The organism is Pseudomonas sp. NPDC087029, from assembly GCF_044745345.1.
Classification (GTDB): Bacteria; Pseudomonadota; Gammaproteobacteria; order Pseudomonadales; family Pseudomonadaceae; genus Aquipseudomonas; species Aquipseudomonas faucium.
Genome location: NZ_JBIVAB010000002.1, coordinates 1 through 454624, shown reverse-complemented (window position 1 = coordinate 454624; position 454624 = coordinate 1). Strand labels below are relative to the sequence as shown.

The window sequence follows — 454624 nt, the reverse complement described above, 5'->3', positions numbered from 1 at the left end:
CAGGCCGACGACGGCGTGAACTATGGCGAAGTGGCGCGCGCCATGGCGGCCATCGAACGTGCCGGCATCAGCAAGCTGGCGGTGATCACCGCGCGCTGACCGGGCAACCCTCTTCAGGCAAGTGCTTAGGGCCATATCTCTTGGCAGGGGATGGCCCTTTTTTTATTGATGCGGGTCAGTACTTTTGATGTTTTGGTTATTAATAAATAGCTTCTTATTCCTTTACTGATATAACTGCCGCCCTATACTGGACCGCAAGCACGCAAACTTACTGGAGGCGTCCCCATGCGCAATGAGTCGATTCGTTACCTGATTGTGCCGGGCTGGCAAGGATCGCCAGACAATCATTGGCAAAGCCACTGGCAGCGCAGCCTGCCCAACAGCGCCCGGGTCGAGCAGCACGACTGGCTGACCCCGCAGCGCCACGACTGGGTGCAGGCACTGGAGCAGGCCATCGCCGCCGAACCTTCGCCGGTGATCCTCATCGCCCACAGCCTGGGCTGCATCACCGTTGCCCATTGGGCGGCGCAGGCCAGCCCGGCATTGCTGCGCCGCGTTCGCGGTGCGTTGCTGGTGGCGCCGGCGGATGTCGAGCGCCCGACCTGCGCACCGGCCTTGCGCAACTTTGCGCCGATCCCGCAGCAGGCCTTGCCGTTCCCAAGCCAGGTGGTCAGTTCGGACAACGACCCCGCCGTCAGCGTGCCGCGCGCGCTGTACCTGGCCCAGGCCTGGGGCGCGGAAGCCGGGCTGCTGAGCAATGCCGGGCACATCAACGTCAAGTCCGGGCATGAGCGCTGGGAGCAGGGCTTCGCCTACCTGTATCGCCTGCAGAGCCGGGTCGAACAGCGTGCGCTGCGTCGCGCCTGATCCACCCCTACCGATCACCTTTGCCTGACGCCCGGCCACCTACAGCCCGGGGCGGGAGTTACGCATGACTTTTCAAAACCCCTTCGGCCAGCCGTTGCTGACCTTCCCCGAACTGGACAAAAGCCCGCTGAGCATCCGCGCCAAGGCCCTGGTGTTCATCGACCCCCGCTCGCAGCAACTGCGCCAGGCGCTGGAGCGGCTGGCGCCGCAAGCATTGCCGGTGTTGATCCGCGGCGAGACCGGCACCGGCAAGGAATTGCTGGCGCGGCAGATCCACCGCGCCAGCGACCGCGCCGGGCTGTTCGTGTCGGTCAACTGCGCCGCCATCAGCCCGACCTACGCCGATGCCGAGCTGTTCGGCTACAGCGCCGGGGCCCAGGGTGGCACCGCCAGCAGCCGTGCCGGCTGGTTCGGTTCGGCCAACGGCGGCACCTTGTACCTGGATGAAATCGCCGACCTGCCGCTGGAGATCCAGGGCAAGTTGCTGGCAGCGCTGGAAAACCGCGAAGTCACCCGGGTGGGCGCGCAGCAGCCGCAGGCAGTGGATGTGCGCCTGGTGGCCGCCACCAGCATCGACCTGGCGCGGGTAGTGCGTGCCGGGCGCTTCAACGAGCGTCTGTACCAGTACCTGCTCGAAGGCGCCCTGGAGTTGCCGCCGCTGCGCGAGCGGCGCGGCGATATCCTGCCGCTGGCCGAGTACTTCGTGGGCATCTACTGCGTGCGCCTGCAGCGCTCGCTGCCGCTGATCAGCGAAGCCGCGCAACAGCTGCTGGAGGCCCATGCCTGGCCGGGCAACACCCGCGAACTGGAGAACGTCATCCACTTCGCCTTGCTGGTCAATGACAGCGAAGAGATCCAGCCCGAAGACCTCGACCTGCCGGACCTGGCGCGCTAGACATCGGTATAAGCGAATGCCGTGATGGCTATTTGTTTTCGGAATAAGCAGCGAATTAAAAGATATTGTTCCGGAATAAAAAATCTCGGTATTGTCCGCCTCACGCTCCCGGGTGAACCGGTTGGGCAACCGACTTTTTGCCATCGCCGATGGCCAGAAACAGAACAAGGACCACCATGAACAAGACCCTGCTGACCACGGCCCTGGCCGCTGCCCTGTCGTTCTCCGGCCTGGCCGCCGCTGCCGAGAAACTGGTGGTTGCCGCCACCCCGGTGCCCCACGCCGAGATCCTCGAGCTGATCAAGCCAACCCTGGCCAAGGAAGGCGTGGACCTGGAAATCAAGGTCTTCACCGACTACGTGCAGCCTAACGTGCAGGTCGACCAGAAGCGCCTGGACGCCAACTACTTCCAGACCCTGCCGTACCTCAAGAGCTTCAACGAAGGCAAGGGCACTCACCTGGAAACCGTGGTAGGCGTGCACGTCGAGCCGTTTGGTGGCTACTCGAAGAAGATCAAGAGCCTCTCCGAGCTCAAGGATGGCGCCACCGTTGCCATTCCCAACGAAGGCAGCAACAGCGGCCGCGCGCTGATCCTGCTGCAGAAGGCTGGCCTGATCACTCTGAAAGACCCGAAAAACGCCCTGGCCACGCCGAAAGACATCGCCGAGAACCCGAAGAAGCTGAAGTTCCGCGAGCTGGAATCGGCCATGCTGCCGCGTGTGCTGGACCAGGTCGACCTGGACATGATCAACACCAACTACGCACTGGAAGCGGGCCTGAACCCGGCCAAGGATGCGCTGGTGATCGAAGGCAGCGACTCGCCTTACGTGAACTTCCTGGTGGCGCGCCCGGACAACAAGGACAGCGATGCGATCCAGAAGCTGGCCAAGGCCCTGACCAGCCCTGAAGTGAAGGCATTCATCGCCAAGAAGTACAGCGGCGCGGTGCTGCCGGCGTTCTGATTCGCCTGGCTGACCCTGCAATCGAAAACGCCGGCGCATTTTGCGTCGGCGTTTTTGTTTGTGGCGAGTGGATGCTGCCGTGTGGGAGCCGGCTTGCCGGCGATAGGGCCAGCCCAGGTAAATCAATGTTCAGCTGCCAAGCGCCCGGCGCAACGCCATCAGCCACAGAATCTGTTCATTGCTATCGGTTGAGCAGGGGCAATTCATCGTTATCGTCCTTGTTGGTTTGATGGCCTTGCAAGCCGCGTTCTAAAGCTGTTTGAGGCATCCCTGGCAGTAAAGTTTCAGTGATATCAATATGCAATAAAGGTATTTATTAAAAGTTTTTTATACCTTTAGAGTCTACTGATCGTGCACTGCGCACCCGGTAGAACTTGCCCATGCCGTACTCCCCAAACACGCTGTCGAGGCCCGTTCCATGACCTTCGACACCGCCTTCATTCTTAGTACACTTCCGGCATTCTTCAAGGCCGTGGGCGTGACCTTGCAGGTCGGCCTGATCGCCATTGCCACTTCGCTGCTGGTCGCTCTGGTCAATGCCACCCTCCTGGTCCTGCGCACGCCCTACCTGTGGCGCCTGGTGCAGGGCTACGTGGAGCTGGCGCGCAACACGCCGCTGCTGATCCAGCTGTTCTTCGTCTACTTCGCCTTGCCCAGCCTGGGCCTGAACATCTCCGGCTTCGCTGCGGCGATCATCACCATGACCTTCATGGGCGGCGCCTACCTCACCGAAGTGCTGCGCGCTGGTGTCGAGGCGGTGCCGCGTGCGCAACTGGAGTCCGGGCGCGCCATCGGCCTTTCCGAAGGCCAGCTGCTGCGCCATGTGATCCTGCCCCAGGCGGGCCTTCTGAGCCTGCCGGCGCTGTTCGCCAACTTCATCTTCCTGCTCAAGGAAACCACGGTGGTGTCGGCCGTGGCCGTGCCCGAGATTCTCTACACCACCAAGAACTACATCGCCCTCTACTACAAGACCTACGAAATGCTCGCCGTGCTGACGCTGCTCTGCGTGCTGCTGTTCCTGCCCCTGTCGCTGCTGCTGCGCTACCTGGAAAGGAGGCTGCAACATGGCCAGTTCGGCGTTTGACCTGCTGCTGGTGTCGCTGCCGCAGCTTGGCCGTGGCGCGGCGCAAACCCTGGCCATCTCGGCCCTGGGCATCGTCTTCGCGACCCTCGGTGGCGTGCTCTACGGCGTGCTGGCAACCCTCGGCAATCGCCTGCTGAACATCGCCTTGCAGGTCTACCTCGAATTGTTCCGGGCGATCCCGGTGCTGGTGTGGTTGTACCTGGTGTTCTTCGGCCTGCCGATCTTCTTCGCCTTGAGCATCCCCAGTTTCTGGTGCGCGGTGCTGGTGCTCGGGCTGTGGGGCGCCAGCGAGGTCGGCGAGGTGGTGCGCGGCGCCTTGCAGTCGCTGCCGCGCGGGCAGCGTGAGGCGGGGCTGTCGATCGGCCTGTCCGGCGCCCAGCTCTACGGCCATGTGCTGCTGCCCCAGGCGCTCAAGCGCATGACCCCGCCGACCATCAACATCTACACGCGGATCATCAAGACCAGCTCGCTGGCGGTGCTGATCGGTGTGGTCGATGTCATCAAGGTGGGCCAGCAGATCATCGAGCGCACCTACGAATCGGTGCTGATCTACGGCGCGCTGTTCCTGTTCTTCTTCATCGTCTGTTACCCGCTGTCCGCCGCCTCGCGCGTGCTGGAGCGGCGCTGGGCCCACTCATGAGCGCACTGATCGAATTCCAGGGTTTCAACAAGTATTTCGGCGAGCACCAGGTGCTCAAGGATGTCGACCTCAAGGTAGAGGCCGGCGAAGTGGTGGTGATCCTCGGCCCCAGCGGCTGCGGCAAGAGCACCTTGCTGCGCTGCCTCAATGGACTGGAAGACGCGCACAGCGGCCAGCTGCGCCTGGCCGGCGAAGCGCTACTGGCACCTGACACCGACTGGCGCCAGGTGCGCCAGCGGGTGGGCATGGTGTTTCAGAGCTATCACCTGTTCGGCCACATGCGGGTGATCGACAACCTGCTGCTGGGCCCGCTCAAGGTGCAGAAGCGCGAGCGCGCCGAAGCCCAGGCCCAGGCCGAAGCCCTGCTGGCCCGCGTCGGCCTGCTGGACAAGCGCGACGCCTACCCGCGCCAGCTGTCCGGCGGCCAGCAGCAGCGCATCGCCATCGTCCGCGCGCTGTGCATGAACCCGCAGGTGATGCTGTTCGACGAGGTGACTGCCGCCCTCGACCCGGAGATGGTCAAGGAGGTGCTGCAGGTGATCCAGGGCCTGGCCCGCGACGGCATGACCTTGCTTATCGTTACCCACGAAATGGCCTTCGCCCGCGCGGTGGCCGACCGAATCGTGTTCATGGAGGCCGGCAGGATCCTTGAACAGAGCGACCCCGAGAGCTTCTTCAGCCAGCCGCGGACCGCACGAGCGCAGCAGTTCCTGGACAAATTCTCCTTCGTCGAAAGCCTGCCCAAGACACTGCATAAGGAACTGTCATGAAAACTGCCCCCCTCACCAAACTGCTGGCGCCGCTGTTCGGCCTGGCCCTGCTGGCCGGCTGCAACAAGGCCGAGGAACCCGCCAAGCCTGCCGCGGCATCGCCTGCGACCAGCTACCTGGAAACCATCAAGGCGCGTGACAAGCTGATCGTCGGCGTGTTCACCGACAAGCCGCCGTTCGGCTTCGTCGATGAAAGCGGCCGCTATGTCGGCTTTGACACCGACATCGGCCGGCGCCTGGCCAAGGACCTGCTCGGCGACGAGAACAAGGTGGAGTTCGTCGCCGTCGAGCCGGCCAGCCGCATCCCGTTCCTGCAAAGCGACAAGGTCGACCTGATCCTCGCCAACATGACCGTGACACCGGAGCGCAAGGAAGCGGTGGACTTCACCAACCCCAACCTGCGCGTGGCCGTGCAGGCCATCGTCGCCGACGGCAGCGCGGTGCAGAAGCTCGATGACCTGGCCGGCAAGACCACCATCGTCACCACCGGCACCACGGCAGACATCTGGCTGAGCAAGCACCACCCGGACTGGAAGCTGCTGAAGTTCGAGAAGAACAGCGAATCGCTGCAAGCGCTGGCCGCCGGCCGTGGCGACGCCTACGCCCAGGACAACCTGATCCTGTTCAGCTGGGCCAAGCAGAACCCGGGTTACCGCGTGCTGCCGCAGCTGCTGGGCGAAGAGGCGCCGATTGCGCCGGCGGTGAAGAAGGGCAACACCGAGCTGCGTGACTGGGTGAATGCCGAGCTGGCCAAGCTGGGCGAGGAGAAGTTCCTGCTAAAGCTGTATGACCAGTATGTGCGCAAGGAACTGAGCGATGACACCAAGCCTGAGAGCGTAATCGTCGAAGGGGGCAAGTGGCAGGGTTGAAATGCGGGGCCGCTTTGCGGCCCATCGCCGGCAAGCCGGCTCCCACAGTGAGGGCGCCGCTGCTCCTGTAGGAGCCGGCTTGCCGGCGATGGGCTGCGAAGCAGCCCTTTACCGACCAGGCAGCAACCGTAACGTGCTCTGCGCCGGAATCACCCCCATCTGCGCCCGCTGATACCGCCCCTCGATATACCCCTGTGCCTGATCCGAATAGTGCCTGTCGAACGGCACCCCACTCTGCCCGACCGGGTTGCTGGTCAGCGCCTGCCCGGCGTCGGCAAAGTCGATCAGCCGCCGTGTCGAAGGCCCGTAGTTCACTGGCCATGGCGCTGGCCCCAGCTTCGCCGACAGGTTGTTGGGCACCTCGTGCGTGCCCGGCGCGGCAAACGGCCCGACGTTGAACAGCAGGTTCAGCGGCTTCTTCACCCCCAGCGGATGGTTGTGCGTCAGGGTATGGGCCTTGCCCCACTGCCAGCTTGCCGGGTCGTTGCCGAAGGTTTCGCGCAAATGCTTGAGGCTTTGCTGCCAGGCCAGGCGTACCACGCTGGTGCGGTCGCTGCGCTGGTTGGCGCCCTTGGTGTTCCACCACGGCGACCCGGCGTCGGCGGCCAGGCGCGGCAGCGCGGCATCGATGGCGCGGGTACTGATCAGCACCGGGAACCAGGTGTCGCCCAGTTCGTCATGCAGCGCCGCGTATGCCAGGTCGAAGAGGAACTGGTTGAACAGCGTGGCGCTGGTGGAGTCCAGCGGGTAATCGCCGCGCCAGGCCGCCAGTTGCTCGACCAGCTCCTTTTCCTCGTCGCCCTGGGCGACCTTGCGCATGGTCGCCAGCAGCGGCGCCAAGGTGCGCGGGCCGTAGTCGCTGGCAGTATCGAGTTGCAGCGCCTGGCTGTTGCTGGTGTCCCACTTCACCTGCGGGTCGGCCAGGTGGCGATCGAGCTGGCGGCCCCGGTCCGGCAGGTTGTAGTAACCCGGAATGCTCACCACGGCGGGTGGTTGGAAGTTGGCCGAGACGATGTAGCCACTGGCCGGGTTTTCCTGTTGCGGGTTGACGCTGAACGGGTAGAAACCCAGCTTGTCGGCCTGGGCGCTGGCGCCATCAAGGATGAACGCCGGGTTGGCCCCGTCCGGGCGAATCGGCAGCTGCGCGGCGGCCCACCAGCCGATATCGCCGCGGGCGTTGGCCCAGACGAAGTTGAGCCCCGGTGCCTGCACCTTGGCCGCCGCTTCGCGCATCTTGGCCAGGGTATCGGCGCGGTTGAGCTGGTAGAAGCCGTCGAGGATCGGGTTTTCGGTTTCCAGAAACGCCCACCACATGGCAATCGGCGTTGTGCCGGCCGTGGCGCCGAGCACGTCGTTGACGATCGGCCCGTGGGGCGAGCGGCGCAGGTCGATGGTGACAGGCTGCTCGCCCTTGACCGCGATCTGCTGTTGGGTCTTTTCCAGCGTGCGCCACTGGCCATCGACCAGCACTTGCTCGCTGTTGGCGGGGTTGGTCTTTTCTGCGATCAGGTCGACGTCGTCGTTCTGGAACATGGTCAGGCTCCAGCCGAAGTCGCGGTTGTGCCCGAGCAGCGCGAACGGGTTGAGCGCCTGGAAGTAGCCATACAGGTTGAAGCCCGGCGCCGACAGCTCGGCCTCGTACCACACCGCCGGTACCGCGAAGCTGATGTGCGGGTCGCCGGCCAGCAAGGGCTTGCCGCTGCGGGTGCGGCTGCCGGAAACGGCCCAGGCGTTGCTGCCTTCGAACTGCGGGATGCCGGCGTCGCTGAGGGCCTCGTGGCTGAGGCGGGCCAGTGCTTCCAGGCTCTGCCAGTCGGCTGCCGCCAGTGGGGTGGCCAGTGCGCCGTCGGGCTGCCAGTCGAGGTCGAAGATCTTCAGGTACTGCGGGCCGAGCTGGTCGCGGATGTAGGTCAGTGCAGGTTCTGTGCGAAATGCGGCGGCGAAGCTGTAGGCCAGGTAGCCGGCGATGCTCAGGGTGTCTTCAGCGGTGAACGGCCGCGGCGTGATGCCGATCAGGTCGAACTCCATCGGCTTGCGGTGGCTGGCCTGCCAGGCATTGATGCCATCGAGGTAGGCTTGCAGCGCTTGCCAGGCGGGGGACTGGTGGTCCTGGCGCTGCACCATCAGCGCCGCCTGCTCGCGGATGCGCAGGCTGCGAAACAACGTGTCGGTAGGCAGCAGCTTGTCGCCCAGCACCTCGGCCAGCTCGCCACGGGCCAGGCGGCGCATGATTTCCATCTGGAACAAGCGGTCCTGGGCGTACACGTAGCCCAGGGCGCGGTACAGGTCCTGCTCGTTCTGCGCTTGCAGGTGCGGCACGCCGCGGGCGTCGTAGCGCACGGTGACCTGCGCCTGCAACCCGCTGATCGCCACCTCGCCCTCGCGTTGCGGCAGCTTGCTCTGCACGTACCAGTAACCGGCGCCGGCGGCCACTGCCACCACCGCCACGGCCAACAGGGTGAGGCTGCGCTTCATCGAAACTCCTTGTGCATTCGAGCGGAAACTGTGGTCCGATCATCGACGGATTCCGGACAGAGCATAGCCCCCACAGGAGATCCCATGTCCCTCAGCGAAAAACAGAAAATGCTCAGCGGCCAGCTCTACCACGCCGGCTGCCCCGAGCTGCAAGCCGAGCAGATTGCCAACAAGCACTGGATGCACCGTTACAACAACAGCGTCGAACTGCTCAACGACGCCCGCAACGGCCTGCTCGCCGAACACTTCGGCCATGTCGGCGAAGGCACGGTGATCCGCCCGCCGTTCTATTGCGACTACGGCTACAACATCCGCGTGGGGCGCAACTGCTTCATGAACTTCAACTGCGTGATCCTCGACGTGCTGCCAGTGCACATCGGTGACGACTGCCAGATTGGCCCGGCCGTGCAGATCTACACCGCGGACCACCCGCTGGACCCCGAAGTGCGGCGCACCGGCCTGGAAAGCGGGCGGCCGGTGAGCATCGGCAATAACGTGTGGATCGGTGGCGCGGCGATCATCCTGCCTGGCGTGAGCATCGGCGACAACGCCGTGGTGGGCGCCGGCAGCGTGGTGACCCGCGATGTGCCGGCCGGCGCCGTGGTGATGGGCAACCCGGCGCGGGTGCGTCAGCCGGCCCAGGGGCAATAGCAGCCCACCGCCAAGGTGTTGGACGCGCTGACCTGGCGGCCGTCGAGCAATGCCTTGAGGATCGGTTCGATGAAGCTGTTGCTGGCGTTGCAAACGGCGCCTTCGCTGTAGGGGCCGAAATAGGCGAGGTGGCCCTGGCGGTCCCAGATGGCCACGGCGGGCGATGCCGGCAGGTGCTCGCTGCCGGGCAGCTGGGCGATGGGCTCGAGGCTGGCGAGGTTGGCGGGCAACTGGCCGTGGGTGCCCGGCTTCTGCACGACGTTGAAGGCCACGCCTTGGCTGGCGAACTGGCTGACCAGGTCGCCCAGGTGCTGCTGGTTGCCGACGTTGCACGGGCAGGTCGGGTCCCAGAAATGCACCACGCGGATCGGGCCGGGGCCGGCGAGCTCGGCGGGCAGGCGCAGTTGGCTGCCGTCGAAGAGGGTGGCCTGGTTGTCGAAGGGGCGCAGGTAGCGGGACTGGAAGCTGGAGTACGCCTGCCAGAGGATTGCGGCGCCAAGCAGCAATGCGAGCGCGGTGAGGATTGGTTTGGCTAGGCGGGTCTGCATGGGGTGCGCTGGGGCCTTGAGGTGGATTCACTGGCCCTGTCGCCGGCAAGCCGGCTCCCACAGGTTGCGCTTCGCCGCGAACATTGTGGGAGCCGGCTTGCCGGCGACAGGGCCGGTGCAGGTCTCCCAAGCTTGCCATGATGCAGCTCAGAGCTGAATATCCCAGGTCAATACTCGCTTCGCTGTGGATGTACCCATGCCTGCTGCTTTTCACCCCGACCGCCTGCGCGTCAGCCTTGCGCCCCTTGGCGCGCGTCAGCTGTTGTCTGCCGAGGCGCAGCACTACCAGCGCTTCTATGGCCTGGACCTGCCGCTGCAAAGCTGGCTGGGGGGCTTCCAGGCGGCGGGCTTCGAGCTGGTCGGCCAGGTGTGGGTGCCGCAGCAGCCCGTCGCGACCTTGTTCCTGCTGCACGGCTACTACGACCACATGGGCCTGTATCGGCACGTGATCGAGTGGGCGTTGAAGCTGGGTTACGCGGTCATCAGCTGCGACCTGCCAGGCCACGGCCTGTCCAGCGGCGAGCGAGCCAGCATCAGCGATTTCGCGATCTACCAGCAGGTGCTCGATGCCTTGTTCGAACAGGCTCGGCAGCTCGAGCTACCAAGCCCTTGGCATCTGTGCGGGCAGAGCACGGGCGGTGCCATCGCCGTTGACCATCTGCTGCACAAGGGCGCGCAGAGCCCCATCGATGGGCAGACGATCCTGCTCGCGCCGCTGGTGCGGCCGCGTGCCTGGCGCTGGTCGAAGTTCAGTTACCGGGTGCTGCGTCACTTCGTCAACGGCATCGAGCGGCGCTTCAGCGAAAACACCAACGACCCGAACTTCCTGCCGTTCCTGGAGGCCGACCCGCTGCAACCGCGGCGCCTGCCAACAGCGTGGGTGGGGGCGTTGATGGCCTGGGTGAAGCGCATCGAGGCGGCGCCGGCCAGCAGCCGGCGGCCGTTGATCGTGCAGGGCGAGGCGGACGGCACGGTGGACTGGCCCTACAACCTCAAGGTGCTCAAGGCCAAGTTCGACCAGCCGCAGATTCTGCTGCTGCCCGAGGCCCGCCACCACCTGGCCAACGAGCTGCCGGGCATCCGCCAGCGCTATTTCGACTTCATCGACCAGCGCCTGGGCTGACTACTTCAGGTCTGCGCCGTTCTGCCCCACCGCCAGGCCCGCGCGCACGGCCGCCATGGCGGCCTGGTAGTAGGCCTTGCCTTGCGGCGACTCGGCGAAGGTGGCGAACTCTTCGAGTTCGGCGTCCGACAGGTCGCGGTAGACGTACAGCAGCGTGTTGTTGAGGTCGGCGCCGATCTGGTTCATCAGCCGCTGGCGTTGGCCGTCGAGCAGGCCTTGCGCCTGGCCGCCGCCGAACAGGCCGGGGATCATCGAGCTCAAGCTGTCGGCGGCTACCCCGGCAATCGCCAGGCTGACCTCGGCACCCGCTTCGCGGGCAGGCAGCGCCTGGGCCAGGTGGCCGATGATGAGGAGGCGGTTGTCGCTGGCCTGCATCTTCGGCAGGCCCTTGGCGTTCTTGGCCAGTTGGTCCTTGCGCGTGGCCAGCAGTTCGGCGGCGACGATCTTGCGCCCCAGTGGCGACTGGAAGAACGCCAGCGCCGGCGCCGGGTCGGGCAGGGTCGCGCGCAGCTGCGCCTGGGCCCGCCGGTCCATGGCCTGGGCCTGGAAGCGCTGGTTGCTGTTGTCGACCAGTGCCTGGTAGACCGCCGGCGGCAGGCTGTTGCGGTAGCGCTGCTGGGCGGCGCCCAGGGCGTCGTTGAAGTGGGCGCGCTGGTCGGGCCAGCCGGCCGCCTTGTACAGCTGATCGAGGCTGTCTGCCCAGACAGGCATGGTGCAGATCATCAGCAAGAACAGGGAAAACAGACGGTGCATTAAGGACTCCTGTCGGCAGGTGGCTATTGTCCGTGGCAAAACGCCGGTTTGTCGAGATAGGCGCGTGTTTCTCGGCCAAGTGGCGCTGTGCGAGTGCAGGGCTTATGGATATGATGCGCGCCATGCACATATCCCCTGAACACCCGATGCTTGCGGCCGTCGTCGACGATCTGGCCACCCATGGCTGGTCCCAGCAGGCACTGTTCCTGCCCGCCGACCTGGTGCGCGCGCTCGCAGCCGAATGCCGGCGCCGCGATGCCGAAGGCGAACTCAACCCGGCCGGGGTGGGGCGCGGTGTTGCCCAGGAAGTGCGTGAGGCCATCCGCGGTGATCAGATCCAGTGGATCGACCCCGGCCAGGCCGACGCCTGCGATCAGTACCTGGCGGCCATGGACCAGTTGCGCCTGGCCATCAACCAGGGCCTGTTCCTCGGCCTTGAAGACTTCGAATGCCACTTTGCCCTGTACCCGCCCGGGGCCTTCTACCGCCGGCACCTGGACCGCTTTCGCGACGATGACCGGCGCATGGTTTCGGCGGTGCTGTACCTCAACGAAAACTGGCAGGCGCAGGATGGCGGGCAGTTGCGCATGTTCCTGAAGGGCGGCGTGGAGCACGATGTGGCGCCCCAGGCCGGCAGCCTGGTGGTGTTTCTGTCGGGTGAAGTCCCCCATGAAGTGCTGCCCGCCCTGCGGGATCGGCTGTCGTTGACCGGCTGGTTCAGGCGCCGTGGCAATGACCTGTTCTGACCTGCCCAAGGTGCTGGTCAGCGCCTGCCTGCTGGGCCAGCCGGTGCGCTACGACGGGCGAGCCAGCGGGCACCCGGGCCTGTTGCAGCGGTGGCAGGCCGAAGGCCGGGTCGTGCCGTTGTGCCCGGAGGTGGCCGGTGGGCTGCCGACGCCACGGCCGCCAGCGGAAATTCCGGGCGGGCAGGGCGCGGCGGTGCTCGACGGCGGCGCGCAGGTGCTGACGGTGGCGGGCGAGGATGTCAGTGCGGCCTTTCTGGCCGGGGCGCAGCAGGCGCTGCGGCTGGTGCGCCGGCATGGCATCCGCGTGGCGGTGCTCAAGGCGGGCAGCCCGTCTTGTGGTAACCGGTTGACCTACGATGGCACGTTCAGTGGGGTGAAGGTGCCGGGAGAGGGGGTGACCACGGCGTTGCTGCGGCGTGAAGGGGTGCTGGTGTTCAGCGAGCTGGAGCTGGACGAGGCGCAGCGGGCGTTGGCTGAAGTTTGAGGTTGAAGCTGCGGGCCCCATCGCCGGCAAGCCGGCTCCCACATGGGCAACCTCGAACCCTGTGGGAGCCGGCTTGCCGGCGATGAGGCCAGTGGTGGCTACTGCCCGGCAGCGGTCTCCTGCACACCCTTGAACCACTTCTGCTCGAGCTCGGCAGTACGCCCGCTGTCCTTGAGCCGTTGCAGCGCGTTGTTCACGGCGCTCTCGAAGGCCGGGTTGTCCTTCTGGAACGGGATCACCAGTTTCTTCTCGCCGAACGGCAGGCTCACATCAAGCGGGCCGTCACCCTTGGGCGTTTCGCTCGACGGGGTCAGCGCCACGTCGTACTTGCCGCTTTCCACCCCTGGCAGCACCTCCGCCGCGGGGGTTTCGATGAACTCGGCGCGCAGGTCCAGCTGCTTGGCCAGCGCCTGGCCGAACTCGATGTCGAAACCGGTGAGGTGGTCGTTTTCCTTGAACGCATACGGTGAATTGTCGGCCTGCACGGCAATGCGCAGTTCGCCCCGGTCGGCGATGTCGTCAATCAGCTCGGCTTGAGCCAATGGCGTGATCAGTACTGCAAGCAGTACGCCTATGGTCGAACGCATGTAGTGCCCCTTTTTCTTTGGCAGATAAATAACGAGCGCCGCAACTTTGTTCCTTCGTTGCGGTCGAGCGCAGCCTATGACCTTGAAGCCTTGGCGAGGTTTAACCCTAACTGAAATATTTCTCTTTGTGGGCTATGGTGAACTTCCGCCGCCACAGGTTTTTAGTGGCGGCGGTCTTTAAGTGAATCACAGGAGAAGTGAATGAACAGCCTATTTTCGCGTGCTGCGGTTGCCGGTCTGCTGATGGGGGCCGCAGTGGTGGCCAGCGCCGCGGATGCGCTCAAGAGCCAGGAGCCGCCCAAGGATGCCAAGGTCTTCATCGTTTCCCCCGCCGATGGCGCCACGGTCGACAAGACCTTCACCGTCAAGTTCGGCATCGAGGGCATGGGCCTCAAGCCGGCAGGCGACCAGACGCCGCACACGGGCCATCATCACTTGCTGGTAGACGTCGACAAGGAACCTGTCGCCGACCAGCCACTGCCGACCAGCCTGATGCCCGAGAGCGGCGTAGCGCTGCCGGCCGGCCCGCAAGTGCTGCATTTTGGCAAGGCGCAGACCGAGGCCACCATCACCCTGGCCCCAGGCAAGCACACGCTGCAACTGGTGTTGGGCGACCAGTACCACGTGCCGTTCAAACCCAGTGTCGAGTCGAAGAAGATCACCGTCGAGGTGAAGTAAGTACAAAAAAAGGGAGGCCACCAGGGCCTCCCTTTTTCATCCAGCGCTTACGCTCAGAACAGGACGCGCGAGCGGATGGTGCCCTTGACCTGTTGCAGTTTCTCTTGCGCCAGGTCGGAGTACTCGGCGTCGACGTCGATTACCACGTAACCCACTTTCTCGTTGGTCTGCAGGAACTGACCGGAGATGTTGATGCCGTTCTCGGCGAAGACCTTGTTGATCTCGCTGAGCACGCCCGGGATGTTTTCGTGGATGTGCAGCAGGCGGTGCTTGCCTGGGTGGGCCGGCAGCGCCACTTCCGGGAAGTTGACCGACGATACGGAGGTACCGTTGTCACTGTACTTGACCAGCTTCTCGGCCACTTCCAGGCCGATGTTGGCCTGGGCTTCGGCGGTGGAGCCACCGATGTGCGGGGTCAGGATCACGTTGTCCAGGCCACGCAGCGGGCTTTCGAACTCTTCGTCGTTGGAGCGCGGCTCGACCGGGAACACGTCGATGGCGGCGCCGATCAGGTGCTTGTCCTTGATCGCGGCGGCCAGGTGGTCCAGCTCGACCACGGTACCGCGGGCGGCGTTGATCAGGATCGAGCCCTTCTTCATCGCGCGGATTTCCTTCTCGCCGATCATCCACTGGGTGGATGGCAGCTCAGGCACGTGCAGCGACACGATGTCGGCCAGGCCCAGCAGCTCGTGCAGGCTGGTGACTTGCACGGCGTTGCCCAGCGGCAGCTTGGTCAGCGGGTCGTAGAAGTAGACCTGCATGCCCAGGCTCTCGGCCAGTACCGACAGTTGCGTGCCGATCGAGCCGTAACCGACGATACCCAGCTTCTTGCCACGGATTTCGAAGGAGTTGGCCGCGCTCTTGATCCAGCCGCCACGGTGGCAGGAGGCGTTTTTCTCGGGAATGCCGCGCAGCAGCAGGATGGCTTCGGCCAGCACCAGTTCGGCGACCGAACGGGTGTTGGAGTACGGCGCGTTGAACACGGCGATACCGCGGGCGCGAGCAGCTTCCAGGTCGACCTGGTTGGTGCCGATGCAGAAGCAGCCGACGGCGACCAGTTTCTTGGCGCAGTCGAAGATCTCTTCAGTCAGCTGGGTGCGCGAGCGGATGCCGATGAAGTGGGCATCGGCGATCTTTTCCTTCAGCTCGGCTTCCGGCAACGAACCAGTGAGGTATTCGATGTTGGTGTAGCCGGCAGCCTTGAGGGTATCGACCGCGTTCTGGTGCACACCTTCAAGAAGAAGGAACCTGATCTTGCTCTTGTCGAGAGAAGTCTTGCTCATCTGCGTAAACCTGTATCCCGGAGAAAAAATGGCGAGGGGTGATGCTAGGCGCAGCGGCGGCCTTAGCATGAACAGCGGGAGGGCTATGCTAGCATACGCGACACAATCTGAGCTTATCCCGACAGGTGAAGAGTGCTCAGGGTGACTATGAATAAGTCGAGAGTTCCAGCGATGACTCACCCGGCGGTAATTGATGAACTGATGACCCTTGTCGACCCGGGCAAGGTCCTCACCGACCCGGCTTCCCTGGAGGCCTACGGCAAGGACTGGACCAAGCATTATCCGCCCGCGCCCTCGGCCATCGTGTTCCCCAGGACCGTGGAGCAGGTGCAGGCGATCGTCGGCTGGGCCAATCGCCATCATATTGCCCTGGTGCCGTCGGGCGGCCGCACCGGGCTGTCGGCCGGGGCCGTGGCGGCCAATGGCGAGGTGGTGGTCTCGTTCGACTACATGAACCAGGTTCTCGACTTCAACGCCTTCGACCGCACCGTGGTCTGCCAGCCAGGGGTCATTACCCGCCAGCTGCAGGCGTTTGCCGAGGAGCAGGGCCTTTATTACCCGGTGGATTTCGCCTCCAGCGGCTCCAGCCAGGTTGGCGGCAACATCGGCACCAACGCCGGCGGCATCAAGGTGATCCGCTACGGCATGACCCGCAACTGGGTGGCGGGGCTGAAGGTGGTCACCGGCAAGGGCGAGCTGCTCGAGCTGAACAAGGACCTGATCAAGAACGCCACCGGCTACGACCTGCGCCAGTTGTTCATCGGCGCCGAAGGCACGCTGGGCTTCGTGGTCGAGGCGACCATGCGCCTGGACCGCGCCCCGCGCAACCTTACCGCGATGGTGCTGGGCACACCGGATTTCGACTCGATCATGCCGGTGCTGCATGCCTTCCAGGGCAAGCTCGACCTTACCGCGTTCGAGTTCTTTTCCGACAAGGGCCTGGCCAAGATCCTGGCGCGGGGCGATGTGCCAGCGCCGTTCGCCACCGACTGCCCGTTCTATGCCCTGCTGGAGTTCGAGGCCAGCACCGAATCGGTGGCCGACGAGGCGCTGGCTACTTTCGAGCACTGCGTGGAACAAGGCTGGGTGCTGGACGGCGTGATGAGCCAGAGCGAAACCCAGCTCAAGAACCTGTGGAAGCTGCGCGAATACCTGTCGGAAACCATCTCCCACTGGACACCCTAAAAGAACGACATTTCCGTCACCGTTTCCAAGGTGCCGGCGTTCCTGCGCGACATCGATGCCATCGTCAGCGAGCACTACCCGCACTACGAAGTGGTCTGGTACGGCCATATCGGCGACGGCAACCTGCACCTGAACATCCTCAAGCCCGAGCACATGAGCAAGGATGACTTCTTTGCCTCGTGCACCAAGGTCAACAAATGGGTGTTCGAGATCGTCCAGCGCTACAACGGCTCGATCTCCGCCGAGCATGGCGTGGGCATGACCAAACGCGACTACCTGGGGTACAGCCGTTCGCCTGAAGAAATTGCCTGCATGAAGGCAATAAAGGCCGTGTTCGACCCTAACGGCATCATGAATCCGGGTAAGATCTTCGCTCCCGAATAAAAAGCAGCAGCCTAGGAGTCGGCCATGAGTTATCAGCACCAGTACGTAGACGGCACGCGCATCCACTTCCCGCTGGGCAAGGTGGTGTGCATCGGCCGCAACTACGCCGAGCACGCCAAGGAACTGGACAACCCCATCCCCAGCGAGCCGCTGCTGTTCATCAAGCCGGGTAGCTGCGTGGTGCCGCTGGAAGGTGGCTTCAAGATCCCGACCGAGCGTGGCTCGGTGCACTACGAGGCGGAAATTGCCGTGCTGCTGGGCAAGTCGCTGTCCACCCATGCCTCCGAGGAAGAGGTGCTGGACGCCATTTCCGGTTATGCCCCGGCGCTGGACCTGACCCTGCGCGACGTGCAGGCCAAGCTCAAGGAGAAGGGCCTGCCCTGGGAACTGGCCAAGAGCTTCGACGGCGCCTGCGTGCTGCCGCCGTTCGTTTCCGCCGCGGCCTTTGAAGATGTAACCGATATCCCGGTGCGCCTGACCGTCAACGGCGAAGTGCGCCAGGATGGCAACAGCGCCATGATGCTCAACCCGATCGTGCCGATGATCCAGTACATGGCCCGGCATTTCTCCCTGCAGGCGGGGGATGTGATCCTCACCGGCACGCCGGCTGGCGTTGGCCCGTTCAATGTGGGCGATGAGCTGGTGCTGGAGCTGCCGGGTGTGAGCCGCTTCGAGAGCCGGGTGCTCTGAGCCTTTACTGAGCACCTTCTCTTATATGTGGGAGCCGGCTTGCCGGCGATAAGGTCCTGCAAACCATTCAGGGCCTCATCGCCGGCAAGCCGGCTCCCACAGTGAGCGCGCAAGCAACGCGGTTTACCGTTTTTTCACAACCCATCCGGATAATGCGCGAATCTTCGCCCATTTCACCAGGAACCCCTGCATGGCCTCTTCTTCCAGCGCATCCTCGACCCCCAAGCCAAAACGCCGCTTCTACCGGCGCTGGCCATTCGCCCTGGCCGTGGCTGCGGTGATCGGCTATGGCCTGTCGGTGGCCATGCACTGGGATGACCGCGGGCTGCTGTGGGTCAAGGAAGGCTTCGAAAGCAGCGCCGAGCGCAGCGAAAGCGTGTGGCTGCCGGACTACCAGGTCGATATCGATGCCAAGCCGCTGCCGGGCATGGACGATGACGAAGCCTCGGACGTGGCGTTCAACCCCCAGACCCGCACCTTGTTTGCCGTGATGGGCAAGAACCCGTTCCTGGTCGAGCTCAGCCTGGAAGGCGATGTGCTGCGCCAGATCCCCCTGGTGGGCTGGAACAACCCCGAAGGCGTCGCCGTGCTCGAAGATGGCCAGCTGGCCATTACCGATGAACGCCTGCATGACCTGACCGTGGTCAAGGTGGATGGGCAAACCAAATCGCTCAACCATGCCGATTTCCAGAGCCACGACCTGGGCCCCTCGCCCAAGAGCAACAAGGGTTACGAAGGCATCGCCTGGGACCCGATGCGCCAGCGCCTGGTGATCGGCCAGGAACGGCCGCCGAAGCTGTACACCTGGGCGACCGACGGGCGCACCCCGCTCAAGGGTGAAAAACAGGCCCTGGAAAGCGACGAGCTCGACCTGCGCAACCTCTCGGCGCTTTCCGTCGACCCGCGCACGGGGCATCTGCTGGTGCTGTCGGCCGACTCCAACATGCTGCTGGAGCTCGACGAGCAAGGCCAGCAGGTCAGCTTCATGACCCTGCTCGGTGGCTTCAACGGCCTCAAGGGCACCATCCCGCGGGCCGAAGGAGTGACCATGGACGACCAGGGCAACCTGTACATGGTCAGCGAACCGGCACTCTTCTATCGCTTCAAAAAGAACCCACAATAGCTTCAGATCATTCCGACGCCGGGATTAAGCTTTACTTCAGACACCCATGGTTAGATTCGCCACCCCCTGAGCCGAGTCTGCCCTTATGCGCCGTTATGTTCGTCTGCCATTGCTTCTTGTCATTGCCGGGTTGCTGCTACTGGGCCTGGCCGGGCAGGAGTTTCGCCTGTTCGAGCGCACCTGGTTCAACCTCAAGACCTGGTGGCAGCCGGCTGAGCAAAGCATGGGCCTGGACCGCTACCGGGTGGTGGTCGAGGCGCAGCCTGTCGAGGGGCTTGATGATGACCTTTCGGCGCTGACCTACGACCCCGACCGCAAGACCCTGTTCACGGTGACCAACGCCCGCTCCGAGCTGATCGAGCTGTCCCTCGATGGCCGCATCCTGCGGCGCATTCCATTGACCGGCTTCGGCGACCCGGAAGCCGTGGAGTACATCGGCCCCAACAGCTACGTGATTACCGATGAGCGCCAGCAGCGCTTGATCCGCGTGCGCGTCGAAGACGACACGCCGTTTCTCGATGCCGGCGATGCCGAGCAGCTGTCCCTGGGCATTGGCCTGAACGGTAACAAGGGCTTCGAGGGCCTGGCCTACGACTCTGCAGGCAAGCGCCTGTTCGTGGCCAAGGAGCGTGACCCGATGCTGATCTACGAGGTGCTGGGCTTCCCCCACGAGAACCTCGAGCAGCCTTACGCGGTGCACGTGGTGCAGGACCGCAAGCGCGATTCGCGGTTGTTCGTGCGTGATCTTTCCAGCCTGCAGTTCGATGAGCGCAGTGGGCACTTGCTGGCGCTGTCGGATGAGTCGCGGCTGGTGCTGGAGCTGGATGTTCAGGGCAGGCCGCTGAGTACCTTGTCGTTGCGCAAGGGGTTCCAGGGGCTGAAGGAGACGGTGCCGCAGGCGGAAGGGATTGCGATGGACGAGGCGGGGACCATCTACCTGGTCAGTGAGCCGAACCTGTTCTATGTGTTCAAGCAGCCGGCGGATTGACTGGGCTTTGCGGCCCTATCGCCGGCAAGCCGGCTCCCACAGGGTTGTGCGCTGTAGGAGCCGGCTTGCCGGTGATGGCATCACTCGGCCTTGAGGCTCTTCACGCCTTCGCAGGTGCCCAGCAGCAGCAGGTCGGCCGGGCGCGCCGCGAACAGGCCGTTGGTCACCACGCCGACGATGGCGTTGATCTGCGCTTCCAGCTCCACCGGGTTGGTGATCTGCAGGTTGTGCACGTCGAGGATCACGTTGCCGTTGTCGGTCACCACGCCTTCACGGTACACCGGGTCGCCGCCCAGCTTGACCAGCTGGCGCGCCACGTGGCTGCGGGCCATCGGGATCACTTCGACCGGCAGCGGGAAGGCGCCCAGCACCGGTACCAGCTTGCTGGCATCGGCGATGCAGATGAAGGTCTTGGCCACGGCCGCGACGATCTTCTCGCGGGTCAGCGCCGCGCCGCCGCCCTTGATCAGGTTCAAGTGCGCGTCGCTTTCGTCGGCGCCGTCGATGTAGAACTCAAGCTCGCTGACGCTGTTCAGCTCATACACCGGGATGCCATGGCCCTTCAGGCGCTGGGCCGTGGCCTCGGAGCTGGCGACCGCGCCGTCGAAGGCGGTCTTGTGCTTTGCCAGGGCGTCGATGAAGCAGTTGGCGGTCGAACCGGTTCCGACGCCGACGACGCTCTTTTCATCCAGCTTGGGCAGAATGAAGTCGACAGCGGCCTGGGCGACGGCCTGTTTGAGTTGGTCCTGGGTCATGCGGGCTCCGAAAGGGGCAGGGCGGTTTCAAAGTTGCCTAGTATAACGGCTTGGGCGGCTTTGCTGTGGTCGCCCGACGTAGCGCTGGGGTAGACTCGCAGCCCTTGTCCCGCGGCCAGTGATGCTTTCCCGATGCTCGAACAGTACGTCAAGAAGATCCTCACCTCGCGCGTCTACGACGTCGCTGTCGAAACCCCGTTGCAAAGCGCCCCACAGCTGAGCAAGCGGCTGGGCAACCAGATTCTGCTCAAGCGCGAAGACCTGCAGCCGGTGTTTTCTTTCAAGATCCGTGGGGCGTACAACAAGCTGGCGCAACTGAGCCCTGAAGAACTGGCCCGTGGCGTGGTCACCGCCTCGGCCGGCAACCATGCCCAGGGTGTGGCCCTGGCGGCCCGCGAGCTGGGCATCAAGGCCACCATCGTGATGCCCAAGACCACCCCGGAGATCAAGGTCGAGGGCGTGCGTTCGCGGGGCGGCAAGGTGGTGCTGCACGGCGACTCGTTCCCTGAAGCGCTGGCCTATTCGCTGAAACTGGTCGACGAGAAGGGCTTCGTCTATATCCACCCCTATGACGACCCGCACACCATCGCCGGCCAAGGCACCGTGGCCATGGAAATTCTCCGCCAACACCCTGGCCAGCTGGACGCGATCTTCGTGCCGGTCGGTGGCGGTGGCCTGATCGCCGGCATTGCCGCCTACGTGAAGTACCTGCGCCCGGAAATCAAGGTGATCGGTGTGGAGCCGGACGACTCCAACTGCCTGCAGGCGGCCATGGCCGCTGGCGAGCGCGTGGTGCTGCCGCAGGTCGGGCTGTTCGCCGATGGCGTGGCGGTGGCGCAGATCGGCCAGCACACCTTCGACATCTGCCGCCTGCATGTGGATGAGGTGGTGACTGTCAGCACCGACGAGATCTGCGCGGCAATCAAGGATATCTACGACGATACCCGCTCGATCACCGAACCTGCCGGCGCCTTGGGCGTTGCCGGGATCAAGAAGTATGTCGAGCTCAAGGGCGTCACCGGGCAGACGCTGGTGGCCATCGACTCCGGCGCCAACGTCAACTTCGACCGCCTGCGCCACGTGGCCGAGCGTGCCGAGCTGGGCGAGAAGCGCGAAGCGATCATCGCCGTGACCATCCCCGAGCGCCCGGGCAGCTTCAAGGCCTTCTGCGAGGCCATCGGCAAGCGCCAGATCACCGAATTCAACTACCGCAAGCACACCTCGGACGAGGCGCACATCTTCGTCGGCGTGCAGACCCACCCGGAAAACGACCCGCGCGCCGCGCTGGTGCAGCAGTTGACCGAGCAGGGCTTCCCGGTCACCGACCTGACCGACAACGAGCTGGCCAAGTTGCACATCCGCCATATGGTCGGTGGCCATTCGGCCGGCGCCCGCGACGAGATCGTGCTGCGTTTCGAGTTCCCCGAGCGGCCGGGGGCGTTGTTCAACTTCCTCAACAAGCTGGGCGGGCGCTGGAACATCTCGATGTTCCACTACCGCAACCACGGCGCCGCCGATGGGCGCGTGGTGGCGGGGCTGCAGGTGCCGGAAGACGAGCGCCACCTGGTGCCGGCGGCGCTGGCCAAGATTGGCTACCCGTACTGGGACGAAACCGATAACCCGGCCTATCGGCTGTTCCTGGGCTGAGCGGCTAAGCTTGCCTTACCGCTCAAGGACATGAAGCCATGGAACACCTGACAACCCTCAAGACGCTGCACATCATCGCCACAGCCGTGCTGCTGCTGGGCGCACTGGGCCTGGCGATCTGGACAGTACGTGCCCGCCGCCAGGGTGATGCAGAGGCTTATGCCAAGCTGCTGCGCCGGCCGCTGGTGTTCGTCTGGTTGCTGATGGGCGTGTGCCTGGTGAGCATGCCGTTCACCGGCTGGTGGCTGGTGCACCTGGTCGGCTGGCCGCTGGGGCAGGCGTGGGTGCTGGCGTCCAGCGTCATCTATACGCTTGGCGCGTTTGCCGTGTGGTGGCTGCTGGTGCGCCTGAACCGGCTGCGCAAGGCCGAGGTGGTGGGGTTGCGGTTTACCCTGGCCTTGGCGGTGTTCAGTGGGGTGTGCTTCTTGTCCATTGCCGGGCTGATGGGCGCCAAGCCGGTTTGAGGCAGGGGAGGGCTTCGCCCTCCATCGCGACACAAGGCCGCTCCTACAGAGAACGCGCCCCCCGGTAGGAGCGGCCTTGTGTCGCGAAAGGGCCGCAAAGCGGCCCCGGCATGCTCAATCCCTCAGGGAAATCACCGGCCACCCACGCCGCTCGGCCTCCACCTGCAGCTTAGGGTCCGGATCCACCGCCACCGCGTGCGTCACCCGCTCCAGCAACGGCAAATCATTCATCGAGTCGCTATAGAAATAGCTGTCCTCCAGATCGAAGCCGTTCTCCAGCATCCAGCGCTCCAGCCTCGTCACCTTGCCTTCACGGAAGCACGGTATATCGGTACTACGCCCGGTATAGCGGCCATCGCGCATCTCGCATTCGGTGGCCAGCAGCACGCGCACGCCCAGGCGGCGCGCAATGGGCGCGGTCACGAAACGATTGGTAGCGGTGATGATCACCAGCTGGTCACCGGCCTCGCGGTGCTGCTGCAACAAGGCCAGGGCCTTGGGCAGGATGATCGGCTCGATGCAGTCGCGCATGAATTCGCCATGCCACTGGTCGAGTTGCGCGGGCTCGGTGGCTGCGAAGATTTCCATGGAAAAGGCCAGGTAGGCCTGCAGGTCCAGGGTGCCGTTCAGGTAGTCCTGATAGAAGGCATCGTTGCGTTGCTTGTAGGCGACCGGGTCGAGAATGCCCCGCTCGCACAGGTAGTCACCCCAGGCATGGTCGCTGTCGCCACCGAGGAGGGTATTGTCCAGGTCGAATAAAGCCAGGCGCATCGCGGGTACTCGCATCAGCTACAGGGTAGCCCCGCAGAATACGGAGTTTTCACCGCGCTGCACATAAGCTTGGCGGGCGCGTTGCTGCGCTCGCAGGCTTTGTGGAACAATGCGGTGACATGCGTTTGCGAGGTTGCTGCCGTGATCGACCCGGATGGTTTTCGCCCCAATGTCGGGATCATTCTTACGAATGATGCCGGGCAGGTGCTATGGGCTCGGCGGATCAACCAGGATGCCTGGCAATTCCCGCAGGGTGGTATCAACCCTGACGAGACGCCGGAAGATGCCCTGTACCGCGAGCTGAACGAAGAAGTTGGCCTTGAACGCGATGATGTGGAAATTCTTGCCTGCACCCGCGGCTGGTTGCGTTATCGTTTACCCCAGCGTCTGGTCCGCACCCACAGCCAACCGCTGTGCATCGGCCAGAAGCAGAAGTGGTTCCTGCTGCGCCTGGTGAGCAATGAGCAACGGGTGCGGATGGACCTGACCGGCAAACCGGAATTCGACGGCTGGCGTTGGGTCAGCTATTGGTATCCGCTGGGCCAGGTGGTGACATTCAAGCGCGAGGTATACCGCCGCGCCCTGAAAGAGCTAGCACCGCGTCTGCTGACGCGCGACTGACGACGGAGTTCGACCCCGAGCCATGCTCAATACGCTGCGCAAGATCGTCCAGGAAGTGAACTCCGCCAAAGATCTCAAGACGGCGTTGGGGATCATTGTCTTGCGCGTCAAGGAGGCCATGGGCAGCCAGGTCTGCTCGGTGTACCTGCTCGACCCGGAAACCAACCGTTTCGTGCTGATGGCCACCGAAGGCCTGAACAAGCGCTCCATCGGCAAGGTCAGCATGGCCCCCAACGAAGGCCTGGTCGGCCTGGTCGGTACCCGGGAAGAGCCGCTGAACCTGGAAAACGCCGCCGATCACCCGCGTTACCGCTACTTCGCCGAAACCGGTGAAGAGAAGTTCGCCTCGTTCCTCGGCGCGCCGATCATTCACCACCGCCGGGTGGTGGGCGTGCTGGTCATCCAGCAGAAAGAGCGCCGCCAGTTCGATGAAGGCGAAGAGGCCTTCCTGGTCACCATGAGCGCCCAGCTCGCCGGGGTTATCGCCCATGCCGAGGCCACCGGCTCGATTCGTGGCCTGGGCCGCCAGGGCAAGGGCATCCAGGAAGCGCGCTTCGTCGGCGTGCCAGGCTCGCCGGGCGCTGCAGTCGGGCGGGCGGTGGTGATGCTGCCGCCGGCCGACCTCGAAGTGGTGCCGGACAAGGCCGTCGAAGACATCGACGGTGAACTCAAACTGTTCCAGAACGCCCTCGAAGGCGTGCGCGAAGACATGCGCAAGCTGTCGGCCAAGCTGGCCACCCAGCTGCGCCCGGAAGAGCGCGCGCTGTTCGACGTGTACCTGATGATGCTCGAAGACGCGGCCCTGGGCGGCGAGGTGATGGAAGTCATCAAGACCGGCCAATGGGCGCAGGGCGCGTTGCGCCAGGTGGTCGGCGAGCACGTCAACCGCTTCGAGCTGATGGACGACGATTACCTGCGCGAGCGCGCCTCGGACGTCAAGGACCTCGGCCGCCGCCTGCTGGCCTACCTGCAGGAAGCCCGCTCGCAATCGCTGGTGTATGCCGACAACACCATCCTGGTCAGCGAAGAGCTGACCCCGGCCATGCTCGGCGAAGTGCCCGAAGGCAAGCTGGTGGGCCTGGTGTCGGTGCTGGGTTCGGGTAACTCGCACGTTGCCATCCTCGCCCGGGCCATGGGCATCCCCACGGTGATGGGCCTGGTCGACCTGCCGTATTCCAAGGTCGACGGCATCGAGATGATCGTCGACGGCTACAAGGGCGAGGTGTTCACCAACCCCAGCGACGTGCTGCGCAAGCAGTACAGCGAAGTGGTCGAGGAAGAACGCCAGCTGGCCCAGGGCCTCGATGCCCTGCGCGAACTGCCCTGCGTCACCCCCGACGGCCACCGCATGCCGCTGTGGGTCAACACCGGCCTGCTCGCCGATGTCGCCCGTGCCCAGCAGCGTGGCGCCGAAGGTGTCGGCCTGTACCGCACCGAAGTGCCGTTCATGATCAACCAGCGCTTCCCCAGCGAAAAGGAGCAGCTGGCGATCTACCGCGAGCAGCTGGCGGCCTTCCACCCGCTGCCGGTGACCATGCGTACCCTCGACATCGGCGGCGACAAGTCGCTGTCGTACTTCCCGATCAAGGAAGAGAACCCGTTCCTGGGCTGGCGCGGCATCCGCGTGACCCTCGACCACCCGGAGATCTTCCTGGTCCAGACCCGCGCCATGCTCAAGGCCAGCGAAGGCCTGAACAACCTGCGCATCCTGCTGCCGATGATCTCGGGCATCCACGAGCTGGAAGAGGCCCTGCACCTGATCCACCGCGCCTGGGGCGAGGTGCGCGACGAAGGTACCGATGTGCCGATGCCGCCGGTGGGGGTGATGGTGGAGATTCCGGCGGCCGTGTACCAGACCAAGGAGCTGGCGCGGCAGGTGGACTTCCTGTCGGTCGGCTCCAACGACCTGACCCAGTACCTTTTGGCGGTCGACCGCAACAACCCGCGGGTCGCCGACCTCTACGACTACCTCCACCCGGCGGTGCTGCAGGCCCTGAATACCGTGGTGCGCGATGCCCATGGCGAAGGCAAGCCGGTGAGCATCTGCGGCGAAATGGCCGGTGACCCGGCGGCGGCGATCCTGTTGATGGCCATGGGCTTCGACAGCCTGTCGATGAACGCCACCAACCTGCCGAAGGTGAAGTGGATGCTGCGCCAGATGAACATGAGCAAGGCCCAGGAGCTGCTGGCCGAGGCCATGAGCCATGACAACCCGCAAGTTATCCACAGCTCGCTGCAGCTGGCGCTGAAGAACCTTGGCTTGGCGCGGATGATCGGGCCTGGGGCGAACAAGACTTTATAGGTGTGCTGTACCTGCTGGCCCTATCGCCGGCTTGCCGGCGATGAGGCCCGTCAGACCATCAACTCGACTTCCCCCAAGTGCCCGCCAAACGGCCCGAAACTGCGCTCGATCAGCCGCCTTCTGCCCTGATCATCGACAATCAACACAGTGCTGGCCCGCGTCCCGTAGTTCTGGCTGGCAATGAACACGCTCGACAGCAGCTTCTCGGTCGCCACCCCCACCCCCGTCTCCGGCAGTTCGCTATCCGCCGCCGGCTCCGCATCGGCCAGCAAGGCCAGTAACTGCTGCGGCTGCGCCGACTCCAGCAAGCCCTCCAGCCCCGCGCGGGCCTTCACCAGTTTTGGCCACGGCGTATCCAGCCCGGCATTGGAAAGCCCGTACACCCCTGCCTCAAGCAGCTGCGGCGCCGCATCCCGGGCATGCAGGTAGCCCAGCCGGCCCCTGTCGCCCACCAGCAAGTTGAACCCCGAATACTGCCCGCTGCGGCTGGCGACCTGGCCCAGGTAAGCCTCGACACCCAGCTCACCCTTGAGGAACCCCGCCACCAGCTCGCCGCGGCTGCGCGGCCCGAGCGGCTGGCCCGGTTCGCGAATGTTGGTCAGCGCCGCGAAGCGCCCCTGCGGCCCCACCCCCAGCCAGGTGCCCCCGGCCTCCAGGTCACGCCCCGCGTGCACCCCAGGGGCGTCCTGCCAGGCGGCCAGGGCCTGGGTCGGCCGGGCATAGAACTCGTCACGGTTGGCCGCGACGATCAGCGGCAGGGCATGCCCGGGCCGCCAGGCGAATACGATCAGGCACATAGGTTTGGCCTCTGTGTTTTTTGCCACTCTACCCACTGCGCTGGCGGCGATCCATCCTGTCACGAAGTTCACTAGAGCCTCGAGCCCGCCTTCCGTTACCATGCCGGATTGATTTTCTCGGGGATGACGAATGGAGTTCGTACTCTATCTGCTGTTGGGGGCCTGCGCCGGCGTGCTGGCCGGGCTGTTCGGCGTGGGTGGCGGCATCATCATCGTGCCGGTGCTGGTGTTCAGCTTCACCTTGCAGGGCTTCGATGCGTCGATACTCACCCACCTGGCAGTCGGCACCTCGCTTGCGACCATCGTCTTCACCTCGATCAATGCCGTGCTCGAGCATCACCGCCGGGGCGCGGTGCAGTGGCCGATCTTCGCCTGGATGACCGTCGGCATCCTGCTCGGTGCCGGTATCGGTGCCAAGACCGCCTCGCTGATCCAAGGCCCTCAACTGCAAAAGATCATCGGCGTGTTCGCCCTGATCGTCGCCGCGCAGATGGCCCTGGACCTCAAGCCCAAGGCCAGCCGCGGCATCCCCGGCAAGCCTGCGCTGATCGGCGCAGGCGGGGTGATCGGCTGGGCCTCGGCCATCTTCGGTATCGGCGGCGGCTCGCTGACCGTACCGTTTTTGACCTGGCGCAGCCTGCCGATGCAGCAGGCGGTGGCGACGTCGTCGGCCTGCGGGCTGCCGATTGCCGTGGCCAGTGCCCTGAGTTTCATGTGGCTGGGTTGGGGCAACACGCACCTGCCGGCCCACAGCGTGGGCTATGTCTACCTGCCAGCGCTGGTCGGCATCGCCGTCACCAGCATGTTTTTCGCCCGCTTCGGCGCACGTCTGGCGCACAAGCTGTCGCCGCGCCTGCTCAAGCGCCTGTTCGCCGCGTTGCTGTTCTGCGTCGGGCTGAGCTTCCTGATTTGAACCAAGAGGAATATCCATGCTGCCTTACCCGCAGATAGACCCCGTGGCCGTGGCCCTCGGGCCGCTGAAAATCCACTGGTACGGCCTGATGTACCTGATCGGCATCGGCGGCGCCTGGCTGCTCGCCTCACGCCGGCTCGCCCGCTTCGACCCCACCTGGTCGCGCGAGAAGCTCTCCGACCTGGTGTTCTGGTTGTCGATGGGGGTGATCGTCGGTGGCCGCCTGGGCTACGTGCTGTTCTACGACCTGCACGCCTACCTGGCCAACCCGACGCTGATCTTCGAGGTCTGGAAGGGCGGCATGTCGTTCCACGGCGGTTTCATCGGGGTGATGCTGGCGGCCCTGTGGTTCGGCAAGCGCAACAACAAGTCGTTCTTCGAGCTGATGGACTTCGTTGCGCCGCTGGTGCCGATCGGCCTGGGTGCCGGGCGTATCGGCAACTTCATCAATGCCGAGCTGTGGGGCAAGGCCACCGACGTGCCCTGGGCGATGGTCTTCCCGCCCTTCAGCGACCCGGCGCAGTTGCCCCGTCATCCGTCGCAGCTGTACCAGTTCGCCCTCGAAGGTGTGGCATTATTCGTGATTCTCTGGTTGTACTCGCGCAAGCCGCGCCCGACCATGGCCGTTTCCGGCATGTTCGCGCTGTTCTACGGTATTTTCCGCTTCATCGTGGAGTTCGTGCGGGTGCCCGATGCCCAGCTTGGCTACATCGCGTTCGGCTGGTTGACTATGGGTCAGTTGCTTTGCGTGCCGATGATCGTCGGCGGCATCTTCCTGATCTGGTTGGCCTACAACCGCAAACCTACGGCCAAACCCGCCGTATGATTTTCACGGCAGGGGCGATCCCCCTGCCGTTCTTGTTACAGGAAAGTCATGAAACAGTATCTAGATCTGGTCCGCGACGTCATCGAAAACGGCACGCTGCAAGGCAACCGCACCGGCATCCGCACCATCAGCCTGCCGGGCGCGATGCTGCGTTTCGACCTGCAAAAAGGCTTCCCGGCCATCACCACGCGCAAGCTGGCGTTCAAGTCGGCGATCGGCGAGATGGTCGGTTTCCTGCGGGGCGTGAAGAACGCCGGTGAATTCCGCGAGCTGGGCTGCAAGGTCTGGGACCAGAACGCCAACGAAAACGCCCAGTGGCTGGCCAACCCGTTCCGCCAGGGGCATGACGACCTGGGCGAAATCTACGGCGTGCAGTGGCGCCAGTGGCCGGGCTACAAGCGCATCCCGCAGAGCAACCCGGCGGCCATCGAAATGGCCGAAAAGGCAGGCTTCCGCCAGATCGCCAAGGACGAGGAAGACGGCCAGGCGTTCGTCATCCTGTACAAGGCCATCGACCAGGTGCGCCAGTGCCTGGACACCATCGCCAACGACCCGGGCAGCCGGCGCATCCTGTTCCACGGCTGGAACTGCGCGCAACTGGACGAAATGGCCCTGCCACCGTGCCACCTGCTGTACCAGTTCCACCCGAATGTCGAGACCAGGGAAATTTCCCTGACCCTCTACATCCGCTCCAACGACCTGGGCCTGGGCACGCCGTTCAACCTCACCGAAGGCGCGGCGCTGCTGTCGCTGTTCGGCCGCCTCACCGGCTACACCCCACGCTGGTTCACCTACTTCATCGGCGATGCCCATGTGTATGAAAACCACCTGGACATGCTCAACGAGCAGCTCAAGCGCGAGCCGCTGGCAGCGCCGAAGCTGGTGATCAGCGACCGCGTGCCAGACTTCGCCAAGACCGGCAAGTACGAGCCTGAATGGCTGGAGAAGATCGAGCCGAGCGACTTCAGCCTGGAAGGTTACGAGCACCATGCGCCAATGACGGCGCCGATGGCGGTCTGACTTCATTGGCCCCATCGCCGGCAAGCCGGCTCCCACAGACGCAGGCCTTGTGGGAGCCGGCTTGCCGGCGATGGGGGCTTGGATCAATGCCCGTGGCTACGCCCCACATGTGAATGCTCGGCCTCCGGCACCGATACCGCCCCATTCACTTCCAGTTGCTGCAAGATCGCGCATTCCGCCCCTTGCGCATTGCAGCGCTGACGCAACTCCACCAACTGCGCCTGCAGCGCCACCAAGCCATCGATCCGTGCCTGCACGTGCTCGATATGCTCATCGATCAACGCATTCACGCTGCCGCACGAGCCTTCAGGGCTGTCGCGCAGGCGCAGCAGGCTGCGGATTTCATCCAGGGTCATGTCCAGCGTGCGGCAGTTGCGGATGAAGGTCAGCCGCTCGACGTGGGCCTGGGTGTACAGCCGATAGTTGCCGTCGGTGCGGGCGGGCTCCGGCAGCAGTTGCTCACGCTCGTAATAACGGATGGTTTCCACGGCGCAGTCAGTCGCCTTGGCCAGTTCTCCGATCTTCATGGCAAATTCTCCAGCAGATGGCTTGACCCTATAGTGGCTACAGGGTGTTCACTTGGCAACAGGCGAACATTAAGGATGCCCCCATGAACCAGCCTGTCAGCCCCGAACACAAGCACCCCCACGATCATGCCCACGGCGATGACGACCACGGCCATGCCGCGCACGGCCACAGCTGCTGTGGCGCCAGCGCAGCGCCGGCCCTGGTGCAGTTGACCGAGAAGGCCAGCGCCCAGGCGCAGTTGAGCCGCTTTCGTATCGACGCCATGGACTGCCCCACCGAACAGACGCTGATCCAGGACAAGCTGGGCAAGCTGGCAGGTGTCGAGCAGCTGGAATTCAACCTGATCAACCGCGTGCTCGGCGTGCGCCATACCTTGGCCGGCACCGAAGCCATCGAGCGCGCCATCGAAAGCCTGGGCATGAAGGCCGAGCCGCTGGCAGCCGAAGGCGCTGATGCCCCGGTGCAGCCGCACAAGGCCCGCTGGTGGCCGCTGGCGCTGTCGGGTATTGCCGCGATCGCCGCCGAAATCGTGCACTTTGGCGCCCTGGCGCCGGAATGGCTGGTGGCCGCGCTGGCCCTGGCGGCGATCCTCGGCTGTGGCCTGGGCACCTACAAGAAGGGCTGGATCGCCCTGAAGAACCGCAACCTCAACATCAACGCGCTGATGAGCATCGCCGTGACCGGTGCAGTGCTGATCGGCCAGTGGCCGGAAGCGGCCATGGTCATGGTGTTGTTCACCGTCGCCGAGCTGATCGAAGCCCGCTCCCTGGACCGTGCGCGCAATGCCATCAGCGGCCTGATGCAACTCACCCCCGACACCGCCACGGTGCAGCAGGCCGATGGCCAGTGGCGCGAGGTGGATGTGCGCGAAGTGGCCATCGGTGCGCAGGTGCGGGTGCGCCCCGGTGAGCGCATCGGCCTGGATGGCGAGGTAGTCAGTGGCCAATCCAGCGTCGATCAGGCACCGATCACCGGCGAAAGCCTGCCCGTGGAGAAAGCCGTCGGCGACAAGCTGTTTGCCGGCACCATCAACCAGGCCGGCGCCCTGGAGTACCGGGTGACCGCCGCCGCCGGGCAATCCACCCTGGCGCGCATCATCAAGGCCGTGGAAGAGGCCCAGGGCGCGCGTGCGCCGACCCAGCGCTTCGTCGACACTTTCTCGCGCATCTACACCCCGGTGGTGTTCGCCCTGGCCCTGGCGGTGGCGATCATCCCGCCGCTGTTCATGGCCGGCGCCTGGTTCGACTGGGTCTACCGCGCCCTGGTGCTGCTGGTGGTGGCCTGCCCGTGCGCACTGGTGATCTCGACCCCGGTGACCATCGTCAGCGGCCTGGCCGCGGCGGCGCGCAAGGGCATCCTGATCAAGGGCGGCGTGTACCTCGAAGGCGGCCGCAAGCTCGACTACCTGGCCCTGGACAAGACCGGCACCATCACCCACGGCAAGCCGGTGCAAACCGACGCCAAGGTGCTCGAGCCGCTGTTCGAAGGCCGCGCCCAGGCCATGGCGGCCAGCCTTGGGGCGCGTTCCGACCACCCGGTGTCGGGCGCCATCGCCCAGTTCGCCAAGGCGCAGAACCTGCCGCTGAGCGAGGTGAGCGACTTTGCAGCCCTGGCCGGGCGCGGCGTGCGCGGGGTGATCGATGGCCAGACCTACCACCTGGGCAACCACCGCCTGGTCGAAGAGCTGGGCCTGTGCTCGCCAGAGCTCGAAGCACAGCTCGACGTGCTGGAGCGCCAGGGCAAGACCGTGGTGCTGCTGCTCGACCGCTCCGGCCCGCTGGCGCTGTTCGCCGTGGCCGACACGGTCAAGGACAGCAGCCGCGAGGCCATCGCCGAACTGCATGCGCTGGGCATCAAGACTGTCATGCTCACCGGCGACAATCCGCACACCGCCGAGGCGATCGCCGCCCAGGTGGGCATCGACCGCGCCGAAGGCAACCTGCTGCCTGCCGACAAGCTGGCCAGCATCGAGCAGCTGTATGCCCAGGGCCACCGGGTCGGCATGGTCGGCGATGGCATCAACGATGCGCCGGCCCTGGCCCGCGCCGAAATCGGCTTCGCCATGGCCGCCGCCGGTACCGACACCGCGATCGAGACCGCCGACGTGGCGCTGATGGATGACGACTTGCGCAAAATCCCGGCGTTCGTCAGGCTGTCGCGCCAAAGTGCGGCGATCCTGACGCAGAACATCGTTCTGGCGCTGGGCATCAAGGCGCTGTTCCTGGCGATCACCTTCACCGGCATGGCCACCTTGTGGATGGCCGTCTTTGCCGACATGGGCGTGAGCCTGCTGGTGGTATTCAACGGTTTGCGCCTGCTGCGCAAGTAGCGCCGGTTGCGCACAACAGAGGTCCTGCAATGCTGAGTGCCGAGCTCAAAGCCTTCTACATGGTGGCCCGCCTGGGCAGCATCACCTTGGCCGCGAAGAAGCTCGGGCTCAGCCAGCCCACGGTGACCACGCAGATTCGCAACCTGGAGAGCCAGTACGCGGTGGAGCTGTTCTACCGCGGTGGCCGGCGCTTGGTGCTGAGCGAAGAGGGCGTGCGCCTGTTGCCGATGGTCAAGGCGCTGCTGCAGCAGGAAGCCGACATCGAGTTCGAGCTGCGCAACAGCGGCCATGCCCAGGGCAGCCTGCGCATCGCCGCCACCGCGCCTTACTACATCCTCGACTTGGTGAAGATCTTCCGCGAGCGCCTGCCGCAGGTGGAAGTGGCGGTGGAGATCGGCAACTCCCAGCAGGTGCTGGAAATGCTCGAAGACTACCGCGTCGATATCGCCGCCTCCTCGCAGTTGCTTGAAGATGCGCGCCTGGTGCGGCGGGTGCTGGGCACCGACCCGCTGGTGGTGGCGGTGCACCGCAATCACCCGCTGGCGCATCGCCAGGCGGTGTCCATCGACGTGGTGGCGGGGCATTGCCTGCTGATGCGCGAAAAAGGCTCGACCACCCGCAAGCTGACCGAGCAGATGCTGGACGAGGCCGGGGTGAAGGCCGGGGCCTTGCTGGAGATCGGCAGCCGCGAGTCGATCCGCGAGGCGGTGCTGCGCAATATCGGCATCAGTGTGATTGCCCGCCACGAGGTGCCGCACAACCCCGAACTGCGTGTGCTGACGTTGGAGAACGCGCCGGTGATGCATGAGTACCTGTATTGCCTGAAGGAGCGGCGCCAGGCGCGGTTGCCGGCGGCGTTCCTGGGGGTGGCGCAGGAAGTGGTGGGTTCGCAGTTCTGATAGGGCTGTAGGTGCTGGTGTAGGAGCCGGCTTGCCGGCGATAGGGCCGGCAAGGCCACTACAAAATCTGCCTATACCACTATCGCCCGCTTTTGCCCTAACGCCACAGAACCTTCGCACAGCCTTCCTAGCATGGCCCCATCTGTTCGATGAGGCCTTGCCATGAACCACGCCACTCCGGGCGCACAGATGAAAGTGCGCGGTATCCACAAGCGTTTCGGTGCCTTCACCGCGCTGAACGATGTCTCCCTGGACATCGCCGCCGGCGAGCTGGTCTGCCTGCTCGGCCCCTCCGGCTGCGGCAAGACCACCCTGCTGCGCTGCATCGCCGGCCTCGAGCGCCAGGACCGCGGCACGCTGTACATCGGCAACCGCGACATCTCCGAACTGCCGCCCCAGGCCCGTGACTACGGCATCCTGTTCCAGTCCTACGCCCTGTTCCCCAACCTCAGCGTCGAAGCCAACATCGCCTACGGCCTGACCGGCAGCAGCCGTGAGCAGAGCCGCCAACGGGTGGCCGAGATGCTTGAGCTGGTGGGCCTTGGCGGCAGCGAAAAGAAATACCCCGGCCAGCTCTCCGGCGGCCAGCAGCAGCGCGTGGCCCTGGCCCGTGCCTTGGCCCCAGCGCCCTCGCTGCTGTTGCTCGACGAGCCGATGTCGGCGCTCGATGCCCGTGTGCGCGAGCACCTGTGCACCGAGCTGCGCCAGCTGCAGCGCCAGCTTGGCATCACCACGCTGATGGTCACCCACAACCAGGATGAAGCCATGCTCATGGCCGACCGCATCGCCGTGATGAACAACGGCCAGGTCGAGCAGTACGCCACGCCCCAGGAAATCTACGACCAGCCGGCCACCCCGTTCGTCGCCGAGTTCGTCGGCCAGGGCAACTGGCTGCCGTTCCAACGCAGCAGCGACAGCCACGCCCAGGTCGGCGCGATGAACATGCGCCTGGCCGCCGGTGCGCCGCGCGCCAGCAGCGGCCGGTTGTTCTGCCGCCCCGAGGCGATCACGGTGAACCCGGTGGTGCACGAGGAAAACCTGTTCCCGGCCAAGGTGCGCGAGATCACCTTCCTCGGCAACCGCTGCCGCATGAGCTTCGAGCTCAAGGCCCTGCCAGGCCACGCCCTGCTCGCCGAGCTGGCCCCCGAAGCCATGCCGCGCCTGGGCTCGCAGGACATCTGGGTGGCGTTGCCGCCACAGAGCCTGCAGGTGTTTGCCTGAGATGGCCGCGCCAATGTCCCTGCCGCTCCCCGACGCCAAGCGCGCACCCTCCAGTGACGTCGCCTTGGGAGATCGGCTGTTCGTGATCGGTGGCAAGAGCCTGCTGCTGGTGCTGTTGCTGCTGGCCGTGCTGATGCCGTTGCTGGCGATCTTCTGGCGCGGTTTCAGTGGTGATGCCGGCCAGGGTGGTGGCCTGGTCGCGGCCCGTGCGCTGTTCGCCAGCGAAAACTTCCACTGGCTGCTCGGCAACAGCCTGTCGGTGGCGTTCACCGTGGCGCTGATCGTGATTCCGCTGGCCTATCTGTTCGCCTACGCCCTGCAGCGCACGCTGATCCCGGCCAAAGGCCTGTGGCGAGGCATTTCGCTGCTGCCGTTGCTGGCGCCGTCGATGCTGCCGGCCATCGCCCTGGTCTACCTGTTCGGCAACCAGGGCCTGCTGCGCGGGCTGTTGCACGACAACATCTATGGCTTCTGGGGCATCGTCCTGGGCGAGGCCATCTACACCTTCCCGCATGCGCTGATGATCCTGCTCTCGGCCTTGTCGCTGGCCGATGCGCGGCTGTTCGATGCCGCCTCGAGCATGGGCGCCGGGCCTTGGCGGGCGTTTTGCAGCATCACCTGGCCGGCCACGCGCCAGGCGGTGTTCGCCGCGTTCTGCCTGGTGTTCACCCTGACCATCACCGACTTTGGCGTACCGGTGGTGGTCGGTGGCGATTACCAGGTGCTGGCGCTGGAGGCATACAAGGCGGTGGTGGGGCAGCAGCAATTCGGCCGTGGCGCGCTGATCGGCATGGTGCTGCTGGTGCCGGCGCTGCTCAGCTTTGCCGTCGATGCCTGGCTGCGCCGGCGCCAGGGCGATGCCATGAGCGGCCGTGCCCAGGTGTTCGAGCCCAAGCCTTCGCGCGGCCGTGACGCCTGCTTCCTGGCCATCGTGGTGCTGGTGTGCGCGGCGCTGCTGGCGGTGATCGGCATGGCGGTGTACTCGTCGCTGGTGACCTTCTGGCCCTACAACCTGACCCTGTCGTTCAAGCACTACATGTTCGAAGACACCGCAGGCGGTGGCTGGCTGGCCTATCGCAACAGCGTGACCATGGCCATCGCCACCGCGCTGATCGGCAGCCTGGTGATCTTCAGCGGCGCCTACCTGATGGAGAAGACTCAGGGCCAGCGCCTGCTCAACCAGGCCCTGCGCCTGCTCAGCTTCATCCCCATGGCGGTGCCGGGGCTGGTGCTGGGCCTGGGCTATGTCTTCTTCTTCAACCTCGCTGGCAACCCGCTGCATGTGTTCTACGGCAGCATGGCGCTGCTGGTGGTGTGCACCATCGCCCATTACCTGACCACCGCGCAGATGACCGCGACCACCGCGCTGCGCCAGCTCGACGGCGAGTTCGAGGCCGCCGCGCTGTCGCTCAAGGCGCCGCTGTACAAGCACTTCGTGCGGGTCACCGTGCCCATCTGCCTGCCGGCGCTGCTGGACATCATCCGCTACCTGTTCGTCTCGGCGATGACCACCGTCTCGGCGGCCATCTTCCTCTACAGCCCCGACACCATCCTCGCCGCGGTGGCCGTGCTGAACATGGACGATGCCGGCAACGTCGGCGGCGCTGCCGCCATGTCCACCCTGATCCTGCTCACCAGCGCTGGCGCCTCGTTGCTGCTGGCCGCTGCTTCACGCGGCCTGTTGCGCCGCTCCCAGGCCTGGCGCCAACGCGCTGCCGGCCATTGACCGACTGCCCACTCTGATAGGAAACGCATCATGTTCAAGCCACTCGCACTTGCCGCTGCCGTATCCGCCGTCTTCAGCCTGCAGGCCTCGGCCGCCGGCACGCAACTGACCGTGTACACCGCCCTGGAGGCCGAGCAGCTCAAGAGCTACAAGCAGGCCTTCGAGAAGGCCAACCCGGATATCGAGATCAAGTGGGTACGTGACTCCACCGGCATCATCACCGCCAAGCTGCTGGCCGAGAAAGACCGCCCGCAGGCCGACGCGGTCTGGGGCCTGGCTGCTTCGAGCCTGGCCATCCTCGACCAGAACGGCATGCTCGAAGCCTATGCGCCGAAGGACCTGGGCAAGATTTCCGCCAACTACCGCGACGCCGCCAACCCGCCAGCCTGGGTCGGCATGGACGTGTGGGCCGCAACCATCTGCTTCAACACCGTCGAGGCCGAAAAGCAGGGCCTGAGCAAGCCGGTGAGCTGGCAAGACCTGACCAAGCCTGAGTACAAGGGCAAGATCGTCATGCCCAACCCGGCGTCGTCCGGCACCGGTTTCCTCGATGTCAGCGCCTGGCTGCAGACCTTCGGCGAACCCCAGGGCTGGGCCTACATGGACGCCCTGCACCAGAACATCGGCCAGTACGTCCATTCCGGCTCCAAGCCATGCAAGCTGGCGGCAGCCGGTGAATTCCCGATCGGCATCTCGTTCGAGTACCCGGCCGTGCAGCTCAAGCGCCAGGGCGCGCCACTGGACATCGTGCTGCCCAAGGAAGGCCTGGGCTGGGAGATCGAGGCCACCGCGGTGATCAAGGGCTCGCCGAAGGCGGAGGCGGCCAAGCGCCTGGCCGACTTCTCGGCCAGCCCTGCGGCCATGGAGCTGTACAAGGAGAACTTCGCGGTGCTCGCCGCGCCCGGCATCGCCAAGCCCCAGACCGAATTGCCGGCTGACTACGAGCAGCGCCTGATCAAGAACGACTTTGCCTGGGCCTCGAAGAACCGTGACGAGATCCTCGGCGAATGGCGCAAGCGCTATGACGGCAAGTCGGAGAAGGTGGCGCAGCAGTAAGCCAGGCCTACGCTATCCCTGTGTGAGCCGGCTTGCCGGCGATGGACTGACAGCCACCTTGAATTTCACCTGAGGAAACCCAAGCGATGCTCACCCGCGACCAGGTCATCGACAACACCTTCGCGCTCTACCAACGCCATGGCAGCGACGACTACATCGGCGAAGCCATCACCCAGCTCGAGCACATGTCCCAGGCCGCGCAACTGGCCATGGACGAAGGCTTCGACGACGAAGTGGTGCTGGCGGCGTTCTTCCACGATATCGGCCACCTGTGTGGCGGCGAGGGAGACATGGGCGGCTTTGGGGTGGTCAGCCATGAGCGCATCGGCGCCAAGTACCTGCGCCGATGCGGCTTCAGCGAGCGTATGGCGCGGCTGGTGCAGTATCACGTGGAGGCCAAGCGCTACCTGACCTTGCGTCAGCCGGGGTACTACGCACGGCTGAGCGAGGCGAGCCGGCGGACCCTGGAGTATCAGGGTGGGGTGATGAGCGAGGGGGAGGCGGATGAGTTCGAGCGCGATCCGCTGTTCAAGGTGAGCCTGCGGATGCGCGAATGGGATGAGCAGGCCAAGGAAGTCGGCGTGCCGCTGATCGACATGGCGGTGCTCAAGGGCAAGGCATTGGCGATGCTCTGAGTTTGGCGGTGTGTGCGCGGGCCCTTCGCGGATAAATCCGCTCCTACAAGGGTTGCGCAGACCTTGTAGGAGCGGATTTATCCGCGATGAGGCCCGCACGGCCAACCTCAAATCTGTAGAACCAACGCCTCCAACTGCTCCTGACGCTCCGCCTGGTTCACCCGCGCCCCCGGGTTGAGCGTCGACCATTGCGGGTGCGCCCGGGCCTTGCTCAAGGCCTCGGGCAGCTTGCCTTCGCGCCAGGCCTTTTCATCCAGCGGCCCCAGGCGAATGCTGTCCTGCGCCGCATGCCCGCGATTGTCCAACGCCACCATCAACTGCTGCTGACGCAAGGCCAGCAAGCGCAGCACGTTGTCGTCCACGGTCAGCTCGCGCTGGCCCTTGAGCTTGCCCATCAACCGCGACCCATAGTTGCGCGCCGTCTGCAGTGCGCCGCCGGCAATGGCCCCGGCCAACGCGGCGGCGCCCAGGGTGATGCCGCCGACCAGCAGGTCGACCCCGGCGCCCGCTGCGGCACCGGCCGCCACGCCGCTGCCCAGGCGCACACCCAGCAGCTTCAGCGTCTCAGGGTTGAACAGGTCATCGCCCCAGCGCCCGTCGAGCAACGGCAGGTCACCGGCGTTGGCGTCTTCGCGGCGGAATGCGTAGAGCTTGAGCAACGCCTCGACACAGCGCTGTTCGCGTTGGCGCACCTCCTGGCGCAGGGCCTCGATGGCCTTGGCTTCGGCAGCCGGCTCGGCGGCCACGCTGCGCCGGCAGGCGGCGCAGTCGAGCAGCAGCTCGGCGATCAGGCGCTTGCCGCTGTGCTGGCGGGCCAGGCGCTGCGCCTGCTGGTCGTCGATCAAGCGTTGCAGGGCCGGGCGCGCCTCTTCCAGCAACAACGCCAGGCTTTCGTACAGGCGGCGCTCGCCATCTTCGGGCGGCGCCACGCTGTCGAAGCGCACCAGCGCATGCAGGCCAAGCCGGGCCAGCGCTTCGCGCCATTGCGGCTCGCGGTGCTGGCTGCTGGCAACGAAGTTGAGCACCGGCAGCAAGGGCTTGCCGCAACTGGCCAGCACTTCCAGTTCGTCGCGGTACTTGGCCAGCACCGGTTCACGGGCGTCGATCACGTACAGGCCGGCATTGCTCGCCAGCAACTGGCGCAGCACCTTGGCCTCCTGCTCGAAACGCTGGCGCGCTTCGCTGCCCTGGAGAAAGCGCTCCAGCCGCGCCGGGCCGTCCAGCCGCTCGCCGGGGCGCTCCAGGCGTTCCAGGTAGTCGAGCAGGGCGATGGCGTCTTCCAGGCCGGGGGTGTCGTAGAGCTCCAGCAGCGGTTCGCCATCCACCGACAGCCGCGCGCCCTCCACATGGCGGGTGGTGCTGGGCCGGTGGGACACTTCGCCAAAGCCCACGTCACGGGTGAGGGTGCGCAGCAGCGAGGTCTTGCCGACGTTGGTGTGGCCGACCACGGCCAGTTTCAGCGGCTCAGTCATGGCCATGCTCCAGCCAGGTCAGGGGCGAGGTGTCGGCATGGGGCAGGCCGAGGCGGTCCAGTGCTTCGTGCCAGTCACCCAGGCGCTCGGCATCCAGGGCCTGGCCCTGTGCTGCCTGCAGCAGCCAGATGCGGGTGGCACCGGCATTGCGCGCCAGCTCCGCGAGCAGGGCCAGGCTGCCGCGGTCGGGCGAGCGGCGCGGGTCGCAGGCGATGGCCAGGCGCGCCGGGGGGAAGCGGCTGAGTTGTTCGAGCAGCTTGTTGCGCGACTCGCGGCTGTCGAGCACGCCGGCGTCGGTCACGCCCTTGGGCAGGGCGGGCGGCCAGGGGCGCTGGTCGTCCAGTTCCAGGCCGACCAGCAAGGCGCCACTGCTGCCAGCGTCCAGTTGGCCTGCCTGGAACTGCGGCAATGCCTCGGGCGCTGCATCTTGCACGCCGATGCGTTCGCTGCGTGGCATCAGGGGCTCACGCAGGTGTGCGTAGCCGGGCAGGCTGAGGTCCAGGGCCAGGCGCTGGCGGCCCTGGCGCCAGCGCCACAGGCACAGCGCGAACAGCGCCAGGCGCGGCAGCAGGCCATACACCAGCACCACGCCGAGCAGCCAGCTGGCCCACGCCTGGCGGGCCAGGTCCAGCGCTGGCAGGGTGTCGCCGCTGGCGCGGATCATGGCCTCGTCAGGCATTGCGAAACCCAGCAGCGAAGGCAGCGCGCCGAGTGCGTGGGTCAGTTGGATGAAGGGCTCGGGGGCGAGCAAGGTGGTTTCCCAGACGAAGCCGTAGCGGCGGGTGGCGAGCAGCGCCAGCAGCAGCACCAGTGCGCTGAGCATCGCCAGCAGCCACAGGCCGTGCACCAGTGTGCCGAGCAACCAGCGGCTCAAGCGCTGGCGTTGCAGCAGCACCAGCAGCGCCGGCGCCAGGTGCGCGGCCTTGGCGTCGCGGGCAAAGCGCTCGCTCAACCACAACCACAGGCGCCCCAGGCTGGCGCCACTTTCGCCGCTCAGCGCCAGCCCGGCGGCCCAGCCCAGCAGCATCAGCAGGTTCAGCCCGAACAGGCTGCCCAGGGCCCAGAACACGTTGACCGGGCGTTGCCCGTCGCCAAGGGCGGCAAGGGCCAGGCCGGCGCCGCTGAGCACGGCCATCAGCAGCAAGGCCAGCAGCGCCAGGCGTGCGCCTTGCTTCCAGTGGCGCAAGGCGCGGGTGATGCCGTCACGTTCAGCGAGGCACAGCGCCCGGGTTTCGATGCGCGCCGCCAGGTCGCCGCCCTGCTGGCGGGCGAGGCGGTTGGCCTCCTGGTCCTCCAGGGGGCCGGCGTGTTCCTCGCGCAGGCGCACCGCTTCGGTGAGCCAGCGTTTGTCCAGGGGAGTCAGTGCAGTCACAAGGTCTTCCATTGCACGGTTCAGGGCAGAAGCATAACCCACACGCCGGGTGCTATCCTCGCGGGCATGAATACATCACTCCCCCTCAGCCTGATCGCGGCGCATGCCGAGAACCGCGTGATCGGCATCGACAACTCCATGCCCTGGCACCTGCCGGGGGATTTCAAGTACTTCAAGGCCACCACCCTGGGCAAGCCGATCATCATGGGCCGCAAGACCTGGGATTCGCTGGGCCGGCCGCTGCCGGGGCGCTTGAACATCGTGGTCAGCCGCCAGCCGGGCTTGCAGCTGGCGGGCGCCGAGGTGTTCGCTTCGCTGGAGGCGGCGCTGGTGCGTGCCGAGCAGTGGGCGCGGGAGCAGGGCGTCGAGGAATTGATGCTGATTGGCGGCGCGCAGCTGTATGCGCAGGCGCTGGAGAAGGGGCTGGTCAGCCGCATGTACCTGACCCGCGTGGAGCTGGCGCCACCAGGGGATGCCTGGTTCCCCGAGTTCGATTCGCAGCAGTGGCGGCGGGTGTCGAGCGAGGCGCAGGTTGAAGAGAACAAACCTGCGTACCACTTCGAGGTGTGGGACAAGGTTTGAAAAAAGCAGGGGCTGCATGTGCAGCCCCTGTCTGTTTTCAGCTGTGGCTCAGCTCGGCATGCTCGTCATCGGCCAGCACACCCTTGTCGGTCTCTTTGAGCAACTGGCTGGTCACAACGCCTGCTGTCATCGAACCATTCACGTTCAATGCCGTGCGGCCCATGTCGATCAGCGGCTCCACCGAAATCAGCAGCGCCACCAGCTCGACCGGCAGGCCCATGGCCGGCAGCACGATCAGCGCGGCGAAGGTCGCCCCACCGCCGACGCCGGCGACACCGGCCGAACTCAGGGTGACGATCGCCACCAGGGTCGCGATCCACAGCGGGTCGAAGGTATCGATGCCCACCGCGGGCGCCACCATCACCGCCAGCATCGCCGGGTACAGGCCGGCGCAGCCGTTCTGGCCGATGGTCGCGCCGAACGAGGCGCTGAAGCTGGCGATCGATTGCGGCACACCCAGGCGGCGTGTCTGCGCCTCGATGTTCAGCGGGATGCTCGCTGCGCTGGAGCGGCTGGTGAAGGCGAAGGTCAGCACCGGCCAGACCTTGCGGAAGAAGCGCAGCGGGCTGACGCCGGTGATGGCGAGGATGATGCCGTGCACCACGAACATCAGGCCCAGGCCGATGTACGACACCACCACGAAGCTGCCCAGCTTGAGGATGTCGTCGAAGTTGGAGCTGGCCACCACCTTGGTCATCAGCGCCAGCACACCGTAGGGAGTCAGCTTCATCACCAGGCGCACCAGGCGCATCACCCAGGCCTGCAGAGTGTCGATGGCCGACAGGGCGCGGCCGCCCTTCTCGGCATCGTCCTTGATCAGCTGCAGCGCAGCCAGGCCAACGAACACGGCGAAGATCACCACGCTGATGATCGAGGTCGGCTTGGCACGCGCCAGGTCGCCCACCGGGTTGCTCGGCACGAACGACAGCAGCAGCTGCGGGATGTTGAGGTCGGCGACCTTGCCGGCGTAGTCACTGTGGATGGCCTGCAGGCGCGCGCTTTCCTGGACGCCGGCCACCAGCCCTTCGGCGCTCAGGCCGAACAGGTTGGTCAGGGCCACGCCGATCAGCGCGGCGATGGCGGTGGTCAGCAGCAGCGTGCCGATGCTCAGCACGCTGATGCGGCCCAGCGAGGAGGCGTTGTGCAGGCGGGCCACGGCGCTGAGGATCGAGGCGAAGATCAGCGGCATGACGATCATCTGCAACAGGCCCACGTAGCCGTTGCCGACCAGGTCGAGCCAGCCGATGGTGGCCTTGAGCACCGGGTGGCCGGCGCCGTAAACGGTGTGCAGCACCAGGCCGAAGACCACGCCGAGCACCAGGCCGAGCAGCACCTTCTTGGCCAGGCTCCAGTCGGTACGGCGAGTTTGTGCCAGGCCCAGCAGCAAGGCCAGGAACGCCAGCAGGTTGAGAGACAGCGGCAGGTTCATTGAAGCTCCAGGTAAAAGCAGAAGAGGCATCGCCTCTGTGAGCGATTGCGAACGGAAATGCTAACAGCCTGAAAACAAACGAATTTATACCCAAAGGTAATTTGCTTAGGCGCTTATGGAATAACGCTTTGTCGCAAATAGCAATGAACACGGCGTTTATGGCTGCGCGAAGGTCGCTGTGAGGGGCGCTGGGCAGGGTTTGCTGGGCTAGTTTTTCCAGGTTCTTTCAGGAGATTCGCACATGAAGTTAGCGCCGAAAGCCTTGCTGGTGGGTGTGTCCGTGCTGTTCGCTGCCCAAGCCTGGGCCACCGATCTCACCCACTGGCCCGCCGACGCGGCCAGGCAGCTCGATGCCATGATCGCCGCCAACGCCAACCAGGGTAACTACGCGGTGTTCGACATGGACAACACCAGCTACCGCTACGACCTTGAAGAAGCGCTGCTGCCGTTCATGGAGAACCAGGGGCTGCTGACCCGCGACAAGCTCGACCCCTCGCTCAAGCTGATCCCGTTCAAGGACACTGCCGAGCACAAGGAAAGCCTGTTCAGCTACTACTACCGCCTGTGCGAAATCGACGACATGGTCTGTTACCCCTGGGTGGCGCAGGTGTTTTCCGGTTTCACCCTCAAGGAGCTCAAGGCCCAGGTCGACGCGCTGATGGCCTCGGGCAAGCCTGTGCCCAGCACCTATTTCGAGGGCGACCAGGTCAAGGCCATCGAGGTGCAGCCGCCCAAGGTCTTCACCGGCCAGGCCGAGCTGTACAACAAGCTGATGGAAAATGGCATCGAGGTGTACGTGATCTCGGCCGCGTCCGAGGAGCTGGTGCGCATGGTCGCCTCGGACCCCAAGTACGGCTACAACGTAAAACCGCAGAACGTGATCGGCGTCAGCCTGCTGCTCAAGGACCGCGCCAGCGGCGAGCTGACCACCGCGCGCAAGCAGATCAGCGCCGGCCACTACGATGCCAAGGCCAACGAGGGCCTGGAGCTGACGCCTTACCTGTGGACGCCCGCCACCTGGATGGCCGGCAAGCAGGCGGCGATCCTCACCTACATCGATGAATGGAAGAAGCCGGTGCTGGTGGGTGGCGATACGCCAACCAGCGATGGCTACATGCAGTTCCATGGCGTGGATGTGAACAAGGGCGGCATCCACCTGTGGATAAACCGCAAGGCCAAGTACATGGACCAGTTGAACGGCATGATCGCCAAGCAGGCGGTGGCCCAGGCCAAGGAAGGGTTGCCGGTGACGGCGGACAAGAACTGGGTGATCGTCACGCCGGAGCAGATTCAGTAGCCGGGTGGTGAAAGTGCTGGCCCCATCGCCGGCAAGCCGGCTCCCACAGGTAATGCTGTGGTGTATCTGTGGGAGCCGGCTTGCCGGCGATAGGGCCCTAACAGGCAAAAAAAAACCGGCGCTCAAGGCGCCGGTTCCGGTGTCACACCCTCAAGGCCTCACAGCCCGTCGAGCATCGCCTTGTTGCGCACGGCACCCTTGTCGGCACTGGTGGCCAGCAGGGCGTAGGCCTTCAGCGCGGTGGTCACCTTGCGTGGGCGCACTTCGGCCGGCTTCCAGCCCTTCTTGTCCTGCTCGGCGCGGCGCGCGGCCAGCTCTTCATCGCTGACTTGCAGGTTGATCGAACGGTTGGGGATGTCGATCAGCACCTTGTCGCCGTCGCGCACCAGGCCGATGGCGCCGCCAGCGGCGGCTTCCGGCGAAGCGTGGCCGATCGACAGGCCCGAGGTACCGCCCGAGAAGCGGCCGTCGGTGAGCAGGGCGCAGGCTTTGCCCAGGCCTTTGGATTTCAGGTACGAAGTCGGGTAGAGCATCTCTTGCATGCCCGGGCCGCCTTTCGGGCCTTCGTAACGGATGATGACGATGTCACCCGCTTTCACTTCGTCGGCGAGGATGCCGCGCACGGCGCTGTCCTGGCTTTCGAAGATCTTCGCGTTGCCTTCGAACACGTGGATCGACTCATCGACACCGGCGGTCTTCACCACGCAACCGTCGAGGGCGATGTTGCCGTACAGCACGGCCAGGCCGCCTTCTTGCGAGTAGGCGTGCTCGAAGCTGCGGATGCAGCCGTTCTCGCGGTCGTCGTCGAGGGTTTCCCAGCGGGTCGACTGGCTGAACGCAGTCTGCGTCGGGATGCCGGCCGGGCCTGCCTTGAAGAAGGTGTGTACGGCTTCGTCATCGGTCTGGGTGATGTCCCACTTGGCGATGGCCTCTTCCATGCTGCGGCTGTGCACGGTCGGCAGGTCGGTGTGCAGCAAACCGCCACGGGCCAGCGAGCCGAGGATGCTGAAGATGCCGCCGGCGCGGTGCACGTCCTCCATGTGGTACTTCTGGATGTTCGGCGCCACCTTGCACAGCTGCGGCACCTTGCGCGACAGCCGATCGATGTCGCGCAGGTCGAACGCCACCTCGCCTTCCTGGGCGGCGGCCAGCAGGTGCAGGATGGTGTTGGTCGAACCGCCCATGGCGATGTCGAGCATCATGGCGTTCTCGAACGCCTTGAAGTTGGCGATGCTGCGCGGCAGCACCGACTCGTCGTTGTCGCCGTAGTAACGCTTGCACAGCTCGACGATGGTGCGCCCGGCGGTGAGGAACAGCTGCTCACGGTCGGCGTGGGTGGCCAGGGTCGAACCGTTGCCCGGCAGGGCCAGACCCAGGGCTTCGGTCAGGCAGTTCATCGAGTTGGCGGTGAACATGCCGGAGCAGGAACCGCAGGTCGGGCAGGCGCTGCGCTCGTACTCGGCGACTTTCTCGTCGGAGGCCGAGGCGTCGGCGGCGATGACCATGGCGTCGACCAGGTCCAGGCCGTGGCTGGCCAGCTTGGTCTTGCCGGCTTCCATCGGGCCGCCGGAAACGAAGATCACCGGGATGTTCAGGCGCAAGGCGGCCATCAGCATGCCAGGGGTGATCTTGTCGCAGTTGGAGATGCACACGATGGCGTCGGCGCAGTGGGCATTGACCATGTATTCCACGGCGTCGGCGATGATCTCGCGGCTCGGCAGGGAATAGAGCATGCCGTCATGGCCCATGGCGATGCCGTCGTCGACCGCGATGGTGTTGAATTCCTTGGCCACGCCACCGGCGCGCTCGATCTCGCGGGCCACCAGCTGGCCCAGGTCCTTCAGGTGCACGTGGCCCGGGACGAACTGGGTGAACGAGTTGGCGATGGCAATGATCGGTTTCTTGAAATCTTCATCCTTCATCCCGGTGGCGCGCCACAGGGCACGGGCGCCGGCCATGTTGCGGCCTTGGGTGGAGGTCTTGGAACGATAATCAGGCATGAAGCACTCCTGGCGGCTAAATCAGGTCACAAAAAGGGGAGTGAGCTTCTCTTGTCCTTTGCACCGCAGGCCGGTTGCCACTGGCACGGATGGGGGCCGAAGACACTGCGGGATCGCCGCATGCTTGGCCAGAGCTCATAAACCCGCCGGGGGATGACTGGCGATGAATAGCCCGATTCTACACCGCTGGCGCGGCGAAGGAATGGCGATGTGCCCGGGCGGTGATTTCGGCCGAATGAGGTGCTGGTTGTAGGAGCGTTCTGAAACGCCGCCGGCAGGGCTGACAAGCCGCGCCGAGGCTCCTTACTATCCGCCGCGCCGCATGTGCGGCTTCACGAGAAACCCCCTTAATGGACCTTCCCAGTTTCAGTTCATACCGAACCTGCAAATTGGCACTGAGCGCGCCGGCGCCAGGGCTGCCGGCGGCTTGAGTCCCTGTGGCTGAGGCCTGTGGGCGCCTGGGCCGGCGCTTGGAGAACCTCATGCAGCACAACATCGATTTCCTCGATTCCCCCTCCGCCCGTCGCCAGGCCGCCCAGTCCCGGCGCGACTTCCACAAGGGCGCCTCGATCACCAACCACGTCGGCAACCTGCGCGATGCCACGGTCAGCCTGCTGTATCGCAAGCGCGTGCTGTGGCTGGTGCTGCTGGTGTTCGGCAACCTGTTCTCGGGGGCCGGTATCGCGGCGTTCGAAGAGACCATTGCCGCGCATATCGTGCTGGTGTTCTTCCTGCCGCTGCTGGTGGACAGCGGTGGCAACGCCGGCGCGCAATCGGCGACGCTGATGGTGCGCGGCCTGGCGACCGGTGAAGTGGTGCTGCGCGACTGGCTGCGGATGCTCGGGCGCGAATGCGGGGTGGCGCTGGCGCTGGGAGGCACCATGGCGTTGGCGGTGGCCTCGCTGGGGGCGCTGCGCGGCGGGCCGGAGATTGCCGTGATCGTTGCCAGCAGCATGCTGGTGATCGTGTTGCTGGGCAGCCTGATCGGCATGAGCCTGCCCTTCATGTTCACCCGGCTGAAACTTGACCCGGCGACGGCCAGTGGCCCGCTGGTGACCTCGATCGCCGATGCGGCGGGGGTGCTGGTGTACTTCGGGATCGCGTCATACGTGCTGGATATCTGAAAGCAGAAGGGGCCGCAAAGCGGCCCCTTCTTTTTGCCTGGCAGATCAGCTGTTGGGCAGCAGGCGGCAGGTGATGCTCTTGATGTAGCGGGTTTCGGCAATGGCCGGGTGCACCGGGTGGTCCGGGCCCTGGCCGCCGCGCTCGAGCAGCTGCATGTTGCGGTCCAGGTGACGGGCGCTGGTCAGCAGGATGTTGTTCAGGTCGTCCTCGGGCAGGTGCATCGAGCACGAGGCGCTGACCAGGATGCCGTCCTTGGTCAGCATGCGCATGGCCTGTTCGTTGAGGCGGCGGTAGGCCGCTTCGCCGTTTTTCAGGTCTTTCTTGCGCTTGATGAACGCGGGTGGGTCGGCAATGATCACGTCGAAACGCTCTTCGGCGGCTTTCAGCTCGCGCAGCGCCTCGAACACGTCGCCTTCGATGCAGGTCAGTTTCTCGCTGATGCCATTGAGTGCGGCGTTGCGCTCGACACCGTCCAGGGCAAAGCCCGAGGCATCGACGCAGAACACTTCGCTGGCGCCGAAGGCGCCGGCCTGCACACCCCAGCCACCGATGTAGCTGAACAGGTCGAGCACGCGCTTGCCTTTGACGTAGGGGGCCAGGCGCGCGCGGTTCATGCGGTGGTCGTAGAACCAGCCGGTCTTCTGGCCTTCACGCACCGGGGCTTCGAACTTGACGCCGTTCTCTTCCAGTGGCACCCAGTCCGGCACTTCGCCGTAGACGGTTTCGACGTAGCGCTGCAGGCCTTCGGCATCGCGGGCGGCGGAATCGTTCTTGAACAGGATGCCGCTTGGCTTGAGCACCTGGACCAGGGCGGCGATCACGTCATCCTTGTGCTGCTCCATGGTGGCCGAGGCCAGCTGGACCACGAGGATGTCGAAGAAGCGGTCGACCACCAGGCCCGGCAGCAGGTCGGAGTCGCCGTAGACCAGGCGGTAGCACGGCTTGTCGAACAGGCGCTCGCGCAGCGACAGGGCGACGTTCAGGCGGTGCACCAGCAGCGACTTGTCCAGCGGCAGCTTGATGTCGCGCGACAGCAGGCGGGCGCAGATCAGGTTGTTCGGGCTCAGCGCCACGATGCCCAGTGGCTTGCCGTTGGCAGCCTCGAGGACCGCCTGCTGGCCGGCCTGGAAGCCTTGCAGCGGGGTCGCGGTGACGTCGACTTCGTTGCTGTAGACCCACAGGTGGCCGGCGCGCAGGCGGCGGTCGGCATTGGCTTTGAGGCGAAGGCTGGGCAGGGACATGACGTCGCTCCGGGAAAAAAGAGCGGGAGTATAACTGGTTGGCCCAGGGATCGGGGCAGGGCTCGACAAAGTGCTAGAATCCCCCGTCCTCAACGAGTGTGCCTGCATGCCCCAAGAACTCAGCGCCGAACAGATCCAGCAAGCCTTGCAAGGCATCACCATTCCGCCGCAACCGCAGATCATGGTCGACCTGCAGTTCGAGCAGTACATGCCCGACCCTGACCTGGAAACCATCGCCAAGCTGATTTCCCAGGACCCCGGGCTTTCCGGCGCCTTGCTCAAGCTGGTCAACTCGCCGCATTTCGGGCTCGCCAACAAGATCGGTTCGATCCAGCGCGCGGTCAACCTGCTGGGCAGCCGCTCGATCATCAACCTGATCAACGCCCAGTCGATCAAGGGCGAGATGTGCGATGAAACCATCGTCACCCTCAACCGTTTCTGGGACACCGCCCAGGACGTGGCCATGACCTGCCTGACCCTGGCCAAGCGCACCGGCATCCAGGCCGCGGACGAGGCCTACACCCTGGGCCTGTTCCACGACTGCGGCGTGCCGCTGATGCTCAAGCGCTTCCCCAGCTACATGCAGGTGCTGGAGCAGGCCTACGCCTGTGCCGATGCCGAAACCCGGGTGGTCGATACCGAAAACCGCACCTTCAACACCAACCACTCGGTGGTCGGCTACTTCACCGCCAAGTCGTGGCGCCTGCCGGAGCACATCAGCGCGGCCATCGCCAACCACCACAATGCGCTGGCGGTGTTCCGCGAGGAGTCGTCGCGCAATACCCAGAGCCAGTTGAAGAACCTGCTGGCGGTGCTGAAGATGGCCGAGCACATCTGCGCTTCGTACCGGGTGCTGGGCAACCAGGGCGTCGACCATGAGTGGCAGGCGGTCGGCCCGCTGGTACTCGACTACATCGGCTTGTCGGAGTACGACTTCGAGAACCTCAAACAGAACATTCGCGAGCTGGGCGGGCACTGATCGATGCCAGAACTACCCGAAGTGGAAACCACCCGGCGCGGAATCGCGCCGCACCTGCAGGGCCAGCGCGTCAGCCGCGTGGTGGTGCGCGACCGGCGCCTGCGCTGGCCGATCCCCGAGGACCTCGACGTGCGCCTGTCCGGGCAGCGCATCGTCAGCGTCGAGCGGCGAGCCAAGTACCTGTTGATCAATGCCGAGGTGGGCACGCTGATCAGCCACCTGGGCATGTCGGGCAACTTGCGCCTGGTCGAGCTCGGGCTGCCGGCGGGCAAGCACGAGCACGTCGACATCGAGCTGGAGTCGGGGCTGATGCTGCGCTACACCGACCCGCGGCGCTTCGGCGCCATGCTCTGGAGCCTTGACCCGCTCAACCATGAACTGCTGCTGCGCCTGGGGCCGGAGCCGCTGACCGACCTGTTCGACGGCGAGCGCCTGTTCCAGCTGTCGCGCGGGCGCTCGATGGCGGTCAAGCCGTTCATCATGGACAACGCCGTGGTGGTGGGGGTGGGCAACATCTACGCGACCGAGGCGCTGTTCGCGGCCGGCATCGACCCACGGCGCGAGGCCGGCGGGATTTCGCGGGCGCGCTACCTGAAGCTGGCGATCGAGATCAAGCGGGTGCTGGCGGCGGCCATCGAGCAGGGTGGCACGACCTTGCGCGACTTCATCGGCGGTGACGGGCAGCCGGGGTACTTCCAGCAGGAATTGTTCGTTTATGGGCGTGGCGGGATGCCGTGCAAGCTGTGCGGCACGACCTTGCGCGAGGTGAAGCTGGGGCAGCGCGCCAGCGTGTACTGCCCGCGCTGCCAGCGCTGAATTTGCGGCCCCTATCGCCGGCAAGCCGGCTCCTACAGGTTTGTGGGAGCCGGCTTGCCGGCGATAGGGGCGCAGCTGAAATCAGGCCTTGCCGGTAATGCGGCGATACTTGGCCATCAGCTCGTCTTCGGTTTCCGGGTGCGCTTCATCCAGCGGGATGCAGTCGACCGGGCAGACCTGCTGGCACTGTGGCTCGTCGTAGTGACCCACGCACTGGGTGCACAGGTTAGGGTCGATCACGTAGATCTCTTCGCCTTGGGAGATGGCCTCGTTCGGGCACTCGGGTTCGCAGACGTCGCAGTTGATGCAATCGTCGGTGATGATCAGGGACATGGGGACTCCGGCCGGGGCTCTGCGCCCGGGCATGTTCAACGCAATGGGCACAATTGTGCCGCATTCGCGCCCGCAGTGCACGCGGGCGCGATAATCAGGCGTGCAGGCTTACTTCTTGAACCGTTCGGTCAGCGCCTCGGCCACCACCGGGTGGACAAACTTGGCAATATCGCCGCCCAGCGCGGCGATTTCCCGGACCAGGGTCGAGGAAATGAACGAATAGCGCTCCGAAGGCGTGAGGAACAGGCTCTCGACGTCGGGCGCCAGTTGCCGGTTCATGTTCGCCAGCTGGAACTCGTATTCGAAATCGGACACTGCACGCAGGCCACGCAGGAAGACGTTGGCGCCCTGTTCCTTGGCGAAGTGCGCCAACAGGGTGGAGAAGCCGATGACTTCGACGTTCGGCAGGTGCTTGGTGACCTCACGGGCCAGCGCCACCCGTTGTTCCAGCGGGAACAGGGGGTTTTTCTTCGGGCTGGCCGCCACCGCGATGATCACGTGGTCGAAAAGCCGCGAGGCGCGTTCGACCAGGTCGCCATGGCCTTTGGTAATGGGGTCGAAAGTACCCGGGTACAACACTCGGTTCATCGCGTCATCCTGGCTGGGAGTGCGTTGGGGAGTCGGATGGTAGCGCAGCGATTGCGCCCGGCCAAGTCATGCGGCCGGCTGATGGCACTATAGACAGCCGGTGTATTTGTTGTCATGCACTCTGTGCCAGGCGGCTGGCCAGGGCTTCGCTGAGCTTGGCGCTGAGGGCGTACACCGACAATTGCGGGTTGGCGCCAATGCTGGTGGGAAACAGCGAGCCGTCGTGGATCGACAGGTTTTCCAGCTGGTGATGCCGCCCCAGGCTGTCGCACACCGCCTGGCGCGGGTCTTCACCCAGGGCGCAGCCGCCCATCACATGGGCACTGCCCAGCCGCGTGCGGAACAGCTCCAGGCGCAAGCCGTCGATCATCCCTTGCGCCTGCGCAAGGCTGGTGGCGGCATGGGCGTCGCTGTGCACCGGAGTCACCTGGGTGGCGCCGGCGGCGAACTGGATCTGCGCCATGCTGTGATAGGCCCGGCGCAGGCCATCGCGCAGGTAGTCGGTGACGGGGTAGTCGAGCACCGGCGAGCCATCGCCGCGCAGCTCCACCGAGCCACCCACGCTTTGCGGGTGGAAACCGTCGCGCAGCAGCGCCAGCATCACGTGGGTATGCGGCAGCTCTGCCATGCGCTGGGCATTGTCGCGGCCATGGCCGCCGAGCAGGGTGCTGGCCAGCGCCGGGTGCAGCGGCGGCACTTCCAGCTTGTAGCCCACCGCGCCGTCGGCCCCGTCCTGCCACTGGAAGTGGTCGCTGTAGATGGACTGCGGGGCGCCGTAGAACGGGTCGATGCGTTGGTCGAAGCGGGCCGCGCTGAAATTCACCAGGTGCAGGAACGTGCGCTGGCCCAGGCGGCCATGGGGGTCGGGCGCCTGGGAGCGCAGCAGCAGCGCCGGGCTGTTGATGCCGCCACCGGCGAGCACGTAGTGCCGGGCCTGCACCCGGATGCTGCGCCCCGTTGGCTGTATGCCCTGGGCATCCAGGGCCTGGCAGTGCAGCTGGGCGATGCGCTCGCCGTTGTGCTCGAAGCGCTCGGCGCGCGCCAGGTACAGCAGCTCGCCGCCATTTTCGAGTAGGGCGGGGATGCGCGTGACCAGCATCGATTGCTTGGCGTTGACCGGGCAGCCCATGCCGCAATAGCCGAGGTTCCAGCAGCCGCGCACGTTGCGCGGGATCACCGCCCAGCGGTAGCCGAGCTGCTCGCAGCCGCGGCGCAGCACGTCGTTGTTGGCGTTGGGCGGCATGGCCCAGGGGCTGATGCCCAGGGCCTGCTCGATGCGCTCGAACCAGGGGCGCAGGTCATCCTCCCCCAGGCCTTGCACGCCGTGCACAGCGGCCCAGTGCGCCAAGGTCGGCGCGGGAGTGCGGAAGCTCGACGTCCAGTTGACCACGGTGGTGCCGCCCACCGCGCGGCCCTGGAGGATGGTGATGGCGCCGTCCTTGCTCATGCGGCCCAGGCCTTCCTGGTACAGGCTGGCGTAGGCCTCGTTCTCCAGCAGGTGGAAGTCGCTGCTGGTCTTGAGCGGGCCTTCCTCGATCAGCAGCACCTTGAACCCGGCGGCGCTGAGCATCTGCGCGCTGGTGGCGCCCCCCGCACCGCTGCCGATCACGGCGATATCGGCCTGCAGGGTCAGGTCGTGCTCCAGGCGTGAGGCGTCGTGGGTGATCCAGCCGCGTTCGAGGCCTTGGCGAAACGGGTCAGTGACAGGCATGGCAGGGGACCTTGCTGTGGGTCAGATTTTCGGTGGGCCGGGGTAGCCGCAGGCGGCCCAGGCTTGCGGGCGCTCGTACCAGGCCATTTGCAGCAGTTGCAGCAGCGAGGCGTGGCCCATGCGCAGCAGGTTCAGCGAACTGTCCTGCCAGCGCTGCAAAAATGCCGTCACCTGCTCGCCGTCGGCCTGCTCCCAGGCGCCCCAGACACCGGTCAGCGGCCCGCGGGTCAAGGGCAGGCTGAGCACGTCGAACAGTTGCCGGGTGAGCTTGAGCATTTGCGGGGACAACGCGGCCAGCTTGTGGTCGAGGCTGTGCAAAACCTGCACATCGCTGGCCGCGGTGCCGGCCAGTACCACCGGGATCAACGCCCGCAGCAGCGGCAGGTCGTCGGCGCGCAGCACCTGATAACCGCTGGCCGGCGCCTGAGGGCTGCAGCCCACCAGGCTGGCGGTGGCCAGGAAGGCGCTGGCGCCCAGGCTGAAACGCAGCAGATCGCGACGGAGCATGGCGCCGGCCTCAGCGGATGAACAGCTTGTAGACCAGGCGCTGCAAGGCTTTGCCATAGGGCGGGTAGATCAGCCGTGCCGCGTTCAGGCGCTGCTTGGCCAGCACCGCCTTGGCCTTGCTGAAGGTCATGAAGCCCTCGTGGCCGTGGTAGTGGCCCATGCCGGAGGGGCCGATGCCGCCGAACGGCAGGTCGTCCTGGGCCACATGCAGCAGGGTGTCGTTCAGGCACACGCCGCCTGAGTGGCTGTGCTGCAGCACATGCGCCTGCTCGGCCCGCGAGTAGCCGAAGTAATACAGCGCCAAGGGGCGCGGGCGCTGGTTGATGTAGGCCAGGGCCTGGTCGAGGCTGTCGTAGGGCACCAGCGGCAGCAGCGGGCCGAAGATTTCGTCCTGCATCACCTGCATGTCGTCGCTCACCTGCAGCAGCAGGTGTGGCGGCAGGCGCCGGCCTTGGCGCGGCTCGTCGGGGTACAGGTCGATAACCTCGGCGCCCTTGGCGCGGGCGTCGTCCAGCAGCTGCTGCAAGCGCTGCAACTGGCGTGGGTTGATGATGGCGCTGTAGTCGGGGTTGTCGGCAATGCGCGGGTAGAAGCGCCGGACGGCGTTGCGGTAGGCATCGCCGAAGGCTTGCAGGCGCTCGCGCGGCACCAGCACGTAGTCGGGGGCGACGCAGGTCTGGCCGGCGTTGAGGGTCTTGCCGAAGGCGATGCGCTCGGCGGCGGTGTCCAGTGGCACGCTGGCCGAAACGATGGCCGGTGATTTGCCGCCCAGCTCGAGGGTCACCGGGGTCAGGTTCTGCGCGGCGGCTAGCATGACCTGGCGGCCGATGCTGGTGGCACCGGTGAACAGCAGGTGGTCGAACGGCAGCCTGGCGAAGGCCTGGCCCACCTCGACGTCGCCCAGCACCACGCTGACCAGGTCGGCAGGGCATACCCGCTCCAGCAGCGCTTGCAGCGCCTGGGCGCTGGCCGGGGTGGCCTCGCTGAGCTTGAGCATGACCCGGTTGCCGGCGGCCAGGGCGCCGGTCAGCGGGCCGATGGCGAGAAACAGCGGGTAGTTCCACGGCACGATGATCCCGACCACGCCCAGCGGCTGGTACAGCACCCGCGCGCTGGCCGGCTGGAAGGCCAGGCCGACGGCTCTGCGCGCAGGGCGCATCCAGCGCCGCAGGTGGCGCTCGGCGTGGCGGATGCCTTGCACCGAGGGCAGCAGCTCGGCCAGCAGGGTTTCATCGGCGCTACGCCCGGAAAAGTCCGCGTCGATGGCTTCGATCAGCTGCTGCTGGTCCGCCAGCAGCGCCTCGCGCAGGCTTTTCAGCCACTGCCGCCGTTGCGCCAGGGGCGGCATCGGGTTGCCAGCGAACGCCAGGCGCTGGGCGGCGAACGTCGCTTCCAGGTCGGTGTCGGAATGCACAGCAGGCATGGCGATGGGCGAGGTCACGAAGGCATCCTCTTAGGGTTGAGAATGCCTAGAGCCTATACTCTAATTTGTACCATGGTGCGACTTTTTTCAGCCGGCCTGGCGGTGCACGCAAGGCGTGTTACACCGTAAGATGAGCCATTACCGTAAGCCTGCAGACTGGGAGCTGAGCATGGCCCCGCGCATGAAGACCCGAGAGCGCATCGTGCAGAACAGCCTGGAGCTGTTCAACCAGCAGGGCGAGCGCAGCGTCAGTACCAACCACATTGCCGCGCACATGGAAATTTCGCCCGGCAACCTGTACTACCACTTCCCCAACAAGCAGGCGATCATCGCGCTGCTGTTCAGCCAGTACGAAGAGCTGGTGGACAGCTTCCTGCGCCCGCCGCAAGGGCGCGCCGCCACGGTGGAAGACAAGCGCTTCTACCTCAAGGCGCTGCTGGCGGCGATGTGGAACTACCGCTTCCTGCACCGCGACCTGGAGCACCTGCTGGACAGCGACGCCGAGCTGGCCGCCCGCTACCGGCGCTTTTCCGAGCGCTGCCTGCGCCAGGGCCAGGCGATCTACCGTGGCTTCGTCGACGCCGGGATCCTGGCCATGGAGCCTGCGCAGATCGAATCGCTGACCATCAATGCCTGGATCGTGCTGACGTCCTGGGTGCGTTTTCTCAGTACCACCCGCGAACATTCCGCCCACCTGGGTGAAGAAGCCTTCAAGCGTGGCGTCTATCAGGTGCTGGTGCTGGAGCTCGGCTTCGTCACCGCCAACGCCCGCAGCGCCGTGGATGCGCTGTGCCAGGAATTCCACGTACCGTTCAATCAGGCCCTGGAACACTAGCCAGGGCCGTCGTGCCATCGATCAGGAGAGAGTCATGCCCCTTGCGCAATTGATCACCCCGCAACAGCTGGCCGAGCGTCTGGACTCGCCCAAGCTGGTGATCCTGGATTGTCGTTTTGCCCTGGAGGATGTGGATTACGGCCAGCGCAGCTATGCCGAGGGGCATATTGCCGGCGCGCATTTCGCCGACCTGGAAAGGGACCTGAGCGGGCCGGTGAGCAAGGGCCGCACCGGTCGCCACCCGCTGCCCGACCCGCAGCGGCTGGTCGAGCGCCTGCGTGAGTGGGGGCTGGACAACGACAGCGAGGTGGTGCTGTACGACGACGGCCCCGGTGCCTTCGCCGCCCGCGCCTGGTGGCTGCTGGCCTGGTTGGGCAAGCGCACTGGCGTGGCCATCCTCGATGGCGGCCTCAAGGCCTGGCACGCGGCGCACCTGCCATTGAGCCTGGACGCAGCGCAAAAGCGTGAAGGCGCGTTCACTGGCGAGGCAGACGCCAAGCTGCTGATCGATGCCGAGCACCTGGCCAAGCGCCTGGGCAGCCCGGAGCTAACCTTGATCGACGCCCGCGCCTTGCCGCGTTTTCGTGGTGAGGTGGAGCCGATCGACCCGGTGGCCGGGCATATTCCGGGTGCCCAATGTGCGGCGTTTACCGACAACTTGGCTGCCGATGGGCGTTTCCTGCCGCCGGAGCAGCTCAAGCAGCGCTTTGCCGCAAAGCTTGCCGGGCGTTCACCCGAACACCTGGTGGCGTACTGCGGGTCGGGGGTGACGGCCTGTCACAACCTGTTCGCCCTAGCGTTGGCGGGGTATCCGCTGGGGCGCTTGTATGCCGGCTCCTGGAGCGAGTGGATCAACAACCCGAAACATGGTGTGGCGACTGGCGAGTAAGCAGGCCCGGCCCCATCGCCGGCAAGCCGGCTCCCACAGGCACCCCGCATGCCTTGAGGGCTGCGGGCAACCTGTGGGAGCCGGCTTGCCGGCGATGGGGCCACTGAAAATCTATTGACCTTCCACCAGCCACTGCGCAATCCGCCGCTCAAGGTAGTACCCCGGATTGCGCAGGCTACCCTCGACAAACCCCACATGCCCCCCGCGCTCATGCAGCTCGAAGTGCGTCTGCGGTGCCAGTTCGCTGAGCGTCGGCAGGCTGCTGCGCGACACGAAGGGGTCATCCAGCGAGTGGATGATCAGCGTCGGCGTGCGGTTCTCCCCCAGGTAATATCGGCTCGATGAGCGCCGATAGTAGTCGTGGGCATCGCTGAAGCCGTTGAGGGGCGCAGTGATCCTGCCGTCGAAGTCCCAGAAGGTGCGCAGGTTGCGCAGCGGCCCCAGGCGCTCCAGCGCGGCCAACCCCTCGTGGTGGCCCAGGTCGCGGAAGTGGCGCTGCTTGGACTGCACGTAAGCCATCATCTCGCGCATGAAATGCGCCTGGTAGACCTTGGAAAAGCCCTGGCCGATGCGGTCGGCGCACTGGTCCAGGCGAAACGGCACCGACACCGCCACCGCCCCTTCGAGCTGGCTGGCGCTGCCGCTTTCACCCAGGTACTTGAGCAATACATTGCCGCCCAGCGAATAACCCACGGCATACAACGGCGCCATCGGCCGCTCGGCGCGCAGGTGGGCGACCACTTCTGCCAGGTCTTCGCTGGCGCCAGAGTGGTAGCTGCGGGCCAACAGGTTGGGTTCGCCCGAGCAGCCGCGCCAGTTCACCGCCACGCTGGCCCAGCCACGAAGCTGCAGCGACTGCTGCAGGCCTTTGACATAGGGCGAGTGGGATGAGCCTGTCAGGCCGTGCAGCACCAGCACCAGGGGGGCGTCGGCCTGGTGCGGGCCATGCCAGTCGAGGTCGAGGAAATCGCCGTCCGCCAGCCACAGGCGCTCGCGATTGCGTGCGAGCACCGGCAGCTTGCGCCACAACGGGCCCCACAGGGTTTGCAGGTGGGGATTGGACAGGCCGATGGCCGGGCGGAAGGACGCGGTGAGACTGGGCATGCTGGGCGACTCGTGTTGTGCCTGCCTAGAGTGCCATGAAACCTCACCGCCGTACCTGCGCTATTGGTCGGTTGTGCTGCGCTGCCAGAGGGCGTAGTGCACCTGGCCGGTCTTCTTTTCGCGATGCAGGCGCCAGTTGCCGGGCATCTGCAGGGTCGAGGGCGCCGCTTCGCTCTCGGTGTAGATCCAGGCCTGCTCGCGCAGCCACAGGTTCTGCTCCAGCAGGTTGCAGGTGTTGGCCAGCAGGTCCTGGTGGAACGGCGGGTCGAGGAACACCACGTCGAACTGCAGCTTGGCCGGGCCTTGCAGGTAGCGCAGGGCATCGGTCTGCAGGATCTGCCCACGCGGGCAGCGCAGCAGCTCGAGGTTGTTCTTCAGGTTGCTGATCGCGGCCGGGTTGCTGTCCAGCGCCACGGCATCCTCGGCGCCGCGCGACAGCGCCTCGAGCACCAGGGCACCGCTGCCGGTGAAGGCATCCAGCACCCGCGCCCCTTCGATGTGCGGGGCCAGCCAGTTGAACAGGGTTTCACGCACGCGGTCGGGCGTTGGCCGCAGGCCTTCGCCGTCAGGCACCGCCAGGCGGCGGCTGCGCCACTGGCCGGCGATGATGCGCAGGTGACCCTGGCCCTTGCTGTGGCCCGGCTGCGGGCGGGCGGGAGGGGTGGATCTAGGCATTAGTGCTCCGGTACGCCGAGCGGTTGCTCGGCGGGTTTGTCTGTGGGGGCTGGCAGCGGCTTCTGCGGCACATCAGGGCCAACGGTGACGATCACCAGCTTGTCGGCTGCCAGGTGCTTGTTCATCGCCGCCTTGACCTGCTCGACGCTCAGCGCCTGGGATTGCTGCATGAAATCCTCCAGCCAGGTCAGCGGCAGGTTGTAGAAGCCAATGGCGCCCAGCTGGCCGACGATGCTTGCATTGCTGGCGTTGGACAGCGGGAAGCTGCCGGCCAGTTCACGCTTGGCATCGTCCAGCTCTTGCTGGGTCGGGCCGCTTTTCAGGTAGTCGGCCAGGATATCCTGAACCAGCTTGAGCGTGCCCTGGCTGAGTTCGGCGCGGGTCTGCAGGTTGATCATGAACGGGCCGCGCACCTGCATCGGGCTGAAGACCGAGTATACGCCGTAGGTCAGGCCGCGCTTTTCCCGCACTTCGCTCATCAGCCGGGTGCCGAAGGCGCCGCCGCCAAGAATCTGGTTACCCAGCGACAGGGCCGGCCAGTCCGGGTCCTGGCGGTCGATGCCAAGCTCGGCGAGCATCAGGTGGGTCTGCTTGCTGGGGAAGTCGATGTGGGTGATGCCGGCCTTGGGCTCGACCGGCTGGGCCGGTTTGGGCAAGGCCGAGCCTTTGGGCAGGGCGGCCGAAACCTGGGCGGCAACCGCTTCGGCTTCTTCGCGGCTGAGGTCGCCGACCAGGGCGATCACCGCGTTGCCGGCGGCATAGGCCTTGGCGTGGAAGGCGCGCAGCTGCTCCAGGGTAATGCCCGGGATGCTTTCGGCGGTGCCATCGCTGGGCTGGCCGTAAGGGTGGTCGCCATAGAGCTTGGCGAACAGCGCCTTGCCGCCGATCTTGCCGGGGTTCTGCTTTTCGTATTCGAAGCCGGCCAGCAGCTGGTTCTTGATGCGCTTGAGCGCGTCTTCCGGGAACGTCGGCTTGCCGGCCACTTCAGCGAACAGCTTGAGCGCCGGGTCGCGCTTGTCCTTGACGCTCAGGCTGCGCAGCGAGGCCACGGCCATGTCGCGGTAGGCGCCATTGCCAAAGTCCGCACCGAGGCCTTCGAAGCCTTCGGCGATAGCGGTCACGTCCTTGCCGGCCACGCCCTCGTTGAGCATGGCGTTGGTCAGGGTGGCCAGGCCTGGCGTGCCGCCGTCCTGGCTGCTGCCGGCGGCGAAGGTCACGCGCAGGTCGAACATCGGCAGCTCGCGGGCCTCGACGAACAGCACCCGGGCACCTTCGGCGGTGGTCCAGTTCTGAATGTTCAGCTGGCGCCGGCTTGGCGCCTTGCCATCCAGCTCGGCCAGCGACTGCAGGGTATTGGCCGGGCGCGCTGCCGTTTGCGCCTCGGAGTGGGCCGGGCGGGCGAGGACGGCGGCCACGGCCACCACCAGTGCGATGATGCCCGCGCCGATCAGGGTGTAGCGTGGTGCGCTGCGATCACTCATGAGCGGACTCCTCGGGCAGTACGTGGGCAACGCTCAGGCGTTCGCGGGTGAAGTAGGTGCGGGCGGCGTTCTGGATGTCTTGCGGGGTGACCTGCTTGAGCTCATCCAGCTCGCTGTCGATCAGCTTCCACGACAGGCCGACGGTCTCCAGCTGGCCGATGGTGGTCGCCTGGCTGTTGATCGAGTCGCGGTCATAGACCAGCCCTGCGATCACCTGGGCCCGCACGCGCTCCAGTTCTTCGGCGCTGGGCGGGGTGGTCTTGAGTTCGTCGAGCAGCTGCCAGATACCTTTTTCGACGTCGGCCAGGGTTTTGTGCTTCTGCACGTTGGGCGTTGCCGAGATCAGGAACAGGCTGTCGCCGCGGGTAAAGGCGTTGTAGCTGGACGAGGCGCCGGCCACCAGCTCCTGGCCACGTTCCAGGCGTGCCGGCAGGCGGGCGCTGTAGCCGCCGTCGAGCAGCGCCGAGATCAGGCGCAGGGCGTGCACGGTGCGTGGGTCCTTGGCCGTGGCCAGGCCCGGGGCGTTGAAGCCGTAGATCAGGCTCGGCAGCTGGGTGCGCACATGCAGGGTCAGCTGGCGCTCGCCAGGCTCGGCCAGCTCCAGCGGCAGCTTGGCCGGGGGCACGCTGCGCTTGGGGATGGCGCCGAAGTACTTCTGCGCCAGGCCCTTGACCTCATCGGCGGTGACATCGCCCACCACTACCAGGGTGGCGTTGTTCGGTGCGTACCAGGATTGGTACCAGTGGCGCAGTTCCTCGACCTTCATGCGTTCCAGGTCGGCCATCCAGCCGATGGTCGGGGTGTGATAGCCGCTGGCCGGGAAGGCCATGGCGCGGAACAGTTCGAAGGCCTTGGAACTGGGCTGGTCATCGGTGCGCAGGCGGCGCTCTTCCTTGATGACCTCGATTTCCCGGGCGAACTCGTCGGCGGGCAGGCGCAGGCTGGCCAGGCGGTCGGCTTCGAGCTCGAAGGCCACCGGCAGGCGGTCGCGCGCCAGCACCTGGTAGTAGGCGGTGTAGTCGTCGCTGGTGAAGGCATTCTCTTCCGCGCCCAGGTCACGCAGGATGCGCGAGGCCTCGCCGGGGCCGATCTTGTCGCTGCCTTTGAACATCATGTGCTCGAGCGCGTGGGACAGGCCGGTCTGGCCCGGGGTTTCGTAGCTGGAGCCAACCTTGTACCAGATCTGCGAAACCACCACCGGGGCGCGATGGTCTTCGCGCACGACCACTTTCAGGCCGTTGTCGAGGATGAATTCGTGGGTGGGTTGCACATCGGCGGCGAAGGCCGCCAGTGGCAGGCAGAGCGTGCTGAGCAACAGGCCAGCGGCGCGGCGGGCTAGAGCATTCATAAGGTGTTTGACCTGTTCGGCGGCCCGCTGGTTTAGCGTCGGCGGGCCAGGAGGTGCTAGGATACTGATCCGGTTGCCTGGCGACCATGCCTGTCGCCGTTCTGGCCCCCAGGCCCACAAGACAAAACATTGCGCATGAACCAGCCGGATTCAAAATAGTCTGTTCTGCGTTTAGAGAATTCCCGATGCGCCACTGCTGGCCCATCGCTACCCTGAGATAGCCGTCTTCCATGTTTGGTTCCAACGACGACAAAAAAGCGCCGGCCGAGGCTGGCGAGAAAAAAGGCCTGTTCAGCTGGTTTCGCAAGAAGCCGCAGCAACCTGTCGCCGAACAGCCACAGACACCCGATGCCCAAGCTGCCGAGCCGGTAGCCGCACAGCCCGCCGTCGAGCCGCCTGAAGCGGCTCCGGTAGCGCCGGAGGTTGCCCAGGCGCCTGCTGTCGCCGAGACACCGCGCCCGGCCGAGCCTGAGCCAGCCCCAGCCGTGATCCTCGAGCCTGTGCAGCAGGCCCCTGCGGCAGCAGGCTTGCCGGCGGATGTGGAGCCAGCCCCGGCACAAGCCGAGCGCCCGGCAGTGGTGGTTGCGGCCCCCGAGCTTCCGGTTGCCCAGCCCGTCGAGCCGCCCGTCAGCAACCTGGTCCTGCCCGTCGCCGAGGAGCCCGTCGCCCTGGTCCCGGACCTCGAGCCCAAGGCCCCGCCAGCGATCCCCGAGCGCCCGGCCCCCGAGCCCGCCGCTGCGCCTGCAGTGGTCGAGCCGGTAATCGCAGCGCCTGCCCCGGTCGAGCCCGAGCCGGCCCCCGTGGTTGCCGCCCCAGCCGGCGAACAGTCCAAGCCCGGCTTCTTCGCCCGCCTCAAACAAGGCCTGTCGAAGACCAGCGCCAGCATTGGCGAAGGCATGGCCAGCCTGTTCCTGGGCAAGAAGGTCATCGACGACGACCTGCTCGACGAAATCGAGACGCGCCTGCTGACCGCCGACGTGGGTGTGGAAGCCACCTCGGCGATCGTCCAGAACCTGACCCAGAAGGTCGCCCGCAAGCAGCTGGCCGATGCCGACGCGCTGTACAAGTCGCTGCAGGATGAACTGGCCGCGCTGCTGCGCCCGGTCGAGCAGCCGCTGAAGGTCGAGGCGCAGAACAAGCCTTACGTGATCCTCGTGGTCGGCGTGAACGGCGCCGGCAAGACCACCACCATCGGCAAGCTGGCCAAGAAGCTGCAGCTCGAAGGCAAGAAGGTCATGCTGGCCGCCGGCGACACCTTCCGCGCCGCTGCGGTCGAGCAATTGCAGGTGTGGGGCGAGCGCAACCAGATCCCGGTGATCGCCCAGCACACCGGCGCCGACTCCGCCTCGGTGATCTTCGACGCCGTGCAGGCCGCCAAGGCCCGCGGTGTCGATGTGCTGATCGCCGACACCGCCGGCCGCCTGCACACCAAGGACAACCTGATGGAAGAGCTGAAGAAGGTCCGTCGGGTGATCGGCAAGCTCGACGCCGAGGCGCCGCACGAGGTGCTGCTGGTGCTCGATGCCGGCACCGGGCAGAACGCCATCAGCCAGGCCAAGTACTTCAACCAGAGTGTGGCGCTCACCGGCCTGGCCCTGACCAAGCTGGACGGCACCGCCAAGGGTGGGGTGATCTTCGCCCTGGCCAAGCAGTTCAATATTCCGATCCGCTTCATTGGCGTGGGTGAAGGCATCGACGACCTGCGCACCTTCGAAGCCGAGCCGTTCGTCAAGGCACTGTTCGCCGAGCGAGAGCACCCATGATCCGATTCGAACAGGTTGCCAAGCGCTATCCCAATGGCCATGTCGGCTTGCATGAGCTGAGTTTCCGGGCGCGCCGGGGCGAATTCCTGTTCGTCACCGGCCATTCCGGCGCTGGCAAGAGCACCTTGCTGCGCCTGCTGCTGGCCATGGAGCGCCCGACCAGCGGCAAGTTGCTGCTGGCAGGCCAGGACCTGGGGCAGATCAGCAATGCGCAGATCCCGTTCCTGCGTCGGCAGATCGGCGTGGTGTTCCAGAATCACCAGCTGCTGTTCGACCGCACCGTGTTCAACAACATCGCCTTGCCGCTGCAGATTCTCGGCCTGTCCAAGGCCGAGATCGCCAAGCGCGTGGATTCGGCCCTGGAGCGCGTGTCGCTGAGCGACAAGGGCGAGCTGTTCCCGGCTGACCTGTCCACCGGCCAGCAACAGCGGGTCGGCATCGCCCGCGCCATCGTGCACCAGCCAGCCTTGCTGCTGGCCGACGAACCCACCGGTAACCTCGACCCGCGCCTGGCCGCGGAGATCATGGGCGTGTTCGAGGACATCAACCGCCTGGGCACCACGGTACTGATTGCCAGCCACGACCTGGCACTGATCGCGCGCATGCGCCACCGCATGCTGACCTTGCAGCGCGGCCGTCTGATCGGCGATGGGGAGGCCGGGCAATGAGCACTACACGTACACCCAAGGTTTCCGAGCGCGTTGCGCCGAAACCCGCCGACCCGCAGCCGGCGAAGAAAAAGCGCGGCGAGCACGACGACGACGGCCCGGACTTCCGCACCCTGCTGCACGCCTGGCTGGAAAGCCACCGCGCCAGCCTGGCCGACAGCCTGCGCCGCCTGGGCAAGCAGCCGATCGGCAGCTTCTTCACCTGCCTGGTGATGGCCGTGGCCTTGAGCATGCCCATGGGGCTGTCGTTGCTGCTGAAGAACGTCGAGAAGCTCGGCGGCTCCTGGCAGCGTGCGGCGCAGATCTCGCTGTACCTGAAGCTCGATGCGGGCAGCCGGGAAGGCGAAGCCCTGCGCGACGAGATCAAGGGCATGCCGGGCGTGGCAGACGCCCTGTACGTCAGCCGCGAGCAGGCGCTCGAAGAGTTTCAGCAGCAGTCCGGGCTTGGCGAGGCCTTGCGCGAGCTTCCCGACAACCCGCTGCCGGGCGTGGTGGTGGTGACGCCGACCGAAGTCGACAAGCCGGCGCTGGAGGCCTTGCGCCAACGCCTGGCCGAGCTGCCACGGGTGGAGAACGCCCAGCTCGACCTGGTGTGGGTCGAGCGCCTGGCGGCGATCCTCAAGCTGGGTGACCGCTTCGTGTTCGGCCTGGCAGTCATGCTGATTTCGGCCTTGCTGTTAGTAATTGGTAACACAATTCGTCTACATATCGAGAACCGGCGCATCGAGATCGAAGTGATCAAGCTGGTTGGCGGCACCGACAGCTATGTACGCCGGCCTTTCCTGTACATGGGCGCGTTGTATGGCCTGGGTGCGGGTGTGCTGGCCTGGGGCATCCTGGCGTTTGGCCTGAACTGGCTGAACGAGGCCGTGGTAGGGCTGTCCGGGCTGTACGACAGCGACTTCGCCCTGGGCGGCGTGCCGGCTGCCGACGGTCTGTCGCTCTTGATCGGTGCGGTGCTGTTGGGGTATATCGGTGCATGGATCGCGGTGGCTCGTCACTTGAACGAGTTGGCACCTCGATAGTTTTTCTGTGCCAGCATTGACATTTTTTTCATTTTGGAACTTGTACCGTCGTTCCGGGTCAATGTTGGCAGCGCCCACAAGGCGCGAGTTTTGTAAGTCGGAGGTTCTTGAATGACCACATCGTTGCAACCTGCGTATGCCCTGGTGCCTGGTGCGAACCTGGAAGCCTATGTGCACACGGTCAACAGCATCCCGCTGCTGACGGTCGAGCAGGAGCGTGATCTGGCCGAGCGTCTCTACTACGAGCAGGATCTCGAAGCCGCTCGGCAAATGGTGATGGCTCACCTGCGTTTCGTCGTACATATCGCCCGTAGCTATGCCGGCTACGGCCTGGCCCAGGCTGACCTGATCCAGGAAGGCAACGTTGGCCTGATGAAAGCGGTCAAGCGCTTCAACCCGGAAATGGGCGTGCGCCTGGTGTCCTTCGCGGTGCACTGGATCAAGGCCGAGATTCATGAGTTCATCTTGCGCAACTGGCGCATCGTCAAGGTGGCTACCACCAAGGCCCAGCGCAAGCTGTTCTTCAACCTGCGCAGCCAGAAGAAGCGCCTGGCCTGGTTGAACAATGACGAAGTGCATCGCGTGGCGGAAAGCCTCGGCGTCGAGCCGCGTGAAGTGCGTGAGATGGAAAGCCGCTTGAGTGGCCAGGACATGGCCTTCGACCCGGCCGCCGAAGCCGATGACGACAGTGCCTTCCAGTCGCCTGCGCATTACCTGGAAGACCATCGCTACGACCCTGCCGTGCAGTTGGAAGACGCCGACTGGAGCGACAACTCCAGCAGCAACCTGCACGAAGCACTGCAGGGCCTGGACGAGCGTAGCCGCGACATCCTCTACCAGCGCTGGCTGGCCGAGGAAAAGGCGACATTGCATGAGCTGGCAGACAAGTACAGCGTTTCGGCTGAGCGTATTCGTCAGCTGGAGAAGAATGCGATGAACAAGGTCAAGGCGCTGATCGCAGTCTGATCACGTTCTGGCAGTACAAAAGAGCCGCCGGCCCTCTCGGGTCGGCGGCTTTTTTATTGGAGCTGGCTTTGTGGCGCTCAGGGCCTGCGCGAGGCATCCAGCTGCATCAGGTAGCTCGGCCCGCCCAGCTGGCTCATCTGCCGCCGAATCCAGCCCGCCCGGCTGGCCACATAGGCGCTGGGCCTGCTGGCACTCCACTTGATCGGGCTGGGCAGCACCGCCGCCAGTTGCGCCGCCTGCTGCCGATTGAGCCGGCTGGCATCGACACCGAAGTGATAGCGTGCCGCAGCCTGGGCACCAAACACCCCTTTGCCCCACTCGGCGCTGTTCAGGTAGACCTCGAGGATGCGTTCCTTGGGCCAGAACAGCTCGATCAGTGCCGTGAACCAGGCCTCCAGGCCCTTGCGCACCCAGCTTCTACCGGACCACAGGAACAGGTTCTTGGCCACCTGCTGGGTCAGCGTGCTGGCGCCGCGAATGCTGCCACCCCGTTCGTTGTAGGCCAGTGCCGCCTGGATGGCTGGGATGTCGAAGCCCCAGTGCGTGGCAAACTTCTGGTCTTCGCCGGCAATCACGGCAACCTTGAGCTCGTCGGAGATGTTCTCCCAAGGCTCCCAGTCGCGCTGCAGGTCGATCGGCTCGCCGCTGAACCACGATTGCACCTTGCGCTCGACCATCAATGCCGAGCCCGGCGGCGGCACCCAGCGAAACACCAGCACCAGCACGATGCTGCCGGCGGCGAACCAGAGCAGGGCACGGGCAAAGCGGCGGAGGAGGGATGAAAGCATGGCGATGGCTTGGCCGGACCGGTGGAACGGGCCATTATACAGACCCGATACGAGGAGTCGTCCCATGCTTCGCAGCTTCCTGATGCTCGCTGCCTTTTTCGGTTTCACCGGTGTAGCCCTGGGCGCGTTCGCCGCGCACGGCCTGAAAAACCGCCTGTCGGCCGACTACCTGGCGATTTTTCATACCGGCGTGACCTACCAGTTGGTGCATACCTTGGCGATCTTCGGCGTGGCGCTGCTGGCGGCGCATCTGCCGGGGCGGCTGGTGGGCTGGGCCGGCGGCCTGTTTGCCGTGGGCATCGTGCTGTTCTCCGGCAGCCTCTACCTGCTGACCCTCAGCGGCCTGGGCAAACTGGGCATCATCACCCCCATCGGCGGCTTGTGCTTCCTGGCCGGCTGGCTGTGCCTGGGGCTGGCAGCCTGGCGCCTGGGCTGACCAAGCGGTCCACAATCGCGACTAATGGCGCCTGCCACCCTTGGGTAAACGCGTGGATCGGCGCTAGAATGCGGGCCCCAAAGAACAATGGTGGCCGTGCGCATGCGCATTCAACTGAACGGTGAACCTTACGAAGTGCCCGCTGGCGAAAGCGTAGCGGCCCTGCTGACACGCCTGGAGCTGACCGGGCGCCGGGTCGCGGTGGAACTCAACCTGGATATCGTGCCGCGTAGCCAGCACGACAGCACGCAGCTGAACGAAGGCGACCAGGTCGAAGTGGTCCACGCCATCGGTGGCGGTTGATCCGCCCCCGGCGACGCACCTGCAAGCCCAGCAACCTTTTCCCGAGGAACAACGATGAGCAACGTTCGTAGCGACAAGCCTTTCACCCTGGCCGGGCGTACTTTCCAGTCGCGCCTGCTGGTCGGCACCGGCAAGTACCGTGACATGGAAGAAACCCGCCTGGCCATCGAGGCCTCGGGTGCCGAAATCGTCACCGTCGCCGTGCGCCGCACCAACCTTGGCCAGAACCCAGGCGAGCCGAACCTGCTCGACGTGTTGCCGCCGGACCGCTACACCATCCTGCCGAACACCGCCGGCTGCTATGACGCGGTCGAGGCCGTGCGCACCTGCCGCCTGGCCCGTGAGCTGCTCGATGGCCACAACCTGGTCAAGCTGGAAGTGCTGGCCGACCAGAAAACCCTGTTCCCCAACGTGATCGAAACCCTCAAGGCCGCCGAAGTGCTGGTCAAGGACGGTTTCGACGTGATGGTCTACACCAGCGATGACCCGATCATTGCCCGCCAGCTGGCTGAAGCCGGCTGCATCGCGGTGATGCCGCTGGCCGGCCTGATCGGCACCGGCCTGGGGATCTGCAACCCGTACAACCTGCAGATCATCCTGGAAGAATCCAAGGTGCCGGTGCTGGTCGACGCAGGTGTGGGCACCGCTTCCGACGCCACCATCGCCATGGAAATGGGCTGCGAAGCGGTGCTGATGAACTCGGCCATCGCCCACGCCCAGCAGCCGGTGCTGATGGCCGAAGCCATGAAGCACGCCATCGTTGCCGGCCGCATGGCCTACCTGGCCGGGCGCATGCCGAAGAAACTCTATGCCAGCGCCTCTTCGCCGCTGGATGGTCTGATCAAGTAAGAGCCCCCGATGACTGAACCGCAAGATACGCCGACCACCCCTGACGGCGAAGCGCGCCCCCACCGCCGCATCAAGAGCTTCGTGATGCGCGCCGGGCGCATGACCGAAGGCCAGCAACGCGGCCTCGACCAGGGCGGCCCGCTGTACATCCTGCCGCTGGCCGACAGCCCGGTGGACTATGACCAGGTGTTTGGCCGTTCGGCGCCGCGCACCCTGGAAATCGGTTTCGGCATGGGCCACTCCCTGCTGGAGATGGCCGCCGCCGCGCCGGAGCTGGACTTCATCGGTGTTGAAGTGCACCGGCCGGGTGTCGGCGCGCTGCTCAACGGCGTGCTGACCCAGGGCCTGAAGAACCTGCGGGTGTACGACTGCGACGCCATCGAAGTGCTCAACCGTTGCGTGGCCGACAACAGCCTCGACCGTTTGATGCTGTTCTTCCCCGACCCATGGCACAAGGCGCGCCACCACAAGCGCCGTATCGTGCAACTGGAGTTCGCCGAACTGGTGCGCCGCAAGCTCAAGCCGGGCGGCGTGTTCCACATGGCGACCGACTGGGAGCCGTATGCCGAGTACATGCTGGAAGTGATGAGCGCTGCGCCGGGTTACCGCAACCAGGCGGCGGACGGTGCTTATGTGCCGCGCCCGCAAGAGCGTCCGATCACCAAGTTCGAGCGCCGTGGTGAGCGCCTGGGGCATGGGGTTTGGGATTTGAAGTTCGAGAAGGTGGATTGAACGGCTGATTCAGCGTTTCAATGTGCTGAAGCCTGCAGAACTGCAGGCGAAAAAAAACCGCCTTGAGAAGGGCGGTTTTTTTGTTTGAGCGAGAGGGCTGAGTATCCGTCGCTCGGGGTTTCACCGAAACACCCACACAGTTAGTGGATCATAGGGAGGCAGGCAGGGTGCGTCAATCATCAGAAAAATTCTGCATCATGTGTATCTGAGCGGTTAACAGCATTGACCGTGCTTTTAGCAACCTCACCCCCGCCGATCAGCCACCACCCCAATCAACACCAGCACCACCAGCAGCACCGGTGCCAACGCATAGTTGTTGAACTGGCCCAGCCCCTTCACCACCCAGGGCGTGGCGTAGATCAGCGCCGCACCACTGCCGATCATCACCAGCAGCGCCATGAATGGTATGCGCAGGGCGCCTGCCAGGCCGCCCAGGCGCTGTTCCACCCAGGCCTTGAGGTCGGTGCCGAACAGCACCAGCAAGCAGCCTACCAGGGCCAGGGAAATCTCCGACAGGTTGCTTCGGCTCCAGCGAGAAACCGTCGCCAGCAGATCGAGTACCAGATCCATGGGTCGTCCTTAGGTCAAGAAATACTGCAGCAGGTCATTGAGGAACAGCTGGCCGCGTGGCGTGGCCACCAACCGATCCGGTTCGACCTGCAAAAGGCCCTTTTGTTCGGCCGCGCGGCGTGCCTCGGTCAGTTGCGCCAGGGGCAGGCCGGTGCGCTGGGTGAACAGCTCGGCTTCCACGCCATCGGTGAGGCGCAGGGCGTTCATCAGGAACTCGAACGGCAGTTCATCCACCGGCAGCAGCTTCTCGCCGGCCTTGAAGGGCTTGGCGAGGTTCAGGTAGTCCTTTGGCAGGCGGGTTTTCCAGGTGCGCAGGATGCGGCCGTCGGCGAAGGTCAGCTTGCCATGGGCGCCGGCCCCGATGCCGATGAAGTCGCCGAAACGCCAGTAGTTGAGGTTGTGCCTGGCCGGGCGATCGGGCTGGGCGTAGGCCGACACTTCGTACTGCCTGAAGCCGTGCTCGGCCATCAGCGCCTGGCCGGCTTCCTGGATGTCCCAGAGGATGTCGTCTTCCGGCAGCTCCGGTGGCTGGTTCCAGAATACCGTGTTCGGTTCCACGGTCAGCTGGTACCACGACAGGTGCGTCGGTTCCAGGTCGATGGCCTGGCGCAGGTCGCCGAGGGCGTCGTCCAGCGACTGGTCGGGCAGGCCGTGCATCAGGTCCATGTTGAAGTTGTCGAAGCCCGCCGCGCGCGCCATTGCCGCGGCACGAATCGCCTCGTCACCATTGTGGATGCGGCCCAGCGCCTGCAACTTGGCCGGCTGGAAGCTCTGCACGCCGATGGACAGGCGGTTGATGCCCGTCTGCCGGTAGGCCTTGAACTTCTCCTGCTCGAACGTGCCGGGGTTGGCTTCCAGCGTGATCTCGATGTCCGGGGCAAACGGGATACGTTGCTCCACGCCACGCAGCAAGCGCCCGAGGGCGTTGGCGCTGAACAGGCTGGGGGTGCCGCCACCGAAGAAGATCGACGAAATCGGCCGGCCTTGCACGGCGGCCAGTTCCTGGTCGAGGTCGGTCAGCAAGGCATCGACATAGGCCTCTTCCGGCAGCTCAGGGCCGGCGGCATGGGAGTTGAAGTCGCAATAAGGGCATTTGCGCACGCACCACGGGATGTGGATGTACAGCGCCAAAGGCGGCAGCGTGGCGAGACCCGCCGCGCCATGGCGCGGCTGGGTGGACAGCGTTGTGATCATGCCAGGCCCAGGCGTTGACGCAGCAGGGCCATGGCGCGGGCGCGGTGGCTGAGCTGGTTCTTGTCGGCAGGGCTGAGGTCGGCGCTCGAGCAGTTGCGCTCTGGCACCCAGAACAGCGGGTCGTAGCCAAAGCCATGCTCGCCACTGGCTTCGAACAGGATGCGCCCTTGCCACAGGCCTTCGCAGAGGATCGGCAGCGGGTCATCGGCGTGCCGCACCAGGGCCAGCACGCAGACGAACTGGGCGCCGCGCTGCTCTTGCGGTACATCCTTCAGCGCTTCGAGCAGCTTGGCGTTGTTGGCGGCATCGCCTTTGCCCTCGGCGTAGCGCGCCGAATAGATGCCGGGTGCGCCGCCCAGGAAGTCCACCGCCAGGCCCGAGTCGTCGGCCAGCGCCGGCAGGCCGGAGATGCGCGCGGCATTGCGCGCCTTGAGGATGGCGTTCTCGACGAACGACAAGCCGGTTTCTTCAGGCTCCACCTGGCTGAACTCACCGATCGAGCGCAGCTGCACCGACTGCCCGAGCATGGCCTGGAGTTCCTTGAGTTTGCCGGCGTTGTGGCTGGCCAATACGAGTTGCTGGAAATTCATCATTCGCCTGGGAACACTTCCTGGTTGAAGCTGAGTTGATGGCTGACCCCGCCGGTTTCGACATTCAGGTCGAAGGTCAGGGTCTCGGCCTGTTCGATCTTGAACTGGGCAATGTAATAAACGGCGCCCTGGTCGGTGATCTGCTTGAACGACAGCGGGTTGCTGCGCCCGGTCAGGTCTTTCACCGTACCGCTGACCACCCCCATGCTCGGCTTGCCCGCCTTGATCAGGGCAATGTTGAGCACGCCCTGGTTCTTGCTGCGGGTAAGCCCGGTGGCGGCGGCAATGTCCGGTTGCAGCATGCTCGAGGTAAAGGCGCTGTAGTGCACCGTCACGTCGCCGAAATCTTCCTTGCGATCGGGCCTGGCGGCATCGGCAGCCAGTGCCGGCAAGGCCAGGCACAGGCTGATCAGGAACAGGGCTAGACGACGCATGGTGCGATTCCTCCGGTGAGCGTCAGACCGCGAGCTGGTGCTCCTGCAGGCCAGGGCTGCTGACGCGATAAATGCCGATTTCACCTAGAAGATTAGGCCAAAGCCGGCCTCCCCACCCGTTGCGGTGCAAGTGGTCGACGGCCAGGCGGTCGAGCACCTTGGCATGGCGCTCGTGGCACAGCTCTTCGAAGTCGGCGAAGGTACAGAAGTGGATGTTCGGCGTGTTGTACCAGGTATACGGCATGAAGTCCGACACCGGCATGCGGCCTTTGGTCGCCAGGTACCAGCGGCAGCGCCAGTGGCCGAAGTTGGGGAAGGTGATGATGCACTGGCGGCCCACCCGCAGCATCTCGTCGAGGATGCGGTCGGGGTACTCCACGGCCTGCAGGGCCTGGGTCATGATCACCACGTCGAAACTGTTGCTGGCGAAGTTGCCCAGGCCCTTGTCCAGGTCCTGCTCGATCACGTTGACACCCTTGGCCACGCAGGCGGCGATGTTGTCGGCGTCGATTTCCAGGCCGTAGCCGGTGACGTGCTTGCGATCGCGCAGCGATGCCAGCAGCTCGCCACTGCCGCAGCCCAGGTCGAGTACCCGGCTGCCGGCGGGAATCCACTCGTGGATGATTTCCAGATCGGCTCTCATGCTGTCCTCAGATGGCGATGCGGTTCATGTAGTTCGAGAAACCCTGCATGTAGCGAGGCGTCGGGATCAGGAAGGCATCGTGGCCGTAAGGCGAATCGATCTCCAGATAACAGACGTTCTTGCGCGCCGCCATCAGGGCGTCGACGATCTCGCGCGAGCGGGCCGGCGAGAAGCGCCAGTCGGTGGTGAACGACATGATGCAGTAGTCTGCCTTGACCTCGGCCAGGGTGGCCGCCAGGTCGCCGCCGTGGGCCGCGGCCGGGTCGAAGTAGTCCAGGGCCTTGGTCATCAGCAGGTAGGTGTTGGCGTCGAAGCGGCCGGAGAACTCTTCGCCTTGATAGCGCAGGTAGCTCTCGACCTGGAATTCGACGCTGTGGAAGTCGTAGTTGAGCTTGTCGCTCTTGAGCTCACGGCCGAATTTCTCGCCCATCGAGTCATCAGACAGGTAGGTGATGTGGCCGACCATGCGCGCCAGCATCAGCCCGCGCTTGGGGATCACGCCCTGGTCCTGGAACGAGCCGCCGTGGAACTCCGGGTCGGTGAGGATGGCCTGGCGCGCTACTTCGTTGAAGGCGATGTTCTGCGCCGACAGCTTGGGCGCCGAGGCGATGTCCACGCAATGGCGCACGCGCTCGGGGTAGGTGATGGTCCACTGCAGCGCCTGCATGCCGCCCAGGCTGCCACCAACGATGGCGGCCCATTGCTGGATGCCGAGGCGGTCGGCCAGGCGGGCCTGGCTGTGCACCCAATCTTCCACGGTCAGCACCGGGAAATCGGCGCCATACGGCTTGCCGGTGGCCGGGTTGACGCTGCTCGGGCCGGTGCTGCCGTTGCAGCCGCCGAGGTTGTTCAGGCTGACCACGAAGAAGCGGTTGGTGTCGATCGGTTTGCCTGGGCCGATGCAGCTGTCCCACCAGCCCGGCTTGCGGTCGGTGGCGGCATGGTAGCCGGCAGCATGGTGGTGGCCGGACAGGGCATGGCAGATCAGCACGGCATTGCTCGCGCTGGCGTTCAGGCTGCCATAGGTTTCATAGACCAGCTCGTAGCTGGCCAGGGAGCGGCCACAGGCCAAGGCCAGCGGTTCTTCGAACCGGGCAGTTTGCGGTGTAACCAGACCGACGGAATCTTCGGGAAGGACAGTGGACATCGACCCTGCTCACGCTTGACGGAGGCGTAAGTCTAAAGAGCGCTACCCCCAGCGGCAAGCAAAGGCTTGCCGCCAGGTGCAGGCGGGGTCAGATCATCCGCCACAGTTCCGGTGGCATGCCGGCATAGGCGGCCAGCGGTGGCATGACGAACGACTGGATCACCTGGATCGCCAGGAAGGCGAAGATCGGCGAGATGTCCATGCCGCCCAGGTTGGGGACGATGCGGCGGAACGGTGCCAGCACCGGCTCGCTGATCTGGTAGGCCAGTTCGGCAGCTGGGTTGTGGCTGTTCGGCGCGACCCAGGAGACGATCACCATGACGATCATCGCCACCCAGAAGATCTTCAGGAACAGCGAGGTGATCCCGATGATCGCCCACATCAGCAGGTGCAGGACATCGCCGAAGGCACCGTAGGTGACCATCAGCACGAAGCCCATCAGCAGGGCCTGGATGACCACGGCCAGCAGCAGCGAGGAGGTGTCCAGGCCACCGATGCTGGGGATCACCCGGCGAATCGGCTTGAGCAGCGGCTGGGTGGCGCGCACGGTGAACTGGCACAGTGGGTTGTAGAAGTTGGCCTTGACCAGCTGCAGCACGAAGCGCAGCAGGACGATCACCAGGTACAGGCTGACCAGGGTTTGCACCACGAAGATCGCGGCGCCTGACAGTGCATTCATCAACAGCTCCTTATTTGCCCAATTGCTCGGCCAGCTCGGCAGAACGCTTGGCCGCAGCCTCCAGCGCTTGCTCGACGATGGCTTCGAACCCGTTGCCCTGGAACGACTTGATTGCCGCCTCGGTGGTACCAGCCGGCGAGGTGACGCGGCGGCGCAGTTCGGCGGCGTCGACGTCGCTGGCCACGGCCATGTGCGCGGCGCCCAAGGCCGTTTGCAGGGTCAGCTGAGAAGCGGTTTCGCGCGGCAGGCCGAGTTTTTCGCCGGCGGCGGTCATGGCTTCGATCAGCAGGAAGAAATACGCCGGGCCGCTGCCCGAGACGGCCGTGACCGCATCGAGCTGCTGTTCCTGCTCCAGCCACAGGGCGGTGCCGACAGCCGACAGCAGCTGTTCGGCCTGCTCGCGCTGTGCGGCGGACACCTCGGCCGTTGCATACAGGCCACTGACGCCCTGGCGCAGCAGCGCCGGGGTATTGGGCATGCAGCGCACCACCGGGCGGGCGCCGAGCCAGGCCTGCAGGCTGGCGCAGGTGATGCCGGCGGCGATGGAAACGATCAGCTGGCCATCTTGCAGGCTTGGCTGCAGGGCCTGGCACACGGCCTTCATCACCTGCGGCTTGACCGCCAGGACGATCACGTCGGCATCGGCGATGGCGCTGGCGTTGTCTTCGAACGTTGCAACTCCGTGCTCGGCCTGCACCCGCGCGCGGGTTTCGGCGCCCGGGTCGCTGGCGCGGATCTGCGACGCGTCCAGGCCTTGGGCACGCAGGCCGCCGATCAGGCTGGCGGCCATGTTGCCGGCGCCGATAAAGGCAATACGTGTCTTGCTCATGTCAGGTCCTTGAGGGAAAGAGTGAGTAAAGCATGGAATCAGACGGGGTCGCTGGCCGGGTAGCTGCGCGCGCCGAACAGGGCGGTGCCGATGCGTACCCAGGTCGCTCCCTGTGCAATCGCCGCTTCAAGGTCGTGGCTCATGCCCATGGACAAGGTGTCCAGGCCCAGGCCCAACTGCTCCTGCAACTGGCGCAGGCTGGCAAAGGCTGCCTCTTGCTCGGCGCGGTCGTCGGTCGGCTCGGGGATCGCCATCAACCCGCGCAGGCGCAGGTTGGGCAGGGCGGCCACGGCATTGGCCAGCGCTGGCAGGTCCGCCGGGGCGCAGCCCGACTTGCTGGCTTCACCGCTGACATTCACCTGCAGGCAGATGTTCAGCGCGGGCAGGCCAGCAGGGCGCTGCTCGGACAGGCGTTGGGCGATCTTCAGGCGGTCCACGGAATGTACCCAGTCGAAATGTTCGGCAATCGCTTTGGTCTTGTTCGACTGAATGGGGCCGATGAAGTGCCAGATCAAGGGCAGGTCGCGCAGTTCGCCCTGCTTGTTCAGCGCTTCCTGCAGGTAGTTTTCGCCCACGTCGCGCACGCCCGCGGCATGGATTTCGCGGATGGCACTGGCCGGTTTGGTCTTGCTCACCGCCAGCAGCTGGACGCTGGCCGGGTCGCGCCCAACGGCCCGGGCCGCGCTGTCGATGCGCTTGGCGAGGGCGGAAAGGTTGTCTGCTATGGTGGACATGGATCGATGCCGTCGGCTCTGGGGTCTGCGGCATTCTACCTGCTTGATGGCCTTTGGGGAGTCTCATGGACGTGACCGACCTGCTGGCCCGGGCCGTGGAGGCAGGGGCCAGCGACCTGCACCTGGCCGCGGGTGAAATACCGATGCTGCGCCTGGATGGCGAATTGCAGCGCCTGGGTTTGCCTTGTTTGCAGCCTGCTGCCTTGAGCGCTGGCCTGGCGCCTTTGCTCGACGATGGGCAGCGCCAGCGTTGGGAGCAGGGTGACGAGCAGGACCTGGCGCTGCAGCTGGCACCCCTTGGGCGTTTTCGTCTGAACCTGTTTCGCCAGTTGAACGGCCCGGCGGCAACCTTCCGCCTGATCCCGGCACGCATCGCGACTCTCGATGAACTGGCACTCGAAGAAGTGTTTCGAGCTATTGCACAGTACAGCGACGGCCTGGTGCTGATCGGCGGCCCGACCGGCAGCGGCAAGTCCAGCACCCTGGCGGCACTGATCGATCAGCTCAATCGTCAGCGGTGCCTGCACATCATCACCCTCGAAGACCCGATCGAAGTTATCCACAGCGGCCAACGCAGCCTGATCAACCAGCGCGAAATCGGCCGGCATTGTCGTGACTTCAGCCAGGGGCTGCGCAGTGCGCTGCGCCAGGACCCGGATGTGATCATGATCGGCGAGCTGCGCGACCTGGAAACGATCCGCCTGGCGCTGCGCGCGGCGGAAACGGGGCATCTGGTGTTGGCGACGGTGCATACGCGCTCGGCAGTGAGCAGTGTCGACCGGCTGGTGGATGTGTTTGCCGCAGAAGAAAAGCCATTGGTGCGGGCAATGCTGGCGGAGTCATTGCGCATGGTGGTGGCGCAGGTGCTGGTCAAGCGCGTGGGAGGCGGGCGGGTGGCGGCCAGGGAGGTGCTGGTGGCGACACCGGCGGTGCGTAACCTGATACGCGAAGGGCGGATGGCGCAGTTGTGCTCGGTGATGCAGGCGGGGGCGGCGCAGGGGATGCAGACGATGGAAGGGGCGATGAGCCAGCTGAAGAGTAAAGGGCTGGTCGAGTTGACGTGAAGCCTTCTGGCCCTATCGCCGGCAAGCCGGCTCCCACAGGTGCATTACAGGGTTCGAGGCCTGTGGGAGCCGGCTTGCCGGCGATGGGGCCAGCGCAGTCAGCGCTTGGCCAGTGCCAGCTGCTGCTGATCCTTCGGCAACACCCGCTTGGCGACAACGTAATGCTTCTGCCAGTAAGGCTTGCTCAGGTTGTCGATGCTCACCCGCTTGCCGCGACGCGGCGCATGGATGAAACGGTCGTTGCCCAGGTAGATGGCAACGTGGTTGACCCGGCGGCTCTTGATGTTGAAGAAGATCAGGTCGCCCGGCTTGAGGTCGCCCTGCGCTACCTTCACGCCATGCCCCTCGGCCATGGCATTGGAGGTGCGCGGCAGGTCGACGTCAGCCACGTCGTTGAAGGCGTACTTGACCAGCCCGCTGCAGTCGAAACCCTTTTTCGGGCTGCTGCCACCCCATACATAAGGCGTGCCGAGTACATTGACGGCGCGGCTGAGCACATCGCTGCTCTGCTTGGGCGACATCGAGGCAACGGCGGGCAGGTTATGGCCCTTGGCCGAGGTATTCTGGCGTGCGCGCAGCGCGGTCTGCTTGACCGGCGCGTGTTTCACCGAGGCGTTGCTGGTGTAGCCGGTGAAACCATTGGGAAGACGTTGCTCACGATTGGTGGCGTGGGCGGCCAGGGGCAATAATAGGCAGAGGGTCAGCCATGTCTTGAGTAAAGGCGGCATAGATGAAGCTCTTTATGAATGTTTTATGTGTGTTGGCGGGCAACTTTATAACAGCTTTTTGATCAGTTTCTGATCCGTTGGTCGATTGTCATGCTGCCGTACGTCGGTCAACGCCAGAAAAGTCACATTTTTTTTTAGAAAATTTTCGGATAACCCAGGAGGGCTATGAATGAACAGTTATGAACAAGGGGCGCCGTACCACGACACCCACAGCAAGGTGATCGGCTACCTGCTGTGGATCTTCGGCTTCACCGGCTCGCACCGCTTCTACTACGGCAAGCCCATCACCGGGACGATCTGGTTCTTCACCCTGGGCCTGCTCGGCATCGGCTGGCTGATCGACCTGTTCCTGATTCCGTCGATGGACCGCGAGGCCGACATGCGCTTCCAGTCCGGGCGCATCGACTACAACATCGCCTGGATCCTGCTGACCTTCCTCGGTGTGTTCGGCGTGCACCGGCTGTACCAGGGCAAGTGGATCAGCGCGATCATCTACTTCTTCACCGGTGGCTTGTTCCTGCTGGGCGTGCTGTATGACTTCTGGACGCTGAACGGCCAGATCTCCCAGGCCAACAGCGAGCGCCGCTAAGGCAGAAAAAAGGCCTTGTCGCATCGAGCGGCAAGGCCTTTTTCATTACTGGCGAGTCTGTCGCTGCTGCAGCAGCAGGTTGCTGAACCCGGCCCCTGCCAACTGCTTCTGGGCCCCGGTCAGCTGTTCGCGGTTGCTGAACGGGCCGACCAGCACGCGGTACCAGGTTTCATCCTTGACCGTTCCCGACTCCACCTTCACCGCCTGGCCCAGCAGGATGATCTGCGCGCGCACCTTGTCGGCATCCGCCTGCTTGCGGAACGAGCCCGCCTGCAGGAAGAACTGCGTGGTGGCTGCCGGCTTGATCACCGGCGGCGCTGGCGGCGGCGTTTGCCCCAGCAATGCAGCCTGGGCGCGCGCGGTGTCGATCTTCGCGGCTTCCGCCGGGGTTACCGGGGTCACCGGCTGGGCTGGCACGGGCGGTGTCTTCTCCGGTACCGCCTCAGGCGGCACGATCACCTCGGACTCCGGCAGCAGCGTATAGAAGTCGTACTTCGGCTTCACCGGCTGCTGCGGCGTGGCAGGCGTGGACTTGCTGGCTTCGGCCGCCTTCTCTGGCTTCTGCTGCTCGGGCTTGGTGCGCTGGATCTCGCCGCCACCGGGTTCGAGCTTCATCAAGAAGACGATGAAGGCGCCGACGGTAAGGCCGACCGCCAACCATACCCAGCCGGGGATCGGCTGTTTGGCCGGTGCCTGGGTGCGGCTGGCGCCGCGCTTGGGTGCTGGTTTTTTCTTGGCAGCCAACTTACATACGCTCCAGGGTTTCCAGGCCGAGCAGTTCCAGACCTTGCTTGAGGGTGCGGCCGGTCAGGGCAGCCAGGCGCAGGCGGCTCTGCTGCTGCTGCGGGGTTTCGGCGGCGAGGATCGGGCAGTTCTCGTAGAAGCTGGAGAACAGCCCGGCGAGGTCGTAGAGGTAGCTGCACAGCACGTGCGGCGTGCCCTTCTCGGCGACGTTGTTGAGGATTTCGCCGAACTGCGCCAGGCGTGCGGCCAGGTCCTGCTCGTGGGGCGCCTGCAGCACGATGCGGCCTTCGACCTCGTCAAAGCCCTTGCCCAGCTTGCGGAATACGCCGGCCACGCGGGTGTAGGCGTACAGCAGGTAAGGCGCGGTATTGCCTTCGAAGTTGAGCATCAGCTCGAAGTTGAAGCTGTAGTCGCTGGTGCGGTGCTTGGACAGGTCGGCGTACTTCACCGCGCCGATACCCACCACTTCACCGATGTGGCGCAGTTCTTCATCGGCCAGGCTCGGGTTCTTTTCCTTGACCAGCGCATAAGCGCGGTCCTTGGCCTCGGTGAGCAGGTCGATCAGCTTCACGGTGCCGCCGTCACGGGTCTTGAACGGGCGGCCGTCGGCGCCGTTCATGGTGCCGAAGCCCATGTGCTCCATCTGCATCGGGTGGCCGACGAAGCCTGCGCGGCGGGCCACTTCGAACACCTGGTTGAAGTGCAGTGCCTGGCGCTGGTCAACGAAGTACAGGGCGCGGTCGGCCTTGAGCACGTTGCTGCGGTAGCGCACGGCCGCAAGGTCCGTGGTGGCGTACAGGTAGCCACCGTCGGCCTTCTGCACGATCACCGGCAGCGGCTCGCCTTCGCTGTTCTTGAACTCGTCGAGGAACACGCACTGGGCGCCCTGGTCTTCGACCAGCAGGCCCTTGGCCTTGAGGTCGTTGATCACGTTGGCCAGGTCGTCGTTGTAGGCGCTTTCGCCCATCACGTCGGCCATGGTCAGCTTGACGTTGAGCAGCTCGTAGGTCTTCTGGCAGTGCGACAGCGAGATGTCCTTGAAGCGCGTCCACAGGGCCAGGCACTCGGGGTCGCCGGCCTGCAGCTTGACCACCAGGCCGCGGGCGCGGGTGGCGAATTCTTCGGATTCGTCGAAGCGTTTTTTGGCCGCGCGGTAGAAGTTCTCCAGGTCCGACAGCTCGTCGCTGGTGATCGGGTTCTCTTCCAGGTAGGCCATCAGCATGCCGAACTGGGTACCCCAGTCGCCCACGTGGTTCTGGCGGATGACCTGGTCGCCGAGGAACTCCAGCACCCGGGCGACGCTGTCACCGATGATGGTCGAGCGCAGGTGGCCGACGTGCATTTCCTTGGCCAGGTTCGGTGCCGACATGTCGATCACCACCTTCTGCGCAGGGCCGGCCTTGCGCGCGCCCAGGTGGGCGTCGGCCAGGGCCGCGTCGAGGCGATTGGCCAGGGCTTCGGTGTTCTGGAAGAAGTTCAGAAAGCCTGGGCCGGCGATCTCGACCTTGCTGATGTCGGCGCTGGCCGGCAGGGCGGCGATCAGTTTCTCGGCCAGGTCGCGCGGCTTCATGCCGGCCGGCTTGGCCAGCATCATGGCGATGTTGCTGGCGAAATCGCCGTGGGTCTTGTCCCGGGCGTTTTCCACCTGGATCGCCGGCGACAGCCCTTCAGGCAGCACACCGTCGGCGACGAGTTGGGTGAGGGCTTGCTGGATCAGCTGGCGAATGGTGTCTTTCATGGGGATCTCTTTTCGACCGCAAGCGCGGTGGGGCGCCTGGATGCGCAGGTGGAAAAACTGGGCATTATCCGTTGCCGGGGCCGGGTTGCCAACCTTTGGCGGCCAATGGGCTGCATGCTCAATACAGGTCCACGGGGTCCACATCGAGCGACCAGCGTACCTGGCGCCCGCTTGGCAGTTGCTCCAACACTAGCAACCAGGCGCTGATCAGTCGATGCAAGGGTGCCCGGGTGTTGGCCTGGATCAACAATTGGGCACGGAAGCGCCCAGCCTTGCGCTCCATCGGAGCGGGCACCGGGCCCAACAGTTCAATGCCCGGCAAGCCTTGCTCGGCCACCAGGCGCTCCGCCGCACTGCAGGCCTCGTCGAGAAAGCCCTCGGCCTGGCCTGGCTTGTGGGCTTCGGCGCGCAGCAGGGCCAGGTGCGAATAGGGCGGCAGGCCGGCTGCGCGGCGTTCGTCCAGGGCCTGTTCGGCGAAGGCGAAGTAGCCTTGCTCGGTCAGCTGCACCAGCAGCGGGTGGTCGGCCAGGTGGGTCTGGATGATCACCTTGCCCGGCTCTTCGGCACGCCCGGCGCGGCCTGCAACCTGGACGATGAGCTGGGCCATGCGCTCGCTGGCGCGAAAATCGCCGGAGAACAGCCCGCCATCGGCATCGAGGATGGCCACCAGGGTGACCCGCGGGAAGTGGTGCCCCTTGGCCAGCATCTGGGTGCCGACCAGGATGCTCGGCTGGCCGCGCTGGATGGTGCTGAACAGGTTGTGCATGGCGTCCTTGCGCGCCGTGCTGTCGCGGTCCACGCGCAGGATCGGGTAGTCCGGGAACAACACCTTCAGGCGTTCCTCGGCGCGCTCGGTGCCAGCCCCGACCGGGCGCAGGTCCACGTGGTTGCACTTGGGGCACTGGTGCGGCAGCCGCTCGTCATATCCGCAGTGGTGGCAGCGCAGCACGCCGGAGCGTTGGTGCACGGTCATGCGCGCATCGCAGCGCGGGCATTCGGACAGCCAGCCACAGTCATGGCACAGCAAGGTGGGGGCGAAGCCGCGGCGGTTGAGGAACACCAGCACCTGCTGGCCGGCTTCCAGGGTCAGGCGGATGGCCTGTTGCAGCGGGCCGCTGATGCCACTGTCCAGCGGCAGGCTCTTCACGTCCAGGCGCAGCATGCGTGGCGGGCGCGCGCCACCGGCGCGCTGGTTCATGCGCAGCAGGCGGTAGCGGCCGGTCAGGGCGTTGTGCAGGGTTTCCAGCGACGGGGTGGCAGAGCCGAGCAGGATCGGGATGTTTTCCTGGTGGGCGCGCACCAGCGCCAGGTCGCGGGCGTGGTAACGCAGGCCTTCCTGCTGTTTATAGGAGCCGTCGTGCTCCTCGTCGATAATGATCAGGCCCGGGTTCTTCATCGGGGTGAACAGCGCCGAGCGGGTACCGATGATGATGTCGGCCTCGCCATCACGCGCCGCCAGCCAGGCGTCGAGGCGCTCGCGGTCGTTCACGGCCGAGTGCAGCAGGGCGATGCGCGCATTGAAGCGTTGCTCGAAGCGCGCCAGGGTCTGCGGGCCAAGGTTGATTTCGGGGATCAGCACCAGCGCCTGCTTGCCGGCTTCCAGGGTTTCGCGGATCAGTTGCAGGTAGACCTCGGTCTTGCCGCTGCCGGTGACGCCCGCCAGAAGAAACGCGGCAAACCCGCCAAAGCCCTCGCGCACCGCGTCGAAGGCATCGCGCTGTTCTTCATTGAGCGGCAGCTCCGGCTGGGCCAGCCAGTGTTCGTGGCGTGGCGCCGGGCGCTGGCGGCGCACTTCCACCTGGACCAGGTCCTTGGCCAGCAGCAGGTCGAGGCTGTCCTTGTTCAGGTTGAGCTTGGCCAGCAGGCTGTGGGCCACGCCATGGGGGTGCTGGGCCAGGGTCTTCAAGGCATCGCGCTGGCGGGGCGCCCGGGCGATGCGCGGGTCTTCGGCGCGGGCGCCGGGGGCCACGTGCCAGAAGCGTTCCTGGCGCATTTCGGCCGGCTCGCCCTGGCGCAGCAGCGTGGGCAGGGCCCAGCTGAGCGTGTCACCGAGGCTGTGCTGGTAGTACTGGGCCGTCCACAGGCACAGCTTGAACAGCGCCGCCGGCACCGGGGTCACCGGGTCGAGCAGGGCGATGGCCGGCTTGAGCTTGTCGGCGGGCACTTCGCTCTGCTCGCAGACCTCCACCAGCACGCCGATCATCTCGCGGCGGCCGAATGGCACGCGGATGCGCATGCCCGGTGCCAGGGCCTGGCGCGCCATGCTCGCCGGCGCCCGGTAGTCGAACAGGCGACGCAAGGGAGAGGGCAGGGCAAGGCGCAGGATGACGTCGGACACGCGGAATATCTCGGAGGGCATTTCAATGACTGGCGAGCCTAGCAGACGACGGCCGGTGCAAGCGACAACTTGCGCTGGCGTGACACTCTGGTAATATTCGCCGCCTAATTACGTGCGGTATTCAACAATGGTGTTGGGTGGCGGCACGCAGCTCGAGGAAGTGACCATGAAAGCAGATATTCATCCGAACTACGAAGTAGTTGCAGTCACCTGCAGCTGCGGTAACAAGTTCGAAACTCGTTCGACCCTGGGCAACACCCTGGCGATCGACGTTTGCAACCTGTGCCACCCGTTCTACACCGGTAAGCAGAAAGTCCTGGACACCGGTGGTCGCGTACAGAAGTTCGCCGACCGCTTCGGCATGTTCGGTACCAAGAAGTAATCATGCGCATGGCGAAACCTTCGGGCTTCGCGTTGTTGCTGAAAAAGGCGCCCCTTGTGGGCGCTTTTTTTGTGGGCGCGATCTGGCACCTACCGGCGCAGGCCTTCTGCCCGCTGCCAAGCAAGCCGCAGCCAGTGGCCGTGCGCCAGGTGGTGGATGGCGACACCCTGCGCCTGGCCGATGGCCGCAGTGTGCGCATGATCGGTATCAATGCCCCGGAAATCGGCCGCAAGGGCCGCACCAGCGAGCCTTATGCCGAAGCGGCCAGGCAGCGCCTGCAGAGCCTGGTCAAGGCCAGCGATGGCCGCGTCGGGCTGGTGCTGGGCCGGGAGGCGAAAGACAAGTACGGGCGCACGCTGGCACATGTCTATGCGGGCAATGGCGACAATCTCGAGGCGCGGCTGCTCAGCGAAGGGCTGGGTTACCGGGTTGCGGTCGCCCCCAATGTGCGCCTGGCGGGCTGCCAGCAGGCTGCCGAGCAGGCGGCGCGCCAGGCGCGTCTTGGCCTGTGGCGGCGTTCTCCGGTGCAGCGCGCTGCTGAGGTAAGGCAGTCGGGCTTCGCGCTCATCGCGGGCACAATCGGCAGCATCGAGCGCAATCGCGCCGGCATCTGGCTTGAACTGGAAACCGGCGTGGTGCTGCAGGTTCCCGCTCGTCTGCAACGCAACTTCCCCGCCAGCTTCTTCGATAACCTCAAAGGGCGCCAGGTTGAAGCGCGCGGCTGGGTGCTGGATCGTTCCCGCAAGGGTGGGCTCAAGCCGGGGCAGCGACGTTGGCTGTTGCCGTTGACCGATCCAAGTATGCTGGAGCGCGTTTCAGGCTGAAAAGATGTAGACATTTCGCTATCGGATTGTACACACTGTCAATTCCAATGCCCCCGCGGGTTATAGCGTAAAGTCGTAGGCTAAAGGCCTTGACACAAGTGACCGACCAGTCTTGTGGCTCCCCGGCTCTTTGCGTATCCTCGGCGGTCCGTCAGAACAGTAAATAGCGGAATGCCCACCATGTCAGACCTGAAAACCGCCGCTCTCGAATATCACGCTCAACCTCGTCCGGGGAAACTGAGCGTCGAGCTCTCCAAGCCCACCGCCACCGCCCGTGATCTCGCCCTGGCCTACAGCCCAGGTGTTGCCGAGCCGGTGCGCGAAATCGGCCGTGATCCAGAGCTGGCCTACAAATACACCGGCAAGGGCAACCTGGTTGCGGTGATTTCCGATGGCACCGCCATCCTCGGTCTGGGTGACCTCGGCCCACTGGCTTCCAAGCCGGTCATGGAAGGCAAGGGCGTTCTGTTCAAGCGTTTCGCAGGTATCGATGTGTTCGACATCGAAGTCGAGTCGGAGAGCCCACAGGCCTTCATCGACACCGTGCGCCGCATCTCCATCACCTTCGGTGGCATCAACCTCGAAGACATCAAGGCCCCAGAGTGCTTCGAGATCGAGCGCACCCTGATCGAGCAGTGCGACATTCCGGTCTTCCACGATGACCAGCACGGCACCGCGATCGTTACCGCGGCCGGCATGATCAACGCCCTGGAAATCGCCGGCAAGAAGCTCGAAGACGCCAAGATCGTCTGCCTGGGCGCCGGCGCTGCTGCCATCTCCTGCATGAAGCTGCTGGTGAGCATGGGTGCCAAGGTCGAGAACATCTTCATGATCGACCGCAGCGGCGTGATCCACGCTGGCCGCGACGACCTGAACCAGTACAAGGCCCAGTTCGCCCACGCTACCGACAAGCGCACCCTGGCCGACGCCCTGAACGGCGCTGACGTGTTCGTTGGCCTGTCCGGCCCGAACCTGCTGAGCCCGGAAGGCCTGAAGTCGATGGCTGCCAACCCGATCGTGTTCGCCTGCTCGAACCCGGACCCGGAAATCTCGCCAGAGCTGGCACACGCCACCCGCAGCGACGTGATCATGGCCACCGGTCGTTCCGACTACCCGAACCAGGTCAACAACGTACTGGGCTTCCCGTTCATCTTCCGTGGTGCTCTGGACGTTCGCGCCAAGCGCATCAACGAAGAGATGAAGATCGCCGCCGCCATCGCCCTGAAAGACCTGGCCAAGCTGCCGGTGCCGAAGGAAGTGTGCGACGCGTACAACGTCCAGGCTCTGGAATTCGGCCGTGAGTACATCATTCCGAAGCCGCTGGACCCACGCCTGATCAACGTCGTATCCGACGCTGTGGCCAAGGCTGCCATCGAATCCGGCGTGGCTACCCTGCCGTATCCGAAGCACTACCCGCTGAACAGCGTGGACGAAGTGTTCAACGGCTGATTGCTGGCGTAGCGACACAAAAAAGCCCCGGCTCGTGAGAGCCGGGGCTTTTTGTTTGCCTTGATATCGGGGTGTCAGTGCCGGCCTATTCGCGGGGCAAGCCCGCTCCCACAGGTATCTTGCTTGTGTGAGCGGGCGTGGCCCTTGCGGTCAGAACAGATCCATCGGCGCCGCTTCATCGGCCGGCAGCGGGCTGCCCGGTGCTGCGCCATTGCCCAGCTCATCCACCGATGGCGGCGAGTCTTCGGCCTTGAACAGCTCGAAGTAGGCATTCGGCGTGCTTGGCGATGCCGCGCGGCCACTGATCGGGTCCACGCGCAGGCTGAGGATGCCTTCCGGTTCTGCCGGCGGGTGGTTGGGCTTGTCCTTGAGCGCCGCGCCCATGAAGCTCATCCAGATCGGCAGCGCCGCAGTGCCACCGTATTCGCGGCGGCCCAGGGTTTCCGGCTGATCGAAGCCGACCCATACGGTGGTGACGTAGTCGGCGTTGTAGCCGGAGAACCAGGCGTCCTTGGACTCGTTGGTGGTGCCGGTCTTGCCCGCCAGGTCGGTGCGGCCCAGGGCCAGCGCCCGGCGGCCGGTACCACGCTTGATCACATCCTGCAGCATGCTGGTGAGGATATAGGTGGTGCGCCCGTCGATGATCTGCTCGGCGGTGACTGGTACCTGTGGGGCAGGAGCAACCTGGCCGTAGGCCGAAGGCGCTTCACCAGGCAGTGCCGCGGTGCTGATCGGCTGCTCCGGCGCCGCGAGGCCGGCGTGGTCTTCGCTGCCTTGCGGCACGCGCGCCGGGTTGGCGGTGAACAGGGTCTCGCCGTTGCGGCTTTCGATGCGCTCGATCAGGTACGGGTTGATCTTGTAGCCACCGTTGGCAAAGGTGCTCCAGCCCGTGGCGATCTCCATCGGCGTCAGCGTCGCCGTGCCCAGCGCCAGGGACAAGTTGCGCGGCAGGTCCTGCTTGTTGAAGCCGAACTTGGCGATGTAGTCGATGGTGCGGTCCACGCCCATGGCCTGCAGCAGGCGGATCGACACCAGGTTGCGCGACTTGTACAGCGCTTCGCGCATGCGGATCGGGCCAAGGAAGGTGTTGGTGTCGTTCTTCGGCCGCCAGACTTTGTCCAGGTACTCGTCGACGAACACGATCGGCGCATCGTTCACCAGGCTGGAGGCGGTATAGCCACTGTCCAGTGCCGCGCTATAGATGAACGGCTTGAAGCTCGAGCCCGGCTGGCGCTTGGCCTGCATGGCGCGGTTGTAGTTGCTCTGCTCGAACGAGAAGCCGCCGACCAGGGCGCGGATGGCGCCGTTGTATGGGTCGAGGGTCACCAGCGCGCTCTGCGCGCCGGGTACCTGGCTGAACTTGAGCTTGCCGTCGTCCAGGCGCTGCAGGCGCACCAGGTCGCCGACCTGGGCCACGTCAGCTGGCGATTGCGGCGCACGGCCCTGGGAGTTGCTGTTGATGAACGGGCGCGCCCACTTCATGGTTTCCCAGGCCACGTGCTCTTCTTCGCCGCCACGGGTCAGCACCTTGAGGCCGCTCTTGTCGACGCCGGTAACGATGGCCGGCTCCAGGCCGCCGAGGGTGCGCTGCTTGCTCAGCTCCTGCAGCCAGGCAGCGTGGGTCTTGCCCGGGAAGCGCGCGTCGGGGCCACGGTAGCCGTGGCGCTCGTCGTAGTCCGAGAGGCCATTGAGGACGGCCTTGTTGGCCATTTCCTGCATGTCGCTCGGCACTGTCGTGGTCACGCGGAAGCCTTCGGTGTAGGCATCGCTGCCATAGCGGCCGACCATCTCTGCGCGGGCCATTTCGGCGACATAGGGCGCATTCACTTCCGGCGTCGGGACGTGGTAGCTGGCGTTCAGCGGCTCGGCCAGGGCTGCCTGGTAGCTGGCCTCGTCGATCTTGCCCAGCTTGTACATGCGGCCGAGGATCCAGTCGCGGCGCTCTTTCGCCCGTACCGGGTTGGCCAGCGGGTTGAAACGCGAAGGGGCCTTGGGCAGGCCGGCGATCATCGCCATCTGCGCCAGGCTCACGTCACGGATCGACTTGCCGTAGTACACCTGCGCCGCAGCGTCGATGCCGTAGGCGCGGTTGCCCAGGTAGATCTTGTTGACGTACAGCTCGAGGATCTCGTCCTTGGTCAGCTCGCGTTCGATCTGCAGCGCCAGGAGGATTTCGTTGGTCTTGCGCGAGAAGCTGCGCTCGCTGGTGAGGAAGAAGTTCTTCGCCACCTGCATGGTGATGGTACTGCCGCCGGTCTGGATGTGGCCGGTTTTCACCAGCTGGGTGGCGGCGCGCATCAGGCTGCTCGGGTCTACCCCGTAGTGGTTGAGGAAGTTGTCGTCCTCGGCCGACAGAAGCGCCTGGATGAATTGTGGGGGAATTTCCGCGAAGCGGATCGGCGAGCGGCGCATTTCGCCGAATTCGGCGATCAGCTTGCCATCGCTGCTGTACACCCTCAGGGGGATCTGCAACTGGATGCTTCTGAGCGAATCGACCGACGGCAGGCTAGGGCTAAGATACAGAAACGCACCGCTCACACCGAGTACGAGCGCGCTAATGACTGCGACGAAAGACCACCAGAAGAACTTCAGCAGGCGTATCAAGGCTTTTGGGTGTCCAGTGTTGAGGGGTGAATTGCGCACGGGGCCGGCGGACGAAAAACGCTGGGCATTATAAGCATTTTTCGCCTCGCCGGGTGACCGGCCAGGCGGCCCGCTGCACCGTCCGGCTGTCAATGGCTGGCGCTGCTGCGGGTTAAGGGCTGCTACGAGGAAACAGCGATGCTTGGACGCTGGGGCAAGGATGCCGGTTCACTGTTGGGGGTGGAAATTACCCCTGATTGCGTACAAATCATGCAGGTACGCCGGCATGGCGGGCGCTGCGAGCGGGTGGCCTGGGGGCGTGAACCATTCGAGCCGTTTGCAGCCGGTAGCTGGCAGCAGGATCCGGGGCGTGTCGAAGCCGCCCTGCGTGGCGCCTACAGGCGCAGCGGCAGCCGTCAGCGCCGGGTCGCGGTGGCATTGCCCGCCTCCCAGGTCATCATCAAGCTGTGCCAGCTACCCGCAAGCCAGGCTGAAGCGCAAATGGAGGCGCAGTTGCTGGCCGATGCAGATACGTTGTTCCCTTTTCCTCTGGACGACCTGGTGATTGATTTTCAGGTCAGAGGCGTGAGCTCGGGGCGGCCGGATCATCGAGATGTGGTAGTCGCTGCCTGCCGGCAAAGCACGTTGCAGCCACTGGAGTTGCTGTTCGAAGGCGCGGGCTTGCAACTGGATGCGGTGGAGGTCGACAGCGTCGCCTTGCACCGGCTGTTGCCGGCGCATTGTGCGACGACTTCTGCGCTGCTCTGCTTGGAATCCGGTGGTGCAACACTCTATGGCTGGTCGCAAGGCGGGCTGCCACAGCGACACGAGTTGCCAGGGCAAACCTGGGCCGAGCGGCTTGCCGAGCTGTTTGCTGGCGGGGTGCAGTTGGATGAACTGCTGATTTGCGGCACTGCACCGGAGCAGCACGACTGGCTCGCAGCACTGAGCAACCAGCTGGGTGTGCCGTGCCGCATGCTGCCAGCGGTAGCAGGGCTCGACTGTAGCGAGGGCAGCCTGGCTTGCGCGTTGGCGCTGGGAGGGTTGCGCTGATGTTGCGTCTTAACCTGATGCCGTGGCGTGAACGGCAGCGCCTGGCCGCCTTGCGCCGCCTGCGCCTGTTGTTGCTTGGCAGCACAGTCATCGCGCTTTTTGGTGTGTTGCTGATGGACCAATTGGCACGCGAACGCGCTCAGCGGCAGGCCTTTGGCAATAGCGCGCGGCAAGTCGCCATGACGAAGCTGGGCGAGCAGTTGGAGCAATACGCACCTATCGACCAGGCGTATGAACAGGTGCGTGCGCAAAGCGCTGCGCTGGCAGACCTGCGCGCTGGCCAGGGGCATGTGGTCGCGCTGCTCGCCGATCTGGAGCGAGCGTTGCCGCAAGGTGTTCAGCTCACCGAGCTCAAGTTCGAGCGCTCGCGGTTGGAAATTGCCGGCCTGGCCTCTTCTTCTGCGCTGGTTGCGCAGTTCATGCGTGAACTCGAGCGTGCAGATGGCCTGCGCGAGCTTGAACTCAAGCGGGTGCAAAGCACAGCGGTTGGCGAAGCGTTTCAACTGGTGGCGCTGATGCCGGCGGCCTTGTCGTGAAGCTGCGGGGCTGGCAAGGGTTGGTCGAGCGCTGGCAGGGTTCCATCTATCTACTACCCGTGACCGTGGCCTGTGTGGTGTTTGCACTCGGCGCCCTGATACGCCTGCCGGGTTGGCAGCAACTTCAGGCCGATGAGCAGGCAAGGCAAGCGGCTCTGGAGCTTGAGCACGCCAGCAAGGCCAGCGAGGTGCGGGCCTTGCAGCAGCGCCAGGGCGAACTGGCCGAAGCCGAACGGCAGTTGCAGGGTATTCAGTGGCAGCTCGCGGCAGGTGAGCGCATGAGTGACCTGCTTGAGCAATTGGCAGCGTCGGGGCAGGCGCGGGGCCTGCAATTCGAGCAACTGGATGTACTTGAGGTGCTGCCCCAGTCGGGCTATCGGCAAACCCCGTTGGATGTGCAGGTGGTGGGCCGTTATCCGGCATTGCGTATGTGGCTTGAAGACTGGCTTGGGCAACTGCGCCTGCTGCGTGTCGAAGAAATGCACTGGCATGGCGCTCCGGGCAAGCCTGGGTTGATCCGGCTGCGTTTGAAAGTGAGCGCTTACCAGGCAGATGCGTCATTACCGGACCCCGCCTGGCTGGCGCAGATACCGGCTCGAGCGCAGTTCCAGCTTCCAGCCCTCGACCCCTTCGCTGCCTGGTCGGGCCGTGCTCCCCAGGCAGGGCTCGGCAACGTTCCCCTGGCGCAGCTGGTGATGGTCGGAAGCTTGTCGCGCAGGGGCGAGTACGAGGCGCTGCTGGCTTGCGCCGGCCGGCTGTATCGCGTGCTTTGCGGCGAGCGGTTGGGGCGCGATGAGGGGGTGGTGGTACGTATTGATGAGCAGCAGGTGGAGGTGCGCGAACGGCTGTTCATAGCCGGCGAGTGGCACGAGCGCACCACGTTCTTGGCGCTCAGGAAGGGCGCCGACAGGGAGGCAAGTGGTGATGAAAAGGTTGGCGACAGGGATGTTGATGCTGCTGGCACCGGTTCAGTGGGGGCTGGCAGCGTCTTATAAGGGAGAGCCTGTTTCGCTGAACTTCCAGGATGTCGAGGTGCGCTCGGTGCTACAGGTGCTGGCCGACTATGTGGGCATCAACCTGGTTGCCAGCGACACGGTTCAAGGCAACATCACCCTGCGCTTGGAGGATGTGCCCTGGGATCAGGCCCTGGCACTGGTGTTGCACAGCAAGGGGCTGGTGCGACGTGAAGAAGGCAATGTGCTGCTGGTGGCGCCCGCGAGTGAGTTGGCCGAACAGCCTTTCGGGCAGGCGTTCGATGCTCAGTTGCCGCCCTTGCGCCGGGAACTGCTGGCCATCCACCACGCCGATGCTGCCGAGCTTGCCGAACTGCTGCAGGCAACGCTGGCCGACGACGGCATTCTTACCGGGCGCGGCAGCCTCAGCGTGGATGCGCGCACCAATACGTTGGTGGCGCACCAGCCCGAAGAGCGCCTGGCCGAGTTGCGGCGGTTGGTGGCACAACTGGATGTGCCGGTGCGCCAGGTGGTGATCGAGGCGCGTATCGTCGAGGCCAATGTCGACTATGAAAAAAGCCTGGGTGTGCGCTGGGGTGGCGCCTTGCATGAGGAGGTCGCGCGGGTGGGCAAGGATGTGTTCGTCGACCTGGGCGTGGAGCGGCCCGGCTCGGCGGTGGGGCTGGGCCTGCTGCGTGGTGACGTGTTGCTCGACCTTGAGCTCAGCGCCATGGAAAAGAGCGGCAATGGCGAGATCATCTCCCAGCCCAAGGTGGTCACTGCAGACAAGGAAACGGCCCGGATCATCAAGGGCACCGAGGTGCCTTACCAGGAGACCAGCAGAAATGGCGCCACCTCGGTTTCGTTCAGGGAGGCCTCGCTGTCGCTCGAAGTCACTCCGCAGATCACCCCGGACGGCAAGGTCATCATGGCGGTCAGGGTGACCAAGGATGAGCCAGACTTCGTCAACGCCTTGAACGATGTGCCGCCGATCCGCAAGAACGAGGTCAATGCCAAGGTGCGAGTGGCCGACGGTGAAACCATCGTCATTGGCGGGGTGTATTCGACCACGCAAAACAATGTGGTCGACAAGGTGCCATTTTTTGGCGATCTGCCGTATGTTGGGCGGCTGTTTCGACGCGATGCATTACAAGAGAAAAAATCCGAGCTGCTGGTCTTCCTGACTCCGCGTATCATGAGTGACCAGGCGATTGCTGTGAGTCGTTGATTCTGTGCGAAATTTGATACTTGTAGGGCCCATGGGCGCTGGAAAGAGCACCATCGGGCGCCTGTTGGCCAAAGAGCTGCGTCTGCTGTTCAAAGATTCCGACAAGGAAATCGAACTGCGTACCGGCGCCAACATCCCGTGGATCTTCGATAGAGAAGGCGAACCGGGCTTCCGTGACCGTGAGCAGGCGATGATCGCCGAGCTCTGCGCGCTCGATGGCGTGGTCGTGGCCACCGGTGGTGGCGCGGTCATGCGTGCGGAAAACCGCCAGGCGCTGCACGCTGGCGGGCGGGTGATCTACCTGCACGCGTCGGTAGAACAGCAGGTCGGGCGTACCGCGCGCGATCGCAACCGGCCGTTGCTGCGCACCGCCAACCCGGAGGCGACCCTGCGCGCCCTGCTGGAAACACGCGACCCGCTCTACCGTGAGATCGCCGACCTGGTGGTGGAAACCGACGAACGGCCGCCGCGCATGGTGGTGCTCGACATTCTCGAGCGCTTGCAGCAGTTGCCGCCCCGGTAAGCCGGGACTATTCTCGGCCAGCGCCGAGGCGAGGTTCAACGTTACCGCGTGGGTCGCTCAGCCGACACCGCGCCCAAGTACATTGTGGGGATACATGCAGACACTAAAGGTCGACCTGGGCGAGCGCAGCTACCCGATCTACATTGGCGAAGGCCTGCTGGACCAACCTGAACTGCTGGCGCCGCACATCGCCGGGCGGCAGGTGGCCATCGTTTCCAATGAAACCGTCGCGCCTCTGTATCTCGAACGCCTGAGCAAGACCCTCGGCGCCTATTCGGTGCTGCCGGTGATTCTCCCCGATGGCGAAGCCCACAAGAACTGGCAGACCCTGCAACTGATCTTCGACGGCCTGCTCACCGCACGGCATGACCGCCGCACCACCGTGATCGCCCTGGGCGGCGGCGTGATCGGCGACATGGCCGGCTTCGCTGCGGCCTGCTACCAGCGTGGCGTCGACTTCATCCAGGTGCCCACCACCCTGTTGTCCCAGGTCGACTCTTCGGTGGGCGGCAAGACCGGCATCAACCACCCGCTGGGCAAGAACATGGTCGGTGCGTTCTACCAGCCCAATGCGGTGCTGATCGACACCACCAGCCTCAAGACCCTGCCCGAACGCGAGCTGTCGGCGGGCCTGGCCGAAGTGATCAAGTACGGCCTGATCTGCGACGAGCCCTTCCTCGGCTGGCTCGAAGCCAACATGCAGGCCCTGCGCGCCCTCGATCCTCTGGCACTGACCGAGGCGATCCGTCGCTCGTGCGCGGCCAAGGCTGCCGTGGTGGGCGCCGACGAGCGCGAATCCGGCGTGCGGGCGACCCTGAACCTTGGGCATACCTTCGGGCATGCCATCGAAACGCACATGGGCTACGGTGTCTGGTTGCACGGCGAAGCCGTGGCAGCGGGCACGGTGATGGCCCTGGAGATGTCCATGCGCCTGGGCTGGATCGACCAGCCCGCGCGTGATCGAGCAATCCGCCTGCTGCAGGACGCAGGTTTGCCGGTGGTGCCACCACAGGAAATGACCCCGGCGCATTTCATGGAGCATATGGCGGTCGACAAGAAGGTACTCGATGGTCGCCTGCGGCTGGTGCTGTTGCGCCAGCTCGGCGAGGCCGTGATTACCGACGACTATCCGAAAGAGATTCTTCAGGCCACGCTGTCGGCGGACTACCGCGCGATCGTGGCCCAGCTTTGAGGTTGTGACAGCGCAATGACCAGTTTGCATGCCGATGAGGCGTTTCTCGACCACTATCAGTTGAGCCACGATCCGTTCGCGCCGCGTGTGCCCGGCTTCAAGTTCTTCCCTGCCCAGCGCAAGCCTGTGCTCGGCCAGCTGCATCACCTGGCCCGTTACAGCCAGTTGATGCTGGTGGTCACAGGCCCGGTAGGCAGCGGCAAGACCCTGCTGCGCCAGGCCCTGGTGGCGAGCACCAACAAGCAGTCGGTGCTCAGCGTGGTGGTATCGGCCCGCGGCGCCAGCGATGCGGCCAGCGTGTTGGGCCAGGTGGCCCAGTCGCTGGAAGTCGCCCAGCCCGAAGTTCAGGCGATTCTGTCCAAGGTCGTGCAGTTGGCCTTGACCGGGCAGGAAGTCTATTTGCTGGTGGACGATGCGGAACAACTTGACGAGTCGGCACTCCAAGCGTTGCTGGAACTGGCGGCAGGTGTCTCGGAAGGGCGCCCGCACGTGTTCCTGTTCGGTGAGCCGTCGCTGATTGCCGGGTTGGAGGAGATCCATGTCGAGGAGGAACGCTTCCACGTCATCGAGCTCGCCCCCTACAGCGAGGAAGAGACCCGCGAGTACCTGGAGCAGCGCCTGGAAGGTGCCGGCCGGGGCATCGAGGTGTTCAGCCGTGAGCAGCTCGTCGATATCCATGAAAACTCCGACGGTTGGCCTGGCAACATCAACCAGGTCGCCCGCGATACTTTGATCGAAGCCATGATCGCCAGCCGCACCACGGCCAAGCGACCAACCATGGGGTTCAAGATGCCTAAAAAACACGTGCTCGCGCTGTCTGCTGTCGTCGTGGTGGCCGTTGCTGCCGCGGTGCTCATGCCCAAGAAAGGCGACAAGGCCCCTGCCGAAGCGCCTGCGGCCCAGGCCCAGCTGCCTTTGGGTGACGGCAAGTCGAACGGCGGCAACCCGGCCATTGAATTCTCCGGCTCCTCGCAGCCGATGCCGCTGCCGCTGGTTGGCCAGTCGCAGCCGGTGATGCGCGAGCCGCTGGCCCAGGCCGCAGGCATGGGTGATGGCGAGGAGGGCGGCCCGGCCGACAATACTGCGCTGCAGCCAGGCAACCCGCCGCCGACCGTGACCACCACCGCGCCGCCGCAAGGCATGGCCGCCGGCCCTGCCCCGACCATGGCCCAGGCTACCCCGTCGCAGCCGGTAGCGCCTGCGCCCAAGCCTGTCGCAACTCAGCCCGCCAAGCCGGTTGCTCCTGCCAAGCCGGCCCCGGCACCGACCCAGGTCGCCACGGCCAAACCCGCCGCCAAGCCTGCCGAGAAACCAGCAGCCGGCAACACCGGTGGCGGCTGGTACGCAGGCCAGAAACCGGGCAACTACGTGGTGCAGATCCTCGGCACCAGCTCCGAGGCGTCGGCCCAGGCCTTCGTCAAGGCGCAGGGTGGCGACTATCGCTACTTCAAGAAAAACCTGCAGGGCAAGCCGCTGTACGTGGTCACCTATGGCAGCTTCGCCAACCGCGACGCTGCGGTAGCTGCAATCAAGAACTTGCCAGCGAAGGTCCAGGCTGGTAAACCTTGGCCACGTACCGTCGCCAGCGTCCAACAAGAGCTGGCTTCGGCCCGCTGATACCTTCCGGGCGGCACCACCCCGCCGCCCAGTTGCTGAGCGATTACTGACTTTCGTCTAGCCTGCTGCGCCCGAGCGCGGCAGGCTTTTCTGTCCCAGACTGCCGGCCACAAGCCTACCTTGCAGTCATGGCTGAAACGCTTCAGACTCGAGCCGAGCCGCTATCACGGCGCATGGCGCAAAAACATTCAAAAATGCGACATAAATTTTCAATGGTGAGACATGAAAATTTGTGAGTATCGCTGTCGCTGTGCAACAATGGTTTTCCATGGCCACCGCAAAAAAGCTGGCATTTGATCGGCGTGGATGGTAAGTGGTTGTACTAAAAAGAGATTTACCTCCGTTGAGAGGTGAACCTGGTGAGAAAGTGTCTATGAAAACAGGTCTGTACCATCCCGAAGAATTCAAGGACAACTGTGGCTTTGGCCTGATCGCCCATATGACGGGCGAACCGAGCCACCACCTTCTGCAAACCGCCATGCAGGCGCTGACCTGCATGACCCACCGCGGCGGCATCAACGCCGACGGCAAGACCGGTGACGGTTGCGGTCTGCTCATGCAGAAGCCCGATCAATTCCTGCGGGCCGTGGCCCAGGAGCACTTCGCCGTCGAGCTGCCCAAGCAGTACGCCGTCGGTATGGTGTTCTTCAACCAGGACCCGGTAAAAGCCGAAGCCGCGCGGGCCAACATGGACCGCGAAATCCTCGCCGCCGGCCTCAAGCTGGTGGGCTGGCGCAAAGTCCCGATCGACACCAGCGTGCTGGGCCGCCTGGCCCTGGAGCGCCTGCCGCAGATCGAGCAGGTGTTCATCGGCGGTGAAGGCCTGAGCGATCAGGAATTCGCCATCAAGCTGTTCAGTGCCCGTCGCCGCTCGTCCGTGGCCAATGCCCACGACGCCGACCACTACATCTGCAGCTTTTCGCACAAGACCATCATCTATAAAGGCCTGATGATGCCGCGCGACCTCGCGGCCTTCTTTCCAGACCTGGGTGACGAGCGCCTGCAAACCGCGATCTGCGTGTTCCACCAGCGCTTCTCCACCAACACCCTGCCGAAATGGCCGCTGGCGCAGCCGTTCCGCTTCCTCGCCCACAACGGCGAGATCAACACCATCACCGGCAACCGCAACTGGGCCATGGCCCGTCGCACCAAGTTCGCCAACGACCTGATCCCCGACCTCGAAGAGCTCGGCCCGCTGGTCAACCGCGTCGGTTCCGACTCCTCGAGCATGGACAACATGCTGGAGCTGATGGTCACCGGCGGCATCGACCTGTTCCGCGGCGTGCGCATGCTGGTACCGCCAGCCTGGCAGAACGTCGAAACCATGGACGCCGACCTGCGCGCCTTCTACGAATACAACTCCATGCACATGGAGCCGTGGGACGGCCCGGCCGGGATCGTCATGACCGAAGGTCGCCACGCGGTGTGCCTGCTCGACCGCAACGGCCTGCGCCCGGCGCGCTGGGTCACCACCAAGAACGGCTACATCACCCTGGCGTCGGAAATCGGCGTGTGGGACTACAAGCCCGAGGACGTATTGGCCAAGGGCCGCGTCGGCCCGGGCCAGATCTTCGCCGTCGACACCGAGACCGGCCAGATCCTCGACACCGATGCCATCGATGACCGCCTCAAGTCGCGCCACCCGTACAAGCGCTGGCTGCGTCAGCACGCCCTGCGCATCCAGGCAACGCTGACCGACGACCAGGGCGCGGCCAGCTACGACGCCGACCAGCTCAAGCAATACATGAAGATGTTCCAGGTCACCTTCGAGGAGCGTGACCAGGTGCTGCGCCCGCTCGGCGAGCAGGGCCAGGAAGCGGTCGGCTCGATGGGTGACGACACGCCGATGGCAGTGCTGTCGCAGCGCGTGCGCTCGCCTTACGACTTCTTCCGCCAGCAGTTCGCCCAGGTCACCAACCCGCCGATCGACCCGCTGCGCGAAGCGATCGTCATGTCGTTGGAGATCTGCCTGGGCGCCGAGCGCAACATCTTCCAGGAATCCCCCGAGCATGCCTCGCGGGTGATCCTCCGCTCGCCGGTCATCTCGCCCGCCAAGTGGCGCTCGCTGATGAACCTGGAGCGCGAAGGCTTCGATCGTCACCTGATCGACCTCAACTATGAAGAGGGCGTCGGCCTTGAAGCGGCCATCCGCAACATCGCCGACCAGGCCGAGGAAGCGGTACGCAGCGGCAAGACCCAGCTGGTGCTGAGCGACCGCTACATCGCCCCGGGCAAGCTGCCGGTGCACGCCTCGCTGGCCGTGGGTGCGGTACACCACCGCCTGACCGAGCAGGGCCTGCGTTGCGACAGCAACATCCTGGTGGAAACCGCCACCGCCCGCGACCCGCACCACTTCGCCGTGCTGCTGGGCTTCGGCGCCTCGGCCGTGTACCCGTACCTGGCCTACGAAGTGCTGGCCGACCTGATCCGCACCGGCGAAGTGCTGGGCGATCTGGACGAAGTGTTCAAGTACTACCGCAAGGGCATCTCCAAGGGCCTGCTGAAGATCCTGTCGAAGATGGGCATCTCCACCATCGCCTCGTACCGTGGCGCGCAGCTGTTCGAAGCCGTGGGCCTGGCCGAAGAAGTGGTCGGCCTGAGCTTCAAGGGCGTGCCCAGCCGCATCAAGGGTGCGCGTTTCGTCGACCTGGAAGGCGACCAGAAGTTGCTGGCGGCCGAAGCCTGGAGCGCGCGCAAGCCGATCCAGCAAGGCGGCCTGCTGAAGTTCGTCCACGGCGGCGAGTACCACGCCTACAACCCGGACGTGGTCAACACCCTGCAGGCTGCTGTGCAGCAGGGCGACTACGCCAAGTTCAAGGAATACACCACGCTGGTCGACCAGCGCCCGGTGTCGATGATCCGCGACCTGCTGAAGGTGAAAGTGGCCGATCAGGCCCTGGCGCTGGATGAAGTCGAGCCGCTGGAAGCGATCCTCAAGCGCTTCGACTCGGCCGGTATCTCGCTCGGCGCCCTGTCGCCGGAAGCCCACGAGGCCCTGGCCGAGGCCATGAACCGCCTGGGTGCGCGCTCCAACTCCGGCGAGGGCGGTGAAGACCCGGCGCGCTACGGCACCGTGCGCAGCTCCAAGATCAAGCAGGTGGCCACCGGCCGCTTTGGCGTGACCCCGGAATACCTGGTCAACGCCGAAGTGCTGCAGATCAAGGTTGCCCAGGGCGCCAAGCCCGGCGAAGGCGGCCAGTTGCCAGGCGGCAAGGTCAATGGCCTGATCGCCAAGCTGCGCTATGCGGTACCGGGCGTGACCCTGATCTCGCCACCGCCGCACCATGACATCTACTCGATCGAAGACCTGGCGCAGCTGATCTACGACCTCAAGCAGGTCAACCCGCAGGCCCTGGTCTCGGTCAAGCTGGTCGCCGAAGCGGGCGTTGGCACCATCGCCGCGGGCGTGGCCAAGGCCTATGCCGACCTGATCACCATTTCCGGCTACGACGGCGGCACCGGCGCTTCGCCGCTGACCTCGATCAAGTACGCCGGCGCCCCGTGGGAACTGGGCCTGGCCGAAACCCACCAGACCCTGCGCGGCAACGACCTGCGCGGCAAGGTGCGGGTACAGACCGACGGCGGCCTGAAAACCGGCCTCGACGTGGTCAAGGCGGCCATCCTCGGCGCCGAGAGCTTCGGCTTCGGCACCGCGCCGATGATCGCCCTGGGCTGCAAGTACCTGCGCATCTGCCACCTGAACAACTGCGCCACCGGCGTGGCCACGCAGAACGACAAGCTGCGCAAGGACCACTACATCGGCACCGTCGACATGGTGATCAACTTCTTCACCTTCGTCGCCGAAGAGACCCGTGAGTGGTTGGCCAAGCTGGGCGTGCGCAGCCTCGGCGAGCTGATCGGCCGCACCGACCTGCTCGACGTGCTGCCGGGCGACACCGAGCGCCAGCACCACCTGGACCTGACGCCGCTGCTGGGCAGCTCGCACATTCCGGCCGACAAGCCGCAATTCTGCGAAGTCGACAAGAACCCGCCGTTCGACAAGGGCGAGCTGGCCGAGAAGATGGTCGACATGGCCCTGCCGGCGATCCGCGACCAGGCCGGTGGCGAGTTCACGCTCGACATCTGCAACTGCGACCGCTCCATCGGCGCGCGCATCTCTGGTGAAATCGCCAAGCTGTATGGCAACCAGGGCATGGCCGACAAGCCGATCACCTTCCGCTTCAAGGGCACCGCGGGCCAGAGCTTCGGCGTGTGGAACGCCGGTGGCCTGAACCTGCACCTGGAAGGCGATGCCAACGACTACGTCGGCAAGGGCATGACCGGTGGCAAGGTCACCATCGTGCCGCCTGCCGGCAGTCCGTTCAAAACCCAGCTCAGCGCCATCGTCGGCAACACCTGCCTGTATGGCGCCACCGGCGGCAAGCTGTTCGCCGCCGGTACCGCGGGCGAGCGCTTCGCGGTGCGTAACTCCGGCGCCCACGCCATCGTCGAGGGCACTGGCGATCACTGCTGTGAATACATGACCGGCGGCTTTGTCTGCGTCCTGGGCAAGACCGGTTACAACTTCGGTTCTGGCATGACTGGCGGCTTCGCCTACGTGCTCGACATGGACAACACCTTCGTCGACAAACTCAACCACGAGCTGGTGGAAATCCAGCGCATCAGTGGTGAGGCGATGGAGGCCTACCGCAGCCACCTGGCGCGGGTCCTTGCCGAGTACGTGGAAGAGACTGGCAGCGAGTGGGGGCGTGAGCTCTCGGAGAACCTGGACGACTACGTGCGGCGCTTCTGGCTGGTCAAGCCGAAGGCGGCCAACCTCAAGCAACTGCTGTCCAGCACCCGCGCCAACCCGCAGTAACAACAGCTGCAAGTGACGGCCCCGTGCGCGGGGCCCGTCGTGCTCAAGTGATCGTCTTGCAGCTTGCAGCCCGAGGCTGGCAACTGCGGTAAAGAGGTTTTGAAAAATGGCTGAACGTCTGAACAACGACTTCCAGTTCATCGAAGTGGGCCGCAAGGACCCGAAGAAGAAGCTCCTGCGCCAGCGCAAGAAAGAGTTCGTGGAAATCTACGAGCCCTTCAAGCCGCAGCAGTCCGTGGAGCAGGCGCACCGTTGCCTGGGTTGCGGTAACCCGTACTGCGAATGGAAGTGCCCGGTGCACAACTTCATCCCCAACTGGTTGAAGCTGGTTTCCGAAGGCAACATCCTGGCGGCCGCGGAGCTGTCGCACCAGACCAATACCTTGCCGGAAGTGTGCGGCCGCGTGTGCCCGCAGGACCGTCTGTGCGAGGGTGCCTGCACCCTGAACGACGGTTTCGGCGCGGTCACCATCGGCTCGGTGGAGAAGTACATCACCGACACCGCGTTCGCCATGGGCTGGCGCCCGGACATGTCCAAGGTCAAGCCGACCGGCAAGCGTGTGGCAATCATCGGTGCCGGCCCTGCGGGCCTGGGCTGTGCCGACGTGCTGGTGCGCGCCGGCGTGACCCCGGTGGTGTTCGACCGCAACCCCGAGATCGGTGGCCTGCTGACCTTCGGCATCCCCGAGTTCAAGCTGGAAAAGACCGTGCTGAGCAACCGCCGCGAAGTCTTCACCGGCATGGGCATCGAGTTCCGCCTGAACACCGAGGTGGGCAAGGACATCACCCTGGAACAGTTGCTCGGCGAGTACGACGCAGTGTTCATGGGCATGGGCACCTACACCTACATGAAGGGTGGTTTCCCGGGCGAGGACCTGCCGGGCGTGCATGACGCGCTGGACTTCCTGATCGCCAACGTCAACCGCAACCTGGGCTTCGAAAAGGCGCCGGAAGACTTCGTCGACATGCAGGGCAAGAAGGTGGTGGTACTGGGCGGTGGCGACACCGCGATGGACTGCAACCGCACCTCGATCCGCCAGGGCGCAAGCTCGGTGACCTGCGCCTATCGCCGCGACGAGGCGAATATGCCGGGCTCGCGCAAAGAGGTGAAGAACGCCAAGGAAGAGGGCGTGAAGTTCCTCTACAACCGCCAGCCGATCGCCATCGTCGGTGAGGACAAGGTCGAAGGCGTGAAAGTGGTCGAGACGCGTCTGGGCGAGCCGGATGCCCGTGGCCGCCGCAGCCCCGAGCCGATCCCCGGCTCCGAGGAGATCCTGCCGGCCGATGCCGTGGTGATCGCCTTCGGCTTCCGCCCAAGCCCTGCGCCGTGGTTCGAGCAGCATGGCATCCAGATGGACAGCCAGGGCCGCGTGGTGGCGCCGGAGAAGGGCAAGTTCAAGCACCAGACCAGCAACCCGAAAGTGTTTGCCGGTGGCGACATGGTGCGCGGTTCGGACCTGGTGGTGACTGCCATTTTCGAAGGCCGTACTGCGGCCGAAGGCATCCTGGACTATCTGGAAGTCTGATGGATCCTGGGGCCGCTTTGCGGCCCTTTCGCGACACAAGGCCGCTCCTACTGGATTAGCGCAATACTGTAGGAGCGGCCTTGTGTCGCGAAAGGGCTGCAAAGCAGCCCCAGGGCAGTTTTGTATACAAAATCGCTTGATCCAAGGCACTCAATAGACAAAACGCATGGTCTCATCCGTGCCTTTTGCGCTGGCGTCTGAGAAAATGCCCGCACTTTTTTGCCGGATGCCGACATGACTGCCCTGAAGAACGATCGTTTCCTGCGTGCACTGCTCAAGCAACCTGTAGACGTCACCCCGGTGTGGATGATGCGCCAGGCTGGCCGCTACCTCCCGGAATACCGCGCCAGCCGCGCCAAGGCCGGCGACTTCATGAGCCTGTGCATGAACCCGCAGTTCGCCTGCGAGGTCACCCTGCAGCCGCTGGACCGCTACCCGCTGGACGCGGCGATCCTGTTCTCGGACATCCTCACCATCCCTGATGCCATGGGCCTTGGCCTGTACTTCGAAACCGGCGAAGGCCCACGTTTCAAGAAGGTCATCAGCACCCCCGCCGACATCGAGGCACTGCCGATCCCTGATCCGCAGAAAGACCTGGGCTACGTGATGGACGCGGTCAGCACCATCCGCCGCGAGCTCAATGGCCGCGTGCCGCTGATCGGCTTCTCCGGCAGCCCATGGACCCTGGCCACCTACATGGTCGAAGGCGGCTCGTCGAAGGACTTCCGCAAGACCAAGGCGATGGCCTACGACAACCCGCAAGCCCTGCACCTGCTGCTGGACAAGCTGGCGCAGTCGGTCACCAGCTACCTCAACGGCCAGATCCTCGCCGGTGCCCAGGCCGTGCAGATCTTCGACACCTGGGGCGGCAACCTTTCGGCGGCGGCGTACCAGGAATTCTCCCTGGCCTACATGCGCAAGATCGTCAGCGGCCTGATCCGCGAGCACGAAGGCCGCAAGGTGCCGGTGATCCTGTTCACCAAGAACGGCGGCCTGTGGCTGGAAAGCATCGCCGAAGCCGGCGCCGATGCCCTGGGCCTGGACTGGACCTGCGAAATCGGCGATGCCCGCCGCCGTGTCGGCGACAAGGTCGCGCTGCAAGGCAACATGGACCCCACCGTGCTGTACGCCAAGCCAGAGGCCATCCGCCAGGAAGTCGCACGTATCCTCGCCAGCTACGGCAAGGGCTCGGGCCATGTGTTCAACCTGGGCCATGGCATCACCCCGGAAGTCGACCCGGAGCATGCCGGCGTGTTCATCAACGCTGTGCACGAGCTGTCGGCGCAGTACCATCAGTGATCTGATGGCAGCTACAAGAAACCCGGCCTGGCGCCGGGTTTTTTTTGCATTAAGTTTCAATTCAGCGATCGTCGGTAATCTGGGCCCATCGAAACCGAAACAGGACCCGATCCTCATGAAAGCCCGCTACTTTGCCCTGATCCTCGCCCCGCTGTTCAGCACTGCTGCCCTGGCCGCTGGCTACACAGGCCCAGGTGCACAACCGGTGACCACCGTTTCCGCCGCCAAGGATGCCGCTGACGACACGCCGGTGGTGCTGCAGGGCTACGTGACCAAGAAGATCAACAACGACGACAAGTACGAGTTCAAGGACAACACCGGCACCATCACGGTCGAGATCGACAACGAAGACCTTCCGCCGACGCCATTCAACGAGAAGACCAAGGTGAAACTGACCGGCGAGGTGGAAAAGCACCTGATGAGCCGTGAAGTGGATGTGGATATCGTCGAGATCGTGAACTGATCCAAAGGCCCCATCGCCGGCAAGCCGGCTCCCACAAAGTCAGCAGTGAACTGTGTGGGAGCCGGCTTGCCGGCGATGGGCCGCAAGGCAGCCCCAAGGCTCAAGCCTTCTTGGGCTCCAGCCTGCTCAGGTGCAGCGCCACGCCCAACGCCACCGCCAGCAAGCTGCCGATGAACAGCCCGATGCCGTTCCAGCCCCAGTGGTGCCAGAACACCCCGCCCGCCGTACCCGCAACGCTCGACCCCGCGTAATAACAGAACAGGTACAGCGATGACGCCTGCCCCTTGGCCTTCAGCGCCCGCCGGCCAATCCAGCTGCTGGCCACCGAGTGCGCGCCAAAGAAGCCGAAGGTGAACACCAGCATGCCGAGAATGATCAGCACCAGCGGCGAAGCCAAGGTCACCAGCAAACCACCCGCCATCACCACGATACTGGCCCAGAACACCTTGCGCCGGCCCAGCTTGTCGGCCAGGGCACCGACCTGCGCCGAACTGTAGATGCCCGACAGGTACACCACCGACAGCAGGCCAACCAGCGCCTGGTTCATGTGGTAGGGCCCCGCCAGCAACCGGTAGCCGATGTAGTTGAACAAGGTGACGAAGGCGCCCATCAGCAGGAAGGCTTCGAGGAACAGCCAGGGCAGGCCGGCATCCTTGAAGTGCATGACGAAGCCATCGAGCAGGTTGCGTGGTTTGAGCGACTGGGTGCGGAAGTTGCGCGACTCCGGCAGCACCTTCCAGAACACCAGCGCCGCCACCAGGGCCAGGCCGCCGATGATCAGCATTGCCGTGTGCCAGCTGACGAAGTCGATCAGCACGCCGGTGATCAGCCGCCCGCTCATGCCGCCGATGGCGTTGCCGCCGATGTACAGCCCCATGGCCAGGCCGATGTGCTGCGGGTGAATCTCTTCGCTCAGGTACGTCATCGCCACGGCGGCCAGGCCGCTGAGCGACAGGCCCACCAGCGCCCGCGTGGCCAGCACCCATTCCCAGCTCGGCATGACCGCGCTGACCATGGTCGACAGCGCCGCGCAAAGCAGGGCAAACACCATCACCGGCTTGCGCCCGACGCGGTCGGAGATCGGCCCGGTGATCAGCAGCCCGAACGCCAGCATGGCGGTGGAAACCGACAGCACCAGGCTGCTTTGCGCGGCATTGATCGAATATTCCTGGGACAACAACGGCATCATCGGCTGTACGCAGTACAGCAGGGCGAAGGTGGCGAAGCCGCCGCTGAACAGGGCCAGCACGGTCTTGAGGAAGGCAGGGGTGCCTTTTTCGATCCAGATATCGTTCAGCGGGGCAGGTTCGGGGTCGGCGGGAAGGGGGGCTACAGCAGTTTTCACGGGCGGGTACCTCTGGCGCAATGAAAAAAAGCATATAGCTGGCTAATGATTAGATCCAATATATTGTTCGACCTATTTAAGAGGTTTTGCGACCTACTCGGAGCTGATCATGGAACTGCGCCATTTGCGTTACTTCATCGCCGTGGCCGAAGAGCTGCACTTTGGCCGCGCAGCCCAGCAACTGGGCATCTCCCAGCCGCCACTGAGCCAGCAGATCCAGGCCCTGGAGCAGGAGCTGGGGGCGCGCTTGTTCGAGCGTACCAATCGTCGGGTCGAGCTCAGCGAGGCCGGCCGGCTGTTTCTCGACGAGGCGCGGCAGGTGCTGGCGCAGGTCGAGAAGGCCGCCGACGTGGCACGCCGCGCGCAGCTGGGCGAGTTGGGCGAGATGAAGATCGGCTTCACCTCGTCGGCGCCCTTCACCTCGAAGATCCCCAAGGCGATCCATGCGTTTCGCCAGCGCTTCCCTGCCGTGCACCTGAACCTTCAGGAAATGAGCAGCCGCGATGTCGCCGACGGGGTGTTCGACGAGTCCATCGAAATCGGCCTGATGCGGCCGATGCCGCTGCCCGAAGGCCTGGTCGCCACCGAGCTGTTTCGCGAACCCTTGGTGGCGGTGATCAATGCCTCGCACCCGCTGGCCGAAGGCACCGAGCAGGGCGTGCACATGGCCGCGCTGGCCCATGAGCCCTTCGTGTTCTTCCCGCGCAGCTATGGTAGCGGGCTGCATGCGCAGCTGCTGAGCCTGGCGCGCCAAGCCGGCTTCAGCCCGCACTTCGCCCAGGAAGCGGGCGAGGCGATGACCATCATCGGGTTGGTGTCCGCAGGCCTCGGGGTGTCGGTGCTGCCAGCCTCCTTCCAGCGCATGCGCATCGAAGGCGTGGTCTATCGCACCTTGCTCGACCAGGGTGCGACTTCGGTCGTGTGGCTGGTGCAGCGTGAGCGCGGCAGTTCGGCGATGGCCAGGGCCTTCGCCGAACTGGTCACGGATGCGACGTCCGGCGTCAGCTGAGGTGCAACGGCCAGTGCCGCTCGCCGATGCGCTGCAGGCACAGGCGCAGTTCGCGCTCCAGGGCGCGGTCTTCGATCACCGGGGCGAAGTCTTCCAGCAACGCTTCGTGCATCTGCGCCAGCGGTTGTGGCAGCGGCCGGCTGCCAGCCTTGCGGCCGCGTAGCCACACGGCCTGGTTGGCTGCCAGCAAGGTGGCGGCGGCGACTTGCTCGGTCAGCTCCAGCACACGCAGGGCGTCCCGCGCGGCGATGGTGCCCATGCTCACCTTGTCCTGGTTGTGGCACTCGGTGGAGCGCGAGAACACGCTGGCCGGCATGGTCTGCTTGAGCGCTTCGGCAGTCCAGGCGCTGGCGCCGATTTGCACGGCCTTGAAGCCGTGGTTGAGCATCGCCCGCTCGGCCTCGGCCCCCGACAGGTTGCTCGGCAGGCCGTGGTTGTAGCGCACGTCCACCAGCAGCGCTAGCTGCCGGTCGAGCAGGTCGGCGACGTTGGCCACCAGGGTTTTCAGGCTGTCCATGGCAAAGGCGATGTGCCCGCCGTAGAAATGCCCGCCGTGCAGCACGCGCTCGGCGTCGCCGTCGATGATCGGGTTGTCGTTGGCGCTGTTGAGCTCGGTTTCGATGAAGCCGCGCAGCCAGCCCAGGCTGTCGGCCAGCACACCCAGCACATGCGGCGCGCAGCGCAGCGAGTAGCGGTCCTGCAGGCGGTGCAGGGGTGGCAGCGGGGCGTCGATGGCCAGGTCCTGGCGCAGCCAGGCGGCGACCTGGGCCTGGCCTGGGTGGGGTTTGGCGGCGAACAGCCGCTCGTCGAAGTGTTCCGGGTTGCCCTGCAGGCCGATCACGTTCAGGGCGGTGATGCGCGTGGCCAGCTTGAGCAGGTAGTCGGCGCGGGCGAAGGCCTGGCAGGCCAGGCCAGTCATCACCGCCGTACCGTTCATCAGCGCCAGCGCTTCCTTGGGGCGCAGCACCAGCGGTTGCCAGCCCAGTTCACGGTGCACCTCGGCACTGCTGCGGCGTACCCCCTGGTAGAGCACCTCGCGCTCACCGGCCAGGGCAGCGGCGACGTAGGACAGCGGGGTCAGGTCGCCGCTGGCGCCCACCGAGCCTTCCTCGGGGATCAGCGGCAGGATGTCGTGGGCGAGAAAGTCGCGCAGGCGCTCCAGCAACAGCAGGCGCACGCCCGACACCCCGTGGCTCAGCGAACGCAGGCGGGCAGCCAGCACGGCGCGGGTGGCGCTGGCATCGAGCAGGCGCCCGAGGCCGCAGCCGTGGAAGGTGTAGAGGTGGCGCGGCAGGGCTTCGACATGCTCCAGCGGCACCGCGACCACGCACGAGTCGCCGTAGCCTGTGGTAACGCCATAGATCACCCCTTGCTTGTCCAGCAGGCTGTCGAGAAAGCGGGCGCCGCGCTCGATGTACGCGCGGTATTCGCTGTCATCCTGCAGCTGCACGGGGGCGCGGCGTTCGGCCACGGCCAGGACGTCCTCGATCGCAAGCGGCGACTGGCCAAAGGTTACAGGCGGGTGCGGGGGCATCGTCATCGATCATCCTGGTGTGTGGCGAAGGTTTGCGCGGGGCAGGGTAGCGCTGCCGAAGGCGTGCGGCAATTGCCGCTGGCCATTGCCGGCGCGCCGCCACATACTCGGTCATTCGTTGATACACGGAGGTCTCTCATGCGGCGCGTGGTGTTCAATCAGAAAGGTGGCGTGGGCAAGTCGAGCATCGCTTGCAACCTGGCGGCAGTGAGCGCCAGCGAAGGCTATCGGACCCTGCTGATCGACCTGGATGCCCAGGCCAACTCGACTCAGTACCTGACCGGGCTCACGGGCGACGACATCCCCATGGGCATTGCCGATTTCTTCAAGCAGAGCCTGTCCAGCGGGCCGTTCAGCAAGAAGAACAAGGTCGATATCTACGAAACCCCGTTCGACAACCTGCACGTGGTCACCGCCACGGCGGAGCTGGCCGACCTGCAGCCAAAGCTTGAGGCCAAGCACAAGATCAACAAGCTGCGCAAACTGCTCGACGAGCTGGACGAGGATTACGAGCGGATCTACATCGATACCCCGCCGGCGCTGAATTTCTACGCGGTTTCCGCGTTGATCGCCGCTGATCGGGTGCTGATTCCCTTCGATTGCGACAGCTTTTCACGCCAGGCCCTGTACGGCCTGCTGGCGGAAATCGAAGAGCTCAAGGATGACCACAACGAAGACCTGATGGTCGAGGGCATCGTGGTCAACCAGTTCCAGTCCCGCGCCAGCCTGCCCCAGCAGATGCTCGACGAGCTGCTTGCCGAGGGCTTGCCGGTGCTGCCGGTGTACCTGGGCAGCTCGGTGAAGATGCGCGAGTCGCACCACGCCAGCTTGCCGCTGATTCACCTGGAGCCGCGGCACAAGCTGACCCAGCAGTTCGTCGAGTTGCACGCGCTGCTGGAAGAGAACGCCTAGACCCCTTGGCTGCGCAGCCACTCCAGCAACGACTGCAGTGGCAACGCCCCGGCCTGGCGGCTGACTTCGCGGCCATTTCTGAACAGGATCAGGCTGGGGATCGAGCGGATGCCCAGTTGCCCGGCCAGGTTGCGGTTGGCTTCGCTGTCGAGCTTGGCCAGGCGGCAGCGGCCGCTGAGCTGGCGGGCGGCCTGCTCGAAGGTGGGGGCGAAGGATTTGCAGGGGCCGCACCAGTCGGCCCAGACATCGACCAGCAGCGGCAGGTCGCCTTTGATCTGGCTGGCGTAGCTGCTTTCGCTGAGGTCGAAGGGTTTGCCGAGCAGTACATCCTGTTTGCAGCGGCCGCATTTGGGTGCATCGCCCAGGCGTTCGGCGGGCAGGCGGTTGAGGCCGTTGCAGTGGGGGCAGGGGATCAGCAGCGGTTCGGTCATGTCGATTCCTTGTGGTGTTGGTTCGGGCCTCATCGCCGGCAAGCCGGCTCCCACAGAGTCCCCATAGCAGCTGAGCCCTGCGTAGGCGCCGGCTTGCCGGCGATGAGGCCGGTACAGCAGATCGGGTTCACGAAGAGCAGCTGATTTCCAGATGCTTGCCCCACTCCGGCGGCCGCTCGGCATAGGCCTGCATCCCTTCTTGCTCTTCGAACGGCCGGCTCAGCACCTGGTGCAGCCGCCGCACTTCACTGTAGTCCCCCGCCTCGGCCGCTTCGATGGCTTTCTGCGCCAGGTAGTTGCGCAGCACGTACAGCGGGTTCACCGCATGCATGCGCGCGCGCCGCCCGTCGGCATTGGCGGCTTCGCGCTCGCAGCGAGCGAGGTAGTCAGCGCCCCAGGCGTCGAACCCGGCAAGGTCGATGAAGTCGTCGCGTACCACGCTCAAGGCCGCAGCCACGGGCTGGTCGCCTAGCCTGCGGAAAAACAGGTTGTAGTCCACGCCGCCGCTCTGCATGCGCTGCAGCAGGCGCTCGACCAGGGCCATGTCGCCGTCTTCGGCCGTGGTCAGGCCCAGGCGTCGGCGCATCAGGTCCAGGTAGTGCGCCTGGTACAGCGGCAGGAACAACCCCAGGGCCTCCTTGAGCGGCTCCACCTCGATCACCGTGGTCAGTGCCTGGGCAAGGGCGCTGAGGTTCCAGTGGCCGATCGGTACCTGGTTGGCGTAGCTGTAGCGGCCGCGGTCATCGGAATGGTTGCAGATGAAGTTGGCGTCGAAGTCGTCGAGGAAGGCGAAGGGGCCGAAGTCGAAGGTGATGCCCAGGATCGACATGTTGTCGGTGTTCATCACCCCGTGGCAGAAGCCATAGGCCTGCCAGCGGGCGATCAGCTCGGCGTTGCGCTCGACGATGGTGCGGAACATGGCCAGGTACGGCTGCTCGGCCTCGCGGCATTCGGGGTAATGCTGCTCCAGCACGTGGTCGATCAGCACGCGCTGCTGTTCCGGCTGCTTGGTGTAGTAGAAGTACTCGAAATGGCCGAAACGCACGTGGCTCTGGGCCAGGCGGGTGAGCATGGCCGCGCTCTCGCGGGTTTCGCGCCATACCGGGGTGCTCGAGCCGATCACGCACAGCGCCCGGCTGCTGGGGATGCCCAGGGCATGCAGGGCTTCGGAGGCGAGGAATTCGCGGATCGACGAGCGCAGCACGGCGCGGCCGTCGCCCATGCGCGAGTACGGGGTCTGGCCGGCGCCCTTGAGGTGCAGGTCCCAGTGCTCGCCGGCGTCGTTGAGCACTTCGGCCAGCAGCAGGCCGCGGCCATCGCCCAGGCGTGGGTTGTAGGAGCCGAACTGGTGGCCGGAGTAGACCATGGCGCGCGGGTCGGCTTGTTCCCAGAGCTTCTGGCCGCTGAACAGCTCGGCGAAGATCGGCAGTTCGGCCTGCGCGGGGTCGAGGTCGAGCAGGGCCATGGCCGACGCGCTGGCCACGACAAGGCGAGGGTCGGCGATGGGGTCGGGCAGCACCTGGGTGGAGAACGCGTCGCCCAGGTGGGCGAAGCGGTTGTCGAAAGTGAGTTGGTCGAGGGCTTTCACGGGCTGCTCCTGGGGAACGGTGTCATGGGGCCGCTTTGCGGCCCATCGCCGGCAAGCCGGCTCCCACAGGGAGCCGGCTTGCCGGCGATCGAGGGCGCAGCCCTCGCCAGCATTCTGGCGGTCATGCCCCTTGGAGTCCACTCAGCTGGGCGCAGTGCCATCCGATTTGGGCTGTTCCAGCGCAATCATCTGCTGCTTGCCGCCCTTGGCATCCATCAGGAACACCTCGACCTGGCGCACCGAAATCTTGATGTCGTGCGCCTTGAACTCGCGGTTGATGTAGCGGTTGATCTCGTCCAGGGTCGGGTTGCGGTCGCCCAGGTCGCGCACGTGCATGCGCAGCTCGTGGTCCAGCGAGCTCTCGCCGAAATTGAGGAAGTACACGATCGGCTCCGGGTCCTTGAGCACCCGCGGGTTCTGGTGGGCGCCCTTGAGCAGCAGGTCGCGCACCAGGTCCAGGTCCGAGCCGTAGTCGATGCCCAGCTTCAGCGTCACCCGGGTGACCGTGTCGGTCAGCGACCAGTTGATCAGCTGGCCGGTGATGAAGGTCTTGTTGGGGACGATGATGTCCTTGCGGTCGAAGTCGGTGATGGTGGTGGCACGGATGCGGATCTTGCTCACCGTGCCGGACAGGTTGCCGATGGTGATGGTGTCGCCGATGCGCACCGGGCGCTCGAACAGGATCATGATGCCGGAGATGAAGTTGGCGAAGATCTCCTGCATGCCGAAGCCCAGGCCCACCGACAGCGCCGCCACCAGCCACTGCAGCTTGTCCCAGCTCACCCCGAGGGTCGACAGGGTGCTGACGATGCCGACCCCGACGATGATGTACGACAGCAACGTGGTGGTGGCATAGGCGCTGCCCTGGGCCAGGTTCAGGCGCGACAGCACCAGCACCTCGAGCAGGCCCGGCAAGTTGCGCGCCAGGGCGAAGGTGATGCCGACGATCACCAGCGCACCGAGCAGGTCGCCGAGGCTGATCGGCACCATGCTGGCGGCGCTGCCGGTGCCGCTGGTGTATTCGTAGAGGGTGAAGTTGTTGAGGTAGGCGAACACCGAGATCAGGTCCGACCACACCCAGTACAGGCCGGCGATGAAGCCGCCGAGCAGGGCCAGGCGGATCAGGCGCAGCGACTGCTGGTTGACCTGCTCGATGTCCAGCGTCGGCTCTTCGCTGATCACCTCGCCATCGAGCCCTTCCTTGGCCGCCGCGCGCTTGCTCAGCGCACGCTGGTAGGCCAGGCGCCGCGCCGCCACCGACAGGCCACGCACGAACGCGGCCTCGATCACCAGCCAGAACAGCAGCAGGTACAGGGTGTAGATCAGCCGGTCGGTGAGCTTCAGGGCGGTGTAGTAGTAGCCGAAGCACACCGCCACGAACAGGGCGATCGGCAAGGCGGTGAAGGCCACCCCGACGGCCTTGCGAAACAGCGAGGTGTCGCGGTGCGCAGGGCTGCTCAACAGCAGGCGGCTGAGCAGCCAGGCCATCAGTGCATAGCAGGTCAGCACCACGCCGATGCCCAGCACGTCGTCGGCCAGCGCCGAAGGCTGGTGCTCCGCCACCGCCACCACGCCGACCAGCGCCAGCACCACGGTCCCCAGCCGGCGCACCCAGCCACGCAGGAACTCGACCTGCGGCTTGTGCCAGCGGAAGTGGATTTCCGCCACGCCGCCAGGGGCGAGGATGCGGTAGGCGGTGTAGAACACCAGCCAGGCCTGGGCCAGCTGCCAGAGCGCGGCGCCGAGGTTGGCGTTCTGCCCGCGGGCGTCGATCTGCAGGGCGTAGCTGCACAGGGCCAGGCCCAGGCTCACCGGCATCGCCAGGAGGATGTTGATGAGGATGGCCTGGGGCGTGTGCCACTGGCTGTCGCGGCGGAAGTGGCCGATGTCCTGGTGCACCTTGCTCAGGCGCTGGTACAGGTACTTGCGCCGCCACAGCAGGGCGCCGATCACCAGCAGCAGGGGCAGGAACAGCAGCGGGCGCTGGCTCAGGCCGTCGGCCAGCTCCTTGATGCCCGAGCCCCACGGCAGGTCGGCGACCTGGGCGGCGAAGCGCTCGGGCACATAGCGCAGCCAGTCCCAGTCCAGCGGCTTGTTGCTGGGGATCCAGAACATCTGCTCGTCGAGGGTGGTGCGCAGGCCCTGGGCGGTGCCCAGCAGCTGCTTCTGGTTGAGCTGCAGGGTGATCGACTCGTTGAGCAGCGCCGACAGTTCGCGGTTCAGCCGTTCGAGCAGGTCGCTGCGGGTGATGGCCACATCCAGCAGGGCCTTGCGCAGGGCCGGGGTGACGTCTTCCTGGGGCTGGTTGGCCAACAGCTTGTCGACGTAGGTCACCGGGCTGCTCATCTGTTCGCGCTGCTGGTTGACCTCGAACTGGTACAGGCGGATGTCGGCGATCTGGTCGGCCAGGTCGCGGTCGACCTTCAGGTGTGGCAGGGCCTGCTTCTGCTTGTAGAGGATCTTGGACAGCAGCAGGCTGCCCTTGAGCACGCTGATCTGCTCGTCCAGGGCCTGGTCGGCCTGGGTCAGGCTGTCGAGCTGCTGCTTGGTGCGCAGGTTCTGCTGGGTCAGCTCGTTGAGGCGGTCGGTGCTCTTGAGCAGGTAGTCGGAAAGCTTGAGGTTGGCCGCGCTCTCGCTGGCCAGTATCGAGCTGCCACCGGCCTTCTGGGCCTCGATCGACTGCTGGGTGACGGTCTGCTGGGACTGGGCCAGGCGCTTCTCGTTGATCAGCGTCTGCAGGTCCTGAATTTCCTGCTCCAGGCGCGCGGCGCGCTCGATCAGCAGGTCATGGCGGGCATTGCCCAAGTCCTGCAGCAGGCCGTTGCCGGCCAGCTCCTGGCGGCGCAGCAAGGTCAGGGCGTTGAGCGAGGCCAGCTCGGCCACCAGCTGGTTGCGCTGGTCGGCGTTGATCGCCTTGCCGCCGTCCTTGCCGCTCTTGAGGATGTTGTTGATCTGCTGGCTGCGGATCTGGTTATTGCTGATCTCGGCCTGGGCGCGCTCGGGACGGGTCTGCGAGTTGATGATCAGGCTGTTGGCTTCCGACAGCGCCTTTTGCAGCTCGCCCTGCTGGGTATTGCGCTCGCTGAGCATCTGCTCGAGCTGCGGCACGCTGAGGTTGGCATAGCGCTGGGCCACCGGCTGCGGCTTGCCTTCCTTGAGCCGGGCCAGCTCCTTCTGGCTGTCGCTGGTTTCTTTCGGCGCGCCGGCCAGTTGCTGCTTGAGCGCGGCAAGCTTCTGCTCGCTGTCATCCTTGCTGGCCAGCAGCGTGAGGGTTTGCTCCAGTACCTGCTGCAGGGCTTTCTGGTCGGCTTCGGGCAGCTTGCGCTCGGCGATCTTGTCGAGGCTGTTCTGGATGCTGGCAGTGGTCGGGGCTTCAGCCGCGCCAGCTGCGAACGAAAGGGACAGGCACAGCCCGAGCAGGGCTGTGCGAAGGTACACGCGCAGGGACATAGGCAGACTACTTGTGGATCAGGCGAAATCGGAGTTTAGAGGAACAATCCTGGTCCGGGTCGCGTTCCTTCGGGGAATCTGACGCCGACTTTCTGGATCTTGTTCCCGTCCATGGTCGCGACGGTCCAGATCGTGCCATGCCATTCGACCTGGTCACCTACTACTGGCGCGCCTCCGACCTTCTGTCGGATGAACTGCGCCAGCGGCATTTTCGCGTCCAGGCCGTCGAGTTTGAGGCCATAAAGCGCGGCCACCGCGCCCAGTTCGGCATCGCCTTCGAGCACGAAGTCGCCGAAGAAGCGCAGGTCCAGCCCGCGTTGCGGCGCCTGGCTGAACAGCTTGCCCAGGGCCGGCAGGTTATGTTCGTGGCCGATCACGCAGAGCATGTCGCCAACTTCCAGCACGGTACTGCCCGAGGGGTGCAGCAGTTGCTCGTTGCGAAACAGCGCGGCGATGCGCGTGCCTTCGGGCATCTTCAGCTCGCGCAGGGCAGCGCCAATGCACCATTTTTCCGCGCCCAGGCGGTAGACGAACAGCTCCCACTCGCTGGTGACGTGCACCTCCAGCGCCGAGCGCGAGATCGGCGCCGGGTCCGGTGGCACGGTGACCTTCAGCAGCTTGGCCATCCACGGCAGGCTGGTGCCCTGCACCAGCAGCGACACCAGCACGATGAAGAACGCCAGGTTGAAGAACAGCTGGGCATCCGGCAGCCCGGCCATCAGCGGGAACACGGCGAGGATGATCGGCACCGCGCCGCGCAGCCCAACCCAGGAGATGAAGCCCTTTTCCCGGCCATGGAAGGCCTTGAACGGCAGCAGCGCCGCGACCACCGACAGCGGCCGCGCCACCAGGATCATCCACAGCGCCAGGCCCAGGGCCGGCAGGGCGATCGGCAGCAGGTCGTGGGGCGTGACCAGCAGCCCCAGCACCAGGAACATGCCGATCTGCGCAAGCCAGGCCATGCCATCGAGCATGTGCAGGATGCCGTGGCGGCTGCGGATCGGCTTGTTGCCCAGCACCAGGCCGCACAGGTACACGGCGAGGAAGCCGCTGCCGTGCAGGGCGTTGGTCAGCGAGAACACCACAAGCCCGCCGGCCACCACCAGGATCGGGTACAGGCCGCCGGCCAGGTTGATGCGGTTGACCAGCTGCAGCATCAGCCAGCCACCGCCCAGGCCCAGCAGGCCGCCGATGCCGAACTCGCGCAGCAGGTGGGTCAGAAGGCTCCAGTGCAGGCCGGTCTGGCCGCTGGAGATCATGTCGATCAGGGTGACGGTGAGGAACACCGCCATCGGGTCGTTGCTGCCCGACTCGATTTCCAGGGTGGCGGTCACCCGCTCGTTCAGGCCCTTGCCGCCGAGCAGCGAAAACACCGCCGCGGCGTCGGTCGAGCCGACGATGGCGCCGATCAGCAGGCCCTGGATCAGGCTCAGGTTGAACAGCCAGGCCGCCACCAGGCCGGTCAGCGCGGTGGTGATCATCACCCCCACGGTGGCCAGCGACAGGGCCGGCCACAGCGCCACGCGAAAGCTCGCCACACGCGTGCGCAGGCCGCCGTCGAGCAGGATCACCGCCAGTGCCAGGTTGCCCACCAGGTAGGCGGTCGGGTAGTTGTTGAAGATGATGCCGCCACCATCGACCCCGGCGACCATGCCGACCGCGAGGATGATGACCAGGATAGGGATGCCCAGGCGCGACGACAGCGAGCTGACCAGGATGCTTGCGCCCACCAGCAATGCGCCGATCAGAAACAGGCTGTTGATGGTGCTGGCATCCAAAGGCAGTACTCCGGTACATCGCGGGGGGAGGGGACTTGCGAGAATGAACTAGCAGGTCGCGTGCCAATTGATTCTAACCTGATGAATTGGCAGGCTGTAAAGCGTTTCTGCAGATGTAGAAAAGGCACCGCGATGGGTGCCTTTTCGGGTGTTGCCTGGGCGGGCCTCATCGCCGGCAAGCCGGCTCCCACAGGTTGATGTGGGAGCCGGCTTGCCGGCGATGAGGCCGGTGCAGGTCAGCCCTGCTTCACTTCACGCATCGGCTTGCCTTTGACCGGCGCACCGTTAGCCACGTAGTACTTGGCAGTGCTGCGTGCCAGCGGCTTGCGCCCACGGATCTTGTCCGAGATTTTCTCGGCGATCATGATCGTGGTGGCGTTGAGGTTGCCGGTGATGATGATCGGCATGATCGACGCATCGACCACACGCAGGCCTTTCATGCCATGCACGCGGCCTTCGTTGTCGACCACCGCCATGTCATCGGTGCCCATCTTGCACGAGCAGGATGGGTGGAAGGCGGTTTCGGCGTGCTCGCGGATGAACTTGTCCAACTCTTCATCGGTTTGCACGTGCTCGCCCGGGCTGATCTCGCGGCCGCGGTACGGGTCCAGCGCCGGCTGGGCCATGATTTCGCGGGTCAGGCGGATGCCGTCGCGGAATTCCTGCCAGTCCTGCTCGGTGGCCATGTAGTTGAACAGGATGCTCGGGTGCTGGCGCGGGTCTTTCGACTTGGCCTGGATACGGCCGCGGCTTGGCGAGCGCATCGAACCCATGTGCGCCTGGAAGCCGTGTTCCTTCACGCCGTTGGAGCCGTTGTAGTTGATCGCTACCGGCAGGAAGTGGTACTGGATGTTCGGCCATTCGAACTCAGGGCGGGTGCGGATGAAACCACCGGCCTCGAACTGGTTGCTGGCGCCGATGCCGGTGCCCTTGAACATCCACTCGGCGCCGATGGCCGGCTGGTTCCACCACAGCAGCGAAGGGTACAGCGACACCGGCTGGGTGCAGGCGTACTGCAGGTACAGCTCCAGGTGGTCCTGCAGGTTCTCGCCGACGCCCGGCAGGTCGTGGACCACCGGGATGTCGAGGCTTTCCAGCAGGGCGCGCGGGCCGACGCCGGAGCGCTGCAGCAGCTGCGGCGAAGCGATGGCGCCGGAGCTGACGATGACTTCCTTGCGCGCACGGGCTTCAACGCGCTCTTCGCTGTCGCCGACCAGGTAGGTCACGCCAACGGCGCGCTTGCCGTCGAACAGCACGCGGTCGCTCAGGGCATGGGTGACGATGGTCAGGTTCGGGCGCTTTTTCGACTGGTCGAGGTAACCGCGGGCGGTGCTCGAACGGCGGCCGTTCTTGGTCACGGTACGGTCCATCGGGCCGAAGCCTTCCTGCTGGTAGCCGTTGAGGTCTTCGGTGCGCGGGTAGCCCGCTTGCACGCCGGCCTCGACCATGGCGTGGAACAGCGGGTTGTTGCCGGCTTTGGGCGTGGTCACGCTGACCGGGCCTTCGCCGCCGTGGTAGTCGTTCGGGCCGATGTCACGGGTTTCCGCCTTGCGGAAATACGGCAGGCAGTCCAGGTACGCCCAGTCTTCCAGGCCTGGCAGTTGTGCCCAGCCGTCGAAGTCCAGGGCGTTGCCGCGGATGTAGCACATGCCGTTGATCAGCGACGAGCCACCCAGGCCCTTGCCGCGGCCACATTCCATGCGGCGGCCGTCCATGTGCGGCTCCGGGTCGGTCTCGTAGGCCCAGTTGTAGCGGCGGCCCTGCAGCGGGAAGGCCAGGGCGGCTGGCATCTGGGTGCGGAAGTCGAAGCGGTAGTCGGGGCCACCGGCTTCGAGCAGCAGTACGGTGACGCCGGCGTCTTCGGTCAGGCGGGTGGCCAGGGTGTTACCGGCCGAACCGGCACCGACGATGATGTAATCGAATTCTTGGGACATGAATGTACCCTCGTGTTGGCGGTGATCAGGGAGCGCAAACGCCCGTGCGCAAAGGCACGGGCGTGGCTAGACAGGGTTTAGAAAACCGAGTTGTAGCCGCCCAGCTCGACCTGGACCGACTTGATGCGAGTGTATTGAGCCAGCGAGCTGACGCCGTTCTCACGGCCGACGCCCGACTGCTTGTAGCCGCCAACCGGCATTTCGGCCGGCGATTCACCCCAGGCGTTGATCCAGCAGATACCGGCTTCGAGCTTGTGGATGATGCGGTGGGCACGGGTGATGTCGTTGGTGCAGACACCGGCGGCCAGGCCGTAGTCGGTGTCGTTGGCACGACGGATCACTTCTTCTTCGGTTTCGTAGCTGAGGATGCTCATCACCGGGCCGAAGATTTCTTCCTTGACGATGGTCATGTCGTCGCTGCAGTCGGTGAACACGGTCGGGGCCACGAAGGCGCCGTTGGCGAAATCACCGGCGGTCAGGCGCTCGCCGCCACACAGTACGCGTGCACCTTCTTCCTTACCCTTGGCGATGTAGCCGAGCACGCTTTCCATGTGCTGGAAGCTGACCAGCGGGCCGAAGTTGGTGTTCTCGTCTTCCGGGTTGCCGACGCGGATGCGGGCGACGCGCTCGGCGATCTTGGCTTCGAAGGCGGCCTTCATGTCAGCCGGGATGAACACGCGAGTGCCGTTGGTGCAGACCTGGCCGGAGCTGTAGAAGTTGGCCATCATGGCGATGTCGGCGGCCTTGTCCAGGTCGGCGTCGGCGCAGATGATCAGCGGCGACTTGCCGCCCAGTTCCATGGTCACTTCCTTGAGCGAGGAGCTCGAGGCGCTGGCCATGACCTTCTTGCCGGTGGTGGTGCCGCCGGTGAAGGAAACCTTCTCGATGCGCGGGTGCTCGGTCAGCCAGGTGCCGACTTCGCGGCCGCTACCGGTCAGGACGTTGAACACGCCGTCCGGCAGGCCGGCTTCGGTGTAGATCTCGGCCAGTTTCAGGGTGGTCAGCGAAGTGACTTCCGACGGCTTGAAGATCATCGCGTTGCCGGCGGCCAGGGCCGGAGCGGATTTCCACAGGGCGATCTGGATCGGGTAGTTCCAGGCGCCGATACCCACGGTCACGCCCAGCGGCTCGCGGCGGGTGTAGACGAAGGAGCTTTCGCGCAGCGGGATCTGCTCGCCTTCGATGGCCGGTACCAGGCCTGCGTAGTATTCCAGCACGTCGGCGCCGGTGACGATGTCGACGTAGCGGGTTTCCGAGTACGACTTGCCGGTGTCCAGGGTTTCCAGCATGGCCAGCTCATCGTTGCGCTCGCGCAGGATGTCGACGGCGCGGCGCAGGATGCGCGAACGCTGCATGGCGGTCATCGCAGCCCAGACTTTCTGGCCGCGCTCGGCGCTTTCGACGGCCTTTTCGACGTCAGCCTGGGTGGCGCGCTGCACGTGGGCGAGGACTTCGCCGGTGGCCGGGTTGATGGCTTCGAAGGTGGCATCGGTGCCAGCGTCGACGTAACCGCCATCAATGTAGAGTTTTTGCGTTCCGAAACGGGCCATAGTGTCCTCGCAAGTGCAGTGTGTGATTGGCTTGCGCGTCACGCTCCTGCCGAGTTGGCAAGCGCCGTGCGCGATGTTTCAGCAGCCTGGTCGTCTGTTGCCAGGGTGTGCTGTTTAGCCAGTTGTAGATCCATGTATTCGTAAGCAATCCGTATCGCCTGGTCGGTGTCGAAGGCATCTCCCGACAGCGCTCCACGCAACCACAAGCCATCGATCAGGGCCGCCAGGCCGCGGGCTGCCTTGCGTGCATGGTAAAGCGGCAAGACGCGGCGGAACTGGCAACACAGGTTGGAGTACAGGCGGTGGTCGTTGATCCGCTGCAACCTGTGCAAATCGGGCTGGTGCATGCTGGAAGCCCAGAAGGCCAACCAGGTTTTCATTGCCGGGCCATTCACCTGGCTGGCATCGAAGTTGCCCTCGATGATCACTTTCAGGTGGGCGCGCGGGCTGTCATCGGTCAGTGCCTGACGACGCGCTCTCACGCCTTCGTTGAGCATGCTCATGATGTAACCCATCGTCGCTGCGATCAGGCCGTTCTTGTCCCGAAAGTAGTGACTGATGATGCCGTTCGACACCCCGGCCAAACGGGCAATCAGCGCAATGCTGGCGTCCCCCAGTCCGACCTGATCGACCGCTTGCAGCGTGGCTTCGATCAACTGCTGGCGGCGGATGGGTTGCATACCGACCTTGGGCATCTTGCTATCTCCTCAGGCCTGCGAGCAGACGACGGGCGGCTGACTCGGCGAAGGCCAGTCTATTTTGTTTTGATTGAACGTTCAATCAATAAAGAATAAGCTCTGCGACAATTTGTGCCATTGACACTTTTTCAAGCGATCGAGAAGGCACGGATTGACACCCCAGGAAATCGCGTAACCCCCGGAATACAAGGCGTTGACGGGCAAGTTCGATGCGAAGTGCAGATGCTGCCGATGGCTTACGAGCCTGCGGCAGGCCCTTGGAGCGGGCGGGGTGCTCTGTGACGAATGCGCGCACCTCACGCGAGGGCGTGGCATTTCTTGCAGGCCACCTGTCTGTTTTTTTGCAGCGTTCGATCAGGGATCACGGTTTCCAGGGTGCTTTTATAACACCTGTAGCAGTGGGGCTATTGCACCAATTGCTCGGGAAAAGATTGATTAGCCTCCACAGCCGTACTGCCCGGAGCATTCGTGCAATGAGTTCTGCCTCCCTTACCAAACCCCCCGCCGAGAGGGTACGGGTCAACCGCGTGGTGTTCTTCACCTCCGCGCTGATGATCCTTGTTCTGACTGCCTTGCTGATCGCCGTACCCGATACCGCCGGCCAAGTGCTGGGCGTGGCCCAGAAATGGCTGACGCGCACCTTCGGCTGGTACTACATGCTGGTGATCTGCGGTTACCTGTGCTTCGTCGTCTACCTGGCCTTCTCCGACTACGGCAAGCTCAAGCTTGGCGGCAAGGACGACCAGCCCGACTTCAGCTATGGCGCCTGGGCCGGCATGCTGTTCTCCTCCGGCATCGGCATTTCGCTGCTGTACTTCGGCGCCTCCGAGCCGCTGGACCACTACTTCAACCCACCGGAAGGCACCCCCGCCAGCCTCGAGGCCGCGCGCCAGGGCCTGCAGCTGACCTTCCTGCACTGGGGCCTGCACGGCTGGGCGATCTACGCCCTGGTGGGCCTGGCCGTGGGTTACTTCGCCTACCGCCACAACCAGCCGCTGGCACTGCGCTCGGCGCTGTACCCGCTGGTCGGTGAGCGCTGGGTCAAGGGCGCCGCGGGCAATGCCGTGGACATCTTCGGCATGTTCGTCACCCTGCTGGGCCTGGTGACCAACCTGGGGATCGGCTCGATGCAGGTGTCCTCGGGCCTTGAGTACCTGTTCGGCATGGACCACAGCAAGACCAACCTGCTGGTGGTGATCCTGGTGATGGCCGGCGTTGCCACCGTGGCGGCGGTGTCGGGCGTGGAAAACGGCATTCGCCGCTTGTCCAACCTGAACATCATGCTGTTCAGCGGCCTGCTGATCTTCGTCCTGCTGGGCGGCGAGACCCTGCACCTGCTCAATGGCTTCGTGCAGAACATCGGCGACTACCTCAACGGCATCGTGCTCAAGACCTTCGACCTCTACGTGTACGAGGGCGAGGCCGGCAAGTCCGAGCGCTGGCTGGGCCTGTGGACCGTGTTCTACTGGGCCTGGTGGATTTCCTGGGGCCCGTTCGTCGGCATGTTCATTGCCCGTATCTCCAAGGGCCGCACCGTGCGCCAACTGGTCAGCGGCGTGCTGCTGATCCCGCTGGGCTTCACCCTGGCCTGGCTGTCGATCTTCGGCAACACCGCGCTGGACCTGGTGATCAACCAGGGCGCCGTGGAGCTGGGCAAGACCGCACTGGAACAGCCGTCGATGTCGATCTACCAGCTGCTGGAATACTTCCCGGCGGCCAAGATCGTGATCGGTGTGGCGGTGTTCGTTGGCTTCGTGCTGTTCCTCACCCCGGCCGACTCTGGCGCGGTGATGATGGCCAACCTGTCGTGCAAGGGCGGCAAGGTCGACGAAGACGCCCCGCACTGGATGGTGGTGTTCTGGTCGGTGGTCATCACCCTGGTCACCATCGGCCTGCTGTTCGCCGGTAACTTCGAAGCCATGCAGACCATGGTGGTGCTGGCGGGCCTGCCGTTCTCGGTGGTGCTGGTGCTGTTCATGTTCGGCCTGTACAAGGCCATGAAGCAGGACGTGGCGGCCGAAGGCGAGCGCGCCGAGCTGGCGGCCCGTGGCCGTCGTGGTTTCAGCGAGCGCCTGAGCCAGCTGGAACTGCAGCCGACCCAGGCCGTGGTGCAGCGCTTCATGGACAAGCAGGTCAGCCCGGCGCTCAAAGAAGCCGCCGCGCAGCTGCAGACCCTGGGCTTCGAGGTGGAGACCCGTGTCGGCCAGTCGCGCAACATGATGGGCCTGCGGGTGATGATGGATGAGGGCAACCCATTCGTTTACGAAGTGAGCCTGGATGGCTACATGGCCGCGCCGAGCGAAGCGCCGGTCGAAGGCGAGCCGCAAGTGCGCCAGCGCTTCTACCGTGCCGAGGTGTACCTGCACGATGGCAGCCAGGAATACGACCTGATGGGCTTTGCGCCCGAGCAGATCGTGCGTGACGTGCTCGACCAGTTCGAGAGCCACCGGCAGTTGCTGGGCCGGGTCTACAGCTGATGACACCTGGGGGCTGCCGCTGGCAGCCCCTTCGTTGGCCGAAGACATAGATACCCCCGCCTCGGCGTGATGGTTTTCATCCTTGTGGATCAACCTTCACAAGGATTTTCTCCATGCCGAGCACCTTCCCCGATCTGCATGCGGCCGTTGCCGCCGCGTTCAGCGACTGCCCCACAGTCCGTCAGATAGCCGGGCGCGAAGCCCTGAAGTTGCTGGCTGAGCGCTACGACTCGGTCAGGTCTGCCAAGCTTGCCGACGCCGATGCGTTGGTGCTGCACATCCCCAGCGCCACGACTGATGCCCCCTCCTGGACGCCGCGTCCGTTGCTCGATGCCTTGTTGACTGCCCTGTTCCAGGGCTGCGACCTGCGCGCCTTGGGCAAGCCGGGTGGCGAGTTCATGCTGTCGGTCAGCGCACCTTTCGCCTTCAAGGACGCACTCGGCAATCCGCTCGAGGACGCTGTCGTTTCCGTGCAGCAGGCGATGGATGAGCTCGAAGATCTGGTCCTGCTGCTGCCCTGGCATCTGCGCCAGGCCCAGGTGGACTTCTGGCAGGCCAACGGCAGCCTCGGTGTGAGCCGGGACCTCTGGCTGCAGCAGCAGCTCAAGTCGGCACTGCTTGGCAACCTGCCCCTGCAGGGGCTCGATGGCGAGCAGGTGGCGCTGGTACTGGGGCTGCTCGAAGGCAGCCTGCCGCCGGCTTCGGTGTTTGCCGTTCAAGTGCAGGAACCTGGCAGCGCCGTTACCCGAATGCTGCCGAACCTGTTGGTGCTGGGCGAATGGGATGAGCGACTGGTGCTGCTGTGGTGTGCGCCGTGCGGCGTGATCAGGCCCTTCACTTCGTTCGACGACTTTGCCTTGGCACTGTGCCAGATGCAGGGCGCCGATAGCCTGACCTGGCACCGTTTTGCCCTGGAAGGCGATGTGTTCGCCCAGCAAGCGGCGTTGTTGCTGGACTGTCAGTTCGAGGCGCTCGATGGCTGGCGCCTGGACGACGGTGCCGGTATCGACCAGGGCGAGGCGGCGTATGCAAGCGTCGGCAACCCCGCCCACTACTTCATTGCCGGCTATGGCATGAGCGCCGAGGTGCCTCTCAAGGCCCCGCCGGGCCTGGCCAACGCACCCGCTGGGGTCAGTTTTGCCTACCAGCGCGGCATGTTCGAGCTGGCCCTGGCCCAGGCCGCGTCAAAAGGGCAGGGTTCGGCGGCAGGCGTGCTGGACCTGCAAGCCTTTGCCCGCAAGCGCCTGCGCGAGGCGTTGCTCGAAGACTACCCGGTCGAGGCCAATTACTTCCCGGATGACCTTGTGCTTACCCTGTCCAGCGCCATTGGCATGCCCGGCAGCGGCTGGGGGACCGTTTTCAAGCGGACGATGACCCTGACCGAATTCGCCATCGGCAACCTTGCCTCCCTGCAGGGGGCGGTGCTCGAACGCATCGAGCATCGCGACGAGCAGCTGATCATGCCGTGGCTGACGGCGGATTACCTCAAAGCGCTGGTCGAACGGATCGATGTCGGCGGCAGCTATGTGGCCTATGTCCAGCAAGCCAAGGCCGACCAGCAGGGCAAGGCGCAGCGCGAGGCGTGCTTTAGCCGCGAGTGGCGCTGCTCGATGTTGTTCAGCGGGTTGCTGGCCAGGCTGGACGGTGGCCTGAGCGAAGCGGGGCTGGAGTGCCTGGTCGATTTCTGTCGCGGCCAGTTCAACCGCCCGGGGATCGAATTCATGCCACTGGCCTTGCGGCGCACTCCAGGCCCTGAGCAAGCCGACAGGGTGCATGGCATGTATGTGCTGTTCGCCCCGGAGCTTGAGGTGGTGTTGCTGTATCGGCCGCTGTACATGCAGGGGACTTTGCGCGAGTTCCCAAGCCTCGACGCCCTGCGATCGGCCATCGCCAGGCCCGGTGCATTGCAGGACAGCGTGCTCGACTGGATGAGCGGGTCATCGCGCGATGCGTATGGGCGCGGCGACTTCGATGCGCTGTTCCTGCCCGAGTTGCCCGGAGGCGGGCTGCCAGTGCCGGTGCGCGTGGCCTTCAGCGCCGAATTCTGGACGCCAGCCATCGATCAGAAACTGTACCAGGCGAGCTTGGACCTGTTGCTGGAACTGGCTGCCCGCGAATCGTTGTCCACCGCGCAGAGCCGTTGGGCGGTGTTGTTGCAGGGTGGCTGGTTGCTGTTCGACACCGTCACGCTGTTCATGGGCGGGCCGGTGGCGGTGGTTGCCTGGTTGGTCCAGGGCCTGAGCATGGTGCGCAATGACCTGCCGGCACTGCTGCGCGGCAACGAGGCCGAACGCAGTGTGGCCGTGGTCGACCTGTTGCTGGGCCTGGCGGCGGGCTTGATGCATGGGTGGCTGCCCAGGCCGGTAGCAGGCGCCGGCACTGCACGGGCCTTGCAGGCCAGGCGCGGCAGCGTGCCGTTCAGCCTGGAGCAGCCTTTGCCGCCGGCACAAGGCCAGCTGCAGCTGGCGGGGGCCATGGCCACAGAGCCTGGGCGCTCGCTTGATTTCTCCTTCCGTGGCGCACAAGGGTTCAACGTCCTCGGCAAGGCCATGGGTGACAAGCTGCGCGGTATGCGCGCGAGCGTCGATCTTGCCGGCAAGATGGCCGAAAGCAACGGCCTTTATCGGCTGGACAGCCAGTACTACGTGGCACTCGCTGGCGAAAACTATCGCGTCGAATTCGAGGGCGACCAGGTACGCATCATCGATGCCGAGGGCAACCGAGGGCCGCTGCTGGTGCGCAGGTTCGGCGCCTGGCGGGTGGATGGCGGGTTGCATTTGCGCGGTGGCATGCCCAGGAGCCGCGTGCAGCAGATCAAGGAAGCCAATGCCCGCAAGATGGCCGCGCTGAACCAGCAGGACAAGGACCTTATCTTGCAGAGCAAGAAGCTCGAGGCGACGTTCAAGGGGCACAGAACCATGCTGGAGAAGACCAAGGCCGATCTGCTCGAGCTTGCAGCAGTGGAGCAACCCGAGCCTGATCAGATCCGCCGTAAAGAGCTGCTCAAGGGGCTCGAGGGGCGTTATCGGGAAATTGTCGTGTATGACCTCAAGGCCCTCATCGAAAACGGGCTGCAGCATGACCAGGTGCTCGATGAGATCAGCGCACTTCCACGCCACAGGGAGGTGATGGAGCAAGCGCTCAGGCAGGGCCGGGCCAACTTGCGCCAGGAGATGATCCAGGACTGCGAGTCGTTCTACAACGAGATGGCGGCGATGATCAATCAAGAAGAGGTTGGCGAGCTGGCCAACAGGGTCTGCGCCCGGCCGGAGCTTGAGCAGGAAGTAAAGCTGTACGAGCAGTTCTTCGAAGTGATGGCCAAGGTGGTCAAGTGGGAGTCGGACATGGTCCAGATTGCCCGGCAGTTCGATGCGGTGCTGGAAAGAACGCTCAAGGATGATGCGATCACCTTCACCGATCAGCAATCCGGGCTCAGCAAGCATGCCTGGCTTGGCCGGATCGTCGAGCAACGGCGGCAGACGGGGATAGAGCTGGAGTTTCAGTTGCTGATGGACATTGGCGAATTGTGCCTGGACCGCCTGGGTGTCGGGGTTCACGAGCACGTGCTGGAGGAATACGAACATTATCTGAAGGGGGCCGGGCTCAGGAGCGCCGGTGCTGCCCATGGCGACCCCGCACGTGCCGAGGTGGCGCGGGATGAGCAGATCAACATCCTCAACGGCGTCGTCGATGCCTATGCCGAGGCCGATGCCATGGCGAGCTACCTGCGCAGCCTGGGTGGCGCCGCCGTTCGCCCGGAGCGGCTGGACCAGTATCGCGCTCTGCTCAATACGCTCAAGGACAGCGCGGAGAAAGAGCTGGTTGCCGCCGTCCAGGAGCAGGAGCTGCTCGAACAACGCCCGCTGCGCCAGCCCATCTATGCCCCGCGCGGCGGCCGCCGCCATGTGGTGCGCACCCACCGCGGGCGCAGCGTGGTGGGCGTGGAGCGCGAGCGCGATGGCACCCGGGTACTGGAGCAGCTCGATGATCGGGCCAATGTGCTCAAGACCTTCCGCCTGCAAGGGGCCGAGTGGGTCGAGGATGTGTCTGTCGAAGAGAGCGAGCGCAGGCCATCGCTGGGCCTGGCCCAGGAGCGGGAGCTTGGCAAACGGTTGATCGAGCAGGTCGAGTCAGTGATCGGCCTGGGCAGGCAGTACGAACGGCACGACGAGCCCCTGGGGTTGGCCACCGTGATCGATGGCCACATCGACAAGCTTGAAGAGGTACGGGCCAATTTCACCTCCAGCGAGGCCGACCAGGCGCTGGAGCAGAACCTGAGCCATGCCATCGAACGCCTGGCAACGGTCAAGCGCGACAAATTGGTCAGCCTGTACCTGGCCACCAGTCATCCTACGGCCCAGAGCCTGCGGTTCTTGCTGCAGGAGAAGAAGGTCAGGCTCAGCCGCCAGGGCGCGCGGCGCAAGTTGTCGGCAACGGATTTTCTCGATGTCTACGAAGTGCGCCGCAACGCCGAGGGCAGCAAACCCGGGCGCCTGCTGTGGGAGGCGCACTTCCATTACCCGGCAGCCGACACCCCTGAACGTGAGTTCAGCAAAGGGCACCTGAAGCTGGGCTACCAGAGCAAGCTGGGGCGTGAGGCGCAAATGCGCGCGGCAGCCAGTGGCAAGGAAGTGCTGGCGATCTACCGTGGCAACCTGCGCCTGGCCGACGTGGAAGGGCTGATTCCCTTCGACGCCTGATCAGCGGTTGCTGTAGACCCCATGCCTGCCATGCGCAGGCATGGCCTGGTTGCTGCGTTCGGCGATCATCTGCTTGAGGCCGATCAGCGTGATGCCCTGGCTGGCCAGCTGGGGCAGCGCCTGTTCGAGGACGGCCAGGGTCTGCGGGTAGGGGTGGCCGATCAGCACCGCCGAGCCCTGGCGCCGCGCCATTTCCACGCCAATGCGAAGTTGCCCGGCGATGGCCTCGGGCGTGCGCACGTCGTCGAGGAACACATCCCGCGAGACATGCGCCAGGCCAATGCGCTGGGCTTCGGCGGCGGCGACGGTGGCCGCGCTGGTACGGCTGTCGACGAAGAACAGGTGGCGCTGCTGCAACTCGCCCATCAACCAGGCCATCGGCTCGCGCTGGGCGGTCATGCGGCTGCCCATGTGGTTGTTGATGCCGGCGGCGTAGGGCACCTTGGCCAGGGCCGCCTGCAGCCGGCTTGCCAGTTCGGGCAGCGGCGTGCCGGGGTGCCAGGCGTAGGGGCCGGTGGCCGGGTCCATGGGCATGTGCAGGATCACCGTCTTGCCGGCCTTGTGCGCCTGGCGGGCGAAATCGCTGGCATGCGGGGTGTCGGGCATGGTCACCGGCCCGGGCAGGGCCAGGGTGCGCTTGTCGCGCTCGCTGCTCTGGCCCAGGTCGTCGATGATGATGCTCATGTAGGCCTTGGCTGGCGCCGCATGGGCGGTGCCAGCCAGGAGGCAGAACAGCGTGAACAGCAGATAACGCATGGTGGGGATCACTGGCCCTTGGTGACGTTCAGGCCCTTGAGCAGGCTCAGTGCCTGGCTCAGCTGGAAGTCATCGTCCTGTGGCCGCTCCTTGCGCTTGCTGCTGCTGGTCGGGCGGTCGGCGCCGCCGTTGCCGTTGCCCAGGTGGCCCTGCAGGTCGGCTTCCTTGAAGTTTTCGGCATCGGCTTCGGCGGTGATCTTGGCCTGGCGCACTTCGATGTCCGGGACGATGCCCTGGGCCTGGATCGAGCGGCCGTTGGGGGTGAAGTACAGCGCGGTGGTCAGCTTCAGGGCGCGGTCGTTGGCCAGCGGCAGCACGGTTTGCACCGAGCCTTTGCCGAAGCTGTCGGTGCCCATCAGCACGGCGCGCTTCTGGTCCTGCAGGGCGCCGGCGACGATCTCCGAGGCCGAGGCGCTGCCGCCGTTGATCAGCACCACCAGTGGCACGCCCTCGCTGGCATCGGCCGGGTCGGCGGAGAAGCGCAGCTCGGAGTTGGCGATACGGCCCTTGGTGTAGACGATCAGGCCCTTGGTGAGGAAGTGGTCGGCCACTTCCACCGCCGATTGCAGCACGCCGCCTGGGTTGTTGCGCAGGTCCAGGACCACGCCGCGCAGCTTCTTGCCGTTGTCCTTGCGCAGCTTGGCCAGGGCCTTGCCCACTTCTTCGCCGGTCTTGACCTGGAACTGGGTGATGCGGATGTAGCCGTAGTCGTTTTCCAGCAGCTGGCTCTTCACGCTCTTGACCTGGATGACCGCGCGGGCCAGGGTCACGTCGAAGGGGTTGCCGCCGTCGCGCACCAGGGTCAGGGTGATCTTCTCGCCGATCTTGCCGCGCATCTTGTCCACGGCTTCGGTCATGGTCTGGCCACGGGTCGGGGCGCCGTTGATCTTGACGATCAGGTCGCCGGCCTGGACCCCGGCGCGCGAGGCCGGGGTGTCGTCGATCGGCGACACCACCTTGATGAAGCCGTCTTCCTGGCCTACTTCGATGCCCAAGCCGCCGAACTCGCCGCTGGTGCTCTCCTGCAGCTCCTGGAAGTCTTCAGGGCCGAGGTAGGCCGAGTGCGGGTCGAGGTTGCTGAGCATGCCCTTGATGGCGTTTTCCAGCAGGGTCTTGTCGTCCACAGGCTCGACGTAGGCAGCCTTGATGCGGTCCATGACCTCGGCAAAGGTGCGCAGCTCTTCAAGCGGCAGCGGCGCCTTGGCGGTCACCTCGGTGGCCGGCACCGCGGCGGGCTTGGCAGGCTTGGCGGGCGCCGTCTCGGCGGCATGGGCCAAGGGCGCGCCGATCGCCAGGGCGATGGTCAGGGCCAGCTGGGTGAGGCGAGGCGAGTGCAGCATGTCGAACGAACTCCTGATCCTGTAGACGCTCCCTGCGGAGCACCGGCGCAGCGCCAGGCGCTACACCGAGAAAAATGAACCTAACCTCTGCACCACTGCGCAGGGTCGGTCGGCCGGCCCTGCTGGCGGATGGCGAAGTACAAGCCCGCGCTGTCCTGGCCACCGCTGTCGCCAACGGTGGAAATGGCTTCACCGGCCTTGACGATGTCACCGGCGCTCTTGAGCAGGCTCTGGTTGTGGCCGTACAGGCTCAGGTAACCATTACCATGGTCGAGAATGACCAGAAGTCCAGCGCCACGCAACCAGTCGGCGAACACCACGCGCCCGCCGTGTACGGCGTGCACCTGGGTGCCCGGGTTGGCGCTGATCATCACCCCATCCCACTTGGCCCGGGCATCGCTGCCGCGGGCGTCGCCGAAGCGTGCCAGCAATCGACCATTGACCGGCCAAGGAAGTTTTCCCCGGGCTGCAGAAAATGCACCGCCGTAGTTGGCGCCGTCGCTGGAAACCAGGGGGCCGAGGGTGGTGCGGGCCTTTTTCGGCGGCTCGGCTTCTTCGCGGGCGGCCAGGGCTTGCTGCTGGCGGCGCTTCTCGGCTTCCTGCTCGGCCAGCAGCGCTTTCTTGCGTGCTTCTTCGGCTTCGCGGGCCTGGCGGGCCAGGGTTTCCTCGATGGTCTTGAGCACTTTGCCCAGGTCGGCCTGGTCCTGTTCGCGGGCCTGCAGCTTCTGGTCGCGGTCCTTCACATCGCTGTTGAGCTTGGCCAGCACTTGCTGGCGCTTGCCGCGTTCGGCTTCCAGCGCCTGGCGGCGGCTGTCGAGGTCGGCGCGCTGGGCCAGCAGTTGCGCCTGCTGGCGGCCGATGTCCTGTTCGACGTTGGCCAGCTGGCGCAGGGTCTCGTTGAAGGCGCGCAGCTGCTCGGTGCGTGCCTTGCTCAGGTAGTCGTAGTAGCTCAGGGTGCGGGCGAATTTTTCGGGGTTCTGCTGGTTGAGCAGCAGCTTGAGGTATTCCTCGCGGCCGTTGTTCTGGTAGGCGGAACGGGCCTGGATGGCGATCAGCCGCTGTTGTTCACTGCGGGCGCTCTGGAGTTTTTTTTTCTCGGTATCAAGGCGCTCCAGCTCGCCTTCAGTCTTTTTTAGTTCTTGCTGCAGGGCCTCCACCTGCTTTTCCAGGTTGCCGATGTCGGTTTCGGTGGCCTTGAGGTCTTTCTGCACGCCGGCCTTTTCTTCCTGGAGTTTGCCCAGCGTCTTCTTGAGCTCGGCGATGTCCTGGCGGGTGGCGTCCAGTTGTTGCTGGGTCTGTGCGCGCTCGTCGGCGAACGCCGGGCTGAGCAGGCAAGACAGGGCGAGTAGGATCAGGGCGCGGAACATGGGGTTTGGCGTACCAGGGATGGAGACTGGCCTAGTATGCCCGCCCGGGCCTGCAAAAAAAACGCCTGGCTGCGGGCGCGGTCAGGCGTTTGTCCGGAATTCATGTGCAGCGGGGCTGCTTTGCAGCCCTTTCGCCGGCAAGCCGGCTCCCACGGGGGCTGCTTTGCAGCCCTTTCGCCGGCAAGCCGGCTCCCACGGGGGCTGCTCTTTGTGGGAGCCGGCTTGCCGGCGAGTGGGGTGCGAAGCGCCCCTGTACATCGATCAGGCGTCGAGCAGGATCGACGTACCGGTCATTTCCGCGGGTTTTTCCAGGCCCAGCAGCTTGAGCATGGTCGGCGCCACGTCGGCCAGCACGCCGCCTTCGCGGACCTTGAGCTTGCGCTTGCCAACATAAATGAACGGCACCGGCTCGGTGGTGTGGGCGGTGTGCGCCTGGCCGGTGGACTCGTCTTCCATCTGCTCGACGTTGCCATGGTCGGCCGTGATCAGCGCTTCGCCGCCGACCTTGTCCAGCGCCTCGACGATACGCCCGACGCAGCCATCCAGCGCCTCGACGGCCTTGACCGCAGCGGCGAAGACGCCGGTATGGCCGACCATGTCGCCGTTGGCGTAGTTGACCACGATCACGTCATAACGCTGCTGCTCGATGGCCTCGACGATGCGGTCGGTAACCTCTGGCGCGCTCATCTCCGGCTGCAGGTCGTAGGTGGCGACCTTCGGCGACGGGATCAGGATGCGCTCTTCGCCTTCGAACGGCTCTTCGCGGCCGCCGGAGAAGAAGAAGGTGACATGGGCATATTTCTCGGTTTCGGCGATGCGCAGCTGGGTCTTGCCGTTGTTCGCCAGGTACTCGCCAAGCACGTTGTGCAGGCTGGCCGGGGCAAAGGCCGCCGGGGCGGGGATTTTCGCCGAGTACTGGGTCAGGCCGATGTAGGCCGCCATTTTCGGCAGGCGGGCACGGGGGAATTCGTTGAAATCGGCTTCGACGAAGGCGCGCGACAGCTCGCGGGCGCGGTCGGCGCGGAAGTTCATGAAGATCACCGCGTCGCCGTCTTCGACCTTGACCGCTTCGCCGATACGGGTGGCCTTGACGAACTCGTCGCTCTCGTCACGGGCGTAGGCCGCTTCGAGGCCGGCCACGGCGGTGTCGGCCTGGAACTCGGCAGTGCTGTCGACGATCAGGTTGTAGGCAGCGCTGACGCGGTCCCAGCGGTTGTCACGGTCCATCGCGTAGTAGCGGCCGATCAGGCTGGCGATGCGGCCCTTGCCAAGCTTGGCGAAGGTGGCATCGAGCAGTTCGATCGACGACTGCGCGCTGCGCGGCGGGGTGTCGCGGCCATCGAGGAAGGCGTGCAGGTAGATCTTTTCGGCACCCCGTTGCGCGGCCAGCTCGGCCATGGCGACCAGGTGGTCCTGGTGGCTGTGCACGCCGCCGTCGGAGAGCAGGCCGAGGATGTGCACGGCCTTGCCGGCACCCGCTGCCTTGTCCACGGCGCCGGTGAGCACCGCGTTATGGAAGAACTCGCCGTCGCGGATGGCCTTGGTCACCCGGGTGAAGTCCTGGTAGACGACACGGCCGGCGCCGAGGTTCATGTGACCGACTTCGGAGTTGCCCATCTGCCCGTCCGGCAGGCCGACATCCATGCCTGAGCCGGAGATCAGGCCGTTGGGCTGACTCGCGCGCAGGCGGTCATAGACCGGTGTGTTGGCGGCAAGGATGGCATTGTAGTCGGGGCATTCGCTGTGACCGAAGCCATCCAGGATGATCAGGACAAGGGGTTTGGGGGTGCTCGTCATCAATCAAACTCACGGTTGTTCAAAGATGATAAAGACACGCATTTTAGGGCAAATACGCCACCTGCGGCGAATAATCGTCCTGTTCGCTGACCAGCGTGGCCAGCGGCGCAACATGAAGGCACCTTTGTGGCCGGCCTGACGGGCTTTGGTGGTCATGGGGGGCTGTGTATACTGGCCGGCATTTTCAATCGCCTGGAACACCGCTGATGGTTGCTCACCTGATTCAATTCGCGACAGATCACTACATCCTGGTTGCGATTTTCGTCGTATTGCTGGTTGCCCTGCTGGTCAACGAAATCCGCCGTGGCGGCCAGAGCCTGAGCAATGGCCAACTGACCGCGCTGGTCAACGCCGACAAGGCCCTGGTCATCGATATCCGCCCGTCCAAGGATTACTCCGCTGGCCACATCGTCGGTGCGGTGAACATCCCGCAGGACAAAATGGCCAACCGCATGGCCGAACTGGACAAGCACAAGGAAAAGACCCTGATCGTCGTCGACGCGATGGGCCAGCAGTCCGGCATGGTGTGCCGCGACCTGCTCAAAGCCGGCTACACCGCCGCCAAGCTCAGCGGTGGCGTTTCCAGCTGGAAAGCCGATAACCTGCCCCTGGTGAAGTGATATGAAGCCCGTCATCGTCTACTCCAGCGACTATTGCCCCTACTGCATGCGCGCCAAGCATCTGCTGCAGAGCAAGGGCGTGGCCTTCGAGGAAATCAAGGTCGACGGCAAGCCGCAGCTGCGTGCCGAGATGAGCCAGAAAGCCGGCCGTACTTCGGTGCCGCAGATCTGGATCGGCACGACCCACGTTGGAGGCTGCGATGACCTTTATGCCCTGGAGCGCGCCGGCAAGCTCGACGCGCTGCTGGCGGCCTGATTTGCACTGCATTCAAAAACATTAGGATAAGGACCTGCCATGACTGACCAACAGACCAACGGCGCAGCCGCCGAAGACACCAGCCCTCAGTTCTCCATGCAGCGCATCTATGTGCGCGACCTGTCGTTCGAGGCGCCGAAAAGCCCGCAGATCTTCCGTCAGCAGTGGGAGCCGAGCGTCGCCCTGGACCTGAACACCAAGCAGAAGGCCCTGGAAGGCGACTTCCACGAGGTGGTGCTGACCCTGTCGGTGACCGTCAAGAATGGTGACGAAGTGGCCTTCATTGCCGAAGTCCAGCAGGCCGGTATCTTCCTGATCAAGAACCTCGACGCCTCGTCGATGAGCCACACCCTCGGCGCGTTCTGCCCGAACATCCTGTTCCCGTATGCCCGCGAGACCCTGGACAGCCTGGTGACCCGTGGTTCGTTCCCGGCCCTGATGCTGTCGCCGGTGAACTTCGACGCCCTGTACGCGCAAGAAATGCAGCGCATGCAGGAAGCCGGCGAAGTGCCGACCGTGCAGTAATTCTGCTGGTATCAAAAAAGCGCCTCTCGGGGCGCTTTTTTGTTGCCTGTACCGGCCTCATCGCCGGCAAGCCGGCTCCCACAAGTGATGTACAGGCCTTAGGTGGGCTGCGATCCCTGTGGGAGCCGGCTTGCCGGCGATAGGGCCTGAGCAGGCAAAGGATCAGCTCCCGGCAAACCCGTTCTGCCGCCACGCCTCATACACCGTCACTGCCACCGTGTTGGACAGGTTCAGGCTGCGGCACCCCGGCCGCATCGGCAGGCGCAGGCGCTGTTCGGCCGGCAGGCTGTCCAGCACCTCGGCCGGCAGGCCTCGGCTTTCCGGCCCGAACAGGAACGCGTCCCCTGCCTGGTAGGCCACTTCGTGGAACGGGTGCGAGCCCTTGGTGGTGAAGGCGAACAGCCGCGGATTGCCCAGGCTTTCCAGGCATGCGGCCAGGCTTTCGTGGCGCTTGAGCGTGGCATACTCGTGGTAATCCAGCCCGGCCCGGCGCAGGCGTTTGTCGTCCAGCTCGAAGCTGATCGGTTCGATCAGGTGCAGGTCGCAACCGCTGTTGGCGCACAGGCGGATGATGTTGCCGGTATTCGGCGGAATTTCTGGTTGAAAGAGGATGACGTGAAACATGCACGGCTCCAAGCGTGAAGATGGCGAGCATTCTACCCCCGAAGCGGACCTGCGATCGAAGGGCTTGCCGCGTGTGCTGCTGTCTCTGGCGATCGTCGGCGTGATGGTCGGGCTGATGATCGGCCGCCTGACCACCCCGGACGAGCGTGTGCTGGAGCAGGTGGACGTGGTGCAGGATGGCCTCGACCTGTGGTTCAACGAAGAACCCAAGCTGCACGGTGAGCACGTGGAAGGCACGGTTGCGCTGTTGTTCGAGGCCCAGGGCAAGGCCCAGCGCGGGCAGTTGAGCCTGCAGGGCAAGCCGGTGGGGTGGCGTTTGCAGAAGACTGAAGAGGGCTTGTTGCTGACCCTGGTAGCCACGCGCCCCCTGCACGGCGAGTGGGCCGGTGCAGAAGGCGCTGGGCGTTGGCGGGTGCAGGTAAGGCTGCACGAATAAAAGAGGGGATGTCCCGGCCTGCCTGTACCGAGGTCCCCCAAAACGGGCGGTGCTGCGAATAAAAGAGGGGTCACCCGGCCTGCCTGTACCGAGGCCCCCGAAACGGGAGATGTCTTGATTTGGTTTATTGCAGGGGGCGTGCCAGGTTTGCAAAGCCCGTGGATATGGGGCTTTGAGGGGGATCTGGCCGGAATTCGAGGGGATTTGTGCCTTAAGGCGGTGCAGGAGGCACAGGTTCGGTGCAGGACTGTTTCGGCGGGGGCCCTTGTGGGAGCCGGCTCGCCGGCGATCACCGGCTAAGCCGGTGCCATGCACCGCGGCGCCCGCATCGCCGGCAAGCCGGCTCCCACAAAATCAGCGGCTGATGAGCAATCAATGCTCCTCGCCGTCCTCTTCATCGCCACCCGCCACATTCATCCCCAGCTCCTTGATCTTGCGGGTCAAGGTATTGCGCCCCCACCCCAGCAGCACCGCGGCATCGCGGCGGCGCCCGGCGGTGTGCTTGAGCGCGGTCTCGATCATGATCCGTTCGAAGCTGGGCACGGCGCTGTCGAGCAGGTTCGACTGCCCGCGCGCCAGTGCCTGGTCGGCCCATTGGCGCAGCGCCTGCTCCCAGTTGGTCACCGGCGCCGCATCCTGCGGCAGGTTGAGCAGCTCGGGCGGCAGGTCGCCGACCAGCACCTCGCGGCTGGAGGCCATCACGGTGATCCAGCGGCAGGTGTTCTCCAGCTGGCGCACGTTGCCCGGCCAAGGCAGGTTGCGGATGAACTCTTCGGTTTCCGGCTTCAGCAGCTTCGGCTCGACGGCCAGCTCCTGGGCGGCACGGCCCAGGAAGTGCCGGGCCAGCGCCGGAATATCCTCGCGCCGGTCTGCCAGGCGCGGGATGTGGATGCGGATCACGTTCAAGCGGTGGAACAAGTCTTCGCGGAACTTGCCAGCCTGCACCAGCGATTCGAGGTTCTGGTGAGTCGCCGCGATGATCCGCACATCGACCTTCACCGGCACGTGGCCGCCGACGCGGTAGAACTCGCCATCGGCCAGCACCCGCAGCAGGCGGGTCTGGGTGTCGGCGGGCATGTCGCCGATCTCGTCGAGGAACAACGTGCCGCCATCGGCCTGTTCGAAGCGCCCGCGCCGCAGGTTGGCGGCGCCGGTGAACGCGCCTTTCTCGTGGCCGAACAGCTCCGACTCCATCAGGTCCTTGGGGATCGCCGCCATGTTCAGGGCGATGAACGGCGAGGCCGCGCGCGGGCTGTGGCGGTGCAGGGCATGGGCCACCAGCTCCTTGCCGGTGCCGGATTCGCCGTTGATCAGCACGGTGATATTGGAGTGGCTGAGCCGGCCAATGGCCCGAAACACTTCCTGCATCGCCGGCGCTTCGCCAATGATCTCAGGCGTGCGCGCCAGTGCCTGGGGGGCGTCGAGGCCCTGCTGTTCCTGGGCATGCTGGTTGGCCCGCTTGACCAGCGACACCGCTTCGTCGACGTCGAACGGCTTGGGCAGGTATTCGAAGGCGCCGCCCTGGTAGGAGGCCACGGCGCTGTCCAGGTCGGAATGGGCGGTCATGATGATGACCGGCAGGCGCGGGTGCTGCTCGCGGATCTGCGCCAGCAGGTCGAGGCCGCTGGCGCCCGGCATGCGGATGTCGGAAATGATCACGTCCGGCTGCTGCCGGGCCAGGCGGCCCATCACGCCATCGGCGCTGTCGAAGCTCTGGGTGGTCATGCCTTCTTGTTGCAGGGCTTTTTCCAGTACCCAGCGGATGGAGCGATCATCATCGACGATCCATACGGTTTCACTTCGGCTCATGAGGCGGTGGCTCCTTGTTCCAGGGGCAGGAAGATCGAGAAGGCGGTGTGGCCCGCGTGGCTTTCACATTCGATCAGGCCCTGGTGCTGGCTGATGATGTTCTGGGTAATGGCCAGGCCCAGCCCGGTACCGTCGGGGCGGCCGCTGACCATGGGATAGAAGAGGGTGTCCTGCAGTTCCGCCGGGATGCCCGGGCCGTTGTCGATGATCTCGACCCGCGCCACCAGGCGATGGCGCACATGGCCGATGGTGAACTGGCGCACCGCGCGGCTGCGCAGGGTGATGCGGCCCAGGCGCAGTTCGTTCTGCGAGCTGATGGCCTGCATGGCATTGCGCACGATGTTCAGCACGGCCTGGATCATCTGTTCGCGGTCGACCAGCACGTCGGGCAGGCTGGGGTCGTAGTCGCGCACCAAGGTGATGCAGCCCTGGCTCTCGGCCTCGACCAGGCTGCAGACGCGCTCGAGCACCTCGTGGATGTTGGTCATCGACAGCGAAGGCAGCTTGTTCGAGCCAAGCATGCGGTCGACCAGGTTACGCAGGCGGTCGGCTTCCTCGATGATCACGTTGGTGTAGTCGCGCAGCCCTTCTTCGGGAAGCTCGCGGGCCAACAACTGCGCGGCACCGCGGATGCCGCCCAGCGGGTTCTTGATTTCGTGGGCCAGGCCACGCACCAGCATCTTGGTGGTTTCCTGCTTGCTGAGCTGGGCCTCTTCCTTGGTGATGCGCAGCAGCCGGTCGCGGGGGTGCACCTCCAGCAGCAGCAGGGTGTTGCCCTGGTGCAGGATCGGCGTCACGGCGTAGTCGACGGTGATGGTCTGCCCGGTCAGCGAGGTCAGTTGCGCTTCACGCTTGGTGAACGGGTGCGCCTGCTCGACCGCCTGGCGCAAGGAATTGAGCGCCTCGGTCGACTCGGTGAACAGCTCGCTGATGAACTGCCCGTGGCTGCGCTGGCCGCTGACTGCCAGGAGCATTTCGGCGGCCGGGTTCATGTATTCCAGGCGCAGTTCGGCGTTGAGCAGAAGCGTGGCGGTGGTCAGGTTGTCCAGAAGCAGACGGTGCTGTGCATCGCTGATGGTCATAAGGCGTCGTTGACCTCTTTTGGCGCTTGGCGGGCGCGCTATGGATCCGCTGATGCGAGGAAAATGCAAGAAACAAACCAAGGCTCCGAAAAGAAGCGGAATAAGCCGAAAAAGGCCTGGAATTGCGCGAATTCGGACCAGAATGCCCTGGTTTAACGTTTTTTGTGACCCATTTTGGTGTGGGTAAAAGGCGCGCCCGCCAATGGGCGCACCAATATAGAGCATAGAGCTATCAGGGTTTATCGCACAGTTGGCCGGTGGCGCGGACCAGGGCCGTGCGGGTCAGGCTGTCTGCCGGGCGGCTGGCCAGCGCTTCTGCGAGGTCCGCAGCGCATGTGGCTGGCTTTTGCTGCTCGAAGGCGGCCAGTTGGCCGAGCAGCGTTGCTTGCAGCGCGTCGAGTTGCGGGCGGATCTGCTGCTGCAGGTCCTGGCGTGGCGTGTCGGGCGCCGCGCCCTGCAGGTGCCAGCGGGACAGCAGGCTGTATTGCACCACCTTGTTGGCCTCTATCTGGTCGGCGAAAAACGCTTCGGCACGTTGCGGGGCCAGGCCATAAGCGGGGGCGGTCGCGTTTACCTGCGCCAGCACCTGCTGTTCGCGCTCGGTGGCCTGTACCGGTTGGCCCTGGTCCCACTTGTGCAGGGCAACGGCGTTGGCCAGGTTCAAGCGCTGTTCGATGGCGTCGAGCAAGGGGGTGAGGGCGAGGCTGCCTGCCGAGGCAGTGGTGCAGCCGGCAAGGCTCAAGGCAAGGGTGATGAGGGGCAGGGGGCGCATGGCAATTCTCCGGTTGGGTAAAGCGTCGAGTGTGGAGAAGTGGGCGTATTTCTTGGGGTAGGAAGCTTCCGAAGTTGCAGAAGGCAGAAACAGAAACGGCCTCCCGAAGGAGGCCGTTTCCAGTGACGTTGATCAGCGCCAGGCGCCGATTACATCAGCAGCTGTAGTACAGCTCGTATTCCAGCGGGTGCACGAAGGTGCGGACCTTGATTTCTTCTTCCGACTTCAGCTCGATGAAGGCATCGATGAAGTCATCGGAGAACACGCCGCCCTTGGTCAGGAACGCACGGCCTTTGTCCAGCTCTTCCAGGGCTTCTTTCAGGCTGCCGCAAACCTGCGGGATGTCCTTGGCCTCTTCAGGCGGCAGGTCATACAGGTTCTTGTCGGCCGCATCGCCTGGGTGGATCTTGTTCTGGATGCCGTCCAGGCCAGCCATCAGCAGGGCTGCGAAGGCCAGGTACGGGTTGGCCGATGGGTCCGGGAAGCGCGCTTCGATACGGCGGGCTTTCGGGCTGCCGACGTAAGGAATGCGGATCGAGGCGGAACGGTTGCGAGCCGAGTAGGCCAGCATTACCGGGGCTTCGAAACCTGGGACCAGACGCTTGTAGGAGTTGGTCGACGGGTTGGTGAAGCCGTTCAGGGCCTTGCCGTGCTTGATGATGCCGCCGATGAAGTACAGGGCGGTGTCGGACAGGCCGGCATAGCCTTCACCCGAGAAGGTGTTCTTGCCGTCTTTCCAGATCGACATGTGCACGTGCATGCCCGAGCCGTTGTCGCCGTACAGCGGTTTCGGCATGAAGGTAGCAGTGCGGCCGTAGGCGTCGGCAACGTTGTGCACGACGTATTTCAGGGCCTGTACTTCGTCAGCCTTCTTCACCAGGGTGTTGAACTTGACGCCGATTTCGTTCTGGCCGGCAGTTGCCACTTCGTGGTGGTGAACTTCGACGACCTGGCCCATTTCTTCCAGTGCGTTGCACATGGCAGTACGGATTTCGTGGTCGTGGTCGAACGGCGGAACCGGGAAGTAGCCGCCTTTTACGCCTGGACGGTGGCCTTTGTTGCCGCCTTCCACGTCAGCGCCGGTCATCCACGAGCCTTGCTCGGAGAAGATCTTGAACATCGAGCCGGAGATGTCGGACTGGAACTTCACTTCGTCGAAAATGAAGAACTCAGGCTCTGGGCCGGCGAACACGGTGTCACCGATGCCGGTGCTCTTGAGGTATTCCTCGGCGCGCTTGGCGATGCCGCGCGGGTCGCGATCGTAGCCCTGCATGCTCGACGGGTCGACGATGTCGCAGGTGATGATCAGGGTCGGCTCTTCGGTGAACGGGTCCAGCACGGCGGTGTCGTCGACCGGCATCAGGATCATGTCGGAGGCTTCGATACCTTTCCAGCCGGCGATGGAGGAGCCGTCGAACATCTTGCCGACTTCGAAGAAGTCTTCGTCCAGGCCATCACGCGCTGGCATGGTCACGTGATGCTGAATGCCTTTGGTGTCCGTGAAACGCAGATCAATCCACTTGACGTCATGATCTTTGATGAGTTGAACCGACTTCGACATGTTGTCCTCCGGATGGTCTAGAGCGCGGTGGGCCGCTGCCCTGGAAAAAAGGGTGTTGCCGGGCGCGGATAGTCGGCCAAGCGTACCTGCCTCACAAGGGAGCAAATTGCATGCCAGTGCCCGAAAATGGCGAGGGCGGGATAAAAGGGGGCGTTTGCGGGCATTTGGTGAGGGGTTGAGGGGTTGAAGCGCACTCTTAAGGGGCGGATTTCAATGGTGGCGCACTAAAAAGGTGCGTTTGTTGAGGGTTGTGCTTCCTTTAAGGGCCTCATCGCCGGCAAGCCGGCTCCCACCAGGTCAACTGCAAGCCTCAAGACCTGCGGTCTCCCCTGTGGGAGCCGGCTTGCCGGCGATGAGGCCGGGGCAGGCAAACATAAATCCAACCTTCTGTACAAAAGTTGGTCAAATCCTGAGCAATTTCCGATATAATTCGCGCCCCTCATTTTCGGCAGGCCCTGCGCGCGCTGTTAAACCAATGAAACTTATCGTCAAAGTCTTTCCAGAGATCACCATCAAGAGCCGGCCGGTGCGCAAGCGCTTCATCCGCCAGCTCGGCAAGAACATCCGCAACGTGCTCAAGGATCTCGATCCGGAGCTCGCGGTCGATGGTGTCTGGGACAATCTCGAAGTGGTCACCCGCGTCGAGGACGAGAAGCTCCAGCGCGAAATGATCGAGCGCCTGACCTGCACCCCGGGTATCACCCACTTCCTGCAGGTCGAGGAATACCCGCTGGGCGACTTCGACGACATCGTCGCCAAGTGCAAGCAGCACTTCGGCCACCTGCTCGAAGGCAAGCGCTTTGCCGTGCGCTGCAAGCGCGGCGGCCACCACGACTTCACCTCGATGGACGTCGACCGCTACGTCGGCAGCCAGCTGCGCCAGCAATGCGGCGCCGCCGGCATCGACCTCAAGACCCCTGAAGTGCTGGTCCGCATCGAAATCCGCAACCAGCGCCTGTACGTGATCCACAACCAGCACCAGGGCATCGGCGGCTACCCGCTGGGCGCCCTGGAGCAGACCCTGGTGCTGATGTCCGGTGGTTTCGACTCCACCGTGGCGGCCTACCAGATGATGCGCCGCGGCCTGATGACCCACTTCTGTTTCTTCAACCTCGGCGGCCGTGCCCACGAGCTAGGGGTGATGGAAGTCGCCCACTACCTGTGGAAGAAGTACGGCAGCAGCCAGCGCGTGCTGTTCATCAGCGTGCCGTTCGAGGAAGTGGTCGGCGAGATCCTCAACAAGGTCGACAACAGCTACATGGGCGTGACCCTCAAGCGCATGATGCTGCGCGGCGCCGCGCACATGGCCGATCGTCTGGATATCGAAGCGCTGGTCACAGGCGAGGCGATCTCCCAGGTCTCGAGCCAGACGCTGCCGAACCTGTCGATCATCGATTCGGCCACCGACAAGCTGGTGCTGCGCCCGTTGCTGGCCAGCCACAAGCAGGACATCATCGACCAGGCCACCGAAATCGGCACCGCCGACTTCGCCAAGCACATGCCCGAATACTGCGGCGTGATCTCGGTGAACCCGACTACCCATGCCAAGCGCCACCGCATGGAGCATGAAGAGAAGCAGTTCGACATGGCGGTGCTCGAGCGCGCCCTGGAGCGTGCCAAGTTCATCTCGATCGACCATGTGATCGACGAGCTGGGCAAGGACGTGGAAGTCGAGGAAGTGCGCGAAGCGCTGCCGGGCCAGATCGTCATCGACATCCGCCACCCCGACGCCCAGGAAGACCAACCGCTGCTGATCGACGGCGTCGAAGTGCAGGTCATGCCGTTCTATGCGATCAACAGCAAGTTCAAGCAGCTGGATGAAACCCGCCAGTACCTGCTTTATTGCGACAAAGGTGTGATGAGCCGCCTGCACGCACACCACCTGCTCAGTGAGGGACATGCCAATGTGCGTGTTTATCGTCCGGCATAAGATGCCAGGGCTGTATGGCGGCAGCATCCGCCATCGCCCTCCCGACCGCCGGGCCTGCTGAGCCTTTTAACTTCATATTGGCCGCCTAGACTGGCGGCAACCGAATCCTCTGATCGAGATACAGTTGTGATCGAAAATCTGCGTAACATCGCCATCATCGCCCACGTTGACCATGGTAAAACCACCCTGGTCGACAAACTCCTGCGTCAGTCCGGCACTCTGGAGCGTAACGAGCTCAACGATGAGCGCGTCATGGACTCCAACGACCAGGAAAAAGAGCGCGGCATTACCATTCTGGCGAAGAACACCGCCATCAACTGGAACGGCTACCACATCAACATCGTCGACACCCCCGGCCACGCCGACTTCGGTGGCGAGGTTGAGCGTGTAATGTCGATGGTCGACTCCGTGCTGCTGCTGGTCGACGCCCAGGACGGCCCGATGCCGCAAACCCGCTTCGTGACCAAGAAGGCCTTCGAAGCCGGCCTGAAGCCGATCGTCGTGATCAACAAGGTCGACCGTCCGGGCGCGCGTCCTGACTGGGTTCTGGACCAGATCTTCGACCTGTTCGACAACCTCGGTGCCACCGACGAACAGCTGGACTTCAAAGTCGTCTACGCTTCGGCCCTGAACGGCATCGCCGGCCTGGACCACACCGAGATGGGCGAAGACATGACCGCCCTGTACCAGGCTGTCATCGACCACGTTCCAGCGCCAGCCGTTGACCGTGACGGTCCGTTCCAGATGCAGATCTCCGCACTGGACTACAACAGCTTCCTGGGTGTGATCGGCGTTGGCCGTATTGCCCGTGGTCGCATCAAGCCGAACACCCCGGTTGTCGCCATCGACGCCGACGGCAAGAAGCGTAACGGCCGTATCCTCAAGCTGATGGGCCACCACGGCCTGCACCGCGTCGACGTCGAAGAAGCCCAGGCTGGCGACATCGTCTGCATCAGCGGTTTCGACGAGCTGTTCATCTCCGACACCCTGTGCGACCCGACCGCCGTCGAGGCGATGAAGCCGCTGACCGTTGACGAGCCTACCGTTTCGATGACCTTCCAGGTCAACGACTCGCCGTTCTGCGGCAAGGAAGGCAAGTTCGTCACCAGCCGTAACATCAAGGACCGTCTGGACAAAGAGCTGCTGTACAACGTTGCCTTGCGCGTTGAAGAAACCGACTCCCCAGACAAGTTCAAGGTCTCGGGCCGTGGCGAGCTGCACCTCTCGGTACTGATCGAAACCATGCGTCGTGAAGGCTTCGAGCTGGCCCTGGGCCGTCCGGAAGTGATCATCCGTGAAGTGGACGGCGTGAAGCAGGAACCGTTCGAAAACGTCACCATCGACATCCCTGAAGAATCCCAGGGCAAGGTCATGGAAGAGATGGGCCTGCGTAAGGGCGACCTGACCAACATGGTTCCGGATGGCAAGGGCCGTGTACGCCTGGAGTACAACATCCCGGCTCGTGGTCTGATCGGTTTCCGTAACCAGTTCCTGACCCTGACCAACGGTGCAGGCATCCTGACCTCGATCTTCGATCGCTACGACGCTGTGAAGTCCGGCCACATGTCCGGCCGTCAGAACGGCGTACTGGTTTCGGTCGAAACCGGCAAGGCGCTGACCTACTCGCTGGAAACCCTGCAGGCGCGTGGCAAGCTGTTCGTCGAGCACGGCCAAGAGATCTACAACGGTCAGATCATCGGCCAGAACAGCCGCGACAACGACCTGGGCGTCAACCCTACCAAGGGCAAGAAGCTCGACAACATGCGTGCTTCGGGTAAAGACGAAGTCATCGCCCTGGTTCCGCCTGTTCGCTTCACCCTGGAGCAGGCTCTGGAATACATCCAGGAAGACGAGCTGTGCGAAGTCACGCCGAAGTCCATCCGTCTTCGCAAGAAGATCCTGGACGAAAGCGAGCGTACCCGCGCTGCCAAGAAAGCCAAGAACAGCTGAGTTAGCTTTGGCTGAATGAAAACGCCCCCGGTCGAAAGGCCGGGGGCGTTTTTGTTTGTGTGCACCCTGGGTTCAGGAAGTTGTCTGGATCTTGAGTGGACCCCGAATCAACGCATCATGCCCAGCTCGACATCATCCAACAGCGCCTTGGCCAATGCACTCAGGTAGTGAGAAGCCCAGATCAGTTGCTGGTCGTTCTCCATGACCCCGGTGAGCGTCATGTCGCGCACATAACCCATCAACTCGGAGGCTTGTTCACGGGCGTTTTGGCAGGGAATGCCGGCGGCTATCTGAAATAGCGGCTGATCATGGGCTTCTCCTTGGTAGAAAAAGGTTTTGCCGGGCGTGATCTTGTCGTTTTCGTTCATCGATTCATTTACCTGAATTCTGCGGTGGAAGCGTCGAGCATCAGTGCAAGCTGCCGGTACGCTCCAGGGCGAGGCAAAGCGCATCCGCTTGCCCCCAGGCAAGCTGCATGGCCCTAAGTCCGTTCAGCAGCGACTCCCGCGCTGCCTCATCGGCAATGCCATCTATGGCGCGGTGGCTGTGGGTGTAGGCGATCGTCAGGTAATGGGTGATGTTAACTACGACATGGTCCAAGGGAACTAGGTTGTTGCCGATGGCGTAGGTGAGGGTCGTACCGTCAGGCAGATCAAAATGGTGGGGTGGATCGGGGACTAACTTCTTCATGGTTCTCTCTCATGGCATGGACCGCCCCCGTTCGTTTCCACACGTAAGGGTGGCAGTTGTACACGGAGTGGAAAACCAGGCCATGAGAACCCCGGTAGGCCGTGCGGCCTTCCGCGTACAACTGCCATTACGACGGTCGCATTCTCATGTATTGCCGGGGTTTCCACACCCCGATCGCTGAAACATTCAGCGACCCGGAGAGCCTAGAGAGTCAGGTTTCCAGGGACAATCAGACGCGTGTCGACAGAGCTCGTAGGATATTTCGCATGTGCTGATACCGATAGCTTAAATTCGTAGGAAATATCTGAGGATGCAGTGGGAATTGGTGGCGCATGTCTTGAGACTGCATGAGGGCTAACAGATGCTTGGCACGACGCTTTTAGCGCCTATGAGATCGAGCGCCGCCCGCGCGGCGCATCGCGGATAAATCCGCTCCTACATTTGTTGCAACGTGCCATGGTCTGTCAGGCCATGGTTGTCCGCTTTTGGCGCCCGCCGAGAAATTGCGTCGTGCCACCAAGGCTGGCAACCATGGCCTATCAGGCATAGGTACGTTGCAACAAATGTGGGAGCGGATTTATCCGCGATGCGCCGCGCGGGCGGCGCTCGATTTACGCCTCGGCACAAAATCCATGGCGTACCAATGCAACCATCAACGCCCAACCGCCTTGGGCTTATAAGCACAGTACCCCGGCCGCGGCCCGATCTTGGGGTGGTTGCGGCAGGTGTCCGGGCGCTTGTCATAAATGGTGCACAGCCGGCTCTTACGATCCAGATAGAGGCAATCGTCGTTGCTCATGCGGGTCAGGGTGAAGATCCCCGACTTCTGGTTGAAGCGCTCGATGATGCCGTCTTTCTGCAGGCGTTTGGCGATGTTCTTCGGTGGCTCGTCCTTTTCGAACTCGTCCACCACGCCAATGCGGATCAGGTCTTTGATCTTCACTTCCACCGGCAGGGTGCAGCAGGTCGAATGGCAGCCCCCGCACATGTGGCTGGCATAGCGCTGCCAGGTTTCCAGGCGGTCGACTTCGGCTGCGGCAATCAGGGTCGTTTTCATCGTTATATAAGAGCGGGATCACGGTCTTGGGGCGCGCGATCATACCGGAGTTGTTCAATTTGTGAACAACCTTTTGCCGGATTCATCTGCCGGGCATGAAAACTGCGAACCGTGGCTGTCACTCCCTGTCGAAGGGTCTAGTCTCAACACTCTCCCTCCGCTTTCGTCAACTTGCCCGAGGATGCCGCATGTCCCAGGAACCCAAAGCACGTGACGCCGAGGTGGCCGATTTTCGCGCCGCTGTACTGGACAAGCTGACCTACGCGGTCGGCAAGGACCCGGAACACGCCTTCGACCACGACTGGTTCGAAGCCATCGCCCTCGCGGCCCGCGACCACATGGTCGATCACTGGATGGACCACACCCGGCAGGCCTACCGGCGCAGCCAGAAACGGGTGTACTACCTCTCCCTGGAATTTCTCATTGGCCGGCTGCTGTACGACAGCCTGAGCAACCTGGGCCTGCTGGACATTGCCCGCGACGCGCTGCAAGGCCTGGACGTGGACCTGGAGCGCATTCGCCTGCTCGAGCCGGACGCGGCGCTGGGCAATGGCGGCCTCGGCCGTTTGGCCGCGTGCTTCATGGAAAGCATGTCGACCCTCGGCATCGCTGCCCACGGCTATGGCATCCGCTATGAACACGGCCTGTTCCGCCAGGCCGTGGTCGATGGCTGGCAGCAGGAGCAGACCGAAAACTGGCTGGACTTCGGCAACCCCTGGGAGTTCGAGCGGGCCGAGGTGATCTACCCGATCAGCTTCGGTGGCAGCGTGGAAACGGTCAACGACAGCCACGGCAAGCAGCGCCAGGTGTGGTGGCCGGGTGAAACGGTGCGGGCGGTGGCCTACGACACGCCGGTGGTCGGCTGGCGCGGCGCCAGCGTCAACACCTTGCGCCTGTGGCGTGCGCGGGCGCTGGAAGAGCTGCACCTGGAGCGCTTCAATGCTGGCGACCACCTGGGCGCCGTCGCCGAAGTGGCGCGGGCCGAAAGCATCTCGCGGGTGCTGTACCCGGCAGACAGCACCGAGGCGGGGCAAGAGCTGCGCCTGCGCCAGGAATACTTCTTCGTCTCGGCGTCGCTGCAAGACCTGCTGCGCCGCCACCTGAACATGCACAAGGACCTGCTCAACCTGCCGGACGCCGCGGCCATCCAGCTCAACGACACCCACCCCTCGATCGCCGTGGCGGAGTTGATGCGCTTGCTGGTCGACCAGCACGAGGTGCCGTGGGACAAGGCCTGGGAGCTGACCGTCGGCACGCTCGCCTACACCAACCACACCCTACTGCCCGAGGCCCTGGAAACCTGGCCGGTGGCGCTGATGGAGCGCATGCTGCCGCGGCACATGCAGATCATCTACCTGATCAACGCCTTCCACATCGACGGCCTGCGGGCCAAGGGCCTGCACGACTTCGACGTGCTGCGCGCGGTGTCGCTGATCGAGGAAGAGGGCGGGCGCCGGGTGCGCATGGGCGCACTGGCGTTCCTCGGCTCGCACAGCGTCAACGGTGTGTCGGCGCTGCACAGCCAGCTGATGAAGAGCACGGTGTTCGCCGAGCTGCACAAGCTCTACCCGCAACGGATCAACAACAAGACCAACGGCATCACCTTCCGCCGCTGGCTGTACCAGTCCAACCCGCAGCTCACGGCGATGCTGGTGGAAGCCCTGGGCCCCGAGCTGCTGGACGACCCGCAAGGGCGCCTGGCCGAACTGGTGCCGTTCGCCGACAAGAGCAGCTTCCGCAAGGCATTCGCCGCGCAGCGCCTGCACAGCAAGCGGGCGCTGGCCAGCATCATCCAGGATCGCCTCGGCATCACGGTCAACCCCGAGGCGCTGTTCGATGTGCAGGTCAAGCGCATCCACGAATACAAGCGCCAGTTGCTCAACCTGCTGCACACCGTGGCCCTGTACCAGGCCATACGCAACGACCCCAGCACCCACTGGGTGCCGCGGGTGAAGATCTTCGCCGGCAAGGCCGCGGCGAGCTACCACCAGGCCAAGCTGATCATCAAGCTGGCCAACGACATCGCCCGGGTAGTCAACAACGACCCGACCGTGCGCGGCCTGCTCAAGGTGGTGTTCCTGCCCAACTACAACGTCAGCCTGGCCGAAAGCATCATCCCGGCGGCCGACCTGTCCGAGCAGATTTCCACCGCCGGTTACGAGGCCTCCGGCACCAGCAACATGAAGTTCGGCCTCAACGGTGCGCTGACCATCGGCACCCTGGATGGCGCCAACGTCGAGATGTGCGAGCAGGTGGGGGCGGACAACATGTTCATCTTCGGCCTCACCGCGCAGCAGGTCGAGGCGCGTCGGCGGGCCAACGACTTTGGTGCCGGCGCCGCGATTGCCGGCTCCCATCGCCTGAGCGACGTGCTGCAGGCGATCCGCAGCGGGGTGTTCTCGCCGGATGACCCGGGCCGTTACGCCGGGTTGATCGATGGCCTGGTGGCCTACGACCGGTTCCTGGTGTGCGCCGATTTCGATGCCTACTGGGATGCCCAGCGCAGGGTCGAGGAGCTGTGGCACACGCCGCAGGAATGGTGGCGCATGGCGGTGCTGAACACCGCGCGGATGGGCTGGTTCTCGTCGGACCGGACCATCCGCGAATATGCCACCGAGATCTGGAAGGCGCTGGACTGAGGCATGGGGCCGCATAGCGGCCCGATCGCCGGCAAGCCGGCTCCCACAGGGGGTGTGCATGCGCGGTCGAGGTGGGAGCTGGCTTGCCAGCGATTGGGCTGCGCAGCAGCCCCACCTGACCATCGGCCTGGCGAGCGCTGAACTACCGACCTATTGTGCCGTCTGACAGCCCAGGCGAGTCTCATCGCTCGCTAGCTCGCAACTCTCCCTGTAAACTGCGGGGGTTTTTCTCCCCCAATCCTTTCGGAGCCATACATGTCCCGCGTTACCCTGAGTCGCTATCTGATTGAGCAGACCCGCAGCAACAATACCCCTGCCGATCTGCGCTTCCTGATCGAAGTGGTGGCGCGTGCGTGCAAGGAAATCAGCCACCATGTCTCCAAAGGCGCCCTGGGCGGCGTACTGGGCAGCATGGGCACCGAAAACGTGCAGGGCGAAGTGCAGAAGAAGCTCGACGTGATTTCCAACGACATCCTGCTCGAAGCCAACGAGTGGGGCGGCCACCTGGCCGGCATGGCCTCCGAGGAAATGGACAACGCCTACCAGATTCCGGGCAAGTACCCCAAAGGTGCCTACCTGCTGGTCTTCGACCCGCTGGACGGCTCGTCGAACATCGATGTCAACGTTTCGGTCGGCACCATCTTCTCGGTACTGCGTTGCCCTAACGAGTACCTGAGCCAGAACGAAACCCTGAACGAAAACGCCTTCCTGCAGCCAGGTACCGAGCAGGTCGCCGCCGGTTACGCCATCTACGGCCCGCAGACCATGCTGATCCTGACCCTGGGCAACGGCGTCAAGGGCTTCACCCTGGACCGCGAGCTGGGCAGCTTCGTGCTGACCCACGAGAACATCCAGGTGCCGGCAACCACCGCCGAATTCGCCATCAACATGTCCAACCAGCGCCACTGGGAAGCCCCGGTACAGCGCTACGTGGGCGAGCTGCTGGCGGGCGAGACCGGCCCGCTGAAGAAGAACTACAACATGCGTTGGATCGCCTCGATGGTGGCCGACGTGCACCGCATCCTCACCCGTGGCGGCCTGTTCATGTACCCGCGCGATGCCCGCGAGCCGAGCAAGCCGGGCAAACTGCGCCTGATGTACGAAGCCAACCCGATGTCGTTCATCATCGAGCAGGCCGGCGGCGCGTCCACCAACGGTTACGATCGCATCCTCGACATCAAGCCCGAGAGCCTGCACCAGCGCGTGTCGGTGATCCTCGGCTCGAAGGAAGAGGTCGAGCGTGTGACCGCCTACCACAAGGAGTAACCCATGCTCGCACCTTGGCAGCCGTTGCTGGAATGGTGGTTCGGTTGGGGCAACAGTGCCCAGGCCGTGGCTGACGAGAAGAGCACGCTGTGGTTCGGCAAGCATCACGATGCCGACGCCCAGGCGCTGTTTGGCGACCTGGTCGAGCATGCCCTGGCGGGTGGGCTCGACGAGTGGCAGCAGAGCCCGCAGGGCTGGCTCGGCCTGCTGATCCTGCTGGACCAGCTGCCGCGCATGCTCTACCGCGACACGCCGCGCGCCTTCGAAGGCGACCGGCGTGCGCAGGTGGTGGCGATGCAGGGTTTGCAGAAGGGCTGGGATTACCAGCTGCTGCCGATCCAGCGGGTGTTCGTGCTGCTGGTGCTGGAGCATGCCGAGGTGCTGGACTGGCAGAACCTGAGTGTCGAGCGCTACCGGATCCTGCTCGATGAGCAGCCGGAGGCGAGCCGCCGGTTGTTCGAAGGCTTCCTCGACTATGCCGAGCAGCATCAGCGGGTGATTGCCCGGTTCGGGCGCTTCCCCCATCGCAACCTGATGCTGGGCAGGCCCAGCACCAGTGAAGAGATGGACTTTCTGCTGGAGCCTGGGTCCAGGTTCTGAGGTGATGGGCCTGCTGCGCAGGCCTTTCGCGACACAAGGCCGCTCCTACAGGAACATGCGATCCCCTGTAGGAGCGGCCTTGTGTCGCGAAAGGGCCGCAAAGCGGCCCCGTCCATCTCAGATCCTGAAACTCCCCACCAACTGCTGCAACCGATCGACCTGATGCTCAAGGTCGGTGCAGGCACGCAACGTGCTCTGCAGGTTCTGCACCCCTTCCTGATTCAGCGTATTGATCTCGGTGATGTCGACATTGATCGACTCGACCACGGCCGTCTGTTCCTCGGTCGCCGTGGCCACCGACTGGTTCATGCCATCGATTTCGCCAATGCGCTGGGTCACGCTGCCCAGGCGCTCACCCGCCTGGTTGGCAATGCCCACGCTATGGTCGCTGTGCTCGCGGCTCTGGTTCATGGTGCTGACCGCCACCTGCGCACCGGCCTGCAATTCCTCGATCAGGCGCTGCACCTGCTGCGCTGATTCCTGGGTGCGGTGGGCCAGGTTACGTACCTCGTCGGCCACCACGGCAAACCCGCGGCCTGCCTCGCCGGCCCGCGCCGCCTCGATCGCGGCATTGAGCGCCAGCAGGTTGGTCTGCTGCGAGATGCCGCTGATCACATCGAGAATCTGGCCGATGTTCGCCGTGTGCGCATTCAGCGTTTCGATGTTGCCGCAGGAGTCGCTGATGCGCGCCGAGAGCTGGTTCATCACCTCGATGGTGCGCCCCACCACCTGCTGGCCATCCTGCGCCAGGCCCCGGGCCTCGCTGGAGTGCTGCGAGGCCAAGGCGGCGTTCTGGGCGATTTCCTGGGCGGCGGCGCCCAGCTGGTTGATGGCCGCGGCCACGCTGCTGGTGCGGCTCGACTGCTGGTCGGCGTTGTGGATCGAGGCGTTCGAGGCGCTCACCACCTGGCTGGCCACCGCGTTGACCTGGCCGGTGGCCGAGGCCACTTCGCGAATCGACTCGTGGATGCGCTCGACGAAGCGGTTGAACGATTGCCCCAGGCTGCCGAATTCATCCTGGGCGTGGATGCTCAGGCGCCGGGTCAGGTCGCCTTCACCCTCGGCGATGTCGTGCATGGCGCGGCCCATCAGGTGCAGCGGCTCCATCAGCACGCGAATCAGCAGGCCGAGCAGGGCGATGATCACCACCACGGCAATCAGCGTGGCGACGATCGCCGAGGTGCGCAGCTCGCCGAGCATGGCAAAGGCGGCGTCCTGGTCGACCACCAGGGCCACGTACCAGTCCGCCGAGGGCACGCCGTCGACGTGGGTGAAGTTGATGAACTGCTTGCGGCCATCGAGCTCGACTTCCTTCAGGCCGCTGCCGATGCGCGGGGTGTCGAGCGGGTACACGTCGGCCAGGCTCTTGAGCGCAAGCTCGGCCTTGGGGTGGATCAGGATCTTGCCCTCGCCGTTGACGATGAAGGCGTGGCCATGGCCCTCGAAGTTCAGCGTGTTGATCAGGTTGCTGATGGTCTGCAGGTCGGTGTCGGCACCACTGACGCCCAGCAGGCGGCCCGCTTGCTGGACCGGCGTGGCCAGGGTGATTACCAGCTTGCCGGCAGACGCCGAAATGTACGGCTCGGTGACGATGGTGCGGGTACCGGCGCTGGCGGCCTTGTACCAGCCGCGAACCCGCGGGTCGTAGTCGGCGGCGCGGTTGCCCAGCGGTACCGATTGCATGCTGCCGTCCTGGCCGCCGAAATAGGTGAGCTGGAAATTGCTGCCATACACCGGCAGCGCCAGGCTGCGGTCGAGGCTGGCCTTGCCGGGGCCATCGATGGCAATTTGCTGGGCCAGCGAGTCGAGCAGCTGGATGCGGCTGTCGAGCCAGTTGCGGATGGTGCCCGCAGTGAGGCCGCCCAACTCCTGCAAGGTGTTTTGCGTATCGCTGCGCAGCGACTGGCGCTGGCGGTAGTCGTTGAACAGCACGAAACAGGTGAAGGCAACGGCCACCACGAGGGCGGCGGCCAGCAGGATCTTGTGGCTGAACTTCAGGTTCTTGGTCATTTTTTTGCGGTCTGCACAAGGCACGTCGGAGGGGAGGCTGCGGCAATTCGCCACAGCCGCTCGCTGTGTCGTCCGCGGCGGCGGAAACATTAATCGTTTGCGCAGGTCCAGCCGACCAACGGCGTAGAACGAAAGGGGGGGTGGCAGGGAACCAGGGGAGGATTTTCCCGTCGAAGGTCACTGCAGGCCACTCGCCTGTTTCCACCTTTCAGGAGTGTTCCTTCATGTCGTTGCGTTCCCTCGCCCTGTTGTCCTTGTGCGTCGTCCTGACTGCGTGCAGCAAGATCAATCAGGAAAACTATTCCAAGCTCAAGGCCGGTATGAACAAGGCCGAGGTCGAGCAACTGCTCGGCACGCCCACCGAGTGCTCCGGCGCGCTGGGCATGAGCAGCTGCACCTGGGGGGACGAGAAGAGCTTCATCAGCGTGCAGTACGCCGCGGACAAGGTACTGATGTATTCCGGGCAGGGCCTCAAATGACCCGTGTGCACCTGCTGCTGGGGTTGTGCCTGGTGATGCTGCTCGGTGGCTGCGCCACCTCGGCCAACGACCCGCTGGTTCCCAAGACCGCGGGCAATGTCGACCTCAAGCGCTACCAGGGCAAATGGTATGAGCTGGCGCGCCTGCCGATGCCGTACCAGAGCGAGTGCGCCCAGTCCGAGGCGCATTACAACCTCAAGCCCGATGGCTCGTATGGCGTGCTCAACCGTTGCCGCACGATGGGTGACGAGTGGCTGCGCGCCGAGGGCCACGCCAACATCCAGGAGCCGGGGCATACCGACAGGCTGTGGGTCGAGTTCGACAACTGGTTCACCCGCCTCGTGCCGGGGCTGACCAAGGGCGAGTACTGGATCCTGTACGTGGACGATCGCTACCGCACCGCCATCGTCGGCAGCCCGGATCGCAAGTACCTGTGGATTCTTTCGCGCACGCCGACCTTGCCGGCCTGGGAGCGCGAGAGCCTGTTGTCCAAGGCGCGGCAGCAGGGGTATGACACCAGCCGGCTGATCTGGCGCACGCCGGACAAGCAGATCGTGCAGATGCATTGAGGTTGCCAGTACTGGCCCCATCGCCGGCAAGCCGGCTCCCACAAAGTGGGCTGCCCACCCATTCAAACCTTGGGGGCAGCCCAGAGAGCAGGCCAGCGCTGCCCTCTTGTGGGAGCCGGCTTGCCGGCGATAGGCGTGGTCGTTAACCCAGCAATTGGCGCAGTACTTCCACAAACGCCCGCGCACTGTCCGCTTCCTGCGCGTGGCGCCCCTGGCGCACCACCCACTGCCCGTTCACCATCACATCGCGCACCTGGCGATCGCCACCGGCGAACAGCCAGCGGTTGAGAATCGCATCGCCCTCGGCCATGGCGATGTACGGGTCCTGCCCATCCAGCACCAGCCAGTCGGCACGCTTGCCCACCGCCAGTTCGCCCAGCGGCTGCCCCAGCGCCTGTGCGCCGCCGCTCAGGGCCGCGTCATACAACGTGCGCCCGACCATCGGCTGGTCTTCGCGGTAGAGCCGGTTGCGGCGCTGGTCGCGCAGGCGTTGGCCATACTCCAGCCAGCGCAGTTCCTCGACCACGCTCAGTGACACATGGCTGTCCGAGCCAATGCCCATGCGCCCGCCTTGGGCCAGGTAGTCCACGGCCGGGAAGATACCGTCGCCCAGGTTGGCCTCTGTGGTCAGGCACAGGCCCGCCACCGCGCCGCTACGCGCCATCGCCGTCACCTCCTGCGGGTCGGCATGGGTGGCATGCACCAGGCACCAGCGCGCATCCACATCGACGTGGTCGTACAGCCACTGCAACGGGCGCTGGCCGCTCCAGGCCAGGCAATCGTCGACTTCCTTCTGCTGCTCGGCGATGTGGATGTGGACCGGGCATTGTCGGTCGCTCGCGCCGAGCACCTCGGCAATCTGCCCCGGGGTTACCGCGCGCAGCGAATGGAAGCACAGGCCCAGCTGCTGCGCCGGTTGCGCGGCCAGCAGTGGGGCCAGCTGCGCTTGCAGGTTCAGGTATTGCTCGGTGGAGTTGATGAAGCGCCGCTGCCCGTCGTTGGGCGCCTGGCCGCCAAAGCCGGCGTGGCTGTACAGCACCGGTAGCAGGGTCAGGCCGATGCCGCAGCTGGCGGCGGCCGCGCTGATGCGGCGCGACAGCTCGGCCGGGTCGGCGTAGGCCTTGCCCGCCTGGTCATGGTGCACGTAGTGGAATTCGGCCACCGAGGTGTAGCCGGCCTTGAGCATCTCGATGTAGAGCTGGCGGGCGATGACCTCCAATTGCTCCGGGGTGACCTTGCCGACCAGCCGATACATCAGCTCGCGCCAGGTCCAGAAGCTGTCGTTGGGGTTGCCCGCCACTTCCGCCAGGCCCGCCATGGCCCGCTGGAAGGCATGCGAATGCAGGTTGGGCATGCCGGGCAGCAAAGGCCCGTTCAGCCGTTCGGCGCCCTCGGCGCTGGCATCGGCTGCAATGGCGGCCAGCAGGCCATCGGTGGTGACTTCTAAACGGACATTATTGGCCCAACCGCTGGGCAGCAGGGCACGTTCGGCAAAGTAGGCGGGCATTGCGCTATCCTGTTATTGTTCAACTTGTATATACATATACAGCCGTTTGCCTGCCGGGTAAACTCCGGCAAGCTACCTTCAATCACTTCGCACAAGGATCAAACGCCGTGCCGACACCTCCTGTCTCCGCGCTGGTAGCCCAGATGGGCGAGGGCCCGGCGCCGCTGTATGCCCGGGTCAAGCAGATGATCGTCCAGCAGATCGAAAACGGCAGCTGGCCGCCGCACCACCGGGTGCCGTCCGAGAGCGAGCTGGTCAGCCAGCTGGGCTTCAGCCGCATGACCATCAACCGCGCCCTGCGCGAACTCACCGCCGAAGGGCTGCTGGTGCGCATGCAGGGCGTGGGCACCTTCGTTGCCGAGCCCAAGACCCGCTCCGCGCTGTTCGAGGTCAACAACATCGCCGACGAGATTGCCGCGCGCGGCCACCAGCATAGCTGCCAGGTCATCGTCCTGGCCGAGGAAGCGGCCGGCTCCGAGCGCGCCCTGGCGCTGGACATGCGCGAAGGCCAGCGGGTGTTCCATTCGCTGATCGTGCACTTCGAGAACGGCGTGCCGGTGCAGATCGAAGACCGCTTCGTCAACGCGCAGATCGCCCCGGACTACCTCAAGCAGGACTTCACCCGGCAAACGCCTTACGCCTACCTGTCCCAGGTGGCGCCGCTGACCGAAGGCGAGCACGTGGTCGAGGCGATTCTCGCCGAGCCCGACGAGTGCAAGCTGCTGCAGATCGAACGCGGCGAGCCTTGCCTGCTGATCCGCCGGCGCACCTGGTCGGGCCGCCAGCCGGTGACCGCGGCGCGGCTGATCCACCCCGGTTCCCGTCATCGCCTGGAAGGACGTTTCAGCAAATGAGCCAGTTGCAGTTATTGCGTGCCCAAGATTACCCGCGCATGCCGTGGAAGAACGGCGGGGGCTTTACCGAAGAGATCACCCGCGATGCCGGCGATGGCCTGGACGGCTTCGGCTGGCGCCTGTCGATCGCCGATATCGAGGCGTCCGGTGGCTTTTCCAGTTTTGCCGGTTACCAGCGCATCATCACCGTGCTGCAGGGCGATGGCATGCGCCTGACCGTGGACGGCGAGCACGCCCGGCCGCTGTTGCCGTTCGATGCCTATGCCTTCAGTGGCGAGAGCCAGGTGAGCTGCACCTTGCTGGGTGGGCCGATTCGCGATTTCAACCTGATCTATGCACCTGGGCGTTACCGGGCGCGCTTGCAGTGGTTCAACGGTGGCAGCCGGCTGTTCAGTGCGGCCGATACGGTGCTGGTGTTCAGTGCCCAGGCCGAGCTGCAGGTGAGCATCGATGGCCAGGCGCGTTCGCTGGGTTTGTATGACTGCTTGCAGCAGAGCGGCAACGAGCGGTTGCTGGAAGTGGATGTGCTGGGGCGCTGCTGCGTGATCGAGCTGATCCAACTCTCGTAGTGCTAGCACTGGCCCCATCGCCGGCAAGCCGGCTCCCACAAGGTTTCTCGGCAACCCTGGAGGCGGTGTGGGAGCCGGCTTGCCGGCGATAGGGCCCGTACAACCCCCACAAAAGTTACCCGGTAACGCTCCCAAACGGAGCAGCCTGTTACCGTTCGCCCCAGGATGGCGCAATGCCGTCCCTCCCCACACACCCCTCTGCACACCCCACCGCAATTTTTTTCCCGCCCCTCGATCCCCCGATTTCCCTGGCCTGCACCTCATCCCCAAAACCCTCGAAACAACCTCGAAAGCGCACTTGGCAATTCAATTGCATATGCTTGTATGTACAAGTAAAGCCAAGTGCGCGAAAGTGGATAGGCCGTCCCCATTCGCGCTGTACGCACCCGAGGAGCACTTTTCGTGACTGACAACAAACTCAACAAATTCCGTGACGTCGAGATCCGCGCCCCGCGTGGCAACAAGCTGACGGCCAAAAGCTGGCTGACCGAAGCGCCGCTGCGCATGCTGATGAACAACCTCGACCCGCAGGTCGCCGAAAACCCCAAGGAACTGGTGGTGTACGGCGGCATCGGCCGCGCCGCGCGCAACTGGGCCTGCTACGACAAGATCGTCGAGAGCCTGACTAACCTCAACGACGACGAAACCCTGCTGGTGCAGTCGGGCAAGCCGGTCGGCGTGTTCAAGACCCACGCCAACGCCCCGCGCGTGCTGATCGCCAACTCCAACCTGGTGCCGCACTGGGCCAACTGGGAACACTTCAACGAACTGGATGCCAAGGGCCTGGCCATGTACGGCCAGATGACTGCCGGCAGCTGGATCTACATCGGCAGCCAGGGCATCGTCCAGGGCACCTACGAGACCTTCGTCGAGGCCGGCCGCCAGCACTACGGCGGCAGCCTCAAGGGCAAGTGGGTACTGACCGCCGGCCTCGGCGGCATGGGCGGCGCCCAGCCACTGGCCGCGACCCTGGCCGGTGCCTGCTCGCTGAACATCGAATGCCAGCAGAGCCGCATCGACTTCCGCCTGGAAACCCGCTACGTCGACGAACAGGCCAGCGACCTCGATGACGCCCTGGCGCGCATCGCCAAGTACACCGCCGAAGGCAAGGCCATCTCCATCGCCCTGCACGGCAACGCCGCCGAAATCCTGCCAGAGCTGGTCAAGCGTGGCGTGCGCCCGGACATGGTCACCGACCAGACCAGCGCCCACGACCCGCTCAACGGCTACCTGCCAGCCGGCTGGACCTGGGAGCAGTACCGCGACCGCGCGCAGACCGAGCCGGCCGCCGTGGTCAAGGCCGCCAAACAGTCCATGGCCGTGCACGTGCAAGCCATGCTGGACTTCCAGAAGCAAGGCGTGCCGACCTTCGACTACGGCAACAACATCCGCCAGATGGCCAAGGAAGAGGGCGTGGCCAATGCCTTCGACTTCCCAGGCTTCGTGCCGGCCTACATCCGCCCGCTGTTCTGCCGCGGCATCGGCCCGTTCCGCTGGGCTGCGCTGTCGGGCGATGCCCAAGACATCTACAAGACCGACGCCAAGGTCAAGGAACTGATCCCCGACGACGCCCACCTGCACCGCTGGCTGGACATGGCCCGCGAGCGCATCAGCTTCCAGGGCCTGCCGGCGCGCATCTGCTGGGTTGGCCTGGGCCTGCGCGCCAAGCTGGGCCTGGCGTTCAACGAAATGGTGCGCAGCGGCGAGCTGTCGGCGCCGATCGTGATCGGCCGCGACCACCTGGACTCCGGTTCGGTGTCCAGCCCCAACCGTGAAACCGAAGCCATGCAGGATGGCTCCGATGCCGTGTCCGACTGGCCGCTGCTCAATGCCCTGCTCAACACTGCCAGCGGCGCGACCTGGGTCTCCCTGCACCACGGCGGCGGTGTCGGCATGGGCTTCTCGCAGCACTCTGGCATGGTGATTGTTTGCGACGGTACTGATGAGGCGGCTGAGCGAATTGCTCGCGTGCTGACCAACGACCCGGCTACCGGGGTGATGCGCCATGCTGATGCGGGGTACCAGATTGCAATCGATTGTGCCAAAGAGCAGGGGTTGAACCTGCCGATGATTACTGGCTGACCTGGATTGGGGGCTGCTTTGCAGCCCTTTCGCGACACAAGGCCGCTCCTACAGGGAAGCGCGGTCGTCTGTAGGAGCGGCCTTGTGTCGCGAAAGGGCCGCGCAGCGGCCCCCAAACCCAGCATTTCCTTGCAAGGACTGCCGATTTCCACTTTCAAGTTTGGGAGCGTCACGCAATGAAAACCAACAAGACCTTGCTTGCCTCGCTATTCACCCTTGGCCTGCTCGGCTTCGCCGGCAGCAGCCAGGCGGCTGGCTGGTGCGAGTCTGGCAAGCCGGTGAAGTTCGCCGGGCTGAACTGGGAAAGCGGCATGCTGCTGACCGACGTGATGCAATTCGTATTGAAGAACGGCTACGGCTGCGAGACCGATAGCCTGCCCGGCAACTCCATCACCATGGAAAACGCCCTGGGCACCAACGATATCCAGGTGTTCGCCGAAGAGTGGGTCGGCCGCAGCGAGGTCTGGAAGAAGGCCGAGGCCGCCGGCAAGGTGGTCGGCGTCGGCGCCCCGGTGCTGGGCGCAGAGGAGGGCTGGTACGTGCCCCGTTACGTGATCGAAGGCGACGCCAAGCGCAAGCTCGAAGCCAAGGCGCCGGACCTGAAGAATGTCGCCGACCTGGCCAAGTACGCCAGCGTCTTCAAGGACCAGGAAGAGCCGAGCAAAGGCCGCTTCTACAACTGCCCGGCCGGCTGGACCTGCGAGCTGGACAACAGCCAGATGCTCAAGGACTACGGCCTGGAAAGCAGCTACACCAACTTCCGCCCCGGCACCGGCCCGGCGCTGGATGCCGCGGTACTGTCGAGCTACAAGCGCGGCGAGCCTATTCTGTTCTACTACTGGACCCCAACCCCGCTGATGGGCCAGGTCGACCTGGTCAAGCTGCAGGAAAAACCGGGTGTGGATAAATCGGTGTCGATCAAGGTCGGCCTGTCCAAGACCTTCCACGAACAAGCCCCCGAGCTGGTCGCGGTGCTGGAGAAGGTCAACCTGCCGATCGACCTGCTGAACCAGAACCTGGCACGCATGACCAAGGAGCGCATCGAGTCGCCCGCACTGGCCAAGGCGTTCCTCAAGGAACATCCTGAAGTCTGGCAGGCCTGGGTCAGCGATGAGGCTGCCAAGAAGATCAACGCGGCGCTTTGAGCGTCCACAGCTGATGAGTGGAACCTATGTTTCCTGACAACCTGACATTTTCCATCGCCGACTGGGTCAACGGTTGGGTCGACGCCCTGGTGACCAACTATGGCGACGTGTTCCGGCACATTTCCGACACCCTGCTGTGGGCCATCGTCAGCCTCGAAGGCGCCCTGCGCGCCACCCCCTGGTGGCTGATGCTCGGCGTGGTGGCGCTGATCGCCTGGCACGCCACCCGGCGCATCCTGCCAACCCTGGTCATCACCGGGTTGCTGTTCCTGGTCGGCGCCGTCGGCCTGTGGGACAAGCTGATGCAGACCCTGGCGCTGATGCTGGTGGCGACGCTGATCTCGGTGCTGGTGGGCATCCCGCTGGGCATCCTCTCGGCGCGCAGCAACCGCCTGCGGGCGGTGCTGATGCCGCTGCTCGACATCATGCAGACCATGCCCAGCTTCGTGTACCTGATCCCGGTGCTGATGCTGTTCGGCCTGGGCAAGGTGCCGGCGATCTTCGCCACGGTGATCTACGCCGCACCGCCGCTGATCCGCCTCACCGACCTGGGGATTCGCCAAGTGGATGGCGAGGTGATGGAGGCGATCAACGCCTTCGGCGCCAACCGCTGGCAGCAACTGTTCGGCGTGCAGCTGCCGCTGGCGCTGCCGAGCATCATGGCCGGCATCAACCAGACCACCATGATGGCCCTGTCGATGGTGGTGATCGCCTCGATGATCGGCGCCCGTGGCCTGGGCGAAGACGTGCTGGTGGGCATCCAGACCCTCAACGTCGGCCGCGGCCTGGAAGCGGGCCTGGCCATCGTCATTCTCGCGGTGGTGATCGACCGCATTACCCAGGCCTACGGCCGGCCACGCCATGAGGTGAGCAAATGAGCACGCAGGCGATCAGCAAGATCGAAGTGAAGAACGTCTTCAAGATCTTCGGCGACCGTGCCGACGAGGCCCTGCAGATGATCCGCAACCAGCAGGGCAAGGAGCAGGTGCTGGCGCAGACCGGCTGCGTGGTCGGGGTCAACGACCTGTCGCTGTCGATCGGCAGCGGCGAGATCTTCGTCATCATGGGCCTGTCCGGCTCGGGCAAGTCGACCCTGGTGCGCCACTTCAACCGCCTGATCGACCCCACCAGCGGGCAGATCCTGGTCGATGGCGAAGACATCCTGCAGTACGACATGCAGGCCCTGCGCGAATTTCGCCGGCGCAAGATCAGCATGGTGTTCCAGAGCTTCGGCCTGCTGCCGCACCGCAACGTGCTGGACAACGTCGCCTATGGCCTGAAGGTGCGCGGCGAGAGCAAGCAGCTGTGCGCCGAGCGTGCCATGCAGTGGATCGAGACCGTGGGCCTGAAGGGCTACGAGAAGAAGTACCCGCACCAGCTCTCCGGCGGCATGCGCCAACGTGTGGGCCTGGCCCGGGCGCTGGCGGCGGACACCGACATCATCCTCATGGACGAGGCGTTCAGCGCCCTCGACCCGCTGATCCGCGCCGAAATGCAGGACCAGCTGCTGGAGCTGCAGAAGACCCTGCACAAGACCATCGTGTTCATCACCCACGACCTGGACGAGGCGGTGCGCATCGGCAACCGCATCGCCATTCTCAAGGACGGCCGCCTGATCCAGGTCGGTACGCCGCAGCAGATCCTTCACAACCCGGCCGACGAGTACGTCGACCGCTTCGTCCAGCGCCGCGCGGTCGCGGTATGAGGAGCCCCATGTCGCAAGTTGCAACCGTGGTCATCACCGGCGCCGCGCTGCGCTGGCAGGACATCGCCGCCGTGGCCCGCCATGGCGCGCGCCTGGAGCTGGCGCCGCAGGTGTGGGCGCGCATCGACAACGCCCAGGCCATCGTGCGCCATATCGTCGACAGCGGTGAGCGCGCCTATGGCGTCAACACCGGGCTCGGCGCGCTGTGCAACGTATCCTTGCAGGGCGAACAGCTCGCGGCGCTGTCGCGCAATACCCTGCTCAGCCACGCCTGCGGCGTCGGCCCGGCGCTGCCCGATGAGCAGGCGCGGGCGATCATCTGCGCCGCCGTTGCCAACTACAGCCACGGCAAGTCCGGGATCCAGCGCAGTGTGGTCGAGGCGCTGCTGGCGCTGCTCAACCACGGCATCACCCCGCAGGTGCCGTCCCAGGGCTCGGTGGGTTACCTGACCCACATGGCCCACGTCGGCGTCTGCCTGCTGGGCATCGGCAAGGTCAGTTACCGCGGGCAGGTGGTCGAGGCCGCCGCAGCGCTGGCCGCCGAAGGCCTCGAGCCGGTGCAGCTGGGCGCCAAGGACGGCCTGTGCCTGGTCAATGGCACGCCGTGCATGACCGGTTTGGCCAGCCTGGCGCTGGACGATGCCAGCCGCCTGCTGCAATGGGCCGACGTGATCGGCGCCATGAGCTTCGAGGCCCTGCGTGGGCAGATCGCCGCCTTCGACCCTGAAATCATCGCGCTCAAGCCGCACCCGGGCATGCAGGTGGTGGGCGAGAACCTGCGCGCCCTGCTCGCGGGCAGCGAAGTGATCGCCTCCAGCAAAGGCATCCGCACCCAGGACGCCCTGAGCATCCGCTCCATCCCGCAGGTGCACGGCGCCGCCCGTGACCAGTTGGCCCACGCCGCCCGGCAGATCGAGGCGGAGCTCAACGGCGCCAACGACAACCCGCTGCTGCTGGGCACCCCGGGCGACTTCCGGGTGGTCTCCCAGGCCAACCCCCACGGCCAATCGGTAGCGATGGCGGCCGACCTGCTGGCAATCGCCATGGCCGAGATCGGCTCGATCGCCGAGCGCCGCCTGGATCGCCTGGTCAACCCGCTGGTCAGCGGCCTGCCGGCGTTCCTGGTGAGCAACCCGGGGGTCAACTCGGGGATGATGATCGCCCAGTACGTGGCCGCCTCGCTGTGCGCGCAGAACCGCCAGCTGGCGCAACCGGCGGTGCTCGACAACTACGTGACCTCGGGCCTGCAGGAAGACCACCTGAGCCTGGGCACCAATGCCGCGCTCAAGCTGCACCAGGTGCTGGAGAACTGCACGCAGGTCCTGGCCATCGAATACCTGCTGGCCGCCCAGGCCTTCGAGTTCCTCAAGGAACAGCGCTTCGGCGCCGGCACCGAGGCCGCCTGGCGCCTGCTGCGCGAACAGGTGCCGGCCTACCTGGAAGACCGCTGGCTGGCCCCCGACATCGCCCGCGCCGCCGCGCTTCTGAAAGCTTCGCAAGGGCCGCAGCCGGTGCTGCCGGCGCTGCACTGAACACGCAAAGGAGTCTGAACATGGAAGCGTTGAACCTCGTGCCCGGCCGCCTGACCCTGGCCCAGCTACGCCGTATCCACCTGGCGCCGGTGCAGCTGAGCCTGGATGCCAGTGCTGGCGCTGCCATCGATGCCAGCGTCGCCTGCGTCGAGCGGATCATCGCCGAAGACCGCACGGCCTACGGCATCAACACAGGTTTCGGCCTGCTGGCCTCGACCCGCATCGCCAGCCATGACCTGGAGAACCTGCAGCGCTCGCTGGTGCTGTCCCACGCCGCCGGCATCGGTGCGCCGCTGGACGACGCCATGGTGCGCTTGATCATGGTGCTGAAGATCAACAGCCTGGGCCGTGGTTTTTCCGGCATTCGCCGCAAGGTCATCGATGCGCTGATCGCCCTGGTCAATGCCGAGGTCTACCCGCACATTCCGCTGAAGGGCTCGGTGGGCGCTTCCGGCGACCTGGCGCCGTTGGCGCACATGTCGCTGGTGCTGCTCGGCGAAGGCAAGGCGCGCTACCGGGGTGAATGGCTGCCTGCCAATGAAGCCCTGGCCGTGGCCGGCCTCGAGCCGCTGACGCTGGCCGCCAAGGAAGGCCTGGCGCTGCTCAACGGCACCCAGGCTTCCACCGCCTACGCCTTGCGTGGCCTGTTCCAGGCCGAAGACTTGTTTGCCGCCGCCATTGCCTGCGGCGGCCTGACGGTGGAGGCCGTGCTGGGTTCGCGTTCGCCATTCGATGCGCGCATCCATGCCGCCCGTGGCCAGCTGGGCCAGATCGATACTGCGGCGTGTTTCCGCGACCTGCTGGGCGAGTCCACCGAGGTGTCGCAGTCGCACAAGAACTGCGGCAAGGTTCAGGACCCGTACTCGCTGCGCTGCCAGCCGCAGGTCATGGGCGCCTGCCTGACCCAGTTGCGCCAGGCCGCCGAAGTGCTGGGCATCGAGGCCAACGCAGTGTCGGACAACCCGCTGGTGTTCGCCGCCGAAGGTGATGTGGTGTCGGGCGGCAACTTCCACGCAGAGCCAGTGGCCATGGCCGCCGACAACCTGGCCCTGGCGATTGCCGAAATCGGTGCGCTGAGCGAGCGGCGCATCTCGCTGATGATGGACAAGCACATGTCGCAGCTGCCACCTTTCCTGGTGGAAAACGGCGGGGTCAACTCCGGCTTCATGATCGCCCAGGTCACCGCAGCGGCCCTGGCCAGCGAGAACAAGGCGCTGTCGCACCCCCACAGCGTCGACAGCCTGCCGACTTCGGCCAACCAGGAAGACCACGTGTCGATGGCCCCGGCTGCCGGCAAGCGCTTGTGGGAAATGGCCGAGAACACCCGGGGCGTATTGGCCATCGAATGGCTCGGCGCCTGCCAGGGCCTGGACCTGCGCGAGGGCCTGAAAACCTCGCTGAAGCTGGAGCAGGCGCGCCAGGTGCTGCGCCGCGAGGTGCCGCACTACGACCATGACCGCTTCTTCTCGCCGGATATCGAGGCGGCCAGTGCCTTGCTGGCCGAAGGCAAGCTGACCGCGCTGTTGCCGGCCGGCGTGTTGCCAAGCCTGTAAACGCAGCCAGGGCAGATGTGGGAGCTGAATGCATTGCGGAGCCTGGCACCGGCTGTGCCGGTGATCGCCGGCAAGCCGGCTCCCACAGCTCCCACAAGTGCCCCGGCAGAACAGCGATGAACATCGGAGTTTGTGTATGAGAACCCTCTGGCAGCATTGCCACGCGGCCACCATGGCCCAGGGCAGCTACTCGGTCATCGAGGACGCCGCCATCGTCAGCAACGCCGGCCTGATCGAGTGGGTCGGCCCGCGCGCTGACCTGCCGGCGCTGGATTTCGCCCGCACGGTCGGCCTCAATGGCGCCTGGGTCACCCCGGGCCTGATCGACTGTCACACCCACGCGGTGTTCGGCGGTAACCGCAGCGGCGAGTTCGAGCAGCGCCTGCAGGGCGTGAGCTATGCCGAGATCGCCGCCCAGGGTGGCGGCATCGCCAGCACCGTGCGCGCCACCCGCGCCGCCAGCGAAGACGAACTGTTCGCCAGCGCCCGCCAGCGCGTGCAGGCGCTGATGCGCGACGGCGTGACCACCCTCGAGATCAAGTCCGGCTACGGCCTGGACCTGGCCAACGAGCGCAAGATGCTGCGCGTGGCCCGGCGCCTGGCCGAGGAGCTGCCGCTGGCCGTGCGCGCCACCTGCCTGGCCGCCCATGCCTTGCCGCCGGAATACGCCGGCCGGGCGGACGACTACATCGCGCACATCTGCGATGAAATGCTCCCGGCCCTGGCCGAAGAAGGGCTGGTGGATGCGGTCGACGCCTTCTGCGAGCACCTGGCGTTTTCCCCGGCGCAGGTCGAGCGGCTGTTCATCAAGGCACGCGAGCTGGGCCTGCCGGTCAAGCTGCATGCCGAGCAGCTGTCGTCGCTGCACGGCTCCAGCCTGGCGGCGCGTTACCAGGCGTTGTCTGCCGACCACCTGGAATTCATGACCGAAGAAGATGCCATGGCCATGGCCAAGGCTGGCACCGTTGCCGTGCTGTTGCCGGGTGCCTTCTACTTCCTGCGCGAAACCCAGCTGCCGCCGATGGAGGCCTTGCGCCGCCACGGCGTGAAAATCGCCCTGGCCAGCGACCTCAACCCCGGCACTTCGCCTGGGCTGTCCCTGCGGCTGATGCTGAACATGGGCTGCACGCTGTTTCGCATGACCCCGGAAGAAGCCCTGGCCGGCGTCACCGTGCATGCCGCCACGGCCCTGGGCCTGGGCCACAGCCATGGGTCGCTGGAGGCCGGCAAGGTCGCCGACTTCGTCGCCTGGCAGATCGAGCGCCCCGCTGACCTGGCCTACTGGCTGGGCGGCGACCTGCCCAAGCGCGTGGTGCGCAAGGGCCACGAAATCTCCAACTGAGCGAGGCGAGATGGACAAGGTATTGAGTTTCCACCAGGGCCGTTTGCCCCTGCTGATCAGCATGCCCCACGCGGGCCTGCAACTGACCCCGGCCGTGCGCGATGGCCTGGTGGACGAGGCGCGCAGCCTGCCCGACACCGACTGGCATATCCCGCGGCTTTACGACTTCGCCCGCGAGTTTGGGGCCAGCGTGGTGGCGGCGGAGTATTCGCGCTTCGTCATCGACCTGAACCGGCCCGATGACGACAAACCGCTGTACGCCGGCGCCACTACCGGCCTGTACCCGGCCACGCTGTTCGAGGGCGAGGCGCTGTTCAAGGAAGGCCAGGTGCCGCCCGCCGACGCGCGCAAAACCTACCTGGAACAGATCTGGCGGCCCTACCACCAGACCATTGAAAACGAGCTGGCGCGCCTGCGCGCCGAATTCGGCTATGCCCTGCTGTGGGATGCCCACTCGATCCGTTCGCTGATCCCGCATCTGTTCGAGGGCAAGCTGCCCGACTTCAACCTGGGTACCTTCAACGGTGCCAGCTGCGACCCTGAACTGGCCGAGCGGCTGCAAGGCGTTTGTGCCCAGGCGCGGGCCTACACGCATGTGCTCAACGGGCGTTTCAAGGGCGGCCACATCACCCGCCATTACGGCGACCCGGCCCGGCATGTCCATGCGGTGCAGCTGGAGCTGGCGCAAAGCACCTACATGGAAGAGGTCGAGCCTTTCGCCTATCGCCAGGACCTGGCGCAGCCCACCCAGGCGGTGCTGCGCACGTTGCTGGAAACCGCGCTGGCGTGGGGCCGCGAGCGTTACGCTCGCTAAGTGTCGGAGCGGAACCTGCGCGGCGGGTGAACAGCAGCCGCGCAGATGGGCGGGGGGCTTACTCGGTCGATGAGCGCGGCCGGCGATCGGGGTTTGCAAATGACGTGAGCTCGTGAATCAGGCGGGCTTCACGTGCCTGCTTGCTGCGCTCCAGCGCCTTGAACTGCGCTTCGAGCGCCTCGAGCGGCCTGTCCGGGTACTGGTCGGGCAAGGCCGTCACCTGCTCCTGGTAGGCTTGTTCGATCTCGGCAAAGCGCCGGGCATGGGCCTGGCGCAGGTGCTGGACCCAACGTTCGTTGCCTGCGGCAAAATTCAGGAAGCCCTCGCCCAGCTCGCCTCGCTGCACTTGCAGTTCGGCATGGGCCAGCTCATCGATATTGGCCTTGATCGCGTAGCGCAGGGTGTCGTCGGGCTGGCCCAGTTCCAGCATCGCGTTCAACTCCCGACGATAAGTGAGGCGCACTTCTGCCTCGTCCCTGTTGGCCGCTTCGCTCTTGGCGACGTCATCCAGGGCCTGCAGGCGGTACAGGCGGCGCAGTTCGCGATAGAGGTTGGCCTCGGTGTCTGCGGCATCGATCTGCAGGCGCCGGTTGGCGATGAACAGCTCGATGTTCTGGAACACCAGCAAAGCGCCGTCGTGGCACGTCTGGTCGCCATTGTCCTGCAGCAACGCTTCCCTGGCCTGGTGGCTGAACAGCGCCAGGTCGTCCGGGTCGACCACCGCGCTCACCAGTATCTTGCGCACCCGTTCGCACAGCGCCACGCGCGTCTTGCCGTTCTGGTAGGGCGCCGAATTGCGCAGCCGCCCGACCAGGGCCAGGAGGTTTTCGGCTTCGGGCATCGTCTGCAGGGTGGCCCAGCAATCGCGCAGGGTTTCGTTCTCCACGTCCGAGGCAAGCAGCCAGTCATTCACGTTGGGCAGGTCGGCGATAGGGTCGAGGAAGGGCAGGTGGAAATGGCCGCCGGCGAACATACCCTCTTCCGAGGAGTCGCTCATGCTGTCCGACAGGTCGATGGCGAAGGTGACATTGCGTTGGCTGTCCGACGAGGCTCGGGCACGGCTGACGGTTTCTTCGGTCAGCGGGTTGCCGAACAGCAGGATCGAGCTGATGGGGAAGTCGTGGTCCAGGTTGGCGAGGATGTGCGGGGGCAGGTCGGTGAGCCGGTTGTCACTGAGGTCGAGCATTTCCAGGGGCAGCAGGCTGTCCACCCAGGCCGGCCATGCGTCCAGCGCCATGCCGTTCAGGTCCAGCCGGCGCAGCGCCTGCAGGGCCGGGGGCGCGCTGCTGATCGCGCCCATGCGGTTGCTGGTCAGGTCCAGCGAATTGAGCGCGGGCAGGCGGCCGAGGGTGTCCAGCACCTGCTGGTCGATCAGCAGGCCCGAGCGGCGCAGGGCGATGTCGGTCAGCCCCGGCAGGCGCAGGAGGGCGGTCGGTAATGTCTGCTCTGCGCGCACGTAATCGTCGATGGTCAGGCGCGTGACCCTTGGGAAGCGCCTGAGCAAGGCCTCCAGCTGCGCCGTCGAGCCGCTGACCCGCTCCAGCGCAAGGTTATGCACTTGCTCGCTGAAAAACGGCGGCAAGGACCTGGGGAAGTGCTCCAGGGAAACATCGCTCAGGCGCAACGCCGCCCGGGTCAGGCCGACCTCCTGGTAGTGCCAGAACGCGTTCAGTTCGGTGGCGATCCGCGTGCGCGAAGCCATCACCGCCTGGCTCACCGGGGCGCTCGAGCTGGAGGCGTTGACGTAGTTGTCGATGGCATCGCGCAATTGCTGGCGTTGCTCCAGCAACGTGGCCAGGTGCCTGGTAAAAGCCTGCGTCTGGTCCATCTCGAAGCGCGCGGCGCGGCCGTCTGCGCTGAGCATCACGCGGCGGATATCATCCTCGAACAGCGGGTTGCCCTGCAGCGAGATCAGCGCGTGGTCGGCGACGCTGATGCGGTTTTCGCGCAGGAAGTACGGCAGCACCCTGATCTGGTTGTGGCGCAGGCCGATGTGCCGCACCTGGGTCACCGGGTTGTGCCCCAGCCCTGCAGGCCAATGGTCCAGGCCCATGTTGTCGAGGCCCAGGTAATCCAGTGCCAACTCATCGAACGACGGCACGAACTGCTCGGACAAGCGGTTGCCGCTCAGGTCGAGCCGTCGCAGCTGGCGCAGGCCCGCCAGGCTGTCGATGTCGGTCGAGGACAACGAGATGTTCTGGTTGGTCAGCTCCAGCGACTCCAGCGCAGGCAACTGCTGGGCAATCACCGGCAAGCTGAACTGGAAGGGCGACGGCGTGCCTTGCGGGTGGTAGGGGCGGGTGATCTGCAGGGTCCTGAGGTTAGGGAACTGGCGAAGCAGGCTGGTCAGTTGCGGACCGTGCTGGCCCCAGCCTTCATAGTTTTCGGGCGACGTCTGGATCAGCTGCAGGTCCGTCACGCTGGCGGTGAAAAATTCCGGCAGCGGAAGGGGGAATTCCGGCAATGACAGGCGTTCGAGGCAAAGTGGCGGGGTTGCATCGCTGGCTGCGATGAAGGCGCGGTCGTACCAGTACTGGCTGACGGCGCTCATGAGCCGTTCGAAGTCTTCTGCGGGCCGCTGCGGCGACAGGGCTGCCAGCTGTCGCCAGTCGGCCAGGCTGCTTTGCAGCTGGTTGCGTTGGCTTAGCAGGTTGCGGAGCATTTCATCGATCTGCACGCGGGTCAGGTTTGTGTTTTCCAGCGCTGTGAGGGCCTGCTCGGCAGGCCGGGGGACGGGGATGTACTGGCCGACCTGGCGGATCGAATTGAGCAAGGTGTGCCTTGAAAGGCTGGTTGCCCGCGGGCGCGTGCCGCCCAGTGGGTAGCCCGGCCGGCCGTCGGCCAGGCGCATGGGCGAGCGGTAGCCTGGGCGCACGCTCTGCATGGCCAGCAGCTGGCGCAGGGCCGTGCGCGGCAGCGGCGGTGCTTGTTGAAGCAGGTGCTCCAGCGCCCTGCCATCCTCGACCGCCAGTGCCTCGCGCTGCGCGGTGGTCAAGGCCTCGAACACCGCGTCAGGCAGCGAGGCGTGAAGCGAAACCAGCTGCTCAGGGTTTTGGCGGTCCATGACCACATAGCCTGCCTGCACACGGATGATCGACGTGGCTGCCGGCCCGTCAGCGCTGCCGATGTGGGTGGCCTGGGCTGGCGAGTACTGGTGCTGTTCCAGGGTGATGCGCATGTCGGCGGGCCACCCGTCAAGTTGCTCGAGGGTGTGCAGGAGCAGTACATCACTGTCCCAGTTGCGCACCTTTTCAAGGTAGAGCCCTTCGTAGGCGCGGTTCAGCCTTATGTGCTGCTGCAGCGGGCGAATCTCTTCGGCGAGCCGCAGGGGCACCTTGCCATTGGCCAGGTCCTGCAGCTCGGCTGGGCTGGCATGGCGCAGCAGCTCTTCGATTACGGGCGCCGGAAGCTGCGGGTAGCGCGCCTGGATGGCTGCGGCGCCGGGGCCTTGCGGCGTGGGCAGCTGCTGGTAGTGGCGCTCGAAGGCCGCCTGGAACACGCTGCGCTCGCTCAGCTCGGGCGCTGCCTGCAGCCTTTGGTAGAGCGTGAAGCGCGCCAGGGTATCTTCCAGTTGCGCGGGCAGGCGCTGGTTGTCGCAGAGTATCCGCCGCAGGGCATCTTCCTCGGTGCCGCTGGCACGCAGAATGCGCCGCGCCGTTTCTTCGCCGAACTGCCCGCCAAGGTGACTGGCACGGCGCAGCAGCGTCAGCTCCCCCCATTGTTCGGGCCTGTCTGCCGGGTGCAGCCAGGCGCCTGCGCCGTTGTGGCGCATTGGCGGCTCGTAGCTCAGCGCCTTGCCGGGGTGCTCCAGGCGGTAGCCTGCGCCGTCGGCGGGAGCCTTGAGCGAATAGGTGTTGCCATCGAGTGCCAGCCAGGTCTTGCCTTCATGCTGATAGAGGCCGGATTCATCTGGCTGCAGGCCGGCCGGCAACACGATGTCATGGGCGAACGGCTGAACGTCCGGCTGCCAGAGGCGGGCGGTGCCATCGGGCATGACCACAGGCTCGAGCTCCTCGATCAACGAGGGCACTTCCACGGCTATTCGCTCGACGGCCGGCGTGTCCGTGCCTGCGCCGGCTCCAGCCAGCGCGGCGGTGAGCACGAGGTTGTCGACGATGTCCATCAGGTAGGCGAAGGCTTGCTGGCGATCGCCCTCGGCCCATTGCTCGACGCCCTCGTACACCTCGTAGCTCAGCTGGATGAACGACAAGCCCAGCATCAGTGGCCCCAGGCCAGGGACGACGAAGGCGCCGACATTCAAGGCGGCAAACGCCAGCTGGGCGAAGTAGGCCATGCGTTTTTCGGCGCTTTTCTGGTCTTCCTGCGCGGTGGCCACGGCGTGGAACGCGGTATCGTCCAGGCGCCGCTGGCGCTTCTGGCGGGCCAGTTCGGCCAGCAGCGGCCGGTTGAAGGGCTGCAGCGTCACCTCCACCCAGGCCTCGGGGTCGCGTATCCGCGTGGCCTGGCCGCCCTGGTGCCCTGGCGCTTGTGCCGTGCTCCAGTCGATCGGCTGCAGGCAGTCGCGCAGCTTTTCCATGAACTGCGCACTGTCGCGGGCCGGTACGCCTTGCTGCAGGTGTTTCACCTCCAGGGTCCACAGCTGTTCACGCAGGTGCGCCTGGGCTTGGTGAACGGTGTCGTGCACTTTCAGCGGCACTTGTGCACCGGGCAGGTAGGTGACCAGCACATCCTTGTAGGGCAGCCGCGCCACGTCGTAGCTCAGCAGCCACTCGGGGGAGGGCACGAGGCCTATGAGCAGTGCGCCGGTAAAGGGCGTGCCGAACAGGTTGAGGAAGGCGCAGCGCAGCGGGCTGTCCAGATAATCGGCCGCGCCGTCGCGGGCGAGTTTCAGCAGGGCCTCATGCAGGGGGGGCTCGATCATGCCGCTCAGGCAGGCTCTGTGCAGCTCCAGGCGCAGGGCGCGATGTTCCACCTCGGCGAGCGTCTGGTCGGCGCCTGGTGCGTAGGCCGCCTCGAGCAACGCCTGGTAACGGCCGCCCAGGTCCAGCTCGCGCACCAGGCTGGCAAAGGCCTGCGGGGCGATCGGCAGCGGCTGGCCGGTGGGTTGCAGGGCATGGAATTCATCGCTGTCCAGCACCAGCGCCTGCAGCGCTGGGCCATCCAGCCCCCCGGGCTGCGCCTCGGCGGCCTCGAAGTTCTGCAAGGCACTGTGCAGCAAGGGCTGGGTGGCGAGCTTGAAGGCCCGCTGGGCGCCAGCGATCGGGTCGCCCTCGATGTTCGCCTGGTAGGCCTCGGCCTTGGCGGCGTTGAACAGGTAGGTGCGGGCGACGTCCAGCGGCAGGCCGAAGCGCTCCTCGATGGCCGACGCCAGCTGTTGGCTGGCGAACTGTTCCAGGTCGGGGACCGAGGCGAACAGCGCATCGGCCTGTTGTTGCGCCTTGCGAAGGGCCGCGTAGTCCTCGGCCAGCGTGCGGGCGAGCGCCGGTTGGGCATGGGCGGCCTTGGCGAACCAGGGCGGCACGGCGCCCAGGGCCGCGCGCATGTGTTGCTGCTCCAGCTGGCTGGTGTGGGCAACCCAGGCCGGCGCCTTGTCACTGATCAGTTGCTGAGGGTGGGGGATGCTGGTCATAAGAGAGCCTCGCTTGATGGAGCGGCGAGGCTATCGGGCGCGGTGCCGGGCCTGTGGGTAGCATGATCTAGCGTCAGACACATGCTCTGAGCGCAATTCAGGTTTATGATGCCCAACGGCAGTCAATATCCTCACACGGAGTGCGCAATGCAGACCCTCTACCCGCAGATCAAACCCTACGCCCGGCACGATCTGGCCGTGGAAGCGCCGCATGTGCTGTATGTCGATGAGAGCGGCTCGCCAGAAGGTCTGCCGGTGGTGTTCATCCACGGTGGCCCGGGCGCGGGTTGCGATGCCCAGAGCCGTTGCTACTTCGACCCCAACCTGTACCGCATCATCACCTTCGACCAGCGCGGCTGTGGCCGCTCCACGCCCCACGCGAGCCTGGAGAACAACAGCACCTGGCACCTGGTCGAGGACATGGAGCGCATCCGCAAGCACCTGGGCATCGACAAGTGGGTGCTGTTCGGCGGCTCGTGGGGTTCGACCCTGGCCCTGGCCTACGCCCAGACCCACCCCGAGCGCGTGCATGGCCTGATCCTGCGTGGCATTTTCCTGTGCCGCCCACAGGAGATCCAGTGGTTCTACCAGGAAGGCGCCAGCCGCCTGTTCCCTGACTACTGGCAGGACTACATCGCGCCGATCCCGGCGGAGGAGCGCGGCGACCTGGTCAAGGCCTTCCACAAGCGCCTCACCGGCAACGACCAGATCGCCCAGATGCATGCCGCCAAGGCCTGGTCCACCTGGGAGGGCCGCACCGCCACCCTGCGCCCCAACCCGCTGGTGGTCGACCGCTTCTCCGAGCCGCAGCGGGCCTTGTCGATCGCCCGCATCGAATGCCACTACTTCATGAACGATGCCTTCCTCGAGCCCGACCAGCTGATCCGCGACATGCCCAAGATCGCCCACCTGCCGGCGGTGATCGTGCATGGCCGCTACGACGTGATCTGCCCGCTGGACAACGCCTGGGCGCTGCACCAGGCCTGGCCGAACAGCGAGCTCAAGGTGATCCGCGACGCCGGCCACGCCGCGTCCGAGCCGGGCATCACCGACGCGCTGGTGCGCGCGGCCGACCAGATGGCCCGGCGCCTGCTCGACCTGCCCCTGGAAGAAGCATGAAGGGGCTGTTGCAGCGCGTGCGCGGCGCGCGGGTAGAGGTGGCCGGCGAAATCGTCGGCGCCATCGACCAGGGCCTTCTGGTGCTGGTGGCGGTCGAGCCTGAAGATACCCGCGAGCATGCCGATAAGCTGTTGCACAAGTTGCTCAACTACCGGGTGTTCAGCGACGAGCAGGGCAAGATGAACCTGTCGCTCAAGGATGTGGGCGGCGGCTTGCTGCTGGTGTCCCAGTTCACCCTGGCCGCCGACACCCGCAGCGGCATGCGCCCGAGCTTCTCCAGCGCCGCACCGCCGGCGTTGGGCGCCGAGCTGTTCGACTACTTGCTGCAGCAAGCCCAGGGCCAGCACCCGGTTGTCGGCAGCGGGCGTTTCGGGGCTGACATGCAGGTGCACCTGGTCAATGATGGCCCGGTGACATTTCTGTTACAAATATGAGGTAAAAAAACCCTTTGTTTATAGGAAAACAAGGGGTTTTGTACGATAAATAGTTGGTTCAGCCTGATGCGTTGTAACGCATCCTGCTGGATAATCGCGCGCTGCGTGGGCCTGCGTTCGCAGGTTCGTTTCACTCTGACTCGAGCATTGTCTGGATCCGTTTGGGGAATCATTACGCCCTCACGGGGTCCGAACAGTGCTCGCCAACCCGGCATTTGTCGCTGGCCGTTGGTTTCATGATCTGTTTTCGGCGAGGGTTGCTCGTGATTGTTAGTCCCCAAAAAGCATCAAGTATCCCCGGCACTCGGCTGCGCAAGGCCCTGATGGCCAGTGTCGCACTGGTCGGCCTGATGAGCGCGGGCCAGCTGTGGGCATTCAATCTTGACGATGTTGCAGCCAAGGCAAAGGATCTCGCCGGCCAGAAGTACGAAGCACCTAAAAGCAATCTGCCGGCAGTCTTCCGCGACATGAAATTCGCCGACTACCAGAAGATTCACTTCCTGCAGGAAAAGGCCGAGTGGGCCAAGGACAAGACCCCGTTCAAGCTGTCGTTCTATCACCAGGGCATGCATTTCGACACGCCGGTGAAGATCAACGAAGTCACGGCGAGCAAGGTCGAGGAAATCAAGTACGACCCGAGCCGCTTCGAGTTCGGTGACGTGCCGCACGACCCGGAAACCACCAAGAACCTGGGTTACGCCGGTTTCCGCGTGCTCTACCCGATCAACAAGGCCGACAAGCAGGACGAGATCATGACCCTGCTGGGGGCCAGCTACTTCCGCGTGGTCGGCAAGGGCCACGTGTACGGCCTGTCGGCCCGTGGCCTGGCGATCGACACTGCACTGCCGTCGGGCGAGGAATTCCCGCGCTTCACCGAGTTCTGGGTAGAAAAGCCCAAGCCGGCCGACAAGCACCTGGTGATCTACGCCCTGCTCGACTCGCCACGCTCCACCGGCGCCTACAAGCTGATCCTGCGTCCGGGCAGCGACACCGTGGTCGACGTGCAGTCGCGCGTGTTCCTGCGTGACCACGTCAGCCGCCTGGGCATCGCGCCGCTGACCAGCATGTACCTGTTCGGCCCCAACCAGCCGTCCAAGGTCCTCAACTACCGCCCGGCCCTGCATGACTCCGAAGGCCTGTCGATCCACGCAGCCAACGGCGAGTGGCTGTGGCGCCCGCTGAACAACCCGAAACACCTGGCCGTGAGCAACTTCAGCGTCGAGAACCCGCGTGGTTTCGGCCTGATGCAGCGTCAGCGCGCCTTCAGCGACTACGAAGACCTCGACGACAACTACCAGAAGCGCCCGAGCGCCTGGATCGAGCCGAAGGGCGACTGGGGCAAGGGCACCGTCGACCTGGTCGAGATCCCGACCGCCGACGAAACCAACGACAACATCGTGGCCTTCTGGAGCCCCGAGACGCTGCCTGAGCCAGGCAAGCCGATCGAGTACGCCTACCGCCTGCACTGGACCATCGACGAGCAGCAGTTCCAGGCACCGGACCTGGGCTGGGTCAAGCAGACCCTGCGCTCCACCGGTGACGTCAAGCAGTCCAACCTGATTCGCCAGCCAGACGGCAGCGTGGCCTTCCTGGTCGACTTCGCAGGCCCGGCCCTGGCCGCCCTGCCGGAAGACACCGCGGTGCGCAGCCAGATCAGCGTCGGCGACAATGCCGAGGTGGTCGAGAACAATCTGCGCTATAACCCAGAAACCAAAGGCTGGCGCCTGACCCTGCGGTTGAAGGTCAAGGAAGCCAACAAGGCCACCGAAATGCGCGCCGCGCTGGTACGTGACGTGCCGGTCGAGCCGGCCAAGCCTGCCCAGGAAAGCAAGCAGGACAAGGCCGCTGCCAAGCACGCCAAGCACGAAAAAACCGCCAAGGCGCAGGAGCCAGCCAAGGCCGAACAACCTGCCGCCGATGCGGCGCCCACCAACGGGTCGCCGGCCACCACCGAAAAAGTGCTGACCGAGACCTGGAGCTATCAGTTGCCTGCCGATGAGTAACTCAAGCGCAAGGCCAGAATCGCTTGGCGAGTACCTGGCCCACCTCCCACTGAGCGATGAGCAGCGCGCGGAACTCGCCAGCTGCACGTCGTTCGGTGAGCTGCACCAACGCCTGGCGGCAAACCCTGCCGCCGACACCGCCGAGGCCGTCCAGGCCTCGGTGGGCGCGCGCCTGACCGTGGGCAGCGCCGCCGAGCTGGAAGACGCCGAAATGCTCGGCGTCGACGGCAGCGGCCGGCTGTGCCTGAAGATCGCGCCGCCGATCAAACGCACCAAGGTGGTGCCCGAGCCCTGGCGTACCAACGTGCTGATCCGCATGTGGCGGCGCCTGACCGGCCGCACCAACGCCCCGCAGCCGGAGCAGCGCGAGCTGCCCAAGGCGCGCTGGCGCACGGTCGGCTCGATCCGCCGCTACATCCTGCTGGCCCTGATGATCGGCCAGACCATCGTCGCCGGCTGGTACATGAAGGGCATCCTGCCGTACCAGGGCTGGTCGTTCGTCGACCTCGACGAAGTGCTCAACCAGCCGCTGTGGGACACCGTGGTGCAGGTTTGGCCGTATGCCTTGCAGACGTCCATCCTGATTCTCTTCGGTATCCTCTTCTGCTGGGTGTCGGCGGGCTTCTGGACCGCGCTGATGGGCTTCCTCGAGCTGCTCACCGGGCGTGACAAGTACCGCATTTCCGGCAGCAGTGCCGGCAGCGAGCCGATCGCCCCTGAAGCGCGCACCGCGCTGGTGATGCCGATCTGCAACGAAGACGTGCCGCGGGTATTCGCCGGTTTGCGCGCCACGTTCGAGTCGGTGGCCGCCAGCGGCAACCTCGACCGCTTCGACTTCTTCGTGCTCAGCGACACCAACGACACCGACATCGCCGTGGCCGAGCAACAGGCCTGGCTGGACGTGTGCCGCGAAACCAAGGGCTTTGGCCGCATCTTCTACCGCCGCCGCCGGCGCCGGGTGAAGCGCAAGAGCGGCAACCTCGACGACTTCTGCCGTCGCTGGGGCGGCGAGTACAAGTACATGGTCGTGCTCGACGCCGACAGCGTCATGAGCGGCGAGTGCCTGAGCAGCCTGGTGCGCCTGATGGAGGCCAACCCGGACGCCGGCATCATCCAGACCGCGCCGAAAGCCTCGGGCATGGACACCCTGTATGCGCGCATGCAGCAGTTCGCCACCCGCGTGTACGGCCCGCTGTTCACTGCCGGCCTGCACTTCTGGCAGCTGGGCGAGTCGCACTACTGGGGCCACAACGCGATCATCCGCATGAAGCCGTTCATCGAGCACTGCGCCCTGGCGCCGTTGCCGGGCAAGGGCGCGTTCGCCGGTGCGATTCTTTCCCACGACTTCGTCGAAGCCGCGCTGATGCGCCGCGCCGGCTGGGGCGTGTGGATCGCCTACGACCTGCCGGGCAGCTACGAAGAGCTGCCGCCCAACCTGCTCGACGAGCTCAAGCGCGACCGCCGCTGGTGCCACGGCAACCTGATGAACTTCCGCCTGTTCCTGGTCAAGGGCATGCACCCGGTGCACCGTGCGGTGTTCCTCACCGGGGTGATGTCGTACCTGTCGGCGCCGCTGTGGTTCTTCTTCCTGGTGCTGTCGACCGCGCTGCTGGCGACCAACACGCTGATGGAGCCGCAGTACTTCATCGAGCCCTACCAGCTCTACCCGCTGTGGCCGCAGTGGCACCCGGAGAAGGCGGTTGCGCTGTTCTCCACCACCATCGTGCTGCTGTTCCTGCCCAAGCTGTTGAGCATCGTGCTGATCTGGGCCAAGGGCGCGGTCGAGTTCGGCGGGCGCATCAAGGTCACCTTGTCGATGCTGATGGAGATGCTGTTCTCCATGCTGCTGGCGCCGGTGCGGATGATCTTCCACACCCGCTTCGTGCTGGCCGCGTTCCTCGGCTGGGCCGCGACCTGGAACTCGCCGCAGCGTGACGACGACTCCACGCCATGGAGCGAGGCGGTGCGCCGGCATGGCCCGCAAACCCTGCTGGGCTTTGCCTGGGCTGCCTTGGTGGCGTGGCTTAACCCGAGCTTCCTGTGGTGGTTGGCGCCGATCGTCGGCTCGCTGGTGCTGTCGATCCCGGTTTCGGTGATCTCCAGCCGCACCCGCCTGGGCCTGGCGGCCAAGGACGAGAAGCTGTTCCTGATCCCCGAGGAATACGCGACCCCGCAGGAGTTGCTGGCAACCGACCAGTACACCCACGAAAACCGCTGGCATGCCCTGCATGACGGCTTCGTGCGGGCAGTGGTCGACCCGCGGCAGAACGCCCTGGCCTGCGCCATGGCCACCGCCCGGCATGGCCAGGCAGCCCCGATCGAGGCACTGCGCGCCGAGCGTGTGGCCAAGGCGCTGGAAGTCGGCCCCAAAGGGCTGGACCTCAATACCCGCCTGGCCTTGCTCAGCGACCCGGTGGCGCTGACCCGCCTGCATGAGCAGGTCTGGGCCGAGCACAACGCGGCGTGGATCGATGTGTGGCGCGCGTCGATCAACAACGACCCGCATTCGCCGCTGCTGCCGCTGCACCCGGAGAGTGAAGGCCAACCGGCACTCGTCGGCGCCTGATCCAGCCTAGGGCCGCTTTGCGGCCCATCGCCGGCAAGCCGGCTCCCACAGGCACCCCACAGATGCAAAGCACTGGGGTGAACCTGTGGGAGCCGGCTTGCCGGCGATGAGGGCCCGCGAAGATTCCCGCCCAATCGGATTTTGGCCAACAAAGTCCCCCCCGGCTCTAGGTCCCAGGGCCGCCATGCGTTAGCATCCCTTTCCGATAAAACACGCCGGCCGTTCTGGCCGAGCCAACGATAAGATTCGCTACTTTTCTTGCTAGGGGACTTGGTGATGATGAAGAAATACCTTTCGCGCCTGCTGGTGGGCGTCACCGCGCTGGTCGCGGTCGCTTGCGCCCAGGCCGGCGCCATCGACGACGCGGTCAAGCGTGGCACCTTGCGGGTGGGCATGGACCCCACCTACATGCCGTTCCAGATGACCAACAAGCGCGGCGAGATCATCGGCTTCGAGGTCGATATCCTCAAAGCCATGGCCAAGTCCATGGGCGTCAAGTTCGAGGCTGTTTCCACTGCCTATGACGGCATCATCCCGGCCCTGCTGACCGACAAGTTCGACATCATCGGCAGCGGCATGACCCTGACCCAGGAACGCAACCTGCGCCTGAACTTCAGCGAACCCTTCATCGTGGTCGGCCAGACCCTGCTGATCCGCAAGGAGCTGGCGGGCGAGATCAAGACCTACAAGGACCTGAACAACGAGAAGTACCGCATCACCTCCAAGCTCGGCACCACCGGCGAGATGGTTTCCAAGAAGCTGATCGCCAAGGCCAAGTACCACGGCTACGACAACGAGCAGGAAGCGGTGATGGACGTGGTCAACGGCAAGGCTGACGCCTTCGTCTACGACGCGCCGTACAACGTGGTGGCAGTGGAGAAGGCCGGCGCCGGCAAGCTGCTGTTCCTCGAAGAACCCTTCACCTACGAGCCGCTGGCCTTCGGCCTGAAGAAGGGCGACTACGACAGCATCAACTTCATCAACAACTTCCTGCACCAGATCAAGCATGACGGGACCTACGATCGTATCCACGACAAGTGGTTCAAGAACAAGGACTGGCTGAAGGAAATGGAATAAGGCCCCAGGCCACAAGCCAAGGCTTTGACCCCGACGCGCAGGTAAACCCTGCGCGTTCGCATTTACGGAAGTACCCACGTGATCAAACACAAGAAAGCCCAGTGGCCCTGGCACGCGCTGACCGCGCTGGTCCTGGTGGGCCTGGCGATCAGCCTGTACCTGGCCACTTCGATGATGTCCTACGAGTGGCGCTGGAACCGCGTACCGCAGTACTTCGCCTACAAGGCCGAGGAAGTACAGCGCGCCAGCGGCTACGGCACGGTGCAGGAAATCGTCGTCTCCGGTGATAACGCGCGCGTTACCCTCAAGGACGAGAGCGGCGATGAGCAAGTGCTCGACGTGGCCAAGGACAGCCTGCAACTGAGCCGCGGTGACGACGTCGCCGAAGGCGACCAGATTGGCGTGACCCGCCACTGGGCGGCTGGCCCGCTGGCCTGGGGCCTGTGGACCACCTTGTGGCTTTCGGTGGTGTCTGGCGCGCTGGGCCTGGTGATCGGCCTGTTCGCCGGGTTGTGCCGGCTGTCGAACAACCCGACCCTGCGCGACCTGTCGACGGTGTATGTCGAGCTGGTGCGCGGCACGCCGCTGCTGGTGCAGATCTTCATCTTCTACTTCTTCATCGGTACGGTGCTCAACCTCTCCCGCGAGTTCGCCGGGGTGGCGGCGCTGGCGCTGTTCACCGGTGCCTACGTGGCCGAGATCGTGCGTGCCGGCGTGCAGTCGATCGCCAAGGGCCAGAACGAAGCTGCGCGCTCCCTGGGCCTCAATGCCAGCCAGTCGATGCGCCACGTGATCCTGCCGCAGGCGTTCAAGCGCGTGCTGCCACCGCTGGCCGGGCAGTTCATCAGCCTGGTCAAGGACACCTCGCTGGTGTCGGTGATCGCCATCACCGAACTGACCAAGAGCGGCCGCGAGGCCATCACCACCTCGTTCTCGACCTTCGAGATCTGGTTCTGCGTGGCAGGCCTGTACCTGCTGATCAACCTGCCGCTGTCGCACCTGGCCAGCCGGCTCGAGCGGAGGCTTGCGCAAAGTGATTGAAGTCCGTGACCTTTTGAAAGTCTTCGACACCCGTGGCCAGGTGGTGCGCGCGGTGGACAACGTCACCACGCAAGTGGCCAAGGGCGAAGTGGTGGTGGTGCTCGGCCCGTCCGGTTCGGGCAAGTCGACCTTCCTGCGCTGCCTCAACGGCCTGGAGCACTTCGACGAAGGCCACGTGGCCATCGATGGCCTGCGCCTGGACGACCCGAAGACCGACATCAACGCCTACCGCCGCGAAGTCGGCATGGTGTTCCAGCATTTCAACCTGTTCCCGCACATGACCGTGCTGGAGAACCTGTGCCTGGCACAGAAGGTGGTGCGCAAGCGCAACAAGGCCGACCGCGAAGCCAAGGCCCGGGCGTTGCTGGAGAAGGTGGGCATTTCGCAGAAGGCCAACGAGTACCCGTCGCGCCTCTCCGGTGGCCAGCAGCAGCGGGTGGCGATCGCCCGGGCTCTAGCCATGGAGCCCAAGGTGATGCTGTTCGACGAGCCGACCTCGGCGCTCGACCCGGAAATGGTCGGCGAGGTGCTGGATGTGATGAAGACCCTGGCCCAGGAAGGCATGACCATGGTCTGCGTGACCCACGAAATGGGCTTTGCCCGGGAAGTGGCGGACCGCGTGCTGTTCTTCGATCACGGCAAGCTGCTGGAAGACTCGGCGCCGGCGGCGTTCTTCGATTCGCCTAGAGACCCGCGGGCCCAGGCTTTCCTGCGCCAGGTGCTGTAACCACTAGGGCTGCCTTGCAGCCCAATCGCTGGCAAGCCAGCTCCCACAGCAAGGTAACCCACCCTGTGGGAGCCGGCTTGCCGGCGATTGGGGCGCAAAGCGCCCCCGCAATCTCAGAGCCTGAACCGCCCCACCAACCCCTGCAAGTGCGTCCCCAGCCGCGCCAGTTCGACACTGGAGCTGGCCGTCTCCTCGCTCGCCGCCGACGTCTGGTCGGAAATATCCCGCACATTCATCACGCTCCGGTTGATCTCCTCGGCCGTCGCACTCTGCTGCTCCGCCGCCGTGGCGATCTGCTGGTTCATCGCCTGGATCGACGACACCGTGCGGGTGATGGTATCCAGCGAGGTCCCCGCGCGGCGGGTCAGTTCGACGCTGCTGTCGGTGAGCTGGCGGCTGGCGTCCATGACGCTGGCCACGCGCTGGGTGCCGCTCTGCAGGCCGGCGATCAGCTCTTCGATCTCTTCGGTGGACTGCTGGGTGCGCTGGGCCAGGCTGCGCACCTCATCGGCCACCACGGCGAAGCCACGGCCGGCCTCGCCGGCCCGGGCCGCCTCGATGGCGGCATTGAGGGCCAGCAGGTTGGTCTGCTGGGCCACCGACTTGATCACATCGAGCACGCTGCCGATCTTGTCGCTCTCGGCCTTGAGCTGGTTCATCGCCTCGCTGGAGTTGACCACCTCGCTGGCCAGGCGCTCGATCTGCGCCACCGCCTCGCTGACCACGCGATCCCCCTCACGGGCCTGCTGGTCGGCCATCAGCGCCGCCTCGGAGGCCTGTTCGGCGTTGCGCGCCACTTCATGCACGGTGGCGGCCATTTCGTTCATGGCCGTGGCCACCTGGTCGGTCTCCACCTTCTGATTGTTGACCCCGGCGCTGGTCTGCTCGGTGACTGCCGACAGCTCTTCGGCGGCGCTGGCAATCTGGGTGACGCCGTCGCCGATGCCGCCGATCAGCTCGCGCAGGCCTTGGGTCATGCGCTGCATGCTGGCCTGCAGCTGGCCCAGCTCGTCGCGGCGGGTGCTGGGCAGGTCCTGGCGCAGGTCGCCATTGGCCACGCGCTCGGCGGCGGCGAGGATCTGGCGCAGCGGGAGGATGATCTGCCGGGTGATGGCCCAGGCCGCCAGCAGGCCCAGCAGCAGCGCCAGGCCGGTGGCGCCGGCGAGCATGGCCTTGGCCTGGCGGGCGCCGGCGTCACGCACCTTGGTTTGCGACTCGGTCATTGCCTGGCTGGTTTGCAGCAGCACCGTGCCCTGGTCGGCCATGCGCTGCAGGATCTGCTCGTTGGGGTTTTGCTTGAGCTCGGTGAACGCCTGGCGATAGAGGCGGATGGCGTCGAGCTGCTGCTGCAGGCGCTGGTGGTCGGCGGGCTGCTCGATCTGGCCGAGCATGAGCGTGACCTGGCGTTCGACGTTGTTCAGCGCCTGGTCCAGTTCGTTGATCGACGCCTGGTCGGGCTGGCGTTGGTAGTGCTGGCGGGCAATGCGCAGGTCTTGCGTGTAGCCGTAGATGACCGAAATGTTGCCCAGCTTGTCACCGCGATTGATGATGCTGTCCATGCCCAGCCAACCGGTCAATGTGATGGCCAGGGTCAGCAGAAGCACCAGGCCGAACCCCAGCCCCAGCTTGCGATTGACGCTCACATTACCCAACGATTGGGATAAGAATTGATACATTTTCGACTCCCCGGCAACTAGACAGCACGGAATATTTTTGTGTTGTCAGGCCATCGGCTTGCGCCGGGGAAACTTAATGGGGCAAAGCTGACCCGTCTGTCAGAAAATCCTTGAGAGTAAGGCAGTTACAGCCGTTTCGACGCGCAGGATGCGCTCACCCAACTGCACCGGCGACAGGCCGGCCTTGCCCAGCAGCTCGACTTCGTAGGGGATCCAGCCGCCTTCCGGGCCGATGGCCAGGGTCACCGGGCCTTCGACGGCGCGCGGGCAGGCCGGGTAGGGGCCGGGGTGGCCGACCAGGCCGAGGGTGCCGTCGGCGATGGCGGGCAGGCGGTCTTCGACGAACGGTTTGAAGCGCTTCTCGATGATCACCTCGGGCAGCACCGTGTCACGCGCCTGTTCCAGGCCCAGGATGAGGTTTTCGCGGATGCTTGCGGGGGTGAGGAAGGGCGTTTGCCAGAAGCTTTTCTCGACCTTGTAGCTGTTGACCAGGATCAGCCGTTGCACGCCAAGGGTGGCGACGGTCTGGAACAGCCGGCGCAGCATCTTCGGGCGCGGCACGGCCAGCACCAGGGTCAGCGGCAGCTTGGCCGGTGGCGGCTGGTCGACGGCCACTTCAAGTTCGGCCTCGTGCTGCGCCAGGCGCACCACCGTGGCGCTGCCCATCAGGCCATTGATACGGCCCACGCGCAGGGTGTCGCCGACCGCTACGCGGTGGATCTCCTGCATGTGGGTGAAGCGCCGGTCAGCGAGGACGACGCGGTCGGCCGAGACGAAGTCGGCCTCTTCGAGGAGCAACAGGTTCACGGTTGGGTCGCAGGCGGCTGGTCGTTGTGGTCGTCCGTGGCTTGCTCGGGCTCGTGGCTGCGCTTGCGGATCAGGCTGCCGCACAGCACGCCCACTTCGAACAGCAACCACATGGGCACGGCGAGCAAGGTCTGGGAGAAGATGTCCGGCGGGGTGAGGATCATGCCGACCACGAAGCAGCCGATGATCACATAGGGGCGCATCTTCTTCAGGTACTGCACATCGACCACGCCGATCCACACCAGCAGTACCACTGCCACCGGGATTTCGAAGGCGACGCCGAAGGCGAAGAACAGGGTCATGACGAAGTCGAGGTAGCTGGCGATGTCGGTCATCATCGACACGCCTTCCGGGGTGGCCGCGGCGAAGAAGCTGAACATCAGCGGGAACACCAGGAAATAGGCAAACGCCATGCCGGCATAGAACAGCAGGATGCTCGACACCAGCAGCGGGATGGCGATGCGCTTTTCATGGCGGTATAGCCCCGGTGCGATGAAGCCCCAGATCTGCTGCAGGATGAACGGGATGGCCAGGAACAGCGAAACGATCATGGTCAGCTTGAACGGCGTCAGGAACGGCGAGGCCACGTCGGTGGCGATCATCGTCGCGTTGGCCGGCAGGTGCGCGCGCAAGGGCGCCGAGACCAGGGTGTAGATCTGCTGGGCGAACGAGAACAGCCCGGCGAAGATCAGGAAGATCGCCGCCACGCAGCGCAGCAGGCGGGTGCGCAGTTCGGTCAGGTGCGAAACCAGCGGCATCGGCTGGTCGTCTTGCGGATTTTCGCTCATGGGGCTCGCGGCGGTTGAGGCTGTTCGGGCTGCTCAGGCGCAGCCGGCGGCGCGGCAGGTGCTGGCGTGGGCGCGGCGGCGGGCGGCTGGGCAGGCGGGGCCAGCGGGTTGAGGATGCGCTTGGCTTCCTCTTCCATCTGCAGGATGTGCTCGTTGTGCAGCTGGCGGCGGATGTCGTCGGCGCCGATTTCGCGCTCGACCTCCATCTTGATCGCGTTGAAGCTGCGTTTCAGCCGGCCGATCCACAGCCCCGCGGTACGCGCGGCGCCGGGCAGGCGCTCGGGGCCGAGCACCAGCAGGGCCACCAGGCCGACGAGCAGCAGTTCGCTGAAGCTGATGCCGAACATGGCTCAGTCTTTCCGCTGCGGCTCTTGGACCGGCTGGGCCTGGCCCTCGATGGTGTGGCCTTGCGCCTGCGGCGCGGCGGCTTGCTGCTGGGTGGCCTGCACCGGTGGAACCGGCTGGGCGGGCGGCGGGGTCTGTTCGGCCGGCTTGTTCTCTTCTTCGTTCATGGCCTTGCGAAAGCCCTTGATCGATTCGCCCAGGTCGCTGCCGAAGTTCTTCAGCTTCTTGGTGCCGAAGACCAGGACCACGACGACCAGCAGGACGATCCAGTGTTTCCAGTCAAAAATACCCATTTCGTACTCCTGAAAAATGTGTGTTGGTCATCTGGTTTTGGGGCTGCTTTGCAGCCCTTTCGCGACACAAGGCCGCTCCTACAGTGTCACCAATCTACCTTGCGACGCGGCGCCTGTAGGAGCGGCCTTGCGTCGCGAAAGGGGCGCAAGGCGCCCCCGGAATACGTCAGACAGAAGGCGCGCGAGCGGCCTTTTCATCATGCCCGGAGAGGCCGAAACGGCGCTCCAGTTCATCGAGTACGGCTTGTGGATGCTGGCCCAGCGCGCTGAGCATGACCAGGCTATGAAACCACAGGTCGGCGGTTTCGTAGATGACATCGCTGTAATCCTGGCTGAGCGCGGCATCCTTGGCGGCGATGATGGTCTCCACCGACTCTTCGCCGAGCTTCTCGAGGATCTTGTTCAGGCCCATGTGGTGCAGGCTGGCCACGTAAGAGCTGTCGGGCGCCGCGTGTTTGCGTTGTTCGAGCACTTCGGCCAGGCGGGTGAGGGTGTCGCTCATGTCAGTGTCCTGCGCTGTAGATGGCATCCGGGTCTTTCAACACCGGGTCGACGGTTTGCCACTGGCCGTCCTGGTAGACGCGGTAGAAGCAGCTTTCACGGCCGGTATGGCAGGCGATATGGCCCAGCTGCTCGACCATCAGGATGATCACGTCGGCATCGCAGTCCAGGCGCATTTCGTGCAACTTCTGCACATGCCCCGATTCCTCGCCCTTGCGCCACAGCTTGCCACGCGAACGCGACCAGTAGATGGCGCGTTGTTCGGCGGCGGTCAACGCCAGCGATTCGCGGTTCATCCAGGCCATCATCAGTACGCGTCCGGTCTTGTGGTCCTGGGCGATCGCCGGCACCAGGCCGTCGCTGTTCCACTTGATCTCGTCCAGCCAGTCTTTCATCGTCGACTCCAAAACCGGGCCCGCTCCTGTGCCGGGCCCTTTGCGCTAGTGTGCCAGCCAGCAGCGCGGCTGGCTATTGGCGCACGATCAGGTACAGGCCGCCGGCCAGCATCAGCCACGCCGGCCAAGCGGCGGGGGCGGCCAGGCTGGCCGCTTCGGCGGCCCCGGTGGCCAGCACCGCACCGCCGCCGAGCAGGCCGGCGCCGAGCAGGCGCAGCGCCCAGCGGTCGCCCTGGCTGCGGCGCCGCTCGGGCATTTGCGGGTCTTGCAGGTGCGGCTGCGACAGGCGTTCGAGCAGGTCGCGGGTCATGCCGGCCAGGTGCGGCAGCTGCTCGGCCTGGCTGTAGATGTTGCCAAGCACCGCCTTGGGGCTCATGCGCTCGCGCATCCAGCGTTCCAGGAAGGGCTTGGCGGTGCTCCACAGGTCGAGGTCGGGGTACAGCTGGCGGCCCAGGCCCTCGATGTTGAGCAAGGTCTTCTGCAGCAGCACCAGCTGTGGCTGCACTTCCATGTTGAAGCGCCGCGCGGTCTGGAACAGGCGCATCAGCACCTGGCCGAAGGAGATGTCCTTGAGCGGTTTTTCGAAGATCGGCTCGCACACGGTGCGGATCGCCGCTTCGAACTCGTTGACCTTGGTATGCGCTGGCACCCAGCCCGAGTCGATGTGCAGCTGGGCCACGCGGCGGTAGTCACGCTTGAAGAAGGCGATCAGGTTGCGCGCCAGGTAGTCCTGGTCCTCGGCGGTGAGGCTGCCGACGATGCCGCAGTCGATGGCGATGTACTGCGGGCTCCACGGCTTGACCGTGCTGACGAAGATGTTGCCGGGGTGCATGTCGGCGTGGAAGAAGCTGTCGCGGAACACCTGGGTGAAGAACACCTCCACACCGCGCTCGGCGAGCATCTTCATGTCGGTGCGCTGGTCGGCCAGGGTCGCCATATCGGTGACCGGCACGCCGTAGATACGCTCCATCACCAGCACCTTGGGACGGCAGTGGTCCCAGTACACCTGCGGCACGTACATCAGCTCCGAACCTTCGAAGTTGCGCCGCAGCTGGCTGGCGTTGGCCGCCTCGCGCAGCAGGTCGAGTTCGTCGTAGATGGTCTTTTCGTAGTCGCCGACGATTTCCACCGGGTGCAGCCGGCGGGCATCGGCCGAGGCCCGCTCGGCGGCCTTGGCGATCAGGAACAGCCAGGCCAGGTCCTGGGCAATCACGGGCTTGAGGCCCGGGCGCACCACCTTGACCACCACCTCTTCACCGCTTTTAAGGCGTGCAGCATGCACCTGGGCCACCGAGGCCGAGGCCAGCGGTTCGACGTCGAAGCGGCTGAACACCTCGCCGACCTTGGCGCCCAGTTGCGCCTCGATCAGCGCCACGGCCTTTTTCGGGTCGAACGGCGGTACCCGGTCCTGCAGCAGCATCAGCTCGTCGGCGATGTCGGTGGGCAGCAGGTCGCGGCGGGTCGACAGCAGCTGGCCGAACTTGATGAAGATCGGCCCCAGGTCCTGCAGCGCCAGGCGCAGGCGCGCACCGCGGCTGAGCTCTGACGGCTTGCGGGGCAGCCAGCGCCAGGGCATGAGCAGGCGCAGGCTCCGCAGCCACCAGGGCAGCGGCAGGTCGAACAGCAGGTCATCGAGACGGTAGCGGATCACCACGCGCTGGATGCGAAAGAGACGGCGGACGGCGAGCAGCTTCATGCGTTATCGCTGGTATCAAGGGATCGGGAGAGGCGCTGCAGGCGCGCCTCGAGGCGTTCGATATCGACCTTCAGCGCATCGAGCTCGCTGAAGGCGGCTTCGGCTTCACGCTTGCCCACCAGGGTGCGCGATTCTTCGGCCAGGTATTCGGAAAGGTTCTGCTGGAAACGCGCCAGGCCCTGGCGGGTCCAGCGCGCGCGCAGGCGCACGTGGCCGGCGAGCAGGGCGGTTGCGACCGGGCCGAGCCAGCGCTGCAGCTCGTGCTCCCAGTCCAGTTCCAGGTCCTGCAGCACGCCGAACAGGTCGAGCAGCACGGCGCTGTCGCCATGCAGCTCGACCTGCGGGGTGTGCAGCACGCCGGTCTTGTCCTTGGCCAGGGCCAGTTGCAGCAGGCTGCCGGCCGGGGCGCGCAGGCTGCAATCGACCTCACCTTCCCAGTGGGCGGCGAGCATCAGGCCCTCTTCATCGGGCAGGATGAAGACCTGCAGGGCCGGCTGGCGGCAATCGATCTCGATGACCTTGCCTTCCAGCGCGGCCAGGCGCGGCAAGGCCGTGCTGTCCATGCGCAAGACGCGGTTCAGGCCATGTTCGACGCTGGCGAGCAGCCCTGCCAGCAGCATCAGGGCTTGATTCCCCGGTGCACGGCGACGATGCCGCTGGTCATGTTGTGGTAGGTGACGCGGTCGAAGCCGGCATCGACCATCATGGCCTTGAGGGTTTCCTGGTCGGGGTGCATGCGGATCGACTCGGCGAGGTAACGGTAGCTTTCCGAGTCATTGGTGATCAGCTTGCCGGCCAGGGGCATGAAGGCGAACGAGTAGGCGTCGTAGGCCTTGGACATCAGCTTGCTGGTCGGCTTGGAGAACTCCAGCACCAGCAGGCGGCCGCCTGGCTTGAGCACGCGCAGCATCGAGCGGATGGCTTCGTCCTTGTGGGTGACGTTGCGCAGGCCGAAGGCGATGGTCACGCAGTCGAAGTGGTTGTCCGGGAACGGCAGCTTCTCGGCGTCGGCCTGGACAAACTCGATGTTGCCGGCCACGCCACGGTCGAGCAGGCGGTCACGGCCAACCTTGAGCATCGATTCGTTGATGTCGGCGAGCACCACCTGGCCAGTCGGGCCGACCAGGCGCGAGAACTTGGCGGCCAGGTCACCGGTACCGCCGGCGATGTCCAGCACCCGGTTGCCGGTGCGCACGCCCGACAGCTCGATGGTGAAGCGCTTCCACAGGCGGTGCATGCCGCCGGAAAGCACGTCGTTCATCAGGTCATACTTGGCGGCCACCGAGTGGAACACTTCGGCGACTTTCTTCGCCTTCTGGCTCTCGGGGACGTCCTGGTAGCCGAAATGCGTGGTGGGTTCGGCGTGTTCGCCTTTGCGCTGGTCGTTCATATCGCTTCACCGGAAAAAATTACCGCCATTCTAGGGCGAACGGGCGGATTTGTCTTGGCGGGGTGTGCCGTGGGGCAGGGGCGGGCATAATGGCGATTATGTCTTCATATCCAGGAACACCCGCATGACCCAGATCAGCGTCGAACGCAAACACTCCCTCGGCCGCGAGGCCGCCCGTGCCAAGGCCGAAGCGCTGGTGGACAAGCTGAGCCGCGAGTACGACCTCAAGGCGACCTGGAACGGTGACCGCGTCGACGTGGCACGCAGCGGCGCCAACGGCAGCGTGCACATCTTCGATGACAGCATTCGCGTCGAGCTGAAGCTGGGCATGATGCTGTCGATGATGGGCGCCAGCATCAAGAGCGAGATCGAGCGAGCGCTGGACAAGGCGCTGGCCTGACCCCGCGCGGTTTCAGGCAGGCGGGAACGGGATCACCCCCTCTATCTGCGCCAGGCGCAGGTCGCCCCGGTAGATGTCTATGCGCTCTGCCGGGGCGAGCGAACGTTCCAGCCGTTCGTCCCGGCCCATGGCCCGGGGCTCCCAGAACTTCAAGTGGCCCTTGGCGAAGGCGCGCGGCGCGGCCTGGGCGCTGGTGTAGTGAAAGTGCGCCTCCCAGAGCATCTGCCTGGGCTGCTTGCGATGGATGCTGTAGACATCCAGATAGTCATTGGCCTTGAGCCGCTTGCGCCTGGTAATGAGGCTGATCTCGACCTGGTCTTGCTGGTGAAGGTAGGCCAACGCCTTGCTGTCCGGGTGCCGGGTGTTGAGGTAGGCGTCGATGAGCAGGCGGCGCTTTTCAGCTTGCAGCTCCTCCACCGCTGCGTTCAGCTGCGTTTCCATTACCTTGCCGTCGGCCGGGCCGGCGGCCAGTTGGCGGGCGATCTCCGCCATGTCCTGGATTTGCCAGTCCATGAGGTCTGCCAGGCTGTTAGGTTCGCGTGAGTAGCGGGCGATGAGCGCAAGCTTGTCGTTTTTCTGCGCCAGCAGGCTGGCGCCGACGCGTCGAAGGTAGGCATTGCTGTGCGCAGTAGCGGTGCCGGGGATGGCCTCCCAGTGTTCGCCGTGCTGCTGGTACTGGACCTTCTGCTGGGTCAAGGGGTCGGTCTGGGAGGCCAGGCTGCCCTGCTCCTCGGTGTGTTCGGCCAGGATCGTTCTGCCCTGCGTGGTGCGGATCATCTTGGGTTTGCCTGGCCGCCCGCGGTAGGTCAACTGCCGAGGCTGTGCAGGCGCCCCGCTTTCGCTGGCGAGCAGGGCGCTGCTCAAGTCGCGCTCGGCCGCCGACTGCAACGCTGCCACCTCGCGGATGTACTGCTCCACGCGGGCAGTGTTCAGTGCTGGGTCGTTCATCGACAGCAGGTAGTTGGCCTTGCCCAGCGAGGCCTGATACTCGCGCAGTGTGTTGCCGAGGATTTCCGCCTGTTCCTCGGCGGGCAGGTTTGCCTCCGCCAGGCCATCATGGCTCAGCAATGCCGCCTCGAAGTTGCGATTGCGCAGCGCTGCCTGCATGCGCAGCATCTCGTCGAAGTTGTCGCTGGTCAGTTGCTCCCGGTTTATCACCAGCTGGGCCAGGTCGCTGATGACCTGGGCGCGGGTGATGATCGTCGAGTAATGGCGCTGGTCGATGATGTCTTCGAGCTTGGACTGCTTGTTCTTGAACTGCAGGGTGTTGTCGAGCAGGGCCTGCGCGATGTTCTGGTCCAGGCGTTCACTGACCGCCAGTACGCGCGCATGGGTGGTGTACGCCGCTTCCAGGTTGGCGCGAAAGGCAAGGTACAGCAGCCCTTGTTCTTCACCGAACGGCAGCACCACCAGTTGCTGCGACTGCTGCTTGAGGACTTCGTAGTCGGTCAGGTCGAGCAACAGGTGAAACAGGTGCAGGTCGGTTTCGATCAATTGCTCGGCCCACTGCCCGCGGCCATAGGCCGAACTGCTGCGGGGGTCGAGCCTGGCGAAGCGGGGCTCGCTCATCTGAGTGAACAGCTCGATTTGCGAGGCCATGAGGTTGGCCTGCTTTTCATAGGTCAGCGAGATGACCAGCAGATTCGGGCGGGCCTCCTTGCGCATCGCCTGTACCGTGCGCAACTGTGCCTGCAGTGTTTCGGGCAGGTCTTCAGGGGCTACGCCCGGGTGTTGCAGCAAGGCCTGGCGAAATGCCCGCGCGGCGTCGTCGTAGGGCTTGGTCAGTGCCAGGTAGCGCTTGAGGAAGGCCTCGTTCTTCATGATCGTTTCATCGTTGCGCTTGCGCTGGTCTTGCAGGGCAAGGATCGCGCTGCGGTTTTCATCGATGACGCCCTTGCGTGACCTGGGCATGCCGCCCGCCAGCCGCAAGTCGATCGCCCATTCGCCGTTCCAGCGGGCAAGCCACGGCCCGCGGCTGCGTTCGCGGCCGACGATGTAGTAGCCGTCCCAGGCACCGCCGAATGCCTGCCAATCGCCCTTGCTGGTGTCGGGGCCGATGATGCGCAGGCCAGTCCAGCACTCTTCGACTTCGTAGGCGGTTGCTTCGAGCTTCACGTAATAGCGCTGGCCGACCTGGTACAGCCCGCGCAAGCGCCCCTGCTGCAGCGCAGCCAGCCCTTGCAGGTCAACGTTGGCGCGCAGTTGCAGCAGCGCGTTGCGGGCCGCGGCTGGAAGGTTGCCGATGCGCTGCTCATCGCCCCAGGTGCTCACCTCGAAGGGGGCGGGCGCAGGTTGCTGTTCCGGCGCTTGCCAAGCGATGGTCTGCGGCTGCTCCTGCGTTGCCGCGCTGCCGGCCTGGCGGGGCGCCGGGCGCAGCCTGGGCTGCTCCGGCTGCGGCAGTGAGCTTGTGGGTGCGTGCACCAGCAGCATGGCGATATTGAAGACCAGGTCGGAGGCGGCCAGGGCCTTTTCCCCGGGGCTGCCTCCGGTCAACGTCGCCAGGTCGGTTTTCAGGCTGACCAATGCGGCCACCAACCAAGCCAGCGTGGCTGCGGGGCCACGCAGCAGCACGGTGACCGTGTTGAACGCCATCCAGCCCAACTGCAGCACCATCGCCCAGCGCAGTTCGGCATTGGAGGCGCTCTGGCGCGACGCCAGCAGTACCATCGCCTCGGCATGGGCTTGCAGCAGTTGGCTGTGCAGGTCCTCGGCCCAGGCGCTGAAGGCCAGGCTGGCCGGGGCCCGCAATTGCGCCAGGCTCTGAAAGCTCAGGTCGGAGCCGGGCCCCAGCAACTCGGCCAGTTCGGCCAGGTGCGGGTGCAGGTTGGGCACGCTGAAACCGCCGTTGTCGTAGAGGGGGCGGTCTGCATCATCCAGCCAGGCGAGGACGCTTTGCTGCAATTGGCCGGCGCGACGAATATCGGCCATCAGGTCCGCCTGGCTGGCGTAGGCCACAAGCCTGCGGGTCGAGCTCAGGGGGCGATAGAGCAGCCAGGTGTGGGCCACCTCGATCACGAACATGCCGTGCACCCGGTTCGCCCGGCTGGCGCCCGGTGTGCAGTGAAAGGCCAGCGGCGCTACCTTGGCGGCACCCGCAGCAGTTGCCGCGCCCCGGCACCATGGCGCCAGTGCGTGCCAGGCAGGCTCGCTCACGTGCCCCTCGATCCTGGCCTGCAGGGCGTCCAGCAGCAGGCTGTTGCGCCAGGCGCTGGCGAAGCGCTGGCTACGCCCGTCTCTATCGACCGGGTCTTGCAGCCTGGCGTGGACGTACAGGGGGTATTGGCCGCCCACGTCGACCGTTTGCACCAGCCGATTGAGATAGTCGAGGTTCAGCCAGCTCTGGCTGGGCTGGGTGCAGGGCGTGGCGATTGCCGAGGCCACTTCATTCAGGTTCGCCCGCATGCGGGTGATGGCCAGCTCGGTGAGCGTGACGGTCTTGAGCGGCTCCAGGCGCGCCGGCCCGCTGGACGATGCCTCGATCACCTGGGAAACCGTGATCAACAGTTGGTCGGGCTCTGGCACTGGCAATCCGGGCTGGTCCGCCTGCATCTGCTCGCGCAGGCGGCGGGTGGTATAGCGCTGCAGGTCGTCGAAGCCGTCCGGCGCTGCCGTGCCTTTTGCCAGCGCCTGGCGTGCGGCCAGCGTGAGCATTGCCCGGTGGTAGTCGAAGCGGTCGCTGGCGCTGGCCTGGGCGAGCCAGGCCGGCAGGGCGATGGCCGGCGCCTGGCGGTCGATGCAGGCGTGCTCCGGGAATGCCGAGGATGGGTCGCAGCGCTGGCAGTAGAGGCGCTCCAGTTCGCTGACCTTGGCGATCGTGCAAAGCGGCACGCGCTCGATGCCCTGCAAGATGGCGTTGAGCAACTGGCTGGCCTGGTAGCGAAAGGCATCGCCCACTACCGGCGAGCAGGCCCACGACAGTGTGTCGAACTCATGCTGGTCGGCCAGCGCGTCGCGCAGGGCCAGGGCAAACCCGGGCAGGTCGTCGAAGCACCGCACAGTGCCTGATGGCTGGCACCAGAGTACCAGGCGGGCGTCGTCGCGCTCGGCGATCAGCAGCAGGTCCGCCGATACCTGGCGATACTCCACGCCCTGATGCCGCAATGACAGCTGCAGCCCCTGCAAGGCGGGCGTGCTGCCGTCTTCGGCAAGCCACGCGTACAACAGCCTTTTCGCACCCTCGGCCAGGCCCTGGCGTTCGAGCGCACTGAGCAGGGTTGCCTTGAGCATCTGCTCCAGCCAGCGCAGGCGCGACACCTGCGAGTCGCCCTGCTGGCCATTCCAGAAGCTGACCTGGGCCAGCTGAAAGCTCAGGGCAACGGTTGCCAGCATGTCGTCGAACGCCTGGTTCACATCGTCCATGCGCAGGTCGATGGTGGGGTTTTGTGCTTGCGCGCGGAACACCGCCGGGGGCTGCAGGCTGAGCTGGTCGGTGGCGGCCAAGGCCATGCTGCGGCCGCTCAGGAAATGCGCAAGCAGCGTGTCGAGCAGGTCACTCTGCTGCGCCGCATCCGGGCCTTGCGGCGCATGCAGGATGGCCATGCCCTCGAGCGACTGCAGCGTCGGGTGATTGCTGCGGATCCACGGGTAGCGGTCTGCCAGGGCCTCGAAGGCGGCCCTGGCCATGACGCTGCGCAGGTCCGGGCGGTCGGCGAAGTGGGCGGCCACCTGTTGCTTGAAGGCGTGGCAGGGGAGTGAATGGGGCATGGCATCGGCGCTCCGTTGGCAAGGGAGGCGCATGTTCGGCGGCGGTGCCTGGGCGGCGGTGGTAGATAGGTCAGCGCGAGCTTAGGGTGAAGATTCTAATTTGCCTCACTACCTTATGCTCAAGCCCAACCTCCATGGGCGGTTCCTCCCCTCCACTCATGAGCATGAGGTACAGAGCATGGCCAAAGTGAATGTGAAGAAGACGGATGACGCCCAGAGCACCTTGGGTGAAGTTCGCGGGTACGCACGCAAGATCTGGCTGGCAGGCATCGGCGCCTATGCGCGCGTCGGCCAGGAAGGTTCCGACTACTTCCAGGAACTGGTGAAAGCCGGTGAAGGCGTCGAGAAACGTGGCAAGAAGCGCATCGACAAAGAGCTCGATGCCGCCAACCATCAGCTCGACGAAGCGACCCATGAAGTCAGCCGTGTACGCGGCAAGGTCGAGGTTCAGCTCGACAAGATCGAAAAGGCTTTCGACGCACGGGTGGGCCGCGCCTTGAATCGCCTCGGCATTCCGTCTAAACATGACGTTGAGGCGTTGTCCATCAAGCTTGAACAGCTGCATGAGCTGCTTGAGCGCGTCGCGCACAAACCATAAGGAGAGCAGGATGGCTGGCAAGAAGAATTCCGACAAAGAAGGCAGCTCCTGGATCGGCGGGATCGAGAAGTACTCCCGCAAGATCTGGCTGGCGGGGCTGGGTATCTATTCGAAGGTCGACCAGGACGGCCCGAAGCTGTTCGATTCGCTGGTCAAAGATGGCGAGAAGGCCGAGAAGCAGGCGAAGAAAACCGCTGAAGACGTGGCCGAGAACGCCAAGTCTTCGACCACTTCCCGCGTGTCCGGCGTGAAAGACCGCGCCCTGGGCAAGTGGAGCGAGCTCGAAGAGGCCTTCGACAAGCGCCTCAACAGCGCCATCTCGCGCCTTGGCGTGCCAAGCCGCAACGAGATCAAGGCCCTGCACCAGCAGGTCGACAGCCTGACCAAGCAGATCGAGAAACTGACCGGCGCTTCGGTGACCCCGGTTTCCGCGCGCTCGCGCGCAGCTGCGGCCAAGCCTGCTGCCAGCAAGACCGCCGCCAAGCCACTGGCCAAGGCCCCGGCCAAGCCTGCGGCGAAAACCGCTGCGGCCAAGCCTGCTGCCAAACCAGCAGCCAAGACTGCTGCTGCCAAACCTGCGGTCAAAACGGCTGCCAAGCCTGCTGCGGCCAAACCCGCTGCGGCGAAGAAGCCTGCTGTGAAGAAGGCCCCGGCCAAACCGGCCGCCGCCAAGCCTGCAGCACCGGCCGCCAGCGCCACCCCGGCCGCCACCGCCGCGCCTGCGCCAAGCGCCGCCCCGGCCAGCAGCGCACCCTCGGCACCGGTGAACGCAGCCACCCAGGCCTGATACCGCGTCGTCCCCATCGCCGGCAAGCCGGCTCCCACGGTACCTGTGGGAGCCGGCTTGCCGGCGATGGCGCCAGGCCTACCCCTCCAGATACCGCCGAGCCAGCTGCTGCGCTGCCTCCCGCGGCTTCTCCTCAAGGTGCGGTGCCACCAGCATCATCACCTGATACACCACCACCCCCACATCGCCCTCACGCCCCAGCACCCGCTGGTAATCCAGCGAGAACAGCAGGGTCAGGCTGATCTGTTCCACCAGTTGCCCCAGCGCCTGGGTTTCGCTGACCACCTGCCCCTGGCCCTTGAGGCTGGCCAGCAACGCCGCCAGGGTGCGCTTGAGGCCATTGATCAGGCTGCGCATGCCACGGGCCAGCTTGGGCAGGCGCCCGGTCAGGTTCGACAGGTCCTGGAACAGGAAGCGGTAGCGGGCCATGTGCTCGACGATCAGGTGCAGAAACAGCCAGTAGTCCTCGGCCTCCAGGCGCACCTCCAGCGGCGGGTCGAGCAACGGCATCAGGCTTTCTTCGAAGCGCTCGAACAGGCCCAGCACCAGCGGCTCCTTGCCGTGGAAGTGGTAGTACAGGTTGCCCGGGCTGATGCCCAGTTCGTTGGCAATCTCGAGGGTCGAGACATTCGGCTCGCCCTGCGCGTTGAACAGCTGCAGGGCGCATTCAAGGATACGGTCGCGGGTTTTCATCCAGGCAGGCTGCTCATCGGGTCAGGACATAGGTGCCTGGCGCAGGGCCCAGCGGTGGATAGGTGGCGTTGCCCAGCTCCAGGCGCGGCGCCTTGAGCGGGCCGGAGCGGGGGGTGATCCACTCCAGCCACAAGGGCCACCAGCTGCCGTCGCTGCGCTGGGCATCGTGGAACCAGGCGCGTGGGTCGCTCGACAGCCTGGGGTTGTCCAGGTAGTAGGCCTTGGGGTTGCCGGGTGGGTTGATGATGCTCTGGATATGGCCGCTGTTGGACAGCACGAAGCGCCGCTCGCCGCCCAGCAGCAAGGCCGAACGGTACACGGCATCCCACGGGGTGATGTGGTCGTTGCTGCCGGCCACGGTGAAGCTGTCGAGGTCCACCTGCTTGAGGTCGATGGGCGTGCCGCACACCTCGAGCCCAGTGGCGTGGGCCAGCGGGTTGAGCTTGAAGAAGTCCAGCAATTCGCCGTGCAGGGCCGCGGGCAGGCGGGTGCTGTCGGCGTTCCAGTAGAGGATGTCGAAGGCCGGTGGCGTCTTGCCCAGCAGGTAGTTGTTGACCCAGTAGTTCCAGATCAGGTCGTTGGGCCGCATCCAGGCGAAGATCCGCGCCACCTCGCCGCCGTCCAGCACCCCGCGCTGGTAGGAGCGGCGCTTGGCGGCCTCGATGGTCTGCTCGTCGGCGAACAGGCTGGCCGGGCTTTCGAACTGGCTGTCCAGCAGGCTCACCAGGTAGGTGGCGCTGCGCACCTTGCGCAGCTGGTGCTTGGCCTGCAGGTGGCCTTGCAGCGCGGCCATGGTCAAGCCGCCGGCGCAGGCGCCCATCAGGTTGGGGTCGCGGCTGCCACTGATGCTGCGGCAGGCGTTGAGCGCCTCTTCCAGCGCCTGCACATAACTCGACAGGCCCCATTCGCGGTGCCGTGGGTCGGGGTTGCGCCAGCTCACCATGAACACCTGCAGGCCATGCTTGAGCATGTACTGCACGTAGCTGTTGTTCGGCTGCAGGTCGAAGATGTAGTACTTGTTGATCTGCGGCGGCACCACCAGCACTGGCCGGGCGTGCTGCTTCTCGCTCATCGGCTTGTACTGGATCAGCTCCAGCATCTCGTTGCGAAACACCACCGCGCCGGGCGTGGCGGCCAGGTTGCCGCCCACCTCGAAGGCGCGCTCGTCGACCTGGCGCGGCAGGCCGTCGTTGTGGCGCAGGTCATCGAGCAGGTGGGCCACGCCACGCACCAGGCTCTGCCCGCCGGTATTGAACAGCTCCTTGACCGCCAGCGGGTTGAGCAGCGAGTTGCTGGGCGCCAGGGCGTCGTTGATCAGGTTGAACAGAAAGTGCGCGCGGGCGCGGTCATCGTCGTCGAGGTGGCTTTCCTCGATCCACAGGCGCGTCTGCTTCTGCCAGGCCAGGTACGCCTGCAGGCTGCGCCGGTAGAACGGGTTCTGGCTCCAGGTCGGGTCGTTGAAGCGGCTGTCGCGCGGGTTTGGCTGGTAAGGGGTGTCGCCCAGCATCACGCGGCCCAGCTGGCCGCTCAGGGCCAGCAGGTGGCGGGCGGTGTGCAACGGGTTGCGCAGGCTCTGGCGGCCGACGCTGCGCAGCGTGGAAATCAGGTCGCGCCCGCGCAGGCCGAGTATGGCGTTCTGCACGTTCATGCTGGTGGCGGGAGACGTTGTCGTTCCTCGAGCCGGTTTGTCTTTCATGGCAACACTCCCTCGTCTTACCGGATTCGCGGGCAGCGACTATCAACCGCCAGAGGCGGGGCGCGGATGCATGACCGCGCGCTGACGTTCTTCCTGGAGAAACTTCATGATGATCGGGGCGACGGCCTCGGCCCGGGTAATCAGGAACAGATGGCCGTCGTCGATAATGTGTAGCTGGGCATTGGGAATTCGCCAGGCCAGCAGGCGCATGTTGATCAGCGGGATCAGCGGGTCATCGTCACCGGCCAGCACCAGCGTCGGCTGCTGGATCTTGTGCAGCCAGTGGATGCTGGTCCAGCCAAGGCCGGCGAACAGCTGCCAGTAGTAGCCAAGCTTGCCGCCGGAGCGCACCTTGGCCGCGTGGTGCATGGCCAGCTCCGGGTCGCGGCGAAAGCCGCCGCCGTAGATCAGCGGGGCGATGCGAATGACATGCGAGGGCTGCACGTAGCGCCTCGGGCTTGCCATCATCCACAGCACCTTGGGCTTGCCCGGCACCATCACCGCGCCGGCCGCCGTGGCCGCCAGCACCAGTTTCTTGCAGCGCTCGGGGTAGTCGTGGGCGAACTGCTGGGCCAGCGCGCCGCCCCAGGAAACGCCAATGACATTGACCTGGCCGTAGTCCAGGTAATCGAGCATGCGCGCGCTGAGCTTGGCCAAACCCGGGAAGCGATAAGGGTGGCGCGGGGTGGAAGAGCCGCCCACCCCCGGTACGTCGAACGCGATCACTTCCAGGTCCGGGTCGAGCGCTTCGATGAACGGGAACACCAGTTCCAGGTTGGCGCCGATGCCATTGAAGATCAGCAGCGGCGTCAGGTGTGGCTTGCCCGGCCGCACCGCGGTGCGGATGGATTGGTCGTCCAGTTCGACGGTCCTGAATATGTAGGGTTGCGACATGCGCGTGGCTCTGTGGTGGCAAAAAAAAGCGCCGTGGCGCGCCATTGGCGGCCACGGCGTTGCAGCTCATCGTTCGTGAACGTAGGTACCCGGTGCGGCTTCGCCTGCGGCGTAGGCGCGGTTGCCCAGGCGGGTGGGCGCCTTCTTCAGGTCGCCGGCGCGCTCGCCCAGCCAGTTCTGCCAGTGCAGCCACCAGGAGTCGGCATGCTTGTCGGCGTTCTCCTGCCAGGCAACCGGGTCACCCGGGCGGTCGGCGCCGGTCATGAAGCGCGCCTTGGGGTTGCCTGGGGGGTTGAGGATGCTCTGGATGTGGCCGCTGTTGGACAGCACGAACTCGATCTTGCCGCCGAACAGGTGCGCCGAGCGGTAGCACGACTGCCAGGGGGTGATGTGGTCGGTGGTGCCGGCCACGCTGAAGATGTCGCACGTGACGTTCTTCAGGTCGATGGCGGTGCCGCACACTTCCAGGGCATTGCTGCGGGTCAGCGGGTTGTTCTTGAACAGCTCGATCAGGTCGCCGTGGAAGGCGGCCGGCAGGCGCGTGGTGTCGTTGTTCCAGAACAGGATGTCGAACACCGGCGGCTCGTTGCCGAGCAGGTAGTTGTTGACCCAGTAGTTCCAGATCAGGTCGTTGGGGCGCATCCAGGCGAACACCCTGGCCATGTCGCTGCCTTCGAGCACGCCGGCCTGGTAGGAGTGGCGCTTGGCCGATTCCAGGGTCTGCTCGTCGACGAACAGCGCCACATCGGTGTCCATGGTGGTGTCGAGCACGCTGACCAGCAGGGTCAGGGCATTGACCTTGTTCTCGCCCAGGGCGGCGTAGTGGCCGACCAGCGCGGTGCAGGTGATGCCGCCGGAGCAGGCGCCGAGGATGTTCAGGTCCTTGCTGCCGGTAATCGCCAGCACCGCGTCGACCGCTTCCTTGAGCGCATCGATGTAGGTCGACAGGCCCCATTCGCGCTGGGCCTTGGTCGGGTTGCGCCAGCTGATGATGAAGGTCTGCTGCTGCGAGCGCAGGCAGAAGCGCGCCAGGCTTTTTTCCGGGCTCAGGTCGAACACGTAGAACTTGTTGATCTGCGGTGGCACCACCAGCAGCGGGCGGGCATGCACCTGTTCGGTGATGGGGCTGTACTGGATCAGCTCCAGCACGTCGTTGCGGTAGACCACGGCGCCTTCGGAGTTGCCGAGGTTCTTGCCCACTTCGAAGGCGTCCATGTTGACCTGGCTGGGCATGCCGCCATTGTTGACCACATCCTTGGCCAGGTTGGCCAGGCCATCGAGCAGGCTCTTGCCGCCGGTCTCGAAGAAGCGCTTGACCGCGGCCGGGTTGGACAGGGTGTTGGTGGGCGCCATGGCCTCGGTCAGCAGGTTGATGACGAACTGGCCGCGGGCGATGTCCTGGGCCGACAGGTCACTGTCGCCGATCCAGTCCTGAAGCTCCTGGCGCCAGGCCAGGTAGGTCTGCAGGTAGCGTCGATAAAGCGGGTTCTTGCTCCAGGCCGGGTCGTTGAAGCGACGGTCGTCGCCCTGCGGGGCCAGGGTGGATTTGCCCAGCAGCACATTCTTCAGCTCAAGGCCGAAGTGGGCCACGTGCTTGGCACTGTGCAGCGGCTGGCGCATGGCCTGGCGCAACACGGTACGCGCTGAGCTCAGCAGGTCCTTGCGGCGGATGCCGATGACCGGGTTCAGCCCCAGGGTGTTGTCCGAGGCCTGCCGCTGCAACTCATCGTTGTTCTTGTTACTCATCTACGACGCTCCGTTGTCCTGAGACGAGTACCGGTTTGCTGTGGCACATGCACAGTCTGCTGCCCGGTACTGCTACTCGGGTGACCAGTGATAAGGAACAGCGGTGCTGCGGGCCGGATGCTTTCGGCGATGAGCTGCGGGGGAATCTGCGTGTGAAGACAGCCTGCTTTCGCTCGCGACCTCTACAAACCGGCCTGGCCCTGCTTGCCTCATTGGCGATGCAGGGAACTTGCCAGCCCCATTGGTTACCCGACTTTCATGTAATGCGCAAGACAGCCCGATTGCGGGCTGTCTGTAGGGCATTCAAGCAGATGAGATTAGAAAATGCGCTCTAAACCCTGGAAGGCTTGCGCTAGAGCATGAGTTTGACCACCGACTCGGCCGGGTCGCGGGATTTGCCGGCCTTGTGCAGTTCGTCGAGGTACTCGGCCCAGAGCTGTTCCTGGCGCAGGCAGAGCTGTTCCAGGTACTCCCAGGTGAACAGGCCGCTGTCATGGCCGTCGTCGAAGGTCAGTTTCAGTGCGTATTGGCCGGCAGGTTCCAGGCCGACCAGGCCGACGTTGATCTTGCCGAACTGCAGGATGGGGTTGCCGTGGCCCTGGACCTCGGCGGACGGGGAGTGCACGCGCAGGAACTCGGCGGGCAATTGGTAGACCTCGCCGGGGGCGTAGGTGAGGCTGAGGGTCTTGGAGGCTTTGTGCAGGTTGATGGCGGTGGGCAGGCGGGCCATGGGCAGAATCTCTGGGGAGCTGATGGTGCAAGCTTCGAGAGATTCTGGGGATAGTGCAAGGGGCTGCTGCGCAGCCCATCGCCGGCAAGCCGGCTCCCACAGTGGCCAGCGCTGCTTGTGGGAGCCGGCTTGCCGGCGATTGGCCTTACAGGATGTAACGCGACAGGTCTTCGTTCTGCGCCAGTTCGCCCAGGTGGCCGTTCACGTAGGCCGCGTCGATCTGGATCGGCGTTTCGTCATGGGCACTGGCCAGGTCGCCAGCACTGAACGACACCTCTTCGAGCAAGCGCTCCAGCAGCGTGTGCAGGCGGCGGGCACCGATGTTCTCGGTCTTCTCGTTGACCTGGTAGGCGATCTCGGCCAGGCGCTTGATGCCGTCGGCCTGGAACTCGATGTTCAGCCCTTCGGTCTTGAGCAGCTCGCGGTACTGCTCGGTCAGCGAGGCGTGCGGCTCCTGCAGGATGCGCTCGAAGTCTTCCGGGGTCAGTGCCTTGAGTTCCACGCGGATCGGCAGGCGGCCCTGCAGCTCGGGCACCAGGTCGCTCGGCTTGCTCAGGTGGAACGCGCCGGAGGCGATGAACAGGATGTGGTCGGTCTTGACCATGCCCAGCTTGGTGTTGACGGTGCAGCCTTCGATCAGCGGCAGCAGGTCGCGCTGCACGCCTTCGCGGGACACGTCGGCGCCGCCAACGTTGCCACGCTTGGCCACCTTGTCGATCTCGTCGATGAACACGATGCCGTGCTGTTCCACCGCTTCCAGGGCCTTGGCCTTGAGCTCTTCCTCATTGACCAGGCGGCTCGCTTCTTCGTCGCGAACCATCTTCAGCGCTTCCTTGACCTTGAGCTTGCGCGCCTTGCGCTTGCCCTTGCCCATGTTGGCGAACAGGTTCTGCAGCTGGTTGGTCATCTCTTCCATGCCAGGCGGCGCGGCAATCTCGACGCCCACGCTGTCGGCGACTTCGATCTCGATTTCCTTGTCGTCCAGCTGGCCTTCGCGCAGGCGCTTGCGGAACAGCTGGCGGGTGTTGGAGTCGCTGCTGGTCTGCGCGGCTTCCTCGCTGAAGCTGGTCACCCGCGCCTGCGGCAGCAGGGCGTCGAGGATGCGGTCTTCGGCCGCGTCTTCGGCACGGTGGCGCACGCGGACGATTTCCTGCTCGCGCAGCATCTTCAGCGCGGCATCGGCCAGGTCACGGATGATCGATTCGACATCGCGGCCGACGTAGCCCACTTCGGTGAACTTGGTCGCTTCGACCTTGAGGAACGGCGCGTTGGCCAGCTTGGCCAGGCGGCGTGCGATTTCGGTCTTGCCGACGCCGGTAGGGCCGATCATCAGGATGTTCTTCGGCGTCACTTCGGCACGCAGCTCGGCAGGCAGCTGCATGCGCCGCCAGCGGTTGCGCAGGGCGATGGCGACGGCGCGCTTGGCGTCGTCCTGGCCGATGATGTGGCGGTTGAGTTCGTGGACGATCTCGCGGGGGGTCATGGACATGATGAAAATGGTCCTCTAGCGGGGCAATCAGTGTGGAAAAGTCCCGCAGCGAGCGGGACGCCAAAACAACTGATCACTCGGCCAGGTCCTGCTCCTCGATGGTCAGGTTGTGGTTGGTGAACACGCAGATGTCGCCGGCGATGTTCAGGGCAGTCTCGGCGATTTCACGCGCCGACAGGTCGGTCTTGTTCAGCAGGGCGCGGGCTGCGGCCTGGGCGTAGGCGCCGCCGGAACCCATGGCGATCAGGCCGTCTTCGGGTTCGACCACGTCACCGTTGCCGGTGATGATCAAGGATGCGTCCTTGTTGGCGACCGCCAGCATGGCCTCCAGGCGGCTGAGGGAGCGGTCGGTACGCCATTCCTTGGCCAGCTCGACGGCGGCGCGCACCAGGTGGCCGGAGTGTTTCTGCAGTTGCGCTTCGAAGCGCTCGAACAGGGTGAAGGCGTCGGCGGTGGCACCGGCAAAACCGGCGATCACTTCGCCGTTGTACAGGCGCCGGACCTTCTTGGCGTTGCCTTTCATGACGGTGTTGCCGAGGGATACCTGGCCGTCGCCACCCATGACGACTTTGCCGTGACGGCGGACAGAAACGATGGTGGTCAAGGGGAGAGTCTCCACGCAGCGGGGCGAAAATGCCTGTTGCAGACTCATATGGGGGTGGGGGGAAGGATTTCAACCGGGGGGGATGAATGGTTGCTACCTGGCAGTGCTGGCCTCATCGCCGGCAAGCCGGCTCCCACAGTGGCTGCAGCGCTGCAAATCCCTGTGGGAGCCGGCTTGCCGGCGATGAGGCCGCAAGGCCTACTCAGCCCTCGTGGCAGACATGCCCATCGACCAAGGTATAACGCACCGCACCCGGCAGGCAGTGGCCGATGAACGGGCAGTTGTCGCCGCGCGAGAACCACTGCTCGCCCGCCACGGTCGAGGCCTTGGCATCGAACAGCACCAGGTCGGCCGCGCCACCCACTTTCAGCTCGCCGGCCGGCAGGCGCAGGGCCGCAGCCGGGCCGCTGGTCAGGCGCGCCAGCAGGGTAGGCAGGTCGAGCAGGCCATCGTCGACCAGGGTCATGGCCAGCGGCAGCAGCAACTCGACGCTGCTGATGCCAGGCTCGGTGGCGCCGAACGGGGCCAGCTTGGCATCGCGCTCGTGGGGCTGGTGGTGGCTGGAAATCGCCTGGATTACCCCCGACTTCACCGCTTCGCGCAGGCCGTCGCGGTCTGCAGCGCTGCGCAGCGGCGGTTGCACGTGGTAGAGGCTGGAGAACTCACGCAACGATTCGTCGGTGAGGATCAGCTGGTACAGCGCCACGTCGGCGGTAACCGGCAGGCCGAGCTGCTGGGCCTGGGCGATCAGCTGCGCGCCGCGGGCGCTGGTGATCTGGCTGAAGTGGGCGCGCACGCCGCTTTGTTCGACCAGCAGCAGGTTGCGCGCCAGGGCCACGGTCTCGGCGCTCTCGGGGATGCCCGGCAGGCCGAGGAAGCTGGCCATGGCGCCTTCGTGGGCCAGGCCGCCCTGGGCCAGGTCGCGGTCCTGGGAGTGGAACACCACGGTCAGGTCGAAGGTGGCGGCGTATTCCAGGGCGCGGGCCAGGGTGCGGTTGTTGGGGATTTCCTTGAGGCCGTTGCCGAAGGCCACGCAACCGGTGTCGCGCAGGGCCACCAGCTCGGCCAGTTGCTCGCCTTCCAGGCCCTTGGTCAGGGCGCCGATCGGGTAGACCTTGCTGTTGCTGGCCTCACGGGCGCGGTCGAGGATCAGTTCGGCCACGGCCGAGGTGTCCAGCACCGGCTTGGTCTGCGGCGGGCAGCACAGGCTGGTGACGCCACCGGCCACGGCGGCGCGGGTTTCGCTGGCGATGTTGCCCTTGCGGCTGTAGCCCGGCTCGCGCAGGGAGACGCCAAGGTCGACCAGGCCCGGCGCGGCGACCAGGCCATTGGCCTGGATCGTGCGGCTGGCGCTGAAGCCTGCCGGGGCGGCGCCGATGGCGGCGATGCGCCCGCCGTCGATGTGCAGGTCGGTGACCTGGTCCAGGCCGGTCTTGGGGTCGATGACCCGGGCGCCAAGAATGCTGAGGGTCACTGGGCGTTCTCCTGGTCGAATTGACGTTGCGCGTTCTGCCCGCTCATGGCCATGGACAGCACCGCCATGCGCACGGCGATGCCGTAGGTGACCTGGTTGAGGATCACCGAGTGTTTGCCGTCGGCCACCGCCGACTCGATTTCCACGCCGCGGTTGATCGGCCCCGGGTGCATGACGATGGCATCGGGCTTGGCCCCGGCCAGGCGTGCGGTGGTCAGGCCGAACAGGCGGTAGAACTCGCCTTCGCTGGGCAGCAGGCCGCCGGCCATGCGTTCACGCTGCAGGCGCAGCATGATCACCACGTCGACGTCCTTCAGGCCTTCGGCCAGGTCGGTGTAGACCTTCACGCCGTATTGCTCGATGCCGATCGGGATCAGGGTCTTGGGGCCGATCACGCGGATGTCCGGGCAGCCCAGGGCCTTGAGCGCGAGCATGTCGGAGCGGGCCACGCGCGAGTGCAGGATGTCGCCGACGATCGCCACCGAGAGGTTCTCGAAGCTGCCTTTATGGCGGCGGATGGTGAGCATGTCGAGCATGCCCTGGGTCGGGTGCGCATGGCGGCCGTCACCGCCGTTGATCACCGCAACGTCCGGGCACACGTGCTCGGCGATGAAGTGCGCGGCGCCCGAGTCGGAGTGGCGCACGACGAACATGTCGGCGGCCATGGCTTCGAGGTTGCGCAGGGTGTCGAACAGGGTCTCGCCCTTGCTGGTCGAGGAGGTCGACACGTTCAGGCTGATCACGTCGGCCGACAGGCGCTGGGCGGCCAGTTCGAAGGTGGTGCGGGTACGGGTGGAGTTCTCGAAGAACACGTTGCACACGGTCTTGCCGCGCAGCAACGGGACTTTCTTCACGGCCCGGGCGCCGACTTCGAGGAACGAGTCGGCGGTGTCGAGGATCTCGGTGAGCAGTTCGCGGGGCAAACCGTCGAGCGAGAGGAAGTGGCGCAGCTGGCCCTGGTCATTGAGCTGCAGCGGGCGCTTGGCGTCGATTGGCGTCATCGCGAGGGGACTCTTAAAGGGCGGAAGCGGTGGCGAGGTCCTGGCGCTCGAGGACGAGCGGTGCGGGTCCGGTCAATTTTACCCGTTCATGGGCGGCCAGCGACAGCGTGGCGCCAAGCACGTTGGGGCGGATCGGCAGTTCGCCGGCATCCAGGTCGAGCAGGCAGACCAGCGTCACGCTGGCCGGGCGCCCGTAGTCGAACAACTCGTTCAACGCCGCGCGGATGGTGCGGCCGCTCATCAGCACGTCATCGATCAGCACCAGGTGCTGGCCTTCGACTTCGAACGGCAGCTCCGATGGGCGCACCTGCGGGTGCAGGCCGTTCTGGCTGAAGTCGTCGCGGTAGAAGGACACGTCCAGGGTGCCCAGCGGGCTGCTGTCGGCCATTTCTGCCTGCAGGGCCTGGGCTACCCAGACGCCGCCGGTGCGGATGCCGATGAAGCGTGGCTCGGTGATGCCACGGCGGGCCAGATGGGCGCGAAGGTCGACAGCCATCTGCCGGATCAGGTCGGCGGGATTGGGTAGGCTCATTGCGTGTCTCCTGGAGGGCGCCGGGCTGGCCCGACGCTGAGGCGGGAATTCAGGTGTTGGCCTCCAGCCAGCCTTGCAGCAGCAGGGCGGCGGCGATGGCATCGACCGGGTTGTCGCGGTAGCTGCCGCGCTGGCCGCCACGGGCCAGGCGTTCGCCCTTGGCCTCGAAGGTGGTCAGGCGCTCGTCGTGAGTGTGCACGGGCAGGTTGAAGCGGCCATTGAGGCGGCGGGCGAACTTCTCGGCGCGGGCGCTCATTTCGCTGGGCGTGCCGTCCATGTTCAGCGGCAGGCCGACGACGATGGCGTCGGGCTTCCACTCATTGATCAGTTTTTCCACCTGGGCCCAGTCCGGCACGCCGTTCTGTGCCTTCAAGGTGCACAGCTCGCGGGCCTGGCCGGTGATCACCTGGCCGACGGCCACACCGATCTGTTTGCTGCCGTAGTCGAAGCCCAGCAGCAGGCGCAGCTCGGCCATCAGGCGTGGCCCGCCTGGCTGGTCAGCAGGCTCAGGTTGATGCCCAGGCTGGCGGCCGCGGCCTCCAGGCGCTGGTCGCTGGCCAGGCCGAAGATGATCTCGGGGTCGAACGGGCAGTTGAGCCAGGCGTTGTCGGCCAGCTCCGCTTCCAGCTGGCCGGCTTCCCAGCCGGCGTAGCCGAGGGTGATCAGGCTTTTCTGCGGGCCCACGCCGCCGGCGATGGCGAACAGCACGTCCTGGGAGGTGGACAGCGACAGGCCCTGCAGCTCGACGGTGGCCTGGTAGCTGCATTCGCTGGTGTGCAGCACGAAGCCGCGGTCGGTCTGCACCGGGCCGCCCTGGTAGATCGGCACCTGCAAGGTGCTGGCGGGAGGTTCCTCGTCCGGGCGCAACTGCTCGAGAATGTCGGCCAGGTTCAGCTCCTGGGGCCGATTGACCACCAGGCCCATGGCGCCATTGGCGTTGTGCTCGACGATGTACGTGAGGGTCTGGGCGAAGTTCGGATCGGCCATGTGCGGCATGGCGATCAGGAACTGATGCTTGAGATAGCTCGGGGCGAGGGTTTTCATGGGGGATAGTGTGGCGCCAGGTGGCGAGGCTGACAAGGTGCTGTGCGGGCAGTTTGGGGGCCGCTTCGCAGCCCATCGCCGGCAAGCCGGCTCCCACCGGGACGGCGCGGCTGCAAGGCAGCCCCTCAGTTGCTCGACAGGCGATCCCCACGGGCAAAGCGCCAGGTGCGGATGATCTCCAGCCGGTCGAATTCCGCCAGGTCCCCGGTAAACGGCGCGAACGGCGCCGCCAGGCGCACGATGCGCTGCGCCGCCTGGTCCAGCACCGGCTGCCCGGACGACTCCAGCACCAGCACCTCATACAGCGAGCCATCGCGGTTGATCGACACCATCATGCGCAAGTTGCCGTAGATCTGCTGGCGGCGGGCTTCATCCGGGTAGTTGAGGTTGCCTACCCGCTCGACCTTCTTGCGCCACTCTTCCTTGTACCAGGCACCCTTGTCGCGCATGGTCGAGGCGGCATTGAGGCGGTGGATGCGCGGGCGCTTGGCGTACAGCTGCTGTTCGTTGGACAGCTCGGCCTCAAGGCTGGCGATCTGGCTCGACAGCTGCGAGCTGTCGAAATCCGGCGTGGCCGCCGCAGGCTTGGGCTGCGGCTTGCTTTCCTTGGGCTTGGGCTCGACCTTCTGCGGCTTGGGCGCCTTGGTGGCGACGGCGGATTTCTCCGGCGTGGGCGGCACTTCGGGCTTGGCCGCAGGCGGCGGGGTGACCTTGTTGATCTTGCTGTCCTGGAACGGCGCGAGCTCGGTGGTCTTGGGCACCGCCTTCTTCTCCAGGGTGCCGCTGCCCTGCTGGTTGTCCTGGGCCTGGAAATCGGCCTTCTCGGGCGCTTTCTCGCTCTTGAAGGTGGCCAGGGTGATGTCCATGGTCTGGCGGATTTCTGCCGGCTTGACCACGGTAAAACCGACGCCGAGGATCAGCGCCAGGTGCACCAGGGCAGCCAGGAACAGGGTAAAGCCAAGCCGGTCCACCGGGCGAACGCGGGGTGGCAGCAGGTCGGCGGGGATGTCGGCGGGCAGCGTCATCAGGTATCCAGCAACCGCGAGGCGGGGCAGCAGCTCAGTCGAATAGGACCGGCATCATACCGCACTGCGCGTCATTGCTCTGTGTCGGCGGTCAGCGCGCCTTCAGCTGGCGATCAATGGCATCCATCAGCTTGCCACCGATATCGGTGTTGTAGGCGGCGTCGATCTCGCGGATGCAGGTCGGGCTGGTGACGTTGATTTCCGTGAGGTAGTCGCCGATCACGTCCAGGCCGACGAACAGCAGGCCCTTTTCGCGCAGGGTCGGGCCGACCTGGGCGGCGATCCAGCGGTCGCGCTCGCTCAGCGGGCGCGCTTCGCCACGCCCACCGGCAGCCAGGTTGCCGCGGGTCTCGCCGCTGGCCGGGATGCGCGCCAGGCAATAGTCCACCGGCTCGCCGTCGATCATCAGGATGCGCTTGTCGCCGTCCTTGATCGCCGGCAGGTAGGCCTGCGCCATGATCTGCTGGGCGCCCAGCGCGGTCAGGGTTTCCAGGATCACCGAGAGGTTGGGGTCGCCTGCCCGGTGGCGGAAGATCGAGGTGCCGCCCATGCCGTCCAGCGGCTTGAGGATCACGTCACCGTGCTCGGCGGCGAACTGGCGGAGGATGTCCGGGCGGCGGCTGACCAGGGTCGGCGGCGTGCACTGCGGGAACAGCGTGGCGAACAGTTTTTCGTTGCAGTCGCGCAGGCTCTGCGGGCGGTTGACCACCAGCACGCCTTCGGCCTCGGCCTGCTCCAGCAGGTAGGTGCTGTAGACGAACTCCATGTCGAACGGCGGGTCCTTGCGCATCAGGACCACGTCCAGCTCGGCCAGCGGGGTGTCCTGCTCCTCGCCCAGCTCGAACCAGCGCGCCGGGTCGGCGAACACGTTGAGCGGGCGCATGCGCGCGCGGGCCTTGCCTTGAGCCTGGTACAGGTCGCGCTGCTCCATGTAGAACAGGCTCCAGCCGCGGGCCTGGGCGGCCAGCAGCATGGCCAGCGAGCTGTCCTTCTTGTAGGAGATGGACGCGATGGGGTCCATGACAATGCCGAGGCGAACGCTCATGGGGGTGGTTCCTCTTGGCGGCCGGTAGCCGCGACGAATCGAAAGAAAAGTGGCTCAGGGTGGCGCTGCGAACGCCGCCGGTCAAGGGGGCGGCAGATGGAACGGGCTCCGGGAGTGTGCTAAAAATGCCTTCAGCTTCAAGCTGCACGCCATCCGCGGCCTGCAGCCCTCACTGTGCAGCGATGGTAGCGCAACTTATGGAACAGCCCCTGAAGGTGATGGTGATCGACGATTCACGCACGATCCGCCGCACCGCGCAGATGTTGCTCGGCGAAGCGGGCTGCGAAGTGATCACCGCCAGCGACGGCTTCGATGCCCTGGCCAAGATCGTCGACCACCAGCCGCAGATCATTTTCGTCGACGTGCTGATGCCGCGCCTGGACGGCTACCAGACCTGCGCCGTGATCAAGCACAACAGCGCCTACAAGGACATCCCGGTGATCCTCCTGTCGTCCCGCGACGGCCTGTTCGACAAGGCCCGCGGCCGGGTGGTCGGCTCCGACCAGTTCCTCACCAAACCCTTTGGCAAGGAAGAACTGCTCGATGCGATCCGGGCCCACGTGCCCGGTTTCGTCGCGCAGCAACAACACGCACCCTGACCGCGCCCGAGGTGGCGCGGCTTCTATTTCCTGATGGGGAAACAGCATGGCCCGAGTTCTGATTGTCGACGACTCGCCGACAGAGATGTACAAACTGACCGCCTGGCTGGAAAAACACGGCCACCAGGTGCTCAAGGCCAGCAACGGTGCCGACGCCGTGGCCCTGGCCCGCCAGGAAAAGCCTGACGCGGTGCTGATGGACATCGTCATGCCCGGCATGAATGGCTTCCAGGCCACCCGCCAGCTCAGCAAGGACCCGGAAACCAGCGCGATTCCGGTGCTGATCGTGACCACCAAGGACCAGGAAACCGACCGCATCTGGGCACAGCGCCAGGGCGCGCGCGGTTTCGTCACCAAGCCGGTGGAAGAAGACGCCCTGATCGCCAAGCTCGACGAAGTGCTGGGCGCTTGACCACCCGCCCCCAGGGCGCGTCGCTGACCGCCTTCGAGCTGTTGCTGGACATCGACCGGCGCTGCCGCCTGCTGGTGGCCGACCAGCCCCCGCAGGACACCCGCCTGCAGCAATGGAGCGGCATCGGCTTTCGTATTGCCGGGCAGTGGTTCGTGGCGCCCATGGGCGAGGTCGCCGAGGTCTTGCGCGAGCCGCGCAGCAGCCGGGTGCCGGGCGTGCAGCCGTGGGTTTGCGGCGTTGCCAACCTGCGTGGCCGGCTGCTGCCGGTGATGGACCTGAGCAGCTTCTTCGGCCTCGGCCCGGCAGCCCCGGGCAAGCAGCGCCGGGTGCTGGTGCTGGACCACGAAGACCTGTTCGTCGGCCTGTTGGTCGACGAAGTGCTGGGCCTGCAGCATTTCGCCCTGAGCAGCCTGGAGCTGTCGCCGCCGCAGCCGTTGCTGCGCGCCGCTGCCCGTTTCGTCCAGGGGCATTTCCCGCGTGAACGCAACTGGGCGATCTTCAGCCCCTTCGCCCTGGCCCAGGCGCCGGGCTTTCTCGATGTGGCGTTATAGGACTTTCGAACGTGAACAAGCCGGCCACCAGTGTCGCCCCCAACAGCATGACCCCGCGCACGCGCAGCATCGTGCAGATCACCGTGCTGTTCGTGGTGCTGATCCTGTCGATCATCCTGCTGTTCGCCAATTTCGCCTACCTCAACACCCAGTCCAACCACGACAAGCAGTACATCGGCCATGCCGGCGAGCTGCGCGTGCTGTCCCAGCGCATCGCCAAGAACGCCACCGAGGCGGCGGCGGGCAAGGCCCTGGCGTTCAAACTGCTGTCGGATGCGCGCAACGATTTCGAGCGGCGCTGGGGCTACCTGCGCGAGGGTGACAAGTCCACCGGCCTGCCCGCCGCGCCGGTCACCGTGCGCGATGAAATGGAAGCCGTGCGCCAGGACTGGGAAAACCTGCGCAAGAACACCGACACCATCCTGGCCAGCGAACAGACCGTGCTGTCGTTGCACCAGGTGGCGGCGACCCTTGCCGAAACCGTCCCGCAGCTGCAGGTGGAATACGAAAAAGTCGTCGAGATCCTGCTGCAGAGCGGCGCCCCGGCCAACCAGGTGGTGGTGGCCCAGCGCCAGTTGCTGCTCGCCGAACGCATCCTCGGCTCGGTCAACACCGTGCTGGCCGGCGACGACTCCGCCGCCCAGGCCGCCGACGCCTTCGGCCGCGACGCCAGCCGCTTTGGCCAGGTGCTCGAAGGCATGCTCGCCGGCAATGCGGCGATCCAGGTCACCCGCGTGGAGGACGCCGATGCCCGCGCACGGCTGGCGGAAATCGCCGAGCTGTTCCAGTTCGTCGCCGGCTCAGTGGATGAAATCCTCGAAACCTCGCCCGAGCTGTTCCGCGTGCGTGAGGCGGCGGGCAATATCTTCAGCCTGTCGCAGACCCTGCTCGAAGAAGCCTCGCACCTGGCCAACGGCTTCGAGAACCTGGCCGCAGGCCGCACCCTGGATACCGTGGGCGGCTACGTGCTCGGCCTGCTGGCGCTGGCCTCGATCATCCTGATCGGCCTGGTGATGGTGCGCACCACCAACCGCCAGTTGCGCGAAACTGCCGAAAAGAACGAGCGCAACCAGCAGGCGATCATGCGCCTGCTCGATGAAATAGAAGAACTGGCCGACGGCGACCTGACCGTCACCGTGTCGGTCACCGAGGACTTCACCGGCGCCATCGCCGACTCGATCAACTATTCGGTCGACCAATTGCGCGACCTGGTGGCGACCATCAACCACAGCGCCGAGCAGGTGGCGGCGGCCGTGCAGGACACGCAGAACACCGCCCGCCAGCTGGCCAAGGCCTCCGAGCACCAGGCCGAGCAGATCAGCGAGGCGTCGGAAGCGGTGGGCGACATGGTCGAGTCGATCGACCGGGTGTCGGCCCACGCTTACGAGTCGGCCAAGGTGGCCGAGCGCTCGGTGGCCATCGCCAACAAGGGCAACGAGGTGGTGCACAACACCATCAATGGCATGGACAACATTCGCGAGCAGATCCAGGACACCGCCAAGCGGATCAAGCGCCTGGGCGAATCGTCCCAGGAGATCGGCGACATCGTGAGCCTGATCGACGACATTGCCGACCAGACCAACATCCTCGCGCTCAACGCGGCGATCCAGGCGTCGCTGGCGGGCGAGGCCGGGCGCGGCTTTGCCGTGGTCGCCGACGAAGTGCAGCGGCTGGCCGAGCGTTCCTCCTCGGCCACGCGGCAGATCGAGGCCCTGGTGCGCACCATTCAGGCCGACACCAACGAGGCGGTGATTTCCATGGAGCAGACCACCGCCGAGGTGGTGCGCGGAGCACGCCTGGCCCAGGACGCCGGCGTGGCGCTGGCCGAGATCGAAGGCGTATCGCAGAACCTCGCCGAACTTATCCACAGCATCTCCGACGCGGCGCAGTTGCAGACCTCCTCGGCAGGGCAGATTTCCCACACCATGGCGGTGATCCAGCAAATTACCGCGCAGACCTCCGCCGGCTCCGGCGCCACCGCCGACAGCATCCGCCACCTGGCGCGCATGGCCAGCGAGATGCGCCGTTCGGTGTCCGGCTTCACTTTGCCGGCACCGGCCGAGCGGCGTTGATGGACGTGCCCATGGCTTCTGCAGCAGTGAACCCCGAACGCCACGACACCGTGGCCCTGGCCTGGACCCGGGCGGCCATCCTCGATTGCCTGGGCCAGGCGCGCCAGGCCCTGGAGCGCTTTGCCGGGGAAACCGACGACCGCTCGATCCTGGCCTTCGTGGTCGACAACCTGCACCAGGTGCATGGCTGCCTGCGCATGCTCGAACTGCGCGGCGCCACGCGCCTGGCCGAAGAGCTCGAATTGCTGGCGCGGGCCTTGGCCGATGGCCAGGTGAGCCCCCGAGGCGACTGCCTGGGCCCACTGTTTCGCGGCCTCGAACAACTGCCCTCGTACCTGGAGCGGCTGCGCGGCGCGCGCCACGACCTGCCGCTGGTGATGCTGCCGCTGCTCAACCAGCTGCGTGCCTGCCGCGGTGTCGAGCCACTGGCCCAGGGCAGCCTGATCAGCGGTGCGGCCCAGCGTTTTGCCGGCTCCGACGACCTGGCAAACCTCGACCTGTCGCTGGGCAACTGGCGCGAGCAGGTGCAGGCCGGGCCGGGCCGCGATGCCCTGCGCTCGGTGATCACCGCGCTGTGCGACGACCTGGTGCGGATCAAGGAGCGGCTTGACCAGTTCGTGCGCAGCGATCGCCAGCACATCGAACAGCTCGATGCCCTGCTGGCGCCGCTGCGGCACGTTGCCGACACCTTGGCGGTGCTGGGTTTCCAGCAGCCTCGGCGGGTCATCATCGACCAGGTGCTGGCCCTGCAGGCCCTGGCCCAGGGCGAGCGTGCGGTGGATGACCCGGTGCTGATGGATGTGGCTGGCGCGCTGCTGTACGTGGAGGCCAGCCTCAATGGCATGGTCGGCCCGATAGAAGAGGGTGGGCAGAACGGGCTGCCCGGCTCGGACCTGGCCGAGATCCGCCAACTGGTGCTCAACGAGTCGCTGGCCGTGTTGCAGCAGGCCAAGGACCTGATCGGCGACTACCTCGAATCCGATTGGCCGCGCCAGCGCCTGCAGCCGCTGCCCGGCTTGTTGCAGCAGGTGCGCGGGGCGCTGGCGATGCTGATGCTGCCTGCTGCTGCGCAGGTGTTCGGTGGCTGCGCAAGTTATGTGCAGGGCTGGCTGCAGCACCTGGATGTGGAGCCGCCAGCGGAGCAACTGGAGCACTTGGCGCAAGCGCTCAGCGCCGGCGAGTGCTACCTGCAGTGGCGGGTGGCCGACCCGCTCGCCGATGGCCAGCCGTTCCTCGACATGGCCCGCGCCAGCCTGGCGGCGCTGGGCGTGGCGTGCAGCCATGGTGAGGCGCCGGGCAGCCACGACGACAGCAGCGATGGCATCGACGACGAGCTGCGCGAAGTGTTTCTCGAAGAGGCCGGCGAGCTGTTGCCGGAGATCGAGCGCCACTGGCTGCGCTGGCGTGCCGACAACAGCCTGCGTGACGCCCTGGTGGAGGTGCGCCGCGACCTGCACACGCTCAAGGGCAGCGGGCGCATGGTGCATGCCCAGGCCGTCGCCGAGCTGGCCTGGGGCGGCGAACACCTGCTCAACCGCGTGCTCGAAGGGCGCATCGCGCTGTCGCCGGAAGGCGCCGTGGCGCTGCAGCAGGTGGTGGTGCACCTGCCGGACCTGCTGGCCGACTTCGCCGCCGGGCAGATGCCGCAAGTCTCCGAGATCGAGCAGTTGGCCAGCCACCTGCACGCGCTGGCCGAGAACGACACGCTTGCCAGCGCCGACATCCAGGGCCTGGACCCGCAACTGCTGGATATCTTCCGCAATGAGGCCCAGGGCCACCTGGCCAGCCTGGACGCCTACCTGCAGGCGGCCAACGGGCAGGGCACGCCGGTCAGCGATGACCTGCAGCGCGCCTTGCACACGCTCAAGGGCAGCGCTGCCATGGCCGGGGTGATGCCGATCGCCGAGCTGGCCACGGCGTTCGACCGCCTGGTGCGCGAATACCGCGGCCACCAGTTGCCATTGCAGGGCGCCGAAATCGCCTGGCTGGAGTCGGCGCATGCGCTGTTCCAGCAGGGCCTGGCGCAACTGGGCAGCACCCCGTTGGCCGCTATTCCGGGCGCTGCACCCTTGATCGAGCAGGTTGGCGAGGCGGTGGACGAGCGCCTGGCGACCCTGCACGAGGAGCAGTCCCATGCGCGGCGCAACGCCCGCGACCCGCAACGCACAGCCCTGTTCCTGGCCCAGGCCATGGACATCCTGCTGGATGCCGAGTCGCTGCTGTCACGTTGGCAGGAGCAACCTGGCCAGCGCCAGTCGCTGGACAGCCTGCTCGATGAGCTGACCACGCTGTGCCACGCGGCCCACCTGGCCGACCTGTGGCAGATGGATGACGTCTGCGAGGCCCTGCTGGACCTCTACGGCGCCGTCGAAGAGGGCAGCCTGGGGGCCGATGCACGCTTCTTCGCCCAAGCCCGGCAGGCCCATGAAGCGCTGCTCGACATGCTCGATGAGGTGGCTGCCGGCCAGGAGCTGACCCCGCGCCCCGATTGCGTCGATGGCCTGCGCGCCTTGCTCGCCAGCGCCCTGGCACCGGAGGCCACGGGCCTGGTCGCACCTGGGTCGGTGACGCCGCTGAACGCGCCGCTGGAGCTGGCCGAAGAAGACGACAGCCCCGGCGACAAGGAGCTGCTGGAAGTCTTCCTCGAAGAAAGCTCGGACATCGTCGAAAGCGCCGGCGCCGCGCTGGCCCGCTGGCAGGCCGACCCGCGCAACAGCGTCGAGGTGGAAAACCTGCTGCGCGACCTGCATACCCTCAAGGGCGGCGCACGCATGGTGGAAATCGCCGCCATCGGCGACCTGGCCCACGAACTGGAATTCCTCTACGAACTGCTCGCTGCCGGGCGCTTGCCGCCCAGTGCGGCGCTGTTCGCCTTGCTGCAGAACTGCCATGACCGCCTGGCACACATGCTCGATGCCGTGCGCCTGGGCCAGCCGCTGCACGCGGCCACCGCGCTGATCGACTACATCCGCAACTTCAGCAGCGCCGCCTTGACCGACAGTGCTGCCGGCCAGGCGCCGGCCGAAGCGGCGCACCCCGACCAGCCCAGCGCCGCGCCGGAGCGTGCGGCCGGTGACATGGTCAAGGTCGACGCCGAACTGCTCGACGACCTGGGCAACCTGGCCGGCGAGCACTCGGTCATCCGCGGGCGTATCGAGCAGCAGGTCAACGACGCCCAGTTCGCCCTCAACGAAATGGAAACCACGCTGGAGCGCATGCGCGACCAGTTGCTGCGCCTGGACAACGAGACCCAGGGGCGGCTCAGCAGCCGGCAGCCGTTCGAAGGCGATGCCTACGAAGATTTCGACCCGCTGGAAATGGACCGCCACTCCCAGCTGCAGCAGTTGTCGCGGGCCTTGTTCGAATCGGCCTCCGACCTGCTCGACCTGAAAGAGACACTGGCCCAGCGCGCCCAGGAGGCCTACAGCCTGCTGCAGCAGCAGGCGCGGGTGAACAGCCAGTTACAGGAGGGCCTGACCGCCACCCTGATGGTGCCTTTCGAGCGCCTGGTGCCGCGCCTGCAGCGGGTGGTGCGGCAGGTGGCGAGCGAGCTGGGCAAGCAGGTCGAGCTGGTGGTCGGCAACGCCGAGGGCGAGCTGGACCGCAGCGTGCTCGAGCGCATGGTCGCGCCGCTGGAGCACATGCTGCGCAATGCCGTCGACCATGGCCTGGAAGCGCGCGAGGTGCGCCTGGCCGCCGGCAAGCCGGAGCAGGGCACCATTGCCCTGAACCTGCTGCACGAGGGCGCCGACATCGTCATCGAAATGACCGACGACGGCGCCGGCGTGCCTCTGCAGGCGGTGCGCCGCAAGGCCATCAAGCGCGGGCTGCTCGACCCCCAGGCCAACCTCAGCGACCACGAGATCCTCCAGTTCATCCTGCGCCCGGGGTTTTCCACCGCCGAGAAGATCACCCAGATTTCCGGGCGCGGCCTGGGCATGGACGTGGTGCACGAGGAGGTCAAGCAACTGGGCGGCTCGATGACCATCGAGTCGGCCCAGGGCAAGGGCGCGCGCTTTCTCATTCGCCTGCCGTTCACGGTGTCGATCAACCGTGCCCTGATGGTGCACCTGGGCGAGGAGCAGTACGCCATCCCGCTCAACACCATCGAGGGCATCGTGCGCGTGCCGCCGGCGGAACTCGCCGCCTGCTACCAGCTGGATGCGCCGCGCTACGTGTATGCCGGCCACGAATACCAGCTGCGTTACCTCGGCGAGCTGCTGCAAGGGCTGCCGCGGCCCGGCCTGCTGGGGCAGAGCGTGCCGCTGCCGGTGTTGCTGGTGCATTCCCAGGAGCAGTCGTTCGCGATCCAGGTCGACAGCCTGTCGCCAAGCCGCGAGATCGTGGTGAAGAGCCTCGGGCCGCAATTTGCCGCCGTGGCGGGTTTGTCGGGCGCGACCTTGCTCGGCGATGGCCGGGTGGTGCTGATTCTCGACCTGCTCGGCCAGTTGCGTGGCCAGCAGCGGCGCCTGGCGCGCCTGCCGGGCGGCAGCGGGGTGCAGAGCACGCTGTTCGGCCCGGCGCCACGGCGCGCCTTGCTGGTGATGGTGGTGGACGACTCGGTGACGGTGCGCAAGGTCACCAGCCGCCTGCTCGAGCGCCACGGCATGAGCGTGCTGACCGCCAAGGACGGGGTCGATGCCATGGCCCTTCTGGAAGAACACCGCCCCGACGTGCTGCTGCTGGATATCGAGATGCCGCGCATGGACGGCTTCGAAGTGGCCACCCGCATTCGCCGTGACGAGCGGCTCAAGGACCTGCCGATCATCATGATCACCTCACGCACCGGGCAGAAGCACCGCGACCGGGCCATGGCCATCGGGGTCAACGATTACCTGGGCAAGCCGTACCAGGAGTCGGTGCTGCTGCAGAGCATCGCCCATTGGAGCCAGCACCATGCTTGAACTGATCGCCGGCCAGCGCAGCAGCCTGACCGGCCTGCTGCTGCCCCTGGGTGACCGCACCCTGGTGCTGCCGAACGTGGCCGTGGCCGAACTGATCGGCCAGCGCAATCTCTTGTGCCAGCCGGGCGAGCCGGCCTGGCACCTGGGCTGGCTCGACTGGCGCCAGCAGCATTTGCCGCTGATCGGCTTCGAGGCCGCCTGCGGCGGCGAGACGCCGTGTGGCGAGCGGGCACGGGTGGTGGTGCTCAATGCCCTGGGCGATACCGGGCTGCGTTATCTGGCGGTGTTGCTGCAGGACATCCCTCGCTCGTGCAAGCTCGACAGCCAGCTCAACTATGTGGATGTGGCGCTGGGCAGCCTGGAGCTGGCGGCGGTGCAGGTGGGCGAGCAGGTGGCGCGGGTGCCGGACTTGGTCGGGCTGGAAAGGCTGGTGCGTGACGCGCAATTGCAACCTGGGGTTGGGTAGGATGTAACGCTCATGGCCCTGTCGCCAGGCTTTGCGCGGTACCTGTGGGAGCCGGCTTGCCGGCGATCGGGCCGCAAGGCGACTGCAAGAAGGAACCCAGCCCACCCAAGGAGGTCTGTGTTTGCATGTATTACGGTGAACGCTTCAACGCCTGGACCCACCTGGTCGGTGCCGTCCTGGCCTGTATCGGTGCCATCTGGCTGATCGTCGTCGCAGGCCTGCAGGGCGACCCCTGGAAGATCGTCAGCTTCTCCATCTACGGCGGCACCTTGCTGCTGCTCTACAGCATCTCGACCCTTTACCACAGCACCCGCGGCCGGGCGAAAGTGATCATGCGCAAGCTCGATCACCTGTCGATCTACCTGCTGATCGCCGGCAGCTACACGCCTTTCTGCCTGGTCAGCCTGCGCGGCCCGTGGGGCTGGAGCCTGTTCGGGGTGGTCTGGGGGCTGGCAGTGATCGGCATGCTGCAGGAAATAAAACCGCGCTCGGAAGCGCGGATCCTGTCGATCATCATCTATGCGGTGATGGGCTGGATCGTGCTGGTGGCGGTCAAGCCATTGCTCGCAAGCCTGGGCACCGCCGGCTTTGCCTGGCTGGCGGCCGGCGGGGTGTTCTACACCGTGGGCATCATCTTCTTCGCCTTCGACAGCCGCTTCCGCCATTGGCACGGCATCTGGCACCTGTTCGTGATCGCCGGCAGCCTCATGCACTTCGTCGCGGTGTCGTTCTACGTGCGTTAGCGCCGGTCAAAAATCGCCCCACAGCTGCTGCGCCACCGCCAAAGCCACCACCGGCGCGGTCTCGGTGCGCAGCACGCGAGGGCCGAGGCGCGCGGCATGAAAGCCCGCCGCCTTGGCCTGGTCCACTTCCGCCTCGCTCAGGCCGCCTTCGGGGCCGATCAGGAAGGCCAGGCGTGCCGGCCTGGCGTGGCTGGTCAGTGGCTCGGCGACCGGGTGCAGCACCAGTTTCAGGTCGGCATCGCTGGCCTTGATCCATTCGGCCAGGGTCACTGGCGGGTGGATCACCGGCAGGGTCGAGCGGCCGCATTGCTCGCAGGCGCTGATGGCCACCTGGCGCCAGTGGGCCAGGCGCTTGTCGGCGCGCTCGTCTTTGAGGCGCACTTCGCAGCGTTCGCTGACGATCGGGGTGATTTCGTTGACGCCCAGTTCGGTGGCCTTCTGGATCGCCCAGTCCATCCGCTCGCCGCGGGACAGGCCTTGGCCCAGGTGCACATGCAGCGCTGAATCGGCCTGGCCGGGCAGGGCCTGGTCGAGGCTCACGCGCACGCTTTTCTTGCCCACTTCGAGCAGTTGGCCGAGGTATTCCTGGCCACTGCCGTCGAACAGTTGCACGGCATCACCCGGGGCCATGCGCAGGACGCGGCCGATGTAGTGGGCCTGGGCCTCGGGCAGGTCGTGCTCGCCAAGGCTCAGGGGGGCGTCGATGAAGAAGCGGGACAGTCTCATGGTTCTGCTCAAACTGAAGGGTGGGCACAGCCCGTAGGAGCGGCCTTGTGTCGCGAAAGGGCTGCAGAGCAGCCCCATATTTCAGCGGCGCTGCAACATGCCGGGGGCCGCTTTGCGGCCCTTTCGCGACACAAGGCCGCTCCTACAGGGTATTGCGAACGTAGGTGGGGCTAGCCCGGATCGCGGAAGTCGGGGTGGAAGTTGGCCGGCACCGCGACGCTGACGCTATCACGCGTGGCGATATCGATGCCTTCGCTGGCCACCTCGGCCAGGAAGTCGATCTGCTCCGGGGTAATCACATACGGCGGCAGGAAGTACACCACGCTGCCCAGCGGGCGCAACAGGGCGCCGCGGCTCAGGGCATGCTCGAACACCTTCAGGCCGCGACGCTCTTGCCACGGGTAGGCGGCCTTGCCGGCCTTGTCCTGCACCATCTCGATGGCCAGGGCCATGCCGGTCTGGCGGATTTCGGCGACATGCGCGTGGTCGGCCAGGTGCGCGGTGGCGCTGGCCATGCGCGCCGACAACGCCTTGTTGGCCTCGATCACGTTGTCCTGCTCGAAGATGTCCAGCGTCGCCAGGGCCGCAGCGCAGGCCAGCGGGTTGCCGGTGTAGCTGTGCGAGTGGAGGAACGCGCGCAGGGTCGGGTAGTCGTCGTAGAACGCCTGGTACACGGTGTCGGTGGTCAGGCACGCGGCAAGCGGCAGGTAGCCGCCGGTCAGGGCCTTGGACAGGCACAGGAAATCGGGGCGGATGCCGGCCTGTTCGCAGGCGAACATCGTGCCGGTACGGCCGAAGCCCACGGCGATTTCGTCGTGGATCAGGTGCACGCCATAGCGGTCGCAGGCCTCGCGCAGCAGCTTGAGGTACACCGGGTGGTACATGCGCATGCCGCCGGCGCCCTGGATCAGCGGCTCGATGATGACCGCCGAAATGGTCGCGTGGTGTTCGGCCAGGGTCTGCTCCATGGCCGCGAACAGGTTGCGTGAGTGCTCTTCCCAGCTCATGCCCTCGGGGCGCAGGTAGCAGTCCGGGCTGGGCACCTTGATGGTGTCGAGCAGCAGGGCCTTGTAGGTTTCGGTGAACAGCGGCACGTCGCCGACCGACATGGCGGCGATGGTTTCGCCGTGGTAGCTGTTGGTCAGGGTGACGAAGCGCTTTTTCTCCGGTTTGCCGATATTCTGCCAGTAGTGGAAGCTCATCTTCAGCGCCACTTCGATGCACGACGAGCCGTTGTCGGCGTAGAACACCCGGTCCAGGCCAGCCGGGGTCATGGCCACCAGGCGCTCGGACAGCTCGATCACCGGCTGGTGGCTGAAGCCTGCGAGGATCACGTGCTCGAGCTGGTCGACCTGGTCCTTGATGCGCTGGTTGATGCGCGGGTTGGCATGGCCGAACACGTTGACCCACCAGCTGCTGACCGCATCCAGGTAGCGCTTGCCCTCGAAGTCCTCGAGCCACACGCCTTCGCCGCGCTTGATCGGGATCAGCGGCAGTTGCTCGTGGTCTTTCATCTGGGTGCAGGGGTGCCACAGGACCTTGAGGTCACGTTGCATCCACTGATCGTTGAGGCCCATCGGCACTTCTCCTGGCGTTGCGGCATGGTTTGACCGCGTAAGCCTAAGCAATGCCAGGGGGCAGGACAACCGCTAGTGGTCAATGGCGACAGGTGCCCGTCCATTCGAGCTTGCGGATGTGCACGGTGCCGGCCTGGGACGTGGAGATGGTCAGGCGCCGAAACGGCCCATCGAGGATCTGCTGGTAGGGCTGGGTGGCGATGGGGCCGGGCATGAACGCGGTGTGGCCGCTGCCGGACAGCGTGAGCCAATAGAAGCTGCGCGGGATCGGTACGAACAGTTCGGCTTCGTCGGCGTCGGTATCGAGCAACATGTGTACATCGTCGTAGTGCTGGTCGCTGACCACGTAGTACTCCAGGCACAGGCTCTCGACCTCCTGGCTGAAGACGATCTCCACCTCGCTGTGCTCGCCAATCACCAGTTCGGTGCCGTGCTCGCCCTTGAAGGCTTCGTGAAAGCCCGTCCACGAGGTGCTGTTGGCGCAGATGCTCAACCCTGAGGGGGTGAGCAAGGCCTGTTTGTGCCACAGAAACTGCCTCTGGACCTGTGCGAAATGCTCCTCATAGATCATGCGCAGCTCCTTTTGTCGGTTCTTCTGGCTACGCGTGAGAGCATCGCCCGCAAACGCAAAGCCGGCTACTGACAAAAATGCCAGTTGCCAAAGGCACTTGATATCGCCGTGCTGGCAGGGTCTGCAGACCTGACGTATTCTTAACGCATCTCGCTCGGGGCAATTCTTGCCTCTTCCCATTCCTGTAACGTCTGACTCGGAGTTCGCCATCATGGCTGCTGCTTGGGTGCGCCTGTGCGCGTTGGTATTGATCGGTGTATCCAGCGGCGCCACGCTGGCCAAGGACAAGACACCTACGGCGATCGTCGTGGGCGGTGGCCTGGCAGGCCTGACCGCAGCCTACGAGCTGCAGAACAAGGGCTGGCAGGTGACCCTGCTGGAAGCCAAGTCGGGCATGGGCGGGCGTTCGGGGCTGGCCACCAGCGAGTGGATCGGCAATGGCAAGGCCCAGCCGGTGCTCAACCAGTACCTGGACCATTTCAAGCTCGAAACCCTGCCGGCACCGGAGTTCGTGCGGACCCCGGGCTACCTGATCGACGGCGAGTACTTCAGCGCCGCGGACCTGGCCACCAAGCAGCCCGCCACCGCCGAGGCGCTCAAGCGCTACGAGAAGACCCTCGATGACCTGGCCCGCTCCATCGACGACCCGCTCAACCCCCAGGCCAACAGCACCCTGTTCGCCCTCGACCAGATCAACGTGTCCAGCTGGCTCGACAAGCTGCAACTGCCGACCACCGCACGCCAACTGGTCAACCAGCAGATCCGCACCCGCTACGATGAACCGTCGCGCCTGTCGCTGCTCTATTTCGCCCAGCAGAACCGCGTCTACCGTGGCGTCAGCGACCGCGACCTGCGCGCCGCGCGCTTGCCAGGCGGCAGCCCGGTGCTGGCCCAGGCCTTCGTCAAACAGCTGAAAACCATCAAGACCAGCTCGCCGGTGACCTCCATCGTGCAGGACAAGGACGGCGTGACGGTCAAGGCCGGCAGCGTCGGCTACCAGGCCGACTACGTGGTCATGGCCGTGCCGCTGCGCGCCCTGGCCAAGATCCAGATCACCCCGGTGCTCGATACCCAGCACGTGGCCGCCCTGCGGGGCACCAACTACGGCTGGCGCGACCAGTTGATGCTCAAGTTCAAGCAGCCTGTGTGGGAAAGCCGTTCGCGGATGTCTGGCGAAATCTTCAGTAACGCCGGCCTCGGCATGCTGTGGATCGAGCCGGCACTCAAGGGCGGCGCCAACGTTGTGATCAACCTGTCCGGCGACAATGCGCGGTTGCTGCAGGCCTTTGGCGACAAGCAGATGGTCGACCAGGTGCTGATCCGCCTGCACGCCTTCTACCCACAGGCCCGGGGCGCGTTCACCGGTTACGAGGTCAAGCGCTACAGCACCGACGCCGGCACCGGCGGCGCCTACCTGGCCTACGGCCCGGGGCAGATCAGCAAGTACTGGCGCCTGTGGGAGCGCCCGGTGCAGCGCATCGCCTTTGCCGGCGAGCATACCGACGCCCTTTACCCAGGTACCCTGGAAGGCGCCCTGCGCAGTGGCCAGCGTGCGGCCAGCCAGGTGCAGGACCTGCTGGCCGGCAAGTCGTTCGACCCGGCCAAGGCCGCGACCGTGGCGGCTGCGGCAGGCGCAGGCGCGGCGGCGAGCAAGGACAAGGGCGGGTTCTTCTCGCGCCTGTTCGGGGGCGGCGACAAGCCTGAAGTGAAGGCTGCACCGGTGGCCAAGGCCGAGGAAGTGGCCCCGGCGCCAGCACCTGCGCCAGTGGCGGCACCTGCCCCGGTAGTGCCGGCACCGATCGCCAAGGAAGAACCCGCCAAGCCAGCTGCCACCAAGGCCGCTCCGGCCAAACAGGCGCCCGCGCACAAACCGGCGGCCAAGCAGGCGCACAAGGCGGCTGAGCCGAAGAAGGCGACCGTGAAGTCCGAACCTGCCAAGAAGCCGGTGAGCGACGCCCAGGCCAAGGCTGGCTGATGCCTTGACCTGTATCCGCTCCCACAGAGCTAAGCAAATTACCTGTGGGAGCGGGCTTGCCCCGCGAAGAGGCCGGAACTGACAGGTTGCTATTTCCCGCTATTGTTAATGTTTCCTTAATAGCCAACTCACACACTATTTATCGGATTTCTCGATAATCCGGAGCAATTTTTTACGCTTTTATTCGATACGATTCGCGTTAGTCTGTGCACAGCTTTCACGGGGAAACACTGCATCATGCAACTGCGCAACTCACCTTCTCGCTATGGCGTCGTCAGCATCGTCCTGCACTGGGGCGTGGCACTGGCGGTCTTCGGGCTGTTCGGCCTGGGCTTGTGGATGGTCGGCCTCGACTACTACAGCCCCTGGCGCAAATCGGCCCCTGACCTGCACAAGAGCATCGGCCTGGTGCTGCTGGGGGTGATGCTGCTGCGCGTACTCTGGCGCTTCATCAGCCCACCGCCTCCGGCGCCGGCCAACCACGGGCCACTCACCCGCCTGGCTGCCAAGCTGGGGCACCTGGCGCTGTACCTGGGGCTGTTCGCGGTGATGGGCGCCGGTTACCTGATTTCCACCGCTGATGGCGTGGGCATCCCGGTCTTCGGCCTGTTCGAAGTGCCTGCACTGATCAGCGACCTGCCTGACCAGGCCGACGTGGCAGGTGTCATCCACCTGTGGTTGGCCTGGGGCCTGGTGATCTTTGCCGTGCTGCATGGCCTGGCAGCCTTGAAACATCATTTCATCGACCGTGACGCGACCCTGACACGCATGCTGGGCCGCAAAGCTTGACTCTCAACTCAATTGCATAGGAAGGAAGTAAGGATGTTGAAAAAGACTTTTGCCGCTCTGGCGCTCGGTACCGCACTGTTCTCCGCCGGCCAGGCCATGGCCGCCGAGTACAAGATCGACAAGGAAGGCCAGCACGCGTTCGTCGACTGGAAGATCAGCCACCTGGGCTACAGCTTCATCCACGGCACCTTCAAGGACTTCGATGGCACGTTCACCTGGGACAGCGCCAAGCCTGAAGCCAGCAAGATTGCAGTCGACGTGAAAACCGCCAGCCTGTGGTCGAACCATGCCGAGCGTGACAAGCACATCGCCAGCAAAGACTTCCTGGACGTGAGCAAGTACGCAGACGCCAAGTTCGTATCCACCAGCGTCAAGTCCACTGGCGACAAGACTGCTGATGTAACTGGCGACCTGACCATGCACGGCGTCACCAAGCCGGTCACCTTCAAGGCGACCTTCAACGGCGAAGGCAAGGACCCATGGGGCGGTGAGCGCGCAGGCTTCAATGCCACCACCACCCTCAACCTGAATGACTTCGGCATCAAGGGCCCAGGCCCAACCTCGCAGACCCTGGACCTGGATATCAGCGTCGAAGGTGTGAAGCAGAAGTAAGCGTTTGCCCGCGCAATAAAAAACGCCGCCCGATTGGGCGGCGTTTTTTATTGCCTGGCGTTACTCAACCCTTGCGGGTCAGCAGCGCAGGGCGCTCGCCACGTGGGCGGCTTGGCAGGTCGTCCAGTTGCTCGGGCGTCGGGTAACGGTCGAGCTTGGATTCCTTGCGGATGATCACCGGCTGGTTCTGCGGCTCACGCGAGCTGCGCACTGCCGGTTCCTGGCGCAGGGCATCGTCGCGACCGGCCGGGCGGTTGCGACCACCGCCACCATCACGGCGGCCACCGCCGCCATTGTTGTTGCGCGGCGGGCGTTTTTCGCCGCTGGCGCTACGAGGCTGGCCGCCATTACGGCCCTGGCCACCGCCGTTGTTGCGCTGGCTCGCGCCCTGGCCCGGCTGGGCCTGGCCGGCACCGGCAGCGCCGCCTGGGCGGCGGTTGCGGCCCTGGTTCTTGGCGTTCTGGTAGGGGCTGACGTAGTCGGCGCGGTTGCCGAAGTTGTCGACGTCGTCGTCGAGGAACTCTTCCGGGTCACGGTCGGCAGAGGTTTTCGGCGCGTTGCCCTGGCTTGCCTGCTGCTGGCGCGGCTTCTTGTCGCGTGGCTTGCGCGGCTGTTGCTTGTCGCCGGCCTTTTCCTTGTCGGCCGGTTTCTCCGCGGCTTGCGGCTTGGCCTTGCCTTTGTCCTTGCCCTTGTCCTTGCGGCCACCGCCGCCGTCCTTGCCGCCATCGCCACGGGCCTGCTGGTTACGGCCACCGCGGCCGTTGGTCTGCTGGCGTTCGCGTACTTCCGGCTTCTCGGCTTCCACCTGGCTTGCGTCGAAGCCCATCAGGTCGCCATCGGCAATCTTCTGCTTGGTGACGCGCTCGATGCTCTTGAGCAGCTTCTCTTCATCCGGCGCGACCAGGGAAATGGCCTCGCCCGAACGCCCGGCACGGCCGGTGCGGCCGATACGGTGAACGTAGTCTTCCTCGACATTCGGCAGCTCGAAGTTGACCACGTGGGGCAGTTGGTCGATGTCCAGGCCGCGCGCGGCGATATCGGTGGCGACCAGCACCCGTACCGAGTTGGCCTTGAAGTCGGCCAGGGCCTTGGTGCGGGCGTTCTGGCTCTTGTTGCCGTGGATCGCGGCGGCGCTCAGGCCGTGCTTTTCCAGGTACTCGGCCAGGCGGTTGGCGCCATGCTTGGTGCGGGTGAACACCAGCACCTGTTCCCAGGCACCCAGGGTGATCAGGTGCGCCAGCAGGGCACGCTTGTGGCTGGCGGGCAGGCGATAGACGCGCTGCTCGATGCGCTCGACCGTGGTGTTCGGTGGGGTGACCTCGATGCGCTCCGGGTTGTGCAGGAGCTTGTCGGCCAGGTCGGTGATGTCCTTGGAGAAGGTCGCCGAGAACAGCAGGTTCTGGCGCTTGGCCGGTAGGCGGGCGAGGACCTTCTTGACGTCATGGATGAAGCCCATGTCGAGCATGCGGTCGGCTTCGTCCAGCACCAGGATTTCCACGTGGGCCAGGTCGACCTTGCCTTGGCCGGCCAGGTCGAGCAGGCGACCCGGGCACGCCACGAGCACGTCCACGCCCTTGGCAATGGCCTGGATCTGCGGGTTCATGCCGACGCCGCCGAAGATGCAGGCGCTGACCAGTGGCAGGTCGCGGGCGTAGACCTTGAAGCTGTCGTGCACCTGGGCTGCCAGCTCGCGGGTCGGGGTCAGGACCAGGACGCGCGGTTGGCGCGGGCCATGGCGCTGGGATTTGTCGGGGTGACCGGCCGGGAACAGGCGCTCGAGGATCGGCAGGGCGAAACCGCCGGTTTTACCAGTACCAGTCTGTGCGGCAACCATCAGGTCGCGGCCTTGCAACACGGCGGGAATGGCCCGCTGTTGCACCGGAGTCGGCTGGGTGTAGCCCGCAGCTTCGATAGCGCGGACAAGAGCCTCGGAGAGACCGAGGGAAGCAAAGGACATGGGCAATCCTGTTCTCGTTGGGGCTGGGCCCGTTGGGATGTTCTGCCTGGCGCGACGGGCATCGGAGGGATGCGATCGCGTCCGGTCCAGCTGGGCTTTCACTGCACATCCGGGAAGCGGGGGGTGGACGCCAAGGGGCGTCAATGCCGATCGGGATGCTTGTTTCGAGGCCGAGCGTCCGGGCGTGAGCCGGGCGGGAAGGCCCGAGTATAACAGAGCTATTGCAGCGTGCTGCTTTCCTGCTGCTCAACGGCGTGAGGAAGATGGCGGGTGTCGCCAATATAGCGTTCGATTATCGCGACGAAGGCGGGTTCCTGCTTGAACCGGCGCAGCTCATCGGCGAAGGCCTGGGCCAGCTGTTCGCGCCCGGGTTTGCGCGCCAGGCCCAGGTACTGGGGCTGGCGGCTGACCACCAGCGGCAGCTCTTCGACCTGTTGCTCAAGGCCCAATTGCCGGCGCAGGTAGCGCCCGACCAGGCGGTCGGTAATCAGCAGGTCGATGCGGCCCAGCACGAGTTTGCCGAAATTGGCCTCGTGGCTGGGCGCCGATTCACGCTTGAAACCCGTTGCCTCGAGAAATTCCGGGCCGTAGGCGTAGCCTGGCGAGGTGCCGACGGTCAGGCCATCGAGGTCGCCGAGTTGATGGATGGCATGACGGCGGCGGCTGGCCTGATACAGGACGAATTCGGCATCGGACATGGGTTCAATCGGGTAGACCATGTAGGCCTTGCGCGCATCGACCTTGAAGATGTCCATCACGCCGTCGGCCAGGCCTTGCTCGATCATCGCCAGGCAGCGCTTCCAGGGCATGAATTCCCACTCCACCTCGACCCCCAGGCGCTTGAACACTTCGCGCGAGACTTCATAGTCGATGCCCTTGGTTTGGCCGCCATCCTGGTAGATGTACGGCGCCCAGTCGTCGCTGACCAGGCGCAGGCGCTCGCCAAGCGCCATCGGGCTCAGGCAGGCGAGCAGGAGGATGCAGAGCAGGCGGGTGATCGCAGACATGGCGCGAGATTACGCGCTCGGGCGGGGCAAGGCCAGTGACCGGCTCAGTGCGCAGAGGCTTTGAGCAGGTGCGCCTCGATGTCCTTGCGCCGCTCGCCCAGCGACAAGCGCAGGCCCGGGTGGCGCAGGCACTGGCGCAACTGCTCGGGGGCGGTGTGGCCGTGGCGCTGGTTGAGGTTCTCCAGCGCCTTGTCCCACCAGGCCGGAGCGCAGGCGCGGTCGAATTCGTTGGGGTAGGGATAGCAGCCATACAGCAGCTCGCGGGCAAACTGCCGTTCGCGGCTTGGCAGGGTCAGGCTCAGGGCCTTGTAACCCAGGCGGTGCAGCGCCGGGGGGCGTGGCAACTGGTCGTTGACCAGCGCCACATCGGCCCGCGCCGGCCCACTCAGCAAATCGTCGCCATGCTTGTGCAGCCAGGCCTGGATCTTGGCGCGGAACTGCGCCTTGCGGCTCCAGTAGTGGTGGATGACATCGGCACACCCGGCCACCTCGAGCGTGCGATATGCCGCCACTGCCAGGCAGAATTCTTCCAGCGTGTAGGCCGTGCGGGCCAGCGGATAGAGCTCATCCATCAGGGCGATGGAGCGGTCGAGGGTGGCGGCGTCGTCAGCGCTGAGGCCGATCACCCCCGAGTTCAGCAGTGGCATCTGGCAATCGGCAAGGCCGCGCTGCTCGAGGATCGCCACCAGGTTGCGGTACAACAGGCAGGCCTGGTTGGCGCCGTAGCGCGGGCCGATGAAGTTGCACAGCATGTGGCCTGGGCGAACGCGCTGGAACAGCTTGAGGGGCGAGGTGCGGAAGAACGTGTCGGTATCGATCAGCACGGCCAGCGGGTGCTGCTGCAGCACCTGGCGCAGCAGCACGTGCTTGCTGCGAAAGTGATAACCGTGGGGGGCGTTCCAGGCTGCGCGGGTGGCTTCGTCGAGCAGGTGCACGGTAACCGGCAACTGGCCGTAGGGCGCCGGGTTGTCGGTATAAACCTGGATATCCAGCGCTTCGCCGGCCTGCGTGTCGAGGTGGGCGAGGGCGCTGACGATGCTGAAACAGGCTTCCTGGTGATAGGTGGCCGGCCCGAAGGCGAGGTAGACCAGTTGCGGGCGGCTAGGCGAGAGCGGTGGCATGTGTGGCAAGACCTGCATGTTCCAGGAAGGAAATAAGGCCTTAGTCTATGACTTAAGCCTTAATCCTTACTGAATAAGATCTTGCCAAAAAGTTTCAGCGAGGCAGCTTCAGGTTGTTCCAGATGGCCAGGCTGGCATCGGCCTGGTTCAGGGTATAGAAGTGCAGGCCCGGCGCGCCGCCTTGCAGCAGTTGCTCGCACATGCGGGTGATCACTTCTTCACCGAAGGCCTGGATGCTGGCGGTGTCGTCGCCATAGGCTTCCAGCTGCTTGCGGACCCAGCGCGGGATCTCGGCGCCGCAGGCGTCGGAGAAGCGTGCCAGCTTGCTGTAGTTGGTGATCGGCATGATGCCGGGCACCACCGGGATGTCCACGCCCAGCTTCTGCACGCGTTCGACGAAGTAGAAATAGCTGTCGGCGTTGAAGAAGTACTGGGTGATGGCGCTGTCGGCACCGGCCTTGACCTTGTGCACGAAGTTGGCCAGGTCGGCTTCGAAATTGCGCGCCTGCGGGTGCATTTCCGGGTAGGCGGCAACTTCCAGGTGGAAGTGGTCACCGCTTTCCTGGCGGATGAACTCGACCAGGTCGCTGGCGTAGCGCAGTTCGCCACTGGCCATGCCCATGCCCGACGGCAGGTCGCCGCGCAGGGCAACGATGCGCTTGATGCCGGCTGCCTGGTACTGGGCGAGCAGGGCGCGCAGCTCGTCCTTGCTGTCGCCGACGCACGACAGGTGCGGGGCGGCCGGGACCTTGGCTTCGCTTTCCAGCTGCAGCACGGTGTTCAGCGTGCGGTCGCGGGTCGAGCCACCGGCACCATAGGTGCAGGAGAAGAAGTCCGGGTTGTAGGCGGCCAGCTGCTTGGCCACGGCCATCAGCTTTTCGTGACCGGCGTCGGTCTTGGTGGGGAAGAATTCGAAACTGTAGCGGCGTTCTTGTGACATCTCTGTTTCCTCAGCTGCAAGCCATGGGCCGCAAGCTGCAAGTAAAAGCCAGGGCGGTGGGGGCCGGCCTGGCTCGGGCATCGATCAAGATTCAACGACTACCAGCGCCCGGCGGCAGGCCACCGGGCGCTTGCCGCTTAGTAGCGGTAGGCGTGCGGCTTGAACGGGCCTTCGACAGCCACGCCGATGTAGTCGGCCTGCTGCTTGGTCAGCTGGGTGACCACGCCGCCGAAGCCGCGGACCATTTCCAGGGCCACTTCTTCGTCGAGCTTCTTCGGCAGCACTTCAACGGTCAGACGCTCGGCTTTCTTCTCGGCCGACAGGTCGGCGTACTTCTGCTCGAACAGGAAGATCTGCGCCAGTACCTGGTTGGCGAACGAGCCGTCCATGATGCGGCTTGGGTGGCCAGTGGCGTTGCCCAGGTTCACCAGGCGGCCTTCGGCCAGCAGGATCAGGTAGTCGTCGTTCTGCGGGTCGAAGTCGCCAGCGCCGGTGCGGTGGATCTTGTGCACCTGTGGCTTGACCTCTTCCCACGCCCAGTTCTTGCGCATGAAGGCGGTGTCGATCTCGTTGTCGAAGTGGCCGATGTTGCAGACCACGGCGCGCTTCTTCAGGGCCTTGAGCATGTTGGCATCGCAGACGTTGACGTTACCGGTGGTGGTGACGATCAGGTCGATCTTGCCCAGCAGGGCCTTGTCGATGCTGGCTTCGCTGCCGTCGTTGATGCCGTCGATGAACGGCGAGACCAGCTCGAAGCCGTCCATGCAGGCCTGCATGGCGCAGATCGGGTCAACTTCGGTGACCTTGACGATCATGCCTTCCTGACGCAGGGACTGGGCCGAGCCCTTGCCCACGTCACCGTAGCCGATCACCAGGGCTTGCTTGCCCGACAGCAGGTGGTCGGTGCCGCGCTTGATGGCATCGTTGAGGCTGTGACGGCAGCCGTACTTGTTGTCGTTCTTGCTCTTGGTGACCGAGTCGTTGACGTTGATCGCCGGGACTTTCAGCTCGCCTTTGGCCAGCATGTCCAGCAGGCGGTGCACACCGGTGGTGGTCTCTTCGGTAACGCCGTGCACACGGTCCAGAACGGCCGGGTACTTCTTGTGCAGCAGCTCGGTCAGGTCGCCGCCGTCGTCGAGGATCATGTTGGCGTCCCATGGCTGGCCATCCTTGAGGATGGTCTGCTCCAGGCACCACTCGTATTCTTCCTCGGTTTCACCTTTCCAGGCGAAGACCGGGATACCGGCGGCAGCGATGGAGGCGGCAGCCTGGTCCTGGGTCGAGAAGATGTTGCAGGACGACCAGCGCACTTCGGCACCCAGGGCAACCAGGGTTTCGATCAGCACGGCAGTCTGGATGGTCATGTGGATGCAGCCCAGGATCTTCGCACCCTTGAGCGGCTGCTCAGCCAGGTACTTGCGACGCAGGCCCATCAGGGCAGGCATTTCCGATTCGGCGATGATGGTTTCGCGACGGCCCCAGGCGGCGAGGGAGATGTCGGCGACTTTGAAATCGGTAAAACCTGCAGGCGTGTTTACAGCGCTCATTGAGAGCCTCCATTCGTAGTGTGCGAATGGGCGCCGTTGTGCGTTGAGCGTCCGCGGCAGCGGACAACGCCCCATCCGAGCCTGACAGGCCGAGCCTGCTGCAGCGCCCCTCGGGTGGGTGGCGGGCATGGCACCGCTAATGGCTGCCATGTGAATCGGCAGGGATTATAGCCGTGGCCGTGTGACACACCAAAGGCTTTCTGTCGATTAATCGAGACGATAGTCGATGTTCAATGGAGCGCCCGGCGCCGCTCTGCCATCATTACTTCACGTTAGCCAAGCAGGTCAGGAGTACTGATGAACTTTCACACCCGCAAGTGGGTAAAACCCGAAGACCTCAACCCCAACGGCACACTGTTCGGCGGCAGCCTGCTGCGCTGGATCGACGAAGAAGCGGCGATCTACGCCATCGTCCAGCTGGGCAACCAGCGCGTGGTGACCAAGTACATGTCGGAGATCAACTTCGTCAGTGCCTCGCGCCAGGGCGACATCATCGAGCTGGGCATCACCGCCACCGAATTCGGCCGCACCTCGATCACCCTGCGCTGCGAAGTGCGCAACAAGATCACCCGCAAGAGCATTCTCACGGTAGACCGCATGGTCTTCGTCAACCTCGGCGAAGATGGCTTGCCGGCGGCCCATGGGCGCACCGAGATCAAGTACGTGCAGGACCAGTTCCCCGACTCGGCGGTGGAGTGATGGCCTGGGGCTGCTTTGCAGCCCATCGCCGGCAAGCCGGCTCCTACAGCTGTGGCCTACCTGTGGGAGCCGGCTTGCCGGCGATAGGGCCACAAAGCGGCCCTCAGCGTTTCAAGGCTGTGCGCTGACCTTGCGCACCACCCGGCCGATGCTCAACCCCTGCACCAGAATCGAAGACAGCACCACGATGTAGGTGATCGACAGCAGCAGGTCGCGCTCGCTGCCTTGGGGCAACGACAGCGCCAACGCCACCGAAACCCCGCCCCGCAAGCCACCCCAGGTCAGCACTCGCACAGTGCCTTTCGGCACGCTCCGCCAGCGCCGCAGCAGCACGATGGCCGGCGCCACCGTCAGCAGGCGCGACAGCAGCACCGCCAGGGCCAGCACCCCACCGGCCGCCAGGTGCAGCCAGTTGAACGGCAGCAGCAACAGCTCCAGGCCGATCAGGGCGAACAGCAGGGCGTTGAGCATGTCGTCGATCAGCTCCCAGAAACCGTCCATGTAGCGGCGGGTCATGTCGTTCATCGCCAGGTTGCGGCCCAGGTTGCCGATGATCAGGCCGGCCACCACCATGGCAATCGGCGCCGAGACGTGCAGTTCGTAGCACATCGCCGAACCGCCGATGACCAGCGCCAGGGTCAGCATGACCTCGACCTGGTACTGCTCGACGCTCTTGATCATGCGGTAGGTGGCGTAGCCGATCACCCCACCGAACACCACGCCACCGATGGCCTCGCGGGCGAACAGCAGCGCCGTCTCGGAAAAGCTCGGCGTTTCGCCAAGCTGGATGATGCCCAGCAGCACGGTGAATACCACCACCGCAGTGCCATCGTTGAACAGTGACTCGCCGACGATGGTGGTTTTCAGCGGCTTGGAAGCGTTGGCGGTACGCAGGGCGCCGAGCACTGCGATGGGGTCGGTCGGCGAAATCAGCGCACCGAACAGCAGGCAGTAGATCAGCGGCACCTGCCAGCCGAACAGGGCGAACACCCAGTGCGACAGGTAGCCGATCACCACGGTGGCGATCAGCACGCCGATGGTGGCCAGCAGGCCGATGGGCCAGCGGTAGCTGCGCAGGTCCGCGAGGTTGACGTGCAGTGCGCCGGCGAACAGCAGGAACGCCAGCATCCAGTGCATCAGCAGGTCGTTGAAGTCGATCTGGTTCATCAGCCCTTCGACGCGAGCCTCAAGGCCCGGGAAGCCGATCAGACTCAGGCCCTGCAGCAGCAGGGAAAACAGCAGCGCGGTGACCATCACGCCGATGGCGGGCGGCAGGCCGATGAAACGGTAATTGACGTAGGTGAGGAGGGTGGTGAGGCAGATAAACGCGGCAACTAATTCAAGCATCCCGAATCCTGTAACAATGGCTTCCAAGTCGTACCCGAATGGCATCGGGCAGTTGTTTGATGACCTGGCGATGGTTTCGGGACACAGGTTTGACCAGATTTGTTCTTTTCGTTCCATCGCGCTTTCCGGGCCGGAAGCGTTGTATCGTTGCCCGCTCTGACTGCAAGGAGCTCCCCGCGTGTTGGCAACTTCCCTGGTCCTGATCGCCGCCCTGCTGCACGCGACGTGGAACACCCTGATCAAATTCAGCGGCGAGCGCCTGTTGGTCATCGCCAGCATGGACACCGTGGCACTGGCCTTCGCGGTGTGCGCCGTGGCCTTCACGGAGTTCCCGCCGGCCGAGATCTGGCCGTGGCTGCTGGCCTCGGCACTGGCCGAGCAGCTCTATCGCTTCTTGCTGATCCAGGCCTACCGGGTCGGCGACCTGGGCCTGGTCTATCCTCTGATGCGCGGGCTGTCGCCGCTGGTGGTGCTGGGGCTGACCCTGGCGTTCGCCGGCGAGTCGCTGAGCCAGCAGCAGATCATCGGCATCCTGCTGATCCCTTGCGGCATGGCCTGCCTGTTGTGGCAGGGCGGCGGCGGGGACCGGCTGCCCTGGTCGATGCTGCCGGTGGTGGCGCTGATCGGCTTGTGCATCGGTTGCTACACCTGGTTCGACGGGCAGGCCGTGCGGCTGTGGGGCAAGCCCTGGGACTACCTGGTCTGGCTGACCTTGCTCAGCGCCTGGCCTTTCCCGCTGTTGGCCAGTGTGGCGCGGCGGGCGCCGTTCGTACTGTTCTGGCGTACGCAATGGCGGCTGGGCCTGGCGGTGGGGTTGTGCGTGCTGCTCAGCTATGCGCTGGTGCTGTGGGCCATGCACCTGGGCTCGGTGGCCGAGGCGGCGGCGCTGCGTGAACTGAGCGTGGTGCTGGTGGTGCTGCTGGGCATGCGCTACCTCAAAGAACCTTTTGGCGGGCCGAGACTCCTAGCTTGCGGGCTGGTCCTGGCAGGCATGCTGGTGATGAAGCTCTAACCCATTTTCGTACAAGGAGTCATGAGCATGACCGTTGCCCTGTGGTGCATCCTGATCGCGCTGGTGCTGCCGCCTTTCTGTGCGCTGATCGCCAAGGTCGCCAGCGGCCGTTTCGGCCTGAAGGACAATCACGACCCGCGTGCCTTCCTCGACACGCTCTCCGGGCTGCCACGCCGTGCCCATGCTGCGCAGCAGAACAGCTATGAAGCGTTTCCGGCATTCGCGGCGGCGGTGCTGGTGGCGGATGTGGTCGGCAATGCCGAACAGGTGACCCAGGATGTGCTGGCGGTGATGTACATCACCAGCCGCTTGCTCTACATCATCTGCTACCTGGCGGACTGGGCGGCGTTGCGCTCGCTGGTGTGGTTTGCCGGGTTGGCGTTGATCGTGTCGTTCTTCGTGGTTTCGATCTGAAATCGAGGTGGCTCCATCGCCGGCAAGCCGGCTCCCACAGGTAGTTCATCAGGCGTGAGGCCTGGGGCGACCCTGTGGGAGCCGGCTTGCCGGCGATGCGGCCACTGCAGCTCTACAGAACCTTCGGCACGTCAGGCAGCGGCTGGCCTTTGGGCCACAGCATCCAGATCTGCCCCTGCTGCTTCATGTTCCCCGCCAGTTCCCCAGCCTGCGGCCCGGTGCCCCAGAACAGGTCCGCGCGCACCTCGCCAGTAATGGCCCCACCCGTATCCTGAGCCCCCACCGGCCGCACCACCGGCGTGCCGTCCGGGCGCGTGGTGGACAACCACAGCAAACTGCCCAGCGGGATCACCTTGCGGTCGATGGCAACGCTGTAGCCTGCCGTCAGCGGCACGTTGAGCGAGCCGCGTGGGCCCTCGTTGCTGTCGGGGCGGGTGCTGAAGAACACGTAGCTGGGGTTGCTGGCCAGCAGTTCCGGTACCCGTTGCGGGTTGGCCTGGGCCCAGGCGTGGATGGCGCCCATGCTCACGTCTTCTTTCTTCAGCTGGCCCTGCTCGATCAGCCAGCGGCCGATCGGCCGGTAGGGGTGGCCGTTCTGGTCGGCATAACCCAGGCGCAATTGGCGGCCATCAGCCAGTTGCACGCGCCCCGAACCTTGAATCTGCAGGAACTGCAGGTCCATCGGGTCGGTGAGCCAGGCCAGCACCGGTGCCTTGGCGCCATCGCGGTAGATCACTTCGGCAGTGTCGTAGGGCTTGAGCACGCGCCCTTCGATACGGCCCCGCAGGCGCTTGCCCTTGAGTTCGGGGTAGATGCTCGAAAGGTCGACGACAATCATGTCATCGGGGATGCCATACACCGGCACCTGGGCCTTTTCGGTGCGCTTGAGGCTGCCTGGGTAGACCGGCTCGTAGTAACCGGTGATCAGGCCATTGGCGTTGTTTTCGGCAGAACGCAGGCCGTAGACCTGCAGTTGCTGCTGCAGGAAGGCGCGTACCTGGGTGGCATCTTCGGGAATGCCTTGCGCAGCTTCGCAGGTGGCGGCCCACACCGGGTCACGCTTGAGTTTTTCGCAGCCCACTCGCCAGGCATCGAAGCCTGCCAGCAGCTCGCTGTCGCTGACCTTGGGCAGGTCGTTCCAGGTGGCGGGGGCGTAGGTGGCGATGGCATGCGGCTCGGGCTTGGCGCTTTCGCCGCCGTTGCAGCCCGCCAGCAGGGCCAGGGCCGGGAGTGTCCAGGCCAGGTGGCGCAGGGCAGATTTCATCGGTGGGTTCCTGTGGGGGCGAACATGAAGATTCACCCCTGTGTTTTATGTGGCTATTGGTCTTTGCCTGGCAGGCGGCGATACTGGCCGCCCATTTGCGAGGCCCAAGAGACCGTGATGTTCAAGCGATTGACCGTAGTACTGCTCGCCGCCCTTGCCCTGACCGCCTGTGACCGGGTCGACCCGAACTCGCCACTGGGCAAGCGCAAGGCCATCTTCAAGGACATGCTCAAGACCAGCGAGGACATGGGTGGCATGCTGCGCGGGCGCCTGCCGTTCGACGCCAGCAAGTTCGCCGACGGTGCGCTGAAGCTGGACGCCCTGGCCCACGAGCCCTGGCAGCACTTCCCTCAGGTGCAGGATGACGGCAACAGCAGTGCGCGGCCCGAAGTGTGGCAGCGCCAGGCGCGCTTTCATGAGCTTGCCCAGGCGCTGGAAGGCGTCACCGGCGAACTGGTCGAGGTGACGCGCAGCCAGCCGCTCGACGCTGCGCAGTTGAAAGGGCCGATGGACAAGGTCGAGGCTGCCTGCAAGGCGTGCCATACCGAATTCCGCAATCATTGATCAGCTGTGAGGGCCTCATCCAACCCGTTCACCGCAGGCCTGAACCCGGGTGGTGAACGTGTGGGAGCCGGCTTGCCGGCGATGAGGCCCTCAGGGCGATCAACGGTCGAGTTCGTCGACCGCTTCCTGCAGTTCCTTGCGCGACTCGGCCAGCTTGTCCTTGCGCTTGTTGATCTTTTCCGAATCGCCTTTCTTCTCGGCCTTCTTCAGGTCCTTCTCGCGCTGGGCGACTTCATGGCGGGCATCCAGCACCTTTTGCTCGCGCTCTTTGCGCAGGCTCGCGTCGGTGCAGTTGTCGACGCCACGCAGCGCTTGTTCCAGGCCCGCGACCTGGTTGCTGTTGCCGTGCTCGCGGGCGATCTTCAGCTGGTTCTCGATGGCGCTGCGCTTGGCGGCGCAGCCGGTCAGCCCCTCATCCGGTTGGGCAGCCTGCGCGACACCTGCGGCCAGACCGAGTGTTGCCAGCAGAACGAGGGTGGAAATACGTTTCATCAGGGCCTCCTTGACGGGGCGGGGCAGCAAAAAGTTGTGGCAAATGCTGCCTTGGTTTTGCCGATTTAGGAACCCTTGTTGGACTTTTCTAGAACAAACCAAGGCATTTCAGGCCGATATTTTTGTGAAAACTCATTGCGCCGTGCTTGCGCCGCGCTGCGAGAAGCCGTCTACATCGAATTCCCCCAGCCGCTCGGCGATGCCCTGAACGGCCGCTGTGGAAAAGAAAGTGCTCAGCTGTTGCGCCCGCGTTTCACCTACCCCAGGCAGTGCCTGCCAGTCACTCGGGGAGCGCTGGGCCAGGGTTTGCCAGCTGCCTTCATGCAGCACCGCGCGCGGTGCGGGCACGCCAAGCGCACGCAGCCACTGTTCGAAGGGCCGGGCACGGCCACTGGCGAACGCATCGAGCAAGCGCCTGGCGGTGGTTTCGCTGATGCCCGGCACGCCCATGAGCTGCTCGGCATCGAGCGCGAGCCAGTCACCGATCTCGCCCACCCGGCCACTTTCCACCAGCCGCTGCCAGGTGCCGGGGCCGGTACCCGGCATGGCCAGGCCGTGCTTGCCGCTTAGCCAGGTGAGCCGGGCGATGAACTGCTCCTGGCAGCCTTCGCTAGCCTGCCAGCAGCTGTGGGCGTGATAGCGCCCGGGTGCGGGCGGCGTGACGCTGGGCCGCTGCACCGCGCGGTGCACCACTTGTTCGAAGCGCGGGATGGTCAGCCCGGCCAGGCTGATGGCCACCTGATCCCCTGGGCGCACGTCATCGGCCTGCCAGCGCGCCAGCGAACCGAGGCTGACCTGGGTGATGCGCCGATCGTCCAGCGCCACTGGCCTGAGCTTCAGCAGCGGGGTGACCTTGCCGGTGCGCCCCACGCGAAAGTGCACCTCGCGCACTTCGGCCAGTGCCTGGGCAAAGGGATGTTTCCACGCAGCGATCCAGTAGGGCGCGTTGGCTTGCCAGCGCTCGGCAGGTGGGCGGCTGTCCTGGCGCAGGATCACGCCGTCGGTGGCGAAGGGCAGGGGGGAGCGGTACCAGTGCTGGCGCCATTGGCTGGCGTGTTCGAGGTTGTCGATGGGGTGGCTGTAGGATTGGCTGTCCGGGAAGCCCAGTTCGCGCAGTTTTGCCAGGCGCTCGGCTTGGCGGGCGGGGCCTTGGGGCCAGTCCCAGACGAACAGGCCGATGCTGGTGCCCGGTTCGGCGCCCAGCTGCTTGCGCGCCAGCAAGCCGGCCACGGTGCCGCGGGCGTTGGCGCTGCCTGCCTGGGCTTGCACGTGCTGCTCCAGGCGCAGGTAGAGCTCGCCCTGCAGCGTCAGGTCCAGTGCCTGGGGTAGTTGCCGGGGTAGCGCGGTGAGCATTGGAATATGGCGGCTCCAGTCGTGCCCCTGAAGCCCGTCGCCACGGCTGAGCACTTTCACCAGGCGGCCCTGTTGGTAAATCAACGTGGCAGCAACGCCGTCGACCTTGGGCTGGATCCACACCCCCGACTTGCCGGCCAGCCAGCGCGCCACGGCCGTTTCGTCGGGCAGTTTGCCGACCCCGGTATGGGCAATGGGGTGAGCGATCGGCCCGCGTGCGCTGGCCAGCGAGCCCAGTTCGCGCTCCATCGCAAAGCACTGCTCAAGCTGCAGCAGGCGTTGGCGGCTCTGGTCGTACAGCTCGTCGGCCACCTGCGCCTGGCCCAGGCGGTGGTAGTGGTCGTCCCAGCGCTGCAGGGTGTCGCGCAAGCTGGCCACTTCGGCGGCGGCCTGCGTGGCGGACCATGCCGGGCATTGGCCTGCATGGGCAGGCAGCAAGGGCAGTATCAGCAGGGCGAACAGCAGCATCCAGGGCATGGCCAGCATCCTTGCGTGGCGGGAAGGTGCTCCTCAGCCTAGGCAAGTGCCCCGGGGCCTGCCGAATGCAGTTGTCAGCCGATATGTCACGAAAAAGCCCCTGCCGATCGCTCGGCAGGGGCTTTCGTTTACGGCTGCAGGAGCCTTACAGGCCGGCAGCGTCACGCAGCGACTGGGCGCGGTCGGTGCGCTCCCAGGTGAAGGTGGTGAAGGTGTCGTCGCCGACAGTCTTCTGCTGCGGGGTACGGCCGAAGTGGCCGTAGGCAGCGGTTTCCTGATACATCGGGTGCAGCAGGTCGAGCATGGTGGTGATCGCGTATGGGCGCAGGTCGAAGCACTCGCGCACCAGCTGGACGATCTTCGCGTCGGACACCTTGCCGGTGCCGAAGGTGTTGATCGAGATGGAGGTCGGCTGGGCCACGCCAATGGCGTAGGAAACCTGGATCTCGCACCGCTCGGCCAGGCCTGCGGCAACGATGTTCTTGGCCACGTAGCGGCCGGCGTAGGCAGCGGAGCGGTCGACCTTGGACGGGTCCTTGCCAGAGAACGCGCCACCACCGTGGCGAGCCATGCCGCCGTAGCTGTCGACGATGATCTTGCGGCCGGTCAGGCCGCAGTCGCCCACTGGGCCACCGATGATGAAGTTGCCGGTCGGGTTGATGTGGTACTGGGTGTCCTTGTGCAGCAGTTCGGCAGGCAGGGTGTGCTTGACGATCAGCTCCATCACCGCTTCCTGCAGGTCTTTTTGCGACACTTCAGGGTTGTGCTGGGTCGACAGCACGACCGCGTCGATCCCCACGACCTTGCCGTTTTCATAGCGGCAGGTGACCTGCGACTTGGCATCCGGGCGCAGCCAAGGCAGTAGCTTGGACTTGCGCGCTTCGGCCTGGCGCTCGACCAGGCGGTGCGAGAAGCAGATCGGTGCTGGCATCAGCACGTCGGTTTCGTTGCTGGCGTAGCCGAACATCAGGCCCTGGTCGCCGGCGCCCTGGTCTTCCGGGCGGGAGCGGTCAACGCCCTGGGCGATGTCCACCGACTGCTTGCCGATGATGTTCATCACGGCGCAGGTGGCGCCGTCGAAGCCGACGTCGGAGCTGTTGTAGCCGATGTCGATGATGACATTGCGCACCAGCTCTTCCAGGTCGACCCAGGCCGAGGTGGTGACTTCGCCGGCGATGATGGCGACACCGGTCTTGACCAGGGTTTCGCATGCCACGCGGGCGTACTTGTCCTGGGCGATGATGGCGTCCAGGACCGCGTCAGAAATCTGGTCGGCGATCTTGTCCGGATGCCCTTCGGACACGGACTCGGAGGTGAAAAGGGAGTATTCGCTCATCTCGACGGGTTCCTAAAATTTACCGATGGTGTGTGTCGCCAGTCGTCCGCTGAAAATGGCGGACCTGTATCTGGAAACCGTTACGCAAGCCCACGTAGAGGCTGTCCCCGAGGGCCAGCCCGGCCGCATTGGCCCAACGGGCCAGGTCGTCCTGTTCGAAGCCCAGCCAGAGGTCGCCGCAGGCATCGCGCGCCCACCCCTGGTCATGGCTGCACAGTTCGGTGACCAGCAGGCTGCCGCCCGCTTTCACCCGTTTGGCCAAAAGGCGCAGGGCCAGGGCCGGGTCGCTGAAATGGTGCAGCACCATGTTCAGCACAACGCAGTCGGCTTCCACATCCGCTGCACCCAGTGCATCGGCCAACTGCAGGTTTACATTATTCAGGCCTTCGCGCTCGCACACCTGGCGCGCCAGCTCGAGCATGGTCGGGCTGTTGTCCAGGGCGGTGACGCGGGCAAAGCGCCGGGCCAGGTCGGGCAGAAAACCGCCGTCGCCGGGGCCGACTTCCAGCGCACTGGCGCTGGGCGAAAAATTCAGCGTGTCGAGCAGTGTCAGCAGGCTTTCGCGGTACTGCGGCAAGCCGGCGATCAGGTCTTGCTGGGCGCGGAATTTCTCTTCCACGCGCAGGAAGAAGTCCTGGCTGGTGGCGGCGCGGCGTTGCTGGATCTGCGCGATGCGGGCCTGGACATCCTGGGCCAGGGCCAGCTCGTCGACCTCGTCGAGCAGCGCCGTGTGCAGGCGGCCATGGGGCAGGGCGCGGCGGTAGAAGATGGCGTTGCCTTCGCGGCGCGTGGCCACCAGCTCCGCCTGGGCAAGCACCTTGAGGTGGTGGCTCATGCCCGACTGGCCGATGTCGAAGATCTGCGCCAGCTCCAGCACGCCGAACGAATCGCTGGCCAGCACCCGCAGAACATTCAGGCGCAGCTCGTCGCCGCTGGCTTTGCACAGGGCAGCCAGGGTGTCACTTTGCTGGGGCGGGATCGATTGCGCACGCTGATTCATGGGCCGGCAGTCTAGACAGGCATCGTTGCCCTCGCAAGGCCAATATCAAAAAGTTTTGATATTGGCTGATGGGCGGGTGCGGTGGTCGCCGTGGATTCCCGGTTTTCACCCGCTTTGGCGGCCAATCACAGGAAAAATACCCAACTGCGACCATACGTCATTGCCCCGGGGCCCGCCTGTGGGCGAAAATGGCCGCCTTTTTCGTAACACCACCTATTCAAGCCCCAGGAGATAAGCGATGCCCAGCCGTCGTGAACGTGCCAACGCCATTCGTGCCCTCAGCATGGATGCCGTGCAAAAGGCTAACAGCGGCCACCCAGGTGCCCCCATGGGCATGGCGGATATCGCTGAAGTGCTTTGGCGCGACTATCTGAAGCACAACCCGAGCAACCCGAAATTCGCTGACCGTGACCGCTTCGTGCTGTCCAACGGCCACGGCTCGATGCTGATCTACTCGCTGCTGCACCTGACCGGCTACGACGTCACCATCGATGACATCAAAGGCTTCCGCCAACTGCACAGCCGCACCCCGGGCCACCCGGAATACGGCTACACCCCAGGCGTTGAAACCACCACCGGCCCGCTGGGCCAGGGCCTGGCCAACGCCGTGGGCTTCGCCCTGGCGGAAAAGGTACTGGCTGCCCAGTTCAACCGCGAAGGCCACAACATCGTCGACCACAACACCTATGTGTTCCTCGGCGACGGCTGCATGATGGAAGGCATCTCCCACGAAGTCGCCTCGCTGGCCGGCACCCTGGGCCTGAACAAGCTGGTTGCCTTCTACGATGACAACGGCATCTCCATCGACGGCGAAGTGCACGGCTGGTTCACCGACAACACCCCGGCACGCTTCGAAGCGTACAACTGGCAGGTGATCCGCAACGTCGACGGCCACGATGCCGAAGAGATCAAGATGGCCATCGAGACGGCGCGCAAGAGCGACCGCCCGACCCTGATCTGCTGCAAGACCATCATCGGCTTCGGCTCGCCGAACAAGCAGGGCAAGGAAGACTGCCACGGCGCTCCGCTGGGCAACGACGAAATCGCCCTGGCCCGCAAGGAACTGAACTGGAACCACGGCCCGTTCGAAATCCCGGCCGACATCTACGCCGAGTGGGATGCCAAGGCCGCCGGTGCCCAGGTCGAAGCCGACTGGAACCAGCGCTTCGACGCTTACGCCAAGGCCCACCCGGAGCTGGCTGCCGAGTTCAAGCGCCGTGACAGCGGCGAGCTGCCGGCCGACTTCAGCGAAAAGGCCCAGGCCTACATCAATGAAGTGGCGGCCAAGGGCGAGACCATCGCCAGCCGTAAAGCCAGCCAGAACACCCTGAACGCCTTCGGCCCGCTGCTGCCTGAGTTCCTCGGCGGCTCGGCCGACCTGGCCGGCTCCAACCTGACCCTGTGGAAAGGTTGCAAGGGCATCGAAGCCAACGACGCCAGCGGCAACTACGTGTTCTACGGCGTGCGCGAGTTCGGCATGACCGCGATCATGAACGGCGTTGCCCTGCACGGCGGCCTGGTGCCTTACGGCGCGACCTTCCTGATGTTCATGGAATACGCCCGCAACGCGGTGCGCATGTCGGCGCTGATGAAGCAGCGCGTGATCCACGTCTACACCCACGACTCCATCGGCCTGGGCGAAGACGGCCCGACCCACCAGCCGATTGAGCAGCTGACCAGCCTGCGCAGCACCCCGAACCTGGACACCTGGCGCCCAGCCGACGCGGTCGAGTCGGCCGTGTCCTGGAAGCACGCCCTGGAGCGCAACGACGGCCCTTCGGCGCTGATCTTCTCGCGCCAGAACCTGCAGCACCAGGCGCGCGACGCCCAGCAGATCGCCGACATCAGCCGCGGCGGCTACGTGCTCAAGGACTGCGCCGGCGAGCCTGAGCTGATCCTGATCGCCACCGGTTCCGAAGTGGGCCTGGCCGTTCAGGCGCATGCCAAGCTGGCCGAGCAAGGCCGCAACGTGCGCGTCGTGTCGATGCCGTGCACCAGCGTGTTCGACGCCCAGGACGCCAGCTACAAGCAGTCCGTGCTGCCGGTCGAAGTGGGCGCGCGTATCGCCATCGAAGCCGCCCACGCCGACTTCTGGTACAAGTACGTCGGCCTGGAAGGCCGTGTCATCGGCATGACCACCTACGGTGAGTCGGCGCCGGCACCTGCGTTGTTCGAAGAGTTCGGCTTCACCCTGGAGAACATCCTGGGCACCGCCGAAGAGCTGCTGGAAGACTGATAGAGGCGTAAGGCGAGGGCTTTGCCCTCGTTTCGCGACACAAGGCCGCTCCTACAGGGGACGATGTACTTCTGTAGGAGCGGCCTTGCGTCGCGATGGGCCGCAACGCGGCCCCAACCAGCCATCCTGTGTTAGCGAGCCACCGAATGCCCCACCCGCGTCCCTACAAAGTTGCACTCAACGGTTATGGCCGCATCGGCCGCTGTGTCTTGCGCGCACTGTTCGAGCGTGGGGCCAAGGCCGGTTTCGAGATCGTTGCACTGAACGACCTGGCCGACCAGGCCAGCGTTGAATACCTGACACGCTTCGACTCCACCCACGGGCGTTTCCCCGGCGAGGTGAAGGTCGACGGCGATTGTCTGCATATCAATGGCGACTGCGTGAAAGTACTGCGCAGTGCCACCCCCGAGGGCGTCGACTGGGCGGCCCTGGATATCGACCTGGTGCTGGAATGTTCCGGCGCCTACCACACCCGCGCCGATGGCCAGCGCTTCCTCGATGCCGGCGCGCCGCGGGTGCTGTTTTCCCAGCCCATGGCCAGCGAGGCGGATGTGGATGCCACGGTGGTCTACGGCATCAACCAGGCCTGCCTGACCGGCAGCGAGCGCCTGGTGTCCAACGCCTCCTGCACCACCAACTGCGGCGTGCCGCTGCTGCGCGTGCTGGACCAGGCCTTTGGCATCGAATACGTGCAGATCACCACCATTCACTCGGCGATGAACGACCAGCCGGTGATCGACGCCTACCACCACGAAGACCTGCGCCGCACGCGCTCGGCCTTCCAGTCGGTGATTCCGGTGTCCACCGGGCTTGCGCGCGGTATCGAGCGCCTGCTGCCGGAACTTGCCGGGCGAATCCAGGCCAAAGCGGTACGCGTACCGACCGTCAACGTCTCGTGCCTGGACATCACCCTGCAGACCGCCCGCGACACCAGCGCGGCCGAGGTCAACCGGGTGCTGCGCGAGGCGGCGCTGGAAGGCCCGCTCAAAGGCTTGCTGGCCTATACCGAGCTGCCCCATGCCAGCTGTGATTTCAACCATGACCCGCATTCGGCGATCGTCGATGCCAGCCAGACCCGCGTCTCAGGCCCTCGCCTGGTGAACCTGCTGGCTTGGTTCGACAACGAATGGGGGTTTGCCAACCGTATGCTCGACGTTGCCGAACACTATCTGCACGTCGTCCACCCAACCCGCACCAAACAGCCCTGAAGGACTGCATTCATGACCGTGTTGAAGATGACCGACCTCGACCTGCAAGGTAAGCGCGTACTGATCCGCGAAGACCTCAACGTGCCTGTGAAGGACGGTGTGGTAACCAGCGACGCGCGTATCCTGGCAGCGCTGCCGACCATCAAGCTGGCCCTGGAAAAGGGCGCGGCGGTAATGGTCTGCTCGCACCTGGGCCGCCCGACCGAAGGCGAATTCTCGGCCGAGAACAGCCTCAAGCCGGTTGCCGACTACCTGAGCAAGGCCCTGGGCCGCGACGTGCCGCTGGTTGCCGACTACCTGGACGGCGTCCAGGTCAAGGCCGGTGACCTGGTGCTGTTCGAGAACGTGCGCTTCAACAAGGGCGAGAAGAAGAACGCCGACGAGCTGGCGCAGAAATACGCTGCCCTGTGCGACGTGTTCGTGATGGACGCCTTCGGCACCGCCCACCGCGCCGAAGGCTCGACCCACGGCGTTGCCAAGTTCGCCAAGGTCGCTGCGGCTGGCCCGTTGCTGGCCGCCGAACTGGATGCCCTGGGCAAGGCCCTGAAAGCCCCGGCCAAGCCGATGGCGGCCATCGTTGCCGGCTCCAAGGTATCGACCAAGCTGGACGTGCTGAACAGCCTGAGCGCGGTGTGCGACCAGCTGATCGTCGGTGGCGGCATCGCCAACACCTTCCTGGCCGCAGCCGGCCACCCGGTTGGCAAGTCGCTGTACGAGCCTGACCTGGTCGAAACCGCCAAGGCCATCGCTGCCAAGGTCAGCGTGCCGCTGCCGGTGGACGTGGTGGTGGCCAAGCAATTTGCCGAAAGCGCCGAAGCCACCGTCAAGGCCATCGCCGACGTGGCGGCTGACGACATGATCCTGGACATCGGCCCGCAAACCGCGGCCAACTTCGCCGAGCTGCTGAAGTCGTCCAAGACCATCCTGTGGAACGGCCCGGTCGGTGTGTTCGAGTTCGACCAGTTCGGCAACGGCACCCAGGTGCTGGCCAAGGCCATCGCCGAAAGCGCTGCGTTCTCCATCGCCGGTGGTGGCGACACCCTGGCGGCCATCGATAAATATGGCGTCAGCAAAGATATCTCCTACATTTCTACCGGTGGCGGTGCATTCCTCGAGTTCGTCGAAGGCAAGGTACTGCCGGCCGTGGCGATCCTGGAAGAGCGGGCAAAAGCCTGACAATGGCGGCGCCTGGCAAAGGGAGCGACCTGATGGTCAAGCGATTGCCTGTGATGATCGTGGCGGGCCTGCTGAGCGCATGCTCCAGCGGCCCGACGCCGGACGGCGACCCGGCGCAAGCGCCCAAGGGTGGTTGCTACCAGTCCGAATGGCAGGCTGAAACCGTGCCGGTGATCAGCAAGCGCGTGGGCCCCGAAGGCCTGGAAAAATACGACGAAGAGCACCAGCGCCAGGCGCCGGGCTGCCCTTGATCGGGCGGCAGGCAACCTGAAGGCTGTTTTGTGGTCTTGAACACGGGGCCGCTGTGCGGCCCAATCGCCGGCAAGCCGGCTCCCACAAGGTACAGCGCTGACCTCGGGAGCAGCGCTTGACCTGTGGGAGCCGGCTTGCCGGCGATTGGGTCGCGCAGCGACCCCTAGCGGAGTAACGTGATGAAAGCGCTCTTGGCCGTGACGGCCCTGGCGACACTGGCAGGATGCTCGCTGCTGCAGCCGGCGCAGCCCGCCCCGGCAGACAACTGGACCCGCTGGGTCTGCGACAGCCAGGCCGACGTGCTCTGGCGCTTCGCCGATGCGCAACAGGATTCGGTCGACGTTCGCCTCGGCGGCGGCGACCAGGTCTACCGGCTCAAGTCCGAGCCGAGCGCCTCGGGGGCGATGTACAGCGATGGCGTGCTGGCCTTCCACACCAAGGGCGACGAAGGCCTGGTGTACTGGGTGGCAACCAACGATCTGATAGGGCGGGGCTGCAAGGCACCGTGACTGGCCGGGCCGCGCAGGCGGCCCACACTACTTGAACAGCAACCGCCCCTGCGGCAGGCTTGCACGAAACAAACGACGCTTGTCGGGAGAGAGATACACAATGGCACTCATTAGCATGCGCCAGATGCTGGACCACGCCGCCGAGTTCGGTTACGGCGTTCCGGCTTTCAACGTCAACAACCTCGAGCAGATGCGCGCCATCATGGAAGCGGCCGACAAGACCGACTCTCCGGTCATCGTCCAGGCCTCCGCCGGTGCTCGCAAATACGCCGGTGCGCCGTTCCTGCGCCACCTGATCCTGGCTGCCATCGAAGAATTCCCGCACATCCCGGTGTGCATGCACCAGGACCACGGCACCAGCCCTGACGTGTGCCAGCGCTCGATCCAGCTGGGCTTCAGCTCGGTGATGATGGACGGCTCGCTGGGCGAAGACGGCAAAACCCCGACCGACTACGAGTACAACGTGCGCGTTACCCAGCAGACCGTTGCCATGGCCCACGCCTGCGGCGTGTCGGTCGAAGGCGAGCTGGGCTGCCTGGGTTCGCTGGAAACCGGCATGGCCGGTGAAGAAGACGGCATCGGCGCCGAAGGCGTGCTGGACCACAGCCAGATGCTGACTGACCCGGAAGAGGCCGCCGACTTCGTCAAGAAGACCCAGGTCGACGCCCTGGCCATCGCCATCGGTACCAGCCACGGTGCCTACAAGTTCACCAAGCCGCCTACCGGTGACGTGCTGGCCATCGACCGCATCAAGGAAATCCACAAGCGCATCCCCAACACCCACCTGGTGATGCACGGTTCTTCCTCGGTACCGCAAGAGTGGCTGGCGATCATCAACCAGTACGGCGGCGACATCAAAGAGACCTACGGCGTACCGGTCGAAGAAATCGTCGAAGGCATCAAGCACGGCGTGCGCAAGGTCAACATCGACACCGACCTGCGCCTGGCCTCCACCGGTGCCATGCGCCGCCTGATGGCCCAGAACCCAAGCGAGTTCGACCCGCGCAAGTTCTTCGGTGAAACCGTCAAGGCCATGCGCGACGTGTGCATCGCCCGCTACGAAGCCTTCGGCACCGCCGGCAATGCCTCGAAGATCAAGCCGATCTCCCTGGAAGGCATGTTCCAGCGTTACCTGAAAGGTGAGTTGGCCGCCAAGGTCAACTGATCCGCTGAACGGTACGGAAAACCCGCAGAAATGCGGGTTTTTTTATGGCCGAAATGCCAGCAGGTGACCGTTAGTCGACTACCCTTAGATTTCTTCACTGATAGCGTTCTGATTGCATTGCGTGTTGCAGGCTGGTGTCTAGAGTATTAATCGGATCCAATTGCAGGTTGAAGTCGGTCACACAAGAGAAGCAGCATGGATGGCGCTTACCCTCACCCCCCAGAGAGCAAATCTGTGCTCCTGGTGGTGGATGATTACCCGGAAAACCTCATCAGCATGCGCGCATTGCTGGCGCGCAACGATTGGCAAGTGCTAACGGCAAGTTCGGGGACGGAAGCCCTGAGCGCCTTGCTCGAACACGATGTCGACCTGGTGCTGCTGGATGTGCAGATGCCGGAAATGGACGGCTTCGAAGTCGCCCGGCTGATGCGTGGCAGCCAGCGTACCCGGCTCACCCCGATCATCTTCCTCACCGCCAACGAGCAGTCCGATGCCGCCGTGCTCAAGGGCTACGCCAGTGGCGCGGTGGATTACCTGTTCAAGCCGTTCGACCCGCAGATCCTCAAGCCCAAGGTGCAGGCGCAACTGGACCAGCAGCGCAACCGGCGCATGCTGCAGCGCCTGACCCGCGAGCTGGAAGCGGCCCGGGCCTTCAATGCCTCGATCCTGGAAAACGCCGCCGAGGGCATCCTGGTGGTCGATGCCTCGGGCACCATCAGCTTCGCCAACCCGGCCATTTCGCACTTGCTCCAGGCGCCGGTGGAGCAACTTCAAAGCGTGCACCTGCTGGATCTGGTGCAATTGCCCAATGCCACCTTGTGGCACGACTCCGACTTCCACCAGGCCTACCTGGCACGGCGCATCTTCCGGGTGCACGACGCCCATTTGCGCACGGTGGGCGGCCACCTGGTGCCGGTGGCGCTGTCGTGCGCGCCCTTGCCCGCCGACCAGCAGGCAATGGTGGTGACGGTGCTCGACATGTCGGTGGTGCGCAACCTGCACCAGCAGCTCGAATACCAGGCGGTAACCGACCCCCTTACTGGGTTGCTCAACCGCCGCGGCTTCTACCAGGCCGCCGAAGGCGTGCTGCTGCGCAACGAGCGCTCCGGCAAGGCCCAGGCGCTGATGTACATGGACCTGGACGGCTTCAAGCGCATCAACGATTCGTTGGGGCATGAGGCCGGTGACCGGGTATTGCGCTGGGTGGCCGAGCAGTTCAAGGACTGCCTGGGCAGCGAGGCGCTGCTGGCGCGCATGGGCGGCGACGAGTTCACCGCACTGTTCGACAGCCTGCCGTACCCCGAACAGGCCGGGCGCTTCGCCGAGCAACTGCTGGAGCGGGTTTCCATCCAGCAGCCGATGGAGGGCCTGGATGTCAGCCTGGGCGTGAGCATCGGTATCGCCACCTACCCGGACTGCGGGGCCACGGTCGAAGGCCTGCTGCGCGCCGCCGATGCGGCGATGTATGCGGCCAAGCAGGCCGGGCGCCAGCAATACCGCTTCTACGACCAGGAGCTCAACGGCCGCGCGCGTTCGCGGCTGATGCTCGAAGACAGCGTGCGCCAGGCAGTCGAGGCGCAGGACTTCAGCCTGGTCTACCAGCCGCAGGTCGGCTTCGCCGATGGGCACCTGCGCGGCTTCGAGGCCTTGCTGCGCTGGCAGCACCCCAGCGTTGGCGATGTACCGCCAGGGCTGTTCATTCCCCTGCTGGAAGAGGCCCGCCTGATCAACCGCCTGGCCAGCTGGATCTACCGCCAGGGCGCGGCCCAGCGCCACGCCTGGCGCGAGCGTTTCGCGCCGGACCTGGTGCTGGGCATCAGCCTGAGCCGGGCGCAATTCGCCATGCCCAGCCTGGTCGATGAGCTGCGGCGGGTGATCGACGAGTACCACCTGGTGCCCTCGCAGCTGGAGGTGGAGGTCGCGGAGACTTCGCTGACCGACAACCTCGAGGCGGCCATCAAGCAGATACACCGGGTGCACGAACTGGGCGTGAGGGTGGCGCTGGACGACTTCGGTGCCGGTGACTGCTCGCTGCGCATGCTGCGCGACCTGCCGATCGATACCTTGAAGCTGGACCGCCACCTGGTGGCGCGCCTGCCGGGCTCGGCCGCCGACGCCGCGCTGGTGAGCAGCGTCATCGGCCTGTGCGCGCAATATCGCATCACGGTCATCGCCGAAGGCGTGGAAACGCCGGCCCAGGCGGCCTGGCTGAAAGCCAACGGCTGTGCCTACGTGCAAGGTTTTCTGGTCGCCCACCCGATGACGGCGGCGCACGCCAGCGAGTTCCCGGCAATTTTTCCCTGGCCCCGGCCCTGATTGGCTAGAATCGGCGTTCGTTACGCCGAAAACCGTGCCATGACCGTATTACGCTACTTGCAAGCCTACCCGCCGCACCTGCAACAGCAGGTGCAGCAAATGATCGACAGCGACCGCCTGGGCGGCTACCTGCAGCAGCGCTACCCGGGCCGCCATGACGTGCAGAGCGACAAGGCGCTGTACAACTACGCCCAGCAACTGCGCCAGCAGTACCTGCGTACTGCGCCGCCGCTGGACAAGGTGCTGTTCGACAACCGCCTGGACCTCACCCACCGCGCCCTGGGCCTGAACACGGCGGTGTCCAGGGTGCAGGGCGGCAACCTCAAGGCGAAGAAGGAAATCCGCATCGCCTCGCTGTTCAAGGAGGCGGCGCCGGCGTTTCTGCGCATGATCGTGGTGCACGAGCTTGCGCACCTGCGCGAGCGTGACCACAGCAAGGCGTTCTACCAGCTGTGCCAGCACATGGAACCGGACTACCACCAACTGGAATTCGACCTGCGCGTGTACCTGACCTATCGGGAACTGCCAGGCAACCTGTAAGGACCCCGCAGCATGGAAGTGAGCAAGACCAAGAGCAGCTTCTATCGTCGTTTGTACGTGGCCTGGCTGATCGACAGCCAGACCGCCACCAGCGTACCGGCCCTGATGGAGGCCACCGGCATGCCGCGGCGCACCGCCCAGGACACCATCGCAGCCCTGGCCGACCTGGACATCGTCTGCGAGTTCGAGCAGCAGGAAGGGGCGCGCAACCACGCCGGGCACTACCGCATCCATGACTGGGGGGCGATCGACAAGCAGTGGATCATCCGGCACCTGCGCCAGATCCGCGAGGTGCTCGGCTACCCGTGAGCTGCCGGGCTCAGGCCTTGCGCATGCCGATGTGGGGGATGTCGTCTTCCAGGTACTGCTCGCCCACCACTTCGAAGCCGTGCTGGCCATAGAAGCCCTGCAGGTGCGCCTGCGCCGACAGGTACACCGGCGTGCCCGGCCAGCAATGCGCGGCCGCTTCCAGCCCTTTGAGCAGCAGCGGGTGGCCCAGCTTCAGCCCGCGCGCCTGCGGCGCCGTCACCACGCGGCCAATGACCACGTCGCCACCCTGGGACTGCGGATCGAGCAGGCGCAGGTAGGCCAGCAGCTGGTCTTCCTGCCACGCCATCAGGTGCAGGGTATCGCCTGCCAGGTCCTGGCCGTCGACTTCCTGGTAGGCGCAGCGCTGCTCCACCACGAACACTTCGGTGCGCAACTGCAGGATGGCGTAGAGCTGCTCCTTGCTCAGATCAGTGTGGTGTTTGCAGACCCATTCGATGGACATGGCGGGTAACTCCTGAAAATGATCGTCGATCATCGCAAATCTGCTGGCCGGCGACGAGTGGCAGATGGGTTCGGCCAAAATAGAGGCTAAATGACACTATTGGCCGCTGCCCTGCGCCACGGCTTTGTGTACTCTCGTTTGCAGATGCCTTTCATCACGTGTGCCCCCTCTGCAAAAGGACTTCAGCATGCGGCCACTGCTTTACGCGTTGGGATTGTTGGGCGTGATGCTGACAGCACCTGCCCTGGGCCAGGAAAAGCTGCGGCTGGTGGCCGACAACTGGCCGCCGTTCACCGACAGCGGCATGCCCGGCGGTGGCCTGGCCACTAGCCTGGTCACTACAGCGCTGACACGTGCGGGTTATGCCAGCGGCTACGAGGAAGTGCCCTGGGCGCGAGCGCTGATGGGCATTGGCGAAGGGCGCTACGACGTGTTGATCAACACTTGGTACAACGACTCGCGGGCGCAGGTCGGCCAGTTTTCCAAGGGCTACCTGAACAACCGTATTCGCCTGCTCAAGCGCAAGGGCGACAACTTCCGCTACCAGCAGCAGAGCGACCTGTACCCCTACAGCATTGCCGTGGTGCGCGACTACGCCTACTCGCCGGTGTTCGATGACGACAGCCGCCTGCACAAGGTGCAGGTGCGCAACTTCTCCACGGCCGTGCGCATGCTGGCGGCAGGGCGGGTGAACCTGGCGGTGGAGGATGAGTACGTGGCGCGCTACAACCTGCAGCGCGAGCCGCAGCAGGTGCGCGATGGCGTGACGCTGGTGGGGCCGCCGCTGGCGGAGAATACCCTGCATATTCTGGTGAGCCTGAAGCATCCCGAGCACCAGCAGATCGTCGAACGCTTCGAACGGGCCATTGCGGCGATGAAGGCCGATGGCAGCTATGCGCGGTTGTTGCGCCAGCATGGCTTTTGACTTCTGGCGTCTGTGCTGGCCCTATCGCCGGCAAGCCGGCTCCCACAGGTACCCCTTTGGTCTTCAGGGCTGTGCAGATCACTGGCTTTGTGAGCCCTCTTTGATCAGGTGCGCGGCCAGGGTCCGCAGCGGCCCCAGCTGCCGGCAGATCAAGGCCAGCTGCGTCTGTACCAGCCGCTGATGCTCATCCACCTCATCGGGCATCTGCTCCAGCGCATTGGCCAGCGCTTCCTCGGCATCGCTGTGAATGGCCACCGGCAAGCGCGCCGCCAGGCCATTGGCAATCTCGTCCAGGCTGTCGGCCAGGCTCTGCCCGGCGCCGTCGATCAACTGTTCCTGCACCTCTGCCGGCAAGGCATTGTCGCGGTGTGCGCCCAGCCCCGAGAGGTAGCTGAGCAAGGTATGCGACAGCACCAGGAAGCGGAAGCCCACGTCCGCCTCCTTACGGAAATGCCCAGGCTCCATGAGCATGTTGGCCAGCGTGGTGGACAGTGCGGCATCGGCGTTGTGGGCGTTGCGCCGGGCCAGGCGGTAGGCGAGGTCGTCGCGCTTGCCGTGGGCGTACTGCTGCATGATCTGGCGCAGGTACAGGCTTGCGCAGCTCAAGGTATTGGCCAGCGCCTTGTTCAGGCGCCGGCCCTGCCAGTCGGGGAGGAACAGGAACACCGCGAGGATGGCGATCAGGCTGCCCACCAGCGTATCGAACAGGCGCGGCAGGAACAGGCCGTAGCCATCGCCGATCTGATTGAAGCAGAACAGCACCATCAGCGTGATGGCCGCCGTGGCCAGGGTGTAGCGGGTGGTGCGGTTGACGAAGAACACCACCCCGGCAACCACCGCGAACAGCGACTGGATCACAGGGTTGGGGAACAGGTCGAACAGCGCCCAGCCCACGGTCAGGCCGATGGCCGTGCCGAAAATCCGCTGCACCAGCTTGCGCCGGGTCGCGCCGTAGTTGGGCTGGCAGACGAACAGCGTGGTGAGGATGATCCAGTAGCCCTGGGTCGGGTGGATCAGGTGCACCATGCCATAGCCGATCGACAGCGCCAGCGGCAGGCGCAGGGCGTGGCGGAACAGCAGCGAGGTGGGTGTGAGCTGGGTGCGCAGGCGGGTCCAGACGTCCTTGAGGTTGCGCGGCGAGCGGTCGAGCAGGCTGCTGTCGCTGGCATCGGCGAGGCTGTCCGGGTTGCTGGCGGCGCCCAGCAGGCGGTCGAGGGTGGCCAGGTTGGCCGCCAGTGCTCGCAGCGAGCGCAACAGGCCGCGCCAGGCCGGGTTGTTCTGGTTGCGCAGGTGCTCCAGGGAGGCGTTGAGGTCTTCCAGGGTGTCGGCGAAGCGGCTGTCGAGCACGAACGGCTGGCGCAGGCGGATCGAGCGCGCCAGGTCCTGGCAGGCCGAACCTTGATGGCGCAGCAGGCGCTGGCAGCGGAACATCACGTCGCTGTGGAAGAACGCATCGGCCAGGGCGTTGTAGGGGTAGTGCGAGGCGCTGACGCGCTCGTGGATGTCCTGGGCCAAAAAGTACAGCTTCAGGTAGCGGCTGACCTTGGAGTTGGGCTGGCTGTTGCCCACCCGGTGCAGGATGATTTCCTTGGCCGCGTTGAGGGCCGCGACCACCTTGCCGTTCTGCTGGGCCAGCTCCAGGCGCCGGGCTTCCAGGTCATGGTTGCGGATCGGCTCGAACAGGTTGGCCTTGAGCTTGAGGTAGCGGCCCAGTTCGAAGAACAGCTTGGCCAGGCTCTGCTGCACCGGCTGGTTGGAAAACAGCGCCTGCCACAGCACCGACAGTAAGCCGTACCAGGCAGCGCCGGCCACCAGCAGCAGCGGTTCGTGCCAGAAGTCGGTGACCTGGCCGCCGCGCTGGTCGACGCCAATCATGGTGTACACCGCGGTGATCAGCGTGGCCGAGGCGATGGCGCCATAGCGCTCGCCCAGCGCCCCGAGCATGGTCAGGCCGAAGGCCGCCAGCGCCAGGGCGATGGCGAATATCCAGGGGTAGGGGAACAGCAGCTCGACGGCGAGGGCGGCGATGGCGAAGCACACCAAGGTCACCGCCAGGGCGCTGAGGCGGCCCTGCCAACTGTCGTCGGTCTCGGCCAGGGCGCTGGCGATGATGCCGAGGAACAGCGGAATCAACAGGCCCATCTCGTTCTGGTACCAGCACAAGGCCAGGCTGCCGGTGAGGGCAATGGTCACTCGAATGCTGTAGCTGAACTTGTCTTGGCCCCACAGGCGACGCAGTGACTGACGGAACGAGCTCGATGACATGATGGCCTTGGGCAGTGATCGAATGAATGCATTGCCGCACGGACCAGCAAGAAGCGTTCCGTGCTGCTGAATGGATTCTACTCTACACGAACTGCGCCGCAGCGTTGGCCGATGCCCAGGCCCACTGGAAATTGAAACCGCCCAGGTGGCCGGTGACATCCAGCACTTCACCGATGAAGTACAGCCCAGGGCTCTTCAGCGATTCCATGGTCTTGGACGACACCTCGCGGGTGTCGACGCCGCCCAGGGTCACCTCGGCGGTGCGATAGCCCTCGGTGCCGGCCGGCACCAGCTGCCAGGCGGCCAGCTTGTCGGCGATCTGCGCCAGTTCCGCCGGGGTGTACTGCTTCATCGGCCTGGATTCGAACCACTGCTCGGCCAGCAGGTTGGCCAGCTTGCGGGTGAACACCTCGCCCAGCACCGTCTTGAGTTCGGCGTTGGCGCGTTCGGCCTGCTGCTGTTGCAGCCAGGCCAGCGCATCGCGATCGGGCAGCAGGTTGATCTCGACGGTGTCGCCGGCTTCCCAGAACGATGAGATCTGCAAGATTGCCGGGCCACTCAGGCCGCGATGGGTGAACAGCAGGTTTTCGCGAAAGCTGGTGCCGTTGCAGCTGGCCGTGCAGTCCAGCGAGGTGCCCGAAAGTTCGGTGCACAGTGCCTTGAGTTGGGGCTCGGTGATGGTGAACGGCACCAGGCCGGCGCGGGTCGGCAGCAGGGTGTGGCCGAACTGGCGCGCCACCTGGTAGCCGAAACCGGTGGCGCCCAGGGTCGGGATCGACAAGCCGCCGGTGGCGATCACCAGCGACTGGCAGGCGAACTGCCCGGCGCTGGTTTGCAGCAGGTAGCCGCCTTCGGTCTTCTCGATGTGCTGGATGCTGGTTTCCATGCGCAGTTCGGCACCGGCCTCGGCACATTCGGCCAGCAGCATGTTGAGGATGTCGCTGGCCTTGTTGTCGCAGAACAGCTGGCCGAGCTTTTTCTCGTGGTAGGGCACGCCGTGCTTGGCCACCAGCTCGATGAAGTCCCACTGGGTGTAGCGGGCCAGGGCCGATTTGCAGAAGTGCGCGTTGTGCGACAGGAAGTTGGCCGGCTCGGTGTACAGGTTGGTGAAGTTGCAGCGCCCGCCGCCGGACATGAGGATCTTCTTGCCGGGCTTGTTGGCGTGGTCGAGCAGCAGCACCCGGCGGCCACGGCGGGCGCTGAGCTGGGCGCACATCAGGCCGGCGGCGCCGGCGCCGAGGATGATCACGTCGGTGGAGTGCACGGTATACCTCTTGGTAATAGGGGCCGCGGTGCGGCCCAATCGCCGGCAAGCCGGCTCCCACAAGGGCGGGCACACTCCTCATGTGGGAGCCGGCTTGCCGGCGATTGGGCTGCAAAGCAGCCCCAGGAATCGTCAGATAATGCGGACTTTCAGGGCCCGGCCCTTGATCTTGCCGCTGTTCAGCCGCTGCATGGCCTGCTTGGCCAGCGCCCGCTCCACGGCAACGAAGGCCTGGAAGTCGAAGATGGCGATCTTGCCCACCTGCTTGCCCGGAATGCCGGCATCACCGGTCAGCGCACCCAGGATGTCACCCGGGCGCAGCTTGTCCTTGCGCCCGGCGGCAATGCACAGGGTGGTCATCACCGGCAGCAGCGGCTCGCCGCCTTTGTGCTTCAGGCTGTCCAGCTGGTCCCAGCGCAGCGGGCTTTTCTGCAGCGCTTCGATGGCCTGGGCGCGGTGGCCTTCGGCTGGCGCCACCAGGCTCACGGCAATGCCTTTCTCGCCTGCACGGCCGGTGCGGCCGACGCGGTGCACGTGGATTTCCGCATCACGGGCCAATTCCACGTTGATGACCATGTCCAGGCCATCGATGTCCAGGCCACGGGCGGCCACGTCGGTGGCCACCAGCACCGAGCTGCTGCGGTTGGCAAACATGGTCAGCACCTGGTCGCGGTCGCGCTGCTCCAGGTCGCCGTGCAGGGCCTGGGCGACGATGCCCTTGGCGGTCAGGTGGGCCACCACGTCCTCGCACTGCTGCTTGGTGAAGCAGAACGCCACGCAGGACTGCGGGCGGTAGTGGCCGAGCACGCGGGTGACGGCTTCCAGGCGCTGCTGCGGGTCGATCTCGATGAAGCGCTGCTCGATCTGGTTGTCGGCGTGCAGGCTCTCGACCTTCACTTGCTGGGGCTTGCGCATGAAATCGGCGGCCAGTTGCTCGATGCCGGCCGGGTAGGTGGCCGAGAACAGCAGGGTCTGGCGGCGCGACGGGGTCTTGCCGATGATGGCGGCGATGGCGTCGAAGAAGCCCATGTCGAGCATGCGGTCGGCTTCGTCGAGCACCAGGGTGTTGAGCCCGTCGAGGACCAGGGTGCCCTTGTCCAGGTGCTGCTGGATGCGGCCTGGGGTGCCGACGATGATGTGCGCACCGTGCTCCAGCGAGGCGATCTGCGGGCCCAGCGACACACCGCCGCAGAGGGTGAGGATCTTGATGTTGTCCTCGGCCCGGGCCAGGCGGCGCAGCTCTTTGGCCACCTGGTCGGCGAGCTCGCGGGTGGGGCACAGCACCAGGGCCTGGCAGCCGAAGTAGCGCGGGTTGATCGGGTTGAGCAGGCCGATGCCGAAGGCGGCGGTCTTGCCGCTGCCGGTCTTGGCCTGGGCGATCAGGTCCTGGCCCTTGAGGATGACGGGCAGGCTCTGGGCCTGGATGGGCGTCATCGAGGCATAGCCGAGGGCGTCCAGGTTGGCCAGCATGGCGGCGGACAGCGGCAAGGTAGCAAAGGCGGTGGATTCGGTGGTCACGAGGCGGGCCTGCGGTGCGAAGCGAAAAATGCCGCACAGTCTACCAGCCCCATGGCCATTCGCCCTACGATTCCACGTGTTGTTCCGGACGACGGGCACGCCTTCCGTCCGTCGGCGCCAGTTGCAGGAAGATCGCCGCGGCCAGCATGGCCATGACGCCGATGGTCACGAAGGTCAGCTGGAAGGCCTGCAGGGTGGTTTCCACGCCTTCGGCGCTGCCGGCGGCGGTGAAGCCGCCGAGCAAGGCGCCGGCGCAGGCCACGCCCAGGCTCAACGACAGCTGCGCGACCACCGACAGCAGGCTGTTGCCGCTGCTGGCGGCGGCATCGTCGAGGTCGATCAGGGTCACCGTGTTCATCGCCGTGAACTGCATCGAGTTGACCGCCCCGAGCAGGCCCAGTTGCACCAGCAGCACGGCATAGGGGGTCTGCTCATCGACCAGCCCCAGGCTGGCCAGCAGCAGGCCCAGCAGCAGCGTGTTGCCGGTGAGCACGATGCGGTAGCCCAGGCGTTCGATCAGTGGCCTGGCGATGGACTTGGCGAGCATCGCCGCCGCCGCCAGCGGGATCATGCTCATGCCCGCCTGGGCCGGCGAATAGCCCAGCGCCACCTGCAGCAGCAACGGCACCAGGAACGGCAGGGCGCCGCTGCCCAGGCGCGCGAACAGGTTGCCGAGGATGCCGATGGCGAAGGTGCGCACGCGAAACAGGCTGGGCGAGAACAGCGGCTCCGGGTCGCGCCCGGCGCGCAGCCAGTAGGCGGCCAGGCAGGCCATGCCGGCGAACAGCAAAAGCATGACCCGCAGGTGCGGCAGGTGCAGTTCGCCCAGGCCTTCCATGGCGATGGTGATCAGCACCATCGCCGCGCCGAAGAGGATGAAGCCCGGGCCGTCGAAGGTGGTGCGCTCGGCGCCGCGCAGGTCGGGGATGAACTTCCACACCGCATAGCAACCCAGCGCGCCCACCGGCAGGTTGATCAGAAAGATCCAGTGCCAGCTGAGGATTTCCACCAGCCAGCCGCCCAGGGTGGGGCCAAGCAGCGGGCCGAGCAGGCCGGGGATGGTGATGAAGCTCATGATCCGCACCAGCTCGGTGCGCGGGTAGGCGCGCAGCACCACCAGCCGCCCCACCGGCAGCATCAACGCGCCGCCCAGGCCCTGCACCACGCGGGCGAAGATCAGGAAGCCGAGGCTGTTGGTCATGGCGCACAGCAGCGAGCCGAAGCTGAACAGCAGGATGGCGCTGAAGAAGATGCGCTTGGTGCCGAAGCGGTCGGCGATCCAGCCCGAGGCGGGGATCAGCAGGGCCACGGTGAGCATGTAGGCGATGATCACACCCTGCATGCGCAGCGGGTTTTCATCCAGGGAGCGGGCCATGGCCGGCAGCGCGGTGTTGAGGATGGTGCCGTCCAGGGACTGCATGAAGAAAGCGATCGCCACCACCCAGGGGATCCAGCGGGCGGTGGTCGGGTCCAGCGGGGTGCGTTCGGGCATGGCGTCCTCTTCCGTCTGTCCGGGCCTCATCGCCGGCAAGCCGGCTCCCACAGGGGTGTTGTGGGAGCCGGCTTGCCGGCGATGAGGCGCGGATGGCCAATCACAATGTCAAGGTCAGCCCTTTGACCAGCGCCCCCGGCAAATGACTCGACCCGGTACTGCGCTGCCCATAGGTACTGGTCGACAGGATCATCTCGCGCTCGCAGGTCAGGTCTTCCAGCTGGCTGCCCAGCAGGCTGTACAGGCTGTCATCGAAGCGCATGGTGCTGACTGGCCCCTGGATCTGCCCGTTCTCCACCCAGAAGGTGGCAAAGCGGGTCAGCCCGGTCATGCGCGCCGCGGGCAGGTCCGAGTAGTTCAGGTACCACAGGTTACTGATGTATAGCCCAGTGCCCAGGCGCTCAAGAATCTGCTCGCTGGCCAAGCCGCCCGGCGCCAGGCTCAGCGCGCAGGGCGACTCGTAGCTGTCGGCGCCGTTGCTGGGCAATCCGAACTCCACTGCACTGCGAGCGCTGACCAGCTTGTCCACCGCGCGCCCCTGGCGGATCAGCGGCACATCCAGGCGCGGCGAGCCCTCATCGGAAAACGCCGGGCTCAACGAACCACTGACCTGTTCGCTGAAGCTGACCTGCGGGCTCAGCCGCGCATCGCCGTTGTACAAGCGCTGCAGGGCACTGTTGCCGGTGGCCAGCGCCTGGGCCGAGAAACCGCCCCAGCACAGCATGCCGGCGATTTCGTCCATGGCGGCAGGTGCCAGGTAGGCGCGGTAGCTGCCGGGCTTGAGGGTGACTGCCGGGCGGCCGAGGAAGCCCAGCTGCTCACGGGCCTGGCGCAGGCGCGCGCTGAAGTCGTCGGCGTTCCACACCTGGCCGGCATAGTTGGCTTTCACGGCCTGGCCATTGCTGTGGAACAGGCTCCAGTCGAAGTTGAAGCTGTTGGCCTGGTGCCAGCCAAAGGCGCCGAAGGAGCTGGCGAAACCGCGGCAAATCGGGCCGGCGGCATAGATGCCGACCAGGTCCAGGTCGCCCGCTTCGCGCTCGAGCAGCGCCAGCACTTCGCTCAGCGCCGGCAGCGGCTGTTGCTGCTGGCTGTGGCTGTGCCAGGCGTTCTCGTCCAGGCGCAGGTAAGGGTCCACGGCCAGCAACGGCAGGGTCTGGCGCAGTTGCTGCAAAGCCTCGCCCAGGCGCTGGCGGTCCAGCTGCGCATCGTCGCTCAAGGTGACCTGGTGTTCGGCCTGGCGCCCGTCTCGGATCAGCCGCAACTGCGCGCTGGCTTGGCTCACGGCGCCGGCCTGGCGCACCTTGGCGTGGTTGAAACGCGCGAACTGCGAGTGTTCGGCGCTGTAGCCGAGGGTGAACTGCTCGCCGGGTTGCAGTGCATCGCGCAGCACGCCCACCAGGGCTTCGAATGTTTGCTGTGGTGTCATCAGGCGTCTCCCCCGAATACGTCGATCTGGCGGAACACGCAGGCGGGCGAGGCGTGGCCGACGCGTACCACCTGGTTGGGTTCGCCCTTGCCGCAGTTGGGCGTGCCCAAGACCTGGAAGGTGCTGCGGTCGCCGACCGCCGCCAGGTTGCCCCAGAACTGCGCGGAAATACCGCGGTAGTTGGGGTTCTTGACGATGCCCTTGAGCTCGCCGTTTTCGATCAATTGCCCCCATTCGCAGCCGAACTGGAACTTGTTGCGCGCATCGTCGATGGACCAGGAGCGGTTGGTGCGCATCAGGATGCCGTGCTCGATGCCTGCGATCAGCTGCTGCAGCGGCTGGTCGCCGGGCTCGATGTTGAGGTTGGCCATGCGGTCGATCGGCGCGCGGTTCCAGCCGCAGGCACGGCTGTTGGCCACGCCGTCCAGGCCTGAGCGGAACTGCGACAGCGCACCGCCCAGCGGGCGCAGCAGCAGGCCGTCGCGAATCAGGTACTGCTTGCTGGCCGGGGTGCCGTCGTCGTCATGGCTGTAGCTGGCCAGCTCTTCGCCGATGGTCGGGTCGAAGGTCACGTTGAGCCATTTGGAGCCGTACTGCAGGTGGCCGAAATCGCTGGCTTTGACGAAGCTTGTGCCGGCGTAGTTGCGCTCGTCGCCGAGGATGCGGTCCATCTCCAGCGGGTGGCCGATGGACTCGTGGATCTGCAGCATCATCTGGTCGGGCATCAGCAGCAGGTCGCGGGCGCCGCTGGGGGTGTTGGGCGCCAGCAACAGCTGCAGGGCCTCGTCGGCGATGTGGCGGCCAGCGCCGACCAGGCCGCAGCGCTCGATGACCTCGAAACCGCCCTGCTGGCCGAAGTTGTCACGGCCAAGGCTGCGGCTCTGGCTGTCCTTCCCGTCGCTGGCGGTCACGCCAAGGCCTGGGAACAGGAAGCGCTGGGCATGGCGCAGCTCGGCGCCGGCGCTGTTCAGGTAGGTCTGCTCGACCAGGCTCATGCCAAGGCTGGCCTGCCAATCCACCAGGCGGCTGTCCTTGGGCACGCTGGCCGATTCGGCGGCGAGCAGGCCAAGGCAGTCGGCGAGGCTCGGCAGCGGTTGCTCGAAGTTGGGCGAGACATGGTCGTGGCGCGCAGCGGTCACCGTTTGCTCGCGCAGGTCGAGCAGGCTGTGCCGGGCGATTTGCCGGGCCAGGTTTTCGGCCTGTTCGAGGGCGCGCTGCAGGCCTTGCTGGGACAAGTCGGCGGTGGCCGCATAGGCCTCCACGCCATTGACCCGCACGGTGAGCATGGCGCCTTCGTCCTGGCTGAACAGCGGCGGCTCGGCGACGTTGCGCCGAACCGAAAGCGATTGGTGCGACTGTTTTACATGACGCAGGGAAAACAACTCGGCCGTGCTGCGCAGCGCGGCGAAGCGCTGGCGCAGCAAAGCGCTGGAATCGAACATGGAAAAGCCTCCGTGTACACGGTGGCTCCCCCTAGAACCACCCCTCTTGCATGGCCAGGCAGGTGTCGTCGCGCGCCTCGAGCAATGCCAGCTCATTATGGCAGCCAGGTACTTCCCAGGTCAGGAAATAACGTGCGGCCTGCAGCTTGCCCTGGTAGAAGTCGCGGTCGCCGGCATTGCCCTCGAGCAGGCCCAGTTCGGCGTGGATGGCCTGCTCCAGCCAGCGCCAGCCGACCACGCAATGGCCGAACGCCTTGAGGTACAGCGCGGAGTTGGCCAGGGCGCCGGCGACCTTGCCGTGCGCCAGGTCGCCGAGCAGGGCCAGGGTCACGGCCTGCAGGCGATTGACCAGTTGCTCCAATGGCTGGCGCAGGGCGTCGAGGTTCGGATGATGGCTGGCGCGTTCGCCGGTTGCGGCGATCAGCCGGATCAGCAGTTTCAAGCCGGCGCCGTTGTTCTGCGCCAGCTTGCGCCCGAGCAGGTCGAGCGACTGGATGCCCTCGGTGCCCTCGTGGATCGGGTTCAGGCGGTTGTCGCGGTAGTACTGCTCCACTGGGTATTCGCGGGTGTAGCCGTGGCCGCCGAGGATCTGGATGGCCAGCTCATTGGCCTTGAGGCAGAAGGCCGAGGGCCAGGACTTGACGATCGGGGTCAGCAGGTCGAGCAGCTCCTTGGCCTGTTGCCGTGCGCTTTCGTCGGGGGCGGTGTGGGTGTCGTCGAACAGGCGCGCAGCGTACAGGCCGAGGTCGAACGCGCCCTCCACGTAGGCTTTCTGTGCCAGCAGCATGCGCTTGACGTCGGTGTGGTTGATGATCGGCACGGCCGGGCTGTGCGGGTCCTTGCTGTCCGGCAGGCGGCCCTGCGGGCGCTGGCGCGCGTACTCCAGCGAGTACAGGTAGCCGGCGTAGCCGAGCATCACCGCGCCCATGCCGACGCCGATGCGCGCCTCGTTCATCATCTGGAACATGCAGGCCAGGCCCTGGTGGGGCTGCCCCACCAGGTAGCCGACGCATTCGCCGTTGTCGCCGAAGTTCAGCGCGGTGGAGGTGGTGCCGCGCCAGCCCATCTTGTGGAACAGGCCCGCCAGCAGCACATCGTTGCGCGCACCGCGGCTGCCGTCGTCGTTGACCAGGTACTTGGGCACGATGAACAGCGAGATGCCCTTCACCCCGGCGGGGGCGTCCGGCAGCTTGGCCAGCACCATGTGCACGATGTTTTCCGACAGCTCGTGGTCGCCGCCGGAGATGAAGATCTTGTTGCCCTTGAGCCGATAGCTGCCGTCGCCGGCAGGTTCGGCGCGGGTGCGGATATCGGCCAGCGAGGAGCCGGCGTGGGGCTCGGTCAGCGCCATGGTGCCGTAGTAGCGGCCTTCGATCATCGGCTGCAGGTACAGGCGCTTTTGTTCTTCGCTGCCGAAGGTTTCGATCAGGTTGGCCGCGCCCATGGTCAGGAACGGGTAGGCCGTGGTGCCGGCGTTGGCCGCCTGGAAGTGCGCGAAGCAGGCTTGCGAGACCAGGCTGGGCAGTTGCATGCCGCCCACTTCGAAGTCGCGGTTGGCGTTGAGGAAGCCTGCTTCGAGGAAGGCGTCCACCGCAGGCTTGACCTCGGGAATCAGCTCGGCGCGGCCGTCCATATAGCGCGGCTCGTTCTCGTCGGCCTTGCGGTTGTGCGGGGCGAAGTACTTCTCGGCGATGGTGCGGGCGGTGGACAACGCGGCGTCGAAGGTTTCGCGGCTGTGCTCGGCGAAGCGCGGGCGTTGGGTCAGGGCTTGGGCGTCGAGCACTTCGTAGAGTTCGAAGGCGAGGTTGCGGGAGCTGAGCAGGGTCTCGGGCATGGGGGCGGTCCTTGGGCGGGCTTGAGCCGAGTCTAGGGATTGAGGGGGGAGGGGGACAGGTTAATTGGTGTGGGTGATATGGGTTCAGAAGATGACGTGGCCGATGAGGGCTCGCCCGGTGCCCGATGGGGTGTCTATAGGAAAATTCTTACTTGCGCCTAGGACGCGTATGGCAGATTCCCTTGCGATAGAGCGGTTGAATAGTGATCCCTTTCAAGTCGCGGGCTGGATATCAATGTCGTTAGAATCAAACGCCTCATTTATGGTTAACCGGCAGTTTTTCGTCGTGTCCCCCAAGAAGTTTGCAGTCATGACACTTTTTACATTCGGCGGGTATTCGCTTTTCTGTTTTCATCGTTCCTGGGTGTTGCATCGTGCTGCTACGGGAGAGCGGGTTTTACCGCTCATGCGCGCACTCTTTGGCCTCTTCTTCATGTACTCACTTTTCAGGTGCGTCGATAAAAAGATTTGCCAGACGGGGCGCAGCTACGCGTGGTCTCCGGCTGTGCTGACGGTCGCGATTGTTCTTGGATGGATAATGCTCTTGTTTGTGGATCAGGGGTTGTGGCAGAGCCATCCACATCTGGCGAGTTCATTGCTTATTGGGGCCTTTGGCCTGCAGGTGTTTGCGCTCACCCGGGTTCAGTGCGCCATTAACTTCTGTGAAGGAGATGAGAGCGGGCAGTCGAACGCTAGATTCACGGCTGCGAACTGGCTAGGGATGGCGTTGGGCCTTGTGATGTGGCCCTTGCTTATTTTATTGACGCTGCTTTCCGTGTTGTTGAGTTACAACATTGTCGGCGCTTGATTGGGCGCCTGTGGGAGCCGGCTTGCCGGCGATAGGGCCAGATCAGCCAGTAGAGAGATTTCAGGGATGTGTGTATCAAACGCAAGGCGTTCCACGCTGTTGTTCTGGAGCGCCATGGATGCCTTCTATATCGGTTTTGTGTTGTTTAGCAGCCTGCGCCGGGGTGCGATACCGCTTTGGACCGACCTGAATGATGCGCTCGGCAACATGAGCAATTGGGGCGGCGGCCTCGAGGTGATGATATGGATGGGCCTTGCTGTACAGCTTTCCGTGGTTGTGAGCTGTGTGCTGTTTTATAGAGGTGGCAGGTCGGCTATCTACTTTGCGGCTGTGCAGATTCCATTTCGAGCGTTCTTCATTGTTCCGTCGGTGTCTGTTTTCTTGATGGTGCCGGCTTTGGTTGCCGGCTTGAGTAACTGGGTGTGGGCTTGCCTGTTGGTGGCTTCCGAATTGGCCAAGGCAGCGAGTTTGTGGTGGTTGCGTCGAGCGAGGTAGGGCAGCTGGCTGCTCGCCACGACCTTTGTGGTGGTCATGAGATCGAGCGCCGCCCGCGCGGCGCATCGCGGATGAATCCGCTCCTACATTTGTTGCAACGTGCCACGGTCTGGTTGTCCGCTTTTGGCGCCTGCCGAGACATTGCGTCGTACCCACAAGGCTGGCAACCATGGCCTCTCAGACATAGGTACGTTGCAACAAATGTAGGAGCGGATTCATCCGCGATGCGCCGCGCGGGCGGCGCTCGATCTCAAGGGCGCTGCAACACCCAAGCCAGGCACCCGCTGGCACAAAAAAAGGAGAGCCTAAGCTCTCCTTCTTCCTCACCAACCCTCAGCCTCAGCCAATGGTCATCAAGCTGGCGTTCCCCCCCGCCGCAGCGGTGTTCACGCTCACCGCCCGCTCGATCACCAGCCGTTCCAGCGCAATCTGGTGATCACCGCTGGACAGCCCGTGCACGCCAACGATCGCGCCGGCACGCTTGGCCACCTGCTGGCAAACGCCACGCAGCTGGTCCGAGTCGCCATGGTGGATCACGGCATCGAACGCCACTTCATCCTTGTTCCAGTCCGCCACCAGCTTGACCTTGGCCTGCAGCTCCTTCGGCAGGCGGCCGCGCAGGGCTTTGCCTGGTTCGCCATCCACCCACACCGCCGAGCTGCCGACTGCCAGCACCGCGGCAAACTGCGCGAGCAGGTCAGCCTCGTTGTCGGCCAGGCACAGCACATGCTCGCGCGGCAGAATAGTGTAGCTGTTGCGCTCGCCGGTCGGGCCAGGCAGCAGGCGGGCGATGCCGCTTTGCGACTGGCTGGCGAACTGCTCGCACAGCGCGACCAGGTCGGCTTGCTGGTTGCCCTGGGCCCAGGCCTTGAGGCTGTGCAGCGGCTTGATCAGCTGCTCGTGCAGGGTGCGGTCCGGCTTGCCGTCGCCGTCCTGCTGCTGGAAGTGACGGCCAATCGCGTCGGCCGGGCGGGTCGACAGCAGGCGGTACAGGTACAGCGGGCCGCCGGCTTTCGGGCCGGTGCCGGACAGGCCTTCACCGCCGAACGGCTGCACGCCCACCACGGCGCCAACGATGTTGCGGTTGACGTACATGTTGCCGGCGTTGGCGTGCTCCACCACCTTGGCGATGGTCTCGTCGATGCGGGTGTGCACGCCGAGGGTCAGGCCGTAGCCGGAGTCGTTGATCTGCTCGATCAGCTGGTCGAGGTTGCGGCGGTTGTAGCGCACCACGTGCAGCACCGGGCCGAAGATCTCGCGCTTGAGCTCGTCGAAGCTTTCCAGCTCGATCAGGGTCGGCATGACGAAGGTGCCGCGCTTGACCTCGGCCGCATCGGCGATGGCCACCTGGTAGACCGCGCGGCCTTTCTCGCGCATGCCCTGGATGTGCTTCTCGATGCCGGCCTTGGCCTCGGCGTCGATCACCGGGCCGATGTCCACGGCCAGGCGGTCCGGGTTGCCCAGGCGGCTTTCGGCCATGGCGCCCTTGAGCATTTCGATCACGCGGTCGGCGGAGTCTTCCTGCAGGCACAGTACGCGCAGGGCCGAGCAACGCTGGCCGGCACTGTCGAAGGCCGAGGACACCACGTCGATCACCACCTGCTCGGTCAGCGCCGAGGAGTCGACGATCATCGCGTTCTGCCCGCCGGTTTCGGCGATCAGCGGGATCGGCCGGCCCTGGTTGTCCAGGCGCCCGGCGACATTGCGCTGCAGCAGGCGCGCCACTTCGGTGGAGCCGGTGAACATCACGCCCTTGACCCGTTCGTCGCCGACCAGGCCAGCACCGACGGTTTCGCCGCGCCCTGGCAGCAGTTGCAGCACGCCTTGCGGGATGCCGGCTTCGAGCAGCAGGCGCACGGCCTGGGCAGCGATCAGCGGGGTTTGTTCGGCCGGCTTGGCCAGCACCGGGTTGCCGGCGGCCAGGGCCGCGGCCACCTGGCCGGTGAAGATTGCCAGCGGGAAGTTCCACGGGCTGATGCACACCACCGGGCCCAGTGGGCGGTGGGCGTCGTTGCTGAAGTCGTGGCGGGCCTGTACGGCGTAGTAGCGCAGGAAGTCCACCGCTTCGCGCACTTCGGCGATGGCGTTGGCGAAGGTCTTGCCGGCCTCGCGGATGAGCAGGCCCATCAGCGGCTGGATCTCGGCTTCCATCAGGTCGGCGGTGCGCTCGAGAATCGCGGCGCGCTCGGCCGGCGGGGTGGCCTGCCAGATCGGCGCGGCATTCAGCGCGCACTGGATGGCGTTGTCGACGTCGGCGACCGTGGCTTCCTGCACGTGGCCCACTACATCACGCTGGTCGGCCGGGTTCAGTACCGGCACGGCAGCGGCCTCGCTGGCGGCGCAGGCCAGCAGCGGGGCGGCTTTCCAGGCGTTGTTGGCGGTGGCCAGCATGGCGCAGGACAGCGACGCCAGGCGGTGTTCGTTGGCCATGTCGATGCCGGCCGAGTTGGCCCGCTCGCTGCCGTACAGGTCGCGCGGCAGCGGGATGCGCGGGTGCGGCAAGCCGATGCTGCCTTCCTGGGTGCCCATGCGCTCGATGCTGGCGACCGGGTCGGCGACCAGTTCCTGGATGGAGATCGAGTGGTCGGCGATGCGGTTGACGAACGAGGTGTTGGCGCCGTTTTCCAGCAGGCGACGAACCAGGTAGGCCAGCAGGGTTTCGTGGGTGCCGACCGGTGCGTACACGCGGCACGGCCGATTCAGCTTGCCTTCGGAAACCTTGCCCACCACTTGTTCGTACAGCGGCTCGCCCATGCCGTGCAGGCACTGGAATTCGTACTGGCCTGGGTAATAGTTCTGGCCGGCGATGTGGTAGATGGCCGACAGGGTGTGGGCGTTGTGGGTGGCGAATTGCGGGTAGATGGATTCTGGTACCGCCAGCAGTTTGCGTGCACAGGCAACGTAGGAAACGTCGGTGTACACCTTGCGGGTATACACCGGGTAGCCTTCCAGGCCATCGACCTGGGCGCGCTTGATCTCGCTGTCCCAGTAGGCGCCTTTCACCAGGCGGATCATCAGGCGGTGGCGGCTGCGCTTGGCCAGGTCGATGACGTAGTCGATCACATACGGGCAGCGCTTCTGGTAGGCCTGGATGACGAAGCCGATACCGTTCCAGCCGGCCAGCGAAGGCTCGAAGCACAGGCGCTCGAGCAGGTCGAGGGACAGCTCCAGGCGGTCGGCTTCTTCGGCGTCGATGTTCAGGCCGATGTCGTACTGCTTGGCCAGCAGGGTCAGCGACAGCAGGCGTGGGTACAGCTCTTCCATCACGCGCTCGTACTGGGCGCGGCTGTAGCGCGGGTGCAGTGCCGACAGCTTGATCGAGATGCCCGGGCCTTCATAGATGCCACGGCCATGGGAGGCCTTGCCGATCGAGTGGATCGCCTGCTCGTAGGAGGCCAGGTACTTCTGGGCGTCGTGCTCGGTCAGTGCGGCTTCGCCGAGCATGTCGTAGGAATAGCGGAAGCCCTTGGCTTCGAAGCGGCTGGCATTGGCCAGCGCTTCGGCGATGGTTTCGCCGGTGACGAACTGCTCGCCCATCAGGCGCATGGCCATGTCGACGCCCTTGCGGATCATCGGCTCGCCGCTCTTGCCGATGATGCGGGTGAGCGAGGAGGTGAGGCCGGATTCGTTGTGGGTGGAAACCAGCTTGCCGGTCAGCAGCAGGCCCCAGGTAGCGGCGTTGACGAACAGCGACGGGCTGTTGCCCAGGTGCGGCTGCCAGTTGCCGGTGCTGATCTTGTCGCGGATCAGCGCGTCACGGGTGCCTTTGTCGGGGATGCGCAGCAGGGCTTCGGCCAGGCACATCAGGGCCACGCCCTCCTGGGACGACAGCGAAAATTCCTGCAGCAGGCCCTGAACGATGCCTGCACGGCCACCGGCGCTCTTCTGGTTACGCAATTTTTCGGCAAGGCCCGCCGCCATCTTGTTGGTGGCCTCTGCCAGCGGTGCGCTCAGGCGCGCCTGCTCCAGCAGCATCGGTACCACTTCCTGCTCGGGGCGGCGGTAGGCGGCAGTGATCGCCGAGCGCAGCACCGATTGCGGAAGGATGCTTTCGGCAAATTCCAGGAAGCACTGATGGCTGTGTTCGGCCTGGACTTCGCCGGCATCGTCGGCGGCATTGCTGGCATGACCGTTGAGTTCGGTCAGGGTGGCACCACCCTCGAGCTTCTCCAGGTAATTGAAGATCGCTTGCTTGATCAACCAGTGCGGCGTGCGGTCGATGGACTGCGCAGCGGCCTTGAGTCGCTCGCGGGTCGGGTCGTCAAGTTTGACCCCAAGGGTGGTCGTCGCCATTTCTTATCCTCATTATTGGCCATCGGTCGTGGCCTAAGCTGGCGTCAAGAGTATCTGTAGGACAATTCGGGTGCAACCAGGTGCAACCCGAATTTTTTGTGTAAAAGGTGCAACTCGTCTGCTGCCTTTTTCGGCAGGTAAAAAACTGACTTTTGCCGCAGTTTTTCTGCTGAAAAACCCGCTTATCGCACCAAAAGGGAGCAAAAAAGCCACTTGAGCTGAAAATGCACGGCCGGGTGCAACTTGCAAATGAAAAATGGTTGCACCTACTTTGCGTTGTTGCATAGGATTCGCGGCCTGGGTGCAACCGTCTCGCTTACGGGTGCGCATGAGATAAAAACAAACGCCAGGGCACACGCATGGGCAATCCACTAACGATCACTTTCGTGGTCTACATCGCGGCAATGGTGCTGATCGGCTTCGCCGCCTATCGCTCCACCAACAACCTTTCCGACTACATCCTGGGCGGACGCAGCCTGGGCAGCGTGGTTACCGCGCTTTCCGCGGGCGCCTCCGACATGAGTGGCTGGCTGCTGATGGGCCTGCCGGGCGCCATCTACTTCTCCGGCCTGTCCGAAGCCTGGATCGCCATCGGCCTGACGGTCGGTGCCTACCTCAACTGGCTGTTCGTTGCCGGCCGCCTGCGCGTGCAGACCGAGCACAACGGCGATGCGCTGACCCTGCCGGACTACTTCTCCAGCCGCTTCGAAGATGCCAGCGGCCTGCTGCGGATCATCTCGGCCATCGTCATCCTGGTGTTCTTCACCATCTACTGCGCCTCCGGCATCGTCGCCGGTGCCCGTCTGTTCGAGAGCACCTTCGGCATGCCTTACGAGACCGCGCTGTGGGCGGGTGCCGCGGCGACCATCGCCTACACCTTCGTCGGCGGTTTCCTGGCGGTGAGCTGGACCGATACCGTGCAGGCCTCGCTGATGATCTTCGCGCTGATCCTGACGCCGATCATCGTGCTGATCTCCACCGGCGGCATCGACACCACCTTCCTCGCCATCGAGGCGCAGAACCCTGCCAACTTCGACATGTTCAAGGGCGCGACCTTCATCGGCATCATCTCGCTGATGGGCTGGGGCCTGGGCTACTTCGGCCAGCCGCACATCCTGGCGCGCTTCATGGCCGCCGATTCGGTCAAGTCGATCGCCAACGCCCGCCGCATCTCCATGACCTGGATGATCCTGTGCCTGGGCGGCACCTGCGCCGTGGGCTTCTTCGGCATCGCCTACTTCTCCGCGCACCCCGAGCTGGCAGGCCCGGTCACCGAGAACCATGAGCGCGTGTTCATCGAGCTGGCGAAGATCCTGTTCAACCCATGGATCGCCGGTGTGCTGCTGTCGGCCATCCTGGCGGCGGTGATGAGCACCTTGAGCTGCCAGCTGCTGGTGTGCTCCAGCGCCCTGACCGAAGACTTCTACAAGTCGTTCCTGCGCAAGAATGCCTCCCAGCGTGAGCTGGTGTGGGTCGGCCGCCTGATGGTGCTGGCCGTGGCGCTGATCGCCATCGCCATGGCCGCCAACCCGGAAAACCGCGTGCTGGGCCTGGTGGCCTACGCCTGGGCCGGCTTTGGTGCCGCCTTCGGCCCGGTGGTGCTGATTTCGGTACTGTGGAAGGGCATGACCCGTAACGGTGCGCTGGCTGGCATCGTGGTGGGTGCGCTGACCGTCATCCTGTGGAAGAAATTCGACACCCTCGGGCTGTACGAAATCATCCCGGGCTTCCTGTTCGCCAGCGTCGCCATCGTGCTGGTAAGCAAGCTGGGCAGCCCGTCCAAGGGCATGGTCGCGCGCTTTGAAACGGCCGATGCGGCCTATCACGCCGACAAGTAACGCGTGGTGATTGGCCTGGCGCCATCGCCGGCAAGCCGGCTCCTACAGGTATGGCGCTGCTCTTGAGGGTAGCGCTCAACGTGTGGGAGCCGGCTTGCCGGCGATGGCGGCGGCGCCGATCGACAGCCAGGCCTGACTCCGTGCGCAAGGCGAGGTAAACTTGCCGCCCCCGCAGGAGTTTCCATGAACTATCGTCACGCCTTCCACGCCGGCAACCACGCCGACGTCCTCAAGCACATCGTGCTGACCCGCCTCATCGCCCTGATGTCGCGCAAGGAGCAGCCGTTCGCCTATATCGACACCCACGCCGGCCTCGGTCTGTATGACCTGCAGGGCGACCAGGCGACCCGTACCGGTGAATACCTCGAAGGTGTCGCGCGCCTGTGGAACCGTGATGACCTGCCGGCGATGGCTGCCGACTACCTGCGCATCATCAAGCGCCTGAATGCCGATGGCGAGCTGCGCTACTACCCGGGTTCGCCGGAGCTGGCGCGCCGCCTGATGCGCCAGCAGGACCGTGCGCTGCTCAACGAGAAGCACCCCGAAGACGGCCCGCTGCTCAAGGAAAACATGAAGAAGGACCCCCGCGTGGTGGTCCACTTGGGCGAGGGCTGGCACGTGCCGCGGGCGCTGCTGCCGGTGCCGGAGAAGCGCGCGATCATGCTGATCGACCCGCCTTTCGAGCAGGCCGATGAGCTCAAGCGTTGCACCACCTCGATGAAAGAGGCGATCGGCCGCATGCGCCAGACGGTCGCGGCGATCTGGTACCCGATCAAGGACCAGCGCTCGCTGACCCGCTTCTACCAGGACCTGACCAGCACGGGCGCGCCCAAGCTGCTGCGGGTCGAGCTCTATGTGCATCACCAGGACAGCCCGCAGGGCCTGAACGGCTCGGGCCTGGCCATCGCCAACCCGCCATGGGGCCTGGAAGACGAGCTCAAGGAGCTGCTGCCGTGGCTGGCCAAGGAATTGGCACAGACGGCGGGTAGCTACCGGATGGACTGGCTGATCGCCGAGTGACCTGCGGCGGCATCCCTCTGTAGGAGCGGCCTTGTGTCGCGAAAGGGCTGCGAAGCGGCCCCGACATTCTCCGCGTTGCTGCTAAAAACTGGGGCCGCTGCGCGCCCCTTTCGCGACACAAGGCCGCTCCTACAAGGGGGCGGTGTGTCGTACTTGTTTGCGTTATAATCTCGCCCTTTAGCCGCCACCCGCCCACGAGGCCGCTGGCGCATCTCTACCGAATGAAGAGGCTAAACCCTTGGCATTGACGATTCTTGGCCTGTCCGGCGCCCTTAGCCATGACCCTTCCGCGGCCCTGTACATCGACGGCAAGCTGATTGCCGCCGCCGAAGAAGAGCGCTTCGTGCGTGACAAGCATGCGAAGAACCGCATGCCTTACGAGTCGGCGAAGTTCTGCCTGGAGCAGGCGGGCATCAAACCGTCCGATGTCGACGTGGTCGCCATCCCGTTCGCGCCGATCAGCCTGTTCGGCAAGGCCCGCTGGCACTATGCCAAGCGTTACTGGTACGCCCCGGACCGCGCCCTCGACGCCATCCTGATGGGCAACCGCCGCTACAAGCGCTACCGCAAGAAGATCGTCTGGTGCCTGGAGCAACTGGGCTTCGACCCGAAAAAGGTCAAGATCGAGCCGGTGGAGCACCACCTGGCCCACGCCTCCAGCGCCTACCACTGCTCGGGCTTCAAGGAAAAGACCGCGATCCTCGGCATCGACGGCAAGGGCGAGTACGCCACGACCTTCTTCGGCTACGGCGAAAACGGCAAGATCCACAAGATCAAGGAATTCTTCGACCCGGATTCGCTGGGCGGCCTGTATGGCGCGATCACCGAATTCCTCGGCTTCGAGATGCTCGATGGCGAGTTCAAGGTCATGGGCATGGCGCCGTATGGCGATGCCAGCAAATATGACTTCTCGCGCCTGGCCAGCTTCGAGAACGGCGAACTGGTGATCAACACCGAATACGCCAACGTGATCGGCCTGCGCCGCTATAAAGAGAAGGGCAAGGGCTTCTACTTCTCGCCCAAGCTGATCGAATGGCTGGGCCCCAAGCGCGAAGGCGACATCGCCGACGAGCCGTACATCCACTATGCGGCCAGCATGCAGGCGCTGTTCGAGAAGCTGGCGCTGCAGATGATCGACCACTACCTGGGCGACACCCTGCGTGAAACCGGCAAGCTGGCCTTCGCCGGCGGCTGCGCGCTGAACGTCAAGCTCAACCAGAAGATCATCGCCCGTCCCGACGTGAAGGAGCTGTTCGTCCAGCCGGCTTCCGGCGACGCCGGTACCGCGGTGGGTGCCGCTGCCTATGTGTCCCATGCCCGTGGCGTGCCGGTCGAGAAAATGGAACACGTCTACCTCGGCCCGTCTTACTCCAACGAGGACGTGATCGCCGCCTGCGCCCGTCACCCGAACCAGCCGAAATGGCGCAAGCTCGACAACATGCCGCAGCAGATCGCCAAGATCATGGTCGACGGCAACCCGGTGGCCTGGTTCCAGGGCCGCATGGAGTTCGGCCCGCGTGCGCTGGGTGGTCGTTCGATCATCGGCTGCCCGAGCGTCGAAGGCGTGGCCGACCGCATCAACCACCAGATCAAGTTCCGCGAGCGCTGGAGACCCTTCTGCCCGTCGATGCTCGACACCGTCGCACCGCAGATGATCAAGGTCGACCACCCGGCGCCGTTCATGACCTTCACCTTCGAAGTGGCTGAAGAGTGGAAGACCCGCGTACCGGAAGTGGTGCACGAGGACGGCACGTCGCGAGCCCAGGTGCTCAAGCGCGAGTACAACCCGCGCTACTACGACATGATGAAGGCGCTGGAGGACCTGACCGGCAACGGCGTGTCGCTGAACACTTCGCTGAACCGCCGCGGCGAGCCGATGATCTGCTCGCCGACCGATGCCCTGAACATGTTCTTCGGTTCGGACCTGCAGTACCTGATCATGGAAGACATCCTGGTCGTCAAGGACGGCGCGGCCGCGTATGACCAGCCGCTCTGAACCGCGTGTGCTGCAGTTCTGCCATGGCTATGACGGGCCGTTCCTCGACTGCGCCCGTCAGTACGCCAGCCTGTTCCAGGGCAGCGGCTACAAGGTCACCACGGTCTTTCTCACCGGCGCCCGCGACCCGCAGGTCGCGGCCGGTTGCGCGTCGGACGAGGTGCTGTTCCTGGAATTCAGCTCCAAGGCCGTGCGCGGCCTGAAGCTCGGCGCCATCCGCGCCTTGCGGCGCATTGCTGCCGAGCGCGATTTCAGCTTCTGCATCGCCCACCGCTTCAAGCCGATCTATATAACGTTGCTGGCGACCGGCCTGCCGGTGATCGGCGTGCACCATGCCTTCGGCGACTATCAGCGCAAGGGGCGGCGGCTGTTCGCCAACCTGTTCAGCAAACGTTTGAGCCTGCTCGGCGTGTCCGACGCGGTGCGTGACGACATGCGCCGCTGCTTGCCGCACTGGCCTGCCGAGCGCATCCAGACCCTGTACAACCGCATCGACATCCAGGCCCTGGAAGCGGCCCTGGTGCCTCGCGCCGAAGCGCGCGAGGCGCTCGGGCTGGATGCGCAGGCGTGGGTGGTGGGTAACGTCGGGCGCCTGCACCCGGACAAGGACCAGGCCACCTTGCTGCGTGGCTTTGCCCAGGCGCTGCCGATGCTGCCGGCTGGCGCACGCCTGGCCATCCTTGGCAAAGGCCGCCTGGAAGACAAGCTCAAGGCACAGGCCGCAGAGCTGGGTATCGCCGGGCAGGTCGACTTCCTTGGCCAGGTACCCGATGCGCGCCGCTATTTCCAGGCATTCGACGTGTTCGCCCTGAGCTCCGACCATGAGCCGTTCGGCATGGTCCTGCTCGAAGCCATGGTCGCCGGCATGCCGGTGCTGGCCACGGCCTGCGGTGGCGCACGCGAGGTGGTCGAGGGCGTGGGCATGCTGTTCCCGCTCGGTGACGCCGGGCAGCTGGCCCAGGGCCTGCAGCACATGGCCCAGCTGGATGCGCAGCAGCGCGAGGCGTGTGCCATGCACATGCTGCAACGCCTGCAGCAGCGGTTTTCCGACCAGGCGGTGCGCGAGGCCTTCTGGCAATTGCCGCAGGTACGTGCGTTGGTGGCGAAGGCGTGATGCTCAATCATATTCAAGCGTTTCGCGAGCGCGGCTGGCAGGTCATCGATGCCGCCACTTATGCCCAGGCCTGGGCGCGCTTCGGCGGCAGTGTGGCGACGCATCCGCTGGTGATCGAACAGCTCGCTGAGCTGGCGCAGATTCCCGTGCGTTACCTGGGCTGGCACCAGGCGGGCGAGCTGAAGGCGGCCATTCCTGCCTGGGGGCGTCACCTGGCGCTGTCCAAGGAGGTGCTCAAGCGCGCGGGCAAGAAGGGCCTGTTCGACCTGGGTAATGCCGAGATCCTGCTGCCGGCCGCCGCCGATGCTGCGGCGCCTTTGCGCCATGCCGGGCGCTATCTGTCCGAACTGAGCCAAGGGCGCTTCACTGGCCTCAAGGCACAGAAGGAGCAACTGGCCATGGCCAGGGCGCCTGAAGACCTGTCGAAGAAATTCCGCTACAACCAGCGCCGCGAGTTGCGCCTGCTGGAAGAGGCGGGCGGCGTGGTACGCCCGATCAGCGAGTTCAGCGCCAGCGAGATCGCGGCCATGTACCTGGACCTGTTCCAGCGCCGCTGGAATTTCCCGGCCACTGGCGCCGAGCGCATGGCCGAGGTGATCGAGCGCTTGCGCGAGCTGCTGATCGGCTCGGTGCTGATGCTCGAGGACAAGCCCATCGCCATTCAGCTGGTGTATCGGGTCGAGGCGCCGGAATGGGTCAGCGTCGAATACGTCAACGGCGGCGTCGACCCTGAAACCAAGGCGTTCAGCCCCGGCAGCGTGCTGAGTTTCCTCAACACCCAGGCTGCCTGGGAAGATGCCCGGGCGCGCAACAAGCCGCTGCGGTTCTCGTTCGGTCGTGCCGACCGCGAGTACAAGGACCGCTGGTGCAACCCCGTGCCGGTGTACCAGGCGTGAGTCGCAAGCAGCAGTTGCTCAAGCGCCACCGGCGCAACAAGCGCCTGGGCCTGCTGGCTGGCCTGGTCGCGCTGGTGTGCCTGGGCGTGTTCGCCTGGTGGTGGCTGCCGCTGTTGCTGCTGCCACTGCTGTGGGCCGCGCACGAGGCCTGGTTCGCCGATCACCTGTTCTATGCACCGAACGAAGACTATGCCTACCGCTTTGGCGAGCACACCCGTGAAGGCGCCGTCACCTGGCGTGGCGGGCTGCTCAAGGCCGATACGCTACTGCAAGGCGATGAAACGCTGATTCTCGAAGTGCGGGTAAAAAGCGGCTGGCTGGGGCGTTTTCTCGACCCGCGCGTCGAGCTGCTGGCCGATTCGGGCAGCGACAGCCAGGCGTTCGAGCGGGGCGTGGATGGGGTGCGCTTTCTCAACCTGACCGGGCTGGCCACACCGCTGCAGGCGGGTACGCTGCGGGTGCGTGGGCGTCATTGCCGCGTGCTGGGCGAGCCGCGCCTGTGGGTAACGCCCAGTGTCGAGCTGCAACGGCGCCGGGTGATGGTGATTGCGCCGCATGCTGATGATGCGGAACTGGCGGCCTACGGCTTGTACAGCCAGGCAGACGAAACCTGGGTGGTGACCCTGACCGCTGGCGAGATCGAGGCCCAGCATTATCAGCAGATGGGCTTGGCCAAGGCCGAGGCCGCCCGCCTCAAGGGCCGCCTGCGTGCCTGGGACAGCATTGCCGTGCCACGCTGGGCCGGGGTGCCGGAAGCGCATTGCCTGCAGCTGGGCTATTTCTGCCTGCAGCTGCCTGCCATGCAGGCCGCGCCGGATACCCCGGCCGCCTCCCGCGAAGCGGACATGGCCGATATTCGCCCGTTCCGCCAGTTCAACCCGTTCCCGTTGCCGGGCGACAGCGATGGCGCGCCGACCTGGCGCAACCTGCTGGCCGACCTGCGTGCGCTGCTGGAGATGGCCAAGCCCGAGGTGCTGGTCATGCCGCACCCGCAGCTCGACCCCCACCCCGACCATATCTGTGCCCAGGCCGCTGTGCTGGAGGCCCTGCAGGGCCTGGCGTGGCAGCCGCAGACGCTGCTCTGCTACGCCAACCACCTGCATGACAACGACCGCTGGCCGATGGGTGACAGCGGCGATGGCGTGGCCCTGCCGCCGCAAATGAGCGCCGAGCAGGCCTGGGCGCCGTGCACCTTGGTGCTGGACCTGGCGACCCAGCGCGACAAGGCCATGGCCTTGGGCATGATGCACGACCTGCAGCCCCGGGCGCCGTTCAAGCGTCGCCTGCGCCGGTTGCTGCAGCGCTGGCTGGCTGGGCGGCGGCCTTCGCCCTACGGCGAGAACGAATTCTTCCGCAAGGCCGTGCGCCGCCATGAACTGTTCTGGCGCCGCGAGCTGTAACAACGCTGATGGTTGACCGCGAAGGCGCAGAGCGCCAAAGGAAAGCAATGAAAGTCCTATTTCTGGTGCAGAAGGAACAGCGGGCCATCCTCGATCGCCTGTACGACGGCGTCGCGGCCAACTGCGAGTGCGACTTGCGCTGGCTGACCAGCGAAGATCAGCGCAACCTGCGCCGCTACTTCAAGCGTGAAGTGCAGGTCGAGCGTTATGACCGCATCGTCTTCTTCCTGCGCTTCAAGCAGGAAATCCGCCAGGTCGCGTTCATCCGCACGGTGCCCAACCTGGTGATCCTCGAACACGATGCCTACCAGAACTACATCCCTTGCAAGTACACCGGCAAGTTCAGCGCCCATTACCGCAAGTTGCCCTGGGCGCGGGTCATCAGCTCCGGCTACATGGTCAGCGAGCGGCTGCGCCAGGAAGGGTTCGATGCGGTCTTCGTGCCCAAGGGCTACGATGAGCAGCTGCTCAACGACCAGGGCCGCGAGCGTGACATCGAACTGGCCTTCGTCGGCAGCACCAACAGCGTCGCCTACAGTGGGCGCAAGGCGCTGCTGGACGAGCTGGGGCGGGTGGAAAACCTGGTGGTGACCCGTACCAAGTCGGGCGAGGACTACTGCAACACCCTCAACCGCATCCGCTTTTTCGTCAGTGCCGATGTCGGCATGGGCGAGTACATGATCAAGAATTTCGAAGCCATGGCCTGCGGTTGCGTGCTGCTGGCATTCGACCAGGGCGAGGAAGAAAACCGCGCCCTGGGCCTGCAGGACATGCACAACGTGGTGTTCTACGACAGCATTCCGACCCTGCAGGCAAAGCTGAAAACGTTGCGCGCCGACCCTGCGTTGGCACGGCAAATTGCAGAAAACGGGCGCCATTTGGCAGTTTCCCGTTTCAGTTTTGCTGAAGTTGGCCGTAGCATCGTCGACCACATGCGCCCGGCACTGAGGCTGCACCCACCCCTGTCCGCATGGCAGCGGTTGCGCTTGAAGTTGGGAATTTAACCAAAAGAACTTTCGTGCTCACGGACCGGGAACGGGAAGTCGATTGTCGCAACGCGGAGGGAGTCCGGTGCGCTTTTCTGAAGAAAGTGATGTCACGCTTGTCGTGACCAGCTGCGGCCGATTCGACCTGCTCAAGGACACCCTTGAGAGTTTCGATCGCTTTAACACCGCGCCTGTACGTGAAGTATTGATTACCGAAGACTCGGGGGACGATGCCGTGCACGGCGCTGTGCCCGAGCACTGGAAGCCGTATTGCACGGTGTTCGTCAACCGCCCCAAGCTTGGGCAGTTGCCGTCCATCGACCTGGCCTATAGCCGGGTCAGGACGCCTTACATCTTCCACTGTGAAGATGACTGGCAGTTCTATCGCCAGGGTTTCGTGGAAGATTCCCGCACGGTACTGGGCGAGCGCCCCGACCTGTTGCAGGTCTGGTTGCGCAGCTATGCCCATGACCTGGCGATCCACAGCCCTTACATTCACCTGGGTGATCGCCAGGTGATCGCCGGGGTGCCTTGCTACCCTCTGTTGTCGGAAAAGGCCGAGTGGCAGGCGTTTTCGCTCAACCCAGGCTTGCGTCGCCTGAGCGATTATCAGCGCTGTGCGCCATTTGCCGCCTATTCTGGTGAGAAAGCGCTTTCCCGCCGCTATGCTGAGTTAAATCTGACAGCTGTATCGCTGGAGGGTGATGCAGTCTTGCACACGGGGTTTGGCAGCCACGTAACCTTGCCCGAAGAGGTTCAGCGCAAGGCCAAACGGCGCCAGAGAGATCGGATAAAGCTGGCATTGACGCTGGTTATGGGTGCCTTGGTAGGCTTGGGAATATCTTTTTTTGTTCAATGACATCGCTGTCCCACCTGGCTTGCACGGGAGAGGGGCACTAACCCCATGAACATCGTCAACATGATGTGGGCAGGCGGTTCGCCCTACATGTCCATCCACCAGGTGCACCGGCAGGTGTTGTCCAATGCCGGTGCCGATGCCCGTATCAGCAACTGGCTGCTGCTGGGCAGTGGCCTGTGTTGTGGGCTGGGCTCCACGCGTGAATGGCATATGCCTCAGCGGGCGCTGAAAGGGCGCCATCTGTGGCGCCTGTTGCGCCCATGGCTGCGCATGCGCCTGCGCAAGGCGCTGACCGAAGCCCAGGCCGACGTGCTGCTGCTCGATGGCATTGGTGTTGCACGCCTGGCGCTGCCATTGCTGCAGAAGTTTCCTGGCGTGCGGGCGAAAGTGCTGTTCCATGGGCGCACCCGCTTGCAGGCCAGCGACATTCGCCTGCTCAGTGCATTGCCTGCCGAGCGCCTGAGCATCGCCGCGGTTTCGCATACCCTCGCGCAATCGCTGGAGCGAGACCTCGGCCGGCCAGTGCAGACCTTGCGTATGGCCCTGGAGCCAGAGACCTTCCGTCACGCCTTGATGAGCCGGGAGCAGGCGCGACAGGCGCTGGCCTTGCCCTCAGGTAGCGAGCAGGTGATTGGCGCCGTGGGCCGGCTGGTGGAGAGCAAAGGTTTCGATATGTTGATCGAGGCATTTGCCAAAGGCGCGGCCCTGCAACCTCACTTGCACCTGGCAATTATCGGCGACGGCCCGTTGCGTGGGGCGCTGCAGGCGCGGGTCGAGGCGCTGGGCTTGCGCGAACGGGTGCACCTGTGCGGCTACCGCGATGACCTGCGCCAGCTCTACAACGCGCTCGACTGGCTTCTGGTGCCGTCCCGTGCCGAAGGCCTGGGTTTGGTGGTGCAAGAGGCAGTGATGGCCGATGTGCCGGTAATCTGCAGTGACTTGCCGGTATTTCGCGAGCAGCTCGAAGGCGCGGGGCGCTACCTGCCGGTTGGCGATCTCGATGCCTGGGCCGATGCCATCGCGCACTGTGATGCGTGTGGCGCGGCGGCCCTGGCCGCCAGGCAGCGCCAGGCGCTGGCGCCGGAGGCGGCCTGGCTGGCCTTCCAGCATGGCTCGGCGAGCCTGCTGCGCGGCTGAGGTTCAGCGCGCCAGCAGGGCCGCCTCGAAGTCGGCGAGCGGGAAGCGGTCGCCGAGCTTCTCCCGTTCGATGTAGCGCACCATGTGCTGCACATTGCGCCGAACCATCCGTGCCGACAGCGGCGGGCGCAGGAAACGCATGTCTGCCACGTCGATCAGGCCAAGGCGATCGTCAGGCGTTACCACTACATTGCCCAGGTGCAGCGAGCGGAAATACACCCCGCTGCGGTGCAGCTGGCGAATCAGTTCGATCAGGCGCGGCAGGTAGGTGGCCCAGCTGAAGTCGATATCGCGCGACATCTGCAACAGCGTGCGTCCCGGCAGCGGGCGGTACAGCACCGCCGTGCGCCCTGGCAGGTCGAGCTTGTGATAGCTGATCACCTGCAGGGTGGGAATGCCCAGTTGCGCAAGGCGTTCGGCATTGTCGATGAAGCGCTGTGAGTAAGGGCGCAGCAGTGCAGATGAAATCAGACGCTTGCGACGAAAAACCTTGAGGAAATTACCATCCTCGAGCAGGTAGACTTTGGCGCCATGGCTGTCTGCCTCTATCACCTGGGCGCCAAGTGTCAGCTGATCGAAGTCGACCTGGTTGAGCCGGGAGCATTGCATGAATTGAGCCTTGTCGTCTGGCGAACAAAATGACCGGCAATAATGCCGAAAATAATGCGGTAGCACCATGATGGTGTCTTTTGAGTGACCGGGGGAATGGATGTTGTACGAAAAAAACTGGGCACGGGCCTGGTTGGGTTTTGGCTTGGTCTGGTTCGTGGCGGCGATCGCCCTGGCGCCCAGCAACAAGATTTATCAACAAGGCCTGGTGCTGTTTTTATGGCTGCCTACTTTGGTGCTCGCGTGGTCGGCGCGGGCGGTGTATCTGCAGGCGTTCCGGCTCCAGCCGGCGCTATGGGCCTCTCTGCTGGCATTGATGGTGTGGGCGGGGCTGACGCTGGTGTGGTCGACTGCACCGGATCCCGGGCGTGAGGTGAAGCGGCTGGTCTACATCCTGGTGTTTCTGATGGCGTTCCCCTTGCTGGCCCAGGCCGGGCTCGCGCGCATTCGCTGCTTGCTGCAGCTCGGTGCTGGCTTGCTGGCGATTGCCGCACTGATCTCTATCGTCAAGTTCTATGGCGTGCAAGGCCGGCCATTGCTGAATCGTATCGAAGGCATCGGTGAAATATCGCACCCGATTCTCGGCGCCTATGTAATAGGGGCGGCCGTGCTGATGCTGCTCTATCAAATGCCTCGGCAGCGCGCCGCCCAGCTTGGCTGGGTGCTGGCATTGGCATGCCTGGGAGCGTTCATTGCGCTCAGCCAGAGCCGTGGCGCGGTGTTGGCGTTGCTGATTACCGTGGTACTTGCGCCGCTGTGGTTCCGTGACCGTCATAGCCGGCTCTTCGCGGTGCTGGCATTGCTTGCCACCGGTCTTGCCTTTTTCTTTGTCTACGACGTTATCACCCAGCGTGGCTCCTCTTACCGTCCGGAGATTTTCCAGGCGGTGCTGCAGATGATCGGCGAGCGTCCCTGGACGGGGCTGGGGCTGGGTGCCGAATACGATGTGAGAACGGCGAGGAAGGTGTTCGATCACTCGCACAACATGTTCACCCACGTCGCGATCGAGATAGGCCTGCCCGGCATGCTGCTGTGGGTCGCCGCCTGGCTGTTCGCCCTGGGCGAAATCGTGCGTGCCCGGAATACCCTGATGGGCAAGATCCTGCTCGCGCTGTGGGTCTACTCGACCCTGGCCATGCAGTTCGATGCCGCCAGCATCAGCGGAACCCCGCGCGCCGAATGGTTCGTCAGCTGGCTGACGGTCGGCCTGGCCATGTTGTTACCCTGGGGGCGTGCCGAAAAGGGCGCCTGTGGTAAAATTTCCGGTTCAACCTGAACAGCGAGCTCGATGATGGCCGAAACACCGCGACCGGCGGAGCATTCCTCCAGCCTGAAGATCTACTTCCGGCTGCTGAGCTACGTGAAACCCTATGTCGGCATTTTCCTGCTGAGCATCATCGGTTTCGTGATCTTTGCCTCGACCCAGCCCATGCTGGCCGGCATCTTGAAATACTTCGTCGATGGCCTGAGCAACCCCGAAGCGGTGTTGTTCCCCAACGTGCCGTACCTGCGCGACCTGCAGTTGCTGCAGGCGGTGCCGCTGCTGATCATCCTGATCGCCGCCTGGCAGGGGCTGGGGTCGTTCCTGGGCAACTATTTTTTGGCCAAGGTTTCCCTGTGCCTGGTGCATGACCTGCGCGTCGAGTTGTTCAACAAGCTGCTGGTACTGCCCAACCGCTATTTCGACAACCACAACTCCGGGCACCTGATCTCGCGCATCACCTTCAACGTGACCATGGTCACCGGCGCCGCCACTGACGCGATCAAGGTGGTTATCCGCGAAGGCCTGACGGTGGTGTTCCTGTTCGCCTACCTGCTGTGGATGAACTGGCACCTGACCCTGGTGATGGTCGCCATCCTGCCGGTGATCGCGGTGATGGTCAGCGTCGCCAGCAAGAAATTCCGCAAGCAGAGCAAGAAGATCCAGGTGGCCATGGGCGACGTGACCCACGTCGCGTCCGAAACCATCCAGGGTTACCGTGTGGTGCGCAGCTTCGGCGGCGAAGCCTACGAGCAGCAGCGCTTCGGTCGCGCCAGCCAGAGCAACACCGACAAGCAGCTGCGCATGACCAAGACCGGTTCGCTGTATACGCCGATGCTGCAGCTGGTGATCTACAGCGCCATGGCCGCGTTGATGTTCCTGGTGCTGTTCCTGCGCGGTGAGTCCACCGCCGGTGACCTGGTGGCCTACATCACGGCCGCGGGCCTGCTGCCCAAGCCGATCCGCCAGCTTTCGGAAGTCAGCTCGACCATCCAGAAGGGCCTGGCCGGCGCCGAAAGCATCTTCGAGCAGCTGGACGAGGAGCCTGAGCTCGATACCGGCGCGGTCGAGAAGGAGCGCGTGCAGGGGCGCCTGGAAGTGCGCAACCTGAGCTTCACCTACCCGAACACCGAACGCGAAGTGCTCAGCGATATCAGCTTCGTCGCCGAACCTGGGCAGATGATTGCCCTGGTGGGCCGCTCCGGCAGCGGCAAGTCGACCCTGGCGGCGCTGATTCCGCGCTTCTATCACCACAGCAAAGGGCAGATCCTGCTCGATGGCGTGGAAATCGAGGACTATCGCTTGCGCAACCTGCGCAAGCACGTGTCGCAGGTGACCCAGCATGTGACCCTGTTCAACGACACGGTGGCCAACAACATCGCCTACGGCGACCTGGCCGGCGCCCCGCGCGCGGACATCGAAGCGGCAGCGGCCGACGCCTATGCCAAGGAGTTCGTCGACCGCCTGCCCAAAGGCTTCGACACCGAGGTGGGCGAAAACGGCGTGCTGCTCTCCGGCGGCCAGCGCCAGCGCCTGGCAATTGCCCGGGCCTTGCTGAAGAACGCCCCGCTGCTGATCCTCGACGAAGCGACCTCGGCCCTGGACACCGAATCCGAACGGCATATCCAGGCCGCGCTGGACCACGTGATGCAAGGCCGTACCACCCTGGTGATCGCTCACCGCCTGTCGACCATCGAGAAGGCCGACCAGATCCTGGTCATGGACCAGGGCCGCCTGGTGGAACGTGGCACCCATGCCGAGCTGCTGGCTGCAAATGGCCATTATGCCCGCCTGCATGCCATGGGCCTGGACGAGCCGACCAAGGCCGATATCACCTGAGCCTACCTTGATCGGGGCCTTGCGGCCCCGATTGTCACTGGAATTTTCCAGGGCCCGATCTGGCCGTAAAGCCCTCGACTGCCCTGTGCTAATATCCTGCCCCTGTTCATTATTTTCATATGGGTTGCCCATGAAGTTGTCCATGCCGCGTTTCGATCAAGCCCCGGTACTGGTGGTCGGCGATGTCATGCTCGACCGCTACTGGCATGGCGGTACTTCGCGTATTTCGCCTGAAGCGCCGGTGCCGGTGGTCAAGGTCGATCAGATCGAGGATCGCCCCGGCGGCGCGGCCAACGTTGCCTTGAACATCGCCGCCCTGGGCGCGCCGGCTTCGCTGATCGGCGTGACCGGCCAGGATGAGGCCGCCGACAGCCTGGCCAACAGCCTGCAGGCCGCCGGCGTACGCTCGGTATTCCAGCGCATCGCCCACCAGCCGACCATCGTCAAGCTGCGGGTCATGAGCCGCCACCAGCAACTGCTGCGCATCGATTTCGAAGAGCCCTTTGCCACCGACCCGCTGTCGCTGGGCACTGAAGTCGACAGCCTGCTCGAGGGCGTCAAGGTGCTGGTGCTGTCCGACTACGGCAAGGGCGCGCTGAAGAACCACCAGAGCCTGATCCAGGCCGCCCGTGCCAAGGGCATTCCGGTGCTGGCCGACCCCAAGGGCAAGGACTTTTCCATCTACCGCGGCGCCAGCCTGATCACCCCGAACTTGAGCGAGTTCGAAACCATCGTCGGCCGCTGCGCCGACGAGGCCGAACTGGTCGCCAAGGGCCTGCAGCTGCTGCAGGACCTGGACCTGGGTGCCTTGCTGGTAACCCGTGGCGAGCATGGCATGACCCTGCTGCGCATCGGCCAGCCGGCGCTGCACCTGCCGGCCCGTGCCCGTGAAGTGTTCGATGTGACCGGTGCCGGCGATACCGTGATCTCCACCCTGGCGGCGGCCATTGCCGCGGGTGAAGACCTGCCGCATGCCGTGGCCCTGGCCAACCTCGCGGCCGGCATCGTGGTCGGCAAGCTGGGTACCGCGGCCATCAGCGCACCTGAACTGCGCCGCGCGATCCAGCGCGAGGAAGGTTCCGAGCGTGGTGTGCTGGGCCTGGAGCAGCTGCTGCTGGCGATCGACGACGCGCGTGCGCACAACGAGAAGATCGTGTTCACCAACGGTTGCTTCGACATCCTGCATGCCGGCCACGTGACCTACCTCGAGCAGGCGCGCGCCCAGGGCGATCGCTTGATCGTCGCGGTCAACGACGATGCGTCGGTCAGCCGCCTGAAAGGGCCGGGTCGGCCGATCAACAGCGTCGATCGGCGCATGGCGGTGCTGGCGGGGCTGGGTGCGGTGGACTGGGTCATCAGCTTCCCCGAAGGCACGCCGGAAAACCTGCTGAGCCAGGTCAAGCCGGATGTACTGGTCAAGGGCGGTGACTATGGCATCGACCAGGTGGTCGGCGCCGATATCGTCCGCGCCTATGGCGGCACGGTGAAAGTGCTGGGGCTGGTCGAGAACAGCTCGACCACGGCGATCGTCGAGAAAATCCGCAAGAACTGATGTAGCCGGGGCCGCAGGGCGGCCCCGTATCACTTGTGCAGGGTAGTGCGCGCCCGCTCCAGCAGCGCCCGCGCCTTGTCGCCAAAGCGCTGCAGGTGTGAGGCCGGCTCTGCCTTGCGCTCCACCAGGCCCTGCTGCTTCACCCAGTCCCTCCAGCGGATGCGCTCCTCGGCAACCACCCAGCCGCTCTGCCTGGCAAAGCTTTCGGCCAGGTACAGCCCGCGGGTGCTCGCCGGCACCAGTTCGTCCTTCTTCAGCGTGTACAGCTCGGCCAGTGGCTGACCGTCTTGCAGTGGCATCAGGTACAGGTCTGGCCGTTTGCGGTTCAGCCGTGCCACCAGCTGCCCGCCTTCGAGCCGTTCATCGACGTGGAACAAGCTCAGCTTCTTGGCTTCTTTGGGCACTTGCAGGCGCATGTCGTAGATCAGCTGCAACGATGCCGTTGGCAGGTGAACATAGGCACGCGGGCGCTCCAACAGCATCAGGTTGCCGCAATGTACGGCGCGCGCGGCGCCGGACTCTGGCGTCAGCACGAAGGGCAGGGCTTCGCGGTAATGCAGGGCTGCGGCATAAGGCGCCGGCAGCCAGGTGTCGTTGAAGCGCCCGCCCAGCCAGCCCTCTGGCGTTTCCAGCAGGCATTCCTCGGCCACTTCCTGCACGGCAGTGTGCAGCGGCAAGTTGAGTTCCTGGGCCGGGACATAGCCTGAGATCAGCTTCAGCACCACATCGCCACGGTCCTGGCGGCGTTGCCGGACCAGTACCCAGTAATCACGCTGCTGCCAGTGCAGGGTCAGGCGCACTGAAACGCCGAGGTTGGCCAGCTCGACCACGAAGCGCTGGTTGTCAGGCAGTTGGATGGCCTTGCGCCGCTGCTGGGTCTGGGCGAAGTTCAGCGGCATGCCGATGCTCTGGTAGACCAGGCTTTCGGCCGTGGCCTCGACATGCAGTGGCAGCGTCTTGAAGTTGCTTGGGTTCTTGCGGATCAGGGTACGCGGCACGAGGCTCCTCCTTGCGTCGGGCCCGTTTCCAGGCCCTGGGGTGGGGTCAACTCAATGCTGGCCCAGGATGCGGGCGACGGTGGCCACGTTATGGGCCAGGTGCAACGGATTGATGGTGCCGACGATAGCACTGCTCACGCCCGGGTGGGAGAACAGCAACTCGAAGCTGGCCTGGACCGGGTCGACACCCGGCGCCAGGCAGATATGCCCGCTGGCCAGGGCTTTCTTCACCAGGATGGCCTTGCCGTGTTCGGCAGCGTAGTCCAGCACCGGGCGCTCCGCCTGCTCGTTGAGGTTGTAGGTGACCATCGCGCAATCACCTTGCTCCAGGGCCTTGAGGCCGCCGGCCACGGTCTTGCCGGAGAGGCCGAAGCCAAGAATCTTGCCTTCCTGCTTGAGCGCGGCGAGGGCCTGGTAAACCTCGGTCTGCTCGAGGATCGCCAAATCGTTGCCGTCGGAATGCACCAGCACCAGTTCGATGCGGTCGGTTTCCAGGCGCTGCAGGCTCCGCTCCACCGAATTGCGGGTATGGGCGGCACTGAAGTCGAAGTGCGACTGGCCGTTCTCGAACTCTTCACCGACCTTGCTGACGATCACCCATTCATCGCGCTGGCCGCGCAGCAGTGGGCCCAGGCGTTCCTCGCTGCGACCGTAAGCTGGCGCCGTGTCGATCAGGTTGATGCCCAGCTCGCGGGCCTGGGCCAGCAGCAGGCGGGCTTCGTCGTCGCCGGGGATGGTGAAGCCGGAGGGGTATTTCACGCCCTGGTCGCGGCCGAGCTTGACCGTGCCCAGGCCCAGGGGCGACACGCTGAAGCCGGTGCTGCCCAGGGGGCGGTGGAAGTCGTGCAGGGTCGGCAGGGTCATGGCAGCAGTTGCTCCCAGGCCGCTACGCCGAGGGGCGGGCGTGGCAGGTCGGCCAGGTCGGCCTGGGCCTGGGGGCGGATGCCGTCGCGTTCCAGGTGGCTGAGCACCCGGTCGCTGAAGTCCGGTGCCAGGGCCAGCTTGGTCGGCCACCCCACCAGCAGGCGCTGCTGGTCGGCGAGAAACGCGTTGTCCGGGCGTACCAGGCCGGACTGCGCAGGTTCGGCGCGATCCACCCGCAGGGTGGCCCAGCGTACCTGGCTCTGGTCGACCCACGGCAGCAACTGGGCGACTTCCTTCTGCGCGGCGGCAATCTGCGCGGCGGGCTCGCGGGCGACCCCGTCGGCTTCGGCCAGGTCGCCGCCCATGTACCACACCCATTGGCCATCGGCGGCCGGGTGAGTGGTGATCGTCACCCTGGGCTTGGTGCCGCCGCCCAGGCAGTGGGCATAGAGCGGTTTGAGGTTGGCGCCTTTAGCCATGACCATGTGCAGTGGGCGTGTCTGCATGGCGGGCTGCTGCAGGCCCAGGGCGTGCAACAGCTCTTCGGTGCCGGCGCCTGCGCTCAGCACCACGCGCTGGGCGCGGATCTCGCGGCCGTCGACGCGCAGGCCGAGCAGTTCGTCGCCGTCGCGCAGCGGTTCGATGCGCTCGCCGGCCAGCAGGCTGTCTCCTGCCAGTTCGGCCAGGTTGGCCAGCAGGCTGGGCACGTCGATCACCAGCTCGGCCAGGCGATACACCTTGCCCTTGAAGGCGCGGTCCTGCAGGGCCGGCGGCAGCTGCTCGCCCTTGACCTGTTCGACCCGGGTGCGCACGGCCTTGCTGGCGAAGAAGCTGGTGAGGTTGCCGGCCAGGGTGCCGGGCGACCACAGGTAATGCGCATCGGACAGCAGGCGGGTGCGGCCGAGGTCGAGCTCGCCGCTGCCAGCCAGCGCTTCGCGCCAGCGCCGCGGCATGTCGGCGATGGCCTCGGAGGCGCCGGTCAGGGCGCCGTGCAAGGCGTACTTGGTGCCGCCGTGGATGATGCCCTGGGACTTGATGGTCTGCTCGCCGCCGAGGCTGGCGCGTTCCACCAGCACGGTCGAATAGCCCAGGCGACGCAGCCGGGCATTGAGCCACAGGCCTGCGACCCCGGCGCCGACGATCAGCACGTCAGTGGAAATGGCGGTTGGCATGGCGGTACCTCGAAGACTGGGACAGCTGGCAAGTATACAGCCCGCATCAATGCCCGGCAGTTTTCGAGAACAGCTGGATCACCACCACCCCGCCAACGATCATCGCCATGCCCAGCATCGCCGGCACATCCAGCTTCTGCCCGTAGACCACCAGCGCGGCCACGCTGATCAGCACGATGCCCAGGCCCGACCAGATCGCATAGGCGATGCCCACCGGGATGCTGCGCACCACCAGGGTCAGCATCCAGAACGCGATACCATAGCCGACCACCATCAGCAGCAACGGCAACGGCGTGCTCAGGCCCTTCACCGCCTTCATGGAGGCGGTGGCGATGACTTCGGCGCAGATGGCGATGGCGAGGTAGGTGTAGGCGTTCATGGTGCGATTCTCCGGTGACTGGTCGAGCATTCTAGACGCCCCTCGGATGCGGTAAAGTCATTACCTATCGTTATGGGAGATAGGTTGATGGCAGAACGTTGGGACCTGGAGCAACTGCGGCTGTTCGCCCGGGTGGCCGAACTGCGGTCGTTTTCTGCCGTTGCGCGCGAGCAGCGCAAGGCGCAATCGGCGGTCAGCAATGCCATTGCGCTGCTGGAAGCCGACCTGGGCGTCACCCTGTTCGAGCGCAGCAGTGGCCGGCAGCCCAAACTCACCGAAAACGGCACGGCGCTGCTGCAGGATGCCCGTGAACTGCTGCGCCAGTGCGAGCACCTGGATGGCCGGGCACTGGCCCTGATGCGTGGCCAGGAAGCGCTGTTGCGGGTGGCCCAGGATGAAGCCATGCCTTACCAGCCGGTCATCGACAGCCTCGACGAGCTGGCCAGCCGCTACCCGCACCTGGAAGTGCAACTGGCCAGCGGTGCCCAGGGCGACGTGGCGCGCAAGCTGGCGGAGCGGCGCGCGGACCTGGGGTTGTTCTTCCACCACGAAAGCATGCCCGCCGCGCTGGAACGGCGCACCCTGGGCAGTGTGGAGATGGTCACGGTGTGTGCGGTCGACCATCCGCTGGCGCGTGAAGGCCGGGTCACCCGCCAGCAGCTGGCACGCCACCGCCAATTGCTCATCACCCCGCAGCAGAGCGGCTACCCTGGTGGCGAGGCGATCAGCCCGCAGGTCTGGCGCGCCGACAGCTTCTACGCCATGGCCGAGCTGCTGATGCGCGGCCTGGGCTGGGCCTGGCTGCCGCGGCATGTGGTGCAGTACCCCACCTACCAGGCGCAGATGGTCGAGCTGCACAGCGAATGGCGCCCGCCTGCCCTGGTGGTGGAACTGGCCTGGCGCCGCGACGAGCCCTTGGGCCCGGCCGCGCAATGGCTGGCCGAGCGCTTTGCGGTACACCTGCGTGCGATCGGGTAGACTTCGCCGCCATGAACAGAACTCTCTATACCCTGCTGTTTCACCTGGGCCTGCCACTGGTTGCGCTGCGCCTGTACCTGCGTGCCCGCAAGGCGCCGGCCTATGGCCAGCGTATCGGTGAGCGCTTTGCCCGCAACCTGCCGGCCATGCGCCAGGGCGGCATCTGGGTGCATGCGGTATCGGTCGGCGAAAGCATCGCGGCCGCGCCCATGGTGCGCGCGCTGCTCAAGGCCTACCCGGACCTGCCGATCACGCTCACCTGCATGACCCCGACCGGTTCCGAGCGCATTCGCGCCCTGTTCGCCGATGAACCGCGCATCCAGCATTGCTACCTGCCCTACGACCTGCCGTGGGCGGCGGGGCGCTTTCTCGACCATGTGCGCCCCTGCCTGGGCATCATCATGGAAACCGAGCTGTGGCCCAACCACATCCACCAGTGCGCCAAGCGCGGCATTCCGGTGGCCCTGGCCAACGCCCGCTTGTCCGAGCGCTCGGCCCGTGGCTATGCACGCTTTGCCAGGCTGACCCGGCCCATGCTCGCCGAGATGAACCTGATCGCCGTGCAGACCGAAACCGAGGCGCAGCGCTTTCGCGACCTGGGCGCCCGTGCCGAGTGCGTGCAGGTGACAGGTTCGATCAAGTTCGACCTGAAGATCGACGCGCAACTGCTGCCGCGCGCCAGGGCACTGCGTGAGCAGTGGGGCGCGAATCAGCGCCCGGTGTGGATCGCCGCCAGTACCCATGAGGGCGAGGATGCGGTGATCCTGCAGGCGCACCAGAAGCTGTTGCAGGTGCACGCCGATGCGCTGCTCATCCTGGTGCCGCGCCACCCCGAGCGGTTCGATGCGGTGCATGCCCTGTGCAGCCAGCAGTTCGCCACGGTACGCCGTTCCGCCGGCACGGCGGTCGACGCCCAGACCCAGGTGCTGCTGGGCGACACCATGGGCGAGTTGCTGTTCCTGTATGCGCTGGCCGACATCGCCTTCGTCGGCGGCAGCCTGGTCGCCACCGGCGGGCACAACCCGCTCGAGCCTGCGGCTTTGGCGTTGCCAGTGATCATGGGGCCGCACGTGTTCAACTTCCTGGAGATCAGCGCGATGCTGCGCGAGGCAGGCGCCCTGCAGCAGGTGGATGATGCCGATGGCTTGGCAGAGGCCGTGCGGCGGCTCATCGAGCTGCCGCAGGATGCCCGGCGCATGGGCGCGGCCGGGCAGGCGGTGATGCAGCGTAATCAGGGGGCGCTGCAGCGGTTGCTGGACGCCCTGGGGCGGCTTGTCACAGGCTGAGTGGATAGAGGGCCACGAAGCCCTGGAAGTCATTGCTGTCTTTCATGCGGATCCCTCCGCCGACTACCAGGCGGGGAGGGTCCTGCAGCAACAGCATGCTGTTTGCCAGTGTAGTTTCTTTGCCGATTACCACGCCTTCCGGGAATTCTTCCTGCACCAGGCCATGCTGGTCGAAAGCGGCAGCGACGAAACCTGGAGTGGGGAAGGCAATGACGCCACCGACAGCGTAGATTCGCTCCTCCTGGCGCTTGTTCAGTCGCGAGGCCACCTGCAGGAACGAGGTCTCGTAGCCTTTGAGCTCGAGGTGGAAGGGGCGGCCGTTGTTGAAGCCCGCATCGAGGCTGCCATCGAGGGCATCGAGCCGCGCCACCAGCGCCCTTCGCTGGCCATTCACGTGAGTCATGCCAACGACCGTCACCGCGCGCTGGTCGGGCGAGAAGGTCAGGTTCATCAGGTTCACGCTGTCTTCATGCTCGAGCGTCACCACTCCCTTGCCGTTGAAACCATCGATCGGCCTGCCGGACATGTCGTAGGTGGCAATGATGCCCTTGGCGCCAGCATTGCCGATGACCACGATCACGTCTTCGCTGCGCAGCGCAGCATTGGTCAGTTCGAAGCCCTCGGCGCCTTGTGGCGCTGGTTTGAGCTTGCCGCCATCGCCGAAGCTGCAGTCGAGGTCGCCGTTTTCCTTGAGGCGCAGCAAGTAACCGGTTTCTGCCGACGCGACCAGGTAGCCACCGCCCGGCAGGGTGATGTGGGAGGTGGACGAGGGTGCTGCGTAGCTTGCCATCGCCGTTGTCTGGACGCTCAAGGCTCTGGCCGGGGTAGCCTGCCTCGATGCCAGGTCACGCAGGACCTTGGTGCCAGAGTCACCAAACGAGGTGTCCAGCGAGCCGGTCGATTTGAGCCTTGCAAACGCCGGGTAGAGATCATCGCCCCACAGCGCGCCGGCGAGGAACAGGGTGCCGTCTTGGCGGGGTTGGGCCGATAGCCCGAAGAACAGCTCGTCACCTGGCTCGAAATAGTGCGTGGCCAGCAGGGTTTCCTGTTTTTCGCGATCCAGGCTTGTCACGGTGAAGGCGCTGTCCTCCAAGGCCGAGTTGCCGGTAAGGAGCAGCAAGTCCTTGGATCCCGGCGCGAGGCTGACGGTGCCGACCTCGCCGGTCTTGTTCAGGTAGATGAAGTCCGGGTTCTACTGGTTCTGCTTGCAGTTCATGTTCTTTCCATCCTCATTGGCCGATGTTGGCGAACGCTTTCGGCGAATGTAGGAGGAAGTGCAAAGCTGCGTAACTGTCAGAAATGCTAGGCAAGCCCTGAAGAGACGCCCCTTCAGGGCCGAGCCGGCAGCTTAGGGTTTGCGCTCGAAGTTCTTGGCGGCAGCGGCTGCCAGGTCCGGTGGCAGGAAGTCCTTGTCCGGGTTGTAGTCAGCCTTCAGGTAGCGCTTGAGGTCGATCAAATCCTGCGGGCTCAGGGTGCCGGCGGCCTGCTTCAGGCTCAGGTTGTCGAGGATGTAGTCATAGCGGCTGTTGTTGTAGTCGCGCACCGACGTGTACAGCTGGCGCTGGGCATCGAGCACGTCGACGATATTGCGGGTACCGACCTGGTAGCCGATTTCGGTCGCTTCCAGCGCGCTCTGGTTGGAAATGATCGATTGCTTGCGTGCCTGCACCTGTTCCACGTCGGTGTTCACGGCGCGGTGCAGGTTGCGGGTGTTCTCCACCACCTGGCGGCGCAGGCTTTCGCGCTGCTGCTCGCTCTGGCTCAGGCGCTGGTAGGCCTCGCGCACCTGCGAGCTGATCAGGCCGCCGCTGTAGATCGGGATATTCAGCTGCAGGCCGATGCTGGTCTGCTCAACGTCGCCGCCATAGCGCTGGCCGGGGAAGGGCGAGGGGTTGTTGAAGCCGAAGTTGTCGTTGTCGCCTTTCTCGTAGCGGGCCACCGCATCGAGGGTCGGCGCGTGCCCGGCCTTGCGCTGGCGCAAGGTTTCCTCGGCGGCGTCGACGGCATGGTTGGTGGCCAGCAGGTTGAGGTTCTGGCGCCCGGCGGTTTCCACCCAGGCCTTGGCGTCGTTGGGGGTCGGCACCTGGATCGGCAAGGTGTGGACCACACCCTGGATCGAGCTGTACTCGCGGTTGGTCAGCGTGACCAGCGCCTCGAAGGCATCCTGCACCTGGCGCTCGGCGATGATCCGGTTGGCGCGCGCGGTGTCGTAGCTGGCCTGGGACTGCAGCACGTCGGTCTTGTCGGAAAGGCCGACATCGAAACGTTCATTGGACTGGTCGAGCTGGCGCTTGAAGGCGGCCTCCTCGGCCTTGGTCGCGGCCAGGTTGTCCTGGGCGCGCAGCACCGCGAAGTAGTTTTGCGCGGTCTGCAGGATCAGGTTCTGCTCGGTCGCCGACAGCTCCAGCGCCGCCTGCTCGTTGACCGCCTCGGCTGCCTGCAGCTGGAACCAGCGGTCGGCGCGGAAGATCGGCTGCGAAAGGGTGGCGTTCCACGAGTTGCCACTGCGGTTGCTGGTGGTCGACGGCTCGTCGAGCTTGGTGCGCGTGCTGAGCATCTCGGCACCGGCCGAGAGGTTCGGCAGCAGGCCGGCGCGGGCCTGGGGCACCACTTCGCGGCGGGCGCCATAATCGGCGCGGGCGGCAGCAAGATCGGCGTTGTTGTCTACCGCTTCCTGGTAGACGCTGACCAGATCGGTCTTCACCGTCGTGGGCACATCCGCTGCCCAGACCACTCCGTTGGACGCACAAGACACGGCAATCGCCAGTGAGAGTTTGCGCAGCATAAGAGGCAATCCTTGTACGAAATTGTAATTTCTGAACTGTTGAGTATCGAATGACGGGCCAGTGTAGTGCCGTGAGCAGTCGGCAACAATCGCCGAGTGCGCCTTTCATCATCGCTACGTTTTACCCGCTTGGCTTAGCCGACCACTCCAGTCTAGACTGCGCATGTTCTTGTCGGGGTGCCTTGAAGCAAAGGCTGAGATCGCAGAGGTGCGGATCCCGTTGAACCTGATCAGGTTAGCGCCTGCGTAGGGAACAAGATTGCTCGCCTTCCCGGGGAGCCTCTTGTGCCAGGTCCGGGAATGTCGCAGCTGCATGCAGCTCAAGGCACCCCTCCATCCGGCACTGCACACCCGTCAAGGGGTGCGTTCGCGTCTTTCAGGTTCTCCCCGACATTCCACCCGCAAGGAAGACGTCTGGAGAGCCTGTGATGAGCAAACAAGAAAAAACGATCAACCTCAGCGAGTCGGCGCAAGTCGACCAGCAGTCGGTGCAACCCTTCCCGCGTTCGCGCAAAGTGTATGTCGAAGGCTCGCGCCCGGACATCCGCGTGCCCATGCGCGAAATCAGCCTGCACGACACGCCCACCGACTTCGGCGGCGAAAGCAACGCGCCGGTGCTGGTCTACGACACCTCCGGCCCGTACACCGACCCCAATGTCATCATCGACGTGCGCAAAGGCCTGGCCGATGTGCGCTCGGCCTGGATCGACGCCCGCGGCGACACCGAGCGCCTGGCCGGCCTGAGCTCCAACTTCGGCCAGCAGCGCCTGAACGATACCGAACTGGCCAAGCTGCGCTTCGCCCACGTGCGCAACCCGCGCCGGGCCAAGGCCGGCGCCAACGTCACGCAGATGCACTACGCGCGCCAGGGCATCATCACCGCCGAGATGGAATACGTCGCCATCCGCGAGAACATGAAGCTGCAGGAGGCCCGCGCCGCCGGCCTGCTCAGCCAGCAGCACGCCGGCCACAGCTTCGGCGCGAGCATCCCGAAAGAAATCACTGCCGAATTCGTGCGCGAGGAAATCGCCCGCGGCCGCGCGATCATCCCGGCCAACATCAACCACCCGGAGCTGGAGCCGATGATCATCGGCCGCAACTTCCTGGTGAAGATCAACGGCAATATCGGCAACAGCGCGCTGGGTTCCTCGATCGAGGAAGAAGTGGCCAAGCTGACCTGGGGCATCCGCTGGGGTTCGGACACGGTCATGGACCTGTCCACCGGCAAGCACATCCACGAAACCCGCGAGTGGATCATCCGCAACTCGCCAGTGCCGATCGGCACCGTGCCGATCTACCAGGCGCTGGAAAAGGTCGGCGGCATCGCCGAGGACCTGACCTGGGAGCTGTTCCGCGACACCTTGATCGAACAGGCCGAGCAGGGCGTGGACTACTTCACCATCCACGCCGGCGTGCTGCTGCGCTACGTGCCGCTGACCGCCAAGCGGGTGACCGGCATCGTCAGCCGCGGCGGCTCGATCATGGCCAAGTGGTGCCTGGCGCATCACCAGGAGAACTTCCTGTACACGCATTTCGACGAGATCTGCGAAATCATGAAGGCCTACGACGTCAGCTTCTCGCTGGGCGACGGCCTGCGCCCGGGCTCGATCGCCGACGCCAACGACGCGGCCCAGTTCGGTGAGCTGGAAACCCTCGGCGAGCTGACCAAGATCGCCTGGAAGCACGACGTGCAGTGCATGATCGAAGGCCCGGGCCACGTGCCGATGCAGCTGATCAAGGAGAACATGGACAAGCAGCTGGAGTGCTGCGACGAGGCGCCGTTCTACACCCTCGGCCCGCTGACCACCGACATCGCCCCGGGCTACGACCACATCACCTCGGGCATCGGCGCGGCGATGATCGGCTGGTTCGGTTGCGCCATGCTCTGCTACGTCACGCCCAAGGAGCACCTGGGCCTGCCGAACAAGGACGACGTCAAGACCGGCATCATCACCTACAAGATCGCCGCCCACGCCGCCGACCTTGCCAAGGGCCACCCGGGCGCGCAGATTCGTGACAACGCGCTGTCCAAGGCGCGCTTCGAATTCCGCTGGGAAGACCAGTTCAACCTGGGCCTGGACCCGGACACCGCACGGGCCTTCCACGACGAGACGCTGCCCAAGGAATCGGCCAAGGTCGCGCACTTCTGCTCGATGTGCGGGCCGAAGTTCTGCTCGATGAAGATCACCCAGGAAGTGCGTGAATACGCCGCCAACCAGCGCATCGAGGCGGTGGACGTGGCGGTCGAGGATGGCATGCGCGAGCAGGCCGAGCGGTTCCGCCAGGAAGGCAGCCAGCTGTACCACAAGGTTTGACAACAACAATCGGGCAGTGCGCGCGGCGCACCGCATCGCCGGCAAGCCGGCTCCCACACCCTTCTGTGGGAGCCGGCTTGCCGGCGATTGGCCTCAATACTTTTTCTGGCGAGCACGAATCAGCATGACCACCCCCAGCCATTTTTCCCCTGACCATCCGGTCCCTTCCAGCCAGCGCCCGTTCGGCGCCCGCGACCTGTTCTCCCTATGGTTCTCCCTCGGCATCGGCCTGATGGTCCTGCAAGTGGGCGCCATGCTCGCCCCCGGCCTGGGCCTGGCCGGCGCGGTGCTGGCCATCGCCCTGGGCACGGGCGTGGGCGTACTGCTGCTGGGCGCCGCCGGCGTGATCGGCAGTGACACCGGCCTCTCGGCCATGGCCACCCTGCGCCTGAGCCTGGGCCGCCACGGCGCGCGCCTGCCGGCGCTGCTCAACCTGCTGCAACTGGTGGGCTGGGGCGCGTTCGAAATCATCGTCATGCGTGACGCCGCCAGCCTGCTGGGCGCGCGCACCTTCGGCGAACACAGCCTGTGGAACAGCCCGATGCTCTGGACCCTGTGCTTCGGCGGCCTGGCCACCCTGCTGGCGGTCAGCGGGCCATTGGCCTTCGTGCGCAAGATCCTGCGCAAGTGGGGCATCTGGGTGCTGATGGGCGCTTGCCTGTGGCTGACCTGGAACCTGTTCGCCAAGGCCGACCTGGCCCAATTGTGGAACCTCGGTGGCGATGGTTCGATGTCGCTGGCCGTGGGCTTTGACATCGTCATCGCCATGCCGCTGTCGTGGCTGCCGCTGATCGCCGACTACTCGCGTTTTGCCAGCAGTGCCAAGCGCGTGTTCGGCGGCACCGTGCTGGGCTACTTCATCGGCAATACCTGGCTGATGAGCCTGGGCGTGGCCTACACCCTGGCCTTTGCCCCGAGCGGCGAGGTCAATGCCTTGTTGCTGGCCCTGGCGGGCGCCGGCATGGGCATCCCGTTGCTGCTGATTCTGCTGGACGAGTCGGAAAAGGCCTTTGCCGATATCCATTCGGCTGCCGTTTCCAGCGGCTTGCTGGTGCCGGTGAAGATCGAGCACCTGGCCCTGGCCATCGGCGTGCTGTGCACCTTGATCGCGCTGCTGGCGCCGCTGGCGCAGTACGAGAACTTCCTGCTGCTGATCGGTTCGGTGTTCGCGCCGCTGTTCGGCGTGGTGCTGGTGGACCATTACCTGGTGCGCCGCCGCCGTGCCCCGGCACAGATCGACGGGCTGCACTGGCAGGCGCTGCTGGCCTGGGTGGTGGGTGTTGCGGTCTATCACCTGATCGCCGCGCAGGCGCCGTCGCTGGGTGCGACCCTGCCAGCACTGCTGCTGGCAGGTGGGCTGCATGCGCTACTGAGCCTCAGCCGCGGCCGGGAAACAGTTCAGGCTTGAGCACGCCGTTCAGGCGCGGGTAGGGGATCTTGAGCTCCACGTGGCCCATGGAATAGGGCGCGATGGTGTAGACCTCGTACTTGACCACTACCGCGCCGTAGGTGAGGGCGATGTGCGGGGACTTCTGGAACGGCCAGGTCTTGACGAACTCGGCGTCCTTGTCCATGCCCACGCTGATCAGCCAGGCGCGGTGGGATTCTTCCACGGTCTTCCAGAAGGTGTCTTCCTGGCCCGGCACCAGCATGTCCTGCAGGGTCAGCACCTTGTCCTGCTTGCGCGAATAGTTGATGAAGGCGCGCCCGGGCATGCCGTGGGCGCCGCCGCTGTCGAGGTAGCTCGACAATTCGACGATCACCAGGCCGTCATGCTGCTCGCGTACCTTGGCTTGCAGGTAGCTGCTGTTGCGTTTGTCGGCGGTGGCCAGGTACTGCTGCTCGTAGGCCTGCAAGGTGGCCGGCGCGGTGCCATGCTGGTTGTCTTCGGTGAGCTGCAGCAGGCGCTTCTCGACGATGGCGTCGAGTTTTGGCAGGGCCGGGAAGTGCACGGTGTCGATGTTCACCAGCGGGCAGTCACTGGCGCTGCAGCCAGGTTTGATGTGCTCCCAGGCGTCGCGCTTGACCTCGAGCGGGGCGCGGTAGTTGGGTGTGAACAGGCTCTGGCAGGCCCCCAGGGCCAAGGCCAGCACCGCCACGGAAGTCAGTTTGACAAGTGTCATGATGATCCTTGCAGAACAGGGAAAAGTCGGCCTTTGACCGTCTGCGCGGCCTTCAGTTCGCCACTAAGCTAACAGAGAGAAGGCGTGCTGTCCCGACTGGGCGAACGGTTGCCGGAAAGGGATGAAACCGGCAGGCGTGCAGAGTAGGATGGCGCGAAGCGGTAGTTGAGGTAATGAGGATTTCCATGTCAGACGCGTTCAATTCAGTGCCCAAGGGCTTCGAGATCATCGAGCGGGCCAATTGCTTCCAGGGCTTCTACAAGCTCGACAAGCTGCGCCTGCGCCACGAGCTGTTCGCTGGCGGCATGGGCCGCGAGATCAGCCGTGAGCTGTTCGTGCGGCACGACGCCGTGTGCGTGCTGCCCTACGATCCGCAGCGCGATGAAGTGGTGCTGATCGAGCAGTTTAGGGTGGGTGCGCTGGACAAGGTCGGCAACCCCTGGCTGATCGAGATGGTCGCCGGGCTGATCGACAAGGACGAGCAACCGGAAGAAGTGGCCCACCGTGAAGCCGAGGAAGAAGCCGGCCTGACCTTCAGTGCCCTGTGGCCGATGACGCGTTATTTCCCCTCGCCGGGCGGCAGTGATGAATACGTGCACCTGTTCCTCGGGCGCTGCACCAGCGAAGGTGCCGGTGGCCTGCATGGCCTGGAGGAGGAGGGCGAGGACATCCGGGTACGCGTGTGGTCGTTCGAGGATGCCCTGCAAGCTGTGCGCGATGGGCGCATCTGCAATGCGGCGACCATCATCGGCCTGCAATGGCTGGCCCTGAACCGCGATGAAGTCCGAGGTATGTGGAAGTGAACCTGCTGCGTGAGCGTTATCGGGTCGACCTGGCCGGGCTGCAAGCAGCCTGCGAGGCCAACTATGCCCGGCTCATGCGCCTGCTGCCCGACATGCGCACCACTCAGAGCTCGCGGCGCATCGGCATGACCCAGGGCGACCAGATGCTGGGCGTGCTGGTGCTCGACGTGTTGCTGGCCTGCCCCTACACCACCACCTTGCGGGTGCGTCAGGAGCACAGCCTGCCCTGGCTGCCGGTGCCACACCTGGAAGTGCAGGTGTACCACGATGCGCGCATGGCCGAAGTGGTCAGCGCCGAGCACACCCGGCGCCTGCGCAGCATCTACCCGTATCCCAACGAAGCGATGCACCAGCCGGACGAGAAAGCCCAGCTCAACCTGTTCCTCGGCGAATGGCTGAGCCACTGCCTGGCCTGCGGCCACGAACTGGCAAGTGTGCGCTGAAATGTGACGGCAGTCTGCTTCGACGGTTTGCGCGGCGCGGCTGCAGCGCCATAATTCCCGCTGAATCCGCTCGAGGAGACGGCCGTTGCCGCACCCAGACCCTTCCCCGGCACCCGTGCATGTGGTGCAACTGACCGACGCTCACCTGTTCGCCGACCCGGCGGGCACGCTGCTGGGCCTGAACACCCGCGACAGCCTGCGCCACGTGATCGACCAGGTGCGGCGCGAGCAGCCGCGTATCGACCTGCTGCTGTGCACGGGGGACCTGTCCCAGGACGCCAGCGTCGCGTCCTACCAGGCATTTCGTGACCTGACCGCCGGGCTGGGGGCGTCTGCACGCTGGTTGCCGGGCAACCATGACGAGGCGCGGGTGATGGCCGAGGTGGCGCCGCAACTGGTGCAGGCAGTGACCGACGTGGGTGGCTGGCGCGTGGTGATGCTCAACACGGCCGTGCTAGGGGCGACCCATGGGCTGCTTGCGCAGGACCAGTTGGCCGTGCTCGACGAGGCCCTGGCAACGGCAGGTGAGCGGCATTGCCTGGTGTGCTGCCACCACCAGCCGGTGGATATCGGTTGCGCCTGGATCGCGCCGATCGGCCTGCGCAATGCCGATGAGCTGATGCAGCGGCTGGCGGGTTATCCACAGGTGAAGGCCCTGCTCTGGGGGCACATCCACCAGCCATGGGATGAAGTGCGCGATGGCCTGCGCCTGCTGGCCACGCCGTCCACCTGCATCCAGTTCGCGGCGCGCAGCGAGGACTTCAAGGTGAGCGAGGAGCAGCCGGGGTATCGGTGGCTGCGCCTGCATGCCGACGGGCGGTTGGAGACCGGGGTGGAGCGAGCGACGGACTTCGAAGTCAGGCTCGACTTTGACAGCCCGGGGTATTGAGAAACTGGGGCTTCTGCGCAGCCCAATCGCCGGCAAGCCGGCTCCCACATGAAGGCCCAGTGGGAGCCGGCTTGCCGGCGATTGGGGCGCAAGGCGCCGCCGAAATTGTTGCGAAAAACCTGGCGCGGCGCCAAAACCCGGCGAACACGCTACACTGCGCATCCCTGCGCCCGCACCCACGGGCGCGAAGCCTAAGATTCCGGGGGCAGCATGTCGGGTTCCATCCTCTATATCCATGGCTTCAACAGCTCTCCACTGTCTACCAAGGCGCGCCAACTAGAGGCCGTGATGCAGCAGCTCGGGCTATCGGCCCAACTGCGCCTGCCCGCCTTGCACCATCACCCGCGCCAGGCCATCGCCCAGCTCGAAGCGGCCATCGCCGAGCTGGGTGCGCCGCTGCTGGTCGGCAGTTCGCTCGGCGGCTACTATGCCACCCACCTGGCCGAGCGCCATGGCCTGAAGGCGCTGCTGGTCAACCCGGCAGTCACCCCGCACAAGCGCTTCGACGGCTATCTCGGCAGCCAGCGTAACCACTACACCGGTGAAACCTGGGAGCTGACCCACGACCATGTACAGGCGTTGGCCGAACTGGAAGTGCCGGCACTCAAAGACCCCAGCCGCTATCAAGTGTGGTTGCAGACCGCCGATGAAACCCTGGACTATCGCGACGCCGAACGCTATTACCGAGCCTGTGCCCTGCGCATCCAGGCCGGTGGCGACCACAGCTACCAGGGTTTTGCCGCGCAGCTGCCGGCCCTGCTGGCGTTCGCCGGGGTTGCCCGGCAGCAATACGCGGCACTCGATTTTTCTGTATTTTGATTTTTTCGCATTCACCAGACTGACGACGAGAACCCATGGCCAATCCCAGCGCTAGCGCCTATAACGCAGACGCCATCGAAGTCCTCTCGGGCCTTGACCCGGTCCGCAAGCGGCCGGGCATGTACACCGATACCAGCCGGCCGAACCACCTGGCCCAGGAAGTCATCGACAACAGCGTCGACGAAGCCCTGGCCGGCCACGCCCGGTCGGTCCAGGTCATCCTGCATGCCGACCACTCGCTGGAAGTGAGCGACGACGGCCGCGGCATGCCGGTGGATATCCACCCCGAAGAAGGCGTGTCGGGTGTCGAGCTGATCCTCACCAAGCTGCACGCCGGCGGCAAGTTCTCCAACAAGAACTACCAGTTCTCCGGCGGTCTGCACGGCGTTGGTATCTCGGTGGTCAACGCCCTGTCGACCCAGGTGCGCGTGCGCGTCAAGCGCGACGGCAACGAGTACCAGATGACCTTCGCCGACGGCTTCAAGGCCAGCGAGCTGGAAGTGGTCGGCAGCGTCGGCAAGCGCAACACCGGCACCAGTGTGTACTTCAGCCCGGACCCGAAGTATTTCGATTCGCCGAAATTCTCCATCAGCCGCCTCAAGCACGTGCTCAAGGCCAAGGCCGTGCTGTGCCCGGGCCTGTTGGTGAGCTTCGAGGACAAGGCCAGCGGCGAGAAGGTCGAGTGGCACTACGAAGACGGCCTGCGCTCCTACCTGGTCGACTCGGTCAGCGAGTTCCTGCGTCTGCCTGACGAGCCGTTCTGCGGCAGCCTGGCCGGCAACAAGGAAGCCGTGGACTGGGCCTTGCTGTGGCTGCCCGAAGGTGGCGACAGCGTTCAGGAAAGCTACGTCAACCTGATCCCCACCGCCCAGGGCGGTACCCACGTCAACGGCCTGCGCCAGGGCCTTCTGGATGCGATGCGCGAATTCTGCGAGTTCCGCAACCTGCTGCCACGTGGGGTGAAGCTGGCGCCGGAAGACGTCTGGGAACGCATCACCTTCGTGCTCTCGATGAAGATGCAGGAGCCGCAATTCTCCGGGCAGACCAAGGAACGCCTGTCGTCCCGCGAGGCCGCGGCCTTCGTTTCGGGCGTGGTCAAGGACGCTTTCAGCCTGTGGCTCAACGCCCACCCCGAAGTGGGCATGCAGCTGGCGGAGCTGGCCATCAGCAACGCCGGGCGCCGCCTGAAGGCGAGCAAGAAGGTCGAGCGCAAGCGCATCACCCAGGGCCCGGCATTGCCGGGCAAACTGGCCGACTGCGCCGGGCAGGACCCGATGCGCGCCGAGCTGTTCCTGGTCGAGGGCGACTCCGCCGGTGGTTCGGCCAAGCAGGCGCGGGACAAGGAGTTCCAGGCGATCCTGCCGCTGCGCGGCAAGATCCTCAACACCTGGGAAGTGGACGGCGGTGAAGTGCTGGCCAGCCAGGAAGTGCACAACATTGCCGTGGCCATCGGTGTCGACCCCGGCGCCGCCGACCTGTCGCAGCTGCGCTACGGCAAGATCTGCATCCTCGCCGACGCCGACTCCGACGGCCTGCACATCGCCACCCTGCTGTGCGCCCTGTTCGTCCAGCACTTCCGCCCGCTGGTGGAAGCCGGCCACGTGTATGTCGCCATGCCGCCGCTGTACCGCATCGACCTGGGCAAGGAAATCTACTACGCGCTCGACGAAGCCGAGCGCGACGGCATCCTTGACCGGCTGGTCGCCGAGAAGAAGCGCGGCAAGCCACAGGTCACGCGATTCAAGGGCCTGGGCGAGATGAACCCGCCGCAGCTGCGTGAAACCACCATGGACCCGAACACCCGTCGCCTGGTCCAGCTGACCCTGGACGACCTGCCGGGCACCACCGAGATCATGGACATGCTGCTGGCCAAGAAACGCGCAGGCGATCGCAAGAACTGGCTGGAAACCAAAGGCAACCTGGCCGAGGTCCTGGTTTGATTCGTCTGCTGGCCGCAGTGCTGCTGAGCCTCGTTGCCCTGCCAAGCCTGGCGGGCAACTGGCCAGAGCTGAAGCTGGTAGCCGAGCACCCAATCGACGGCATGCGCGGTGGCAACCTTTCCGGGTTGGCCATTTGCCGTGGTGCGCTGTGGGGTGTTTCCGACCGCGACGACGACCGCATCTACCGCCTCGACCAGCAAGGCAGCGTGTGGCGCGCCCAACCCTTGACCTTCACGCCGCCGCCGGTGCCGGAGAGCGGCTTGCCCTGGGGCTTGAAGACCCGCAATTGGGCCGCGTCGTACATCCGCGGAGGCGAGCTGGACTACGAAGGCATCACCTGCGATCAGGCCGACAACATCTACCTGGTCAGCGAAGCCCATGCGGCGGTGCTGCAATTGCCGCTCGAAGGTGAGCCGGATTGGCTGAAGATCGACCCGGCGATGATTCGCCAGGCCCGTGCCAGCGGCATGCTGCTGCACTTCAACGCCTTGTTCGAAGGCCTGGCGATCAACCCCGCCGGCGACCGCCTGTGGCTGGCCGCCGAGCGCGAGCGCCGCGGGCTGGTGGCGATCGAGCGCCAGCAGTCGGTGTGGACCTGCGGCGCCACCTGCGTGCTGCTGAGCGAGGCCGGGGTGGAAATGCAGCCGCCGCAGATGCCCAACGCGCGGGCGCTGGCGCGGGATTTTGCCGACCTGGCCTGGTTCGAGGGCAAGCTGTTCACCCTCGAGCGCAATGCCTACCGCATCTGCCGGCGTGATGCCGACAGCGGCAAGGTCGAGCGCTGCTGGTCGTTCGCCGCCGATGCGCTGGTGCCGCAGCGCCTCTACGATCAGCCGTTCGGCCTGGCCGAAGCCCTGGTGATCGACGCCAAGGGCGCCTGGGTCGGTATCGACAACAACAACGGCGACCGCGCCGATGGCGAAAGCCGGCCGGTGGTCTGGCGCTTCGACGCACCGCAAGGTGGCTGGAGCGCCAAACCATGAGCCAGGCACCGGGCAAGCGTGCGGGCAGGGTACTGATGATCGTCGCCTGGGCGGCGGCGATGTTCCTCGCCACGCGTTTCTTCGGAGACTGGGAGACGCGCCAGAGCAACCCCAATGCCCAGGTGCAATCGGCGCATGGCGAAGGCTTCATCGAGGTGCGCCTGCTGGGCAACGGCCAGGGCCATTTCGTGGCCGATGGCGCGATCAATGGCCAAGCGGTGCATTTCATGCTCGACACCGGCGCCACCGACGTGGCGATCCCCGAGGTGCTGGCTCGCGACCTGGCCCTGCAGCGTGGCAGCCCGGTGATGCTCAGTACCGCCAATGGCCGTACCGAAGGCTACCGCACGCGCCTGGACAGCCTGCAGCTTGGCGATATCCGCCTGCAGAACGTGCGCGCCCTGGTGGTGCCCGGGCTGGATGGGCAAACCGTGCTGCTCGGCATGAGCGCACTGAAACAACTTGAATTTACCCAGCGCGGCGGCACCATGCTGCTGCGCCAGAACCTGAAATGACGAGGCCCGCATGAGCGACTCACTGGAACTCAGCCTCGACGGCGTCGAACGCCGTTCGTTGGCTGACTTCACCGAACAGGCCTACCTCAACTACTCCATGTACGTGATCATGGACCGGGCCCTGCCGCATATCGGCGATGGCCTGAAGCCTGTGCAGCGACGCATCGTCTATGCCATGAGCGAGTTGGGGCTCGATGCCGATGCCAAGCACAAGAAGTCGGCGCGTACCGTCGGCGACGTGCTCGGCAAGTTCCACCCCCACGGCGATTCGGCCTGCTACGAGGCCATGGTGCTGATGGCGCAGCCGTTCAGCTACCGCTACACGCTGGTCGATGGCCAGGGTAACTGGGGTGCGCCGGACGATCCGAAGTCGTTCGCCGCCATGCGTTATACCGAGGCGCGGCTGTCGCGCTATTCCGAAGTGCTGCTCAGCGAGCTGGGCCAGGGCACCGCGGACTGGGTGCCGAACTTCGACGGCACCCTGCAGGAGCCGGCGGTGTTGCCGGCGCGGCTGCCGAACATCCTGCTCAACGGCACCACCGGCATTGCCGTGGGCATGGCCACCGACGTTCCGCCGCACAACCTGCGCGAAGTGGCCAGCGCCTGCGTGCGCCTGCTCGACGAGCCCAAGGCCACCCTCGAGCAGCTGTGCGAGCATATCCAGGGCCCCGACTACCCGACCGAAGCCGAAATCATCACCCCGCGTGCCGAGATCCTGAAGATCTACGAAAGCGGCCGTGGCTCGATCCGCATGCGTGCGGTGTACCGCGTCGAGGACGGCGACATCGTCGTCACCGCGCTGCCGCACCAGGTCTCCGGCGCCAAGGTGCTGGAGCAGATCGCCGCGCAGATGCAGGCCAAGAAGCTGCCGATGGTCGCCGACCTGCGTGACGAGTCGGACCACGAGAACCCCTGCCGTATCGTCATCATCCCGCGCTCCAACCGGGTGGATGCGGCCGAGCTGATGCAGCACCTGTTCGCCACCACCGACCTGGAAAGCAGCTACCGGGTCAACGTCAACATCATCGGCCTCGATGGCCGGCCGCAGCTGAAGAATTTGCGCGCCTTGCTGCTGGAGTGGCTGGAGTTCCGCATCGGCACCGTTCGTCGCCGGCTGCAGCACCGCCTGGACAAGGTCGAGAAGCGCCTGCACCTGTTGGAAGGCTTGCTCACCGCGTTCCTCAACCTGGATGAAGTGATCCACATCATCCGCACCGAGGAGCACCCCAAGCAGGCGTTGATCGCCCGTTTCGAGCTGTCCGAGATCCAGGCCGAATACATCCTCGAGACCCGCCTGCGTCAGCTGGCGCGCCTGGAAGAGATGAAGATCCGTGGCGAGCAGGACGAGCTGCTCAAGGAGCAGGCCAAGCTGCAGGCCCTGCTGGGCAGCGACGCCAAGCTGCGCAAGCTGGTGCGCAGCGAGCTGATCAAGGATGCCGAAACCTACGGCGATGCGCGCCGTTCGCCGATCGTCGAGCGCGCGGAGGCCAAGGCGCTGTCCGAAAACGAGCTGATGCCGACTGAGCCTGTCACCGTGGTGCTGTCGGAGAAGGGCTGGGTGCGTTGCGCCAAGGGCCACGACATCGATGCCACCGGCCTTTCCTACAAGGCGGGCGATGGCTTCAAGGCCGCAGCCGCTGGCCGTTCCAACCAATTTGCCGTGCTCATCGACTCCACCGGGCGCAGTTATTCACTGCCAGCCCATAGCCTGCCTTCGGCGCGGGGCCAGGGCGAGCCGCTGACCGGCCGGCTGACGCCGCCGCCGGGCGCGACCTTCGAATGCGTGCTGTTGCCTGAAGACGATGCCCTGTATGTGGTGGCGTCCGACGCCGGCTACGGCTTCGTGGTCAAGGGTGAAGACCTGCAGGCCAAGAACAAGGCCGGCAAGGGCCTGATCAGCCTGCCCAACGGCTCCAAGGTGATGAGCCCGCGCCCGGTGGCCAACCGTGAGCAGGACTGGCTGGCGGCAGTGACCACCGAAGGCCGCCTGCTGGTGTTCAAGGTGGCCGACCTGCCGCAGCTGGGCAAAGGCAAGGGCAACAAGATCATTGGCGTGCCAGGTGATCGAGTGGCCAGTCGTGAAGAATATGTCACCGACCTGGCCGTGATTGCCGAGGGTGCGACCCTTGTTTTGCAAGCCGGCAAGCGTACCCTGTCACTGAAGCCCGACGACCTCGAGCATTACAAGGGTGAACGCGGCCGGCGTGGTAGCAAGCTGCCACGCGGCTTCCAGCGTGTCGATGGGTTGCAGGTAGAAGGCCCGGCCTGACCCGATGAGTGGTCTGGAACGGCATTTTCAGCGCCGTTCCAGGCGGAAATGCTGGAGTCGGGCCGATATTTCGCGGATGATAGTGCCCTTGCGGTGCCGGCGTGGCCGTGTGCCCGAATGAACGAATATCAGTATCACTGCGGTTTGCCGGGGGCGACCGCTTGGATGGGATGAATGAAATTTCTGCGCCTTCCATTTGCGCTGTTGATGACGGGCTTGCTGGGGCTGAGCGGATGCAGCATGCATCAGCCGGTTGCCCTGTATCAGCTCGACAGCGGTGATCCTGGCCAGCCTTCGCAAAGTGCGGGCATGGCCGTGGTGCTCGGCCCGGTGTCGATTGCCGATTACCTGCAACGTGAAACCTTCCTGCAGCGCCAGGCCGATGGCAGCCTGAGTTCGGCGACCGACGGTCGTTGGGCGGGTAGCCTGTCGGCAGACATCGATCAACTGCTGGTGCGTCAGCTGGCCTGGCGCCTGGACAGCCAGCGCGTTGTGCTGTCGCCGGCCAGCACCGGCTTCTCGCCAGACGTGCAGGTGTTGCTGTCGATCACCCGCCTGGACTCGGGCAAGAACCAGCCGGCGATTCTCGACGCCCAATGGCGTTTGCTCGACCGCCGTGGCCATGTGCGCGACAACCGCATCGTTCACCTCGAGCAGCAGCATGAGGGTACCGAGTCGTCGCAGGTGCAGGCTCAGGGGCAGCTGTTGCAGAAGCTGGCCGAACAGTTGAGCGCGGCGGTCAAGCCGCTGGCCAACCAGCCGGCGATCGCCGAGGAGGCGCCGAAGAAGCCTGCAGCACCGGTGCAGGTGAAGAAGGAGCCGGAGAAGTCGAAGATCCCGATGGCTTCGCCGATCCGTACCGATATGGAAGTCTATCGGTTCTGATACTTGCGCCAGTCACGAAAAAGCCCGCACATGTGCGGGCTTTTTTATTGCCTGGTTTGACGCATGCCCTTGTAGGAGCGGCCTTGTGTCGCGAAAGGGCCGCAAGGCGGCCCCAGGATCTCGCGGCGCTGCTGATATTGCTGGGGCCGCTTTGCGGCCCTTTCGCGACACAAGGCCGCTCCTACGAACAGCGGCGCTTGGCCTTACGCCCTGCGCTCGTGCATCCGCGCCAGCTGGCGCTCCAGCATCGACGGATAAGGCTCCATCAGCCGCTCCACGCAGCAGGCGCCCTCAGGGCTGGCAATCGGCCGAATACGGGCACGTTGGCGAATCAGTGCGTCATCGCTGATCGGCCGCTCCACCAGCAGCAGGTTACGGCTGTGCTGGGACAGCGCCAGGGCATCCTGGGCCTTTTCCTCCAGCAGCAGGTCGACCTGCTCCAGCCCCTGCAGGTCGTCGCCCAGGGTCAGGCCAAGCTGCAGTTGCAGGGTGATGCCACTGTCGGCTACCTCGATCTGCAGGGCGTGCCCCAGGGCGCGCAGCAGCTCGCCGCAGCAAATGGCGTTGGTCAGGTAGTCCTCGCCGCAGTCGCTGCTGTGGAACAGCACCAGGGTGCTGCCGTCATTGAGCGTGAAGGTTTCACCCTCGTACAGCGACGCCGCCTGTTCCAGGCAGTCGCGGTAGCGCTCCAGCAGTTCGGTCAGGCGTGTGCGCGGCAGGCGACGCAGTTGCTCCTGGGAGCCGAGCTGCACCGCCAGCACTGCGGTGTACTGCGGTTCGTCGGACTTGACCACGGTCGGCTTGGGTGCGGGCTCTTCGTCCAGCAGCCCGGCAAAGGCCTCGTCGTCGTCTTCGTCGACGTCGGCCGTGACCTTGGCGCGTGGCGCAGCTTTGGGCGCCGGCGCGGGCGCAGCCTCGTGCAGGTCGTCGAACTCGTCTTCAGGTTCTTCTTCAGGCGCAGGCTCCGGCTCCGGCGGTGGCGGCGGAGCCAGGCGGGCGTGCAGCTGGCGGGCGATATCGCCGATCTCATCCTGGCGGTCGATCGCCGGGGTGTAGGGGTGCGGGTCGCGCAGCCAGACACGCAGCTGCAGCAGCGGCAGGGTGATGTGGCGGCCTTGGCGCAGGCTCAGGCTCAGCGCCAGGGCCAGCAGGATCGCGGCCAGGATGCCCATGCTCTGCAGGCTGATCAGCATCGGCTGCTGGAACTGGTTCATGTCCAGGCTGATGCGCAACTGCCCGGCGGTCACGTCCTGGAAGGTGATCTTGGTCTGGTACAGGCCTTGCGTCTCGCCCAGCAGGCTGTTGCGCGGGCGCTGGCCGGCCTCGGCGAGGATGCGGTTGTCGACGCTGTAGATCGCCGCATGGGCCACCAAGGGGTTCTTCACCAGGTTACCCAGCAGCACGTTGAGGCTGAGGATGTCGTTGGACACCAGCAGCTCGGTCGCCGAGGTGGCGGTCTGGGTGGTCAGGCTCTGGCCAAGGGCGTCGGCCTGTTCGTGCATGGCCTGCTTGAACTGCAGGCCCATCACGCAGGCATAGATCACCAACGCCAGCGCCACCAGGAAAATGTTGGTGCTGGCGATGCGCAGTGCCAGTGGAACGCGACGTTGGCGCAGGGCTCGGAAGATCATGAGGAAGAAGTTGTCTGGTTTGACGGGCGTGGGCCGGTTCACAGAGCGCGGCTCTTAGTGGCGGAAAAGTGTTGCGCAGTATAGCGACCCGTGTTTTGTCGGCAAAGTATCGATGGCGCCCGATGGTCACGGAAAATCGGTAGAATGCGCATTTTTCATCGAAGTCGGAGCCAGGTTGTGCGCGAAATCGTCCTGATCAACATCACCGGTGAGGACCGTCCCGGTCTCACCGCCGCAATTACCGGCGTCCTGCTCCAGGGCGGTGTGAACATCCTCGACATCGGCCTGGCCGTCATGCACGGCACCTTGTCGTTCGGCATCCTGGTCGATATCCCGGACAACGAAGTGGCCACCAGCCTGCTGCAGAGCGTGCAGTCCAAGGCCCATGAGCTGAACCTGCAGGCCCGCTACACGCCGATTTCCGAGGCCGATTACCAGCACTGGGCCGATGGCCACGGTGAGGCTCGCCACATCGTCACCCTGCTCAGCCGCAAGATCACCCCCGAGCAGCTGCAGCGGGTGAGTGCGGTCATCAGCCAGTACGGCCTGACCATCGAGCGCATCGAGCGCCTGTCTGCCCGCGTCGGCCTCGATGCCGCGAGCGAAAAAGGCAAGGCTGCCGTGGAAATTTCCGTGCGTGGCGTGCCGAGCGATGCCCAGGCCCTGCGCGCCGACTTCTTTGCCTTGTCCGAAGCGCTGAGCATCGACATTGCCTTCCAGAAGGATGACCTGTTCCGCCGCAACCGCCGCCTGGCGGTGTTCGACATGGACTCGACGCTGATCGAGGCCGAGGTCATCGACGAGCTGGCCAAGGCGGCGGGCGTCGGCGAGCAGGTCGCGGCCATCACCGAGCGGGCGATGCGCGGCGAGCTGGATTTTCGCGCCAGCTTCAAGGAGCGCATGGCGCTGCTCAAGGGCCTGGATGTCGGCGTGCTCGACGAGATCGGCGCTTCCCTGCGCCTGACCGAAGGCGCCGAGAACCTGTTCGCCGAACTCAAGCGCCTGGGCTACAAGACCGCGATCCTTTCCGGTGGCTTCACCTACTTCGCCAAGCAGGTGCAGGCGCGCCTGGGCATCGACTACGTGTTCGCCAACGAGCTGGAAGTGGTCGACGGCAAGGTGACCGGCGTGGCCGTGGAGCCGATCGTCGATGCCCAGCGCAAGGCCGAGCTGCTGCAGCAGCTGGCGAGCGAAGAGGGCTTGCAGCTGGAGCAGACGATTGCCGTGGGTGACGGGGCCAACGACCTGCCGATGCTGTCGCTGGCGGGCCTGGGTGTGGCCTTCCGTGCCAAGCCGCTGGTGCGTCAGTCGGCCAAGCAGGCGATTTCGACCCTGGGGCTGGATGGGGTGCTGTATCTGTTGGGGCTGCGCGACCGCGACGCCCGCGTCTGATCTGGAATATTGGGGCCGCTTTGCGGCCCTTTCGCGACACAAGGCCGCTCCTACAGGTGTACGCGATCCCCTGTAGGAGCGGCCTTGTGTCGCGAAAGGGCTGCAAAGCAGCCCCGAGGGCGAATCAACCCTGCGCAGGCACCGCCAGCAGCTCACCCATGCGGGTAGCCGAACCGGCACCCAGGGTTTCGGCCCATTTCACCTGCTCCGGCCCGAACAGCACGATGGCCGTGGAGCCCAGCTTGAAGCGGCCCAGCTCCGCACCTTTGTCCAGGTGGATCGGCGCACGGCTGCCTTCGTCATAGCGGAAAGTCTTCAGCTCACGCTTGGGCGGCGTGACCAAGCCTGCCCAGACCGTCTCGATCGAGGCAACGATCATCGCACCGACCAGCACCACGGCCATCGGCCCGCGCTCGGTATCGAACAGGCACACGACGCGCTCGTTGCGGGCGAACAGTTCAGGGACGTTTTCCGCCGTGGTCTGGTTCACCGAGAACAGGCGGCCCGGCACATAGACCATCTCGCGCAGGGTGCCGGCCAGCGGCATGTGCACGCGGTGGTAGTCCTTGGGCGACAGGTAGATGGTGGCGAACTCGCCGCCCATGAACGGCGCGGCCAGGGCCGGGTCGCCGCCGAGCAGCTCCAGGGCGCTGAAGCTGTGGCCCTTGGCCTGGAAGATGCGGCCGTGCTCGATCGGGCCGAGCTGGCTGACGGCACCGTCGGCCGGGCAGAGGATCGCCCCCGGGGTTTCGTCCAGCGGGCGCGCGCCCGGCTTCAGCGCACGGGTGAAGAAGGCGTTGAAGTGCTCGTAGGCACTCAGGTCTTCGACCAGCGCTTCGCTCATGTTCACCTGGTAGCGCTTGGCGAACCAGGCGGTGAAGGCATTCTTGAACCAGCGTGCGCGGCACTCGGCGACGCAGCCGGCCAACCGCGACAGCAGGTGGTGCGGCAGCAGGTACTGGCTGATGATGAACAAACGGGATTTCATGCAGGTTCCTTAAACTTCTACAGGCGTGTCCGGGTGGTTGCCCCATTCACTCCACGACCCGGCGTAGGCCTTGATGCGCGGGTAACCGAGGGCTTTGGCCACCAGGTAGGTGAAACCGGAGCGGCGGTGTGACTGGCAATGGGTGATCACTTCCTTGTCGGGCGTGATGCCCAATTGCTGCAGGACTTCGGCGATGTCCTGGCGAATGCGCAGGTGGTCGTTGAGGTCCATGCCGGCGGTCCATTCGAAATTGATGGCGCCGGGGATATGCCCGCCCTTGGCTGCCAAGACCTTCTCGCCACTGAATTCCTGCGGTGCGCGGGCATCCCAGATGACCAGGTCGTCGGCGCCCAGGCGGCTTTGCAGGTATTCGCGGGTGGCGGTGGGCTCGCCATGCACGTGCAGGCGCACAGGCGTGTTGGCCGCAGGCGGCACTTCGGTGACCAGCTTGTCGGCCGGCCAGGCCTGGATGCCGCCGTTGAGGTAGTGATAGGCCCGATGGCCGATCACGTCGAGCAGCCAGATGAAGCGCCCGGCCCAGCCGCCGCCTTCGTCGTCGTAGACCACGTAGACGGCATCGTCGCGATGGCCGAGTTCGCTGAACAGTTTCTCCAGGTCGGCAACGGCCGGCAGCAGGCCGGGCGCAGGCGGCAGGCCCAGCTGGGTGCGCTTGCCCTCGACGAAGCGAGCGCCGGGGATGTGGCCGCTGACATAGCGGTTGGCGCTGCTCAGGTCGACCAGGATCAGTTGCGCTGAGCCCAGGCGCGGCAGCAGATCCTCGGGCTCGATCACCAGGGGCAATCCGGAAAAGTCTGTCATCCACGGTCTCCAGTGTGGAAAGAGGGGGGCGATTGTAGCGCAAGGGTCAGGCATTGCGATTGGCAAACACCGCCAGGGCGCGTTCGATGCATTGCGCGGTTTTGCCAAAGGCCTGCACGCTGACGTCGGCCAGCGGTTTGCCGCCCTGGTCGGCCACTGCCAGCATCAGCACCTGGTCGTTGACCGCCAGCGAGCGCAGCAGCACGTGTTCGCTGCGAAACAGCGCGCGCAGGGCCGGCGGCAACAGGGCAGAGAACTGGCCGTGGTTTTCTGGCGTCAGGCGCAGTTGCCCGGCCTTGCTGACCAGCTTCTGCAGCAGTTTGTTCTGGGTAAGGGGCAGGGCGATTGCCGCCGCCTCCTTCGGCAGGCCGGCCGCTTGCTGGACGCGCAGCAGGTCGTTGGCTTTGTCCAGGTTGAGCAGCAGGATGCGCTGCATACCGCATGCCTGCAGGGCTTCGCGCGCCTGGGTGGCCAGGTGCACGCCATTGCTGAACGGGCTGGGCTGGGCCAGCAGGCCCTGGCACAGGGTGCGCCAGAGGCCGAGCTGCTCGGCGTTGGGCGGTGGTGGCGCCAGCATGTCGGGGTGCGGGCGGCGTTGCTGCCAGGGCCAGAGCAATGCCTCGGCCGGGTGGAACAGCGCGTGCCGGGCATGGCGCCGGGCACTGGCGGCAGCCTGTTGGTGAACCTGCTGCTGCACGTCTTCCAGCGAGGTTTGCAGGTACAGCGCGGTCAGCAGCTGCCAGCGCAGCAGGTGCGGATTGTCCCAGCCTACCTGGGCGGCCAGCGCCAGGTTGTTGGCCAGCAGCACGGTGTTGGCGGGCTGGTTGAACCAGCGGCGCAGGCCCGGTGTTTCGTCCAGGCGGTGCTGTTGGCTAAGCAGGTCTTCGTCGCGGGCGATACTCAGCACCTGGGCCAGTTGCTCGCGTTCTTCGAGCAGCAGGCGGTAGCCCTGGGTGACCCACTGCGGCAGGCGCCATTGTTCGGCCACGGCTCGGCACAGGGCCATGATGCGCACGCCGAACAGCTCTTCTTCGACCTCGGCGGCCTCTTCGCCCTTGTGGATAACCCGAAGCTCCCAGGTGTCCAGCAGCTTGGGGCAGGTCAGCGCCATGGGCCACAGCGGCGAGAGGAACAGCAGGCTGCCCCAGTGGATTTCCTGCCACAACCGCGCCAGGCGGCTGGCGAACAGGCCGCTGGCCTGCTGCGCGGCATGCTGGCTGATCATCAGGAACTGGCCCAGCACCGGCGGAACCTCGGCCTCCGGCACTGCCGGCAGGCGGGTGAGCAGCTCGCGGGTGCGCGCCAGGCCCAGGCGGTTGAGGGCGATTTCCAGGCTCTCGGCCGGTTCGGCCTGGCTGGCGTTGGCCGAGTGATTGGCCTCGCGCATCACCGACAGCACCAGGGCCGGGCTGTCCTGCATCAGTTCGGCGATGTCGCGCAAGGAGCGGCGGCTATCGTTGATGGCGCTCATGACCCGGTCGTAACTCTGCTTCGGCACCGGTACACGCACACCGTCGAGCAGTTTTACCCAGGCCTCTAGGGTACGCGGATTCTGAGTGGACACCTTGGATTCCATTGGCATTTTGACATCAGTCCAAACTGGCTTTTCTCATTATGTGGCTATAGTCTGGCGCAGTTCTGCCGATAAGTAGAAGAAGAGTTTTAAAGCTCCCGTCCCTCACCCTGACCACGACAGCAAGTGCTTTGAACCTATGGCTAAAATTATCGGCATCATCGTCGTATTCGCGAGCGTGCTCGGCGGATATGTGCTCTCCCACGGCAAGATCGCGGCGCTGATCCAGCCGTTCGAAGTGCTGATCATCGGCGGTGCGGCCTTTGGCGCTTTCATGCAGGCCAACCCGGGTTACATGACCATGCATGTAATCAAGAAGTCGATGAAGATGTTCGGCTCGCGCTTCACCCACACCTTCTACCTGGAAGTGCTGGGCCTTATCTACGAGATTCTCAACAAGAGCCGTCGCGAGGGCATGATGGCCATCGAGGGCGACATCGAGGACGCCGCGGCCAGCCCGATCTTCGCCAAGTACCCTGCGGTGCTGGGCGATGAGCGCATGACCGCGTTCATCTGCGACTACCTGCGCATCATGTCCACCGGCAACATGGCGCCCCATGAGCTCGAAGGCCTGTTCGACATGGAGCTGCTGAGCATGAAGGAAGAGCTCGAGCACCCGTCGCACGCGGTCTCCGGCATTGCCGACGGCATGCCGGGCTTCGGTATCGTCGCGGCGGTACTGGGTATCGTGGTGACCATGGCGTCGCTGGGTGAGGGCGATCAGAAGTCCATTGGCCTGCACGTGGGTGCGGCGCTGGTGGGTACCTTCTTCGGTATTCTGGCGGCCTACGGCTTCTTCGGCCCGCTGGCCAAGTGCCTGGAGCACGATGCCAAGGAGGAGCTCAACCTCTATGAGTCGATCAAGGCGTCGCTGGTGGCCTCGGCCTCCGGCATGCCGCCTTCGCTGGCCGTGGAGTTCGGGCGCAAGGTGCTGTACCCCAAGCATCGCCCAAGCTTCGCCGAGCTGGAACAAGCGGTTCGCGGTCGCTGATCCATGGAAAACAATCAGCCGATAATCATCAAGCGCGTCAAGCGCTATGGTGGCGGGCACCACGGGGGTGCCTGGAAGATCGCCTTCGCCGACTTCGCCACGGCGATGATGGCGTTCTTCCTGGTGCTGTGGCTGCTGTCCACCGCCACGCCGGAACAGAAGATCGCCATTGCCGGCTACTTCAAGGACCCGATCGGCTTCTCCGAGAGTGGTACGCCCTACGTCATCGACCTGGGCGGATCGCCCCAGCTGGCGCCGGAAAAGACCATCAACCCGGAAGAAAAGTCCGAGCCTACGCCTGACACCAGCATCCAGCTGGACAAGGACCAGGTCGAGACCATGGCCGAGCAGGTGGAGCGCGAGCGCCTGGAGCTGTTGCTGCAGGAGTTGCAGAACAAGGTCGAAGAGAACCCGCAGCTGCAGAAGTTCAAGGACCAGATCCTGTTCGAGATCACCCAGGACGGCCTGCGCATCCAGATCATGGATGCCGAGAACCGGCCGATGTTCGACATTGGCAGCGCGCGCCTGCAGCCGTACTTCGAGGACATCCTGCTGGCCATGGCCGACACCATCAAGGCGGTGCCGAACAAGATCAGCATCAGTGGCCATACCGATGCCAAGCCTTATTCGGGCAGCGGTGAGTTCGGCAACTGGGAACTGTCGGCCAACCGTGCCAATGCCGCGCGCCGTGCGTTGGTGGCCGGTGGCTACCCGGATGACCAGGTGGCGCGCGTGGTGGGCTACGCCTCGTCGTCGCTGTTCGATCGCAAGGACCCGTTCAACCCGGTCAACCGCCGTATCGACATCATCGTCCTGACCAAGAAAGCCCAGCGCAACATCGAGGGCGAGCAGGGCACGCCAGAGGCGACGCCGCCGGCCCAGGCGCCGGCACCTGCGGGTGCTGCACCGGGCGCTTCGGCGGCGCCGGGTGCCGATGACGCGCCGATGCAGCCGCGTGAGCTGCGCCAGAAGCTGAACATCTTCGAGGATGGCACCTTGAAGATGGACGAGGCGAAGGACCAGTAAGGCCTGAGGGGCCGCTTTGCAGCCCCTGCCGGCGTTCAAAACCCCCGCCGGATCTTGGCCTTGAGGTCGGCATGGAAGTAGTCCGCATTGTCCCGGTCCGCCCAGCTGCCGCCAGGCGCTGGCAAGGTCAGGGCGCGGGCGAAGGTGCGCTCGTCGTGGTAGGCCCGTACGAACAGGTCGATGTGCGTGCGCTCGCGCATCACCGGCCACTTGCAAAGGTGCGCCGGCAACGTATCGCCGGTGGGTTGAAAGAAGCTCACCCGGCGCCCGGCCATTACCGCGGCCCCGAGCAGCCAGGCGGTCCACCACTCTTCGCTGAACGCTTCTGGCAGCAGGCCTATCCAGTGGGTCGCATCACTCATGTGCTGGCAGAAACTGCCATACAGGTCTTCGCTGGTCTGCCCGTCGAAGTCGAACAGGACCAGTTGTGCGGGGATGCCTTCGAGCAGCAGGCGCTCGTTGAGAATGAAGGCGTCAAGCCGCTCTTCGTGGCGGTAGCTGATGAACACCGGCATCGCGGTTGCCCTCCCTGATAGAAGCCATGACCATCAGGGAAAGCAGCGGTGGGAGCAATAGATGACGCTAAATCCGGAATCGTCCTACTTTCTGCGGTAAGAAATCCTACAGATCAGTAGGCGTCTTCCGGCAGGCTGGCAATGATCGAGCGGTAGCTGTTCATCCGTTGCGGCTTGATGCGGCCGTCTTCCAGCGCCTTGAGCAGCGCACAACCGGGCTCGCGGTCATGTTTGCAGTCGCGGAAACGGCAGGTGCCGAACAGGTCGCGGAATTCGATGAAGCCATCTTCCACATCGCTGCGGCTGACGTGGCCGAGGCCGAATTCGCGAATGCCCGGGGAATCGATCAGGTCGCCGCCATTGGGGAAGTGATACAGGCGCGCGGTAGTGGTGGTGTGCGTGCCCTGGCCGGACCATTCGGAAAGATCGCCCACGCGGGTGCCGGCATCCGGCAGCAGGCTGTTGACCAGCGATGACTTGCCCACGCCCGACTGGCCGACGAACACGCTGATGTGCCCGTCCAGCATCTGCTGCAGGCGTTGCATGCCATCGCCCTGGTGCGCCGACACTTCCAGCAGCGGGTAGCCCAGCTCGCGGTAGACCTCGAGCAACGCGTGCAGGCCGGGGCCGTTGTGCTCGTCGATCAGGTCGGCCTTGTTCAGCAGCAGCAGCGGGCGGATACCGGCGTGCTCGGCGGCCACCAGGTAGCGGTCGATCAGGTTCGGGTGCGGCTCGGGGGCCGGGGCGAAGACGATCACGATCAAGTCGACGTTGGCCGCCACCGGCTTGAGCTGGCCGTGGTTGTTCGGCCGGCACAGCTCGGTGCTGCGCGGCATCTGCGCGACGATCACGCCAATGCCCTGGTTGCCCGCACGCCATACCACGCGGTCGCCGGTGACCAGCGCTGGGAGGTTGGCCCGCAGGTGGCAACGGAACACCTGGCCGGCGACTTCGCCGTCCTGGGCCTCGACCTCGACCTGTACACCGAAGTGGGCGATCACCAGGCCGAGTTGTTCAGGCCCAAGGTCACCCCCCTCCAGCTCCTGCAGCGCATGCTGTTCGCGTTTGGCGGCGCGTGCGGCGCGTTCGTTCTGGATTTTTTCGATGCGCCAGTTCTGGCGGCGATTGAGCTGGCGTTTGGCCATGAAGGTTCCGTGGAGGGGCGAATGAAATCGGCGGGCAGTTTAGCACGCCAGGCGCCGGACCATGGCCCCTGGCGTTGCAGTGCGCATGCGCAGGCCATGCCCGCTAGGCTAATATGAGCGCCTATACGAGGAGCCCTGCATGCAGAACCCACAGAACCTGATCTGGATCGACCTGGAAATGACCGGCCTCGATCCGGACAACGACGTCATCATCGAGATGGCCACCATCGTCACCGACAGCGAGCTGAACACCCTGGCCGAAGGCCCGGTGATCGCCATCCACCACAGCGACGAAGTGCTGGCGCGCATGGACGAGTGGAACACCCGCACCCACGGCGCCTCGGGCCTGACCCAGCGCGTGCGCGAAAGCCAGGTCAGCATGGCCGAGGCCGAGGCGCAGACCATCGCCTTCCTCGAGCAGTGGGTGCCCAAGGGCAAGTCGCCGATCTGCGGCAACAGCATCTGCCAGGACCGCCGCTTCCTCTACCGCCACATGCGCGGCCTGGAAAACTACTTCCACTACCGCAACCTCGACGTCTCCACCGTCAAGGAGCTGGCTGCACGCTGGGCGCCGGAGGTGCGTGACAGCTTCAAGAAGGGCAGCACCCACCTGGCGCTGGACGATATCCGCGAGTCGATCGCCGAGCTGCGCCACTATCGCCAGCACTTCATCAAGGTGTGAGCCGCAGGGGCGCAGATAATCCATCGGCGCCCTCTTTTGGTGCCTTGGGCAACTGGTTAGACTGCGCGCCTTTCTCGCACGGACCCGCACCATGTTGCTGATGCTCTACCTCATCGCCATCACCGCCGAAGCCATGACCGGCGCCTTGTCTGCCGGCCGTCGCGGCATGGACTGGTTTGGCGTGGTGCTGATTGCCTGCGTCACCGCCCTGGGGGGCGGCTCGGTGCGCGACGTGCTGCTCGGGCACTACCCGCTGACCTGGGTGAAGCACCCGGAATACCTGGTGTTGACCAGCCTTGCCGCGCTGCTGACGATTTTCATCGCGCCGATGATGCGCCGCTTGCGCTCGCTGTTCCTGGTGCTCGATGCCCTGGGGCTGGTGGCCTTTACCCTGATTGGTTGCATGACTGCGCTGGAGATGGGGCAGGGCATGCTGGTGGCATCGATCAGCGGGGTGATCACCGGGGTGTTTGGCGGGATCCTGCGGGATATCTTCTGCAACGACATTCCCCTGGTGTTTCGCCGTGAGCTGTATGCCAGCGTGTCGTTCGCGGCGGCGTGGTTCTACCTGGGGTGCGTGTATTTCAAGCTGCCGGCCGAGCAGGCGATGCTGCTGACCTTGTTCGGCGGCTTTCTGGTGCGCTTGCTGGCCATTCGTTTTCATTGGGAAATGCCCAAGTTCCACTACAACGACCAGCAGTGAGGCGGTGCCGCTGTGGGCCCTATCGCCGGCAAGCCTGCTCCCACGGGTAGGGCCGCGCCGCTGTTACTGTGGGAGCCGGCTTGCCGGCGATTGGGGTGCGCAGCGGCCCCTAGCGGTGCTCATGCTGCGCCAGCGCCCACTGCACATGCTCGCGCACTAGCTCCGACGGGTCGTCCTGGCGAGCCTTCAACGCCTCCAGCACCGGTATGGTCGAAGGCGCATTGCCCAGCCCCACCGCCAGGTTGCGCAGCCACCGCTCGTACCCCGCACGCCGCAGCGGCCCGCCTTCGGTCTTGCGCAGGAAGGTGCGTTCATCCCACAGGAACATCTCGGCCAGCTCGGCGTTTTCCAGGCCGTGCCGAGGCTGGAAGTCGTTTTCCTGGGTGGGCCGGGCAAAGCGGTTCCACGGGCAGACGATCTGACAATCGTCGCAGCCGAACACCCGATTGCCCATCATCGCGCGCAACTCCACGGGAATCGCACCCTTCAGCTCGATGGTCAGGTACGAGATGCAGCGCCGCGCATCCAGCACATAAGGCCCGACGAAGGCCTTGGTCGGGCAGATATCCAGGCAGGCCTCGCAGCGCCCGCAGTGTTCACTGGCATGCGCCTCGTCCACCGGCAGCGGTAGGTCGACGAACAGTTCGGCGAGGAAGAAGTAACTGCCGGCCTTGCGGTTGAGCAGCAGGGTGTTCTTGCCGATCCAACCCAGCCCGGCCTGTTCGGCCAGGGCCTTTTCCAGCACCGGAGCGCTGTCGACGAAGGCGCGGTAGCCGAACGGGCCGATCGCTTCCTGGATGCGGTCGGCCAGGTGCTGCACGCGCTTGCGCACCAGCTTGTGGTAGTCGCGGCCCAGGGCATAGCGCGACACATAGGCCTTTTCCGGCTGCGCCAGGCGTTGCGCCATCTGCGTGTCGCCGGGCAGGTAGTCCATGCGCAGTGACACCACGCGTACGGTGCCGGGGATCAGCTGTTCGGGGTGGGCGCGCTTGCTGCCGTGGGCGCCAAGGTATTCCATCTCGCCCTGGTAGCCGGCGTCGAGCCAGCGCTGCAGGTGATGTTCGTGCTCGCCAAGGTCCACCCCGGCGATGCCGACGTGGGCAAAACCGAGTTCTCGGCCCCAATTCTTGATCGATTGGGCCAGTGCGGCGAGGTCAGGTGCGGAAGCGGACATGGATGGGCAAGGCAATACGGGCTCAGGTGCGTATAATTCTGCCAGACATTGGAGCCTTTGACCCCATGCCCCAGACCAAACACCCCGGCCACGCCCCGCAACTGCTCACTGGCTTGACGGTCGCGCGCCTGCCTGCACGGCATGCGCAGGCCCAGAAAGGCGACTTCGGCCACCTGCTGGTGGTCGGTGGCGACCTCGGCACCGGTGGCGCCGTGCTGCTCAGTGCCGAGGCGGCGCTGCGCTGCGGCGCTGGCCTGGTCAGCGTGGCGACCCGCCCCGAACACGTGGCCGCAAGCCTTGCGCGCCTGCCGGAAGTCATGTGCCTGGGGCTGAGTTCGGCCAACCAGCTCATGGCCCCGCTCGAGCGTGCCTCGGTGCTGGTGGTGGGCCCTGGCCTGGGCCAGGCGGCCTGGGGCCGCAGCCTGCTGTCGGCGGTGGCCAATGCCGAGCGGCCGCAGGTGTGGGACGCCGATGCCCTGAACCTGCTGGCGCGCACGCCGCTGGCCCTGCCCAGCGCCAGCATCCTCACCCCGCACCCGGGGGAGGCGGCGCGGCTGCTGGGCATTTCCACCGAGGCGGTGCAGGCCGACCGTGCTGGAGCCGCGCGCAAGCTGGCGCGGCGCTATGCCAGTGTGTGCGTGCTCAAGGGGGCCGGCACCCTGGTCGCCGACCCTGCGGGCAAGCTGGCGCTGTGCGAGCGCGGCCACCCGGCGATGGCCGGCGCGGGGCTGGGCGATGTGTTGACCGGGGTGCTGGGTGCGCTGCTGGCCCAGGGGCTGGCTACCTGGGATGCCGCGTGCCTGGGGGTGTGGCTGCACGCCTGTGCGGGCGAGCGCCTGGGGAGCAAAGGTAGAGGCTTGGCGGCCAGTGATCTGGCGCCGGTTATTCGTGAGTTGTTGGAGGAGCATTCTGCGTGTCTGGCATAACCCTGTTTCTGGCCGATGAAGCGGCCACGGTCGCCTTTGGCGGCAAACTGGCCGAGGTGACCGGCGGTCACGGCGTGATTTTTCTCGAAGGTGACCTGGGCGCTGGCAAGACCACCCTGTCCCGTGGCCTGATCCGTGGCCTGGGCCATACTGGAGCGGTGAAAAGTCCGACATTTACTGTGGTAGAACCCTACGAGATCGGCGACGTGCGTGCCTACCACTTCGACCTGTATCGCCTGGTCGATCCGGAAGAGCTGGAGTTCATGGGCATTCGCGACTACTTCGAAGGCGACCCGCTGTGCCTGTTCGAGTGGCCACAAAAGGGTGCGGGCGTTTTGCCAAAGCCTGACCTGACCATTACCATAAGCCCCCAAGCGGGCGGACGCTCGCTGAACCTTTCGCCGCAGGGGGCTCGCGGCGAGGCTTGGTGCACTGCACTGGCCGAACACAATAAACAGTAAGTGGGGTAGGTATGCGCATACGCGCACTGGTCGCTGTGGTTGGGCTGCTGCTGACAGCAGTGACCGTTGACGCTCTGGCCGTCACACAAGTCAAGAGCATGCGCCTGTGGCGCGCGCCGGACAACACACGGCTGGTCTTCGACCTGTCCGGCCCGGTGCAGCATAGCGTCTTCACCCTGAGCGCGCCCGACCGCCTGGTGATCGACATCAATGGCGCGACCCTGGCCGCGCCGCTGAACGTGTCCACTTCCAACACGCCGATCAGCAGCGTGCGCTCTGCCCAGCGCACGCCCACCGACCTGCGCGTGGTGGTCGACCTGAAAAAATCGGTCACCCCGAAGAGCTTCACCCTGGCGCCCAATGCCCAGTACGGCAATCGCCTGGTGGTAGACCTGTACGACCAGGAATCCGACGCCATCGCAGCCACGGCGCCGCCGCCAGCGCCGACCCCGACACCTACCCCGGCGACCACGCCTGCCGTGCCGGTCAGCCCGGCGCAGCCTGCGATCAAGCTGCCGCCGGTACCCGCCGGCAAGCGCGACATCGTGGTCGCCATCGACGCCGGCCACGGCGGCGAGGACCCGGGTGCCTCCGGCTCGCGCGGCCAGCATGAAAAAGACATCGTGCTGCAGATCGCCAAGGAACTGCAGCGCCAGATCAACACCGAGAAGGGCTACCGCGCCGAGCTGACCCGTACCGGTGACTACTTCATCCCGCTGCGCAAGCGCACCGAGATCGCCCGCAAGAAGGGCGCCGACCTGTTCATTTCGATCCACGCCGACGCCGCGCCGTCGCGGGCCGCGTTCGGTGCTTCGGTGTTCGCCCTGTCCGACCGTGGTGCCACCTCCGAGACCGCGCGCTGGCTGGCCGACACGGAAAACCGCTCCGACCTGATCGGCGGTGCCGGCAACGTCAGCCTCGACGACAAGGACCGCATGCTGGCCGGTGTGCTGCTCGACCTGTCGATGACCGCCACCCTCAGCTCCAGCTTGAATGTCGGGCAAAAGGTGCTCGGCAACATGGGCCGGGTCACTTCGCTGCACAAGCAGCGCGTGGAACAGGCGGGCTTCATGGTGCTGAAATCGCCGGATATCCCATCGATCCTCGTTGAAACCGGGTTCATCTCGAACAACAACGAAGCCGCCAAGCTGGCCACCGCGAGCCACCAGCAGGCCCTGGCGCGTTCGATCCATACCGGCGTGCGCCAGTACTTCCAGCAAAACCCGCCGCCTGGCACCTACGTAGCCTGGCTGCGCGACAGCGGCAAGATTGCCCAGGGTCCGCGTGACCATACCGTGCGCCCTGGCGAGACGCTGGCGATGATTGCCGTGCGCTACCAGGTCAGCGTGCCGAGCCTGCGCAGCAGCAACAGCCTGAAGACCGATGAACTGAAAGTCGGCCAGCACCTCAGCATCCCCGCCACCACACTGGCCTCGCAGCAATGAGTGGCGGTTCGCGCATCCAGCTGCTCAGCCCGCGGCTGGCCAACCAGATTGCCGCAGGTGAGGTGGTCGAGCGCCCGGCCTCGGTGGCCAAGGAACTGCTGGAAAACAGCCTCGACTCCGGTGCCCGGCGCATCGATGTCGAGGTCGAGCAGGGCGGCGTCAAGCTGCTGCGGGTGCGCGACGACGGCGGCGGTATCTCCGCCGACGACCTGCCGCTGGCCCTGGCCCGTCACGCCACCAGCAAGATTCGCGAGCTGGAAGACCTCGAAGGCGTGCTGAGCCTCGGTTTTCGCGGTGAGGCCCTGGCATCGATCAGCTCGGTGGCGCGCCTGACCCTGACTTCGCGCACCGCCAACGCCAGCGAAGCCTGGCAGGTGGAAACCGAAGGGCGCGACATGACGCCGCGGGTGCAGCCTGCCGCTCACCCGGTCGGTACCTCGGTGGAAGTGCGTGACCTGTTCTTCAACACCCCGGCCCGGCGCAAGTTCCTCAAGGCCGAGAAGACCGAGTTCGATCACCTGCAGGAAGTCATCCGGCGCCTGGCCCTGGCCCGTTTCGACGTCGGCTTCCACCTGCGCCACAACGGCAAGAGCATTCTCAGCCTGCACGAAGCGCACGACGAAACCGCCCGTGCGCGCAGGGTCGGCGCCATCTGCGGGCCAGGCTTCATGGAGCAGGCGCTGCCCATCGATGTCGGGCGCAACGGCCTGCGCCTGTGGGGTTGGGTCGGCCTGCCGACGTTCTCGCGCAGCCAGGCGGACTTGCAGTACTTTTTCGTCAATGGCCGCGCGGTACGCGACAAACTGGTCGCCCATGCCGTGCGCCAGGCCTATCGCGACGTGCTGTTCAATGGCCGTCACCCGACCTTCGTGCTGTTCCTCGAGCTCGAGCCCAATGGCGTCGACGTCAACGTGCACCCGACCAAGCACGAAGTGCGTTTCCGCGAGGGGCGCTCGGTGCATGACTTCCTCTACGGCACCTTGCACCGTGCGCTGGCCGACGTTCGCCCGGAAGACCAGCTGGCTGCGCCTGCTGCGGCGGCTGAAATCGCTCGCCCGAGTGGCCAGCAGGCGGGTGAGTTCGGCCCGCAGGGCGAAATGCGCCTGGCCTCGCCAGTGCTCGAACAGCCCCAGGCTCCCCAGTTTGCGGTTTCCAATGGCGGCAGTGGCGCGGGCTACCAGTACCAGTACACCCCCCGCCCATCCCAACCGCTGCCAGCGGCCGAGTCGCAGGCGGTCTATCGCGAGTTCTACAAGCCGTTGAGCGACGGCGCCGGGGCGCCTGCCGCGCTGCCCGAGAGCCAGGGCGATATCCCGCCGCTGGGCTATGCCCTGGCCCAGCTCAAGGGCATCTACATCCTGGCCGAGAATGCCGTCGGGCTGGTGCTGGTGGACATGCACGCCGCCCACGAGCGCATCATGTACGAGCGGCTCAAGGTGGCGATGGCCAGCGAGGGCCTGAGCGGCCAGCCGTTGCTGGTGCCGGAGACGCTGGCGCTGAGCCAGCGCGAAGCCGACTGCGCCGAAGAGCATGGCCAGTGGTTCCAACGCCTGGGCTTTGAGTTACAGCGTCTGGGCCCGGAAACCCTGGCGATCCGCCAGATCCCGGCCTTGCTCAAGCAAGCCGAGGCCAACCGCCTGGTGCAGGATGTGCTCGCCGACCTGATGGAATACGGCACCAGCGACCGCATCCAGGCGCACCTCAACGAACTGCTCGGCACCATGGCCTGCCACGGCGCCGTGCGCGCCAACCGGCGCCTGGCCATCCCCGAGATGAACGCCTTGCTGCGCGACATGGAAAACACCGAGCGCAGCGGCCAGTGCAACCACGGCCGCCCGACCTGGACCCAGATGGGCCTGGACGACCTGGACAAACTTTTCCTGCGCGGTCGATGAAATGAGCGGCAAGCCCCCAGCAATATTCCTCATGGGCCCGACGGCGGCCGGCAAGACCGACCTGGCCATCGAGCTGACCAAGGTGCTGCCCTGCGAGCTGATCAGCGTCGACTCGGCGCTGGTCTATCGCGGCATGGACATCGGTTCGGCCAAGCCCTCCAAGGAGATCCTGGCCGCTCATCCGCACCGCCTGATCGACATTCGCGACCCGGCCGAAAGCTATTCGGCCGCACAGTTTCGCGCTGATGCCCTCGAGGCGATGGCCGAAATCACCGCACGCGGCAAGATCCCGCTGCTGGTGGGCGGCACCATGCTCTATTACAAGGCCCTGGTCGACGGCCTGGCGGACATGCCTGCGGCCGATGCCGCGGTGCGCGCCGAGCTGGAGGCCCAGGCGCAGGCGCTGGGCCTGGCCGAACTGCACCGGCAGCTGGCCGAAGTGGACCCGCAATCGGCCGCGCGCATTCACCCCAACGACCCGCAACGCCTAATTCGGGCGCTGGAAGTGTACCGGGTGAGCGGCGAGAGCATGACGGCCCATCGGCAACGTCAATTCGCGGAAAGTCGCGGCGCAGACGCAGGCGCTGACTCGCATTTGCCCTATACTGTCGCGAGTTTGGCGATTGCTCCTACAGATCGTCACATTTTGCATCAGCGAATTGCGCTACGATTTTCGCAGATGCTGGAACAGGGCTTCATCGACGAGGTCCGATCGCTGCGAGCCAGAAGTGACTTGCACGCGGCGCTGCCGTCTATACGGGCAGTGGGGTATCGGCAGGTCTGGGACTACCTCGACGGCAAGCTGACTGAGAATGAGATGCGAGAACGCGGTATCATTGCTACCCGGCAGCTGGCCAAGCGGCAGTTCACCTGGTTGCGTAGCTGGCCCGACGTACACTGGCTCGACAGCCTGGCCTGCGACAATCTGTCCCGCACCTTGAAATACCTTGGGGCCGTCTCCATATTGAGATGAGTCCCTGCTGATTGCCGTCTATTCTTGCGAAGGGACGGCCAACTTATCGATTTCTTTGACTTTCTATTATTGATCCTTACAGGAGTGCGGCATATGTCAAAAGGGCATTCGCTACAAGACCCTTACTTGAATACCTTGAGAAAAGAAAAGGTTGCGGTTTCTATCTATCTGGTCAACGGCATCAAACTGCAGGGCCAGATCGAGTCGTTCGACCAGTTCGTCGTTCTGCTGAAGAACACTGTCAGCCAGATGGTTTACAAGCACGCCATTTCGACCGTAGTTCCTGTGCGTGCGATTCGCCTGCCTAGCCCGTCCGATTCCGAACACGGTGAAAGCGAGCCAGGCAACGCCTGATAGGAGCCTGCATTGTTCTTTGAGCGCCACGGTGGTGGTGAGCGAGCGCTGCTCGTTCACTTGGAAGGTCAGAACCCTGAGGCGCGCGAAGATCCGCAGGAGTTTCAGGAACTGGCATTGTCGGCCGGCGCCGACATCGTTTCGCTGGTCACGGTGGCCCGGCATCAGCCGACCGCCAAATACCTGATTGGCAGCGGCAAGGTCGAGGAGTTTCGCGACCTGGTCAAAGCCGAACAGGTAGACCTGGTGATTTTCAATCACACCCTCACGCCCAGTCAGGAGCGCAACCTCGAACGTGTCTTCGAGTGTCGCGTGCTCGACCGCACCGGGCTGATCCTCGACATCTTCGCCCAACGGGCGCGTACCCATGAAGGCAAGCTGCAGGTCGAACTGGCCCAGCTTGAGCACATGAGCACGCGGCTGGTGCGCGGCTGGACCCACCTTGAACGTCAGAAGGGTGGTATCGGCCTGCGCGGCCCGGGTGAAACCCAGCTTGAAACCGACCGTCGTTTGCTGCGGGTACGCCTGCGGCAGATCAAGGGGCGCCTGGAGAAGGTCCGCAGCCAGCGTGAGCAGGCTCGCCGTGGCCGCCGCCGTGCGGATATCCCGTCGGTTTCGCTGGTGGGCTACACCAACGCCGGCAAGTCGACGCTGTTCAACGCCTTGACCCAGTCCGAGGTGTACGCCGCCGACCAGTTGTTCGCCACCCTCGACCCGACGTTGCGCCGTCTTGAGCTCAACGACCTCGGGCCGATCGTGCTGGCCGACACCGTGGGCTTCATTCGCCACCTGCCGCACAAGCTGGTCGAGGCTTTTCGGGCTACGCTCGAAGAGTCGAGCAACTCCGACCTGCTGCTGCACGTGATCGACGCCCATGAGCCAGAGCGCATGGAGCAGATCGAGCAGGTGCTGGCGGTACTGGGCGAGATCGGTGCCGAAGGCTTGCCGATCCTCGAGGTCTATAACAAACTCGACCTGCTCGAAGATGTCGAGCCGCAGATCCAGCGCAACGCCGACGGCAAGCCGGAGCGGGTCTGGGTCTCGGCACGAGATGGACGTGGCCTGGAGCTGGTGGGTCAGGCGATTGCCGAGTTGCTGGGGGATGATCTGTTTGTCGGTACCCTGTGTCTGGAGCAGCGTTTTGCCCGCTTGCGCGCGCAATTCTTTGCCCTGGGTGCCGTGCAGAGTGAGGAGCATGACGAAGAAGGGCGCAGCCTGCTGAGTGTGCGACTGCCCATGGTCGAGTTGAATCGCCTGGTCAGCCGTGAAGGCATGGAGCCGCAAGTGTTTGTCGAGCAACACACTTTGCAATAAATGCCCGGCGAGGTCGCCGGGCGGCAGTGGCAGGCATTCTGTAGCATTGGACGGCGCGCCGTGGGCGCGTCTTTGCTTTATCAGATGGAGAGCGCTATGGCTTGGAACGAGCCGGGTGGCAACTCGAACAATCAGGATCCCTGGGGCGGTCGCCGTGGTGGCGGCGGCGGTGGTGGCGATAAAAAAGGCCCGCCGGATCTGGACGAGGCCTTCCGCAAACTGCAGGACAGCCTGAATGGCATGTTCGGCGGTGGCAAGAAACGTGGCGGCGGTGACCGCAATGTGGGCAAGGGCGGCGGCTACGGCCTGCTGGGCATCGGCCTGGCGGTACTGGCTGCGATCTGGCTGTACAGCGCCGTGTACGTGGTCGACGAGCAGGAGCAGGCCGTCGTGCTGCGCTTCGGCAAGTACTATGAGACGGTCGGTCCCGGCCTGAACATCTACTTCCCGCCAATCGATCGCAAGTACATGGAAAACGTCACGCGCGAGCGTGCCTACACCAAGCAGGGCCAGATGCTCACCGAAGACGAGAACATCGTCGAAGTGCCGCTGACCGTCCAGTACAAGATCAGTAACCTGCAGGACTTCGTGCTCAACGTCGACCAGCCCGAGGTGAGCTTGCAGCATGCCACCGACAGCGCCCTGCGCCACGTGGTGGGTTCCACTTCGATGGACCAGGTGCTGACCGAAGGCCGTGAGCAGATGGCCGTGGATATCCGCGAACGCCTGCAGCGCTTCCTCGACAACTACCGTACCGGTATCACCGTTACCCAGGTCAACGTACAGAGCGCGGCAGCCCCGCGTGAAGTGCAGGAAGCCTTCGACGACGTGATCCGTGCCCGTGAAGACGAGCAGCGTGCCCGCAACCAGGCCGAGTCCTACGCCAACGGCGTGGTGCCGGAAGCCCGTGGTCAGGCCCAGCGCATCATCGAGGACGCCAACGGTTACCGCGACGAAGTCATCGCCCGCGCCAAGGGTGAGGCGGACCGCTTCACCAAGCTGGTCGCCGAGTACCGCAAGGCACCTGACGTGACCCGCCAGCGCCTGTACCTGGAGACCATGCAAGAGGTCTACAGCAATACCAGCAAGGTCATGGTGGCCACCAAGGACGGGCAGAACAACCTGCTCTACCTGCCACTGGACAAGATGGTCGAAGGCAGCCGCAACACGTCCGCGCCGGTTACCAGCGCAACCCCGTCGGCCAACGACGCGGCAGCGCGTGCAGCGCAGGACCTGCAACAGCAACAGCAACAGCTGCGTACTAGGGAGAGCCGCTGATGAGCAATAAATCGCTGATCGCCCTGATCGCCGCTGTGGTTCTGGCCGTGGTGGCCTGGAACAGCTTCTACATCGTGTCGCAGACCGAACGCGCGGTACTGCTGCAGTTCGGCCGTGTGGTCCAGGCGGATGTTCAGCCGGGCCTGCACGTGAAGGTTCCGTATGTGAACCAGGTGCGCAAGTTCGACGCCCGTCTGATGACCCTCGACGCCCCGACCCAGCGGTTCCTGACCCTGGAGAAGAAAGCGGTGATGGTCGACGCCTACGCCAAGTGGCGCGTCAAGGATGCCGAGCGTTTCTACACCGCCACTTCCGGCATGAAGCAGATCGCCGACGAGCGTCTGTCGCGTCGTCTGGAAAGCGGCCTGCGTGACCAGTTCGGTAAACGCACCCTGCACGAAGTGGTATCCGGTGAACGTGACGCGCTGATGGCTGACATCACCGCCTCGCTGAACCGCATGGCCAACAAGGAGCTGGGTATCGAGGTGGTCGACGTGCGCGTCAAGGCCATCGACCTGCCGAAGGAAGTCAACCGCAGCGTGTTCGACCGCATGAGCACCGAGCGTGAGCGTGAAGCTCGCGAGCACCGTGCCAAGGGTAACGAGCTGGCCGAAGGTATCCGTGCCGATGCCGACCGTCAGCGCCGTGTACTGCTGGCCGAAGCCTATCGCGAAGCTGAAGAGACCCGTGGTGATGGCGACGCCCAGTCGGCCGCCATCTATGCCAAGGCCTACACCCAGGACGCCGATTTCTATGCGTTCTACCGTAGCCTGCAGGCATACCGTGAAAGCTTCTCCAGCAAGAGCGACGTGCTGGTCCTGGATCCGAAGAACGAGTTCTTCCGCTTCCTCGACAAGAGCAAACCCTGATGCATTGAGGGGCGCATACCCCGCCTGGCAGCTAAAACACCAGGCGGGGTGCATCCTGAATGAAAAGGGGTGTATGATGCGGCAGCCGGGAAATTTCCCGGCTTTTTTGCGTCTGCAAGGTTGATTGGCAAACGGCCAGTTGACGGTTTGGTCAGGTCGCAAGGCAATTCGAGGGTATTGGGTACGGTGGTGGCGCTGGGATCAGTGCTGCCTGCTGCTGTGCGCCAATGCCTGCTTTACTGACGGCTCGCCTGCAGGCAAGCCGCCCGGACCAGAGGGGAAATGGCGTAATGGCAACGGTAGACCGCTGGCTGCTGCCAGATGGCATCGAGGAAGTACTGCCACCTGAGGCTGCGCGCATCGAGATCGCGCGCCGCCAGGTGTTGGACCTGTTCCAGAGTTGGGGCTACGAACTGGTCGTCACCCCGCATATCGAGTACCTGGAGTCGCTGCTCACCGGCGCCGGCCAGGACCTGGACCAGCGCACCTTCAAGGTGGTCGACCCACAGTCCGGCCGCCTGATGGGCTTCCGCGCCGACTTCACCCCGCAGGTGGCGCGTATCGACGCCCACACCCTGCGCCGTGAAGGCCCGAGCCGCCTGTGCTATGCCGGCAGCGTGCTGCACGCCGAGCCGCGCGCCCTGTCCACCTCGCGCAGCCCGATCCAGCTGGGTGCCGAGCTGTACGGCGACGCCAGCCCCACCAGCGATGTCGAGGTCATCAGCCTGATGCTCGCCACGCTGCAACTGACCGACGTCGCGGACGTGCACATGGACCTCGGCCATGTCGGCATCTACCGCGGCCTGGCGCGCGCCGCCGGCCTGTCGGGCGCTGTCGAGCAGCAGTTGTTCGACGCCCTGCAGCGCAAGTCGGTGGATGAAGTGCAGGCGCTGACGGCCGACCTGCCGAAGGACCTGGGCAACATGCTGCGCGCCCTGGTCGAGCTGTGCGGTGGCCGTGAAGTGCTGGCCGAAGCCCGCGTGCGCCTGGGCCGTGCCCCGGCCAGCGTGCTGGCGGCACTGGACGATTTGCTGGCGATCGCCGATCGCCTGGCTTCGCGTTACCCCGAGCTGCCGCTGTACTTCGACCTCGGCGAGCTGCGCGGCTACAACTACCACACCGGCGTGGTGTTTGCGGTGTTCGTGCCGGGCGAAGGTCAATCGATCGCCCAGGGCGGCCGTTATGACGACATCGGGGCCGATTTCGGCCGGGCGCGCCCGGCCACCGGTTTCTCCACGGATTTGAAGACCCTGGTCACACTGGGGCGAGCGGAGGTCGTATTGCCAACTGGCGGCATCTGGATGCCCGACAGTGGTGACGCGGCCCTCTGGCAGCAGGTCTGCCAGTTGCGCAACGAGGGCCAGCGAGTGGTCCAGGCCCTGCCTGGCCAGCCGTTGAGTGCTGCTCTCGAGGCGGATTGTGATCGTCAATTGATTCAGCAAGACGGGCGCTGGCAGGTACTGCCGCTGACCCAATGAGTTTCTGCGCCGGCAGTTGGCCGGCAACCAAGTTTGCGTGAATGAGGACAAGTGTTATGGGTAAGAATGTCGTCGTCCTGGGCACCCAGTGGGGTGATGAGGGCAAAGGCAAGATCGTCGATCTGCTGACCGAACATGCTGCCGCCGTAGTGCGCTACCAGGGTGGCCACAACGCGGGCCACACCCTGGTGATCAACGGTGAAAAAACCGTTCTGCACCTGATTCCGTCCGGCATCCTGCGTGAAGGCGTTCAGTGCCTGATCGGCAACGGCGTGGTCGTTGCCCCGGATGCCCTGATGCGTGAAATCACCAAGCTGGAAGAGAAGGGCGTGCCGGTGCGCGAGCGCCTGCGCATCAGCCCGGCTGCGCCGCTGATCCTGTCGTACCACGTGGCCCTGGACCAGGCCCGCGAGAAAGCCCGTGGCGAAGCCAAGATCGGCACCACCGGCCGTGGTATCGGCCCAGCCTACGAAGACAAGGTCGCTCGCCGCGGCCTGCGCGTTGGCGACCTGTTCCACCGCGAGCGTTTCGCCGCCAAGCTGGGTGAGCTGCTGGATTACCACAACTTCCAGCTGGTGAACTACTACAAAGAGCCGGCCATCGACTTCCAGCAGACGCTGGACGAGTGCATGGCCTACGCCGAACAGCTCAAGCCGATGATGCTCGACGTCACCGCCGAGCTGCACAACCTGCGCCGCGCCGGCAAGGACATCATGTTCGAAGGCGCCCAGGGCTCGCTGCTGGACATCGACCACGGTACCTACCCGTACGTCACCAGCTCCAACACCACTGCCGGCGGCATCTCCACCGGTTCCGGCGTTGGCCCGATGTACCTGGACTACATCCTGGGCATCACCAAGGCGTACACCACTCGCGTAGGTTCCGGCCCGTTCCCGACCGAACTGTTCGACGAGACCGGCGCTACCCTGGCCAAGCGTGGCCACGAGTTCGGTTCGACCACCGGCCGTGCCCGTCGTTGCGGCTGGTTCGATGCCGTGATCCTGCGTCGCGCCATCGACGTCAACAGCATCTCGGGCATCTGCCTGACCAAGCTGGACGTGCTGGACGGCCTGGAAACCATCAACATCTGTGTTGGCTACAAGAACGAGAACGGCGCCGTCATCGACGCACCGTCCGACGCCGACAGCTACATCGGCCTGGAGCCGGTGTATGAAGAGATGCCAGGCTGGAGCGAATCGACCCTGGGTGCCAAGACCCTGGAAGAGCTGCCAGAAGCTGCTCGCGCTTACATCAAGCGCATCGAGGAGCTGACCGGCGCGCCGATCGACATCATCTCCACCGGCCCGGACCGCAACGAGACCATCGTGCTGCGTCATCCGTTCGCCTGATCTGCCCACCAGGCTGATCTGACGCCGTGGCCCTGAAAGGGGCCGCGGCGTTTTCATTTCTGCTGCTGGACCTTGGCACTTATCCCTGCTGCCCTCGGCACAACCCTTGCTGTAAGAAGTTTCTGTAGATGCCATCAAAATAATGGCGCCAGAATGCACGAGGGTTTCACCGTGTCTGCCATCCTCTCATTGTTACGAAGCCGCCTGTTGCGGCCTGTGTTTGTTGCCTTGGGTATCGCCCTTTTGGTGCAGGTGCTGGTTGCCGTTGCGCTGACACGAAGCACCGTCACTGCCCTGGAGGCCGATCTTGGCGAGCGCCTGGGCAATGACAGCCGCAAGCTCGCCAGTGAGCTGGAGCAGGCGGGCCAGGACGTGCGCTCGGGCCTCGAAGGCCTTTCCAGCAGCACCCGCCAGCGCCTCAGTGCAGGCCTGTCCGAGCGTCTGCAGAACGAACAGCAGCAACTGCGCGCCACCCTGGAAAAGAACCTCAAGGATTCCGCCAACGACATGGCCGAATTGCTGGCCTCGGTCGCCCCACGGGCGATCTGGGACAACGACGTGCCGACGCTGTCCGACTTCGCCCGCCGCGCCCAGCGCAATCCCAACGTGCTGTTCGTGATCTACGACGACGCCCAGGGTCAGCACCTGACGCGCTACCTGAACCGGCAGAACCCGATCAACCAGGCCCTGATCGAAAAAGGGCAGGGAGAGCGGGCGCTGGACAAGGTGCTTGAAGCTGCCCGCCGCGACCCATCGGTGTACTTCGTCGAGGCGTCGATCAGCCCCAATGGCGCGGAAATCGGCAAGGTCCTGATGGGGGTTTCCACCGCCGCTGTGGACGAGGAACTCAAGGCCCTGGACCAGCGCTTCAGTGCCCTGATCGCCAGTGGCGAGCAACTGGTCGGCGACAGCCTTGGTGCGGCGGCGGCAGACAGCGGCAAAGCCCTGCGCGACCGGCTGGAAGCCGCGCAGGGCAGCGCCACGGCCATGCAGGCCAACACCGCGCAAACCGTGCGCGATGCAGCGGCGGAGCTGCGCTGGCGTATCGGCCTGGGCCTTGTGCTGGTCGGCCTGGGTGTACTGCTATTGGTTGCCCTGGTGCTGGGCCGCCGCGTGCTGAGCAAGCTGCGCCTGCTGATCACTGCGCTGAACGACCTGGCCGCCGGCGAAGGCGACCTGACCAAGCGCGTGAACCTGGACAGCCGCGACGAGATCGGCGACATGGCCTCGGCAGTCAACCGCTTCGTCGACAAGCTGCAGCCGATCGTGCGCGAGGCCGGTGAAGTGGCCCAGCGCACTGGCGTCGAAATCGGCGCCATGGCCCAGCGCAACGCCGGTGCCGACGCCGCTGCGGCCTTGCAGCGCGATGAAGTGGCCGCCAGCCTGCGTGACCTCTCGAGCATGGCCGACGAAGCCCAGGCCGAGAGCCAGGCGATGCAGGCGGCGCTGCGCCAGGTGGTGGACATTCGCCAGGCCACCGATGAGAACAGCCGCACCTCGACGCAACTGGCCGGGCTGATCGAAAACCTCGCCGGGCAGGTTGAAACCGGCTCGCAGGTGATCGAGCGGCTGGCCAAGCAGAGCGAACAGATCGAAGTGGTGCTGACCGTGATCCACGGCATCGCCGAGCAGACCAACCTGCTGGCCCTCAACGCCGCCATCGAAGCTGCGCGTGCCGGCGAGACCGGGCGCGGGTTTGCCGTGGTCGCTGATGAAGTGCGGGCATTGGCGAGCAAGACGCAAAGCTCCACCGGCGACATCCAGTCGCACATCGCTGCGTTGCAGAAGGGCGCCAAGGAGGCGGTGGCCACCATCAGCCAGGCCGGCCTCAAGGCCAGCGAAGGCCTGCTGGTGCTGCGCGACAACGAGCGCCGCCAGCAGTCGGTGCAGGCGGCGGTGGAGCAGGTGCATGCGGCTATCGGCCTGGCTACCCGCGCCGCGGAGCAACAGGCGAACGGGGCGCAAGCGGTGCGCGGGCGTGTCGAGAACATCCATGCCCAGGCCGAGCGTTCGGCCGAGGTGGTGATGCAGACCACGGCCAGCAGCAAGGTGCTCGATGACCTGGCCGCGCAATTGCGCGCCAGCCTGGGCCAGTTCCGGGCCTGAGACCGAGCAACACCTCTTGTGGGAGCCGGCTTGCCGGCGATGGGCCGCGCAGCGGCCCCTCCTGCTTTGCTAAGCTCCCGCGCGCCCCATGACAAAAGGACTTGTACATGCCCGCCAAACTCATCGCCGCCCCAGCCGACCTGGACTTCCTGCACAACGACAGCGTGCCGCTGAACGCCCCGCTGACGGCCCTGCAAGCCTACTGCGCCATGACCTCGCACACCCCCGCCTGGCTAGCCGGCGCCTTCCGCCTGCGCGACTTCATCTCCCGCCGCTTCAACGTCGCCGACATTCAAGGCTTTACGCCCCGCAGCCCCGAGCACGTGCCAAAAGTGGGCGAGCGTCTGGATTTCTTCACGGTCGAGGGCATCAGCGATCAGCAACTGGTCCTGACTTCGCGTGATACGCACCTGGCGGTGATGGTTTGCATGGATCTGCCATCCGAGGGCGCCGGTGCGCCCTGCTTGAGCGTGACAACCTCGGTGCAGTGCTTCAATGCTTTCGGGCGTGCCTATATGGTGCCGGTGGGTCTTGCCCATGGCCCCATCGTACGGCGCATGCTGCGCAATGTTCTCAAGGAAGGCTCAGGCCGCGCTGCGACCTGAGCGCGGTTTCATGCCTTGTTCAGATACATCCGCGTAGTCAGCAGATACACCGGCAACCCCGACACCACAATCAACAACGCTGCATAAGGCGCCGCCGCCGCAAACTCAACGTTGGCGGTATGCGCCCAGACCTCGGTGGCCAGGGTGGTCATGCCCGTCGGGCTGAGCAGCAGGGTGGCGGTCAGCTCCTTCATGGCGTCGAGGAACACCAGGGCGAAGGCGGCTGCCAGGGCAGGGAAGATGATCGGCAGGGTCACCCGGCAGAACGCCGCGAAGCTGCTGGCGCCAAGCGTGCGGGCCGCCTCTTCGAGTGTCGGCGAGGCCTTGTTCAGGGCAGTGCGCACCGGGGCTTGCGCCAGAGGCAGGAACAGCAGCGCATAGGCCAGCAGCAACAGTGCAGTGGTCTGGTACAGCGCCGGCACATAGTGCAATGCGAACACCACCAGAGTCAGCGCGATCACCAGGCCGGGCAGGGCGTGCAGCAGGTACGGCAGGCGCTCGGCCCAGAGCGCCAGGCGGCCCTTGTAGCGCACCACCAGGAAGCTCACCGGCAACGCCAGCAGCACGCAGAACCCTGCGCCGCCCAGCGACACCGACAGCGATGTGAACAGCGCCTTGCTGATCGCCGCCACCGGGAAGGCGGCCGAAGAGCCCACGCTCAGCCAATAGCCGAGCATGGCCAGCGGAATGCCGCTGCCCAGTATCGCCAGCCCCAGGCAGAACAGCTGCGCCAGCGGCGTCCAGCCACGCAGGCGTACCGGTTGCGCGCGGCGCGCCACGCCCTGGCCGATGCGCACGTGGCGGGCCTTGCCGCGTACCTTCAGCTCCAGCCACAGCATCACCAGGCACAGCGCCAGCAACACCGCCGACAGCATGGCCGCGTTGGCGTTGCTGAACTCCAGCTCGAACTGCTGGTAGATCGCCGTGGTGAAGGTCTGCAGGCCGAGAATCGACAGGGCGCCGAACTCCACCAGCATGTGCAGGGCAATCAACAGCGCACCGCCCAGCATCGACGGCCACAGCAGCGGCAGGGTGACCTTGGTGAACACGCCCCAGCGGCTGCAGCCCAGGGTGCGCGCCGACTCCTCCAGCGAGGTGTCGAGGTTGCGCAGGGTCGCGGCCACCGGCAGGAACACCAGTGGGTACTTGGACAGCGCCATGACCATGATCGCCCCGCCCAGGCCTTCGAAGTCCGAGCTCAGCGATACCCAGGTAAAGCTGCTGACGAACGACGGCACGGCGAACGGCAGGCACAGCACCACGCCCCACAGACGGCGGCCCGGCAGGTTGCTGCGTTCGAGCAACCAGGCCAGCGCCATGCCGACCACCATGCAGGCCAGCGTCACCCCGACCATCAGCATCAGGGTGTTGCGCATCAGGCCCCAGACGAATGGCCGCCAGAGCAGGTGCAGCGCTTCGCGCCAGCCGGCTTCCCAGGCTTTCATGGCGACGTACAGCAATGGCAGCAAGCTCATCGCCACCAGGAACAGCACGGGCAGCACCACCCAGATGGAGGGGCGCTTGCGGCGCGGCACGAAACGTACCGGAGCCGGCTGGGACAGGGCGGCAGTCATCAGAGCAGGCCGACCTCGCGTTCAAGCTCGATCGCTTCCTCGGCATTGCCAAGGTCCGCTGGCGAGATCTTTGGCGGGCGCAGGTCTTCGAACGGCTTCAGGCCACGGTCGGAAACCATGCCCTTGTGCAGCGGGTATTCGGCGGTGGTCTGGGTGATCACGCGCTGGCCTTCTTCGCTGGCCATCCAGTTGAGCAGGGCCTGGGCTTCCTTCGGATGCTTGCTGGCCTTGACCGCGCCTGCGCCCGAGATGGTCACCAGGTTGCCGGCGTCGCCGTCGGCCAGGTAGTACAGCTTGGAATCGAGCTTGCCGCGCTCGCGCTCCAGGGCGTACCAGTAGTAGTTGTTCACCAGCACGGCGGCGACTTCGCCTTTTTCCACGGCCTTCAAGGCCACCATGTTGTTGGTGTAGGTCTTGCCGAAGGCTTTCAGGCCGGTCAGCCATTCTTCGGTGGCTTCACGCCCGTGCATCTTGAGGATGGCCACGGCCTGTTCCTGGAAGGCACCGCTGGTCGGCACGTAGCCGACGCGGCCTTCCCATTCGGGGCCGGCGAAATCCATCACGGTGGTCGGCAGGTCTTTCTCGTCGACCTTCTTGGGGTTGAACACCACCACCCGGGTGCGTGCGGTCACGCCCATCCAGGTGCCGTTGGCGCCCACGTACTCCTTGGGCAGCATGTTCAGCGTGGCGTCGTCGATCTTCGCCAGCAGGCCCAGCTCGCCCAGGTTGTTCAGGGGTGGGGATTCTTCGGTATAGATGATGTCGGCCGGCGAGCGGTCGCCTTCCTCGATGATCTGGCTGGCCAGCTGGTTGCTGCTGCCCTTGCGGATATTGATGTGGATGCCGGTCTTGGCCTCGTAGGCCTTGGCGATGGCTTCGCCGATTTCCTTGTGCTGACCGTTGTACATGGTCAGGGTGACCGGGTCGTCTGCCATGGCGGCCGGAGCGCCGATCACCAGGCTCAGAACTGCGGCGGCCAGGGTGCGCATCAGCGGTTGCGGACGGATCGTCATGCGGGTACTTCCTCGCTTACGGCTACATATTCAGAAACAATGGTAAACGAAATCGTTTCTCAAGTGGCCGGGTGACGAGAAATTCATGGGCAGACCATGGTGCAAGGGCTGCACAGGCGCTGCGAGTGGGGGAGGGGTTAAATCGCAGGCAAGAAAAAACCCACTAGCAAGCTAGTGGGTTTTTGTATGGTGCCCAGGAGAAGACTCGAACTTCCACGACCTTGCGGTCACTGATACCTGAAACCAGCGCGTCTACCAATTCCGCCACCTGGGCAAAGCTTTACATCAGCTGATGAAGGCGACTATCGTTCGCTTTCACACAGTAGTAACAGATCCTTGGTCATCTGTTACTTGAAATACTTGGTGCCCAGGAGAAGACTCGAACTTCCACGACCTTGCGGTCACTGATACCTGAAACCAGCGCGTCTACCAATTCCGCCACCTGGGCACACATTCGAGACTACAAGATGCTTTACAGCGTCGTTCATCTCTACTACAACTTCGGGGTTGTCCGTCGTTGTGGTGCGCACTATACGGACGCTCCCGAGGGCTGTAAAGCCCCCAATCGAAAAAAATTTCAAAAAATTCAACTTGTTGATTCCACAGCCCTATTGCTGCTCGCAGGACATGCCGTTGGGGCTGTCCAAGGCTGACATTTCCGGTTTCAATACGCCTATGCCAGAATTCCTATCTATATACCCCAAGGTGAACCCCTTCTGATGGCCGATTGGCAATCCCTCGATCCCGAGGCCGCTCGCGAAGCGGAAAAATACGACAACCCCATTCCCAGCCGTGAGCTGATCCTGCAGCGCCTTGCCGACCGTGGTGAGCCAGCGGCGCGCGAGGAGCTGGCGGCAGAGTTCGGTCTTCACGAAGAAGACCAGATCGAAGCCCTGCGCCGCCGCCTGCGTGCCATGGAGCGTGACGGCCAGCTTATCTATACCCGGCGCGGCACTTATGCCCCGGTAGACAAGCTGGACCTGATCTGCGGCCGTGTCTCGGGCCACCGCGATGGCTTCGGCTTCCTTATTCCTGACGATGGCAGCGACGACCTGTTCCTCAGCCCGTCGCAGATGCGCCTGGTGTTCGATGGCGACCGCGCCCTGGCGCGGGTCTCCGGCGTGGACCGCCGTGGCCGGCGCGAAGGCGTGCTGGTCGAGGTCATCTCCCGCGCCCATGAAAGCGTGGTGGGCCGCTACTTCGAAGAAGGCGGCATCGGCTACGTGACCCCGGACAACCCGAAGATCCAGCAGGAAGTGCTGGTGACCGCCGGGCGTAACGGCGGCGCCAAGATCGGCCAGTTCGTCGAGATCAAGATCACCCACTGGCCGACCCCACGCTTCCAGCCGCAAGGCGACGTGGTCGAGGTCATCGGCAACTACATGGCGCCGGGCATGGAAATCGACGTTGCCTTGCGCAGCTACGATATCCCGCACGTCTGGCCGCAGGACGTGATCAAGGAAGCGCGCAAGTTCCGCTCCGAAGTCGAAGAGAAGGACAAGGAAAAGCGCATCGACCTGCGCCACCTGCCGTTCGTCACCATCGACGGCGAGGATGCTCGCGACTTCGACGATGCCGTCTATTGCGAACCGCTGGGCAAGCTGCGCCTGTTCTCCGGTGGCTGGCGCCTGTACGTGGCCATCGCCGACGTGTCCAGCTACGTGCGCCTGGGTTCGGCCCTGGACGTCGAGGCCCAGCAGCGCGGCAACTCGGTGTACTTCCCCGAGCGTGTGGTGCCGATGCTCCCCGAAGAGCTGTCCAACGGCCTGTGCTCGCTGAACCCGCACGTCGATCGCCTGGCCATGGTCTGCGAAATGACCATGAACAAGGCCGGCCAGATGGTCGACTATCAGTTCTACGAGGGGGTGATCCACTCCCACGCGCGGCTGACCTACAACAAGGTCAGCAGCATGCTCGAGCATGCCCGTACCCGTGAGGGCAAGGCCCTGCGCGAGGAATACAAGGCGGTCGTGCCGGACCTGAAGAACCTGTACAACCTGTACAAGGTGCTGGTCGATGCCCGTCACGCCCGTGGTGCGATCGATTTCGAGACCCAGGAAACCCGCATCATCTTCGGCGACGAGCGCAAGATCGCGGAAATCCGCCCGACCGTGCGCAACGATGCCCACAAGCTGATCGAAGAATGCATGCTGGCGGCCAACGTCGCCACCGCCGAATTCCTGCACAAGCATGGTGTGCCGGCGCTTTACCGCGTGCACGACGGCCCGCCGCCGGAGCGCCTGGAAAAGCTGCGCGCCTTCCTCGGCGAGCTGGGCCTGAGCCTGCACAAGGGCAAGGACCCATCGCCCAAGGACTACCAGGCCCTGTTGGCGAGCATCGCCGGGCGCCCGGATTTCCACCTGATCCAGACCGTGATGCTGCGCTCGTTGAGCCAGGCGGTGTACAGCACCGACAACAACGGTCACTTCGGTTTGAACTACGAGGCGTACACCCACTTCACCTCGCCGATCCGCCGTTACCCGGACTTGCTGGTGCACCGCGCCATCCGCAGCATCATCCGCTCCAAGGTCGATACCCCGCACGTCAAGCGTGCCGGCGCCATGAGCATTCCCAAGGCGCGTATCTACCCCTACGACGTGAATACCCTTGACCAGCTTGGCGAACAATGCTCGATGACCGAGCGCCGCGCCGACGAAGCCACCCGCGACGTGGTCAACTGGCTCAAGTGCGAGTTCATGAAGGACCGCGTGGGCGAGACCTTCCCGGGCGTGATCACCGCAGTCACCGGTTTCGGCCTGTTCGTCGAGCTGACCGATATCTACGTGGAAGGCCTGGTGCACGTCAGTGCGCTGCCGGGCGACTACTACCACTTCGACCCTGTGCACCACCGCCTGTCGGGTGAGCGTACCGGGCGCAGCTTCCGCCTGGGCGACACCATCGAGGTGAAGGTCATGCGCGTCGACCTCGACGAGCGCAAGATCGACTTCGAAGTGTCCGAGCAGCAGCTCGCCGCACCGATCGGCCGCAAGGGCCGTGGCGCCGCACCTGCCGCCGACAAGCCCGAGCAGCCGCCGGTGGTGGAGGCCAAGGCCACGCCCAAGCCGCGCAGCCGCAAGAGCGAAGCCGCTGAAGCGTACTTCCCCAAGGACGCCGTGCAGCGCAACGCCGAAGTGCGCAAGAGCCGCGAGATGAAGAAGGCGCTGATGAGCGAGGCGCGCACCGGCGGCCACGCCAGCAGCAAGTCGGAGAAGGGCGCCAAACCGTCCGGCAAGCCGACCAAGCACCGTAAAGGCCCGCCGAAGTCCGGCGCGCCACGCAAGAGCAAGAACAAGTCATGAGTCAGCTGGAAAAGATCTACGGCGTGCACGCCGTGCAGGCGCTGCTGCAGCACCATCCGAAGCGGGTCAAGCAGATCTGGCTGTCGGAAGGGCGCAGCGAGCCGCGTATCCAGGCGTTGCTGGCGCTGGCCGCCGAAAACCGCGTCGCGGTCGGCCAGGCCGAGCGCCGTGAGCTGGATGCCTGGGTCGAGGGCGTCCACCAGGGCGTGGTGGCCGAGGTCAGCCCGAGCCAGGTGTGGGGCGAGCTGATGCTCGAGGAATTGCTCGAGCGCACCGAAACCCCGCCGCTGATCCTGGTGCTGGACGGTGTCACCGACCCGCACAACCTCGGCGCCTGCCTGCGCACGGCCGATGCGGCCGGTGCCACGGCGGTGGTGGTGCCCAAGGACAAGTCGGCGACCCTGACGCCGGTGGTGCGCAAGGTTGCCTGCGGCGCTGCGGAGGTGATTCCGCTGGTGGCCGTGACCAACCTCGCGCGTACCCTGGAAAAGCTCCAGCAGCGCGGCCTGTGGGTGGTCGGCACCGCGGGCGAGGCGGAGCAGGAGATCTATCAGCAGGACCTGACCGGGCCTTTGGTGATGATCATGGGCGCCGAAGGCAAGGGCATGCGCCGCCTGACCCGCGAGCACTGCGATTTTCTGGTGAAGTTGCCGATGGGCGGTAGCGTCAGCAGCCTGAACGTTTCGGTGGCCACCGGGGTGTGCCTGTTCGAGGCCGTGCGTCAGCGCCAGGCCAAACGCTGACCCCATGGCCCTATCGCCGGCAAGCCGGCTCCCACAGTGAATGGTTTGGCTGATCCTGTGGGAGCCGGCTTGCCGGCGATAGGGCCCTTGTAGCTGAGAAAGTGTTTCCGGCTGTTCAAATAATCGCCAATCACCTTGCTTGTGTGCCCCGCCTTCTCTACAATTGCGCCCCTTGCCGAGCTGGCAGGCGCGCATGTGCCTCCCCTCCATGGCAAGACACACAGTGTCATTCACTCCTTGTCTGACTAGATATCCTGGCAGACTACTAACCCGTAAGGAGCATTCATGCGTCATTACGAAATCATCTTCCTGGTTCACCCGGACCAGAGCGAGCAAGTCGGCGGCATGGTTGAGCGTTACACCAAGCTGATCGAAGAAGACGGCGGCAAAATCCACCGCCTGGAAGACTGGGGCCGTCGTCAACTGGCCTACGCAATCAACAATGTTCACAAGGCTCACTACGTGATGCTGAACGTTGAGTGCACCGGCAAGGCCCTGGCCGAGCTGGAAGACAACTTCCGCTACAACGATGCCGTTATCCGTAACCTGGTCATCCGTCGCGACGAAGCCGTTACCGGCCAGTCCGAGATGCTGAAGGCTGAAGAGAACCGCAGCGAGCGCCGTGAGCGTCGCGAGCGTCCTGAGCATGCTGACTCCGCCGAAGGCGACGACAGCAATGACAGCGACTCCAGCGATAACGCTGACGAGTAATCCACGGACCTTTAGAGGAGCCTATTAAATGGCACGTTTCTTCCGTCGTCGTAAATTCTGCCGCTTCACTGCTGAAGACGTGAAAGAGATCGACTTCAAAGATCTCAACACCCTGAAAGCTTACGTATCCGAAACCGGCAAGATCGTTCCAAGCCGTATCACCGGTACCAAAGCTCGTTATCAGCGTCAGCTGGCTACCGCTATCAAGCGCGCCCGCTTCCTGGCCCTGCTGCCCTACACCGACAGCCACGGCCGCTGAGACCGGGTCGTCGACAAGCAGTAAGGGATTAGCATGCGAGCGTTAGCAAGTTTCATCATGCGCGGTCGTGTGCAGGCCACCCTGGTGGTGGTCATCAGCGCGGTACTGCCGCTGCTGTTCTGGTTGAGTGCCGCTGCCGGCAGCCTTGTGCTGCTGCGGCGCGGGTTCAAGGATGCTTCAACGGTCATCGCCGGCGGCCTGCTGGCCGGGCTGGCCGTGTGGTACATGGGCGACCCCATCACCTTCATGGTGATCGCAGGTGCCCTGAGCCTGGCCGCCATGTTGCGTGCCGAGCATCCCTGGAGCCGAGTGTTGGTGGTCAGTGCCGTGTTCGCCGTGGTTTTCAGCCACGTGCTCGACCTGGCGCTGGCCCAGACCTTCGATGTGCTGGCCAAGGCGTTTGCCGAAGCCATGCCGAAGATCGAAGGGCAACCGGTACTCTCCGGTGAGCTGATCCGCCCTGTGCTGGTCGCCTCCACAGCAGTGACGGTGCAATTGTTCAGTGTGCTGGCCCTGGTGCTGGCGCGCTATTGGCAGGCAGCGTTGTACAACCCTGGAGGCTTCGGCCGCGAATTTCGCGCGCTGAGGCTGCCGAAACAGACCATGGCGGTCTTGGTGGCAGTGATGGTGGTGGCTCCGTTCATCGGGCCGCAGTTCATCATCCTGGCATCGGCATCGAGCCTGGTACTGGTCCTGGCCGGCATCGCCTTGATGCACGGGCTGGTGGCACAGGGGCGACTGGCCGGGTTCTGGCTGGTGGGCATGTACGTGACGTTGCCGCTGATCATGCAGCTGATTTATCCGTTACTGATGGTTCTGGCCATTGTCGACAGCCTGATTGATTTTCGCGGTCGCAAGTCCCCCCCGGGGAAAGACTCCGCGAACGGTGAAGGTTAAAAGTTAAGAGGTTTTACCAAATGGAACTGATCCTGCTGGAAAAAGTCGCTAACCTGGGCAACCTGGGCGACAAAGTTAAGGTTAAGGCTGGTTACGGCCGTAACTTCCTGCTGCCATTCGGCAAGGCCACCGTTGCCAACGCCGCCAACCTGGCTGCGTTCGAAGAGCGTCGCGCCGAGCTGGAAAAAGCAGCTGCTGACCGTAAAGCTTCGGCTGAAAGCCGCGCTGCCCAACTGGCCGAGCTGGAAGTGACCATCACTGCCACCGCTGGCGACGAAGGCAAGCTGTTCGGTTCGATCGGCACCCACGACATCGCTGACGCCCTGACCGCCTCCGGCGTTGAAGTGGCCAAAGCTGAAGTGCGTCTGCCGAACGGCACCATCCGTCAAGTTGGCGAATACGACGTAGCCGTGCACCTGCACAGCGACGTTGAAGCCACTGTACGTGTGGTCGTCGTAGCTGCCTAAGCTGCGCTGACTGGCTAGCCCCTCGCGGGTTAGCCGGTTAACATCGGGCACGGTCCTGTTTTCGACAGGCCGTGCCCTTTGTCTTTTTCATCCTCCAGAATTCTTTCGTGGCCATGAACGAGATTACCAACCCCGAACAACTCGACCTGCAAACCGCTGCCCTGAAGGTGCCGCCGCATTCCATCGAGGCCGAACAGGCCGTGCTCGGTGGCCTGATGCTGGACAACAACGCCTGGGAGCGGGTGCTGGATCAGGTCTCGGATGGTGACTTCTACCGGCATGACCACCGCCTGATCTTCCGCGCCGTGCACAAGCTCGCGGACGCCAACCAGCCGTTCGACGTGGTCACCCTGCACGAGCAGCTGGACAAGGAAGGCCTGTCGACCCAGGTCGGCGGCCTGGCCTACCTGGCAGAGCTGGCCAAGAACACGCCCTCGGTGGCCAACATCAAGGCCTATGCCGCGATCATTCGCGAGCGAGCCACATTGCGCCAGCTGATCAGCATCAGCACCGACATCGCCGACAACGCCTTCAACCCGCAAGGGCGCAACGCCGAAGAGATCCTCGACGACGCCGAGCGGCAGATCTTCCAGATCGCCGAGGCGCGGCCGAAGACCGGCGGCCCGGTGGGCGTCAACGAGCTGTTGACCAAGGCCATCGATCGCATCGACACGCTGTTCAACTCCGACAGCGACATCACCGGCGTGTCCACCGGCTACACCGACCTGGACGAGAAGACCAGCGGCCTGCAGGCCGCCGACCTGATCATCGTTGCGGGCCGTCCGTCGATGGGCAAGACCACCTTCGCCATGAACCTGGTGGAGAACGCCGTACTGCGCACCGACAAGGCCGTGCTGGTGTTCTCCCTGGAGATGCCAGGTGAATCGCTGATCATGCGTATGCTCTCTTCGCTGGGCCGCATCGACCAGACCAAGGTGCGTTCCGGCCAGCTGGACGACGATGACTGGCCGCGCCTGACCTCGGCGGTCAACCTGCTCAACGACCGCAAGCTGTTCATCGACGATACCGCCGGCATCAGCCCCTCGGAAATGCGTGCGCGCACCCGCCGCCTGGCGCGTGAGCACGGCGAAATCGCCATGATCATGGTCGACTACCTGCAGCTCATGCAGATCCCGGGCTCTGCCGGTGACAACCGCACCAACGAGATTTCCGAGATCTCCCGCTCGCTCAAGGCCCTGGCCAAGGAATTCAACTGCCCGGTCATCGCCCTGTCGCAGCTCAACCGTTCCCTGGAACAGCGCCCGAACAAGCGCCCGGTGAACTCCGACTTGCGTGAATCGGGTGCAATCGAGCAGGACGCCGACGTGATCATGTTCGTGTACCGCGACGAGGTGTACCACCCGGAGACCGAGCACAAGGGCGTTGCCGAAATCATCATCGGCAAGCAGCGTAACGGCCCCATCGGCTTCGTGCGCCTGGCGTTCATCGGCAAGTACACCCGCTTCGAGAACCTCGCGCCGGGCATGTACAACTTCGACGACGACGAGTAAGTCGCCGCGCCCATCGCCGGCTTGCCGGCGATGAGGCCAATCAGGCACACAATGAATCCGACAACCACCGTCGGATTTGGTCAATTTTTGTGCTATATTCCGCGCCCGCGATTTCCCTGCACACCAGAACCGGTCACTGACATGCAAGCAGCCAAACCTCTCTACGACTATCCCAAGTACTGGGCCGAATGCTTCGGGCCAGCACCTTTCCTGCCGATGAGCAGGCAGGAGATGGATCTGCTCGGCTGGGATTCCTGCGACATCATCATCGTGACCGGTGATGCCTACGTCGACCACCCGTCGTTCGGCATGGCCATCATCGGCCGCCTGCTGGAAGCCCAGGGCTTTCGCGTGGGCATCATCGCCCAGCCGAACTGGCAGTCCAAAGACGACTTCATGAAGCTCGGCGAGCCGAACCTGTTCTTCGGTGTCGCGGCCGGCAACATGGACTCGATGATCAACCGCTACACCGCCGACAAGAAGATGCGCTCCGACGACGCCTACACCCCAGGCGGGTTGGCCGGCAGCCGTCCGGACCGCGCCAGCCTGGTGTACAGCCAGCGCTGCAAGGAAGCCTACAAGCACGTGCCGATCGTGCTGGGCGGCATCGAGGCCTCGCTGCGCCGCATCGCCCACTACGACTACTGGCAGGACAAGGTTCGCCACTCGATCCTGATCGACGCCAGCGCCGACATCCTGCTGTTCGGCAACGCCGAGCGTGCAGTGGTGGAAGTGGCCCAGCGCCTGTCTAACGGCGAGAACATCGAAACCATCACCGACGTGCGCGGCACCGCCTTCGTGCGCCGCGACACGCCGCAGGGCTGGTTCGAGATCGACTCCACCCGTATCGACCGCCCAGGCCGTGTCGACAAGATCATCAACCCGTACGTGAATACCCAGGACACCCAGGCCTGCGCCATCGAGCAGGCCAAGGGCGACCAGGAGGATCCGAACGAGGCCAAGGTGGTGCAGATCCTCGATAGCCCGAGCGTCACCCGCGAGAAGTCGGTGATCCGCCTGCCGTCGTTCGAGAAAGTGCGCAACGACCCAGTGCTGTACGCCCACGCCAACCGCGTGCTGCACCTGGAAACCAACCCGGGCAACGCCCGCGCCCTGGTGCAGAAGCATGGCGAAGTGGATGTGTGGTTCAACCCGCCACCCATTCCCATGAGCACCGAGGAAATGGACTACGTGTTCGGCATGCCCTACGCCCGTGTGCCACACCCGGCCTACGGCAAGGAGCGCATCCCGGCCTACGAGATGATCCGCTTCTCGGTCAACATCATGCGTGGCTGCTTCGGTGGCTGCACCTTCTGCTCGATCACCGAGCACGAAGGCCGCATCATCCAGAACCGTTCGCACGAGTCGATCCTCAACGAGATCGAAGAGATGCGCGACAAGGTGCCGGGCTTCACCGGCGTGGTCTCCGACCTTGGCGGCCCGACCGCCAACATGTACCGCATCGCCTGCAAGAGCCCGGAGATCGAGAAGCACTGCCGCAAGCCGTCGTGCGTGTTCCCGGGCATCTGCGAGAACCTCAACACCGACCACAGCTCGCTGATCGAACTGTACCGCAAGGCCCGTGCCTTGCCGGGTGTGAAGAAGATCCTGATCGCCTCTGGCCTGCGCTACGACCTGGCGGTGGAATCGCCGGAGTACGTCAAGGAGCTGGTCACCCACCACGTGGGCGGCTACCTGAAGATTGCCCCGGAGCACACCGAGCGTGGCCCGCTGGACAAGATGATGAAGCCGGGCATCGGTACCTACGACCGCTTCAAGCGCATGTTCGAGAAGTTCTCGAAAGAGGCGGGCAAAGAGCAGTACCTGATCCCGTACTTCATCGCCGCCCACCCCGGCACCACCGATGAAGACATGATGAACCTGGCCCTGTGGCTCAAGGGCAACGGCTTCCGCGCCGACCAGGTGCAGGCGTTCTACCCATCGCCCATGGCCTCGGCCACGGCCATGTACCACTCGGGCAAGAACCCGCTGCGCAAGGTCACCTACAAGAGCGAGGGCGTGGAAATCGTCAAGAGCGACGAGCAGCGCCGCTTGCACAAGGCGTTCCTGCGCTACCACGACCCGAAGGGCTGGCCGATGCTGCGCGAAGCACTGCAGCGCATGGGCCGCGCCGACCTGATCGGCCCGGGCAAGCACCAGCTGATCCCGCTGCACCAGCCGCAGACCGACACCTACCAGAGCGCGCGTCGCAAGAACTCGACGCCAGCGGGCAGCCACAAGGTGGGCAAGGAGCAGAAGATCCTCACCCAGCACACCGGCCTGCCACCGCGTGGCAGCGATGGCAGCAAGCCGTGGGACAAGCGCGAGAAGGCCAAGGCCGAGGCGTTCGCCCGCAACCAGCAGGCGGCCAAGGAACGCAAGGAAGCGGCCAAGGGTGGCGGCAAGGGCAAGAAACCGCGCCAGCCGGTCATTCCGCGCTGATTGCAGGGGCTGCTTTGCAGCCCAATCGCTGGCAAGCCAGCTCCCACAGGTAAAGCGCAGGCCTTAGGTTCCGTGCAATCTCTGTGGGAGCTGGCTTGCCAGCGATTGGGCCGCAGAGCGGCCCCTCGATCAATCAGGCTTCTTGTCCACCCACTTTGGCAACACCGGCGAGACAAAGTCGTTCATCCCATCCAGCAGTGCATCCGCCTGCTGCTCCAGCAGCAACATCGCCCGATGTTGCGGCCGCACGAATCCCTCTTCGACGATATGGTCGAGGAACCCGCCAAGCTTTTCATAGAACCCGTTCACATCGAGCAGCCCCAGCGGCTTGGCGTGATAGCCCAGTTGCCCCCAGGTCCACACCTCGAACAGTTCTTCCAACGTGCCCAGCCCGCCCGGCAGGGCGATGAAGGCGTCGCTCAGCTCGGCCATGCGGGCCTTGCGCGCGTGCATGCCGTCGACCACTTCCAGGCGAGTCAGGCCCTTGTGGCCGATTTCGGCGTTCATCAGGCTTTCGGGAATGATGCCGATCACCTCGCCACCGGCGGCCATGGCGGCGTCGGCCACGGTACCCATCAGGCCCACCGCGCCACCGCCATAGACCAGGGTCAGGCCGCGGCGGGCGATGGCCTGGCCAAGGGCAACGGCAGCTTCGCGGTAGGCGGGGTTGGCACCGATGCTGGCGCCGCAGAACACACAAACGGAACGTACAGGCATTGTTCATCTCCAGTCACTTTGCGTGACAGGGTACGGCGCAGGCCTGGCGCTTCCAAGGCCGCGTTCACTCCGGGCGGGAGAATTCGCAGCTCGCGCCGGTGGCGCCGTGGGCGTAGGCTGCGAGCAGGCTGTTCATGAAATTGGACAAGGACATGGGCGTTGCTCCTAAATGAGAGGTTGTCCCATCGTCTAGTAAAAGGGCATGATGTGCCCTTAGATTGGTTGTATACAATCCATTGAACAATTCTACTGCCTGGCCACTTGACGCCACTGTTGATTCATATCAGCCAGCGGACGAACGGTTTCAGGCAGTCTCGCAATTGATAAAAACCCTGCCAAGGAGATTCATGATGTTTGCGAAAGCTGTAGCGGTATCCCTGCTGACCCTCGCCAGCGCTTCCGTCTTCGCAGCCGAGTGTTCGGTGACTGTCGACTCGACCGACCAGATGTCCTTCAACACCAAGGAAATCGTCATCGACAAGAGCTGCAAGCAATTCACCGTGAACCTGGAGCATTCCGGCAACCTGCCGAAGAATGTCATGGGCCATAACATCGTCATCAGCAAGGCCGCTGACATGCAGCCGATCGCGACCGATGGCCTGGCCGCCGGCATCGACAAGAACTACCTGAAAGAAGGTGACGAGCGCGTCATCGCCCACACCAAGATCATTGGCGCCGGCGAGAAAGACTCGGTGACCTTCGATGTGGCCAAGCTGGTTGCAGGCACCGACTACGGCTTCTTCTGCTCGTTCCCAGGGCACATTTCGATGATGAAGGGCACTGTCGTCGTCAAGTGATGAGCTGATGCTCGGGAGGGCGTTGCCTTCCATTCGCGGGGCAAGCCCGCTGCCACTCGGTATGTACCTTGTGGCAGCGGGCTTGCCCCGCGAAGTTTTTATGGGGCGAACGGCAGTTCGCGCTTGTGCTGGGTCTTGCGGTAGGTCGCCACGATGATGTCGAACGCTTCCTGCTCCACCGGCAGCCCATGCAGGAACGCATCGATCTGCTGGTAGGTCACCCCGTGCGAGGCCTCGTCCGGCTTACCCGGCTCCAGGTCTTCCAGGTCGGCGGTCGGCACTTTCTCCACCAGTGACTCCGGCGCGCCAAAGCTGCGGGCAATGGCCCGTACCTGGTTCTTCACCAGGCCACTGAGCGGCGCCAGGTCGCAGGCACCGTCACCAAACTTGGTGAAGAAGCCCATCACCGCTTCAGCCGCGTGGTCGGTACCGATCACCAGCCCTGCGCGAGCGCCGGCAATGGTGTACTGCGCCACCATGCGCGTGCGCGCCTTGACGTTGCCGACGACGAAATCCACCAGGCTCGGCGAGCCGCCTTCCAGCGCCTTCACTTCCTTGGCCAGCGCCCGCACCGCCGGGGCGATGTCGACCGTGTGCAGTTCGTCGGCCTTGATCACGTCCAGGCAGGCCTGGGCGTCGTGCTCGTCATGCTGCACCTGGTACGGCAGGCGCACGGCGATGAAGCGGTAGGCTGGGTCGCCGGTCTCGGCGCGCAACTCGTTGATGGCGCGCTGGGCGAGCAGGGCGGCGGTCAGCGAGTCGACGCCGCCGCTGATACCCAGCACCAGGGTCTTGAGCCGGGCGTTGGCCAGGCAATCCTTGATGAACGCCACGCGCCGGGCGACTTCGGCCTGCAGCGCTGCAGCGTCTGCGAACGGCGGCTGCACCTTCAGCGCCTGGGCAATCTCTTGCTGAACGGCTTGCATGGGTTACTCCTTGCTGGGGACTTTGAATACGTGACGCATGTAGGCGACGAAGTTGGGGTCGCGGCACTGGGTCTTGGCAGCTTCGTCGGAGATCTTGGCCACCGGCGAGCCATTGCAGTCAGTCATTTTAAGCACGATGTTCATTGGCGCCACGCCTGGTATGTCGCAGGTCAGGTTGGTGCCAATGCCGAAGCTGACGTTGATGCGCCCGCGCAGGGCACGGAAGATTTCCAGCGAGCGGGTCAGGTTCAGGCCATCGGAGAACACCAGGGTCTTGGTCATCGGGTCGATGCCCAGTTTCTGGTAGTGGGCGATGGCCTTTTCCGCCCAGGCCACCGGCTCGCCCGAATCGTGGCGCAGGCCGTCGAACAGCTTGGCGAAGTACAAGTCGAAATCGCGCAGGAAGGCATCCATGGTGATGCAGTCGGTCAGCGCGATGCCAAGTAGCCCGCGGTATTCGCGGACCCAGCAGTCGAGGGCGGCGATCTGGCTGTCGATCAGCCGCGGGCCGAGCTGCTGGTGGGCCATGAACCACTCGTGGGCCATGGTGCCCAGCGGCTTGATATCCAGTTTCCATGCCAGGTCGACGTTGCTGGTGCCAACGAAGCGGCCCGGGAACTCGTCGCGCAGCACCTGCACCACTTCGGCTTGCACGCGGCTGGAGAAGCGCCGGCGCGTGCCGAAATCGGCGACCTGCAGCTCGGCCAGCTCATCGTCGCTGGCATGCGCGCGCAGCCAGTCGAACTTGCGGTGCAGCTGGTCGCGCGCTTCGGCCAGGCGCATGTGCGGGTGCAGGTGGCGGTTGCGCACTTCGCTGATCAGGGCCAGCAGCGGCACTTCGAAGAGGATCACATGCAGCCAGGGGCCACGCAGGCGCAGGCACAGCTGGCCCTCTTCGATGCCCAGGTGCACGTAGCGCAGGTTGAAGCGGAACAGGCGCAGAAAACGCAGGAAGTCGGGCTTGAGGAAGCTGATGCGTTCGAGGAAGGCCAGCTGGCCATCATCCAGGGTGAGGTCGCTGAGCAGTTCGAGCTGGCGGCGGATCTCGCCCAGGTAGGGGCGCAGGTCCTCGCCGTTGCGGCAGCGGAATTCCCATTCCACGTCGGCGTCCGGGTAGTTGTGCAGCACGCCCTGCATCATGGTGAGCTTGTAGAAATCGGTGTCGAGCAGGTTGTGCACGATGCGCTCGGCGAATGCGCTCTCGCTCATCAAGGGGGCTCCAGAAGCGGCGAATGGCGGCCATTGTGCCAGTCTTTTCAGTTTTGTTGTGTCAGCACCGGCCCTATCGCCGGCAAGCCGGCTCCCACAGCGTTAATTGTGGGAGCCGGCTTGCCGGCGATGGCGCCATCACGGCCAAAACAGGTGTTTTTCCGTGCACCAGCTAGCCTTGAAACAGTGCCGCCTGTAGCAGTCGCGCACCAGCGGTGTGCAGTTCGGTGACGGTGTGCGGTTACAGGGCGGTTGCACGTAAACACTTGCCAGGGTTGCAATGATGGCACAGCGCGGTTGCTCCTTGTCTGTACGAGTGGTGGCGCCTGCCGCACGGCAGACGGTTGCACGCTCAATAAAGAAAAGGCCGCCGGTCGCCTGCCTGGCCCTTGCCCAGTGTGTTTTCCCGGAAGACAAAACCGATGGCACGGCCCTTGCTCGGAGCACAGGGCTGAGAAGTTGTAGTGCCAACCAAAAAAAACTCTAGGAGCACCACCTCATGTCGCAGACGTTTTACAAGAAAGGTTTCCTGGCACTTGCCGTGGCAACGGCCCTGGGTGTTTCTTCGTTTGTACAGGCCGACGTGAAGATCGGCGTCGCGGGCCCCATGACCGGGGCCAACGCAGCGTTTGGCGAGCAATACATGAAAGGTGCCCAGGCGGCGGCAGACAAGGTCAACGCTGCGGGCGGCATTAACGGCGAGAAGATCGTGCTGGTCAAAGGCGACGACGCCTGCGAGCCGAAACAGGCCGTGGCCGTGGCCAACCGCCTGGTCGATCAGGACAAGGTGATCGGCGTGGTCGGGCACTTCTGCTCCTCCAACACCATCCCCGCCTCCGAGGTGTATGACGAGGCCGGCGTCATCGCCATCACCCCAGGCTCCACCAACCCGCAGGTCACCGAGCGCGGGCTGAACGCGATGTTCCGCATGTGCGGCCGTGACGACCAGCAGGGCATCGTCGCCGGCAACTACATCGTCGACGTGCTCAAGGGCAAGAAGGTCGCAGTCATCCACGACAAGGACACCTACGGCCAGGGCCTGGCCGATGCCACCAAGGAGCAGCTGAAGAAACGCGGCGTGGAACCGGTGCTGTATGAAGGCCTGACCCGCGGCGAGAAGGACTTCAGCGCCCTGGTCACCAAGATCCGCGCCGCTGGCGCCGACGTGGTGTACTTCGGTGGCCTGCACCCCGAAGCCGGCCCGCTGGTGCGCCAGCTGCGCGAGCAGGGCCTGAAGGACGTCAAGTTCATGTCCGATGACGGCATCGTCACCGACGAACTGGTGGCCACTGCCGGCGGTGCGCAGTTCGTCGACGGCGTGTACATGACCTTTGGCGCCGACCCGCGCCTGCTGCCGGAAAGCAAGGCGGTGGTCGAGGAGTTCCGCAAGGCCGGTACCGAGCCTGAAGGCTACACCCTGTACGCCTACGCCTCGATCCAGGCGCTGGCCGCCGGCTTCAACGGCGCCAAGTCGAACAAGGGCGAAGACGCCGCCAAGTGGCTCAAGGCCAACCCCGTCGAAACCGTGATGGGCAAGAAGGAATGGGACAGCAAGGGCGACCTGAAAGTCTCCGACTACGTGGTCTACCAGTGGGATGCCCAAGGCAAGTACCACCAGCTGGAAAAACAAAAATAACAATGGCCAACGGCCCGGGCGCTGATGCCCGGGCCAGTGCCCCGCGGTACCTGTCTTTATCCGAAGATCTGCACAGTTCTGCGCTGCGAGGGCCGCTGCATCCGGGGCCCGCCGTGGTCGGCGCTCGTGCAATCTCAATCAGGTGAGATTGCGTTATGGATGGTATTTTCCTGCAGCAACTGGTCAACGGCCTGACCCTCGGGTCGGTCTATGGCCTGATCGCCATCGGCTACACAATGGTCTATGGCATCATCGGCATGATCAACTTCGCGCACGGCGAGGTGTATATGATTTCCGCGTACCTCGCGGCAATCAGTCTGGCATTGCTGGCCTATTTCGGCGTCGAATCGTTCCCGCTTTTGATGCTGGGGACCTTGTTGTTCACCGTCGTCGTCACGGGCGTCTATGGCTTCACCATCGAACGCATCGCCTACAAACCCCTGCGTAACTCCACCCGCCTGGCACCGCTGATCAGCGCCATCGGTATCTCGCTGATCCTGCAGAACTACGCGCAGATCAGCCAGGGCGCCCGCCAGCAAGGCGTGCCAACCCTGCTCGAAGGCGCCTGGCGCGTCGAGGTGGGCACAGGCTTCGTGCAACTGACCTACACCAAGATCTTCATCCTGGTCGCCGCCTTCGTCGGCATGGGCCTGCTCACCTACGTGATCAAGTACACCAAGCTCGGCCGCATGTGCCGCGCCACCCAGCAAGACCGCAAGATGGCGTCGATCCTGGGCATCAACACCGACCGGGTGATCTCCTACGTCTTCGTCATCGGGGCCGTGATGGCCGCCCTGGCCGGCGTGCTGATCACCATGAACTACGGCACCTTCGACTTCTACGCAGGCTTCATCATCGGCATCAAGGCGTTCACCGCCGCCGTGCTCGGTGGTATCGGCTCGCTGCCTGGGGCGATGCTGGGCGGGATCATCCTGGGGATCTCCGAATCGCTGTTCTCCGGCCTGATCAACTCCGACTACAAGGACGTATTCAGCTTCTCGCTGCTGGTGATGATCCTTATCTTCCGCCCACAAGGCCTGTTGGGTCGCCCGCTCGTGGCTAAGGTGTGAACATGTCGATTGCCAAGATTGCTTCTGCCTCCGAAACCAAGGGTTTCGATCTCAAACGCAGTGTGCTCGAGACCATCGTCGCGGGCCTGCTGGCGCTCATCGTGTTCGGCCCGATCGTCGGCGTGGTGCTCGACGGCTACACCTTCAATGCCGAGCCGCGCCGGGTGGCCTGGCTGGTCGGCGGGGTGATGCTGGGGCGCTTTCTGCTCAGCCTGTACGTACAGACCGCCGCCGGGCGGCGCATGCTCGAGGGCTTCGACAGCGGCGGTTCGGGCGTGCATGTCAACGCCCCGGGCTACAAGTCGCGGCTGCGCTACATCATCCCGGCGCTGATCGTGATCGCCATCATCTTCCCGGTGTTCGCCAACAAGTACCTGCTGACCGTGGTCATCCTCGGCCTGATCTACGTGCTGCTGGGCCTGGGCCTGAACATCGTGGTGGGCCTGGCCGGCCTGCTCGACCTGGGCTACGTGGCCTTCTACGCCATTGGCGCCTACGGCCTGGCGCTGGGCTACCAGTACCTGGGCCTGGGCTTCTGGAGCGTGCTGCCGCTGGCGGCCATCGCCGCGGCGCTGGCGGGGTGCATACTCGGCTTCCCGGTGTTGCGCATGCACGGTGACTACCTGGCCATCGTGACCCTGGGCTTTGGCGAGATCATCCGCCTGGTGCTGAACAACTGGCTGTCGTTCACCGGCGGCCCGAACGGCATGCCGGCGCCGTCGCCGACCTTCTTTGGCCTGGAGTTCGGCCGCCGGGCCAAGGACGGTGGGGTGCCGATCCATGAGTTTCTCGGCATCGATTACAACGCCAACCTGAAGTTCGTGTTCATCTACGCGGTGCTGTTCCTGGTGGTGCTGGCGGTGTTGTACGTCAAGCACCGGCTGACCCGCATGCCGGTCGGCCGCGCCTGGGAAGCGCTGCGCGAAGACGAAATCGCCTGCCGCTCGATGGGCCTGAACCACGTGCTGGTCAAGCTCTCGGCGTTCACCCTCGGCGCTTCCACCGCGGGCCTTGCCGGGGTGTTCTTTGCCACCTACCAGGGCTTCGTCAACCCGTCGTCGTTCACCTTCTTCGAGTCGGCGCTGATCCTGGCCATCGTCGTGCTCGGCGGCATGGGCTCGACCGTCGGCGTGGTGATCGCCGCCTTCGTGCTGACCGTGGCGCCGGAGCTGCTGCGCAGCTTCTCCGAATACCGCGTGCTGCTGTTTGGCGTGCTGATGGTGCTGATGATGATCTGGCGACCGCGCGGGCTGATTCGCATCAGCCGCACCGGTGTGGTCCCGCGTAAAGGAGTGGCGCCATGAGCGACGAAATCATTCTCTCGGTCGACAACCTGATGATGCAGTTCGGTGGCATCAAGGCGCTCAGCGATGTCAGCCTGAAGGTCCGGCGCAACCAGATCTTCGCCCTGATCGGCCCCAACGGCGCCGGCAAGACCACCGTGTTCAACTGCCTCACCGGCTTCTACAAGGCCAGCGGCGGGCGCATCGAGCTGAACGTGCGCGGCAGCCACACCAACGTCATCCAGTTGCTCGGCGAGCGCTTCCAGGCGACCGACTTCGTGTCGCCGGCGAAGTTTGCCAACCGCCTGTACTACAAGATGTTCGGCGGTACCCACCTGGTCAACCGCGCGGGCCTGGCGCGCACCTTCCAGAACATCCGCCTGTTCAAGGAAATGTCGGTGGTGGAAAACCTGCTGGTGGCCCAGCACATGTGGGTCAACCGCAACCTGCTGGCCGGGGTGCTCAACACCAAGGCCTACCGCAAGGCCGAGAGCGATGCCCTGGACCATGCGTTCTACTGGCTGGAGGTGGTCGACCTGGTCGATTGCGCCAACCGCCTGGCCGGCGAGTTGTCCTACGGCCAGCAGCGCCGCCTGGAAATCGCCCGGGCCATGTGCACGCGGCCGAAGATCATCTGCCTGGACGAGCCGGCTGCCGGCCTCAACCCGCAGGAGACCGAGGCGCTGAGCCGCATGATCCGCGTGCTGCGTGACGAGCATGACATCACCGTGGTGCTCATCGAGCACGACATGGGCATGGTCATGAGCATCTCCGACCATATCGTCGTGCTCGACCACGGCAACGTGATCGCCGAAGGCGCGCCACAGGACATCCGCCACAACCCGACGGTGATCGCCGCCTACCTGGGTGCCGACGAAGAGGAGCTGGTATGAGTGCACCCATTCTCGAGCTGAAAGAACTGGACGTGTTCTACGGGCCGATCCAGGCCCTGAAGAAAGTCTCGATGCACATCAACGAAGGCGAGACGGTGAGCCTGATCGGTGCCAACGGTGCCGGCAAGTCGACCTTGCTGATGTCGATCTTCGGCCAGCCGCGTGCGGCGGCCGGGCACATCCTCTATCGCGGCACCGACATCACCCGCAAGTCGTCGCACTACATCGCCTCCAACGGCATCGCCCAGTCGCCGGAAGGGCGGCGGGTGTTCCCCGACATGACCGTCGAGGAAAACCTGATGATGGGCACCATCCCCATTGGCGACAAGCATGCCAGCGAAGACATGCAGCGCATGTTCGAGCTGTTTCCGCGCTTGAAGGAGCGGCGCAACCAGCGGGCCATGACCATGTCCGGCGGCGAGCAGCAGATGCTGGCCATTGCGCGGGCGTTGATGAGCCGGCCCAAGCTGTTGCTGCTCGACGAGCCTTCGCTGGGGCTGGCGCCGATCGTGGTCAAGCAGATCTTCGCGACCCTGCGTGAACTGGCCAAGACCGGGATGACCATCTTCCTGGTAGAGCAGAACGCCAACCATGCGCTGAAGCTGTCCGACCGGGCGTATGTGATGGTGAACGGGGAGATCCGCATGACCGGCACCGGGCAGGAGCTGTTGGTCAACGAAGAGGTGCGCAACGCCTACCTGGGCGGGCACTGAAGACAGTTGGGGGCTGCTGCGCAGCCCAATCGCCGGCAAGCCGGCTCCCACAGGTTCACCCCTGCCGTTGTGGGAGCCGGCTTGCCGGCGATTGGGCCGCACAGCGGCCCCTGGCACATGTGGACAACTTGTCGCATATCTTTCTCGAAGCGCACTACAAACCCTTCGCAACCCCTTGTTTCCACAGGCGCTATGTTTTCCACGGATAATGTGGAACCGCCTGTGGAAAACATGGTGGCACCTCGCTCGAACCCTTTGATTGCAAGGGCTTCAAGCATCTGTTCATTTTTTGATCAGTGATGCTTTGTGGATGATTGCACAGGCTTTTTTCCACAGATCTGATACGCCCTGAATTCACCGATTGCCTGTGGATAACTCTGTGAAAAACCCTTGGACAGACCGCTGCAGACGGCATGCTTGAAAGCGTTGAGCCATCACCCGCCGACCACAGTTCGCTGAAAGGGTTCCGCTGGGCAGCCAAGTTGCCCCCAATCCGTGGGGAAAGGCTTGTGGATAACATGCGTATACCTGACGCCAGCCGCTCTGCAGCGGGGCTTTCGCGACTATGTACAAAAAATGACCAGCTGCTTTGACGCCTTGCTGCCAAGGCCAAGCAAAGGCATGCTGGATGGCCTGCCGAAGACCCTATCCACCGCGAGGAACAGAGCATGACGTCCACCGTATTCATCACTGGCGCGACTTCCGGTTTTGGCGAGGCCACCGCCCGCCGTTTTGCCGATGCCGGCTGGAAGCTGGTACTCACCGGGCGCCGCAAGGACCGCCTGGATGCCCTGTGCGCCGAGCTGTCGGCCAAGACCGAAGTGCACGGCCTGGTGCTTGACGTGCGCGACCGCAAAGCCATGGAACAAGCGCTCGCCAGCTTGCCTGCCGGCTTCGACAAGCTGCGCGGCCTGGTCAATAACGCAGGCCTGGCACTGGGAGTGGATGCGGCGCAGAACTGCAGCCTGGACGACTGGGAAACCATGGTCGACACCAACATCAAGGGCCTGATGTACACCACCCGCCTGCTGCTGCCGCGCCTGATCGCCCATGGCCGCGGCGCATCGATCCTCAACGTCGGCTCCGTGGCCGGCAACTACCCGTACCCGGGCGCCAACGTGTACGGCGGCACCAAGGCCTTCGTCGGCCAGTTCTCGCTGAGCCTGCGCTGCGATCTGCGCGGCACGGGCGTGCGCGTCAGCAACATCGAGCCGGGCCTGTGCGAGAGCGAGTTCTCGCTGGTGCGCTTCGGCGGCGACCAGGCCAAGTACGATGCCACCTACGCCGGCGCCGAGCCGATCCAGCCGCAGGACATCGCCGAGACCATCTTCTGGATCCTCAACCAGCCGGCGCACATCAACATCAACAGCCTCGAGCTGATGCCGGTGAGCCAGGACTGGGCGGGGTTCTCGATCGACCGCTCGGCCAAGGGCTGATTCAGACGCGGGGCAAGCCCGTTCCCACAGGTGCTGGTGAATGTGTGGGAGCGGGCTTGCCCCGCGAATACGTCAGCTCAGGCGCTGCAAACCTTCCAGGCAAGTCGCCAGGTGATAGGGCGTCGTCGAAGGCATGTCATGCCGGCTCACCGCACCCTCAGTGTCGCGGCACTCATACCAGCCACCTGCATGCAGGAACCGCTGCTCCATGGCCTGCAACTGCAGAGCCAGTTGCGCTTCATTCCCTGAACGCAGCACCAGCGCCCGCAGATACTCCGCCTGCGCCCAGATGCGCTGGGTGGCATCGATGACCTTGCCGTCTACATCGAGCATGGCCAGCACCGCCCCATCCTTCACCCCGCACTGCTCGGCATAGCCAAAGGCGCGATCGATGGAGGTGTGCAGCGCTGTGCCGCGCAGCAGCGGCGAAGTCTGCAGCAGGTAGAACCATTCGAACTGGTGCCCCGGTTCGAACCAGTTATCCACAGCACCCCGAGGCTTCTCCAGCATCAGCCCGTGCTGCGGTTCGATGAAGTGCGCCTGCAGCGCCTCGCACAGTTGCAGCAGGTCGTGGCGAACCGCGTCGTCTTCACGCACGGCGAGCACCTGCAGGAAGGCTTCGGCCAGGTGCATCTGCGGGTTCTGCAAGGGGCCGCTGCCCAGGTCGGACCAATCTTCGCCCAGGCTGGCTTCGTACAAGCCATCGTCGCGAGCGAACTGCTCGGCCACGATCTCAAGGGCTGCATTGAGGGCGGATTCCACCAGCCCTTCGCGCACCTTGCCCCAGTAGTGGGCGCAGGCGAAGACGATGAAGGCGTGGGTGTAGAGGTCCTTGCGCCGGTCCAGCGGCTTGCCTTGGGCATCGATGCTGTAGAACCAGCCGCCGTGCTCGGCATCATGGAAATGCCGCTGCAGCGAGCGGAACAGTGCAGCAGCGCGTTCGGCTGCCCCCGGCTGCTCGATGCGGCTGCTGAACAGGTAGAGCTGACGCGCACAGGCCATGGCCCGGTAGCGCTGCACCGGCAGCGGCTGGTGACCGGCGTCTAGGGCTTCGTAGGGCAGGGCCATGTCGGCGTTCCAGCCCGGGCCCTGCCACAGCGGCACGATGCGTTCGGCGAAGTGCTGGTTGAAGCGGGCCAGTGCGGGCTGAAGGGGGCAGGGGTTGGGCATGAAGGTGCTCGTCAGGGTCAGGCAGTGCGCCATGGTAGCAGAACTCGGGCTCAGCCCGGATTGCCCAGGCCCTGCCAATGCCGGGCGCCGACGAAGATGAAACGCAACTGCTGGGTGATCTTTTCCTGTGCGGTGAGTGCCTGTGGATAACCCTGTTCGGGGTTGTCGATCAGTTCGGGCAGGGTGGCAAACACGGTTTTCACCACCAGGTCGGCCATCACTGCCAGGGCGGCCTTGTCCAGGTGCCGCCAGCGCTTCATGCGCGCAAGGTCGGTGGCCAGGTCGTCGCTGATGCCCTGGCGCAGGCCGGCAATGGCCTGGCGCACCGCTTGCGAGCCGCCGTACTGCTCGCGCGCCAGGAACAGGAATTGCGCACGGTGGGCGGCCACCACGTCGAGGAAGATGCGTACCGAAGCGTCGGTGATGCCGCCGAGCTCGAACTCGTTCTGCCGCACCAGGCGGATGGTATGGCGGAAGGTGGCGTCCACTTCGGCCACCAGCGCCAGGCCCAGGGCGTCCATGTCGGGGAAGTGCCGGTAAAAGCCGGTGGGCACGATACCCGCCGCCTTGGCCACTTCGCGCAGGCTGATGCTGCCGAAACCGCGGCCGCTCTGCATGAGCTGGCAGGCAGCGTCGAGCAGGGCCTGGCGGGTCTGGAGCTTCTGTTCGGCGCGCGGCAGCATGGCAGGTAATTCTGAGACGGTAAGGCTGGGCACTCTAGATAAAAAAACGAAGCCCGGTCAATGGACCGGGCTGGGAGGGGAGCAAGCGCTGTGCGTCAGGTTGTTGTTTTCGGCCATGGCGATCAGCTCACATGGCTGATTTCAACCAGACGATCCGAGCCACCTTCGGCAACACGGCCAGAGCGTTCGATCAGGCGGTCGGAGCCACCTTCGGCAACACGGCCAGAGCGTTCGATCAGGCGGTCGGAGCCACCTTCGGCAACACGGCCGGAGCGTTCGATCAGGCGGTCGGAGCCACCTTCGGCAACGCGGCCAGAGCGTTCGATCAGGCGATCCGAGCCACCTTCGGCGACGCGGCCACTGCGTTCGATCAAGCGATCAGAACCACCTTCGGCTACGGTTTTCAGTGGTTGGGCGATTTCGGCGGCGCTGGAGCGCGATTCGGCGGTCAGGTGCTGGTCGGCAGCTGGCACAGCGAAAGCGTTGGCGGCCAGAATGGACAGGGTCAGGGTAAGCAGGGCGCGTTTCATGGTCTCGGTGCTCCTTGGCGGGGCTGGAAAGTGGGTACGGAGCCAATGCTACGCCCGGGAGCACCAGAGAGAAGTTCATACGGGTAATGGTAACAATCGACCGGATTGATAGACCTTTTCAGGGGCTCTAATCCACTGCTTTCAAGGTCGTAGATGGCTACTGGCCGGTATCTGCTGCGCACCCCGCCAAGACCAATGGCCGAGGCAGAAGCTGCGAAAAACTTCGCTATCATGCACGCCACCGATAAAACCCCACGGGTTTTCATCAGTCCCAGATATTGAGTGCCATCGCTGTGCCCGCTTTGTGCCATGCCGTCAGGAGAACCACGCAATGACGCGTCCCGCCAGAATCCTCGTCTGGACCCTCACCACCCTGCTGACCTTGTTGGCGATCCTGGTGGTGCTGATCGCCACCTTCGACTGGAATCGCGTCAAGCCACTGCTCAACGAGAAGGTCTCCGAGGCCTTGCACCGGCCCTTCGCCATCAACGGCAACCTCGCCGTGCACTGGCGCACCGAGCCCGAAGAAGGCGGCTGGCGTGCCTGGGTGCCCTGGCCGCACTTCATCGCCGAGGACCTGACCCTGGGCAACCCCGAGTGGCTCAAGACGCCGCAGATGGTCGGCCTTGAGCGTGTCGAGTTTCGCCTGGCGCCGCTGCCGCTGGTGCTGCAGCAGATCGTCATCCCGCGCATCGACCTGGTCAAACCTACCGCCAGCCTGACCCGCCTGGCCGATGGCCGGGCCAACTGGACCTTCGACTTCGGCCCCAAGGACGAAAACGCCGAGCCTTCCAAGTGGCAGCTGGACATCGGCGCCATCGGCTTCGACCAGGGCAACGTCAGTTTCGATGACCAGACCCTGAAAACCAGCATGAAGGTGCAGGTCGACCCGCTGGGCAAGCCGATCCCGTTCAGCGACATCGTCGGCAAGGCCAGCGCCGAAAAGGCCGGGGGTGCCCAGGACTACGCCTTCGGCTTCAAGGCCCAGGGCCGCTACAAGGACCAGCCGGTGTCCGGCACCGGCAAGATCGGCGGCCTGCTGGCGCTGCAGGATGCCAACCAGCCATTCCCGCTGCAGGCCGATGTGCGCATCGCCGACACCCACGTGGTGCTGGCCGGCACCCTGACCGACCCGCGCAACCTGGGCGCCCTCGACCTGCGCCTGCGCCTGTCGGGCGCAAGCCTTGGCAACCTCTACCCGCTGACCGGCGTGACCCTGCCCGATACCCCTGCCTACGAAACCGACGGCCACCTCACGGCCAACCTGCATGCCGCCGGGGGCGCGACATTCAATTACCAGGGCTTCAACGGCAAGATCGGCGACAGCGACATTCATGGCGACCTGGCCTTCGTCGCCAGCCAGCCGCGGCCCAAGCTCTCCGGCAAGCTGGTGTCCAACCAGCTGCTGTTCAAGGACCTGGCGCCGCTGATCGGCGCCGATTCCAACGCCGAGCAGAAGGCCCGCGGCGGTGCCAGCAAACAGCCAAGCGGCAAGGTGCTGCCGGTGGAGGAGTTTCGCACCGAACGCTGGCGCGCCATGGATGCGGACGTCACCTTCGCCGGCAAACGCATCGTCCACAGCGAGCAGCTGCCGTTCAATGACCTGTCTGCCCACGTTATCCTCGAAGACGGCCTGCTGCGCCTGGAGCCGCTGCGCTTTGGCGTGGCCGGCGGCAACCTGGCCTCGAACATTCGCCTGGACGGGCGCAGCGTGCCCCTGCAGGGCCGCGCCCAGCTGACCGCGCGCGGCTTCAAGCTCAAGCAGCTGTTCCCAACTTTTGCGCCCATGCAGACCAGCTTCGGCGAGCTCAATGGCGATGCCGACATCAGCGGCCGCGGCAACTCGGTGGCGGCGCTGCTGGGCACGGCCAATGGCGACCTGCGCATGCTGATCAACGATGGGGCGATCAGCCGCAGCCTGATGGAGATCGCCGGGCTCAACGTCGGCAACTATGTGGTCGGCAAGCTGTTTGGCGACGAGGACGTGAAGATCAATTGCGCGGCGGCCGATGTCGGCATCAAGGATGGCCTGGCGACCACGCGGCTGTTCATCTTCGATACCGAGAACGCGATCATCTACATCAATGGCACGGCGAATTTTGCCAGCGAGCAGCTGGATTTGAAGATCAGCCCGGAATCCAAGGGCCTGCGGCTGTTCTCGCTGCGCTCGCCGTTGTATGTGCGCGGGCCGTTCGCCAAGCCGAGCGCGGGTGTACAGGCGGTGCCGCTGGCCTTGCGCGGGGCGGGGATGGTGGCCTTGGGTGTCGTTGCAGGGCCTGCGGCGGGGTTGCTGGCGCTGGTGGCGCCGAGCAGTGGCGACCAGCCCAACCAGTGCACGCCATTGCTGCAGCAGATGAAAGCCGGCAAGGCGCCGGCTGCGGTGAAGGGCAGGAAATAGCAAGGGGGCCGCTTTGCGGCCCTTTCGCGACACAAGGCCGCTCCTACAGAACAACGTGGTCGTCTGTAGGAGCGGCCTTGTGTCGCGAAAGGGCTGCAAAGCAGCCCCGTGCGATTACAACCCTTGCAGCAAGTCGGACATGTCGTCCGCGTGCTCTTCTTCCTGGGCCAGGATGTCTTCAAAGATGCGCCGCGTAGTCGGGTCGGTATCGCCGATGTACTGGATGATCTCGCGGTAGCTGTCGATCGCGATGCGCTCGGCCACCAAGTCCTCCAGCACCATCTCCTTCAGCGAATTACCCGCCACGTACTGGGCATGGGAATTCTTGGTCAGGTTGTCCGGGTTGAAATCCGGCTCCCCGCCCAGCTGCACGATGCGCTCGGCCAGTTTGTCGGCGTGCTCGGCTTCCTGATTGGCATGCTCGAGAAACTCTTCGGCCGCGACGCTCGCCTTGATGCCGCTGGCCATGAAGTAATGGCGCTTGTAGCGCAACACGCAGACCAGCTCGGTGGCCAGCGACTCGTTGAGCAGGCGCAGGATTTCCTTGCGGTCAGCCTGGTAGCCCTCGGTCACGGCGCCTTGTTCCACATGCTGGCGGGCGCGCTTGCGCAGGGTTTGCACATCGGTCAGTTCAACGTTGCTCATGGTTGTCTCCAAACAGATCAGGACGGTGGGTCAAGGTGTGACGGAGGCTTTCGCGTCTCGTACCGCTTCGCTGTCCTCTTCTCGTTGCTTGCAAGTCTTGAAGCCCTTGGCATCGACGTGGCCGGTGGCGTCGAAACGCACGTAGTAGGGCTGCTGGCGGCCGTCTTGGTTGAGGATGTAGTCGTTGCAGGTGCCCCCGTGCGGCAAATCGATCACGTTGGATGGGCTGCCGCCGATGGCAATGACCTTCTGCATGGTCATGCCGTTTTCCACTTGCTTGACCAGCGGCTGGTCACGGTAGGTGACGTAGTCCACCGGGTTTTCCGGGCGGCTGCCGCAGGCGGCCAGGGTGGCGCTTGCCAGAAGGATTGCCAGGGTCTGCTTGTACATGGTCCCGCTCCTTGCACAGGGTCTGTTCTGGGTTGGAACCGCAGCGCGCGTCAGGAGTTCGATTGCGATGGTCATCAAGGCCGCTGTAGTGTGGGCCGATCGTCCATGGAGAGGGGGCTGGGCAATGGGGCAGGAATTGGCCACGCGCTACCCGCTGGTGCTGGTACCGGGCATGCTCGGCTTCGTCAGGGTGCTGCTCTACCCCTACTGGTTCGGCATCGTGCCGGCGTTGCGCAAGGGTGGCGCGCAGGTGTTTCCGGTGCAGGTTTCGCCATTGCACTCAAACGAGGTGCGCGGCGAGCAGCTGCTGGCGATCATCGAGGACATCTGCCAACGCACCGGCGCCGACAAGGTCAACCTGATCGGCCATAGCCAGGGCGCCTTGAATGCCCGCTACGCCGCCGCCAAGCGGCCAGGCCGGGTTGCCTCGGTCACCTCCGTGGCCGGGCCCAACCACGGCTCGGAACTGGCAGACCACCTGGAGCGCACGGCGCCGGGCGACTCGCCCCAGGGCCGGCTGCTCAAGGCCGCACTGCACGGCCTGGGGATGTTGCTGGTGTGGCTGGAAACCGGTTGGCGCCGCGACCCGCTGCCAGTTGACGTGCACGCTTCGCACCAGGCCCTGACCAGTGCCGGCGTGGCGCGCTTCAACCAGGCTTATCCACAGGGCTTGCCCGACACCTGGGGCGGTGAAGGGCCGAGCGAGGTGGATGGCGTGCGCTACTACTCCTGGTCCGGCACCCTGCAGCCTGGGCTCACCGACCAGGGCAGCAACCGCTTCGACGGCAGCAACCGCTTCTGCCGCCTGTTCGCGCGCAGCTTCGTCAAGGAAAAGGGCCACTGCGACGGCATGGTCGGGCGCTTCAGTTCACACCTGGGGCAGGTGATCGGCGACGACTTCCCGCTCGATCACCTGGACATCGTCAACCAGTCATTGGGCGCCGTCGGCAAGGGCGCTGAGCCTGTGCGCCTGTTCACCGAGCACGCCGCGCGGCTCAAGGCTGCGGGGCTGTAGCCGCACGGCGTACAGGCGTGGTCCAGCGTTCGGCGAGGACCACGCCGGCCAGGGTCAGCAGGCCGCCGATCAGGTGGTAGCTGGCCAGGCGTTCATCGAGCACGCCGGCGGCGATCAGCGCGGTCACCACCGGCAGCAGGTTGAAGAACAGCGTCGTGCGGCTAGGCCCCAGGCGGTGCACGGCCTGCATCCACACCAGCGGTGCGACCATCGAGGCCAGCACGCAGGCATACAGCACCAGGCCGACGTTATGTGCATTCAGGCCGGTCTTTTCCGAGAGCAGGAACAGCGGCAGCAGCACCAGGATCGCCACCAGCACCTGCAGGTACAGCAGCTGCAAAGGCGGCAGGCGCAGCTGCCATTTCTTCAGCAGGAAGCTGTACAGCGCATAGGCCAGGGTAGCCACCAGCATCAGCAGGTCGCCGCTGTTCAGGCCCTGTTCGAGCAGCGCGCCAGGGTGGCCGGCAGACACCACTTCGAGCACGCCATAAAACGACACCAGCGCGCCGAACAAGGCGCCGAAGGTCAGGCGCTGGCCGAGCCAGGCGATCGACAGGGCCAGCGACATCAGCGGCATCAGCGAGAGGATGATGCCCATGTTGGTGGCGCTGGTGATGCCGGCGGCGAAGTACGCCAGGCTCTGGTACAGCGCCATGCCCAGGACGCCGAGCACGAACACCTTGCCCAGGTGCGGGCGGATCGCCGCACGGTTGCGCCACACCTTGGGCAGCAGGAACGGGGTGAACAGCAGGCCGGCCAGCAGCCACCGGTAGAAGCCGATTTCGGCAGGGTGGATGGCACCGGCGGAGAGCTTGGTGACCACGGTATTGCCAGCCCAGATGAGGATGGCGGTGAGGGGGAAGAGGTAATTCATGCCGCTGTGATTCTCTGAGGTGTTGCGAAAGGGCCGCCCAGGGGGCCCCGATAAGCACCTATTATCCGCTGTCCGTCCGCAAGCCTATACTCGTATCCAGACAACCTGCCCCTGCAAGCAGACACCATGGCCCGCAAATACCTCGACATCCCCCAGTTCGACGAGCTCCCGGCGCCGGTGTATTTCCGCCACGACGAGTTCGGCGCCGACACCCACAGCGCCCCCCATCGCCACGCCTGGGGCCAGCTCAACTACACCGCCCATGGCGTCATGCACCTGGACGTCGATGGCCAGCGCTTCCTTTCACCCCCGCACTACGCGGTGTGGGTGCCGCCGGGCACCGAGCATGGCTGCTACAACCCCCAGGCCATCGTCTACCGCTCGGTCTATCTGCAGCGCAGCCTGTGCAAAGGCTTGCCGCAACAGCCGTGCAGCCTGGTGATCAGCGACATTCTCAAGGCCATCCTCGGCGACTTCGCCCGGCGCGACCTGAAGGTGGCGCAGGATGAGCGCGACCAGCGCCTGGTCCAGGTGCTGCTCGACCAACTGCTGCTGGCGCCGACCCAGACCTGCTACCTGCCATTCGCCCGCAGCGACGGCCTGCGCCAGGTGCTCGACGCCCTTGGTGCCGAGCCCGGCGACAACCGCCCGCTGGCCGCCTGGGCGGCGCAGGTGCATGTCAGCGAGCGCACCCTGGCGCGCCAGTTTCTGCGCGAGCTGGGCATCAGCTTCGGCGAGTGGCGCCTGCGCTTGCGCTTCTTGCGCGCCATCGAAGCGTTGGAAGCCGGCCAGCCGATCCAGGCGATTGCCTTCGACCTGGGCTACAGCAGCGCCTCGGCCTTCATCGCCATGTTCCAGCGCCAGGCCCAGTGCACGCCGGAGCAGTACCGGCGGCAGGCACGGGCAGGTTTGTAAAAATTCTTGTCTACACTGTTCAGCACCACCGTGCATCGGGCGCGGAGACAAGGAGACCACTCCATGAAAATGCTGCAAATGCCGTTGCTGGTATTGGCTGTGTTGTTCAGCGCGCAAGGATTCGCCGCCACCGCGCAACAGGAAAAGATGAAAACCTGCAACGCCGACGCCACCACCAAGGCACTCAAGGGTGATGAGCGCAAGGCGTTCATGAGCACGTGCCTGAAGAAAGACGCGACTCCTGCGCCCACCCAGCAGGAAAAGATGACCTTGTGCAACAAAGACGCCAGCGACAAAGCGCTCAAGGGCGACGCGCGCAAGACGTACATGAGCGACTGCCTGAAGAAGAAATGACCTGCGCCTATGCCTGTGGCCACAAGGCTGGCAGACTGCGGGTCTTTCCGCTGTCTGCCGTCGAGGCTGTATGACCTTCACCCCCCGCCAGATCACCCTTGCCAGCCTGATCATCGTGATGGCTGGCTTGCTCCTGGCCCTGCCCCTGAAGTTGCTGCCCAGCCTGCTCGCCGGGCTGTTGGTGTTCGAGCTGGTCAACATGCTCACGCCACGCCTGCAACCGCTGATTGCCGGGCAGCGCGCGCGCTGGCTGGCGGTGGCGCTGCTGGGCACGCTGGTGGTCAGCACCCTGACGCTGCTGATTGCCGGCGCGTTCAGTTTCCTGCTGCACGAGGCGGAAAACCCGGGCGCTTCGCTGGACAAGTTCATGGGCCTGGTCGAACGTGCCCGAGGCCAGCTGCCGCCATTCATCGAGGCCTACCTGCCGGCCAGTGCGGCCGAGTTCAAGGTGGCCATCGGTGACTGGATCAGAAGCCACCTGAGCGACCTGCAACTGGTGGGCAAGGGCATGGCGCACATGTTCGTGACCCTGCTGATCGGCATGATTCTCGGGGCCATCATCGCCCTGCAGCGCATCCCCGACCTGTCGCGTCGCAAGCCCTTGGCGGCGGCCCTGTTCGAGCGCCTGAACCTGCTGGTGCAGGCGTTTCGCAACATCGTCTTCGCGCAGATCAAGATTTCCCTGCTCAATACCGCGTTCACCGGTATTTTCCTGGCCGTGGTGATGCCGCTGTTCGGCGTGCACCTGCCGCTGACCAAGACCTTGATCGTGCTGACCTTCCTGCTGGGGCTGCTGCCGGTGATTGGCAACCTGATGTCCAACACGCTGATCACCATCGTCGGCCTGTCGCTGTCGATCTGGGTGGCGGCGGCGGCGCTGGGGTACCTGATCGTCATCCACAAGGCCGAGTACTTCCTCAACGCGCGGATCGTGGGCGGGCAGATCAGTGCCAAGGCCTGGGAGCTGTTGCTGGCGATGCTGGTATTTGAAGCGGCGTTCGGGCTGCCGGGGGTGGTGGCGGGGCCGATCTATTACGCCTATCTGAAGAGTGAATTGAAGCGAGCGGAGCTGGTTTGATGAATGCTGGGGCCGCTTTGCGGCCCTTTCGCGACACAAGGCCGCTCCTACAGACGACCGCGTCCTCCTGTAGGAGCGGCCTTGTGTCGCGAAAGGGCTGCAGAGCAGCCCCCAAAGGTCAGGCCGCCCCGTAACGCTTGCGCGCCTCGATCGCCAACCCGCTACCGATGCTGCCAAAGATATTGCCTTCCACATGCCGCGCATTGGGCAGCATCGCCGCCACGCTGTTGCGCAGCGCCGGGATACCGCTGGAGCCACCGGTAAAGAACACCGTGTCCACCTGCCCCTGGCTCACCCCCGCCTTGCCCAGCAGCTCGGTCACGCTGCCGCGCACCCGCTCCAGCAACCCTTCGATGGCGCCTTCGAACACTGCACGGGTCAAATCCACACCCAGCTCGCGCTCGACCCGGCCCAGGTCGATACGGCGGCTCTGCTGCTCGGTCAGCTCGATCTTGCTGGCCTCCACTTCCATTGCCAGCCAGTGCCCGGCGCGCTGTTCGATCAGCTTGAACAGGCGGTCGATGCCCAGGGTGTCCTCGATGTCGTAGCGCATGCTGCCCAGGGCCAGCTGCGATTTTTGCGAGTACAGGGCGTTGATGGTGTGCCAGGTGGCCAGGTTGAGGTGGTAGCTGGTGGGCATCAGCGCGCCGCTCTTCATCCGGCTGCCGTAGCCGAACAGCGGCATCACGCCTTGCAGGCTCAGCTGCTTGTCGAAGTCGGTACCGCCGATGTGCACGCCGCCGGTGGCGAGGATGTCGTTCTGGCGCTCGGCCACCTGGTGGCGCTCCGGGGAGAGGCGGATCAGGGTAAAGTCCGAGGTACCGCCGCCGATATCGACGATGAGCACCAGCTCTTCGCGGCTGATCCCCGACTCGTAGTCGAAGGCTGCGGCGATCGGCTCGTACTGGAACGACACGTCCTTGAAACCGAGCTTGCGCGCTACCTCGGCCAGGGTGTCCTCGGCCTCCTGGTCGGCGGCCGGGTCTTCGTCGACGAAGAACACCGGGCGGCCCAGCACCACCTGGTCGAATTCGCGGCCGGCAGCGGCCTCGGCGCGTTTTTTCAGCTCGCCGATGAACATGCCCAGCAGGTCCTTGAACGGCAGGGCGCTGCCCAGCACGCTGGTGTCGTGCTTGATCAGCTTGGAGCCCAGCAGGCTCTTGAGCGAGCGCATCAGGCGGCCTTCGTAGCCTTCCAGGTACTCGTGCAGTGCCAGGCGGCCATACACCGGGCGGCGCTCTTCGATATTGAAGAAGACCACCGAGGGCAGGGTGATCTTGCCGTCTTCCAGGGCGATCAGCGACTCGCTGCCCGGGCGGTGCCAGCCGACCGTGGAGTTGGAGGTGCCGAAATCGATGCCCAGGGCGCGGGCCGGGGATACGTCAGACATGGGAAAAAGGCTTCCGGAGGCAAAACGGCCGCGCAGTTTATGCCAGTTGGCCAGAGAATCAAGACCGGCCGTCTGCCTTGCAGCAGCGCCAAGCGCACCTTGAAAGGCTATGCTTGACCCCTATCTTCTGTTGCAACACGCAAATTCACATTGGTGATCCATAGATGGACTTCAAAGACTACTACAAGATACTCGGCGTAGAGCCCACGGCGGACGAGAAGGCGATCAAGGCCGCGTACCGCAAGCTGGCGCGCAAGTATCACCCCGATGTCAGCAAGGAGCGCGACGCCGAGGAGAAATTCAAGGAGGCCAATGAGGCCTACGAGGTGCTGGGCGATGCCCAGAAGCGCGCCGAGTTCGACGAAATCCGCAAGTACGGCGGCCAGCACGGCCGGCCATTCCAGGCCCCACCGGGCTGGGAAAGCCGAGGCGGTGGTGGTGGCGGCGGCTTCGAGGGCGGCGACTTCTCCGACTTCTTCAGTTCGATCTTCGGCGCCCGCGGCTCCAACCCCTTCGGTGGCGCCCGGCAACAACGCAGTGCCGGCAGGCGAGGGCAGGACGTGGAACTGGAACTGGCGATCTTCCTTGAAGAAACCCTGAGCAAGGAATCCAAGCAGATCAGCTTCCAGGTGCCGCAGACCAACGCCGCCGGCCAGCGCACCGGCTTTACCACCAAGACCCTGAACGTGAAGATTCCGGCCGGGGTCAGCGATGGCGAACGCATCCGCCTCAAGGGCCAGGGCGCGCCGGGCGTGGGCGGCGGGGCGAATGGCGACCTGTTCCTGACCATCCGCATGGCGCCGCATCCGCTGTTCGATGTCGAAGGGCATGACCTGATCATCACCGTGCCACTGGCGCCGTGGGAGGCCGCGTTGGGCACCAAGGTGGCGGTGCCGACCCTGGACGGCAAGATCAACCTGACCATCCGCCCCGACAGCCAGAGCGGCCAGCGCCTGCGCGTACCGGGCAAGGGCCTGGCGAACAAGCAAGGCGAGCGCGGCAACCTGTATGCCCAGCTCAAGGTGGTGATGCCGCCGAGCTCCGATGCTACTGCCCGTGAACTGTGGACCCAGCTCTCCGAGAAAGCTGCGTTCAACCCGAGGACACAATGGAGTAAGTGATCATGAGCAGCACCCTGATCGTTCAACTGGACATGCGCACCCTTTGCCAGGAGGCCGACATCACGGCCGACTACGTGGTCGAAATCGTCGAACACGGCATCGTTGAACCTTCGGGGCGAACGCCGGAGGATTGGTTGTTCGACGACCAGGCGCCGCTGGTGGCCAAGCGTGCGGTGAAGCTGCACCGGGAGCTGGAGCTGGAGTGGGAAGGGGTGGCGCTGGCGCTGGAACTGCTGCAGGAGGTGCAGCAGTTGCGCAGCGAGAACAGCATGCTGAGGCAGCGGTTGGGGCGATTTACCCAGATGTGATGTTTGCAGTGCGGGCCTCATCGCGGCTAAAGCCGCTCCTACAAGGGAGCCGAGAGCTCTGTAGGAGCGGCTTTAGCCGCGATGAGGCCCGATCAGGCAACCCAATCTCAATCCGGCTCAGCCCCAGGATTGAGCACCACCTGCATGAAGGTCAGGTCCAGCCACCTGCCGAATTTCACCCCCACCTGCGGCATCTGCCCGGTCACCACGAAGCCCAACCGTTGATGCAGGCGCACCGAGGCCACATTGCCGCTCTCGATGGCCGCCACCATCACATGCTTGCCACACCCCCGCGCCCGCTCGAGCAGCGCCGCCATCAATTGCGGCCCCAACCCTTTGCCACGCTGGTCGTCGCGCACATACACCGAATGCTCCACGGTATGGCGAAACCCCTCGAACGGCCGCCAGTCGCCGAACGAGGCATACCCCAGCACGCCCGTTTCATCCGCCGCCACCAGGATCGGATAGCCCTGTTGCGCCCGCGCCTCGAACCAGGCCTGGCGGTTGGCAAGGTCCACCGGGGTTTCGTTCCAGATCGCCGTGGTGTTGCGCACCGCGTCGTTGTAGATCTCGAGGATGCCCGGCACATCGGTGGCCAGGGCATCGCGGATTTCGTGGCTCATTGCAGCGTCTCGCAAGGTCGATGGCTGCAGATTAAATGGTTACCAGCCCGCGCACACCTTCGGCCTGCATGTTTTCCCCGCGCCCGCGCTGGATGATTTCGCCGCGGGCCATGACCAGGTATTGGTCGGCCAGCGCCTCGGCAAAGTCGTAGAACTGCTCGACCAGCAGGATGGCCATGTCGCCGCGCGCGGCCAGGCGGCGGATCACTGCTCCGATTTCCTTGATCACCGAGGGCTGGATGCCTTCGGTAGGCTCGTCGAGGATCAACAGCCGCGGGCGGCTGGCCAGGGCGCGGCCGATGGCCAGCTGTTGCTGCTGGCCGCCGGACAGGTCGCCGCCGCGGCGTTGTTTCATCTGCTCCAGCACCGGGAACAGTTCGTAGATGAAGGCCGGCACTTCGCGGGCCTCGCGGGCGGGGAAGCGCGACAGGCCCATGAGCAGGTTTTCCTCGACGCTCAGGCGCGGGAAGATTTCGCGCCCCTGGGGCACGTAGGCGATGCCGGCCTGCACCCGCTGCTGCGGCTTGAGCGTGGTGATGGGTTTGCCTTCCCATTCGACGCTGCCTTCGCGGGCGGGCACCAGGCCCATCAGGCAGCGCAGCAGGGTGGTCTTGCCCACGCCGTTGCGCCCGAGCAGGCAGGTGACTTCGCCGACCCGGGCCTCGAAGGACAGGCCGCGCAGGATGTGGCTGCCGCCGTAGTACTGGTGCAGGGTGTCGATTTTCAGCATGTGAGAATTCCTGATGTTGTTGCAGTGCCTGCACCGGCCCCATCGCCGGCAAGCCGGCTCCCACAGGTGCGGCGCAGTTCTCGGTCCTGTGGGAGCCGGCTTGCCGGCGATGGGGCCAGTACAGTCGACGAGAATCATCGGCCCAGGTACACCTCGACCACCCGCTCATCCGCCTGCACCTGCTCAAGCGACCCTTCTGCCAGCACACTGCCCTGGTGCAGCACGGTGACATGGTCGGCAATGCTGCCGACGAACCCCATGTCATGCTCCACCACCATCAGCGAGTGCTTGCCTGCCAGCCCCTTGAACAGCTCGGCGGTGAACTCGGTCTCGGCATCGGTCATGCCCGCCACCGGTTCGTCGAGCAGCAGCAATTGCGGCTCCTGCACCAGCAGCATGCCGATCTCCAGGAACTGCTTCTGCCCGTGCGACAACAGGCCGGCCTGGCGCTGGGCCAGTGGCAGCAGGCGCAGGGTGCCGAGCACTTGCTCGATGCGTGCGCGTTGCTCGCCGTCCAGGCGCGCGGCAAGGCTGGCCCACACCGATTTTTCGGCCTTCAGTGCCAGCTCCAGGTTCTCGAACACCGTCAGCGCCTCGAACACCGTGGGTTTCTGGAACTTGCGGCCGATGCCGGCCTGGGCGATCTGGTATTCGCTCAGGCGGGCAAGGTCCAGGGTGTCGCCGAAAAAGGCAGTGCCGCTGTCGGGCCGGGTCTTGCCGGTGATCACGTCCATCATCGTGGTCTTGCCGGCACCATTGGGGCCGATGATGCAGCGCAGCTCGCCCACGCCGATGTACAGGTTCAGCGCGTTGAGCGCCTTGAACCCGTCAAAGCTGACGCTGATGCCCTCAAGGCTGAGCACCGTGCCGTGGCGTGTGTCGAGCCCGGCGCTGCGGCGGTTGCCCAGGCCGATGGCGTCGCGGCTGGCGCCGAGGTTGTCGAAGACCGGTTCGAGCATGAACTCGGGGTGAACGGGGGGCACGCCTCTCATGGCTGGCTCCTTTTCTTCAGCAGGCCGACCACGCCCTTGGGCAAGTACAAAGTGACGAGAATGAACAGCGCGCCGAGGAAGAACAGCCAGTACTCCGGGAAGGCCACGGTGAACCAGCTCTTCATGCCATTGACCAGGCCGGCACCGAGCAGCGGGCCGATCAGCGTGCCGCGGCCACCCAGGGCGACCCACACGGCAGCCTCGATGGAGTTGGTCGGCGACATCTCGCTGGGGTTGATGATGCCCACCTGCGGCACGTACAGCGCACCGGCCAGGCCGCACAGCACGGCGCTGAGCACCCACACCAGCAGCTTGAAGCCGCGGGGGTCGTAGCCGCAGAACATCAGGCGGTTTTCCCCATCGCGCACGGCGGTGAGCAACCGCCCGAACTTGCTGGTGGTCAGGCGCCAGCACAGGTACAGGCTGGCCAGCAGCAGGCCGACGGTGAGCAGAAACAGCATCGCCCGCGTGCCTGGCGCGGCAATGTCGAAGCCCAGGATGGTGCGAAAGTTGGTGAAGCCATTGTTGCCGCCAAAGCCGGTTTCGTTGCGAAAGAACAGCAGCATGCCGGCGAAGGTCAGGGCCTGGGTCATGATCGAGAAGTACACGCCCTTGATCCGCGAGCGGAAGGCGAAGAAGCCGAACACCAGCGCCAGCAGGCCCGGCGCCAGCACCACCAGGCACATGGCCCAGGCGAAATGCTGGGTGCCGGCCCAGTACCAGGGCAGCTCGCTCCACGACAGGAAGGCCATGAATGCCGGCAGGCCGTCAGCGGCGGCCTGGCGCATCAGGTACATGCCCATGGCGTAGCCACCCAGGGCGAAGAACAGGCCATGGCCCAGCGACAGCAGCCCGGCGTAGCCCCAGACCAGGTCCAGGGCCAGGGCGACGATGGCGTAGCAGAGGATCTTGCCCACCAGCGTGAGGGTGTAGGCCGAAACCTGCAGCGCATGCCCCGCCGGCAGCAACGAGAGCAGCGGCATGGCCAGCAACAGCAGCACGACGATGGCGCCGATGGCCAGCGTCAGGCGCGGCCCGGCTTTTTGTGAAGCGGTGACAAGCAGTGGCTGGTTCATCAGTCGATTACCCGTCCCTTGAGGGCGAACAGGCCTTGCGGGCGCTTCTGGATGAACAGAATCACCAGCGCAAGGATGAGGATCTTGCCCAGCACGGCGCCGATCTGCGGCTCCAGCAGCTTGTTGGCGATGCCAAGGCCGAAGGCCGCCCAGAGGCTGCCGGCCAGTTGCCCGACCCCGCCAAGCACCACCACCAGGAACGAGTCGATGATGTAGCCCTGGCCCAGGTCCGGGCCGACGTTGCCGACCTGGCTCAGGGCCACGCCGCCGAGCCCGGCGATGCCGGAGCCCAGGCCAAAGGCGAGCATGTCGACGCGCCCGGTCGGCACCCCGCAGCAGGCCGCCATGTTGCGGTTCTGGGTGACCGCACGCACGTTCAGGCCCAGCCGCGTGCGGTTGAGCAGCAGCCAGGTGAGCAGCACCACGGCCAGGGCGAAGCCGATGATCACCAGGCGGTTGTAGGGCAGCACCAGGTTGGGCAGCAGCTGGATGCCGCCGGACAGCCAGGCCGGGTTGCTGACTTCGACGTTCTGCGCGCCGAACAACAGGCGGATGGCCTGGATCAGGATCAGGCTGATGCCCCAGGTCGCCAGCAGGGTTTCCAGCGGGCGGCCGTAGAGGTGGCGGATGACCGTGCGCTCCAGCGCCATGCCGACCCCGGCGCTGACGGCGAAGGCCACCGGCAGGGCGATCAGCGGGTAGAACTCGATGGCGCCGGGGGCGTAGCGCTGCAGCAGCACCTGGACCATGTAGGTGCTGTAGGCGCCGAGCATCAGCATCTCGCCATGGGCCATGTTGATCACCCCCAGCAGGCCGAAGGTGATCGCCAGGCCCAGGGCCGCCAGCAGCAGGATCGAGCCCAGCGACAGGCCGCTGAAGGCCTGGCCGAGCAGTTCGCCGGCCAGCAGCTTGCGCTTGACCTGGGCCAGGCTGGTTTCTGCGGCGGTGCGCACGCCGGGGTCGGCTTCCGCGCCCGGTTGCAGCAAAGCCTCCAGGCGCGTGCGGGCCAACGGGTCGCCGGTTTCGCCGAGCAGGCGCACGGCGGCCAGGCGTACCGCAGGTTCGCTGGCGCCCAGTTGCAGGTTGGCCAGGGCCAGGGCCAGGGCGGCATGCACGGCGGCGTCGGGCTCGCTGGCGAAGCGCCGGTCGAGGAAGGCCACCTGGGCGGGTTGGGCGCTTTTTTGCAATTGCTGGGCGGCGGCCAGGCGGGTGTCAGCCTTGTCGCTGAGCAACTGGTGGCTGGCCAAGGCGTTATCGATCAGGCCGCGCAGGCGGTTGTTCAGGCGCAGTTTGCGGGTGTCATCGGCGGCGATGCGGCCCTGGCGCAGGTTTTCCAGCAGTGCCAGGCGCGCGGGGTCGGGTTGCGCCGCCCAGCTTTCGAGCAGTTGAGCCTGCTCGGTGGGCTTGGCGGTGAGGAAAAATTCGCCCTCGCTGGCCTGGGTGGCCAGGGGCAGCAAGAGGAGGAGGATGAGCAGGAGTTTGAGCATGCGGGCAATCCTGGGAATCAGCGGTGGATTCATCGCCGGCAAGCCGGCTCCCACAGGCGCCGCCATCGCCTTCAAGGGCTGTGGAACTCCTGTAGGAGCTGGCTTGCCAGCGATTGGGCTGCACAGCAGCCCCAGTGCACTCAGTTACCTTTCACCGCGTAATCAGGCCGCTTGTCATTGCCCGGAATGAACGGGCTCCACGGCTGCGCCCGCAGCGGCTGCTCGGTCTCCCACACCACACTGAACTGCCCGTCATCCTGGATCTCGCCGATCATCACCGGCTTGTGCAGGTGGTGGTTGGTCTTGTCCATGGTCAGGGTAAAGCCCGACGGCGCCTGGAAACTCTGCCCGGCCAGCGCCTCGCGTACCTTGTCGACATCGGTGGACTTGGCCTTTTCCACCGCTTGCGCCCACAGGTGGATACCCACGTAGGTGGCTTCCATCGGGTCGTTGGTCACGGCCTTGTCGGCGCCCGGCAGGCCCTTGGCCTTGGCGTAGGCCTTCCAGTCGGCGACGAACTTCTGGTTCACCGGGTTATCCACCGACTCGAAGTAGTTCCACGCCGCCAGGTGGCCCACCAGCGGCTTGGTGTCGATGCCGCGCAGCTCTTCTTCGCCCACCGAGAACGCCACCACCGGCACTTCGGTGGCCTTCAGGCCCTGGTTGGCCAGCTCCTTGTAGAACGGCACGTTGGAGTCGCCGTTGACGGTGGAGATCACCGCCGTCTTGCCGCCGGCGGAGAACTTCTTGATGTTGGCGACGATGGTCTGGTAATCGGCGTGGCCGAACGGCGTGTACACCTCCTCGATGTCCTTGTCGGCCACGCCTTTGCTGTGCAGGAAGGCGCGCAGGATCTTGTTGGTGGTGCGCGGGTAGACGTAGTCGGTGCCCAGCAGGAAGAAGCGCCTGGCGCTGCCGCCGTCTTCGCTCATCAGGTATTCCACGGCCGGGATGGCTTGCTGGTTGGGCGCCGCGCCGGTGTAGAACACGTTGGGCGACATCTCTTCACCCTCGTACTGCACCGGGTAGAACAGCAGGCCGTTGAGCTCTTCGAACACCGGCAACACGGATTTGCGCGACACCGAGGTCCAGCAGCCGAACACCACCGCGACCTTGTCCTGGCTCAGCAGCTGGCGGCTCTTTTCGGCGAACAGCGGCCAGTTGGACGCAGGGTCCACCACCACCGGCTCGAGCAGCTTGCCGTTGACCCCACCCTTGGCGTTGATCTCGTCGATGGTCATCAGCGCCATGTCCTTGAGCGACGTCTCGGAGATCGCCATGGTGCCCGACAGCGAATGCAGGATGCCGACCTTGATGGTGTCGGCGGCCTGGATGCTCCAGCTCAGGCCCATCGCCGCGATCGATGCGCTGAGGGTAAAAGCCTTGATCAGACTGCGACGCTTCATGTGCTCTCTCCGCTGAGTTTTTTAGGGTGTTGGCCAAGCGGGGAGGGCATTGCAAGGGGTGTGCCGAGTGGCGGAAGGTGCGCAGTAGAGGGGTTGTGCGAGGTATTAGGGCGTGAAGTGGATCCAGCTTGGTGCCTGGTGGATCTGTGTGCACAGCATTGGGGCCGCTGCGCGGCCCATCGCTGGCAAGCCAGCTCCCACAAGGATTGCATTGTTCTTGAGAGCAACGCTGTACCTGTGGGAGCCGGCTTGCCGGCGATTGGGCTGCAAAGCAGCCCCTTGCAGAATCAGCCGTTACGCACAGCCGTGCGCGGATGCCGCTTGCTGCGCACAAACTGATAAGTCACCGCCAGCAGCACGAACCAGATCGGCGTCACCAGCAGCGCCGCACGGGTGTCGTCTTCAAGACTCAGCAACACCAGAATGAAGGCGAAGAACGCCAGGCACACGAAGCACATGAAGCGCCCGCCCGGCATCTTGTAGTTCGAGGCCTGGTGCAGCGCCGCGCGATGCTTGCGGTACTTCAGGTACGACAGCAGGATCAGCGTCCAGACGAACATGAACAGCACCGCCGACACCGTGGTCACCAGGGTGAACGCCTCGACCACGTTGGGCACCAGGTAGATCAGCACCGCGCCCAGCAACAGGCAGGTGCAGGAGAAGTACAGGCCGTTGGCAGGCACCGCGCGGCGCGACAGCTTCTCGAACGCTCGCGGTGCATCGCCTTCCTGGGCCAGGCCGTAGAGCATGCGGCTGGTGGAGAACACGCCGCTGTTGGCCGACGAGGCGGCCGAGGTCAGCACCACGAAGTTGATGATGCTCGCCGCCGCCGGCAGGCCGGCCAGCACGAACAGCTCGACGAACGGGCTCTTGCCCGGCACCACGTCGCGCCATGGGGTCACGGCCATGATCGCGATCAGCGCCAGCACGTAGAAGACGATGATGCGGATCGGGATCGAGTTGATCGCCCGCGGCAGGGTGCGCTCGGGGTTTTTCGCTTCGGCGGCGGTGGTGCCGACCAGCTCGATGCCGACGAAGGCGAACACGGCAATCTGGAAGCCGGCGAAAAAGCCCATCAGGCCATTGGGGAACATGCCGCCGTCATTCCACAGGTTGGCCAGCTGCGCGGTGCGCCCGCTCGGCGATTCGAAGCCGCTGATGACCATGTACAGGCCGGTGGCGACCAGGCCGAGGATGGCGACGATCTTGATCAGGGCGAACCAGAACTCCAGCTCGCCGAACATCTTCACGGTCACCAGGTTCAACGACAGCAGCACCGCCACGCAGGCCAGCGCCGGTATCCATTGCGGCAGGTCGGGGAACCAGAACTGCGTGTAGGCGGCGATCGCCACCACGTCGGCGATGCCGGTGACCACCCAGCAGAACCAGTAGGTCCAGCCGGTGAAATAGCCGGCCCAGGGGCCGAGCAGGTCGGCGGAGAAGTCGATGAACGATTTGTAGTTGAGGTTCGACAGCAGCAGTTCGCCCATGGCGCGCATGACGAAGAACAGCATGAAGCCGATGATCATGTAGACGAAGATGATCGACGGCCCCGCCAGGCTGATGGTCTTGCCCGAACCCATGAACAGGCCGGTGCCGATGGCGCCGCCGATGGCGATCAGCTGGATGTGGCGGTTGGTCAGGTTGCGCTGCAGGTGCTGGTCTTCAGCAGGAGGGGTTGGGGTCATTGGCTGCATTCCATTGAGGGTCAGTCTTTTTCTGAAAGCCGAGTAGGCTAACACGAGCGTCCCAGATCGGGGCGCGACAGATCGACTCGAGTTTTGCGGCGCAGGGGGCCGCTTTGCGGCCCTTTCGCGACACAAGGCCGCTCCTACAGCACTACGCGTTCGTCTGTAGGAGCGGCCTTGTGTCGCGAAAGGGCTGCAAAGCAGCCCCAAGGCCCTCAAGCGCTAGCCAGCACCCGACGCCGACGCAAGACCCAGCAATCCACCACCCACATCACCACCATCGACACCCCCACCAGCGGGAACATCACCCCCAGCACCAGCATCACCCCCACCGCGGTCTTCCAGCGCGGCAGGTCATGGCGCAGCGGCGGTACGCCCAGGCCACCTTCAGGCCGGCGCTTCCACCACATCACCAGCCCGCTCACCGAGCCCAGCAGAATCATCAGGCACACCAGCAGGATGACGACCTGGTTCAGCGCCCCGAACATCTTGCCTTCATGCAGCATCACACCCAGCTCGGTCGCCCGGGCCACCGGGCTGTAGTCCTGCCAGCGCACATCGGCCAGCACCTTGCCGGTGTATTGATCGATATGCATTGTGGCGTCGTTGCGTGGGTCGTCGGCGAACACCGCCACGGTGTAGACGCCCTCTGCCGTGGTCGGCAGGGTAATGCTGTAACCCGGCTCGACGCGGCGTGCATTGGCCACGTCTTCCACCTGCTGCAAGCTCACCTGCGGCGCTGCCGGCATGTTCGACATGCCATGATGCCCGGCATGCTCGGCGTGCGCGCCGGACTGCGGCATCGGCGTGTTCTCCATGGCCCATGGCACGGTCTGGCGGTGGGCGCTGTTGAGTTCACGGGCCTGCTGGTCGGACTTGGGCACGTCATTCCACATGGCCGCCGGGAAGCGGTTCCACAGGTCGGCATATTGCTTGCCCCACAGCCCGGTCCAGGTCATGCCGCTGAGCAGCATCAACAGCAGCAGCGCCGAACCCCAGAAACCGGTCACGGCATGCAGGTCGCGCCAGAACACCCGGCCTTTGGCCCCCAGGCGCGGCCACAGCACGCCAGCGCTGCCGCGCCCACGGGGCCACCACAGGTACAGGCCGGACACCACCAGCACGATGCCCCAGCCGGCGGCCAGCTCCACCAGGCGGTCGCCGACCGTGCCGACCATCAGCTCGCCGTGCAGGGCGCGGGCGATGGCCTGCAGGTTCTGCTTGGCATCCTGCTCGCCGAGGATCTTGCCGCTGTAGGGGTCGACGAACACATTCAGCTCGCGGCCAGCGTCATGCACCACGAACTGCGCGCTGCGCTCGGCGTCGACCGGTGGCAGGTACTGGCCGACGTGGCCCTTGGGGTAGGCCTGGCGCACTTCGGCCAGCATCAGGTCGGCGCCCTGGCGGTGATGGCCGGCTTCGACCACCATCAGCTCGCGATACAGCACCGGGTCGAGCTGCGGCTTGAACAGGTAGATGATCCCGGTGATCGCCAGCAGGATCATGAACGGGGCGACGAACAGCCCGGCATAGAAGTGCCAGCGCCAGGCCAGGTTGTAGAAGGACACGCGTGTTCCTCTCATTGGGAACCTCCAGTTTTTACCCGCAAGGGGCGCGGCCCGGGGCCGCGCCTTTGGTTAGCGTCAGAAGCTCAGGTCGACCTTGGTCCAGAAGGTCCTGCCTGGCTCGTTCAAAGGTTGTGGGTCCATGGCCGGGTAGCCGAACCCGGCGTTGCCGGCCAGGTTCAGGTGTTCGGCGTAGGTCTTGTCGAACAGGTTGTCGACGCCGGCGCTGAGCTTGAGGTTGTTGTTCACCTTGTAGGCGCCGTTGAGCGAGAACACGCCGAAACCTGCGCTCTTCTCGTAGTCCTTGCCGACCACGTTGCCCTGGTTCTCGGCGATGCGGTTCTGCGCTGCCACCAGTCGCCAGAGCGCCCCGGCGCTCCAGGTGTCGCGGCTGTAGGTCAGGCCCAGGCGGCTTTCCAGCGGCGGCATCTGCGGCAGTGCCTTGCCGTCGCTGCTGTTCTTGCCCCAGGCGTAGGCCAGGGTGGCATCGGCCTTCCAGTTCTCGGTCAGCTTGTAGGCCGCGCCCAGTTCGCCGCCCATGATGCGGGCGTCGATGTTCTGCGCCTGGGTGCTGCTCATGCCCATCATGGCGCTGCGGTAGTCGAACAGGATGTAGTCGCGCACCTGCCCGACATAGCCCGAGGCCCAGGCGTCCAGGCGCTCGTCGCGGTACTGGATGCCGAAGTCGAGCTGGGTGGTCTTCTCCGGCTTGATGCTGTCGAAGGCATTGGTGGAGCCGGCAGGGCCCTGGTCGGGGGAGAACAGCTCCCAGTAGTCGGGGAAGCGCTGGGCATGGCCCAGGCCGATGTAGGTGGTGGCAGGCACTGCCGCCAGGTCGTGCTCGTAGCGCACGAAGCCGCTGGGCAGGGTGTCGGCGCGGGTGTCGCCGCTGGTGGCGCTGTCATCGCGAAAATCCCGGGCCGAGGCGCGGTCCAGGCGGGCGCCGGTGATCAGGCGGTCCTGGCCGGTGGCGTACCAGGTGAGCTCGCCGAAGGCGCCGTAGTTGTGGAAGTCGGCGTCCTTTTCCCAGGGCTTGTCCTTGTAGGCGTCGACGCCCATGGCGCTGCGCCCGCGGTGCTCGTTGGTCTGCGCGTCGATGCCGCTGATCAGCTGCACATCGGCCCAGCGCCAGGTAGCCTTGATGCGTGCGCCCAGGGTGCGGCGGTCGACGGCGGCGGCCATTGGCCCGGCCATCATGCCCATGCCCGAGGGGGTGCGCAGGGTGTAGTTGTCCATCACGTGGTCGGCGTAGTTGTAGTAGACCTGTGCCTCGATCTTGTCGAGCACTTCGCCGAGGTTGGACTTCTCGAAGCGCAGGCCCAGGCTTTCGCGCTTGAACTGCGCACCGTCCATGCCACGCCCGGCATAGCGCGCCTCGCCGTCGCCCTTGCCGGCGGTGAGTTCCAGCAAGGTGTCCTGGTCGGGGGTCCAGCCCAGGGTCACGTCGCCGTTCCACTTGTCCCAGCGCGAGGGCACGGTATCGCCGCTGCCGTCCTGGTAGTCATCGGAATGCGACTGGTTGCCGACGAAGCGCGCGTAGGCCTGGCTGTTGCCGGCGGCGACGTCGACCAGCTTGTCGAAGCGGCCGTTGGAGCCGGCCAGGAGGCTGGCGTTGACGCGGCTGCCGAGGGCGCCAAACTTCTCCGGTTCACGTTCGAAGAGGATGGTCCCGGCCGAGCCACCGGGGCCCCAGATCACGCTTTGCGGGCCTTTGATCACGGTGAGGCTGTCGTAGGTTTCCGGCGAGATGTAGGACGTTGGCGCGTCCATGCGGTTAGGGCAGGCACCGAGCATCACCCCGCCGTTGGTGAGGATGTTCAGGCGCGAGCCGAACATGCCGCGCAATACCGGGTCGCCGTTGGTGCCACCGGCGCGGATCGCCGAGAAGCCGGGGATGGTCTTGAGGTAGTCGGCGCCGTCGCTGGCCGGCACTGGCTGGCGTGGGTCCTTCGGGTTGGTGACCACGGTCAGCGGCGAGCTGGGCGCGATGGCGGTGATCACTGTCGGGCTCAACTCGGCCAGGTCGTGTTCATGGCCTTCGTGGCCAGGGTCGGCGGCCAGGGCCATGGGCGCCAGCAGCGAGCCGCAAAGGGCGGCGAGGGTGCCTTTGAATGCATAGGCAAAAGCAGGGGTACAACCGGACATAGGAATTCCGTCGATCAGTCATGAGTAGGCGCGAAGCCTCCTGGCTCCGTGCAGCAAATGTGGGGTTTCAGACGTTGATCGAGGCGGGTGGCGCGCGGCTGCGCGCACCGGGGAACACGGCCTGCCGGGCGTGGCCCTGGTGTGTCGCAGTGGGGCCTGGGGTAGCGGGGGTGACGCTGGCCGCGCTGAGCGGGCTGAGGGTTTGCGGTAATGCCGGGCAGTTGAACAACAGGCTGCAGTAGCCGCACTTTTCCCACATCACATGCAGCTGGCCATCGTTGCCGTGGCCATGATGTGCGTCGCTGGCATGCTCATGGCCAGCGGCCATGGGCATCTCCATCGGCATGTTCATGCCGGCGTGGTGGCCCATCGGCATCGACTGGGAAACCAGCGGGCCGATGAAGATCATCCACATGGCGAACAGGCTCAGCCAGCCGCCCCCGACGCGCCTGCGGTCAGGGCGGGAGGTACGGCTGAGACGATTGCGCGGCAGGCTCATGGTGCGAGCGCCTGTCAGCTAGCGGTCAGTGGGCGTGTTCATGACCTTGCGGCTGGTCGGCCGGCGGCTGCTTCTGCACGGCGACATCGACGGTAATGTTGCCGGCCTTCTCGAAGTGCAAGGTCAGCGGGAAGCGCTTGCCGTCGCTGAGCAGGCTGCGGTCCTTGGGCTGCATGAGCATCACGTGGTAGGCGCTGGGGGCGAAGACCAGGTCCTTGCCGGCGGGCACCACCACGCTCTTGACCTGCTGCATCTTCATGGCGCCGTTGCTGCTCATGACATGCTCGTGCAGCTGCGCGTCGGCGGTGATGGGGCTGTCGACGCTCAGCAGGCGGTCATCGGCCTTGCCGTTGTTGTGCACGACGAAGTACGCCGCGACATTGGGCGCGTTGGGTGGCAGTTCCAGCGACCAGGGGTGGGCGATGTGCAGGTCGCCCACGGTGTATTCGTGGGCATTGGCGAAGGCGCCGGGCAGCAGCAATGCGGCCACTACGAGAGCTTGCTTGAGCATGGGTGGATCTCCGTTCTGTTCAGGTTCAGGCAGACAGCGTGATGAACTCAGGCCAGGGGAGAGGCGCGGGGATTGAGCGCAGGCCATAACTGGCGCGGCGTGGGCTGATAGCGGGAGGGCGGTGGGGTGAACCCGGCCAGCAGCGTGGGCGGGTTGTGCAATTGCGGCGGGTAGCCTGGCAATGCCAGCAGCGGTGCGGCGCCAGAGCAGCACCAGCAGTGCTGCATGTTGGAATGGTCGTCGCTTTGCGAGCCGAGGTCGATTTTGGCCAGGGCCTGTACGTCGACCTTGGCCTTGCCGGCCACGCTGGAACAGAAAGCCCCCCACAGCAGCTGCTCGGCCGGGCCCTTGGGCGCGGCAGAAGACAGCGGCATGGCCAGCAGGTTGAACAGCACTGCGAGGCAGGCTATCCAGGCGATGTGCCGACGTGGGGGCATGGAGAGATCCGGTCAGGAATCGTGGTAGCTATTGTACGGCGGAGTATAGGTAAAAATGCCGGGGTGCGGTGAAGTGACGCAGGTGGGTGGTGTGATCTGGACCGCTGCGCAGCCCCTATCGCCGGCTTGCCGGCGATAGGGGCGCTACAGCCATCAAGTCTTGTTACGCCCCATCAAGCCACGCACGGTCTCCTGCAGGTCCGCAGGCAGCACCACGACCTTGGCATTGCTGCTGCTGGCCAAGTTCTCCATGGCCCCCACATAGCGCTCGCCCAGCAGGTACATGGCCGGCACCGTCTCGTTGCCCACCGCTTCCTTGACCAGCGAGATCGCGCGCGCCGAGGCTTCGGCCAGGTTGATCTGCGCTTCGGCATCGAGCTTGGCCGACTGCAGGCGCGCCTCGGCTTCGAGGATTGCGGCCTGCTTGGCGCCTTCGGCACGGGTCACGTCGGCCTTGCGCTCACGCTCGGCGGCGGCCTGGCGCTCCATGGCCAGCTGCATGTTCTCGGACGGCTTGATGTCCTGGATTTCCACCGAGCGCACGGTCACGCCCCAGTCTTCGGTCTGCTCGGACATCGCCTCGCGCAGGCGCGCCTTGATCTGCTCGCGGCTCGACAGCGCTTCGTCCAGGTCCATGGCGCCGACGATGGCGCGCAGCGAGGTCATGGTCAGGCTGGTGACGGCGAACGAGAAATTCTGCACGCCATAGGACGCTTTCTGCGGGTCGACCACCTTGGCGAAGCACAGGGCGTTGGCGACGATCACGGCGTTGTCGCGGGTGATGATTTCCTGCTCCTGCACATCGAGGATGATGTCCTTGGTCGGCAGGCGGTAGGCGACCACGTCCATGTACGGGATGACGATGTTGAGGCCCGGCTTGAGGGTGCTGTGGTAGCGGCCCAGGCGCTCGACGATCCACTCCTCGCCCTGGGGCACGATGCGTACCCCCTTGAACACGGTGACCAGGACGAACAGGGCTATGACGGCTACGACGATGAGGCTGGTCATTATGCAAACTTCCTTTTAGTTGCGAGATCAGGCCCGAATGACCCGGGCGGTATTACCTTCGATGGCGACGAGCCGCACACGCTCGCCGGCGGGGATGTCGCTGTCGGCGATGCACACCCATTCCTCGTTGCCCAGCAGCGGCTTCTGGAAGCGCACCCGGCCCTTCTGGAATTGCGAAACGGCACTGGTCAGCAACCCGACCTCGCCGATCACGCTGTCGGCGGTCCAGCGCACGTCCGGCTGCTTGCGCTTGAACAGCTTGAACCAGAGCAACGTGGTGGCCGAGGAGAACAGCACCCACAGCAGCACCTGCATATCCAGCTGCAGGCTGGGGGCGGCCAGGGCGATGAGGGAAACCAGCACGGCACCGATGCCGAACCAGATGATGAAGAACGTGGGCAGGACCAGTTCGAGCAGAATCAGGCCGATGCCGAACACCAGCCAGATCCACCATTGCATTTCCATATGAGTGACGCCTTCCGGGGAGGGGGCTAGAGTCTAATGCCGTCCAGAAGCCAATCGCCACTCAGATCTGTCTGGGTAGATGGTGGGCAATGGTCACAAAAGCTGTAGGAAATGTGGGAGTGCTAGCCGCCTGAGCGTTCAGGGCTCGAGTCTGGCCAGCAGCAGATCAGCACGGGCGAACGTCAAGTCGACTTCGGGCAGCGTCGGGCGCTGCAGTATCAACACAGGCACGCCAAGCTCCCTCGCCACCTCGAGCTTCGGTTCGGTCGCCACGCTGCCGCTGTTCTTGCTGACCAGCACATCGATCCTCCTGCGGGCAAACAAGGCCCGCTCGTCATCGAGCTGAAACGGCCCCCGCGCGCCGATCACCTCGCAGCGTTCATTGCCGGGGCAGGCCTCCAGCGCCCGCAGGGTCCAGAACTGCTCCGAGGGTATCTCGTCGAGATGCTGCAACGGCTCTCGCCCCAAGGTGAACAACGGCCTGTGGAAGGGCTTGAGCGCCTCGATCAGCCTCGCCCAGTCCGCCACTTCACGCCAGTCATCACCGGGCTGGGCCTGCCAGGCCGGGCGGCGCAAGGCCCAGCAGGGGATGCCGACGGCGCGGGCGGCGCTGGCAGCATTGCGGCTGATCTGCGCGGCGTAGGGGTGGGTGGCATCGATCAGCAAGGTGATGCCCGCCTCGCGCAGGTAGCGGGCCAGGCCCTCGGCGCCGCCGTAGCCGCCGACCCGCACCTGGCAGGTGAGGTCCTGCGGCACCCGGCCGATTCCGGCCAGGCTGTAGACATGTTCCGGCCCAAGCTGACGGGCGATGGCCAAAGCTTCGGTGACGCCACCGAGCAGCAGGATGCGCCGGCTCATTGCACACCCGCCTTGCCGACGATGCCGCCCTGGCGGTCGATGGCGAACACTTCCACCTGCACCTGCGCCGGCACCACGCTGCGGGCGAAGGCCAGGGCATGGGCGCACACCGCATCACCCAGGGCGACTCCGGCCGCGTGAGCCAGGGCCAGGGCCTGCTGGCTGGTGTTGGCGGCGATGATCGCCGCCTGCAAGTGCGCATCGGCGCCCACGTCCGCTGCCCAGCCGGCCAGCTGCGGCAGGTCGATGCTCGAATGGCGGCTGTGCAGGTCCATGTGCCCGGCGGCCAACTTGCTGATCTTGCCGAAGCCGCCGCACAGGGTCAGGCGTGGCACCGGCACCTTGCGCAGGTGCTTGAGCACCGCACCGACGAAGTCGCCCATCTCGATCAGGGCGATTTCCGGCAGGCCGTAGACCCGGCGCATGGTGTCTTCGCTGGCATTGCCGGTGCAGGCGGCGATGTGGCGGTAGCCATTGGTGTGGGCCACGTCGATGCCCTGGTGGATCGAGGCGATGTACGCCGAGCACGAGAACGGCCGCACGATGCCGCTGGTGCCGAGAATCGACAGCCCGCCGAGAATGCCCAGGCGCGGGTTCATGGTCTTGAGGGCCAGCGCTTCACCGTCTTGCACGTTCACCGTGACTTCGAAACCGCCCGGGTAGGCGCAGTCCTGGGCCAGCTGCTGCAGGTGCTCGCCGATCATCCGCCGGGGCACCGGGTTGATCGCAGGTTCACCCACGGCCAGCACCAGGCCTGGGCGCGTGACCGTGCCAACGCCAAGCCCGGCGACGAAACGCACGCCCGGCTCAGCCACCAGGCGCACCTGGCTGTAGAGCAGCGCGCCATGGGTGACATCCGGGTCGTCACCGGCATCCTTGAGCGTGCCGGCTTCGGCACGCTCGCCGTCGCGGCGGCAGAACTCCAGGCGCATCTGCACCACCTTGCCCTTGGGCAGGGTGATGCTCACGGCGTCATCCACCTGGCCGGTGAGCAGCAGGCGCGCCGCCGCCAGGCTGGTGGCGGTGGCGCAACTGCCGGTGGTCAGGCCACTGCGCAGCGGGGCCGGTTGTTCACGGGTTTCTTCACGCATCGACGGGTTTCACCACCTCGAGCAAGGTGATCGGCAAGGCCTGGCGCCAGGTATCGAAGGCGCCCAGGGGCTGGGCCTGGGCAACATGGATGCGGGTCAGTTCGCCGCCGTGCCGTTCGCGAAAATGCGCCAGGGCCAGTTCGCTTTGCAAGGTCACGGCATTGGCCACCAGGCGCCCGCCCGGGCGCAGGCGCTCCCAGCACAGCGCCAGTACGCCTTCGCGGGTGACGCCGCCGCCGATGAAGATCGCATCCGGGCGCTCAAGCGCGCTCAGCGCATCCGGCGCCTTGCCCCGCACCAGTTGCAGCCCGGGCACGCCCAGGGCGTCGCGATTGTGTTCGATGAAACCCTGGCGACCTTCATCGGCCTCGATCGCCACTGCCCGGCAGGCAGGATGGGCGCGCATCCATTCGATGCCGATCGAGCCGCAGCCGGCGCCCACGTCCCACAGCAGTTCGCCCGGCTGTGGCGCCAGGCGGGCGAGGGTGATTGCGCGCACATCGCGCTTGGTCAGTTGGCCGTCGTGGCGGAACGCGTTGTCTGGCAAGCCGGCCAGGCGCGACAGGCGCGGTGCATCCGCCGTGGCCTGGCATTCGATGGCGACCAGGTTGAGCGCGGCCGCCGCCGGGTAGGGCCAATCGTCGGCACTGCCCGAAAGCTGGCGCTCGGCCGGCCCACCCAGGTGTTCGAACACCTGCAGGCGGCTCGGCCCGAAGCCGCGCTCGCGCAGCAGCGCCGCGATGGCCGCCGGGCTGTCGCCATCATTGCTCAGCACCAGCAGGCGCATGCCGCTGTACAGGTGGGCATTGAGCGCAGCCAGCGGGCGCGCCACCACCGACACCACCTGCACTTCCTGCAGTGGCCAGCCAAGGCGCGCGGCGGCCAGGGCACAGGAGGAGGGCATCGACAGCACCTGCATTTCTTCGGCCGCGACCTGCCGCGCAAGGCTGGCGCCCACGCCGTAGAACATCGGGTCGCCGCTGGCCAGCACGCACACCGGCTCGCCGCGCAGTGCCAGCACCGGGGCCAGGGAAAACGGGCTTGGCCAGTCCTGCCGCGCGCCACTGATGCAGCGCGGCAGCAAGGCCAGCTGGCGAGGGCTGCCGATGATCCGCGAAGCGCCCAGCAAGGCGCGCCGGGCCTGCTTGCCCAGGCCGCTGAAACCGTCTTCGCCAATGCCTATTACTGTCAGCCAGGGTGCCATTCGATCCAATCCGCCCATCATCCGCGACCACCGGCTTTTCATGCCGCCGGACAAAGCAGGCATAATACCGCGCCTTCTACACTCAAGCGCATTTTCAGCGATTGCCGGACGCCCCTTTGAAGCAGGTCCATACCCCTACCGTTTCGCCCCGTCCCTCGGCCTGCCCGGGGTTGTGGCGCATCGTCAGTGCCCGTGACGGCGGCATCTGCCGCATCAAGCTGCCCGGCGGCCTGCTGCTGGCCGAGCAGGCCGAGGCGGTGGCGGGGGCGGCCGAGCGCTATGCCTCGGGGGTGATCGAGGCGACCAACCGCGGCAACCTGCAGATTCGCGGCATCGGCAACGACCACGCAGGGTTGCTCGACAGCCTGCTGGCAGCCGGGCTCGGCCCACGGGATGCGGCCAGCGATGATGTGCGCAACCTGATGCTCAGCCCCTTGGCCGGGCATGACCCGTCGATGCTGCTGGATGTGCGGCCGCTGGCCGGGCAGATTCTCGACCTGCTGCAAGGCACGCCACGCTTTCACCAGCTGTCGGCCAAGTTTGCCGTGCAGCTGGACGGCGGCGAAGGCCTGGCCATGCTCGAACACCCCCACGACCTGTGGCTCTGCGCCCTGCGCCTCGAGCAGCAGACCTGGCTGGCATTCGGCCTTGCCGGCAGCCCGGCCAGTGGTCGCGTGCTCGGCGCCGTGCCGCTGGAGCAGGGCCCGGCGCTGGTGCGGGCGGTGCTCGAACGCTTCCTCGATTTGGCGACCCCCGAGCAGGCGCGCATGCGCCAGTTGCTGCAGGCGTGCCCGGCCGACCGGTTCGTCGATGGCCTTGGCCTGCAGGTGCGCCGCGATGCGGCCGTGCTCGGCTGGCGCCGTGAGGCGGCTCCAAGCCCATGGCTGGGCGCCATCGACCAGCAGCAGGGCCTGGCCCTGGGCGTGGCGCCACCGCTGGGCAGGTTCACCCCCGCGATGCTGCGAGGCATCGCCCAGGTCGCCCGCGAACTAGGCGACGCCAGCGTGCGCCTGAGCCCTTGGCAGAGCCTGGTGCTGACCAACATCGACCCCGCCGGCCTGGCGCAGGCCCAGCGCACGCTGTCGGCCCTGGGCCTGCTGTGTCATGCCCACGAACCCCTGGCGCGCATCGTCGCCTGCACCGGTGCCAGCGGCTGCGCCAAGGCGCTCGGGCAGACCAAGGCCGATGCGCTGGCGCTGTCGGCGCTGCTGCCCGCAGGCGCCCCGGCCAGCGTGCACCTGTCGGGCTGCGCCCGCTCCTGTGCCATGGCCCATGCCGCCCCGGCCACCCTGCTGGCCCGTGCCCCGGGCCGCTACGACCTCTATTTGCGTGACGCGCGCCAACCGGGCTTCGGTGCCCTGCGCGCCACCGACCTCACCTTGAATGAAGCAGGCGCCATGCTCGCCCTGCCGACGGAGCACCTTGATGATTGACTACATCCGCGATGGTCAGGAGATTTATCGCAATTCCTTCCGGATCATCCGCGAGGAAGCCCGGCTCGAGCGGATTCCCGCCGACCTGGAAAAGCTGGCTGTGCGGGTGATCCACGCCTGCGGCATGGTCGAGGCGATCGACGGCCTGCAGTTCTCCGAAGGTGCCGGCCGTGCCGGGCGTGAAGCCCTGGCCAACGGCGCGCCGATCCTCTGCGATGCGCACATGGTGGCCGAAGGCATCACCCGTGCGCGCCTGCCGGCCAACAACCAGGTCATCTGCACCCTGCGCGACCCCAGCGTCCCGGGCCTGGCCAAGGACGCCGGCAACACCCGCTCGGCGGTGGCGCTGGAGCTGTGGCGGCCGCACCTGGAAGGCAGCGTGGTGGTGATCGGCAACGCGCCGACCGCGCTGTTCTACCTGCTGGAAATGCTCGACGCCGGCGCACCCAAGCCTGCGCTGATCCTCGGCTTCCCGGTCGGCTTCGTCGGCGCGGCAGAGTCCAAGGCGATGCTCGCCGCCGACAGCCGCGGCGTGCCGTTCGTGATCATGCAGGGCCGCCTGGGCGGCAGCGCGATGGCTGCCGCCGCAGTCAACGCCCTGGCCACGGAGGTGGAATGATGGCGCCGCGCGGACGTCTGCTGGGCCTGGGCGTAGGCCCGGGCGACCCTGAACTGATCACCGTCAAAGCCCTGCGCCTGTTGCGCGAGGCCCCGGTGGTCGCCTACTTCGTGGCCAAGGGCAAGCGTGGCAATGCCTTCGGCATCATCGAGGCGCACCTGCAAGGCGAACAGGCCCTGTTGCCGCTGGTGTACCCGGTGACCACCGAGGCGCTGCCGGCGCCGCTGTCCTACGAGCAGGTGATCAGCGACTTCTACGATGAAGCCAGCGTGCAGGTGGCCGAACACCTGGACGCCGGGCGCGACGTGGCGGTGATCTGCGAGGGCGACCCGTTCTTCTACGGCTCCTACATGTACCTGCATGACCGCCTGGCGCAGCGCTTCGAGGCCGAAGTGATCCCGGGCGTCTGCTCCATGCTCGGCGGCGCTTCGGTGCTGGGCGCCCCGCTGGTGTATCGCAACCAGAGCTTGTCGGTGCTGTCGGGCGTGCTGCCTGCCGAGGAGCTCAAGCGGCGCCTGGCCGACGCCGATGCGGCGGTGATCATGAAGCTTGGGCGCAACTTCCCCAAGGTACGTGAGGTGCTGGTGGAACTGGGCCTGGACGGGCGTGCGCTGTACGTCGAGCGCGCCACCATGGCCAACCAGAAGATCGTGCCGCTGGACGAGGTCGACCCGCAATCCTCGCCTTACTTCTCGCTGATCATCGTGCCGGGTGAAAAATGGCAGGGATGAGCATGCACAGCGCCCCGGCAATCATCGTCCTCGGCCCGGGCAGCCTGGCCACGGCGCAACGGATCCAGCAGCGTTATCCGGCGGCGACGATCCACGGCCTCAGTGGCCGGGTCGAAGGCGCCGATGCGTATTACCAGGCGTTCGGCGACACGCTGCGCGCGCTGTACCTGCAGGGCACGCCGATCGTCGCCTTGTGCGCGGCAGGCATCGTCATCCGCAGCCTTGCCAGCCTGCTTGGCGAGAAGGGCGAGGAGCCGCCGGTGCTGGCAGTGGCCGAGGACGGCAGCGCCGTGGTGCCGCTGCTTGGCGGGCTCAGTGGCGTCAACGTCATGGCCCGCGAGCTGGGCGACGCGCTGGGCGTGGCGGCAGCCATCACCACCAGTGGCGAGCTGCGCTTTGGCACCTGCCTGCTGAACCCGCCCGAAGGCTATGCCTTGGCGGATATCGAGCAGGGCAAGCGTTTCGTCTCCGACCTGCTGGCGGGCGAAGCGGTGCGTGTCGAAGGCGACGCGCCCTGGTTGCTGCAGGCTCAGTTGCCGGCCAGCGACAGTGCCCAGCGCACCATTCATGTGGGCTGCGATGCACGCCCGGCCAGCCGCGACGAGTTGCTGATCCACCGCCGCTCGCTGGTGGTGGCGCTTGCCGAAGCCGGGCCGGATCTGCTGGCGCGGATTCGCGATGCGCTGCGCGAGGCAGGCCTGGCGGAGCAGGCACTGGCTTGCCTATTGGCCGTCGATACCTTGATGGCCGAGCCCGCGCTGCATGAGGCGGCTGCGGCACTTGGCGTGGGCCTGCGTTTTGCGCCGCCTTCCGCCAGCCTGGCCAGCCTGCTGGCCGACGAAATACCGGGCGCCACGCTGGTGGAGCAGGCAGACATGGTCATCGCCATCGCCCCGGCACCTGTCGATGTGGCCCGGGTCGGTCGCCGCCGTGGCCGCCTGGCAGTGATCGGCCTTGGCCCGGGCGCCGCCGAACTGATGGTGCCTGCGGTGAAGGCCGAGCTGGGGCGTGCCGAAGACGTGCTGGGCTATGAAACCTATGTGCGCATGGCCGGCCCGTTCCGCGATGACCAGGTGCTGCACTGCACCGACAACCGTGAAGAAATGCAGCGCGCCAGGCATGCCTTCGAGCTCGCCGCCCAAGGCCGTTCGGTGGTGGTGGTGTCGTCGGGCGACCCGGGCGTGTTCGCCATGGCTGCCGCAGTGCTCGAAGCGCTGCACGCATCCGACGACCCGGCCTGGCACCGTGTCGACCTGCAAATGCTGCCGGGGGTTTCAGCGTCGCTGGCCACCGCTGCCCAGGCCGGTGCGCCGCTGGGGCATGACTTCTGCGTGATGTCGCTGTCGGACAACCTCAAGCCCTGGTCAATCATCGAAAAACGCCTGGACCTGGCGGCCCAGGCCGACCTGGTACTGGCCTTCTACAACCCGATTTCCAGATCCAGGCCGCACCAGCTTGGGCGGGCGCTGGAGGTTGTGCGTCGGCACCGGGAGGGGAATACACCTGTAGTGCTTGGCCGTGACATCGGTAGGCCGGGGCAGACGCTCAAGGTGGTGTCGCTGGCCGAACTGGTGCCGGAGATGGTCGACATGCGCACCATGGTGCTGCTGGGCTCCTCCACCACCTGCCAGTTCCCCAAGGCCGATGGCACTCAGTGGGTGTATACGCCGCGCTGGTACCCCAGCGCAGGCTGAGCACCAAGGGAAACGGGTCATGCCTGCTCCCCCGTCATTTGCAGCATAGGGTGAAGGCCCCTCGACGATCCCCGTCGGGGCCTTCAAGGTACTCTGCACATGACCGATCAAAACCCTGTCAGTGGCGACAGCATCGCCGTCGTCGAACAATCCCTCCTCGCGCTGAGCGCTGGCATTTCCGCGCAAAAACGCCGCGATGCCAAAACCACCTTCCAGTTCGCCTCTCGCGTGGCTTCCAAGCAGCACGATCGCGATGGCGAATCCGAGGCCTGGTTCAACAAGTTCCTGGAAGTGATGCGCACCTGTGGCTGGGTGGTGGGCAAGCGCTCCTACGAGCGTGACTACGACCAAAGCCGCTCGCTGACCCTGGGGCCGGTGGCCTTCAAGGTCGCCAGTGCTGCCGGCCAGGCCTTGCTCGGCGGCCCGCTGGGCGAGGCCATCACCCAGTTGATCGGCAAGGGCCTGGAGGCGCTGGGCGGCATCACCCAAGCGCAGGAAATCTACAAGCAGAACATCAAGGGCCACCCGGTCTCGACCACGGGCCTGGCGGCCTGTATCGAAACTCCCGAGGGTGAACTGTTCATGCTGGTGAACGCCTTCAGTGCTTCGCCGAGCGAAAACGACCTGGATACCCTGGTGTTCGAGTGGAAGAGCTCGAGCACGGAGCGGTACAGCGGTTCGGTCGTGCTGAGCTTCAACGAGGTGGTGTACACCGACGAGGTGCGGGCGTCGATCGAAGGCAAGCTCATCGACAAGGCAGTTAAGGCCGTCAGCGAATTCGAGATCTGATCTGCAGCGGGGCCTGATGGCCCCGTTTTCTTTTTCTGCGCTTGAAACTCGAGGTATTTCGATGAGTAAGGATAGTTATTCCCTGTGGCTCGCTGGCGGCACGGCCTTGCTGGTCGCGCAGGCAGCGCTGCCACAAAGGCAGTACGCGCTGGACTCTCTGCTGTACGCCCAGCTGCATTCAGACAAGCTCAATGGCTCACGTTTTGAGAACTATGCGCGTTGGTACAGCGGCTACCGCACGGCACTGGAGGAGCGTGGCTGGGTTCTCACCCGCAGTCACAGCGATTACCAGGAGAGTGCCGTCGCCTTGCCGCTGAATTTGCTCAGGGACAGGTTGCAGGCACGCCACCCCGACCTATCCGGCTATCTGCAAGCGGCCGTTACCCAGCTGACCCAGAATCCGGCGCAGCAGTGCCTGAGTTCATTCACCGTGGCCAAAAGCGGCGTCGTCCATGAGCTGGGCGTTCTGTTACCAGGCCCGTCGATCGATCTCTGCGGGCTGGCCCACGACGGTTTGGCGAAAGGGATCGACCTGCGCGAAAGCGTTTTGACATTGGGCGACTATGTGTCTGAATCTGATCACTGCGAGCTGCACACTGTGCTGGAGCTCAAGCAGCAGAGCAAACACATCAGGCAGCTGGGCCTACTCGAACAGGAGGCTGGCCATGGACCGACATGAAGCCGCCGTGGTGGGTGGCAGCCTGGTGTCCTTGCTCCCTGGAATCAACCAGCGTCAGCGCGAGGCCGTGAAGCTGGCGTCGTTGTGGGCCGAGGATGCGACCATGAATGACGTGCCGCACGAATCGGCCGAAGCGCAGTACCGCTATTACCTGAGAAAGCTGATGCACCTGGGCACGGATGCGAAGTCGGCAGAGCAGGTCCACTGGCCTGATCCACAGCGTGCGATCAAAGTCGAACAGGTGCTAGGCAGGATCAATGCCGTCGCCGGGGAAGTTCACGCCAGCCACATGTCACTGACGTTTGAAGCGCTGAAAAGAAACGGCAAGCCATTGCTGCATTTCGAGTCGCAAAGCAATCAGCGCGCGCAATTTCAGCTGTTGTCTTGCGCGCCTTCGAGCAGCAATTACGTTGACATCGTCCTGTATCACGAAGCGGGGGAGGGTTCAGCCTTCACGGCGGGCTTTCTTTTTCGCGAACGGCGCAACATGCGGGTCAACGCCGAGCTGGTGCGCTTCAATACCCTGCAGTTCGACCTGCTTTGGCGCAGTGCGGTCGAGGGAGGGCTGCAAGTGATGTCGCTCAAGGACATCCATGAGATGGAGATCTAGGGCAGCAGGTAGCCCTTGATCCCTGTAAAGATGATCTGCGCCGCCAGCGCGCAGACGAACAACCCCATCAGCCGGCTGACGATCTGCAGGCCCTGGTCGCCGAGGATGCGTTCGATGCCATGCGAGAGGTACAGCACCAGGCCCACGGTGAAGCTGGCCAGGGCAATGCTGATGATCGCCAGCAGCTTGTCGTCCCAATGCGGTTGCCCCACGCCCATCACCAGCAGTGCACCGATGGTGCCGGGGCCTACCGTGAGCGGGATGGTCAGCGGCACGATGGTCACATCCTGCTGCACGTTGTCGGCCTGAACGGCCGGCTTGCCCTGGGCCATGCTCAGGGCCGAGATGAACAGCACGCTGCCGGCGCCGATGCGAAAGGCGTCGGCGGTGATGCCGAAGATGCCGAAGATCACCCGGCCGAACAGATACAACAGCACGCTGGCAACCAGCGCCGCAAAGGCCACCTTCCAGGCCAGCTGCTTGCGCTCCTTGCTGGAGTGGCCGCGGGTCAGGCTGATGAAGCACGACAGCACGAAGAACGGGCTGTAGAGCACGAGCATCTTGAGGTAGACACTGAACAACTCATGGAGCATGAGCGCGATTCCTGGCAGGGCCGTCGAGGGCAGGGCTTACCCGTGACGCGGGGGATGCAGCCACTATAGTTCAGGAGGTATGCAGCGGATCGTCAGCCTTGGCTTCGCGCTGCCTGGCCCAGTACTGGATCAGCTCGCGCAGCTGCGAAAGCTCCACCGGCTTGGCCATGTGCCCATCCATGCCGGCCAGGCGCGCGCGCTCCTTGTGCTCGGCCAGGATGTGCGCGGTCAGGGCCACGACCGGCGTGCGCCGGCGCTGGTTGGCCAGCTCCCAGTCGCGCAGCTGCTGGGTCGCGGAGAAGCCATCGAGAATCGGCATTTCGCAGTCCATCAACACCAGGTCATAGCGCTGGGCCTTCATTGCCTGCAGGGCTTCTTCGCCGTTGCTGGCGGTGTCAGGCTCCAGGTTCAGCTTGCCCAGCATGCCGCGGATCACCTTGGTCGAGATGCTGTTGTCTTCGGCCACCAGCACGCGGAAGTCCCCCGGAAGCTCCGGCGCCGATGGCGTGTTTGCCACGCTGCTCGGCACCGCCTGCTCGCGGCCGCGCTGGGCCAGTTCTTCGGCCAGGGTGGTCTTCAGGGTGTAGCCGGCCACCGGTTTGGCGAGGATGCGCTTGACCCCGGCGTTGCGGGCGATGACCTTGCTCGGCGCGTTGCTGATGCCGGTGAGCATCACCACCAGGATGTCGTGGTTCAGGCTCGGGTCTTCCTTGATCTTGGCCGCCAGCTGCATGCCGGTCATGCCAGGCATGTTCTGGTCGAGCAGCACCGCATCGAAGTAGTCGCGCAGGTGCGCCTTGGTCCGCAGCAGGGCCAGCGCTTCCTTGCCGGACGGCACCGCGCTGACATTCATGCCCCAGGCGCTGCACTGTTGCACCAGCACCTTGCGGCAGGTGTCGTTGTCGTCCACCACCAGCACCCGGGCGTCGCGCAGCGGGCCGTCGAGGTCGGCCGGCGGCTGCTCCAGGCGCGAGGGGTCGAGCGGCAGGGTCAGCCACAGGGTGTTGCCCATGCTGGTGCTGCTCTTGATGCCGAACTCGCCCTGCATCAGGCCGATGAGCTGCTTGGCGATCACCAGGCCCAGGTGGCCACCGAGCTTGTTGCTGGAAAGGAAGTGGTGGCTGTGCAGCTCGGCCTGCAGCAGGGCTTCGCGCTCGGCGGCCGGCAGCGGCTCGCCGCTGTCCTGCACGGCGATGCGCAGGCGTGGCACTTCGCCGCGCTGGTCCAGCGCCACCACCAGCAGGATCTCGCCCTGGTCGGTGTTCTTCAGGGCGTTTTCCAGCAGGCTCGACAGGGCCTGGCGCAGACGCGTCGGGTCGCCGCTGATCACCCGCGGTACCTGCGGCTGGGTGAAGCTGATCAGCTCGATGTTCTGCTGCTCGGCCTTGGCTCGGAAGATGTTCAGGCAATCTTCGATCAGGGCGTTGAGGTCGAACTGCACGTCGTCCAGTTCGATCTGCCGCGATTCGAGCTTGGAAATGTCGAGAATCTCGTTGATCAGCGTGAGCAGTTCGTTGCCGGCGCTGTGGATGGTCTGCACGTAATCGCGCTGCTTGACCGACAGCGGCGTGCCCAGCAGCAGCTCGGTCATGCCCAGCACGCCGTTCATGGGGGTGCGGATTTCGTGGCTGATCTTGGCCAGGAACTCGGCCTTGGCATTGATTTCGGCATCGCTGGCGGCCAGCGCCCGGCTGGCGCTGAAACGCTCTTCGCTCATGCGCCGCAAGCGCTCGCTGACGGCCAGGTTGAGCAACAGCCCGCACACCACCGTCAGGCCCATGAGGATGCACAGCAGCCATGGCGTGGAGGTGCGGGTGAGGCCCAGCAGGGCCGGCAGCAGTACCAGGCCACCGAGGTTGAACACCAGCATGGCCAGGCTGAACAGCCGTGCCGGCGTGTAGCCCTTGTACCAGTGGTAGCTGCTGACCAGCAGCATGGTCAGGCTGCCCAGGGCCAGCAGGGCATAGGTCATCAGGTTGAGCGGCAGGGTGTCGACGAACAGCAGGATCAGCCCGCTGACCGCAGTGACCAGCATTTCGCCCTGCAGCAGGCGGTCGAGCCGCGGCGAGCGGCAGGGGGCGAAGAAGTGCTGGGTGAAATACAACCCCGCCAGGCCCGCCAGCACCAGCGTGAGGTAGGCGGCCGGGGTTTGTGCGCTGTGCCACAGGTGCCACCAGGGGCCGCTGAGGTTGAGCAGGATCAGGCCGCTGAGCAGCATCAGGCCGTGGTACAGGGCAAGAATCAGGGTGGTGCTGGAGCGGGTGTAGAGGAAGCGGATCAGGTTGTGCAGGATCAGCATCAGCAAACCGCCGAAGAGCATGCCGAACAGCAACGGCAGGCTATGGTCGGAGGCGGCCACGGCCGCAGGCTCGAGGCTGATGGCCGGGCGCAGCTGGTGCTCGGAGACCAGGCGCAGGTAGATATCCAGCGGGTGCGTGCTGTTGGGCAGTGGCAGTACATGGTCGCTGCCGCGCAGGGTCGGGCTGGCGTTGCCGGCCTGGCGGCCATGGCGCAGCTGGCGCAGCAACTTGTCGCCATCGAGGGCGTACAGGTCCAGGTGCGAGAGGTCGGGGGCGAATACCCGCAGCAGTTGCTCCTGGTCACCCGGTTCCAGGCGGTAATGCAGCCACAGTGCCTGTTCGGCAGGGGCGGCATCGAGTTCGCCGAGGGTGGTGGGGCTGAACTGGCTGCGATAGCGATCGGAACGCACATCGCTCAATTGCAGGTTGGCCTGTTCGTCGAGCAGAACGGACCAGCCACCGCCTTGCTCGGCCGAAGCCGGGAGCAGGCAGAGCAAGGTCAGCAAGCTGACGATCAGAGCTGTGGCAATCCGAAGCCGACGCACTACGAGATCCCTTCCTAGCCGATGTGCCGGGTATTAACTATGCGCGGCGCGCCAAGTCGAAGGCAAGGCCCCAGTGGGGCCTCGTCGACGAGCCGAATGCCGCATGCGCTAGGCGCAGCGGCCATTCGGTAAAACTTACTGCTGGTGTTCACCGCGCTCGCGGGCGATGGCCCGGTAGCCGATGTCGGTGCGGTAGAAGCTACCGTTCCAGGACACTTCCTTGGCCAGGCGGTAGGCCTGCTGCTGGGCGTCGGCCACGCTGGCGCCCATGGCGGTGGCGCAGAGCACGCGGCCGCCGTTGCTGACCACTTGGCCATCCTTGAGCGAAGTGCCGGCGTGGAATACCTTGCCTTCGATCTTGGCGGCTGCATCCAGGCCGTTGATCACGTCGCCCTTGGCGTAGTCGCCCGGGTAGCCACCGGCAGCCAGCACCACGCCCAGGCTCGGGCGCGGGTCCCACTGGGCCTCGACCTTGTCCAGGGCCTTGGCGAAGGCGGCTTCGATCAGCAGCACCAGGCTCGACTCCAGGCGCAGCATGACCGGCTGGGTTTCAGGGTCGCCGAAGCGGCAGTTGAACTCGATGACCTTGGGGTTGCCCGCCTTGTCGATCATCAGGCCGGCATAAAGGAAGCCGGTGTACACGTTGCCTTCCTCGGCCATGCCGCGCACGGTCGGCCAGATCACCTGGTCCATCACGCGCTGGTGCACGTCGGCGGTGACCACCGGCGCCGGGGAGTAGGCACCCATGCCGCCGGTGTTGGGGCCGGTGTCCTGGTCGCCGACGCGCTTGTGGTCCTGGCTGGTGGCCATGGGCAGCACGTTGTGGCCGTCGACCATGACGATGAAGCTGGCTTCCTCGCCGTCGAGGAACTCTTCGATCACCACGCGCGAACCTGCGTCACCGAAGGCGTTGCCGGCGAGCATGTCACGCACGGCGTCTTCGGCTTCCTGCAGGGTCATGGCGACGATCACGCCCTTGCCTGCGGCCAGGCCGTCGGCCTTGATCACGATCGGCGCGCCCTTTTCCTTCAGGTAGGCCAGGGCTGGCTCGATCTCGGTGAAGTTCTGGTAGTCGGCGGTCGGGATCTTGTGGCGTGCCAGGAAGTCCTTGGTAAAGGCCTTGGAACCTTCCAGCTGGGCCGCGCCCTTGGTCGGGCCGAAGCAGTCCAGGCCGCGGCTGCGGAACAGGTCGACGACGCCGATGACCAGTGGCGCTTCTGGGCCGACGATGGTCAGGTCGACGTTCTTTTCGGCGAAATCGGCCAGTTGCTCGAGGGCGGTGACGTCGATGGCGACGTTCTCGCACTTGGCTTCGATGGCGGTGCCGGCGTTGCCCGGGGCAACGAAGACTTTCTCGACGCGTGGGTCCTGGGCGACTTTCCAGGCCAGGGCGTGCTCACGGCCGCCGCTGCCGATGATCAAAACTTTCATGTCAAAACCTCTGTTTGGCGGCGATCCTCGTTCCCTGTAGGAGCGGCCTTGTGTCGCGAAAGGGCTGCAAGGCAGCCCCAGGGTTCATGCGGCGATGCTTGAAACCTGGGGCCGCTTTGCGGCCCTTTCGCGACACAAGGCCGCTCCTACAGGGCCGGGGATCGCCCGGCCATCTTGATTAGTGGCGGAAGTGGCGCATGCCGGTGAACACCATCGCGATGCCGGCTTCGTCGGCAGCGGCGATGACTTCAGCATCACGCATCGAACCACCCGGCTGGATCACGGCGCTGATACCCACTTTAGCCGCATTGTCGATGCCATCACGGAACGGGAAGAACGCATCCGAAGCCATCACCGCGCCCTGCACCTGCAGGCCAGCATGCTCGGCCTTGATGGCAGCGATGCGGGCGGAGTTGACGCGGCTCATCTGGCCGGCGCCGACGCCGATGGTCTGGCGCTGCTTGGCGTAGACGATGGCGTTGGACTTGACGAACTTGGCCACTTTCCAGGCGAACACCAGGTCGTGGATCTCTTGCTCGGTCGGTGCACGCTTGGTGACGATCTTCAAATCTTCGGCGGTGATCATGCCGTTGTCGCGGCTCTGCACCAGCAGGCCACCGTTGACGCGCTTGAAGTCCCAACCGGCAGCACGCTCGGCAGGCCACTCGCCGCACTCGAGCAGGCGCACGTTCTGCTTGGCCGCTACCACGTCGCGGGCAGCCTGGGAGATTTTCGGGGCGATGATCACTTCGACGAACTGGCGCTCGACGATGGCCTTGGCGGTTTCGCCGTCCAGCTCGCGGTTGAAGGCGATGATGCCGCCGAACGCCGACTCGGTGTCGGTGGCGTAGGCCAGGTCGTAGGCCTTGCGGATGCCGCCTTCGTCTTCAGGCACCACGGCCACGCCGCACGGGTTGGCGTGCTTGACGATGACGCAGGCCGGCTTGACGAAGCTCTTCACGCACTCCAACGCGGCGTCGGTGTCGGCCACGTTGTTGAACGACAGCTCCTTGCCCTGCAGCTGGATGGCGGTGGAAACGCTGGCCTCGCCTTTTTTCGCTTCAACGTAGAACGCCGCGCTCTGGTGCGGGTTCTCGCCGTAGCGCATTTCCTGGGCCTTGACGAACTGGCTGTTGAAGGTGCGCGGGAATTCGCTGCGCGCTTCGGTGGACAGCGTGTCCTTGGCCTGGTCGATGGTGCCCATGTAGTTGGCGATCATGCCGTCGTAGGCGGCGGTGTGCTCGAACGCCTTGAGCATCAGGTCGAAGCGCTGGGCGTAGGTCAGGCCACCGGCCTTGAGGCCTTCGAGGACGCTGGCGTAGTCGCTGGCGTTGACCACGATGGCCACGTCCTTGTGGTTCTTGGCTGCCGAACGGACCATGGTCGGGCCGCCGATGTCGATGTTCTCGATGGCGGTCGGCAGGTCACAGCCAGGCTTGGCGATGGTGGCTTCGAACGGGTACAGGTTGACGGCGACCAGGTCGATCGGCTTGATGCCGTGCTCGTTCATGATGGCGTCGTCGACGCCGCGACGGCCGAGGATGCCACCGTGGATCTTCGGGTGCAGGGTCTTGACCCGGCCATCCATCATTTCGGCGAAGCCAGTGTAGTCGGCCACTTCCACCGCGTTCACGCCGTTGTCCTTGAGCAGCTTGTAGGTGCCACCGGTGGACAGGATCTCGACACCGAGCTGTTGCAGCTCACGAGCGAATTCGAGGATACCGGTCTTGTCGGAGACGCTGATCAGGGCGCGGCGGACTGGCAGGCGGGTAGTCTGGTCGGTCATTTCGGATTCCAATAACGCGGTGGAGTCAGCAAAAAAGGCGCCTCTGTTCAGGGAGCCGCCTTTTCTGATTGGGATTCTGGCTTACAGCAAGTCGTACTGCTTGAGCTTCTTGCGCAGGGTGCCTCGGTTCAGTCCGAGCATCTCGCTGGCCTTGGTCTGGTTGCCCTTGACGTAATTCATCACGCTCTCGAGCAGGGGCGCCTCGACTTCGGAGAGCACCAGGTTGTACACGTCAGTGACGGTTGCGCCTTCCAGGTGTGCGAAGTAGTTGTGCAGCGCCTTCTCGACGCTGTCGCGAAGGGTCTGGCCCTCTTCGCTCGGCGTGTTGAGGTGCTGTTTGAGGTTGGCGTTGTCGCTCACGGGCGTTGTTCCACTCACTAATGTCTCGGTCATCATCGTCATGCGGCCACCCCTTGTTCGTCCTCTGTCTCAAGGCTCTGTCGACGTTCGCTGAAGTACTCGCGAACGTTGGCGCACTGCGCTTGTGTGTCTTCCAAAGCGTTGAACCGGGAGCGAAACTCCTTGCCGCCGGGTCGTGTTGCCAGGTACCAGCCAACGTGCTTGCGGGCGATACGAACGCCCATCACATCGCCATAGAAGGCGTGCAGCGCAGCCAGGTGCTCCAGCAGGATTCGTTCCACTTCGTCCAGCTTGGCGGCAGGCAGGTGCTCGCCGGTCGCCAGGTAATGCGCGATCTCGCGAAAGATCCAGGGGCGCCCTTGGGCGGCCCGGCCGATCAGCAGACCGTCGACCCCGGTGGCGTCCAGCACCGCCCGGGCCTTTTCTGGCGAAGTGATATCGCCGTTGGCAAAAACCGGGATGGACACCGCCTGCTTGATGGCAGCGATGGTGTCGTATTCGGCTTCGCCGGTGTACAGGTCGGCGCGTGTGCGGCCATGCACCGCCAGCGCCTGGATGCCGGCCTGTTCGGCGAGCTTCGCCACGTTCAGGCCGTTCTTGTTCGCCCGGTCCCAGCCGGTACGAATCTTCAGGGTCACCGGGACGTCCACCGCACCGACCACGGCGTGGAGGATCTCGCTGACCAAAGCTTCATCTCTCAATAAAGCAGAGCCTGCAGCTTTGTTGCAGACTTTTTTTGCCGGGCAGCCCATGTTGATATCGATGATCTGGGCACCCGCCTCGACGTTGGCCCGGGCCGCCGCCGCCATCATCTGCGCATCGCCACCGGCGATCTGTACCGAGCGTGGCTCGGGATCACCTTCGTGGATGCGGCGCAGGCTCGACTTGCGGCTGTTCCACAGGCTCATGTCGCTGCTGACCATCTCCGACACCACCATGCCCGCGCCCAGGCGCTGGCAAAGTGTACGGAAAGGCTGGTCCGTGACCCCGGCCATGGGCGCGAGGATCAGGTTGTTGCGTAGTGTGTATGGGCCGATGCGTACCGCCGACATAGGTGTTCCCTGTTGTGGGGCCGAATCATTGGAGTCGAAAAAGGGTTGGCATGATACCCGCTCTCGGTGACCGGATAAAGATGGATTTGGATAAATTCTGAACAGTTGTCGGCTTATGCCTCAACGCAAACCGAGCGCCTTTGCAGGCCCCCGCAGGGCAGGCTGCGGGGCACTGGTTATTCGGGGGAGCGGAAGCTGAGGCTGTAGTTCACGGCCTTGGGGCCCGGGTCGAGGATGTCCAGGGCGATGTGGATCGGCGTCTGGCTGGGCATTTCGCCACGCCCGGCCAACTCGCCCGAGAGGTATTCGCTGGGTTTGAAGCGACGGCTGGCGATGAGCTGGCCGTTGAGGTCGGCGAAACGCAGCTCCAGCAGCGGGAACGGCTGGGCGAACGGGGCACGGTTGTAGATGATCGCGTCGACGATCAGCGCGCCCTTGAAGTCCGGGTGGCTGCGCACCACCAGGTTGCTGCTCTTGATGCGCGCGATATCGACGCGGGTCGGCACCTGGCAGCCCAACATCGGGCACAGTTGCTGGAAGATCGGCCGGTACTGGTCCTGGCGGGCCATTTCGTCGAAGTGGAACCACACATACTGGAACGCCAAAAGGCCTGCGGCCAGCAGGGTCAGCACGCCCCACAGCAGGCGCTTGCCCCAGTTGGGCTTGGGTTTTTCCCAGCCCAGTTGCAGCGGGTCGTCGACCACGTCGACCAGCGGTTCCTTGCGCGACGGGCGCTCGGCCTTGGCGGCAAAGCCAGGCTCCAGGCGCTCGCCGGGCAGCGGCTCGACAGGCTCGTCATCGCGCGCCGACAGATGGATGTCCATTTCGTCGTCATCCCGGGCGCTCAGGCCTTTTGCATGGATGACGTCATCGTCGTCGCTGGCATGCGGCTCGTCGAAACGCTCGGGTTCGGCAGGCGCGGCACGCTCGTCTTCGAGGTCCAGGTCCAGGTTGGTGCCCAGGGTCGGCTCGGTGCGATCACCGGGGGCCGGCTCCAGGTCCAGTGGCTCCTGCTCCAGCAATACCGGGGCGGGCTCGTGATGGGCTGGGGTGTCCGGGTGCTCGTCGGTGGCGGTGCCGAACAGCGCATCGTCATCCTCGTCGCCGGCCGGCTCGTCGCGCCGCGCCTGCAAGGCCTGCGAGGGTGCGGCGGGGCGCGGTTCCTCAGGCTTGCTGCGGCGCTCCAGGCGCGCCAGTTCCTGGTCCAGGTCGAGTTCGTCCAGGGCTTGCGCGGTGGCGGCCCAATCCTCGGGCTCGACCGGCGGGCGCACGACAGGGGCCGGCTCCGGCGCCGCCACGGGCTCGACCAGCGCTGCTGGCGCAGGCGCTGCAGCAGGCTCGCCGCCGGCCTTGGCGCGGGTCTGCTCGAGCAACTGCTTCGCCGCATTGAACACCTGCAGGCAATGCCCGCAGCGCACCACGCCGCGCGCTACGCTCAGCTGGTGGTGAGTGACGCGAAAGCTGGTCTGGCAATGCGGGCACTGGGTGACGAAACTGTCGGTCATGCGGCGATCCGGGGGGGCTGTGCAGAGGTTAAGTCTAGGCCCGCTTAGCGGCGGCGACCACTGATGCGTACCCAGCCGTCGCGCACGACGATCGGGTCCAGCTCGAAGTCGGCGGCGTAGGCGGCGGCCACTTCCTCACCCTGTTCGGCGAGGATGCCCGACAGCGCCAGCAAGCCGCCTGGGCGAACCAGGCCGGACAGTTGCGGCGCCAGCGAGACCAGCGGCCCTGCGAGGATGTTGGCGACCAGTACGTCGGCCTGCATGGCCGGCATCTGCTCGGGCAGGTACAGGGCGAACTTGTCATCGCTGATGCCGTTGCGCTGGGCGTTGTCGCGCGAAGCTTCCAGGGCCTGCACGTCGATGTCGGTACCGACCGCCTCACGGGCGCCGAGCAGCAGCGCGGCAATCGCCAGGATGCCCGAGCCGCAGCCGAAGTCGAGCACCTGGGTGCCTTGCATCTGCTGGCCGTCGAGCCATTCCAGGCACAACGCGGTGGTCGGGTGGGTGCCGGTGCCAAAGGCCAGGCCCGGGTCGAGCAGCAGGTTGACCGCGTCCTTTTCCGGCGCCTCGTGCCAGCTCGGCACGATCCACAGGCGCTGGCCGAAACGCATCGGCTGGAAGTTGTCCATCCAGCTGCGTTCCCAGTCCTGGTCCTCGATCACCTCGGCGTGGTGCTCGGGCAGTTCGGCGTTGGTCAGCAGGCGCAGGTGGGCGAACACCGCTTCAGGCTGGGCGTGCGCTTCGAACAGGGCCAGCAAGTGGGTGTGCGACCACAGCGGGGTGGTGTTGAGGTCGGGTTCGAAGATCGGCTGGTCTTCGGCATCCATGAACGTGACCGAGACGGCGCCGACTTCGAGCAGGGCGTCTTCGTAGGTTTCGGCTTGTTCCGGGCTGATGGCCAGGCGTACTTGCAGCCAAGGCATGGCGGGCACCTTTGGTAAATCGACAGGGGCAGCCCGAGGCTGCGCGAAGGCTGGCAGTTTACGCGAGTGCAGGGGGTTTGTAGAGCAGGGGCGCGCGTGCGTGTCGCCTTCTTCGCGGGGCAAGCCCGCTCCCACAGGATTATCGCTGCACTTGAGTTGGCGCAACTCCTGTGGGCGCCGGCTTGCCGGCGATGAGCACCTGCCAGGCAATAAAAAACCCCGGCACTGGGCCGGGGTTTTCATGCATCACGCTAACGCGATCACTCCTGGTTGGCCAGTTTGTGCTCGAGGTAGTGGATGTTGACGCCGCCTTTGCAGAAACCTTCATCACGCACCAGGTCGCGGTGCAGCGGGATGTTGGTCTTGATGCCGTCGACGACGATCTCGTCCAGGGCATTGCGCATGCGCGCCATGGCTTCGTCGCGGTCCTTGCCGTAGGTGATCAGCTTGCCGATCAGCGAGTCGTAGTTCGGCGGAACCGAGTAGCCGCTGTACAGGTGCGAATCGACGCGCACGCCGTTGCCGCCTGGGGCGTGGAAGTGCTTCACCTTGCCGGGGCTCGGGATGAACTTCTTCGGGTCTTCGGCGTTGATACGGCATTCCAGCGAGTGGCCACGGATGACCACGTCTTCCTGGCGGATCGACAGCTTGTTGCCAGCGGCGATGCTGAGCATCTCCTTGACGATGTCGATACCGGTGACCATTTCCGACACCGGGTGCTCAACCTGCACGCGGGTGTTCATCTCGATGAAGTAGAAACGGCCGTTCTCGTACAGGAACTCGAAGGTACCGGCACCGCGGTAGCCGATCTCGACGCAGGCATCGACGCAACGCTTGAAGACTTCCTGGCGGGCCTTCTCATCGATGCCCGGGGCCGGTGCTTCTTCCAGTACCTTCTGGTGGCGGCGCTGCAGCGAGCAGTCGCGGTCGCCCAGGTGGATGGCGTTGCCCTGGCCGTCGGACAGCACCTGAACTTCCACGTGGCGTGGGTTGGTCAGGAACTTCTCCAGGTAGACCATCGGGTTGCCGAAGGCAGCACCGGCTTCGGTACGGGTGAGCTTGGCCGAGGCGATCAGGTCCTCTTCCTTGTGCACCACGCGCATGCCGCGACCACCACCGCCACCGGCGGCCTTGATGATCACCGGGTAGCCGACGTCACGGGCGATCGCCAGGGCGACCTCCTCGTCTTCGGGCAGCGGGCCATCGGAGCCTGGTACGGTCGGTACGCCGGTCTTGATCATCGCGTCCTTGGCCGAAACCTTGTCGCCCATCAGGCGAATGGTGTCGGCTTTCGGGCCGATGAAGGCGAAACCGGATTTCTCCACCTGCTCGGCGAAGTCGGCGTTTTCCGCCAGGAAGCCGTAGCCCGGGTGAATGGCGGTGGCGCCTGTCACTTCAGCCGCGGCGATGATCGCCGGGATGTGCAGGTACGAATCTTTGGACGAAGCAGGACCAATGCAGACCGACTCGTCTGCCAGGCCCAGGTGCATCAGTTCGCGGTCGGCCGTGGAGTGCACGGCGACGGTCTTGATGCCCAGCTCTTTGCAGGCACGCAGGATCCGCAGGGCAATTTCCCCGCGGTTGGCGATCAGGACTTTTTCCAGCTTCCCAGACATCGTTGGCTCTCCGCGAATCAAACGATGGTGAACAGCGGCTGGTCGAACTCAACCGGCTGACCGTCTTCCACCAGGATGGCGTCGATGACACCGCCGACATCGGCTTCGATGTGGTTCATCATCTTCATCGCTTCGACGATGCACAAGGTGTCGCCTTTCTTCACGCTCTGGCCAACTTCAGCGAAGTTCGGCGAGGTCGGCGAAGGCTTGCGGTAGAAGGTGCCGACCATTGGCGAGCGGACCACGGTGCCTTTGAGGGCTGGGGCGGCAGCGGCAGCTTCGGCAACCGGGGCAGCAGCGGCAGCAGGCGCTGCGACAGGGGCGGCAGCCATCGGGGCTGGTGCGTAGAACTGCTGGGCAGCTGGGGTCTTGCTGTGACGGCTGATACGGACCGACTCTTCGCCTTCCTTGATCTCCAGTTCGTCGATGCCAGACTCTTCCAGCAGCTCGATCAGTTTCTTGACTTTACGGATATCCATTAATCATCAACTCCCAAAGGTTCGGTCAGGGGGCGTAATTTAAAAACGTATCTGAGACGTTTCTCTCGAACCCCGGCCCACGTGGGCCAAGGTCGCAATCATCAGGGCTGTGCGTTGGCAGCCAGTTGTTCCAGCGCGGACTCCAGGGCCAGGCGATAACCGCTGGCGCCCAGGCCGCAGATCACCCCTACGGCGACATCGGAAAAGTAGGAGTGGTGACGGAACGGTTCGCGTTTGTGCACGTTGGACAGGTGCACTTCGATGAATGGGATGCTCACCGCAAGCAATGCGTCACGTAATGCGACGCTTGTGTGGGTGAAAGCAGCCGGATTGATCAGGATGAAGTCCACACCCTCGTTGCGTGCGGCATGAATACGGTCGATCAGTTCGTACTCGGCATTGCTCTGCAGGTACTGCAGATGGTGACCAGCGGCGCGGGCTCGCTGCTCCAGGTCCTGGTTGATCTGGGCCAGGGTCATGGCGCCGTAGTGGCCAGGTTCCCGGGTACCGAGCAAGTTCAGGTTGGGGCCGTGAAGCACCAGTAGGGTTGCCATCTGCGGATTCCTTGGATTTGTAGGGCAATTCGACACAGCGCGGCGAGTGTGCCGTAAAGCGACGGCAAGTGTCCAGTTCCCGGCAATAGCCAGCACGATGTCCGAGGTTCGCGCGAAGTATGTGACCAAATAATTAAATCTGGTCACTCATGCGCAGAAAGTTGCCGGCTCGCGGGAAGTTATAGACCGAGTTTGCCGCGCACGCGCGCAAGAACGTCGGCGAAATCGACGGCGTTTATCTCGCCAATCACCCGATCAGTGGTCATTTCGCTACCGTTCGCGGCAAAGAACAGCAGCGCCGGTGGGCCGAACAACTGGTAGCGGTCGAGCAGGGTGCGCTGCTCGGCGTTGCTCTGGGTGATGTCGAAACGCAGCAGTTTGAAGACGCCCAACTGGGCTTGCACCGGGGGCGCGTTGAGCACTTCGTGCTCGATCACCTTGCAGCTGATGCACCAGTCGGCGTACCAGTCCAGCAGCACCGGCTGGCCGCTGGCCTTGGCTTGCGCCAGGGCGGCGTCCAGGGCTGCGGGCGTGGTGATGGTTTGCCAGGCGCTTTGCTGGGCTGGGCCACTGCTGGCAGTGGCAACGCTGGGCGGCGGCAGCGGGCGCAGCGGGTCGCCCTGGCCGCTCAGTGCGCCATACCAGCAGGCCAGGGCGTACACCAGCAAGGCCAGGCCAAGCAGTTGGGCCAGGCGTTGGCGTGGCGTCTTGATCACGAACTCCAGGGCGCCGAGGAACAGCGCCACGCCGGCGGCCAGCAAGCCGACCAGCAACGAGGTCGCAGGCCCCGGCAGCACGCGGCTGAGCAGGCCGATGGCCAGGCCCAGCAGCAATACGCCGATGGCGTTTTTCACCGTGTTCAGCCAGGGGCCGCTCTTCGGCAGCCAGGCCGCGCCGCCCGTGGCCACCAACAGCAGCGGCGCGCCCATGCCCAGGCCCAGGGCGAACAGCTTGAGCGCACCGCCCAGGGCATCGCCGCTGGCACTGATATAAAGCAGGGCGCCGGCCAGCGGCGCCGAGACGCACGGCGACACCAGCAGGCTCGACAGCACGCCAAGCACCGCAGCCCCGAGCAGTGAGCCGCCCTTGGTGCGGTTGGCCACGCTGTCCAGGCGGTTGCTCAGGGCTTGCGGCAGTTTCAGCTCGAACAGGCCGAACATGGCCAGGGCGAACAGCACGAAGAACAGCGCGAACGGCACCAGCACCCAGGCCGATTGCAGCCGTGCCTGCAGGTTCAGGCTCGCGCCGAACAGGCCCATCAATGCGCCCAGTACGGCGAAGCTGGCCGCCATCGGCAGGATGTACGCCAGCGACAGCGCAAGGCCACGCGGGCCGCCGACCTGGCCGCGCAGCACCACGCCGGAGAGGATCGGCAGCATGGGCAGCACGCAGGGCGTGAAGGTCAGGCCGACCCCGGCGAGGAAGAACAGCAGCAGCGATTTCCAGCTCCAGGCCTGTTCACCGCTGGCCGGCACTGCGCCACCTTCGCCATCGATGCTCAGCCGTTCGGTCTCGGGTGGGTAGCACAAGCCCTTGTCGGCACAGCCCTGGTAGCCCACCAGCAAGGTGAAGGCGCGGGCGTCGGTGCGCGGCAGTTCGATGTCGAGCACGCCGTGGTAGACCTCCACGTCGCCGAAGAACTCGTCGTGCTTGGCTTCGCCCTTGGGAATGTTCGGCGTGCCCAGGGCGATGTCCGCAGGCTCGGTGCGGAACTGGAAACGATGGCGGTAGAGGTAATAGCCGTCGGTGGCGACGAAGCGCAGCTTGATGCTGTGCGCGTCGGCCTGGACCAGGTCGAGCTTGAAGGCCTCGTGCACCGGCAGGAAGTCGGCACCGCTGGACAGCGAGGCGGCGCCGAGGGTGGCGCTGGGGCGGTTGTCGAGCAGGCCCGTGGCGAAGGCAGGGGCGGCCAGCAGCAGGAACAGCAGGAAAAACAGGCGGCGCATGACGGACTCGCGAGGTGGAACGTGCCGGGCATGATAGCGGAGTTGCCGGGGGTTGGCAGGGGGGTGTCTTGGGGCGCGACGCATGGTCGCTGGTTGTGTTGCGCCAGTACTGGCCCTATCGCCGGCAAGCCGGCTCCCACAGGTACCCCACAGCATTTGAGATCTGTGGAGTCCTTGTGGGAGCCGGCTTGCCGGCGATAGGGCCGCAACGCTCAGACCCTGAACGCCCGAACAGCGCGGTTCAACTCGCCCCCCAGGCTCAACAGCTGCTCGCCTTGCTCACGCCCTTCGCCAATGCGCTGCAGGTTATCCTCGCCCAGCTCATGAATGCGCTCGCTGTGGTCGCGTATCTCGCTCACCGCGCCGCTCTGCTGCGCCGTGACATCGGCAATGCGCACCGCCGTATCGGCAATGGTGCGGATCGCGCTGACGATTTCATCCAGCGCACCATCGGCCGCCTGGGCCTGGTTGGCGGTGGCCTCGGCGTGTTCGAGCTGCGCCCGCATGCCCGCCACCGACCCCCGCGCCGCCTGCTGCAGGCGGTCGATCAGCGCCTGGATCTCGCCCGTCGCCCCGGTGGTGCGTTGCGCCAGCGAGCGCACCTCGTCCGCGACCACGGCAAACCCCCGGCCCATCTCGCCGGCGCGGGCGGCTTCGATGGCGGCGTTCAAGGCCAGCAGGTTGGTCTGCTCGGCAATCGAACGGATCACCGTCAGCACTCCGCCGATGGTCGCCGATTCCTCGGCCAGTTGTTCGATCATGCGGGCATTGCCCTGCACCTCGTCGACCAGCGCGCGCAGGCCCGACAGGCTCTGGCCGATCACCGCCTGGCCCTGTTCCACGGCGCGGCCGGCGTCGCGGCTGGCATCGGCGGCGGAGCTGGCATCGCCGGCCACTTGCTGGATGGTCGCTTCCAGTTCGCCCAGGGCGTCGCGAATCTGCCCGGTGTCGCCGGCCTGGCGTTCGGCGCCGTCGTGCAGGGCGGCGCTCATGCCGGCCAGGGCATGGCTGCTGCCGGCGACCTGCTCGGCGTTGTGGCGGATGGTGCCGACCAGCTCCACCAGGTAGTGGCGCAGGCGGTTGAGCGACTCCTGGATGTCGTGCAGCTCGCGGTTGGTACGGCCCAGGTCGATGGCCTCGGCGAAGTCGCCTTCGGCCCAGCGTGACAGCGCCGGGGCCAGGCTGGTCAGGGTGCGCGCCAGGCGCCGCTGCAAGGTATCGACGAGCAGCGCGATCAGCAGGATCAAACCGATCATCAGCCCCTGCATCAGGCGCACTTCGCTGGCGATCTTGGCGTGCTGGCCGCGCACTTCCGGCTCCAGGCCGGCAATCGCCTGTTGCACGGCATCCAGGCGTTCATGGGTGCTGGCGGCCAGGGCGCTGCGCCGCTCGATCTGCTCGCGGGTGCGCTGCAGTTCGGCCGGGTAGCGGTTGAGCAGGCTCTGCAGGTCGCGCTTGAGGGCTACCGCGACATCTTCCTGCTCGGTACTGGTTTGGGTTTCCAGGCCCATCATGGCGGCGAAGTCGTCGGCACCGGATTCGGCGGCGCGGGTCACGCCCAGCAGCGGCAGGCCATCGATGACCTGGGCCTGGCTGCGGATCAGCTGCAGCTCGCGATCCACTTCATCGGCAAGCTCCGCGCGGCCGCTGCTGACCAGCTTGTCACGGGCCAGCGACAGGCGCCCCAGGTGCAGGCTGGCATCGAACAGCGGCAGCAGGTAGCGGCTGGCCTCGGCGCTGTTGCTGCCGCGGGCGTAGCTGGCCAGCTGTTCGAAGTTGGCGCCCAGCTCGCGCTCGGCCTGCAGCAGCAGGGCCTGGGGGTCGCCGGCGAGCTTGCCTGCAGCCAGCAGTTCGTTGGCGCTGAAGGTGTTCAGCGAGCCGAGGCTGGGCCGCAGTTGGCTGGCCAGTTCGTCCGGCAGTTCGGCCAGCGCCGCCTGCAACTGCTGGTTGGCCTCCATGGCCGCCGCGTGGCGCACGGCATCGCCGCTGCCCAGGTAAGCCTCGATATTGCGGGCGGTGTGGTTCTGGAACTGCTGCGACAAGCTCAGGTAGCGCTCCATCAATTGATAGGGGCGCTCCAGGGCACGCTGCGACCACCACAGGGTCGCGCCCAGGGCGATACACACGGTCACCAGCAACAGGGTGTTGAAATTGGTCAGCCACTTCAGGCGCATAGCCGCGAACTTCCTGCGGGGGAGTGGAGGTAGGTGCCTGAAGTTATTGCGGTTTTATGACGTGGTGATGACGACAGCGGCTTGGCGCCATAAAAAAGTGGCACAGTGCCGCTATCGCTGTGGAGGCTTTGCGGGCAGGCGGCAGGCCCGCTACGGCTCGACGCGCACCACGCAGTTGCGCCCCGCATGCTTGGCCCGGTACAGGGCTTCGTCGGCGGCACTGGCCATGGTCAGGGCATCGAGTTCTTCATCGAGCTGCACCACGCCGGCACTGAAGGTGCATTGCAGGTCGTGGGGCTGGGCGGGGTAGAGAATCTCGGCGAAGCGCCGGCGGATCTCGTCCAGCACTTTGTGCGCCGCTTCCAGCGCGGTGTTGGGCATGACGATGGCGAATTCCTCGCCGCCGTAGCGGCCGATGAAGTCGGTCTTGCGCAGGCGTTGCTTGAGAAACAGCGCCAGGCTCTTGATCACCCGGTCGCCCATGGGGTGGCCATGGCGGTCGTTGATCTTCTTGAAATGGTCGATGTCGAGCATGGCGAAGCTCAGCGGCTGGCTTTCGCGGCGGGCGCGGAAGCTGCAGTCTTCGAGCAGTTGCAGGATGTGCGTGTGGTTGTACAGCCCGGTGAGGCTGTCGCGCACCATCCGCGACTTCAGGTGCCGCGCGCGCGCTGCGCGGTTGCGCACGGTGGTGATCAGGTGGCGCGAGCGAATCGGCTTGGTCAGGAAGTCATCGCCGCCTTCGCTCATGGCATCGAGCTGTTTGTCCAGGTCGTCCTCGGCAGACAGGTAGATGATCGGCACGCTGACGTAGCGGTCGTTGTGGCGGATCACCTTGGCAAGCTCGGGGCCTGAGCAGGTGGGCATGTACAGGTCGAGGATGATCAGGTCGGGCTGGAAGTCGGCAAGCTCGGCCATGGCGCGGATCGGGTCGCTGAGGCTGCGCGTGGTCATGCCGGCGTAGCCCAGCACCCGTTCGGTATGCAGGGCCTGGGTGCGCGAATCGTCGATGATCAGCACGCGCAACGGGTCGGACTGGGCGGTGCTGGTCATGATCTCGAGTTTTTCCAGCAGGCCCGAGGCCTCCAGGGTGCCGGTGAGAAACGCCTGGCCGCCGGCGCGCACCGCCGCCAGGCGCGTGGGCGTATCGGTTTCGTGGAGGCTGAAGAACAGCAGCGGGATGGGCTTGTCCAGGTCTTGCTGCACCTGCGCGGCCAGGGCCAGGCCACGCTCGGGCCCGCCGAAGTCGACATCCATGACCATGGCCGCCGGCATCTGCTCGGCCAGGGCGGCCATCAGTGCCTCGGCATCGAACAGTGGCCGCGCGCTCAGGCCGAAGAACTCGAGCTGCTGCGCCAGGCGCTGGGCGGGCTCGGGGTCTTGCAACAACAGGTAGACCGGCTTGCGCGCAGGCGGCAGCGCCAGCTGGTCGAGTTGGTCACCTTTGCGCAGGCTGGTGCGCGAAAGGCGTTGCAGCAAGTGATCGAGCTCCTGCTCTAGGCGCTCGGGGCTCGGCTCCGCGGCGTGGGTCATGTCCTGGCTACTTATTGGAGGGATGTGCAGGTGCGATGATGGCTCTATGCTAGCACCAGTTTGCAAACGCGCGAGTGCGTTGGGTCAACAAAGCCTTGAAGCGCATTATTCAGTTCATGACTCATTGGTCGCTTATGCGTAAGGCAGTGTCTGCTTTATAGTGCAGCGACACGGGCTTGTCGTGGCACCCTGGCGCAAGCCTGTGGTCCAAGCCCTGAACCGTCGTGACTGATTAAGGACAAAGCCATGCTGGATTGGAAAAACCGTGAGGCCAAAGCCGAGCCCCGCGAGCGTGTCGACGGCCGCGGCGCTGCCGCCCGCAGCTACCTTGGGGGGCTCTGGAGCCGTGCCCTGGGGACGCTGATCGGCCTGTACCTGCTGGTCTGCATCGGCCTGGGCTGGTACTGGAGCGAAGAGCCGGACCTGTTCCCGGTGCAGCAGAACGCCCAGGCGGCGGCCGAGCGCAATGGCCAGCAGATGGTGATTGGCTACACCACCGTGGAAACCCTCAAGACCGTGGCCGGCACCCTGCTGAACAAGCCCGGTGGCTATATTTCCAACGACCGCTTCCCGCCAGGGCTGTGGATGGACAACATGCCGAGCTGGGAATACGGCGTGCTGGTGCAGGTGCGTGACCTGTCCCGTGCCTTGCGCAAGGACTTCGCCCGCTCGCAGTCGCAGTCCACCGAGGACGCCGACCTGGCCAAGGCCGAGCCGCGCTTCAACTTCGACAACAAGAGCTGGATCCTGCCTTCGAGCGAGTCTGAGTTCGAAGAGGGCATCAAGTCGCTGACGCGCTACCAGACTCGCCTGGCCGCAGGCGACAAGGGCGCGATCTTCTACACCCGCGCCGACAACCTGAACAACTGGCTGGGCGATGTCGCCACCCGCCTGGGTTCGCTGTCCCAGCGCCTGTCGGCCAGCGTTGGCCGGGTCAAGCTTAACAACACCCTGAAGACCGAATCGGTGGTCGCCGGCCAAGCGCCGCAGGTGGACGAGGAGCTGGTGGAAACCCCGTGGCTGCAGATCGACAACGTGTTCTACGAGGCCCGTGGCCAGGCGTGGGCGCTGTCGCACCTGCTGCGTGCCATCGAGGTGGACTTCGCCGACGTGCTGGCCAAGAAGAACGCCACGGTCAGCGTGCGCCAGATCATCCGTGAGCTGGAGGCCTCGCAAGAGCCGCTGTGGAGCCCGATGGTGCTCAACGGCAGTGGCTTCGGCATGTGGGCCAACCACTCGCTGGTCATGGCCAACTACATCTCCCGGGCCAACGCTGCGGTCATCGACCTGCGCCAGCTGCTGTCGCAGGGTTGAGCATGGCCATCAGCCCCAACGAGGCCGCCCACCGGGCGGCTTCCGACCGAGAACTGGTCGCCTGGGTGGACGAAACCGACCAGGTGCTGGGGGCGTTGCCCAGGGCCGAACTGCGCGAGCGTGGCCTGATCGGCCGCTGCACGTTCATTTTGCTGTTCAACAGCGCCGGCGAGCTGTGCGTGCACCGGCGTACCTTGAGCAAGGCACTCTACCCCGGCTACTGGGACGTGGCCGCAGGCGGCATGGTGGCGGCGGGCGAGGCCTACGCGGCCTCGGCCGCCCGCGAGCTGGCCGAAGAGCTGGGCATCGCCGGGGTGCCGCTGACGTTCCACGAGCGCTTCTATTTCGACCAGCCGGGCAACCACCTGTGGTGCGCGGTGTATTCGGCGGTGTCGGATGCGCCGCTGCGGTTGCAGCCCGAAGAGGTGATCGAGGCCAGGTTCGTGGCGATCGAGCAGGCGGAGGCGGAAAGCCTGGTCAAGCCCTATTGCCCCGACTCGCTGGCGGCATTGCAGCGCTACAAGGCCAGCCTTTGAGCGCTGCCTTGGCGGGCCGCTGTGATCGCCGGCAAGCCAGCGCCGGCAAAGGCCCCCAGGGTTTTTGCCCAAGGGTCGCAAATCATTCGCAAAATGGCGCATTCCAGTACTTAGCAACGGCGTGATTTATCGTTAAACTGCGCGCCCTTTTCGGGCTGCCGCAAGTCTTGCAGCAGTAGCGCCGCCCCTGCCAGAGTGGGGCTTCGCGGTCGGCTCCCGTCGACCAGTTTTTGTCCTCAGCACCGAGGAACAAAAGTGTCCAAGAAAGCTTCTTCCTTCGCCGCCCTTGGCGGTCTCGTGTACTCCACCGATGCCGGTCGGCACTGCCCCGACTGTGGCCAACCGGTGGACGCCTGCACCTGCAAGCAGCAGCTCATCCCCGAAGGCGATGGCATTGCCCGTGTGCGCCGTGAAAGCAAAGGCCGTGGCGGCAAGACCGTGACCACCGTCACCGGCGTGCCGCTGCCGCTCGACCAGCTCAAGGAGCTGGCCACCACCCTCAAGCGCCGTTGCGGTACCGGCGGCGCGCTGAAGGATGGGGTCATCGAAATCCAGGGCGACCATGTCGAGCTGCTGATTGGTGAGCTGACCAAACAAGGCTTCAAGGCAAAAAAATCAGGCGGCTGATGGCTGCCCGCGATTTTTTGCCCCGCGCTTTCTAAACTCGTTGCCGTGGCCAGGGTCTACCCCTGGGCACGGACGAATCGTCATTTTCAGCTTTTACACTGCGCCCGCCTCCTTGCGGGGCAGTGTCTTGGACTTTTCTATAGGGGACTTGAATGTCCGTACGACGCACACGCAAAGACGATGGTAGCCAATGGACCGTGGCCGACAGCCGCAGTGTTTATGGCATCCGCCATTGGGGCGCTGGTTATTTCGCCATCAATGAAGCCGGGCGCGTCGAAGTGCGCCCCAACGGCCCAGGCAGCGCGCCGATCGACCTGTACGAGCAGGTCGACGAGCTGCGCCAGAGCGGCCTGTCGCTGCCATTGCTGGTGCGCTTCCCCGATATCCTGCAGGACCGCGTGCGCCAGCTGACCGGCGCCTTCGATGCCAACATCGCGCGCCTTGAATACCAGAGCCAGTACACCGCGCTGTACCCGATCAAGGTCAACCAGCAAGAAGCGGTGGTGGAGAACATCATCGCCACGCAGAACGTCTCCATCGGCCTGGAAGCCGGCTCCAAGCCCGAGCTGCTGGCGGTGCTGGCGCTGGCGCCCAAGGGCGGCACCATCGTCTGCAACGGCTACAAGGACCGCGAGTTCATCCGCCTGGCGCTGATGGGCCAGAAGCTCGGCCACAACGTGTTCATCGTCATCGAGAAAGAGTCCGAAGTGGCCCTGGTGATCGAAGAATCTGCCGACCTCAAGGTCAAGCCGCAGGTCGGCCTGCGTGTGCGCCTGTCGTCGCTGGCGTCGAGCAAGTGGGCCGACACCGGGGGCGAGAAGTCCAAGTTCGGCCTCTCGGCCGCCCAGCTGATCTCGGTGGTGCAGCGCTTCCGCGATGCCGGCCTGGACCAGGGCATCCGCCTGCTGCACTTCCACATGGGCTCGCAGATCGCCAACCTGGCCGACTACCAGCACGGCTTCAAGGAAGCCATCCGCTACTACGGCGAGCTGCGTGCGCTGGGCCTGCCGGTCGACCATATCGACGTGGGCGGTGGCCTGGGCGTGGATTACGACGGCACCCACTCGCGCAACGCCAGCTCGATCAACTACGACATGGACGACTACGCCGGCGTGGTGGTGGGCATGCTCAAGGAGTTCTGCGACGCGCAGGGCCTGCCGCACCCGCACATCTTCTCCGAAAGCGGCCGTTCGCTGACCGCGCACCACGCCATGCTGGTGATCCAGGTGACCGACGTCGAAAGCCACAACGACGAAGTGCCGCTGATCGAGAACAAGCAAAGCCTGCCGGAAACCGTGCAGTGGCTGGTCGACCTGCTTGGCCCGACCGACATCGAGATGGTCACCGAAACCTACTGGCGCGCCACCCACTACATGGGCGACGTGGCTGCGCAGTACGCCGATGGCAAGCTCAGCCTGGCCGAAAAGGCCCTGGCCGAGCAGTGCTACTTCGCCGTCTGCCGTCGCCTGCACAACTCGCTGAAAGCCCGCCAGCGCTCGCACCGCCAGGTGCTGGACGAGCTCAACGACAAGCTGGCCGACAAGTACATCTGCAACTTCTCGGTGTTCCAGAGCCTGCCCGACACCTGGGCCATCGGCCAGGTGCTGCCGATCATCCCGCTGCACCGCCTGGATGAAGAGCCGATGCGCCGCGCCGTGCTGCAGGACCTGACCTGCGACTCCGACGGCAAGATCAACCAGTACGTCGACGAGCAGAGCATCGAGACCAGCATGCCGGTGCATGCGGTCAACGAAGGCGAGGACTACCTGCTGGGCGTGTTCCTGGTCGGCGCCTACCAGGAGATCCTCGGCGACATGCACAACCTGTTCGGTGACACCGATTCGGTGAACATCTACCAGAACGCCGATGGCAGCGTGTACCACGCCGGTATCGAGACCCACGACACCATCGAGGACATGCTGCGCTACGTGCACCTGTCGCCGGAGGAGTTGATGACCCACTACCGCGACAAGGTGGCCAGCGCCAAGATCAGCGCCCGCGAGCGCACCCAGTTCCTCGACGCCTTGCGCCTGGGCCTGACCCGCTCCTCGTACCTCTCGTCGTAATCGCCGGGGCCGCTTTGCGGCCCATCGCCGGCAAGCCGGCTCCCACCCAGGCCTGTGGGAGCCGGCTTGCCGGCGAGCTTTTTACTCGGTCCACAACCCCTTGCGCTGCAACCGCCAGCCAACCCACCCCAAGGTCACCGCCCGCAACGCCATGAAGGCAAGAAACGCCAACCACAACCCATGGTTGCCGAACCCTCTCATGGCCCAGGCCAGCGGCAGTGCGACCAGCACCGACAGCAGCATTGCATTGCGCATCTCCCGCGCCCGCGTCGCGCCGATGAACAGCCCGTCGAGCAAGTAGCTCCACACTGCAATCAAGGGCAGCACCGCCAGGTAGGGCAGGTAGGGGTACGCCGCTGCCCGCACGCTGGCGATGTCGGTCTGCAGGTCGATGAACAGGTGCCCGCCCAGCAGGAACAACCCGGCAAACCCAAGGCTGGTGATCAACGACCAGCCACAGGCCACCACCAGTGATCGGCGCAGGGTGTCGCCATCGCGTGCACCAATGGCATGCCCGCACAGCGCTTCCACGGCATGCGCCAGGCCATCCAGGGCATAGGCAGTGAGCAGCAGGCCGTTGAGCAGCAGCGCGTTGGCCGCCACCGTGGCCTCGCCCAGGCGGGCGCCCTGCACGGTAATCAAGAGGAACACCAGCTGCAGCGCCAGGCTGCGCAGGAAGATATCGCGGTTGACTGCCAGCAACGGCCGCCAGGCCTGCCAGCGCTTGAGCGCGGCCCAGGCGACCTGCCCGGGGTAGGCGCGCAGGGCGGGGCGGGTCAGGGCCAGGCCGAGCAGTGCGGCGCTCCACTCGGCAATCACCGAGGCCCGCGCCGAGCCCAGCACGCCCCAGTCCAGGCCCAGCACGAACCACAGGTTGAGGGCGATGTTCAGCAGGTTGGTGGTCAGCAGGATCGCCAGTGGTGCGCGTGCATTCTGGGTGCCGAGGAACCAGCCCACCAGCGCATAGCTGGCCAGCGCCGCCGGTAGGCCGAGCAGGCGGGTGTGGAAGAAGGTTTCGGTCGACTGCTGCAGCTCGGCGCTCGGTTGCATGGCCTGCAGCGCCAACTGGCTCAAGGGCAGGGCGAAGAGGCCGATCAGCAGGGCCAGGCCCACCGCCAGCAGCAGCCCTTGCACCAGCACCTGGCGCAGCGCCGCGCCATCGGCACGCCCTGCGGCCTGGGCGGCGAAGCCCGTGGAGCCCATGCGCAGAAACCCCATCAAGCCGACCATGAAGGTAAACAGCGTGCCGCCCACGGCGACCGCACCGAGCTGATGGGCGTGGGGCAAGTGGCCGATGACCGTGCTGTCCACCAGCGCGACCATGGGCACGGAAATATTCGACAGGATCATCGGCGCGGCCAGGGCCCACACCTTGCGGTGGGTGAGAGAGTGACGCCAGTCGGCGGTCAGAGAGGCCATGCGAAGTCCTGGGTGTGCGGAGGCGGACGCTATTCTACCTAGCGTTGCGCTATAGTTGCTGCCCTCACGTACCCGCTGCCAAAGAGTTCCCACTCCATGTTCAACAAAGGATTGTTGCTGGCCTGCGCGCTGGCCTTGCTCAGTGCCTGTGACTCCTCGACGCCGGGCAAGCCCGCACCTGCCGAAAAACCCCAGGCGGCCGCGCCGGCCGAAGCCCCCGCTGCCCGGCGCGAAGACCCGGCCGTGCTCGCCAAGCGCTACGAAGGCCGCGAACTGAGCGTGCTGGATGCCTCGGAAGTGCAACTGGACGGCGCCAGCAGCCTGTCGGTGAGCTTCTCCGTGCCGCTGGACGCCAAGCAGGATTTGGCCAGCAAAGTGCACCTGGTCGACACCGTGAAGGGCAAGGTCGACGGCGCCTGGGAGCTCTCCGACAACCAGATGGAGCTGCGCCTGCGTCATCTGGAGCCACAGCGCAAGCTGGTGCTCACCGTCGACAAGGGCCTGCTGGCGGTCAATGGCCAGACGCTGGCCGCCGAATCGGTGACCCGCCTGGAGACCCGCGACATGCAGCCCACGGTCGGCTTCGCCAGCCGCGGCTCGCTGCTGCCCACGCGCCTGGCCGAAGGCCTGCCGGTGATCGCCCTGAACGTCGACAAGGTCGATGTCGAGTTCTTCCGGGTCAAGCCGGACAGGCTGTCGGAGTTCCTGGTGGGCTGGGGCCGCAACAGCAGCCTGTACTACTACCAGTCCAAGGAAACCCTGGACATGGCCGAGCTGGTGTACAGCGGCCGCTTCGACCTCAACCCGGCGCGCAACACCCGCGAGACCGTGCTGCTGCCCATCGCCGGCATCAAGCCGCTGCAGGCGCCGGGTGTGTACCTGGCGGTGATGCGCGCCTCGGGCACCTACGATTACTCGCAGCCCGCGACCCTGTTCACCCTCAGCGACATCGGCGTGTCCGCCCACCGCTACCGCGACCGCCTGGACGTGTTCGCCCAGGCTCTGGAAGGCGGCAAGGCACTGAGCGGCGTCAACCTTGAACTGCACGACGACAAGGGCAAGCTGCTGGCCCAGGCCAGCACCGATGGTGCGGGCCACGCGCAACTGCCGATCACTGCCAAGGCCGACACCCTGATCGCCACCCAGGGCGTGCACACCACGCTGCTGCGCCTGAACACCGCGGCCCTGGACCTGGCCGAATTCGACATCACCGGCCCCCAGGCCAACCCGCTGCAGTTCTTCATCTTCGGCCCGCGTGACCTGTACCGCCCCGGTGAAACCGTGCTGCTCAACGGCCTGCTGCGCGATCAGGACGGCAAGCCGGTCAAGGCCCAGCCGGTCAGCGTGGAAGTGCGCCGCCCCGACGAACAAGTCAGCCGCAAGTTCGTCTGGGAGGCCGATGGCAACGGCCTGTACCAGTACCAGTTGCAACTGGCGACAGAAGCCCCGACCGGCCGCTGGCAGCTGTTGCTCGACCTCGGTGGTGGGCGCAAGCAGGTGTACGAATTCCTCGTCGAAGACTTCCTGCCCGAGCGCCTGGCGCTGGAGCTCAAGGGCAGCAGCACGCCGCTTGCGCCGGAAGATGACGCGCGCATCCAGGTCAATGGCCGCTACCTGTATGGCGCCCCGGCCGCGGGCAATCGCCTGAGTGGCCAGGCCTACCTGCGCCCACTGCGCGAAGCGGTGCCGGCGCTGCCCGGCTACCAGTTCGGCTCGGTCACCGAGGCTGACCTCAACCAGGACCTGGAGCTCGATGAAGTCACCCTCGACCAGGCCGGCAAGGCCGTGGTCGATATCGAAAGCCGTTGGGCCGAGGCCCGTTCGCCGCTGCAACTGACGGTGCAGGCCAGCTTGCAGGAGTCCGGCGGCCGCCCGATTACCCGTCGCCTGGAGCAACCGATCTGGCCTGCCGAGCGCCTGCCCGGGCTGCGCGGCCTGTTCGAGGGCGAGGAAACCGACAGCGACGGCCCGGTGCAATTTGAATTCCTGGTGGCCGACCGTGACGGCCACAAGCTCGCTGCCGAAGGGCTCAAGGTGCGGCTGATCCGCGAGCGCCGCGACTACTACTGGAACTACTCGCAAAGCGACGGCTGGAGCTACGCCTACAACGAGAAATTCCTCACCCAGGATGAACAGACCCTCGACGTCGAGGCGGGCTCCACCGCCAAGCTCAACTTCCAGGTGGAGTGGGGGCCGTACCGCGTCGAGGTGGAAGACCCGCAGACCGGCCTGGTTTCCAGCGAACGCTTCTGGGCCGGCTACCGCGCCCAGGACAACGCCGAAGGCGGTGCGGTGCGCCCCGACCAGGTGAAACTGGCGCTGGACCAGCCGGCCTATGCCGACGGCGCCACGGCCAAGGTGACCGTGACCCCGCCCGCCGCCGGTAGCGGCTACCTGATGGTGGAGTCCAGCGATGGCCCACTGTGGTGGCAGGAAATCGAGGTGCCGGCCGAAGGCAAGACCTTCGAGGTACAGCTCGACAAGAACTGGGCGCGCCACGACCTGTACCTCAGCGCCCTGGTGATTCGCCCGGGCGAGCGCAAGGCCAACGCCACGCCAAAACGCGCGGTCGGCGTCCTCCACCTGCCGCTGGCCCGCGCCGAGCGCAAGCTGGCGCTGAGCCTGCAGGCGCCCGAGAAGATGCGGCCCAAGCAACCCCTGACGGTGCGCTTCAAGGCTGCCAATGCCGACGGCAGCATTCCCAAGCAGGTGCATGTGCTGTTGTCCGCGGTCGACGTGGGCATCCTCAACATCACCGACTTCAAGACCCCCGACCCATTCGCCAGCCTGTTCGGCCGCAAGGCCTACGGCGCCGACCAGCTGGACATCTACGGCCAGCTCATCGAAGCCGGCCAGGGCCGCCTGGCCAGCCTGGCGTTCGGCGGCGACGCGGCGATGGCCAAGGGCGGCAAGCGCCCGAACACCACGGTGACCATCGTCGCCCAGCAGAGCCTGCCAGTGACCCTGGACGACAAGGGCGAAGGCCAGGCGACGGTGGATATCCCCGACTTCAATGGCGAACTGCGGCTGATGGCCCAGGCCTGGACCGAGGAACACTTCGGCATGGCCGAAGGCAAGACCGTGGTGGCCGCGCCGCTGATTGCCGAACTTTCGGCGCCGCGCTTCCTCGCCGGTGGCGACCAGACCCGGCTGGCGCTGGACCTGGCCAACCTCTCCGGCCAGGCCCAGCAGCTGACGGTGCAGGTCAGCACCGAAGGGCCGTTGAGCCTGACGGCGAGCGCCCAGCAAAGCGTCACTCTGGCCGAGGGCCAGCGCAGCACACTGATGATTCCGGTGCAGGCCCAGGGCGGCCTGGGGCAAGGCAAGGTGCAGGTGCAGGTCAATGGCCTGCAGTTGCCGGGTGAGCCGGCCACGGCCTTCACCCGCGAATGGACCCTGGGCATCCGCCCGGCCTACCCGGCGATGCTCAAGCACTACCGGGTAGCGCTCAAGGACCAGCCGTGGACCTTACCGGACGCCGACCTGGCGGCCTTCGAGCCTGCTGGCCTGGAAGCCAGCCTGGCGCTGTCGAGCCGCCCGCCGCTGAACCTGGCCGAGCAGATCCGCGCCCTCGAAGCCTACCCCTACGGTTGCCTCGAGCAGACCACCAGCGGCCTCTACCCGTCGCTCTACGCCGATGCCGAAAGCCTCAAGCGCCTGGGCATCAAGGGCGAGCCGGCAGACGTGCGCAAGCGCAAGATCGAGATGGGCATCGAGCACCTGCTGGGCATGCAGCGCTACAACGGCAGCTTCGGCCTGTGGAGTGCCGACAGCGAGGAGGAGTACTGGCTGACCGCCTATGTCACCGACTTCCTCCTGCGCGCCCGCGACCAGGGCTATGGCGTGCCGGCCGATGCGCTGAAGAAGGCCAACGAGCGCCTGTTGCGCTACCTGCAGGAGCGCAACCTGATCGAGGTGGACTACAGCGAATACGCCGAGCACACCCGTTTTGCCGTGCAGGCCTACGCCGCACTGGTGCTGGCGCGCAACCAGCAGGCGCCGCTGGGCGCCCTGCGCAGCCTGTTCGAACGGCGTGCCGATGCGCGCTCGGGCCTGCCGCTGGTGCAACTGGCCGTGGCGCTGGACAAGATGGGCGACAAGCCGCGCGCGCAGCAAGCGCTGCAAGCCGGCCTTGGCATCAGCCGCAGCAAGGGCTGGATGGCCGACTACGGCAGCAGCCTGCGTGACCAGGCGCTGATCCTGGCGCTGCTGCAGGAGAGCAGCCTGGCCGCTGACCAGGTCGACCAGCGCCTGTTTGCCCTGTCCGATGAGTTGGCGGCCAACCGCTGGCTGTCGACCCAGGAGCGCAATGCCCTGTACCTGGCAGGCCGTGGCCTGCTGGGCAAGCCGGAAGGCCAGTGGCGCGCGCGCCTGGACAGTGCCGGTGAGGTGCGTGAGTTCAGCAACGACGACGCGGGCATGAAGCTCGAAGGCCCGCTGCTGGCATCGCCCTTGAGCGTGCAGAACGAAGGCAGCGTCACGCTCTACCAGCAGCTCACGCTCTCCGGCTACCCGCGCCAGGCACCTGCGGCAGGCGGCAATGGCATGGAGATTCGCCGCGAATACCTGGGCATGAATGGCCAGCCGCTGGACCTGCACAACCTGCGCAGTGGCGACCTGGTGCTGGTGCACCTGGCATTGAAAGCCCAGGAGCGTGTGCCGGATGCATTGGTGGTGGACCTGTTGCCGGCGGGCCTGGAGCTGGAAAACCAGAACCTGGCGCAGAGCGCCGCGAGCCTGGACAACGCCAGCAGTGCGGTGAAAGAGTGGCGGGAGTCGATGCAGAACGCCAGCGTGGTGCATCAGGAGTACCGCGATGACCGCTACGTGGCGGCGCTCAAGCTCGATGGCTATGGCACCACCCACCTGCTGTACCTGGCGCGGGCGGTGACCCCGGGCACCTACCGCGTGCCGCCGGCGCAGGTGGAGTCGATGTACCGGCCGAACCTGCAGGCGGTGGGCGAAGGGCAGGGCGAGATGACGGTCAAGGCGCGGTAGTGCTGGCCCCATCGCCGGCAAGCCGGCTCCCACAGGCCCGTGGGAGCCGGCTTGCCGGCGATGGGTTAAAGGTCAGTGAATCACCCAGCTCATCACCCACAACCCCAGCACCAGCCAGATGATCCCGAGAATGATCGAGGCGCGCATGAAGGCGCGGATTGCCGAGTACAGCAGCATCAGGCCAACGATCAGGGCGAGGATGCTGACCAGCGAAGTGTCCATGCCCAGCGTGCGTGCCAGGCCATCGATGAAGTTGCCACCGGCATTGGCCAGCAGGTTGAACAGGCCGCTCAGCGCATCGACGACAAAGCGGATCAACGCCCCCAGCGCCTGGCCAAGCCACTCGAAAAAACCTTCTACATGCATAGTTGCTTCCTGATGAACGATTCGGCGAGTTGCCGCTTTCAAGCCTTTGGCCATTACCTGGCCAGGTCGGTTCCCCGATGCCTAGCTTAGCTCGACCGCGCACCCGTGCGGGCCGCTTGCTGCGCGCCAGTGCCATCGCCATCGCGCTGCTGTGCGGCCTGTTGTGGCTGGCCGACCGCCTGTGGCCGCTGCCCATGCCGGCAGACGACCTGGCGCGGGTGGTGCTGGCCGAGGACGGCACGCCGTTGTGGCGCTTTGCCGATGCCGACGGGGTATGGCGCTATCCAGTCAGTCCGGAGCAGGTGTCGCCCTACTACCTGCAGGCGCTGCTCACCTACGAGGACCGCTGGTTCTACCACCACCCGGGGGTCAACCCGCTGGCGCTGGTGCGGGCGGCGTGGCTGAACCTGCGCGGCGGGCGCGTGGTGTCGGGCGGCAGCACGCTGTCGATGCAGGTGGCACGCCTGCTCGACCCGCACGACCGCACCCTGGCCGGGAAACTGCGGCAACTGTGGCGCACGGCGCAGCTGGAATGGCACCTGTCCAAGCGCGAGATCCTGCAGCTCTACCTCAACCGCGCGCCGTTCGGCGGCACCTTGCAGGGCGTGGCAGCGGCCAGTTGGGCGTACCTTGGCAAGTCGCCGCAGCACCTCACCGCCGCCGAAGCGGCGCTGCTGGCGGTGCTGCCCCAGGCGCCGAGCCGCTTGCGCCCGGACCGCCACCCGGCGCGTGCCCAGCGCGCGCGGGACAAGGTGCTGCAGCGCCTGGCCGAGTACCAGGTCTGGCCCGCCCAGCAGATCAGCGAAGCCCGCGAAGAGCCGCTGTTGCTGGCGCCACGTCAGGAGCCTGCGCTGGCGCCGCTGCTGGCACGACGCCTGAACACCCCCGGCAGCCCGCCGCTGATCCGCACCACCCTGGACGCCTCCCTGCAACGGCGCCTGGAAGACCTGCTGCTGGGCTGGCGTGCGCGCCTGCCGGAACGCACCTCGGCGGCGATCCTGGTGGTGGATGCGCAAAGCATGGCGACGCGCGCCTACCTGGGCTCGATCGACCTCGCCGACGAGCGCCGTTTCGGCCATGTCGACATGGTTCGCTCGCTGCGCTCACCGGGTTCGACCCTCAAGCCGTTTCTCTACGGCATGGCCCTGGACGACGGCCTGATCCATTCCGAGTCGCTGCTGCAGGATGTGCCGCGCCGCTACGGCGACTACCGCCCCGGCAACTTCTCCATGGGCTTCAGTGGCCCGGTATCGGCCAGCTCGGCGCTGGCGCTGTCGCTCAACCTGCCGGCGGTGCAGTTGCTCGAAGCCTATGGGCCCAAGCGCTTCGCCGCGCAATTGCGCATGGCTGGCATGCCCTTGGCGCTGCCGCCGCTGGCCGAGCCCAACCTGTCGCTGATTCTCGGCGGCGCCGGCAGCCGCCTGGAAGAGCTGGTCGGCGGCTATGCCGCGCTGGCCCGCGCCGGCAACAGTGCCCAGGTGCGCCTGCAGCCCCAGGACCCGCTGCTGGAGCGGCGTCTGTTGTCGCCCGGGGCGGCGTGGATCATCCGGCGCATCCTCAGCGGCCAGGCGCGGCCAGACCGCGACCCGCATGCCGAGCTGGTGCAGCGCCCGCAGCTGGCCTGGAAGACCGGCACCAGCTACGGCTTTCGCGATGCCTGGTCGATTGGCGTCGGCCCGCGCTACCTGATCGGCGTGTGGATCGGCCGGCCCGATGGCACCCCGGTGCCTGGGCAGTTCGGCCTGGCGTCGGCGGCGCCGTTGATGCTGCAGGTGCATGACTTGCTGAGCAACCGCGACAGCCAGCGTGGCATCAGCGTGCCGGCCGAGCGGGTGCCCGACAGCGTGGGCGTGGCCGCGATCTGCTGGCCGCTGGGGCAGCCGCTGGCGCGCCTGGACCCCAACTGCCGCCGCCAGCGCTTTGCCTGGACCCTCGACGGCACCACGCCACCGACCCTGCAGGCGGCCGACCAGCCGCTCGGGCTGGGCTTGCGCGAGCCGGTTTGGGTCAATGCCCAGGGGTTGCGGGTGGATGGCAGTTGCGCGGGCGCCGTGCAGCGCGACATTGCCCTGTGGCCGGCGCCGCTGGAACCCTGGTTGCCGCGTGCCGAGCAGCGGGCGGCGCGGCTGCCGGCGATCGACCCGAGCTGCCCGCCACAGGTGCCGGCCAGTGCGCCGCCGCTGTCGATCGTTGGCGTGCGCCCCGGCGACAACCTGCGCCGCCCGGCCAGCAGCAGCGAGCCGTTGCAGCTGCAGGTGTCGGCCCTTGGCGGCGGTGGGCGGCGCTGGTGGTTCCTCAATGGCCAGCCGTTGGGCGAGACCGAGGGGCAGGCCAGCCTGCAGGTGCGCTTCGAGCGGGTGGGGCAGCATGAACTCAGTGCCCTGGACGAAACCGGCGCCACCGCGCGGGTCGCCTTCCAGGTCAACGAGTAGCGCGCAGGACGGCGTTCGAACTGCGAGCGCCGCGAACGATGCTGAGCCTGGGCGTCAGTGGGTGGTGAAGCGCAGGTGTACCGGCGAAGAGCTGGGGGTCAGCGCCAGCGCCAGCTGGGTGCGGTTGTGCATGTGGGTCAGGCGCAGCACCTGCGAAACGTACAGCTTGACGGTGTTCTCGGTGATGCCCAGTTCGCAGGCGATCTGGTAGTTGGTCTTGCCCTTGCTCACCAGGCGCGCCACTTCCAGCTGGCGTGGCGAGAGTTTCTCGAACGCTGCGGGCAGGTCGCCTTCGGCTTCCTCGGCATCGGTGGAGCGCCGGTGCACGCCCTGGCCGCGGGCTTTCTCGAGGTCCTGGTAAAGCTCATCGATCGAGCCCGCCAGGTCCTGCAGGCGCTGGTTGAGGTTGCCCAGGTCGCGGAAGTTGGCCTTGCGCTCGAGCAGTATCTGCTCCTGGCGGCGCAAGCCTTCGAGCAGCTCGTCGAGGTCCATGGGCTTTTGGTAATAGTCCGCAAAGCCCTCGCGCAGGGCGCGAATCACGTCCTGCTTGTCGGCACGGCCGGTGAGCATGATCGCCTCGAACATGCGCTGGCGCCCGGCAACCTCCTTCAGCGCCCGGACCAGCTCGATACCATCGCGATCGGGCATGTGCAGGTCGCACAGCACCAGGCCGATGGCTTCGTCGGCCACATAGCGTTCGATGGCCTGGTCGGTGGAGAAGGCGGCCACGCAGGGGTGGCCATGGCTTTCGAGGAACTCGCACAACTGCTCGACGATCATTTCCTGGTCGTCGACTACCAGGACTTTCACCTCACTGACTGACTTGTTCACGATCAACTCCCTGTTCTTATACGGCCCAGCTCCCGGACCAGACGCTCTGGCAGCTTAAAAGTAGACGCTGCTGGCGATTCTGTACAAGGCATGTACAAGGTATCGGACCGCAGGAACGATTATTGGATCCACACGGCGGTCAGCAGAAAGCCGGTCAGCACATAGGGGACGAAGGCCTGTTTGTCGCCCATTTGCTCGGTCAGGGTCTGCAAGCGCTTCTTTACCTTAGGGTTGAGCAGGGTCCACAGACGCCTGCGGGTGAGCAGCCACAACAGCACGCTGACACCGGCGCCGATGAAGGTGCCCAGCACGTATTGCGGGCTGGTGGCCAAGGCCAGGGCGCCCATCAGCTTGACGTCGTCGGCGCCGAAGCGCCCGAGCATGTAGCCGGGCAGGGTCAGCAGCATGACGATGGCCAGGGCCCAGCCGGCGTCGCTGGCGTCGGCGCCGATCCAGCTGTGGCCGGTGACGAACAGCCAGGCCAGGGCGCAGGCGGCAACGCCCAGGGTGAGGAAATTGGCGATCTGGCGTTCGCGAATATCTTGTTCAGTGCACAAGGCAAGCCACATCAGGAGAACAATGCTTTGCATTGGCAGTCCTTATTCGTTGAACACTGCTACCCGTTCAGTCAGGTTTCCTAAACAGGGTAGACGCGATCTGACGAACGGGCTATGTGCTGGCTATTTCTTGCTTCCAGGGGGGTAATGGCTGAGCACTTCGGCCACGGTCTTCTGGATCGCGCTGTTGCGCTCTTCGGGGCTTGGCGGGTAGTTGTTCATGATCTGCTCGGCGCTGCCGCGCCACACCAGCTTGCCGTCGTGGCCATCGAACAGGTCGACCTGGATGGTCGCCACCTTGTAGTCGACGCTGCGGGTCTCGTTGTACATCGGGCCGCCCCAGTAGCCGTTCCAGTAGCCACCCCAGCCGCCGCCGTAGTTGGTGGTGATCTGTTGCTGGCGCTGCTCGACGATCAGGTAGGCGCGTACCTTGAGGTCGGCCGGGCGGTTGCCCTGGGCCGGGCGCAGGCCGCGCTGGTCGAGCTGTTCATCCACGGCCTGGCGGATGCGCTGCTCGGTCAGGTCGCTCTTGATGCGTGGGTCATCCGGGCGGTATTGCAAGCCCGGTTCCTGCCATGCCCAGCTGCGGTAGGCGGCAAAATCGCGGCTGGCGTCGAAATCCTGCTGAACGTTGTTGCTCGAGCAGGCCGCAAGCAGCAGCGCGAACGACAGTAGAACGAGGCGGCGCAACATGATGGTTCTCCGTTAACTGTTAACTGGGAGGATAGCCGTTGAGCGCCTTGTGCACCGATTCGCGCAGGGCGCTTTCGCGATCGCGAGGCGAGCTCTGGTCACTGCCGCTTTCGGCACTCGCGCTCCACACCGGCTCGCCATTGCGGGCATCGAACAGGTCGATGCGCACCACCATCACCTCCACTTCGTAGGTGCGCACGATCGGCACGCTGGCATAGCCGCCGTAGCCATTGCGGTAGCCACCGACACCGACTCCGCCGTAGGGGTAGGGGCCGTAGTAGGGGTCGTAGTAGTCATAGTCGCGCACCTGGCGCAGGCGCCGCTCCAGGCGCATGTCGGCGCTTACCAGCAGGTCGCCGGCACTGCCCCGGGCCGGGCGCAGGCCGTGCTGGTCGAGGGCGCCGCTGACGGCGTCGGCCAGTTGCCCGGGGTCGGCATTGGCCGTGCCGGTAGGCAGCTGGCCGTTGCGCCAGCTCCAGCTGCGGTAATGCCCGTAGTCACGCGCCGGCGCCGGGTAGGCGCTGGCGTCGAAGGTGTTGGCCGCCTGGGCGGGGGCCGGTGGCAGCGGGCGGCTGCTGGCAACGTAGGGGTTGCTGGCCTGGCAGGCGGCCAGGGCCAACGGCAGCAGGGCCAGGCACAACGGACGGTACGGCATGTATTCCTCCCGGCGGGCGGGTCAGCGGGGGCGGCACATCCAGTGCAGGTAGCGGCCCAGCCCGGCAAAGCTTGGGTGACGGCGGTGGGCCAGTTCCATTTCCAGCAGGTCGAGCAACTCGGCCTTGTCCTGGAATTCCTTGGGCATGTAGTCGTGGAACACCCTCACGCCACTCTCGCTTTCGACTTGCCACAGACTTTCAAGTTGCGCCTTGAGCTCACGTGGATCAAGCGGTTTCTGCGGGGTCAGGCTCTGCTTTTCACCCTGCAGGCGGTTGCTGCGCAGTTTGCGGAAATGGCCCTTGAGCAGGTTGCGATAGACCAGCGCATCGCGGTTGTAGAAGGCCAGCGACAACCAGCCCCCGGGCACGGTGAGCTGGTGCAGCACTGGCAGGATGCTTTGCGGTTCGGCCAGCCATTCGAGCACGGCGTGGCACAGCACCAGGTCGTAGGGTTCGGTGAGCTGGCCGAGCAGGTCCTGCCAGGGCGCCTGGATAAAAGTGGCGTGCTGGCCGGCTTCGGCAAAGCGCGCGCGGGCGCCTTCGAGCATCGGCGCGGCCGGTTCGGCCAGGGTCACGTGGTGGCCGCGCTCGGCCAGCCAGAGCGCCATGTGGCCAAGGCCGGCCCCGATATCGAGCACCCGCAGCGGGCGGTCGGGCAGGGTTTCGGCCAGGTCGGCCTGGAGCACGGCCAGGCGGATGGCGCCCTTGGCGCCGCCGTAGATCTTCTCGGCGAAGCGCGTGGCCAGCTCATCGAAATGACGGTCGTTCATCGGGCAAAGCGCCTTTCGCTGTCGGCCAGCTTGGCGCGTACCACCTGCTCCAGGTCCAGGCCCAGTTCGCTGCACAGCAGCAACAGGTAGAGCACCACGTCACCGACCTCCTGGCCGGCGTGGGCCAGTTGCTCGGGCGGCAGCTGGCGCGACTGGTCCTCGCTCAGCCACTGGAAGATTTCCACCAGCTCGGCCATTTCCACGCTGGCGGCCATGGCCAGGTTCTTCGGGCTGTGGAAGCCGCGCCAGTCGTTGTTGTCGCGGATTCGGTGCAGGCGTTCGGTGAGTTCTTGCAGGTTCATCGGGGATCTCCTAATGCTGCATAGCTTCATGGGAGGCCCGAAGCAAAGCAAGCGGATTCGGGGCGCTTAGCGTGGCGCCCAGCGCCCGAGCATGTGCAGCAGCTCGCCATGCCCATCCAGACGCAGCTCACCCGCAGGCCCCGGCGCGCTGGCACTGAGCACCACCTCCGAAGGCAGGCGCACCGGCTTGTGGAAATCCACCTCGAAGCTGTAGCCGCTGCTGGCGGGCATATGGGTACGCAGCGCCGCCAGGGCCATGGCCTTGCTCCACATGCCGTGGGCGATCGCCCTGGGGAAGCCGAACAGCCGCGCGCTGGCGGCGCTCAGGTGGATCGGGTTGTAGTCGCCACACACCTTGGCATAGCGCCGGCCGATGTCGCTGTCGCAGTACCAGCGGGTGGCTTCCGGCAGTGCGTCGGGTTCGCTGACCTCGCTGGCATCAGGCTGGCCATCGAGGTGCAGGCCGCGCACCAGCATGCGGCTGGTCTCGCGCCAGAGCACGCCGAGGGCGTCCTCGGCTTCGGTGACCAGGTCGAAGGTGCCGCCCTTGGCATGTGCCTGCAGGTTGTCGGCGTAGACCGCGAAGCGCAGCCCGTCGATGCCGCCCAGCGGGCGCACCACCTCGATGCGGTTGTGCAGGTGGACCAGGCCGAGCAGCGGGAATGGGAAGTCGTGGGCCGTGAGCAGCTGCAACTGCAGGGTGAAGGCCATCACGTGCGGGTAGGTGCCCGGCAGCCGGCCGTCGTCGATGAAGTGACAGAGCCGGCGGTAGGCCGCCAGGTTGCCGGGGTCTACGCGGATGAAGCAGCGCAGGCCGGTGGCCGGCAGCGTGGTGCCGCTGATCTTGCGCTTGCTGGCTGCCCGCAGGTACAGGCTGGCGCGGGCGTCGGGGCTGTGCAGGTCGTGCCATTGCCGGTTCATGTTCACGCCCCCATCAGTGCCTGGCCGCACACCCGCAGCACCTGCCCGCTGACCGCACCGGAGCCCGGCTGGCTGAGCCAGGCGATGGCTTCGGCGACATCCTGCGGGCGCCCGCCCTGGCCCAGCGAGCTCAAGCGCCGCCCGGCCTCGCGCAGGCCCATGGGCATGGCGGCGGTCATGTGCGTTTCGATGAAGCCAGGGGCGACGGCGTTGATGCTGCCACCGCGCTCGGCGAGTGTCGGCGCCCAGGCCTGGGCGAAGCCGATCAGCCCGGCCTTGCTCGCCGCGTAGTTGGACTGGCCGCGGTTGCCGGCAATGCCGCTGACCGAGGCCAGCAGGGTGATGCGTGCATCCGCGCCCAGCGCGCCGCCGTCGAACAGCGCCTTGGTCAGTACCTGCGGGGCCTTGAGGTTGACCGCCAGCACCGCGTCCCAGTATTCCGGGGTCATGTTGGCCAGGGTCTTGTCGCGGGTGATGCCGGCGTTGTGCACGACGATGTCGATGCCCTCGGGCAGGGCCTGGAGCAATTGCGCGGCGGCGTCGCCGGCGCAGATGTCCAGGGCCAGGGCCTTGCCGCCCAGGCGCGCGGCCAGGGCGTCGAGGTCCTGTTGCGCCTGGGGAACGTCCAGCAGCAAGACCTGCGCACCGTCGCGGGCCAGGGTTTCGGCGATGGCGGCGCCGATGCCCCGCGCAGCGCCGGTGACCAGGGCGCGCCGGCCGGCCAGCGGTCGGGTCCAGTCTTCGACCTGCTGATTGCACGGCTCAAGGCGCAGCACCTGGCCGGAAATGAACGCGCTCTTGGGCGACAGGAAGAAGCGCAAGGCGCCTTCGAGCTGGTTTTCGGCTCCCTCGGCAACGTACAGCAACTGCGCCGTGGCGCCGTTGCGCAGCTCCTTGGCCAGTGACCGGCTGAACCCCTCCAGGGCACGTTGGGCAACGCTGGCCAGCGGGTCGTCGAGCTGCTCTGGTGCTCGCCCGAGGATCACCACATGGGCGCAGGCGGCGAGGCTGCGCAGCAGCGGCTGGAAGAATTCGCGCAACTGCTTGAGCTGATCGCTGTCGGACAGATGGCTGGCATCGAACACCACGGCCTTGAGTTTCGGCCCCAAGCCCGCGACCCAGGCAGGGGCCTGCAGGTCTTCACCGTTGAAGCTGTAGCATTCGTCGGTCAGGCGCGGGGCGATGGCCTCGACGGCGCTGGCCAGGGGGCCGCCGCCCAGCACCAGGGCACCCTCCACCGGGCGCAGGCGGCCGGCCTGCCAACGTTCCAGTGGCGCCGGGCGTGGCAGCCCGAGGGCATCGACCAGGCGCCGGCCGAGGTTGGAGTTGGCAAAGCCGAGATAGCGATCGCTCATGTGCGGGGTCTCCCTGAAGGCAAGCTTGCAAGTGTGGACCAACTTTGTGGCAAGGTCGTTCGAATGCGGTAAAAACACCTAGGCTGTACGGACCCAATTGTTTCAGGAGGAATCCACGCATGCGTTCACTTCGCCGGGTCGCGATCCTGGGCGGCAACCGAATTCCCTTTGCCCGCTCCAACGGCGCCTATGCCACTGCCAGCAACCAGGCGATGCTCACCGTCACCCTCGAAGGCCTGATCGAGCGCTACCGCCTGCATGGGCTGCGCCTGGGCGAGGTGGTGGCGGGTGCGGTACTCAAGCATTCACGTGACATGAGCCTGACCCGCGAGTGCGTGCTCGGCTCGCGGCTGTCGCCGCGCACGCCCGCCTACGACATCCAGCAGGCCTGCGGCACTGGCCTGGAGGCGGCGTTGCTGGTGGCCAACAAGATTGCCCTGGGGCAGATCGAATCGGGCATTGCCGGCGGCGTGGACACCACCTCCGACGCGCCGATCGCCGTCAGCGAGGGCCTGCGCCGCATCCTTCTGCAAGCCAACCGCGGCAGGACCCTGGGCGAGCGGCTCAAACCCTTCCTGCAACTGCGCCCGGCCCATTTGAAGCCGGAGCTGCCACGCAATGGCGAGCCGCGCACCGGGCTGTCGATGGGCGAGCATTGCGAGCGCATGGCGCAGGCCTGGCAGATTGGCCGGGCCGAACAGGACGAGCTGGCGCTGCTCAGCCATCAGCGCCTGGCCGCGTCCTACGCCGAGGGTTGGCAGGACGACCTGCTCACACCTTTTCTGGGCCTGGCGCGTGACAACAACCTGCGCCCGGACCTGGACCTGGAACAGCTCGCCAAGCTCAAGCCGGTGTTCGACCACAGCGGCCAGGGCACGCTGACCGCCGGCAACTCCACGCCGCTGACCGATGGCGCTTCGCTGGTGCTGCTGGGCACGCCGGAATGGGCCCAGGCGCATGGGCTCGAAGTGCTGGCCCATGTGGTCGACGGTGAAACGGCGGCGGTGGATTTCGTCAAAGGGCAGGAAGGCCTGCTGATGGCGCCGGTGTACGCCGTGCCGCGGTTGCTGGCGCGCAATGGGCTGACGCTGCAGGACTTCGACTACTACGAAATCCACGAAGCCTTCGCCGCCCAGGTGCTGTGCACGCTCAAGGCCTGGGAAGATGCCGAGTACTGCCGCACGCACCTGGGGCTTGATGCTGCGCTGGGGGCGATCGACCGCAGCAAGCTCAACGTCAAGGGCAGCTCGTTGGCGGCAGGGCACCCGTTTGCCGCCACCGGCGGGCGGATCCTGGCCAACATGGCCAAGCTGTTGGCGACGGCGGGCAAGGGGCGTGGGCTGATCTCGATCTGTGCGGCGGGGGGGCAGGGCGTGACCATGATTGTGGAGCGCTGAGACCGCGTCGCGCCCTTCGCCGGCAAGCCGCCTCCCACAGCCGGCGAAAGGGGCGACAGCGTGGCCGCAGGTGTTAGGCTTGTCTGGTCGGAATTATAAGAAACCACCATGCCGAGCATCGGACACCCCCGCGCCATCCCCGCCCTGGACCACCTGCCCAGGCCTCTCTATGCCCGCGCCGAAAGCCTCGGCGCGGGCTCCTGGACCACTTGCCACAGCCACGACTGGGTGCAGTTTTCCTACGCCATCAGCGGCGTGCTGGGTGTGTACACCCGCGACGGCAGCTACTTCGCCCCGCCGCAGTGGGGCGTGTGGATCCCGGCCGATGCCGAGCACGAAGTGGTGACCACCGGGCAGGCCGAAATGCGCAGCCTGTATATCCGCCGCGACGCCTGCCCCTGGGCTGCGGCGCAGTGCCGGGTGCTGGAGGTGACGCCCCTGGCGCGCGAGCTGATCAAGCAGTTCTGCCTGTACCCGGCGCATTACCCGGAGGGTGACAGCAGCGAGGCACGGCTGGTGGCGGTGTTGCTCGACCAGTTGCGCACGTTGCCTGAAGTGAGTTTCTCGCTGCCCCTGCCTCGTCATCCGCGGCTGCTGGCGCTGTGCAATGGCCTGATCGCCGCGCCGGACCAGCTGCAGACCTTGCAGCAATGGGCGCTGCAGCTGGGCTGTTCGGAGAAGACCTTGATGCGCCTGTTCCAGCGGGAAACCGGCTTGAGTTTTCGCAACTGGCGCCAGCGGATGCGGCTGTTGTCATCGCTGGCGTTGCTGGAGGCGGGGGAGAGCGTGACCGAGGCCGCGCTGGGGTGTGGTTATGACTCGACCTCGGCCTACATCGCTGCCTTCAAGCAGTTGTTTGGCGCTACGCCGGGTGAGTTGAAGCTGTAGGTTGCCTGTACTGGCCCCATCGCCGGCAAGCCGGCTCCCACAGGTACAGCGGCATGCGCAGTACTTGTGGGAGCCGGCTTGCCGGCGATGGGGCACTGCAGGTCAGGTGCGGAAACGCCGCACCAGCGAATCCAGCTCGTTGGACAACCCGGCCAGGCTCTCCGAATCCTGCCGCGCGGCCTGGGCCAGTTCCGCCACCAACTGTGCATCGCCATGGATCTGACTGATATGCCGGTTGATGTCCTCGGCCACCTGGTGCTGCTCTTCCGCCGCCGTGGCGATCTGGGTGTTCATGTCGCGAATGATGTCCACCGACTCACGGATCTGGCCAAAGCTGTCGCGGGCCAGGCCGATGCGGCTGACCGACTGCTGCGACACTTCCAGGCTTGCGTGCATCTGCTCGGCCACCTCGGCGGTGCGGCTGGCCAGGTTGCCCAGCAGGCCGTCGATTTCTGCCGTGGAGTCGGCCGTGCGCTTGGCCAGCGCACGCACTTCGTCGGCCACCACGGCAAAGCCGCGGCCTTGTTCGCCTGCCCGGGCGGCCTCGATCGCGGCGTTGAGGGCCAGCAGGTTGGTCTGCTCGGCGATCGAGCGGATGGTGCCGAGAATCGACTGGATGGCGTTGCTGTCGCGCTCCAGCTGCTGGATCGACTGGGCCGACTGTTCGATTTCCTGGCTCAGGCGGTCGACGCTGTGCACCGCCGCATCGATCTGCTGCTGGCCTTCGCGCGCCTGTTGCTGGCCGCTGTCGGCCGATTGCGCGGCCTGGCTGCAGGAACGCGCCACTTCGTTGGCGGTGGCGACCATTTCGTGGAACGCGGTGGACACCATGTCCACGGCCTCGCGCTGGCGCCCGGCGGCCTCGGCCATGTCGCTGGAAACCCGGGTCGAGCTGCTGGAGGTGCTGAGGATCTTGCTGGCGGCCGAGCCGATGTGCTGGATCAGGCTGCGGATGGCGCCGAGGAACTGGTTGAACCAGTTGGCCAGTTGCGCGGTTTCGTCGCGGCCGCGCACATCGAGGTTGCGGGTCAGGTCGCCTTCGCCCTGGGCGATGTCTTCCAGGCCGCTGGTGACACTGTTGATCGGGCGCACGATGAGCTTGGCGAAGGCGGTGCCGACCACGGCGAACAGAGCCGCCAGCACCAGCGCGATGGTGCCGATCAGCCAGGTCAGGCGGGTGGTGGTCTGCATCACTTCGCTTTGCTGGATCAGGCCGATGAAGGTCCAGCCGAGTTTCTCGTCGGGGTAGACGTTGGCCATGTAGCGCACACCGCCCAGGTCGACTTCGACCAGGCCCTTGCCGGCCTTGGCCAGCTCGGCATAGCCCTCGCCGAAACTCGCCAGCTGCTTGAAGTTGTGGCTGGCATCGCGCGGGTCGACCATCACGTTGCCGTTGTTTTCCATGAGGATCAGGTAGCCGCTTTCGCCCAGCTTGATCTGCTGCACGATCTCGGTCAGGCCCTTGAGCGACACGTCGATGTTGACCACGCCACCGGGGTTGCCGAGCTGGTTGGCGACGGCGCGCACGGTGCTGACCAGCACCGCGTCATCGCCTGCCCAGTAGTACGGGGCGGTGCGCAGGGTCTTGCCGGGGTTGGCCATGGCCGTCTGGTACCACGGGCGGGTGCGTGGGTCGTAGTTGCTCATGCTCGGGTCGCCGGGCCAGAACGCGTAGCCGCCGTCCTTCAGGCCGTAGGACACGTAGGCGTAGTCCGAATGGCTGTTGGCCAGGCGGGTGAACAGCTCGAACAGCACCTTGTCCTGCTCGCCGGTAGGGATCTGCGCGGCATCGGCGCTGATGTGCTTCTTGATGTCGGCACCCGCGCCGGTGACTTCTGGCAGGCTGGCCAGGTAGTCGACGTTCTGGGTGATGCCCTGGAAGAACAGGTTCATGGCATTGCTGACCTGGCGGATCTCGCGGCTGCTGCTGTCGAGGAATCCGTCGCGGGCTTCGCCGCGCAGGTTGATGACCACCAGGGTGGCCACGAGGACGATGGGCAGCGCGGCGATGACCGCGAATGCCCAGGTCAGTTTCTGTTTGATGTTCATCGACGCTCCCGGAGTTTGTTTTTATCGACACGCGATGCTTCATGCATCGGCAGCGTCCGGGATTTTTTGAGCGAAAATGCCCGTATTTATTGCGCGAAGCCGCATTTGGCGACTATTCGGTCGGTACTAGGCTAATATGGCATACCAAATAGCTGACCAACTGGCCAAATGCCTCAATGGCAACACTCGCCGCCGTTGGCCAGGTCTTTGAGAATCGGGCAATCGGGCCGGTCATTGCCCTGGCAGTGGGCGGCCAGCTCACTCAAGGTATCGCGCAGGCTGACCAACTCCTCGATGCGCCGGTTCAGCTCGTCGATGTGCTGCACGGCCAGTGCCTTGACATCGGCACTGGCGCGCTGGCGGTCCTGCCACAGGGTCAGCAGCTTGCCCACTTCCTCCAGGGAGAACCCCAGGTCGCGCGAGCGCTTGATGAACGCCAGGCTGTGCAGGTCCTGCGGCTGGTACAGGCGGTAGCCGCTGTCGCTGCGGGTGGCCGGCTTGAGCAGGCCGATGGATTCGTAGTAGCGGATCATCTTGGTGCTGAGCCCGCTGCGGCGCGCGGCCTGGCCGATGTTCATGGGGCCTCCTCCTGCGAGGTGCTGGTGGGTTTCCAGGTTTTCAGCCACAGGGCATTGCTGACCACGCTGACGCTGGACAGCGCCATGGCGGCGCCTGCCAGCACCGGGTTGAGGTAACCCAGTGCGGCCAGGGGGATACCGATCAGGTTGTAGATGAACGCCCAGAACAGGTTCTGACGGATTTTCGCGTAGGTCTTGCGGCTAATTTCCAGGGCCGCAGGCACCAGCCGCGGGTCGCCGCGCATCAGGGTGATGCCGGCGGCCTGCATGGCCACGTCGGTGCCACCGCCCATGGCGATGCCGATATCGGCGGCGGCCAGGGCCGGGGCATCGTTGATGCCGTCGCCGACCATCGCCACCACGCCGTCCTGCTTCAAGGCCGCGACCGTGGCGGCCTTGTCGGCCGGCAGCACTTCGGCGTACACGTCGTCGATGCCGAGGCGCTCGGCCACCACCTTGGCGCTGCCGCGGTTATCGCCGGTCAGCAGGTGGCTAGAGATGTGTTGCGCGTGCAGGGTGGTGATGGCTTGCTCGGCGCCGGGCTTGAGGCTGTCACCAAAGGCGAACAGGCCCAGCACGCGGGGCTGCGCACCTTGTTCGATCAGCCACGACAAGGTGCGGCCTTCGGCTTCCCAGGCCTGCGCCATCGGGGCCAGGGCACCGGGCTGCAGGCCGCTTTCGTCGAGCAGGCGGCGGTTGCCCAGGGCCAGCTCGCGGCCTTCCACCCGCCCGGCGATGCCGCGGCCGGTGAGGGACTGGCTGTCGGTTACTGCCGGAACCTCCAGGCCTTGCTCGCTGCAGGCCTCCAGCACCGCCTTGGCCAAGGGGTGCTCGCTGCCCCGTTGCAGCGCGCCGGCCAGGCGGTGCAGCTCGGCGGTGTCGCCCCCCAGCGCCTGGCTGTGTACCACCCGAGGGCTACCCGAGGTGAGTGTGCCGGTCTTGTCGAACACCACCCGGTTCACTGCGTGGGCCCGTTCCAGGGCTTCGGCGTCCTTGATCAGGATGCCGTGGCGCGCGGCGACGCCGGTGCCGGCCATGATGGCTGCGGGCGTGGCCAGGCCCAGGGCGCACGGGCAGGCGATCACCAGCACGGCGACTGCGTTGATCAGTGCGGTTTCCAGCGGCGCACCGGCCAGCCACCAGCCGAGCAGGGTGAGCAGCGCCAGCACCAGTACCGCGGGGACGAATACCTGGCTGACCCGGTCAACCAGCTTCTGGATCGGCGCCTTGGCTGCCTGGGCGTCTTCGACCAGGCGGATGATGCGCGCCAGGACCGTTTCCGTGCCGACTGCCTGGGTGCGCACCAGCAACCGGCCTTCGCCATTGATGGCGCCGCCGGTCACGTTGTCGCCGGGTTGCTTGGGCACGGGCAGGCTTTCACCGCTGATCAGCGCCTCGTCGGCGTGGCTGCTGCCTTCCACCACTTCGCCGTCCACCGGGAAGCGCTCGCCGGGCTTGACCAGCACCAGGTCGCCGAGGCGCAGCTGGGCGATCGCGACGTCCTCTTCACGGCCCTCGACCAGGCGCACGGCGCGCTCCGGCCGCAGCGCTTCGAGCGCGCGGATGGCGCTGGCGGTCTGGCGTTTGGCGCGGCTTTCCAGGTACTTGCCGAGCAGCACCAGGGCAATCACCACCGCCGAGGCTTCGAAGTACAGGTGCGGCTCCATGCCAGCCGGCGCCTGGGCCCATTGGTACAGGCTCAGGCCGTACCCTGCGCTGGTGCCCAGGGCTACCAGCAGGTCCATGTTGCCGGCACCGGCACGCACGGCTTTGTAGGCTGCCACGTAGAAGCGGGCGCCGAGGATGAACTGCACCGGCGTTGCCAGCAGGAATTGCGCCCAGGCCGGCAGCATCCAGTGCAGGCCGAACGGTTGCACCAGCATCGGCAATACCAGGGGCAGCGCCAGCAACAGGGCAGCGCTGACTGCCAGGCGTTCGTTGCGCAAGCGGCGCTGGGCGGCCTGCTGCTCATCCTGGCGCGCCAGGGGCAGGCTGGCGCTGTAGCCGGCCTTTTCGACGGCGGCGATCAGCAGCTGGTCATCGAGGGCCTGGAGCACTTCGAGGTGGGCGCGTTCGCTGGCCAGGTTGACGCTGACCTGCTCGACGCCCGACAGCTTGCCAAGGGCGCGTTCGACACGGCCGACGCAGCTGGCGCAGGTCATGCCGCCGATCTGCAGTTCCAGGGTGCGGGTGGGGACGCCGTAGCCTGCGCCGCGCACGGCATCGACCAGGGCCGGCAGGCTGCCGGCCGGGGCCTGGACGCGGGCTTGTTCGGTGGCGAGGTTGACGCTGACCTGTTCGGCGCCGCTGACCTTGCGCAGGGCGCGCTCGACACGGCCAGCACAGCTGGCGCAGGTCATGCCGGAGATCGGCAGGTCGAAAGTGGTGGATGCGGGCATGGCTTTCCTCCGTGGACTGGCCTGCAGCATCAACCTTGCCATGCGGGGAAGGTCAATAGCCCAGGCCGGCTCGCTTCAACTCGAGCCCATTGTGGCCCATGGCAATGCGGTATTTGTTGATCTGGCCCACCTGCAGGTTCAGGCGCGTGCTGCGCTGGTCCTCGATGCCTGGGGCGCAGCCGGGCATCTGCCCGGGCAGCAGGCGCAGGCGCACATCGACCGGGCCTGGCGGCAGGTTGAAGGAGGCCGATTGCTCCTGGAATACTCGCCCGGACAGCTGGTCGTTGAGGTAGATGCCGATTTCGCAGCTGGTGGCCACTTCCAGGCGCTCCCGGGAAATGATCAGCACGCTGTAGTCCGAATTGCCCTCGGCCAAGGCCGGCGGCACTGCCGCCAGCGCACCCAGTAGCCCGACAACGCTCGCTGCTGCCCTGAACATGGAAAATCTCCTGCTTGCCTGAATCGTCAAAGGCGCAGCTTGGCCGAGGTCTGCGCAGATTTCCAGCCCGGCCGTTGGCCGCAGAACTTGACCTTGCCCCGATGGCAAGCTTGAAACTGGGCAAAACCCACAAGGAGGCAATACCCATGCAAGTGTTCAACGTCCAAGGCATGACCTGCGGCCATTGCGTGAAAGCGGTGACCCGCGCGGTACAGGAGCAGGATGCGCAGGCGCAGGTGGAAGTCGACCTGGCCGCCAAGGAGGTGCGCGTGCACAGTGCATTGGCGCCCGAGCAGCTGCTGGCGGCAATCCGTGAAGAGGGTTACCAGGCCGAGGTGGCCTGAGCCCTGGGGCTGTTTTGTTGCAAATGTTTTCATCCTGAAGGGGTCCACTGCAGGTAGACTTACGCGCTTGCTTAGCCTGCTATGGATTCCTGATGAACCTGCGAATGGTGCTGATCCTGGGCGCATTGAGTGCGTTCGGGCCGCTGGCGATCGACTTCTACCTGCCCGCCTTCCCGGCCATGGCGCAGGCGTTCGCCACCGACGAAAAACATGTACAGGCCACCTTGGCCGCGTACTTCCTTGGCCTGTCGCTCGGCCAGCTGGCCTATGGCCCGGTGGCCGATCGCTTCGGCCGGCGCAAGCCGCTGTTGTTCGGTGTGGGGCTGTTCACCCTGGCGTCGCTGGCCTGCGCCTATGCGCCCAACCTCGATACGCTGATCCTGGCGCGGTTCGTCCAGGCGTTGGGCGGTTGTGCCGGCATGGTGCTGTCGCGGGCCATCGTCAGTGACAAGTGCGACCCGGTGGCTTCGGCCAAGGTGTTCTCGCAATTGATGCTGGTGATGGGCTTGGCGCCGATCCTTGCGCCGATGCTCGGCGGCGTGCTGGTGAACGTGGCAGGCTGGCAGTCGATCTTCCTCGCCTTGAGCCTGTTCAGTGCGGCCTGCCTGCTGGCGGTGAGCCTGGGCCTGCCGGAGAGCTTGCCGGCGCACATCCCGCGCCAGCCGCTGTCGGGGGCGCTGCGCCAGTACATGCGGCTGTTGGCCGATCGCGTGTTCATCGGCCATGCCTTGACCGGCGGTATCGCCATCGCCGGGATGTTTGCCTACATCGCCGGTTCACCTTTCGTATTTATCAAACTCTATGGCGTGCCGGCAGAGCATTACGGCTGGCTGTTCGGCACCAATGCGGCGGGTTTCATCCTGGTCGCGCAGGTCAATGCTCGCCTGCTGGCCAAGCGCGGCCCGGCGTTCCTGCTGGTGCGGGCGGTGTGGGTGTACCTGGCGGCGGGGTTGGTGATGCTCGGCGTGGCCGCGATGCGCCCGGCGCAGTTGTGGCCACTTTTGCTGCCCCTGTTCGTCTGCATCGCCAGCCTTGGCTGCATCATCCCCAACGCCTCGGCCTGCGCCATGAGCGGCCAGGGGGCGCGGGCCGGCAGCGCTTCGGCGTTGATGGGCTGCCTGCAGTTCAGCGTCGCCGCCGCAGCGGCAGCGTTGGTCGGCCTGCTGCACGATGGCAGCGCGGTGCCCATGACCCTGGTGATCAGCTTGTGCGGGGCACTGGTGGTCAGTGTCGCGCTACTGACCCGGGGTTTGCAGGCCAGGCGTCCGGCATGAGCGCATGAGGTGCCTGCAGGCGGGTTTCCAGGGTGGCGACGAAGGCACGTGCTTCGGCCTCGCTGCGAAAGCTCACCACATGTTGGTCGAGCCTCACCTGCCATGGGCAGTTGGGGTTGCGGTTTGACGCACTGACGACAATCTTCATCGCGGCATACCTTCGAATTGGGGGGAGAGCGGGACTAGTGTAGCGCCGCAGTGCCCCCTCGCCATGGCTTGGTGCAGTGTTCTGACTGGCGGTCAAGGTGCGGGCCGCTGCAAGGCCTGCAAGCGTGTAGAAGGTTCGCTTTAATCTGCGTTATTTGAGGAAGGGCGCTGTCGGCATAGTCCTTGCGATGCCTGGGGCCATTCTTCCTCCTGCGCTGTTTCTTCCCTGCCAGCCGGCGGCTTCCTTCCTCTGACGGGCCATTGTGCCCCAGCCGCCTTGCCATGCTCGGCGCTCAAGGGTTCCCCTACCCACATTCACTTTGCCTGCGCCGCCCGTGGCCCGCCTGCGGGGCGGGCCTGCGTGCGGCTTATACTGCGGGGCGAGCGCCGCGGCTGGCACCTGCCGAGGGCGATCGGCGTTGCCACGGTTGGCCATTGGAAATCAGATGTGATTTGCAGGGAGTTACAGGACATGAATGCAGTCAGCAGTATCAGTCAGATTGCCGGCCTGATGGCCGACCCCAAGCGCAGTGCGATGTTGTGGGCGTTGATCGATGGCACGCCGCGGCCGACCGACGAACTGGCGATGATGGCCGGCTTGTCCTCATCCTCTGCCTGCGCGCACCTGTCGCTGCTGTCTTCGGCAGGCTTGCTCAGGCTCGAAGCGCGGGGCCGCAAACGCTACTTCAGGCTGGCCACGCCCCAGGTCGGAGCAGCCGTCGAAGCGTTGGCCAGTGTGCAGCTCGGCAGTGATGGGCAGCAGCGCGCCAAGCCTGCGCAGATGCCGATGTCGATGCGCCGGGCGCGGCGTTGTGGTGATCACTTGGGGGGTGAGCTGGCCGGCGAGCTGTACCACCGCCTGGTGGTCGCGGGGTGGCTGGAGGGCAGCGAGCGGCAGGTGATGGTCAGCGATGAAGGGCGCCTGGCGCTGGCGCGCATAGGGGTCTACATCGACGCCTTGGCGCCACGCCAGCAGCAAGGCTGCGTGATCTGCCACTGCAGCGAATGGAGCAACCAGGGCCCGCATCTGGGGGGCAGCCTTGGGCGTGCATTGCTCACGCTGTTCCTGCAGTCTGGCTGGATGCGCGAGCCGGAAGGCACGCGGGCAATGCAGATTTCCGCCGAAGGTATCCAGCAGATCAACCGCATTGCCCGGGTCAGCACGTTGCAGCTGGGCTGACGGCCCGGTTACACCAGGCGTGCATCCAGGCTGTTCTGGGCCAGGCGGCGAGCCTGGTCTTCGTTCATGCCCAGGTGGGTGTGCAGGGCGTGGAAGTTTTCGGTCACGTAGCCACCGAAATACGCCGGGTCATCGGAGTTCACCGTCACCTTCACGCCGCGCTCGAGCATGTCGAGGATGTTGTGCTGGCTCATGTGATCGAACACGCAGAGCTTTGTGTTGGACAATGGGCACACGGTGAGGGGGATCTGCTCGTCGATGATGCGCTGCATCAAGCGCTCGTCCTCGATGGCGCGCACGCCGTGGTCGATGCGCTTGATCTGCAGCAGGTCGAGGGCTTCCCAGATGTACTCGGGCGGGCCTTCTTCGCCGGCATGGGCGACGGCGACGAAGCCTTCGCTGCGGGCACGGTCGAACACGCGCTGGAACTTGCTCGGTGGGTGGCCCATTTCCGAGCTGTCCAGGCCAACGGCAATGAACGCGTCACGGAAGGGCAAGGCCTGGTCGAGGGTCTTGTGGGCTTCTTCTTCGCTGAGGTGGCGCAGGAAGCTCAGGATCAGGCCACTGCTGATGCCCAGTTGTTCACGGCCATCCTTGAGCGCGTGGTTGATGCCATTGAGCACCACCTCGAACGGGATGCCCCGGTCGGTGTGGGTCTGCGGGTCGAAGAAGGGCTCGGTGTGGATGACATTCTGTGCCTTGCAGCGCTGCAGGTAGGCCCAGGTCAGGTCGTAGAAGTCCTGCTCGGTGCGCAGCACGTCCGCGCCCTGGTAATAAAGGTCGAGAAATTCCTGCAGGTTGTTGAAGGCATAGGCGCTGCGCAGGGTTTCGACGTCGTTCCAGGGCAGGGCGATCTTGTTGCGCTCGGCCAGGGCGAACAGCAGCTCGGGTTCGAGCGAACCTTCGAGGTGCAGGTGCAGTTCGGCCTTTGGCAGGGCGTTCAACCAGTCATACATAGGTGGCTATCTCAATCAGGTACGGTTGCCGCCATTCTACAGGGCCTGACCAGGCATTGCGCTTGGCCAGGCCTGCATTGCGCCAACCGCCGATCAGAGGCGGCTCACCAGGTGAGGGTTTCACCCTTGTAGTTGATGAAGCGCAGGCCGCCGTTGCCGCTGTGGGCCTTGACCTGTTCGAGCATGCCGCGGGTACTGGTGAGCACGTCGATCTCGGCGTTTTCGCCGCCCATGTCGGTTTTCACCCAGCCCGGGTGCATGGCCAGTACGCAGAGATCCGGGCGTTGCAGCTCGACCACGAAGCTGTTGATCATCGAGTTCAGCGCGGCCTTGCTGGCCTTGTACAGGCAGATTTCGCCGCCGTCGGGGATGGTCACGCTGCCCAGGATCGAGCTCATGAACGCCAGCACGCCGCTGCCCTGGCGAACCTGGCCGGCCAGGCGACGGGCAACGCGGATCGGCGCAACGGCATTGGTCATGAATAGCGCGCCGATGTCTGGTTGCTGCACCTTTTCCAGGTCCTGGGGCAGGGGCCCCATGACACCGGCGTTGATGAACACCAGGTCGAACACTTCACCTTGCAGGCGTTGCTTCAGGCCATCGAGCTGGGCGGTGTCGTTCATCTCCAGCTGCTCGATGCGTACACCGGCAACTTCACCCAGCGCGCCGGGTTTCTTGGGGTCGCGTACCGTGGCGGTGATGTGCCAGCCATCTTCCTGCAGCCGCTGCACCAGGCCCAGGCCCAACCCGCGGGAGGCGCCGATGATGAGGGCAGTCTTTGAATCAGCCATGGGACCATTCCTTTATCGGGGAAAAAGACATTGAGGATACTGCAGGCTTGGGACATCCGCCTGCATCGAGGGTGGTTAAAAATTGACCAGTTGCGTCAAGGCCGTGCAGAGCCGGGCGCTTGGCTTGTTGGCTAACGGGTTATCCACAGGCTGATCCACAGTTAATGTGTGCAAGCGCGGGTGAGGGTATGACGGCATCCGGCTTTTCGACTGTGGACAACACTTGACAAGTCAACCGCTTGCGACTGTCATCAAACGGTGATCAAAATATGCTCAATGCTCTGCAGGCCTTGAATGGCAAGGCTTGCAGGTGAGTGCCCCAAGCTTATCCACAGGCGGGCCCACAGTTGTTGTGTGCAACCTTCAACACGCTTCGAGGAGGATTCGCCCGCGGCTCAGGTCTGCCAATTGCTGTTGCAAGGCAGCTAGGTGGGTTTCGCCGACGGCAATGCGCAGGTCAACGCCATTGGCGGTGAACTGCTCGTCCAGCACCAGGCCATCCACCTCGGCCAGGCGCAGCTTCACCAGGGCCAGTTCGCTGAAGCTGCAGCTGCAGGCAAATTCGCTGCGCTGCACCAGCAGCCGTTTCGGCGCCTGTTGCAGGCACTTGTTGGCCCCGCCGCCATACGCCCGGGCCAGGCCACCGGTGCCCAGCTGGATACCGCCGTACCAGCGGATCACCAGCACCACCACCTGGTCGCAATCCTGCGCCTCGATGGCGGCCAGAATCGGCCGCCCGGCGGTGCCTCCGGGTTCGCCATCGTCGCTGCTGCGGTACTGTGCACCGAGTTTCCAGGCCCAGCAGTTGTGGGTGGCGGCGAGGTCGCTGTGGCGTTCGATGAAGCTCATCGCCTCGGCGGCGCTGGTGATCGGGCCGGCCAGGGTGATGAAGCGGCTCTTGCGGATTTCCTCGCGAAACTCGCAGAGGTCGAGCAGGGTAGAAGGCATATAGAGAAGTCAGGCGCTCGGCGCGATGCCGCATCCTTTGAGAATGATGTGGATAAGGTTGCTGCTCGCATCTTCCATGTCTTGCTTGGTCAGGCGGCTGCGGCCGGTGACCTGGCAGATCTGGGTGGCGAAGTCGGCGTAGTGCTGGGTGCTGCCCCAGAGCAGGAAAATCAGGTGCACCGGGTCGACCGGGTCCATCTTGCCGGCATCCATCCAGGCCTGGAACACCGCAGCACGGCCGCGGAACCATTCGCGGTAGTCGGCGCTGAAATACTCGGTCAGGCAGCTGCCGCCGCTGATCACTTCCATGGCGAAGATCCGCGAAGCCTGCGGGTTGCGCCGGGAGAACTCCATCTTGGTGCGGATGTACTGGCTCAGCGCCTCGCCCGGGTCGTCCTCGACGCTCAGGGCGTTGAAGGTGCTGTCCCACAGTTCGATGATGTTGCTCAGTACGGCGATGTACAGGCCCAGCTTGTTGGTGAAGTAGTAATGCAGGTTCGCCTTGGGCAAGCCGGCCTTCAGCGCGATGGTGTTCATGCTGGTGCCTTTGAAGCCATGACGGGCGAATTCGTCTTCGGCGGCCTGGATGATGGCCTGTTCGTTCTTCTGGCGGATGCGGCCGGCGGGCTTGCCCGAGGCGGAAAGGCGATGCGCAGGGACTTCTAGGGTCATGGACGATTCCGTACAGGTCTGTGGCAACGGATGTCGGACAAGATTACCTGCCTGCGCGCAAGTGACAAGCATTAGCGGCACAAGCAGGCATCAGCGTGTCGCAGCCAGGCTTTCCAGGAAGCTTTCCAGCACCAGGTTCGGCCGCCGGCCCTTGCGCGTGACCCAGCTCAAGCTCAGGTCGTAGAAGCGCTGGGCCGGCTTGAGCGGGCGCAGGCGGCCTTGCTGGACCCAGAACGTGGCGTAATGGTCGGGCAGGTAGCCGATGTAGCGCCCGGTGAGGATCAGGAACGCCATGCCTTCACGGTCCGAGGCGCTGGCGGTGCAGTTGAGTGCCTGGTAGTGCGCCTGGATATCGGCGGGCAGGCGGAAAGTGGGCGCGATGGCTTCCTGGCTGTTGAGGCGCTCATCGTCGACCTGCTGGTCGTCGGCATAGAACAGCGGGTGGCCGACGGCGCAGTAGAGCAGCGAGCGCTCGCTGTACAAGGGTTGGTATTCGAGGCCGGAGAGCGGGCTGGTCTGGGGCACCACGCCAACATGCAGGCTGCCGTCGAGCACCCCTTGCTCGACCTGGCTGGGGGCGATCATGCGGATCTGGATGCGCACGTCCGGGCCGCGGTCCTTGAGTTCGGCCAGGGCATGGGTGATGCGCATGTGCGGCAGGGTCACCAGGTTGTCGGTCAGGCCGATATTGAGCTCGCCGCGCAGGTGCTGGTGCAGGCCGTTGACCTCGGTGCGGAAGGTTTCCAGCGCGCTGAGCAGCTGCAGCGCCGAGTGGTACACCTCGCGACCCTCCTCGGTCAGCGAGAAACCGGCGCGGCCGCGTTGGCACAGGCGCAGGCCCAGGCGCTGTTCAAGGTCGTTCATCTGCTGGCTGATGGCCGAGCGGCCAATGCCGAGCACGTTCTCGGCAGCCGAGAAACCGCCGCATTCGACGACGCTTCGGTAGATTTTCAACAGGCGGATATCGAAATCGCTGACCTGTGCCAGAGGATCGGGGCGTCGGCTCATCAGTTTAGTCTTGTTCTATCTGAAGATTAGAAATGTAGGCTTTTTCAGACTTTATCTGCGTGCGAATTTAGCTGCAACAACATCCATCGTTGCCTATTCGTCTTTCGAGGAACCGCCGATGAACATGCCCGAAACCGCTCCTTCCGGTATCGCCAGCCAGCTCAAGCTGGATGCCCACTGGATGCCTTACACCGCCAACCGCAACTTCCACCGTGACCCACGCCTGATCGTGGCGGCCGAGGGCAACTACCTGGTCGACGACAAGGGGCGCAAGATCTTCGATGGCCTGTCGGGGCTGTGGACCTGCGGCGCCGGGCATACCCGCAAGGAAATTGCCGACGCGGTCACCCGTCAGCTCAATACCCTGGACTATTCCCCGGCGTTCCAGTTCGGCCACCCGCTGTCGTTCCAGCTGGCTGAAAAGATCGCCGAACTGACCCCGGGCGATCTGAACCACGTCTTCTATACCAATTCCGGTTCCGAGTGCGCCGACACCGCGCTGAAGATGGTACGCGCCTACTGGCGCCTGAAAGGCCAGGCGACCAAGACCAAGATCATTGGCCGTGCCCGTGGCTACCACGGGGTGAACATCGCCGGCACCAGCCTGGGCGGCGTCAACGGCAACCGCAAGATGTTCGGCCAGCTGCTGGACGTCGACCACCTGCCGCACACCGTGCTGCCGGTGAACGCCTTCTCCAAGGGCATGCCGGAAGAGGGCGGCATCGCCCTGGCCGATGAGATGCTCAAGCTGATCGAGCTGCACGATGCGTCGAACATCGCGGCCGTGATCGTCGAGCCGCTGGCAGGCTCGGCGGGTGTACTGCCGCCGCCGAAGGGTTACCTGAAGCGCCTGCGTGAAATCTGCACCCAGCACAACATCCTGCTGATCTTCGACGAAGTGATCACCGGCTTCGGCCGCATGGGCGCGATGACCGGCGCCGAAGCGTTCGGCGTGACCCCGGACCTGATGTGCATCGCCAAGCAGGTGACCAACGGCGCCATTCCGATGGGCGCAGTGATCGCCAGCAGCGAGATCTACCAGACCTTCATGAACCAGCCGACCCCGGAATACGCCGTCGAATTCCCCCACGGCTACACCTACTCGGCTCACCCGGTCGCCTGCGCCGCAGGTATTGCCGCGCTCGACCTGCTGCAGAAGGAAAACCTGGTGCAGTCGGCCGCCGAGCTGGCGCCGCACTTCGAGAAGCTGCTGCATGGCGTGAAGGGCACCAAGAACATCGTCGACATCCGCAACTACGGCCTGGCCGGCGCGATCCAGATCGCCGCCCGCGATGGCGATGCCATCGTGCGCCCGTATGAGGCGGCGATGAAGCTGTGGCAAGCCGGCTTCTATGTACGCTTCGGCGGCGACACTCTACAGTTCGGCCCAACCTTCAACACCCAGCCGCAGGAACTGGACCGCCTGTTCGACGCGGTCGGTGAAACCCTGAACAAGATCGACTGATCTTTCTGATTTTGACGCAAGGCGCGCGAGCAGATCGCGCGCTGGCTTCAACCTTCTTTATCTGGAGTTATGCATGAGCATTGTTCAGCACCTGATTCACGGCGAGCTGGTTACCAAGGGTGAGCGCACCGCCGATGTCTTCAACCCCTCCACCGGCCAGGCGGTACGCAAGGTCGAGCTGGCCAGCCGCGCAACCGTGCAGGAAGCGATCGACTCCGCCAAGGCCGCTTTCCCGGCCTGGCGCAACACCCCACCGGCCAAGCGCGCCCAGGTGATGTTCCGCTTCAAGCAACTGCTGGAGCAGAACGAGGCCAAGATCTCGCAGATGATCAGCGAAGAGCATGGCAAGACCGTGGAAGACGCGGCCGGCGAATTGAAGCGCGGCATCGAGAACGTCGAGTTCGCCTGCGCCGCCCCGGAAGTGCTCAAGGGCGAGTACAGCCGTAACGTCGGCCCGAACATCGATGCCTGGTCGGACTTCCAGCCGCTGGGCGTGGTGGCCGGCATCACGCCGTTCAACTTCCCGGCCATGGTGCCACTGTGGATGTACCCGCTGGCCATCGCTTGCGGCAACGCGTTCATCCTCAAACCGTCCGAGCGTGACCCGAGCTCGACGCTGTTCATTGCCCAGCTGCTGCTCGAGGCCGGCCTGCCCAAGGGCATCCTCAACGTGGTGCACGGCGATAAGGAAGCCGTGGACGCGTTGATCGAGGCGCCAGAAGTGAAGGCCCTGAGCTTCGTGGGTTCGACGCCGATTGCCGAATACATCTACGCCGAAGGCACCAAGCGCGGCAAGCGTGTACAGGCCCTGGGCGGCGCGAAGAACCACGCCGTGCTGATGCCTGACGCCGACCTGGACAACGCCGTCAGCGCACTGATGGGCGCAGCCTACGGTTCGTGCGGTGAGCGTTGCATGGCCATTTCCGTCGCTGTGTGTGTGGGCGACCAGGTTGCCGATGCGCTGATCGCCAAGCTGGAGCCGCAGATCAAGGCGCTGAAGATCGGCGCCGGCACTTCGTGCGGCCTGGACATGGGGCCGCTGGTGACTGCTGCTGCCCGTGACAAGGTAGTGGGCTACATCGACGACGGTGTTGCCGCCGGCGCCAAGCTGGTGGTGGATGGCCGTGGCTTGCGCGTGGCGGGTAATGAAGATGGCTACTTCGTGGGCGGTACCTTGTTCGACAAGGTGACCCCGCAGATGCGCATCTATAAAGAAGAGATCTTCGGCCCTGTGCTGTGCATCGTGCGGGTGAGCAGCCTGGAGCAGGCCATGCAGCTGATCAACGATCACGAGTATGGCAACGGCACCTGCATCTTCACCCGTGACGGCGAGGCCGCGCGCCTGTTCTGCGACGAGATCGAAGTGGGCATGGTCGGTGTGAACGTGCCGCTGCCGGTGCCGGTGGCTTATCACAGCTTCGGTGGCTGGAAGCGTTCGCTGTTCGGTGACCTGCATGCATATGGCCCGGATGGGGTGCGCTTCTATACCCGCCGCAAGGCGATCACCCAGCGCTGGCCGCAGCGTGCCAGCCATGAGGCGTCGCAATTCGCGTTCCCTAGCCTTTAATAAGGCATGCAAGTAAAAGCGGGGCGGCCATTTGGCCGCCCCGCTTTGTTTTTCAGCAATATTAAGGTTTCTTGAAATTAAGCCTTGACGGGCTTTCGAATCCCCTTATAATGCGCCCCACTTCCAGCGTAGTCGGAACGAGAAACTCCTTGAGATTCAATGAGTTACTTAATCCAGGTAGTGCTGGAGGTGCTTCGATCGACTGATCGATAGCGGTTGAAAAGGTGGTTGACAGCGCTTCTAAGCGCTGTATGATTCGCCTCCCGCTACGAGAGATCGCAGCGAGCCAAGTGTTTGAAGCTAAACGAGTTTCTCGCGAAAAACTTCAAAATAAACGCTTGACAGGCTCTGAGGAAAGCGTAGAATGCGCGCCTCGGTTGAGGCGAAAAGCTCTTAACCAAACGCTCTTTAACAAATTGAATCAAGCAATTCGTGTGGGTGCTTGTGAGTACGGACTGATAGTCAAAAAGATTATCAGCATCACAAGTGGCCATGCGAGAAATCACATAGTCATTTGAGATTGCTGAGCCAAGTTTAGGGTTTCTTAAAAACCCAAGCAGTATTGAACTGAAGAGTTTGATCATGGCTCAGATTGAACGCTGGCGGCAGGCCTAACACATGCAAGTCGAGCGGATGATGGGAGCTTGCTCCTGGATTCAGCGGCGGACGGGTGAGTAATGCCTAGGAATCTGCCTGGTAGTGGGGGACAACGTTTCGAAAGGAACGCTAATACCGCATACGTCCTACGGGAGAAAGCAGGGGACCTTCGGGCCTTGCGCTATCAGATGAGCCTAGGTCGGATTAGCTAGTTGGTGGGGTAAAGGCTCACCAAGGCGACGATCCGTAACTGGTCTGAGAGGATGATCAGTCACACTGGAACTGAGACACGGTCCAGACTCCTACGGGAGGCAGCAGTG

General features: G+C 65.2%; 395 protein-coding genes, 2 tRNA genes, 1 rRNA gene, 3 pseudogenes and 2 riboswitches (1 of these 403 cut by a window edge). Of the genes and pseudogenes, 209 read left to right on the top strand and 192 right to left on the bottom strand.

The genetic code is table 11. The annotated features are described in order from the left end of the window. From ACIPG5_RS05445 to ACIPG5_RS05410, 8 genes are all read left to right on the top strand, one after another. Window positions 1–99: the final stretch of a biopolymer transporter ExbD gene (locus ACIPG5_RS05445; RefSeq protein ID WP_176517804.1), read on the top strand. Its footprint begins 303 nt before the window's first position; only the last 99 of its 402 coding nucleotides appear in the window; its start codon lies off the left edge, out of view; its stop codon occupies window positions 97–99. Between the two features lie 186 nt (window positions 100–285). Continuing rightward, entirely contained in the window at window positions 286–867 is a 582-nt protein-coding gene (locus ACIPG5_RS05440) for an alpha/beta hydrolase (protein WP_176517803.1), read from the top strand. A gap of 64 nt (window positions 868–931) precedes the next feature. Continuing rightward, the gene (locus ACIPG5_RS05435; protein WP_176517802.1) at window positions 932–1762 is read left to right on the top strand and encodes a sigma 54-interacting transcriptional regulator; all 831 of its coding nucleotides are present in this window, start codon (window positions 932–934) and stop codon (window positions 1760–1762) included. A gap of 176 nt (window positions 1763–1938) precedes the next feature. Continuing rightward, complete coding sequence (locus tag ACIPG5_RS05430; RefSeq protein WP_401373693.1) at window positions 1939–2724, top strand: MetQ/NlpA family ABC transporter substrate-binding protein; 786 nt, start codon at window positions 1939–1941, stop codon at window positions 2722–2724. 418 nt (window positions 2725–3142) lie between these two features. Further along, a complete protein-coding gene (locus ACIPG5_RS05425; RefSeq protein ID WP_176517800.1) occupies window positions 3143–3808 on the top strand; it encodes an amino acid ABC transporter permease in 666 nt (221 codons plus the stop codon). Next, a complete protein-coding gene (locus tag ACIPG5_RS05420; RefSeq protein ID WP_176517799.1) occupies window positions 3789–4448 on the top strand; it encodes an amino acid ABC transporter permease in 660 nt (219 codons plus the stop codon). The genes ACIPG5_RS05425 and ACIPG5_RS05420 overlap by 20 nt, the downstream gene beginning before the upstream one ends. Beyond that, window positions 4445–5218 carry an amino acid ABC transporter ATP-binding protein gene (locus ACIPG5_RS05415; RefSeq protein WP_176517798.1) on the top strand — a complete coding sequence of 258 codons (774 nt, stop codon included), beginning with the start codon at window positions 4445–4447 and terminating at the stop codon, window positions 5216–5218. The genes ACIPG5_RS05420 and ACIPG5_RS05415 overlap by 4 nt, the downstream gene beginning before the upstream one ends. Next, a complete protein-coding gene (locus ACIPG5_RS05410; RefSeq protein ID WP_176517797.1) occupies window positions 5215–6087 on the top strand; it encodes a transporter substrate-binding domain-containing protein in 873 nt (290 codons plus the stop codon). The genes ACIPG5_RS05415 and ACIPG5_RS05410 overlap by 4 nt, the downstream gene beginning before the upstream one ends. A gap of 108 nt (window positions 6088–6195) precedes the next feature. Here ACIPG5_RS05410 and ACIPG5_RS05405 read toward each other — a convergent pair whose 3' ends face one another. After that, window positions 6196–8562 (bottom strand): penicillin acylase family protein, encoded by a 2367-nt coding sequence (locus ACIPG5_RS05405; RefSeq protein WP_401373689.1) that lies wholly within the window; start codon window positions 8560–8562, stop codon window positions 6196–6198. An 84-nt stretch (window positions 8563–8646) separates the two neighbouring features. Between ACIPG5_RS05405 and ACIPG5_RS05400 the strand changes: the two genes are divergently transcribed. Then, window positions 8647–9213, top strand: coding sequence for a sugar O-acetyltransferase (locus tag ACIPG5_RS05400; protein ID WP_176517795.1), 567 nt, complete (start codon window positions 8647–8649; stop codon window positions 9211–9213). Here ACIPG5_RS05400 and ACIPG5_RS05395 read toward each other — a convergent pair. Then, window positions 9192–9761, bottom strand: a complete 570-nt coding sequence (locus tag ACIPG5_RS05395; protein ID WP_401373687.1) for a DUF6436 domain-containing protein — start codon at window positions 9759–9761, stop codon at window positions 9192–9194. The genes ACIPG5_RS05400 and ACIPG5_RS05395 overlap by 22 nt on opposite strands. A 196-nt stretch (window positions 9762–9957) precedes the next feature. Between ACIPG5_RS05395 and ACIPG5_RS05390 the strand changes: the two genes are divergently transcribed. Then, window positions 9958–10884, top strand: coding sequence for an alpha/beta hydrolase (locus ACIPG5_RS05390; RefSeq protein ID WP_401373685.1), 927 nt, complete (start codon window positions 9958–9960; stop codon window positions 10882–10884). Here the strand turns inward: ACIPG5_RS05390 and ACIPG5_RS05385 are convergent, their stop codons facing one another. Beyond that, on the bottom strand, window positions 10885–11637 hold the full coding sequence (locus ACIPG5_RS05385) for a DUF2059 domain-containing protein (RefSeq protein WP_286912185.1): 753 nt from the start codon (window positions 11635–11637) through the stop codon (window positions 10885–10887). 113 nt (window positions 11638–11750) lie between these two features. Here ACIPG5_RS05385 and ACIPG5_RS05380 point away from each other — a divergent pair, with 113 nt between their 5' ends. Together ACIPG5_RS05380 and ACIPG5_RS05375 are read left to right on the top strand one after the other, a co-directional pair. Beyond that, window positions 11751–12383 carry a 2OG-Fe(II) oxygenase gene (locus ACIPG5_RS05380; protein WP_176517812.1) on the top strand — a complete coding sequence of 211 codons (633 nt, stop codon included), beginning with the start codon at window positions 11751–11753 and terminating at the stop codon, window positions 12381–12383. Beyond that, window positions 12370–12867 (top strand): DUF523 domain-containing protein, encoded by a 498-nt coding sequence (locus ACIPG5_RS05375; RefSeq protein WP_176517791.1) that lies wholly within the window; start codon window positions 12370–12372, stop codon window positions 12865–12867. Before ACIPG5_RS05380 ends, ACIPG5_RS05375 begins: the two co-directional genes overlap by 14 nt. Window positions 12868–12965: 98 nt before the next feature. Here ACIPG5_RS05375 and ACIPG5_RS05370 read toward each other — a convergent pair whose 3' ends face one another. After that, a complete protein-coding gene (locus ACIPG5_RS05370) occupies window positions 12966–13454 on the bottom strand; it encodes a transporter substrate-binding domain-containing protein (RefSeq protein ID WP_401373682.1) in 489 nt (162 codons plus the stop codon). 201 nt (window positions 13455–13655) lie between these two features. On the opposite strand from ACIPG5_RS05370, the gene ACIPG5_RS05365 reads away from it, so the two are divergent. Next, window positions 13656–14132, top strand: a complete 477-nt coding sequence (locus ACIPG5_RS05365; RefSeq protein ID WP_176517789.1) for a DUF4399 domain-containing protein — start codon at window positions 13656–13658, stop codon at window positions 14130–14132. Window positions 14133–14185: 53 nt separating this feature from the next. Here the strand turns inward: ACIPG5_RS05365 and serA are convergent, their stop codons facing one another. Next, window positions 14186–15415: a phosphoglycerate dehydrogenase gene (gene serA / locus ACIPG5_RS05360; protein ID WP_176517788.1), complete on the bottom strand. Its 1230-nt coding sequence runs from the start codon at window positions 15413–15415 to the stop codon at window positions 14186–14188. A 171-nt stretch (window positions 15416–15586) separates the two neighbouring features. Here serA and ACIPG5_RS05355 point away from each other — a divergent pair. From ACIPG5_RS05355 to ACIPG5_RS05340, 4 genes and pseudogenes are all read left to right on the top strand, one after another. Then, a pseudogene (locus ACIPG5_RS05355) lies at window positions 15587–16984 on the top strand (FAD-binding oxidoreductase). Between the two features lie 24 nt (window positions 16985–17008). Then, complete coding sequence (locus ACIPG5_RS05350; RefSeq protein WP_176517787.1) at window positions 17009–17674, top strand: fumarylacetoacetate hydrolase family protein; 666 nt, start codon at window positions 17009–17011, stop codon at window positions 17672–17674. Window positions 17675–17864: 190 nt separating this feature from the next. Continuing rightward, complete coding sequence (locus ACIPG5_RS05345; protein ID WP_401373680.1) at window positions 17865–18797, top strand: SdiA-regulated domain-containing protein; 933 nt, start codon at window positions 17865–17867, stop codon at window positions 18795–18797. An 85-nt stretch (window positions 18798–18882) separates the two neighbouring features. Further along, window positions 18883–19785 (top strand): SdiA-regulated domain-containing protein, encoded by a 903-nt coding sequence (locus ACIPG5_RS05340; RefSeq protein ID WP_401373678.1) that lies wholly within the window; start codon window positions 18883–18885, stop codon window positions 19783–19785. A gap of 80 nt (window positions 19786–19865) precedes the next feature. Here the strand turns inward: ACIPG5_RS05340 and rpiA are convergent, their stop codons facing one another. Beyond that, a complete protein-coding gene (gene rpiA / locus ACIPG5_RS05335) occupies window positions 19866–20540 on the bottom strand; it encodes a ribose-5-phosphate isomerase RpiA (protein WP_401373676.1) in 675 nt (224 codons plus the stop codon). 132 nt (window positions 20541–20672) lie between these two features. On the opposite strand from rpiA, the gene ilvA reads away from it, so the two are divergent. Further along, complete coding sequence (gene ilvA, locus ACIPG5_RS05330) at window positions 20673–22187, top strand: threonine ammonia-lyase, biosynthetic (protein ID WP_176517783.1); 1515 nt, start codon at window positions 20673–20675, stop codon at window positions 22185–22187. A 38-nt stretch (window positions 22188–22225) separates the two neighbouring features. Next, the gene (locus tag ACIPG5_RS05325) at window positions 22226–22651 is read left to right on the top strand and encodes a DUF2269 domain-containing protein (protein WP_236236002.1); all 426 of its coding nucleotides are present in this window, start codon (window positions 22226–22228) and stop codon (window positions 22649–22651) included. Window positions 22652–22765: 114 nt separating this feature from the next. Here ACIPG5_RS05325 and ACIPG5_RS05320 read toward each other — a convergent pair whose 3' ends face one another. Then, window positions 22766–23422, bottom strand: coding sequence for an HAD family phosphatase (locus tag ACIPG5_RS05320; RefSeq protein WP_176517781.1), 657 nt, complete (start codon window positions 23420–23422; stop codon window positions 22766–22768). Window positions 23423–23563: 141 nt separating this feature from the next. On the opposite strand from ACIPG5_RS05320, the gene ACIPG5_RS05315 reads away from it, so the two are divergent. Next, complete coding sequence (locus ACIPG5_RS05315; RefSeq protein ID WP_003249017.1) at window positions 23564–24043, top strand: RNA pyrophosphohydrolase; 480 nt, start codon at window positions 23564–23566, stop codon at window positions 24041–24043. A 22-nt stretch (window positions 24044–24065) separates the two neighbouring features. Further along, the gene (gene ptsP, locus ACIPG5_RS05310; RefSeq protein ID WP_176517780.1) at window positions 24066–26345 is read left to right on the top strand and encodes a phosphoenolpyruvate--protein phosphotransferase; all 2280 of its coding nucleotides are present in this window, start codon (window positions 24066–24068) and stop codon (window positions 26343–26345) included. 50 nt (window positions 26346–26395) lie between these two features. Here the strand turns inward: ptsP and ACIPG5_RS05305 are convergent, their stop codons facing one another. After that, the gene (locus tag ACIPG5_RS05305; RefSeq protein ID WP_401373673.1) at window positions 26396–27142 is read right to left on the bottom strand and encodes an NRDE family protein; all 747 of its coding nucleotides are present in this window, start codon (window positions 27140–27142) and stop codon (window positions 26396–26398) included. 130 nt (window positions 27143–27272) lie between these two features. On the opposite strand from ACIPG5_RS05305, the gene ACIPG5_RS05300 reads away from it, so the two are divergent. Genes ACIPG5_RS05300 through ACIPG5_RS05290 form a run of 3 tightly spaced genes read left to right on the top strand, consistent with a single transcriptional unit; the run spans window position 27273 to window position 29901 of the window. Then, on the top strand, window positions 27273–28055 hold the full coding sequence (locus tag ACIPG5_RS05300; protein ID WP_236193912.1) for a sulfite exporter TauE/SafE family protein: 783 nt from the start codon (window positions 27273–27275) through the stop codon (window positions 28053–28055). Between the two features lie 16 nt (window positions 28056–28071). After that, a complete protein-coding gene (gene lgt / locus ACIPG5_RS05295) occupies window positions 28072–28881 on the top strand; it encodes a prolipoprotein diacylglyceryl transferase (protein ID WP_176515715.1) in 810 nt (269 codons plus the stop codon). Window positions 28882–28929: 48 nt separating this feature from the next. Beyond that, entirely contained in the window at window positions 28930–29901 is a 972-nt protein-coding gene (locus tag ACIPG5_RS05290) for a thymidylate synthase (RefSeq protein ID WP_401373668.1), read from the top strand. Window positions 29902–29984: 83 nt separating this feature from the next. On the opposite strand, the gene cadR is transcribed toward ACIPG5_RS05290, so the two are convergent. Further along, complete coding sequence (gene cadR, locus ACIPG5_RS05285) at window positions 29985–30428, bottom strand: cadmium resistance transcriptional regulator CadR (protein WP_176515717.1); 444 nt, start codon at window positions 30426–30428, stop codon at window positions 29985–29987. Between the two features lie 83 nt (window positions 30429–30511). Between cadR and ACIPG5_RS05280 the strand changes: the two genes are divergently transcribed. From ACIPG5_RS05280 to ACIPG5_RS05255, 6 genes are all read left to right on the top strand, one after another. Continuing rightward, entirely contained in the window at window positions 30512–32758 is a 2247-nt protein-coding gene (locus ACIPG5_RS05280; protein WP_401373666.1) for a heavy metal translocating P-type ATPase, read from the top strand. 29 nt (window positions 32759–32787) lie between these two features. Next, window positions 32788–33657, top strand: a complete 870-nt coding sequence (locus tag ACIPG5_RS05275; protein ID WP_176515720.1) for a LysR family transcriptional regulator — start codon at window positions 32788–32790, stop codon at window positions 33655–33657. 162 nt (window positions 33658–33819) lie between these two features. After that, window positions 33820–34878 (top strand): putative 2-aminoethylphosphonate ABC transporter ATP-binding protein, encoded by a 1059-nt coding sequence (locus ACIPG5_RS05270; RefSeq protein ID WP_176515722.1) that lies wholly within the window; start codon window positions 33820–33822, stop codon window positions 34876–34878. Between the two features lies 1 nt (window position 34879). Then, complete coding sequence (locus ACIPG5_RS05265; RefSeq protein ID WP_401373663.1) at window positions 34880–36604, top strand: putative 2-aminoethylphosphonate ABC transporter permease subunit; 1725 nt, start codon at window positions 34880–34882, stop codon at window positions 36602–36604. 30 nt (window positions 36605–36634) lie between these two features. Beyond that, window positions 36635–37660 carry a putative 2-aminoethylphosphonate ABC transporter substrate-binding protein gene (locus ACIPG5_RS05260; RefSeq protein ID WP_176515725.1) on the top strand — a complete coding sequence of 342 codons (1026 nt, stop codon included), beginning with the start codon at window positions 36635–36637 and terminating at the stop codon, window positions 37658–37660. An 86-nt stretch (window positions 37661–37746) separates the two neighbouring features. Then, window positions 37747–38295, top strand: coding sequence for a phosphonate degradation HD-domain oxygenase (locus ACIPG5_RS05255; protein ID WP_401373660.1), 549 nt, complete (start codon window positions 37747–37749; stop codon window positions 38293–38295). 107 nt (window positions 38296–38402) lie between these two features. On the opposite strand, the gene ACIPG5_RS05250 is transcribed toward ACIPG5_RS05255, so the two are convergent. After that, a complete protein-coding gene (locus ACIPG5_RS05250) occupies window positions 38403–39767 on the bottom strand; it encodes a GTPase/DUF3482 domain-containing protein (protein ID WP_176515729.1) in 1365 nt (454 codons plus the stop codon). Continuing rightward, entirely contained in the window at window positions 39760–41151 is a 1392-nt protein-coding gene (locus ACIPG5_RS05245) for a DUF2868 domain-containing protein (protein ID WP_401373658.1), read from the bottom strand. Before ACIPG5_RS05245 ends, ACIPG5_RS05250 begins: the two co-directional genes overlap by 8 nt. A gap of 54 nt (window positions 41152–41205) precedes the next feature. Here ACIPG5_RS05245 and ACIPG5_RS05240 point away from each other — a divergent pair, with 54 nt between their 5' ends. Next, window positions 41206–41721 carry a dihydrofolate reductase gene (locus tag ACIPG5_RS05240; protein ID WP_401373656.1) on the top strand — a complete coding sequence of 172 codons (516 nt, stop codon included), beginning with the start codon at window positions 41206–41208 and terminating at the stop codon, window positions 41719–41721. A gap of 37 nt (window positions 41722–41758) precedes the next feature. Here ACIPG5_RS05240 and ACIPG5_RS05235 read toward each other — a convergent pair whose 3' ends face one another. Next, on the bottom strand, window positions 41759–43150 hold the full coding sequence (locus ACIPG5_RS05235) for an L-cystine transporter (RefSeq protein ID WP_176515735.1): 1392 nt from the start codon (window positions 43148–43150) through the stop codon (window positions 41759–41761). Window positions 43151–43391: 241 nt separating this feature from the next. On the opposite strand from ACIPG5_RS05235, the gene ACIPG5_RS05230 reads away from it, so the two are divergent. Beyond that, a complete protein-coding gene (locus ACIPG5_RS05230; RefSeq protein ID WP_401373654.1) occupies window positions 43392–44447 on the top strand; it encodes a haloacid dehalogenase-like hydrolase in 1056 nt (351 codons plus the stop codon). A 158-nt stretch (window positions 44448–44605) separates the two neighbouring features. On the opposite strand, the gene ilvD is transcribed toward ACIPG5_RS05230, so the two are convergent. Further along, a complete protein-coding gene (gene ilvD / locus ACIPG5_RS05225) occupies window positions 44606–46447 on the bottom strand; it encodes a dihydroxy-acid dehydratase (protein ID WP_176515737.1) in 1842 nt (613 codons plus the stop codon). Window positions 46448–46929: 482 nt separating this feature from the next. Here ilvD and ACIPG5_RS05220 point away from each other — a divergent pair, with 482 nt between their 5' ends. Further along, window positions 46930–47571 carry a magnesium transporter gene (locus ACIPG5_RS05220; RefSeq protein WP_236193916.1) on the top strand — a complete coding sequence of 214 codons (642 nt, stop codon included), beginning with the start codon at window positions 46930–46932 and terminating at the stop codon, window positions 47569–47571. A gap of 45 nt (window positions 47572–47616) precedes the next feature. Here the strand turns inward: ACIPG5_RS05220 and ACIPG5_RS05215 are convergent, their stop codons facing one another. Then, the gene (locus ACIPG5_RS05215) at window positions 47617–48813 is read right to left on the bottom strand and encodes a class I SAM-dependent rRNA methyltransferase (RefSeq protein ID WP_176515739.1); all 1197 of its coding nucleotides are present in this window, start codon (window positions 48811–48813) and stop codon (window positions 47617–47619) included. A 160-nt stretch (window positions 48814–48973) separates the two neighbouring features. On the opposite strand from ACIPG5_RS05215, the gene ACIPG5_RS05210 reads away from it, so the two are divergent. Beyond that, window positions 48974–49792 carry an HDOD domain-containing protein gene (locus tag ACIPG5_RS05210; protein ID WP_236236023.1) on the top strand — a complete coding sequence of 273 codons (819 nt, stop codon included), beginning with the start codon at window positions 48974–48976 and terminating at the stop codon, window positions 49790–49792. Window positions 49793–49795: 3 nt separating this feature from the next. Further along, window positions 49796–50608: a bifunctional DNA-formamidopyrimidine glycosylase/DNA-(apurinic or apyrimidinic site) lyase gene (gene mutM / locus ACIPG5_RS05205; RefSeq protein ID WP_176515740.1), complete on the top strand. Its 813-nt coding sequence runs from the start codon at window positions 49796–49798 to the stop codon at window positions 50606–50608. A gap of 81 nt (window positions 50609–50689) precedes the next feature. On the opposite strand, the gene ACIPG5_RS05200 is transcribed toward mutM, so the two are convergent. The 5 genes from ACIPG5_RS05200 to ACIPG5_RS05180 all read right to left on the bottom strand — a co-directional run bounded on the left by ACIPG5_RS05200 (window position 50690) and on the right by ACIPG5_RS05180 (window position 55188). Beyond that, a complete protein-coding gene (locus ACIPG5_RS05200; protein WP_008095804.1) occupies window positions 50690–50941 on the bottom strand; it encodes a YfhL family 4Fe-4S dicluster ferredoxin in 252 nt (83 codons plus the stop codon). Between the two features lie 108 nt (window positions 50942–51049). Beyond that, window positions 51050–51529, bottom strand: a complete 480-nt coding sequence (gene coaD, locus ACIPG5_RS05195) for a pantetheine-phosphate adenylyltransferase (RefSeq protein WP_176515742.1) — start codon at window positions 51527–51529, stop codon at window positions 51050–51052. Between the two features lie 112 nt (window positions 51530–51641). Then, window positions 51642–53240: a GMC family oxidoreductase N-terminal domain-containing protein gene (locus tag ACIPG5_RS05190; RefSeq protein WP_401373649.1), complete on the bottom strand. Its 1599-nt coding sequence runs from the start codon at window positions 53238–53240 to the stop codon at window positions 51642–51644. Between the two features lie 21 nt (window positions 53241–53261). Continuing rightward, window positions 53262–53747, bottom strand: coding sequence for a twin-arginine translocation pathway signal protein (locus ACIPG5_RS05185; RefSeq protein ID WP_176515746.1), 486 nt, complete (start codon window positions 53745–53747; stop codon window positions 53262–53264). A gap of 10 nt (window positions 53748–53757) precedes the next feature. Beyond that, the gene (locus ACIPG5_RS05180; RefSeq protein ID WP_401373647.1) at window positions 53758–55188 is read right to left on the bottom strand and encodes a coniferyl aldehyde dehydrogenase; all 1431 of its coding nucleotides are present in this window, start codon (window positions 55186–55188) and stop codon (window positions 53758–53760) included. Window positions 55189–55339: 151 nt separating this feature from the next. Here ACIPG5_RS05180 and ACIPG5_RS05175 point away from each other — a divergent pair, with 151 nt between their 5' ends. Together ACIPG5_RS05175 and ACIPG5_RS05170 are read left to right on the top strand one after the other, a co-directional pair. Continuing rightward, window positions 55340–56005 carry a TetR/AcrR family transcriptional regulator gene (locus ACIPG5_RS05175; protein ID WP_176515756.1) on the top strand — a complete coding sequence of 222 codons (666 nt, stop codon included), beginning with the start codon at window positions 55340–55342 and terminating at the stop codon, window positions 56003–56005. A 34-nt stretch (window positions 56006–56039) separates the two neighbouring features. Then, complete coding sequence (locus ACIPG5_RS05170; protein ID WP_401373645.1) at window positions 56040–56894, top strand: sulfurtransferase; 855 nt, start codon at window positions 56040–56042, stop codon at window positions 56892–56894. Between the two features lie 111 nt (window positions 56895–57005). Here the strand turns inward: ACIPG5_RS05170 and ACIPG5_RS05165 are convergent, their stop codons facing one another. The 4 genes from ACIPG5_RS05165 to ACIPG5_RS05150 are packed head-to-tail and all read right to left on the bottom strand — an operon-like array spanning window position 57006 to window position 61502. Then, complete coding sequence (locus tag ACIPG5_RS05165; protein WP_176515752.1) at window positions 57006–57998, bottom strand: hydrolase; 993 nt, start codon at window positions 57996–57998, stop codon at window positions 57006–57008. A gap of 60 nt (window positions 57999–58058) precedes the next feature. After that, window positions 58059–58673 carry a 16S rRNA (guanine(966)-N(2))-methyltransferase RsmD gene (rsmD, locus tag ACIPG5_RS05160; protein WP_314615990.1) on the bottom strand — a complete coding sequence of 205 codons (615 nt, stop codon included), beginning with the start codon at window positions 58671–58673 and terminating at the stop codon, window positions 58059–58061. Beyond that, a complete protein-coding gene (locus ACIPG5_RS05155; RefSeq protein ID WP_401373643.1) occupies window positions 58673–60154 on the bottom strand; it encodes a M16 family metallopeptidase in 1482 nt (493 codons plus the stop codon). Before ACIPG5_RS05155 ends, rsmD begins: the two co-directional genes overlap by 1 nt. Beyond that, window positions 60147–61502, bottom strand: coding sequence for a pitrilysin family protein (locus ACIPG5_RS05150; protein ID WP_176510951.1), 1356 nt, complete (start codon window positions 61500–61502; stop codon window positions 60147–60149). The genes ACIPG5_RS05155 and ACIPG5_RS05150 overlap by 8 nt, the downstream gene beginning before the upstream one ends. Before the next feature lie 230 nt (window positions 61503–61732). On the opposite strand from ACIPG5_RS05150, the gene ftsY reads away from it, so the two are divergent. The 4 genes from ftsY to rpoH all read left to right on the top strand — a co-directional run bounded on the left by ftsY (window position 61733) and on the right by rpoH (window position 65924). Further along, entirely contained in the window at window positions 61733–63265 is a 1533-nt protein-coding gene (ftsY, locus tag ACIPG5_RS05145) for a signal recognition particle-docking protein FtsY (RefSeq protein WP_401373641.1), read from the top strand. After that, window positions 63262–63933: a cell division ATP-binding protein FtsE gene (gene ftsE / locus ACIPG5_RS05140; RefSeq protein WP_011531723.1), complete on the top strand. Its 672-nt coding sequence runs from the start codon at window positions 63262–63264 to the stop codon at window positions 63931–63933. The genes ftsY and ftsE overlap by 4 nt, the downstream gene beginning before the upstream one ends. Further along, entirely contained in the window at window positions 63930–64958 is a 1029-nt protein-coding gene (gene ftsX / locus ACIPG5_RS05135) for a permease-like cell division protein FtsX (RefSeq protein ID WP_176510949.1), read from the top strand. Before ftsE ends, ftsX begins: the two co-directional genes overlap by 4 nt. 111 nt (window positions 64959–65069) lie before the next feature. Then, window positions 65070–65924 (top strand): RNA polymerase sigma factor RpoH, encoded by an 855-nt coding sequence (gene rpoH / locus ACIPG5_RS05130; RefSeq protein WP_176510948.1) that lies wholly within the window; start codon window positions 65070–65072, stop codon window positions 65922–65924. A gap of 77 nt (window positions 65925–66001) precedes the next feature. Here rpoH and mtgA read toward each other — a convergent pair whose 3' ends face one another. Beyond that, the gene (mtgA, locus tag ACIPG5_RS05125) at window positions 66002–66712 is read right to left on the bottom strand and encodes a monofunctional biosynthetic peptidoglycan transglycosylase (RefSeq protein WP_401373638.1); all 711 of its coding nucleotides are present in this window, start codon (window positions 66710–66712) and stop codon (window positions 66002–66004) included. 64 nt (window positions 66713–66776) lie between these two features. Here mtgA and ACIPG5_RS05120 point away from each other — a divergent pair, with 64 nt between their 5' ends. From ACIPG5_RS05120 to trmB, 4 genes are all read left to right on the top strand, one after another. Then, complete coding sequence (locus ACIPG5_RS05120; protein ID WP_176510946.1) at window positions 66777–67148, top strand: DUF423 domain-containing protein; 372 nt, start codon at window positions 66777–66779, stop codon at window positions 67146–67148. Between the two features lie 102 nt (window positions 67149–67250). Beyond that, entirely contained in the window at window positions 67251–67451 is a 201-nt protein-coding gene (gene thiS / locus ACIPG5_RS05115; protein ID WP_008092964.1) for a sulfur carrier protein ThiS, read from the top strand. A gap of 54 nt (window positions 67452–67505) precedes the next feature. Further along, window positions 67506–68300 (top strand): thiazole synthase, encoded by a 795-nt coding sequence (locus ACIPG5_RS05110; protein ID WP_008092966.1) that lies wholly within the window; start codon window positions 67506–67508, stop codon window positions 68298–68300. 9 nt (window positions 68301–68309) lie between these two features. Then, window positions 68310–69032, top strand: coding sequence for a tRNA (guanosine(46)-N7)-methyltransferase TrmB (gene trmB / locus ACIPG5_RS05105; protein WP_176510945.1), 723 nt, complete (start codon window positions 68310–68312; stop codon window positions 69030–69032). Between the two features lie 243 nt (window positions 69033–69275). Here the strand turns inward: trmB and ACIPG5_RS05100 are convergent, their stop codons facing one another. The 9 genes from ACIPG5_RS05100 to ACIPG5_RS05060 all read right to left on the bottom strand — a co-directional run bounded on the left by ACIPG5_RS05100 (window position 69276) and on the right by ACIPG5_RS05060 (window position 75852). Continuing rightward, a complete protein-coding gene (locus tag ACIPG5_RS05100) occupies window positions 69276–69602 on the bottom strand; it encodes a DUF3392 family protein (RefSeq protein WP_176510944.1) in 327 nt (108 codons plus the stop codon). 9 nt (window positions 69603–69611) lie between these two features. Beyond that, on the bottom strand, window positions 69612–70796 hold the full coding sequence (gene hemW / locus ACIPG5_RS05095; RefSeq protein WP_401373634.1) for a radical SAM family heme chaperone HemW: 1185 nt from the start codon (window positions 70794–70796) through the stop codon (window positions 69612–69614). After that, complete coding sequence (gene rdgB, locus ACIPG5_RS05090) at window positions 70793–71389, bottom strand: RdgB/HAM1 family non-canonical purine NTP pyrophosphatase (RefSeq protein WP_176510942.1); 597 nt, start codon at window positions 71387–71389, stop codon at window positions 70793–70795. Before rdgB ends, hemW begins: the two co-directional genes overlap by 4 nt. Further along, window positions 71386–71820: a DUF4426 domain-containing protein gene (locus tag ACIPG5_RS05085; protein ID WP_176510941.1), complete on the bottom strand. Its 435-nt coding sequence runs from the start codon at window positions 71818–71820 to the stop codon at window positions 71386–71388. The genes rdgB and ACIPG5_RS05085 overlap by 4 nt, the downstream gene beginning before the upstream one ends. 22 nt (window positions 71821–71842) lie before the next feature. After that, window positions 71843–72463 (bottom strand): methionine biosynthesis protein MetW, encoded by a 621-nt coding sequence (gene metW, locus ACIPG5_RS05080; RefSeq protein WP_236237568.1) that lies wholly within the window; start codon window positions 72461–72463, stop codon window positions 71843–71845. 7 nt (window positions 72464–72470) lie between these two features. Continuing rightward, window positions 72471–73610, bottom strand: coding sequence for a homoserine O-acetyltransferase (locus tag ACIPG5_RS05075; protein ID WP_176510939.1), 1140 nt, complete (start codon window positions 73608–73610; stop codon window positions 72471–72473). 88 nt (window positions 73611–73698) lie between these two features. Further along, window positions 73699–74289 carry a YggT family protein gene (locus ACIPG5_RS05070; protein ID WP_401373631.1) on the bottom strand — a complete coding sequence of 197 codons (591 nt, stop codon included), beginning with the start codon at window positions 74287–74289 and terminating at the stop codon, window positions 73699–73701. Between the two features lie 10 nt (window positions 74290–74299). Beyond that, on the bottom strand, window positions 74300–75118 hold the full coding sequence (gene proC, locus ACIPG5_RS05065; RefSeq protein ID WP_176510937.1) for a pyrroline-5-carboxylate reductase: 819 nt from the start codon (window positions 75116–75118) through the stop codon (window positions 74300–74302). Between the two features lie 38 nt (window positions 75119–75156). After that, on the bottom strand, window positions 75157–75852 hold the full coding sequence (locus tag ACIPG5_RS05060) for a YggS family pyridoxal phosphate-dependent enzyme (RefSeq protein WP_176510936.1): 696 nt from the start codon (window positions 75850–75852) through the stop codon (window positions 75157–75159). A gap of 65 nt (window positions 75853–75917) precedes the next feature. Between ACIPG5_RS05060 and ACIPG5_RS05055 the strand changes: the two genes are divergently transcribed. Further along, window positions 75918–76916 (top strand): type IV pilus twitching motility protein PilT, encoded by a 999-nt coding sequence (locus tag ACIPG5_RS05055; RefSeq protein WP_236237566.1) that lies wholly within the window; start codon window positions 75918–75920, stop codon window positions 76914–76916. A 98-nt stretch (window positions 76917–77014) separates the two neighbouring features. On the opposite strand, the gene ACIPG5_RS05050 is transcribed toward ACIPG5_RS05055, so the two are convergent. Continuing rightward, complete coding sequence (locus ACIPG5_RS05050; RefSeq protein ID WP_176510934.1) at window positions 77015–77644, bottom strand: C40 family peptidase; 630 nt, start codon at window positions 77642–77644, stop codon at window positions 77015–77017. A gap of 169 nt (window positions 77645–77813) precedes the next feature. On the opposite strand from ACIPG5_RS05050, the gene ACIPG5_RS05045 reads away from it, so the two are divergent. Then, window positions 77814–78233: a TM2 domain-containing protein gene (locus ACIPG5_RS05045; protein WP_176510933.1), complete on the top strand. Its 420-nt coding sequence runs from the start codon at window positions 77814–77816 to the stop codon at window positions 78231–78233. Window positions 78234–78278: 45 nt separating this feature from the next. On the opposite strand, the gene ACIPG5_RS05040 is transcribed toward ACIPG5_RS05045, so the two are convergent. The 3 genes from ACIPG5_RS05040 to ACIPG5_RS05030 all read right to left on the bottom strand — a co-directional run bounded on the left by ACIPG5_RS05040 (window position 78279) and on the right by ACIPG5_RS05030 (window position 83053). Further along, window positions 78279–78977 carry an SPOR domain-containing protein gene (locus tag ACIPG5_RS05040; protein WP_176510932.1) on the bottom strand — a complete coding sequence of 233 codons (699 nt, stop codon included), beginning with the start codon at window positions 78975–78977 and terminating at the stop codon, window positions 78279–78281. 1 nt (window position 78978) lies between these two features. Beyond that, window positions 78979–80715, bottom strand: coding sequence for an arginine--tRNA ligase (gene argS / locus ACIPG5_RS05035; protein ID WP_236237565.1), 1737 nt, complete (start codon window positions 80713–80715; stop codon window positions 78979–78981). 118 nt (window positions 80716–80833) lie between these two features. After that, on the bottom strand, window positions 80834–83053 hold the full coding sequence (locus ACIPG5_RS05030; protein WP_236237564.1) for a primosomal protein N': 2220 nt from the start codon (window positions 83051–83053) through the stop codon (window positions 80834–80836). Between the two features lie 166 nt (window positions 83054–83219). Here ACIPG5_RS05030 and rpmE point away from each other — a divergent pair, with 166 nt between their 5' ends. From rpmE to ACIPG5_RS05015, 3 genes are all read left to right on the top strand, one after another. Further along, window positions 83220–83435 carry a 50S ribosomal protein L31 gene (gene rpmE, locus ACIPG5_RS05025; protein WP_008092997.1) on the top strand — a complete coding sequence of 72 codons (216 nt, stop codon included), beginning with the start codon at window positions 83220–83222 and terminating at the stop codon, window positions 83433–83435. A gap of 2 nt (window positions 83436–83437) precedes the next feature. Continuing rightward, window positions 83438–84259, top strand: coding sequence for a thermonuclease family protein (locus tag ACIPG5_RS05020; RefSeq protein WP_401373626.1), 822 nt, complete (start codon window positions 83438–83440; stop codon window positions 84257–84259). A 180-nt stretch (window positions 84260–84439) separates the two neighbouring features. Beyond that, entirely contained in the window at window positions 84440–85708 is a 1269-nt protein-coding gene (locus ACIPG5_RS05015) for a malic enzyme-like NAD(P)-binding protein (RefSeq protein ID WP_176510928.1), read from the top strand. Between the two features lie 150 nt (window positions 85709–85858). Here ACIPG5_RS05015 and ACIPG5_RS05010 read toward each other — a convergent pair whose 3' ends face one another. Further along, window positions 85859–88309 (bottom strand): penicillin-binding protein 1A, encoded by a 2451-nt coding sequence (locus ACIPG5_RS05010; protein ID WP_401373758.1) that lies wholly within the window; start codon window positions 88307–88309, stop codon window positions 85859–85861. A 180-nt stretch (window positions 88310–88489) separates the two neighbouring features. Here ACIPG5_RS05010 and pilM point away from each other — a divergent pair, with 180 nt between their 5' ends. The 11 genes from pilM to ACIPG5_RS04955 all read left to right on the top strand — a co-directional run bounded on the left by pilM (window position 88490) and on the right by ACIPG5_RS04955 (window position 103499). After that, on the top strand, window positions 88490–89344 hold the full coding sequence (gene pilM, locus ACIPG5_RS05005) for a type IV pilus biogenesis protein PilM (protein WP_401373624.1): 855 nt from the start codon (window positions 88490–88492) through the stop codon (window positions 89342–89344). After that, window positions 89314–89880, top strand: a complete 567-nt coding sequence (locus ACIPG5_RS05000; RefSeq protein WP_401373622.1) for a PilN domain-containing protein — start codon at window positions 89314–89316, stop codon at window positions 89878–89880. The genes pilM and ACIPG5_RS05000 overlap by 31 nt, the downstream gene beginning before the upstream one ends. 2 nt (window positions 89881–89882) lie before the next feature. Beyond that, window positions 89883–90875, top strand: a complete 993-nt coding sequence (locus tag ACIPG5_RS04995; protein WP_401373756.1) for a pilus assembly protein PilP — start codon at window positions 89883–89885, stop codon at window positions 90873–90875. Continuing rightward, window positions 90826–92061 (top strand): type IV pilus secretin PilQ, encoded by a 1236-nt coding sequence (locus ACIPG5_RS04990; protein ID WP_401373620.1) that lies wholly within the window; start codon window positions 90826–90828, stop codon window positions 92059–92061. Before ACIPG5_RS04995 ends, ACIPG5_RS04990 begins: the two co-directional genes overlap by 50 nt. 4 nt (window positions 92062–92065) lie before the next feature. Next, a complete protein-coding gene (gene aroK / locus ACIPG5_RS04985; RefSeq protein WP_176510924.1) occupies window positions 92066–92584 on the top strand; it encodes a shikimate kinase AroK in 519 nt (172 codons plus the stop codon). A gap of 94 nt (window positions 92585–92678) precedes the next feature. After that, complete coding sequence (gene aroB / locus ACIPG5_RS04980; RefSeq protein WP_176510923.1) at window positions 92679–93776, top strand: 3-dehydroquinate synthase; 1098 nt, start codon at window positions 92679–92681, stop codon at window positions 93774–93776. Window positions 93777–93791: 15 nt separating this feature from the next. Continuing rightward, entirely contained in the window at window positions 93792–95393 is a 1602-nt protein-coding gene (locus ACIPG5_RS04975) for an AAA family ATPase (RefSeq protein ID WP_176510922.1), read from the top strand. 373 nt (window positions 95394–95766) lie between these two features. After that, window positions 95767–100212, top strand: coding sequence for a glutamate synthase large subunit (gltB, locus tag ACIPG5_RS04970; RefSeq protein ID WP_401373617.1), 4446 nt, complete (start codon window positions 95767–95769; stop codon window positions 100210–100212). A 106-nt stretch (window positions 100213–100318) separates the two neighbouring features. Beyond that, window positions 100319–101737 carry an FAD-dependent oxidoreductase gene (locus ACIPG5_RS04965; RefSeq protein WP_176510920.1) on the top strand — a complete coding sequence of 473 codons (1419 nt, stop codon included), beginning with the start codon at window positions 100319–100321 and terminating at the stop codon, window positions 101735–101737. A 234-nt stretch (window positions 101738–101971) separates the two neighbouring features. Beyond that, window positions 101972–103036, top strand: a complete 1065-nt coding sequence (gene hemE, locus ACIPG5_RS04960) for a uroporphyrinogen decarboxylase (RefSeq protein ID WP_176510919.1) — start codon at window positions 101972–101974, stop codon at window positions 103034–103036. A gap of 115 nt (window positions 103037–103151) precedes the next feature. Continuing rightward, window positions 103152–103499 carry a YgiW/YdeI family stress tolerance OB fold protein gene (locus ACIPG5_RS04955; protein ID WP_176510918.1) on the top strand — a complete coding sequence of 116 codons (348 nt, stop codon included), beginning with the start codon at window positions 103152–103154 and terminating at the stop codon, window positions 103497–103499. Window positions 103500–103599: 100 nt separating this feature from the next. Here the strand turns inward: ACIPG5_RS04955 and ACIPG5_RS04950 are convergent, their stop codons facing one another. Further along, entirely contained in the window at window positions 103600–104844 is a 1245-nt protein-coding gene (locus ACIPG5_RS04950) for an MFS transporter (protein WP_286915455.1), read from the bottom strand. 109 nt (window positions 104845–104953) lie between these two features. Between ACIPG5_RS04950 and ACIPG5_RS04945 the strand changes: the two genes are divergently transcribed. After that, complete coding sequence (locus ACIPG5_RS04945; RefSeq protein WP_401373614.1) at window positions 104954–105853, top strand: LysR substrate-binding domain-containing protein; 900 nt, start codon at window positions 104954–104956, stop codon at window positions 105851–105853. Here the strand turns inward: ACIPG5_RS04945 and hutH (ACIPG5_RS04940) are convergent. Beyond that, window positions 105846–107393 carry a histidine ammonia-lyase gene (gene hutH, locus ACIPG5_RS04940; protein ID WP_401373612.1) on the bottom strand — a complete coding sequence of 516 codons (1548 nt, stop codon included), beginning with the start codon at window positions 107391–107393 and terminating at the stop codon, window positions 105846–105848. The two genes, ACIPG5_RS04945 and hutH (ACIPG5_RS04940), sit on opposite strands and share 8 nt — an antisense overlap. 132 nt (window positions 107394–107525) lie before the next feature. Here hutH (ACIPG5_RS04940) and ACIPG5_RS04935 point away from each other — a divergent pair, with 132 nt between their 5' ends. Continuing rightward, window positions 107526–108299, top strand: a complete 774-nt coding sequence (locus ACIPG5_RS04935) for a ParA family protein (RefSeq protein ID WP_176510914.1) — start codon at window positions 107526–107528, stop codon at window positions 108297–108299. Here the strand turns inward: ACIPG5_RS04935 and trxC are convergent. The 7 genes from trxC to betI form a co-directional block, all read right to left on the bottom strand. Next, window positions 108296–108730 (bottom strand): thioredoxin TrxC, encoded by a 435-nt coding sequence (gene trxC / locus ACIPG5_RS04930; RefSeq protein WP_176510913.1) that lies wholly within the window; start codon window positions 108728–108730, stop codon window positions 108296–108298. The two genes, ACIPG5_RS04935 and trxC, sit on opposite strands and share 4 nt — an antisense overlap. Before the next feature lie 127 nt (window positions 108731–108857). Further along, window positions 108858–110318 carry a protein adenylyltransferase SelO gene (gene selO / locus ACIPG5_RS04925; RefSeq protein WP_401373609.1) on the bottom strand — a complete coding sequence of 487 codons (1461 nt, stop codon included), beginning with the start codon at window positions 110316–110318 and terminating at the stop codon, window positions 108858–108860. Between the two features lie 141 nt (window positions 110319–110459). Beyond that, a complete protein-coding gene (gene mscK / locus ACIPG5_RS04920; protein WP_176510911.1) occupies window positions 110460–113768 on the bottom strand; it encodes a mechanosensitive channel MscK in 3309 nt (1102 codons plus the stop codon). A 35-nt stretch (window positions 113769–113803) separates the two neighbouring features. Then, window positions 113804–115546: a potassium/proton antiporter gene (locus ACIPG5_RS04915; RefSeq protein WP_401373607.1), complete on the bottom strand. Its 1743-nt coding sequence runs from the start codon at window positions 115544–115546 to the stop codon at window positions 113804–113806. A gap of 236 nt (window positions 115547–115782) precedes the next feature. Next, window positions 115783–117480 carry a choline dehydrogenase gene (gene betA / locus ACIPG5_RS04910; protein WP_176510909.1) on the bottom strand — a complete coding sequence of 566 codons (1698 nt, stop codon included), beginning with the start codon at window positions 117478–117480 and terminating at the stop codon, window positions 115783–115785. Between the two features lie 77 nt (window positions 117481–117557). Then, window positions 117558–119030 (bottom strand): betaine-aldehyde dehydrogenase, encoded by a 1473-nt coding sequence (gene betB, locus ACIPG5_RS04905; protein WP_286912127.1) that lies wholly within the window; start codon window positions 119028–119030, stop codon window positions 117558–117560. A gap of 38 nt (window positions 119031–119068) precedes the next feature. Continuing rightward, on the bottom strand, window positions 119069–119725 hold the full coding sequence (gene betI, locus ACIPG5_RS04900; protein ID WP_176512998.1) for a transcriptional regulator BetI: 657 nt from the start codon (window positions 119723–119725) through the stop codon (window positions 119069–119071). 533 nt (window positions 119726–120258) lie between these two features. On the opposite strand from betI, the gene ACIPG5_RS04895 reads away from it, so the two are divergent. Next, entirely contained in the window at window positions 120259–122205 is a 1947-nt protein-coding gene (locus ACIPG5_RS04895) for a BCCT family transporter (protein ID WP_236193830.1), read from the top strand. Window positions 122206–122318: 113 nt separating this feature from the next. Continuing rightward, entirely contained in the window at window positions 122319–126905 is a 4587-nt protein-coding gene (locus ACIPG5_RS04890; RefSeq protein WP_401373604.1) for a dermonecrotic toxin domain-containing protein, read from the top strand. On the opposite strand, the gene ACIPG5_RS04885 is transcribed toward ACIPG5_RS04890, so the two are convergent. The 4 genes from ACIPG5_RS04885 to gpmI form a co-directional block, all read right to left on the bottom strand. Next, a complete protein-coding gene (locus tag ACIPG5_RS04885; protein WP_401373602.1) occupies window positions 126906–127661 on the bottom strand; it encodes a divergent polysaccharide deacetylase family protein in 756 nt (251 codons plus the stop codon). Window positions 127662–127669: 8 nt separating this feature from the next. Next, window positions 127670–129001, bottom strand: coding sequence for a S41 family peptidase (locus ACIPG5_RS04880; protein WP_401373600.1), 1332 nt, complete (start codon window positions 128999–129001; stop codon window positions 127670–127672). Window positions 129002–129081: 80 nt separating this feature from the next. Then, entirely contained in the window at window positions 129082–130368 is a 1287-nt protein-coding gene (locus ACIPG5_RS04875; RefSeq protein WP_401373598.1) for a murein hydrolase activator EnvC family protein, read from the bottom strand. 261 nt (window positions 130369–130629) lie between these two features. Then, complete coding sequence (gpmI, locus tag ACIPG5_RS04870) at window positions 130630–132165, bottom strand: 2,3-bisphosphoglycerate-independent phosphoglycerate mutase (protein ID WP_176512992.1); 1536 nt, start codon at window positions 132163–132165, stop codon at window positions 130630–130632. Between the two features lie 206 nt (window positions 132166–132371). Between gpmI and ACIPG5_RS04865 the strand changes: the two genes are divergently transcribed. The 3 genes from ACIPG5_RS04865 to secB are packed head-to-tail and all read left to right on the top strand — an operon-like array spanning window position 132372 to window position 133566. Continuing rightward, the gene (locus ACIPG5_RS04865; RefSeq protein ID WP_236237945.1) at window positions 132372–132785 is read left to right on the top strand and encodes a rhodanese-like domain-containing protein; all 414 of its coding nucleotides are present in this window, start codon (window positions 132372–132374) and stop codon (window positions 132783–132785) included. A gap of 1 nt (window position 132786) precedes the next feature. Next, the gene (gene grxC, locus ACIPG5_RS04860) at window positions 132787–133041 is read left to right on the top strand and encodes a glutaredoxin 3 (RefSeq protein WP_176512990.1); all 255 of its coding nucleotides are present in this window, start codon (window positions 132787–132789) and stop codon (window positions 133039–133041) included. Window positions 133042–133080: 39 nt separating this feature from the next. After that, complete coding sequence (secB, locus tag ACIPG5_RS04855) at window positions 133081–133566, top strand: protein-export chaperone SecB (RefSeq protein WP_176512989.1); 486 nt, start codon at window positions 133081–133083, stop codon at window positions 133564–133566. Between the two features lie 162 nt (window positions 133567–133728). Here secB and trmL read toward each other — a convergent pair whose 3' ends face one another. Next, window positions 133729–134190 (bottom strand): tRNA (uridine(34)/cytosine(34)/5-carboxymethylaminomethyluridine(34)-2'-O)-methyltransferase TrmL, encoded by a 462-nt coding sequence (trmL, locus tag ACIPG5_RS04850; RefSeq protein WP_401373595.1) that lies wholly within the window; start codon window positions 134188–134190, stop codon window positions 133729–133731. On the opposite strand from trmL, the gene ACIPG5_RS04845 reads away from it, so the two are divergent. Beyond that, window positions 134189–134626: a hypothetical protein gene (locus tag ACIPG5_RS04845; RefSeq protein WP_401373593.1), complete on the top strand. Its 438-nt coding sequence runs from the start codon at window positions 134189–134191 to the stop codon at window positions 134624–134626. The genes trmL and ACIPG5_RS04845 overlap by 2 nt on opposite strands. A 372-nt stretch (window positions 134627–134998) precedes the next feature. On the opposite strand, the gene ntrC is transcribed toward ACIPG5_RS04845, so the two are convergent. From ntrC to glnA, 4 genes are all read right to left on the bottom strand, one after another. After that, the gene (gene ntrC, locus ACIPG5_RS04840) at window positions 134999–136435 is read right to left on the bottom strand and encodes a nitrogen regulation protein NR(I) (RefSeq protein WP_176512986.1); all 1437 of its coding nucleotides are present in this window, start codon (window positions 136433–136435) and stop codon (window positions 134999–135001) included. Next, window positions 136432–137517, bottom strand: a complete 1086-nt coding sequence (gene glnL, locus ACIPG5_RS04835; RefSeq protein WP_176512985.1) for a nitrogen regulation protein NR(II) — start codon at window positions 137515–137517, stop codon at window positions 136432–136434. Before glnL ends, ntrC begins: the two co-directional genes overlap by 4 nt. Window positions 137518–137749: 232 nt before the next feature. Next, entirely contained in the window at window positions 137750–138289 is a 540-nt protein-coding gene (locus tag ACIPG5_RS04830; RefSeq protein WP_401373591.1) for a chorismate mutase, read from the bottom strand. A 154-nt stretch (window positions 138290–138443) separates the two neighbouring features. Then, window positions 138444–139850, bottom strand: a complete 1407-nt coding sequence (gene glnA / locus ACIPG5_RS04825; protein ID WP_176512983.1) for a type I glutamate--ammonia ligase — start codon at window positions 139848–139850, stop codon at window positions 138444–138446. A gap of 475 nt (window positions 139851–140325) precedes the next feature. Here glnA and thiI point away from each other — a divergent pair, with 475 nt between their 5' ends. Next, window positions 140326–141780 (top strand): tRNA uracil 4-sulfurtransferase ThiI, encoded by a 1455-nt coding sequence (gene thiI, locus ACIPG5_RS04820; RefSeq protein ID WP_176512982.1) that lies wholly within the window; start codon window positions 140326–140328, stop codon window positions 141778–141780. A 126-nt stretch (window positions 141781–141906) separates the two neighbouring features. Further along, window positions 141907–143730, top strand: a complete 1824-nt coding sequence (typA, locus tag ACIPG5_RS04815) for a translational GTPase TypA (RefSeq protein WP_016489590.1) — start codon at window positions 141907–141909, stop codon at window positions 143728–143730. 107 nt (window positions 143731–143837) lie between these two features. On the opposite strand, the gene ACIPG5_RS04810 is transcribed toward typA, so the two are convergent. The 3 genes from ACIPG5_RS04810 to ACIPG5_RS04800 form a co-directional block, all read right to left on the bottom strand. Next, on the bottom strand, window positions 143838–144098 hold the full coding sequence (locus ACIPG5_RS04810) for a DUF3077 domain-containing protein (protein ID WP_401373588.1): 261 nt from the start codon (window positions 144096–144098) through the stop codon (window positions 143838–143840). Between the two features lie 40 nt (window positions 144099–144138). Further along, window positions 144139–144420 carry a hypothetical protein gene (locus ACIPG5_RS04805; RefSeq protein ID WP_236237950.1) on the bottom strand — a complete coding sequence of 94 codons (282 nt, stop codon included), beginning with the start codon at window positions 144418–144420 and terminating at the stop codon, window positions 144139–144141. A gap of 652 nt (window positions 144421–145072) precedes the next feature. Then, window positions 145073–145477: a YkgJ family cysteine cluster protein gene (locus ACIPG5_RS04800; RefSeq protein WP_236237951.1), complete on the bottom strand. Its 405-nt coding sequence runs from the start codon at window positions 145475–145477 to the stop codon at window positions 145073–145075. Between the two features lie 188 nt (window positions 145478–145665). Here ACIPG5_RS04800 and ACIPG5_RS04795 point away from each other — a divergent pair, with 188 nt between their 5' ends. The 3 genes from ACIPG5_RS04795 (at window position 145666) to ACIPG5_RS04785 (ending at window position 149982) form a co-directional block, all read left to right on the top strand. Beyond that, window positions 145666–148116, top strand: coding sequence for a glycogen/starch/alpha-glucan phosphorylase (locus ACIPG5_RS04795; protein ID WP_236237952.1), 2451 nt, complete (start codon window positions 145666–145668; stop codon window positions 148114–148116). A gap of 255 nt (window positions 148117–148371) precedes the next feature. Next, entirely contained in the window at window positions 148372–149382 is a 1011-nt protein-coding gene (locus ACIPG5_RS04790; protein ID WP_008100945.1) for a class 1 fructose-bisphosphatase, read from the top strand. Window positions 149383–149385: 3 nt separating this feature from the next. Next, window positions 149386–149982 (top strand): DUF924 family protein, encoded by a 597-nt coding sequence (locus ACIPG5_RS04785; RefSeq protein ID WP_176512977.1) that lies wholly within the window; start codon window positions 149386–149388, stop codon window positions 149980–149982. A gap of 117 nt (window positions 149983–150099) precedes the next feature. On the opposite strand, the gene ACIPG5_RS04780 is transcribed toward ACIPG5_RS04785, so the two are convergent. Then, complete coding sequence (locus tag ACIPG5_RS04780) at window positions 150100–151992, bottom strand: methyl-accepting chemotaxis protein (RefSeq protein WP_219824854.1); 1893 nt, start codon at window positions 151990–151992, stop codon at window positions 150100–150102. A 224-nt stretch (window positions 151993–152216) separates the two neighbouring features. Between ACIPG5_RS04780 and bamE the strand changes: the two genes are divergently transcribed. Together bamE and ACIPG5_RS04770 are read left to right on the top strand one after the other, a co-directional pair. Next, window positions 152217–152471 carry an outer membrane protein assembly factor BamE gene (gene bamE / locus ACIPG5_RS04775; RefSeq protein ID WP_079230016.1) on the top strand — a complete coding sequence of 85 codons (255 nt, stop codon included), beginning with the start codon at window positions 152217–152219 and terminating at the stop codon, window positions 152469–152471. After that, window positions 152468–153040, top strand: a complete 573-nt coding sequence (locus ACIPG5_RS04770) for a lipocalin family protein (protein WP_176512975.1) — start codon at window positions 152468–152470, stop codon at window positions 153038–153040. The genes bamE and ACIPG5_RS04770 overlap by 4 nt, the downstream gene beginning before the upstream one ends. A gap of 142 nt (window positions 153041–153182) precedes the next feature. Here ACIPG5_RS04770 and ACIPG5_RS04765 read toward each other — a convergent pair whose 3' ends face one another. Next, complete coding sequence (locus tag ACIPG5_RS04765; protein ID WP_401373584.1) at window positions 153183–154547, bottom strand: formimidoylglutamate deiminase; 1365 nt, start codon at window positions 154545–154547, stop codon at window positions 153183–153185. Window positions 154548–154690: 143 nt separating this feature from the next. Here ACIPG5_RS04765 and hutC point away from each other — a divergent pair, with 143 nt between their 5' ends. The 10 genes from hutC (at window position 154691) to hutG (ending at window position 166143) form a co-directional block, all read left to right on the top strand. Further along, window positions 154691–155401: a histidine utilization repressor gene (gene hutC, locus ACIPG5_RS04760; protein ID WP_236237955.1), complete on the top strand. Its 711-nt coding sequence runs from the start codon at window positions 154691–154693 to the stop codon at window positions 155399–155401. Then, the gene (locus ACIPG5_RS04755; RefSeq protein ID WP_286915557.1) at window positions 155398–155970 is read left to right on the top strand and encodes a HutD family protein; all 573 of its coding nucleotides are present in this window, start codon (window positions 155398–155400) and stop codon (window positions 155968–155970) included. The genes hutC and ACIPG5_RS04755 overlap by 4 nt, the downstream gene beginning before the upstream one ends. Window positions 155971–156372: 402 nt before the next feature. After that, window positions 156373–158052, top strand: a complete 1680-nt coding sequence (gene hutU / locus ACIPG5_RS04750; RefSeq protein ID WP_401373582.1) for a urocanate hydratase — start codon at window positions 156373–156375, stop codon at window positions 158050–158052. Between the two features lie 176 nt (window positions 158053–158228). Beyond that, entirely contained in the window at window positions 158229–159197 is a 969-nt protein-coding gene (locus ACIPG5_RS04745; protein ID WP_176514051.1) for an ABC transporter substrate-binding protein, read from the top strand. Between the two features lie 26 nt (window positions 159198–159223). Beyond that, the gene (locus tag ACIPG5_RS04740) at window positions 159224–160075 is read left to right on the top strand and encodes a proline/glycine betaine ABC transporter permease (protein ID WP_008098126.1); all 852 of its coding nucleotides are present in this window, start codon (window positions 159224–159226) and stop codon (window positions 160073–160075) included. Then, window positions 160072–160902 (top strand): glycine betaine/L-proline ABC transporter ATP-binding protein, encoded by an 831-nt coding sequence (locus ACIPG5_RS04735; RefSeq protein WP_176514049.1) that lies wholly within the window; start codon window positions 160072–160074, stop codon window positions 160900–160902. The genes ACIPG5_RS04740 and ACIPG5_RS04735 overlap by 4 nt, the downstream gene beginning before the upstream one ends. An 8-nt stretch (window positions 160903–160910) precedes the next feature. Next, on the top strand, window positions 160911–162434 hold the full coding sequence (gene hutH / locus ACIPG5_RS04730) for a histidine ammonia-lyase (RefSeq protein WP_401373579.1): 1524 nt from the start codon (window positions 160911–160913) through the stop codon (window positions 162432–162434). 20 nt (window positions 162435–162454) lie between these two features. Next, window positions 162455–163987 (top strand): histidine ammonia-lyase, encoded by a 1533-nt coding sequence (gene hutH, locus ACIPG5_RS04725; RefSeq protein ID WP_401373577.1) that lies wholly within the window; start codon window positions 162455–162457, stop codon window positions 163985–163987. A gap of 136 nt (window positions 163988–164123) precedes the next feature. After that, window positions 164124–165329 carry an imidazolonepropionase gene (hutI, locus tag ACIPG5_RS04720; RefSeq protein ID WP_401373575.1) on the top strand — a complete coding sequence of 402 codons (1206 nt, stop codon included), beginning with the start codon at window positions 164124–164126 and terminating at the stop codon, window positions 165327–165329. A gap of 10 nt (window positions 165330–165339) precedes the next feature. Continuing rightward, window positions 165340–166143, top strand: a complete 804-nt coding sequence (gene hutG, locus ACIPG5_RS04715; protein ID WP_401373573.1) for an N-formylglutamate deformylase — start codon at window positions 165340–165342, stop codon at window positions 166141–166143. Window positions 166144–166201: 58 nt separating this feature from the next. Here hutG and ACIPG5_RS04710 read toward each other — a convergent pair whose 3' ends face one another. Then, a complete protein-coding gene (locus ACIPG5_RS04710; protein ID WP_401373571.1) occupies window positions 166202–171733 on the bottom strand; it encodes a dermonecrotic toxin domain-containing protein in 5532 nt (1843 codons plus the stop codon). A gap of 147 nt (window positions 171734–171880) precedes the next feature. On the opposite strand from ACIPG5_RS04710, the gene pip reads away from it, so the two are divergent. The 7 genes from pip to ACIPG5_RS04675 all read left to right on the top strand — a co-directional run bounded on the left by pip (window position 171881) and on the right by ACIPG5_RS04675 (window position 180700). Beyond that, entirely contained in the window at window positions 171881–172852 is a 972-nt protein-coding gene (pip, locus tag ACIPG5_RS04705; RefSeq protein WP_176514037.1) for a prolyl aminopeptidase, read from the top strand. Continuing rightward, window positions 172849–173286, top strand: a complete 438-nt coding sequence (gene dtd / locus ACIPG5_RS04700) for a D-aminoacyl-tRNA deacylase (RefSeq protein WP_176514035.1) — start codon at window positions 172849–172851, stop codon at window positions 173284–173286. Before pip ends, dtd begins: the two co-directional genes overlap by 4 nt. A gap of 263 nt (window positions 173287–173549) precedes the next feature. Continuing rightward, entirely contained in the window at window positions 173550–175289 is a 1740-nt protein-coding gene (locus ACIPG5_RS04695; protein ID WP_219824858.1) for a glucan biosynthesis protein G, read from the top strand. Next, window positions 175282–177855, top strand: a complete 2574-nt coding sequence (mdoH, locus tag ACIPG5_RS04690; RefSeq protein WP_176514031.1) for a glucans biosynthesis glucosyltransferase MdoH — start codon at window positions 175282–175284, stop codon at window positions 177853–177855. Before ACIPG5_RS04695 ends, mdoH begins: the two co-directional genes overlap by 8 nt. Before the next feature lie 279 nt (window positions 177856–178134). Then, window positions 178135–178932, top strand: coding sequence for a transporter substrate-binding domain-containing protein (locus ACIPG5_RS04685; RefSeq protein WP_176514055.1), 798 nt, complete (start codon window positions 178135–178137; stop codon window positions 178930–178932). A 78-nt stretch (window positions 178933–179010) separates the two neighbouring features. Continuing rightward, window positions 179011–179973 (top strand): amino acid ABC transporter permease, encoded by a 963-nt coding sequence (locus ACIPG5_RS04680; protein WP_176514028.1) that lies wholly within the window; start codon window positions 179011–179013, stop codon window positions 179971–179973. Beyond that, window positions 179966–180700 carry an amino acid ABC transporter ATP-binding protein gene (locus ACIPG5_RS04675; protein ID WP_176514053.1) on the top strand — a complete coding sequence of 245 codons (735 nt, stop codon included), beginning with the start codon at window positions 179966–179968 and terminating at the stop codon, window positions 180698–180700. The genes ACIPG5_RS04680 and ACIPG5_RS04675 overlap by 8 nt, the downstream gene beginning before the upstream one ends. Window positions 180701–180813: 113 nt before the next feature. On the opposite strand, the gene ACIPG5_RS04670 is transcribed toward ACIPG5_RS04675, so the two are convergent. From ACIPG5_RS04670 to ubiE, 10 genes are all read right to left on the bottom strand, one after another. Next, window positions 180814–182376 carry a methyl-accepting chemotaxis protein gene (locus tag ACIPG5_RS04670; protein WP_401373567.1) on the bottom strand — a complete coding sequence of 521 codons (1563 nt, stop codon included), beginning with the start codon at window positions 182374–182376 and terminating at the stop codon, window positions 180814–180816. 99 nt (window positions 182377–182475) lie between these two features. After that, a complete protein-coding gene (locus tag ACIPG5_RS04665) occupies window positions 182476–183183 on the bottom strand; it encodes a 16S rRNA (uracil(1498)-N(3))-methyltransferase (RefSeq protein WP_176515034.1) in 708 nt (235 codons plus the stop codon). Then, complete coding sequence (tatC, locus tag ACIPG5_RS04660; RefSeq protein WP_176515036.1) at window positions 183180–183971, bottom strand: twin-arginine translocase subunit TatC; 792 nt, start codon at window positions 183969–183971, stop codon at window positions 183180–183182. Before tatC ends, ACIPG5_RS04665 begins: the two co-directional genes overlap by 4 nt. Beyond that, a complete protein-coding gene (gene tatB / locus ACIPG5_RS04655; RefSeq protein WP_176515038.1) occupies window positions 183968–184318 on the bottom strand; it encodes a Sec-independent protein translocase protein TatB in 351 nt (116 codons plus the stop codon). Before tatB ends, tatC begins: the two co-directional genes overlap by 4 nt. A gap of 3 nt (window positions 184319–184321) precedes the next feature. Further along, window positions 184322–184609, bottom strand: coding sequence for a twin-arginine translocase TatA/TatE family subunit (locus tag ACIPG5_RS04650; protein ID WP_236238015.1), 288 nt, complete (start codon window positions 184607–184609; stop codon window positions 184322–184324). 166 nt (window positions 184610–184775) lie between these two features. Then, entirely contained in the window at window positions 184776–185111 is a 336-nt protein-coding gene (locus ACIPG5_RS04645) for a phosphoribosyl-ATP diphosphatase (protein WP_176515042.1), read from the bottom strand. A gap of 1 nt (window position 185112) precedes the next feature. Next, window positions 185113–185505, bottom strand: a complete 393-nt coding sequence (gene hisI / locus ACIPG5_RS04640) for a phosphoribosyl-AMP cyclohydrolase (protein ID WP_176515044.1) — start codon at window positions 185503–185505, stop codon at window positions 185113–185115. A gap of 73 nt (window positions 185506–185578) precedes the next feature. Next, window positions 185579–187201, bottom strand: a complete 1623-nt coding sequence (gene ubiB / locus ACIPG5_RS04635) for a ubiquinone biosynthesis regulatory protein kinase UbiB (RefSeq protein ID WP_176515046.1) — start codon at window positions 187199–187201, stop codon at window positions 185579–185581. After that, complete coding sequence (locus ACIPG5_RS04630; RefSeq protein ID WP_176515048.1) at window positions 187198–187821, bottom strand: SCP2 domain-containing protein; 624 nt, start codon at window positions 187819–187821, stop codon at window positions 187198–187200. The genes ubiB and ACIPG5_RS04630 overlap by 4 nt, the downstream gene beginning before the upstream one ends. Continuing rightward, window positions 187821–188591: a bifunctional demethylmenaquinone methyltransferase/2-methoxy-6-polyprenyl-1,4-benzoquinol methylase UbiE gene (gene ubiE / locus ACIPG5_RS04625; RefSeq protein ID WP_236193527.1), complete on the bottom strand. Its 771-nt coding sequence runs from the start codon at window positions 188589–188591 to the stop codon at window positions 187821–187823. Before ubiE ends, ACIPG5_RS04630 begins: the two co-directional genes overlap by 1 nt. Window positions 188592–188715: 124 nt before the next feature. Here ubiE and ACIPG5_RS04620 point away from each other — a divergent pair, with 124 nt between their 5' ends. Further along, window positions 188716–188991 (top strand): polyhydroxyalkanoic acid system family protein, encoded by a 276-nt coding sequence (locus tag ACIPG5_RS04620; RefSeq protein ID WP_176514057.1) that lies wholly within the window; start codon window positions 188716–188718, stop codon window positions 188989–188991. A 12-nt stretch (window positions 188992–189003) separates the two neighbouring features. On the opposite strand, the gene ACIPG5_RS04615 is transcribed toward ACIPG5_RS04620, so the two are convergent. Beyond that, a complete protein-coding gene (locus tag ACIPG5_RS04615; RefSeq protein WP_401373562.1) occupies window positions 189004–193695 on the bottom strand; it encodes a hypothetical protein in 4692 nt (1563 codons plus the stop codon). A 178-nt stretch (window positions 193696–193873) separates the two neighbouring features. Here ACIPG5_RS04615 and ACIPG5_RS04610 point away from each other — a divergent pair, with 178 nt between their 5' ends. Next, window positions 193874–194293: a phasin family protein gene (locus tag ACIPG5_RS04610; protein WP_176514059.1), complete on the top strand. Its 420-nt coding sequence runs from the start codon at window positions 193874–193876 to the stop codon at window positions 194291–194293. 10 nt (window positions 194294–194303) lie between these two features. Continuing rightward, window positions 194304–195080: a phasin family protein gene (locus ACIPG5_RS04605; protein WP_401373560.1), complete on the top strand. Its 777-nt coding sequence runs from the start codon at window positions 194304–194306 to the stop codon at window positions 195078–195080. Between the two features lie 78 nt (window positions 195081–195158). Here the strand turns inward: ACIPG5_RS04605 and ACIPG5_RS04600 are convergent, their stop codons facing one another. The 14 genes from ACIPG5_RS04600 to gshB all read right to left on the bottom strand — a co-directional run bounded on the left by ACIPG5_RS04600 (window position 195159) and on the right by gshB (window position 209053). Continuing rightward, entirely contained in the window at window positions 195159–195773 is a 615-nt protein-coding gene (locus ACIPG5_RS04600) for a TetR/AcrR family transcriptional regulator (RefSeq protein WP_236238019.1), read from the bottom strand. Window positions 195774–195786: 13 nt separating this feature from the next. Then, on the bottom strand, window positions 195787–197469 hold the full coding sequence (phaC, locus tag ACIPG5_RS04595) for a class II poly(R)-hydroxyalkanoic acid synthase (RefSeq protein ID WP_176514064.1): 1683 nt from the start codon (window positions 197467–197469) through the stop codon (window positions 195787–195789). 42 nt (window positions 197470–197511) lie between these two features. After that, a complete protein-coding gene (gene phaZ, locus ACIPG5_RS04590; RefSeq protein ID WP_176514066.1) occupies window positions 197512–198363 on the bottom strand; it encodes a poly(3-hydroxyalkanoate) depolymerase in 852 nt (283 codons plus the stop codon). 66 nt (window positions 198364–198429) lie between these two features. Beyond that, a complete protein-coding gene (gene phaC / locus ACIPG5_RS04585) occupies window positions 198430–200109 on the bottom strand; it encodes a class II poly(R)-hydroxyalkanoic acid synthase (protein WP_401373557.1) in 1680 nt (559 codons plus the stop codon). Between the two features lie 352 nt (window positions 200110–200461). Continuing rightward, window positions 200462–200839, bottom strand: coding sequence for a gamma-butyrobetaine hydroxylase-like domain-containing protein (locus ACIPG5_RS04580; protein ID WP_012274559.1), 378 nt, complete (start codon window positions 200837–200839; stop codon window positions 200462–200464). A gap of 145 nt (window positions 200840–200984) precedes the next feature. Then, window positions 200985–202328 (bottom strand): ATP-dependent protease ATPase subunit HslU, encoded by a 1344-nt coding sequence (gene hslU / locus ACIPG5_RS04575; protein ID WP_176514071.1) that lies wholly within the window; start codon window positions 202326–202328, stop codon window positions 200985–200987. A 73-nt stretch (window positions 202329–202401) separates the two neighbouring features. Next, a complete protein-coding gene (gene hslV, locus ACIPG5_RS04570) occupies window positions 202402–202932 on the bottom strand; it encodes an ATP-dependent protease subunit HslV (protein ID WP_012312406.1) in 531 nt (176 codons plus the stop codon). A gap of 202 nt (window positions 202933–203134) precedes the next feature. Beyond that, entirely contained in the window at window positions 203135–204406 is a 1272-nt protein-coding gene (locus ACIPG5_RS04565; protein WP_401373555.1) for a dihydroorotase, read from the bottom strand. After that, window positions 204403–205407: an aspartate carbamoyltransferase catalytic subunit gene (locus ACIPG5_RS04560; protein ID WP_008099987.1), complete on the bottom strand. Its 1005-nt coding sequence runs from the start codon at window positions 205405–205407 to the stop codon at window positions 204403–204405. The genes ACIPG5_RS04565 and ACIPG5_RS04560 overlap by 4 nt, the downstream gene beginning before the upstream one ends. 13 nt (window positions 205408–205420) lie before the next feature. Continuing rightward, window positions 205421–205939 carry a bifunctional pyr operon transcriptional regulator/uracil phosphoribosyltransferase PyrR gene (pyrR, locus tag ACIPG5_RS04555; protein ID WP_176514074.1) on the bottom strand — a complete coding sequence of 173 codons (519 nt, stop codon included), beginning with the start codon at window positions 205937–205939 and terminating at the stop codon, window positions 205421–205423. Between the two features lie 49 nt (window positions 205940–205988). Further along, complete coding sequence (ruvX, locus tag ACIPG5_RS04550) at window positions 205989–206414, bottom strand: Holliday junction resolvase RuvX (protein ID WP_110748630.1); 426 nt, start codon at window positions 206412–206414, stop codon at window positions 205989–205991. Beyond that, window positions 206414–206983 carry a YqgE/AlgH family protein gene (locus tag ACIPG5_RS04545; RefSeq protein WP_176514076.1) on the bottom strand — a complete coding sequence of 190 codons (570 nt, stop codon included), beginning with the start codon at window positions 206981–206983 and terminating at the stop codon, window positions 206414–206416. The genes ruvX and ACIPG5_RS04545 overlap by 1 nt, the downstream gene beginning before the upstream one ends. A gap of 125 nt (window positions 206984–207108) precedes the next feature. After that, a complete protein-coding gene (locus ACIPG5_RS04540; RefSeq protein ID WP_401373552.1) occupies window positions 207109–208008 on the bottom strand; it encodes a TonB family protein in 900 nt (299 codons plus the stop codon). A gap of 91 nt (window positions 208009–208099) precedes the next feature. Beyond that, entirely contained in the window at window positions 208100–209053 is a 954-nt protein-coding gene (gene gshB / locus ACIPG5_RS04535; protein WP_401373550.1) for a glutathione synthase, read from the bottom strand. A gap of 197 nt (window positions 209054–209250) precedes the next feature. Between gshB and ACIPG5_RS04530 the strand changes: the two genes are divergently transcribed. The 7 genes from ACIPG5_RS04530 (at window position 209251) to ACIPG5_RS04500 (ending at window position 218800) form a co-directional block, all read left to right on the top strand. Beyond that, complete coding sequence (locus ACIPG5_RS04530) at window positions 209251–209652, top strand: PleD family two-component system response regulator (protein WP_176514083.1); 402 nt, start codon at window positions 209251–209253, stop codon at window positions 209650–209652. A gap of 46 nt (window positions 209653–209698) precedes the next feature. Further along, window positions 209699–210064, top strand: coding sequence for a twitching motility response regulator PilH (gene pilH, locus ACIPG5_RS04525; protein WP_176514085.1), 366 nt, complete (start codon window positions 209699–209701; stop codon window positions 210062–210064). Next, entirely contained in the window at window positions 210061–210615 is a 555-nt protein-coding gene (locus ACIPG5_RS04520) for a chemotaxis protein CheW (protein ID WP_008094837.1), read from the top strand. Before pilH ends, ACIPG5_RS04520 begins: the two co-directional genes overlap by 4 nt. Window positions 210616–210662: 47 nt before the next feature. Beyond that, window positions 210663–212687 carry a methyl-accepting chemotaxis protein gene (locus tag ACIPG5_RS04515; protein WP_401373753.1) on the top strand — a complete coding sequence of 675 codons (2025 nt, stop codon included), beginning with the start codon at window positions 210663–210665 and terminating at the stop codon, window positions 212685–212687. Between the two features lie 11 nt (window positions 212688–212698). Next, on the top strand, window positions 212699–217591 hold the full coding sequence (locus ACIPG5_RS04510) for an Hpt domain-containing protein (RefSeq protein ID WP_401373547.1): 4893 nt from the start codon (window positions 212699–212701) through the stop codon (window positions 217589–217591). Continuing rightward, the gene (locus tag ACIPG5_RS04505; RefSeq protein ID WP_176514091.1) at window positions 217584–218057 is read left to right on the top strand and encodes a chemotaxis protein CheW; all 474 of its coding nucleotides are present in this window, start codon (window positions 217584–217586) and stop codon (window positions 218055–218057) included. Before ACIPG5_RS04510 ends, ACIPG5_RS04505 begins: the two co-directional genes overlap by 8 nt. Window positions 218058–218182: 125 nt before the next feature. Beyond that, window positions 218183–218800: a hemolysin III family protein gene (locus ACIPG5_RS04500; RefSeq protein ID WP_176514093.1), complete on the top strand. Its 618-nt coding sequence runs from the start codon at window positions 218183–218185 to the stop codon at window positions 218798–218800. A gap of 6 nt (window positions 218801–218806) precedes the next feature. Here the strand turns inward: ACIPG5_RS04500 and ACIPG5_RS04495 are convergent, their stop codons facing one another. The 3 genes from ACIPG5_RS04495 to ACIPG5_RS04485 form a co-directional block, all read right to left on the bottom strand. Continuing rightward, the gene (locus ACIPG5_RS04495; protein ID WP_401373544.1) at window positions 218807–219526 is read right to left on the bottom strand and encodes a 16S rRNA (uracil(1498)-N(3))-methyltransferase; all 720 of its coding nucleotides are present in this window, start codon (window positions 219524–219526) and stop codon (window positions 218807–218809) included. 170 nt (window positions 219527–219696) lie between these two features. After that, window positions 219697–221103 (bottom strand): adenosylmethionine--8-amino-7-oxononanoate transaminase, encoded by a 1407-nt coding sequence (locus tag ACIPG5_RS04490; protein WP_401373542.1) that lies wholly within the window; start codon window positions 221101–221103, stop codon window positions 219697–219699. A gap of 79 nt (window positions 221104–221182) precedes the next feature. Continuing rightward, window positions 221183–221674: a hypothetical protein gene (locus tag ACIPG5_RS04485; protein ID WP_401373540.1), complete on the bottom strand. Its 492-nt coding sequence runs from the start codon at window positions 221672–221674 to the stop codon at window positions 221183–221185. 211 nt (window positions 221675–221885) lie between these two features. Between ACIPG5_RS04485 and ACIPG5_RS04480 the strand changes: the two genes are divergently transcribed. The 3 genes from ACIPG5_RS04480 (at window position 221886) to ACIPG5_RS04470 (ending at window position 225050) form a co-directional block, all read left to right on the top strand. Then, the gene (locus ACIPG5_RS04480) at window positions 221886–223649 is read left to right on the top strand and encodes a flavin monoamine oxidase family protein (RefSeq protein WP_176514101.1); all 1764 of its coding nucleotides are present in this window, start codon (window positions 221886–221888) and stop codon (window positions 223647–223649) included. Between the two features lie 237 nt (window positions 223650–223886). Beyond that, window positions 223887–224438 (top strand): cytochrome b, encoded by a 552-nt coding sequence (locus ACIPG5_RS04475; RefSeq protein WP_176514103.1) that lies wholly within the window; start codon window positions 223887–223889, stop codon window positions 224436–224438. 33 nt (window positions 224439–224471) lie between these two features. Further along, complete coding sequence (locus ACIPG5_RS04470) at window positions 224472–225050, top strand: YceI family protein (RefSeq protein ID WP_236237476.1); 579 nt, start codon at window positions 224472–224474, stop codon at window positions 225048–225050. A 64-nt stretch (window positions 225051–225114) separates the two neighbouring features. On the opposite strand, the gene ACIPG5_RS04465 is transcribed toward ACIPG5_RS04470, so the two are convergent. The 5 genes from ACIPG5_RS04465 to ahcY all read right to left on the bottom strand — a co-directional run bounded on the left by ACIPG5_RS04465 (window position 225115) and on the right by ahcY (window position 231622). Further along, the gene (locus ACIPG5_RS04465; RefSeq protein ID WP_236237475.1) at window positions 225115–227007 is read right to left on the bottom strand and encodes a DEAD/DEAH box helicase; all 1893 of its coding nucleotides are present in this window, start codon (window positions 227005–227007) and stop codon (window positions 225115–225117) included. Window positions 227008–227225: 218 nt separating this feature from the next. After that, the gene (locus tag ACIPG5_RS04460; protein WP_401373537.1) at window positions 227226–228014 is read right to left on the bottom strand and encodes a substrate-binding periplasmic protein; all 789 of its coding nucleotides are present in this window, start codon (window positions 228012–228014) and stop codon (window positions 227226–227228) included. Between the two features lie 44 nt (window positions 228015–228058). After that, on the bottom strand, window positions 228059–229135 hold the full coding sequence (locus ACIPG5_RS04455; protein WP_401373535.1) for a hypothetical protein: 1077 nt from the start codon (window positions 229133–229135) through the stop codon (window positions 228059–228061). A 94-nt stretch (window positions 229136–229229) separates the two neighbouring features. Beyond that, window positions 229230–230075, bottom strand: a complete 846-nt coding sequence (gene metF / locus ACIPG5_RS04450) for a methylenetetrahydrofolate reductase [NAD(P)H] (protein WP_176514114.1) — start codon at window positions 230073–230075, stop codon at window positions 229230–229232. A 137-nt stretch (window positions 230076–230212) separates the two neighbouring features. Next, window positions 230213–231622 carry an adenosylhomocysteinase gene (gene ahcY, locus ACIPG5_RS04445; RefSeq protein ID WP_401373533.1) on the bottom strand — a complete coding sequence of 470 codons (1410 nt, stop codon included), beginning with the start codon at window positions 231620–231622 and terminating at the stop codon, window positions 230213–230215. Between the two features lie 21 nt (window positions 231623–231643). After that, window positions 231644–231740: riboswitch (S-adenosyl-L-homocysteine riboswitch) on the bottom strand. 179 nt (window positions 231741–231919) lie between these two features. On the opposite strand from ahcY, the gene ACIPG5_RS04440 reads away from it, so the two are divergent. Then, window positions 231920–232321, top strand: coding sequence for an acyl-CoA thioesterase (locus ACIPG5_RS04440; protein ID WP_085676699.1), 402 nt, complete (start codon window positions 231920–231922; stop codon window positions 232319–232321). Between the two features lie 111 nt (window positions 232322–232432). On the opposite strand, the gene ACIPG5_RS04435 is transcribed toward ACIPG5_RS04440, so the two are convergent. Then, on the bottom strand, window positions 232433–233668 hold the full coding sequence (locus tag ACIPG5_RS04435) for a sodium:proton antiporter (RefSeq protein WP_176513759.1): 1236 nt from the start codon (window positions 233666–233668) through the stop codon (window positions 232433–232435). A gap of 178 nt (window positions 233669–233846) precedes the next feature. Here ACIPG5_RS04435 and ACIPG5_RS04430 point away from each other — a divergent pair, with 178 nt between their 5' ends. Both ACIPG5_RS04430 and ACIPG5_RS04425 read left to right on the top strand, forming a co-directional pair. Next, entirely contained in the window at window positions 233847–234680 is an 834-nt protein-coding gene (locus tag ACIPG5_RS04430; RefSeq protein ID WP_236237472.1) for an EamA family transporter, read from the top strand. A gap of 27 nt (window positions 234681–234707) precedes the next feature. Then, complete coding sequence (locus ACIPG5_RS04425) at window positions 234708–235094, top strand: MAPEG family protein (protein WP_176513763.1); 387 nt, start codon at window positions 234708–234710, stop codon at window positions 235092–235094. 112 nt (window positions 235095–235206) lie between these two features. On the opposite strand, the gene ACIPG5_RS04420 is transcribed toward ACIPG5_RS04425, so the two are convergent. After that, window positions 235207–236358, bottom strand: a complete 1152-nt coding sequence (locus ACIPG5_RS04420) for a murein transglycosylase A (protein ID WP_401373530.1) — start codon at window positions 236356–236358, stop codon at window positions 235207–235209. 117 nt (window positions 236359–236475) lie between these two features. On the opposite strand from ACIPG5_RS04420, the gene ACIPG5_RS04415 reads away from it, so the two are divergent. Beyond that, window positions 236476–236922 carry a cytochrome c gene (locus ACIPG5_RS04415; RefSeq protein WP_286914166.1) on the top strand — a complete coding sequence of 149 codons (447 nt, stop codon included), beginning with the start codon at window positions 236476–236478 and terminating at the stop codon, window positions 236920–236922. 99 nt (window positions 236923–237021) lie between these two features. Here ACIPG5_RS04415 and ACIPG5_RS04410 read toward each other — a convergent pair whose 3' ends face one another. The 4 genes from ACIPG5_RS04410 to ACIPG5_RS04395 all read right to left on the bottom strand — a co-directional run bounded on the left by ACIPG5_RS04410 (window position 237022) and on the right by ACIPG5_RS04395 (window position 241580). Next, window positions 237022–237414 carry a DUF1090 domain-containing protein gene (locus ACIPG5_RS04410; protein WP_176513769.1) on the bottom strand — a complete coding sequence of 131 codons (393 nt, stop codon included), beginning with the start codon at window positions 237412–237414 and terminating at the stop codon, window positions 237022–237024. Window positions 237415–237546: 132 nt separating this feature from the next. Further along, the gene (gene ligB / locus ACIPG5_RS04405; RefSeq protein ID WP_401373527.1) at window positions 237547–239244 is read right to left on the bottom strand and encodes an NAD-dependent DNA ligase LigB; all 1698 of its coding nucleotides are present in this window, start codon (window positions 239242–239244) and stop codon (window positions 237547–237549) included. Between the two features lie 145 nt (window positions 239245–239389). Continuing rightward, entirely contained in the window at window positions 239390–240580 is a 1191-nt protein-coding gene (metK, locus tag ACIPG5_RS04400; RefSeq protein WP_401373525.1) for a methionine adenosyltransferase, read from the bottom strand. A gap of 19 nt (window positions 240581–240599) precedes the next feature. Next, the gene (locus ACIPG5_RS04395; protein WP_401373523.1) at window positions 240600–241580 is read right to left on the bottom strand and encodes an ArsR/SmtB family transcription factor; all 981 of its coding nucleotides are present in this window, start codon (window positions 241578–241580) and stop codon (window positions 240600–240602) included. Window positions 241581–241818: 238 nt separating this feature from the next. On the opposite strand from ACIPG5_RS04395, the gene tkt reads away from it, so the two are divergent. From tkt to ACIPG5_RS04350, 9 genes are all read left to right on the top strand, one after another. Beyond that, window positions 241819–243816 (top strand): transketolase, encoded by a 1998-nt coding sequence (tkt, locus tag ACIPG5_RS04390; protein ID WP_401373521.1) that lies wholly within the window; start codon window positions 241819–241821, stop codon window positions 243814–243816. A 146-nt stretch (window positions 243817–243962) separates the two neighbouring features. After that, window positions 243963–245024, top strand: a complete 1062-nt coding sequence (epd, locus tag ACIPG5_RS04385; RefSeq protein ID WP_236237465.1) for an erythrose-4-phosphate dehydrogenase — start codon at window positions 243963–243965, stop codon at window positions 245022–245024. 12 nt (window positions 245025–245036) lie between these two features. Beyond that, on the top strand, window positions 245037–246200 hold the full coding sequence (locus ACIPG5_RS04380; protein WP_401373519.1) for a phosphoglycerate kinase: 1164 nt from the start codon (window positions 245037–245039) through the stop codon (window positions 246198–246200). 32 nt (window positions 246201–246232) lie between these two features. Beyond that, a complete protein-coding gene (locus ACIPG5_RS04375) occupies window positions 246233–246451 on the top strand; it encodes a hypothetical protein (protein WP_176513784.1) in 219 nt (72 codons plus the stop codon). A gap of 180 nt (window positions 246452–246631) precedes the next feature. Beyond that, complete coding sequence (locus tag ACIPG5_RS04370; RefSeq protein WP_401373516.1) at window positions 246632–246961, top strand: MliC family protein; 330 nt, start codon at window positions 246632–246634, stop codon at window positions 246959–246961. A 100-nt stretch (window positions 246962–247061) separates the two neighbouring features. Continuing rightward, window positions 247062–248126 (top strand): class II fructose-bisphosphate aldolase, encoded by a 1065-nt coding sequence (gene fba / locus ACIPG5_RS04365; RefSeq protein ID WP_008093958.1) that lies wholly within the window; start codon window positions 247062–247064, stop codon window positions 248124–248126. Window positions 248127–248321: 195 nt separating this feature from the next. After that, window positions 248322–250442, top strand: a complete 2121-nt coding sequence (locus ACIPG5_RS04360) for a putative bifunctional diguanylate cyclase/phosphodiesterase (protein WP_401373514.1) — start codon at window positions 248322–248324, stop codon at window positions 250440–250442. A gap of 39 nt (window positions 250443–250481) precedes the next feature. Further along, window positions 250482–250982, top strand: a complete 501-nt coding sequence (locus tag ACIPG5_RS04355) for a M48 family metallopeptidase (protein ID WP_176513789.1) — start codon at window positions 250482–250484, stop codon at window positions 250980–250982. A 12-nt stretch (window positions 250983–250994) separates the two neighbouring features. Next, the gene (locus ACIPG5_RS04350; RefSeq protein ID WP_003249396.1) at window positions 250995–251291 is read left to right on the top strand and encodes a helix-turn-helix domain-containing protein; all 297 of its coding nucleotides are present in this window, start codon (window positions 250995–250997) and stop codon (window positions 251289–251291) included. A gap of 10 nt (window positions 251292–251301) precedes the next feature. On the opposite strand, the gene ACIPG5_RS04345 is transcribed toward ACIPG5_RS04350, so the two are convergent. Beyond that, window positions 251302–251754 carry a GNAT family N-acetyltransferase gene (locus tag ACIPG5_RS04345; protein ID WP_176513791.1) on the bottom strand — a complete coding sequence of 151 codons (453 nt, stop codon included), beginning with the start codon at window positions 251752–251754 and terminating at the stop codon, window positions 251302–251304. 187 nt (window positions 251755–251941) lie between these two features. Here ACIPG5_RS04345 and ACIPG5_RS04340 point away from each other — a divergent pair, with 187 nt between their 5' ends. Continuing rightward, a complete protein-coding gene (locus ACIPG5_RS04340; protein ID WP_176513793.1) occupies window positions 251942–252679 on the top strand; it encodes an ABC transporter substrate-binding protein in 738 nt (245 codons plus the stop codon). Window positions 252680–252757: 78 nt separating this feature from the next. Here ACIPG5_RS04340 and yccS read toward each other — a convergent pair whose 3' ends face one another. The 7 genes from yccS to ACIPG5_RS04305 all read right to left on the bottom strand — a co-directional run bounded on the left by yccS (window position 252758) and on the right by ACIPG5_RS04305 (window position 263920). Further along, on the bottom strand, window positions 252758–254944 hold the full coding sequence (gene yccS / locus ACIPG5_RS04335; RefSeq protein WP_176513795.1) for a YccS family putative transporter: 2187 nt from the start codon (window positions 254942–254944) through the stop codon (window positions 252758–252760). An 82-nt stretch (window positions 254945–255026) separates the two neighbouring features. Next, window positions 255027–256208, bottom strand: a complete 1182-nt coding sequence (locus ACIPG5_RS04330) for an NAD(P)/FAD-dependent oxidoreductase (RefSeq protein WP_236237459.1) — start codon at window positions 256206–256208, stop codon at window positions 255027–255029. A 132-nt stretch (window positions 256209–256340) separates the two neighbouring features. Next, window positions 256341–257678, bottom strand: a complete 1338-nt coding sequence (gene dbpA, locus ACIPG5_RS04325) for an ATP-dependent RNA helicase DbpA (protein ID WP_401373751.1) — start codon at window positions 257676–257678, stop codon at window positions 256341–256343. Between the two features lie 112 nt (window positions 257679–257790). Beyond that, complete coding sequence (gene mdtD / locus ACIPG5_RS04320) at window positions 257791–259218, bottom strand: multidrug transporter subunit MdtD (RefSeq protein WP_176513801.1); 1428 nt, start codon at window positions 259216–259218, stop codon at window positions 257791–257793. Between the two features lie 100 nt (window positions 259219–259318). Beyond that, window positions 259319–260644 carry a TldD/PmbA family protein gene (locus ACIPG5_RS04315; RefSeq protein ID WP_401373511.1) on the bottom strand — a complete coding sequence of 442 codons (1326 nt, stop codon included), beginning with the start codon at window positions 260642–260644 and terminating at the stop codon, window positions 259319–259321. Then, window positions 260644–262086, bottom strand: a complete 1443-nt coding sequence (locus tag ACIPG5_RS04310) for a TldD/PmbA family protein (protein WP_401373509.1) — start codon at window positions 262084–262086, stop codon at window positions 260644–260646. Before ACIPG5_RS04310 ends, ACIPG5_RS04315 begins: the two co-directional genes overlap by 1 nt. Before the next feature lie 31 nt (window positions 262087–262117). Next, complete coding sequence (locus ACIPG5_RS04305; RefSeq protein WP_401373507.1) at window positions 262118–263920, bottom strand: acyl-CoA dehydrogenase; 1803 nt, start codon at window positions 263918–263920, stop codon at window positions 262118–262120. Window positions 263921–264089: 169 nt separating this feature from the next. Here ACIPG5_RS04305 and ACIPG5_RS04300 point away from each other — a divergent pair, with 169 nt between their 5' ends. Both ACIPG5_RS04300 and ACIPG5_RS04295 read left to right on the top strand, forming a co-directional pair. Further along, window positions 264090–264728 carry a hypothetical protein gene (locus ACIPG5_RS04300; RefSeq protein WP_401373505.1) on the top strand — a complete coding sequence of 213 codons (639 nt, stop codon included), beginning with the start codon at window positions 264090–264092 and terminating at the stop codon, window positions 264726–264728. A gap of 114 nt (window positions 264729–264842) precedes the next feature. After that, window positions 264843–265223: a hypothetical protein gene (locus ACIPG5_RS04295; protein ID WP_401373504.1), complete on the top strand. Its 381-nt coding sequence runs from the start codon at window positions 264843–264845 to the stop codon at window positions 265221–265223. Between the two features lie 339 nt (window positions 265224–265562). On the opposite strand, the gene putA is transcribed toward ACIPG5_RS04295, so the two are convergent. Continuing rightward, on the bottom strand, window positions 265563–269516 hold the full coding sequence (gene putA / locus ACIPG5_RS04290; protein WP_401373502.1) for a trifunctional transcriptional regulator/proline dehydrogenase/L-glutamate gamma-semialdehyde dehydrogenase: 3954 nt from the start codon (window positions 269514–269516) through the stop codon (window positions 265563–265565). 33 nt (window positions 269517–269549) lie between these two features. Continuing rightward, complete coding sequence (locus tag ACIPG5_RS04285; RefSeq protein ID WP_401373500.1) at window positions 269550–269801, bottom strand: hypothetical protein; 252 nt, start codon at window positions 269799–269801, stop codon at window positions 269550–269552. Window positions 269802–269875: 74 nt separating this feature from the next. On the opposite strand from ACIPG5_RS04285, the gene putP reads away from it, so the two are divergent. The 9 genes from putP (at window position 269876) to ACIPG5_RS04240 (ending at window position 280762) form a co-directional block, all read left to right on the top strand. Further along, window positions 269876–271354: a sodium/proline symporter PutP gene (putP, locus tag ACIPG5_RS04280; RefSeq protein ID WP_401373498.1), complete on the top strand. Its 1479-nt coding sequence runs from the start codon at window positions 269876–269878 to the stop codon at window positions 271352–271354. Between the two features lie 183 nt (window positions 271355–271537). Beyond that, complete coding sequence (locus tag ACIPG5_RS04275) at window positions 271538–272374, top strand: 23S rRNA (adenine(2030)-N(6))-methyltransferase RlmJ (protein ID WP_016395292.1); 837 nt, start codon at window positions 271538–271540, stop codon at window positions 272372–272374. 238 nt (window positions 272375–272612) lie between these two features. Continuing rightward, the gene (locus ACIPG5_RS04270; protein WP_176516160.1) at window positions 272613–274370 is read left to right on the top strand and encodes a carbamoyltransferase; all 1758 of its coding nucleotides are present in this window, start codon (window positions 272613–272615) and stop codon (window positions 274368–274370) included. Beyond that, window positions 274354–275484, top strand: a complete 1131-nt coding sequence (locus ACIPG5_RS04265; RefSeq protein ID WP_401373495.1) for a glycosyltransferase — start codon at window positions 274354–274356, stop codon at window positions 275482–275484. The genes ACIPG5_RS04270 and ACIPG5_RS04265 overlap by 17 nt, the downstream gene beginning before the upstream one ends. Next, window positions 275484–276380, top strand: a complete 897-nt coding sequence (locus ACIPG5_RS04260) for an antimicrobial resistance protein Mig-14 (protein ID WP_401373493.1) — start codon at window positions 275484–275486, stop codon at window positions 276378–276380. Before ACIPG5_RS04265 ends, ACIPG5_RS04260 begins: the two co-directional genes overlap by 1 nt. Then, window positions 276377–277780 (top strand): PIG-L deacetylase family protein, encoded by a 1404-nt coding sequence (locus tag ACIPG5_RS04255; RefSeq protein ID WP_176516154.1) that lies wholly within the window; start codon window positions 276377–276379, stop codon window positions 277778–277780. The genes ACIPG5_RS04260 and ACIPG5_RS04255 overlap by 4 nt, the downstream gene beginning before the upstream one ends. Before the next feature lie 47 nt (window positions 277781–277827). Continuing rightward, complete coding sequence (locus ACIPG5_RS04250; protein WP_176516152.1) at window positions 277828–278784, top strand: glycosyltransferase; 957 nt, start codon at window positions 277828–277830, stop codon at window positions 278782–278784. Window positions 278785–278851: 67 nt separating this feature from the next. Continuing rightward, window positions 278852–279625, top strand: a complete 774-nt coding sequence (locus ACIPG5_RS04245; RefSeq protein ID WP_176516150.1) for a glycosyltransferase family 2 protein — start codon at window positions 278852–278854, stop codon at window positions 279623–279625. A gap of 45 nt (window positions 279626–279670) precedes the next feature. Continuing rightward, window positions 279671–280762, top strand: a complete 1092-nt coding sequence (locus ACIPG5_RS04240; RefSeq protein ID WP_176516148.1) for a glycosyltransferase — start codon at window positions 279671–279673, stop codon at window positions 280760–280762. A gap of 3 nt (window positions 280763–280765) precedes the next feature. Here the strand turns inward: ACIPG5_RS04240 and ACIPG5_RS04235 are convergent, their stop codons facing one another. After that, window positions 280766–281371, bottom strand: a complete 606-nt coding sequence (locus ACIPG5_RS04235) for a toluene tolerance protein (RefSeq protein WP_176516146.1) — start codon at window positions 281369–281371, stop codon at window positions 280766–280768. Between the two features lie 100 nt (window positions 281372–281471). Here ACIPG5_RS04235 and ACIPG5_RS04230 point away from each other — a divergent pair, with 100 nt between their 5' ends. The 3 genes from ACIPG5_RS04230 (at window position 281472) to hldE (ending at window position 286023) form a co-directional block, all read left to right on the top strand. After that, entirely contained in the window at window positions 281472–282647 is a 1176-nt protein-coding gene (locus ACIPG5_RS04230) for an O-antigen ligase (RefSeq protein WP_176516145.1), read from the top strand. 15 nt (window positions 282648–282662) lie between these two features. Next, the gene (msbA, locus tag ACIPG5_RS04225) at window positions 282663–284471 is read left to right on the top strand and encodes a lipid A export permease/ATP-binding protein MsbA (protein ID WP_401373489.1); all 1809 of its coding nucleotides are present in this window, start codon (window positions 282663–282665) and stop codon (window positions 284469–284471) included. Window positions 284472–284601: 130 nt separating this feature from the next. Continuing rightward, window positions 284602–286023 (top strand): bifunctional D-glycero-beta-D-manno-heptose-7-phosphate kinase/D-glycero-beta-D-manno-heptose 1-phosphate adenylyltransferase HldE, encoded by a 1422-nt coding sequence (gene hldE / locus ACIPG5_RS04220; RefSeq protein ID WP_176516141.1) that lies wholly within the window; start codon window positions 284602–284604, stop codon window positions 286021–286023. 29 nt (window positions 286024–286052) lie between these two features. Here hldE and ACIPG5_RS04215 read toward each other — a convergent pair whose 3' ends face one another. From ACIPG5_RS04215 to ACIPG5_RS04200, 4 genes are read right to left on the bottom strand one after another with little or no spacing between them, the layout of a single operon-like run. Beyond that, window positions 286053–287021 (bottom strand): metal ABC transporter ATPase, encoded by a 969-nt coding sequence (locus ACIPG5_RS04215; RefSeq protein WP_401373487.1) that lies wholly within the window; start codon window positions 287019–287021, stop codon window positions 286053–286055. A gap of 51 nt (window positions 287022–287072) precedes the next feature. Beyond that, window positions 287073–287885, bottom strand: coding sequence for an aldo/keto reductase (locus ACIPG5_RS04210; protein WP_401373485.1), 813 nt, complete (start codon window positions 287883–287885; stop codon window positions 287073–287075). After that, a complete protein-coding gene (locus tag ACIPG5_RS04205) occupies window positions 287882–289057 on the bottom strand; it encodes an NAD(P)/FAD-dependent oxidoreductase (protein ID WP_401373483.1) in 1176 nt (391 codons plus the stop codon). The genes ACIPG5_RS04210 and ACIPG5_RS04205 overlap by 4 nt, the downstream gene beginning before the upstream one ends. A 46-nt stretch (window positions 289058–289103) precedes the next feature. Further along, a complete protein-coding gene (locus tag ACIPG5_RS04200; protein WP_054887895.1) occupies window positions 289104–289436 on the bottom strand; it encodes a multidrug efflux SMR transporter in 333 nt (110 codons plus the stop codon). An 87-nt stretch (window positions 289437–289523) separates the two neighbouring features. Here ACIPG5_RS04200 and ACIPG5_RS04195 point away from each other — a divergent pair, with 87 nt between their 5' ends. After that, window positions 289524–290414 carry a LysR family transcriptional regulator gene (locus ACIPG5_RS04195; protein ID WP_286915276.1) on the top strand — a complete coding sequence of 297 codons (891 nt, stop codon included), beginning with the start codon at window positions 289524–289526 and terminating at the stop codon, window positions 290412–290414. 11 nt (window positions 290415–290425) lie between these two features. Beyond that, entirely contained in the window at window positions 290426–291700 is a 1275-nt protein-coding gene (waaA, locus tag ACIPG5_RS04190) for a lipid IV(A) 3-deoxy-D-manno-octulosonic acid transferase (RefSeq protein WP_401373481.1), read from the top strand. Here the strand turns inward: waaA and ACIPG5_RS04185 are convergent. Together ACIPG5_RS04185 and ACIPG5_RS04180 are read right to left on the bottom strand one after the other, a co-directional pair. Beyond that, window positions 291690–292820: a hypothetical protein gene (locus ACIPG5_RS04185; protein WP_401373479.1), complete on the bottom strand. Its 1131-nt coding sequence runs from the start codon at window positions 292818–292820 to the stop codon at window positions 291690–291692. The two genes, waaA and ACIPG5_RS04185, sit on opposite strands and share 11 nt — an antisense overlap. A gap of 228 nt (window positions 292821–293048) precedes the next feature. Continuing rightward, complete coding sequence (locus ACIPG5_RS04180) at window positions 293049–294485, bottom strand: TolC family outer membrane protein (RefSeq protein ID WP_176516127.1); 1437 nt, start codon at window positions 294483–294485, stop codon at window positions 293049–293051. Window positions 294486–294648: 163 nt separating this feature from the next. Next, window positions 294649–294755, top strand: a riboswitch (TPP riboswitch). Window positions 294756–294913: 158 nt separating this feature from the next. Here ACIPG5_RS04180 and thiC point away from each other — a divergent pair. Beyond that, window positions 294914–296800 carry a phosphomethylpyrimidine synthase ThiC gene (thiC, locus tag ACIPG5_RS04175; protein ID WP_176516126.1) on the top strand — a complete coding sequence of 629 codons (1887 nt, stop codon included), beginning with the start codon at window positions 294914–294916 and terminating at the stop codon, window positions 296798–296800. A gap of 124 nt (window positions 296801–296924) precedes the next feature. Beyond that, window positions 296925–298208 (top strand): putative hydroxymethylpyrimidine transporter CytX, encoded by a 1284-nt coding sequence (cytX, locus tag ACIPG5_RS04170; RefSeq protein ID WP_401373476.1) that lies wholly within the window; start codon window positions 296925–296927, stop codon window positions 298206–298208. On the opposite strand, the gene ACIPG5_RS04165 is transcribed toward cytX, so the two are convergent. After that, window positions 298177–298923 (bottom strand): RsiV family protein, encoded by a 747-nt coding sequence (locus tag ACIPG5_RS04165; protein WP_401373474.1) that lies wholly within the window; start codon window positions 298921–298923, stop codon window positions 298177–298179. The two genes, cytX and ACIPG5_RS04165, sit on opposite strands and share 32 nt — an antisense overlap. Before the next feature lie 185 nt (window positions 298924–299108). On the opposite strand from ACIPG5_RS04165, the gene ACIPG5_RS04160 reads away from it, so the two are divergent. The 9 genes from ACIPG5_RS04160 (at window position 299109) to ACIPG5_RS04120 (ending at window position 308469) form a co-directional block, all read left to right on the top strand. Then, a complete protein-coding gene (locus ACIPG5_RS04160; RefSeq protein WP_176516123.1) occupies window positions 299109–299726 on the top strand; it encodes an NUDIX domain-containing protein in 618 nt (205 codons plus the stop codon). Then, window positions 299717–300169, top strand: a complete 453-nt coding sequence (locus ACIPG5_RS04155; RefSeq protein WP_027920723.1) for a DUF1249 domain-containing protein — start codon at window positions 299717–299719, stop codon at window positions 300167–300169. The genes ACIPG5_RS04160 and ACIPG5_RS04155 overlap by 10 nt, the downstream gene beginning before the upstream one ends. 85 nt (window positions 300170–300254) lie before the next feature. Continuing rightward, window positions 300255–301058 (top strand): 3',5'-cyclic-AMP phosphodiesterase, encoded by an 804-nt coding sequence (cpdA, locus tag ACIPG5_RS04150; protein WP_401373471.1) that lies wholly within the window; start codon window positions 300255–300257, stop codon window positions 301056–301058. 210 nt (window positions 301059–301268) lie between these two features. After that, complete coding sequence (locus ACIPG5_RS04145; RefSeq protein ID WP_401373469.1) at window positions 301269–301877, top strand: YqiA/YcfP family alpha/beta fold hydrolase; 609 nt, start codon at window positions 301269–301271, stop codon at window positions 301875–301877. A 35-nt stretch (window positions 301878–301912) separates the two neighbouring features. Next, entirely contained in the window at window positions 301913–303817 is a 1905-nt protein-coding gene (parE, locus tag ACIPG5_RS04140) for a DNA topoisomerase IV subunit B (RefSeq protein WP_401373467.1), read from the top strand. Then, complete coding sequence (locus ACIPG5_RS04135; RefSeq protein WP_176516117.1) at window positions 303814–304800, top strand: esterase-like activity of phytase family protein; 987 nt, start codon at window positions 303814–303816, stop codon at window positions 304798–304800. The genes parE and ACIPG5_RS04135 overlap by 4 nt, the downstream gene beginning before the upstream one ends. Beyond that, on the top strand, window positions 304797–305315 hold the full coding sequence (locus ACIPG5_RS04130) for a TIGR02281 family clan AA aspartic protease (protein WP_176516115.1): 519 nt from the start codon (window positions 304797–304799) through the stop codon (window positions 305313–305315). The genes ACIPG5_RS04135 and ACIPG5_RS04130 overlap by 4 nt, the downstream gene beginning before the upstream one ends. 10 nt (window positions 305316–305325) lie before the next feature. Further along, the gene (parC, locus tag ACIPG5_RS04125; protein ID WP_176516113.1) at window positions 305326–307584 is read left to right on the top strand and encodes a DNA topoisomerase IV subunit A; all 2259 of its coding nucleotides are present in this window, start codon (window positions 305326–305328) and stop codon (window positions 307582–307584) included. A gap of 174 nt (window positions 307585–307758) precedes the next feature. Continuing rightward, window positions 307759–308469, top strand: a complete 711-nt coding sequence (locus tag ACIPG5_RS04120) for a membrane integrity-associated transporter subunit PqiC (RefSeq protein ID WP_176516111.1) — start codon at window positions 307759–307761, stop codon at window positions 308467–308469. Window positions 308470–308672: 203 nt separating this feature from the next. Here ACIPG5_RS04120 and ACIPG5_RS04115 read toward each other — a convergent pair whose 3' ends face one another. Then, window positions 308673–310142 carry a histidine kinase gene (locus ACIPG5_RS04115; protein ID WP_401373464.1) on the bottom strand — a complete coding sequence of 490 codons (1470 nt, stop codon included), beginning with the start codon at window positions 310140–310142 and terminating at the stop codon, window positions 308673–308675. Window positions 310143–310277: 135 nt separating this feature from the next. Between ACIPG5_RS04115 and serB the strand changes: the two genes are divergently transcribed. Further along, a complete protein-coding gene (serB, locus tag ACIPG5_RS04110) occupies window positions 310278–311492 on the top strand; it encodes a phosphoserine phosphatase SerB (protein ID WP_176516107.1) in 1215 nt (404 codons plus the stop codon). 124 nt (window positions 311493–311616) lie between these two features. Here the strand turns inward: serB and asd are convergent, their stop codons facing one another. Genes asd through ACIPG5_RS04095 form a run of 3 tightly spaced genes read right to left on the bottom strand, consistent with a single transcriptional unit; the run spans window position 311617 to window position 314881 of the window. After that, entirely contained in the window at window positions 311617–312480 is an 864-nt protein-coding gene (gene asd / locus ACIPG5_RS04105; RefSeq protein ID WP_401373462.1) for an archaetidylserine decarboxylase, read from the bottom strand. 9 nt (window positions 312481–312489) lie between these two features. Continuing rightward, entirely contained in the window at window positions 312490–313299 is an 810-nt protein-coding gene (locus tag ACIPG5_RS04100) for a rhodanese-like domain-containing protein (protein WP_176516103.1), read from the bottom strand. 46 nt (window positions 313300–313345) lie between these two features. After that, window positions 313346–314881 carry an HDOD domain-containing protein gene (locus tag ACIPG5_RS04095; RefSeq protein WP_176516101.1) on the bottom strand — a complete coding sequence of 512 codons (1536 nt, stop codon included), beginning with the start codon at window positions 314879–314881 and terminating at the stop codon, window positions 313346–313348. A 130-nt stretch (window positions 314882–315011) separates the two neighbouring features. Here ACIPG5_RS04095 and motA point away from each other — a divergent pair, with 130 nt between their 5' ends. Next, the gene (gene motA / locus ACIPG5_RS04090; protein WP_176516099.1) at window positions 315012–315863 is read left to right on the top strand and encodes a flagellar motor stator protein MotA; all 852 of its coding nucleotides are present in this window, start codon (window positions 315012–315014) and stop codon (window positions 315861–315863) included. Window positions 315864–315866: 3 nt separating this feature from the next. Then, window positions 315867–316889, top strand: a complete 1023-nt coding sequence (gene motB, locus ACIPG5_RS04085; RefSeq protein ID WP_236237110.1) for a flagellar motor protein MotB — start codon at window positions 315867–315869, stop codon at window positions 316887–316889. Window positions 316890–316924: 35 nt separating this feature from the next. On the opposite strand, the gene ACIPG5_RS04080 is transcribed toward motB, so the two are convergent. Both ACIPG5_RS04080 and rsgA read right to left on the bottom strand, forming a co-directional pair. Beyond that, window positions 316925–317404, bottom strand: a complete 480-nt coding sequence (locus ACIPG5_RS04080) for a molecular chaperone Tir (protein ID WP_176516095.1) — start codon at window positions 317402–317404, stop codon at window positions 316925–316927. A gap of 113 nt (window positions 317405–317517) precedes the next feature. Continuing rightward, window positions 317518–318549: a small ribosomal subunit biogenesis GTPase RsgA gene (gene rsgA / locus ACIPG5_RS04075; RefSeq protein ID WP_286913852.1), complete on the bottom strand. Its 1032-nt coding sequence runs from the start codon at window positions 318547–318549 to the stop codon at window positions 317518–317520. A 139-nt stretch (window positions 318550–318688) separates the two neighbouring features. Between rsgA and orn the strand changes: the two genes are divergently transcribed. Then, window positions 318689–319231: an oligoribonuclease gene (gene orn, locus ACIPG5_RS04070; RefSeq protein ID WP_176516091.1), complete on the top strand. Its 543-nt coding sequence runs from the start codon at window positions 318689–318691 to the stop codon at window positions 319229–319231. 91 nt (window positions 319232–319322) lie between these two features. After that, window positions 319323–319934: a trimeric intracellular cation channel family protein gene (locus ACIPG5_RS04065; protein ID WP_027920741.1), complete on the top strand. Its 612-nt coding sequence runs from the start codon at window positions 319323–319325 to the stop codon at window positions 319932–319934. Window positions 319935–320043: 109 nt separating this feature from the next. On the opposite strand, the gene queG is transcribed toward ACIPG5_RS04065, so the two are convergent. Continuing rightward, window positions 320044–321108 (bottom strand): tRNA epoxyqueuosine(34) reductase QueG, encoded by a 1065-nt coding sequence (gene queG / locus ACIPG5_RS04060; protein ID WP_176516089.1) that lies wholly within the window; start codon window positions 321106–321108, stop codon window positions 320044–320046. 65 nt (window positions 321109–321173) lie between these two features. On the opposite strand from queG, the gene ACIPG5_RS04055 reads away from it, so the two are divergent. From ACIPG5_RS04055 to ACIPG5_RS03990, 14 genes and pseudogenes are all read left to right on the top strand, one after another. Next, entirely contained in the window at window positions 321174–322034 is an 861-nt protein-coding gene (locus ACIPG5_RS04055) for an NAD(P)H-hydrate dehydratase (protein WP_286913854.1), read from the top strand. Then, entirely contained in the window at window positions 322022–322495 is a 474-nt protein-coding gene (tsaE, locus tag ACIPG5_RS04050; RefSeq protein ID WP_176516084.1) for a tRNA (adenosine(37)-N6)-threonylcarbamoyltransferase complex ATPase subunit type 1 TsaE, read from the top strand. The genes ACIPG5_RS04055 and tsaE overlap by 13 nt, the downstream gene beginning before the upstream one ends. Before the next feature lie 11 nt (window positions 322496–322506). After that, a complete protein-coding gene (locus ACIPG5_RS04045; RefSeq protein WP_286913855.1) occupies window positions 322507–323940 on the top strand; it encodes an N-acetylmuramoyl-L-alanine amidase in 1434 nt (477 codons plus the stop codon). After that, window positions 323937–325835: a DNA mismatch repair endonuclease MutL gene (gene mutL / locus ACIPG5_RS04040; protein ID WP_401373457.1), complete on the top strand. Its 1899-nt coding sequence runs from the start codon at window positions 323937–323939 to the stop codon at window positions 325833–325835. Before ACIPG5_RS04045 ends, mutL begins: the two co-directional genes overlap by 4 nt. 1 nt (window position 325836) lies before the next feature. Beyond that, the gene (gene miaA / locus ACIPG5_RS04035; RefSeq protein ID WP_286913857.1) at window positions 325837–326808 is read left to right on the top strand and encodes a tRNA (adenosine(37)-N6)-dimethylallyltransferase MiaA; all 972 of its coding nucleotides are present in this window, start codon (window positions 325837–325839) and stop codon (window positions 326806–326808) included. A gap of 93 nt (window positions 326809–326901) precedes the next feature. Continuing rightward, complete coding sequence (gene hfq / locus ACIPG5_RS04030; protein ID WP_176516075.1) at window positions 326902–327162, top strand: RNA chaperone Hfq; 261 nt, start codon at window positions 326902–326904, stop codon at window positions 327160–327162. Window positions 327163–327174: 12 nt separating this feature from the next. Continuing rightward, window positions 327175–328476: a ribosome rescue GTPase HflX gene (gene hflX / locus ACIPG5_RS04025; RefSeq protein WP_176516073.1), complete on the top strand. Its 1302-nt coding sequence runs from the start codon at window positions 327175–327177 to the stop codon at window positions 328474–328476. Between the two features lie 96 nt (window positions 328477–328572). After that, window positions 328573–329754, top strand: a complete 1182-nt coding sequence (hflK, locus tag ACIPG5_RS04020; protein WP_176516070.1) for an FtsH protease activity modulator HflK — start codon at window positions 328573–328575, stop codon at window positions 329752–329754. Then, window positions 329754–330623: a protease modulator HflC gene (gene hflC, locus ACIPG5_RS04015; protein WP_176516067.1), complete on the top strand. Its 870-nt coding sequence runs from the start codon at window positions 329754–329756 to the stop codon at window positions 330621–330623. Before hflK ends, hflC begins: the two co-directional genes overlap by 1 nt. A 290-nt stretch (window positions 330624–330913) precedes the next feature. Beyond that, the gene (locus tag ACIPG5_RS04010) at window positions 330914–332101 is read left to right on the top strand and encodes an ATP phosphoribosyltransferase regulatory subunit (RefSeq protein ID WP_176516066.1); all 1188 of its coding nucleotides are present in this window, start codon (window positions 330914–330916) and stop codon (window positions 332099–332101) included. Between the two features lie 56 nt (window positions 332102–332157). Beyond that, a complete protein-coding gene (locus ACIPG5_RS04005; protein ID WP_008095424.1) occupies window positions 332158–333450 on the top strand; it encodes an adenylosuccinate synthase in 1293 nt (430 codons plus the stop codon). A gap of 153 nt (window positions 333451–333603) precedes the next feature. Next, window positions 333604–334650: pseudogene (locus ACIPG5_RS04000) on the top strand (methyl-accepting chemotaxis protein); the annotation flags it as partial. 21 nt (window positions 334651–334671) lie between these two features. Beyond that, a complete protein-coding gene (locus ACIPG5_RS03995) occupies window positions 334672–335556 on the top strand; it encodes a methyl-accepting chemotaxis protein (protein ID WP_371871976.1) in 885 nt (294 codons plus the stop codon). Window positions 335557–335663: 107 nt separating this feature from the next. After that, entirely contained in the window at window positions 335664–336161 is a 498-nt protein-coding gene (locus tag ACIPG5_RS03990; RefSeq protein WP_401373453.1) for a DUF2867 domain-containing protein, read from the top strand. An 8-nt stretch (window positions 336162–336169) separates the two neighbouring features. Here the strand turns inward: ACIPG5_RS03990 and ACIPG5_RS03985 are convergent, their stop codons facing one another. The 4 genes from ACIPG5_RS03985 to ACIPG5_RS03970 form a co-directional block, all read right to left on the bottom strand. After that, on the bottom strand, window positions 336170–337735 hold the full coding sequence (locus ACIPG5_RS03985) for an iron ABC transporter permease (RefSeq protein ID WP_236237120.1): 1566 nt from the start codon (window positions 337733–337735) through the stop codon (window positions 336170–336172). Beyond that, on the bottom strand, window positions 337735–338748 hold the full coding sequence (locus ACIPG5_RS03980; RefSeq protein ID WP_176516057.1) for an extracellular solute-binding protein: 1014 nt from the start codon (window positions 338746–338748) through the stop codon (window positions 337735–337737). Before ACIPG5_RS03980 ends, ACIPG5_RS03985 begins: the two co-directional genes overlap by 1 nt. Before the next feature lie 187 nt (window positions 338749–338935). Then, window positions 338936–339022 (bottom strand) — tRNA-Leu (locus ACIPG5_RS03975). An 87-nt stretch (window positions 339023–339109) separates the two neighbouring features. Beyond that, window positions 339110–339196: transfer RNA gene (locus ACIPG5_RS03970), tRNA-Leu, on the bottom strand. 271 nt (window positions 339197–339467) lie between these two features. Here ACIPG5_RS03970 and rnr point away from each other — a divergent pair. From rnr to ACIPG5_RS03930, 8 genes are all read left to right on the top strand, one after another. Beyond that, a complete protein-coding gene (gene rnr, locus ACIPG5_RS03965) occupies window positions 339468–342047 on the top strand; it encodes a ribonuclease R (protein ID WP_401373450.1) in 2580 nt (859 codons plus the stop codon). Further along, window positions 342044–342790, top strand: a complete 747-nt coding sequence (gene rlmB / locus ACIPG5_RS03960) for a 23S rRNA (guanosine(2251)-2'-O)-methyltransferase RlmB (protein ID WP_008089831.1) — start codon at window positions 342044–342046, stop codon at window positions 342788–342790. Before rnr ends, rlmB begins: the two co-directional genes overlap by 4 nt. A 285-nt stretch (window positions 342791–343075) precedes the next feature. Then, window positions 343076–343501 (top strand): 30S ribosomal protein S6, encoded by a 426-nt coding sequence (gene rpsF, locus ACIPG5_RS03955; RefSeq protein WP_003249557.1) that lies wholly within the window; start codon window positions 343076–343078, stop codon window positions 343499–343501. Window positions 343502–343529: 28 nt separating this feature from the next. After that, on the top strand, window positions 343530–343760 hold the full coding sequence (gene rpsR, locus ACIPG5_RS03950; protein WP_003249563.1) for a 30S ribosomal protein S18: 231 nt from the start codon (window positions 343530–343532) through the stop codon (window positions 343758–343760). Window positions 343761–343793: 33 nt separating this feature from the next. Further along, the gene (locus ACIPG5_RS03945) at window positions 343794–344657 is read left to right on the top strand and encodes a hypothetical protein (protein ID WP_176516053.1); all 864 of its coding nucleotides are present in this window, start codon (window positions 343794–343796) and stop codon (window positions 344655–344657) included. Window positions 344658–344677: 20 nt separating this feature from the next. After that, the gene (rplI, locus tag ACIPG5_RS03940; protein WP_008101037.1) at window positions 344678–345124 is read left to right on the top strand and encodes a 50S ribosomal protein L9; all 447 of its coding nucleotides are present in this window, start codon (window positions 344678–344680) and stop codon (window positions 345122–345124) included. Between the two features lie 113 nt (window positions 345125–345237). Next, window positions 345238–346635 carry a replicative DNA helicase gene (gene dnaB, locus ACIPG5_RS03935; protein WP_176516051.1) on the top strand — a complete coding sequence of 466 codons (1398 nt, stop codon included), beginning with the start codon at window positions 345238–345240 and terminating at the stop codon, window positions 346633–346635. Between the two features lie 141 nt (window positions 346636–346776). Further along, window positions 346777–349077: a YgiQ family radical SAM protein gene (locus tag ACIPG5_RS03930; protein ID WP_176516049.1), complete on the top strand. Its 2301-nt coding sequence runs from the start codon at window positions 346777–346779 to the stop codon at window positions 349075–349077. 129 nt (window positions 349078–349206) lie between these two features. Here ACIPG5_RS03930 and ACIPG5_RS03925 read toward each other — a convergent pair whose 3' ends face one another. Beyond that, window positions 349207–349794: a TIGR00730 family Rossman fold protein gene (locus ACIPG5_RS03925; RefSeq protein WP_176513234.1), complete on the bottom strand. Its 588-nt coding sequence runs from the start codon at window positions 349792–349794 to the stop codon at window positions 349207–349209. 350 nt (window positions 349795–350144) lie between these two features. On the opposite strand from ACIPG5_RS03925, the gene azu reads away from it, so the two are divergent. Beyond that, entirely contained in the window at window positions 350145–350591 is a 447-nt protein-coding gene (azu, locus tag ACIPG5_RS03920) for an azurin (RefSeq protein WP_176513236.1), read from the top strand. Between the two features lie 98 nt (window positions 350592–350689). On the opposite strand, the gene nadE is transcribed toward azu, so the two are convergent. Next, window positions 350690–351517 (bottom strand): ammonia-dependent NAD(+) synthetase, encoded by an 828-nt coding sequence (gene nadE, locus ACIPG5_RS03915; RefSeq protein ID WP_176513238.1) that lies wholly within the window; start codon window positions 351515–351517, stop codon window positions 350690–350692. Window positions 351518–351520: 3 nt separating this feature from the next. Continuing rightward, window positions 351521–352726, bottom strand: a complete 1206-nt coding sequence (gene pncB, locus ACIPG5_RS03910; RefSeq protein ID WP_176513240.1) for a nicotinate phosphoribosyltransferase — start codon at window positions 352724–352726, stop codon at window positions 351521–351523. 499 nt (window positions 352727–353225) lie between these two features. Between pncB and ACIPG5_RS03905 the strand changes: the two genes are divergently transcribed. The 6 genes from ACIPG5_RS03905 to ACIPG5_RS03880 all read left to right on the top strand — a co-directional run bounded on the left by ACIPG5_RS03905 (window position 353226) and on the right by ACIPG5_RS03880 (window position 359757). Continuing rightward, on the top strand, window positions 353226–354362 hold the full coding sequence (locus tag ACIPG5_RS03905; RefSeq protein ID WP_176513242.1) for an ABC transporter substrate-binding protein: 1137 nt from the start codon (window positions 353226–353228) through the stop codon (window positions 354360–354362). 155 nt (window positions 354363–354517) lie between these two features. Continuing rightward, complete coding sequence (locus tag ACIPG5_RS03900) at window positions 354518–355432, top strand: ABC transporter permease subunit (protein ID WP_236236695.1); 915 nt, start codon at window positions 354518–354520, stop codon at window positions 355430–355432. Between the two features lie 2 nt (window positions 355433–355434). Beyond that, on the top strand, window positions 355435–356736 hold the full coding sequence (gene livM / locus ACIPG5_RS03895; protein ID WP_176513246.1) for a high-affinity branched-chain amino acid ABC transporter permease LivM: 1302 nt from the start codon (window positions 355435–355437) through the stop codon (window positions 356734–356736). Beyond that, window positions 356733–357608 carry an ATP-binding cassette domain-containing protein gene (locus tag ACIPG5_RS03890; RefSeq protein WP_176513247.1) on the top strand — a complete coding sequence of 292 codons (876 nt, stop codon included), beginning with the start codon at window positions 356733–356735 and terminating at the stop codon, window positions 357606–357608. The genes livM and ACIPG5_RS03890 overlap by 4 nt, the downstream gene beginning before the upstream one ends. Then, the gene (locus tag ACIPG5_RS03885) at window positions 357605–358321 is read left to right on the top strand and encodes an ABC transporter ATP-binding protein (RefSeq protein ID WP_401373444.1); all 717 of its coding nucleotides are present in this window, start codon (window positions 357605–357607) and stop codon (window positions 358319–358321) included. The genes ACIPG5_RS03890 and ACIPG5_RS03885 overlap by 4 nt, the downstream gene beginning before the upstream one ends. 668 nt (window positions 358322–358989) lie before the next feature. Beyond that, window positions 358990–359757, top strand: a complete 768-nt coding sequence (locus tag ACIPG5_RS03880) for an SDR family oxidoreductase (protein ID WP_176513251.1) — start codon at window positions 358990–358992, stop codon at window positions 359755–359757. 72 nt (window positions 359758–359829) lie between these two features. On the opposite strand, the gene ACIPG5_RS03875 is transcribed toward ACIPG5_RS03880, so the two are convergent. The 3 genes from ACIPG5_RS03875 to ACIPG5_RS03865 all read right to left on the bottom strand — a co-directional run bounded on the left by ACIPG5_RS03875 (window position 359830) and on the right by ACIPG5_RS03865 (window position 362140). Further along, on the bottom strand, window positions 359830–360927 hold the full coding sequence (locus tag ACIPG5_RS03875) for an AGE family epimerase/isomerase (protein WP_401373442.1): 1098 nt from the start codon (window positions 360925–360927) through the stop codon (window positions 359830–359832). Between the two features lie 50 nt (window positions 360928–360977). Continuing rightward, on the bottom strand, window positions 360978–361610 hold the full coding sequence (locus tag ACIPG5_RS03870; protein ID WP_401373440.1) for a TetR family transcriptional regulator: 633 nt from the start codon (window positions 361608–361610) through the stop codon (window positions 360978–360980). A 122-nt stretch (window positions 361611–361732) separates the two neighbouring features. Next, complete coding sequence (locus ACIPG5_RS03865) at window positions 361733–362140, bottom strand: phage infection protein (protein WP_176513257.1); 408 nt, start codon at window positions 362138–362140, stop codon at window positions 361733–361735. Window positions 362141–362471: 331 nt separating this feature from the next. On the opposite strand from ACIPG5_RS03865, the gene ACIPG5_RS03860 reads away from it, so the two are divergent. Then, window positions 362472–364538 carry an AsmA family protein gene (locus tag ACIPG5_RS03860; protein ID WP_401373438.1) on the top strand — a complete coding sequence of 689 codons (2067 nt, stop codon included), beginning with the start codon at window positions 362472–362474 and terminating at the stop codon, window positions 364536–364538. A gap of 114 nt (window positions 364539–364652) precedes the next feature. On the opposite strand, the gene ACIPG5_RS03855 is transcribed toward ACIPG5_RS03860, so the two are convergent. Both ACIPG5_RS03855 and osmE read right to left on the bottom strand, forming a co-directional pair. Beyond that, complete coding sequence (locus ACIPG5_RS03855; RefSeq protein ID WP_176513261.1) at window positions 364653–365183, bottom strand: bacterioferritin; 531 nt, start codon at window positions 365181–365183, stop codon at window positions 364653–364655. 30 nt (window positions 365184–365213) lie between these two features. Next, window positions 365214–365573, bottom strand: coding sequence for an osmotically-inducible lipoprotein OsmE (gene osmE / locus ACIPG5_RS03850; protein WP_286912730.1), 360 nt, complete (start codon window positions 365571–365573; stop codon window positions 365214–365216). Window positions 365574–365697: 124 nt separating this feature from the next. On the opposite strand from osmE, the gene ACIPG5_RS03845 reads away from it, so the two are divergent. Next, on the top strand, window positions 365698–366588 hold the full coding sequence (locus tag ACIPG5_RS03845; protein ID WP_401373435.1) for an alpha/beta fold hydrolase: 891 nt from the start codon (window positions 365698–365700) through the stop codon (window positions 366586–366588). Here the strand turns inward: ACIPG5_RS03845 and ACIPG5_RS03840 are convergent. After that, window positions 366569–367462, bottom strand: coding sequence for a DMT family transporter (locus tag ACIPG5_RS03840; protein ID WP_286912732.1), 894 nt, complete (start codon window positions 367460–367462; stop codon window positions 366569–366571). The two genes, ACIPG5_RS03845 and ACIPG5_RS03840, sit on opposite strands and share 20 nt — an antisense overlap. Before the next feature lie 126 nt (window positions 367463–367588). Here ACIPG5_RS03840 and ACIPG5_RS03835 point away from each other — a divergent pair, with 126 nt between their 5' ends. From ACIPG5_RS03835 to ACIPG5_RS03825, 3 genes are all read left to right on the top strand, one after another. Next, window positions 367589–368377 carry an AraC family transcriptional regulator gene (locus ACIPG5_RS03835; protein WP_401373433.1) on the top strand — a complete coding sequence of 263 codons (789 nt, stop codon included), beginning with the start codon at window positions 367589–367591 and terminating at the stop codon, window positions 368375–368377. A gap of 63 nt (window positions 368378–368440) precedes the next feature. Next, window positions 368441–368731 carry a PsiF family protein gene (locus ACIPG5_RS03830; RefSeq protein ID WP_176513272.1) on the top strand — a complete coding sequence of 97 codons (291 nt, stop codon included), beginning with the start codon at window positions 368441–368443 and terminating at the stop codon, window positions 368729–368731. Between the two features lie 70 nt (window positions 368732–368801). Further along, complete coding sequence (locus ACIPG5_RS03825) at window positions 368802–369809, top strand: AI-2E family transporter (RefSeq protein ID WP_401373431.1); 1008 nt, start codon at window positions 368802–368804, stop codon at window positions 369807–369809. Between the two features lie 118 nt (window positions 369810–369927). Here the strand turns inward: ACIPG5_RS03825 and ACIPG5_RS03820 are convergent, their stop codons facing one another. Further along, entirely contained in the window at window positions 369928–371199 is a 1272-nt protein-coding gene (locus ACIPG5_RS03820; RefSeq protein ID WP_401373430.1) for an Hsp70 family protein, read from the bottom strand. Window positions 371200–371363: 164 nt separating this feature from the next. On the opposite strand from ACIPG5_RS03820, the gene cbpA reads away from it, so the two are divergent. Together cbpA and ACIPG5_RS03810 are read left to right on the top strand one after the other, a co-directional pair. Beyond that, on the top strand, window positions 371364–372320 hold the full coding sequence (gene cbpA / locus ACIPG5_RS03815; RefSeq protein ID WP_176513278.1) for a curved DNA-binding protein: 957 nt from the start codon (window positions 371364–371366) through the stop codon (window positions 372318–372320). A gap of 2 nt (window positions 372321–372322) precedes the next feature. Then, window positions 372323–372628, top strand: coding sequence for a chaperone modulator CbpM (locus ACIPG5_RS03810; RefSeq protein ID WP_176513279.1), 306 nt, complete (start codon window positions 372323–372325; stop codon window positions 372626–372628). A 107-nt stretch (window positions 372629–372735) separates the two neighbouring features. Here the strand turns inward: ACIPG5_RS03810 and ACIPG5_RS03805 are convergent, their stop codons facing one another. From ACIPG5_RS03805 to cbiE, 17 genes are all read right to left on the bottom strand, one after another. After that, window positions 372736–373251: a GNAT family N-acetyltransferase gene (locus tag ACIPG5_RS03805; RefSeq protein WP_401373427.1), complete on the bottom strand. Its 516-nt coding sequence runs from the start codon at window positions 373249–373251 to the stop codon at window positions 372736–372738. Between the two features lie 31 nt (window positions 373252–373282). Continuing rightward, the gene (gene urtE, locus ACIPG5_RS03800) at window positions 373283–373981 is read right to left on the bottom strand and encodes an urea ABC transporter ATP-binding subunit UrtE (RefSeq protein WP_401373425.1); all 699 of its coding nucleotides are present in this window, start codon (window positions 373979–373981) and stop codon (window positions 373283–373285) included. A 134-nt stretch (window positions 373982–374115) separates the two neighbouring features. Then, window positions 374116–374973 (bottom strand): urea ABC transporter ATP-binding protein UrtD, encoded by an 858-nt coding sequence (gene urtD / locus ACIPG5_RS03795; RefSeq protein WP_176513285.1) that lies wholly within the window; start codon window positions 374971–374973, stop codon window positions 374116–374118. Next, a complete protein-coding gene (urtC, locus tag ACIPG5_RS03790) occupies window positions 374970–376049 on the bottom strand; it encodes an urea ABC transporter permease subunit UrtC (protein ID WP_236236682.1) in 1080 nt (359 codons plus the stop codon). Before urtC ends, urtD begins: the two co-directional genes overlap by 4 nt. Beyond that, window positions 376049–377569 carry an urea ABC transporter permease subunit UrtB gene (urtB, locus tag ACIPG5_RS03785; protein WP_401373422.1) on the bottom strand — a complete coding sequence of 507 codons (1521 nt, stop codon included), beginning with the start codon at window positions 377567–377569 and terminating at the stop codon, window positions 376049–376051. Before urtB ends, urtC begins: the two co-directional genes overlap by 1 nt. A gap of 107 nt (window positions 377570–377676) precedes the next feature. Then, window positions 377677–378942, bottom strand: a complete 1266-nt coding sequence (gene urtA / locus ACIPG5_RS03780; protein WP_176513291.1) for an urea ABC transporter substrate-binding protein — start codon at window positions 378940–378942, stop codon at window positions 377677–377679. A gap of 287 nt (window positions 378943–379229) precedes the next feature. After that, the gene (cycA, locus tag ACIPG5_RS03775; protein ID WP_401373420.1) at window positions 379230–380630 is read right to left on the bottom strand and encodes a D-serine/D-alanine/glycine transporter; all 1401 of its coding nucleotides are present in this window, start codon (window positions 380628–380630) and stop codon (window positions 379230–379232) included. 215 nt (window positions 380631–380845) lie between these two features. Beyond that, the gene (locus ACIPG5_RS03770; RefSeq protein ID WP_401373418.1) at window positions 380846–382213 is read right to left on the bottom strand and encodes a PepSY-associated TM helix domain-containing protein; all 1368 of its coding nucleotides are present in this window, start codon (window positions 382211–382213) and stop codon (window positions 380846–380848) included. Window positions 382214–382273: 60 nt separating this feature from the next. After that, window positions 382274–384340 carry a TonB-dependent copper receptor gene (locus ACIPG5_RS03765; protein WP_401373416.1) on the bottom strand — a complete coding sequence of 689 codons (2067 nt, stop codon included), beginning with the start codon at window positions 384338–384340 and terminating at the stop codon, window positions 382274–382276. 67 nt (window positions 384341–384407) lie between these two features. Then, complete coding sequence (locus ACIPG5_RS03760; protein WP_176513299.1) at window positions 384408–384839, bottom strand: DUF2946 domain-containing protein; 432 nt, start codon at window positions 384837–384839, stop codon at window positions 384408–384410. A 25-nt stretch (window positions 384840–384864) separates the two neighbouring features. Next, entirely contained in the window at window positions 384865–385350 is a 486-nt protein-coding gene (locus ACIPG5_RS03755) for a copper chaperone PCu(A)C (protein ID WP_401373414.1), read from the bottom strand. A gap of 47 nt (window positions 385351–385397) precedes the next feature. Continuing rightward, window positions 385398–385787 (bottom strand): DUF2946 domain-containing protein, encoded by a 390-nt coding sequence (locus ACIPG5_RS03750; RefSeq protein WP_176513303.1) that lies wholly within the window; start codon window positions 385785–385787, stop codon window positions 385398–385400. Between the two features lie 153 nt (window positions 385788–385940). Then, the gene (locus tag ACIPG5_RS03745) at window positions 385941–386795 is read right to left on the bottom strand and encodes an SPFH domain-containing protein (protein ID WP_401373412.1); all 855 of its coding nucleotides are present in this window, start codon (window positions 386793–386795) and stop codon (window positions 385941–385943) included. 27 nt (window positions 386796–386822) lie between these two features. After that, a complete protein-coding gene (locus ACIPG5_RS03740) occupies window positions 386823–387260 on the bottom strand; it encodes an NfeD family protein (RefSeq protein ID WP_176513307.1) in 438 nt (145 codons plus the stop codon). A 138-nt stretch (window positions 387261–387398) separates the two neighbouring features. Further along, a complete protein-coding gene (locus ACIPG5_RS03735) occupies window positions 387399–388118 on the bottom strand; it encodes a cobalt-precorrin-6A reductase (RefSeq protein WP_401373409.1) in 720 nt (239 codons plus the stop codon). After that, on the bottom strand, window positions 388115–389209 hold the full coding sequence (locus ACIPG5_RS03730) for a cobalt-precorrin-5B (C(1))-methyltransferase (RefSeq protein ID WP_401373407.1): 1095 nt from the start codon (window positions 389207–389209) through the stop codon (window positions 388115–388117). The genes ACIPG5_RS03735 and ACIPG5_RS03730 overlap by 4 nt, the downstream gene beginning before the upstream one ends. Continuing rightward, entirely contained in the window at window positions 389202–390413 is a 1212-nt protein-coding gene (gene cbiE / locus ACIPG5_RS03725; RefSeq protein WP_401373405.1) for a precorrin-6y C5,15-methyltransferase (decarboxylating) subunit CbiE, read from the bottom strand. Before cbiE ends, ACIPG5_RS03730 begins: the two co-directional genes overlap by 8 nt. Before the next feature lie 101 nt (window positions 390414–390514). Between cbiE and cobG the strand changes: the two genes are divergently transcribed. From cobG to ACIPG5_RS03690, 7 genes are all read left to right on the top strand, one after another. Beyond that, on the top strand, window positions 390515–391846 hold the full coding sequence (gene cobG / locus ACIPG5_RS03720; RefSeq protein WP_401373403.1) for a precorrin-3B synthase: 1332 nt from the start codon (window positions 390515–390517) through the stop codon (window positions 391844–391846). After that, complete coding sequence (locus ACIPG5_RS03715; RefSeq protein ID WP_236236670.1) at window positions 391839–392465, top strand: precorrin-8X methylmutase; 627 nt, start codon at window positions 391839–391841, stop codon at window positions 392463–392465. Before cobG ends, ACIPG5_RS03715 begins: the two co-directional genes overlap by 8 nt. Then, a complete protein-coding gene (locus ACIPG5_RS03710; RefSeq protein ID WP_176513319.1) occupies window positions 392462–393196 on the top strand; it encodes a precorrin-2 C(20)-methyltransferase in 735 nt (244 codons plus the stop codon). The genes ACIPG5_RS03715 and ACIPG5_RS03710 overlap by 4 nt, the downstream gene beginning before the upstream one ends. A gap of 2 nt (window positions 393197–393198) precedes the next feature. Further along, window positions 393199–394890: a precorrin-3B C(17)-methyltransferase gene (gene cobJ / locus ACIPG5_RS03705; RefSeq protein WP_401373749.1), complete on the top strand. Its 1692-nt coding sequence runs from the start codon at window positions 393199–393201 to the stop codon at window positions 394888–394890. Between the two features lie 99 nt (window positions 394891–394989). Beyond that, window positions 394990–395679 carry a hypothetical protein gene (locus ACIPG5_RS03700; RefSeq protein WP_401373400.1) on the top strand — a complete coding sequence of 230 codons (690 nt, stop codon included), beginning with the start codon at window positions 394990–394992 and terminating at the stop codon, window positions 395677–395679. Window positions 395680–395740: 61 nt separating this feature from the next. Next, a complete protein-coding gene (locus tag ACIPG5_RS03695) occupies window positions 395741–396358 on the top strand; it encodes a hypothetical protein (RefSeq protein WP_401373398.1) in 618 nt (205 codons plus the stop codon). Continuing rightward, on the top strand, window positions 396345–396968 hold the full coding sequence (locus ACIPG5_RS03690; RefSeq protein ID WP_401373396.1) for a hypothetical protein: 624 nt from the start codon (window positions 396345–396347) through the stop codon (window positions 396966–396968). The genes ACIPG5_RS03695 and ACIPG5_RS03690 overlap by 14 nt, the downstream gene beginning before the upstream one ends. Here ACIPG5_RS03690 and ACIPG5_RS03685 read toward each other — a convergent pair. The 14 genes from ACIPG5_RS03685 to ACIPG5_RS03620 form a co-directional block, all read right to left on the bottom strand. Further along, window positions 396965–397561, bottom strand: coding sequence for a MarC family protein (locus ACIPG5_RS03685; protein ID WP_176513328.1), 597 nt, complete (start codon window positions 397559–397561; stop codon window positions 396965–396967). The two genes, ACIPG5_RS03690 and ACIPG5_RS03685, sit on opposite strands and share 4 nt — an antisense overlap. Before the next feature lie 70 nt (window positions 397562–397631). Further along, window positions 397632–400406, bottom strand: a complete 2775-nt coding sequence (locus tag ACIPG5_RS03680) for a hybrid sensor histidine kinase/response regulator (RefSeq protein WP_236236665.1) — start codon at window positions 400404–400406, stop codon at window positions 397632–397634. 135 nt (window positions 400407–400541) lie between these two features. Further along, window positions 400542–401837: a phosphoribosylamine--glycine ligase gene (gene purD / locus ACIPG5_RS03675; protein ID WP_236236664.1), complete on the bottom strand. Its 1296-nt coding sequence runs from the start codon at window positions 401835–401837 to the stop codon at window positions 400542–400544. Window positions 401838–402015: 178 nt separating this feature from the next. Then, window positions 402016–403623, bottom strand: a complete 1608-nt coding sequence (gene purH / locus ACIPG5_RS03670) for a bifunctional phosphoribosylaminoimidazolecarboxamide formyltransferase/IMP cyclohydrolase (RefSeq protein ID WP_012316411.1) — start codon at window positions 403621–403623, stop codon at window positions 402016–402018. 81 nt (window positions 403624–403704) lie between these two features. Beyond that, the gene (gene fis / locus ACIPG5_RS03665) at window positions 403705–404025 is read right to left on the bottom strand and encodes a DNA-binding transcriptional regulator Fis (RefSeq protein ID WP_008093076.1); all 321 of its coding nucleotides are present in this window, start codon (window positions 404023–404025) and stop codon (window positions 403705–403707) included. After that, a complete protein-coding gene (gene dusB, locus ACIPG5_RS03660) occupies window positions 404022–405035 on the bottom strand; it encodes a tRNA dihydrouridine synthase DusB (RefSeq protein ID WP_176518065.1) in 1014 nt (337 codons plus the stop codon). The genes fis and dusB overlap by 4 nt, the downstream gene beginning before the upstream one ends. Window positions 405036–405211: 176 nt before the next feature. Next, entirely contained in the window at window positions 405212–406540 is a 1329-nt protein-coding gene (locus tag ACIPG5_RS03655; protein ID WP_401373392.1) for a DUF3426 domain-containing protein, read from the bottom strand. Between the two features lie 44 nt (window positions 406541–406584). Further along, a complete protein-coding gene (prmA, locus tag ACIPG5_RS03650) occupies window positions 406585–407463 on the bottom strand; it encodes a 50S ribosomal protein L11 methyltransferase (protein WP_176518063.1) in 879 nt (292 codons plus the stop codon). 260 nt (window positions 407464–407723) lie between these two features. Beyond that, window positions 407724–409079, bottom strand: a complete 1356-nt coding sequence (gene accC, locus ACIPG5_RS03645; protein WP_008093082.1) for an acetyl-CoA carboxylase biotin carboxylase subunit — start codon at window positions 409077–409079, stop codon at window positions 407724–407726. Between the two features lie 17 nt (window positions 409080–409096). Further along, entirely contained in the window at window positions 409097–409558 is a 462-nt protein-coding gene (gene accB, locus ACIPG5_RS03640; RefSeq protein WP_176518062.1) for an acetyl-CoA carboxylase biotin carboxyl carrier protein, read from the bottom strand. A gap of 101 nt (window positions 409559–409659) precedes the next feature. After that, window positions 409660–410112: a type II 3-dehydroquinate dehydratase gene (gene aroQ / locus ACIPG5_RS03635; protein ID WP_176518061.1), complete on the bottom strand. Its 453-nt coding sequence runs from the start codon at window positions 410110–410112 to the stop codon at window positions 409660–409662. A gap of 179 nt (window positions 410113–410291) precedes the next feature. Beyond that, on the bottom strand, window positions 410292–412058 hold the full coding sequence (locus tag ACIPG5_RS03630; RefSeq protein ID WP_401373389.1) for a protein-disulfide reductase DsbD: 1767 nt from the start codon (window positions 412056–412058) through the stop codon (window positions 410292–410294). A gap of 212 nt (window positions 412059–412270) precedes the next feature. Then, window positions 412271–414016 (bottom strand): methyl-accepting chemotaxis protein, encoded by a 1746-nt coding sequence (locus tag ACIPG5_RS03625; RefSeq protein ID WP_373876250.1) that lies wholly within the window; start codon window positions 414014–414016, stop codon window positions 412271–412273. A gap of 366 nt (window positions 414017–414382) precedes the next feature. Further along, entirely contained in the window at window positions 414383–415762 is a 1380-nt protein-coding gene (locus ACIPG5_RS03620; RefSeq protein WP_401373387.1) for a diguanylate cyclase, read from the bottom strand. 246 nt (window positions 415763–416008) lie between these two features. Between ACIPG5_RS03620 and ACIPG5_RS03615 the strand changes: the two genes are divergently transcribed. The 4 genes from ACIPG5_RS03615 to speA all read left to right on the top strand — a co-directional run bounded on the left by ACIPG5_RS03615 (window position 416009) and on the right by speA (window position 420305). Continuing rightward, the gene (locus ACIPG5_RS03615) at window positions 416009–417076 is read left to right on the top strand and encodes a DUF2333 family protein (protein ID WP_176517237.1); all 1068 of its coding nucleotides are present in this window, start codon (window positions 416009–416011) and stop codon (window positions 417074–417076) included. Between the two features lie 2 nt (window positions 417077–417078). Beyond that, on the top strand, window positions 417079–417612 hold the full coding sequence (locus tag ACIPG5_RS03610) for an NUDIX hydrolase (RefSeq protein WP_176517238.1): 534 nt from the start codon (window positions 417079–417081) through the stop codon (window positions 417610–417612). A gap of 255 nt (window positions 417613–417867) precedes the next feature. Then, window positions 417868–418239 carry a translation initiation factor Sui1 gene (locus ACIPG5_RS03605; protein ID WP_176517239.1) on the top strand — a complete coding sequence of 124 codons (372 nt, stop codon included), beginning with the start codon at window positions 417868–417870 and terminating at the stop codon, window positions 418237–418239. A gap of 152 nt (window positions 418240–418391) precedes the next feature. Further along, window positions 418392–420305 (top strand): arginine decarboxylase, encoded by a 1914-nt coding sequence (gene speA, locus ACIPG5_RS03600; RefSeq protein ID WP_401373384.1) that lies wholly within the window; start codon window positions 418392–418394, stop codon window positions 420303–420305. Between the two features lie 81 nt (window positions 420306–420386). On the opposite strand, the gene ACIPG5_RS03595 is transcribed toward speA, so the two are convergent. Beyond that, the gene (locus ACIPG5_RS03595; RefSeq protein WP_314617339.1) at window positions 420387–421724 is read right to left on the bottom strand and encodes an MATE family efflux transporter; all 1338 of its coding nucleotides are present in this window, start codon (window positions 421722–421724) and stop codon (window positions 420387–420389) included. Between the two features lie 96 nt (window positions 421725–421820). Here ACIPG5_RS03595 and ACIPG5_RS03590 point away from each other — a divergent pair, with 96 nt between their 5' ends. Continuing rightward, complete coding sequence (locus ACIPG5_RS03590) at window positions 421821–426722, top strand: alpha-2-macroglobulin family protein (protein WP_401373382.1); 4902 nt, start codon at window positions 421821–421823, stop codon at window positions 426720–426722. A 72-nt stretch (window positions 426723–426794) separates the two neighbouring features. On the opposite strand, the gene ACIPG5_RS03585 is transcribed toward ACIPG5_RS03590, so the two are convergent. Further along, on the bottom strand, window positions 426795–427088 hold the full coding sequence (locus ACIPG5_RS03585; protein ID WP_176518066.1) for a hypothetical protein: 294 nt from the start codon (window positions 427086–427088) through the stop codon (window positions 426795–426797). A 77-nt stretch (window positions 427089–427165) separates the two neighbouring features. Here ACIPG5_RS03585 and pbpC point away from each other — a divergent pair, with 77 nt between their 5' ends. Next, window positions 427166–429520 carry a peptidoglycan glycosyltransferase PbpC gene (gene pbpC, locus ACIPG5_RS03580; protein ID WP_401373380.1) on the top strand — a complete coding sequence of 785 codons (2355 nt, stop codon included), beginning with the start codon at window positions 427166–427168 and terminating at the stop codon, window positions 429518–429520. A gap of 54 nt (window positions 429521–429574) precedes the next feature. Here pbpC and ACIPG5_RS03575 read toward each other — a convergent pair whose 3' ends face one another. From ACIPG5_RS03575 to ACIPG5_RS03540, 8 genes are all read right to left on the bottom strand, one after another. Continuing rightward, window positions 429575–430357, bottom strand: coding sequence for a response regulator transcription factor (locus ACIPG5_RS03575; protein WP_401373378.1), 783 nt, complete (start codon window positions 430355–430357; stop codon window positions 429575–429577). A 113-nt stretch (window positions 430358–430470) separates the two neighbouring features. Then, window positions 430471–430941: an A24 family peptidase gene (locus ACIPG5_RS03570; protein WP_176518069.1), complete on the bottom strand. Its 471-nt coding sequence runs from the start codon at window positions 430939–430941 to the stop codon at window positions 430471–430473. 90 nt (window positions 430942–431031) lie between these two features. Beyond that, window positions 431032–431601, bottom strand: a complete 570-nt coding sequence (locus ACIPG5_RS03565; RefSeq protein ID WP_176518070.1) for a DUF4136 domain-containing protein — start codon at window positions 431599–431601, stop codon at window positions 431032–431034. Window positions 431602–431620: 19 nt separating this feature from the next. Continuing rightward, the gene (locus tag ACIPG5_RS03560; protein WP_401373376.1) at window positions 431621–432256 is read right to left on the bottom strand and encodes a DUF4136 domain-containing protein; all 636 of its coding nucleotides are present in this window, start codon (window positions 432254–432256) and stop codon (window positions 431621–431623) included. A 21-nt stretch (window positions 432257–432277) separates the two neighbouring features. Further along, complete coding sequence (locus ACIPG5_RS03555; protein ID WP_176518072.1) at window positions 432278–433027, bottom strand: methyltransferase; 750 nt, start codon at window positions 433025–433027, stop codon at window positions 432278–432280. Then, on the bottom strand, window positions 433024–433329 hold the full coding sequence (locus ACIPG5_RS03550) for a MazG-like family protein (RefSeq protein WP_176518073.1): 306 nt from the start codon (window positions 433327–433329) through the stop codon (window positions 433024–433026). The genes ACIPG5_RS03555 and ACIPG5_RS03550 overlap by 4 nt, the downstream gene beginning before the upstream one ends. 66 nt (window positions 433330–433395) lie before the next feature. Beyond that, window positions 433396–434250, bottom strand: coding sequence for a MaoC family dehydratase (locus ACIPG5_RS03545; protein WP_401373373.1), 855 nt, complete (start codon window positions 434248–434250; stop codon window positions 433396–433398). A gap of 2 nt (window positions 434251–434252) precedes the next feature. Beyond that, window positions 434253–435605, bottom strand: coding sequence for a 3-oxoacyl-ACP reductase (locus tag ACIPG5_RS03540; RefSeq protein ID WP_401373371.1), 1353 nt, complete (start codon window positions 435603–435605; stop codon window positions 434253–434255). 119 nt (window positions 435606–435724) lie between these two features. Between ACIPG5_RS03540 and ACIPG5_RS03535 the strand changes: the two genes are divergently transcribed. Together ACIPG5_RS03535 and ACIPG5_RS03530 are read left to right on the top strand one after the other, a co-directional pair. Beyond that, complete coding sequence (locus tag ACIPG5_RS03535) at window positions 435725–437002, top strand: acetyl-CoA C-acetyltransferase (protein ID WP_176517893.1); 1278 nt, start codon at window positions 435725–435727, stop codon at window positions 437000–437002. A gap of 108 nt (window positions 437003–437110) precedes the next feature. Beyond that, window positions 437111–437890, top strand: a complete 780-nt coding sequence (locus ACIPG5_RS03530; RefSeq protein ID WP_176517894.1) for a helix-turn-helix transcriptional regulator — start codon at window positions 437111–437113, stop codon at window positions 437888–437890. A 102-nt stretch (window positions 437891–437992) separates the two neighbouring features. On the opposite strand, the gene ACIPG5_RS03525 is transcribed toward ACIPG5_RS03530, so the two are convergent. The 5 genes and pseudogenes from ACIPG5_RS03525 to ACIPG5_RS03505 all read right to left on the bottom strand — a co-directional run bounded on the left by ACIPG5_RS03525 (window position 437993) and on the right by ACIPG5_RS03505 (window position 443355). Then, window positions 437993–438721 carry a methyl-accepting chemotaxis protein gene (locus ACIPG5_RS03525; protein WP_373874196.1) on the bottom strand — a complete coding sequence of 243 codons (729 nt, stop codon included), beginning with the start codon at window positions 438719–438721 and terminating at the stop codon, window positions 437993–437995. Between the two features lie 129 nt (window positions 438722–438850). Further along, window positions 438851–439783 (bottom strand): annotated as a pseudogene (locus ACIPG5_RS03520) (sensor histidine kinase); the annotation flags it as partial. 329 nt (window positions 439784–440112) lie between these two features. Next, window positions 440113–440517 (bottom strand): Cu(I)-responsive transcriptional regulator, encoded by a 405-nt coding sequence (gene cueR, locus ACIPG5_RS03515; RefSeq protein WP_236236647.1) that lies wholly within the window; start codon window positions 440515–440517, stop codon window positions 440113–440115. Beyond that, window positions 440514–442916, bottom strand: a complete 2403-nt coding sequence (locus ACIPG5_RS03510; protein ID WP_401373368.1) for a heavy metal translocating P-type ATPase — start codon at window positions 442914–442916, stop codon at window positions 440514–440516. Before ACIPG5_RS03510 ends, cueR begins: the two co-directional genes overlap by 4 nt. A gap of 52 nt (window positions 442917–442968) precedes the next feature. Next, window positions 442969–443355: a hypothetical protein gene (locus ACIPG5_RS03505; RefSeq protein ID WP_176517898.1), complete on the bottom strand. Its 387-nt coding sequence runs from the start codon at window positions 443353–443355 to the stop codon at window positions 442969–442971. 146 nt (window positions 443356–443501) lie between these two features. On the opposite strand from ACIPG5_RS03505, the gene ACIPG5_RS03500 reads away from it, so the two are divergent. Both ACIPG5_RS03500 and ACIPG5_RS03495 read left to right on the top strand, forming a co-directional pair. Continuing rightward, complete coding sequence (locus ACIPG5_RS03500) at window positions 443502–443699, top strand: heavy-metal-associated domain-containing protein (protein WP_176517899.1); 198 nt, start codon at window positions 443502–443504, stop codon at window positions 443697–443699. A 92-nt stretch (window positions 443700–443791) separates the two neighbouring features. Then, entirely contained in the window at window positions 443792–444973 is a 1182-nt protein-coding gene (locus tag ACIPG5_RS03495; protein ID WP_176517900.1) for a multidrug effflux MFS transporter, read from the top strand. Here the strand turns inward: ACIPG5_RS03495 and ACIPG5_RS03490 are convergent. Continuing rightward, on the bottom strand, window positions 444924–445121 hold the full coding sequence (locus ACIPG5_RS03490) for a hypothetical protein (RefSeq protein WP_236193887.1): 198 nt from the start codon (window positions 445119–445121) through the stop codon (window positions 444924–444926). The two genes, ACIPG5_RS03495 and ACIPG5_RS03490, sit on opposite strands and share 50 nt — an antisense overlap. Window positions 445122–445592: 471 nt before the next feature. Here ACIPG5_RS03490 and ACIPG5_RS03485 point away from each other — a divergent pair, with 471 nt between their 5' ends. After that, window positions 445593–446300: a transcriptional regulator gene (locus ACIPG5_RS03485; protein WP_401373365.1), complete on the top strand. Its 708-nt coding sequence runs from the start codon at window positions 445593–445595 to the stop codon at window positions 446298–446300. Between the two features lie 8 nt (window positions 446301–446308). Here ACIPG5_RS03485 and ACIPG5_RS03480 read toward each other — a convergent pair whose 3' ends face one another. The 5 genes from ACIPG5_RS03480 to ACIPG5_RS03460 form a co-directional block, all read right to left on the bottom strand. Continuing rightward, the gene (locus ACIPG5_RS03480; protein ID WP_176517902.1) at window positions 446309–447256 is read right to left on the bottom strand and encodes an adenosine deaminase; all 948 of its coding nucleotides are present in this window, start codon (window positions 447254–447256) and stop codon (window positions 446309–446311) included. A 104-nt stretch (window positions 447257–447360) separates the two neighbouring features. Further along, complete coding sequence (locus ACIPG5_RS03475; protein ID WP_286912673.1) at window positions 447361–448047, bottom strand: SDR family oxidoreductase; 687 nt, start codon at window positions 448045–448047, stop codon at window positions 447361–447363. A gap of 363 nt (window positions 448048–448410) precedes the next feature. Next, window positions 448411–448995 carry a YigZ family protein gene (locus ACIPG5_RS03470; RefSeq protein ID WP_286912674.1) on the bottom strand — a complete coding sequence of 195 codons (585 nt, stop codon included), beginning with the start codon at window positions 448993–448995 and terminating at the stop codon, window positions 448411–448413. 9 nt (window positions 448996–449004) lie between these two features. Then, window positions 449005–449667, bottom strand: a complete 663-nt coding sequence (locus tag ACIPG5_RS03465; RefSeq protein WP_176517905.1) for a TetR/AcrR family transcriptional regulator — start codon at window positions 449665–449667, stop codon at window positions 449005–449007. A 90-nt stretch (window positions 449668–449757) separates the two neighbouring features. After that, window positions 449758–450678 carry a LysR family transcriptional regulator gene (locus ACIPG5_RS03460; protein ID WP_176517908.1) on the bottom strand — a complete coding sequence of 307 codons (921 nt, stop codon included), beginning with the start codon at window positions 450676–450678 and terminating at the stop codon, window positions 449758–449760. A gap of 115 nt (window positions 450679–450793) precedes the next feature. Here ACIPG5_RS03460 and ACIPG5_RS03455 point away from each other — a divergent pair, with 115 nt between their 5' ends. The 3 genes from ACIPG5_RS03455 to ACIPG5_RS03445 form a co-directional block, all read left to right on the top strand. After that, a complete protein-coding gene (locus ACIPG5_RS03455; protein WP_401373361.1) occupies window positions 450794–452140 on the top strand; it encodes an aspartate aminotransferase family protein in 1347 nt (448 codons plus the stop codon). 73 nt (window positions 452141–452213) lie between these two features. Then, window positions 452214–453707 carry a CoA-acylating methylmalonate-semialdehyde dehydrogenase gene (locus tag ACIPG5_RS03450; RefSeq protein WP_176517907.1) on the top strand — a complete coding sequence of 498 codons (1494 nt, stop codon included), beginning with the start codon at window positions 452214–452216 and terminating at the stop codon, window positions 453705–453707. A 564-nt stretch (window positions 453708–454271) separates the two neighbouring features. After that, window positions 454272–454624 (top strand): 16S ribosomal RNA (locus tag ACIPG5_RS03445); the annotation flags it as partial.

Bases quoted from the DNA above. Each gene is read 5' to 3' on its own strand.
- ACIPG5_RS04065 (WP_027920741.1), top strand. From the start codon at position 319,323: ATGTTGCTGATGCTCTACCTCATCGCCATCACCGCCGAAGCCATGACC.
- ACIPG5_RS04630 (WP_176515048.1), bottom strand. From the start codon at position 187,821: ATGCTGCTGGCAGGGCTGCTCGCCAGCGTCGAACATGGCCTGAACCGC.
- ACIPG5_RS04500 (WP_176514093.1), top strand. From the start codon at position 218,183: ATGTATTACGGTGAACGCTTCAACGCCTGGACCCACCTGGTCGGTGCC.
- ACIPG5_RS03740 (WP_176513307.1), bottom strand. From the start codon at position 387,260: ATGGAAATGCAATGGTGGATCTGGCTGGTGTTCGGCATCGGCCTGATT.
- ACIPG5_RS03865 (WP_176513257.1), bottom strand. From the start codon at position 362,140: ATGAAACGCGCCCTGCTTACCCTGACCCTGTCCATTCTGGCCGCCAAC.
- ACIPG5_RS04425 (WP_176513763.1), top strand. From the start codon at position 234,708: ATGACCGTTGCCCTGTGGTGCATCCTGATCGCGCTGGTGCTGCCGCCT.
- ACIPG5_RS04370 (WP_401373516.1), top strand. From the start codon at position 246,632: ATGAAAGCGCTCTTGGCCGTGACGGCCCTGGCGACACTGGCAGGATGC.
- ACIPG5_RS04780 (WP_219824854.1), bottom strand. From the start codon at position 151,992: ATGACCAAGAACCTGAAGTTCAGCCACAAGATCCTGCTGGCCGCCGCC.
- ACIPG5_RS03825 (WP_401373431.1), top strand. From the start codon at position 368,802: ATGACCTTCACCCCCCGCCAGATCACCCTTGCCAGCCTGATCATCGTG.
- ACIPG5_RS04495 (WP_401373544.1), bottom strand. From the start codon at position 219,526: ATGAGACTGTCCCGCTTCTTCATCGACGCCCCCCTGAGCCTTGGCGAG.
- ACIPG5_RS04465 (WP_236237475.1), bottom strand. From the start codon at position 227,007: ATGTCCTTTGCTTCCCTCGGTCTCTCCGAGGCTCTTGTCCGCGCTATC.
- ACIPG5_RS04955 (WP_176510918.1), top strand. From the start codon at position 103,152: ATGAAAGCCCGCTACTTTGCCCTGATCCTCGCCCCGCTGTTCAGCACT.
- ACIPG5_RS05380 (WP_176517812.1), top strand. From the start codon at position 11,751: ATGCGCGCCATGCACATATCCCCTGAACACCCGATGCTTGCGGCCGTC.
- pncB (WP_176513240.1), bottom strand. From the start codon at position 352,726: ATGAGCGAGAGCGCATTCGCCGAGCGCATCGTGCACAACCTGCTCGAC.
- tatC (WP_176515036.1), bottom strand. From the start codon at position 183,971: ATGAGCGAAAATCCGCAAGACGACCAGCCGATGCCGCTGGTTTCGCAC.
- ACIPG5_RS03870 (WP_401373440.1), bottom strand. From the start codon at position 361,610: ATGCTGCCGCGCGCCGAACAGAAGCTCCAGACCCGCCAGGCCCTGCTC.
- ACIPG5_RS04435 (WP_176513759.1), bottom strand. From the start codon at position 233,668: ATGCTTGAATTAGTTGCCGCGTTTATCTGCCTCACCACCCTCCTCACC.
- ACIPG5_RS03890 (WP_176513247.1), top strand. From the start codon at position 356,733: ATGAGCGACGAAATCATTCTCTCGGTCGACAACCTGATGATGCAGTTC.
- ACIPG5_RS04475 (WP_176514103.1), top strand. From the start codon at position 223,887: ATGCAACTGCGCAACTCACCTTCTCGCTATGGCGTCGTCAGCATCGTC.
- rlmB (WP_008089831.1), top strand. From the start codon at position 342,044: ATGAGTCAGCTGGAAAAGATCTACGGCGTGCACGCCGTGCAGGCGCTG.
- ACIPG5_RS04460 (WP_401373537.1), bottom strand. From the start codon at position 228,014: ATGTCTGCGATCACCCGCCTGCTCTGCATCCTCCTGCTCGCCTGCCTG.
- ptsP (WP_176517780.1), top strand. From the start codon at position 24,066: ATGCTCAATACGCTGCGCAAGATCGTCCAGGAAGTGAACTCCGCCAAA.
- ACIPG5_RS04790 (WP_008100945.1), top strand. From the start codon at position 148,372: ATGTCCCGCGTTACCCTGAGTCGCTATCTGATTGAGCAGACCCGCAGC.
- ACIPG5_RS03700 (WP_401373400.1), top strand. From the start codon at position 394,990: ATGACCGATCAAAACCCTGTCAGTGGCGACAGCATCGCCGTCGTCGAA.
- ACIPG5_RS05350 (WP_176517787.1), top strand. From the start codon at position 17,009: ATGAGTTATCAGCACCAGTACGTAGACGGCACGCGCATCCACTTCCCG.
- ACIPG5_RS03735 (WP_401373409.1), bottom strand. From the start codon at position 388,118: ATGAGCCGGCGCATCCTGCTGCTCGGTGGCGTCACCGAAGCTTTGGCC.
- ACIPG5_RS03540 (WP_401373371.1), bottom strand. From the start codon at position 435,605: ATGAGCGATCGCTATCTCGGCTTTGCCAACTCCAACCTCGGCCGGCGC.
- thiS (WP_008092964.1), top strand. From the start codon at position 67,251: ATGCGCATTCAACTGAACGGTGAACCTTACGAAGTGCCCGCTGGCGAA.
- gpmI (WP_176512992.1), bottom strand. From the start codon at position 132,165: ATGACGAGCACCCCCAAACCCCTTGTCCTGATCATCCTGGATGGCTTC.
- ubiE (WP_236193527.1), bottom strand. From the start codon at position 188,591: ATGAACGACCAGCGCAAAGGCGAACACGCCGAACCCACCACGCATTTC.
- motB (WP_236237110.1), top strand. From the start codon at position 315,867: ATGGAAAACAATCAGCCGATAATCATCAAGCGCGTCAAGCGCTATGGT.
- ACIPG5_RS03475 (WP_286912673.1), bottom strand. From the start codon at position 448,047: ATGGCTGATTCAAAGACTGCCCTCATCATCGGCGCCTCCCGCGGGTTG.
- serA (WP_176517788.1), bottom strand. From the start codon at position 15,415: ATGAGCAAGACTTCTCTCGACAAGAGCAAGATCAGGTTCCTTCTTCTT.
- ACIPG5_RS05055 (WP_236237566.1), top strand. From the start codon at position 75,918: ATGGACGTGACCGACCTGCTGGCCCGGGCCGTGGAGGCAGGGGCCAGC.
- metK (WP_401373525.1), bottom strand. From the start codon at position 240,580: ATGAGCGAATACTCCCTTTTCACCTCCGAGTCCGTGTCCGAAGGGCAT.
- ACIPG5_RS04945 (WP_401373614.1), top strand. From the start codon at position 104,954: ATGGAACTGCGCCATTTGCGTTACTTCATCGCCGTGGCCGAAGAGCTG.
- ACIPG5_RS03685 (WP_176513328.1), bottom strand. From the start codon at position 397,561: ATGCTCCATGAGTTGTTCAGTGTCTACCTCAAGATGCTCGTGCTCTAC.
- rplI (WP_008101037.1), top strand. From the start codon at position 344,678: ATGGAACTGATCCTGCTGGAAAAAGTCGCTAACCTGGGCAACCTGGGC.
- ACIPG5_RS04455 (WP_401373535.1), bottom strand. From the start codon at position 229,135: ATGCCACCGCTCTCGCCTAGCCGCCCGCAACTGGTCTACCTCGCCTTC.
- urtD (WP_176513285.1), bottom strand. From the start codon at position 374,973: ATGAGAGGCGTGCCCCCCGTTCACCCCGAGTTCATGCTCGAACCGGTC.
- ACIPG5_RS03500 (WP_176517899.1), top strand. From the start codon at position 443,502: ATGCAAGTGTTCAACGTCCAAGGCATGACCTGCGGCCATTGCGTGAAA.
- ACIPG5_RS05405 (WP_401373689.1), bottom strand. From the start codon at position 8,562: ATGAAGCGCAGCCTCACCCTGTTGGCCGTGGCGGTGGTGGCAGTGGCC.
- ACIPG5_RS05385 (WP_286912185.1), bottom strand. From the start codon at position 11,637: ATGCACCGTCTGTTTTCCCTGTTCTTGCTGATGATCTGCACCATGCCT.
- ACIPG5_RS04880 (WP_401373600.1), bottom strand. From the start codon at position 129,001: ATGCTGCACTCGCCTCGCCTCACCCAGCTGGCCCTGACCATCGCCCTG.
- queG (WP_176516089.1), bottom strand. From the start codon at position 321,108: ATGTCCGCTTCCGCACCTGACCTCGCCGCACTGGCCCAATCGATCAAG.
- ACIPG5_RS05420 (WP_176517799.1), top strand. From the start codon at position 3,789: ATGGCCAGTTCGGCGTTTGACCTGCTGCTGGTGTCGCTGCCGCAGCTT.
- ACIPG5_RS04830 (WP_401373591.1), bottom strand. From the start codon at position 138,289: ATGCGCCCCCTGCCCCTCATCACCCTTGCCTTGAGCCTTGCCGGCTGC.
- ACIPG5_RS03530 (WP_176517894.1), top strand. From the start codon at position 437,111: ATGCCGAGCATCGGACACCCCCGCGCCATCCCCGCCCTGGACCACCTG.
- ACIPG5_RS05070 (WP_401373631.1), bottom strand. From the start codon at position 74,289: ATGAATGCACTGTCAGGCGCCGCGATCTTCGTGGTGCAAACCCTGGTC.
- ACIPG5_RS05255 (WP_401373660.1), top strand. From the start codon at position 37,747: ATGCTCACCCGCGACCAGGTCATCGACAACACCTTCGCGCTCTACCAA.
- epd (WP_236237465.1), top strand. From the start codon at position 243,963: ATGCCCCACCCGCGTCCCTACAAAGTTGCACTCAACGGTTATGGCCGC.
- cytX (WP_401373476.1), top strand. From the start codon at position 296,925: ATGACCACCCCCAGCCATTTTTCCCCTGACCATCCGGTCCCTTCCAGC.
- ACIPG5_RS04615 (WP_401373562.1), bottom strand. From the start codon at position 193,695: ATGCCCCATTCACTCCCCTGCCACGCCTTCAAGCAACAGGTGGCCGCC.
- ACIPG5_RS04975 (WP_176510922.1), top strand. From the start codon at position 93,792: ATGACCAGTTTGCATGCCGATGAGGCGTTTCTCGACCACTATCAGTTG.
- ACIPG5_RS04195 (WP_286915276.1), top strand. From the start codon at position 289,524: ATGGCAGAACGTTGGGACCTGGAGCAACTGCGGCTGTTCGCCCGGGTG.
- ACIPG5_RS04010 (WP_176516066.1), top strand. From the start codon at position 330,914: ATGGCAACGGTAGACCGCTGGCTGCTGCCAGATGGCATCGAGGAAGTA.
- ACIPG5_RS04250 (WP_176516152.1), top strand. From the start codon at position 277,828: ATGAAAGTCCTATTTCTGGTGCAGAAGGAACAGCGGGCCATCCTCGAT.
- ACIPG5_RS03620 (WP_401373387.1), bottom strand. From the start codon at position 415,762: ATGACCCACGCCGCGGAGCCGAGCCCCGAGCGCCTAGAGCAGGAGCTC.
- ACIPG5_RS05415 (WP_176517798.1), top strand. From the start codon at position 4,445: ATGAGCGCACTGATCGAATTCCAGGGTTTCAACAAGTATTTCGGCGAG.
- ACIPG5_RS03830 (WP_176513272.1), top strand. From the start codon at position 368,441: ATGAAAATGCTGCAAATGCCGTTGCTGGTATTGGCTGTGTTGTTCAGC.
- aroB (WP_176510923.1), top strand. From the start codon at position 92,679: ATGCAGACACTAAAGGTCGACCTGGGCGAGCGCAGCTACCCGATCTAC.
- hldE (WP_176516141.1), top strand. From the start codon at position 284,602: ATGAAGTTGTCCATGCCGCGTTTCGATCAAGCCCCGGTACTGGTGGTC.
- ACIPG5_RS05275 (WP_176515720.1), top strand. From the start codon at position 32,788: ATGCTGAGTGCCGAGCTCAAAGCCTTCTACATGGTGGCCCGCCTGGGC.
- hutH (WP_401373612.1), bottom strand. From the start codon at position 107,393: ATGACGATGCCCCCGCACCCGCCTGTAACCTTTGGCCAGTCGCCGCTT.
- cadR (WP_176515717.1), bottom strand. From the start codon at position 30,428: ATGAAGATCGGAGAACTGGCCAAGGCGACTGACTGCGCCGTGGAAACC.
- osmE (WP_286912730.1), bottom strand. From the start codon at position 365,573: ATGTACAAGCAGACCCTGGCAATCCTTCTGGCAAGCGCCACCCTGGCC.
- rsgA (WP_286913852.1), bottom strand. From the start codon at position 318,549: ATGGCCAAACGCCAGCTCAATCGCCGCCAGAACTGGCGCATCGAAAAA.
- ACIPG5_RS05085 (WP_176510941.1), bottom strand. From the start codon at position 71,820: ATGCGTCGTCTAGCCCTGTTCCTGATCAGCCTGTGCCTGGCCTTGCCG.
- ACIPG5_RS03745 (WP_401373412.1), bottom strand. From the start codon at position 386,795: ATGACCAGCCTCATCGTCGTAGCCGTCATAGCCCTGTTCGTCCTGGTC.
- ACIPG5_RS04315 (WP_401373511.1), bottom strand. From the start codon at position 260,644: ATGACACCACAGCAAACATTCGAAGCCCTGGTGGGCGTGCTGCGCGAT.
- ACIPG5_RS04540 (WP_401373552.1), bottom strand. From the start codon at position 208,008: ATGACGCTGCCCGCCGACATCCCCGCCGACCTGCTGCCACCCCGCGTT.
- ACIPG5_RS04055 (WP_286913854.1), top strand. From the start codon at position 321,174: ATGCCCCAGACCAAACACCCCGGCCACGCCCCGCAACTGCTCACTGGC.
- ACIPG5_RS04240 (WP_176516148.1), top strand. From the start codon at position 279,671: ATGAACATCGTCAACATGATGTGGGCAGGCGGTTCGCCCTACATGTCC.
- ACIPG5_RS05120 (WP_176510946.1), top strand. From the start codon at position 66,777: ATGCTTCGCAGCTTCCTGATGCTCGCTGCCTTTTTCGGTTTCACCGGT.
- hisI (WP_176515044.1), bottom strand. From the start codon at position 185,505: ATGAAAGACTGGCTGGACGAGATCAAGTGGAACAGCGACGGCCTGGTG.
- rpoH (WP_176510948.1), top strand. From the start codon at position 65,070: ATGACCACATCGTTGCAACCTGCGTATGCCCTGGTGCCTGGTGCGAAC.
- ACIPG5_RS04745 (WP_176514051.1), top strand. From the start codon at position 158,229: ATGAAAACCAACAAGACCTTGCTTGCCTCGCTATTCACCCTTGGCCTG.
- ACIPG5_RS04275 (WP_016395292.1), top strand. From the start codon at position 271,538: ATGAACTATCGTCACGCCTTCCACGCCGGCAACCACGCCGACGTCCTC.
- phaZ (WP_176514066.1), bottom strand. From the start codon at position 198,363: ATGTCGCAACCCTACATATTCAGGACCGTCGAACTGGACGACCAATCC.
- ACIPG5_RS05340 (WP_401373678.1), top strand. From the start codon at position 18,883: ATGCGCCGTTATGTTCGTCTGCCATTGCTTCTTGTCATTGCCGGGTTG.
- purH (WP_012316411.1), bottom strand. From the start codon at position 403,623: ATGACCGACCAGACTACCCGCCTGCCAGTCCGCCGCGCCCTGATCAGC.
- dtd (WP_176514035.1), top strand. From the start codon at position 172,849: ATGAAGGGGCTGTTGCAGCGCGTGCGCGGCGCGCGGGTAGAGGTGGCC.
- urtE (WP_401373425.1), bottom strand. From the start codon at position 373,981: ATGCTGAAAATCGACACCCTGCACCAGTACTACGGCGGCAGCCACATC.
- ACIPG5_RS03695 (WP_401373398.1), top strand. From the start codon at position 395,741: ATGAGTAAGGATAGTTATTCCCTGTGGCTCGCTGGCGGCACGGCCTTG.
- ACIPG5_RS04810 (WP_401373588.1), bottom strand. From the start codon at position 144,098: ATGAACGAAAACGACAAGATCACGCCCGGCAAAACCTTTTTCTACCAA.
- ACIPG5_RS04795 (WP_236237952.1), top strand. From the start codon at position 145,666: ATGTCCCAGGAACCCAAAGCACGTGACGCCGAGGTGGCCGATTTTCGC.
- ACIPG5_RS03840 (WP_286912732.1), bottom strand. From the start codon at position 367,462: ATGAATTACCTCTTCCCCCTCACCGCCATCCTCATCTGGGCTGGCAAT.
- rpmE (WP_008092997.1), top strand. From the start codon at position 83,220: ATGAAAGCAGATATTCATCCGAACTACGAAGTAGTTGCAGTCACCTGC.
- ACIPG5_RS03750 (WP_176513303.1), bottom strand. From the start codon at position 385,787: ATGCCCCCACGTCGGCACATCGCCTGGATAGCCTGCCTCGCAGTGCTG.
- hfq (WP_176516075.1), top strand. From the start codon at position 326,902: ATGTCAAAAGGGCATTCGCTACAAGACCCTTACTTGAATACCTTGAGA.
- ACIPG5_RS05185 (WP_176515746.1), bottom strand. From the start codon at position 53,747: ATGCTCCGTCGCGATCTGCTGCGTTTCAGCCTGGGCGCCAGCGCCTTC.
- ACIPG5_RS03730 (WP_401373407.1), bottom strand. From the start codon at position 389,209: ATGCGTGAAGAAACCCGTGAACAACCGGCCCCGCTGCGCAGTGGCCTG.
- ACIPG5_RS03560 (WP_401373376.1), bottom strand. From the start codon at position 432,256: ATGCCGTACCGTCCGTTGTGCCTGGCCCTGCTGCCGTTGGCCCTGGCC.
- ACIPG5_RS04355 (WP_176513789.1), top strand. From the start codon at position 250,482: ATGACCGTATTACGCTACTTGCAAGCCTACCCGCCGCACCTGCAACAG.
- orn (WP_176516091.1), top strand. From the start codon at position 318,689: ATGCAGAACCCACAGAACCTGATCTGGATCGACCTGGAAATGACCGGC.
- gshB (WP_401373550.1), bottom strand. From the start codon at position 209,053: ATGAGCGTTCGCCTCGGCATTGTCATGGACCCCATCGCGTCCATCTCC.
- gltB (WP_401373617.1), top strand. From the start codon at position 95,767: ATGAAAACAGGTCTGTACCATCCCGAAGAATTCAAGGACAACTGTGGC.
- ACIPG5_RS03615 (WP_176517237.1), top strand. From the start codon at position 416,009: ATGCTGGATTGGAAAAACCGTGAGGCCAAAGCCGAGCCCCGCGAGCGT.
- phaC (WP_176514064.1), bottom strand. From the start codon at position 197,469: ATGAAAGACAAACCGGCTCGAGGAACGACAACGTCTCCCGCCACCAGC.
- mutL (WP_401373457.1), top strand. From the start codon at position 323,937: ATGAGTGGCGGTTCGCGCATCCAGCTGCTCAGCCCGCGGCTGGCCAAC.
- proC (WP_176510937.1), bottom strand. From the start codon at position 75,118: ATGAGCAAGACACGTATTGCCTTTATCGGCGCCGGCAACATGGCCGCC.
- ACIPG5_RS04415 (WP_286914166.1), top strand. From the start codon at position 236,476: ATGTTCAAGCGATTGACCGTAGTACTGCTCGCCGCCCTTGCCCTGACC.
- ACIPG5_RS03590 (WP_401373382.1), top strand. From the start codon at position 421,821: ATGTTCAACAAAGGATTGTTGCTGGCCTGCGCGCTGGCCTTGCTCAGT.
- ACIPG5_RS03565 (WP_176518070.1), bottom strand. From the start codon at position 431,601: ATGTTGCGCCGCCTCGTTCTACTGTCGTTCGCGCTGCTGCTTGCGGCC.
- ACIPG5_RS04865 (WP_236237945.1), top strand. From the start codon at position 132,372: ATGGTTGCTCACCTGATTCAATTCGCGACAGATCACTACATCCTGGTT.
- ntrC (WP_176512986.1), bottom strand. From the start codon at position 136,435: ATGAGCCGAAGTGAAACCGTATGGATCGTCGATGATGATCGCTCCATC.
- ACIPG5_RS03505 (WP_176517898.1), bottom strand. From the start codon at position 443,355: ATGTTCAGGGCAGCAGCGAGCGTTGTCGGGCTACTGGGTGCGCTGGCG.
- ACIPG5_RS05305 (WP_401373673.1), bottom strand. From the start codon at position 27,142: ATGTGCCTGATCGTATTCGCCTGGCGGCCCGGGCATGCCCTGCCGCTG.
- ACIPG5_RS03925 (WP_176513234.1), bottom strand. From the start codon at position 349,794: ATGCCTGTACGTTCCGTTTGTGTGTTCTGCGGCGCCAGCATCGGTGCC.
- ACIPG5_RS03855 (WP_176513261.1), bottom strand. From the start codon at position 365,183: ATGAGCAACGTTGAACTGACCGATGTGCAAACCCTGCGCAAGCGCGCC.
- cobJ (WP_401373749.1), top strand. From the start codon at position 393,199: ATGCACAGCGCCCCGGCAATCATCGTCCTCGGCCCGGGCAGCCTGGCC.
- ACIPG5_RS04875 (WP_401373598.1), bottom strand. From the start codon at position 130,368: ATGTTCCGCGCCCTGATCCTACTCGCCCTGTCTTGCCTGCTCAGCCCG.
- ACIPG5_RS04610 (WP_176514059.1), top strand. From the start codon at position 193,874: ATGGCCAAAGTGAATGTGAAGAAGACGGATGACGCCCAGAGCACCTTG.
- ACIPG5_RS04755 (WP_286915557.1), top strand. From the start codon at position 155,398: ATGAGCCAGTTGCAGTTATTGCGTGCCCAAGATTACCCGCGCATGCCG.
- coaD (WP_176515742.1), bottom strand. From the start codon at position 51,529: ATGAACCGAGTGTTGTACCCGGGTACTTTCGACCCCATTACCAAAGGC.
- ACIPG5_RS03985 (WP_236237120.1), bottom strand. From the start codon at position 337,735: ATGACTGCCGCCCTGTCCCAGCCGGCTCCGGTACGTTTCGTGCCGCGC.
- ACIPG5_RS04770 (WP_176512975.1), top strand. From the start codon at position 152,468: ATGACCCGTGTGCACCTGCTGCTGGGGTTGTGCCTGGTGATGCTGCTC.
- ACIPG5_RS04395 (WP_401373523.1), bottom strand. From the start codon at position 241,580: ATGAATCAGCGTGCGCAATCGATCCCGCCCCAGCAAAGTGACACCCTG.
- urtC (WP_236236682.1), bottom strand. From the start codon at position 376,049: ATGAACCAGCCACTGCTTGTCACCGCTTCACAAAAAGCCGGGCCGCGC.
- ACIPG5_RS03835 (WP_401373433.1), top strand. From the start codon at position 367,589: ATGGCCCGCAAATACCTCGACATCCCCCAGTTCGACGAGCTCCCGGCG.
- tkt (WP_401373521.1), top strand. From the start codon at position 241,819: ATGCCCAGCCGTCGTGAACGTGCCAACGCCATTCGTGCCCTCAGCATG.
- ACIPG5_RS04230 (WP_176516145.1), top strand. From the start codon at position 281,472: ATGTTGTACGAAAAAAACTGGGCACGGGCCTGGTTGGGTTTTGGCTTG.
- ACIPG5_RS05270 (WP_176515722.1), top strand. From the start codon at position 33,820: ATGAACCACGCCACTCCGGGCGCACAGATGAAAGTGCGCGGTATCCAC.
- mdoH (WP_176514031.1), top strand. From the start codon at position 175,282: ATGAGTAACTCAAGCGCAAGGCCAGAATCGCTTGGCGAGTACCTGGCC.
- hutC (WP_236237955.1), top strand. From the start codon at position 154,691: ATGGGCGAGGGCCCGGCGCCGCTGTATGCCCGGGTCAAGCAGATGATC.
- ACIPG5_RS03715 (WP_236236670.1), top strand. From the start codon at position 391,839: ATGATTGACTACATCCGCGATGGTCAGGAGATTTATCGCAATTCCTTC.
- ACIPG5_RS04490 (WP_401373542.1), bottom strand. From the start codon at position 221,103: ATGGGCCTCAACGATCAGTGGATGCAACGTGACCTCAAGGTCCTGTGG.
- nadE (WP_176513238.1), bottom strand. From the start codon at position 351,517: ATGCAAGCCGTTCAGCAAGAGATTGCCCAGGCGCTGAAGGTGCAGCCG.
- tatB (WP_176515038.1), bottom strand. From the start codon at position 184,318: ATGTTCGGCATCAGCTTCAGCGAACTGCTGCTCGTCGGCCTGGTGGCC.
- livM (WP_176513246.1), top strand. From the start codon at position 355,435: ATGTCGATTGCCAAGATTGCTTCTGCCTCCGAAACCAAGGGTTTCGAT.
- ACIPG5_RS03710 (WP_176513319.1), top strand. From the start codon at position 392,462: ATGATGGCGCCGCGCGGACGTCTGCTGGGCCTGGGCGTAGGCCCGGGC.
- ACIPG5_RS05390 (WP_401373685.1), top strand. From the start codon at position 9,958: ATGCCTGCTGCTTTTCACCCCGACCGCCTGCGCGTCAGCCTTGCGCCC.
- rdgB (WP_176510942.1), bottom strand. From the start codon at position 71,389: ATGATGAATTTCCAGCAACTCGTATTGGCCAGCCACAACGCCGGCAAA.
- ACIPG5_RS04080 (WP_176516095.1), bottom strand. From the start codon at position 317,404: ATGCCGGTGTTCATCAGCTACCGCCACGAAGAGCGGCTTGACGCCTTC.
- hemE (WP_176510919.1), top strand. From the start codon at position 101,972: ATGACTGCCCTGAAGAACGATCGTTTCCTGCGTGCACTGCTCAAGCAA.
- ACIPG5_RS03900 (WP_236236695.1), top strand. From the start codon at position 354,518: ATGGATGGTATTTTCCTGCAGCAACTGGTCAACGGCCTGACCCTCGGG.
- ACIPG5_RS04890 (WP_401373604.1), top strand. From the start codon at position 122,319: ATGCCGAGCACCTTCCCCGATCTGCATGCGGCCGTTGCCGCCGCGTTC.
- ACIPG5_RS05430 (WP_401373693.1), top strand. From the start codon at position 1,939: ATGAACAAGACCCTGCTGACCACGGCCCTGGCCGCTGCCCTGTCGTTC.
- ACIPG5_RS04740 (WP_008098126.1), top strand. From the start codon at position 159,224: ATGTTTCCTGACAACCTGACATTTTCCATCGCCGACTGGGTCAACGGT.
- ACIPG5_RS05240 (WP_401373656.1), top strand. From the start codon at position 41,206: ATGAATACATCACTCCCCCTCAGCCTGATCGCGGCGCATGCCGAGAAC.
- ACIPG5_RS03805 (WP_401373427.1), bottom strand. From the start codon at position 373,251: ATGAGCCACGAAATCCGCGATGCCCTGGCCACCGATGTGCCGGGCATC.
- trmB (WP_176510945.1), top strand. From the start codon at position 68,310: ATGACTGAACCGCAAGATACGCCGACCACCCCTGACGGCGAAGCGCGC.
- ACIPG5_RS05280 (WP_401373666.1), top strand. From the start codon at position 30,512: ATGAACCAGCCTGTCAGCCCCGAACACAAGCACCCCCACGATCATGCC.
- hutG (WP_401373573.1), top strand. From the start codon at position 165,340: ATGGACAAGGTATTGAGTTTCCACCAGGGCCGTTTGCCCCTGCTGATC.
- ACIPG5_RS03765 (WP_401373416.1), bottom strand. From the start codon at position 384,340: ATGTCCGGTTGTACCCCTGCTTTTGCCTATGCATTCAAAGGCACCCTC.
- rnr (WP_401373450.1), top strand. From the start codon at position 339,468: ATGGCCGATTGGCAATCCCTCGATCCCGAGGCCGCTCGCGAAGCGGAA.
- mtgA (WP_401373638.1), bottom strand. From the start codon at position 66,712: ATGCTTTCATCCCTCCTCCGCCGCTTTGCCCGTGCCCTGCTCTGGTTC.
- ACIPG5_RS04340 (WP_176513793.1), top strand. From the start codon at position 251,942: ATGCGGCCACTGCTTTACGCGTTGGGATTGTTGGGCGTGATGCTGACA.
- ACIPG5_RS04510 (WP_401373547.1), top strand. From the start codon at position 212,699: ATGGCTTCTGCAGCAGTGAACCCCGAACGCCACGACACCGTGGCCCTG.
- ACIPG5_RS04360 (WP_401373514.1), top strand. From the start codon at position 248,322: ATGGATGGCGCTTACCCTCACCCCCCAGAGAGCAAATCTGTGCTCCTG.
- rpsF (WP_003249557.1), top strand. From the start codon at position 343,076: ATGCGTCATTACGAAATCATCTTCCTGGTTCACCCGGACCAGAGCGAG.
- ACIPG5_RS04735 (WP_176514049.1), top strand. From the start codon at position 160,072: ATGAGCACGCAGGCGATCAGCAAGATCGAAGTGAAGAACGTCTTCAAG.
- ACIPG5_RS05365 (WP_176517789.1), top strand. From the start codon at position 13,656: ATGAACAGCCTATTTTCGCGTGCTGCGGTTGCCGGTCTGCTGATGGGG.
- ACIPG5_RS03875 (WP_401373442.1), bottom strand. From the start codon at position 360,927: ATGCCCAACCCCTGCCCCCTTCAGCCCGCACTGGCCCGCTTCAACCAG.
- motA (WP_176516099.1), top strand. From the start codon at position 315,012: ATGGCTAAAATTATCGGCATCATCGTCGTATTCGCGAGCGTGCTCGGC.
- ACIPG5_RS05100 (WP_176510944.1), bottom strand. From the start codon at position 69,602: ATGGATCTGGTACTCGATCTGCTGGCGACGGTTTCTCGCTGGAGCCGA.
- pilM (WP_401373624.1), top strand. From the start codon at position 88,490: ATGCTTGGACGCTGGGGCAAGGATGCCGGTTCACTGTTGGGGGTGGAA.
- ACIPG5_RS03905 (WP_176513242.1), top strand. From the start codon at position 353,226: ATGTCGCAGACGTTTTACAAGAAAGGTTTCCTGGCACTTGCCGTGGCA.
- grxC (WP_176512990.1), top strand. From the start codon at position 132,787: ATGAAGCCCGTCATCGTCTACTCCAGCGACTATTGCCCCTACTGCATG.
- azu (WP_176513236.1), top strand. From the start codon at position 350,145: ATGTTTGCGAAAGCTGTAGCGGTATCCCTGCTGACCCTCGCCAGCGCT.
- ACIPG5_RS05155 (WP_401373643.1), bottom strand. From the start codon at position 60,154: ATGAGTGATCGCAGCGCACCACGCTACACCCTGATCGGCGCGGGCATC.
- metW (WP_236237568.1), bottom strand. From the start codon at position 72,463: ATGAGAGCCGATCTGGAAATCATCCACGAGTGGATTCCCGCCGGCAGC.
- glnA (WP_176512983.1), bottom strand. From the start codon at position 139,850: ATGTCGAAGTCGGTTCAACTCATCAAAGATCATGACGTCAAGTGGATT.
- accC (WP_008093082.1), bottom strand. From the start codon at position 409,079: ATGTCTGGGAAGCTGGAAAAAGTCCTGATCGCCAACCGCGGGGAAATT.
- ACIPG5_RS04935 (WP_176510914.1), top strand. From the start codon at position 107,526: ATGCGGCGCGTGGTGTTCAATCAGAAAGGTGGCGTGGGCAAGTCGAGC.
- phaC (WP_401373557.1), bottom strand. From the start codon at position 200,109: ATGAGTAACAAGAACAACGATGAGTTGCAGCGGCAGGCCTCGGACAAC.
- mdtD (WP_176513801.1), bottom strand. From the start codon at position 259,218: ATGCCCGAACGCACCCCGCTGGACCCGACCACCGCCCGCTGGATCCCC.
- ACIPG5_RS03755 (WP_401373414.1), bottom strand. From the start codon at position 385,350: ATGCTCAAGCAAGCTCTCGTAGTGGCCGCATTGCTGCTGCCCGGCGCC.
- ACIPG5_RS05265 (WP_401373663.1), top strand. From the start codon at position 34,880: ATGGCCGCGCCAATGTCCCTGCCGCTCCCCGACGCCAAGCGCGCACCC.
- ACIPG5_RS03595 (WP_314617339.1), bottom strand. From the start codon at position 421,724: ATGGCCTCTCTGACCGCCGACTGGCGTCACTCTCTCACCCACCGCAAG.
- parC (WP_176516113.1), top strand. From the start codon at position 305,326: ATGAGCGACTCACTGGAACTCAGCCTCGACGGCGTCGAACGCCGTTCG.
- ACIPG5_RS05220 (WP_236193916.1), top strand. From the start codon at position 46,930: ATGCAGCACAACATCGATTTCCTCGATTCCCCCTCCGCCCGTCGCCAG.
- ACIPG5_RS05395 (WP_401373687.1), bottom strand. From the start codon at position 9,761: ATGCAGACCCGCCTAGCCAAACCAATCCTCACCGCGCTCGCATTGCTG.
- ACIPG5_RS04560 (WP_008099987.1), bottom strand. From the start codon at position 205,407: ATGACGCCAATCGACGCCAAGCGCCCGCTGCAGCTCAATGACCAGGGC.
- ACIPG5_RS05245 (WP_401373658.1), bottom strand. From the start codon at position 41,151: ATGGAAGACCTTGTGACTGCACTGACTCCCCTGGACAAACGCTGGCTC.
- ACIPG5_RS04530 (WP_176514083.1), top strand. From the start codon at position 209,251: ATGGAACAGCCCCTGAAGGTGATGGTGATCGACGATTCACGCACGATC.
- rpsR (WP_003249563.1), top strand. From the start codon at position 343,530: ATGGCACGTTTCTTCCGTCGTCGTAAATTCTGCCGCTTCACTGCTGAA.
- ACIPG5_RS04095 (WP_176516101.1), bottom strand. From the start codon at position 314,881: ATGCCAATGGAATCCAAGGTGTCCACTCAGAATCCGCGTACCCTAGAG.
- ACIPG5_RS03555 (WP_176518072.1), bottom strand. From the start codon at position 433,027: ATGAACGACCGTCATTTCGATGAGCTGGCCACGCGCTTCGCCGAGAAG.
- ACIPG5_RS03545 (WP_401373373.1), bottom strand. From the start codon at position 434,250: ATGAACCGGCAATGGCACGACCTGCACAGCCCCGACGCCCGCGCCAGC.
- ACIPG5_RS03885 (WP_401373444.1), top strand. From the start codon at position 357,605: ATGAGTGCACCCATTCTCGAGCTGAAAGAACTGGACGTGTTCTACGGG.
- dbpA (WP_401373751.1), bottom strand. From the start codon at position 257,678: ATGCTGGCCAACCTGGACGCCCTCGGCTATGCCTCGATGACGCCCATC.
- ACIPG5_RS04580 (WP_012274559.1), bottom strand. From the start codon at position 200,839: ATGGCCCGCCTGCCCACCGCCATCAACCTGCACAAAGCCTCCAAGACC.
- ilvA (WP_176517783.1), top strand. From the start codon at position 20,673: ATGCTCGAACAGTACGTCAAGAAGATCCTCACCTCGCGCGTCTACGAC.
- ACIPG5_RS04620 (WP_176514057.1), top strand. From the start codon at position 188,716: ATGACCCAGATCAGCGTCGAACGCAAACACTCCCTCGGCCGCGAGGCC.
- hemW (WP_401373634.1), bottom strand. From the start codon at position 70,796: ATGATCACAACGCTGTCCACCCAGCCGCGCCATGGCGCGGCGGGTCTC.
- ACIPG5_RS04420 (WP_401373530.1), bottom strand. From the start codon at position 236,358: ATGAAATCTGCCCTGCGCCACCTGGCCTGGACACTCCCGGCCCTGGCC.
- ACIPG5_RS03770 (WP_401373418.1), bottom strand. From the start codon at position 382,213: ATGAGAGGAACACGCGTGTCCTTCTACAACCTGGCCTGGCGCTGGCAC.
- ACIPG5_RS04670 (WP_401373567.1), bottom strand. From the start codon at position 182,376: ATGTATCAATTCTTATCCCAATCGTTGGGTAATGTGAGCGTCAATCGC.
- ACIPG5_RS04235 (WP_176516146.1), bottom strand. From the start codon at position 281,371: ATGCAATGCTCCCGGCTCAACCAGGTCGACTTCGATCAGCTGACACTT.
- thiC (WP_176516126.1), top strand. From the start codon at position 294,914: ATGAGCAAACAAGAAAAAACGATCAACCTCAGCGAGTCGGCGCAAGTC.
- ACIPG5_RS04350 (WP_003249396.1), top strand. From the start codon at position 250,995: ATGGAAGTGAGCAAGACCAAGAGCAGCTTCTATCGTCGTTTGTACGTG.
- urtB (WP_401373422.1), bottom strand. From the start codon at position 377,569: ATGAATCCACCGCTGATTCCCAGGATTGCCCGCATGCTCAAACTCCTG.
- ACIPG5_RS05020 (WP_401373626.1), top strand. From the start codon at position 83,438: ATGCGCATGGCGAAACCTTCGGGCTTCGCGTTGTTGCTGAAAAAGGCG.
- ACIPG5_RS05165 (WP_176515752.1), bottom strand. From the start codon at position 57,998: ATGCCCAGTCTCACCGCGTCCTTCCGCCCGGCCATCGGCCTGTCCAAT.
- accB (WP_176518062.1), bottom strand. From the start codon at position 409,558: ATGGATATCCGTAAAGTCAAGAAACTGATCGAGCTGCTGGAAGAGTCT.
- secB (WP_176512989.1), top strand. From the start codon at position 133,081: ATGACTGACCAACAGACCAACGGCGCAGCCGCCGAAGACACCAGCCCT.
- ACIPG5_RS03630 (WP_401373389.1), bottom strand. From the start codon at position 412,058: ATGCGCCGCCTGTTTTTCCTGCTGTTCCTGCTGCTGGCCGCCCCTGCC.
- ACIPG5_RS04885 (WP_401373602.1), bottom strand. From the start codon at position 127,661: ATGCGTTATCTGCTGTTCACGCTGTTCTGCCTCCTGGCTGGCACCGCC.
- ACIPG5_RS05170 (WP_401373645.1), top strand. From the start codon at position 56,040: ATGCCCCTTGCGCAATTGATCACCCCGCAACAGCTGGCCGAGCGTCTG.
- mscK (WP_176510911.1), bottom strand. From the start codon at position 113,768: ATGTCCCTGCGCGTGTACCTTCGCACAGCCCTGCTCGGGCTGTGCCTG.
- ACIPG5_RS04600 (WP_236238019.1), bottom strand. From the start codon at position 195,773: ATGAAAACCCGCGACCGTATCCTTGAATGCGCCCTGCAGCTGTTCAAC.
- ACIPG5_RS04505 (WP_176514091.1), top strand. From the start codon at position 217,584: ATGCTTGAACTGATCGCCGGCCAGCGCAGCAGCCTGACCGGCCTGCTG.
- betB (WP_286912127.1), bottom strand. From the start codon at position 119,030: ATGGCCCGTTTCGGAACGCAAAAACTCTACATTGATGGCGGTTACGTC.
- ACIPG5_RS03470 (WP_286912674.1), bottom strand. From the start codon at position 448,995: ATGCCTTCTACCCTGCTCGACCTCTGCGAGTTTCGCGAGGAAATCCGC.
- ACIPG5_RS04210 (WP_401373485.1), bottom strand. From the start codon at position 287,885: ATGACCCTGCCGACCCTGCACGACTTCCACCGCCCCCTGGGCAGCACC.
- ACIPG5_RS05260 (WP_176515725.1), top strand. From the start codon at position 36,635: ATGTTCAAGCCACTCGCACTTGCCGCTGCCGTATCCGCCGTCTTCAGC.
- purD (WP_236236664.1), bottom strand. From the start codon at position 401,837: ATGAAAGTTTTGATCATCGGCAGCGGCGGCCGTGAGCACGCCCTGGCC.
- ACIPG5_RS04485 (WP_401373540.1), bottom strand. From the start codon at position 221,674: ATGATCTATGAGGAGCATTTCGCACAGGTCCAGAGGCAGTTTCTGTGG.
- ACIPG5_RS05410 (WP_176517797.1), top strand. From the start codon at position 5,215: ATGAAAACTGCCCCCCTCACCAAACTGCTGGCGCCGCTGTTCGGCCTG.
- ACIPG5_RS03820 (WP_401373430.1), bottom strand. From the start codon at position 371,199: ATGTCTGACGTATCCCCGGCCCGCGCCCTGGGCATCGATTTCGGCACC.
- hflC (WP_176516067.1), top strand. From the start codon at position 329,754: ATGAGCAATAAATCGCTGATCGCCCTGATCGCCGCTGTGGTTCTGGCC.
- ACIPG5_RS04605 (WP_401373560.1), top strand. From the start codon at position 194,304: ATGGCTGGCAAGAAGAATTCCGACAAAGAAGGCAGCTCCTGGATCGGC.
- hutH (WP_401373579.1), top strand. From the start codon at position 160,911: ATGTCGCAAGTTGCAACCGTGGTCATCACCGGCGCCGCGCTGCGCTGG.
- ACIPG5_RS05435 (WP_176517802.1), top strand. From the start codon at position 932: ATGACTTTTCAAAACCCCTTCGGCCAGCCGTTGCTGACCTTCCCCGAA.
- yccS (WP_176513795.1), bottom strand. From the start codon at position 254,944: ATGTCATCGAGCTCGTTCCGTCAGTCACTGCGTCGCCTGTGGGGCCAA.
- ACIPG5_RS05400 (WP_176517795.1), top strand. From the start codon at position 8,647: ATGTCCCTCAGCGAAAAACAGAAAATGCTCAGCGGCCAGCTCTACCAC.
- ACIPG5_RS04165 (WP_401373474.1), bottom strand. From the start codon at position 298,923: ATGACACTTGTCAAACTGACTTCCGTGGCGGTGCTGGCCTTGGCCCTG.
- betI (WP_176512998.1), bottom strand. From the start codon at position 119,725: ATGCCCAAGGTCGGTATGCAACCCATCCGCCGCCAGCAGTTGATCGAA.
- ACIPG5_RS04800 (WP_236237951.1), bottom strand. From the start codon at position 145,477: ATGAAAACGACCCTGATTGCCGCAGCCGAAGTCGACCGCCTGGAAACC.
- ACIPG5_RS04120 (WP_176516111.1), top strand. From the start codon at position 307,759: ATGAAATTTCTGCGCCTTCCATTTGCGCTGTTGATGACGGGCTTGCTG.
- ACIPG5_RS04375 (WP_176513784.1), top strand. From the start codon at position 246,233: ATGGTCAAGCGATTGCCTGTGATGATCGTGGCGGGCCTGCTGAGCGCA.
- aroQ (WP_176518061.1), bottom strand. From the start codon at position 410,112: ATGGCAACCCTACTGGTGCTTCACGGCCCCAACCTGAACTTGCTCGGT.
- hutH (WP_401373577.1), top strand. From the start codon at position 162,455: ATGGAAGCGTTGAACCTCGTGCCCGGCCGCCTGACCCTGGCCCAGCTA.
- asd (WP_401373462.1), bottom strand. From the start codon at position 312,480: ATGAAATCCCGTTTGTTCATCATCAGCCAGTACCTGCTGCCGCACCAC.
- rsmD (WP_314615990.1), bottom strand. From the start codon at position 58,673: ATGCCTAGATCCACCCCTCCCGCCCGCCCGCAGCCGGGCCACAGCAAG.
- ACIPG5_RS05320 (WP_176517781.1), bottom strand. From the start codon at position 23,422: ATGCGCCTGGCTTTATTCGACCTGGACAATACCCTCCTCGGTGGCGAC.
- ACIPG5_RS03465 (WP_176517905.1), bottom strand. From the start codon at position 449,667: ATGACCCTAGAAGTCCCTGCGCATCGCCTTTCCGCCTCGGGCAAGCCC.
- ACIPG5_RS04285 (WP_401373500.1), bottom strand. From the start codon at position 269,801: ATGCAACAACGCAAAGTAGGTGCAACCATTTTTCATTTGCAAGTTGCA.
- msbA (WP_401373489.1), top strand. From the start codon at position 282,663: ATGGCCGAAACACCGCGACCGGCGGAGCATTCCTCCAGCCTGAAGATC.
- hslU (WP_176514071.1), bottom strand. From the start codon at position 202,328: ATGTCCATGACCCCCCGCGAGATCGTCCACGAACTCAACCGCCACATC.
- ftsX (WP_176510949.1), top strand. From the start codon at position 63,930: ATGAGCACTACACGTACACCCAAGGTTTCCGAGCGCGTTGCGCCGAAA.
- fis (WP_008093076.1), bottom strand. From the start codon at position 404,025: ATGACGATGATGACCGAGACATTAGTGAGTGGAACAACGCCCGTGAGC.
- prmA (WP_176518063.1), bottom strand. From the start codon at position 407,463: ATGCCTTGGCTGCAAGTACGCCTGGCCATCAGCCCGGAACAAGCCGAA.
- cbpA (WP_176513278.1), top strand. From the start codon at position 371,364: ATGGACTTCAAAGACTACTACAAGATACTCGGCGTAGAGCCCACGGCG.
- ACIPG5_RS04845 (WP_401373593.1), top strand. From the start codon at position 134,189: ATGCACGGCTCCAAGCGTGAAGATGGCGAGCATTCTACCCCCGAAGCG.
- ACIPG5_RS05375 (WP_176517791.1), top strand. From the start codon at position 12,370: ATGACCTGTTCTGACCTGCCCAAGGTGCTGGTCAGCGCCTGCCTGCTG.
- ACIPG5_RS05230 (WP_401373654.1), top strand. From the start codon at position 43,392: ATGAAGTTAGCGCCGAAAGCCTTGCTGGTGGGTGTGTCCGTGCTGTTC.
- metF (WP_176514114.1), bottom strand. From the start codon at position 230,075: ATGTCACAAGAACGCCGCTACAGTTTCGAATTCTTCCCCACCAAGACC.
- pilH (WP_176514085.1), top strand. From the start codon at position 209,699: ATGGCCCGAGTTCTGATTGTCGACGACTCGCCGACAGAGATGTACAAA.
- ACIPG5_RS04645 (WP_176515042.1), bottom strand. From the start codon at position 185,111: ATGAGCGACACCCTCACCCGCCTGGCCGAAGTGCTCGAACAACGCAAA.
- ACIPG5_RS04965 (WP_176510920.1), top strand. From the start codon at position 100,319: ATGGCTGAACGTCTGAACAACGACTTCCAGTTCATCGAAGTGGGCCGC.
- ACIPG5_RS05075 (WP_176510939.1), bottom strand. From the start codon at position 73,610: ATGTCCACTGTCCTTCCCGAAGATTCCGTCGGTCTGGTTACACCGCAA.
- ACIPG5_RS04045 (WP_286913855.1), top strand. From the start codon at position 322,507: ATGCGCATACGCGCACTGGTCGCTGTGGTTGGGCTGCTGCTGACAGCA.
- dnaB (WP_176516051.1), top strand. From the start codon at position 345,238: ATGAACGAGATTACCAACCCCGAACAACTCGACCTGCAAACCGCTGCC.
- ACIPG5_RS03655 (WP_401373392.1), bottom strand. From the start codon at position 406,540: ATGACCGACAGTTTCGTCACCCAGTGCCCGCATTGCCAGACCAGCTTT.
- cycA (WP_401373420.1), bottom strand. From the start codon at position 380,630: ATGACCCCAACCCCTCCTGCTGAAGACCAGCACCTGCAGCGCAACCTG.
- ACIPG5_RS04145 (WP_401373469.1), top strand. From the start codon at position 301,269: ATGTCGGGTTCCATCCTCTATATCCATGGCTTCAACAGCTCTCCACTG.
- ACIPG5_RS04380 (WP_401373519.1), top strand. From the start codon at position 245,037: ATGACCGTGTTGAAGATGACCGACCTCGACCTGCAAGGTAAGCGCGTA.
- glnL (WP_176512985.1), bottom strand. From the start codon at position 137,517: ATGACCATCAGCGATGCACAGCACCGTCTGCTTCTGGACAACCTGACC.
- ACIPG5_RS05175 (WP_176515756.1), top strand. From the start codon at position 55,340: ATGGCCCCGCGCATGAAGACCCGAGAGCGCATCGTGCAGAACAGCCTG.
- ACIPG5_RS04180 (WP_176516127.1), bottom strand. From the start codon at position 294,485: ATGCTGCGCAAACTCTCACTGGCGATTGCCGTGTCTTGTGCGTCCAAC.
- ligB (WP_401373527.1), bottom strand. From the start codon at position 239,244: ATGCCCTGGATGCTGCTGTTCGCCCTGCTGATACTGCCCTTGCTGCCT.
- waaA (WP_401373481.1), top strand. From the start codon at position 290,426: ATGAACAGAACTCTCTATACCCTGCTGTTTCACCTGGGCCTGCCACTG.
- ACIPG5_RS04305 (WP_401373507.1), bottom strand. From the start codon at position 263,920: ATGCCCGAGACCCTGCTCAGCTCCCGCAACCTCGCCTTCGAACTCTAC.
- ACIPG5_RS05235 (WP_176515735.1), bottom strand. From the start codon at position 43,150: ATGAACCTGCCGCTGTCTCTCAACCTGCTGGCGTTCCTGGCCTTGCTG.
- ACIPG5_RS04205 (WP_401373483.1), bottom strand. From the start codon at position 289,057: ATGCCAACCGCCATTTCCACTGACGTGCTGATCGTCGGCGCCGGGGTC.
- ACIPG5_RS04650 (WP_236238015.1), bottom strand. From the start codon at position 184,609: ATGGGTATTTTTGACTGGAAACACTGGATCGTCCTGCTGGTCGTCGTG.
- argS (WP_236237565.1), bottom strand. From the start codon at position 80,715: ATGAAAGACACCATTCGCCAGCTGATCCAGCAAGCCCTCACCCAACTC.
- ACIPG5_RS03485 (WP_401373365.1), top strand. From the start codon at position 445,593: ATGAATGCAGTCAGCAGTATCAGTCAGATTGCCGGCCTGATGGCCGAC.
- ACIPG5_RS04710 (WP_401373571.1), bottom strand. From the start codon at position 171,733: ATGACCAGCATCCCCCACCCTCAGCAACTGATCAGTGACAAGGCGCCG.
- ACIPG5_RS04440 (WP_085676699.1), top strand. From the start codon at position 231,920: ATGAACTTTCACACCCGCAAGTGGGTAAAACCCGAAGACCTCAACCCC.
- parE (WP_401373467.1), top strand. From the start codon at position 301,913: ATGGCCAATCCCAGCGCTAGCGCCTATAACGCAGACGCCATCGAAGTC.
- ACIPG5_RS05290 (WP_401373668.1), top strand. From the start codon at position 28,930: ATGAAACAGTATCTAGATCTGGTCCGCGACGTCATCGAAAACGGCACG.
- ACIPG5_RS05325 (WP_236236002.1), top strand. From the start codon at position 22,226: ATGGAACACCTGACAACCCTCAAGACGCTGCACATCATCGCCACAGCC.
- ACIPG5_RS05015 (WP_176510928.1), top strand. From the start codon at position 84,440: ATGTCAGACCTGAAAACCGCCGCTCTCGAATATCACGCTCAACCTCGT.
- rpiA (WP_401373676.1), bottom strand. From the start codon at position 20,540: ATGACCCAGGACCAACTCAAACAGGCCGTCGCCCAGGCCGCTGTCGAC.
- ACIPG5_RS03495 (WP_176517900.1), top strand. From the start codon at position 443,792: ATGAACCTGCGAATGGTGCTGATCCTGGGCGCATTGAGTGCGTTCGGG.
- ahcY (WP_401373533.1), bottom strand. From the start codon at position 231,622: ATGAGCGCTGTAAACACGCCTGCAGGTTTTACCGATTTCAAAGTCGCC.
- ACIPG5_RS03810 (WP_176513279.1), top strand. From the start codon at position 372,323: ATGAGCAGCACCCTGATCGTTCAACTGGACATGCGCACCCTTTGCCAG.
- ACIPG5_RS04785 (WP_176512977.1), top strand. From the start codon at position 149,386: ATGCTCGCACCTTGGCAGCCGTTGCTGGAATGGTGGTTCGGTTGGGGC.
- ACIPG5_RS05345 (WP_401373680.1), top strand. From the start codon at position 17,865: ATGGCCTCTTCTTCCAGCGCATCCTCGACCCCCAAGCCAAAACGCCGC.
- ACIPG5_RS04200 (WP_054887895.1), bottom strand. From the start codon at position 289,436: ATGAACGCCTACACCTACCTCGCCATCGCCATCTGCGCCGAAGTCATC.
- ACIPG5_RS05370 (WP_401373682.1), bottom strand. From the start codon at position 13,454: ATGCGTTCGACCATAGGCGTACTGCTTGCAGTACTGATCACGCCATTG.
- miaA (WP_286913857.1), top strand. From the start codon at position 325,837: ATGAGCGGCAAGCCCCCAGCAATATTCCTCATGGGCCCGACGGCGGCC.
- ACIPG5_RS04805 (WP_236237950.1), bottom strand. From the start codon at position 144,420: ATGAAGAAGTTAGTCCCCGATCCACCCCACCATTTTGATCTGCCTGAC.
- fba (WP_008093958.1), top strand. From the start codon at position 247,062: ATGGCACTCATTAGCATGCGCCAGATGCTGGACCACGCCGCCGAGTTC.
- ACIPG5_RS05190 (WP_401373649.1), bottom strand. From the start codon at position 53,240: ATGCCTGTCACTGACCCGTTTCGCCAAGGCCTCGAACGCGGCTGGATC.
- dusB (WP_176518065.1), bottom strand. From the start codon at position 405,035: ATGTCGGCGGTACGCATCGGCCCATACACACTACGCAACAACCTGATC.
- ACIPG5_RS03480 (WP_176517902.1), bottom strand. From the start codon at position 447,256: ATGTATGACTGGTTGAACGCCCTGCCAAAGGCCGAACTGCACCTGCAC.
- ACIPG5_RS04310 (WP_401373509.1), bottom strand. From the start codon at position 262,086: ATGTTCGATTCCAGCGCTTTGCTGCGCCAGCGCTTCGCCGCGCTGCGC.
- hutI (WP_401373575.1), top strand. From the start codon at position 164,124: ATGAGAACCCTCTGGCAGCATTGCCACGCGGCCACCATGGCCCAGGGC.
- ACIPG5_RS04515 (WP_401373753.1), top strand. From the start codon at position 210,663: ATGACCCCGCGCACGCGCAGCATCGTGCAGATCACCGTGCTGTTCGTG.
- thiI (WP_176512982.1), top strand. From the start codon at position 140,326: ATGAAACTTATCGTCAAAGTCTTTCCAGAGATCACCATCAAGAGCCGG.
- urtA (WP_176513291.1), bottom strand. From the start codon at position 378,942: ATGAAGCGTCGCAGTCTGATCAAGGCTTTTACCCTCAGCGCATCGATC.
- ACIPG5_RS05425 (WP_176517800.1), top strand. From the start codon at position 3,143: ATGACCTTCGACACCGCCTTCATTCTTAGTACACTTCCGGCATTCTTC.
- bamE (WP_079230016.1), top strand. From the start codon at position 152,217: ATGTCGTTGCGTTCCCTCGCCCTGTTGTCCTTGTGCGTCGTCCTGACT.
- ACIPG5_RS05110 (WP_008092966.1), top strand. From the start codon at position 67,506: ATGAGCAACGTTCGTAGCGACAAGCCTTTCACCCTGGCCGGGCGTACT.
- ilvD (WP_176515737.1), bottom strand. From the start codon at position 46,447: ATGCCTGATTATCGTTCCAAGACCTCCACCCAAGGCCGCAACATGGCC.
- trmL (WP_401373595.1), bottom strand. From the start codon at position 134,190: ATGTTTCACGTCATCCTCTTTCAACCAGAAATTCCGCCGAATACCGGC.
- ACIPG5_RS04345 (WP_176513791.1), bottom strand. From the start codon at position 251,754: ATGTCCATCGAATGGGTCTGCAAACACCACACTGATCTGAGCAAGGAG.
- ACIPG5_RS03945 (WP_176516053.1), top strand. From the start codon at position 343,794: ATGCGAGCGTTAGCAAGTTTCATCATGCGCGGTCGTGTGCAGGCCACC.
- ACIPG5_RS04300 (WP_401373505.1), top strand. From the start codon at position 264,090: ATGGCAGATTCCCTTGCGATAGAGCGGTTGAATAGTGATCCCTTTCAA.
- ACIPG5_RS03610 (WP_176517238.1), top strand. From the start codon at position 417,079: ATGGCCATCAGCCCCAACGAGGCCGCCCACCGGGCGGCTTCCGACCGA.
- ACIPG5_RS03525 (WP_373874196.1), bottom strand. From the start codon at position 438,721: ATGGTGTCCACCGCGTTCCACGAAATGGTCGCCACCGCCAACGAAGTG.
- putP (WP_401373498.1), top strand. From the start codon at position 269,876: ATGGGCAATCCACTAACGATCACTTTCGTGGTCTACATCGCGGCAATG.
- ACIPG5_RS03510 (WP_401373368.1), bottom strand. From the start codon at position 442,916: ATGCCCGCATCCACCACTTTCGACCTGCCGATCTCCGGCATGACCTGC.
- lgt (WP_176515715.1), top strand. From the start codon at position 28,072: ATGCTGCCTTACCCGCAGATAGACCCCGTGGCCGTGGCCCTCGGGCCG.
- ACIPG5_RS04260 (WP_401373493.1), top strand. From the start codon at position 275,484: ATGCTCAATCATATTCAAGCGTTTCGCGAGCGCGGCTGGCAGGTCATC.
- ACIPG5_RS03625 (WP_373876250.1), bottom strand. From the start codon at position 414,016: ATGGAGGCCAACCAGCAGTTGCAGGCGGCGCTGGCCGAACTGCCGGAC.
- ACIPG5_RS03690 (WP_401373396.1), top strand. From the start codon at position 396,345: ATGGACCGACATGAAGCCGCCGTGGTGGGTGGCAGCCTGGTGTCCTTG.
- ACIPG5_RS03535 (WP_176517893.1), top strand. From the start codon at position 435,725: ATGCGTTCACTTCGCCGGGTCGCGATCCTGGGCGGCAACCGAATTCCC.
- ubiB (WP_176515046.1), bottom strand. From the start codon at position 187,201: ATGAAGCTGCTCGCCGTCCGCCGTCTCTTTCGCATCCAGCGCGTGGTG.
- ACIPG5_RS05250 (WP_176515729.1), bottom strand. From the start codon at position 39,767: ATGACTGAGCCGCTGAAACTGGCCGTGGTCGGCCACACCAACGTCGGC.
- ACIPG5_RS04545 (WP_176514076.1), bottom strand. From the start codon at position 206,983: ATGAAAACCCTCGCCCCGAGCTATCTCAAGCATCAGTTCCTGATCGCC.
- ACIPG5_RS05440 (WP_176517803.1), top strand. From the start codon at position 286: ATGCGCAATGAGTCGATTCGTTACCTGATTGTGCCGGGCTGGCAAGGA.
- ACIPG5_RS03585 (WP_176518066.1), bottom strand. From the start codon at position 427,088: ATGCATGTAGAAGGTTTTTTCGAGTGGCTTGGCCAGGCGCTGGGGGCG.
- cbiE (WP_401373405.1), bottom strand. From the start codon at position 390,413: ATGGCACCCTGGCTGACAGTAATAGGCATTGGCGAAGACGGTTTCAGC.
- ACIPG5_RS03860 (WP_401373438.1), top strand. From the start codon at position 362,472: ATGACGCGTCCCGCCAGAATCCTCGTCTGGACCCTCACCACCCTGCTG.
- putA (WP_401373502.1), bottom strand. From the start codon at position 269,516: ATGGCGACGACCACCCTTGGGGTCAAACTTGACGACCCGACCCGCGAG.
- ftsY (WP_401373641.1), top strand. From the start codon at position 61,733: ATGTTTGGTTCCAACGACGACAAAAAAGCGCCGGCCGAGGCTGGCGAG.
- ACIPG5_RS05050 (WP_176510934.1), bottom strand. From the start codon at position 77,644: ATGCCGCCTTTACTCAAGACATGGCTGACCCTCTGCCTATTATTGCCC.
- betA (WP_176510909.1), bottom strand. From the start codon at position 117,480: ATGTCCCAAGAATTCGATTACATCATCGTCGGTGCCGGTTCGGCCGGT.
- speA (WP_401373384.1), top strand. From the start codon at position 418,392: ATGTCCGTACGACGCACACGCAAAGACGATGGTAGCCAATGGACCGTG.
- ACIPG5_RS03760 (WP_176513299.1), bottom strand. From the start codon at position 384,839: ATGAGCCTGCCGCGCAATCGTCTCAGCCGTACCTCCCGCCCTGACCGC.
- hflK (WP_176516070.1), top strand. From the start codon at position 328,573: ATGGCTTGGAACGAGCCGGGTGGCAACTCGAACAATCAGGATCCCTGG.
- ACIPG5_RS04765 (WP_401373584.1), bottom strand. From the start codon at position 154,547: ATGCCCGCCTACTTTGCCGAACGTGCCCTGCTGCCCAGCGGTTGGGCC.
- ACIPG5_RS03845 (WP_401373435.1), top strand. From the start codon at position 365,698: ATGGGGCAGGAATTGGCCACGCGCTACCCGCTGGTGCTGGTACCGGGC.
- ACIPG5_RS05150 (WP_176510951.1), bottom strand. From the start codon at position 61,502: ATGAATGCTCTAGCCCGCCGCGCCGCTGGCCTGTTGCTCAGCACGCTC.
- pip (WP_176514037.1), top strand. From the start codon at position 171,881: ATGCAGACCCTCTACCCGCAGATCAAACCCTACGCCCGGCACGATCTG.
- ACIPG5_RS03980 (WP_176516057.1), bottom strand. From the start codon at position 338,748: ATGACGATCCGTCCGCAACCGCTGATGCGCACCCTGGCCGCCGCAGTT.
- ACIPG5_RS05215 (WP_176515739.1), bottom strand. From the start codon at position 48,813: ATGTCCCTGCCCAGCCTTCGCCTCAAAGCCAATGCCGACCGCCGCCTG.
- ACIPG5_RS04160 (WP_176516123.1), top strand. From the start codon at position 299,109: ATGTCAGACGCGTTCAATTCAGTGCCCAAGGGCTTCGAGATCATCGAG.
- ACIPG5_RS05200 (WP_008095804.1), bottom strand. From the start codon at position 50,941: ATGTCCCTGATCATCACCGACGATTGCATCAACTGCGACGTCTGCGAA.
- trxC (WP_176510913.1), bottom strand. From the start codon at position 108,730: ATGACCGAACCGCTGCTGATCCCCTGCCCCCACTGCAACGGCCTCAAC.
- ACIPG5_RS03930 (WP_176516049.1), top strand. From the start codon at position 346,777: ATGCAAGCAGCCAAACCTCTCTACGACTATCCCAAGTACTGGGCCGAA.
- ACIPG5_RS04410 (WP_176513769.1), bottom strand. From the start codon at position 237,414: ATGAAACGTATTTCCACCCTCGTTCTGCTGGCAACACTCGGTCTGGCC.
- ACIPG5_RS04990 (WP_401373620.1), top strand. From the start codon at position 90,826: ATGTTGATGCTGCTGGCACCGGTTCAGTGGGGGCTGGCAGCGTCTTAT.
- pbpC (WP_401373380.1), top strand. From the start codon at position 427,166: ATGCCTAGCTTAGCTCGACCGCGCACCCGTGCGGGCCGCTTGCTGCGC.
- pyrR (WP_176514074.1), bottom strand. From the start codon at position 205,939: ATGAGCCTACCCAATCCCGCCGACCTGATCCGGCAGATGGCTGTCGAC.
- ACIPG5_RS03455 (WP_401373361.1), top strand. From the start codon at position 450,794: ATGAACATGCCCGAAACCGCTCCTTCCGGTATCGCCAGCCAGCTCAAG.
- ACIPG5_RS04295 (WP_401373504.1), top strand. From the start codon at position 264,843: ATGGATGCCTTCTATATCGGTTTTGTGTTGTTTAGCAGCCTGCGCCGG.
- ACIPG5_RS03995 (WP_371871976.1), top strand. From the start codon at position 334,672: ATGGCCTCGGCAGTCAACCGCTTCGTCGACAAGCTGCAGCCGATCGTG.
- ACIPG5_RS04100 (WP_176516103.1), bottom strand. From the start codon at position 313,299: ATGACAGACTTTTCCGGATTGCCCCTGGTGATCGAGCCCGAGGATCTG.
- ACIPG5_RS05060 (WP_176510936.1), bottom strand. From the start codon at position 75,852: ATGTCCACCATAGCAGACAACCTTTCCGCCCTCGCCAAGCGCATCGAC.
- mutM (WP_176515740.1), top strand. From the start codon at position 49,796: ATGCCAGAACTACCCGAAGTGGAAACCACCCGGCGCGGAATCGCGCCG.
- ruvX (WP_110748630.1), bottom strand. From the start codon at position 206,414: ATGGCCGAGCTGCGCCTGCTGCTGGGCTTCGACTACGGCAGCAAACAG.
- ACIPG5_RS04130 (WP_176516115.1), top strand. From the start codon at position 304,797: ATGAGCCAGGCACCGGGCAAGCGTGCGGGCAGGGTACTGATGATCGTC.
- cueR (WP_236236647.1), bottom strand. From the start codon at position 440,517: ATGAACATCGGCCAGGCCGCGCGCCGCAGCGGGCTCAGCACCAAGATG.
- ACIPG5_RS04480 (WP_176514101.1), top strand. From the start codon at position 221,886: ATGGCTGCTGCTTGGGTGCGCCTGTGCGCGTTGGTATTGATCGGTGTA.
- ftsE (WP_011531723.1), top strand. From the start codon at position 63,262: ATGATCCGATTCGAACAGGTTGCCAAGCGCTATCCCAATGGCCATGTC.
- ACIPG5_RS05045 (WP_176510933.1), top strand. From the start codon at position 77,814: ATGAACAGTTATGAACAAGGGGCGCCGTACCACGACACCCACAGCAAG.
- ACIPG5_RS03550 (WP_176518073.1), bottom strand. From the start codon at position 433,329: ATGAACCTGCAAGAACTCACCGAACGCCTGCACCGAATCCGCGACAAC.
- ACIPG5_RS03880 (WP_176513251.1), top strand. From the start codon at position 358,990: ATGACGTCCACCGTATTCATCACTGGCGCGACTTCCGGTTTTGGCGAG.
- ACIPG5_RS04470 (WP_236237476.1), top strand. From the start codon at position 224,472: ATGTTGAAAAAGACTTTTGCCGCTCTGGCGCTCGGTACCGCACTGTTC.
- ACIPG5_RS03450 (WP_176517907.1), top strand. From the start codon at position 452,214: ATGAGCATTGTTCAGCACCTGATTCACGGCGAGCTGGTTACCAAGGGT.
- ACIPG5_RS04265 (WP_401373495.1), top strand. From the start codon at position 274,354: ATGACCAGCCGCTCTGAACCGCGTGTGCTGCAGTTCTGCCATGGCTAT.
- ACIPG5_RS03990 (WP_401373453.1), top strand. From the start codon at position 335,664: ATGCCCGCCAAACTCATCGCCGCCCCAGCCGACCTGGACTTCCTGCAC.
- ACIPG5_RS04685 (WP_176514055.1), top strand. From the start codon at position 178,135: ATGAAGAAATACCTTTCGCGCCTGCTGGTGGGCGTCACCGCGCTGGTC.
- ACIPG5_RS03570 (WP_176518069.1), bottom strand. From the start codon at position 430,941: ATGCAAAGCATTGTTCTCCTGATGTGGCTTGCCTTGTGCACTGAACAA.
- ACIPG5_RS05300 (WP_236193912.1), top strand. From the start codon at position 27,273: ATGGAGTTCGTACTCTATCTGCTGTTGGGGGCCTGCGCCGGCGTGCTG.
- ACIPG5_RS04005 (WP_008095424.1), top strand. From the start codon at position 332,158: ATGGGTAAGAATGTCGTCGTCCTGGGCACCCAGTGGGGTGATGAGGGC.
- ACIPG5_RS03490 (WP_236193887.1), bottom strand. From the start codon at position 445,121: ATGAAGATTGTCGTCAGTGCGTCAAACCGCAACCCCAACTGCCCATGG.